This window comes from Pseudomonas sp. C9D1, from assembly GCF_056491235.1.
Genome location: NZ_JBSZIE010000001.1, coordinates 1,062,478 through 1,523,850, shown reverse-complemented (window position 1 = coordinate 1,523,850; position 461,373 = coordinate 1,062,478). Strand labels below are relative to the sequence as shown.

The following is a 461,373-nucleotide window of genomic DNA, read 5'->3' as shown; positions in this document are numbered from 1 at the left end:
CCGCTGCACGACGTCAGCAGCGTGGTGGTGCCGCCTTCGCAGATGGTCGCCCACCTGCAGGCCGCACGCATTGACGGCTTCTGCGCCGGCGGCCCCTGGGGCGCGCTCGCGGTGGACCAGGGCCAGGGCTTCACCCTCGCCACCAGCCAGATGATCTGGCCCGACCACCCGGAGAAGGTCCTCGGCGTCACTGCCGCCTTCGCCGACGCCTACCCGAACACCGCCCGCGCGCTGACCATGGCGGTGCTCGAAGCCAGCCGCTTCATCGAGCAGAGCCTGGAAAACCGCCGCAGCACCGCCCAGTTGATCAGCGGCGCCGAGTACATCGACGCCCCGCTCTCGGCCATCGAGCCACGCTTCCTCGGCCACTACCGCGACGGTCTCGGCAACACCTGGGAAGACGCCCACCCGCTGCGCTTCTTCGACGGCGGCCGGGTCAACCTGCCCTACCTCTCCGACGGCATCTGGTTCATGACCCAATTCCGCCGCTGGGGCCTGCTGCGCGATGACCCGGACTACCTCGGCGTCGCCCGCCAGGTGCAGCGCCTCGACCTCTACCGCCAGGCCGCCGCAGCCCTCGGTATCGAAGCGCCCGCCGAGATGCGCAGCGCCACGCTGATGGACGGCATCACCTGGGATGGCAGCGACCCGGCCGGCTATGCACGCAGCTTCCGCCTGCACGCCCTCGCCGGCACGTCTTCCGCCCTCGCCCTGTAACCGGACGGCCACCCTATGCTGCGCATCCTTCTGATCAACGACACCGCAAAGAAAGTCGGCCGCCTGCGCGCCGCCCTGGTCGAGGCCGGCTTCGAGGTCATCGACGAATCCGGGCTGACCATCGACCTGCCCGCACGGGTCGAAGCCGTGCGCCCCGACGTGGTGCTCATCGACACCGAATCCCCCGGCCGTGACGTCATGGAACAGGTGGTGCTGGTCAGCCGCGACCAGCCCCGCCCCATCGTCATGTTCACCGACGAGCACGACCCGGGCGTGATGCGCCAGGCCATCCAGGCCGGCGTCAGCGCCTACATAGTCGAGGGCATCCACGCCCAGCGCCTGCAGCCCATCCTCGACGTCGCCATGGCCCGCTTCGAAAGCGACCAGGCCCTGCGCGCGCAGCTCAACGCCCGCGAGCAGCAACTGGCCGAACGCAAGCGCGTGGAACTGGCCAAGGGGCTGCTGATGAAGATGAAGAACTGCAACGAGGAAGACGCCTATACGCTGATGCGCCGCCAGGCCATGAGCCGCCAGCAGAAGCTCGTCCAGGTCGCCGAGCAGATCATCGCGATGCACGACATGCTCGGGCACTGAGGGGCAACTGTACGGGTGGGAGTTGTAACTGTTCTGCTGTCCGGGGTCCGTCGACCGCGACTGTACGGCCATCGCCGGCGTGGCGTGTATCTGCTGGCACGCCGTGGCGACGGCTAAGGTAAGCCCATCGCAGCCACCGCCCGGACACGCCCATGGACACCGAACGCCAGCTCCTCGAAGACGCCGACCGCCGCGCCCTCGCCTACTTCGACGGCATCCCCGGGCGCCGCGTATTTCCCGATGCCGAGGCCATCGCCGCCCTGGCCGGCTTCGACGGCCCCCTGCCCACCCAGGGCCTGCCCGCCCAGCAGGCCCTGCAATTGCTGGACGAGCTGGGCTCCCCCGCCACCACCGCCTCCAACGGCGGGCGCTACTTCGGCTTCGTCATCGGCGCCACCCTGCCCGCCGCCGCCGCGGCCGAGCGCCTGGTGCTGGCCTGGGACCAGTGCGCCTCGTCCTTCGACAACTCCCCCACCGCCGACCGCATCGAAAAGGCCGCCGCGCGCTGGGTGCTGGAAAGCCTCCGCCTGCCCGCCGAAAGCGCCGTCGGCTTCGGCACCAGCGCCACCGCCTGCACCCTCGCATGCCTCAGCGCCGCCCGCCGCGCCCTGCTCGCACGCAAGGGCTGGGACTTCGACGGCGACGGCCTGATGGGCGCGCCCGAGGTGCGCGTGGTGGTCTCCGCCAGCGTGCACATCACGGTGAAGAAGGCCCTGCGCATCCTCGGCTTCGGCATCAACCGCCTGCTGGTGGCCCCCGTCGACGAGCTGGGCCGTATCGACCCGGCGCAGCTGCCGCCGCTGGACGACATGACCGTGCTCTGCCTGCAGGCCGGCGAGGTCAACGGTGGCGAGTTCGACCCCTTCGCCGAACTCATCCCCCGTGCCCACGCCGCCGGCACCTGGGTGCATGTGGACGGCGCCTTCGGCCTCTGGGCCCGCGCCAGCTCCGCCGCTGCGCTCACCGAGGGGGTCGAGCGGGCCGACAGCTGGACCACCGATGGCCACAAGTGGCTGAACACCCCCTACGACGGCGCCATGGCCATCTGCCGCGACGTCGAGGCCCTGGCCACGGCGATGAACAGCGACGCCGCCTACGCCAGCGCCTCCCGCGATGCGCAGAAGAACCTCAACCTGGAGTTCTCCCGCCGCGCCCGGGGCGTGCCCATCTGGGCGGCCCTGGCCAGCCTCGGCCGCGACGGCCTGCGCGAGCTGATCGACCGTCACCTGCGCCAGGCCGGCCACCTCGCCGAACGCCTGCGCGGCGCCGGCTACCAGGTGCTCAACCGCGTGGTGCTCAACCAGGTGCTGGTGCGCGCCGACAACGACGAGCAGACCCTGGCCATCCGCCTCGCCGCCCAGGCCTCGGGCGATGTCTGGTTCGGCCCCACCCTGTGGCAGGGGCGCCCGGCCTTCCGCCTCAGTGTTTCCTCGTGGCGCACAACGGATGCCGATATCGAGCGCCTCGCCGAGCTGCTGGTCCGCCTCAAGGCCGAGACCCGCCCCTGAGCCCTGCGCAATGCCCCGGTGCCAGTGCGCCACCGGTCGCCGCCGCAACGCAGCGGCAGAACCTTCCTTGAAGGCGACGAGTCTGTGAAAGGCCTGCCACGCGGCAGGCCCTATACAAGCGCAGGGAAGGCACGTACGCGTCGAAGGAAAGCGGTCTCGAGCGGAGTGCGGCCCGACAACGAGGATGCAAGGCATGCACAGGTTCCAATCGCTCCACTCCACATCCCACCGCCATCGCGGTGCCTATTGGCTCGGCCTGTTCGGCTGCCTGCTGCTCGGCGAAGCCCAGGCCGAGCTCTACAAGGGCGTCGCCCCGGGCGGCAACTTCGCCCTGGAGAACTGGAACATCACCGTGCCACAGGACGCCGAGGGCGGCACCGAGGGCAAGGCCGTCACCGTGCGCCCCGACCAGCTCAGCGGGCCCGACGGCTACCAGTCGCGCTGGTTCCGCACCGACCCGGGCGACGGCTCCCTGAGTTTCTGGACGCCGGTCAACGGCGCTACCGCCGGGGGCTCCAGCAGCCCGCGCTCGGAACTGCGCGAGATGCTCGACCCGAGCAACCTCGGGCTGACCTGGAGCGGTGCCGGTGAATCGGTGCAGGACGCCCTGCTCAAGGTCATGCAGGTGCCCAGCGACGGCCTGGTCATCGTCGGCCAGGTGCACGGCTACGGCAGCGCGCCGCTGATCCTCCTCTACTACCGCTACGACTTCGCCAAGAAGACCGGTCGCGTCATCGCCAAGCTGCAGGGCCTGCCGGAGCAGGGCCTGCCCTATACCAACCACGTGCTGGCCAGCGACATCGCCCTGGGCGAAACCTTCAGCTACCAGATGAAGGTCAGCAACAACGTCGCCATGGCCTCGGCCAACGGCGGGGCCGTGGCGACCATGGCGATGGACCCGGCCTGGAACAGCGAAACCTTCTACTTCAAGGCCGGCGCCTACCTGCACATGCACGGCGACAGCGCCACCGAAGGCGCGCGGGTGAAGTTCTACCGCCTGGCCGCCAGCCACCCCAACGACGACCTCTTCGTCAACAGCCCCGCCGCCCTGCCCAGCGCCCGCGTCGGCCAGGCCTACCAAACCCAGCTCTACAGCACCGGCGGCCTCGGCGGCGCCACCTGGAAACTGGTCAGCGGCCACCCGCCGGCCGGGCTGACCCTGGCTTCCGACGGCCTGGTCAGCGGCACCCCGGAAGCCGGCACCGCCTCCACCACCGCCCACTGGTTCGTGGCCCAGGTGCGTGACGTCAACGGCAGCACCCACCACAAGAAGTTCTCGATTCTCATCCCTCAGTAACGCCGCACGCCGGGTAATCGTGGACCACGCTTCACCGGTCCACCGCACCGGCGCCCAGGTCGGCACTGCGGGTGGATGCAAAGAGCGGCATCCACCCTACGCCCCGGGGTATCCCGTGCAGGCTGAGGCTGATTGGCACACCCATTCGCCCTGAAAGAAAACGCCCCGCAACGCCTCGGATTTTTCTCGACAACGCCCCACCGCTGCGCTTATCTTCGCCGCCAGGCCACCCATGTGGCCAACGTCGCTCGGACGGTTCCGGGCGCTTACGTATCCGAGGAAAGCATGGCTGACACGCGTTCTCCGCGCAGTTTCGCGCGCATCGATCGTCTCCCCCCCTACGTCTTCAACATCACCGCCGAACTCAAGATGGCCGCGCGCCGTCGTGGCGAGGACATCATCGACCTGTCCATGGGCAACCCCGATGGGGCCACCCCGCCGCACATCGTCGAGAAGCTGGTGCAGGTCGCCCAGCGCGAAGATACCCACGGATACTCCACCTCCCGCGGTATTCCCCGCCTGCGCCGCGCCATTTCGCGCTGGTACAAGGACCGCTATGACGTGGAGATCGATCCGGAAAGCGAAGCCATCGTCACCATCGGCTCCAAGGAAGGCCTGGCGCACCTGATGCTGGCCACCCTGGACCACGGCGACACGGTGCTGGTGCCCAACCCCAGCTACCCGATCCACATCTACGGCGCGGTGATCGCCGGCGCCCAGGTGCGCTCGGTGCCGCTGGTGCCAGGCGTCGACTTCTTCGCCGAGATGGAGCGCGCCATCCGCGAATCCATCCCCAAGCCGAAGATGATGATCATCGGCTTCCCCTCCAACCCCACCGCACAGTGCGTGGAGCTGGACTTCTTCGAACGCGTGGTGGCCCTGGCCAAGCAGTACGACGTGCTGGTGATCCACGACCTGGCCTACGCCGACATCGTCTACGACGGCTGGAAGGCCCCGTCGATCATGCAGGTGCCCGGCGCCAAGGACATCGCGGTGGAGTTCTTCACCCTGTCCAAGAGCTACAACATGGCCGGCTGGCGCATCGGCTTCATGGTCGGCAACCCCGAGCTGGTCAGCGCCCTGGCGCGGATCAAGAGCTACCACGACTACGGCACCTTTACCCCGCTGCAGGTGGCCGCCATCGCCGCGCTGGAAGGCGACCAGCAGTGCGTGCGCGACATCGCCGAGCAGTACCGCCAGCGCCGCAACATGCTGGTCAAGGGCCTACACGAGGCGGGCTGGATGGTCGAGAACCCCAAGGCCTCGATGTACATCTGGGCGAAGATTCCCGAGCCCTATGCCCACCTCGGCTCTCTGGAGTTCGCCAAGAAGCTGCTGGCCGAGGCCAAGGTCTGCGTCTCCCCGGGCATCGGCTTCGGCGAGTACGGCGACGACCATGTGCGCTTCGCCCTGATCGAGAACCAGGACCGCATCCGCCAGGCCATCCGTGGCATCAAGGCGATGTTCCGCGCCGACGGGCTGATCCAGCCAGGCAAGGCCCGCAAGGCCGAGTGACACAGGCAACGGCGCCCCAGGGGCGCCGTTTTCATTTCCCACGCAGGGGTTCGTGCCCCGGTGGCGTATCAAGGCTGTACCGGGCGCCGTCCCGGCCCATCAGCGAAGGACCCAACGATGAAGCCCAGCCGCCTGCTGTTCCTCTGCGCCGCCCTGCTCGGTGCCCTGACGCTGCAGACCGCCAGCGCCGGCCTGCTCCAGGAGCGCCGCGAAGCCCGCCAGCTCGACGACGCCGGCATCCGCGTGCAACGGGATGTCGCCTACGGCAACGATGAGCGCCAGCGCTTCGACGTCTACCAGCCCAAGGTCGCGCCGCGCGTGCCCGCCCCGGTGATCTTCATGGTCCACGGCGGTGGCTGGGCCAACGGCGACAAGGACAACGGCAGCGTCGCCCTGAACAAGGCCCTGCGCTGGGTGCCCCAGGGCGTGGTGCTGGTCTCCGCCAACTACCGCATGCTCCCCGACACCCCGCCGCTGGCCCAGGCCGACGACGTGGCCCGCGCCCTGGCCCAGGCCCAGCAACTGGCCAGCGGCTGGCAGGCCGACCCGGCGCGCTTCGTGCTGATGGGTCACTCCGCCGGCGCCCACCTGGTGGCATTGATCGACGCCGCGCCGGAGATCGCCGCCCAGCATGGCGCGCGCCCGTGGATCGGCACCGTGGCGCTGGACAGCGCCGCCTTCAACGTCGAGACGGTGATGCGCGGCCCGCACCTGAAGCTCTATGACCGCGCCTTCGGCGACGACCCCGCCACCTGGCGCGCCGCCTCCCCCACCCTGCGCCTGGAGCAATCCGGCGCGCCGCTGCTGGCGGTGTGCTCCACCCGTCGCGACGACGCCTGCCCGCAAGCCCGTGGCTTCGCCGCCAAGGGCCGCGACCAGGGCAAGCGCGTGGAGGTGATGGGCGTGGACATGTCGCACCGGCAGATCAACCACGAGCTCGGCCAGGACAACGGCTACACCGCCGACGTCGAGCGCTTCCTGCGCAGCGTCGGCCTGCTGCGTCTCTGAGCCGGGTAACGCCATGTCCCGAAGCCAGCGCCTGCTCGACCTGCTGCAGATCCTCCGCCGCCACCGCTACCCCGTCGCCGGGCACGCCCTGGCCAGTGAGCTGGGCATCAGCCTGCGCACCCTTTACCGCGACATCGCCACCCTGCAGCAACAGGGCGCCAACATCGAAGGGGGCGCCGGGCTGGGCTATGTGCTGCGGCCCGGCTTCGAACTGCCGCCGCTGATGTTTTCCCTGGGCGAGATCGAAGCCCTGGTGCTCGGGATGCGCTGGGTCAGCCGCCGGGGCGACCGCCAACTGATGGCGGCCGCGCGTGACGTGCTGGCCAAGGTCGGCGCGGTGCTGCCGCCGGCCCTGCGCGAGGAGCTGGAGACCAGCACCCTGCTGATCGGCCCGGCACCGGCCAGCGAAATCCCCGATGCGCTGCTGGAGCAGGTGCGCGAGGTCATCCGCCGGGAACACCGCGTGCAGCTCGGCTACCGCGATGTGGAGGGCCAGGCGTCGCAACGGGTGGTCTGGCCCTTCGCCCTGGGCTACTTCGAGCAGACCCGTGTGCTGGCCGCCTGGTGCGAACTGCGCCAGGCCATGCGCCACTTCCGCCTCGACCGGGTGGACGACCTGCTCGACCTGGGCCAGCGCTACCCGCGACGACGCCAGGTGCTGCTGCGCGAATGGCGCGAACTGCACGGCATCGCCGAGCAGTGAGGCTGCTGCCAGAAACTGACAGAGGTGGGGCCTAGCCTGCGCGCATCGAGTGACGACGCCCGTCGCTCCGCATCGGAGACCCATCCAATGATCGCCCCCAACCTGCTCAACCTGTATGTCGACGACCCCGTGCGCAGTGCCGCTTTCTATCGGCGCCTGCTGGCGCGCGAGACCGTCGAGCATAGCCCGGGCTTCGCCCTCTTCGTCTTCGACAACGGCTTCAAGCTTGGCCTCTGGGCCCGCGACGGCGTGAAGCCTGCCACCACTGTACCGGGCGGTGGCAGCGAGCTGTGCGTCCAGGTCGACAGTGACGACGACGTGCACCGCCTGCATCAGCTCTGGCAGGAACAGGGCGTGGAGATCGTCCAGACGCCGGAGGCCATGGACTTCGGCTACACCTTCAGCGGCATCGACCCCGACGGCCACCGCCTACGGGTCTACCACCTGACGCTGTAAAGGGTTACCGGCCGCCTGCCTGTGGCCGGGCGGCCGCACACCGCCCGGCTGCTGGCACTGTGCCGCCTCACTGGCCCGCGACGATGCAGTTCGTCGCCTAACTGGAACCTCGCTGAACTTCCGGGATCGTGCCGGTCCCAACAGGGGCTTATTCCCCCGGCCTCAAGGACAGCCCGTGATCGATCTCAGCACCTGGAAACTCGACATCCCCGCCCACCAATCCGCCACGCTCATCACCACCCAGCGCCTCAACAACGGCTATGAAAGCCAGTACTTCCGTCGCAACGACGACGGCAGCGTGACCTTCTGGGTGCCCGTCACCGGCAGCACCAGCGAAGACGCCCGCTACCCCCGCAGCGAACTGCGCGAGACCCAGGCCGACGGCACCCTGAGCTACTGGAACTACCAGAGCGCCGACAATTACCTGAGCGCGGTGCTTTCGGTGCAGCAGGTGCCGAGCAAGAACAAGATCATCATCGGGCAGATCCACAGCAAGGACGAAGCCGGCAGCGAGAACGACCCGCTGCTGAAGCTGCAGTACCACTACAAGGACGGCACCGGCCGCCTCGAGGCCCTGCTGCGCAAGCGCCCCGGCGACAAGGAGGTGGAGAACATCCTGCTGGCCGAGAACGTCGACCTGGGCGAGCGCTTCGGCTACGACCTGCGCCTCACCCCCAGCGGGCGCCTGGGCATCACCGTCACCAGCAAGGGCGATGACGGCGGCCTGTTCCGCCAGCTGAGCGGCTACTGGGGCAACCAGCAGCTCTACTTCAAGGCCGGCGCCTATATCCAGGACAACTGCGGCCCGAGCAACGAAGGCGGCCGGGTGACCTTCTACTGGCTCAACGGCCTGCACCGCTAAGCCTCATTCAGTCGGCGAATGGCCACATAGCGGCGGCGGCGCGGGTAGAATCCGCCCGCCGTTGCCACGGCCCCTTCCCTACCGACGTACGAGGTTCGCACCCCGATGGCCCGCCTGACCCTGAACTTCCCCGAAGACCAGTTCTGCTACTCCACCCACCTGACCGTGCGGGTCACCGACATCAACGGCGCCAACCACCTGGGCAACGACTCGATGATCTCGATGATTTCCGAGGCCCGCGCGCGCTTCCTCTTCGACTTCGGCATCACCGAGACCGAGGGCGACGGCACCGGCATCATCGTCACCGACCTGGCCACCACCTACCGCGCCGAGGCCCACGCCCGCGACCAGTTGCTGTTCGAAGTGGGCGTGATGGACTTCAACCGCTACGGCGGCGACATCACCTTCCGCATCACCCGCCCCGCCGACGGCAAGCTGGTGGCCATGGCCAAGTCCGGCTTCGTGTTCTTCGACTACCGCCAGTCGAAGGTGGTGGAGATGCCGGAGAAATTCCGCAGCACCTTCCCCAAGGTCAACTGGCTGGACTGAACCCGCCCCCGCAGCTCCGCCCCGGTGCACGGGCGCGACAGCGCGCCCCCTTTTGCACCGGCGCCAGCCCCCGGCCACGCCGGCAGGCCCACTGCTCGGCGCCCCTCACGCACCGGCCGAAGCCCGGTAAATCAGGCACTTGTGGCGGCCGGCGGCACCGGCCCCGCTCCTTGGCCCGTCTCTTGCTCCATCCCCTCCACAGGTAGCCAACGGCGGTTGCCCGACTGAACGACAAAGGCGTCGCGTCACTGCGCAGAAATGCAGCCAGTGCGCGGCGCTTTTTTCGTTCCGGCCCCAGCGATGGGGCGGCTGGCGTGCCGTGATCCGGGCGCCCGCATGCGACCCACCCTACCCAGCCACGGCCAAGGCCGTGGCACGAAGCGCCACGAGCGCGACGTGTTCCGGGAGGGTGCGACCGCCGGGGCTGTCCCGCGGCGCGCCCTCCCGGCCCCCTGACGCAGATGAGGTGTTCGATGACTACGAGTTTCTGGAAGGCCGGCCACGCCCCCACCCTGTTCGCCGCATTTCTCTATTTCGACCTGAGCTTCATGGTCTGGTACGTGCTCGGCCCGCTGGGCGTGCAGATCGCCGCTGACCTGCAGCTGACCACCCAGCAACGCGCCATGATGGTCGCCACGCCCATCCTCGCCGGTGCCGTGCTGCGCTTCCTGCTGGGCCTGCTGGCCGACCGCACGTCACCGAAATCCGCCGGGCTGTTCGGCCAGGTGGTGGTGATCGCCGCGCTGTTCACCGCCTGGCAACTGGGCATCCACAACTACGAGCAGGCGCTGCTGCTGGGCCTGTTCCTCGGCTTCGCCGGGGCCTCCTTCGCCGTGGCCCTGCCGCTGGCCTCGCAGTGGTACCCGCCGCAGCACCAGGGCAAGGCGCTGGGCATCGCCGGGGCCGGTAACTCCGGCACCGTGCTGGCGGCGCTGTTCGCCCCGGGGCTGGCCGCGCTGTTCGGCTGGAACAACGTGTTCGGCCTGGCGCTGATCCCGCTGGTGCTGACCCTGGCGATCTTCGCCCTGGCCGCGCGTAATGCCCCCAACCGCCCGGCGCCGAAATCCCTCGCCGACTACATGAAGGCCCTGGGTGACCGCGACAGCTGGTGGTTCATGTTCTTCTACAGCGTCACCTTCGGCGGCTTCCTCGGCCTGGCCAGCACCCTGCCCGGCTACTTCCACGACCAATACGGCCTGGAGCCGGTGACTGCCGGCTACTACACCGCCGCCTGCGTCTTCGCCGGCAGCCTGATGCGCCCCCTGGGCGGCGCCTTCGCCGACCGCATCGGCGGCATCCGCACCCTGCTGGTGGTCTACACCGTGGCCGCCATCTGCATCGCCGCCGTGGGCTTCCACATCTCAAGCGCCACCGCTGCCCTGGCCCTGTTCGTGGTGGCCATGCTCAGCCTCGGCGCCGGCAATGGCGCGGTGTTCCAGCTGGTGCCGCAGCGCTTCCACAAGGAAATGGGTGTGATGACCGGGCTCATCGGCATGGCTGGCGGCATCGGCGGCTTCTGCCTCACCGCAGGCCTGGGCGCCATCAAGCAGCACACCGGCGACTACCAGCTGGGCCTGTGGCTGTTCGCCAGCCTCGGCGTGCTGGCCTGGTTCGGCCTCTACGGCGTGAAGCTGCGCTGGCGCACCACCTGGGGCTCAGCGGCCGTCACCGCGGCGCGCGTCTGAGCGCCATGGGGCTGCAACTGAGCTTCGGCGAGGCCAGCGCCATCGGCCCGCGCAGCGAGAACCAGGACGCCCTGCGGGTGGTGACGCCCGCACCGGCCCTGGCCGCCAGCAAGGGCTACCTGTTCGCCCTGGCCGATGGCGTCAGCCAGTGCGCCGACGGCGGCCTGGCCGCACGCGCCACCCTGCAGGCGCTGGCGCTGGACTACTACGCCACGCCGGAAACCTGGGCGGTGGCGCAATCCCTCGACCGCCTGCTGCTGGCCCACAACCGCTGGCTGCAGGCCAACGGCGGCGGCCAGCCGCTGCTGACCACCCTCACCGCACTGGTGCTGCGCGGCCGCCGCTTCACCCTCGCCCATGTCGGCGACTGCCGTGCCTACCGCTGGCGCGGCGAGCAGCTCGACCGCCTCAGCGAGGACCACGTCTGGGACCAGCCCGGCATGCAGCACGTGCTCAAGCGCGCGCTGGGGCTGGACCAGCACCTGGTGGTGGATTACCTGGATGGCGAGCTGCAGGAGGACGAGCACTTCCTCCTGGTCAGCGATGGCATCTGGGCGGTGCTGGGCGATGCCGGCATCCTGCGCATCCTCCAGGACGAACCCGAGCCCGAGGCGGCCAGCCGCGCCCTGGTCGCCGCCGCGCACCTGGCCGGCGGCCAGGACAACGCCAGCGCGCTGCTGGTGCGGGTCGACGGCCTGCCCCCCAGCGGCCTGGCCGATGCCCTGGCGCAACTGGAGGATTGGCCGCTGCCGCCGGAGCTGCGCCCGGGCCAGCTGTTCGAGGGCTGGTGGGTGCAGGGGCTGCTGGCCGAGTCGCGCCAGTCGCTGCTCTACCGCGTGCTCGATGACGCCGGCCAGCCCTGGCTGCTGAAGACCCTGCCGCCCGCGCGCCACGACGAACCCGCCGCCGGGCCGGCGCTGCTGCAGGAAGAGTGGTTCCTGCGGCGCGTGGCCGGGCGCCACTTCGCCGAGGTGCACCCCCTGCCGCAGCGCCAGCACCTGTACTACCTGCAGCGCGAGTACCCGGGGCAGACCCTGGCCGAACGGCTGCGCCAGGCCGGGCCGCTGGCGCTGACCGAGTGGCAGGACCTCGCCCCGCGCCTGGTCAGGGCCCTGGGCATGCTGCACCGGCGCAACATCCTGCACCGCGACATCAAGCCGGAGAACCTGCTGCTCGGCGAAGACGGCGAGCTGCGCCTGCTGGACTTCGGCCTGGCCTATTGTCCGGGCCTGTCCCAGGACGAGGCCCACAGCCTGCCGGGCACGCCCAGCTACATCGCCCCCGAGGCCTTCGACGGGGCACAACCGTCCGCGCAGCAGGATATCTACGGGGCGGGCGTCACCCTCTATCAACTGCTCACCGGGCACTACCCCTTCGGCGAGATCGAGGCCTTCCAGCACCCGCGCTTCGGCACGCCGACGCCCGCCAGCCGCTACCGCCCGGACCTGCCCGCCTGGCTCGACGAATGCCTCGGCCGCGCCCTGGCCAGCGACCCCGGGCAACGCTTCGAGACGGCGGAGGAATGGCTGCTGGCCCTGGAACAGGGCGAGCGCAAGGCGCTGGCGAGCAAGCCGCGCCCACTGCTGGAGCGCGAGCCGCTGAAGGTCTGGCGCGGCATCGCCCTGCTGTCGTTGCTGACCAACCTGGCGCTGCTGGTGCTCTGCCTGCACGGCTGACGCACCGATGCCGGGCAAGCCGCCCCGAAGCGGTGCAGCAGAGCCTTCGGCGTGCCCCGCAAAGGCCCGCCGGAGCCACGGAAAGCGGGGCCAGGCGGAGTTGGCACAAGCCCTGCAATGGCTCCATCACAATCTACAAAAAGCGCCCACCTCAACGTAGAGATGGCACTTTCCCGATAGAACGGGACTTGGACAAAGGCGTCCTGCTGGCAACAGCGGGACGCCTTTTTTGTTTGCCCGGAATTCATGCAGGAGCCTCGCCCATGAACAGACCCAGGCTGGTGATGATCGGCAACGGCATGGCCGGAGTGCGCACCCTGGAAGAGCTGCTCAAGCTCGCCCCGGATCTCTACGACATCACGGTGTTCGGCGCCGAGCCGCACCCCAACTACAACCGCATCATGCTGTCGCCGGTGCTGGCCGGTGAGCAGGCCTTCGAGGACATCGTCCTCAACGACCTGGAGTGGTACGCCGGGCACGGCATCCGCCTGCTGCTCAACCGCAGCGTGGTGAAGATCGACCGGCGCCGCCGCCTGGTGATCGCCGACGACGGCACCGAGGCCGCCTACGATCGCCTGGTGATCGCCACCGGCTCCTCGCCCTTCATCCTGCCGGTGCCGGGCAACCGCCTGCAGGGCGTGATCGGCTACCGCGACATCGCCGATACCCGGCAGATGATCGACACCGCCCGCAGCCACAGCCACGCGGTGGTGATCGGCGGCGGCCTGCTCGGCCTGGAGGCGGCCAACGGTCTGCGCCAGCGCGGCATGCAGGTGACCGTGGTGCACCTCGCCGACTGGCTGCTGGACCGCCAGCTGGACCGCACCGCCGGGCAGCTGCTGCAGGAAGCGCTGGAGGCTCGCGGCATCCGCTTCCGCCTGGGCACCCACACCGAGGAGCTGCTGAACAACGGCGAGGGCCGGGTCTGCGCGGTGCAGTTCCAGGGCGGCGAGGTGATCGCCGCCGACCTGGTGGTGATGGCCGCCGGCATCCGCCCCAACGTCGCCCTGGCCGAGCGCGCCGGCCTGCCTTGCAACCGCGGTATCCTGGTCAGCGACACCCTGCAGACCAACGACCCACGCATCTACGCCATCGGCGAATGCGCCAGCCACCGCGGCATCGCCTACGGCCTGGTGGCACCGCTGTTCGACCAGGCCGGCGTTTGCGCCAACCACCTGGCCCAGCTCGGCTTCGCCCGCTACCAGGGCTCGGTGGTCTCCACCAAGCTCAAGGTCACCGGCATCGACCTGTTCTCCGCCGGCGACTTCATGGGCGGCGAAGGCACCGAAAGCATCACCCTTTCCAACCCCATCGACGGCATCTACAAGAAGCTGGTGATCAAGAACGGCGTGCTGGTGGGTGCCTGCCTGTTCGGCGACACCGCTGACGGCGGCTGGTACTTCCGCCAGGTGCAGGCACGCACCGACATCAGCGCCATGCGCGACCGCCTGATTTTCGGCGAGGCCATGGCAGTCGAGCGCACCGAGCCAGCAGCCGAACCACGCTGCGCCGAGCCGGCGCGCATTCCCGTGCGCCTGCTGCAAAGCGCCTGATCCCTTCACAGGAACCTTCGTCATGAGCCGGACCACCGCCTCCACCTGCTGCTACTGCGGCGTCGGCTGCGGCGTGCTGATCGAGCACGACGACGCGCGCATCCTCGGTGTCGCCGGTGACCCGGCGCACCCGGCCAACTTCGGCCGCCTGTGCAGCAAGGGCTCCACCCTGCACCTGACCGGCGACCTCCAGGCCCGCGCGCTGTACCCGGAACTGCGCCTGGGCAAAGGCCTGGCACGCAGCCGCACGGACTGGGACAGCGCCCTGGACCACGCCGCCGCCCGCTTCGCCGAGACCATCGCCGAGCACGGGCCGGACAGCGTCGCCTTCTATGTCTCCGGCCAGTTGCTGACCGAGGACTACTACGCCTTCAACAAGCTGGCCCGCGCCCTGGTGGGCACCCACAACATCGACAGCAATTCGCGGCTGTGCATGTCGTCCGCCGTGGTCGGCTACAAGCGCAGCCTGGGCGCCGACGCGCCACCCTGCTCCTACGAGGACATCGAGCAGAGCGACTGCGTGCTGATCGCCGGCAGCAACATGGCCTTCGCCCACCCGGTGCTGTTCCGCCGCCTGGAGGAGGCCAAGGCCAAGCGCCCGGACATGCGCCTGATCGTGGTCGACCCGCGCCGCACCGACACCTGCGAGCTGGCCGACCTGCACTTGGCGATCACCCCGGGCAGCGACGTGGCGCTGTTCCACGGCATCCTCCACATCCTGCTCTGGGAGGGCTGGGTGGACCGGCGCTTCATCGAGCGCCACACCGAAGGCTTCGATGCGCTCAAGGAGCGCGTGCGCGACTTCGGCCCGGCGCGGGTGGCCGAGCTGTGCGGCATCGACAGCGCCGACCTGCTGCGCTGCGCCGAGTGGATCGGCCGCACGCCGAGCTTTCTCTCGCTCTGGTGCATGGGCCTGAACCAGTCCAGCGCCGGCAGCGCCAAGAACAGCGCACTGATCAACCTGCACCTGGCCACCGGGCAGATCGGCCGCGTCGGCGCCGGGCCCTTCTCCCTCACCGGCCAGCCCAACGCCATGGGTGGCCGCGAAACCGGCAGCCTGTCGAACCTGTTGCCGGGCCATCGCGAGGCGGGCAATGCCGAGCACCGCGCCGAGGTGGCGGCCTACTGGGGCGTCGAGCGCCTGCCGGAAACACCGGGGCTGTCGGCCATCGACCTGTTCGACGCCGTGGGCGACGGGCGCATCAAGGCGCTGTGGATCGTCTGCACCAACCCGGCCCAGTCCCTCCCCGACCAGCAGCGGGTGCACGCGGCACTGGCTGCTTGCCCCTTCGTGGTCGTGCAGGAAGCCTTCTTCACCACCGAGACCTGCCGCCACGCCGACCTGCTGCTGCCCGCTGCCAGCTGGGGCGAGAAGGAAGGCACCGTGACCAACTCCGAGCGGCGCATCAGCCATGTGCGCCCGGCCGTGCCAGCACCGGGCGAGGCGCGCCCGGACTGGGCCATCGCCTGCGACTTCGCCCGGCGCCTGGAACACCACCTGCGCCCCGGCCAGCCCAGCCTGTTCGACTTCGACAGCCCCGAAGCACTGTTCGAGGAGTACAAGCCGCTCACCGCCGGCCGCGACCTGGACCTGACCGGCATCGGCTACGGCCTGATCGACACCCAGGGTCCGCAGCAATGGCCCTACCCCGCCGGCGCCCGGCAAGGCACCGCGCGCCTCTATGGCGACGGCCGCTTTCCCACACCGAGCGGTCGTGCACAGTTCGTCGCCGACCCTTACCTCGCCCCCCAGGAGCGTCGCGAACTGCGCTACCCATTGACCCTGAACACGGGACGCCTACGCGACCAGTGGCATGGTATGAGCCGCACCGGCACCGCGGCCCAGTTGTTCGGCCACGTGGAGCAGGCGCAACTGGGGCTGCACCCCGTGGAGATGCGCCGCCGCCAGCTCGAGGATGGTGATCTGGTGCGGGTGAGGAGCCGTCGCGGCGAGCTGGTGGTGCCGGTCATGGGCGACGAGGCCCTGCGCCCCGGCCAGGCCTTCCTGCCCATGCACTGGGGCGATCGCTTCCTCAAGGGGCTGGGCGTCAACGTGCTGACCACGCCGGCCTACGATCCGCTCTCGAAACAACCGGAACTCAAGCATGCGGGCGTGGAGGTGGAGCGGGTGGAGCTGCCCTGGCAGCTCTTCGTGCTGGTGGAGGGCGATGTGCAGGCGCGCTTCGAAGCCCTCCGACCGCTGTGCGAGGCCTTCACCTACGCAAACCTGGCCCTGGTCGGGCGTGAGCGCCCTGCCCTGGTGCTGCGCACGGCCCACGGGCAGGCACTGGATACGGAGCTACTGGCGCATATCGACCGCCTGCTGCAACTGGATCAGGGGCCGGTGATGAGCTACGACGACCCGCAGCGCGCGGTGGGCAAGCGCGTGCGTATCGAGCAGGGGCGCATCACTGCGCTGCGCCTGGCGGGCGAAACCGCCGCATGGGGCTGGCTGAAGAGCCTGTGGCAGGAAGGCCGCGTGGACACGGAACTGCGGCGCTGGCTGCTGGCTCCCCTGAGCGCACCGCCGGGTGCCAGTGCGGCGGCCGGCGCCAATCGCACCCTGTGCAACTGCATGAACGTCAGCCTGCAAGCCGTGCAGGCGGGCATCGCCCAGGGGCTGGACCTGGCGGGGCTGAAAGAAGCATTGGGGTGCGGCACGCGTTGCGGCTCCTGCGTACCGGAAATCAAGAGAATGCTGGCGGCGCCACCGATGCCGACCGCAGTGAATGCCTGAGGAGAAGCCCATGAATGGCAAGGTCTGGCTGGTGGGTGCGGGGCCCGGTGACCCGGAGCTGCTGACGCTGAAAGCAGTGCGGGCGCTCAACAGCGCCGAGGTGGTGATGATCGACGACCTGGTCAACCCGGCGGTGCTGGAGCACTGCCCGGGCGCCCGGGTGATCCGAGTCGGCAAGCGCGGGGGCTGCCGCTCGACGCCCCAGGCCTTCATCCATCGCCTGATGCTGCGCTACGCACGTCAGGGCAAGCGCGTAGTGCGCCTCAAGGGCGGCGACCCGTGCATCTTCGGCCGGGGCGGCGAAGAGGCGCAGTGGCTGGCCGAGCGTGGCGTGGAGAGCGAACTGGTCAACGGCATCACCGCCGGGCTGGCAGGCGCCACCCAGTGCGGCATCCCCCTGACCCTGCGCGGCATCAGCCGGGGCGTCACCCTGGTCACCGCCCACACCCAGGACGACAGCGAACCCGAGTGGCAGGCCCTGGCCCGCAGCGGCACCACGCTGGTGGTGTACATGGGCGTGGCGCGCCTGGCGGCGGTCCGTGAAGGCCTGCTGGCCGGCGGCATGGCGGCGGATATGCCGGTGGCGATGATCGAGAACGCCTCCCTGCCCTATCAACGCGAATGCCGCAGCACGCTGGCACAGATGCAGGCCGACGCTGGCAACTTCCAGCTGAAGAGCCCGGCGATCCTGGTGATCGGTGAGGTGGCGGGCGAGGCCGTAGCGATGGCCGAAGCGTTGAGTGCCTGATCGGGCGGCATTCCACGGCTCGGCATCGCAATGTTGGGTTTCGTACCTCTACCCAACCTACGGTGCGGCCGCTGGGCCACGCGTTTACCTCCTGGCACTTTTCTCCAGGCAAAGAAAAACCCGGCCGAGGCCGGGTTTTTCAGAGCTCAGACCAATTACTTGGCTTGGGCTTCTACTTCAGCTTCTACGCGACGGTTAACAGCGCGGCCAGCGTCGGTAGCGTTGTCAGCAACCGGGCGGGACTCACCGTAACCAACCGAGTTGACGCGCTCGGAACCTACACCGTACTGGTTGACCAGGACTTCACGAACGGCGTTGGCACGACGCTCGGACAGTTTCTGGTTGTAGGCGTCGGTGCCGACGGAGTCGGTGTGGCCTTCAACGGTGGTGGTGGTCGACGGGTACTGGTTCATGAAGTCAGCCAGGTTCTTGATGTCGCCGTAGCTTTCTTCTTTGACCTTGGACTTGTCGAAGTCGAACTTCACGTCCAGCTCAACGCGAACGACTTCGGCAACAGCCGGGCAGCCATCGGCGTCAACGGTGACGTTGGCCGGGGTGTCCGGGCACTTGTCGACGTTGTCGCAGACGCCGTCGTTGTCGCTGTCGGAGCAGACTTCGGCAACCGGAGCCGGGGCCGGCTCGGCAGCGGGCTTGGAGCCACCACCGAAGTTCACGCCAACACCCACGCCAGCGGCCCACTCGGACTCGCCCACATCGATGTTGTACATGCCGTCCAGGCCGGCTTTGGCGTAGAAGTTCTCGGTGAAGTAGTACTTCAGGCCGGTGCCGATGTTGGCGAAGGTGCTGTGGTCACGACCAGTACGCGCCGGAACGTTGCTGATGCTCTGGTGAGCGAAGCCAGCGGAGACGTACGGACGCAGGCCGACACCCGGAGTGCCGAAGTGGTAGATGGCATCGAGGCCAGTCTGGCTGCCCTTGATGTTCTTGTTACCGGTGTCGTTTTCGGAACGAATGTCGTGAAACTCGCCGTAGGACAGAGCCAGTTCGACGTCGTCGGTCAGGTAGTAACCAACCGAGCCACCGAACAGGTTGCCATTGGACAGATCACGCGAGCTGTCGGTGAAGTAGCGCTTGCCGAAAGCCTCCACCTCGACAGCGCCTTGGCCTTGCGCCAGCGCGTTCAGAGAAAGTGCGGCGACGAGAGAGCCAACGGCTACGCCTAAGGTGTTTTTCAGTTTCATCCGTAAATCCCCATCTTGGTTGTCAGTAAGTTGTCGAACAATCTCGAGGACAACTTGGTGCGCAAGTTTACCAGAACTCGCTGATCTAAGAGATTAATTTTCCCCAACTAAGTTTCGGTCAATCCTGAAAATTTTTCTCTCAAGCGGTCCAGCGCACGCTTGTATCGCATCTTCGTGGCGCTAAGACCCATATGCATAATGTCAGCAATTTCCTGAAATTCCAGTTCTGCGACAAAGCGCAGCACCAGGATTTCACGATCGATCGGGTTCACATGCACCAGCCATCGCTCAAGGCCTCCGCGCTCTTCGAGCTTGGGTGCCTTCTCCTCCGAGGCCTCCTCGAGAGGATCGAGACTCAGGGCATCAAGTAAACGACGTTTACGACGCTCTTTCCGATATTGGGTAATACATTCGTTATACGTGATGCTGTAGAGCCATGTCTTGAACTTGGACTTCCCTTCGAAGTTCTTCAATCCATAGAGCACCTTCAGCATCACCTCCTGACAGACATCGTCAGCGTCTCGTTCGTTCCCCAAATATCGGGCACAAACGTTGAACAGGGTGCGCTGGTAGCGACGCATGAGCTCTTCATAGGCACGCGTGACGTGAAACAGCTCCACATGGGCGCGCTCCACCAGCTCTTCGTCGGAGAGCTCGCGGGGGTCGTAGCGCAGGGAAAGCGATTGGGGCTTGTTCAAAACAGGTCGGGCCGACAGTCAGGTCAGGAGCCGCTGGAGCGCGGGGACGCGCTCCGCTATGGCGGCATACATTAGCAGGGATGGCGCGCCGTGTTAGCGGCTCGTTACCCGCTGGTCGAGCAATGTCCGGTTGGACACGGAGACCAGTTCGCCTTCATCGGTGAGGAGGATGGTCTTCACCGTGCCTATTTCCTCGATCTGTCCTTCGACATCGCCCACCTTGACGTCCTGTCCTACCTGATAGAGCTCACGCACATAGATGCCGGCGATGATCTGCCCGGCGATGTCCCGGCTGCCCAGCCCCAGCGCCAGCGCCGCAGCAAGGCCGATGGAGATGAGCACGATGGCGATGACGTTGTTCAGCAGGTCGGTCTTGACCTCCAACTGCCCGATGGCCACCGAGATGCTGATGATGATCACCAGGCCCTGGGCGATGCGCCCCAGGCCGTGGGCGTAGTCCAGCCCGACACCTTCGGCGGCGCCACGGACGATGCCGCTGACCAGCTGCGCCAGGAGCACGCCGGCCAGCAGCACCAGGGCCGCACCCAGCACCTTGGGCAGGTACAGGGCGAGCATGTCGAGGGTGGCGGAAACACGGTCGAGGCCCAGGGATTCGGCAGCGGAGACCAGGAAGATCAGCAGCACGAACCAGTAGACGATCTTGCCGATCAGCGTGGAGACCGGCACCTGGATGCCGACGCGGGCGAGGATCTTGGTCAGCCCGGTGCCGCCCATCAGGCGGTCGAGGCCGAGCTTGGCCAGCAGCTTGGACAGCAGGGTGTCGAGCAGCTTGGCCACCACGAAGCCCAGCAGGACGACTACCAGGGCGCCGAACAGGCGCGGGATGAAGCCGGCCACCGGTGTCCACACCGTGGTCATGGCGTTAACGATACCTTGGGTCCAGGGGTCGAATTCCATGTTCAATCAGCCTTGTCAGCAGAGCGTTTCGATGAGGGGCGGCGAGAGACCGGCGCCACATGGGCCGAGCCGTTGTTGAGGGCGATCATCATGGCTTCGGCCCAATGGCCGAGCAGGCTGAACAGATCGCCGACGCCAACCTGACGGTTGGCGGTCTTGAGCACGCGGCCCAGCGCAGCGTTGTCATCATGGTCGGATGACGAACGCTTGAGCAGGTCCCGCAGGGATTCTTCGAACGGATCGTGCATGCGCACCTCGCGTGGATATGTCGGCTAGACGAGGCCAGCGTTCAACAGGTCACATCAGAGCCAGCGCAGGCGACGGAAAAGCCACCACTGGAAGGTGGCCACCCCGAGGATCAGCAGGCAGGCGACGACGAAGCCATAGGGCGCATCGGCCCCGGGGATACCCCCGACGTTGATGCCCAGCAGACCGGTGATGAAGCTCATGGGCAGGAAGAAGCCGGTGATGATACCGAGCAGGTACATGGTGCGGGTCATGCGCTCGCTCATGCGCCGGTTCTCCGACTCCAGCACCAGGCCGACACGCTCGCGGATCAGTTCCAGCTCTTCCAGGTAGCGGGTGAGGCGGTTGTTCAGCTCACTCCAGTAATCGGTGTCGTCGGCGGCGAACCAGCTCATGCGGTTGCGCATCAGTTGGCCGTAGATGTCCCGCTGTGGCGCGAGGAAGCGCTTGAGCCCGGCGGCGCGGCGGCGGATGTGCAGCATCAGGTCGTGATCGGGATTGAAGCGCTCATTGGCGTCCAGCAGCTCCTCCTGTTCATCGACCTCTTCGGAGAGCGTGGCGACCAGGGCATCGACCTTGTCGGTCAGGTGCTCGGCCAGGTACAGCAGCACCTCGGAAGCGGTCTTCGGCCCGGTACCGCTGCCCCACTGCTCGATCAATTCATCAGTGGCGTGCAAGGGGCGCAGGCGCAATGAGATGACGCGCTGCGCATCGGCGAAGATGCGCACCGCGACCATGTCCTCGGGTTGGGCGCCCGGATTGAGGTTCACACCCCGCAGGAACAGCAGCAGCTGGTGCTCCGGGAGGTTCACCAGGCGTGGCCGGGTACTTTCCTCCAGCAGCAGGTCGCAGGCGAATTCGCTCAGCCCGCTGGCCTCGCGCAGCCACTGGCGCGCCATGGCATGGCCACGATCCCAGTGCAGCCAGAGGCTTTCCCGCTCCTGCAACTGGATGACATCCAGCTCGTCCTTGGTGACGGAGCGTGCACCGCCCTCCCCATCCAGGACATAGGCATGCACCAGCCCCCAGCGTACGTTGCGTTCCTCGACCATCCTCAGCGAGCGCCCCGTCCGGTCATTCAGGCATTTTCAGGGCTTGCGGGGAGACGATGATGCCGTTGTTGTCGGCATAGACGAATTCGCCCGGGCGGAAGGTGATGCCGCCGAAGGTCACAGCCACGTTGAGGTCGCCGATGCCGCGCTTGTCGGTCTTCATCGGATGGCTGGCCAGGGCCTGGACGCCGAGATCGGTCTGGGCGATGACGTCCACGTCACGGATGCAGCCGTATACGACGATGCCTTCCCAGCCATTCTTCGCCGCCTTCTCGGCCAGCATGTCGCCCAGCAGCGCGCGACGCAGGGAGCCGCCGCCGTCCACCACCAGCACCTTGCCCTGGCCGGGCAGGTCGACCTGCTCCTTGACCAGCGAGTTGTCTTCGAAGCACTTGATGGTGACGATTTCGCCACCGAAGGAATCGCGGCCGCCGAAATTGCTGAACATCGGCTCGACGACCTGCACCAGGTCCGGATAGGCATCGCACAGATCAGGGGTGACGTATTGCATGGCAAGGCTCCTTGATGGATTTACAGGTCGAGGCCGACACGATCACCGTCATAAGCCGGCGTCAGCCGAAGCAGCGGCGAACAGGCCGCATCGAGGGCGCGACCACTGTCCAGATCGAAGGCGATCCCGTGGCGGGAACAGCGCAGCACCCTACCTTCGAGCGTACCGTTGTGCAAGGGCGCGCCACGGTGTGGACAGCGGTTTTCCAGGAGGATCGCCTGCTGATCAACGACGATCAGCAGCAGTTGCCGCCCCTGCACCTGAAAGGTTCCGCGATAGCCATCCTGCAGATTGATCAGACGCTCCAGCGCAATGAACATGCGCCCTCCGGAATCGATGCGGCCCTGCATCTTTAGCACAGCACCGGAGCCCCTGGAATGGGGCTTCCGGCAAAAGGCGCGACGGTCAGGCGGCGGGAACCGCCTGGCCGAACGAGCCGGGAATCTCCAGGCGGTCGAGCCAATGCTCCACCAGCGGCCAGACTTCCTGCTGGGCGTGCTTGCTGACCAGCATCTCGATATGGCCGTAGTCATCGGCGAAGCCGTTCTCGCGGGACAGGCAGAGGAACTGCCGCGTCTCGCTGCCGAACTGTTCCAGCAGCTTGCGGCAGGCCCAGGCGGGGTCTTGCAGGTCACCGGCGGCACCCACCGCCAGCACCGGCACGCGCACTTCGGCAAGGCCTTTCCACCAGTCACGCTCGGCATCGCCGAAACGGCCGAACAGGCCGTGCCAGCGCAGGCTTTCCAGGCCGATGCCGATGGGTTCGTCCTCGGGCCCGCGCTTGAGGCCGGGGCCGGACAGCACCGCCAGGCGCTTGAGCAGGAAACGCCCGCCCCACTCCACCGGCGGCACCTTCAACGGCCAGTAGACACGGCTGATCTGGCTACCGAACAGCGCCACGGAGGCGGCCTCTTCCTCGCCCAAGTAATGCCCGCCCAGGGCGGCCGCGAGGGTGATGCCACCGAGCGAATGACCGATCCAGTGGGGCACCTGGCCTGCCTGTTCGCGGACGAAGGCGGCGATGGCCGGCAGGTCGTAGCGGGCATAGTCGGCGACGCGGTTGCGCCGGTAATCCTGGTTGCGCGGCGACAGGCCGTGGCCACGCATCTCGGCGATCCACACATCGAAGCCGGCGCGGGCCAGGTGCGGGCCGAGCCCCAGGCACTTGGGCGAATACCAGAAGCGACGGTTGGAGAAGCTGCCGTGCAGGAGCACCACGGGTACGCCGCGCTGCTCTTCATGGCCAACCAGGCCCAGGCGGGTGAGGACCAGTTCGACGCTGGAGTCGGGGCTGTTGCCGGGCTTGAGGCGATAGACGTCCTCCGTGATGTCGCCACGGAGTTCCGCGCTGATCAGCGCGACGGGGAATAGATCACTGCTGCTTTGCATGAATGCTACTTGCATGAAAAAGGGCGGGTTTGCAGCCCGCCCTTCTTCTGGTTGCGGTTAGAGGATCACGCCTGGCCTTCGGCCAGGAAGAACCAGGTGTCGAGTACCGAGTCGGGGTTCAGCGACACGCTCTCGATGCCCTGCTCCATGAGCCACTTGGCCAGGTCCGGGTGGTCAGACGGGCCCTGGCCGCAAATGCCGATGTACTTGCCGGCCTTGTTGCACGCGGCAATGGCATTGGCCAGCAGCTTCTTGACCGCCGGATTACGCTCGTCGAACAGGTGGGCGACGATGCCGGAGTCACGGTCCAGGCCCAGGGTCAGCTGGGTCAGGTCGTTGGAGCCGATGGAGAAGCCGTCGAAGAATTCGAGGAACTCGTCGGCCAGCAGGGCGTTGGACGGCAGCTCGCACATCATGATGACCTTGAGGCCGTTCTCGCCGCGCTTCAGGCCGTTGCTGGCCAGCAGATCGACCACCTGGCTGGCTTCGCCCAGGGTACGGACGAAGGGCACCATGATCTCGACGTTGGTCAGGCCCATGTCGTTGCGCACTTTCTTCAGCGCACGGCATTCCAGCTCGAAGCAGTCACGGAAGGATTCGCTGATGTAGCGCGAGGCGCCACGGAAGCCGAGCATCGGGTTCTCTTCTTCCGGCTCGTAGAGCTTGCCGCCGATCAGGTTGGCGTACTCGTTGGACTTGAAGTCCGACAGGCGCACGATGACCTTTTTCGGCCAGAAGGCCGCGGCCAGGGTGCTGATGCCCTCGACCAGCTTCTCGACGTAGAAGCCGACCGGGTCGTCGTAGCCGGCGATGCGCTTCTCGACGCTGTCCTTGATCTCGGCGGGCAGGCCGGCAAAGTTCAGCAGCGCCTTGGGGTGCACGCCGATCATGCGGTTGATGATGAATTCCAGGCGCGCCAGGCCTACGCCTTCGTTGGGCAGCTGGGCGAAGTCGAAGGCGCGGTCCGGGTTGCCGACGTTCATCATGATCTTGAACGGCAGCTCGGGCATGGCGTCGACCGAGTTCTTGCGGATGTCGAAGCCCAGCTCGCCTTCGAAAATGAAGCCGGTATCGCCCTCGGCGCAGGAAACGGTCACGCCCATGCCGTCCTTCAGCACCTGGGTGGCGTTGCCGCAGCCGACTACAGCCGGGATGCCCAGCTCACGGGCGATGATCGCGGCGTGGCAGGTACGGCCGCCACGGTTGGTGACGATGGCGCTGGCGCGCTTCATCACCGGCTCCCAGTCCGGGTCGGTCATGTCGGAGACCAGCACGTCGCCCGGCTGGACCTTGTCCATTTCGGAAACGTCGTGGATCACCTTCACCGGGCCGGCGCCGATGCGCTGGCCAATGGCACGGCCTTCTACCAGGACGGTGCCCTTTTCCTTCAGCAGGTAGCGCTCCATCACGGTAACGCTGGCACGGCTCTTCACGGTCTCGGGGCGGGCCTGCACGATGTACAGCTTGCCGTCGTCGCCGTCCTTGGCCCACTCGATGTCCATCGGGCGGCCGTAGTGTTTTTCGATGATCAGGGCCTGCTTGGCCAGCTCGGTGACTTCGGCATCGGTGATGCAGAAGCGGGCGCGGTCGGCACGGTCGACATCGACGGTTTTCACCGACTTGCCGGCCTTGGCTTCGTCGCCGTAGATCATCTTGATCGCCTTGCTGCCCAGGTTGCGACGCAGGATCGCAGGGCGGCCGGCTTCCAGGGTGTGCTTGTGCACGTAGAACTCGTCGGGGTTCACCGCACCCTGCACCACGGTCTCGCCGAGGCCGTAGGCGCCGGTGATGAACACCACGTCACGGAAACCGGATTCGGTGTCCAGGGTGAACAGCACGCCGGCGGTGCCGGTTTCCGAACGCACCATGCGCTGCACGCCGGCGGACAGGGCGACCAGTTTGTGGTCGAAGCCCTGGTGCACGCGGTAGGCGATGGCACGGTCGTTGAAGAGGGAGGCGAAGACTTCCTTGGCCGCGCGGATCACGTTGTCCACGCCACGGATGTTGAGGAAGGTCTCTTGCTGGCCGGCGAAGGAGGCGTCCGGCAGGTCTTCGGCAGTGGCGGAGGAACGCACGGCCACGGCCATGTTGTCGTTGCCACCGGCCATGGCGGCGAAGGCGCTGCGGATCTCGGCATCGAGGCGCTGCGGGAATTCGGCGTCCATCACCCACTGGCGGATCTGCGCGCCGGTCTTGGCCAGGGCGGCGACGTCATCGACGTCAAGGGCGTCCAGCGCGGCGTGGATCTTGTCGTTGAGGCCACTCTGTTCGAGGAAGTCGCGATAGGCCTGCGCAGTAGTGGCGAAACCACCGGGAACGGATACCCCGGCGCCGGCCAGATTGCTGATCATCTCGCCGAGGGATGCGTTCTTGCCCCCCACATGCTCAACATCATGGACGCCGAGCTTATCGAGGGAAACTACGTACTCTACCAAGGGGAATCTCCACTATCTGTTGGATAAGCTCATGCGGAGTGGTCCGCAGCGTTCTGGCGCGAGGCCGGAAAAATAAGTCACAATGCAGGCCGGCGATGGGCCAGCAAAAACGGGCCTATGATAGCCAAGAATCGATCCCGACTTAAGGCCTTTGGCGCATGAAACGAACCGCTTTTTTCATCTCCGACGGTACCGGCATAACCGCTGAAACCCTCGGGCAGAGCCTGTTGGCGCAGTTCGAGACCATTACCTTCGCGAAGCTCACGCGGCCTTATATAGACAGCGTCGAAAAAGCGCGCGCCATGGTACAGCAAATCAATATAGCTGCCGAGGCAGACGGGGCCCGGCCCATCATCTTCGACACCATCGTCAACCAGGAAATCCGTGACATTCTCGCGACGTCCAACGGGTTCATGATCGACATCTTCTCGACCTTCCTTTCCCCGCTGGAACAGGAACTTACGTCGCATTCTTCCTACTCGGTGGGCAAGTCGCATTCCATCGCCCACAGCGCCAATTACATGGAGCGCATCGAGGCGGTGAACTTCGCCCTCGACAACGACGACGGCGCCCGCACCCATTACTACGACAAGGCCGACCTGATTCTCGTCGGCGTGTCCCGCTGCGGCAAAACGCCCACCTGCCTGTATATGGCAATGCAATACGGAATTCGTGCCGCAAACTATCCGCTGACCGAAGAGGACATGGAGCGCCTGCAACTGCCGGCCGCCCTGAAGAAGTACAAGGACAAGCTATTTGGCCTGACCATCGACCCGGACCGCCTCACCGCGATCCGCCACGAGCGCAAGCCCAACAGCCGCTACGCCAGCTTCGCCCAGTGCGAGTTCGAGGTCCGCGAAGTGGAAAACCTGTTCCGCCGCGAAAACATCGCCTACATCAACTCCACCCATTTCTCGGTGGAAGAGATCTCAGCGAAGATTCTCGTGGAGAAAGGCGTGGAGCGGAGGCTCAAGTAAGTCTTTTAGCTGGAAGCTGGAAGCGGGAAGCGGGAAAGCATTCGACTTCAAGCTTCAGGCTTCCAGCTTCAAGCTAATGCTCTAGAGCGCCTCCCCCGGAACTCTTACTACTCCCTCCATCAATATCCGCGCACTGCGGCTCATGATCGCCTTGGTCACCTGCCACTGGCCGTCCACCTGGCGGGCTTCGGCGCCCACGCGCAGGGTGCCGGAGGGGTGGCCGAAGCGCACGGCGCTGCGCTCACCGCCGCCGGCCGCGAGGTTGACCAGGGTGCCGGGAATGGCGGCCGCCGTGCCGATGGCGACGGCGGCAGTGCCCATCATCGCGTGGTGCAACTTGCCCATGGACAGCGCGCGCACCAGCAGGTCGATGTCGCCGGCCTGTACTTCCTTGCCACTGGAGGTGACGTAGTTCTTCGCCGGCGCGACGAAGGCGATCTTCGGCGTGTGCTGGCGGGTCGCGGCTTCCTCCGGTGTCTTGATCAGGCCCATGCGCAGGGCACCGGCGATGCGCAGTTTCTCGAAACGCGCCAGCTGTTCGGGGTCGCCATTGATCGCTTCGCGCAGCTCGGCACCGGTGTAGCCGATGTCCTGGGCGTTGACGAATATGGTCGGGATGCCGGCAGTGATCATGGTCGCCTTGAAGGTGCCGACACCCGGCACCTCGAGGTCATCCACCAGATTGCCGGTGGGGAACATCGAGCCGCCCTCCTCGCCGTCATCCGACGGGTCGAGGAACTCCAGCACGATCTCCGCCGCCGGGAAGGTCACCCCGTCCAGCTCGAAGTCGCCGGTTTCCTGCACCTGGCCGTTGGTGACCGGCACGTGGGCGATGATGGTTTTCTGGATATTCGCCTGCCAGATGCGCACCACGCAGGTGCCGTTATCCGGAATGCGCGACGGGTCGACCAGCCCGGCGTGAATGGCGAAGGCGCCCGCCGCCGTGGACAGATTGCCGCAGTTGCCGCTCCAGTCGACGAAGGCCTTGTCGATGGAGACCTGGCCGTAGAGGTAGTCGACATCGTGGCCGGGCTGGCTGCTCTTCGACAGGATCACGCATTTGCTGGTGCTGGAGGTGGCGCCGCCCATGCCGTCGATGTGCGCGGCATAGGGATCGGGGCTGCCGATCACCCGCATGAACAGCCGGTCACGGGCCGCACCCGGTACCTGGCAGGGCTCGGGCAGGTCCTGCAGGCGGAAGAACACGCCCTTGCTGGTGCCGCCACGGATGTAGGTGGCGGGGACTTTCACTTGGGGTAGATGAGCCATGGCTTCGTCATCCTGGAATCTGTTGGGTATCGCCGCGCTCAACGCGGCCCAAGGGCCGCACGCGCTGTGCAGGTTGGGTCGGGCGAAGCGATACCCAGGGGGCATCGCCTCGCCCACCCCGCGTTCCCGTCAGGCCGCGGTCGCCTTGAGGAAGTCCTTGGCGAAGCGCTGCAGCACGCCGCCGGCCTTGTACACGCTGACATCGGCGGCGGTGTCCAGGCGGCAGGTCACCGGTACCTCGACCACCTCGCCGTTGCGGCGGTTGACCACCAGGGTCAGGTCGCAGCGCGGCGAAACGTCACCCTTGATGTCGTAGGTCTCGGTGCCGTCCAGGCCCAGGGTCAGGCGCGTGGTGCCCGGCTTGAACTCCACCGGCAGCACGCCCATGCCCACCAGGTTGGTGCGGTGGATGCGCTCGAAGCCCTCGGCGACGATCACTTCCACGCCCGCCAGGCGTACGCCCTTGGCCGCCCAGTCACGGGACGAGCCCTGGCCGTAGTCGGCACCGGCGACGATGATCAGGTTCTGCTTGCGGTTCATGTAGGTTTCGATGGCTTCCCACATGCGCATCACCTGGCCTTCCGGCTCGACGCGCGCCAGCGAGCCCTTCTTCACCTGGCCATCGACCACGACCATTTCGTTCACCAGCTGCGGGTTGGCGAAAGTGGCGCGCTGGGCGGTCAGGTGGTCGCCACGGTGGGTGGCGTAGGAGTTGAAGTCCTCCTCCGGCAGGCCCATTTTCGCCAGGTACTCGCCAGCGGCGCTGTCCAGCAGGATGGCGTTGGATGGCGACAGGTGATCGGTGGTGATGTTGTCCGGCAGGATCGCCAGCGGCAGCATGCCCTTGAGCGTGCGCTCGCCGGCCAGCGCGCCTTCCCAGTAAGGCGGGCGACGGATGTAGGTGGACATCGGACGCCAGTCGTACAGCGGGCTTTCCGCCTCTTCCACGCTACCCAGGTCGAACATCGGGATGTAGACCTGCTTGAACTGCTCCGGCTTCACCGAGGCCGCGACTATGGCGTCGATTTCCGCGTCGCTCGGCCACAGGTCTTTCAGGGTGACCGGGTTGCCCTGGGCATCGGTGCCCAGCGGGTCCTGCTCGATGTCGAAGCGCACGGTGCCGGCGATGGCATAGGCCACCACCAGCGGCGGCGAGGCGAGGAAGGCCTGCTTGGCGTAGGGGTGGATGCGCCCGTCGAAGTTGCGGTTACCCGAGAGCACGGCAGTGGCGTACAGGTCGCGGTCGATGATCTCTTTCTGGATCACCGGGTCCAGCGCGCCGGACATGCCATTACAGGTGGTGCAGGCGTAGGCGACGATGCCGAAGCCGAGCTTCTCCAGCTCCGCCAGCAGCCCGGCTTCTTCCAGGTACAGCTTGGCGACCTTGGAGCCAGGGGCGAAGGAGGTCTTCACCCAGGGCTTGCGCAGCAGGCCCAGCGCGTTGGCCTTCTTCGCCACCAGGCCGGCGGCGATGACGTTGCGCGGATTGGAGGTGTTGGTGCAGCTGGTGATGGCGGCGATGATCACCGCGCCATCGGGCATCAGGCCCTGGGCTTCCTCGCCACGGCCCGCTTCGAGCTTGGCTTCGTCGGCGATGCCGCGCTCGGCCAGTGCCGAGGTCGGCAGGCGGCGGTGTGGGTTGCTGGGGCCGGCCATGTTGCGCACGACGCTGCCCAGGTCGAACTCCAGCACGCGCTCGTACTCGGCGGTTTTCAGCGCGCTGCTCCACAGACCGAGGGTCTTGGCGTAGTTCTCCACCAGCTCTACCTGCTCGGGCTCGCGGCCGGTGAGCTTGAGGTAGTCGATGGTCTGGCCGTCGATGTAGAACATCGAGGCGGTGGCGCCGTATTCCGGGCACATGTTGGAAATGGTCGCGCGGTCGCCGATGGACAGGCTGTCCGCACCCTCCCCGAAGAATTCGACGTAGGCCCCCACGACGCGTTCCTTGCGCAGGAACTCGGTGATCGCCAGGACGATGTCGGTGGCGGTGATGCCCGGCTTGCGCTGGCCGGTGAGCTTCACGCCGACGATGTCGGGCAGGCGCATCATCGAGGGGTGGCCGAGCATCACGGTCTCGGCTTCCAGGCCGCCGACGCCGATGGCGATCACGCCCAGGGCATCCACGTGCGGGGTGTGCGAGTCGGTGCCGACGCAGGTGTCGGGGAACGCGATACCGCCACGCGCCTGGATCACCGGGCTCATTTTCTCCAGGTTGATCTGGTGCATGATCCCGTTGCCGGCAGGGATCACATCGACGTTCTTGAACGCGGTCTTGGTCCAGTCGATGAAGTGGAAGCGGTCCTCGTTGCGGCGGTCCTCGATGGCGCGGTTCTTCTCGAAGGCGTCCGGGTCGAAGCCCGCCGCCTCCACGGCCAGGGAGTGGTCGACGATCAGCTGGGTCGGCACCACCGGGTTGACCTTGGACGGATCACCACCCTGCTCGGCAATGGCGTCACGCAGGCCGGCCAGGTCCACCAGCGCGGTCTGCCCGAGGATGTCGTGGCAGACCACGCGGGCCGGGTACCAGGGGAAGTCCAGGTCGCGCTTGCGGTAGACCAGTTGCTCCAGGGCAGCGACCAGCTCTTCCGGCTCACAACGGCGCACCAGCTGCTCGGCCAGTACGCGGGAGGTGTAGGGGAGCTTGGCCCAGGCGCCGGCCTGGATCGCCTCGACCGCCTCGGGGGCATCGAAGTAATCCAGCGCAGTGCCGGGCAGGCGTTTGCGGTGTTGGCGATTCACGGTGTCGTTCATGGTGTTTTCCATGATTGGTTATTGGCGGTCCTTGAGCGGCACGAACTTCAGGTCTTCGGGGCCTGTGTAGTTGGCGCTCGGACGGATGATCTTGCCGTCGATGCGCTGCTCGATGACGTGGCTGGACCAGCCCGAGGTGCGGGCGATCACGAACAGCGGGGTGAACATGGCGGTGGGCACGCCCATCATGTGGTAGCTGACGGCGCTGAACCAATCGAGGTTGGGGAACATCTTCTTGATGTCCCACATCACGCTTTCCAGGCGCTCGGCGATGTCGAACATCTTGCTGTTGCCCTGCTCGGCGGACAGCTCGCGCGCCACTTCCTTGATCACCTTGTTGCGCGGGTCGGCCACGGTGTAGACCGGGTGGCCGAAGCCGATGACCACTTCCTTCTTCTCCACGCGGGCGCGGATGTCGGCCTCGGCTTCGTCCGGGTTGTCGTAGCGCTTCTGGATCTCGAAGGCCACTTCGTTGGCGCCACCGTGTTTCGGGCCACGCAGCGCGCCGATGGCGCCGGCGATGCAGGAATGCATGTCGGAACCGGTGCCGGCGATCACCCGCGAGGTGAAGGTGGAGGCGTTGAATTCATGCTCGGCATACAGGTTCAGCGAGGTATGCATGGCGCGCACCCAGGACTCGCGGGGCTTTTCGCCGTGCAACAGGTGGAGGAAATGGCCGCCGATGGAGTCATCGTCGGTTTCCACCTCGATGCGTTTGCCGTTGTGGCTGAAGTGGTACCAGTACAGCAAGGCCGAGCCCAGGGACGCCATCAGCTTGTCGGCGATATCACGGGCGCCGGGGTGGTTATGGTCGTCCTTCTCGGGCGACACACAGCCGAGCACCGACACGGCGGTGCGCATCACATCCATCGGGTGGGCCGACGGCGGCAGTTGTTCCAGGGCGGCTTTCAGCGCCGCCGGCAGGCCGCGCAGGGCCTTGAGCTTGGCCTTGTAGCCGGCCAGCTCGGCCACGTTGGGCAGCTTGCCGTGGACCAGCAGGTGGGCGATCTCTTCGAATTCGCAGCGGTTGGCGAAGTCCAGCACGTCATAGCCACGGTAGTGCAGGTCATTGCCGGTGCGGCCGACGGTGCACAGGGCGGTGTTGCCGGCGGCGGTGCCGGAAAGGGCCACGGACTTCTTCGGCTTGAAGCCCGGAGTGGTGGTTTCGGTGGTGCTCATCGGGTATCTCCTCGAGTCTTTTTATTCTGGTGCGCTCAGTTGATGCGGTGGGCCGAAGCGGATCGCCGCCCGGCCCACCCTACATCCCTACCTTGCAGTGCTTATTTCTTGCCGGCGGCGAACAGCGCATCGAGCTTCTGCTCGAAGGCGTGGTAGCCAATGCGGTCGTACAGCTCCGCGCGGGTCTGCATCAGCTCGATCACGTCCTTCTGGTGGCCGTTCTGGCGGATCGAGGTGTAGACGGCTTCGGCGGCCTTGTTGGCGGCACGGAAGGCCGACAGCGGGTAGAGCTGGATGGCCACGCCGACCGACGCCAGCTCATCGCGGGTGAACAGCGGGGTCGCGCCGAACTCGGTGATGTTGGCCAGCACCGGCACCTTCAGGGCGTCGACGAAGCGCTGGTAGGTCGGCAGGTCATAGGCGGCCTCGGCGAAGATGCCGTCGGCACCGGCTTCCACGTAGCGCAGGCAGCGCTCGATGGCGGCGTCCACGCCTTCGGCCTGGATGGCGTCGGTGCGGGCGATGAGGAAGAAGTCCGGGTCGGTCTTGGCGTCGGCAGCGGCACGCACGCGGTCGACCATTTCCTCGCAGGAGACGATCTCCTTGCCCGGACGGTGGCCGCAGCGCTTGGCGCCGACCTGGTCTTCGATGTGGGCGGCGGCGGCGCCGGCCTTGATCAGGTTCTTGACGGTGCGCTCTATGTTGAAGGCGCTGGGGCCGAAGCCGGTGTCGATGTCCACCAGCAGCGGCAGGTCGCAGACGTCGGTGATGCGGCGCACGTCGGTGAGCACGTCATCCAGAGTATTGATGCCCAGGTCCGGCAGGCCCAGGGAGCCCGCCGCCACGCCGCCACCGGAGAGGTAGATGGCCTTGTAGCCGGCGCGCTTGGCCAGCAGCGCATGGTTGGCGTTGATGGCGCCGATGACCTGCAGCGGGCTTTCCTCGGCAATGGCGTCGCGGAAGCGCAGGCCGGCGGATTTCTGACTCATGACTCACCTCGTTGATCTTTTGGGAGTTTGGCGACGGCGCCCTGGTAGTGGCGCTCGATGTTGCGCTTGGAAGCACCGATGTGACGGCGCATCAGCAGCTCGGCCAGTTCGCCGTCACGGTCGGCGATGGCATCGAGAATTCGGTGGTGCTCGGCGAAGGCCTGGCGCGGCCGGTTGGGCACGCTGGAAAACTGCAGGCGGTACATGCGCACGAGCTGGTAGAGCTCGCCGCAGAGCATGCGGGTCAGCGTCTGGTTGCCACTGCCCTGGATGATCCGGTAGTGGAAGTCGAAGTCGCCTTCCTGCTGGTAGTAGCCGACGCCGGCCTGGAAGGCAGCGTCGCGCTCGTGGGTCTCCAGCACGGCGCGCAGATCGTCGATCTCCGCCTGGGTCATGCGCTCGGCGGCGAGGCGGCAGGCCATGCCCTCGAGGGATTCGCGGATTTCGTAGAGTTCGATCAGCTCGGCATGGCTGAGGGACACCACCCGCGCACCGACGTGGGGCACGCGAACCAGCAGCTTCTGCCCTTCCAGACGGTGGATCGCCTCGCGCAGCGGGCCCCGGCTGATGCCATAGGCGCGAGCCAGCTCCGGCTCGGAGATTTTGCTGCCGGGCGCGATCTCGCCCTTGACGATGGCCGCCTGGATGCGCCGGAAGACGTGCTCGGAGAGGGTTTCCGAGTCTTCGGCCTGGGTGACGGGTGCTTCTGCTGCATCAAGCATGATTGTCGACACATTGAAAAATCACCCCGCAAAATTAACGCCGACAAGCAGTTCAGTCAAACCAAAACACAGCCATTGTCGACAATCGTCGTAGATCGCAAAAAATTCATTTGAACCCGTCACAGCCTTAACAAAGCGCCATAAGCGTCTGTCGCCCCGGAAAACCTGCGTGTTAGAATGCGCCGCTCATGCGCCTGGCGGGGCGCTGCTAGACTCGTACGCCAGGCGCCGAGGCCATCAGGCCAGGCATCGGGCATCAGCATCTCGAACGCTACCCAAGGACTCATGACTCTCAAGCCCTTCGCATTGCTCATATGCCTGCTAGCACTGCCAGGCCTCAGCCTCGCCGCCGACAAGACCATCTATGGCCTGAACGAATACGCCCGTCTTGACGGCCTCGACCTGGTGGTCGCCGCCAAGCTCGACACCGGCGCCAAGACAGCCTCCCTCAGTGCCCGCGACATCAAGCGCTTCAAGCGTGATGGCGAGACCTGGGTGCGCTTCTACCTGGCCATCGACGACGCCCATGCGCACCCCATCGAGCGGCCGCTGGCACGTATCAGCAAGATCAAGCGCCGCGCCGGCGACTACGATCCGGATGAAGACAAGACCTACACCGCGCGCCCGGTGATCGAACTCGATATCTGCATGGGCAGCGCCCTGCGCACGATCGAAGTGAACCTCACCGACCGTAGTGCTTTCCAATACCCGCTTCTGATCGGTTCCGAGGCGCTCAAGCGCTTCGATGCACTGGTCGACCCGAGCCTTAAATACGCTGCCGGCCAACCCGGCTGTGCCACTGACGCAAACTCTGCCGAGTAACTCACATGCGCTCTCTTACCCTGCATCTGAAAGTCCTGATCACCCTGCTGGTGACCCTGGGCATTCTGATAACGGCCTACCAGATCTTCATTCAGGGCATCCCGATCACCGAGGATGAGACCGACGACCTCTGGAACATCGACGCCAAGGTCGAATTCCAGGCCAGCCCGCGCGACCCGATCAAGGTGCAGATGTTCGTGCCGCCGCTGAACCGGGATTACGTCAGCCTCAACGAGAGCTTCATCTCCAACAACTACGGCGTGAGCATCAATCGCGTGGACGGCAACCGCAAGGTGACCTGGTCCGCCCGCCGCGCCAGCGGCAACCAGACCCTCTACTACCGCCTGGTGCTGACCAAGCGCTACAGCGGCGAGAAGCCCAAGGACAAGGGGCCGATCTTCCGTGACAGCATCCCGGTCGAGGGTGCCGAGAAGATCGCCGCCGAAGCCCTGCTGGCCCCCATCCGCCAGCACTCGGCCGACGTCGAGACCTTCATCAGCGAGACCATCAAGCGCACCAACAACCTGAACGACGACAACGTCAAGTTGCTGCTCGCCGGCGACCAGAGCACCTCGAACAAGGCCAAGGCCATCGAGCTGTTGCTGTCCATCGCCCACGTCCCGATGGAACGCGTGCACACCATCCGCCTCGCCGCCGACCAGCCGCAGAGCCCTGAGCTTTGGCTGCGCAGCTTCAACGGCGAGAACTGGCTGTACTTCAACCCGGATACCGGCGAGCAGGGCCTGCCCGCCGACCGCCTGGTGTGGTGGACCGGTGACGACAACCTGATCACCGTCGACGGCGGCAAGAAGGCCCAGGTGACCTTCAGCCTGAACAACAGCGAGATGAACGCCATCCGCCTGGCCAAGCTGACCGACGAGAACACCGACGCCGACTTCCTCGAATACTCGCTCTACGGCCTGCCGCTGCAGACACAGCAGACCTACCAGATCATGATCATGATCCCCATCGGTGTGCTGGTGATCCTGATCCTGCGCAACCTCGGCGGCCTGCAGACCCTGGGTACCTTCACCCCGGTGCTGATCGCCCTCGCCTTCCGCGAGACGCAGCTGGGCTTCGGCATCGCGCTGTTCACCATCATCACGGCATTGGGCCTGTCACTACGGTCCTACCTCGAACACCTGAAGCTGCAGATGCTGCCCAGGCTATCGGTGGTGCTGACGTTTGTGGTGATCCTCATCGCGGTCATAAGCCTGCTCAGCCACAAGCTGGGCCTGGAGCGCGGCCTGTCCGTGGCGCTGTTCCCGATGGTGATCCTGACCATGACCATCGAACGCCTGTCCATCACCTGGGAAGAGCGCGGCGGTGGCCATGCCTTCAAGGTCGCCATCGGCACCCTGTTCGCCGCCACCCTGGCGCACCTGCTGATGACCGTGCCGGAGCTGACCTACTTCATCTTCACCTTCCCGGCCGTGCTGCTGATCATGGTGGGCTTCATGCTGGCGATGGGTCGCTACCGCGGCTACCGCCTGACGGAGCTGTTCCGCTTCAAAGCCTTCCTGAAGGACTGAGCCATGTTCGGCCTGATCAAGACGTGGAAAGCCCTCGAAGCCAAAGGCATCATGGGCATCAACCGTCGCAACGCGGACTACGTGCTGAAGTACAACAAACGGCACCTGTACCCGATCGTCGACGACAAGATCATCACCAAGATGCGCGCCATCGAGGCGGGCATCCACGTGCCGGAAATGTACGGGATCATTTCCACCGAGAAGGAAATCGACAAGCTCGACGAGATCATCGGCGAGCGCAACGATTTCGTGATCAAGCCCGCCCAGGGTGCCGGCGGTGACGGCATTCTGGTGATCGCCGACCGCTTCGAAGGCCGTTACAAGACGGTCTCCGGGAAGATCATCAGCCACGAGGAGATCGAGCATCAGATCTCTTCGATCCTCACCGGCCTCTATTCCCTCGGCGGGCACCGTGACCGCGCGCTGATCGAGTACCGCGTGACCCCGGACCAGATCTTCAAGAGCATCAGCTACGAGGGCGTGCCGGACATCCGCATCATCGTGCTCATGGGCTACCCCGTGATGGCGATGCTGCGCCTGCCCACCCGCCAGTCCAACGGCAAGGCCAACCTGCACCAGGGCGCCATCGGCGTGGGTGTGGACCTGGCCACCGGCGTCACCCTGCGCGGCACCTGGCTGAACAACAAGATCGCCAAGCACCCGGACACCACCAACGCGGTGGACGGCGTGCAGCTGCCCAACTGGGACGGCTTCATGAAGCTGGCGGCCGGTTGCTATGAGCTGTGCGGCCTGGGCTACATCGGTGTCGACATGGTGCTGGACCAGGAGAAGGGCCCGCTGATCCTCGAGCTCAACGCCCGCCCCGGCCTGAACATCCAGATCGCCAACGACTGCGGCCTCACCCATCGCGCCCACGCGGTGGAAGCCCGCATCGCCGAGCTGCAGGAAAAGGGCATCGTGGAAACGCCCGAGGAGCGCGTGCGCTTCTCCCAGGAACTGTTCGGCCACGTGCACCCCGCCGAACTCTGATCCGCCCTGCGGCAACAAAAAAGCCCGGCCATGTGCCGGGCTTTTTCATGCCAGGGATTCGGGGTAGAGGTGCTCAATCCGTGGGATGGGTAGTCCGTAGGATGGGTCGGGCGGCGTTCCGCGAGCGGAGCGAAACCCATCGCTGCGAGCTCGTCGGGTTGCACCCGACCTACGCCATCCACCTCAGCCCCACTACCTGACGATCGCCAGCTCGAATGCGCCCTCGTCCACGTGCTCGTGCACCTGCATGCCGGCCTCGCTGACGGCCAGGTCCTGCATCGGGCGCTTGAAGGGTTTGTTGTCGAGGGTGTTGAGGCTGCGGTCCTCGTCGGTGGTGAGCAGCAGCGCGTAGCGCTCGCCCTGGTTGGCGCGGACCTGCACGGTGCCTTCGATGTAGGCGTAGCGGTACCAGGTCTCGCCATGCAGCTGGTAGACGGCGTCGCTCACCAGGCGCGTCGGGCGCTTGGCCTCGTCGAGGAAGAGGATCGAGGGGTAGACCACCTGACGATTGGCGAAGCTGCGAATGCGCAGGCCATAGGCGCGCCCGGAACGCGGCAGCTTGAGGGCCGCGTAGTAGCTGCGCCCCATGGGGAAGGCGAAGCTGGGGGAGAAGCGGTTGAGTTCCTCGTAGCGCGGCTCCTCGGCGGAAAGCTCGGTGAAATCGCCCTCGGGCAACTGCCCGCAGCATTGGTCGACCAGCCCCTGGTAGAGCGACTTGTCCCGCTCCTCGCTGCCCTCCAGCAAGGCCTTCATCGCCTCGCTGGGCTGGCCGTCCAGCGACGGCAGGATGGCCGCCTTGCGCTCGAACTCCACCTGCCGGCTTTCGGTGTAGGCCACCGGTTGCCCGACGCCCTCCTCCGCCTGGGGTTCGTCCCCCTTGGCCGGCACCCTGGAGTTGTGGGTACGGCCCTGCTCGTCCACCCAGGTGAAATAGCCCGCACCGTTCTCCGGTCGCGAATAACCGCGCCCCTCCAGCACATCGGCGTCGATGTACTCGGTGGAGCGTGCCCCGCTGGGCAGCAGGTAGTCGCGCTGCCCCGCCGGCACCTGGCCTGCCGCGTAGAAGCTGTTCTGCAGGTTGCCGCTGGCATCCACCCAGGTGAAGTAGCGACGCTTCTGCTCGCCACCGCTGTTGCTGCCCGGCCAGCCCGTAGCGCCCTGCTCCTGCAGGCGCGCCAGGTCGCTGCGGCTGATGCGCTGGGCCGCCTGGCGCTGCTGTTCACCGTAGCGCTCGCCGACGAAGCTGTTGTGCACCCGACCGTTGTCGTCGATCCAGGTCAGGTAGCGCCCGCTGGCGGCCTGGACCTGGGGCTGGATCGCCAGGGCGGTGATGAGGAAAAGCGCGGCACAGGTCTTCATCAGAAAGTCGTCGTGTAGGTCATGGCCACGATGTAGGCCTTCACCGAGGTCGTCACGTCCTGGCCCGCATAGGGGTTGTAGACCAGGTTGTCGATGCCGGTGCAGTTGAGGTTGCAGCTGGTGTTGGCCTTGGTGGTTTGAGTGGTGACGAAGTAGTTGAAGCCCAGGTCGATGGTGGTGTCCTTGTCCCAGCGATAGCCCAGGCCCAGGCCATAGAGCTGGGCATCGCCGATGGGCGCCAGCACGTCGGCCTTGTTGCCAGGGATGGCCGAGGGGCGCCACTCGTAGCCCGCGCGCAGGGCCAGGCGGTCGGTAACGTCGTACTGCGCGCCTACGGCCCAGCTCCAGGTGTCGCGGTAGCCGCGATCCAGGGTCAGGGTGGTGGCCGTGGCCTTGCCGCCGCCGAAGTTCTTGGCGATGCGCAGCACGTCCAGCTCACGGTCGAACTCGATCTCGAACTCGTTCCAGTCGCTGTAGCCGCTCCATTTCAGGTCGGCGTTGAACTGCCAGCGCTCGAAGGGCCGGATCTTGATCCCGGTGGAGAAGTTGTCGGGGTAGGTCATGGTCAGGCTGGCATTGCCCACTTCCTCGTCGACGTTGCCGTAAGGGAAAAGCGGGCTGAGGATCTGCCCGAAAATCGCGCCCTGGAAGCCGGTCCAGAACCCTTGCCAGTCCTTGGAGTAATCCACCCGGTACTTGCCCTGGAGGTGCATGCGTGCCTCGCTCTGGTAGGTGGCGCCCCAGGCGAACCAGTCGGTGGGCTCCCAGAGCACGCCGATGTTCCAGGTGGGCGACAGCGATTGCTGCAGGTCCAGATCGATATTGGCCAGGGTATCGAAGGGGCCGAATCGACCACCGCATACGTTGATGATCGTGCCAATCATCTCTTCCAGCCCGGGCTCGCAGAGCACCTTGTTGAGCAAGCCCACCAACCCGGTAAGCATGCTCGGGTTACGGAAGTCCTCGTTCAACGCCAGGGCCTGATGGGAGAAGCCAACCGACAGACCCACCGCCAGTTCGTCGTTCACCTGGTAACCCACGGAGGGCGAGAAATAGGTGATGCGCTGGATCGCCACTTCGCGCCCCTGGTAGCGGCCCGGATCACTGTCCGAATCCCGCGAATAGCCCAGGGCCATGGGTGCATAGACGTTGGTGGCGAAGGTGAACTTGGAGCCCGGCGGGTTGATCGACAGGCCCGCCAGGGGTGCCACCAGCAGCGGCATGTCGGTCATGCCGCCCATGCCCGGCAGGTACATGGCCGGGGTCAAAGTGCGGCTGCTGGAGTTGGCCACGGGGTCATCGGTGAAGCCCATGACGTTGTAGCCCTCCGGTGCGTCGAACTCGGCGCGGATATCCATCACCCCGGCGATCATCTTCACCGTGGTCTGGCGGCCCTTGAGCTTGGTCAGCGCCGCCGGGTTGTAGTGCACCGCGTCGATCCCGGTGGAGTCGGCGGTCACGGCGTTGGCCATGGCCATCGCCTTGGGGTTGCCAATGGTCAGGTCGTTGGCCAGCTGCGCCTGCACGCCACCCGCCCAACCGGCCCCCAACCCCGCCAGCGCCAAGGCCAGCGGCGAAATTCGCATCGTCATGTCCCTGCCTCGCCGGTTACTGGGCCTTCAGGCCCTTGATGTCCAGAGGAACGGAAAACCCCAGCATCACGTCCGGGGAGTCCTCGGTCATGCCGAAACCGGCGTTGATGTTGACGATGTAGTCGGGAGAGGTCCGCAGGCCGAGCGAGAAGTTCATGATCGCGCTGGTCTGCTCGGTGCCCTCGAATTCCGCGTCGCCGAAGGTGTAGGTCGGCTTGGTGGTGTAGGCCATCTGGTAGGAGGTGGCCAGGGACACGTCGTAGGACAGCGCATAGGCGAAGCCCATGCTCAGGGACAGGGTGTTGCCCGGGTCCACATCCTCCAGCAGGCGTCCGCCCCGGTTCTGGTGGATGTCGTGCACCGGCATGTTGTAGGTGTAACCGACCGAGCCGAACAGCACGACCGGGTCGATCACGTAGGAGGTGTTGGCCCCCACGCCCAGGCTGTAGTAGCCGTTGCCGGTGGACAGGTCCGTCTCGTTGTTGATGTCGAAGGGGCTCTCGCCGGTGGGCAGGCCGAGGGTGGCGAACAGGGTGGTGACCGGGCGCCCGCGGGTGGCGGACCAGGGTTGCCAGCGCAGGCTGCCGGAGACGTCGCCGAGGCTGTAGACGTTGACGTCGCGCTCGGTGTCGTACTTGGCCACGAAGGGCAGGCGCACGCTGAAGGTCAGGTTGTCCCAGATGCCGTAGTCGAAGGTGAAGGAGTTGGTGAAGGTGTGCTGGGCTTCGCTGCGGGGAATCACGCTGTAGACGTTGGTGCCGGTGCGGACCTGTTCGATCTGCACATCACGCACCAATGAATAATCGAAGCCGTAGGTGAGCGTGCGCTCGCCTTTCTTCAGCAGGGTGTAGCTCTTCTCCGAGGCCTGGAATACCTGCTCCAGCGCCTTGGCGCTGTCGGCATCCCCTTCTTTCTTGGTCAGCGCCTCACGCGCATCGTCCACCGAGCTCTCCTCGGCCCACAGCGGCCCACAGGCGCCCAGCGCCAGCACGGCCAGCCATGCGTATCCCCTCACTCCCATGGCACCTTTACCCCTGGTTTTATTCTTACTTATGCGGGTTTTCTTATTTGCGTCTTATGTACTGGATGTCGCCTCCCGAGCCCAGCTGGTCGATCTGGTTCTCGGTGAATTTGGTGATCTGCGGGAACTGCTGGAACGCCAGCAGGCTGACGGTGCGATCGTCCACCAGGCGCAGGTCGCGCTCGGTCAAGGCCATGGCGTTTGGCGGTTCGTTGCCTGTCGGGTAGATCACGAACAGCACGTTCCCATCCCACACCTCCTCGAACCGGGTGCGGGTGAAGCTGATGTTTCCCAGGGCGGGATCAGCGATGAACACGTGATCGTTGTAGACGTCGCGCACCACTACGAAATGCTTGAAACCACCGTAGTGAATAGGCACCAGCGCGGGGTGTTCCAGTTGGTCGAGGTCCTCGAACTCGGCCCGGAATCCTCCGCTCTTGTAGCCCAGCGCCCCCACGAAGCGTTTCATGTCCAGCAGCGAGAAACCGCGTCGTTCGACGATCTTGTCGGCCTCGCCATACCGCAACAGCCCTTCCATCACCTGGCGCTCCTCGAGGTTGCGCCCGAGGTAGTAGTCCAGCAGCCCGGTCAGCGCGGCGGAACCGCAGCTGTAGTCATAGGCCTGGCGGATGACGTTGCGGAACTGCAGCTGGCTCATGGGCTCCGGATTGACGGTCTCCCGGTAGGGACCGTTGGGCACCATGGCCTGGGTGATGTTCACGGAGCCCTTGGGCTGTGGCTTGGTGTCCACGGCCTGGGTGAATCCGAACAACCCCAGCAGACTGCCGACCAGGATCTCGATCATTGCCGTTCCGAATACAGGGCTTACGAAAGAAAGGCCCGCCGGCCGGAGCCGACGGGACCTTCCGCATCACAGGATGGAGCGACCTATCAGTGGCCCCAGACCTTGATGGTGGTACCGGCCAGGTTCAGGTCGCTGACGGCCAGGGAACCGATGCTGGCGGCAGAGGCGTCGCCCATGCGGATGGCACCGACGCTCAGCTCGCCAGTGATGGTCGGCAGGGTGATCTGCAGTTTGTCGCTGGCACCGGCACCGCTGCCACCGTCGATCACGTCAACCAGGATCGGCGCGCTGTCGGAGATGTTGAAGCCGGAGAAGGCGATGGTTTCAAGGCGCAGGCTGCCGGTGGCGCTGCCTTCCTTGTCGTTGTAAACCACACTGCCGATGGTGCCGTTGAAGTTACCGGAGATGCTGATGCCATCCTGACCGGTAACGCTGGAAAGAGCGGAGTCATCCATGGCTTTCAGGTCGGCTTGGGCCATGAAGGGAGCAGCGAGCACAGCAGCGGCGAGAGCCAGTTGTTTGAAGCTTTTCATTGTTGTTATCTCCAAGGTTCACAGGTGGGTTGCCCCGGGGGCCTGCCGCCTACCTCCTGTCAGCGGCAGTCGGGTCGGTTTGCACCGACCTCCAGCACGAGCGCTGCTTCCCTATGCGCGCCGGTCTGGACTCGTGAAGCACTAGGCTTCTCGACCTGGTTCTCACGTTACTGAGCCCCCGCTCCGCTGCCAGCCCATCCAAGGGATGGAGGATGGCAACTTGCTGTTTTTTTAGTGGCATCAGGCCTCGCTGAGCAGGCCCAGGCTCTTGCCCTTGAGCACCGCCTGGGTGCGGCTGCGCACGCCCAGCTTGGCGAACAGGTTGTGCAGGTGCCATTTGATGGTCGCTTCCGACAGGTGCACCGCCTGGGCGATGTCCCGGTTGGACAGGCCGGCCGCGACGAAACGCAGGATTTCCCGCTCGCGGTGGCTCACATCCTGGTTCTCGTCGAAGGTTTCCGGGTCCACCGCCAGGCGCCGGCACTGCTCGCGCAGCGTCTCGGCGATGCCCTGCCAGGCCCCGGCCTTCTTGGGCTCGGCGGCACGCCAGGCTTCCCACAGGGGCAGCAGCCACAACGCATCGTCCTGGAACAAGCGCCGGTAGCCGCGGTTCCAGGCTTCCTCGATGGTGGGCAGGAACAGGGCGAAGGCCTTGTCGCTGTTACCTTTGCGCCAGTAGGCCACGGAAAGTAACAGGGACAGGCGCAGGCGCCGGTCGCGCTGGTGCTCGGCGCCCTGGCGGGCGAGGCAGGTTTCCAGCGCGCTCTGCGCCTTCTCCGGGCGCCGCTCGGTCAGGGCCAGGCGGGCGACGGACAAGGCCAGCGCCGTATGAGCATCGGCATAGCGCGCCAGCGGCAGGGCCGCGAGGTGGCGCTCCAGTTGCAGGCACACGCGCTCGGCTTCATTGGGGCGGCGCAGCCACAGCAGGAACTGCACCTTGCAACCCATGCCGTGGGCGAACACCCGCTCGTAACCCGGTCCCTGGAGGCCGGCGAGCCAGTCATCCAATTGATTGAGCGCCTGCTCCGGCTCACCGGCGAAGAAGCGCGCCCGCGCCATCACCAACTGCCCACGGCTGATCAGCTCCACCGGCGTCGCCACGTCGCGCCAGGTGGTAGCCAGGGGCAGTTCGGCGAGCACCGCCGCATGGCGATCCTGCTCGTAAAGCAGGTCGGCGTAGGCCAACACCAGTGGCCCACCCACGCGGCTGCGGCGACCGAAGACCCGCTCGACACGGCCACGGGCGATCTCGGCGATGGAGCGGCCGCGTTCCAGCTCGCCGCTCTCCTTGCAGATCAGCGACTCGATCAGGCTGGTCATCACATGCAGGTATTCGCTGTCGACGATGCGCAAGCAATCCCGTGCGGTGGCGATGGATTTCGACGCGTCGCCGCAACTCCCCCAGCAACGCATAGGCCGCCGCCTGCACGCAGGACAGGCTGGCGCGGAACACCGGCTGGTTGTCCGGCACCATGGCCAGCCACTGGCGGGCGACCTTGAGGCAGCTTTCCAGTTTGTCCTGGTACAGCAGCACCAGCGCCTTGAGCACCTGGGAGGCGGCCAGCAGCTCGCCGAGGCCGAAGTGAATGACCTTGCCGCGCCCCTGCAGCAGGCGGGTGCTGACCTCTTCGATCAGCGCCTCGGACTCGGCGAATTTCTGCTCGAAGGCCAGCTGCCAGGCGTAGAAGATCTGGAACACCGGGTGCTCGCGGATCACATCGGCGGGCACTTCCTTGAGCATCGAGAGGATGCCGTAGACGCGGTTGCCGGCGATCAGCCGAGCGCCCTGGCGCTCCAGCAACTCGGCGGCGAAGCCGTAGTCACGACCGCGCAGGGCGTACTTGATGGCGCGGTCCGGCAGGTCGTGGCTCTCGCACCAGCGCGCGGCGGCATGCAGCAGCGTGGCGCTGTCGGTATGGCGTTGCAGGCGGCCCTGGAGGAATTCGGCGAACAGGTGGTGGTAGCGGAACCATTCACCCTGCTCGTCCAGGGCGATGACGAAGAGCTGCTCGCGCTGCAGGCGCATCAGCATGTCCAGGCCATCGCGGCGGCCGGTCAGGGCGTTGCACAGGTCGGCGCAGAACTCGTCGAGCACCGAGGTCTGGTCAAGGAACTGCTGCAGGGCCAGGGGCAGGCTGTTGACCACGTCCTCGGCCAGGTAGTCGGCGATATTGCGCTCGGTACCGCTGAGGCTGGCGAGGAAGGCCTTGCGGTCCGGGTGCCGCGCCAGGGCCAGGCTGGCCAGGTGCAGCGCGGTGATCCAGCCCTCGGTACGGGCATGCAGCTGCTTCAGCTCGCTGCGGCTCAGCTCCAGCTCGCGGACCTCGCGGAAATACGCCTCGGTTTCCTCGAGGGACAGGCGCAGGTCTTCGGCCTGCAGCGTGAAGGCCTCGCCCTCGATGAACAGGCTGCGCGGGGTGAAGCGGGTGGCGCTGACCAGGTGCACGTTGCGCGGCAGGCGCTCGACCAGGTGGCGGGCGCCCTGCTCCAGGCTGGCGTGGCGGATGCGATGGAAGTCGTCGAGCATCACGTAGAGCTCGCCGTCGAGGCGCTGCAGGTCACTGACGAAGGCGTCGATGATCGCCTCCACCGGCCAGTTCACCTCACCCCGCAGCAGCCCGGCGGTGTTGCTGCCGAAGCCCGGCTTCACCGCCTCGACCGCAGCGACCAGGTATTGCAGCAGGCGCTGGGGCTCGCTGTCGGAATCATCGCAGGACAGCCAGGCGACCCGTGCACCGGCTTGCTGCAGCTTCTCGCGGAACAGGCTGAGCACGGTGCTCTTGCCGAACCCAGCGGGGGCGCTGAGCACCATCACACGCTGGCTGCGAGCCTCGAACAGCCGGTCGATCAGGGCCTTGCGCGCCAGGCGTGGACGGCCGCCGGAATCCGGCGGGAAGAGCTTGGTACGCAGCATCGGGAAGGGCAGCGCATCGTTGGACGGGGCGCTCATGCTTCCAGCAGCCCCAGTTCCCGCGCCCGGCGTATCGCCTGGGTGCGATTGCGCACCTTGAGCTTCTCGTAGATGTTGTGCAGGTGCCATTTCACGGTCCCCAGGGCCAGCGAGAGCTGCTGGCCGATTTCCTCGTTGGAAAGTCCCTTGGCCGCCAGCAGGACCACCTCGCGTTCGCGGTCGGTGAGCCCTTCTTCCAGCACATCCTGTGACTTGCGTACGTCCTGTCCCGGCCAGATGGCCAGCAGGCTGCGAATGAACCCCTGCAGCGCGGGCTGGCGCTCGGCGGCTTCCAGTTGCTGCAGCAGCAGGCGGATGGCATCGCCCTCCTCCACGAAGAGGCTGCGCACATCCTCGCGCTCGGCACTGAGCAGGCACTGCACCAGCAGGCTCTGGGCCCGTTCCTGGTAGCCCAGACGCTGGTAGCTGAGGGCGGCCAGCAGGTCCAGGCGCAGGCGCTGCAGGCCATGCCAGCCGGGTTGCAGCTGGGCACGCAACTGGTTGATCTCGTGCAACGCCTCGCTGTAATGCCCACGCGCCTGCTGCAGGCGTACGCGGATCAGCCCCTGGGTCCAGAGCACCGGGTTGAAGCCGCGCTTGGCGTAGTCGGCGGCGAGCTTGGCCCAGTCCACCGCCTTCAGACGCAGCTCGGCCCGCTTGATGCGGTCGGTCGCCGGCTCCTGGAGGATCAGGGTCACCTCGTCGGCCACCGCCTGCACGTAGAAGCGCCAGGAGTGGTTGCGCGCCGCCAGGTTCTGCATCAGCACCAGGCTGGCCAGGGCTTCCTTGGGTTTGTCCTGCATGCGCTGGATGCGCGCGAGGAAGAGCATGCCCTGGGCATAGATATCGATGGGCTTGATCACGTCCACATGGTTGAGCGCCCAGCGCAGGCGCTCTTCCAGGCCGTCGAGACGCCCCTGCTGGTAGGCGATCAGCGATTCGATGATCACCGGCAGGGCCAGGGCCCGGGACTTCTCGCCGAACAACGGCATCAGTTGGGCGCGCATCTGCTCGTGCAGCAACTGGGCCTGCTTGACCTGGCCCTGCTCCAGCGAGAGAAGCACCTCCACGTTGCCCAGTTGCATGTCGAGGTAGCGACCCTCGAGGAAGTGGTTGCGCTGCTGCGCCAGGGCCAGCAGGCGCCTTGCCTGTTCGGGCTGGGCGAGGATCACCAGGGCCAGGGCACCGATCACCAGCATGGCCACTTCGAGGAAGGCCTCGTGCTGGCCGAGCAGGCCCTCCACCTTGCGCGCCAGGCTCACGCAGAGGTCGAGGTCGTCCTTCTGCAGCGCGATGGCGGCCTTCACCGCCAGCGCGGCCAGGTACTTCTCGCTGAGCGGCGCCTGGGCGCCGGTACCGCCCCAGCGCGCCAGCAGCTCGTCGAGCATCTGGTTGGCTTCGGGCAGGGCCAGCTCGGTGGCGCGGTTCCACACATCGGCGAGGATCAGCGTCGGGTAGCGCTCGGCGATGTCGTCGGGCACGAACTGGCGCCAGCGGTAGATCTGGTTCAGCTGGCCACGGTTGATCAGCTCCAGGCCGCAACCGTCCACCAGCGCAGCGAGCATTTCCGGGTCTTCGGCCAGGCAGGCGTGCTCGATGGCGAGGTTCTGCATGTGGTGGTTGGTGAACCACAGGCTGGCATTGAAGTGCAGCTGCTTGAAGCGTTCCGGCTCCTGGGCCACCAGGCGGGCCCGGAGGAAGTCGGCGAACAGGTGATGGAAGCGGTACCACTGGCGCTCGCGGTCCAGGGGCAGGAGGAACAGCTGCATGGTTTCCAGCTGCTCCAGCAGGGCCTGGCCGTCGTTGCGCCCGGTCAGGGCGTTGGCCAGGTCACCGCTCAACTGGCTGGCGATGCCGAGGGCCAGCAGGGCGTCCTGCAGGTCCGCCGGCAACTGCTCGAAAACGGTGGTCAGCAGGTAGTCGCCCACGGCCGCCTGGTCGCCGCCCATGGCCAGCACCTGGTCGGAGGCCTGGGGCTGGTGGCGCAGCCAGAGGCTGGCGAGGTGCACGCCGATCAGCCAGCCTTCGGTCTGGCTGTGCAGCGCGGCGAGGGTCGCCTCGTCCAGCTCCAGGCCGCTGCGGTCCAGGTAGTCGCGGGTCTCTTCCTCGGTCAGGCGCAGCTCGTCCAGCCCGACTTCCAGCAGCCAGCCCTTGGCACGCAGGGTGGCGAGGTTCATCGGTGGCAGGGAGCGGCTGCCGATGGCCAGGGTGAAGTGGGCCGGCGCCATCTTCACCAGGCGACCGAGGGCGGTGAATATCTCCGTGTCGCTGAGCAGGTGCAGGTCATCCAGCACCAGCAGCAGCGGCCCTTCCAGGGCGGTCAGTTCCACCAGCAGGCTTTCCAGCACGGCAGCGACCGGCACCTGCATGGTGTTCTGCAGGAAGCCGGCCGCATGGGCACCGATGCCGGGCACGGCGGCACCCAGGGTCTTGATCAGTTGCTGGAAGAAGCGCGAGGGGTTGTCGTCCTCGCTGCCGAGGGAGAACCAGGCGACAGCGGAACCGGCCTCACGCCGTTGTTCTGCGAGGGTCGCCAGGGCGGTGGTCTTGCCAAAGCCTGCGGGCGCCGAGAACAGCAAAAGGCGCGCGTGAGGGTGTGCAGCCAGGACCGCCTGCACCTGCGGTCGTGGCAAATAGTCGGCAGACGCTTGGGGCGTCATCAGTTTTGAGCGCAGTAGGCTGCCGGCTGCGGGGTCGAGAACTGCATCCACGGCCTGTATCCCTGTATCTTTATCATTGTGGGACGGGGATATGACCCCGCGGGATTTATCCATAATTATCAGAATGCATTTCCTGCGTAAACTTAAGAAACGGCTCTAGGATCGACAATTTAGGCGGTCTAGAATCCTCACTCGCGCCCTCTTTGCGTCCATCATGCCCAACTGCCTCCTACACCCTCTGCCCTACCACGAACACCCGGGACAGCGTTTCGCCCTCGTCCGCCATGCACCCGGAGCGGTGCTGCTCGACGCCGGCCGGCCCATTGCCAGTCGTGGACGCTATGACCTATTCAGCGCCTGGCCATTGGCAGAACTGGCGCCGGGACCCGACGAATCGGCCAACGACTTTATTTGCCGCCTTCGCGGGACCTTGCAGCAGCTGGGCCCGGCGGATTCCCCCGATACCGTGGAACTGCCATTCACGGGCGGATTGATGGGATATTTTTCCTATGACTTCGGCCGCCGGCTGGAGCAACTGCCCGAGCAGGCCCTGGATGACCGCCACCTGCCGGACGCCCAACTCGGCCTCTATGCCTGGGCCCTGGTCAGCGACCACCAGCACCGCACCAGCCAGCTGGTATTCCACCCGAGCCTCGCCGAAAGCGAGCGACTGCGACTGATAGACCTGTTCGAGTGCGCGGAAAATCCCGACAACGTCGAGGAATTTCGTCTTACCCGCGCCTTTCAGGCCGATCTGTCGCAAACGGCTTACAGAACGGCCATCGAACGCATCCAGTCGTACATCGCTGCCGGTGACTGCTACCAGGTGAACTTCGCCCAGCGCTTCCAGGCGCCCTGCCAGGGCGACCCTTGGGCGGCCTACCTGGCGCTGCGCGAAGCCTGCTCCACGCCCTTCTCCGCCTACCAGGCCCTGGCCGGTGGCGGCGCCATCCTCAGCCTGTCACCGGAGCGCTTCATCAAGCTGAGCAAGGGCCAGGTGGAAACCCGCCCGATCAAGGGCACCCGCCCCCGGGGCCGCACGCCGGACGAGGACGCCGAACAGGCCGCAGAGCTGCTGGCGAGCCCCAAGGACCGGGCCGAGAACCTGATGATCGTCGACCTGCTGCGCAATGACCTGGGTCGCAGCTGCGCCACCGGCAGCGTGAAGGTGCCCGAGCTGTTCGCCCTGGAGAGCTACCCCAACGTGCACCACTTGGTCAGCGCTGTGAGCGGCACCCTGGCTGCGGGCAAGGACGCGCTGGACCTGCTGGTGGGCAGCTTCCCCGGCGGCTCCATCACCGGTGCACCGAAGATCCGCGCCATGCAGATCATCGACGAGTTGGAGCCCACCCGCCGCGCCATCTACTGCGGCTCGCTGGTCTACCTCGACGTACGCGGGGAGATGGACAGCTCCATCGCCATCCGCACCCTGCTGGTGAAGGACGGCGTGGCCAGTTGCTGGGGCGGTGGGGGCATCGTCGCCGACTCCCAGTGGGAAGAGGAGTACCGTGAATCCATCACCAAGGTGCAGGTGCTGTTGCGCACCCTGGAAGGCTTGTAGGAGCTCCATTCGCCCAGCGCCACGCAGACAGAAACGAAAAAGCCCGCTTTCGCGGGCTTTTTCATGGCTGGGCTCAGAGGCTCAGCTGGCGATCGGACGCCTTGAGGAACTCACGCTTGAGGTCCTCGTAGGTGTGCACCGCCGGGAACTGCGGGAACTCGCGGATCACGTTTTCCGGCGCATGGAACAGGATGCCGGCGTGGGCCTCGGCGAGCATGGTGGTGTCGTTGTAGGAGTCGCCAGCAGCGATCACACGGTAATAGAGGCTCTTGAAGGCGATCACCGATTGGCGCTTCGGGTCCTTCTGGCGCAGCTGGTAGCCCACGACGCGGTCGGTGTCGTCGGTGATCAGCTTGTGGCACAGCAGGGCCGGGAAGCCGAGCTGGCGCATCAGCGGCTGGGAGAACTCGTAGAAGGTGTCGGAGAGGATCACCACCTGGAAGCGCTCGCGCAGCCAGTCGACGAACTCCACCGCGCCTTCCAGCGGCTTGAGGGTGGCGATCACTTCCTGGATGTCGGACAGCTTGAGGCCGTGCTCATCGAGGATGCGCAGGCGCTGCTTCATCAGCACGTCGTAGTCGGGAATATCGCGGGTCGTGGCCTTGAGCGCGTCGATTCCAGTTTTTTCGGCGAAGGCGATCCAGATTTCCGGAACCAGCACACCTTCTAGGTCGAGACAGGCGATTTCCACGAGACATTCCTCGGTTATTGAATTGTTAGGGAGGCGGCACTCTAGCTTTTCACCCGCAGCCACGCAACGCGGCACTTATACCCAAACAGGGCAGTCCCCCTGCCTTATGGTTATTTAGGCGCATAAGTTGCTTTTGCTACCATCCGCGCCATAGAGCGCGTAGCGCCATTTCAACTAGGAAAACCGCCTGATGAACCAACCCTTCGACGTCGCCGAGATCGCCGCGGCCTACGCCAGCAAATCCCCCCAGGACATCCTCAAGCTCGCCTTCGAACACTTCGGCGACGACCTGTGGCTGTCCTTCAGCGGTGCCGAGGACGTGGTGCTGGTGGACATGGCCTGGAAGCTCAACAAGAACGTCAAGGTGTTCAGCCTGGATACCGGTCGCCTGCACCCGGAAACCTACCGCTTCATCGAGAAGGTCCGCGAGCACTACGGCATTGCCATCGAACTGCTCTCCCCCGACGCCACCAAGCTGGAGCCCTTCGTTCGCGAGAAGGGTCTGTTCAGCTTCTACAAGGACGGCCACGAGGAGTGCTGCGGCATCCGCAAGATCGAGCCGCTGCGGCGCAAGCTGTCTACCGTGCGCGCCTGGGCCACCGGCCAGCGCCGCGACCAGAGCCCCGGCACCCGCAGCAAGGTGGCCGCGGTGGAACTGGACGGTGCCTTCTCCACACCCGACAACCCGCTGTACAAGTTCAACCCCCTGGCGCAGATGCCCAGCGACGAAGTCTGGGCTTACATCCGCATGCTGGAGATCCCTTACAACCCGCTGCACGAGCGCGGTTTCATCAGCATCGGCTGCGAGCCCTGCACCCGCCCCGTGCTGCCCAACCAGCACGAGCGCGAAGGCCGCTGGTGGTGGGAAGAAGCCACCCAGAAGGAATGCGGCCTGCACGCCGGCAACCTGATCGCGAAGAACTGAGCCGATGAAGATCACCCTGGTGAAGAAGGTCCTGGCCGATGGCGAGGACTGCGACAAGTGCAAGGACGTGCAGCGCCTGCTGGAGCGCGGCGGCTACATGGGGCGCATCGACCGGGTGATGGTGGCGGACGAGCGCAACCCGGCCAGCAGCGGCTGGATGGTCGCCCAGCACTACGGCATCGACACCGCGCCCTTCTTCGTCGTGCGTCGCGACGACGGCAGCGAGCAGGTCTACACCGTGTTCCACGAGTTCCTGCACCAGGTGCTCGAAGCAGAATGAAAAAGCCCGGCAGATGCCGGGCTTTTCGTTTGCGGGCGTCGACTCAGTAGGTCGGCAGCTCGACGTCGTGGAACAGGTCATCCAGCTCGGCCTTGTTGTGGCACTGCACCGCCTTGGCCAGCATGTCGCGAGTCAGGTGCGGGGCGAACTTCTCGATGAAGTCGCACATGAAGCCGCGCAGGAAGGTGCCACGACGGAAGCCGATCTTGGTCACGCTGGACTCGAACAGCTCGCCGGCGTCCAGCACCACGAGGTCGCTGTCGAGCTTGGGGTCCACCGCCATCTTGGCGACGATGCCCACGCCCAGGCCCAGGCGCACATAGGTCTTGATCACGTCGGCGTCGGCCGCGGTGAACACCACCTTCGGCGTCAGGCCGCGATGGCTGAAGGCTTCGTCCAGCTTCGAACGGCCGGTGAAACCGAACACGTAGGTGACGATGGGGTGCTCGGCGAGCGCTTCCAGGGTCAGCTTCGGCAGTTTGGTCAGCGGGTGGCCCTGGGGCACGATCACGCAGCGGTTCCAGCGGTAGCAGGGCATCATCACCAGGTCACCGAACAGCTCCAGGGCCTCGGTAGCGATGGCGAAGTCGACGGTGCCGTCGGCGGCCATCTCGGCGATCTGCATCGGCGTGCCCTGGTGCATGTGCAGGGCCACGTCCGGGTACTGGCGGATAAAGTTGCTGATCACCGGCGGCAACGCGTAGCGCGCCTGGGTGTGGGTGGTGGCGATGGACAGGGTGCCCTTCTTCTCGTTGGAGAATTCCTGGGCGATCTGCTTGATGCTTTCCACCTTGCGCAGGATTTCCCCGGCGGTGGTGATGATGCGCTCGCCCGCCGGAGTGACGCGGGTGAGGTGCTTGCCGCTGCGGGCGAATACTTCGACGCCCAGTTCATCCTCGAGCAGGCGGATTTGCTTGCTGATACCTGGTTGCGAGGTGTACAGGCTTTGCGCGGTGGCCGACACGTTGAGGTCGTGGTGCGCCACTTCCCAGATGTAGCGCAGTTGCTGAAGCTTCATAGATGTCCCTCAAAGCAAATGACGACGCAATGGATGGTCAGCGACGTTTATAACCATATTAATGGTTTGATGGATAAAACTAGACGTTTTTTTCAGTTTTGCACGTCATTCGTAATCGCCGTCACAGCTCTCCTCTGCCCCGGTGCTGCAGCATGGGCACCAGGTACACCGGCACATCGGATAACTGCACCAGCCGCGCCGACGTCCGCCCCAGGGGCGTATCGAGCGCAGCGCCATGGCTATGACTGCCTACGACCAGCAAATCCACCCCGAGTTTCTGCGCCTCTTCGAGAATCACCTGGGCCGGGTCGCCCTGCACCACGCGCACCGCGCGGATCATCCCCAGTTCGCTCTGGGCGTCACCCATCTCGTCGCGGAACCCTTCCAGCACACGCTGTTCGATGCTGGCCATGACGGTGCCCAGGCCCTTGCTGCGCAGGTCGGCAAGGCGCTCTTCATCCAGGTAGGTCTGCAGGACCGACTCGGCGAACAACCCGAGGGGCTCCACCGCGTGCACCACGTAGAGCTCGGCCTGGTAGACCCGGGCGAGCGAGAGCGTGCTGCAGCACGTAGGGGGCATAGAGGCCAAGGTCGGTGGCGTAGAGAATCGAACGAATCATGAGGCCTCCTACTGCCTGGGTGGCGGGCCTCGTCTCAGCTTAGTCAGATCTGCGGTTCGTTGCTTACACCGTGCGGCACATGGCCCGTAGCGACCACTTCGCGGGCTTTCTCGCAATGCCCGGCCTGGTCGTCGAAGAACACGTCGGCGCCAAAGGCATCGAGGATCGAGGACTTTTCCAACCCGCCGAGGAAGAAGGATTCGTCGAGGCGGATGTCCCACTCGCGCAAGGTACGGATGACCCGCTCATGGGCCGGCGCCGAGCGCGCGGTGACCAGGGCCGTGCGGATGGGGCAGGCGTCGGCGGGGAACTCCTGCTGCAGGCGGTTGAGCGCCGAGAGGAAGGGCTTGAAGGGGCCACCGTCCAGTGGCGTCAAGGCAGCTTCGCGCTCGTAGGCCTGGAAGGCTTCGAGCCCGCCGCGCTGGTAGACGCGCTCGGAGTCGTCGGAAAACAGCACCGCATCACCGTCGAAGGCGATGCGCAATTCGTTGCTCGCGGCCCGGCGCGGCCCGCCGGACAGGATGGTCGCCGAGGCGAAGCCACTTTGCAGTGCAGCGCGCACGTCGTCCACATGGGTGGAGAGGAACAGGTGGCAACCGAACGCCTTGAGATAAGGCCCCGGGCTGCGGCCGCCGGAGAAGGCCGCGCGGGATATGGCCAGGCCATGCTGCTGGATCGAGTTGAACGCGCGCAGTCCGGTATCGGCGCTGTTGCGCGACACCAGGATCACCTCGACCCGCGCCTGCCCCAACTCGCTGTTGAGGCCGAGCAGTTTCTGCACCAGGGGGAAGGCGTCGCCCTGCTCGAGCACCTCGTCTTCGTGCTCGATCTGGTACTGGCGGTAGGCTTCGATGCCTTCGGCCTCATACACCCGGTGGCTTTCATTGAGGTCGAACAGCGCCCGCGAGGAAATCGCCAGCACCAGTTTGTCCGCCAGTCCTCCCGCCATACCCCTCTCCTTATTGCTGGTTGCGCGCGTCGATGAAACGTAGGGCCTGGTACAGCGCGCGGATGCGCGGCAATTCCTTGCCGGCCGCAGCGGCCGCTGCCAGGGGTGCAGCATAGATGGCCTCCAGCTCCAGCGGCCGGCGCTGGGCGAAGTCGTGGTACATGCTGGGCAGGTAGTCGGGCATGCGGTCGGTGGAAGCCAGCAGCTTGCCGGCGAACCCTTCCGGCAGGCTGTGGCCACAGGCCAGTGCGCCCTCCACCACTTCCTGCATGATCGCCTGGATCAACTCGCGGGCGTCGGCGTTGCGCATCAAGGCCGTGGTGCCGGCGTCGAGCAGGACCGAAAGGCCGTTGTAGGGCACGTTCCACACCAGCTTCTGCCAGCGCGCCTGGTCAAGGTTGGGCATGCCGGTGGAATCGAGTCCCGCCGCGCGGAACAGCCCGACGCCCTCCTCCAGCAGCGCCTGGCGCGCGCCATCATCGATGGCCGGGCCGGAGTGGTAGCCGAGGTTCACCGCCCCCAGGGACTGGTGCTCGATGACGCCCGGCGCATCGCGGTGGACGCAGATGTAGCAGAGCCCGCCCAGCAGGTGCAGCGAATCCGGCAGCAGCGGGCGCAGCGCGTCCTCGACGGCCAGGCCGTTCTGCAGCACCACCACCTTGGCGCCCGGAGCTGCGGCACGGGCGATCAGCGGTGCCAGGTCGGCGTTGCTGGTGGTCTTGGCGCCCACCAGCAGCCAGTCGCAGGGCGGCATCTCGGCCACCTCGCGATAGGCCTGCACGGGGTTCAGGGCCAGGGCGCCGTGCACAGCGCTGTTGAGCTGCAGGCCATTGGCACGCACGGCCTCGTATTCGCTGCGCAGCAGGAAGTGCACGTCGAAGCCCGCACGGGCCAGCAGCAAGCCGTAGAAGCCGCCGATGGCACCGGTACCGATGATGCCGATGCGCGGTTGCTGGGTTTGGGTCATCAGGGAAGCTCCTCTGCCTGGCGGGCCAGTGCCTCGTCCAGGTTGCGGTTCAGGTCGTCGCCCTGCAGCGTGCTGCGCAGGGCGCCAAGAAATTGTCCATCCCGCACCACGAACAGTGCAGGCAGGTGGAATACCTCGTAGCGCTGCACCAGGCCACCATTATTGCCGGCGTCTATCCAGCACAATCTGTCGATGCCCAGGGGCATCTGCGACAGATGGCGCCGCGCCCAGCGGCAACTGGCACAACCTATGCTGGTGAATATCACCAGGGAGGTGCCCGGCAGGCCCAGCAGTTGCTGGTCCGCATCGAAATCAGTCAGTTCCAGTTCGCGCACTATACTGCCCCTAAGAGATGCCAGAATAATGGCATCCGGAGTTCACAAAAAATGCGTCGATTCCTGCGTCACCCCAGCGATCTGCCTGTAGAGCTGGTACTGCGCAAGCACAGCTTCCTGCCGCGACAGCGGCTGCACAATATCAGCCTCGGCGGCGTTGCCTGCAACTCGCTGCGGGGCTTTCGCAAGGGCACCGCGATCGAGCTGCGCATCCCCCTGCTGGGCGACGAGGCGCGCTATGCGGGCATCGTCGCCTGGTGCCGCAAGCAGCCCGACGACTACCTGGTGGGCATCTGCTTCACCGACGAGGAAACCCTGTTCCGCGCCCGCATGGTCGAGCAGGTCTGCCAGATCGAGGTCTACCGCAAGCAGCGCGAGCTGGAGGCCGGTGAGGAACTGCCGATCGAGCGCATCGCCCAGGAATGGATCGCCCGGCACGCCGCCGAGTTCTCCGCTGCCAGCCTGAACTGAGCATTTTCCGCCTATTTGCTCCCTTCGCGCCATTGTCGAGCCAGCGTGTAACGCGTTAAGGTTCCGCGTCCCCGACGCGCACTCAAATGCCGTGCCCCGCCGCTCCGGGATGGCTGGCGGCCCGCACCTGTGACCTGACGACTGACCTGATGACTAGCACGATGGCTGATTTACCGATCGACGACCTTAACGTTGCCTCCAACGAGACCCTGATCACGCCGGAGCAACTGAAACGCGAGATTCCGCTCACCGACGCCGCATTGCACACCGTCGCCCATGGCCGCGAAGTGGTGCGCAACATCCTCGATGGCAAGGATCATCGCCTGTTCGTGGTGGTCGGCCCCTGCTCGATCCACGACATCAAGGCCGCACACGAATACGCCGATCGCCTCAAGGGCCTGGCAGCCGAGGTCTCCGACACGCTGTTCCTGGTCATGCGCGTGTACTTCGAGAAGCCGCGCACCACCGTCGGCTGGAAAGGCCTGATCAACGACCCGTACCTGGACGACTCCTTCAAGATCCAGGATGGCCTGCACATCGGTCGCCAACTACTGCGCGACCTGGCTGAGAAAGGCCTGCCCACCGCCACCGAGGCGCTGGACCCGATCTCCCCGCAGTACCTGCAGGACCTGATCAGCTGGTCCGCCATCGGCGCCCGCACCACCGAATCCCAGACCCACCGCGAGATGGCCTCGGGCCTGTCCTCGGCGGTCGGCTTCAAGAACGGCACCGACGGCAGCCTGACAGTCGCGATCAACGCGCTGCAGTCGGTCTCCAGCCCGCACCGCTTCCTCGGCATCAACCAGGAAGGTGGCGTCTCCATCGTCACCACCAAGGGCAACGCCTATGGCCATGTCGTGCTGCGCGGCGGCAACGGCAAGCCCAACTACGACTCGGTGAGCGTTGCCATTTGTGAGCAGGAACTGACCAAAGCCGGCATCAAGCCGAACATCATGGTCGACTGCAGCCACGCCAACTCCAACAAGGACCCGGCCCTGCAGCCGCTGGTGATGGACAACGTCGCCAACCAGATCCTCGAAGGCAACGGCTCCATCGTCGGCCTGATGGTGGAAAGCCACCTCGGCTGGGGCAGCCAGTCCATTCCCAAGGACCTGAACCAGCTGAAGTACGGTGTATCGATCACCGATGCCTGCATCGACTGGGAAGCCACCGAGAAGACCCTGCGCAGCATGCACGCCAAACTCAAGGACGTGCTGCCCAAGCGCCAGCGCGGCTGATCGACCGCGCAATGAAAAACGCCGGGCATCTGCCCGGCGTTTTCATTTCAGCTTCCAGCTCAGCCCTTGGGGGCGTGACGCTGGCGACGCTCGATGTAGCGCTCCACATAGGAGCAGGAGGGGATCACCGTATAGCCCTGGTCTTCAGCGAAGCCCAGCGCGCGCTCGGTGAGCGCCGCGGCGATACCCCGACCACGCAGCGCGTTCGGCACGAAGGTGCGATAGATGTCCAATGTCTGTTTGCCCAGATCCATGTAGGCAAGGTAAGCACGATGACCGTCCACGGTGGTCTCGAACTGATGACCTGCCTGGTCATGGTGGATGGACAGCGCCTCGCTCATCGCAACTCCTCAGGGGGTTTTAAAACAACACCCGTACCTTATCTATCTTTTCCAGCCGAAGAAACATCTCGGCGGAGCCGGAGCCAAATTGGACACTCAGGAAAGCCTTACCGTTCTCCACCTTATGTAATACACCCTGGTAATAGGCGCCATCGAAGGTGATGAACTGCAGTCGCTTGCCTGCGTAGTCCTGCAGGCTGGATACCTTGACGAACTCGTACTTCGGCAAGGCACCTGGGGCGTCGGTATTTTCCGACGTTACCGAAACCATCTCGTTAACCCCCATCTCGGGACGCTTGCCCGGGTCGACCCAGGCGAAGGCGATCGGCTGCACCGCCTGCTGGTTGACCAGCAGCACCGGGCGCAGCATGCCGACCACATCCTTGGGCTCGAAGAACTGCAGGCCGTCCCAGCTCATGCCCTCGGTCGGGGTCAGCTCGACGCGCAGCGATTGCGGGTCCTTCAGGTAGCGCCCGTAGGCATCCAGCAACGGCTGCTCGAGAGCGACCTTCTGCGCCCGCAGCACGCGATCGAGCTGCTCCACGGCGGTCTTCAGATAGACATCGGCGGGCTGGCCCAATTTACCGGCGCAGTATTCCTGCACCTTGCGCTGGTACTGGTTGTCGTTGAGTTCGAAGACGACGCTGGACAGGCGCGGCGGGTTGACCCGCAGGTCGCCCGGCTTCTCGGACATGTTCGACAGCGCCATGCTGACGCGGGTCTCGCCCATGTCACGGGTATCGGACGTGAGATTGAAGGTCAGCTTCTGCGCGCCGGGCTCGAACAGGTAGGAGAACTCGGCGTCAGTCTCGAAGGTGCGGTAACCCATGTCGAGCAGCTCATTGGTGCCGATATGGTTGATCTTGCCGCACGCGACTTCGCTCATCGCGGTGAAGATGCTGCGTTCGGTCGGCGCATCGTAGAGCTGCTGCATGAAGGGACCATGCACGTCCAGCATCAGGCCCTTCAGGCGCATGGCCATCTGCTTCGGGAACTTGCCCTCGTCCAGGCGCTCCTTGAAGCTGAGCAGCTCGCGCAGGCCATTGAACTTCAGCTCGGCATGGGTCACCTGCACGCTGTCGCCCAGCGCGGGGACACGAACCTTGAGGTTCTCCAGGCCGACGCGGCCGTCGAAGGACGAGGTGATGCCACCGTAGCTGATGTCCATGATCGGCGAAAGCTGCTGGATCGCATCATTCATGATCGACCTGACCGAAAGGTACAGGGAGAGTTTGATGATTAACGCCAGCGCGAGCGCCGCGAGCACCACCCACTTAAGTAGTCTTGCCATTACGCCGTCCTTGATGTCCTGGAATGCGGGATGAAAACCGGCGCAGCTTATCAGTGCGCCCATGGGCCATCCACGGCATTTCCCACAATATGAAGAACCAGTTCACTGTAACGAACGGGAAGTTGTGGTCTTTACATCCGCGCATAGCAGCAAACATGCAAAAACGACCCACGCCTGCCATTTCTCGACAAACAGCCCCACTCAACCAGGCCGGGGCCGGCAGGGTATCTCCGTCATCTTCGGCTAAACTTTGAACTTCGCCTGCTCACGGACTATCCAACTGGATGCTTTTTGAACAGGCACCGTCGGAAATGGCTGGGAAGGTGAAAAAAAACACCCCTCCTTGCACCGCGTCAGTTTACTTACTACAAGTTATGGGTAGTATGTACGCCGGCTAATTTCCCAAGCTCGGGGAATTGCTTTTATGGAAATGTCCACCTTAAGGGGAACACGATGAACAACGTTCTGAAATTCTCTGCTCTGGCTCTGGCAGCAGTTCTGGCCACCGGTTGCAGCAGCGTCTCCAAAGAAACCGAAGCCCGTCTGACTGCAACTGAAGATGCAGCCGCTCGCGCTCAAGCCCGTGCCGATGAAGCCTACCGCAAGGCTGACGAAGCTCTGGCCGCCGCTCAGAAAGCCCAGCAAACTGCTGACGAGGCTAACGAGCGCGCTCTGCGTATGCTGGAAAAAGCCAGCCGCAAGTAATAGCCCACAAGGCTTTTACTCGAACCGACCCAGTTCACTGGGTCGGTTTTTTTATGCCTGCGATTCCACCCCGGCACATTTCCACAGGCATGAAAAAGCCCGCCGCCCCATGAGGGCAGGCGGGCTGTTCAGTGCCGCTTAGAAGCTGGGGGCAGCGGGCTCGCTGTTGGCCACGGCAGCGGAAGGCTCGGCGATTTCCACCGGCAGGCCGTCTTCGGCCGCGACCACTTCACGCACCACTTCCCAATCCAGGCGGATGCTGTTGACCAGGTCTTCACGCTTGAGCAGCGCGTTGATCACCGCGGTGTGCTTGTCCACCACCGACGGGTCGCCATGGTCGTTCAGCGGGGTGTGCGCCTCGATGTAGACCTTGCCGCCGCTCACGCCGAACTTGTAGGGCTCGTTGATGATGCGTACGGGCGTGCCCACCGGCGCCATCTTGGCCAGCGCCAGCACGTTGTTGTTGAGCATGCGGAAGCAACCGTGGCTGACACGCATGCCGATACCGAACTTCTTGTTCGAACCGTGGATCAGGTAGCCAGGCAGGCCCAGGGTGAACTTGAACGGGCCCAGCGGGTTGTCCGGGCCCGCCGGCACCACGGTGGGCAGCGGGTCGCCATCGGCGGCGTGCTCTTCACGGATGGACTTGGGCGGATACCAGGCCGGGTTCGGCGTCTTGGCGGTGATCTTGGTGGTGTTGATCGGGGAACCCCAACCCTCGCGACCGATCCCCAGCGGGAAGGTGTGCACCACGTTCTGCCCTTTCGGGAAGTAATACATGCGGTACTCGGCCAGGTTGATCACGATGCCTTCGCGCGGGCCCGGCGGCAGGATGAAGCGGGTCGGCAGGAGGATCTCGGTGCCCGTGCCCGGCAGCCAGGGATCGACGCCCGGGTTGGCCGCGACCATCTCCAGGTAACCCAGGTCATTGGCGACGCCGATGTCGGCGAAGGTGTCTTCGTACTTGGCCTTGATCACCTGGACCTGGCCGACGATATCCTCGCCGGGGGGCGGCAGGGGCAGCTCCAGCGCTGCAGCGTGACCGGCCAGCGCGAGCGCGATCAGGGACAGGGAACGGGCGACGGCGGGAACGCGCGACAACATCCGGTAATCCTTGGCAAAAGTGGCTGATTAAAAGACTCGGGATTGTACACCGGCACGCAGCGCGCCGGGAGGGCTCAGCCGTCGGACCATTCGGGCCGGTGGCCGTCCCGCTGGGAGTCCAGTTCGGCGCGGCAGGCCGGGCACAGGCGGCGGTCCTGCAACTGCGGTTTTTCCAGCACGCACCAGCGCGGCTTCGCCGGCAGCAATCCCCCGCACAGGGTCCTGTCCGCATGGCCGCCGAGTTCAAGCTGGCGAGCAACCAGGTGCAGGCGCACCTCGCGGCAAGCGAACAGGTCGAGCTGCTCGTCGGGCTCGATCAGCTTATAGGCATGCAGGGACCAGGCGGGGCGCGGCATGAAGGACTCCAGGACGGGTGCGCAACCTTAGCCGAAAGGCGTGCCCCGGAAAAGCCTCCCGAAGCGCCTCAGAGCAACGGCTTCAGGGTTGGCCAGACGTTATCCAGCAACTTGCTCTGGGCACTCGCCGCCGGATGGATGCCATCGGCCTGCATCATCCCCTCGACACCGCCCACGCCCTCAAGGAAGAAAGGCACCAGCGGCACCTGCCGGGCGCTGGCCAGATCCTGATAGACCTGGGCGAAGGCATCGGTGTAGCGCTTGCCGTAGTTGGGCGGCAGGCGCATGCCCAGCAGCAGCACCTTGGCCCCCGCTTTCTGCGACTGCTCCACCATGCCGGCAAGATTATGTTGCAATTGTGCAGGGGGCTGACCACGCAACCCATCGTTGCCACCGAGCTCGATAATCACCAGCTCCGGCTTGTGCTCGCCAAGTAGCGCGGGCAGCCGGGAAGCACCGCCGGCACTGGTGTCGCCACTGATGGAGGCGTTCACCACGCGGTGTTCGAAACCCTCGTCATCCAGGCGTTTCTGCAGCAGGGAGACCCAGCCCTGGCTGGTTTCCAGCCCCAAAGCGGCGCTGATACTATCCCCGACGACCAGCACGGTCCCCGCCGCAGCCTCCTGGGCCATCACCATCAACGCCAGGCAACTGCCCAACAACCAAGCACGCATCGGATTCTCCATGAGCGCAAGCATTCTCAATGCGCGGAACCTTAGCAAAGTGGTTCCCAGCGCGGAAGGCGAGTTGACCATCCTCCACGATCTGGACCTGGACCTGGCCCAGGGCGACAGCCTGGCCATCGTCGGCAGCTCCGGCTCCGGCAAATCCACCCTCCTCGGCCTGCTCGCCGGGCTCGACCTGCCCAGCTCCGGCGACATCAGCCTGGCCGGCCACGCCCTCGCCCGCCTCGACGAGGACCAGCGTGCCCGCGTACGTGCCGAGCATGTCGGCTTCGTCTTCCAGTCCTTCCAGTTGCTCGACAGCCTCAACGCCCTGGAAAACGTCATGCTGCCCCTGGAGCTCGAAGGCCGCACGGATGCCCGCGAACGCGCCCGCCACCTGCTCGACCGCGTCGGCCTGGGCCAGCGCCTCGGCCACTACCCGCGCCAGCTGTCCGGGGGCGAGCAGCAGCGCGTCGCCATCGCCCGCGCCTTCGCCGCCGAACCCGACGTGCTGTTCGCCGACGAGCCCACCGGCAACCTCGACAGCCACACCGGCGAGCGTATCAGCGACCTGCTGTTCCAGCTCAACCAGGAGCGCGGCACCACCCTGGTCCTGGTCACCCACGACGAGCGCCTGGCCCATCGCTGCCGCCGCCTGATCCGCCTGGAGTCCGGCCGCCTGGTCGACCGGGTGGAACCCTGATGGGGCGCCTGCCGTTCTCGCGCCTGCTAGGCATGGCCGCCAGGCAACTGCGCCGCGATGCCCGTGCCGGCGAGCTGCGCGTACTGTTCTTCGCCCTGGTGGTGGCCGTGGCCGCCAGCAGCGCCATCGGCTACTTCGGTGCCCGCCTGAACGGTGCCATGCTCCTGCGCGCCACCGAATTCCTTGGCGCCGACCTGCTGCTCAGCGGCTCCTCACCCGCCACCCCGGAGCAGATCGCAGCAGGCGAACAGCTCGGCCTGCGCCATGCCCGCGCCGTCGAATTCTCCAGCGTCATCGCCGGTGACGCCGGCATCCAGCTCGCCAGCGTCAAGGCGGTGGACGAACCCTACCCATTGCGCGGCGAGCTGAAGAGCGCACCGGCCCCCTACGCCCCGGAAGAACCCGGCAACGGCCCCGCCCCCGGCGAGGCCTGGGCCGAGGCCCGTCTGTTCACCGCGCTGAACCTCAAGCCCGGCGACACCGTGGACGTCGGCCAGCAGACCTTGCGCCTCACCCGCGTGCTCACCTACGAGCCTGATCGCGCCGGCGACTTCTACAGCCTCACCCCGCGCCTGTTGATGAACCATGCCGACCTCGACGCCACAGGCGTGGTACAGCCCGGCAGCCGGGTGCGCTACCGCGAACTCTGGAGCGGCCCGGAAGAGGCACTGAAAAGCTACCGCGACACCCTCGAGCCCACCCTGGCGGCCAACCAGCGCATCGAAGACGCCCGCGACGGCAACCGCCAGGTCGGCGGCGCCCTCAGCCGTGCCGAGCGCTACCTCAACCTTGCCAGCCTCGCCGCCGTACTCCTGGCCGGTGTCGCCGTGGCCCTGTCGGCGGCCCGCTTCGCCGCCCGTCGCTTCGACGCCAGCGCCCTGCTGCGCTGCCTGGGCTTGTCGCGCCGCGAAGCGCTCCTCCTCTATACCCTGCAACTGGGTCTGCTCGGCCTTGCCGCCGCCATTCTCGGCGCACTGATCGGCTGGCTCGCCCAGCTCGGCCTGTTCCACCTGCTGCGTGAATTGTTGCCGGCGGAAGTGCCCTCCGGCGGTGTGCTGCCCGCCTTTGCCGGCATCGCCACCGGCCTGGTGGCCCTGGCCGGTTTCGCCCTGCCGCCGCTGGCCGCCCTGGGCCGTGTCCCGCCCCTGCGCGTGCTGCGCCGCGACCTGCTACCCGTGCCGCCCAGTTCCTGGCTGGTGTACGGCGCCGCCCTGCTCGCCCTCGGGCTGATCATGTGGCGCCTGAGCCTGGACCTGGCGCTCACCCTCGCCCTGCTCGGCGGCGGCCTGCTCGCCACCCTGATCCTCGGCGGCCTCATGCTCCTCGGCCTCAACGCCCTGCGCCGCCTGCTGGCCCGCGCCGCCCTGCCCTGGCGCCTCGGTCTCGGCCAACTGCTGCGCCACCCGCTGGCCGCCGCCGGGCAATCCCTGGCCTTCGGCCTGATCCTCCTGGCGATGGCGCTGATCGCCCTGCTGCGCGGCGAACTGCTGGACACCTGGCAGGATCAGCTCCCCGCCGACGCACCGAACTACTTCGTGCTCAACGTGCTGCCCGGCGAGAAGGACGCCTTCGCCGAGCGCCTCGCCCAGCTTTCGCCCCACCCGGCCCCGCTGTTCCCCGTGGTGCCCGGCCGCCTCACCGCCATCAACGGCGAACCGGCGAAAGAGCACGCCAGCAAGGAATCCCAGGGCGAGCGTGCCCTGCAGCGCGACCTCAGCCTCACCTGGGCGGCCGACCTGCCCAGCGGCAACCGCCTGGTGGCCGGGCAATGGTGGGACCAGGCGCCGGCCGGCGACCTGCCCGGTGTCTCGGTGGAAGCCAAACTCGCCACCAACCTCGGCCTGCAACTGGGCGACCGCCTCAGCTTCAGCGTTGGTGGCATCAGCCGCGACGTGCGTGTCACCAGCCTGCGGGAAGTCGACTGGGACAACTTCCAGCCGAACTTCTTCATGATCTTCGCCCCCGGCTCCCTCGCCGACCTGCCGGCCACCTACCTCACCAGCTTCTACCTGCCACCACAGCACGACCGCGAGCTGGTGGAGCTGGCCCGCGCCTTCCCGGCGGTGACGCTGCTGGAGGTGGAAGCCATCCTCGCGCAGCTGCGCAGCATCCTCGTCCAGGTCACGGTAGCGGTGGAGTTCGTCCTGCTGTTCGTGCTCGCCGCCGGCCTCGCAGTGCTCTTCGCCGGCCTGCAGTCGACCCTCGATGAACGCATCCGCCAGGGTGCGTTGCTGCGGGCCCTGGGTGCCGAACGCAATCTGCTGCAGAAAGCCAGGCGCGCTGAATTCGCCCTGCTCGGTGCCACTGCCGGCCTGCTCGCCGCCCTGGGTTGCGAGCTGGTCAGCGCCCTGCTCTACACCCTGGCCTTCGACCTGCAATGGCACCCCCACCCCTGGCTGCTGCTGTTGCCGCCCCTGGGCGCGCTGCTGGTGGGTGGGGCCGGCGTGCTCGGCACCCGTCGTGCCCTCAACGCCAGCCCGCTGCAGGTGCTGCGCGAAGCCTGATCGCCCGGCCCGCCTGTACAAGGCGGGCCGACCTCTTGCTAGACTCCGCCCCTCTTCGCCCGCCTAGAGCCTGTCGCATCACGCCATGAGTCGCTATCGCCCCCCACGTTCTGCCGGCACCCCGCTGATCACCCCCGAAGGCGAAGCCCGCCTGCGCGCCGAACTGCACGAGCTCTGGCACGTGAAGCGCCCCAAGGTCACCCAATCGGTGAGCGAGGCCGCCGCCCAGGGCGACCGTTCGGAAAACGCCGAGTACACCTACGGCAAGAAGATGCTGCGGGAGATCGACAGCCGCGTGCGCTTCCTCACCAAGCGCCTGGAAAGCCTCAAGGTGGTCAGCGAACGCCCGTCCGACCCGAACAAGGTCTACTTCGGCGCCTGGGTGACCCTGGAAGATGATGAGGGCGAACAGTCGCGCTACCGCATCGTCGGCCCCGACGAACTCGACCTGAAGCAGCACCACATCAGCATCGACTCGCCCCTGGCCCGCGCCCTGGTGGGCAAGGCGCTGGATGCCGAGGTGCTGGTGCACACCCCGACGGGCGAGAAGAGCTGGTACGTGGTGGAGATCGAATACCCCTGAAGCCCCGCGCCTCAGCGCAGGGTGATCAGCCCCTGGCGCGAAACGCGCACCAGCTCGCGGACCATCAGCGCCACCTCGTCACGGGGGGGCGCCTGCACCACGGCCATATCGAAGCTGTCAGCGGCATAGCGCTGCAACGACGCGGCATCGAGGGCGAACTGGATAAGCAGGTTGCGTGGCCCGGCCCAACGCTTCGGCCAGCCGTCGAGATAACGCAGCATGGTCGGCTGGTGGGGGCCGCTGAGAAGAACCCTGGGGTTGCGCAAAACCAGGCCCGTGGTGATGGGGGCCAGGCGAATGAGCGGTTGGGGACAGGTCATGGTGTCATGTCTCCGCCTCGTTGATCCCGCTGGGCAGCGGTGAGAGGCGACACCGAACCAGCGCTTTAGCGGTATTTCGAGATGGATTCCATCTCCGCGCCCCGCAAGTAGCTGTCTTAAATCGGCGCATGGGTCGGCATCCTAGAGAAGCCTCCGCAATACTGTCAATACGACCAAGACGTCGTCCTGGAGCCTTCGCGACCATGTCCACACCTCCCTTGCGCCTGTTCTTCGCCCTGCCCTGTCCCGAGCCGTTGGCAACGAGCATAGCCCTATGGCGAGAAGCCGCTCGCTGCGAAGGCAAAGCCGTGGCCACCCGCAACCTGCACCTGACCCTCGCCTTCCTCGGCCAGCAGCCACGCGGCTGCGTCGCCGAACTGAAGGCCATCGCCGAAAACCTGGCGGGCGAGCCCTTCACCCTGCGCCTCGACCAGTTGCGCTGCTGGCACAACGGCCTGCTGCACCTGGCACCCGACCACCCGCCGCCGGCGCTCCTGGCCCTGGCCGCCAACCTGCAGGATGGGCTGCGCGCAGCGGGCTTCGCCATCGAACGGCGGCCCTTCCACCCGCACCTGACCCTGGCTCGACACTGCCCACACCTGCCCGGCGCAGCGGCCCCAACCTTCGATTGGCCTGTGAACCAGTTCGCTCTCTTCGCCTCGGAAAATACGGCCTCGGGCGCCCATTACCGCGCCCTCGGGAACTGGCCGCTGCTGCCCCAGGACTCAAACGAGCGTTTCACTCAGTAACAGGGAAACGCCCGCCAACTTTCGGTGAACGGCTGTAAACAACGGTGAAACACCCAGCCCAGACAGGGCGCCGCGCGAACGGCGCCCCTGGCATGGTTCCTGCCCCGTGCTCGTCAGCTGTTGTACGCGTCCGGGATGGGCGCGGCGGCTTTGCAGGGAGGCACCCACTGCCTGTTCCACCATCACCGAGAGCAACCAATGAACAACAACAAGATCCTGCTCGCCCTCGCCCTGGGAGTCGGCCTCGCCGCCTCCGGCGAAGCCCTTGCCGCCACCGGCTACACCCAGACCAAGTACCCCGTGGTCCTCGCCCACGGCATGCTTGGCTTCGATAGCATCCTCGGCATCGACTACTGGTATGGAATCCCCTCGGCATTGCGTCGTGATGGCGCCTCGGTCTACGTCACAGAAGTCAGCCAGCTGAACACCTCGGAAGCCCGCGGCGAAGAGTTGCTGGAACAGGTCGAGGAAATCGTCGCCATCAGCGGCAAACGCAAGGTGAACCTGATCGGCCACAGCCACGGCGGCCCGACCATCCGCTACGTGGCCGGCGTGCGCCCGGACCTGGTCGCCTCCGCCACCAGCGTCGGCGGCCCGCACAAGGGCTCGGCCACCGCCGACTTCCTGCGCCAGATCCCGCCCGGCTCCGCTAGCGAAGCGATCGTCGCCGGCATCGTCAACGGCCTCGGTTCGCTGATCAACTTCCTCTCCGGCAGCAAGAGCACCCTGCCGCAGAACGGCCTTGGCTCGCTGGAATCGCTCAACAGCCAGGGCGCCGCCCGGTTCAACGCCAAGTTCCCCCAGGGCATTCCCACCAGCGCCTGTGGCGAGGGCGCCTACCAGGTCAATGGCGTGCGCTACTACTCCTGGAGCGGCACCAGCCCGCTGACCAACGTACTCGACATCAGCGACGTACTGCTCGGCGCCACCGCCCTCACCTTCAAGGGCGAAGCCACCGACGGCCTGGTCGGCCGCTGCAGCTCCCACCTGGGCAAGGTGGTGCGTGACAACTACCGGATGAACCACCTCGACGAGGTCAACCAGACCTTCGGCCTCACCAGCCTGTTCGAGACCGACCCGGTGACCGTCTACCGCCAGCACGCCAACCGCCTGAAGAACGACGGCCTCTAAGCCGCCCTGGCGGGGCCTGCGGGCCCCGCCTCCTGCCGACCCGCGAGCGACCACCGTGAAAAGAGTCCTGCTGTCCCTGCCCCTGGTCTTCGCCGGCTGCCTGGCCGCGATCCTCTACCTGCAATCCGCCTCCGACGGCAACGCCCACCGTGCACCGGGCGTTGCCGAGCAGCTCGCCAGCGATGAGCCCATCGCCATCGCCGATGCCCCAACGTCCGCCGACAACCTGCCGCCTGCCCTGCCGGCGCAAGTACCCGCCCTGCCCGCCTCCTTCGCCGGTACCCAGGTCGATGGGCGCTTCCAGCTGGATGCGGGCGGCAACCTGCTGATCACCGAAGACATCCGCCGCATCTTCGACTACTTCCTCAGTGCCATAGGCGAAGAGCCCATCGGCATCTCCATCCAGCGCCTGCGCGGCTACATCACCGCCCAGTTGCAGGAGCCGGCCGAAGGCCAGGCCCTGGCGCTGCTGGAGCAGTACCTGGACTACAAGCGGCAACTGGTGCAACTGGAGAAGGACCTGCCGCAACTGGCGGACCTCGACGCCATGCGCCAGCGCGAAGCCGCGGTGAATGCCCTGCGCGCCCGTCTGTTCAGCGCCGAGGTGCACCAGGTGTTCTTCGCCAGCGAGGAAACCTACAACCGCTTCACCCTCGATCGCCTGGCCATCGTCCATGACGCAGCCCTCGACGACGCCGCCAAGGCCGACGCCGTCGACCGCCTGCGCCAAGGCCTGCCCGAAGAGCTGCAGGACAGCGTGCTGCCGCAGTTGCAGGCCGAGCTGCATGTCCAGACCGAGCAGCTGCAGGCCAAGGGCGCCACCCCCGCCGAAATCCGCCGCCTGCGCCAGCAACTGGTCGGCGGCGAAGCCACCCAGCGCCTGGAGGCACTGGACCAGCAGCGCCAGGGCTGGAAGCAGCGGATCGGCGCCTTCCAGGCGGAGAAGGCACGCATCGAAGCCAACCAGGGGCTCAGCGACGGCGACCGCCGCGCCGCCATCCAGCGCCTGGCCGAGGAGAAGTTCGACGAACGCGAGCGTCAGCGCCTGGATGCCGCCCTGGAACTGGCCGCCGCCCGCGCGCAGCAGCCCTGAAAGGCAGAAGGCCCGCACAGGGCGGGCCTTCTTCGAGTTCGCAGCGGGTTACTGGCTGAACGTGCGGTCCAGGGAGAAGCGGCCGGCGCCTTCGATCAGCAGGGTGCCGGAGATCAGGGCGAGGATCAGCGCGTATTCGTAACCACCGTTGGTGATGAAGAAGCCGCTGGCCCAGTGCACGCTGAAGATGGCAACCACCATGGCGACGATCAGCGACGCGGCGGCAGGGCGAACCAGCAGGCCGATCACCAGGGCCAGGCCACCGAAGAACTCGGCGCTGCCTGCCATCAGGGCCAGCAGGTAGCCAGGAGCCAGACCGATGCTTTCCATCCACTGGCCGGTGCCTTCCAGGCCATAGCCGCCGAAGAGGCCGAAGAGCTTCTGCGAACCGTGGGCGGCGAAGGTCAGGCCGGTCACCACGCGCAGCAGGGTGATGCCGATGCCGGCGTTGGTGGAGAGAATGCGTTTGATCGGGTTGCTCATGTCGCGTTTCCTTTCGTGTGAGGAGTGTGTGGGTTCAGACGGAAGCCATCTTAGTTGATTTTTTCGATATTAAAACCGCAAAAAACGCAGTATTGAAATCGATAAAATCGATCACTTCCCTCTGCTTGCCACTTTCTTCTGCGGCTCCAGCAGATAGCGCTCGCGGTCATAGGCCAGGTAGTACTTGTTCACCGCACTGACGTAGCTCACCACGCCCATGCCCAGTTGCTCGGCGGCGATGCGCTCCACCTGGAAGAACCACTGGTTGGGGTTCAGCCCCCGGCGCCGGGCCTCCGCGCGCAGGCTTTGCACCCGCTGCGGGCCGACGTTGTAGGCCGCCAGGGTGAAGGCCATGCGCTCGCGTTCGTTGAGTTGGGCGCTGTTGAAGAAGCCCTTGCGCAGCATCGCCAGGTACTTGGCCGAAGCCTGCACGTTGTTCTCCAGCGCATGGATATTGCCCACGCCCACGGTGCGCGCCGCGCCGGGGGTGATCTGCATCAGCCCGGTGGCACCGCTGGCGCCGCGGGCGGCCGGGTTGAGGCTGGACTCCTTGAAGGCCACGGCGGCCAGGTTCAGCCAATCGAAGGCATGTTGGTCGGCGAAGCGCTGCAGCACCGGGCGCACCTTCTCCAGGCGCTGCCGGTCGGCTCGGGCCAGGGGGCTGTGCACCTTGTACAGGCGGCGGTAGACGCGCTGGAAGGTGGCATCCTGGTCGGAGGGCGCGTTGTAGCCGGCGAGGAAGCGATCGATGCTGGCCCGCAGCATCGGCGCGTCGCGGCGCACGAACCAGGTCATGTCGCGCTGGTTGTCCAGCACCAGGTGCTTCTCTATACGCAGCTTGGGCATCACCTTGGCCCAGCGCTCGGCAATGGGTTGCTCGACGGCAGTGAGCGGGAAGATGCCGGCCTGGACCATCTCCAGCACATCCTCCACCGCGAGGCTCGAATCGACCCACTCGATGACGATGGGCGCCAGCTTGCGTTCTGCCAGTTGCTGGTTGACCCGGCGCAGGGCCTCGGCCGCCGCGCTGCCGGCGGGCAATGCGATGCTGCGCCCGGCGAGCTGCTCCAGGCGCTGGTAGCGACGATCGCCACTGCGGCTCACCAGCAGCAGCGGCACATGGCGGCGGATCGGGGCGCTGGCGCTGACCTCGCCGCCGCTGCGCGGGTCCACCAGCTCGCCGGGGGCTACCAGGTCGCCCTCGCCGCGCAGCAAGGCGGCCAGCAACTGGTCCTTGGCCCTGGGGATGATCTTCACCTCCAGCTCACGGCCGTCGCGGGCATTGCGGTTGAGGTACTGCTCGAAGGCGCGGATGCGGTGGTATTCGATGCCGATGGCTTCGCCCTTGATCTCGCCGGAGCTGTTGCGGCTCTGGTTCACCAGCACACGCAGCACGCCGCTGCGGCGGATCTGCGCCAGGTCACGGGCCTCGCTCGGCTGCTGCCAGGCTTCCGGCGGGCCAGCCAGGCGCGCTGCCGCCGGGAACGGCAGCAGGGCGAGCAGGCACAACAGAAGCAGCAGCGGTCGGGTCATCGAATCTCCCGGTCAGGGTTGCAGGGGGCGAACCGACCGTCTGAGAGCGCAACGCCCGGACGGAATTCCGGGGCTGCGAGGGGCGCGGAGAGTGTCACAGCTCGGCCGTCGACGCCAGCCACAACGCTGTAACAACTTCAAGAAACACCCATAAGCAATTGTAATTGTTGGCTTTTCTTCTATTCGACAAGCTTTGCTATTCTGCTCCGCTCGCGTCCGAGGTAGCACCATGCAACTCATCGACATTGGCGTCAATCTGACCCATTCAAGCTTTGCCGCAGAGCGTGAAGCACTGCTCGAACGCGCCTTCGCCGCTGGCGTGGCGCAACTGGTCCTCACCGGCACCAGCGTGGCCGATGCCGAAGAAGCGCTGGCGCTGCTGCGTCAGCTCGACCCCGAAGGCGGCCGCCTGTTCAGCACCGCCGGCCTGCACCCTCACGAAGCCAGCCAGTGGAACGCCGACAGCGCCCGCCACCTGCGTGCCCTGCTGGCCGAGCCGGAAGTACGCGCCGTGGGTGAATGCGGCCTGGATTTCAACCGCGACTTCTCCCCGCGCCCGCAGCAGGAAAAGGCTCTGGAAGAACAACTGGCCCTGGCCGTCGAACTGCGTCTGCCGGTGTTCCTCCACGAGCGCGACGCCAATGAACGCCTGCTGGCCATCCTCAAGCAGTTCCGCGACCGTCTGCCGGCGGCCGTGGTGCACTGCTTCACCGGCGAGCAGCGCGCCCTCTTCTCCTACCTCGACCTGGACCTGCACATCGGCATCACCGGCTGGATCTGCGACGAGCGCCGGGGCACCCACCTGCACCCGCTCGTGCGCGAGATCCCCCAGGGCCGGCTGATGCTGGAGAGCGACGCGCCTTACCTGCTGCCGCGCAGCCTGCGGCCGAAACCCAAGAGCGGGCGCAACGAACCGGCCTTCCTGCCCGAGGTGCTGATGGAAGTGGCCCGTCACCGCGGTGAAACACCCGAGCAGCTGGCCGCACACACCACCGCGTGTGCACGCGCATTTTTCGGGCTACCGAACATCGCCTAACCTGTTCCTGTAAAGAGGCGGATTGATACGGATCAACGATCACGTCACAGTGCTGCGAAACAATGCTGGCACCTTGCCTAGCCTCCGAGAAAAAAGAACAGAACATGGGTAACTGGATGCGCGATCTTTCCCTGAAGTACAAGTTCTGGGCGGTCAACGCCGTCGCCTTCATCACCACACTGCTGCTGGTGCTGCACGCCATCAGCCTCGAGCGTGACGCCCGCGTGGAAAGTGCCCGCGAGTCGGCCCAGGCCCAGGCAGCCCTGCTACGCGACTGGCCCGCCGGGCAGGCCCTGCCCAGCGGCAACGGCGTGGTCCGCTTCGCCGCCGGCAGCGCGCCGCAGGTGCAAGGTGTCGACAGCGCCGCGCTGACCCGCGCCAACGGCTGGGTCGAGCTGGATCACGACGCCCTGTTCGGCAGTGACCCGGTGATCGGCGCCCAGGTTCAGGATGCCGCCGACGGCCAGCGCATCGCCGTATTGGCCCACGCCCCGAGCCTCGTCGAGGTCTTCACCTCGCGCATGTTCAACTACGCGGTCACCGTGTTCCTGCTGATGATGGCGCTGCTGGCCTCCTCGCAACTGCTGATCCGCTTCCTCCTCAGCCACCTCAACACCCTCAAGGACGTGATGCTGCACGTGGAGAAGAGCGGCGACCTGTCCGCCCGCGTACCGCTGGACAGCCGCGACGAGGTGGGCCAGATGGCCAGCGCCTTCAATGCCATGCAGGCGGGCTTCCAGCGCGTGGTCGGCACCGTCGCCCAGGTCACCGAACGCCTCGACGAAGGGGCCGCGCGCCTGGCCTCGAGCATGGGCGAGGTGCGCCAGGGCATGCTCGGCCAGCAGAGCGAGACCGACCAGGCCGCCACCGCCATCAACGAAATGTCCGCCACCGTCCACCACATCGCCCAGCACGCCGCCGACACCCGCGACCAGTCGCAGACCGCCGACCAGCTCGCCGGCGCCGGCCAGAGCGTGGTCAGCCGCGTCGGTGAGTCCATCGCCGGGCTTTCCAGCGGCGTGCAGCAGACCGCCGAGATGATCGAGAAACTGGCCGAAGACAGCCAGAAGATCAGCAGCGTGGTCAGCGTCATCCACGGCATCGCCGAGCAGACCAACCTCCTCGCCCTCAACGCCGCCATCGAGGCCGCCCGCGCCGGTGAAATGGGCCGTGGCTTCGCCGTGGTGGCCGACGAGGTGCGCAACCTCGCCAAGCGCGTCCAGGACAGCACCGACGAGATCACCAGCATGATCCTCGCCCTGCAATCCGGCACTCGCGACGCCGTGGAATTCATGCAGGAAAGCTCGTTCAAGGCCGACAGCTGCGTGCAGCAGGCCCATGAAGCCGGCGAAGCCCTGGCCGCCATCACCGGCGCCGTGGCGCAGATGCGCCAGAGCAACACGCAGATCGCCGTGGCGGCGGAGCAGCAAAGCCATGTGGCCGAGGAAATGACCCGCGCCGTGGTCGGCATCCGCGACGTCACCGAACTCACCGTCAGCCAGACCGTTGGCTCGGCCTCCACCAGCGCCGAGCTGGCCAACCTCGCCAGCGAACTGTCTCGCGCCATCCGCCAGCTCAAGCTCTGAGCGGACTATCCCGCCCATAGTCAGAACCCATTCGCCGGCCCTCTCGGGGCCGGCCTAGACTTGCCCGCAATCCTTCAAGGAATCCGCACCATGGGCAAACGTCACCCCAACCTCCGCACCTGGCAGTGGAAGACCTACGCCAGGAACCACCGCAACCCCACCAACCTGGTGCTGCACCTGCTGGCCGTGCCGCTGTTCATCGTCGCCACCCTGGTGCTGCTCAACGGCCTGTTCACTTGGCGCTTCCTGCCCGTCGTCCTCGGGGTGATCGGCCTGATCGCCTCCCTGGGCCTGCAATCCCACGGGCACCGGCTGGAAGCGGAGGCCCCCGAGCCCTTCCTGGACCGCAAGGACGCCGTGGGCCGCCTGCTGACCGAGCAGTTCGTCACCTTCCCGCGTTTCCTGTTCAGCGGCGCCTGGTGGCGCAACTGGCGCAACCGCCCCTGACACCAGGTCCTTGCCAGCAAAGCGCCATTACTTTCGTCGGAAAGGCTCAAGCTGGCCGCAAAAATGACGATATGCTGGCACCACGCTGTATGAGGGACGTCGCATGCCGTCAAAGCGACAGATACTTGTCACCATTTTTCTGACTTTCGCCCTGTACTCCCTCGCTCAGGGCGAGCAGTCCAGCTATCCCCTGGATATCCCCGCCCTGCGCCTGCACCTGCCCGGTGCCAGCCCCCGTGTGTTCACCCTGCGCGACCTCCAGGCGATGCCCGGCGTCAACCTGCGCGCACGCGGGCCCAGCGACGACAAGGTCTCCGACTGGTACGGCGTGCCCCTGAGCCAGTTCCTCCAGCAGCTCCCGGCGAACCTGCAGCACCCCACCGAACTGCACCTGCGTGCTCTCAACGACTACTCGGTGGTGATCCCCGCCAGCGACATCGAGCGCTACCAGCCGGTGATCGCCTATTCCCGCGACGGCCAGCCCATGGCGGTGGAAGCCTACGGCCCGCTCTTCCTCATGTACCCCTTCAACGCCCACGCCGAGTTGCGCGTGCAGAAGTACTACAACCGTGCCATCTGGCAACTGAGTGACATCTACATCGAGTAGCGACCATGCCCGACAGTTTTGCCGACAGTATTTCCCTGCCGCGCAAGCGGCTGGTGATGGCGGTCCTCCTGGTCATCATGCTGGTCATGGCGATCACCGCCGGTGGTTCGCTATGGCTGGTGGTCAACGAAGCGCGGCAGCTCGGCCGCCCCGGCTCCCACGGCGAGCTGTGGCAGGTCTACCAGATCCGCAACGGCATGGACCGCCTGGTCGAGGAAGCGCAACGCATCGAGCACGGACACAGCAGCGCCACCCAGCTGGTGGTGCGCCTCGGCGTGCTGCGCAGCCTGGCCCGGCCCATCGAAGGCCATCATCTGTTCGACTTCCTGCCTAGCGCGCGCCCGGAGAACACCCGCACCCTGCAGCGCGTGGCCGAACTCAGCCAGCGCTGGCTGAGCCGCGTCGACTGGAACGACCAGGCCTCTGCACGCGCCACCAGCGCCGAGATCCTCCAGGAACTGCCGCCGCTGCAACACGCCATGCACGAGGTGATGGTGGCGGCCAACATCTCCCTCACCAATGAGCTGGACGAAGAGCGCCAGCGCCTCTACGGCTACTTCAGCAAGCTCGCCTGGGCCCTGTTCGGGCTGCTGCTGGGCGGGGCCCTGCTGGTCACCCATCTGATCTACAGCTTCCGTGAGGCCCGCCGGCTGAGCGAAAGCCTGGGCGAGCTCGCCCACACCCTGGAAAGCCGTGTCGAGGCCCGCACGCTCGCCCTCAGCGAAGGCCGCGAGCTGCTCAAGCACATCCTCGAAGCCAGCCCCAGCGACGTCGCCCTGATCGGCGCCGAGTCCGGCAAGGTGCACTTCGTCAACCAGCGCCTGATCGTCCGCCAGGGGCTGCAGCGGGGCTCGCTGTTCTCCCTGGATCGGCTGTTCGCCGCCGAGTCCGAGGCCCATCGCTTCCGCGCCGCCCTCGAAGAGCGCCGCCAGATCGACGACTGGGAAGCCCTGCTCGGCAAGGCGGCGCCCTACTGGGGCGTGGTCTTCGGCCGTATCGTCGAGCTCGAGGGCGAGCCTGCGCACCTGGTCTGGAGCTACGACATCAGCCTGCGCAAGCGCATGGAACACGAGCTGCTGACCCTGGCCACCACCGACGGCCTCACCGGCCTCGACAACCGCCGCGCCTTCATGCAGCGCGCCGAAGACATGCTGCGCCAGGCCGAACGCTTCGGGCACCCGTGCTCGGTGCTGATGATGGACATCGACCACTTCAAGGCGGTCAACGACGGCCACGGCCACGCCATCGGCGACGACGCGCTGCGCGCCACGGCACGGGTGATGCGCGACTGCCTGCGTGGCGTTGACGTACTCGGGCGCCTGGGGGGCGAAGAGTTCGCGGCGATCCTGCCGGAAACGGGAGACGGCAAGGCCGCGCTGGTGGCCGAGCGCCTGCGCGCCGGCATCGAAGCCCTGCGCGTGGACTTGCCCAGCGGTGATGTACTGCGGATCACCCTGAGCCTGGGCATCGCCGAGAAACGCCCCGGCGAAAGCCTCGAATCGCTGCTCGGCCGCGCCGATGCGGCGCTCTATGGGGCCAAGCAGGCCGGGCGCAACCGCGTGGAAGTCGCGCCCGTCTGAAGGCTCAACCGAAGACGGTGACCGTCTGCCGGCTCAGCGCCACCAGCTCGCCGGAGGGTGTCCACAGGCGGGCCGAGACATGGCCGTAGCCATCACGGGCGTGTTCGATCTCGGCGCGGTACAGGCACCACTCCAGGGTGCCCACGGCCGGCAATGGCTGCACGAACTCGATGGTCCAGGTCAGCGAGCTGCCCGGCACCGGGCTGCGCAGGTGCGGCAGCACCGCCGGCGGCCAGGCATCCACCAGCGCCAGCAGGTGCGCCACCTCGACGGGCTCGTCTTCCACATCACCACGGAAACGCACCCAGCCGCCCATTTCACGGGCCGGGTTGTTGGTGAACGGCATGCTGCCGATGCCCCAGCGCATGGCCAGGAAGCGTGTGAACTCCGGCGTCACGCCGCGCAGGAAGGGCAACTCCTGGCATTCCTCCGCCGGCTTGATCACCGGCGCCGGCTCGGCCGCCACATCGATCGCCGACTCCCGCGAGGCGCCGAAGCTGCCCTGCACCACAGCCACGGTCTGGCCGTTCTGCACAGCGCGGCAGAACATCTGGCTCACCGCCTTGCCCTCGCGCAGCACCTCGGCCTCGAAGCTGGCCGGCACCTCGGCTTCCATCGGTCCGACGAAGGTGATCGCCAGCGAGCGCACCGGGCGCCCGTCGCTCACCTTGGCGCTCATCGCCTCATAGGCCAGCGCGGCCACCAGGCCACCGAAGCTGGCCCGCCCCTGGGCCCAGGCGCTGGGCACCACCACCGCTGCGGGGTTGCTGCGCACCGCCTGGATCAACTGGGAAAACTTCATGCTCAACTCACCCGCAGAAATCGAAAGTGGGGGGATGTTAGGGGATTGCCCCGGCGCTAGAAAGCCAACCTTCAAGCGGGTAGCGACAACGGGGAGGGGAAAAATGCCAGGCCATCAGGCGCGCTGATGGCGCCTTCGGGATCGCACCCGCGACGTAGGATGGGAAGAACGAAGCGAATCCCATCGACGCGGGGCCTCCCGGAACACCCACCGCCGGGCGGGTAAACCAAGAAGCAACCCTGCAGGGAGCAGTCGGGTTGCCCCCGACCCACGCCGGACTCAACGGCGAGGCAGGATCAGCCCAGGCTCGCTTGCAACTTATCCAGCACCCGGTCCGAACGCACCTCGGCGCCGTGCATGGCCACGCTCCAGGCCTTCACCCGGGGCGCAAGGTCGGGCTCCTGCTCGGCCATCGCCAGCCATTGAAGGCGGTCGTGCCATTTGCCGAGGGCGGTCTGCGCGCCCTTGAGCAGACGCTGGGTCTTGTCGGTGACGTCCACCAGGTGCGGGTACGCCTCACTGCCGTAGCGGGCGCGTTTGATCAGCAGGCGCAGGCGATGACGGTCGTGGGCCGGGTCCGCCAGGGCCTGCTCCAGGCGCTTCCAATCCTTGGCCAGGCGCTTGCGGATGCTCTTGCGCGGTTTTTCCAGCAAGCCTTCGCGGCGGGAGATGCGCAGCAACTGCGGCCAGGCATCCAGCACCCGGAACAGTTGCGCCAGGGCCGGCGCTGCCAGCAACGCGGTGTAGCCCGCCCGCACCCGCTGGCGGCGCAACTCGGCCAGTTGCACCAGGCCGTGGCTTTCCAGCTCGACGACCAGCACCTCCAGGTCACGCAGCGGTGTACTCAGCGCCCCCACCTCGTGGGCGGCGGCATCGAGCACGTCGGCAGCGGGCAGGTCGCGCAGGGGCCGCAGCAGGCTGCGCAGGCGACGGATGTTGATGCGCAGGTCGTGCAGCGCCTCGCCATCGGTGTCGGCCTCAAGGCGTGCGCGGCAGGACAGCAGCTTGATTTCGAGGGTCAGGACCTGGGCGATCAGGTCGTCGAGCATGGCGGGCATGGAACGATCATCCGAGAGAGCGGGCGCGCTCCGATCAGCGCTCCACGCGGGTAAGACGCCAGGGCAGGGCCCTGCGCAAGGCCTTCAATGCCTGCGCGAGCTCTGCCGGTGGCAAAGGCTCGCCAGCATACCGCAGCGCCTCGTAGCGGCGGGCGAATTCCTCGATCAGTGGCGCCTGCGCCGGCAACGCGAGGGCCGCCCTGGCCGCATAGTCGCGCGGGCCTTCGCCCTTGCCACGACGCACGCCCTGGCGACCCAGGGCCCGCTCGAATCCCTGGAACAGCCGCAGCTGCGGGTCACGCTCGCGGCGCCAGGGCTTGAACATGAACAACGCCACCAGGCCCACCAGGATGCCGCCACCGCCCACCAGCAACAGGGCGAAGGTGCGGGCGTCGAGTGAACCGAACCAGCGTTGCAGCACCTGCATCTGCACCTCGCCCTGGTAGCCCAGGACCCAGCGCTGCCAGCCGTAATTGAGCTGGTCCCAGGCCAGGCGCAGCTGGTTCACCCAGCCCACCTGGCGGTAGCGCAGCGGCGAGAAGGGCGAGTTCTCGAGGAAGCTCTGCTCCTGGGCCACCGCCTCCTCCAGCCCCTGCTCGATGCGGTTGGGCGCCACCTGGAAGGTCGGATCGACGCTGGTCCAGCCCTGTTCCGGCGTCCAGTACTCGACCCAGGCGTGGGCGTCGAACTGACGCACCGCCACGTAGTTGCCCGCCGGGTTGATCTCGCCGCCCTGGTAGCCGGCCACCACCCGCGCAGGCACCCCGGCCGAACGCAGGACGAAGGTCATGGCCCCGGCGTAATGGGCGCAGAAGCCCCGGCGGCTGTCGAAGAGGAACTCGTCCACGCTGTTCGCCCCGCCTGGCGGCGGCTTCAGCGTGTAGACGTAGGGCTCGCGATTGAAATGCTGCAGCAGCGCCTGCACCAGGTCCTCCGTCGCCAGGTGCCGGGCCTTGAGCTCGGCGGCCCAGGCGCGGCTGCGCGGGTCGCCCTGCTCGGGCAGCTGCAGGGTGCGCCGGCGTACACGGTCGTCGAGCGCCGGGTCGCGCAGCGCGTCCGGCCAGGAGGTCACCCGGTACAGCAACGAGCGGTCCACGGGGCGCCGCCGCTGCAGGTGGAAGTCGATCATCTGCCGGGTGTCTTCGAGGCTGGTCTCGCCCACGTCCAGGGCGAACAGCCAGGGCCGCGCGCTGGGCTGCATCACCACGCTGTAGTCCAGCGGCTCGCCGCGCTTCTCCCACTGTGCCGGGGTGTTGAACTGGCTGGCTTCGGACTGCGACCAGCGGCGGCCATCGAAACGCTCCAGGGTCAGTGCACGCCAGTAGAGCTCACGACGCGGCGGCGGTGGCCCGTCGAAGGAGGCGCGGAAGGCCAGCTCGGCGGACTGGCTAAGCTCGGCGATATCGGCCGGCGCCATGCTGTCGGAAAGCCCGGTCACACCCTTGTCGCTGGGCAGTGGCAGCGACCACAGCGGCCCCATGCGCGGGAAGAACAGGAACAGCAGCAGCATCAATGGCAGTGCCTGGGCCAGCAGGGTCGCCGCCAGGCGCAGGGTGGCCAGCGGGCGCGCGGCGAAGGCGCTCTGCTGCAGGCCGATCAACGAGGCCAGCAACGCGGTCACCGGCAACAGGCTGTAGACCGCGGCGAGCATGCCATCGTCGAACAGGTAGGCGGTCACCACGGTGAAGAAGCCGAGGAAGATCAGCACCAGCGCATCGCGCCGGGTGCGCATCTCCACCAGTTTGAGAATGAAGGCCGCCACCAGCAGCACCACGCCGGCGTCCAGGCCGATCAGACTGCCCCGGGACAGCAGCACCCCCGTACCAGCGCCGACCATCATCAGCACCTTGGCCAGGCCGCTGGGGTAGCGCGCGCGCATGCGGAACACCTGCACCCGCCAGCCGGCGCACACCAGCCACAGGCCGATGATCCACAGCGGCAGGTGGAACAGGTGCGGCAGGATCACCAGCACCTGGGCCACCAGCAGCCAGGTCAGGGCGATGCGCGGGATCGGCTGCACCGGGCTCATCGCGCCACCCCGTAAAGGGCCAGCGCGCGCAGGCAGGCATCGCGGTGCAGCTCACCGACGTCCGGGCGCAGCTCCTGGCCGCCCAGGCGCAGGCCGAAGGGCTGGCCGCGCTCGGTGAAGGTCAGCACCCAGTGGCAGAGCAACGACAGCCGGCTTTCCAGCTCGCCTTCCAGGCCCTCCAGGTCGAGCCACAGGTCGGCACCGGCGAGGGCGGCGAAATCCTTGATGAACAGGCCCTGGCCCCGGGAATAGGCCTTCCAGTGCAGGCGCCGCCGCGAGTCGCCGGGCTGGTAGGGCTTGAGCCCCTGGTAGTCGTCGGCACCACGGCCGAGCACGCGTACGCCCTCCTCCTCGTCGTCCCGGCGGCCACCAGTGCCCATGGGCAGGTCGCCGGGCAGCGGGCGCGGGTAGACCAGCGCCGCCTGGTCCAGGTCCACCCAGCTCCAGGCCACCAGCAAGCCGAGGGGAAAGCGGCTTTCCACCCGCAGGCGCCCCGGGCGCAACCAGCCACGGCGCTCGGCCGGCAGGTCCACCTCGCAATCGCAGGAACCGCCGGCGGGCACGTCCTGGGCCTGCAACTCGGCCGGCGGCCAGCCGAGGGAAATGGCCTGGTGGGGCTGGCGCTCGCTCTCCAGGCGCACCCGGAAGCGCGCCCGCTCGCCGACGAACACCGCCGGGGCGCCCGCGGCGCGCAAGGTCATGCCGGCGAGGTTCCGGAAGGTGTGGAGGATGGTCAGGATGAACATCGACAGCAGCAGGAAGGTCAGGCCATAGGCCAGGCTGTTCTGGTAGTTGATCGCCACCAGCAGCATCAGCACCAGGGCGATGCCGAAGGCCAGGCCGGTGCGCGTGGGGATGATGAAGATGCGCCGCTGGTTGAGGCGCACCTCGGCGGCGGGCGGAATCCGTTTCGCCAGCCAGCGGTTCCAGCGCGGCCGCACGCGCTGCCTGAGCATCAGAGCGCCGGGACTTCGCGCAGCAGCCACTGCACCAGGGCGCCGCCGCCGTGGCCGGCCGGGTCGGCCTGTTCACGCAGGCGGTGGCCGACCACCGAAGGCAGCACGGCTTGCACGTCTTCGGGGATCACATAATCACGCCCGGCCAGCAGCGCCCAGGCGCGGGCGGCGGCGAGCAGCGCCAGACTGGCACGCGGCGACAGGCCCCAGGCGAACTGGCTATGGGAACGGGTCGCCTCCACCAGGCGCAGCACATAGTCCACCAGCGCATCGCTGACGCGGATCTTCGGCACCTCGGCCTGGATCAGCGCCAGCTCCACGTGGTCCAGCACCGGCTCCAGCCGCGGCAGGATCTCCCGGCGCGCTTCGCCCAGCAGCAGGGCCTTCTCCGCCACACGGGCCGGGTAGCCCAGGGACAGGCGCATGAGGAAGCGGTCCAGCTGCGATTCCGGCAGGGCGAAGGTGCCGCCCTGGCTCACCGGGTTCTGCGTGGCGATGACGAAGAAGGGTTCGGGCAGCGGCCGGGTCGCGCCCTCGATGGTCACCTGGCCCTCCTCCATGGCTTCGAGCAGCGCGCTCTGGCTCTTGGGCGTGGCGCGGTTGATCTCGTCGGCCAGCACCAGCTCGGCGAATACCGGGCCCGGGTGGAAGACGAACTGGCCGGTGTCCTTGTCGAACACCGAGGTGCCGAGGATGTCGCCGGGCAATAGGTCGGAGGTGAACTGGATGCGCTGGAAGCTCAGCCCCAGCACCCGCGCCAGGGCATGGCTGAGGGTGGTCTTGCCCATGCCGGGCAGGTCTTCGATCAGCAGGTGACCCCGGGCCAGCAGGCAGGTCAGCGCCAGGCGCACCTGAGGCTCCTTGCCCAGCACAACCTGGTTAACGGCGTTGAGGCAGGCATCCAGTCTGGTTCGCATCGCAAGCTCCCGAAACAATGGGCCGATGCTACCGGCGAGCACGGAGATGGCAAAGCGCCCTGCAATTTTTGCTGACGAAACCGTGCGCCAGGTCCGCCCCAGCGCAACGGCACGCCAGAGCGCCTGAACACCTCAAAGCCAACCGCCCGGGGACTACAAGCGGAAATGCCCCGCCATCGCCTGCAGGTCGCGGCCGAGGGAGGCCAGCTGGGTGCTGGAGCTGGCGGTTTCCTCCATGGCCATGGCGGACTGGTCGGCGATGTCGCGGATGCTGGTGACGCTGCGGTTGATCTCTTCGGCCACGGCGCTCTGCTGCTCGGCGGCGGCGGCAATCTGCTGGTTCATCTGGTGGATCACCGCCACCGCCTCGGCGATGCCGCTCAAGGCCTGCTCGGTGTGATTGGCGTCCTGCACCGTCATCTCCACCAGCGCCCCGCTCTCCTGCATGCGCTCCACGGATTGGCGCACGCCGTCGCGCAGGGTGGCGATCAGCCGCTCGATCTCGGCGGTGGACTGCTGGGTGCGCTTGGCCAGCGCGCGCACCTCGTCGGCCACCACGGCGAAACCACGGCCCTGGTCGCCGGCGCGCGCCGCCTCGATGGCGGCGTTCAGCGCCAGCAGGTTGGTCTGCTCGGCCACGCTCTTGATCACGTCCAGCACCGAACCGATGCTCTGGGTCTCGTGGCTCAGGTGCTCGATGCTCCGGGTCGCCGCCTCCATGGCCGCGGCCAGTTGGTTGATGCGCCCCAGGGTCTGGCGCACCACTTCGCTGCCATTGCTGACCTTGCTGTCCGCGCTCTGGGTGGAGGCCGCGGCCGCCTCGGCGTTGCGCGCGACTTCGTGGACGGTGGCGGTCATCTCGCTCATGGCGGTGGCCACCTGGTCGGTCTCCAGCTTCTGACCGTTGACGCCGACCCGGGTCTGCTCGGTGACCGAGGACAGCGCCTGGGCCGAGGAAGAAATCTGCATCACCCCGCCCTGCAGCCGGCCGACCATGTCACGCAGGTTGGCCGACATGCCGCGCATGGCCTCCAGCAGCTGGCCCACTTCGTCGCTGCGGTCCACCTCGATCTCGACGCTGAGATCGCCGGCGGAAATCTGCCGCGCCACCGCGATCACCCGTTGCAGCGGGCGCACGATCAGCAGGGCGATCAGCACCGTGGCCGCCAGGCCGATGACCAGGGCCAGGGCGCTGGCCATGAGGATCAGCAGCGAGCTGGCCTTCTGCTGGGCGAGCATCGCCTCCTTCTGCAGCGCGGAAGCCTGGTCGACGGCCTGAACGATCACCTCGGCGGCGCCGACCAGCGCCTGGTACTCCACCTTCTGCTGGCGCAGGTGGCCGGTGTATTCCTTGAGGCGCTCGTTGAACGAATCGATATTGCCGATCACCTCGGTGAGCACTGCGGCGTAGCCCGGGTCCTTCATGCTCTCGCGCAGCTCGCCAGCGAGCTTCTGCGCATCCAGCGCCTCCTGGATGGCGCTCTCGTCGATCTCGCCGCTGCTGCGGCTCTGCTCCAGGCGCACCCGGGCCTGGTTCAGGGCCAGCAGCAGGGATTGGTAGACGCGGCTGATCTCGCCGCCCTGGGCGACCATCTCGGCACCTTCCGCGCCCTGGGAACTCTTCAGCAGGTCGACGCCGTCCTCGTTGAGGCCCGACTGCAGCACGTCGAGGCTGTTGGAGGCACTGACCACCAGCCAGTTGGCCGCCTCCAGGGACAGGCGCATGTTGTCGGTCAGTTCCACGTAGCGGTCGAAGGCCGCGCGGTAGGTGGTTACCGCCTGGTCCACCTGGCCCAGGGCCTGCCGGCTGGCATCGCCGAGGTCCGCCGCCAGCGCCTGGCCGTGCTCCTGCAGGGCCTGGGTCGCCTGGTGCAACGCCTCGGCCTGCTTGGCGTCGCCGGTCAGGGCGTAATCCTTCTCGATCAGGCGGATGCGCAGCACCTCGCCTTCCAGCGCATCGGTACGCGCCAGCAGGCTGGCGCCGGCGGCCACACCGCGCAGCGCGGAGAAGCCGGTGGCGGCCACCACGCCGGTGAGCGCCAGCACCACGCCGAAGCCCAGGGTCAGCTTCTTCGCCGTGCCGAGGCTGGCGATACCACGTTGCAGAACCGATGCCATGGGGACTCCTCCTCACCGGGTGACCGGCGGCGCGCCACGCGTCGCCGGAACAACAGCGCGAACTTAGGAGTGAGACGGTACTGGCGACAAGCCATAACCCTGCCAGGGGTCGGCCGAATGGAGGTTTTAGCTATGCGGAGGTCGCTTTCAGAGCAGGCGCCGGGGAGCCGGCGCCAGAATCCCCCCTGGGTCAGGTCGGGCGCACCAGGTTGAAGGTGTCCTGGGTGCGCACGTAGGCGCTGCCGCCCAGGCGCCCCACCAGGTCGAGCTTGTGCGGGTCGGCCCGGCCCTGCTCGTTGAGCACCGCCTCGTCGATATGGGCCAGCAGCACGCGGGCGAAGATCAGGTGGCAGTTGGGGTTCTCCCGCGGGTAGGGCTGCACCTCCACCAGCTCGCACTCGAAGGCCACCGGCACGCCCTTGACCCGCGGCGGTGCCACCCGCAGCGACGGCTCGGTGGCGATACCGCAGGCCTCGAACTCGCTGATCTCGCTCGGCAGCTGCGCGGAGCTGGCGTTCATCGCTTCGGCGAAGGCCTGGGACACCAGCTGGATCACCAGTTGCCCGGTTTCCTGGACGTTGCGCAGGGTGTCCTTGAGGCTGCCATCGGCACGGTTGTTGACGTTCACCATAAGCGTTGGCGGCGCATCGCTGATCACCTGGAAGAAGCTGAACGGCGCCAGGTTCTGGGTGCCGTCCGCCGCCTGGCTGGACACCCAGGCGATGGGCCGCGGCGTCACGGTGGAGGCCAGCCAGCGGTAGGCGTCGAGGGGGCTGAGGGTGGTGAAGTCGAGCTGCATCGGGGGCTCCGGGAAGCGGGAGGGTCGGTGGGCGGATTATGCCCCGCGCCCTCCCCCGCGTGGAAAGTCGGCGATCGTCTAATGGGCGCCCCCGATCACGCGACGCGCCAACAGGGCGGCCAGCAGCGGTGCCAGGGCGAACCCGGCGAACAGCCAGATCGCCGCCGACTGTGCACCGGCCACGCCACCCGGCACGCTGAGCCCGGCGGCGTTGGCCACCAGGCCGGCAAGGGCCGCACCGACGGCCATGCCATACAGCTGCACGGTGGTGATGGCGGTTGAGGCGGCGTTCTCCTCGCCGCGCGGGGCCAGTTCCAGCACCCGGGTCAGCAGGTGCGGCCAGCCGATGCCCACACCCGCGCCCACCGCGGCCAGCGCCAGGCCCACCAGCAGGGTGCGCAGCCCATAGTCCAGCTCACCGGCCAGCGGGATCAGCCCCGCCAGGGCCAGCAGGCCGACCACGCAAAGCACCGGCCCACCGCGCAACAGGCGCGCCGCATCGCCACCGCTGCGCCCTGAGGACAGCAGCGACCCCAGGCTCCAGCCGCCGGCCATGGCCGCCGTCAGGTAACCCGCCACCAGCGGTGACTGGCCATGCAGCACCTGGAGGAAATAGGGCACGAAGATTTCAGTGGTGGTACCCGCCAGCAGCAACGCCACGCAGGCGTACACGGCGCCCAGCGCGGTGGCCAGGGAAGCGCCGCCGGACGGCAGCAGGCGAACGCTGGCGCGGCGATCCCAGACCAGGGCCGCCGCGCCGAGCGCCAGCCCCAGGGCCACGCCCAGCGCCTGCAACGGCAGCAGCGGCGACAGGCTGCCCGCCGCCACCGCCAGCACCGAGGCGGCCAACAGGCCGATCTGCACGAAGGGAATTCCCGGCACCGCACCGGCCTCGGCGGCATCGGCACGCGGGCGCAGCTGCACCAGCACCAACAGCGCCTGGGCCAGCGCCACCGGCAGCAACGACCAGAAGGCCCAGCGCCAGTGCCCGGCTTCGGCGAACAGGCCACCCACGGCCGGGCCGCACAGCGTCGCCACGCCCCACATGCCGGATACCAGCGCCACGGCGCGGGGCCACAGCGGGGGCGCGAACACCACGCGGATCAAGGCATAGCTCAGGGCCGCCAGCAGGCCGCCGCCCAGCCCCTGCACCGCCCGGGCGCCGAGCATCCAGGGCATCGATTGCGCCGCCGCGCAGCCCACCGAACCCAGGGCGAACAACGCCAGCGCCGCCAGGCAGGCACCGCGTGGGCCGCCACCGGCGAGCAGGCGCGAGGCCAGTGCCGCGCCGACGATGGAGGCCACCACGAACAACGTGGTGTTCCAGGCGTACCAGTCGAGCCCGCCGATTTCGCGCACCACCGACGGCAGCACCGTGGTGACGATGTGCACGTTGATGGCATGCAGGGCGACGCCGCCGGTGAGCGCCACCGCCATCAGGCCGTTGCGCCCGCTGAACAGTTCGCCCCATCTGGCAGTGGGCAGGGCATCGAGGGAGGCAGTGGTGTCCATCAGGCATCTCTCCGGATTTATTTATGCAAGAAACAGCTTGGATATTAGGAACGCAGCGGCCAATTAAACAAGAAATTTCTTTGATAAAGGGGATAAGGATTGGCTATCCAGGTGTCGCTCTCAGGGCGAGCACACCGGGGTTCCCGGGCTGAAGCCCGGGCTACGGGGGGCGGAATGACCCAGGCTAGTGGGCATGACGATTCATGAACGGCCCCTGTGACAGACCCGCCCTGCGAGCGCCCACAAAAAAGCCGGGGCATGCCCCGGCTTCTGCACGGCCTGGCGAATCAGCGCCCGGCGCGGGACTCACGGATGTAGAAGCGCGCCTTGTCGGCTTTCTCGGTGCAGCCCTGGAAACCCTCGAACTGCTGCTGGGTCTTGGCGGCGGTCAGCAGGCTCAGCGCCTTGGAGTAGCTGACGGTGCCGGAGAAGCCCTCGGCCTTGGCCAGGTCGAGTTCCTTCCAGGCCGCGTCCAGCTGGTTGGCGCAGCTGTCGCGGTAAGCCGTCTTGGCGGCGCAACCTGCAAGCATGAGGACGATCAGGGGCAGGCTGATCCAGGCTTTCATGGGGGTTCTCCTCGGGATGTGAAATGGCCATGAGTCTAATGCTGGTTAAGACGGTACGGAACCGGAAAAATTCCGCGCCGTGCCCTGCTCAGCAGCTTTGCAGCCCGCCGTTGCATTACGGCTACAGCGGCGCCCGCACTCACTTGGCCTCGCCCTTTCCCACAGGTATCGTCTGCGCCTTATGTAGGAAAAGGTGAAGCCATGAGTAAGCGTGTCGCACTGGTCCTCGGCTCCGGGGGAGCCCGGGGCTACGCCCATATCGGCGTGATCGAGGAGATCGAAGCGCGGGGCTACGAGATCGCCTGCATCGCCGGCTGCTCCATGGGCGCGGTGGTCGGTGGCATCTACGCCGCCGGCAAGCTGCGCGAGTACCGCGAGTGGACCGAGAGCCTGGACTACCTCGACGTGCTGCGCCTGCTCGACGTCAGCTTCCGCCTCGGCGCCATTCGTGGCGAGAAGGTGTTCGGGCGCATCCGCGAGATCGTCGGCGACATCGACATCGAAGACCTGTCGATTCCCTACACCGCGGTCGCCACCGACCTCACCAACCAGCAGGAGATCTGGTTCCAGGAAGGCTGCCTGCACCAGGCCATGCGCGCCTCGGCGGCCATCCCCAGCCTGTTCACCCCGGTGATGCAGGGCTCGCGCATGCTGGTGGACGGCGGCCTGCTCAACCCGCTGCCGATCGTGCCGGTGGTCTCCAGCCACTGCGACCTGATCATCGCCGTCAACCTCAACTCCACCAACCAGAAGCAGTACCAGCTGCCGGTGATCGAGCGCCCGCCGGCCTTCAAGGGGCGCATCGACCAGATGATGACCTCCCTCGGCGAGCGCCTGCCCTTCCGCAAGCGCGGCATCGACGAGGAACTGCTGCTCGAAGGCGCTACCGCGCCCATCGCCAATCCCTGGGTGGAGGACTCGGCGGAGCCCGGCGCCCAGCAGCCCGCAGCGGCACCGCAGAAGGAAGGCGCGCCGAGCTCGGCCAGCGGCTCGCAGGTGGTCGCCAGCGTCGGCCCGGCCTCGCTGCTGGACCTGGTCAACCAGAGCTTCGAGGTGATGCAGACGTCCCTGGCGCAGTACAAGATCGCCGGCTACCCGCCGGACGTCCTGATCAACGTGCCCAAGCGCGTATGCCGCTTCTTCGAGTTCTACAAGGCGCCGGAGCTGATCCAGCTGGGCCGCCAGATCGCCCGCGACACCCTGGAGAAGTACGAGCAGGACTGAGTCAGAAGATCGACCAGTCAATGCGCTCGGAGAGTTTCTCTAGCGCCGCCATCCCCGCCACCGAGTTGCCGGACTCATTGAGCTCCGGCGACCACACGCAAACGGTGAAGCGCCCCGGCACCACCGCGACTATGCCGCCCCCTACCCCACTCTTGCCCGGCAGGCCGACGCGGTAGGCGAAGTTGCCCGCCTCGTCGTACAGCCCGCTGGTGGCCATCAGCGCGTTAACCTGCTTGGTCTGCCGCGCGCTGAGCACCGTTTCGCCGCTGTGGGGGCTGACGCCGTCGTTGGCCAGGAAGCTGAAGGCCAGGGCCAGGTCCACGCAGTTCATGCGCAACGCGCAGTGGTGGAAGTAGCTGCGCAGCACCGCCTCCACATCGTTGTGGAAGTTGCCGAAGGACTGCATCAGGTAGGCCGCTGCGGCGTTGCGCGCGCGGTGCTGGTACTCCGAGCGCGCCACCACCTCGTCGGCCACCAAGTAGTGGTTGCCGCTCAGGCGCCGGGCGAAGTCGCGCATGGACAACGCCGGTGCGGCGAAGCGCGATTGGTTGATGTCGCAGATCACCAGCGCCCCGGCGTTGATGAAGGGGTTGCGCGGCACGCCCCGCTCGAACTCCAGCTGCACCAGGGAGTTGAACGGCTGGCCGGAGGGCTCGTGGCCCAGGCGCTGCCAGATGTCCTCGCCGGAATGCTGGATCGCCTGCACCAGGCTGAACACCTTGGAAATACTCTGGATTGAGAACGGCGTGCGCCCGTCACCGGCGCAATAGAGCTGGCCCTCATTGCTGTACACCGCAATGCCCAGCTGGTTCGCCGGCACGCCGGCCAGCGCCGGGATATAGCTGGCGACCTTGCCCTGCCCGATCAGCGGGCGGACCTCATCGAGGATTTCGTCGAGCAGTTGTTGCATGTCTTCCTTCCGGCAACGAATGGCGCCAGGCGCCTGGATTAAGCGCTAGACGACGGATTCGCGTTGCGCAACACAGGCAGATGAGGTGCAGCTCGCAATGGGGGGTGAAGGTGGGCCAGGCGGCAAAGGCACCGTCGAAGCAGAGCAGTGGGCTGAAGCAAGCTCGACAAGGCGTTCGCCCTCAGGGAATGCGTGAGGTGAAGCGCCGGTTGGTGGATGCAGGAAGCGCCATCCACCCTACGCAGCGTCCGCCATCGCGCCCGTCGTGAAGCTTCGCGAGCAGAGCTCGCTCCTACGAAAGTGGGGCCTCATTGGTGAGGGCACCGCCTGGCGGCGTTGGGCCTTGCAGGCTCGGCGCCAACCCATGAAGTGAATCCTGCTAGCCCTCGCGCAGGCGGTAGCCGACCCCGGCCTCGGTGACGATGAAACGCGGCTCGGTCGGGTCGTCGCCGAGCTTCTGCCGCAGGTGGCCGACCACCACCCGCAGGTAGTGGGTGTCCTCGACATGGGTCGGGCCCCAGATGTCCTTGAGCAGTTGCTGCTGGGTCACCACCCGCCCCAGGTGCCGCGCCAGTTGGGCGAGCACCGCGTACTCCTTGCGGGTCAGCGCCACCTCGGCGCCGTCCAGGGTCACCCGGCGGTAGGCGAAGTCGACGCTCAGCGGGCCGCTTTCGACCACCGCTTCCTGCTGCTCGCCGCCACCGGCCTGGCGCAGCAGCACGCGCACCCGGGCGAGGAACTCCTGCACGCTGAAGGGCTTGGTCACGTAGTCGTTGGCGCCACCGTCCAGGGCCAGCACCTTCTCGCCTTCGCTGGCGCGCACCGAGAGCACCAGCACCGGCACCGTCGACCACTCGCGCAGCTCGGCCAGCACCGTCTTGCCGTCCATGTCCGGCAGGCCCAGGTCGAGCACCACCAGGTCCGGCCGCGCCAGCGCCGCCTGGGCCAGGCCCTCGGCGCCGTTGGCTGCTTCCAGCACCTTGTAGCCCTGGGCCGCGAGGCTGATGCGCAGGAACTTGCGGATCTGCGCCTCGTCGTCGATGACCAGGAGGGTTGGTTGGTTGGTCGTCATCTTGTCCTTCGAAATCCGTTGGCTACCGCATCGTGTTGGGGCGAACTCATTCGCCCAGGGCGGCAACGCCGCACCGGGTCGCACGCGGCAGTCCTGCGGTCCGCATGGCGAATGAATTCGCCCCTACAGCGGGCCATCACCCGCCTCCTCCTCCAGCACCGGCTGCGGGTGCAGCGGCAGGTGCAGGGTGAGCGTGGTGCCCTTGCCCTCCAGCCCCTCGCCCACCGTCACCCGGCCGCCGTGGGCGCCGACCATGCCCTGGCAGATGGCCAGGCCCAGACCGGTGCCCTGCCCGCCCCGATCGCCACGGGCGGCGGTGTAGAACATGTCGAAGATCTTCTCCCGCTCCGCGGCCGGGATACCGGGGCCCTGGTCGCTGACGGCAAAGCGCAGCTCCTCGGTGTCGGCCGTCACCGCCACCCGCAGGCGGCCCTGGGTCGGCGAGAAGCGCGCGGCGTTCTCCAGCACATTGACCAGCGCCTGCTCGATCAGTGCGGCGTGGACATAGAGCAGGGGCAACTCGGTGGGTAGTTCGGTCTCCACCTTCAGCGGCGCCAGCACCGGGCGCAGGCGCTGCAGGGCACTGGCGACTATGTCCACCGGCGCCACCCAGTCGCGGGCCAGCTTGAGGCCGCCATGGCCGAGGCGGGTCATGTCCAGCAGGTTCTGGATGTAGCGGTCGAGGCGCTCGGCCTCATCCCTTGTGCCCTCCAGCAGCTCGCGGCGGTCCTCCTGGGGAATCGCCTCGCCGAGGGCCAACAGGCTGTCGATGGAGCCGCGCATGGCGGTCAGCGGCGTGCGCAGGTCGTGGGACACGGAGGCCAGCAGCGCGCTGCGCAGCTGTTCGGTCTCGCCGTGCAGGCGAGCGGCCTCCAGGTCCTCGGCCAGCTGTGCGCGTGCCAGCGCCTGGGCCAGGGGCTGGCCAAGGGCGGACAGCAATCGGCGGCGTTCGGCGGGCAACGGTGCACCGTCGCGCGGGCTGACCCCGAGCAATGCCAGCGGGCCCTCCTCGCCGGACAACGGCAGCCACCACCAGCGCCCGCTGGGCAGGGTGCCGGTGCCGAGCCCGGCCACCTGATCGTGCTGCCAGGACCACTCCGCCGCCGCACGCTCCTGGTCGGCCAGCAGGCGCTGTACGCCGGCCTCGACCTTCCACACGCCGTCACGGCTGCGCGCCAGCAGGCACACCTCGACGTCGGTCCAGGGGGTGAACTGCTGGGCGGCGACGCTGAGCACGGCCTGACGGTCGGTGGCGGCGGTGAGCTTGCGCGAGAGGTCGAGCAGCGCAGTGGTTTCCGTCTGGGTGGCACGCAGGGCCTGCAACTGGCGGCGCTGGCGCGAGGCCAGGTTGCCGGTGAGCCCGGCCATCAGCAGGAAGAACAGCAGGGTCAGCACGTCTTCCTGGCGGGCGATGGTCAGGGAGAAGGTCGGTGGGATGAACAGGAAGTCGTAGGCCAGGAACGATACACCGGCACAGAGCAGTGCCGGGCCCAGGCTGCTGCGCACCGCCACCAGCAACACGGCGGCGAGGAACACCAGGGAGATGTTCGGCAGCGCCAGCACCTGGTAGGCGCCCCAGGCCAGGGCAGTGGCCGCCAGCGCGGCGCCCAGGGCCATGCCGTAGTCGGCCAGTGGCACCGGGTGACGCGACCGGGCGCTGGGGGCGCTCGCGTCGGCGTCCGTGTCCAGCACGCTGATCTCCAGCCCCTCGGCCTGGCGCAGCAGGCGCTCCGCCACGCCACGCCCGAGCCAGCGACGGCGCAGGCGCTGGCGGCTGCGGCCCACCAGCAGCAAGCTGGCGCGGCGCTCGTTGGCGTGTTCGATCAGGGTACTGGCCACGCCCTCGGCGCGCAGGGTCACCACTTCGCCGCCCAGGCGCTCGGCCAGTTGCTGGGCCGCCTGCAGGCGCGTTCGGGCCTCCTCGCTCTGGGTGCCGCCGGTGTCCACGTGCACCAGGCTCCAGGGCAGGTGGCGGCGCTCGGCCACGCGGCAGGCGTGGCGCACCAGGCGCTCGGCCTGCTCGCTGCCGTCCACGCCCACCAGCAGGCGGCCACGCACCGTCGGCGCCTCCTGGCCCTGCTGGCGGTAACGGCGGTTGAGATCGGCATCGACCCGCGCGGCAGCGGTCTGCATGGCCAGCTCGCGCAGGGCGGTGAGGTTGGTCTGGGAGAAGAAGGCGTCGATGGCCGCGCGGGCCTGCTCGGGCACGTAGACCTTGCCCTCGCGCAGGCGCTCCAGCAGCTCGCGGGGCGGCAGGTCGACGAGGAGGATCTCGTCGGACTCCTGCAGCACCCAGTCCGGCAGGGTCTCGCGCACCTGCACGCCGGTGATGTCGAACACCTGGTCGTTGAGGGCTTCCAGGTGCTGGACGTTGACGGTGGTGTAGACGTCGATGCCGGCCGCGAGCAGCTCCTGCACGTCCTGCCAGCGCTTGGCGTGGCGGCTGCCGGGGGCGTTGCTGTGGGCCAGCTCGTCCACCAGCACCAGCTTCGGCGGCGCGGCGAGGATGCCGTCCAGGTCCATCTCGGTCAGCGGCACGCCCCGATATTCCAGGCGCCGCAGCGGCTGCTGGGGCAGCCCGGTGAGCATCGCCTCGGTCTCGGCGCGGCCGTGTGTCTCGACCACGCCGACACGCAGGTCGACGCCCTGGCGCAACTGCGCCTGGGCGGCTTGCAACATGGCGAAGGTCTTGCCCACGCCCGGTGCGGCGCCGAGGAAGACCTTCAGCCGGCCGCGCCCCTCGCGCGGCAGTTCGGCCAACAACGCATCGGCACGGCCGGCATCACTCATTCAGGCATCTCGTTCAGTCGCAGGTTGAGGGCGAACACGTTGACCACCGCTGGCCCGATCAGCGGGCGCTCGGCCTGCTGTTCCACCAGGCGCTCCAGGGTCGCGGCGGGAATGCCCCGCGCCTCGGCGATGCGGGGGATCTGGTAGCGCGCAGCGGCCAGCGGCAGGTGCGGATCGAGGCCGCTGCCGGAAGTGGTGACCAGGGCCATGGGCACCGGGCCCTGCCCCAGCGCGCCCAGCTCGGCGGCGTCCTTGGCGATGCGCTCGGCCAGCGCCGGGTTGCTCGGGGCCAGGTTGCTGGCACCGCTGGCGACCGTGGCATAGCCACCGGCCGAGGGGCGTGGCTGGAACCACTGGGCCCCCTCCACCTGCTGCGCCAGCAGCAGGCTGCCGCGTGCATCGCCCTTGGCGTCGCGCACAAGGCTGCCGTTGGCCTGCGCCGGGAAGGCCAGTTGCGCGACAGCGGTGACGGACAGCGGGTAGGCAACGCCGGTTATCAGGGTCATCAGGGCCAGCAGGCTCAGGGCGGGACGGAGTTGCGTAAGCATATTCAGTTCCTCGGATTAAGTCCCCTCTCCGTGGAGAGGGGAAAGGCGTCAGACCAGGTGCAGGGCGGTGAGCAGGATGTCGATCAGCTTGATGCCGATGAAGGGCGCCACCAGCCCGCCCAGACCGTAGATCAGCAGGTTGCGGCGCAGCAGGCTGGCGGCGTCGGCGGCTTGCACGCGCACCCCACGCAGGGCCAGGGGGATCAGCGCGATGATGATCAGCGCGTTGAACACAATGGCCGAGAGGATGGCGCTCTGCGGGCTGTGCAGCTGCATCAGGTTGAGCACGCCCAACTGCGGGTAGATGCCGGCGAACAGCGCCGGGAGGATGGCGAAGTACTTGGCCACGTCGTTGGCCACCGAGAAGGTCGTCAGTGCCCCACGGGTCACCAGCAGCTCCTTGCCCACCTGCACCACGTCCAGCAGCTTGGTCGGGTCGGAATCCAGGTCTACCAGGTTGGCGGCCTCGCGGGCGGCCTGGGTGCCGTCGTTCATCGCCAGGCCGACATCGGCCTGGGCCAGCGCCGGGGCGTCGTTGGCGCCGTCACCGCACATGGCGACCATCTTGCCCTCGCCCTGCTCCTGGCGGATGCGCGCCAGCTTCTTCTCCGGCGTGGCTTCGGCGATCACGTCGTCCACCCCGGCCTCGGCGGCGATGGCAGCGGCGGTCAGCGGGTTGTCGCCGGTGACCATCACGGTGCGGATGCCCATCTGCCGCAGCTCGGCAAAGCGCTCGCGGATGCCGGGCTTGACCACGTCCTTGAGGTGGATGCCGCCCAGCAACTTGCCGTCGGCCGCCACCAGCAGCGGGGTGCCGCCGCTCTGGGCGATCTTGTCGACCTCGCGGGACAGCTGCTCGGGCATCTCGGCGCGGCTCATGCCGACCCAGGCCAGCACCGCGTCCACCGCACCCTTGCGGTAGCTGCGGCCGTTCCAGTCCACCCCGGAGAGGCGGGTCTCGGCACTGAAGGCGATGGCGGTGACGTCATCGCGGGCCGGCTCGACCATGGCGCTGAGGGCGCGCAGGTACTCGACGATGGATTTGCCTTCCGGCGTGTCGTCGGCCAGCGATGCCAGCAGCGCGGCGTCGGACAGTTCCTTGCCGCTCACGCCCGGTGCCTTGACCAGCGCACTGCAACGGCGGTTGCCGAAGGTGATGGTGCCGGTCTTGTCCAGCAGCAGCACGTGCACGTCGCCCGCCGCCTCCACGGCACGGCCGGACTTGGCGATGACGTTGAGGCGCACCAGGCGGTCCATGCCGGCGATGCCGATGGCCGAAAGCAGGCCGCCGATGGTAGTGGGGATCAGGGTCACCAGCAGCGCCACCAGGTACACCAGCGGCAGGTCGCCACCGGCGAAGCGGGCGAAGGGCTGCAGGGTGGCGACCACCAGCAGGAAGATCAGCGTCAGGCCGATCAGCAGGATGTCCAGCGCCACCTCATTGGGGGTCTTCTGGCGCTTGGCGCCCTCCACCAGGGCGATCATCCGGTCCAGGGTCGACTCGCCCGGGTTGGCGGTGATCTTCACCAGCAACCAGTCGGAGACCACGCGGGTGTTGCCGGTGACTGCCGAGCGGTCACCGCCGGACTCGCGGATCACCGGCGCGGATTCGCCGGTGATGGCGGCCTCGTTGACCGCGGCGATGCCTTCGACCACCTCGCCGTCGCCGGGGATCAGCTCACCGGCCTCGACGCGCACCAGGTCACCACGACGCAGGCTGCTGGCGGCCACCGTCTCGAACTGCCCGGAGGCAGCACGACGGCGGGCGCTGAGGCCCTGGCTGCCGGCCTTGAGGCTGTCGGCGCGGGCCTTGCCACGGCCTTCGGCGAGGGCCTCGGCGAAGTTGGCGAAGAGCACGGTGAACCACAGCCACAGGGCGATCTGCACCGCCAGGCCGGTGGACACCGCCGGGTTGGGGATGAAGCACAGCACCGTGGTGACCACGGCGGTCAGTTCCACCACCAGCATCACCGGCGAGCGCTTGAGCTGGCGCGGGTCGAGCTTGGCGAAGGCCTGCACCAGCGCCGGCTTCCACAGCGCGGCGATGGCTGTACGGGGTTGTTGCTGCTTGGCGCCATTCTTCGGCGCCTGGATAGGGGCGTTCATGCGGGTCTCCCTTAAAGGCCGATCAGCGCGAGGTGTTCGGCAATCGGCCCCAGGGCCAATGCCGGGAGGAAGGTCAGGCCACCGACCAGGAGGATGGTCAGGGTCAGCAGGGTGACGAACAGCGGGCCGTGGGTGGGGAAGCTGTTGCCACCCACCGGCGCGCGCTGCTTGGCCGCCAGGCTGCCGGCGATGGCCAGTACCGGGAGGATGTAGCCGAAGCGGCCGAGCAGCATCGCCAGGCCGATCATGACGTTATGGAACGGCGTGTTGGCGCCGAAGCCGGCGAAGGCCGAGCCGTTGTTGGCAGAGCCCGAGGTGTAGGCGTACAGCGCCTGGCTGAAACCGTGCGCGCCGGGGTTGGTGATGGAGGCCGCCGGGCCTGGCAGGCTCACCGCCAGGGAGCAGAACACCAGCACGCCGATCGGCATCACCAGCAGGGTCGCCACCAGCAGGCGTACCTCGCGGGCCTCCAGCTTCTTACCGAGGTATTCAGGGGTGCGACCGATCATCAGGCCGGCGAGGAACACGGCGATCAGCACGAACAGCAGCATGCCGTAGAGGCCCGCGCCGACGCCGCCGAAGATCACCTCGCCGAGCATCATGTTGAACATCGGGATCATCCCGCCGATGGCGCTGAAGCTGTCGTGCATCGAGTTCACCGAGCCGTTGGACGCAGCCGTGGTGGTCACCGCCCAGAGTGCCGAGGCGGTGATGCCGAGGCGGCTCTCCTTGCCCTCCAGGGAACCGGACTGCTCGATGGGCAGCGCGGCAAGGGCCGGGTTGGGCTGGAACTCGCTGTACAGGGTCACGCCCAGGCCGATGACGAACAGGATCAGCATGGTCGCCAGCAGCGCGCGGCTCTGGCGCAGATCCTTGACGTAGTGGCCGAAGGTGAACACCAGGGCGGCGGGGATCAGGATGATCGACGCCATTTCCAGCAGGTTGCTCCAGGCGCTGGGGTTCTCGAACGGGTGCGCGGAGTTGACGCCGAAGAAACCACCACCGTTCGTGCCCAGTTGCTTGATGGCGATCTGGCTGGCCGCCGGGCCGAGCGGGACCACCTGGTCGGTGCCGGCCAGGGTGTGGACGCTGACGTAGTCGAGGAAGGTCTGCGGCACCCCCTGCCAGACCAGGAACAGCGCCAGCAACAGGCACAGCGGCAGCAGCGCGTAGAGGGTGCCGCGGGTCAGGTCGACCCAGAAGTTGCCGAGCTTGTCGGTGCTGCGACGGCTGATGCCACGGGCCAGGGCCACCAGCACGCAGAGGCCGACGGCGGCGCTGACGAAGTTCTGCACACCCAGGCCGACCATCTGGCTGAAATAGCTCAGGCTCGCCTCGCCGCTGTAGGCCTGCCAGTTGGTGTTGGTGACGAAGCTCACGGCAGTGTTGAACGCCAGGGTCCATTCCAGGCCCGGCAGCTTCTGCGGGTTGAGCGGCAGCATGCCCTGCAGCATGAGGATGGAGAACAGCAGCGCCAGGCCGGCTGCGTTGAATAGCAGCAGCGCGACGGTGTAGGTCTTCCAGTCCTGCTCGCTATGGGGATCGACCCCGGCGATGCGGTAGCAGAAACGCTCGACGGGAGCGAAGAGCGGCGTGAGGAAGGTGCGCTGCCCCTCCATCGCGCGATGGATGAAGCGGCCGATGAAAGGCGCTGGCACCAGCACCAGCACGAAGAAGGCCAGAATCAGCCCGTAGTCCTGTACTTGCATGACGCCCCCTAGCTGCGTTCGGCGCGCAGCAGCGCGACCAGCAAGTAGATGAAAAGCCCCGTGGCCATTGCCAGGGACAACCCGTCGAGAATGCTCATGACTGTTGCTCCGGTATGCGGACTGCGCCGCTTTGGAGGAATTCTCGGCAGGAGGGGCGTAAAGGGACGAGACCGGGACCGGGGGCGGGGCATAAAGAAAGCGTAAAGAACGCGCTTATCCTGGTCTCCCGGGGACCTGTCATGCCTGCATCGATGGGTTTCGCGGAGCTCTACCCATCCTACGAATGATGGCGAGTCCGTAGGATGGGTAGAGTGAAACGAAACCCATGCGGCCCCCGCAAACACCTCCCAGCCAAAGGATCGCTCCGTACCCCTCGGGCGAATGAATTGGCTCTGTCTGCGTTAGCTGTTGTGGTTTTGATGCAGGCGCTCAAGCACGGTGCTTTCCGGGCACCGGGGTATTTCTGCCACCTCCACCGCATGGGTTTCGCTTCGCTCTACACCATCCTACGAAAGCCCGTGCGCACCACGTAGCGATGCGCTGGACGAAGAAAGTTGGAGCAGCCGCCAACGCCCCTCCAGGAGGCCGAACGCAGTCGGGCCGGATGATGGGGCAAGCCCTTTTGGTTCCTTTTCTGGCGACTGAGAAAAGGGACTCGCCCGGGTGGGCGAAACCAGAAGCATCACCAGAACTCGGCAATCAGCTGGGCTCAAATCGTCCCTACAGGGTTACCGGGTAGCAGCCATATAGCGGTCACACAACCGTCACACTGGCCTAGACCAGTGCACCGAAACGATTGGTTATAACCCTTGCGCGCACCATTGCGAGTCACGAACGGCGGCGATCAGGTGCCGAAGCATCCCGCAAACGACGTGTCGCGGGCCTTTGCGACCTGATGGGGCGAACTGGCATGGCCACTGCAAATACAGCCCCGTCTGCGTTCATTCCATTCTCGGAGGCTTTATGACCCTGCAACTCAAGCCGACCCTCGGCACCCTGCACCTGTGGGGCATCGCGGTGGGCCTGGTGATTTCCGGCGAATATTTCGGCTGGAGCTACGGCTGGGGCGTGGCGGGGACCCTCGGGTTCCTGGTGACCGCGCTAATCGTCGCGACCATGTACACCTGCTTCATCTTCAGCTTCACCGAGCTGACCACCGCCATCCCCCACGCCGGCGGCCCCTTCGCCTACAGCCGTCGCGCCTTCGGCGAGAAAGGCGGGCTGGTGGCCGGCCTCGCCACCCTGATCGAATTCGTCTTCGCCCCGCCGGCCATCGCCATGGCCATCGGCGCCTACCTCAACGTGCAGTTCCCCGGGCTCGATCCCAAGCACGCGGCGGTCGGTGCCTACTTCGTGTTCATGACCCTGAACATCCTCGGCGTCAGCATCGCCGCCACCTTCGAACTGGTGGTCACCGTGCTCGCCGTGGCGGAGCTGCTGGTGTTCATGGGCGTGGTGGCGCCGGGCTTCAGCTTCAGCAACTTCGTGCTCAATGGCTGGGCCGGCAGCAACGAGTTCGGCGGCGCGGCCATCTCCGGCATCTTCGCCGCCATCCCCTTCGCCATCTGGTTCTTCCTCGCCATCGAGGGCGCGGCCATGGCCGCCGAGGAAGCCAAGGACCCGAAACGCACAATTCCCAAGGCCTACATCGCCGGCATCCTCACCCTGGTGACCCTTGCCCTCGGGGTGATGGTCTTCGCCGGTGGCGTGGGCGACTGGACCCAACTGTCGAACATCAACGATCCGCTGCCCCAGGCCATGAAGGCCGTGGTCGGCGAGAACTCCGGCTGGCTGCACATGCTGGTGTGGATCGGCCTGTTCGGCCTGGTGGCGAGCTTCCACGGCATCATCCTCGGCTACTCGCGGCAGTTCTTCGCCCTGGCCCGCGCCGGCTACCTGCCCCGCGGCCTGGCCAAGCTGTCGCGCTTCCAGACCCCGCACCGCGCCATCATCGCCGGTGGCCTGGTGGGCATCGCCGCGATCTACAGCGACGGCCTGATCAACCTGCAGGGCATGAGCCTGACCGCCGCGATGATCACCATGAGCGTGTTCGGTGCCATCGTCATGTACATCATGAGCATGCTCAGCCTGTTCAAGCTGCGTAAGAGCGAGCCGAACCTGGAGCGCAGCTTCCGCGCGCCGGGCTATCCCATAGTCCCGGGCATCGCCCTGGTGCTGGCGGTGGTCTGCCTGATCGCCATGGCCTGGTTCAACACCACCATCGGCCTGATCTTCCTCGGCTTCATGGCGGTGGGCTTCGTCTGGTTCCAGTTCACCGCCCACCATCGCGCCAGCGCCCCGGCCGATGCGCTGCTGACAGGTGATGCCGCCTGACAAAGGCTCTATGCTCAAGCCACGAGGCCCGGTCCGCCGGGCCTCGTCTTTTCTGCCGCCTGTTCCCTGCCGGAGGCCGTAATGCCTTACCAGACCACCGTTGGCGCCCAGGTCTACCGCTTCGCCGACCTCAAGACCCTGCTGGCCAAGGCCAGCCCCGCCCGCTCGGGCGACTACCTGGCCGGGGTCGCCGCCGCCACCTATGAAGAGCGCATGGCCGCCAAGCTGGCCCTGGCCGAGGTGCCGCTCAAGCGCTTCCTCGACGAGGCGCTGATCCCCTACGAGGACGACGAGGTCACCCGGCTGATCATCGATCGCCACGACGCCCTCGCCTTCGCCCCCATCAGCCACCTGACCGTGGGCGACCTGCGCGACTGGCTGCTACTGGACAGCACCGATTCCGCCACCCTGGAGGCCGTACGCTGGGGCCTGACCCCGGAGATGGTCGCCGCGGTGAGCAAGCTGATGCGCAACCAGGACCTGATCCTGGTGGCGAAGAAATGCCGTGTGATCACCCGCTTCCGCAACACCATCGGCCTGCCGGGCCATCTCTCGGTGCGCCTGCAGCCCAACCACCCCACGGACGACGTGCGCGGCATCGCCGCCAGCATGCTCGACGGCCTGCTCTACGGCTCGGGCGATGCGGTGGTGGGCATCAACCCGGCCAGTGACTCGCTGCCGACCCTGATGCGCCTGTGGCAGATGATGGACGAGGTGCGCGAGCACTTCGCCATTCCCATGCAGAGCTGCGTGCTCACCCACGTCACCACGCAGATCCAGGCCATCGAGGCCGGCGCGCCCATCGACCTGGTGTTCCAGTCCATCGCCGGCACCGAGAAGACCAACGCCAGCTTCGGCGTCTCCCTGGCCATCCTCAAGGAAGCCCACGAAGCGGCGCTTTCGCTGGGGCGCGGCAGCCTGGGCGACAACGTCATGTACTTCGAGACCGGCCAGGGCAGCGCCCTCTCCGCCGGCGGCCACCACGGCGTCGACCAGCAGACCTGCGAAGTGCGCGCCTATGCGGTGGCCCGGGAGTTCCGCCCGCTGCTGACCAACACCGTGGTCGGCTTCATCGGCCCGGAGTACCTCTACGACGGCAAGCAGATCATCCGTGCTGGGCTGGAGGACCATTTCTGCGCCAAGCTCCTCGGCGTGCCCATGGGCTGCGACGTCTGCTACACCAACCACGCCGAAGCCGACCAGGACGACATGGACACCCTGCTCACCCTGCTGGGCGCGGCGGGCATCACCTTCATCATGGGCATCCCCGGTGCCGACGACATCATGCTCAACTACCAGAGCACCTCCTTCCACGACGCTCTCTACCTGCGCTCCGTGCTGGGCCTGAAGCGCGCGCCGGAGTACGAGGACTGGCTGCTGCGCATGGCCATCACCGAGCCCTCCGGGCGCCTGCGCGAGATCGGCAAGGGCCACGCCCTGCTCAAGGACCTGCCACGACTGGGAGCCGCCTGATGAAACTGGTGCAGCACAACCCCTGGGACGAACTCCGCGCCCACACCTCCGCCCGCATCGCCCTTGGCCGGGTCGGCTCCAGCCTGCCCACCGCCGAGGTGCTGCGCTTCGGCCTGGCCCACGCCCAGGCCCGCGACGCGGTGCACCACCCGCTGGATTTCACTGCCCTGGACGAACAGCTCAAGGCCGCCGGCTTCCGCACCCTGCAGGTGCGCAGCGACGCCGAGGACCGCCAGGCCTACCTGCTGCGCCCGGACCGCGGCCGCCGCCTACACGACGATTGCCAGGCCCGCCTGTACGCCGAGGCACCCGCCCCGGAGCTGGCGGTGGTGATCGCCGACGGGCTCTCCTCCATCGCCGTGCAACGCCACGCCCTGCCGCTGCTGGAGCTGTTCCGCGAACGCTTCGCCACCGACTGGGCGAACACCCCGGTGGTGCTCGCCGAACAGGGCCGGGTGGCAATCGGCGACGGCATCGGCGAAGCCCTGCGAGCACAACTGGTGGTGATGCTGATCGGCGAACGCCCGGGCCTCACCTCCCCCGACAGCCTGGGCCTGTACCTCACCTACCAGCCCCGCGTCGGGCGCATGGACAGCGAACGCAACTGCATCTCCAACGTGCGCCCCGAGGGGCTGCCCTACGCCCTGGCGGCGATCAAGCTCGACTACCTGGCCCGCGAGGCGCTGCGCCTGCAGCTCTCCGGGGTGAGCCTGAAGGACGACAGCAACCTGCAGCCGGTGGCGCAGCTGGATTGAGGCGGCCGGCAGGCTCTAACGCTTCGTAGGATGGATAGCCCGCGCTTCACCCCGGAGAACCGCGTGATCGACGTCCCCGGACTGAAGTCCGGGCTACGGAACCTTGTAGGGGCGAATTCATTCGCGATCGGTCGTGCAAGCAATCATCGGTCGCCAAGGGAACGCGGCAAGCGCGGCGCGTTCGAATTACAGTAGCGGCCCACCTCGAAAGGAGATTCCCATGCCCTGGTACGCCTGGCTGATCCTGATCCTCGCCCTCGGCTCCATCGTCGGCGGCCTGATGATGCTGCGCGATACGGCGAAGAAACTGCCCCTGACCGAGGAGCAGCTCAAGCGCATCCATGAACGCAACGCCGAGATGGACGCCAAGGAAGCCAAGGAGCGCTGACACCCGCCCGCACACGCGGGTAAAGTGCGGCACCGATACGAGGAGGTGCCATGCCGCTCCATCTGCAGATCCTGCTGCCCCTGTTCACCCTCGCTCTGGGCCACGGCTTCGGGCAGGTGTCCTACACCGGCCTGGCCTTCGGGCTGGTGTATGCCTTCTGGGTCCTCGCCGCGCCGAAACTCCCCGCGCGCCTGTGGTTCCCCGTCACCCTGCTGGCCAGCATCGCCTTCGCCGCGCACCTGGTGCCCGGCTTCTCGCCCCTGCCCCTGGCCGAACCGCTGCGCCTGAGCCCCGACGCGCCGCCCTATGCCCTGCGCCTGTCCTGGGACAAGACACTGGTGGGCATGGCGCTGCTGGCCTGGTGGCTGGGGCGCACGGCACCCACCATCGCCCCGCGCTGGCGGGCCACCGCCGTGACGACCGCCGCCACCCTGCTGGCGGTGCCAGCGCTGGCCCTGGGGCTGGACCTGGTGGACTGGATGCCGAAATGGCCGGAGCTGGTATGGCGCTGGCTGCCGGTGAACCTGCTGGCGGTGGTGCTGGCGGAGGAGCTGGTGTTCCGCGGCCTGTTGCAGGGCGCGCTGGTTTCACGCCTGGGTGCCTGGGCCGGAGTCGGGCTCACCGCGCTGCTGTTCGGCGCGGTGCACCTGCCGTTCAGCCCGCTGTTCGCGGCGGTGGCGACGGTGGCCGGCCTCGGCTACGGGCTGGCCCTCCATTTCAGCGGGCGGCTAGGGGTGGCCATGGCGCTGCACCTGGCGGTCAATCTCTGCCATCTGGCATTACTGAGCTATCCAGTGAAGCTGGGGTGACCTGGATCTGGTAGCGCCCGAAGATGCGCTGCAGCTCGCCGCTGGCCCGCAGCAGGTCCAGCAGCACAGTGAAGCGCTCGGGGGTGATGGCCGCGCCGGGCCGCAACAAGGCGTAGTGGCGGTAGTTCTGGTCGACCCGGGTGGAAACCAGGAACTGAGCCTTCTGCTCGGGGTTCCGCTCCAGGTACATGCCCAGGTAGGAACGGGTCACCAGCGCGATATCCGCCCGCCCGCGCAGCACCATCAGCAGGTTGCTGTCGTGGGAATAGGTCATCAGCGCATTGAATTCGCGCACCAGGTATTCCGGGTCGGCATCGAAGCCGGCGAAACCGTAGTGATAGCCGCTGTAGAGCGCCAGGCGCTTGCCGGCCAGGGTGCGGAAGTAGTCCTGGCTGCGGGTCGGCTGGGACTGGGCGACGAACACCTCGGCATCCTCCAGGCCCATGTCGATGCGCGCGCCGGGGATGTCCTGCCAGCCCCAGTCAGGGTTCTCGAACACCGCCATGTCGATGCGGCCGGTTTGGAAGTCGCGGAAGCGCCGGGGGATCGCCGTCGGCAGCATGACGAACTCGTACTCGCCCTGGGCGCGGTTCAACGCGGCCAGCAGCTCTGGCAGCAGGCCGGTGGCGGCCTCCGACTCGGGCTTGATCACGTAAGGGGGAAAGTGCGCGCCGCCGACCCGCACCAGCTCAGTGGCCTGGGCGCTGCCACAAGCGGCCAGAAACAGCACGGCCAACAGTGCATGGCAGAGAGAATCCATAAATCCCCATCTCGCCGATCCGTAGCGAAGGCCTGCCGGGCAGGCTGATGCAAAAACCATGGTGTCCCCGATATCGCGCCGCTCGTTCATCGTCGGTCGTTTTTCTTGAACGTCAGCCGGTACTTGGCCAGCAGCCGTTGGAATGCCTCGTCGTCCTGCAAGTTCTGGAGCAAACCGGCCATCTCATCGCGGGTGATCGGCGCATCCGGACGCAGCATTGCGTACAGATGGTATTCCTGATCGATCCGTCGGGAAACCAGCAGGTTGTCGCGCAGCGCCGGCTCCCTGGCGAACAACAGATCCAGGTAGGAGCGCGTGACCACGGCTATATCGGCACGACCGTGCAAAACCATTAGCAGATTGCTGTCGTGGGAGTAGGTCAGCGTGGCGGAGAAGCGCTTGAAGAGATACTCGGGGTCGGCATTGAAGCCGGCGAAACCGTAGTGATAGCCGTTGTAGAGCGCCAGGCGCTTGCCGGCCAGGTCATCGAAAAAAGCCTGCCCGCGCCCCGGCTGTGTGCGTGCGATGTAGACCTCGGCGTCGGAGGTGCGCATGTCGATGCCCTGGTAGCGCACGCCGTTCCAGCCCCAGTCCGGGTCCTCGAACAGCATCAGGTCATAGCGGCCCTGCTCCAGGTCACGGTAACGGCGCGCGGCCGAAGTCGGCACGATGCTGAAATGGAAACGCGCCTGGAGCCGGTTGAGCTGCGCCACCAGGTCGGGGGTCAGGCCCTGTTCCTGCTCTTCGGGCTTTATCAGGTAGGGCGGGAAGTGATAGCCGCCAACGAGGATTTCTCGGGGTCGCGCCGCTGACGCGCTGCTGCATGACAGGCACAGCGCGAGCAGCAGAACACCCGATAAAACAAGCCGAACGGCAGACATCGACGCCCCGTACAAGAGGAAACCGGCACGAGGGCAAGACTAGCTCAAGGGCCCTCAGACTTCCTTGATCACCAGTGACAGGGCTTCCTCGCAGAGCTGGTCGAGGGTCATCGGCCCTTCGGGACGGAACCAGGTGGTGGTCCAGGACAGCGCACCGGTGAGGAAGCGCCGCAGGATGAAGGGGTCGGCATTGAAGTAACCCTGGACCTTGGCCTCGCCGAGCACCTCCAGCCAGAGCAGCTCGTAGGTGTCGCGCAGTTCGAGGATGTAGCGCTGGCCCTCCTCCGACAACGAACGCCATTCGTAGACCAGCACCGCCATGGCCTCGCCGGTGCCGCCCATGATCGACTGCAGCTCGCAGCGGATCAGCGCCAGCACCCGCTCGCGCAGGGTCGTCGCCTCCGCCAGCGAGGCATGCATGAGCGCGGTGTTATAGAGAATGGTCTCCTCCATCACCGAACGCAGTATCTCGTCCTTGCTCTTGAAGTGATGAAAGATGCTGCCGGACTGGATGCCCACGGCGCTGGCCAGGTCGCGTACCGTGGTGCGCTCGTAGCCCTTGCTGCGGAACAGGTGCGCGGCGGTCTGCAGCAGCTTGCCACGGGCGCTTTCCGGGTCGGTGATCTGGCCGCTGGCCACCAGTTCGCGCATCACCTCTTGGGCTTTTTGATCGTCCAGGCTCATCTGTTCCCACTACCTCGGCTGCACTGCGCCTGCCCATCCAACTTAAGAATGGGCCGCAAGTATTTGTCTTGATTCGTGAAATCTATGCTGCACCAGACGCCCAAGCAAGCGCTTGGGTAAAAATCGTCGACACGGCACTTTTCAACCAAGCGCTTGCTTGGTAATGTCCGCAACACATTCCTCGTGTGTTGCGGACAAGACAATGACTAAAACCGTACGCATCGGCTGCGCCTCCGCTTTCTGGGGCGACACCTCCACCGCCGCCGCGCAGCTGGTGCATGGCGCACCGCTCGATTACCTGGTGTTCGATTACCTGGCCGAGATCACCATGTCGATCCTCGCCGGGGCGCGCATGAAGAAGCCCGACGAGGGCTACGCCACCGACTTCGTCGAGGTGCTGGCGCCCCTACTGCCGACCCTGGCGGAGAAGAAGATCCGCGTCATCAGCAACGCCGGCGGGGTCAACCCCCAGGCCTGCGCGGCGGCCCTGGCGGCGGCCTGCGAAAAGGCCGGCGTGCAACTGAAGATCGCCGTGCTCCACGGCGACAACCTGCAACCCCAGCTCTCCGCCCTGGGCAAGGCCGGCGTCAGCGAGATGTTCAGCGGCGCGCCGCTGCCGCCCATGTGCGTCTCGGTCAACGCCTACCTGGGGGCGCCAGGCATAGTCGCCGCCCTGGAGCAGGACGCCGACATCGTCATCACCGGTCGCGTGGTGGACAGCGCCGTGGTCAGCGCCGCCCTGGTGCATGAGTTCAAGTGGGCCTGGAACGACTACGACAAGCTCGCCCAGGCCGCCCTCGCCGGCCACATCATCGAGTGCGGCGCCCAATGCACCGGCGGCAACTTCACCGATTGGGAACAGGTGCCCGACTACGAGCACATCGGCTTCCCCATCGTCGAAGTCGAGGCCGATGGCCGCTTCATCGTCACCAAGGCCCCCGGTACCGGCGGCCTGGTCATCCCCTTCAGCGTCGGCGAGCAGATGCTCTACGAGATCGGCGACCCGCGCGCCTACCTGTTGCCCGATGTGATCTGCGACTTCACCGGCGTCGAACTGGCCCAGGCCGGCGAGCACCGCGTCAGCGTCGCCGGCGCCCGGGGCCTGGCGCCCACCGACCAGTACAAGGTCAGCGCCACCTACCCCGACGGCTTCCGCTGCACCGCCAGTTGCCTGATCGCCGGCATCGACGCGGTGAAGAAGGCCGAGCGCGTGAGCCGCGCGATCATCGCCAAGACCGAGGAAATCTTCGCCGCCCGCGGCTGGGGCCCCTACCGCGAGGTGAACATCGAACTGCTGGGCAGCGAGGCCACCTACGGGCCCCACGGCCAGCGCAAGGACAACCGCGAAGTCGTGGTCAAGCTGGGCGTGCGCCATGCCAAGAAGGAAGCGCTGATCCTGTTCTCCCGCGAGATCGCCCAGGCCGCCACCGGCATGGCTCCGGGCCTGACCGGCATCGTCGGCGGCCGGCCCACGGTGTACCCGGTGATCCGCCTGTTTTCCTTCCTGGTGGATAAATCGGCCTGCGCCCTGGAAGTCACCCTCGGCGAGGCAAGCCAGGGTGTCGAGCTGCCGTCGCTGCAGGCCTTCGACGCCGCCGCGCTGGCCGAGGCCGCCACCCCGCCCGCGCCCCAGGGCCAGGCGGATGCCAGCGTGCCGCTGGTGAAACTGGCGGTGGCCCGCTCCGGCGACAAGGGCAACCACAGCAACATCGGCGTCATGGCGCGCCACCCCGACTACCTGCCCTGGATCGCCGAGGCGCTGACCCGCGAAGCGGTGGTGGACTGGATGAGCCATGTGCTCGACCCGCAGACCGGGCAAGTGCAGCGCTGGTACCTGCCCGGCACCCACAGCCTCAACTTCCTCCTGGAGAACGCCCTGGGCGGCGGCGGCGTCGCCAGCCTGCGCATCGACCCGCAAGGCAAGGCCTTCGCCCAGCAACTCCTCGAATTCCCCGTGCCGGTGCCCCGCGCCCTGGCCGACAGCCTGAAAGGATAAGCACGCGATGGCCTACGATTCCGTGTTCAAACCCGGCCTGTTCAGCGGCCAGACCATCCTCGTCACCGGCGGCGGCAGCGGCATCGGCCGCTGCGTGGCCCACGAGCTCGCCCACCTCGGCGCCCACGTGGTGCTGGTGGGGCGCAAGGCGGAAAAGCTCGAAGCCACTGCCGGCGAAATCATCGAAGACGGCGGCAGCGCCAGCTGGCAGGCCTGCGACATCCGCGACGAAGAAGCGGTCAAGGCCATGGTCAAGGCCGTGGTGGCCGAGCGCGGCCCCATCCACCACCTGGTCAACAACGCCGGCGGCCAGTTCCCCGCGCCGCTCATCGGCATCAACCAGAAGGGCTTCGAGACCGTGGTGCGCACCAACCTGGTGGGCGGCTTCCTGGTGGCCAAGGAGGCCTTCCTGCAGAGCATGAGCAAGACCGGAGGCAGCATCGTCAACATGCTCGCCGACATGTGGGGCGGCATGCCCGGCATGGGCCACTCCGGCGCCGCCCGCGCCGGCATGGAAAACTTCACCAAGACCGCCGCCTATGAATGGGGCCACGCCGGGGTGCGGGTCAACGCAGTGGCACCGGGCTGGATCGCCTCCAGCGGCATGGACACCTACCCCGAATCCATGAAATCGATGATCCGTTCCCTCAAGGACCACGTCCCGCTGCAGCGCATCGGCACCGAGTCCGAGGTGGCGGCCGCCATCGTCTTCCTGCTCTCCCCCGGCGCCAATTTCATCAGCGGCAACACCATCCGCATCGATGGCGCCGCCAGCCAGGGCACCCGCGCCTGGACCCTGGGCAAGGCCCGCGCCAGCGAGTCCTACGACGGTTTCCACCGGGCCTATATGCCCGCCGTGTTCAAGGACGAGGAGTAAGCCATGGCCGTCATCCACTCCGAACTCGACGTGCACGGCGAAGATTTCGCCCGCAACCGCGACGCCATGCTCGCCGCCGTCGCCAGCTTCCGCGAGATCGAGCAGAAGGTGCTCGACAAGGCGGCCGAAGCCAAACCCAAGTTCGACAAGCGCGGCCAGTTGCTGCCCCGTGAACGCCTCAACCTGCTGCTCGACGCCGGCGCGCCCTTCCTCGAGCTGTCGTCCCTGGCCGGCTACAAGCTGCACGACGACAAGGACGGCACCCAGGCCGGCGGCGGCATCATCTCCGGGATCGGCTACATCGCCGGGGTGCGCTGCCTGGTTACCGCCAGCAACAGCGCGATCAAGGGCGGCACCATCTCCCCCACCGGCCTGAAGAAGACCCTGCGCCTGCAGCAGGTGGCCTTCGAGAACAAGCTGCCGGTGGTGGCGCTGACCGAAAGCGGCGGCGCCAACCTCAACTACGCCGCCGACATCTTCGTCGAAGGCGCGCGCGGCTTCGCCAACCAGGCGCGCATGTCGGCCATGGGCCTGCCGCAGATCACCGTGGTGCACGGTTCCAGCACCGCCGGCGGCGCCTACCAGCCCGGGCTGTCGGACTATGTGGTGGTGGTGCGCGGCAAGGCCAAGATGTTCCTCGCCGGCCCGCCGCTGCTCAAGGCCGCCACCGGCGAGGTGGCGACGGACGAGGAACTGGGCGGCGCCGAGATGCACGCCCAGGTTGCTGGCACCGCCGAATACCTGGCCGAGAACGACGCCGACGGCGTGCGCATCGCCCGCGAGATCCTCGCCATGCTGCCGTGGAACGCCCAGCTGCCGGCGCGCCCGGCCAAGACCTGGCGCGAGCCGCTGTACCCGGCCCACGAACTGCTGGGCATCGTCCCGGCGGACGCCAAGAAGCCCTACGACGTGCGCGAGATCATCGCCCGCCTGGCCGATGGCTCGGAGTTCCTCGACTTCAAGAACGAGTTCGACAGCCAGACCGTTTGCGGCCACCTGCAGATCGAGGGCCAGCGCTGCGGCCTGATCGGCAACAACGGCCCGATCACCCCGCGCGGCGCGGCCAAGGCGGCGCAGTTCATCCAGCTGTGCGACCAGAGCAACACGCCGATCCTGTTCTTCCACAACACCACCGGCTTCATGGTCGGCACCGAGTCGGAACAGCTCGGCGTGATCAAGCACGGCTCGAAAATGATCCAGGCGGTGGCCAACGCCCGCGTGCCCAAGCTCACCATCGTCGTCGGCGGCTCCTATGGCGCCGGCAACTACGCCATGTGCGGCCGTGGCCTGGACCCGCGCTTCATCTTCGCCTGGCCCAACAGCCGCACCGCGGTGATGGGCGGCGCCCAGGCCGGCAAGGTGCTGCGCATCGTCACCGAGGAAAAACACGCCAAGGAGGGCAAGGAAGCCGACCCGAAGATGCTCGACATGCTCGAACAGGTCACCGCGCAGAAGCTCGACAGCCAGTCCACCGCGCTGTACGGCACCGCCAGCCTGTGGGACGACGGTCTCATCGACCCGCGCGATACCCGCAAGCTGCTCGGCTACCTGCTGGACATCTGCGCCGAGGCCGAGGCGCGCCCCCTGAAATCCACCACCTTTGGCGTGGCCCGCTTCTAAGCGCCGCTCCCGAACCCGATCGACGGTGCGCCGGGCGCACCCCACCAGGAGAACAACAACAATGATCTTCACCCAGGAACACGAAGAACTCCGCCGCACCGTACGCAATTTCGTCGACAGGGAGATCAACCCCCATGTCGAGCAGTGGGAGCGTGAAGGCCGCTTCCCCATCCATGACATCTTCAAGAAGGCCGGCGACCTGGGCCTGCTGGGCATCTCCAAGCCGGAGAAATTCGGCGGCATGGGCCTGGACTACAGCTACTCCATCGTCGCCGCCGAAGAGTTCGGCACCATCATCTGCGGTGGCATCCCCATGTCCATCGGCGTGCAGACCGACATGTGCACCCCGGCCCTGGCCCGCTTCGGCTCCGATGACCTGCGCAACGAATTCCTCCGCCCCGCCATCAGCGGCGACATGGTCGGCTGCATCGGCGTTTCCGAGGTCGGCGCCGGCTCCGACGTTGCCGGGCTCAAGACCACCGCCCGCAAGGACGGCGACGACTACGTGATCAACGGCAGCAAGATGTGGATCACCAACTCGCCCTCGGCGGACTTCATCTGCCTGCTGGCCAACACCTCGGACGACAAGCCCCACGTCAACAAATCGCTGATCGTGGTGCCGATGAAGACCCCGGGCATCAGCGTCAGCCCGCACCTGGACAAGCTCGGCATGCGCAGCTCGGAGACCGCCCAGGTGTTCTTCGACAACGTGCGCGTGCCCCAGCGCTACCGCATCGGCCACGAAGGCGCCGGCTTCATGATGCAGATGCTGCAGTTCCAGGAGGAACGCCTGTTCGGCGCGGCCAACATGATCAAGGGCCTGGAGCACTGCGTCGACGCCACGATCGAGTACTGCAAGGAGCGCAAGACCTTCGGTACCCCGCTGATCGACAACCAGGTCATTCACTTCCGCATGGCCGAGCTGAGCACCGAGATCGAAGCCCTGCGCGCCCTGGTCTACCAGGCCACCGAGCTCTACGTCAGCGGCAAGGACGTGACCAAGCTGGCCTCCATGGCCAAGCTCAAGGCCGGCCGCCTGGGCCGCGAAGTCAGCGACGCCTGCCTGCAGTACTGGGGCGGCATGGGCTTCATGTGGGACAACCCGGTCTCCCGCGCCTACCGCGACGTGCGCCTGGTGAGCATCGGCGGCGGCGCCGACGAGATCATGCTCGGCATCATCTGCAAGCTGATGGGCATCCTGCCCGGCAAAAAGAAAGGCTGATAGCGGACCGTCCGCTGGGCGCACCCGCGCCCAGCGCCCTGACCCAAGCATGATGAGGAAGCCGGCATGAGCGACCTGCCGAACTGCGAAACCCTGCTGCTGGAGCCCGCCGCCGGCGTGCTGCACATCACCCTCAACCGCCCGGACAGCCGCAACGCCATGAGCCTGGCCATGGTCGGCGAACTGCGTGCGGTGCTGGCCGCGGTGCGCGATGACCGCAGCGTGCGCGCCCTGGTGCTGCGCGGTGCCGACGGGCACTTCTGCGCCGGCGGCGACATCAAGGACATGGCCTCGGCGCGCGCCGCCGGGGCCGATGCCTACCGCCAACTGAACCGCGCCTTCGGCAGCCTGCTGGAAGAGGCCCAGGCCACGCCCCAGGTGGTGGTCGCGGTGCTGGAAGGCGCGGTGCTGGGCGGCGGTTTCGGCCTGGCGTGCATCTCCGATATCGCCATCGCCCACCAGGGCGCGCAGTTCGGCCTGCCGGAAACCGGCCTGGGCATTCTGCCGGCGCAGATCGCCCCCTTCGTGGTGAAACGCATCGGCCTGACCCAGGCCCGCCGCCTGGCTCTCACCGCCGCCCGCTTCGACGGTGCCGAGGCCCTGCGCCTGGGCCTGGTGCACTTCGCCGAGGCCGATGACGCGGCGGTGGACGCGCGCCTGACCGCCACCCTGGAACAGGTTCGTCGCTGCGCCCCCGGCGCCAACGCCCGCACCAAGGCCTTGCTGCTGGCCACCGGCGAGCGCGAGCTGGGTGCCCTGCTGGACGATGCCGCCGGCTGGTTCGCCGAGGCGGTGACCGGCGCGGAAGGCGCCGAGGGCACCATGGCCTTCGTGCAGAAACGCAAACCCAACTGGGCGCAATGAGCGCACATCCCGAGTACGGCAGGAGCAGCCAACGATGCCCAGCTTCAACAAGATCCTGATCGCCAACCGCGGTGAAATCGCCTGCCGGGTGATGCGCACCGCGCAGCAGCTCGGCTACCGCACCGTTGCGGTCTACAGCGAGGCCGACAGCGAGGCGCGCCACGTGCAACTGGCCGACGAGGCCGTGTGCATCGGCCCGGCCCAGGTCGCCCAGTCCTACCTCAGCATCGAGGCGATCATCGCCGCGGCACGGCGCACCGGTGCCGACGCGGTGCACCCCGGCTACGGCTTCCTCTCCGAGAACGCCGAGTTCGCCCGGGCCTGCGAGGCCGCCGGCATCGTCTTCATCGGCCCCACGGTGGAGGCCATCCACCTGATGGGCAGCAAGCGCCTGTCGAAGATCGCCATGCTCGACGCCCAAGTGCCCTGCATCCCGGGCTACGAAGGCGCCGAGCAGGACGACGCGACCCTGGCCCGCGAAGCCGAGCGCATCGGCTACCCGCTGATGATCAAGGCCAGCGCCGGTGGTGGCGGCCGTGGCATGCGCCTGGTGCACGAGGCCGCCGAGCTGGCCGCGCAGATCCGCACCGCGCGCTCCGAAGCGCAGAACGCCTTCGGCTCCGGCGAGCTGATTCTCGAACGTGCAGTGATCCGCCCGCGCCATGTAGAGATCCAGGTCTTCGGCGACCAGCACGGCAACATCGTCTACCTCGGCGAGCGTGACTGCTCGGTGCAGCGCCGCCACCAGAAGGTGGTGGAGGAAGCGCCCTGCCCGGTGATGACCCCGGAGCTGCGCCGGGCCATGGGCGAGGCCGCGGTGAAGGCCGCGCGCACGGTGAACTACGTCGGTGCCGGCACCGTGGAATTCCTCCTCGATGCCTGCGGCGACTTCTACTTCCTGGAGATGAACACCCGCCTGCAGGTGGAACACCCGGTGACCGAGCTGATCACCGGGCAGGACCTGGTGGCCTGGCAGATCCGCGTGGCCGAGGGGCAGCCGCTGCCGCTGGCGCAGGACGAGATCCGCCTCGACGGCCACGCCATGGAAGTGCGCCTCTACGCCGAGGACCCGGCCAGCAACTTCCTTCCGCAGACCGGCGAGGTGCTGCGCTGGGAGCCGTCCGAACTGCCCGGCATCCGCATCGACCACGGCCTGGTGGAAGGCCAGCCGGTAACGCCCTTCTACGACCCGATGCTGGCCAAGGTGATCGCCTGGGGCGCCACCCGCGACGAAGCCCGGCGCAAGCTGGTGCGCGCCGTGGAGGATTGCGTGCTGCTGGGCGTCAACGGCAACCAGCGTTTTCTCGCCAACCTGCTGGCGCACCCCGAGTTCGCCGCCGGCCATGCCACCACCGCCTTCATCGGCGAACACTTCAGCGACGACCCGAGCCTGCGCGCCCATGCGCCCAGCGCCACGGAGCTGGCCACCGCCGCCGCCCTGCTCTACCAGGCCTCGGCCGAATCCCGTGCCCACCAGGCTGGCCTCGCCGGCTGGCGCAGCGCCGGTAGCGCGCCCTGGCGCTTCGTGCTGCGCCATGGCGAGCAGAAGCTGGCGGTGGAGCTGAGCGTGCTGGAAGCCGGTGTGCGCCCGCGCCTGCAGGCACGCGTCGGTGACAGCGATGTGGCCATCGCCCTGCTGCGCGCCGATGGCCGCTGGGCCACCCTGGAACTGGACGGCGTGCGCCGCCGCGTGGCCTACCATCACTCCGCCGGGCGTCTGTGGCTCTATGGCCAGCACGGCAACCTGGAACTGCTCGACGTCACCCACGAACCCGCCGGTGGCCTGAACGCCGCCAGCTCGGGCACGGTAAAGGCCCCCATGGACGGCGCCATCGTCGACGTGCTGGTGGGCGAAGGCGAACGCGTCGCCAAGGGCCAACTGCTGGTGGTGCTGGAGGCGATGAAGATGGAACACCCGCTCAAGGCCGGCATCGACGGCGTCATCCGTCGGGTGCAGGTCACCGCTGGCGACCAGGTGAAGAACCGCCAGGTGTTGGTGGAAGTGGAAGAGCAGTTGGAAGCTTGAAAAGCAGCTGGAAGCTGGAAGCTTGAAGCCTGAAGCTGGAAGACAAGAGCAGGCGGGTGCGGGCTTCTAGCTTCTAGCTTCCAGCTTCCAGCTTCCAGCTACGACCCAATAACAAGGAGAAGATCATGTCGCTATCTGCCAAAACCCTGTTCATCACCGGCGCCAGCCGGGGCATCGGCCGTGAGATCGCACTGCGCGCGGCGGCCGATGGCGCCAATATCGTCATCGCGGCGAAGAGCGCCGAGCCCCATGCCAAGCTGCCGGGCACCATCTTCAGCGTTGCCGAGGAAGTGGAGGCCGCCGGTGGCAAGGCCCTGGCCCTGCAGCTGGACGTGCGCAACGAGGCCGCCGTGCGGGACGCCATGGCCCAGGCCGCCGAGCATTTCGGCGGCATCGATGCGCTGGTGAACAACGCCGGGGCCATCAAGCTGGTGGGGGTCGAGCACCTGGAGCCCAAGCGCTTCGACCTGCTGTACCAGATCAATACCCGCGCGGTGATGGTTTGCAGCCAGGCCGCCCTGCCCTTCCTGAAGAAGAGCGCGGCGGGGCACATCCTCAACCTGTCGCCGCCCCTCAACCTGGCGCCCAAGTGGTTCGCCCAGCACGGCCCCTACACCGTCACCAAATACGGCATGAGCATGCTCACCCTGGGCATGAGCGAGGAGTTCAAGAAGTACGGCATCAGCGTCAACTCGCTGTGGCCGCAAACCATGATCGCCACCGCCGCCATCGAGTTCGAGCTGGGCAGCCGTGACGCCTTCAAGCGCTCGCGCACCCCGGCGATCATGGCCGACGCCGCCTACGCCATCCTCTCCAGCACCGGCCGCAGCATCACCGGGCGCCTGCTGATCGACGAGGAAATCCTCCGCGAGCAGGGCCAGACCGAGTTCGAGCACTACCGCTTCGACCCCGAGGGCGGCAGCCTGGTGCCGGACCTGTTCCTCGACTGATCGCCCCTCCCGGGCTGAAGCCCGGGCTACGCCCGTACCCACGCAGTGTTTCCGCGCCGGTACGGGCGCCCTCTATTTGCCCATCTGCCCGCCCTTCCCCGCGCCACGGTCATACCGTTTTGCCCGAACGGCTTCTACAGTCGTGAAAGCGCCATTGCCTGCCCACAACAACGACAAAGTGCGAGAGCCATGACCCAGGCCGATCTGATTTCCCCGTTCCGCTTTCTCGCCCGCCTGCCGGGCAACCTGCCACGTGTACCGCGCATGCTGCTGGGCCTGTACTACACCGGCATCCGCAACCGCGAGAAAACGCTGTCGCTGGGCTGGGCGCTGGAACGCGCCGCGCAGAAATTCCCCCAGCGCCCGGCGGTGATCGACGAGACCCGCCGCCTGACCTACACCGAGTTCAACGCCTGGGCCAACCGCCTGGCCCACGCGCTCAAGTCCGAGGGCGTGGCCCACGGCAAGGTGGTGGCGGTGATGCTGGAGAACCGCATCGAGGTGCTGGCGGTGCTGGCGGCCCTGGCCAAGCTCGGCGCCATCGCCGCGCTGGTCAACACCACCCAGCGCGGCAAGGTGCTGGCCCACAGCCTGACCCTGGTCAAGGCCAGCCACTACGTGGTGGGCGAGGAGCTGCGGGATGCCTTCGAGGAAGTCGAGGAGGAGCTGGGCAACAGCGCCGGGCACCGCTACTGGATAGCCGACGCCGACACCCGCCGCGACCCGGGCCAGGCCCCACGGGGCTGGGCCAACCTGATGCGCCTGGCCGGCGAGCACAGCGCCGACAACCCGGTGGAAACCGCCAAGGTGCGCCTCAAGGACCCGTGCTTCTACATCTACACCTCGGGCACCACGGGGCTGCCCAAGGCGTCGATCCTCAGCCACGGCAAGTGGATCAAGGCCTATGGCGGCTTCGGCCATTCCGGCCTGGGACTGAAGGACACCGACGTCTTCTACCTGACCCTGCCCTGCTACCACAACAACGCGGTGACCGTGAGCTGGGCCTCGGTACTGGCCGGGGGCGCCGCCATCGCCCTGCGCCGCAAATTCTCCGCCAGCAGCTTCTGGAAGGATGTGGCGTACTACCAGGCCACCTGCTTCGGCTACATCGGCGAGCTGTGCCGCTACCTGCTCAACCAGCCGCCGAGCCCGGAGGAGCGCGACAACACCCTCACCTGCATGATCGGCAACGGCCTGCGCCCGGCCATCTGGGCCGAGTTCAAGGAGCGTTTCGGCATCGAGCGCATCACCGAGTTCTATGCCTCCAGCGAAGGCAACATCGGCTTCACCAATGTGTTCAACTTCGACAACACCGTGGGCTTCTCCCCGGCCACCTACGCCATCGTGCGCTACGACCTAGAAAGCGACCGCCCGGTGCGTGACCACAAGGGCTACCTGGAGAAGGTCGCCACCGGCGAGCCGGGCCTGCTGATCAGCGAGATCAGCCCCAAGTGGCCGTTCGACGGCTACACCGACCCGGCCAAGAGCGAGTCGGTGATCCTGCGGGACGTGTTCAAGAAGGGCGACGCCTGGTTCAACACCGGCGACCTGATGCGCGACATCGGCTGCAAGCACGCGCAGTTCGTCGACCGCCTCGGCGACACCTTCCGCTGGAAGGGCGAGAACGTCTCCACCACCGAGGTGGAAAGCGTGCTGGGCGCCTTCGGCGGCGTGGAGGATGCGGTGGTCTATGGGGTGGAGATTCCCGGCACCAACGGCCGCTGCGGCATGGCTGCGCTGCGCCTGGGCAGCGGGGCTGAGCTGGACGCCCAGGCGGTGGCCGAGCACCTGGACCGCGAGCTGCCGCCTTATGCGGCCCCGCTGTTCATCCGCCTGCTGGCGGAGATCGAGACCACCGGCACCTTCAAGTACAAGAAGACCGACCTGAAGAAGAGCGGCTTCGATCCGGGCCAGATCAGCGAGCCGCTGTTCGTGCGCCTGCCCGGCGAAACCGCCTTCCGCCCGCTGGACAACACGCTGCACCAGGCGATCCAGAGTGGGGAATACCGCTTCTGAGCGGCCCTTGCACGCGGGGTTGGTCGTCAGGCACGCCTCGTGGGGGCGAATTCATTCGCGATGGAATACCCGGCGACTCGCCGCCCTGTGCCGGCTGCAGGTCTTTCGCGGCTGAAGCCGCTCCCACAGGGAGAGCCCGCCGCAAGAGCGGACATGGCGGTGTTGGGCCTCGCTGCGCTCAGCGCCAACCTACGGCACCGCGCCCAACCCGAACCACAGTGCCAACCGGCGGGGTGGATGACGCTCTGTTCATCCACCAAGCGTTCTTGCAGCAAGCACCGGCGCCGGCCTCGTGGGAGCGAATTCATTGGCTCTGTCTGCGTTAAGTGTTGCTAGAGGATTTGAGTCCAGCTGATTGCCGAGCTCTGGTGATGTTTCTGGTTTCGGCCACCCGGGCGAGTCCCTTTTTTCAATCGTCGGGATGCCGAACCACAAAAAAGGAACCAAAAACGCTTGCCCCATCATCCGGCCCCGGCTTCGCCGGGGTTCCCTCACTCCATCGCCGTTACTCGCTACGCTCGCCCTTCGGGCCGCACTGAAGTGCGTTCGCCGCAAGCGTCGTCTGGGGGCCGGCGCGATGGGCCATCCATGGCCTGGCGCGCCTCTCGCGGCATCCATGCCGCTCGTCCCCCGGCGCAACGACTGCGTTCTGCCTCCTGGAGGGGCGTTGGCTGCTGCTCCAACTTTCTTCGTCCAGCGCATTGCCACGTGGTGCGCACAGGCATTCGTAGGATGGGTAGAGCGGAGCGAAACCCATGCGGTGGAGGTGGCACGAATCCTTGGGCGCCCGGAAAGCACCGTGCTTGAGCGCTTGCATTAAAACCACAACAGCTAACGCAGACAGAGCCAATTCATTCGCGATGGAATACCCGGCGACTCGCCGCCCTGTGCCGGCTGCAGGTCTTTCGCGGCTGAAGCCGCTCCCACAGGGAGAGCCCGCCGCGAGACCGGACATGGCGGTGTTGGGCCTCGCTGCGCTCGGCGCCAACCTACGGCACCGCGCCCAACCCGAACCACGGTGCCAACCGGAGAGTGCGGTTACCCCGTTACTGCTTGAACTCGAACTGCAGTTCCGCCCCTTCCACCGAGCGCCAGTAGTCGTCTTCCTTCTCGTTGGTGAGCAGTTTGCCGTTGAGCTGGAAGGGGCCTTCGGTGGGCGCCTTCTCGGTGAACATCGGCGGCAGCAAGGGCTCTTCGGCCTTGCGCTCCTCCACGATCTCGGGCTCGAGTTTGTCCACCAGGTGCTTGGGCAGGCGCAGGTCGAGCTTGGCCTTGGGCAGTTCGGTCTTTTCCGGCTTGCGTGCATTGCCGGCTGGGCTGGTGGCCGGCTGGGCCGCCTTGGCGACGGGCTTGGCGTCCGCCTTCGGTTTGGCTTCGGCCTTGGCTTCTGGTTTGGCTGCGGGCTTCTGTTCGGTCTTGGCGGTGGGCTTGGGCGTTTCGCTCGCCACCTTGGGGGCCTCGCTGGCCGGTTTGGCCGCTGGTGCCTCCTTGGCCGGGGCGGCGGGCGCCGGCTTCTCGGCCTGGGTCACCGGCGGTGGGCTGGCGGGGGGCTTCTGCGGTGGCGGTGCTTCCTGCTCACAGCCGGCGAGCAGGCCGAGGAACAGCAATAAAGCGAATGGAAAACGGGTCATGGGCAGTGTGCAAGGCAAGGCATGAAGAGCCATGCTCGCCCCTCACTCCCGACCTGGCAACCCCGAACCCGGGAACTTGCCAAAGCTTTACACCCCTTCCCGACCGGTAAAGACCGCCCAGATCAACAGGCCGAAGGCCAGGGTGTGGATCAGGCTGCCGAGCAGGTTGATGGCGGCGTAGAAGTACATGGGCTCCGCGTCGGGCCAGATATCGAAGGCCAGGATCGGGATCAGCGCGTGCAGGGCGATGGTCATGCCCTGCCACACCAGCAGGATCAGCATGCTGGCCAGGCACAGGCCGGCGGCGCGGGGCTGGGCGCGCCAGTAGCGGGCAGACAGGGCGCACCCCAGCAGCCAGACCACCACCAAGGGCACCAGGCCGATGGAGGTGAATAGCGAGAGGATGGCGGAGGGGCTATCGGTCATGGGGTTCTCCAGGGGTCGAGGTGGGTGGAATCCAGGTGCTGCCAGAGGTCGATGCGCTCCCGCTCCGACTCGGACAGCCAGAGCGGCCCTTGGTGCCGCAAGGGTTCCGCTCGCAGCGCCAGCAGTTCATCGAGGCTGAAACGGCGCGACTCGCCGTCGTCGCCCTCCACTTCGTAGGCGTAGGCATGGACGCGCATGCGCAGGCCCTCGGCATCGAAGCCTTCGAAGCGCGGCATAAGACCGATGGGATCGGCGCAGCGGTGCAGGCGGTGTTCGTGGGTATCCAGCACCAGCAGGTGCCAGAGCGGATAGCTGCCGGCCCGTGGATCGTGGAATTCGCCGAAGCGGGTCAGCGCCAGGTAGCGGCCATCGGCCGACCAGATCATCGCCGGGCCCAGGTCGGCGACCGCGCAGCCGGAGGCCGTGAGCAGGCAACCGCCCAGGCGTGGCTCCTGCTCACGCAGGTAGCTGTCGGCGAAGCGGCTTTCGCAGCCGAACAGCCAGGCGGCATCCGCGCCGCCAGGCGCAGGCAGGACGAAATCCCCCTGCGCGTTGGCAACCGGCGGGCACTCGGCCAGGCGCCAGGCCGGCAACAGGCGCAGCGCGTCGGGGTCGACTGCCACCCGCGCCACCTCGTAATAGAGGCGCTCGCCACCAGCGGCCATGAAGGGGGCGGCCCGCTGTGCGTCCGGGGCCGACTCGGTGAAGCGCTGCAGAGGGCCGGATTCGTGCCCTTCGGGCAGGCGCCCGAGGACATGGGCGAGGCTGACGACACCCTCGTGGAAGTCATGCAGCCGGGCGATCAGCAAGGGTTGCTCCAGCACCCGCAGGCGGCGCTCGCGGATATCCGCCACCACCAGGCGATGGGGCACGGCCGAAGCCTCGGCGAACGTCACCAGGGCCAGGTAGCGGCCACAATCGGAGACGCGGTGGTCCAGGCACCATTCACCGTCGAGCCGCCAGTCACCGATGCGGCAGGCGAAGGCGCCCTGGCGGCCGTCCGCGCCGTCGCGCAACCAGTCCAGGTAGGGCTCGACGCCATTGGCCAGGGCCTGCAGCTTCAGGCTGGCGCCGGTGCGCCCCGCGCCGTCCAGCGATACGCCGAGGCTCAGCTGTGTCAGGCGGTGCTCGCCGGCCAGGGCGCGGCCCTGCTCATCGAAGCCGGCCAGGGTCTCGCTGTCGCTGTGGATGCTGTAGAGGCCGTAGCCGAAGCCGAGGCGGTCGGTGCCGGCGAAGTCGAGATAGGCGGCGCGCCACATCTGCTGCCCGTCGATACGCAGCGGTGCGCCCAGGTTGAGGCGCGGCTCGCCGTCCAGGGCCTGCCAGGGCTCCTCCAGCTGACGCCAGCCGGCCCCCTCCTCCCACAACCAGCAGTCGTTACTCCAGCCCCGCTCCAGCTCGGCGGTCGGGCGCGCACGGCACACCAGGGCACGGCCATCGTCGCGCCAGATCACCGCTTCGCCGTCCGCCAGCAGCAGGCCGCTGGGCTGATCGTCGAGCCACAGCTCGCAGGCGGGGTTGGCCAGGGGGGCGAGCGGGTTGTCCAGTTCGCGCAGGCTGGCCGGCAGGTACGGCAAGCCCCGCAGGCGGTGCGCGCCGGCGGGAGCGGGAAAGTCACGGGTGACAGGCAGGCGCTCGACCCAGGCCGGGCTGAGCCAAAGGTCGCCGAGTGCGACGAAGTCTTCGCTCTGGGCGCTGGCCAGCAACTCATCGAGGCGCACCTCGCGGGCCTGGTTGGCCACCAGCGGACTGTGGCGGCCGCGCAGCACCTCGCCATCGAAGGCATCCAGCTCCCAGAACTGCTGGCCGTTGGCGCATTGGTACAAGCGGCGCAACTGGCGGTCGAAGATCACCAGGCCCCATTCGCCCCGCGAGGGGATGGGCGCGGCAAGGTAACGGCCGTCACTGGAGAAGCACAGCGAGCTGCCCAGCCCCTCCAGCACCACGCCGTCGGGCAGCAGGTGGTCGCAGAAGGCGGGCCCGCCCATGGCGATTTCACTCCAGTTGAAGCTGTGCACCGGCTGGCCCTCGGGCGTGAGCAGTGGGCCGCTGCTGCCCCAGGCGTTGGCCCCCGGCGCAGGCGCGGGCTCGGCGATACCCAGGCGGCGCTCCCAGGCGGCCAGCGCGGCGAGGCCGCAGAACACCGCGACTATGCCGGCGAAGATGCCCCAGTAGCCGGGTAGCGCGCGACCGACGCCAATGCCCAGGCCGATCATGGCGCAGGACAGCTGCGGGCTGAGGCGCCGCGCCAGGGTCATGCGCCCCAGATGCGCGGCGAGGCCCACGACCAGGACGAACAGCGCCACCAGGGCGGCCGACAACGGCAGGGGCAGCCAGGCGCAGATGACGATGGGCAGGAGGGTCAGCGCCAGCTGCACCAACAGCTCCAGCAGCAGGCGGCCGAAGCTTTTGTCGTCAGGCTCGGTGGATGGGATGGACAATCGCGCGCTCCTTGCGCCGCTCGCGGCCCCGGCGGTTCAGCACCGCCGGGGCCGGATCAGCGGCGTTTCCCGAGCCGAGCCAGCTCGGCCTCGATATCCAGTTGCGGGTTGGCTTCACGCAGACGCGCCAGCAACGCGTCGGCGGCCTGGGTATCGCCCTTCTCACGCAGTTGCAGCAGCTCTTCGAGTTGCTCCACCAGGGTGGCTTCCTTGGCCTTGCCCGGTGCCATGCGCGGCTTGGCGGCCAGGGCGGAGGCTTCGGCCTTCATGGTTTCGACGGCCTGCTCGCGCACTTCGGCCTGGTCGGACAGGGCATCCACCGGAGCCTGGCGCTCGGCCTCTTCAGCCAGGCGCGAGGCCGCCATCTTCTTCGCCTCGCGGGCCATCTGCGGTGCCTCGGCCGGCGCCGGAGCGGCGTAGGCCTGGATGGTGGGTTCCGGGGCACTCTCCATGCTCCCGGCCACGGCGGTGTCGCCGGCCGCGACGCTGGAGCGGGCGATCGGTGCAGCCGCGGGCGCGGCGGGCACGATGGGCGCCGGCATCATCATCGCCGCCGGGGCCGGGGCGCTGTTGCCGTAGTCGAGGTCAGGGCGGTCGAGGTTGCGCCAGGTGAGGCTGACACCGATGCCCAGGCAGGCCAGGCCAGCGAAGGCCACCGACCAGCGCTGGCGACCACCGGGGCCGAACAGCCAGGCATGCAGGCGCTCAGCCAGGCTCGGCGTGGCGGGACGCACGGCGGCACGCGCCGCGGCGAGGATGCGCGCATCCAGTTCGGCGGACGGTTCGCCCCCTTCATGGGCACGGAAGTGGGCGAGCATCTGCTGCTCCAGCCCTTCCGGCTTGCGTGGGTCCTGGTTCATGTGGATACCTCCTCGGTGGCGGCCGGATCGGCCAGCAACCGACGTAGCTTCTGCATCGCGTAGCGCAGGCGGCTCTTCACCGTCTCGGCGGGCGTGCGGGTCATCTCGGCGATCTCATGCACTTCGAGGTCGCCATGGGCGCGCAGCAGGAACACCTCGCGCTGCTCGCCGGGCAGCTCTTCCAGGGCGGCCTGCAGGCGCTGGCGGTCGCGACTGAGGCTGAGCTGCTCCGCCGGGTCCTCGCTGCTGCCAGGCAGGGCGTCGCCATGGGCCTGTTCGTCGAATTCCTCGACACGCCCGTTCAGCCGCCCGTGCTTGCGCCAATGGTCGATCAGGCGGTTGCGGGCGATCTGGTAGAGCCAGGTCTTGAAGGCCACCTGCTCGCGCTGCTCGGTGGCGCTGCGGATCAGGTTCAGCCAGGTTTCCTGGAAGATCTCCTCGGCCAGGCTGGCGTCGCCGCACAGCCCGCAGAGAAAACGGTAGAGGCCGAGGCGATGGCGTGCGTAGAGCACGCCAAAGGCCTCGGCATCGCCGTGTCGGTAGCGCCGCAGCAGGGCGGCGTCGTCATCCGTGATGGGTTCGCTCAAGTCACTCGATCCGTGCCTGTGAAGGAGTTGGATTTTGCAGACTTTGTGCGAGTTCGACCAGTTGCACGAACTCACCGCGCAGGCCGAAGCGGTCTTCACCCTTGGCGCCCCGGGCCAGCGTGGCGCTGTCGGCGAGGGAGAAGCTGCCGGTGTATTGCCCACCCTTGAGCTGCTGGGCGAAGGCGGCCACTGCCGTGGCGAAGCGCAGGTCTTCGCTGGCGTCCTTCAGGGCCGGCACGTCACTGGCGGCGATGGGGCGTTCCAGCAGCTTGCTCTGCTCGCTGCCCGGCGCCTTGTAGCGGATGCGCAGCCAGGCCAGTTCGGAGGATTTGCCATCGGCCTTCTGCGCCTGCTGGTAGCGCAGCGGCTCCAGCCAGCCCTTGCCGCCGACCGGGACGATTTCGTAGAGCGCGGTGACGGTGTGGCCCGCGCCGATCTCGCCGGCATCGACCTTGTCGTTGCTGAAGTCTTCGCGCTTGAGGGCGCGGTTCTCGTAGCCCAGCAGGCGGTATTCGCTGACCTGGGCGGGGTTGAACTCGACCTGCAGCTTGACGTCCTTGGCCACCACCTTGAGGGTCGAGCTGAGCTGGTCCACCAGCACCTTGCGCGCCTCGCGCAGGCTGTCGATGTAGGCGTAGTTGCCGTCGCCGGCATCGGCCAGTTGCTCCATCAGCTGTTCGTTGTAGTTGTCGGTGCCGAAGCCCAGGGTGGTCAGCGAGACCCCGCCCTTGCGCTTCTCGGCGGCCAGTTGCTTGAGGCTTTCGAAGTCGCTGATGCCGACGTTGAAGTCGCCGTCGGTGGCCAGCAGGATGCGGTTGATGCCGTTCTTCAGCAGGCCCTTCTGCGCTTCGGCATAGGCCATCTGGATACCGGACTCGCCCGCCGTGGAGCCGCCCGCGGCGAGCTGGTCGATGGCGGCGCGGATCTTCGCCTTGTCGCTGCCGGGGGTGGATTCGAGCACCACGCGGGCCTCGCCGGCGTAGGTGACCAGGGAGACGCGGTCTTCGGCGCGCAGCTGGTCCACCAGCAGCTTGAGGGTGCCCTGGACCATGGGCAGGCCGTCGCGGCGGTCCATGGAGCCGGAGACGTCCACCAGGAACACCAGGTTGGCCGGCGGCAGTTGCTCGACCTGGGTGTCGGAGGCCTTGATGGCGATGCGCAGCAGGCGCGCCTCGGGGTTCCAGGGCGAACGCGCCAGCTCGGTGCCGATGCCGAAGGGCACGTCACCCTGGGGCAGCGGGTAGGCATAGGGGAAGTAATTGACCAGTTCTTCCAGGCGCACCGCGTCCTTGGGCGGCAGTTGCCCGTCGTTGAGGAAGCGGCGGACGTTGGCGTAGCCGCCGGTGTCGACGTCGATGCTGAAGGTGGAGACCGGGTCGCTGGTTACGGCATGGATGGGGTTGTCGGCCAGGTGCGCGTACTGCTCACGGCCCTCGTCACGGTAGCCGGTGGCCAGGGCGTCGCTCATGGGCGCGGGGGCCACGGGCATGACCATCGACCCTGCCACCGCGATGGGGGCCGAGCGCTTGGCTACCGCAGCAGGGGCATAGGCGGCGTTCGGCTCGGCGGCGGGCTTGGCCAGCTCCTGCAGGCGCGCGTCATCGCTGTTGGCGCTCAGCGAGCCAGTGACTTCGGCTTCGGTTTCGACCTTGGCCTTGGTCTCGCTCGCACCCGGCGTGGTGCCGGATTCATGGCCCTGGCAGGCGGCCAGGGCGAGCAGCAGGCCGGCGGCGAAACCGGCGGCGAGGGGTTGGCGGAGCAGTGCGGCGGGGGTGGTCATGGCGTGTCTCCTGGGGACGGAATGTCCATACGCACCAGTAGACGGAGGCGCCGATCAGGTCGGGTTAAGGGGGAGTGAAATTATTTGGGGCGGGGCGTGGACCGTGGGAGCGAATTCATTCGCGATGATCGCCGTGCCCGGCCATCGCGGTTGAAACCGCTGCCAAAATCGGAGCACCACCGACCGGAGTAGCCCGGGCTTCAGCCCGGGGCCGGCCGGCATCAGAAGTAGCTGCCGGCCTCCTGGCACAGCTGCTTGGCGAGCATGCCGAGGGTCATGATGGCGCGCTCGGCTTCGCGGTTCCACGGGATGCCGCAGTTGAGCCGCACGCAGTGGTTGAACTGCTCGGTGTTACTGAAGATTAGCCCCGGCGCGATGCTGATGCCCTGCTGCAGCGCGCGGACGTGCAGGTCCTTGGTGTTGACCTTGGCCGGCAGGCTGATCCACAGGATGAAACCGCCATTGGGCCGGCTCATCTGCGTGCCTTCGGGGAAGTACTGCTGCACCCCCAGCTGGAAGGCGGTGAGGTTCTTGCGGTACTCCTGGCGGATGTAGCGCAGGTGTCGGTCGTAGCCGCCGTTCTCCAGGTAGGCGGCGACGCCCATCTGGGTGACGCTGCACGCGGAGTGGGTGCTGAAGGTTTGCAGGCGCTGGATTTCCTCCTGGTACTTGCCGGCGATGATCCAGCCGATGCGCACGCCCGGGGACAGCGTCTTGGAGAAGCTGGAGCAGTACACCACGCGCCCTTCGCGGTCGTGGGCCTTGAGCGCCTTGGAGGGGCCCTGCTCGAACATCAGCTCGCCATAGATATCGTCTTCGATGATCTGGATGTCGAAGTCCGACGCCAGGCGCAGCAGTTGCTTCTGGCGCTCCTCGGGAATGGTGCCACCCAGGGGGTTGCTCAGCCGCGAGGTGAGCACCAGCGCCTTGATCGGCCACTGGTTGGCGGCCAGTTGCAGGGCCTCCAGGCTGATGCCGGTGGTGGGGTCACTGGGGATCTCGATGACCTTGAGGCCGAGCAGGTCCGCCAATTGCAGCAGGCCGTAATAGGTGGGCGACTCGGCGGCGATCAGGTCGCCGGGGCGGGTCAGCACGCGCAGGCTCATCTGCAATGCATCCACGCAGCCATGGGTGATGACCACGTCGGTGGGGTTGACCACCACGCCGGCGTCGCGCATGCGGATCGCCACCTGGCGGCGCAGCGGCTCGAAGCCGGGGCTGAACATGTAGCTGAAGGCGCGCGGGCTGTGGAAGCGGGTGACCTTGGCCAGTTGCTGGTGCAGCGCACGGACCGGGAGGTAGTCCACATGGGGCACGGCGGCGCCCAGGGGGAACACGCCTTCACGGCGGGACTCGGTGAGCACCTGGTTGATGATGCTGGCGCGGGTGACCAGGCCCGGCCGCTCGACCCGGGCGATATCCGGGGTGGAAGCGGTCAGTGCCGGGGTCTGGTGCACGTAGAAGCCGGACTGTGGGCGCGCGCGGATCAGCCCCTGATCCTCCAGGTTGGCGTAGGCCTGCAGCACCGTGGCATGGCTGACATTGAGCTGCGAGCTCATCTTGCGTACCGAGGGCACGCGCTCGCCAGGCTGGTAGACACCACGGCGGATGTCTTCGGCCAGTTGCTGGGCGATGCGTTGATAGAGCAACAGATTGGTCATGGCGGCGGCACCTGGTTCACTGGACCGAAACAGTACCGGAGCAGTAACGAATTGCACCGGTACAGCACAGGAAATTGTGGGCCATACAGTGCGCTTTCGCCAGTGACTGTATCGCTTCAGTCCGCCGTGACTCCTCTACTGGGTGCAGCTGTACGGGCAATAAAAAACCCCGGGAGCCGAAGCCGCCGGGGTTCCTGGAACAGCGGGGATCAGCGGGGGGCGCCGAGCTTGCCCTTCTCGTCGGAGAACACGATCTCGACGCGACGGTTCTGCGCCCGGCCATGGGACGAGGCGTTCTCGGCCACCGGGAAGGCTTCACCGTAGCCGACCACTTCCATGCGCTTGGCGTCGATGCCGAGGTCGCTCAGGACATCCGCCACCGCCTGCGCGCGGTCACGGGACAGGGCGAGGTTCTCTTCGCGAACACCGCTGCTGTCGGTGTAACCCTCGATGCGCACCACGCGACGCGGGTTGATCTGGAGGAACTGCACCAGCTTGAGCACGGTGCGGTTGGCCGAGGCCTTGAGCTCGGCACGGCCGGTGTCGAAAAGCACGTCGCCCAGGGTCATCACCAGGCCACGGTCGGTTTCGGTGGCGGCCAGGGCGACCATCTGCTCTTCCATCCAGTCGCCCTGTTGCTGGGCGCTGAGCAGCTTGGCCTCGCGCAGGGCCAGTTGCAGGCGCTCCTGGTCGACTTGCAGCTTGGCGGCGCGCTCCTGGTTGAGGTTGAGCTCGCTGTGCTGGCTGGCGATCTCGCTGTAGCGCTCACTGAGGTAGGCGTAGTGCTCGACGTCCTGGTCGTTGCCCAGGTAGTTGGACAGGCGCTCGGCGCGGGCCAGGGATTCACCGGCGCGGATCACGTCCTTCGGTGCGCTGCGCAGCACGTCCGGATCTTCCTTGACCTTCTGGAACTGGATGCGGGCGGCGTCGAGGCTGTCTTCGGCACGCTGCGGGTTGGCGCAGCCGGCGAGCAGGCCGAGGCCCAGCAACAGGCCAGCGAGGGCGATACGAGGGTTCATTGCAGTTCCCCCAGTTGCTTGCGCAGACGGTTGATGCGGGCAGTGATGTCAGCGAGCTGGGCCTTGCTCTTGGCGGTCAGCACCTTGGATTCGGCCAGGCGCGCATCCAGCTCGGCCTGTTCGGCGAGGACGCGGGCGCGCTTGTAGTCCTGCTCCCCCATGTTCTTCTGCGCCAGGGCGAGCTTTTCTTCCGCCTGCTTCATTTCCGGGAGCTGCTCGCTGCTGGCACCCACGGCCCGGGCCTGGGCCACGGCCTGTTCGGTGAGGCGGAGCTGCTCCACGGGAGCGGGGTCATTGGCACAGCCGGCCAAGGCGAGGACAGCCAGGCCGATGGCCAGAATGCGTTGTTCGATCACGGAGATTTCCTAGGGTTTCGGAGCGCTGGCCGGCTGCAATTGCTGAGCTTTCCAACGCTCGAGATTGCGCTGCAAGAAGACTTGCGGGGCACCTGCGGCGGTCAATTCTGTCATTTTTTTTGCCAGTTGTCCGCGCAGCCAGGGGTCGTTGCAGGCCGAGTTGTGGGACAGCGTGAGGTACAGGCCCTCACTGGAGATCGGCGGCTCCAGGGCTTCGAGGTCATCGGCCATGCCGAGGGTGTCGGCCAGGGCGAGGCCTGGGTAATGCTCGTAGAGCACGTACTCGGTGCGCTCCAGCACGAGTTTCTGGTAGGCCTGGGTGAGGCTCGGCACTTCTTCGAGGGTGAGGTTCGCCTTGGCGAAGGCGTCGAAGGCCTGGCCGAAGCTGTTGTTCACCAGGGTGCCGCCGGTGTGGCCAAGCAGGTCTTGCCACTGGGTGTAGGGGAAGCCGTGGCCACGCTTGACCCAGACCACGCTGGGGGTATCGAGGAAGGCCGGGTGGACGTAGTCCATGGTTTCCAGCCGCGGCAGGGTGAGGAAGGCACCGGCGAGCAGGTCGACACGGCCGGTGCGCACCTCGTCCTGGGCGCGGGACCAGGGGCCGGTGTAGAGGATGTCGATCTTCAGCCCGAGTTCTTCGCCGATGCGCTTGAGCAGATCGGCATTGGCGCCGACCAGCAGCTTGGGGTTCTGCGGATCACGCCACAGGTACGGCGGGTACTCGGGATTGCCCGTGGCGACCAGGCGCTCGCACTTGCCGGCCGCATGACCCTGCCCCGACAGCGTGGCCAGGACCAGCAACAACGGAGCGATGAATGGGCGTATGTGCATCAGGAGCTTCCTGGACCGGACCTTGGTTTGGGCAATGCGCGCACGGCGCTGCATCTCTCTAGCGTCATGCTAGCTTAGGCGAACTGCAATAATTTTTTGCGATAAGGACGCGCCATGAAAAAACTGCTTATCGGACTTGTGATGTTGCTGGCAGCGCTGGCCGCCACCCTGTACTTCTCCCCTGCCGCCCTGATGGCCACGGCGCGCTTCGTGGAGTGCCAGCTGGCGGGGCTTTCCGCCCACAGCACGACAGTCGGCGACCTGGATATAGCCTATTACGAAGGCGGCCCGGCCAGCGGCGAGACTCTGGTCATGGTCCATGGCTTCGGTGCCAACAAGGACAACTGGCTGCGCATGGCGCGGCACTTCACCGACCGCTACCGCGTGATCGCCCTGGACCTGCCCGGCTTCGGCGACAGCAGCAGGCCGGCCGGCAGCTACGACGTCGGCACCCAGGCCGAGCGGCTGGCCTCCTTCATCGCCACCCTGGGCGCTGGCAAGGTGCACCTGGTGGGCAATTCCATGGGCGGCCACATCGTCGCCCTCTACGCCGCGCGCTACCCGCAACAGGTGCGCTCGCTGGCGCTGTTCGACAACGCCGGTGTCACCGCCCCGCACAAGAGCGAACTGTACGAGCGACTGGAGCGCGGCGATGCCAACCCGTTGATCGTGGGCTCGGTCGCGGACTACGACCAGCTGATGGACTTCGTCTTCGTCGAGAAACCGCCGATGCCCGGTTCGCTGAAGCGCTACCTGGCCGAACAATCGATAGCCAACCGCGAGCATTACCAGCAGGTCTTCCAGCACCTGGTGCAGCGCTACGTGCCGCTGGAGCCGGAGCTGCCGAAGATCACCGCCCCGACCCTGCTGCTTTGGGGCGACCGGGACCGGGTGCTGGATGTGTCGAGCATCGAGGTGATGAAACCTCTGCTGGGCAAATCCAGCGTGGTGGTGATGAAGGATTGCGGCCACGTGCCGATGATCGAGCGCCCGGCCGAAACCGCCGCGCACTACCAGGCCTTCCTCGATTCCCTGTGATTTCGCAGGCAATAAAAAACCCGCTCGATGAGCGGGTTTTTCATGGGTGCGGAAACTGGATCAGACCAGTTTTTCCAGCTCCGGTACGGCTTCGAACAGGTCAGCCACCAGGCCGTAGTCAGCCACCTGGAAGATCGGGGCTTCTTCGTCCTTGTTGATCGCGACGATGACCTTGGAGTCCTTCATGCCCGCCAGGTGCTGGATGGCACCGGAGATGCCGACCGCGATGTACAGCTGCGGAGCGACGATCTTGCCGGTCTGGCCAACCTGCATGTCGTTCGGCACGAAGCCGGCGTCGACAGCGGCGCGGGACGCACCGACGGCAGCGCCCAGCTTGTCGGCCAGGGCGTACAGGTGCTTGAAGTTGTCACCGTTCTGCATGCCACGACCGCCGGAAACGACGATCTTGGCAGCGGTCAGTTCCGGACGGTCGGACTTGGCCAGCTCTTCGCCCACGAAGGCGGACTTGCCAGCGTCGCTACCGGCACCGACGGCTTCGATGGCAGCGGAACCGCCTTCAGCGGCAACCGGGTCGAAACCAGTGGTACGCACGGTGATGACCTTGACCGAAGCCGAGGACTGCACGGTGGCAATGGCGTTGCCGGCATAGATCGGGCGCTTGAAGGTATCGGCGCTTTCGACCGCGATGATCTCGGAGATCTGGTCGACGTCCAGCTGGGCGGCAACGCGCGGCAGGAAGTTTTTGCCGTTGGTGGTGGCGGGAGCCAGGATGTGGCTGTAGCCCTTGCCCAGTTCGGCGATCAGCGGCGCGACGTTTTCCGGCAGCTGATGGGCGAAGGCGGCGTTGTCGGCAACCAGGACCTTGGAAACGCCAGCGACCTTGGCAGCGGCTTCGGCAGCAGCGCCGACACCGGCACCAGCGACCAGGACGTGGATGTCGCCACCGATCTTCTGGGCAGCGGCAACGGTGTTCAGCGTGGCAGCGGCCAGGGCGGCATTGGTGTGTTCAGCGATAACCAGGATAGTCATTTAGATTACCTTCGCCTCGTTCTTCAGTTTCTCGACCAGTTCAGCCACGGACTTGACCTTGATGCCGGCGCTGCGGGCAGCAGGCGCTTCGACTTTCAGGGTCTTGACGGTGGAAGCGGTGGAAACGCCCAGGGCGTCCGGGGTGACCACGTCCAGCGGCTTTTTCTTGGCCTTCATGATGTTCGGCAGCGACGCATAGCGCGGCTCGTTCAGGCGCAGGTCGGTGGTAACGATAGCCGGCAGGTTCAGGGCTACGGTCTGCAGGCCGCCGTCGATCTCACGGGTGACGTTGACCTTGTCGCCAGCAACTTCGACCTTGGAAGCGAAGGTGCCCTGGGCGTAGCCGGTGAGGGCGCCGAGCATCTGGCCGGTCTGGTTGTTGTCGCTATCGATGGCCTGTTTGCCAAGGATCACCAGCTGGGGCTGTTCCTTGTCGGTAACGGCTTTGAGCAGCTTGGCCACGGCCAGGGAGCTGAGCTCTTCTGCGCTCTCGACCAGGATGGCACGATCGGCACCAAGAGCCAGGGCGGTACGCAGCTGCTCTTGAGCAGTGGCCGGGCCGATGGTGACGACGACGATCTCAGTCGCCACGCCCTTTTCCTTCAGACGGACGGCTTCTTCCACGGCGATTTCGCAGAAGGGGTTCATCGACATCTTGACGTTGGCGAGGTCGACGCCGGAGTTGTCCGCCTTGACGCGAACCTTGACGTTGTAGTCGACCACTCGTTTGACAGCTACAAGAACCTTCATGGATTCCTCGTTACTCTCCGGTGAATAAGAATGTCGCCAAGGACGAGCCTCTGGCGGGTGATGCTCGTCGGCCGGAACCGACGGTCAGCCCATACGGCGAGCGCAAAACCGCCCGTATCTTGACCGTAACGCCTATTCCGGTCAATACGGGAAAATACCCCGCCATAAGCCGCAGAGCCTTATCCTATCAGGCTTCTACAAAATTCAAACAAACGTTTGTATTGGACCCGCCAAAGGGTGTGGATATAATGCGCCAGCTCTGGCCAGGGATCGAGCCTAGCCCTCCCTTATAAAATATCGAAGAGAGCCTTGAGGAGAATGACTGTGGAACGCGAATACATGGAATTCGACGTCGTCATCGTCGGTGCCGGCCCTGCGGGCCTGTCCGCTGCGTGCCGACTGAAGCAAAAGGCCGCCGAAGCTGGTCAGGAGATCAGCGTATGCGTGGTCGAGAAAGGCTCCGAAGTCGGTGCCCACATTCTCTCGGGTGCCGTGTTCGAACCGCGCGCTCTGAATGAACTGTTCCCTGACTGGAAAGAGCTTGGCGCCCCGCTGAACACTCCGGTCAAGCGCGACGACATCTATATGTTGAAAGATGCCGAAGGCGCCATCAAGGTTCCTGGCCTCTTTGTGCCGAAAACCATGCACAACGAGGGCAACTACATCATCTCCCTGGGCAACCTGTGCCGCTGGCTGGCCCAGCAAGCCGAAGGCCTGGGCGTTGAAATCTACCCGGGCTTCGCTGCCCAGGAAGCCCTGATCGATGAGAACGGCGTGGTCCGCGGCATCATCACCGGCGACCTCGGCGTGGATCGCGAAGGCCATCCGAAGGAAGGCTACTACACCCCCGGCATGGAACTGCGTGGCAAGTACACCCTGTTCGCCGAAGGCTGCCGTGGCCACATCGGCAAGCAGCTGATCAAGAAGTACAACCTGGACTCCGACGCCGACGCCCAGCACTACGGCATCGGCATCAAGGAAATCTGGGACATCGACCCGGCCAAGCACGAGCAGGGCCTGGTGGTGCACACCGCCGGCTGGCCGCTGTCGGTCATGGGCACCGACAACACCGGTGGCTCCTTCCTTTATCACCTGGAGAACAACCAGGTGGTGGTCGGCCTGATCATCGACCTGTCCTACTCCAACCCGCACCTGTCGCCCTTCGACGAATTCCAGCGCTACAAGCACCACCCGGTGATCAAGCAGTACCTGGAAGGCGGCAAGCGCGTCGCCTACGGCGCCCGCGCCATCTGCAAGGGCGGCCTGAACTCGCTGCCGAAGATGGTCTTCAAGGGCGGCGCCCTGATCGGCTGCGACCTGGGCACCCTGAACTTCGCCAAGATCAAGGGCAGCCACACCGCCATGAAGTCCGGCATGCTGGCGGCTGACGCCGTGGCCGAAGCGGTACTGGGCGGCAAGGAAGGCGGCGACGAGCTGACCACCTACGTCGAGGCGTTCAAGGCCAGCTGGCTGTACGACGAGCTGTTCCGCAGCCGTAACTTCGGCCCGGCCCTGCACAAGTTCGGCCCGGTCATCGGTGGCGGCCTGAACTGGCTCGACCAGAACATCTTCGGCGGCAAGATCCCCTTCACCCTGCACGACACCGTGCCGGACTACGCCTGCCTGAAGAAGGCCAGCGAAGCGCCGAAGATCAACTACCCGAAACCCGACGGCAAACTCAGCTTCGACAAGCTGAGCTCGGTATTCCTCTCCAACACCAACCATGAAGAGGAACAACCCTGCCACCTGAAGCTCACCGACCCGAGCATTCCGGTTGCCCAGAACCTGCCGCTCTATGACGAGCCTGCGCAGCGTTACTGCCCGGCTGGCGTGTACGAGATCGTGACCCAGGAAGACGGCGAGAAGCGCTTCCAGATCAACGCGCAGAACTGCGTCCACTGCAAGACCTGCGACATCAAGGACCCGGCCCAGAACATCACCTGGGTGGCGCCGGAAGGCACCGGGGGCCCGAACTACCCCAACATGTAAACGCGACAAACGAAAAAGGCCCCTCGGGGCCTTTTTTGTTGCCTGCGAAAAGCCCCTGTCAAGGCTCCTCGCCAATGGGGAAGAACTGCCCGCCGGACCAAACGCCCAGCCAGTTGCGGCCGTCGATCTCGCGCACCACGGCCAACTCCACCAGTTGGTAGAAGACATTGCGATGGATCAGCGCTTCCAGGTTGGTGCGCACATGCACATAGGGCGCCGGCTCCAGGGTCACCGGGTCGGTCTCGACGCGGATCGGGTGCTCGGCGCCCGCCTCCACCTCGTCTTCCACGTTGGTGACGAAGCGCAACACCTGCCCCTCGCCCTCCCCGCTCACCTCGACGCTCACCGCCACGAAGGGTGCGTCATCGACCGTGATGCCGACCTTCTCCACCGGCGTGACCAGGAAGTAGTCGTCACCATCGCGGCGGATGATGGTGGAGAACAGCTTGACCATCGGCTTGCGGCCGATGGGCGTGCCCAGGTAGAACCAGGTGCCGTCGCGGGCGATGCGCATGTCGATATTGCCGCAGAAATCGGGGTTCCACAGGTGCACCGGTGGCAGCCCCTTCTCCTTGGGGATCTGCGCCAGCAGGTCGCCGGCCTTGCCCGGGTCGTTCATCACATCCTCCTCAGCGGCCCAGCCCCATGAGGCTGCGCGCGTATTGTCTCAACGGCGGCCCGATCAGGTCTTCGGGCTTCTGGTCATGAAAGGTGAACAGGCCACCCCGGTGGGTGATCCGTGCCGTGTCCACCAGATAGCGGTTACCGGTTTCGATCAGCATCAACTGGATGACGCCGTTATCGACACCGAGCCGATCCACCGCCTCCTGATCCTCCCACTCCTCCACCGTGCCGATACGGTCATCGGCATCGGCGAAACGGCTGTAGAGCAGGTAGTTGGCACCCAGCGAACGGGCCTCGCTCATGGCCTGCTCGAGGCTCACCGGCTGGCTTGCACGACGCACCAGCGGGAAGTATTCGACGAAGCCCTTGAAGGCCTCTTCGGCCACCACGTTGGGCTTGGTGCGGGTCCCGCCCTGCGGGGAAAAACTGCTCTGGGCGATGTAGATGAACGAATCCGGCTGCAGCCGCCAGGACATGGAGCGATAGGTCTCGCTGTGGTCCAGCAGCCCGGCATCGCTCATCTGCTCGCGAGCGCCCAAGGTCATGTCGCTGACCTTCATGCAGCCCCCAAGGGCCATCAGCGCCAGCAACAGCATCAAACTACGCATTCTCGATCCTCCACGGCCGGCGACGAAAAACCGGCACTTGGCGCAACGATGCAGCTTCCGCGCCATCACGTACTCCGCCGCCAATCCGAGCTGCCCAGTGCCCGGCACACGCCCTCGAGCGCCTGCCAGCGCGTCCGCGCAAGCCGCTCCCGCGCGTTGCGGCCCTGCGACAGGGTGCGCAGCGGGCGTTCCATCCAGGGCACGGCACCGTCGAAACCCTGGCGCGAATCGGCGTCTGCAAGAGCTGACCCCGGGAGCCAGGAGAAATTCAGGCAGGACAGCCTCCATCAACCGCGCCTGAATGTCGATATCGCGCCCCTCAAATCCCTTGAGCTTCGGCGCGCGGAGTGAGGCCTCCCAACGCCATCAAGGACTTCATCATGCGCTACCTGCTGCTTCCCGCCCGCTCATCGCCAGCAACGCGGCCCTCGCCTTCCCCAGTGCACCACCGCCGAACGCTTCACCTGAACAACTCCAGGCACCGCTGAAGGAACAGGGCTACCCGATCGACACGTTCAAGATCACGCCCGGCAACTGCTATGGGATCTACGGCTTCGACAAGGACAAGCGCAAGGCCGAAATCTATCACGCCCCGGTCACTGGCCAACCGGTCACGAGCCGGGTGGAAAACTGATGGGCGGGGCGACCATCCGGCTCTGGGGCCCCGTCGTCCTCCTGTTCCATGCCTCGGTCGCCAGCGCCTTCTTCGCCAACCACCTGCTCACCGAAGAAGGCAACGCCTGGCACACCAGGCAGGGCGAGCAGCTCCAGCTCCGCGCGCCCGGGTACCCCTGCAGGTGCAGGTCCGGGGAGGCGTGGCGCTCCCCCAGGCTGCCGAAGTGAAGCGGGAACAACGACTCCCATTGCGAATGGATCATGTCTGGCTGCCAACGTGCGTTTCGATGGGGCGAGTACTCGCAACCAATCCGAATGGAGCCTGAAGCGGGCCCGAGTCGACGGCAGGCCGGCTGCAGGTGACGTCACTCGCCGGGAAGCCAGGCCAAGGGCCATCTATAGTGAGAAGGCAACAGCGAGTCGGCGTCCTCTCCATAGAGCGAATGATGTCACCGTGATACTGGACATAAGCACGCTGGCGCCTTTACGGAAAAAGACAGGAAAGTCAGGGCTCGATGCGCGCCGCCAAGGTCGTCTCGACCTCTAACCGGCGTGAGACTCGAGTGGATGAAGGCAAAGTCATGGATTCACATCGCCATCTGGATGGCAGCGGTACTGCTCTCGGGCCTGCTGCTCAGCGCGCTGGCCAGTTTCCAGCAGGTCCGGTCCATCGACGACCACGTGCAGCAGGCCCTGAAGGATGAAAGCCGAGAGGTCGAAGGCGACCTCATGTCGCGCCTGCGCATCTACGAGTTCCGCCTCAGGGGCTGGCGCGGCGCCATCCACATGTTGGGCATTGACAACGTCACCCTCGACCTGTTCACCCGCTACAGCCGGGCCCGCAATCTCCAGGAAGAATTCCCCGGGGCCCGCGGTTTCGGTTTCATCCGCCGGGTCAAGGTCAACGAGGAGGCGGACTTCCTGCGCCGGGTCAGGGCCGATGGCCAGCCGAACTTCACCCTGCACCAGTTCGCCCCCTTCCAGGGCGAGCGCTACGTGATCCAGTACATCGATCCGCCGGAGGTCAATATCGAAGCCATCGGCCTGGACATCGCCTCCGAGCCCCTGCGCCGGATCGCCGCGCAGCGCTCGATGCTCAGCGGCAAGGCCACGCTCACCGCCCCCATCACCTTCGTCAACGAATCCAGGAAGGCCTATCGCTCCTTCCTGTTCCTGCTGCCCGTCTACAGCACCCCGGATACCCCTGCCGATCTCCCGTCCCGCCATGAGGAAATCCTCGGATGGAGTTATGCCCCCCTGGCGATGAGCGAGGTGATGACCGACCTCGACCTGCCCGTGGACAGCCTCCACCTGGCGATCTACGACAAGACCGACGCCCCGCAGCGCAAGCTCATCTTCGAGACCCACCACCAGAGCCCGGATGGCGAGCTGGTCCAGACCTACAGCTTCGAACGCGAGGTCTATGGGCGGACCTGGCTGTTCCAGGTCAGCGCCCACGCGGCGTTCGTCGAGTCCCTGGACCCCGTGCACCCCGCCAGGGTGTTCGTGGTCGGGCTGCTGGCCAGCCTCCTGCTCACCGGCATGGTCGGCACCCTGCTGCTGTCACGCCAGCGCCAGCACCAGGTGATGGCCGGCCAGGCGCGGCTGGCGACCATCGTCGAGAATTCCAGCGACGCGATCATCGGCGAGGCGCTGGATGGCCGGATCATCACCTGGAACCGTGCTGCCGAGCAGATGTTCGGCTACACCGAGGCAGAGATCCTCGGCCGCCCCCTCGCCCCCCTGCTGGTCCCGCTGGAACGCCTGGCCGAGGACGAAGCGCTGCTCGAACGGGTGGCACGCGGGGAACGCGGCCCGACGCTGGAGACCCAGCGCCTGCACAAGGAGGGTCGCCTGATCGATGTGACCATCACCTGCAGCCTGATCCGCGAGGCCGACGACAGCATCCTCGGCGCGGCGAAGCTGATGCATGACATCAGTGACCGCAAGCGCGCGGAGAACTACCTGCGCCAGTTCAACGCCAACCTCGAGCAACAGGTCAGCGAACGCACCGCCGAGCTCTCCCGGGTCGCGGGCCTGCTGCAGGCGGTGCTCGACGCCTCGTCCGAGGTGTCCATCATCGCCGTGGACATGCAGGGCGAGATCGTCGTCTTCAACCGGGGCGCGGAACTGCTGCTGGGCTATACCGCCGCCGAGATGATCGGCCTCCGCAATCCCCTGGACTTCCACCTGCCGGAGGAAGTCCAGGCACGCGCGGCCGAGCTCAGCCGCGAATACGGCCGCCCCATCGAGGGGATGGAGGTGTTCCGCTGCAAGCCCGACGAGCAAGGGGCGGAAACGCGCCAGTGGACCTATATCCGCAAGGACGGCTCGCAGATCCAGGTGTCCATGGTCATCACCTCCATCCGCACGGAGAGCGGTGCGCTCATCGGCCACCTGGGCATCGCCCAGGACATCACCGAACGCCTGCGCAGCAGCGCCGAACTCCACGCCGCCAAAGCCTCGGCCGAAAGCGCCAACGCCGCCAAGAGCCTGTTCCTGGCGAACATGAGCCACGAGATCCGCACCCCTATGAATGCGGTCATCGGCATCGCCCACCTGTTGCAGGGCACGCGCCTGGACGGACAGCAGCAGAACCTGCTCGGCAAGCTGCAGATCGCCGGGCGCTCCCTGCTGGGGATCATCAACGACATCCTCGACATCGCCAAGATCGAGGCCGGCGAGATGCTTCTGGAGAACAGCCCGTTCCGCCCGCGCCGGCTGTTCGGCGACCTCGCCGAACTCTTCGCGCCCCAAGCCGAAGCCAAGGGCCTGCGGTTCGCGGTCAGGGCCGACGAGTTGCCCGAGCAACTCACAGGCGATGCATTGCGCCTCAACCAGATCCTCATGAACCTGGTCGGCAACGCCCTCAAGTTCACCGCCTCGGGCGGTATCGAGGTCAATGTCGAGTGCACCCGCGAGACCGATGAGCGCTGCTGGCTCCGCATCAGTGTCCAGGACACCGGCTGCGGCATCGATGCCGAAGTGATCGAACGGCTGTTCTCCCCCTTCACCCAGGCAGACACCTCCACCACCCGCCGCTTCGGCGGCACGGGGCTGGGCCTGTCGGTGGTACGCGGCCTGGCCGAGAAGATGGGCGGAACGGTCGGTGTGCGCAGCACCCTCGGGGCGGGCAGCGAATTCTGGGTACGCCTGCCGTTCAACCGGGTCAGCGACGACCAGGCCTTGTCGGAAGCCGCGTCCAGCCTGGACGTGCTGGTGGTCAGCCAGGACGAGGGCGAACGCCAGCGTCTCACCCAGTTGTGTCGCTCCCTGGGCTGGCGAGCCACCCCATTCTTCAGACGGGAAGACCTGCTCGAACACCTCGGACAACGGCTCGCAGGCCGCCATCCACTGGCCGACGTACTGCTACTCGACCACTTGGCCGGCGACGATGTGCTGGAGACACTCGAACAGCTCAGGGCGCTGCTGGGACGCGAACGCATGCCCAGCAGCGTGGTGTTCTCGGCGCCACGGACATCGGCTGCACCCACCCTGGAAGATGCACTGGTGGACCATTACGCCCGAACGCCACTGGACGGCTCCGATCTCTACAACGCCATCGCTGCCGCCAGCCTCAGGCATCCCAACGGCCACGGCGAGAAACTGATCCACGCCACCGAGCTGGACATCACCCAGGCCCGGTGGCTGGAGGGCATAAGGCTGCTGCTGGTGGATGACAGCGACATCAACCTCGAGGTGGCCAGTCTCATGCTTCAACAGCAGGGCGCCGAGGTGCAGACCTGCATGAATGGCCGCCAGGCGCTGGATTGTCTGCGCGAGGACACCACCGCCTTCGATGTCGTGCTAATGGACCTGCACATGCCGGAAATGGACGGGTTCGAGGCCACCCGCCGACTGCGTGGCGAACTCGGCCTGCAACGACTCCCCGTGCTCGCCCTGACCGCCGGAGCGTTGCCGGAAGAGCGTCGCCAGGCCAAGGCGGCCGGAATTGACGAGTTCCTCAGCAAACCCCTGGAACCCAAGGTACTGATCCGCGCCATCCGCCGCGCGGTCCAGGACTCCCGGGGCGCTCCCCTACCCATACGTCCGATCGAGACGCCCACCGGGCCTTCCCGCCCATGGCCGACGATAGAAGGCATCGATACCGTTGAAGTCGCCCAGCGCATGAGTCACGACCTGGAGCTGTTCAACTCCTCGCTGCGGCGGCTGTTCAGCGAGTTCCGCGAATTCCGCGACGACGAGGCGACCCAGCGACGCCTTCAGGACGACCCGCCCGGGCTGACAGCGCGCCTGCACAAGCTCAGAGGGTCGGCGGGGATGCTCGGTGCCCGGTGCCTTCACAAGCTTGCAGGTGAGGCGGAGACCCTGCTACGGATCGACCCCGACGCCCCAAACCTGCCGACACTGCTCGGGCGCTTGGTGGAGGCCTATCTAGAACTCGAACGCCAGACGAACGTCGAGGAGATCACCCTCCCCCGCAGCGACGCGGACCATCTGGCAGCGGGCCCCGCGCTGGCGAGGCTGATCGACCACCTGCGCGACCACGACATGGCCGCGCTGGAGCAGTTCGCCCAGGCATGCCCCGCCATCCAGGTTTCGAGCCAGGCACTGGCCGAACAGGTCTGGCAGGCGATCGACAACCTGGACTTCGAGCAGGCGCTGCACCTGCTCGAATCCGCAGGCCTCGTGGCCAAGGAGTGACACCCATGGACTACACCCCCTCCCTGCTGATCGTGGATGACGACACCTCGGCGATCCGCATCCTCAGCAAGGCGATCGGCCGTCTCGGCAAGGTCCGCTTCGCCACCAACGGCCCCGATGCACTCCGGGCGGCACAGGAGGAAAGGCCCGACCTGGTCCTGCTGGATGCCGAAATGCCCGGCATGGGCGGCTTCGAGGTCTGTGAACGGATGAAGACCGAAATGGAATTGCGCGACGTCCCGGTCATCTTCATCACCAGCCATACCGAGGCGAGCATGGAGGAAGCGGGCCTCGCCCTGGGCGCGGTGGACTTCATCGGCAAGCCCATACGCCCCGCCATCGTCCATGCGCGGGCGAAGACGCACCTGCACCTGAAGCTGGCCATGGACCGGCTCAACCTGCTGGCGCAAACCGACGGCCTGACAGGCCTGGCCAACCGCCGCTTCCTCGATCAGAACATCGAACGCGAATGGCTGAGGACACGCCGCAACGGGCAGCCCTTCTCGTTGCTGCTGATGGATATCGACTACTTCAAACGCTACAACGACCGTAACGGCCACTTGCAGGGCGACCAGTGCCTGATCGCCGTCGCCCATGCCCTACGCGCCAGCATCAACAGGCCCGCCGACCTAGTGGCCCGCTATGGGGGTGAAGAGTTCGCCGTGCTGTTGCCCGAAACCGACCATGTCGGCGCCTGCCGCATAGCCGAACAACTGGGGGACGGTGTCAGGCACTTGAATATCCCTCATCTCGACAGCCCCCACGGGAAAGTGACTGTTTCAATCGGCGTCGCCAGTTTCGATGAAGAAAGTCCCAGTTGGCCGCATACCAGTGAGAGCAATGAAGTCGCACCGGATATCGCAAGGCTTCTCGAATTTTCGGATGCCGCCTTATATGAGGCCAAGGAAGCGGGCCGGGATTGCAGTCGTTTCAGGAACATCGAACTTGCAGCGTTATTGCCAGCGAGTGGTTCGGGTATCAAGAAAGGCTAGCGGTGTAAGGATCACAAGGGCCTGGATGATTACACGCGCTGTTGAAATCGCCGATGCGGCACAGCTCGACAAGACAGGCCCTGCGCAATAGAGCGCTACCCGCAATCAATAACGGCAAGCAAATTCCAGTGCAAATTATTATCGATAACTCAACCAGCAACTAAAGTCTGATACCGCCTGTCGCCAATAAAAACACAGTAAGAACAGGCGGAAATTCGATAAAAGCACTTTGCCATCAATTCCCTGCAAACAGGAACTTGCTGTCGCTGTAACGACAACGACTAATTGTCGCCTACTTGAATTCACGCACTTTTCACAAGAAGCTCGTTAAACATCCGCCCATGACCTAAAACTTCTATCGGGCACACACATCGCTACACCCGTGCAACTTGGGGAGATCATCATGCTGATTCGCTCGTTACGTGTCTCCACCCGTATCAATGCCGGCTTTGCGGTGCTGATCACCTTGTTGATGCTGGTCGGGGGCGGCTCCCTGATGCAGATGCACCAGATGCATGACAGCTCCCAAGCGGTCGATGGAAACTGGCTGCCCAGCATCGTCGCGATCAGCCACATGGACGAGGCAACCCTCCAGCTTCGAGCCTCCACGCTGCGGGCCCTGGTGACATTCGATGAAGCAGCCAAGGCCCGCCTCGTCACAGACGAAGCCACACTGCAAAAAGCCCAGGACACCTACAGCAAACTGATTTCGAGCGACGAGGAGCGGAAGCTCTTCGATCGCTATGTCGAGCACCTGCGCGGCTACCTGGAGGTCCGCCGCGCAGTGGTACAACGCTTGGCAGCCGATGAGCGGGAAGCAGCCGAGTCGATCGTGACCACCAGGCTCAATGAACTGGGAGCTGCACTCGGCACCGATCTCCAAGCATTGATGGAAATCAATGAGGAGGGCGCGAGTCAGGCCTCCGCAGCCAGTAGCTCAGCCTTCGAGCGCGCCATTGCGCTGGTGGGTTTGATCCTCGCTGGGGCCGTCGGCCTGGCCGTCATCCTTGCCCTCCTCCTCTCGCGCAGCATCGTGCGGCCGCTGAACCAGGCGGTCGAAGTGGCGAGCCAGGTATCCCAGGGCGACCTGAGCCGTGACATTCCGGTTGAAGGGCACGACGAGGCGACCTCCCTCATGAGCGCCCTGCGCGGCATGCAGCAGAACCTGCGGCAGACCATCAGCCTCATCGCCGACTCCTCCACCCAACTCGCCTCGGCCTCCGAGCAACTGCATGCGGTGACCGAAGACACCAGCCGGGACCTCCTGCGGCAGAACCAGGAAATCGAGCAGGCGGCCACGGCCTGCAACCAGATGAGTGCGGCGGTGGATGGGGTGGCCCACAACGCGGCTACGACCATGGACGCTTCGCGCCAGGCCGACACCGCCACGCGCCATGGCCGCGAGCAGGTGGGTGAGACAGTGCGCTCGATCAACGCCCTGGCGACCGACGTGACCGGCAGCGCCGAGCGTGTCGAGAAGCTCGCCCGGCAGATGCAGGACGTCGGCAAGGTGCTCGACGTGATCCGCTCGATCGCCGAGCAGACCAACCTGCTGGCCCTCAACGCCGCCATAGAGGCCGCCCGTGCCGGCGAGCAGGGGCGCGGCTTCGCGGTGGTGGCCGATGAGGTTCGCCTGCTGGCACAGCGCACCCAGCAATCCACCCAGGAAATCGAGCAGATGGTTAACCAGCTGCAGCAGGAGGCCAGCGCCACCGTCGCCACGATGCAGGGCAGTTCGCGCCTCGCCCAGACAACGGTGGACCTCGCCCAGGCCGCCGATGGCAGCTTGGGCGACATCGCCCGGACCATCGCCTCGATCAACGAGCAGAACGTCCAGGTGGCCAGCGCTGCCGAACAGCAGGCCGCTGTAGCACGCGAGGTCGACCGCAGCCTGGTCAACATCCGCGACCTGTCCACCCAGACCTCGGCGGGAGCCAGCCAGACCCGCTCCTCCAGCCAGGACCTGTCGCGCCTGGCCGTGGAGCTCAAGTCCGCCGTCGCCTCGTTCCGCCTGTGACGAGTCATATGCCGCCGGAGAATCACCGTCTCGATGGCGATGCGTTCCTGACTTCGGGGCGCTGCTGGTGGTCCAGGCGGACGACGAACGCAATCTCACGACCCGAATCGCCCGAGCTGCGTTTAACGGCACAGGGCGTACGGGCGCTCAGCCGCCAATGATCTTCATGACGGTGACGCCGCCGGAGAAGGCGATGTCCTGCTTGTCCGCCAGAGCCTTCACCAACAGCCGCTGCAGCCCGGGCAGGGCCTGGTGGCGCGGCTTCTCCAGCAGGTCGCCGACGTAGTGGCGGTTGCTCGACGACAGGCAGCCATGCAGCCACCCCGTTGAAGACAGGCGCAAGCGCGAACAGGTGCGGCAGAACGGCACGCTTTCGTTGGCGATGATGCCGAAGTGGCCGAGGCCGGGTATCTGGTAGCGCAGCGCGGTGGCATCCACCGGCGCTTCGGCCTGGACGAATTCGTGGCGTTCGCCGATCAGGGCGAGCAGTTCGTCGAGCCCGATGAACTGTTGCTGGAAGCCGACGCCATCGCGGGCCAGGTGGCCCATGCGCATCAGCTCGATGAAACGCAGCTCGAAACCGTTTTCCAGGCAGTACTCCAGCAGCGGCAGGACCTGATCGAGGTTCTGCCCGCGCAGGGGCACCATGTTGAGCTTGATCTTCAGCCCCGCCGCTTTCGCATCGGCCAGCCCCTGCAGCACGGTCTTCAAATCGCCGCCACGGGCGATGCCACGGAAGGCGTCCGCATCGAGGGTGTCCAGGGAAACGTTGATACGGCGGATACCGCAATCGACCAGCAACGGCAGCTTGCGCGAGAGCAACTGGCCATTGGTGGTGAGGCTGATGTCGTCGAGGCCGAGGCAGCTGACGCCACGAAGGAAGTGGTCGAGCTTGGGGCTCACCAGCGGCTCGCCACCGGTGATGCGCAAACGCTCGATGCCGGCGGCTTCCATCAGGTAGGAGACACCGCGCACCATGGCCTCGGCGGAGAGCTCGTCCTGCGCCGCGACCAGGCGCTTGCCATCCGGCACGCAGTAGGTGCAGGCGTAGTTGCAGGCGGCGGTAAGGCTGATGCGCAGGTTGCGGAAGCGCCTGCCTTGGCGGTCGACGATCATGGGGCGCTCCGACGGGGGACAGGGCGCAGTATATCGCTGCGCCCCATCCTGTCCCATGGCTTAGCAGCCGGGACCAGAAGGATCACTCAGCCCGATGGCGCGTCATTCTCGCGCTTGCGCTTGTTGCCCATGCGCACGCCGATGTCCATGAGGAACTGGAAGAAGCCTTCCTGATCTTCCAGGACGTTGCTCCAGAACGGCGAGTGGTAGAGCGCCACGGCGCCATGCACCAGGGCCCAGGCTGCGCAGTAGTGGAAATAGGGCGGCACGTCTTCCAGCTTGCCTTCGGCGATGCGGCCCTTGATCAGCTGGGTCAGGCGCTCGAAGTTGGAGGCACGGATCTTGTGCAGCTGTTCGACCATCTCGGGCACCTGGCTGTTCTTCACCACCTTCTCTTCCAGGCGGTCGAACAGGCGGTAGCGCTGCGGGTCGCGCATGCGGAACTCGAAGTAGGCGCGCGACAACGCTTCCTTGTCACGGTCCACGTCCGCGGAATGCAGCAGCTCGTTCAGGTCACGCTCGTAGTCGAGCATCAGGCGCAGGTAGATCTCCGCCTTGGACTTGAAGTGCTTGTAGATGGTGCCTTTGCCGATGCCCACCGCGTCGGCGATCATCTCGACGGTGACGCTGTCTTCACCCTGCTCGAGGAACAGTTTCAGAGCGGTGTCGAGGATTTCCTGCTCGCGGCGGCGAAACTCACGGACTTTACGGGGTTCTTTCTGCATAAAGGGACTGTAGGGTCAAAAATCAAGCCGGGTATTATGCCTAACTAGCGCCAAAATGCACGGATCATCCGACTATGAGCCTATTGCCAGATGGGTTCTGCATGTTTCAGCCCCCTGTTATAAGGCCGAAAACCGCGAACCAGAAGGGTTTCAGGGGTTACACGGGTGAACGCCTAGCCATCAGGCAGTGGGCTTTCAAGCCGTCTCCCCGCCCTACTTACGCAAAAAGAACTGAGCTCCTGCAGCAATCCGGGGTGCGACCATTGAGCGCAGCCCGGTCAGGAACAGGCGGAGCCGTCATACCCAGGTGCCAACCCTGCAAGCAGACGCTTGAGGACTCAGCCGCCTTCCGCGTATTCCAAATCTGTTTAAAAAACGAGCAGCGGCATCTGGACGCAGGGGGATATTGACCAATACTCAAATGACTGGCGTGCGGCATCTCCCCCCAAGTGCCCCGTCAGTCGAGGTACCGAGGATCGCGTACCTTTGTTTTACTCCTAATGGTCTTGACCCGGATTCATCCCCCAGAACCCGGGTTTTTTTTGCCCGCGAGTTTTAGCCCGCCAGGCGCGCCAGGGGGAACAGGCGCTGGAAGTTCTCAGTGGTCTGCTCGGCGAAGCGCTCGAACTCCACCCCACGCAGCTGTGCGAGGAACTCGGCGACCTTCCGCACGTACTCGGGCAGGTTGGGCTTGCCGCGATGCGGAATGGGCGCGAGGTAGGGCGAGTCGGTTTCCACCAGCAGGCGGTCGGCCGGCACCTGCCGGGCGACTTCGCGCAGCGCTTCGGCGTTGCGGAAGGTGACGATGCCGGAAAGCGAGATGTAGAAGCCGATATCCAGCGCCGCCTTGGCCATCTCCCAATCCTCGGTGAAGCAATGCAGCACACCCGCCTGGGGCAACGCCGCCTCGCGCAACAGCGCCAGGGTATCGGCACGGGCCTCGCGGGTGTGCACGATCACCGGCTTGCCGGTGATGCGCGCGGCTTCCAGGTGGAGACGGAAGGCCTGTTGCTGCAGTTCGGCGGCTTCGGGCTCGTAGTGGTAATCGAGGCCGGTTTCACCGATGGCGGCGACGCGGGGGTGATCCAGCTCGCCCAGTAGCCAATCCAGTGCAGGCGCTTCACCGGGAGCGAGGTCGAGCGGGTGGACGCCGACCGAGCAGTGCACATCGGCGTAGCGACTGGCCAGGTCCTTGACCGCAGCGGCGTTGTCGGCGCTGACGCCGATGCAGAGGAAATGCCCGACGCCACGGGCGCGTGCAGCATCCAGCGCCGCATCGAGGGAACCGCCATGGGCGGCAAGATCGAGGCGATCGAGGTGACAGTGGGAATCGACCAGCATGTTTCGGATCACTTGAACGTCAGGGGAGGCGCCGACCGGAGTCGACGCGGCGGGCGGGAGCCCTTCTTACATGGTGTGGGTCGGGCGGTCCGACTTGAGGGCGCCGGCGAGGTAGGTCTCGATCTTGTTGCGAGCACCGGTGTCGCCATCGTTGAACTGTACGCCGATACCGGCGGCACGGTTGCCTTGCGCCCCCTTGGGGGTAATCCAGACGACCTTGCCGGCCACCGGGATTTTTTCCTGCTCGTCCATGAGGTTGAGGAGCATGAACACTTCGTCGCCGAGCTTGTAGCTCTTGTTCGTCGGGATGAACAGGCCGCCGTTCTTGATGAAGGGCATATAGGCGGCATACAGCACGGACTTGTCCTTGATGGTCAAGGACAGAATCCCGTTACGCGGGCCCAGATTGGGTGGCAGGCTCATGCGGCTTTCCTGGCTAGCTGGCTCAGCGGTGGATTCTAGCCCGGTCCGGGCAGGCTTGCCCACTGCACCAGCAAGGCTTCGAGAAGCAAGACACGGTTGAGGTTGGCCTTGCCGAGCACCTTCTGCCGCTGCTGCAGCAACCAGTCCTGGAACGCCAGCACCTTGTGCTGGGGCGCCTTGTCGGCGAGGTACTGGACCACCTTGCGCATATCGGCCAGGCCCAGGCCTTGCTCGTCATGGGTCAGCTGGTAGCGCAGCATCAGTTGCGCCCAGTCGCAGAACCAGTCGAACAACAGGATCAGCGGCACCGCGTTCCAGCCTTCGGCCAGTGCGCTCGCCCCCACCTGTTGCTTGATCAGTTTCTTCACCCCATCCACCACCTGGGCGCGCTGCTCGAGCACGGCCTGCCCATGCAGACGCTGGGCGGTAAGCGGCGAACCACCCGCCAGCACCAGCAGGTCACGGCGGATCTGTTCGTCGGTATCCGGCAGTGCGCGCGCGAGCCAGGCCAGGCTGTCGGCCTCACCCGGCAACGGGCAGGCCTGCTGTACGCAACGGCTCTTGATGGTGGGCAGGAGGCGGCTGGGCTGGTGGCTGATGAGCAACAGCACGGTGTCGCCCGACGGCTCCTCAAGGCTTTTCAGCAAGGCGTTGGCGGAGTTCAGGTTCATGGCCTCGGCCGGCTCCAGAAGCACCACCTTGCGCCCGCCAAGCTGCGCCGTTTGCACGACGAAGCCAACCAGCTCACGAACCTGATCGACCTTGATCGCCTTGTCCGCTTCTTCCGGCTCCAGCACGAAGTTATCCGGGTGGGTGCCGGCGGCCAGCAGGTAGCAGGACTTGCACTGCCCGCAGGCATCCAGGCCCTGGGGCTTCTGGCACAGCAGACGCGCCATCAGGCGCTCGGCCAGGGCGCGCTTGCCGATACCGGCGGGCCCGTGCAGCAGATAGGCATGGGCGTGACGCGGCCGACCGGCCAGGTGCTGCCAGAGGGATTCCTGCCAGGGATAGGCTTCAGCCACGGCAACGCTCCAGCAGTTCGGGCAGCAAGGCCTCCAGGGCCTCCTGCACGCTCACCAGGGAGGCGGCGGCGTCGAGTACGTGGTAACGCTGCGGGGCAGCAGCGGCGCGCTGCAGGTAGGTCTGGCGCACCGCCTCGAAGAACCCACGGTCCTCCTGCTCGAAGCGATCCAGGCGGCCACGGGCAGCAGCGCGACTGAGGCCGACGTCCACCGGCAGGTCGAAGACCAGGGTCAGGTCCGGGCGCAGCTCGCCCTGGACGAAGGCTTCCAGTTGCGCGATGCGCTCCACCGGGAGCCCGCGACCACCGCCCTGGTAGGCGTAGGTGGCATCGGTGAAGCGATCACAGAGCACCACCTGGCCACGGGCCAGGGCCGGGCGGATGACGCCGGCGATGTGCTGGGCACGGGCGGCGAACATGAGCAGCAGCTCGGTATCGGCGGCCATGGCCTCGTCACTGGGTGCCAGCAGCAGCTCGCGGATGCGCTCGGCGAGGGGCGTACCGCCAGGCTCACGGGTCAGCACTACATCGACGCCATGGTTGCGCAGGCGTTCGGCGAGGAAGTCGCGGTTGGTGCTCTTGCCGGCCCCTTCGGGGCCTTCGAGCGTAATGAACAGACCGCTCACGGGGTGTCCTTGTTGGTAGTGGGCGCGGGGCTGGACCGGTAGTCCGCCCGTCGCTTCAACTGATATTCGCGCACCGCCTGGTTGTGGGCGGCGAGCGACTCGGAAAATACATGGCTGCCGTCGCCACGGGCGACGAAGTAAAGGCTCTTGCCTTCCACCGGGTGCATGGCGGCATGGATGGCCTCACGCCCGACCATGGCGATGGGCGTCGGCGGCATGCCGGCGATCACGTAGGTGTTGTAAGGCGTGGCCTCGCGCAGGTGGGCGCGGGTGATCCTGCCGGCATAGCGCTCGCCCAGGCCGTAGATGACGGTGGGGTCGGTCTGCAGCAGCATGCCCATCTGCAGGCGCCGCACGAAGACGCCGGCGATCTGCCCGCGCTCGCTGGGTACGCCGGTTTCCTTCTCCACCATCGAGGCCATGATCAGTGCCTGGTAGGGATCGGCATAGGGAAGCTTGTCCGCGCGCTTTTCCCATTCGTCCTGCAGCACCTGCTCGAGGCGTTGATGCGCCTGCTTGAGCAGGTCGATGTCACGCATGCCGCGCACATAGCGGTAGGTGTCGGGGAAGAAACGCCCCTCGGGATGCTGGCCCTCCAAGCCAAGGCGCTTCATCAGCTCGTCGTCGCTGGCGTCGGCCAGGGTCTGTTCCAGCTTCACCTGCTTGGCCAGGGCCGTGCGCAGTTGGCGGAAGTTCCAACCCTCCACCAGGGTCAGGCTGTACTGCACCACCTCGGCACGCTGCCAGAGACCAAGCAGTTGTGCAGCGTTCATCCCCGGCGCCATGCGGTATTCGCCGCTGTGCAAGGATTGGCCCGCGAGGTTGAAGCGCCAGTATTGGCGCAGCCAGAAGGCCCCTTGAATGACCCCCTCCTCTTCCAGTCGATTGAGCAAGCCACCAGGGGTCGAGCCGGCCGGCACGTCGAGCAACTGCTCTTCGGTCAGCACGAGTGGCTGCTCCAGGGCTTCACGCTGCTGCCAACCGGCAAACGCGAACACGAGGCCGCCGAGGATCAGGCCACTCTGCAGCAGCACGAGCAATTTGCGTATCACGAATCAGCTATCCAGTAGGTCGCGGGCAAGGGCCTGCAGTTTACGGGTGAGCGGCCCGACCGACCAGTCGTGACCCGCGAAGCGGCGCACGGGCCAGACGCCGTAGAGGCTGTTGCAGAGGAAGACTTCATCGGCCGCGAGCAGTTCCTCGTAACCGATGTCGCGCACCTGGGTGGCGATGCCCTGGTCAGCCGCCTGCTCCAGCAACTCCGCGCGCATCACCCCGGCGACCCCGCTGCGCCCGAGATCGGCGGTCAGGAGTACACCCGCGCGGACTATGAAGAGGTTGCTGAAAACCCCTTCGATGACCCGCCCGGAAACGTCGCGCATCAGGCCTTCGGCGAAGCGCGCATCCTGCCACTCGGCACGGGCCAGAACCTGTTCCAGCCGGTTGAGGTGCTTGAGCCCGGCGAGCAACGGCTGCTCGGCCAGGCGAGTGACGCAGGGGAATAATTCGATGCCCTGCTCGGAGTGACCTTCGGGATAGGCGGGATAGGGGCTGCCCATGAGGATGCGCCGTGGCGGCGTACCTGGCAGTGCATAGCCGCGCAGGCCATCACCGCGGGTCACCATCAACTTGGCAACGCCCTCACCGAGCTGGGCAGAGAACGCCAGCAGCTCCTCACGCACGAGGTTGAGGTCAAGATCGAAGGACAAACGCCGCACGCCTTCGGCAAGGCGCGCGAGGTGACGCTCCAACAGGCCGGGCCGACCACCGCGTACGGCGATGGTCTCGAACAGGCCATCGCCGTAGGCCAGGCCACGGTCCTTGAGGGACAGTGACCCGGCCGGGCGGCCGTCGACCCAGCTCTGCATCAGTCGGCGAACCGACGGAATACCAGGGAGCCGTTGGTGCCACCAAAGCCGAAGGAGTTGGACAGCACCACGTCGATCGGCATGGAGCGGGCTTCGTGGGGCACGAAGTCGAGGTCGCAGCCCTCGTCCGGGTCGTCCAGGTTGATGGTCGGCGGCGCCACCTGATCACGGATCGCCAGCACGCTGAAGATCGCCTCGACGGCACCGGCCGCACCCAGCAGGTGGCCGGTCATGGATTTGGTGGAGCTCACCGCAACCTTGTAGGCGTGGTCGCCGAACACGCTCTTCACCGCCGCTGCTTCAGCCTTGTCGCCAGCCGGAGTGGAGGTGCCATGGGCGTTGATGTACTGCACCTGGTCGCCGTTCAGGCCGGCATCACGCAGGGCATTGTGCATGCAGCGGGCGGCACCGGCGCCGTCTTCCGGCGGCGAGGTCATGTGGTAGGCGTCGCCGCTCATGCCGAAGCCGACCAGCTCGGCATAGATGGTGGCGCCACGGGCCTTGGCGTGCTCCAGCTCTTCGAGGACCAGCGCACCGGCGCCGTCGGACAGCACGAAGCCATCACGGCCACGGTCCCAGGGGCGGCTGGCTGCAGCCGGGTCATCGTTGCGGGTGGACAGTGCACGGGCAGCACCGAAGCCACCCAGCCCCAGGCCACAGGCCGCCATCTCGGCGCCACCGGCGACCATCACGTCAGCTTCGCCGTAGGCGATGTTGCGCGCGGCCATGCCGATGCAGTGGGTGCCGGTGGTGCAGGCGGTGGCGATGGCGTAGTTCGGTCCCTGGATACCCAGGTGGATCGACAGGAAGCCGGACACCATGTTGATGATCGAGCCCGGCACGAAGAACGGCGAGATACGCCGCGGCCCCTGCTCGATCAGCGATTTGCAGTTGTTCTCGATGTTGGTCAGGCCACCGATCCCGGAGCCCATGGCAACGCCGATGCGCTCACGGTTGGCATCGGTTACTTCCAGCCCGGAATCGCGCATAGCCTGGAAGCTGGCAGCGAGGCCGTACTGGATGAACAGGTCGAGCTTGCGAGCTTCCTTGGCGGACAGGTACTGCTCGACATCGAAGCCCTTCACCGAACCACCGAAACGGGTGGTGTAGGCGGAAAGGTCCATATGCTCGATCAGGCCGATGCCACTGCGGCCAGCCAGAATTCCTTGCCAGCTGTCCGGGACGTTGTTGCCCAGCGGCGACAGCATGCCCAGGCCAGTGATCACGACGCGTCTACGCGACACAGCGCTCTCCTCTATCTTTTTCTACACGGCGGTTGGATGACGCTTAAAGAAAAGCCGCACGACCTTGGAGGTCGTGCGGCTTTTCCGAGTCGGGAATCGACGATTACTTATTGCGCGTGCGCGTTGATGTAATCGATAGCTTCCTGAACGGTGGTGATCTTCTCAGCTTGCTCGTCCGGGATCTCGGTCTCGAATTCCTCTTCCAGAGCCATCACCAGCTCAACGGTGTCAAGGGAGTCGGCGCCCAGGTCTTCGACGAAGGAAGCGCTATTGGTTACTTCGTCTTCTTTAACGCCCAGTTGCTCGGCGACGATTTTCTTGACGCGTTCTTCGATGGTGCTCATACCTTGTTTTCACTCCTATGGAAAAATCCGTGCAGCTTGGGCTGCAGTGTATAGAAAGGGTTTTCCGCATTTCAAGCGGGATGCCAACCCCTCCAGGCCCTGTCTGGACCCGTCCATAACCCAATTGCACTTATGTACCGGATTTTAGACAGCTCCTATGACAGTTTCCTGAAGGGAATCGTCACATTCAGCTCATGTACATGCCGCCGTTCACAGGGATAGTAGCTCCGGTGACGTAGGATGCGCTATCGGATGCGAGGAATGCGACCACCTTTGCGATCTCCTCGGCCTGCCCCAGACGCCCCAGCGGAATCTGCCCCAGCAGTGCATCGCGCTGGGCTTCCGGCAGTTCACGGGTCATGTCGGTATCGATGAAACCGGGCGCCACCGAGTTCACGGTGATGGCGCGGGAGCCGACTTCGCGGGCCAGGGCCCGACCGAAGCCTTCCAGGCCGGCCTTGGCGGCGGCGTAGTTAACCTGCCCGGCGTTGCCCATGGCACCTACCACCGAACCGATGTTGATGATGCGCCCCCAGCGAGCCTTGGTCATGCCACGCAGCACGGCCTTGGATAGGCGATAGAGGCTGTTGAGGTTGGTGTTGATGACGTCGAACCACTCGTCATCCTTCATGCGCAGCATCAGGTTGTCGCGGGTGATACCGGCGTTGTTCACCAGGATCAGCGGCTGGCCAAGGTGCTGCTGGATGTGTTCGAGGGTGCTGGCGACGGATTCGTCATTGCTCACATCGAGCACCAGGCCGGCGCCTTCGACGCCGTTTTCCTTGAGGTATTCGGCGATACGCTCGGCACCGCTCGGGGTGGTGGCGGTGCCGATGACGACAGCCCCCATGCGACCCAGCTCCAGCGCGATGGCCTGGCCGATACCACGGCTCGCACCAGTGACCAGGGCGACCTTACCTTGCAGACTCATAGTCTTCTCCTTGCTCAGGCCAGCGCAGCGCGAGCGGCTGCGAAGGCGTCGGGGGTATCCAGATTGTGCGTGCCAATGCCTTTCACGCAGCGCTTGTTCAGGCCAGAGAGAACCTTGCCGGGACCACACTCGACCAGCTCGGTCACACCCTGCTCCGACAGGCGAACGATGGACTCCACCCAGCGGACCGGGCTGTACAGCTGGGCCAACAGGTCGCCCTTGAGAGAGCCGAGATCAGCCACGACGGCGGCACTGACGTTCTGCACCAGCGGAATCTGCGGCGCTTGCCAGGCAATGGCTTCGACCGACTCGGCGAAGCGTTCGGCCGCCGGGCGCATCAGCGCACAGTGGGACGGCACGCTGACCGGCAGCGCCATGGCGCGCTTGGCGCCACGGGCCTTGCAGGCCTCGATGGCGCGCTCGACGGCGACGGCGCTGCCGGCGATCACTACCTGGCCCGGGGCGTTGAAATTGACCGCGCTGACCACGTCACCTTGCGCAGCTTCGGCGCAGGCGGCCAGTACGTCGGCATCTTCCAGGCCGAGGATCGCAGCCATGCCGCCCTGCCCCGCCGGAACGGCCTGCTGCATGAGCTGGCCACGACGCTCCACCAGCTTCACCGCATCGGCGAAACCCAGGCTGCCGGCAGCGACCAGCGCCGAGTATTCACCCAGGCTGTGACCGGCGACATAAGCCGGGCGGGCACCGCCCTCGGCCAGCCACAGACGCCAGAGTGCGATGGACGCAGTGAGGATGGCCGGCTGGGTTTTGTCGGTCTGGTTCAGCTGCTCTTCCGGGCCCTGCTGGGTCAGTGCCCAGAGGTCATAACCCAGGGCCTCGGAGGCCTCGGCGAAGGTATCCAGGACCAGCTTCTGCGAAGCGCCGTGCTCAGCCAGCATGCCCAGGGACTGGGAGCCTTGACCGGGGAAAACGAATGCGAGGGATGCGGACATCGGAACTATTCCCTTGTTTGCCTTGATCGATGTACAGGAACGCCGGGCATAGCCAAGCGCAACGAACTGACAGTTGGATGACAAGCCGCAGACAGCGGTCACATCCTAGAGCAACAGATCCTCGAGACGCCCATGCAGGCGCTGGGGAAGGTTCTCGCGAATCTCGATGAGGGCGCGCCGTATGGCGCTCTGGAAGCCATCGGAACCGGCGGCCCCATGGCTTTTGACGACGATACCCTGGAGACCCAGGAAGCTCGCGCCATTGTGCCGAGCGGGCGTCAGGTCCCCCTGCAGGCGGCGCAGCAACGGCAGCGCCAGGGCACCGACCATGCGCGAGCCGAAGCTGTCGGTGAACAACGCTTCGATGCGCGCGGAGATCATCGAGGCCAGGCCTTCGCTGGACTTGAGCAGGATATTGCCGACGAAGCCGTCGCACACCACCACATCGGCCTCGCCCCGGTACAGGCCATCACCCTCTATGTAGCCGATGTAGTTCAGGCCTTCAGCCTGCTGCAGAAGGCTGGACGCCAGCTTGACCTGCTGGTTGCCCTTGATGTCCTCGGTGCCGACGTTGAGCAAGGCGATACGCGGGCGCGCCTGCCCGAGCGCCTCGGCAGCGACGGAACCCATTACAGCGAATTGATAGAGGTGCTCGGCACTGCAATCGACGTTGGCGCCGAGATCCAGCAAATGACAATGCCCCTTGGCCGTGGGCACGGCGCTGACCATCGCAGGGCGATCGATGCCCGGCAGGGTCTTGAGCATGTAACGGGAAAGCGCCATCAGAGCACCGGTATTGCCGGCGCTCACGCAGGCCTGGGCACGACCGGCACGGACCAGGTCGAGGGCGATACGCATGGAGGAGTCGGGCTTGCCACGCAAGGCCTGGGATGGACGCTCGTCCATGCCGATGACTTCGGATGCATGTTCGATGGACAGCCGCTGACGATCGACGCCGCTTTCACGGGCGATCAACTCTTCGAGGAGCTGGGCTTGACCAACAAGAATGAGGTGGAGCGAGGGGAACTCAGCCAGGCAGGCGATGCTGGCCGGGACAATGCAACGGGGACCGAAGTCCCCGCCCATTGCGTCAATCGCGATGATCGGAGCGGACAAGGATTACTCGTCAGCGCCCTTGTCGATCACTTTGCGACCACGGTATACGCCTTCCGGGGATACGTGGTGACGCAGGTGTACTTCACCGGTGCTCTTCTCGACGGACAGGGCGTTGGCCTCGAGAGCATCGTGGGAACGACGCATGTCGCGGGCAGAGCGGGATTTTTTGTTCTGCTGAACAGCCATAATTAATTAACTCCTAAACGTTTGGGTCACGCTTTAACTGCGCCAATACACTGAACGGGTTGGACCGCGTCACCTCGTTCTCACTCGGCTCGGGCTCATCAAGCCCTTCCGGCTGCTGGCAATCTTCAGGGTCATGGGCCGGAACAATGGGCAAGGCGAGCAACAGCTCATCCTCGACCAGAGTCAGAAGATCCAGAGGATCCTCACCCACTTCCAGCACGTCATAGCCCTTGGGCAGTGACTCGCTGTCCGCACCTTCTTTCACCACAGCGTACGTACACTCGCTGTGGATCGGCAGTACGACCAGCTCCAGACAACGCTGGCATACCATCTTGACCTCTACATCGATTTCACTGCGGATAATCGCTGCCCTGCGCTCATCGCGCCCGAAAACGAGTTTCGTGCGTACGATGCCTGCAGTATCGGCAAGCGGGTCGCAGAGTCGCTCAAGACTGGAGAGCTGCAGCTCACCCTGGAGGGTTACGCCGCGATCTGCCATCTTGCGCGGATCGACGTGAGGTGGAATCGGCCCATTCAACATAGGCGCGACATTCTAGGGATGCACCTGTCACCTGTCAAAACAAATTCCGCCCTGTCCGCCGCGTGGCAAGGCCTATAGAATTTCCGCTTCCTGACTGGGAGATCAGCATGCCACCACTGGTGCTTGCATCCAGCTCGCCCTACCGCCGCGAGCTTCTTGAACGCCTTCGCCTGCCCTTCACCTGGAGTGCGCCCGCGATAGACGAAACCCGACATCCACACGAGTCGGCCGAGCAACTGGTACGCCGCCTGGCCGAAGAAAAGGCCCGCGCGCTCGCGGACCTGCACCCCGGCCACCTGATCATCGGCTCGGACCAGGCCGCCGTGCTGGGCGAGCAGATACTCGGCAAGCCCCTGGAGTTCGAACGCGCCCGCAGCCAGCTACTGGCGGCCAGCGGCACCAGCGTCACCTTCCTCACCGGCCTAGCACTGCTGAACACACGCAGCGGCCGCTGCCAGGTGGACTGCATCCCCTTCACGGTGAACTTCCGCCCCTTGAGCGAAGCGACCATCGAGCGCTACCTGAACATCGAGCAGCCCTACGACTGCGCCGGCAGCTTCAAGGCCGAAGGGCTCGGCGTGAGCCTGTTCCGCTCCACCCAGGGCGAAGACGCCACCAGCCTGGTGGGCCTCCCCCTGATCCGCCTGGTCGACATGCTGCTCGACGAAGGCCTGGAACTGCCATAACGAAAAAGCCCGGCATCAGCCGGGCTCTTCCTTATATATAGGCAGCGACGGGATCAGCGCAGAGCCGGCCCCTGGAACCCCATCCACAGCGCCAGCTGCTCGGCGACACTGGCCCCCAGCTTCTTGGCGAAACGGTCGAAAGGCGTCTCCTGCTTGGTGTAGTCGACGATCTCCTTCTCGCCTATGACCTCGCGCGCCACGTAGCTGGTGCTGCCGAGCTTATCCACCAGCCCCAGCTCCAGGGCCTGCTCGCCCGACCACACCAGGCCACTGAACAGCTCGGGATGCCCCTCGACCTTCAAACGGTCGCCACGCCCCTTCTTCACGCTGTCGATGAACTGCTTGTGCGTGGTATCCAGCACACCTTGCCAGAACGCAGTCTCATCAGGCTTCTGCGCCTGGAAGGGATCGAGGAAGGCCTTGTGCTCGCCCGAGGTGTAGACGCGACGCTCCACACCCAGCTTGCCCATCAGCTCGACGAAGCCGAAGCTCGCCGCCGTAACACCGATGGAACCCACCAGGCTGGCCTTGTCGGCATAGATCTCATCGGCCGCACTGGCGATGTAGTACGCGCCCGAAGCACCGAGATCAGTGATCACCGCATAGACCTTGATATCCGCATGCTCGCCACGCAGACGGCGGATCTCGTCATAGATGTAGCCGGACTGGACCGGACTGCCACCCGGGCTGTTGATACGCAGGACGATGCCCTTGGTCTTCGTATCCTCGAAGGCCGCACGCAGGCTGCCGACGATATTGTCGGCGCTGGCAGCCTCGCCATCGGCGATCATGCCTTTCACCTCGACCAGCGCAGTGTGGCTTTCGCCGCGGGCCGCCGTTTTCTGCAGATCGAAAAGCGGAGAGAACAGCGCCAGGGCCACGAACAGATAAAGGAAGGTCAGTACCTTGAAGAAAATGCCCCAGCGGCGGGATCGACGCTGCTCCTGAACCCCGGCCAGCACCGCCTTTTCGAGCAACTTCCAGCTCTTGTCATCGCCACTGCCCGCAGGCGTCGATGCCTTCCATTCATCCGACATGCAGATCCACCTTCATAGAGTGTGTATTCGCACCACCGGCGAGCCAGTGGCGCAATTCATCGAAACATTCGATCGCCAACCTCGGCGATTCGCGACGCAGGACATCAAGAGACTGGGCACCGTAGCCGACCGCTACCGAATCCATACCAGCGCGATGAGCCATCTGCAGATCGAAGGGCGAATCCCCCACCATCAATGCCCGCCCAGCCTCCACACCACAATGGGCGAGTATCTCGTGCAGCATTCGCGGATCGGGCTTGCTGGCCGTCTCGTCGGCGCAACGGGTGATATCGAAGTAGTCCAGCCAACCACGCCCACAGAGGACGTGATCGAGCCCTCGTCGACTCTTGCCGGTAGCGACCGCCAGCAGGTAACCCTCATTGCGGAAACCCTCCAGGGCCTCCAGCACACCAGGGAACAGCGCCGACGGCTGCACCTCCAGCCGGTTGTAATGAGCCCCATAAGCCGCACGGTAGCGTTCGACCGAAGACGGATCGACGAGTTCTGGATAGAGGACACGGATCGCCTCGGGCAGACCGAGGCCGATGATGCCCTTCAGCGCCGACTCATCCAACTGCGGCAGCCCGCAGGTTTCGGCAGCCACCCGCAGGGACTCGACGATGCGCGAGATGGAGTCCACCAAGGTGCCATCCCAATCGAACACCAATAGACGGTAGTCAGGCACCGAGGCGCTCCAGGGTCTTTTCCCACATATCATCCACCGGCGCCTCGACCCGCAGCGGCGTGCCATCAGGCAACACCAGGGACAGCGCATAGGCATGCAGGAACAGGCGCTTACCGCCCAGCTCCCGGATTTCGCGGGAAAACTCTTCGTCACCGTACTTGGGATCGCCCGCGATAGCGTGCCCCGCATGGCGGGTATGCACGCGAATCTGGTGGGTGCGCCCGGTGATGGGGCTGGCCTCGACCAGGGTGGCGAACTCGCCGAAACGACGCAGGACGCGGAACTCGGTCAGCGCCTCCTTGCCCTCGTCATTGACCTCGACCATGCGCTCACCGGAACGCAGATTGTTCTTCAGCAGCGGCGCACTGACCTTCTTTTTCGAGGTCGGCCAATTGCCGCGTACCAGCGCCATGTAGCGCTTGTCCACCCCATCGCCGCGCAGGGCTTCGTGGAGGTGGCGCAGCATGCTGCGCTTCTTCGCGATCATCAGCAGGCCCGAGGTGTCGCGATCCAGCCGGTGCACCAGCTCCAGCTCCTTGGCATCCGGCCGCAGCTGGCGGAACGCCTCGATCACACCGAAGCTGAGCCCGCTACCGCCGTGCACGGCAATGCCGGCCGGCTTATTGAGGACGATCAGCCCCTTGTCCTCGTAGACGATGGCGGCCTCGAGCCGCTCCAGCAGCCCCTGGGCGACGGGCGCAGCTTCATCACGCTCGGCAAGGCGCAGCGGCGGAACGCGCACCACATCCCCGGCCTGGAGCTTGTACTCAGGCTTGATCCGTCCCTTGTTCACCCGCACCTCGCCCTTGCGCAAAATGCGATAGATCAGGGTCTTGGGCACGCCTTTGAGCTGGGTACGGAGGAAGTTGTCGATGCGCTGACCGGCATATTCCGGCGCAACCTCAAGCAGCTGGACGCCGGAGGTTGGAGAAGAGGGAGTAGTCATGGCGGGCATCATAGCAATTTTTGATGAATTTGAAGCACTTAATAATTGCTGCTATAGTCGCGAACGCCGCCAAAAGCGGCCGTGCTCCGGATGATCGCCAAAACTGCCATCCCAGACACGTGCAACCCATTCAGGACGTCAGGCCGTCCGTCAGGATATTTCGCCGCACAGTGCGCGGATATCCGGAGAAAAACGCCTTGAGCCATGACGCGCGGCCAACCCCTCAGGGGCGGTCACGTAAAATGCAACCCGCTACGGATTCTGCGAGCGGCACCCGATTTTCAAGGGACAAGTGTAGGGTGGAGATGCACAACCGTCGGACTGCGTAGCAAACGCTTCAATCAAGACGCTTTATCTCGTCCGCTACCGATGGCTGATTCCTCCTCCTGACAACGTGCTTCTGTTACGACAACAGCAAGCAGGAGACGTCGTCGCGACCCCGGCCCTACTGGCCTGATGTCGCTGGACACGGGGGTGGCATGCCACCCCTGACGCGCACCTGACACCGACCGCGAGAGTCGTGTGTGCCGATCGCCGTTTCCGGCAGCCCCGGAAACCGACGGTACTACATGAAAAGAATGCTGATTAACGCAACTCAGCCCGAAGAGTTGCGTGTTGCCCTGGTCGACGGCCAACGCCTGTACGACCTGGATATCGAGTCGGGCGCCCGTGAACAGAAAAAGGCCAACATCTACAAAGGCCGCATCACTCGCATCGAGCCCAGCCTCGAAGCCGCATTCGTCGACTTCGGTGCAGATCGCCACGGCTTCCTGCCGCTGAAAGAAATCTCCCGCGAATACTTCAAGAAGTCCCCCGAGGGGCGCGTCAACATCAAGGACGTGCTCAACGAAGGCCAGGAAGTCATCGTCCAGGTCGAGAAAGAAGAACGTGGCAACAAGGGCGCAGCCCTGACCACCTTCATCAGCCTCGCCGGCCGTTACCTGGTACTGATGCCGAACAACCCGCGCGCGGGCGGCATCTCCCGTCGTATCGAAGGCGAAGAGCGCAACGAACTGCGTGAGGCCCTGAACGGCCTGAACGCACCGGCCGACATGGGCCTGATCGTTCGCACCGCCGGCCTGGGCCGCTCCAGCGAAGAGCTGCAGTGGGACCTCGACTACCTGCTGCAACTCTGGAGCGCCATCAAGGAAGCTTCCGGTGAGCGCGGCGCCCCCTTCCTGATCTATCAGGAAAGCAACGTCATCATTCGCGCCATCCGCGACTACCTGCGCCAGGACATCGGCGAAGTACTGGTCGACAGCGTCGAAGCCCAGGAAGAAGCCCTGAGCTTCATCCGCCAGGTGATGCCGCAGTACCAGAACAAGATCAAGCTCTACCAGGACAGCGTTCCGCTGTTCAATCGCTTCCAGATCGAGAGCCAGATCGAAACCGCCTTCCAGCGCGAAGTGAAACTGCCTTCCGGCGGTTCCATCGTCATCGACCCGACCGAAGCCCTGGTGTCCATCGACATCAACTCGGCGCGTGCAACCAAAGGCGGCGACATCGAAGAAACCGCCCTGCAGACCAACCTGGAAGCGGCCGAAGAGATCGCTCGCCAGCTGCGCCTGCGTGATATCGGCGGTCTGATCGTCATCGACTTCATCGACATGACCCCGGCCAAGAACCAGCGCGCCGTGGAAGAGAAGGTCCGCGAAGCCCTGGAAGCCGACCGCGCCCGCGTACAGGTCGGCCGTATCTCCCGCTTCGGCCTGCTGGAAATGTCCCGTCAGCGCCTGCGTCCGTCCCTGGGCGAGAGCAGCGGCATCGTCTGCCCGCGCTGCAACGGCCAAGGCATCATCCGCGACGTCGAGTCCCTGTCGCTGGCGATCCTGCGCCTGATCGAAGAAGAAGCCCTGAAGGACCGCACCGCCGAAGTCCGTGCCCAGGTACCGATTCCGGTTGCCGCCTTCCTGCTCAACGAGAAGCGCAACAGCATCACCAAGATCGAGCTGCGCACCCGCGCCCGCATCGTGATCCTGCCGAACGATCATCTGGAGACCCCGCACTTCGAAGTGCAGCGTCTGCGCGATGACAGCCCGGAAGTCATGCACGGCCAGTCCAGTTACGAGATGACCCCGTCCGAGAGCGAAGAGCAGCAGCCGCCCGCCGCCACCCGCACCCTGGTTCGCCAGGAAGCCGCCGTGAAGACCGTGGCCCCCGAGCGCCCCGCTCCGGCCCCGATGGCTCCGCCGACCGCTGCCGTCGCCGCTGCCGAGCCGAGCCTGTTCAAAGGCCTGGTGAAGTCGCTGGTAGGCCTGTTCGCCGGCAAGGAAGAAGCCCAGCCCGTCGCGACCGAGCAGAGCGCCAGCGAGCGTCCGGCCCGCAGCACCGACGAGCGCCGTAACGGTCGCCAGCAGAACCGCCGCCGTGACGGCAGCCGTGAAGGCCGCCGCGACGAAGAGCGCAAGCCGCGTGAAGAGCGTCAACCTCGCGAAGCCCGTGAGCCGCGCGAACCTCGCGAAGGCCAGGAAAACCGCCGCGAACGTGGCGAGCGTCCGCCGCGCGAAGAGCGTCAGCCTCGTGAAGACCGCGCCCCGCGCGAAGCCCGTGAACCCCGCGAAGAGCGCGCACCGCGCGAGTCTCGTGAGGAGCGCCAGCCCCGCGAAGAGCGTCAACCCCGTGAGGAGCGTGCACCACGCGAAGCCCGTGAGCCGCGCGAGCCACGTGAACCTCGCGAAGGCCAGGAAAACCGCCGCGAACGTGGCGAGCGTCCGCCGCGCGAAGAGCGCCAGCCCCGTGAAGAGCGCGCCCCGCGCCCCGAGCAGGTTGCCGCCGAGGCCAGTGAAGAAGAACTGCTGAACAACGAAGAGCTGCTGGATGATGTCGATGGCCAGGAAGGCGCCGAAGGCGACCGCCCCCGCCGCCGCTCCCGTGGCCAGCGTCGCCGCAGCAACCGCCGTGAGCGCCAGCGTGAAGTCGAAGGCGAAGAAGGCGAGGAAGGCAGCGAAGAGGCCAATGTCGATGGCAGCGTCCCCGCCGCCGTTGTCGTGACCGCCGTCGCCGCAGAAGTCATCGCCGAGCAAATCGAAGGCCAAGCCAGCAGCGAACCGACCCAGGTCGAAAGCGCCGCCAGCGAAGCCCCGGTCGCAGCCCCTGCCGCCGAAGCCGTCGCCCAGGAGCAGGAACCGATCGAAGTGATCGAGACCAGCGCCCCTGCCGTGATCGAAAGCGAAGTGTCCGTCGTGGTCGTTGAGCCGGTTGTCGAAACCGTCGTCGAAGCCCCCGTCGAGACTGCCCAGGTCGTGGAAGTGGAAGCACCGGCTCCGGTCGTGGCCCCTGTTGTCGAGGCCGAACCGGCTCCTGCCCCCGCGGCAGCACCGGTAAGCGCCGGTGGCCGTGCGCCGAACGATCCTCGCGAAGTACGTCGCCGTCAGCAGGAAGCCGAGCGTCTTGCACGTGAAGCCGCCGCAGCCCCCGTGGTAGAAGCCCCGGTGGTCGAGGAGGCTGCTCCGGTCGTGGTCGAAGTCGCCGCTGAGCCGGTGGTGGAAGCCCAGCCCGAGCCCGTTGCTGAAGCTGTCGTGGAAGCCCAGGAAGTTGCGGAAGAGCCCAAGGTCGAAGTGACCGAGGCCAGCACCGAAGCTGCCGAAGCAACCGTCGCTGACGAAGCGAAGGAAGAGGAAGAAGCCAAGGACGAGTCCAAACCAACCGTCTAAGGCCCTGCCTCAATGAACAAGGGATGCCTCGGCATCCCTTTTTCTTTGGCACGAGAAAAGTGCCCGCCCCGCCCACCGTCCACCGCAACCTGCGCCCCCCTCCCCTCACTGCACCGCAAATGAAAAAGGGACGCCTGAGCGTCCCTTTGTCTATTGCGCGCAAGCGATGTCAGAGCAGATTGGGCTCCATCTCCAGCACCACACCAAAGCGTTCGGCGACATCGGCCTGGATGCGCTGCGCCAGGTCCAGCAGCTGCAGGCCGGTAGCCGCACCATAGTTCACCAGCACCAGGGCCTGCAGGCGATGAACACCCGCATCGCCATCACGGAACCCCTTCCAGCCGGCACGCTCGATCAGCCAGCCTGCGGCCAGCTTCACCTGGCCATCGGCCTGGGGGTAGGCCACCAGGTCCGCGTGCTCGCCCCGCAGGCGCTCGCCCAGCTCGGCCGGTACCAGCGGATTCTTGAAGAAGCTGCCTGCATTGCCCAGTTGAGCCGGGTCCGGAAGCTTCTCGCTGCGGATGGAGCAAATGGCACGACTCACATCCGACGCCGTCGGCGCATCGACGCCCTGCTCCTGCAGCCGCTGGCGCACAGGCCCGTAGTCGAGGTGCAAGCTCAGCGCACGGCTCAACTTGAAACGAACCCTGAGGATCAGCCAGCGGCCGACCTCACGCTTGAACAGGCTGTCGCGATAGCCGAAGGCGCACTCTTCCAGGCTGAAGTCACGCAGCTCGCCACTCAGGCGGTCCATCGCGGTCAACCCGGCGAATACATCCTTGATCTCCACCCCGTAGGCGCCGATGTTCTGCATCGGTGCCGCCCCAACGGTGCCGGGAATCAGGCTGAGGTTCTCCAGCCCCGCCAGCCTCTGCTCCAAGGTCCAGAGCACGAACGGGTGCCAGGGCTCGCCGGCTTCGGCCTCCACCAGCACCTGCTCGCCGTCATCGCCCAGCAAACGCAAGCCACGGCTGGCCATGCGCAGCACCAGCGCGTCGATATCAGCGGTCAGCAACAGGTTGCTGCCCCCGCCGATCACTTGCAGCGGAATACCGCGTGCGCTCGCCAGAGCCAGCGCCTCACGCACCTCGGCGTCGTCATGCGCCTCGGCAAACAGGCGCGCACGCACCTCCACACCAAAGGTGTTGAAGGGCTTCAGGGAAACATTTTCGGAAACGACCAGGCTCACAGGCGCCCCCGGATTTCGGCAACCAGGCCATCACAGGCCTGCTCAATCAGGCTCAGCACCTCTTCGAAGCCTTCCTCACCGCCGTAGTAGGGGTCCGGGACCTCTTCCGGCACCAGGCCATAGCGGCGCAGGAACAGGTCCGGCTCGCTGCCATCGCGGCGCAGCCCCTTGAGATCACGCAGGTTGCTGTGGTCCATCGCCAGCACCAGGTCGAAACGCGAGAAGTCATCCACGCTCACCTGGCGTGCACGCAGCAGCGACAGATCATAGCCACGTCGCAGCGCCGCCTGGCGGGTGCGCGTGTCGGGTGCCTTGCCAACGTGCCAATCACCGGTACCGGCGGAGTCGACCTCGACCTGCTCCGCCAGTCCGGCCTCACGCAGCTTGTGGCGCAGTACGCCCTCGGCGGTGGGCGAGCGGCAGATATTGCCCAGGCAGACGAACAGGACCTTCATCAGGCCCCCAGCAAGCGGCGCACCCGCTCCAGGTCTTCAGCGGTATCCACACCGGCAGCCGGCGCCTCCAGGGCATCGGCTACGTGGATGCGCACGCCATGCCAGAGCGCACGCAGCTGCTCCAGGCATTCGGTGTTCTCCAGCCAGCACGGGCCCCAGGCGACGAAGTCGTGGAGGAACTGCACGCGGTAGGCGTAGATACCGATATGACGGCGGTAAGGCACCCCTTCGGGCAAGGCATCACGCCCCTGGGCGAAGGTGTCGCGGGCCCAGGGCAGCGGTGCACGGCTGAAGGTCAGGGCCAGGCCCTGGGTGTCGCTCGACACCTTGACCACATTGGGGTTGAACAGCGCATCCACGTCATGGATCGGCTCGGCGAGGGTGGCGATGCCCGCCTCCGGGTGAGCCGCCAAGTTGGCCGCCACCTGGTCGATGATCGCCGGAGGGATCAGCGGCTCATCGCCCTGCACATTGACCACGATGGCGTCGCCGGCCAGCCCGAGCTGGGTGGCGACCTCGGCCAGGCGATCGGTACCGGAATTGTGGTCGACCCGGGTCAGCACCACCTCGGCGCCGAAGCCCTTGCAGGCCTCGACGATGCGCGCATCGTCGGTGGCCACCACCACGCGCTCGGCGGAACTGCGCCGCGCCTGCTCCCAGACGTGCTGGACCATCGGCTTGCCGGCGATGTCCTGCAGCGGCTTGCCGGGCAGGCGCGTGGAGGCGTAGCGCGCCGGGATGACGACGGTGAATGCCTGGGCCATTACTTGTCCAGCCGCTCGTCGACGTTAAGGGTGCGCGCCTCGCTTTCCAGCATCACCGGGATGCCTTCGCGAACCGGGAAGGCCAGCGCATCGGCCTTGCAGACCAGCTCGCTCTTGTCTTCGGCGAGCTTGAGTGTGCCCTTGCACAGAGGACAGGCGAGGATATCGAGCAGTTTCGTGTCCATGGGTATCCTTGAACGCCACCCGAAGGGGCGGCTGGAATGAGTTAGGAGCGTTCGGCCGACAGGCGTGCCAGTCGCGCATCGAGCCATTCGATGAAGCCCAAGGTGGGCACCGCATCGACGGCCAGGTACCACCAGTCGGCAGCCGCGAAGGCACGGCACTTCACCGCATCCTTCTCGGTCATCACCAGGGGCAGTGCCGGGCTGAACTGCAGTTCGGCGGCACCGAAGCTGGCGTGGTCGGCGAAGGCATGGGGAACCGGGCGCCAGTTTAGCGCCTCGAGCGTGGTGAAGAAACGCTGCGGATTACCGATGCCGGCCACAGCATGGAGCGCCTGGCCAGAGGGGAAATGATCGAGTGCGACCCGCTCACCACTGTGCAGGTTGACCAGCGCGGTCGGCTGCAGGCGGAAGCCATGGGCACCGCCAGGGCCGGAGTCGGCACCGTTGTAAAGCACCGCATCGACGCTTTCCAGGCGCTGCGCCGGCTCGCGCAGGGGACCCGCCGGCAGGCAGCGGCCGTTGCCAAGGCCACGGGCGGCGTCGATCAGTACCAGTTCGATATCCCGCGCCAGGCGGTAATGCTGCAGGCCGTCGTCACTGAGCACGAGGTCGAGCGGCCCCTCGGCCAGCAGCGCCTCGACCGCACGCCCGCGATCCGGATCGATGACCAGCGGCACACCGCTACGCTGCACGATCAGCAACGGTTCGTCACCGGCGACGTCGGCGCCCTGCTCCGCCCGTACCCGCCAGGGCAGGCTCGGCGGGTTGGCACCGTAGCCACGGCTGACCACGCCCACACGCAAGCCAAGGCTGCGGCAGTGCTCGATGAGCCAGAGAATCATGGGGGTCTTGCCGGTGCCGCCAACGGTGATGTTGCCCACCACCATCACCGGCACAGGGGCGCGATAGATAGGCCCTTCGCCGGCCAGGAAGGCGTCGCGCTTGCGCGTCACCACCAGACGGTAAAGCGCCTCCAGCGGGCGTAGCAGCACCAGGGCCGGGTGGCCCCGGTACCAGGCGTCCAACAGCCGATCGGAGAAGGCCATCAGGGCTTGTCCGAGGCCTCGACGGTGGTGATGCGCAACTTGCTGAAGCCCAGCTTGCCGGCCGCATCCATGGCGGTGATCACCGTTTGATGGGTGGTCTTGGCGTCGGCGCTGATAATCATCGGTAGGCTGTTGTCGCCACCGGACTCCTTGCTCAAGGCCGTCATCAGCGTCGCCAGGTCGTTCTTAACCAGTACCTGGCCATTGAGTGCGTACTGCCCGTCGGCACTGATAGACAGCTCCAGGGTCTTCACCTCGGTAGCCTGGGCCGGGGTACCGCTGACGGCCTCGGGCAGCTCGATCTTCAGCTCGCTCGGGCGGCTGAAGGTCGTGGTGACCACGAAGAACAACAGCAGCACGAAGATCACGTCGATGAACGAAGTCAGGTTGAGGAAGACTTCTTCACGCGCGACGTTGCCCGCACGGCGACGGAACTTCACGCTTTGCCTTCCTCTGCGAAGTCCACTTCACGATCGCCCTGGGTCACTTCCACCAGCTTGATCGCCTCCTGCTCCATGGCCACCACCAGCTCGTCGACGCGACGCAGCAGGAAACGATGGAAGAACACCGCAGGGATAGCGACCACCAGGCCCGCTGCAGTGGTAATCAGAGCCTTGCCAATACCGCCAGCCAGTGCCGGAGCGTTGGCCATGCCGTTGTCCATGAAGCCGCTGAAGATCTCGATCATGCCGAACACGGTGCCCAGCAGGCCCAACAGCGGGCCCATCGCGGCGATGGTGCCCAGGGTGTTGAGGTAGCGCTCCAGTTCGTGGATGACGCGGGAAGCGGCCTCCTCGATGCACTCCTTCATGATCTCGCGACCGTGCTTGGAGTTGGCTAGGCCCGCCGCGAGGATCTCACCCAGCGGGGAAGACGCACGCAGCTCCTTGAGCTTCTGGGCGTTGAGCTGCTTGTCCTTGACCATGCGCCACACCTGGCCGAGCAATTGCGGCGGTGCGATGCGATTGGCGCGAAGCGTCCACAGGCGCTCCACGATAATGGCGGTGGCTGCGATGGAACTCAGAATGATAGGCAGCATCATCCAGCCGCCTGCTTTGACCAGCTCCCACACGGTGGCAAATCCCCTTGAAAAAAGTGGCGCAACTCTAGCACAGGGTCAGGGCCCCGCCGACCGCCGCCGTTCTCATTTTTCCCGCCAGAAACGTGCCTGGGTCCGCAGTCCACGCACCTCGTCACGTTCACCAAGGCGGATCAGCAGTGCACCGGACTCCGCCGTGTCGTGGATTGCAGCGCCCGCCGCCCGGTAACGGGCGATCACGGTTGAGTGTGGATGGCCGAAAGCGTTGTGGCTGCCCCGGGTGATCAGCGCACCACGGGGAGCCACCGCGCCAATGAGCGCCGCCGATGAAGAGCTGGCGCTGCCATGGTGAGGTGCCAGCAGCCAATCGGCGGGCAAGGGTTCACCACTGGCGATCCAGGCGGCTTCGGCCTGGGCGCCGATATCGCCGGTCAAGTGAATGCGCTCGCCCCGCGCCTCCACACTGAGCACGCAGGAGCGGTCGTTGCCCGTGCGCGCAGCGTCCCAGTGCCAGGTCCGCAGGCGCACGCCGTCCCATTCCCAGGCCTGGTCACGGCAGGCCTCGGCCCCCAGGCTGGCCGGCAGGCGCTCCGGCTCGCCGCTCACCACCCGTGCCACCGGCATGCCACGCATCACGGCACCGGCGCCACCCGCGTGGTCGTTGTCGGCATGGCTGAGGAGCATCTGGTCCAGGCGCCGCACACCCAGCCCCAGCAGGCTGGGCAGCACCACGCGCTCGCCCATGTCGAAATCGCCCCGCCGCGCGCCAGCGTCGTAGAGCAGCGCGTGCTCCCGCGTGCGCACCAGCACCGACAGCCCCTGCCCCACATCCAGCAACCAGATATCCGCCCTCCCCCAGGCCGGGCGCTCCACCGGCGGAAACAGCGTTGGCAACAACAACGCCAACCCCAAAGCCCGCACCGGCATCCCGGTCGGCACGATCAGCAGCAGGCAACCGAGTATGCCCAGCAGCCAGGCCCAGCCGGGAACGGCGGTCGCCTGCCAGGCGGGAATCCATTCCGCTATCCAGCCCAGCAAGCGGAACAACAGCTCCAGCGAACCACCCGCCAGCCACAGCAACCCTGCCCCCACCCCAGGCACGCCCTGCAGGGCCGTGCCTAATAAAGACAGCGGCACCGAAACCAGGCTGACCCAGGGCACCGCAATCAGGTTGGCCAGCGGGCCACTCAGGCTGATGGGCAGCGCCATGGCCAGCAGCAAGGGCGACAGCGCCAGGCCCATGGTCCATTGCGCGCGCCACCAACTGCGCCACCAGGGCGGCACGCCCAGGCGCCCGGCGAAGATCAGCACCAGCAATGCCACGGCCCCGAAGGACAACCAGAACCCCGCCTGCAGGGACGCCAGCGGATCGGCCGCCAGCACCACGCAGAAGGCCACCAGCAGCGGGCGCAGAACGCCCAGGTGACGAAAGCGCAGGCGCCAGAGCAGCGCGATGGCGGTCATCAGACAGGAGCGCTGCACCGGTACGTCGAAACCGGCGAGGAATCCGTAACCCAGCGACCCGGCGAAGGCCAGCGCACAGGCACAGGGCAGCCAGGGCAGGCGTCGGGGCCAGAGGCCGAGCCGCGCCAGCAACGCCACCGCCCCGTAAAGCACCGCCGCGAGCAAGGCAATGTGCTGGCCGGAAATCACCATCAGGTGCACCGTCCCGGTGTTCAGCAGCAACTGCCAATCGGCACTGTCGATCCCCGAGCCATCTCCCAGCACCAGCGCGGCGATACCGCCGTTGCGACCATGGGCGGGCACACTTTCTATGCCCTGGCGCACGCGGTCACGCCAGGCAGCCGGGCCACTGCCCCGTTGCAGCGGCTCGCCCGCCTTAACCGAGCCGGTGGCGCCAGTATGGCGAGCCAGCAACCAGGCCTCGTAGTCGAACGCGTGGGGGTTCACCAGGCCCCGGGGGCGCTTCAGGGTCACCGCCAGGCGCCAACGCTCGCCCCCGCGCACCTCGGGCCCGCCATACCAGGACAGGCGCATGCGCTGCGGCAAGCGCAATCCGGGGGCGACGGCATCCTCCAACTCGAAACGCACCACCCCACCGCCCCGCTGCGGCAGGCCGACAACCTGCCCTTGCAGCCAGCGAGTCTCGCCATCCAGGGCCATGGCCAGGCGATCATCCAGGGCCTGCTGGGCAAAGAAGCAGGCCCAGGCGCCGCCCAGGAGGAACAGCCCCGGCAGCCGTAGCCGTGTGAATAGAAGAACGCCGCCCAGCACCGCCGCCGCCAGAAGCCAGCCGCCCGTCGGCAACCCCGGCATGAAACGCAGCGAGGCCAACCCGCAGGCCAGCGCAACCAACCTCCCCGTCATGGCAAGGCTCCCTCCCTGGGCTCAGCTCAACGGCGCCGGTCGATGACCGTTGATCGGTGCGGTTCCATTCATTTATCGACACAAACTGACCCGGCGGTGTCATAACCATGAATGCATAATGTCGGCGCTTCAGCCTGCCAGAGAGCCCACATGCCGCGTCGCCTCTTCAAACGCTACATGCCGAACCCGGACCTGATCAGGGAGCATAAGTCGCTGCGCTTCCTCGGTGCCCTGATCCACGACCCGAACCTCTGGCATCTCAACCGCCATTCGGTCTCGCGGGCGATGGCCATGGGTCTGTTCGCCGCCTTCATCCCGATGCCCCTGCAGATGCTGCTGGCAGCGGCGCTGGCGATCACCGTGCGCGCCAACCTGCCGATCTCCGTCGGCCTGGTCTGGCTGACGAACCCTATCACCATGCCGCCGGTGTTCTATTGCACCTACAAGATGGGCGCTTGGCTGATGGGCGTGCCGCCGCGCACCCTGCCCGACGAGCTGACCTTCCACTGGATCACCCAGGAACTCTCCACCCTGTGGCAGCCCTTCCTGCTGGGCTCCATCGTCTGCGGCATCCTCGTCGGCGCCCTGGGCTACATGCTGACCATGCTCTACTGGCGTTGGTGGGTCGGTCACAGCTGGCGCAAGCGTCAGAAACGCCGCCAACAGGCCGGGCTCAAATAGCCCCCTGGCCGCCGTGCCCACTCCGGGCCTGAAATGAAAAACGCCGCTTTCGAGCGGCGTTTTTCGTGGTGCGGGATCGAGCTTATTCGTAGCGCAGCGCTTCCGCCGGCTGGGTCTGAGCAGCGCGCCAGGCTGGATAGAGCGTGGCGAGGAAGCTCATCAGTAGCGCGGCACCGCAGATCATCACCACATCCGCCGCCTGCAGGTCAGACGGCAGGTAGCTGACGAAGTACACGTCGGAACTGAAGATGTGCTGCCCGCTGGCACGCTCCAGGGCGGCGATCCAGGTGCTGACGTTGAGCGCCGTGACGATGCCCAGCCCGGTGCCGATCAGGGTACCGACCGCGCCGATGACGCTGCCCTGCACCATGAAGATGGCCATGATCTGCCGGGGAGTGGCGCCGAGGGTGCGGAGGATGGCGATATCGGCGCGCTTGTCGGCCACCACCATGATCAGCGTGGCGATGATGTTGAACGCCGCCACCGCGACGATCAGCAGCAGGAGCAGGCCGATCATGGTCTTCTCCATCTTCATCGCACTGAACAGGCTGCCCTGGGTGTGGGTCCAGTCATCCGACCGGTAGCCCGCGCCCAGCGCCTTGACGATCTGCGCGGAAACGCGCGGCGCCTGGTAGAGGTCCTTCAGGGCGATGCGCACGCTCTGCACCTGGCCTTCCTGCAGGCGCTGGATGGTGGCGGCGTCGGCGACGTTGATCAGCGCCAGGGAGCTGTCCAGCTCGGCGCCCACCTTGAATACGCCGACCACGCTGAGGCGCTGCATGCGCGGGGTGATGCCACCCGGTGCGTTGCTGACCTCGGGCACGATCAGGGTCAGCTTGTCGCCGACGTTGAGGTGGAAGCGGCGCGCAGTGATTTCACCGACGACGATGCCGAACTCGCCGGGCACCAGGTCGGCCAGCGCACCCTGAACGATGTGCTTGCCGATGATGGAGACCTTGGGCTCTTCCGCCGGGTCGATGCCGTTGATCTGCACCGGCTGCATCATGCCCTTGTAGGAGAGCATCCCCTCCAGCTCGGCGAAGGGCACGGCACCGGTCACCTCCGGGTGCTTCATCGCCGTGGCGGCGACGCTGCGCCAGTCGTCCAGCGGCTGCTCGGCGGCGAGGGTAGCGTGGGGCACCATGCCGAGGATCCGCGAGCTCATCTCCTTCTGGAACCCGTTCATCACCGAGAGCACGACGATCATCGCCAGCACGCCCAGGGCGAGACCGATCATCGAGGTCAGCGAGATGAAGGAGATGAAGTGGTTGCGGCGTTTCGCGCGGGTGTAGCGCGCGCCGATGAAGATGGCCAGGGGTCTGAACATGTCAGGCAGCCACCAGCCGGCCTTCTTCCAGGCGCAGCACCCGGTCCATCTGCTGGGCCAGTTGCGGGTCGTGGGTCACCACCAGGAAGGCGGTGCGCAGCGAGCCGCTGAGCTCCAGCATCAGCTCCTGGATGCTCTGGGCGGTGTGCTTGTCGAGGTTGCCGGTGGGCTCGTCGAGCAGCACCAGCTCCGGGTTGTTGACCAGGGCACGGGCGATGGCCACGCGCTGGCGCTCGCCACCGGACAGCTCAGCCGGTTTGTGCGACAGGCGATGGCCGAGGCCGACGCGCTCCAGCAGCGCGGTGGCACGCTGGCGCGCCTCGGCGATCGGCGTGCGGCCGATCAGCAGGGGCATGCAGACGTTTTCCAGCGCAGTGAACTCGGGCAGCAAGTGGTGGAACTGGTAGACGAAGCCCAGCGCGCGGTTGCGCAGCAGGCCACGGGCCTTCTCGTTGAGGGCGGACAGCTCCTCCCCCGCCAGCCAGACGCTGCCGGTGCTGGGGGTGTCGAGCCCGCCGAGCATGTTCAGCAGGGTGCTCTTGCCCGAGCCGGAGCTGCCGACGATGGCGATGCGCTCGCCCGGGTGCAGCTCCAGCTCAACGCCGGAAAGCACCTGCACCGATTGCGGGCCTTCCTCGTAGCTCTTGCCCAGGTTGCGGCAGCTCAGCACCGCGCGATCTTTCACGTCACTCATAACGAAGCGCCTCTGCGGGCTGGGTGCGCGCAGCACGCCAGGCCGGGTAAAGGGTGGCGAAGAAACTCAGGACCAGCGCGGCGCCGCAGACCAGCACCACGTCCTCCAGCATCAGCTGCGAGGGCAGGTAGTCGATGAAGTAGACGTCGGCGCTGAGGAACTTGTGGCCGAGCACGTCCTCCAGCCAGGAGATGGCGGCGCTGACGTTGAGCGCGGCGAGGATGCCCAGCACGCAACCGATGGCGGTGCCGACCACGCCGATCACCGTGCCCTGGACCATGAAGATGCCCATGATCTGCCCCGGCGTGGCCCCGAGGGTACGGAGAATGGCGATATCGCCCTTCTTGTCGGTGACCACCATGACCAGGGTGGAAATGATGTTGAACGCGGCGACCGCGACGATCAGCAGCAGCAGCAGGCCGATCATGGTCTTCTCCATGCGGATGGCCTGGTAGAGGTTGCCGTGGGTACGGGTCCAGTCGCGGGCGTAGAAGTCCTCGCCCTTCAGCTGCCCGGCGATCTGCCAAGCCACGCGCGGTGCCTGGAACAGGTCGTCGAGCTTGAGACGCAGGCCCTGTACCTGGTCGGGCTTCCAGCGGTGCAGGCGCGCGGTGTCCTTGATGTTGGCCACGGCCAGGGCGCCGTCCAGTTCACCAGCGCCGACATGGAAGATGCCGACCACGGTGAAACGCTTCATGCGCGGGAACACGCCGGCCGGGGTGACCGCCACTTCCGGCAGCACGAAGGTGACCTTGTCGCCCATGCCGACGCCGAGCTTGGTGGCCGCCTTGTCGCCGATGACGATGCCGAACTCGCCGGCGCGCAGCGAGGCCAGGTCGCCCTGCTTGAAGTAGTCGTCGATGATCGAGACCTGCCCTTCCAGCACCGGGTCGACGGCGTTGACCAGCACCTTCTGCACCTTGCCGTTGTTGGTCAGCAGGCCCTGCATCTGGGTGAAGGGCGCCACCGCGGCGATGCCCGGCTGCGCACGGACCTTGTCGGCCAGCGCCTGCCAATCGTTGATCGGGGTGGCGGATTCGATGGTGGCGTGGGGCACCATGCCCAGCACGCGCTCGCGCATCTCGCGGTCGAAGCCGTTCATCACCGACAGCACGAGGATCATCACCAGCACGCCGAGGGCGAGGCCGATCATGGAAGTCAGGGAGATGAACGAGACGAAGTAACTGCGACGCTTGGCGCGCGTGTAACGGGCGCCGATATACAGGGGCAGCGGTCTGAACATAGAAAAAGGTTCGCTTGCGAAGAAAGGAACGTCCTTGTGGCGGGGTCAGGCGAGCAGCTTTACACTCAGACCACCCCTGCACCCATGGGTTCGCCATGTCGACACAAGACGCAGATGACCGCCGCGAATACTACCGTATCGAAGATACGATCGCACTGGAATTTACCCCCCTGACCGGCGCCCAGGCCCAGGCCAGCGAGGAGCTCCACGACGCGTCACCGCTGTTCAATCTGCTCAGCGACCTGCACCTGATGGACTTCGAGTCGCAGCACCTGCTGCGGCATATTTCCGAGCGCGACCGGACCCTGGCCAATTACCTGAAGGTGATGAACAAGCGCATCGACCTGCTCGGCCAGGCCGTGGCCCAGAGCCTGATGCGCGACATCGGCCCGCCCCGCCGGGTGACCCTGTCCGAGGGCGGCGTCGGCTTCCTCTGCCCGCAGCCTTTTCAGCTCGGCAGCCACCTGGCGATCAAGATGGTGCTGATGCCCCAGGCCCTTGGCCTGCTGCTGCGCGCCGTGGTGATCCACAGCCAGTTGCGCGAGGACGGCGAGTACGAGATCGGCACCGAATTCGAAGCGCTGACTGACGCACAGCGCCAATTGCTCGCCCGGCATATCCTGCAGAAGCAGGCCCAGGCTCGCCGCCAGGCCCGCGCCCGCTCGGTTCCGCCTCCAGGATGATCCCCATGTCGCGCCTTCTGCTTCTGCTCTGCCTGTCCCTCCCCCTCCCGGCCCTGGCCGAAACCATCGAGATCCCCGTCGGCCAGCAAGGCGACAGCGGCCTTTCGCTGCCCGCGCGCGGCGAATCCCAGCGGGCGGTACTCGAACGTTTCGGCCTGCCGGACGAAGAGCATCCCGCCGTCGGCAAGCCGCCGATCGCGCGCTGGGACTACCGCGAGTTCTCCGTCTATTTCGAAAGCGGGCATGTCGTCGACAGCGTCCGCCACCACCAACCCCGACACCCCGAGGTTTCCCAGTGACCCTGATCTACGGCCATCGCGGCGCCAAGGGCGAATGCCCTGAAAACACCCTGGCCAGCTTCCAGCAGTGCCTCTCCCACGGCGTGAAGCGCTGCGAACTCGACCTGCACCTGTCCCGCGACGGCGAACTGATGGTGATCCACGACCCGACGCTCAAGCGCACCACCGGCCGCCGCGGCAAGGTGGTGGAGCACGACGCCGAAGAGCTGGTCACCTACGACGCCCGCCAGGGCGGCCCGGGCTGGGTCAAACCCTGCCCCATCCCGCGCCTGGAAGAGCTGTTCGAGCAGTGCAACTTCGAGCACTGGCAACTGGAAGTGAAGAGCGCCTCCCGCGTGCGCGCCGCGCGCACCGTGCTGGCCATCCGTGAGCTCGCCGAGCGCCACGGCCTGCTGGACAAGGTCACCGTCACCTCCAGCTCCCGCGAGGTGCTGCGTGCATTGAACCGCCTGACGCCCGACCTCGCCCGCGGCCTGGTGGCCGAATACGCCTGGCTCGATCCGCTGAAAGTCGCGGCCAATCATGGCTGCAACCTGCTGGCACTGAACTGGACCCTGTGCACCCCCGAGCGCCTGCAGAAGGCGCAGAAGCAGGGGCTGCACGTGTCGGTATGGACGGTGAACGAGCCAGCCCTGATGCGCCGCCTCGCCGACTTCGGCGTGGACAGCATCATCACCGACTTCCCCGGCGTGGCGGTGAGCACGCTGGCGCGCTGAAGCCTCGTTGTTCCCGGGCTGAAGCCCGGGCTACGCAGGCCCTCTCGGCGCCGTAGGTTGGCGCCGAGCGCAGCGAGGCCCAACGGTGCGAGATTCAGCGTTGTTTCCTGAGCAAACGGTGGGCTGAACGCCCATCCGAGCGTCACTCCCCCCAGAACGAAAAAACCGGCCGCAAGGGCCGGTTTTTTCATGGGCGTCGCCTGATCAGAAGCTCTCTCGATTCGGCCAGCGCCAGGTGCGCGGATCGTCGAGAGGGTCCTCCCCGGCCGGTTCAGGCGCCCGGCCGGTGCCGCTCAAAAAAGCCGGTTGAGGCCGTCGAACGCCGCCACCCGATAGGCTTCCGCCATGGTCGGGTAGTTGAAGGTGGTGTTGATGAAGTACTTGATGCTGTTGGCCTCGCCCTTCTGGTTCATGATCGCCTGGCCGATGTGGACGATCTCCGACGCCTGGTAGCCGAAGCAGTGCACGCCGAGCACTTCCAGGGTTTCGCGGTGGAAGAGGATCTTCAGCATGCCCACCGGTTCGTGGGAGATCTGCGCACGGGCCATGCCCTTGAAGAAGGCCTTGCCCACTTCATAGGGGATCTTGGCCTGGGTCAGCTCGCGCTCGTTCTTGCCGATCGAGCTGATCTCCGGAATGGTATAGATGCCGGTCGGCACGTCATCGACGAAGCGCCAGCTGTCGTTTTCCACCGCACTGCCGGCGGCTGAACGCCCCTGGTCGGCCGCGGCACTGGCCAGGCTCGGCCAGCCGATCACGTCGCCGGCGGCGAAGATGTTGCCCACCTCGGTGCGGTAGTACTGGTCGACGTTGATCTGGCCACGGCTGTTGACCTTGATGCCGACGTTCTCCAGCCCCAGGCGGTCGGTGTTGCCGGTACGGCCGTTGCACCACAGCAGGCAGTCGGCCTTGATCTTCTTGCCGGACTTCAGGTGCAGGATCACCCCGTTCTCCATCCCCTCGATGCGCTCGTACTCCTCGTTGTGACGGATGAGCACGTTGTTGTTGCGCAGGTGGTAGCTGAGGGCGTCGGAGATTTCGTCGTCGAGGAAGCTGAGAAGCTGGTCGCGGTTGTCGATCAGGTCCACCAGCACACCGAGGCCGCTGAAGATCGAGGCGTACTCGGAGCCGATCACCCCGGCGCCATAGATGATGATGCGGCGCGGCGTGTGGGTGAGGCTGAGGATGGTGTCGCTGTCATAGATACGCGGGTGGTGGAAGTCGACATCGGCCGGGCGATAGGGGCGCGAGCCGGTGGCGACGATGACCTGCTTGGCCACCAGTTTCTCCACCACGCCGCTGGTGCACACCACCTCGACGGTCTGCTCGTCAGAGAAGCTGGCCGTGCCGAAAAACACGTCGACGCGGTTACGGGCGTAGTAGCCGGTGCGCGAGGCCACCTGCTTGGAAATCACCCGCTCGGCGCTCTTGAGCACGTCGGGGAAGGAGAACCAGCGCGGCTCGCCGATCTGGCGGAACAGCGGGTTGGTGTTGTACTGCATGATCTGTCGCACCGAGTGGCGCAGGGCCTTGGACGGGATGGTGCCCAGGTGGGTGCAATTGCCGCCGACCAGCGGGCGGTTGTCCACCACCGCCACCTTGCGTCCGGCCTTGGCGGCGTTCATCGCCGCCCCTTCCCCGGCCGGGCCGGAACCCAGCACCACTACGTCGTAGTTGTAGACAGCCATGCTTACTCCTCATAACGGGCCGGAGGGCTCTCTGTGGCCTCCGGCAGGGCCGCGGAACTCGTCACCGCGGCGTTTCGAACTCGGCGCGCAGCTTAGTCAGGCTGCGTGGCGCTGCACATTAGCGCTTGGTCGCGTCGTAGGCGAGTTTTGCATCCACTACATCGCCGTCGCGATTGGCTTCCTCGCACTTTTCGCGATTGCCGCCACAGATCGAGCATTCCTTCTCGATCCCCAGGTTGGCGATGCCGCCGCAGGAACCGGCGATGGGCTTGCGCCCCATGATCACGCCGATGGCCATGCCCAGCACCACCAGCAGCATGATCAGGAAAACCAGTAGCCAGGTCATGTTCAGTGCGCCTCCGTGGGGAACAGTTGCTCGAAGCGGCGGCTGCCGCAGGTGGCGAAACCCGTGCCTTCACGGGTGACGAAGAACGCCGCGATGTCGTGGCGGTCGGCAAACGCCAGGCCGGCCTCGGGCCCGAGCACCATTAACAGCGTAGACAGTCCATCGGCACGCAGGGCCGACGGGTCGATGACCGTGACCGCTGCCAGGTGATGGGTGATGGGTGCGCCGCTGGTGGGATCGAGGGTGTGAGAATACCGCTGTCCACCCCGTTCGAAGTAGTTGCGATAGTCGCCTGAGGTGGAAATGCCCATGTCCTGCAATGCAACAATCTTCTGCGCCACCTGGCGGTCGTCGCGCGGCGCCTCGATGGCCACGCGCCAGGGGCTGCCGTCGGGCTTGTGGCCGACGGCCTTCATCTCCCCGGTGATTTCCACCAGCGAGCTGGTCACACCCAGCTCGCCCAACCGCGCGCTGACACGATCCACCGCGTAGCCGGCGGCGATGGCGTTGAAGTCCAGCTGCACAGCGGCGTCCTTGCACAGCTCGTTGCCCTGGCGCTTGAGGTGCTGGTGGCCGACATCGGCCCGGGCCGCGGCGATGGCCTCGGCGCTGGGCACCTGGTCCCCGCGCGACTGCGGGCCGAAGCCCCAGAGGTTGAGCAGCGGCTCCAGGGTCATGTCGAAGGCGCCTTCGCTCTGTGCGGACAGGCTGTCGCCAAAGGCCACCAGCTCCAGCATGGGCGCCGGCAGGGCCATGCAACTGCCCGCCGGCAGAGCGTTGAAGCGCTCCACGTCAGAGTCGGCGCGGTAGGTGGACATCTGCCGGTCGATCTCGGCGAGGATGCCCTCCACCTCCCCCCGCGCCTGCTCCACGGAAGGCCCGGACGCGTTGCGCACGTACTTCACCGAGTAGCTGCTGCCCATGGTCGGGCCGCCGAACTGCTCCAGGGAATCGCCGCAACCGGCCAAGAGAGCGCTGGCCGAAAGCAGCAGGGCAACGGGTCTAACCACCGAAGTCGTCCAGCAGGATGTTCTCGCGCTCGACGCCCAGGTCCAGCAGCATCTTGATCACTGCTGCGTTCATCATCGGCGGGCCGCACATGTAGAACTCGCAGTCCTCAGGGGCCGGGTGGTCCTTGAGGTAGTTCTCGAACAGCACGTTGTGGATGAAGCCGGTATGGCCGTTCCAGTTGTCCTCGGGCTGCGGGTCGGACAGCGCCAGGTGCCACTGGAAGTTGGGGTTCTCGGCGGCCAGCTGGTCATACTCCTCGGTGTAGAAGGCCTCGCGCAGGGAACGCGCGCCGTACCAGAAGCTGATCTTGCGTTGGGAGCCCAGACGCTTGAGCTGGTCGAAGATGTGCGAACGCATGGGTGCCATGCCGGCGCCACCGCCGATGAAGACCATCTCGGCCTGGGTGTCCTTGGCGAAGAACTCGCCGAAGGGGCCGTACACGGTGACCTTGTCGCCCGGCTTGAGGTTGAACACCCAGGAAGACATCTTGCCCGGCGGGATCTCGTCCTTGCCCGGCGGCGGCGAAGCCACGCGGATGTTGAACTTCACGATGCCCTTTTCGTCGGGGTAGTTGGCCATGGAGTAGGCGCGGATGACGGTCTCGTCGACCCTGGAGACATACTTCCAGAGGTTGAACCTGTCCCAGTCGGCCCGGTACTCGGGCTGGATGTCGAAGTCCTTGTAGTGCACCTCGTGGGGCGGGCACTCCAGCTGGACGTAGCCACCGGCGCGGAAGTCCACGCTCTCCCCTTCCGGCAGGCGCAGGGTCAGCTCCTTGATGAAGGTGGCGACGTTGGGGTTGGACTCCACCGTGCACTCCCACTTCTTAACGCCGAAGACCTCTTCGGGCACTTCGATGTGCATGTCCTGCTTCACCGGAGTCTGGCAGGACAGGCGCCAGCCTTCCTTCGCCTGGCGGCGGGTGAAGTGGGACTCCTCGGTGGGCAGCATCTCGCCGCCGCCGCTCTCCACCACGCACTTGCACTGGGCGCAGGTACCGCCACCGCCGCAGGCCGAGGAGAGGAAGACGTTCTGCGCCGCGAGGGTCTGCAGCAGCTTGCCGCCGGCCGGGACGGTGATGGTGCGCTCGCGGTTGATCACGATGTTCACGTCGCCGCTGGACACCAGCTTGGCGCGGGCGGCGAGGATGACCACCACCAGCGCGAGAACGATGGCGGTGAACATGCCAATGGCGAGGAAGATTTCGAAACTCGGCATGTCGCCTCCTTACAACTGGACGCCCGAGAAGGACATGAAACCCAGCGACATCAGGCCGATGGTGATGAAGGTGATGCCCAGGCCCTGCAGGCCCTCGGGTACATCGCTGTACTTGAGCTTCTCGCGGATGCCGGCGAGCAGCGCGATGGCCAGGGCCCAGGAGAAGCCGGAACCGACGCCGTAGACCACGCTCTCACCCAGGTTGTAGTCGCGCTCCACCATGAACAGCGAGCCGGCCATGATGGCGCAGTTCACCGTGATCAGCGGCAGGAACACGCCGAGGGCGTTGTAGAGCGAGGGCACGTACTTGTCGAGCAGCATCTCGAGGATCTGCACGATGGCGGCGATCACCCCGATGTAGCTGAGCAGGCCGAGGAACGACAGGTCCACGTCCGGCAGGCCGGCCCAGGCCAGCGCGCCGTCCTTTAGCAGCAGGGTGTAGAGCAGGTTGTTGGCCGGCACGGTGATGGCCTGCACCACGATCACGGCGATGCCGAGGCCGATGGCGGTCTCCACCTTCTTGGAAATGGCGATGAAGGTGCACATGCCGAGGAAGAAGGCCAGGGCCATGTTCTCGACGAACACCGCCTTCACGAACAGGCTGATGTAGTGCTCCATCAGTAGGCCTCCTTGTTGGATACCTGGGGCGCAATCTTGAAGGACGGGGCTTCCTTCTGCTCGGTCTTCCAGCTGCGCAGGGCCCAGATGATCAGTCCGATGAGGAAGAAGGCCGAGGGCGGCAGCAGCAGCATGCCGTTGGGCTGGTACCAGCCGCCGTCGTTGATTACCGGGAGGATCTCGTAGCCCAGCAGCTTGCCGGAGCCGAACAGCTCGCGGATCACGCCGAGGACGATGAGCATGGCGCTGTAGCCGAGGCCGTTGCCGATGCCGTCGAAGAACGACAGCACGGGCGGGTTGGCCATGGCGAAGGCCTCGGCGCGGCCCATCACGATGCAGTTGGTGATGATCAGGCCGACGAACACCGAGAGCTGCTTGGACAGGCTGAAGGCATAGGCCTTGAGCACCTGGTCGACCACTATCACCAGCGACGCGATGATCACCATCTGCACGATCATGCGGATCGAGCTGGGGATCTGGCTGCGGATCATCGAGATGAACAGGTTGGAGAAGCCGGTCACCAGCGTCAGGGCGATGGACATCACCAGCGCGGTCTTCAGGTTGGAGGTGACCGCCAAGGCCGAGCAGATGCCGAGGATCTGCAGGCCGATGGGGTTGTTGTGCAGGATCGGGTCCAGCAGGACCGAGCGGATCGTGGGTTGCGCCATGTTCATGCCTCCCCGTCGTTGAGCTTGGCCAGGAAGGGGCCGAAGCCGTTCTTGCCAAGCCAGAAATGCAGCAGGTTGTTGACGCCCTTGCTGGTCAGCGTGGCCCCGGCCAGGCCGTCGACCTGGTGGTTGGCGTTGGGCGAGCCGGGCTCGACGCTGCCCTTGATGATCTGGATGGCCAGCTGGCCTTGCTCGTCGAACAGGCTCTTGCCGTTCCACAGCGCCTTCCATTTCGGGTTGTCCACCTCGCCGCCGAGGCCGGGCGTCTCGCCGTGCTGGTAGAAGCCGAGGCCGACCACGGTGTCGAGGTCGCCCTTGAGGGCGAGGAAGCCGTACAGGGTCGACCACAGGCCGTAGCCGCGCACCGGCAGGATCAGGGTGTCCAGCTGGCCGTCCTTCTCCACCAGGTAGACGGTGGTGAAGCGCTCGCGGCGCTTGATGGAGGCGATGTCCTGGTCACCCGGCAGGGCGTCGGAAAGTTTCGGGTCCTTGGCGGCCTTCAGCGGGTCGAAGCCGGCGGCCTGGATGGCGTCGCTGTATTCGCCGCTGGTGAGGTCCACCACCTTGGCGGTGATGCGCTCGGCATAGAGCGCCTTCACTTCGCTGGCAGACATGCCCGGCTGGCCGAGGCCGGCGATGGAGAGGATGCTGCGCTGCTTGTCCAGCTCGCGGTTCTCCACCTGCACCGGCTTGAGGGCTACTGCCCCGCCGGCGACGAAGATGGAGCACACCAGGCAGACCACCAGGGCCACCAGCAGGGTGCGGATCGTGGATTCCTTCTGGTTAGCCATGGCGTGCCAGCCTCCGCTTGATGTTGGCCTGGACGACGAAGTGGTCGATCAGCGGTGCACAGAGGTTGGCGAAGAGGATCGCCAGCATCATGCCTTCCGGGAAGGCGGGGTTGACCACGCGGATCAGCACCACCATCAGGCCGATCAGCACGCCGAACAGCCATTTGCCGGTGTTGGTCATGGAGGCGGACACCGGGTCGGTGGCCATGAACATCATGCCGAAGGCGAAGCCGCCGAGGACCAGATGCCAGTACCAGGGCATGGCGAACATCGGGTTGGTGTCGGAGCCGATGGTGTTGAACAGCGTGCTGGTGGCGATCATGCCCAGCATCACGCCAGCGACGATGCGCCAGGCGGCGATGCGGGTCAGCAGCAGCACGCCGCCGCCGATGAAGATGGCCAGGGTGCTGGTCTCGCCGATGGAGCCGTGGATGGTGCCGAGGAAGGCGTCCATCCAGGTGATGCCGTGACCGATGATGTTCTCCACGCCACCGGCAGCGCCCAGGCTCAGGGAGGTGGCGCCGGCGAAGCCGTCCACTGCCGTCCACACCGCGTCACCGGAAATCTGCGCCGGGTAGGCGAAGAACAGGAAGGCACGGCCCACCAGGGCGGGGTTGAGGAAGTTCTTGCCGGTGCCGCCGAACACTTCCTTGCCCAGCACCACGCCGAAGCTGATACCGAGGGCCACCTGCCACAGCGGGATGCTCGGTGGCAGGGTCAGGGCGAAGAGCACGGAGGTGACGAAGAAACCTTCGTTCACTTCATGGCGGCGGATGGCAGCGAACAGCACTTCCCAGAAGCCGCCGACGATAAAGGTCACGGCGTAGATGGGCAGGAACCAGGCCGCGCCCTGGATGACGTTGTCCCACAGGCTGTTGGGGTCGAAGCCCGCCAGGCTGCCGATCAGCGCGAAGCGCCAGCCGTCCTGGGCGGCCAGCAGGTCCGGGCTCTGGGCGAACACCAGGTTGGCCTGGTAGCCGACGTTCCACATGCCGAAGAACATCGCCGGGAAAGTGCAGAGCCAGACGGTGATCATCATGCGCTTGAGGTCGATGCCATCGCGCACGTGGGCCGTGGTCCGGGTGACGTTGGCCGGCCGGTAGAAGAAGGTGTCGATCGCTTCGTACAGGGCGTACCACTTCTCGAAGCGGCCACCCTGTTCGAAGTTGTGCTCGATCCGGTCGAGGAATTTACGCAGGCCCATGTCAGCCCTCCTTCTCGATGCGGTTGAGGTTGTCCCGCAGGATGGGGCCGTATTCGTACTTGCCGGCGCAGACGTAGCTGCACAGCGCCAGGTCTTCCTCGTCCAGCTCCAGGCAGCCCAGCTTCTGGGCCATCTCGGTGTCGCCGACGATGAGGTAGCGCAGCAACTGGGTGGGCAGGATGTCCAGCGGCATCACCGCCTCGTAGTTGCCCACCGGCACCATGGCGCGCGGGCTGCCGTTGGTGCTGGTGCTGAAGGCGAACCGGCGGGCCGCCATCAGCTTGGAGACGAAGATGTTCAGCACCGAGTGCTTGTTCACCCCGGCGCGCAGGTAGTGCAGCAGCTCGCGGTCATGGCCTTCGGCCAGGCAGGACACCTGCAGGTGGTAGCGCCCCAGGTAGGCGCAGGCACCACGGGAGGTGCGCCCGCCCAGCAGGGAACCGGACACCACGCGGTTGACGCCGGGCTTGAGTTCGCCGGCGGTCAGCTCGTCGAGGCTGGCGCCCAGGCGGGTGGCCAGCAGACGCGGCTTCTCCACCACCGGGCCGGCCAGGGCCACGACGCGCTCGACCCACAGGCGGCCGGTGGCGAACAGCTTGCCGACGGCGATCACGTCCTGGTAGCCGATGTGCCAGACGCTCCTGGTGGCGCTGACCGGGTCGAGGAAGTGGATGTGGGTGCCCGGAAGGCCCGCCGGATGCGGGCCGGAGAAGGCCTCGGCGTGCACGCCGGTCAACTGCTCACCCGGCAGGCTGGGCCCCTCGGCCTTGCACAGGAACACCCGGCCAAGACGTGCCAGCACCTTGAGGCCACGCTCGAAGTCGGCGGCATGGGCAGCGATGATCGGCTGCGGATCAGCGGCCAGCGGGTGGGTATCGAGGGCGGTGACGAAGATCGAGCTGGGAACGACATCGACAGCCGGCACCCGGCTGAACGGGCGCGTGCGCAGCGCAGCCCACAGCCCCGAACGCTGCAGGTTGTCCCGCACGGCCTGGGGCTCGAGGGCATCCAGGGCGTTGTCCGGGCAGGTGTCGAAGAGGACTTCGTCATCGCCGTCCACATCGATCACCACCGACTGCAGCACGCGCTGCTCGCCGCGATGGATGGCCGAGACCACGCCTGCCGCCGGGGCGGTGAATATCACGCCGGGGTTCTTCTTGTCGGCGAACAGGGCCTGGCCCAGCTTCACCCGGTCGCCGACCTGCACCTGCATGGTGGGCTTCATGCCGTGGTAGTCGAAGCCGATCACGGCCACGCTACGCACGGCCCGTGCAGCCTCGATTCGCTGCTCAGGCTGGCCTGCGATGGGCAGGTCCAACCCCCGTCTGATTCTTGTCATGTCTCTCGCCTGAACCTTGAGAAGGGTTTCGTCCCGGTGTGGAACAGTAGCCGCCAAACGCCAGGCAGGCGCCGGATCGAACTCCAGCACGCGGCAGGGCCCCGGGACGAGAACCGTGCATTATAAAGAGGCGACTTCCCAAGCGGCCACTGAAAGTCCTGAAATTTCCGACTGTTAGCGCTATTTGGGCAACTGGAAGTCAGCCAGCGGACGAACGGTCACAGCCCGCCGCGCCAAGAAAAACGGGGGCCGCAGCCCCCGTTTCCGACATTACGAGCGAGGGCCCGCGGAGCGTCGGATGGCGTAGCAGATGGCGATGAAGCCGAGCCAGAAGGGAATGGCGTACACCGACACGTTGATGCCGGGGATCATTAGCATCACGCCGAGGATCAGCGCCACGAAGGCCAGGCACAGGTAGTTGCTGAAGGGGTACCAGAGCGACTTGAAGAACGGCTCGATGCCCTGGCGCTGCAGGGACTTGCGGAACATCAGGTGCGACAGGCTGATCATCGCCCAGTTGATCACCAGGGCCGCGACCACCAGCGCCATCAGCAGCTCGAGGGCCTTCTGCGGCGCCACGTAGTTGACCACCACGCAGAGCAGGGTCACCAGTGCGGACACGGCGATACCCAGCACCGGCACGCCACGGCGGTTGACCTTCATCAGCGCCTTGGGCGCATCGCCCTGCTCGGCCAGGCCGTAGAGCATGCGGCTGTTGCAGTAGACGCCGCTGTTGTAGACCGACAGCGCGGCAGTCAGCACCACGAAGTTGAGGATGTGCGCGGCCAGGTCGCTGCCGATCAGCGAGAAGATCTGCACGAAGGGGCTGCCGCTGTAGGGGTCGCCGGCAGCGCCCAGGGTTTCCAGCAGCTTGTCCCAGGGGTAGAGCATCAGCAGCACGCTGAGGGCGCCGATGTAGAAGATCAGGATGCGCCAGATCACCTGGTTGATCGCCTTGGGGATCACCTTCTTCGGCTCGCTGGCCTCGGCGGCGGTGATGCCCACCAGCTCCAGGCCGCCGAAGGAGAACATGATGATCGCCAGGACCATCACCAGCCCTTCCAGGCCATTGGGGAAGAAGCCGCCATGGCTCCACAGGTTGCTCACCGCCGCCTGCTCGCCACCGGCGCCGCTGATCAGCAGGTAGAGACCGAGCACGATCATGCCGATGATCGCCACCACCTTGATCAGCGCGAACCAGAATTCGGTCTCACCGAAGGCACGGACGTTGGACAGGTTGATCAGGTTGATCAGCACGAAGAACGCCGCCGCCGTGGCCCAGGTCGGCACCTCCGGCCACCAGAACTGCACGTACTTGCCCACCGCCGTCAGCTCGGCCATGCCCACCAGCACATACAGCACCCAGTAGTTCCAGCCGGACAGGAAACCCGCGTAGCCGCCCCAGTACTTGTGGGCGAAGTGGCTGAAGGAACCGGCCACGGGCTCCTCGACGATCATCTCACCGAGCTGGCGCATGATCAGGAAGGCGATGAAGCCGGCGATGGCGTAACCGAGGATCATCGACGGGCCAGCGGATTTGAGCACCCCGGCCGAGCCGAGGAAGAGTCCGGTGCCGATGGCGCCGCCAAGGGCGATCAGCTGGATATGGCGATTTTCCAGGCCGCGCTTGAGCGAGCCGGCGTGCAGCTGTTGTCCGTCCATCAAGGGATATCCAAACAGAAGGTGGGTAAAGCGATTACAGACCTAAAAATGAAAAACGGGAGCCCGAAAGCTCCCGTTCTTTTCACCGTGGTATCAGCGGGGGAAGGCAGGCGGGTTGACCCCGGCCATGTCTTCCATCACGCGGACCACCTGGCAGCTGTAGCCGAACTCGTTGTCGTACCACACGTAGAGCACGACGCGGTTGTCGTTGGCGATGGTCGCCTCGGCATCCACGACGCCGGCATGGCGCGAACCGACGAAGTCGGTGGAGACCACTTCCTGCGAGCTGACGAAGTCGATCTGCTTCTGCAGGTCCGAGTGCATGGCCATCTGGCGCAGGTACTCGTTGATCTCTTCGCGGGTGGTGGCCTTTTCCAGGTTCAGGTTGAGGATGGCCATCGACACGTTCGGCGTCGGTACGCGAATGGCGTTGCCAGTCAGCTTGCCCTTCAGTACCGGCAGGGCCTTGGCGGCAGCGGTGGCGGCGCCGGTCTCGGTGATCACCATGTTCAGCGGCGCGCTGCGGCCACGGCGATCGCCCTTGTGGAAGTTGTCGATCAGATTCTGGTCGTTGGTGTACGAGTGAACGGTTTCGACGTGGCCGTTGACGATGCCGTACTGATCGTTGACAGCCTTGAGCACCGGCACGATGGCGTTGGTGGTGCAGGAGGCGGCCGAGATGATCTTGTCTTCAGCGGTGATTTCGGTGTGGTTGATGCCGTGCACGATGTTCTTCAGCGCGCCCTTGCCGGGTGCGGTCAGAACCACGCGATCGACACCCGGGCAGCTCAGGTGCTGGCCCAGGCCCTCGGCATCACGCCATACGCCGGTGTTGTCGACCAGCAGGGCGTTCTTGATGCCGTACTGGGTGTAGTCGACTTCGGTCGGCGACTTGGCGTAGATCACCTGGATCAGGTTGCCGTTGGCGGTCAGGGTGTTGTTTTCTTCGTCGATGGTGATGGTGCCATCGAACTTGCCGTGTACCGAGTCGCGACGCAGCAGGCTGGCGCGCTTGACCAGGTCGTTGCTGGCGCCCTTGCGCACGACGATGGCGCGCAGACGCAGGCCGTCACCACCACCGGTTTTCTCGATCAGGATCCGCGCCAGCAGGCGGCCGATGCGGCCGAAGCCGTACAGGACGACGTCGGTGCCTTCGCGGGCCGCGCTGTTCTGCTTGCCGACCACGTCAGCCAGCTCGTCCTTGACGAACTGCTCGACGGCACGGCCATTGCCTTCGGCCTTGAACTTGCTGGCCATCTTGCCCAGGTCCACGGAGGCCGCGCCCAGCTTGAGCTCGCTCATGGCCTTGAGGATCGGGAAGGTGTCATGGACCGACAGTTCGCTGTCGTCAGCCAGGCGGTGACGGGCGAAACGGTGGGCCTTGAGAATGTCGATCACCGAACGGTTGATCAGACCACGGCCATAGATCGAGGTCACCACGCTGTTGTTACGGTAGAGCTGGCCAATCAACGGAATCATCGCTTCCGCGAGGGCTTCACGATCGATCCACTCACCGAGACACTGGTCGGGCTTCTGAGTCACGGGCAGTACCTTCCACTATGTAGGGGCTGAAAAAAGGGGCTACATTATGACGGCGCGCGCAAGCGGCGGCAATCTGCAGCGGACGTAAGACTGACATCCGTCAGTCGGGATAGTTACAATCGCCCGGGTCCATTTTCCGACCGGAGCCTCCTTTGCCCGAGTCCGTCCTGCGTCTCCCGTCCCTGCCCACCGCTGCTGGCAAGCAGCAGTGGAGCAATCTCCCCGGCGCCGCCCTCAGCCTGGCGATAGCCGAAGCTGCCAGCGCGGCCAATCGCTTCACCCTGCTGCTGACCGCCGACAGCCAGAGCGCCGAGCGCCTGGAACAGGAGCTGAGCTTCTTCGCGCCGTCCCTGCCCGTGCTGCACTTCCCCGACTGGGAAACGCTGCCCTACGACCTGTTCTCGCCGCACCAGGACATCATCTCCCAGCGCATCGCCAGCCTCTATCGCCTGCCAGAGCTGACCCACGGCGTGCTGGTGGTGCCCATCACCACCGCCCTGCACCGCCTGGCCCCGACGCGCTTCCTGCTGGGTTCGAGCCTGGTGCTGGACGTTGGCCAGAAGCTCGATGTCGAACAGATGCGCAGCCGCCTGGAGGCCGCCGGCTACCGCTGCGTGGACACCGTCTACGAACACGGCGAGTTCGCCGTGCGTGGCGCGCTGATCGACCTGTTCCCCATGGGCAGCGACGCGCCCTTCCGCATCGACCTGTTCGATGACGAGATCGAGACCCTGCGTACCTTCGACCCGGAAACCCAGCGCTCGGTGGACAAGGTGGAGTCGATCCGCCTGCTGCCGGCCCGCGAGTTCCCCCTGGACAAGAAGGCCGTGACCGACTTCCGCGGCCGCTTCCGCGAGCGCTTCGACGTCGACTTCCGTCGTTGCCCCATCTACCAGGACCTGGCCAGCGGCATCACCCCGGCCGGCATCGAGTACTACCTGCCGCTGTTCTTCGAGGAAAGCGCCACCCTCTTCGACTACCTGCCGGCCGACACCCAGGTATTTTCCCTGCCCGGCATCGAGCAGGCCGCCGAGCAGTTCTGGAACGATGTGCGCAACCGCTACGAAGAGCGCCGCGTCGACCCGGAACGCCCGCTGGTCCCGCCCGCCGAGCTGTTCCTGCCGGTGGAAGACTGCTTCGCCCGCCTCAAGGGCTCGCCACGGGTCGTGGTCAGCCAGGAGGACCAGGGCACAGGCGTGGGCCGCGAACGCTTCCCCGCCCGCCCACTGCCGACACTGGCCATCGAAGCCAAGGCCAGCGAGCCCCTGGCCGCGCTGCGCCGCTTCCTCGAAGAATTCCCGGGCCGCGTGCTGTTCAGTGCCGAATCCGCCGGCCGCCGCGAAGTGCTGCTGGAACTGCTCGCCCGCCTCAAGCTGCGCCCGCAGGAAGTCGGCGGCTGGCCGGAATTCGTCAGCAGCAAGGAACGCCTGGCCATCACCATCGCCCCCCTCGACGAAGGGCTGCTGCTGGATGACCCGGGCCTGGCGCTGATCGCCGAAAGCCCGCTGTTCGGCCAGCGCGTGATGCAGCGCCGCCGCCGCGACCGTCGCGGCGACGGTGGCGACAACGTCATCAAGAACCTCGCCGAGCTGCGTGAAGGCGCGCCGGTGGTGCATATCGACCACGGCGTCGGCCGCTACCTGGGGTTGATCACCCTGGAGATAGAAGGCCAGGCCGCGGAATTCCTCGCCCTGCAGTACGCCGAGGAAGCCAAGCTCTACGTGCCGGTGGCCAGCCTGCACCTGATCGCCCGCTACACCGGCAGCGACGACGCCCTCGCCCCGCTGCACCGCCTGGGCTCGGAAACCTGGCAGAAGGCCAAGCGCAAGGCCGCCGAGCAGGTGCGCGACGTCGCCGCCGAGCTGCTGGACATCTACGCCCGCCGTGCCGCCCGCGAAGGCTATGCCTTCAAGGACCCGATGGCCGACTACGCGACCTTCTCCGCCGGCTTCCCCTTCGAGGAAACGCCGGACCAGCAGACCGCCATCGAGGCCGTGGTGGCCGACATGCTCGCGCCCAAGCCGATGGACCGCCTGGTGTGCGGCGACGTCGGCTTCGGCAAGACCGAAGTCGCCATGCGCGCCGCCTTCGTCGCCGTGCACAGCGGCAAGCAGGTGGCCGTGCTGGTGCCCACCACCCTCCTCGCCCAGCAGCACTACAACAGCTTCCGCGACCGCTTCGCCGACTGGCCGGTGACGGTCGAGGTAATGAGCCGCTTCAAATCGGCCAAGGAAGTGGAAGGTGCTGCGCAGGAGCTGGCCGAGGGCAAGGTCGATATCGTCATCGGCACCCACAAGCTGCTGCAGGACGACATCAAGTTCAAGAATCTGGGCCTGGTCATCATCGACGAAGAGCACCGCTTCGGCGTGCGTCAGAAGGAACAGCTCAAGGCCCTGCGCAGCGAGGTGGATATCCTCACCCTGACCGCCACGCCGATCCCGCGGACCCTGAACATGGCCGTGGCCGGCATGCGCGACCTGTCGATCATCGCCACGCCACCCGCACGCCGCCTGTCGGTGCGCACCTTCGTCATGGAGCAGCAGAACACCGTGATCAAGGAAGCCCTGCTGCGCGAGCTGCTGCGGGGCGGCCAGGTCTATTACCTGCACAACGAAGTGAAGAGCATCGAGAAATGCGCCGCCGACCTGGCGGAGCTGGTGCCCGAGGCGCGCATCGGCATCGGCCACGGGCAGATGCACGAGCGCGAACTCGAACAGGTGATGAGCGACTTCTACCACAAGCGCTTCAACGTGCTGATCGCCTCGACCATCATCGAGACCGGCATCGACGTGCCCAGCGCCAACACCATCATCATCGAGCGCGCCGACAAGTTCGGCCTGGCCCAGCTGCACCAGCTGCGTGGCCGCGTCGGCCGTAGCCACCACCAGGCCTATGCCTACCTGCTGACGCCCCCGCGCAAGCAGATGACGCCGGACGCCGAAAAGCGCCTGGAGGCCATCGCCAACGCCCAGGACCTGGGCGCCGGCTTCGTCCTCGCCACCCACGACCTGGAGATCCGCGTGCCGGCGAATTGCTCGGCGACGGCCAGAGCGGGCAGATCCAGGCGGTGGGCTTCACCCTTTATATGGAAATGCTCGAGCGCGCGGTCAAGGCCATCCGCAAGGGCGAGCAGCCGAACCTGGAACAGCCGCTGGGCGGCGGCCCGGAGATCAACCTGCGCCTGCCGGCGCTGATCCCCGAGGACTACCTGCCCGACGTGCATGCGCGCCTGATCCTCTACAAGCGCATCGCCTCGGCCGCCGACGAGGACGGCCTCAAGGAGCTGCAGGTCGAGATGATCGACCGCTTCGGCCTGTTGCCCGAGCCGACCAAGAACCTGGTGCGCCTGACCCTGCTGAAACTGCAGGCGGAAAAGCTCGGCATCAAGAAAGTGGACGCCGGCCCGCAAGGTGGTCGGATAGAATTCGCCGCCGACACCTGCGTCGACCCGCTGGTGCTGATCAAGCTGATCCAGAGCCAGCCCAAGCGCTACAAGTTCGAAGGGGCCACGCTGTTCCGCTTCCAGGTACCGATGGAGCGCCCGGAAGAACGCTTCAATACACTCGAGGCGCTGTTCGAGCGCCTGACTCCGTAATCCGCTTAAAGGACTGATCCATGCGTGCGTTCCGTTTCCTCGCCCTGATGCTTGCCCTGCTGGCCCCCAGCGCCTTCGCCGACGGGCTCTACCAGGTCGAGCTGATCCTCTTCCGCCAGTCGGGCGACGCCACCCCGGCCAGCCAGCCGGCCCCGGACGACTGGGCCAACGGCGCCCAGGGCCTGGACAGCGTCGGCGAGCGCGCCACCGCACTCAATGGCGAAGCCGCCAAGCTCAACGCCGGCAATGGCTACCAGGTGCTGCTGCACAAGGCCTGGTCGCAGAGCGTCGGCGCCAACCCCAGCCGCGTGGCCATCAGCACCGGTGACCAGCAACTCGGCCACTTCCCGGTCGAAGGCACCGTGACCCTGTCCCAGGTGCGCTACACCGATGTCGCCGTCGATTTCTGGGTCAACCAGTTCGATGGCAGCGGCCTGCTCAGCGGCAGCGAGCGTATCAAGCAGGGCACCCGCCTGAAGAATGGCGAGCTGACCTACCTCGATCACTCCAGCCTGGGCGTCCTGATCCGCATCAGCCCGCTCTGAGCCACGTGCCGACACTGCTCGAACACCTGCGCCAGCACGACTGGCAGCAGGACTTCGACCCGGGCGCGCTGCAGCGCGGCGCCAGCTATGCCCGCCAGCGCCTGGCGCGCCTGACGGCGATGGACGACACCCTGCTGCAATCCAGCTGCGCCGGCTCGGGCGACAACTGCTACCAGCAGAACATCCGCCTGGCGCCCCACGGGCTCGGGGTTATCGGCCGCTGCAGCTGCCCGGTCGGCATCAACTGCAAACACTGCGTGGCCGCCATCTTACAGGTCCTGGCGGAAGGGCCACCGAGCGCGCGCCCCGAACGACTGGTGCCGGCCTCCGAGCCGCCGGTGGTCAGGCGCGTGCTCAAGGACATCCAGCCGCGCCCGTTGCTGACCCTGGGCAGCCTGGCGCAGAGCCTCTACGACCTGCGCAGCGGGCGCATGGTCGGCAGCCAGCAGCACCGTGCCGGGCTGGCCTTCGACTACGCCGGCATCACCACCCGCGGCAAGAACAGCCGCCAGCCCGCCGTCAGCAAGCGCCAGGGCGAGCTGCTGGAAGTGCAGCGCCAACCGGCCACCGAAGAAGCCCTGCGCGAGCGCCTGCGCCAGCTCGGCTTCAAGGAATCCCTGCGCCAGAGCCTGGCGCTGCCGAGCGACCTCTACGAACTCTTCGAACTGCCTGGCGACAGTGCCTGGCAGCGCTTCATGAACAAGGGCCTGCCGGAACTGCGTGCCGAGGGCTGGGAAGTGGACATCCGCCCCGGCTTCCATTTCGACCTGTCCAGCGTGGACGGCTGGTACGCCGAACTCGAAGAAGAGCCTGGGCAGCACTGGTTCGACCTGGAGCTGGGCATCGTCGTCGAAGGGCAACGCATCAGCCTGCTGCCCATCCTGCTGCGGTTGATCCAGCAAAACCCCAAGCTGCTCAGCCCGAAAAGCCTGCAGAAGCGCCGCGACGACGAGCACCTGCGCCTGCAACTGGACACCCTCGGGGCCGATACCGGCCGCCCCCTGCAGGTGGTCCTGCCCTTCGGTCGCCTCAAGCCGTTGCTGGCGACCCTGGGCGAGCTCTACCTGCGCGACCGCCCGGAAGGCCGCAGCCTGCGCCTGAGCCTGCCCGACGCGGCGCGACTGAACCAGCTCGACGAACTGGAGCTGGATTGGCAGGGCGGCGAGCGCCTGCGCAGCTTCGCCGAGCGCCTGCGCGACAGCCGGCAAACCCGCCACGAGCCCCCTGCCGGCCTGCAGGCCGAGCTGCGCAGCTACCAGCTGCAGGGCCTGGCCTGGCTGCAGAGCCTGCGCGAGCTGGGTGCCGGCGGCGTGCTGGGCGACGACATGGGCCTGGGCAAGACCCTGCAGACCCTGGCCCACCTGCTGACCGAGAAGAACGCCGGGCGCCTCGACCGCCCCGCCCTGGTGGTGATGCCCACCAGCCTGATTCCCAACTGGCAGGACGAAGCCATGCGCTTCGCCCCGGACCTGCGCGTACTGGCCCTGCACGGCCCGAACCGCAAGAAGGATTTCGAACGCCTGGGCGACTTCGACCTGCTGCTGACCACCTACGCCCTGCTGCCCCGCGACCTCGCCGCCTGGAAGGGACAACCGCTGCACCTGCTGGTGCTGGACGAGGCGCAGAACATCAAGACGCCCACCAGCAAGGCCGCCCAGGCGGTGCGTCAGCTCGAGGCCCGGCAGCGCCTGTGCCTGTCCGGTACGCCGCTGGAAAACCACCTGGGCGAACTCTGGTCGCTGTTCCACTTCCTCATGCCCGGCTGGCTAGGCGATGCCAAGCAGTTCGCCCGCGACTACCGCACGCCCATCGAGAAACGCGGCGACACCGAACGCCTCGCCCACCTCAACGGCCGCATCCGCCCCTTCCTGCTGCGCCGCACCAAGGAATCGGTGGCCACCGAGCTGCCCGCCAAGACCGAGATCGTCCAGCGGGTGGAACTCAGCGAAGGCCAGCGCGACCTGTACGAAACGGTGCGCCTGGCGATGGACCAGAAGGTCCGTGCGGAAATCCAGGACAAGGGCATGGCGCGTAGCCAGATGGTGATACTCGAGGCGCTGCTGAAACTGCGCCAGACCTGCTGCGACCTGCGCCTGGTGGAGCACGAGCGCACCCGCCCCTTGCGCGGCAGCACCTCGGGCAAGCTGGACAGCCTGATGGAAATGCTGGTGGAGCTGTTCGCCGAAGGCCGCAAGGTGCTGCTGTTCTCCCAGTTCACCAGCATGTTGGAACTGATCGAGGCGGAACTGCAGCAGCGCGGTATCGACTACCTGATCCTCACCGGCTCCACCCGCGACCGCCGCACACCGGTGAAGCGCTTCCAGGACGGCGAAGTGCCGCTGTTCCTGATCAGCCTCAAGGCGGGCGGCACCGGCCTCAACCTCACCGCAGCCGACACCGTGATCCACTACGACCCCTGGTGGAACCCGGCCGCCGAACGCCAGGCCACCGACCGCGCCTACCGCATCGGCCAGGACAAGCCGGTGTTCGTCTACAAGCTGATCGCCCGGGGCACGGTGGAAGAGAAGATCCAGCAGTTGCAGCAGCGCAAGGCGCTGCTGGCCGAGGGCATTCTCGGCCAGAGCGAAGGGGCTGACTGGCAGCTGCGCGAAGAGGACCTCGACGCCCTCTTCGCCCCCCTGCCGAAAGCCTGAAGCCCGATCAGCCCTTGAACAGCAGGGCCAGCGCTTCGCGCACCTTGCCGATACCTTCAGCCAGGGCGGCCTCGATCTCGTCCATGGTGATGATGCCGCTGGACTTGCCGGCAGCCGGGTTGACCACCAGGGAAATGCACGCGTAGGGCAGGTCCAGCTCACGGGCGAGCACCGCCTCGGGCATGCCGGTCATCCCCACCAGGTCGCAGCCATCGCGCTCCATGCGGGCGATCTCGGCCACGGTCTCCAGGCGCGGGCCCTGAGTGCAGCCGTAGACGCCCTCGGCGCTGTAGGCGTGCCCGGTCTTGGCGAGCGCCGCCAGCAGTTTCTGCCGCAGCGCCTCGTCATAGGGGTGGCTGAAGTCGATGTGGGTGACGTGATCCAGCTCGCCTTCGAAGAAGGTGTCGGTGCGGCCGTGGGTGTAGTCGATCAACTGATGGGGCACAACCAGGTGCCCGGTACCCATGGTGGGGTGGATGCCACCGACGGCGTTGACCGCGATCACCGCCTGGGCGCCGGATTGCTTGAGGGCCCAGAGGTTGGCGCGGTAGTTGACTTGGTGCGGGGGAATGCGGTGCGGGTGGCCATGGCGGGCGAGGAACAACAGCTCACGCCCGGCGTAGTCGCCCTGGACGATGCCCGCCGAGGGAGCGCCATAGGGCGTCTCGGGGTTGAGCAGCGCCTTCATGGTCAGGCCTTCGAGCTGGGTGAGGCCGGTACCACCGATAATCGCGTAAACGGTCATGTCGCTTCCTTCAGTCGATCAGCTGGGCTTCGCGCAGGGCGGCGATCGCCGTTTGCCAGCGCGGGTCTTGACGGTATTCGGTGCCGGGGAAGGCACGGCGACGCATGCGTTCGAGCTGCGCGGGCGGAGTGACACGCAACTGCTGCAGGCGCGACAGGGCCAGCTCGGCCGAGGCGCGGTCGTTGCATACCAGCCCCATGTCGCAGCCAGCGCTCAGCGCGGCCTCGATGCGCTCGGCGGCATCACCCACCACGTGGGCACCGGCCATGGACAGGTCATCACTGAAGATCACCCCGGAGTATTTCAATTCGCCCCGCAAGATGTCCTGCAGCCAGCGCTTCGAGAAGCCGGCGGGCTGCGGGTCGACCTGGGGATAGATGACATGGGCGGGCATCATGCCGTCCAGCTCCGAGGCCAGGCGCGCGAAGGGCACGAGGTCCGTGGCGCGGATCTGCTCCAGGCTACGTTCATCGGTGGGAATGGCCACGTGGGAGTCCGCTTCGGCCCAGCCATGGCCGGGGAAGTGCTTGCCGGTGGCGGCCATGCCGGCGGCACGCAATCCACGGATGAAGGCACCCGCCAGCACGGCGGCGCGCTGTGGGTCGCCTTCGAAGGCACGGCTGCCGACCACCGCGCTGCGCTGGTGGTCGAGGTCGAGCACGGGCGCGAAGCTGATGTCCAGGCCAACGGCGAGCACCTCGGTGGCCATCAGCCAACCGCAATACTCGGCCAGGGCTTCAGCGTTGTCGTTGTCCGCCAGGGCACGCATGGCCGGCAGGCGCACGAAGCCGTTGCGCAGGCGCTGTACGCGACCGCCCTCCTGGTCGACGGCGAGGATCAGGTCAGGGCGCACCGCGCGGATGGACGCGCACAGCTCGCGCACCTGGCGCGGGTCCTCGATATTGCGGGCGAAAATGATCAGGCCGGCCACTTCCGGTTGCCGCAGGATCTGCCGATCTTCAGCGGTCAGCCAAGTGCCGCCGATGTCCAGCATCAGGGAGCCTTGCATGGGATTTCCTTAGGAGAGTTCGGCCACGGACCACTCGGGACGAGGTGCTTCGTCTATCAGAACAGCACAGTGGACGGGCACGCGGGGGAAGAGTTCAAGCAGGTCGGCATTGCGCAGGCGCACACAGCCATGGGACAGCGGCACGCCCATGGGTTCGCTGTCCGGCGTGCCGTGCAAATAGATGTAGCGACGCATGCTGTCGACCTTGCCGAGGCGGTTGCGCCCGGGCTCGCGGCCGCTCAGCCAGAGGATGCGGCTGAGTATCCAGTCGCGTCCGGGAAACTGGGCATGCAGATCCGGCGTCCAGGTCTCGCCGGTCCAACGCCTGCCACGCAGTACAGCCCCTTGCGGCAACCCCTCACCGATCTTCGCGCGCACCTGGTGAAGGCCGCGCGGGGTGCAATTGGAGCCACTGAGTTCACCGGCGCCATTGAGCGCGGTGGAGACGGGAAGGCGCAGCACCAGACGCTCTCCGGCAAAGCCGTAGAGGCGCTGGTCAGCGATGGAGACATGGAGTAGATCGAGGTCGGACATGGGGCGCTAGCTTAGCCGATCCCCATGGCCTCGCCCACCGGCGATCAAGCCTTGGCGGGCGTACTCGGGGACTTGCTACGCGGCTTGAGCACCGCTTTGGAAAGGGTCTCGTCGGACAAGCCGGTATCCGCGCGCATGCCGGCCGCGAGGAACGGCACCATCAGGCGCATCACCTGTTCGATGGACGTATTCACGCCGAAATCGGTTTCGGCCATCGCGCGCAGCGCCTTGATGCCGGACATGCTGAACGCCGCAGCCCCGAGCATGAAGTGCACCCGCCAGAACAGCTCCAGCGGCGGCACCTTGGGGGCCGACTCATTGACCAGCAGCATGTAGCGGCGGAAGACCTTGCCGTACACCTCTTCGAGGTACTTGCGCAGGTGCCCCTGGCTCTGGCTGAAGGCCAGGCCCAGCAAACGCATGAAAATGGACAGGTCGTTACCGCTGCGCGGCTTCACCGCCAGCGCCTGCTCGACCAGCATTTCCAGGAGTTCTTCGAGGGTCGCGCGCGCTTCGGTCTTCGCCTGCCGGCGATCGAGCTCGCGCTCCAGGCTCTGGCAGAAAGGCCCCAGGAAGCGCGAGAACACCGCCTGGATAAGCGCCTTTTTCGAGCCGAAGTGATAGTTCACAGCAGCCAGGTTCACACCCGCCTTGCTGGTGATCAAACGCAACGAAGTCTCGGCGAAGCCTTTCTCCGCGAACAGCTGTTCCGCTGCATCAAGAATGCGTTCGACGGTTTCCGACTGGGCCATGGCTCCTCCGCCTGACAAACACTTGTTTGAAACATACGTTTCAGGCCGCTGGCTTGTCAAGCCGCATACACCATCTTCTGACGCTCCGGTCACGGCTCGCAGGCGACATATTCCCGCAAGACAGCGGGCAAGTCACTAGAGCTCAATGGCCGCCCGGCAGAGGATGCAGAGAACACTTGTTGCCAAGCGATGATCACTGTATATAATTCCAGTCACTGTATAAAAAGACAGAGCGCCGACATGCTGAAACTCACGCCCCGCCAAGCCGAGATCCTCGCCTTCATCAAGCGCTGCATAGAAGACAACGGCTATCCGCCCACCCGCGCGGAGATCGCCCAGGAACTGGGCTTCAAATCGCCCAACGCCGCTGAAGAACACCTCAAGGCGCTGGCCCGCAAGGGCGCCATCGAGATGACACCCGGCGCCTCCCGAGGCATCCGCATTCCTGGCTTCGAGCCCAGCACCGAGGAAGAAGGCCTGCCCATCATTGGCCGCGTAGCCGCTGGCGCTCCCATCCTCGCCCAACAGAACATCGAGGAATCCTGCCGCATCAACCCGGAGTTCTTCCATCCCCGCGCCGACTATCTGTTGCGCGTACGCGGCATGAGCATGAAGGACATCGGCATCCATGACGGCGACTTGTTGGCCGTGCACACCACGCGTGAAGTTCGCAACGGCCAGATAGTCGTCGCGCGCCTGGATGACGAAGTCACCGTGAAGCGCTTCAAGCGCGAAGGCGACAAGGTCTGGCTGATCGCCGAGAACCCGGATTTCGCACCGATCGAGGTGAACCTGCAGGAGCAGGACCTGGTCATCGAAGGCTTGAGCGTCGGCGTCATCCGCCGCTGATAGGAGGCGTCATGCAGTTCCCTCAATCGTTTGGCCGAACCCAACTGCCGCTATTCCACGACGCCATTGTCGCCAACCCGGCGCCCCTGGCACTGGAGCCGCAATGGGAAGAGGAGCCCGAAGCCTTCAGTGAGCTTTCGCTGAGCGGAGCTGCCGGGCACTGCCGCCACTTGCTCGCCCCCATCCTGCGGGAGCTCAGCCAGGAACAGGATGCCCGCTGGCTGACGCTGATCGGTGCGCCCGCCAGCCTGACACAGGCCTGGTTGCGGGATGCCGGACTGAATCGGGAGCGCATCCTGCTTCTCGACCCAAGGGGAGAACGCAGCGCGCTGGAACTGGCTTGCGAAGCCCTGAGGCTGGGCCGCAGCCATACGGTCGTCAGCTGGCTGCCGCTGAACCGCATCGAAAAGCAGGCGCTCGCACACGCCGCACGCCAGGGTGGCGCGCAAAGCCTGAATATCCGACTGGGATAAGAGACCGTTACCCGTAAACAGGCCATGTAGCCGCAACGGGTTGGTAACACGGGTGAGGAATAATCGGTTCCAGCGAGCGGGAGCCGACAGAGCGTCCCGTCAGTGCAGGACGCGCGGGCCTTCTTCGTGGTCCACTTCGCCTTCAGCCAGGCGGCCGGCCATCTGCACGCCCACATTGAGCATGGCCTTGGCGACTTCCAGGTGATGCCCCTGCAGGAATGCCTTGGCGTCAGAAGAGAAGTCCAGCGTCACCAACGCCTCCTCGTCTTCCGCGCGGCGCAGGATGATGCGGCCGTCGGGCAGCTCGACTATTTCCAGAAAGGACGTTGGCATGGGGTCATCTCTCCACTAAAGGTGGGCATTGTACCAGCCGGCTGACGGGCCACCCTAGCCCATCGATCAACTCAGCACTCCGACAGCGCCTCGCGGAAACGCAATGCCAGGTTTTTCAGGTGTTGCCGCCACTCTTCCAGGGTTGCCCGGGACAGGGCCGGCGGCTCGTCATCGACGCTCACCGCTTCTATCAAAGGCAACGTCGGATCGACCTTGGCCTTCTTCGGCGCCTGGGGCGGCAGGAACAGCGCGCCATAGGCGACCAGCAGCTCGGCAAGCCAGGTTTCCTGTTGCTGGGCCAGTTCCACCAGCTCCGATAGTTCAGGGCTCGGCGCAGCAGCCAGCACGTCAGCAGTGAGCAGCATCTCGGGGCGCGGTGCATTGGCCTCGGGCAGGCGGTAGTAGCCCGCGATCTCGTGGCAAAGCCCGAGCAAGGCACCATACAGGTGGAAGAGCGCCGCTTCGCGCTCCGCCTGGACCAGCGCCTGGGCATTCATCGCCCTGCCCTCTTCCGCCTTGCGCCAGGATTCGAGCGCCAGGCCGGCGAAATAGAGCTTCTGGTTGGTACGGGTATAGAGTTCATGCGCCATGGCGGCCACTCCGTCGCAAAATCGGTTGGCTAGTATGCGCGCCAGGCTACCCCGGCGCGCAACAGTCCATCAGCGCTTGTCTTCGACCTTCCACTTGCCGCCGTCGAAGAAGGCGCGCCAACCGGTAGGCTTGCCGTCCACTTCCGATTGCACGTACTGCTCCTTGGTCTTGCGACTGAAGCGGATCACTGCCGGACGGCCATCCGGGTCCTTGGCAGGTGCGCTGAGCAGGAAGTGGTATTTGGGATCGAGTTCTTCCTTGTGCGGAATCAGCTCGAGCACCAGGGGCGCACGGGTTTCGCGATTCTTGGGGAACTGGCTGGCGGCTAGGAACAGGCCCGAAGCGCCATCGCGCAGCACGTAGGTGTCGTCCACCTTCTCGCACTTGAGCTCCGGCATCTTGATCGGGTCGATCTTCGGCGGTGCAGCCTCGCCGCTCTTCAGCAGCTTGCGGGTGTTCTTGCACGTGGGATTGGTGCAACCGAAGAACTTGCCGAAACGACCGGTCTTCAGCTGCATCTCGCTGCCACACTTGTCGCATTCCAGGCTCGGGCCTTCATAGCCCTTGATGCGGTACTGGCCCTGTTCGATCTCGTAGCCAACGCAATCCGGGTTGTTGCCGCAGATGTGCAGCTTGCGGGTCTCGTCCAGCAGGTAGGCATCCATCGCGGTGCTGCAGATGGGGCAACGGTGCTTGCCAAGCAGTACGCGGGACTCCGACTCACCCTCGTCGTCCGCGGCGATTTCGTCGCCCGGAACCAGGTTGATGGTGGCCTTGCAGCGCTCTTTCGGCGGCAGGCTGTAGCCCGAGCAGCCGAGGAACACACCCGTGGATGCAGTGCGGATCATCATCGGCCGGCCGCATTCGCGGCAGGCGATATCGGTCGGCGTCGGCTGGTTGGCGCGCATGCCACTGTCCGCGACCTCGGCCACTTCCAGCTTTTTCTTGAAGTCGCCGTAGAACTCGTCCAGCAGGTTCTTCCAGTCGCGCTCGCCCTGGGCGACATCGTCCAGGTTCTCTTCCATACCGGCGGTGAAGCCGTAGTCCATCAGGTCGGAGAAGCTTTCATTCAGGCGCTCGGTGACGATGTCGCCCATCTTCTCGGAATAGAAGCGGCGGTTGTGCACCGTGACGTAGCCGCGGTCCTGGATGGTGGAGATGATCGCCGCATAGGTGGACGGGCGACCGATGCCACGCTTTTCCAGCTCCTTGACCAGGCTGGCCTCGGAGAAGCGTGCCGGCGGCTTGGTGAAGTGCTGGCTGGGGTCGAGCTTCGATCAGCTTCAGGCCCTCGCCTTCCTTCATGTCCGGCAGCACGTCGTCTTCGCCCGGCTTGCTCTGTTGCGGCAGCACGCGGGTGTAACCGTCGAACTTGAGGATGCGGCCCTTGGCACGCAGCTCGAAATCACCGGCAGCCACGGCAACGGTGGTGGACAGGTATTCGGCCGGCGGCATCTGGCAGGCCACGAACTGGCGCCAGATCAGGTCGTACAGGCGCTCGGCGTCACGCTCCATGCCCGACAGCTGGGTCGGCTTGAGGTTGACGTCGGAAGGACGGATCGCCTCGTGCGCCTCCTGGGCGCCCTCCTTGCTCGAATAGAAGTTCGGCTTGGCCGGCAGGTACTTCTCGCCGAACTCACCCTCGATAAAGCCGCGCACCATGGTGACGGCGTCGGCGGAGAGGTTGGTCGAGTCGGTACGCATATAGGTGATGTAGCCCGCCTCGTAGAGACGCTGGGCCATCATCATGGTCTTCTTCACCCCGAAGCCCAGGCGGTTGCTCGCAGCCTGCTGCAGGGTGGAGGTAATGAAGGGGGCGGACGGACGGCTCGAGGTCGGCTTGTCCTCGCGCTTCATGACGCTGTAGCTGGAGGACTTGAGCTTCTCCAGCGCGGCCATGGCCTGGGCTTCGTTCAGCGGCTTGAAGGCAGCCCCCTTCTCCTTGGCCACTTCGAAACGCACGTTGGCGCCCTTGGCAGTACCCAGGTCGGCGTGGACTTCCCAGTACTCTTCCGGAACGAAGGCTCGGATCTCGCGCTCACGCTCCACGACCAGCTTCACCGCCACCGACTGTACGCGGCCAGCGGACAGGCCGCGGGCGATCTTCTGCCACAGCAGCGGCGAAACCATGTAGCCCACGACGCGATCGAGGAAGCGACGGGCCTGCTGGGCATTGACACGGTTGATGTCCAGTTCGCCCGGGCGGGAGAAGGCTTCCTGGATGGCCTTCTTGGTGATTTCGTTGAACACCACGCGCTTGTAGCGGCTGTCGTCACCACCGATGGATTCCCGCAGGTGCCAGGCAATGGCCTCCCCTTCGCGGTCCAAGTCGGTTGCGAGATAGATGGTGTCGGCATCCTTGGCCAGACGGCGCAGTTCCTCGATCACCTTTTCCTTGCCGGGAAGGATCTCGTACTTGGCCTTCCAGCCATGCTCGGGGTCGACGCCCATGCGGGTGAACAGCTGGCGCTTGGCTTTTTCCTTGGGCGACAGTGCGGGAGCCTCGGACGCGGCCGCCTTGCCGCGCTTCACCGGTTCCTTGCTGGCACTGGCCGAACCGCTGGTAGGCAGGTCACGGATATGGCCGATGCTCGACTTCACCACGTACTGGTTGCCCAGGTACTTGTTGATGGTCTTGGCCTTGGCCGGGGATTCCACGATGACCAGCGATTTGCCCATGGATCGGAAATTTCCTGAATTCGATAAATGAAAGGCGGGAGCCGCCTGACGCGGCACCGCTATATATAGTGGCGAACAAGACAAGGTCAAGCTTACCCGCCGCCCCGCGATACCTCAGCGGCGCGGAAAGAGATCTGACTCGGCGGTCACCAGTGCGAAGCGGGCGATCTGCTCGCCATTCACCTCGACCGTCTCGGTGAACATCCCTAACGGACGCACCCAGAGGCCGTATTCGCCATAGAGGGCCTGGTAGACGACCAGCTCTTCCTCGGTCTCGGAGTGCCGCGCAGTCCCGATCACGCGGTACTCCTGGCCTTTGTAGTGACGATAGAGTCCAGGTTGCAGGCTCATGTTCCCCTCCTATCCATCTATAGCCGGCTCGCGAAGGGTGCGCATGGTGCCCACTCGGGCGCCCGCTGGCCAGCCCCTGCTGACGAAATAAGCCTTATAAAAGCAAAAACCGGGGCGCCAGGCCCCGGTCTTCCCCCTCTTCGTACGCTTAGATGCGTTCGAAGACGGTGGTGATGCCCTGGCCGAGGCCCACGCACATGGTGGACACGCCCAAGGTACCGCCGTTCTGCTTCATCACGTTCAGCAGGGTGCCGGAAATACGCGCACCGGAGCAGCCGAACGGGTGACCGAGAGCGATGGCGCCGCCGTGCAGGTTGACCTTCTGCTCCATCTTGTCGAGGAGTTTCAGGTCCTTCAGCACCGGCAGGGCCTGAGCGGCAAAGGCTTCGTTGAGTTCAACGAAATCGATGTCGTCCATGGTCAGGCCGGCACGCTTCAGGGCCTTCTGAGTGGACGGCACCGGGCCGTAGCCCATGATCGCCGGATCGACACCGGCAACCGCCATGGCACGTACCACGGCCATCGGCTGGATGCCGAGGTCCTGGGCGCGCTGGGCACTCATCACGATCATGCAGGAAGCGCCGTCGGTGATCTGCGAAGAAGTACCCGCAGTCACGGTGCCACCTTTCGGGTTGAACGCAGGACGCAGGGCGGCCAGGCTCTCGAGGGTGGTTTCCGGACGGATGGTTTCGTCGAAGTCGAACACCTTCAGGAAGCCGTTCTCGTCGTAGCCTTGCATCGGGATGATTTCATCCTTGAACTTGCCTTCGACGGTGGCTTTGTGCGCCAGGCGGTGAGAACGCTCACCGAAGGCGTCCTGCTGCTCGCGGCTGATGCCGTGCATCTTGCCCAGCATCTCGGCGGTCAGGCCCATCATGCCCGAGGCCTTGGCCGCGTACAGGGACAGGTGCGGGTTCGGATCGACGCCGTGCATCATGCCTACGTGACCCATGTGCTCCACGCCACCGACCACGAACACGTCGCCGTTGCCGGTCTGGATGGCCTGCACGGCAGTGTGCAGGGCGCTCATGGAGGAGCCGCACAGACGGCTGACGGTCTGGCCGGCGCTGGTGTGCGGGATCTGGGTCATCAGCGACGCCATGCGCGCGATGTTCCAGCCCTGTTCCAGGGTCTGGTTTACGCAGCCCCAGATCACGTCTTCCACTTCGGCCGGGTCCAGCTTGGTGTTACGGGCCAGGACGCCGCTGATCAGGTGCGCCGACATGGTCTCGGCACGGGTGTTGCGGTGCATGCCGCCTTTGGAACGACCCATCGGGGTACGGCCGAAGTCGACAATGACTGCATCTCTAGGATTCAGGCTCATATTTCTACTCTCGCTCTGTTCGTTCCGCGATTAACCGAAAAACTTCTGGCCCTTGGCGGCCATTTCACGAAGCTTCGCGGTCGGGTGGTACAGCGCGCCCAGTTCGGCGTACTTGTCGGCCAGGGCAACGAATTCGGCTACACCGACGGAGTCGATGTAACGCAGTGCACCACCACGGAAGGGCGGGAAGCCGATGCCGTAGATCAGGCCCATGTCGGCCTCAGCTGCGGTCTCGACGATGCCGTCTTCCAGGCAACGAACGGTTTCCAGGCACAGCGGGATCATCATGAAGTTGATGATGTCTTCGTCGGTCAGCTCGCGCTGCTCAACGACGATGGACTTCAGCAGCTCGTAGGCTTCCGGATCGGAAACTTTCTTCGGCTTGCCGCGCTTGTCGGTCTCGTAGGCGTAGAAGCCCTTGCCGTTCTTCTGGCCCAGGCGATTGGCTTCGTACATCACGTCGACGGCGGTCTTGCCTTCCACGGCCATGCGGTCCGGGAAGCCTTCGGCCATGACGTCACGGCCGTGGTGGCCGGTGTCGATGCCGACTACGTCGGAGAGGTAGGCCGGACCCATGGGCCAGCCGAATTTCTCCATGATCTTGTCGATGCGCACGAAGTCGACGCCGAAGCCCAGCAGCTTGGAGAAGCCGCCGAAGTACGGGAACAGCACGCGGTTGACCAGGAAGCCGGGGCAGTCGTTGACCACGATCGGGTTCTTGCCCATTTTCTTGGCGTAGGCAACGGTGGTGGCCACGGCCACTTCGCTGGACTTCTCGCCACGGATGACTTCGACCAGGGGCATCATGTGCACCGGGTTGAAGAAGTGCATGCCGACGAAGTTCTCGGGGCGCTTCAGCGCCTTGGCCAGCAGGCTGATGGAGATGGTGGAGGTGTTGGAGGCCAGGATGGCGTCCTCACGAACCACGCCTTCCACTTCGGCCAGCACGATCTGCTTGACCTTGGGGTTCTCGACCACGGCTTCGACGACGATGTCGACAGCACCGAAATCACCGTAGGACATGGTCGGGCGAATGGCGGTCAGGGCCTCAGCCATCTTGGCCGGGGTCATGCGGCCTTTCTCGACGCGCTTGCCGAGCAGCTTGGAGGCCTCGTTCAGGCCCATCTGGATACCCTCTTCACGGATATCCTTCATCAGGATCGGAGTGCCTTTGGAAGCCGACTGGTAGGCGATACCGCCGCCCATGATGCCAGCGCCGAGTACGGCAGCCAGTTTCACGTCGCGCGCGACTTCGTCGTACTGCTTGGCTTTCTTCTTCAGTTCCTGGTCATTCAGGAACAGGCCGATCAGGCTGGCCGCGACCGGAGTCTTGGCCAGCTTGACGAAGCCGGCGGCCTCGACTTCCAGCGCTTTGTCACGACCGAAGTTGGCGGCTTTCTGGATGGTCTTGATGGCTTCGACCGGAGCCGGGTAGTTCGGGCCGGCCTGGCCAGCCACGAAACCCTTGGCGGTTTCGAAGGCCATCATCTGCTCGATGGCGTTGAGCTTGATCTTTTCCAGCTTGGGCTGACGCTTGGCCTTGAAGTCCAGCTCGCCGGAGATGGCGCGCTTGACCAGGTCCAGAGCGGCTTCCTGGAGTTTCGCAGGAGCAACGACGGCATCGACGGCACCCACTTTCAGAGCGTCGGCAGCCTTGTTTTCCTTGCCGGAGGCGATCCACTCGATGGCATTGTCGGTGCCGATCACGCGCGGCAGACGCACGGTGCCGCCGAAGCCCGGGTAGATACCCAGCTTGACTTCCGGCAGGCCGATCTTGGCGGTCTCGCTCATGACGCGGTAGTCACCGGCCAGGCACATTTCCAGGCCGCCACCGAGGGCGATGCCATTGATGGCGACCACGGTCGGAACCTGCAGGTCTTCGAAATCGCTGAAGATCTTGTTGGCTTCGAGGTTGCCTGCCACCAGCTCTTCATCGGGCAACTTGAAGTTGTCGACGAATTCGGTGATGTCCGCACCGACGATGAACACGTCCTTGCCACTGCTGACGATAACGCCCTTGACCGACGCATCGGCCTTGATGGCATCAACCGACTGACGCAGTTCATTCAGGGTTAGACGGTTGAATTTGTTGACGGACTCACCCTTGAGGTCGAACTTCAGTTCGACGATGCCGCCCTCAAGAGCCTTAACCGTGATGGCTTTACCTTCGTAAATCATCAACTGATCTCCACGGTATGGAAGCTGAACAGTACACATCGGAGCCAACCGGCGAACCGGCTCGAGGCATTGCCGTCGAGCTTAGTCCGATTCGGTCCGGCACACCCACCGACGCGATATCGGGTAGTTATTGGACGTTGTCTGTAAGGCAAACGCTCAATTCATACGCCCGTTTGATTTGGGTGCGCACACATTCACGGAAAAGTCCGCTGTTGTCAATTGTGCTTCGTGACCGTACGGCCACGCTCAATCCGCTCTGCCACCAGCCTTTGCGCAGGCCCGGGGCCCCTCTGGAAAGCAACATGCGGGATGGTTATGACAGACCATCAAGCGGGCGACGGGAGGCTCAATAACGTGACCTGCAGCACGCTAGCCAAACGCCAGCGCAGCAGGTTAGAGTCGCCCGATACGGCCGGGACAGGCCGAATAACAAAAACAACTAGATGAAGCCCCTAGAGGCACACGGAGTAGCGACATGACGAGCCGTACGCTTGCCATTCTGCTGGGCACCCTGCTCACCCTTTCCACCTTCGCAATTCCCGCTCAAGCCGCCGACCCCGCAACAAGCCTGCTCAAGCTGCACCAGATGCGCCTCGCCGCGCAGAAGAGCCTGGGCGACTTCTATATGTACAACGGCATGGAAGGCGATCAGCGCTATGCGCGGATGATCGACGAGTCCGTCCAGCAGGCCGATGCGCGCCTGAAGGAACTGACCGAGATGCCCGGCGACGGCTCCAAGGCCCTCAGCGCGCAACTCAACCAGCAATGGAAGGATTATTCCGGCGAACTGACCAATCTCGTCGTGGCGCTCAAGACCAAGGGCTTCACCGACCTTCAGCCCATCGCCGACATGACCGCGCGCAATCAGAAGCTGCTGGCCCTGGCCAAGGAGCTGTACGGAAAGATCCAGCAGGAAAGCGGCGTCAACGTCCCCCCACTGACCCAGCAAAGCCGCGAGCAAAGCCTGCTGATGCAGACCATCGCCGTCGACTACGCCTCGCGTAGCGCCTCGGTCGGCGCCTCCTTCTTCGGCGGCGGCGAAGGCAAGCCCATCGATGAACTGGCACGCGATTTCGCCGGCCAGCTCAACGCCCTGGAGCAGCAGCCGAAAAACACCCCGGAGATCAAGCAAGCCCTGACCAGCATCGGCACCAAGTGGCGCTACATCGAGAAATCGCTGCAGAACTACAACGAGAACAGCGTGCCCTTCCTGATCAACAAGTACTCCGACAGCATCATCGACGGGCTCGAAGGCGTCTCCGCCCAATACGCCGCCACGCAGCTCTGAAGCGCCCCGCCGTCACCCGGGCCCATTGCGCGGCCCGGTTCACCTCCCGCTCACACCACTGCGCGCAGCACCTCGGCGATGCGCTGCAGGTCCTCGGGCGTGCCCCGCTCGCCCCAGCACAGTGCGATCATCTGTGCATTCGCCTCGATCTTGTAGACATCGGCTGGCAACCCCTGGAATCGCGCCAGCATGGCCGGGTCTTCCAAAGGCTCGCGCCACTGGTTCTGCCACTGCCCAGGCGCCACCTGCCAATAGCACCAGGCACCAGGCGCCCCGCGGGGACGCGGGCGATGGTACTGGGCACAGGAATGAGGCGGCTCCACCGGCAGCCAGTGCGGCCACTCCTGGCGCGACAGCTGCATGGCCAACCCCATGCGCCGCGCCTCCATGCGCAGCTCCATGCGACCGCGCTGCCCTTTGGATGGCAGCAACCAGACCAGGGGGCTGAGCACAGCGAGCAGGAGAAATACCACCAACCAGAGGGTCATAACGTCATCCCATGATGAAAATCATGCCGCCAGGCACCCATGGCGGCCATACTCAGTTCAAGCGCAAACCTTAAGGAGGAGTCACCCATGCCCTATAAGCACATTCTGGTCGCCGTCGATCTTACCGATGAATGCCACCCGGTGGTGCGCCGCGCCCAGGCCCTCGCCCAGGCGACTCAGGCCAGGCTGTCGCTGGTGCATATCGTCGAACCCATGGCCATGGCCTTCGGTGGCGATGTGCCCATGGACCTCTCGATGCTCCAGCAACAACAGTTCGAACAGGCCCGCGAACGCCTGGACGGCTTTGCCGGTCTCTACCCTGAACTGCTCGCCGAGCAGCGCCACCTGGCCTACGGCCAGCCCCGCCAGGAAATCCACCGCCTCGCCGAAGAACAGGGCTGCGACCTGATCGTCGTCGGCAGCCACGGCCGCCACGGCCTCGCCCTGCTCCTGGGCTCCACCGCCAACGACGTGCTCCACGGCGCGCCCTGCGACGTGATTGCCGTACGCCTGAAGAAAACCGACTGAACCAGCAGCCGGCGGAGGCTTCAGAAGAAGCCTTCGTCGGCGCTCATCACCAGCGGGCGGATCTTCTGCAGCTGGGTTTCCAGCGAGTAGGTCATGCTCGAGGCCATGGAGAAGAAGGTCAGGAAGGCCTTCAGGTTCGAATCGCCATCGCACACATCGTGAATGCGCTGCCAGAACGCCTGGTTGACCAGCTGCAGTTGCTGGAACAGACGCACCAGCCCCTTCAGCTCCCAATCCGCATGCCGCCCTTCACGGAAGTTGAAGTACTGCCGCGACAGATACAGAGACACGGCGCGCAGGATGAACTCCTGGTTACTGGCGAACGGCAGGTGCTGATGGGCCATCGGCTTGAGCCGGCCCAGCACCGGGCAGGCGCTGGTCGCCATGATCACGCCCAGCAGGGCACGCAGCCCCTCTTCCAGCCCCACCTGCTTGGTGTATTCACGTTCCGGCGTGCGCACCAGGAACACCGCCTTCTTGAAGGCCGGCAGCCCGTGGAAGTCCTCGATCACCCGGTGCAGGTCGACCGCTGCCGGGCAATGGCTGAACTTGTCCTTCGACAGCGGGCAGTTGCTGCACTGCTGGAACTCCAGGCGCGTCCACTTCGGCGCGGCGAGCGCGCGCTCCTCGTCGTACTGCCGATCCAGCTCGATGCGATAGCTGAACTCGTGTTCGTCATCCAGGGTGATGCGGTACTCGACAGCCATGGGCTCTCCAGCTCGGTGATTCTTCAGTCGTCCAGTTCGGCCCAGCGCTCCAGCAGGCGATCCAGCTCCTGCTGTTGCTTCTCGAAGCGCTCCAGTACCGTGCGGGTCTGCTCTGCAGGCCGCTGGTAGAACGCCGGGTCGGAAATTTCCTGCTGTACCGCTGCCATCTCCGCTTCCAGGGTCTCGATCTGGCCGGGAAGGGCTTCCAGCTCACGCTGCAATTTGTAGCTGAGTTTCTTCTTCGGCGCCTCGGCCTCGCTCACAGCAGGGGCGGCGGCCACCGGAGCCGGTGCGACGGTGGCGGTGGGCTCGGCCTTGCCGGACTTGGTCTCGCCCACACCCAGCAGGCGCGGCGAACCACCCTGGCGCAGCCAGTCCTGGTAGCCACCGACGTACTCACGCACGCGGCCTTCACCTTCGAACACCAGGGTGCTGGTCACCACATTATCCAGGAAGGCCCGGTCGTGGCTGACCATCAGTACGGTGCCCGGGAAGTTCAGCAGCACCTCTTCCAGCAGTTCGAGGGTTTCCACATCCAGGTCGTTGGTCGGTTCGTCCAGCACCAGCAGGTTGGCCGGCTTGCTGAACAGCTTCGCCAGCAGCAAGCGCGCACGCTCGCCGCCCGACAGAGCCTTGACCGGTGTACGCGCACGCTGCGGGCTGAACAGGAAGTCGCCCAGGTAGCTCAGCACATGGCGATTCTGGCCATCGATGGAGATGAAATCGCGGCCTTCGGAAATGTTGTCGATCACCGTCTTCTCGGGCTCAAGCTGGTGACGCAACTGATCGAAATAGGCCACTTCCAGCTTGGTGCCCACCTCGATCTTGCCGCTGGTCGGCTCCAGGTCGCCCAGCAGCAGCTTGAGCAGGGTGGTCTTGCCGGTGCCGTTGGCGCCCAGCAGGCCGATACGGTCGGAACGCTGCAGCACCAGGGAGAAATCGCGGATCAGCGGCGCGCCGCCCGGATGGGCGAAGCCCACGTTCTCGGCGACCATCACCTGCTTGCCCGACTTGTCGGCGGTCTCCAGCTGGATATTGGCCTTGCCCTGGCGCTCGCGACGCTCGGCACGCTCGCTGCGCATCGCCTTCAGCGCACGTACACGCCCTTCGTTACGGGTACGACGGGCCTTGATGCCCTGGCGGATCCACACCTCCTCCTGGGCCAGGCGCTTGTCGAACAGCGCGTTGGCGGTCTCTTCCGCCGCCAGTTGCTGCTCCTTGTGCACTAGGAAGCTGGCGTAATCGCCGTTCCAGTCGATCAGGTGGCCGCGATCCAGTTCGAGGATGCGCGTCGCCAGGTTCTGCAGGAAGGAACGGTCGTGGGTGATGAACAGCACGGCGCCGCCAAAGCCCATCAGCGCCTCTTCCAGCCAGGCGATGGCGCCGATATCCAGGTGGTTGGTCGGCTCGTCCAGCAGCAGCAGGTCGGGCTCGGAAACCAGCGCCTGGGCCAGCAGCACGCGGCGACGCCAGCCACCGGACAGCTCGGCCAGGGTCTTGTCGGCCGGCAGTTGCAGGCGGCTCAGGGTGCTGTCCACCAGTTGCTGCAGGCGCCAGCCATCCTTCGCCTCAAGCTCCTGCTGCACGTGCATCAGCTTGTTCAGGTCTTCGTCGTTATGGATGTTCTGGCTGAGGTGGTGGTACTCGGCCAGCAGCGCGCCGACGCCGGCCAGCCCTTCGGCAACCACGTCGAACACGGTGCGATCGTCGGCACGCGGCAGTTCCTGCGGCAGCTCGCCGATCTTCAGGCCAGGGGCGCGCCAGATCTCGCCGTCATCGCCATGCTGGTCGCCCTTCACCAGGCGCAGCATGCTCGACTTGCCGGTGCCGTTGCGGCCGATGATGCACACCCGCTCGCCACGGGCTATCTGCCATGACACCTTGTCCAGCAGCGGCATGGAGCCATAGGCAAGGGATACATCGCTGAACTTGAGCAGGGTCATGGGCGCCTCCGAAAACAGGGGGCGCATTCTACCCGGTTTGCGCCTTGGCATATCCGCCATTTTTTCATCATGTTTCCTCCACCGCATCCGATTTCACCCGGGCAGGGCAACAGGCTAAGCTACGCAGATCCGGTGGCGGCCAGGCCGTTGCCCCATACGATTTCTCTACCCGGAAGTGTCATGCGCGGTCGTCTGCTCAGCCTGTTCTCCTGCCTGCTTCTCACCACCGTCACCCTCGATGCAGCCCAAGCGGTCCCCCTTGCCCAGCAACGTCAGATGTACGACGAGGCCAAGCGCGCCCTGGCCAAGGGTGACAGCGGCCCCTACAAGCGTTACGCCAATGCCCTGGCCGACTACCCGCTGGAGCCCTACCTGGCCTATGACGAACTCACCGCGCGCCTGAAGTGGGCCAGCAACGACGAGATCGAGAAATTCCTCGCCGAGCATGGCGACCTGCCCCAGGCCAACTGGATGAAGCTGCGCTGGTTGCGCTGGCTGGCCGAGCGCGGCGAATGGAAGACCTTCGTCAATTACTACGACCCGAAGATGAACTTCACCGAGCTGGACTGCCTCTACGGCCAGTACCAGATCAAGAACGGCCTCAAGGCCGAAGGCTACAAGAGCGCCGAGAAACTCTGGCTGGTGGGCAAGTCCCAGCCCGAGGCCTGTGACGTGCTCTTCGACCTGTGGCGCGCCGAAGGCCAGATGACCGAGCAGATGCGCTGGCGCCGCGCCAAGCTCGCCGCCGAGGCGCGCAACTATGGCCTCGCCAGCTTCCTGGTGAAGGGCCTGCCAACGCTTCAGACCCAGGGCAAGCTGCTGCTGGATGTCGCGCAGAACCCGCAGATGCTCAGCCAGACCGCCCGCTTCGCCCCGGCCGACAAGGCCATGGGCGATGTGGTCGGCCTCGGCCTGCGCCGCCTGGCCCGCCAGGATCCGGAAAAGGCCATGGCCCTGCTGGATGGCTACGCCGCGCGGATGAAGTTCTCCAGCAGCGAGAAGGTCGCCATCGCCCGCGAGATCGGCCTCACCCTGGCCAAGCGCTACGACCCTCGCGCCCTCAAGCTCATGACCCAGTACGACCCCAAGCTGCGCGACAACACCGTCAGCGAATGGCGCGCGCGCCTGCTGCTGCGCCTGGGCCAGTGGGACGACGCCTACAAGCTGACCAAGCAGATGCCCGCCGAGCTGGCCAATACCAACCGCTGGCGCTACTGGCAGGCCCGCTCCCTGCAGCTGGCCCAGCCGCAGAGCGCCGAAGCCGCCCGCCTCTACCAGCCCCTGGCCAAGGAGCGTGACTTCTACGGCTTCCTCGCCGCCGACCGCATCCAGACGCCCTACCAGCTCAACAACAAGCCGCTGGCCCTGGACCCGCGCCTGGTGCAGAAGGTGCGCAACACCGCGGGCATCCGCCGGGCCCTGGAGTTCCACGACCGCGGCCAGATCGTCGACGGTCGCCGCGAGTGGTACTACGTCAGCCGCCTGTTCAGCCGTGACGAAATGGTCGCCCAGGCCAAGCTCGCCTATGACATGCAGTGGTACTTCCCGGCCATCCGCACCATCAGCCAGGCCCAGTACTGGGACGACCTGGACATCCGCTTCCCCATGGCCCACCGCGGCGCCCTGACCCAGCAGGCGCGCCTGCGTGGCCTGCATTCCAGCTGGGTGTTCGCCATCACCCGCCAGGAAAGCGCCTTCATGGCCGACGCCCGCTCCGGCGTCGGTGCCATGGGCCTGATGCAACTGATGCCCGGCACCGCCAAGGAGACCGCGCGCAAGTTCGGCATTCCCCTCGCCTCACCGCAACAGGCGCTCAACCCGGACGTCAACATCCAGCTCGGCGCCGCCTACCTCAGCCAGGTGCACGGCCAGTTCAACGGCAACCGCGTGCTCGCCTCCGCCGCCTACAACGCCGGCCCCGGCCGCGTGCGCCAATGGCTCAAAGGCGCCAACCACCTGGCCTTCGACGTCTGGGTGGAAAGCATCCCCTTCGACGAAACCCGCCAGTACGTACAGAACGTGCTGTCCTACTCCGTCATCTACGGGCAGAAGCTCAACGCCCCGCAGCCCCTGGTGGATTGGCACGAGCGCTTCTTCGACGACCAGTGATCGAAGCCGAAACGCAAAACGGGCGCCCATGGGGCGCCCGTTTCGTTTGTGCAGCCGTTGCAGCGCGGAGTCTTACTCCAGGACTTCCACTTCCATGCCCTCTTCCAGCGTGCCGGTGCTGCGGTTGATCAGGTTCTGCCCAAAGTACAGCTCGCCTTCGCGCTCGCGGTAGGTCTTGAGGGTGGTGAGGGGCTCGCGGTCAGGGCTGCGCTCGCCGGTGGCAGGGTCGATGGTGGTGAGGATGCAACGGGTGCAGCCTTTGGCCACGCTGAACTCGACGCCGCCGATGCGGATGCGCTTCCACTCGTCCTCGGCGAAGGGCGCGCTGCCCTCCACCACCAGGTTGGGACGGAAGCGCAGCATCTCCAGTGGGCGACCCACACGGCTGGACAGGTCATCCAGCGAGGCCTGGCCGATCAGCAGCAGCGGGAAGCCATCGGCGAAACCGACCTTCTCCTCGGGCAGCAGGCTGCCAGGGATGTCCCGTGCCCGCTCGTTGGGCACATGCACCAGGCGGCACGGCTTGCCGATGAACTCGCTGAGCCAGGCAGCGGCCTCGTCGCCGGCGTCAGGCACCAGCATCGAGTCCTTCCAGATGAAGGTGCCGCGCAGGTCGCTGTTCGGGTCAGGCAGGGCCACATCCAGGCTGGGGCGGCCGACGGTGCTCAGGGTCAGGCCACCGGAGGCGTTCCACAGCGCGCTCAGTTGCGACATCTGCGGCAGCGCGCGCTGGGTGAGGAAACGGCCATTGCTCGCGTCCACCAGCATCCAGCGTCGATCACCGGCCAGGCCGATGCCATCGAGTTCGGCACGCTGCAGGCGTTCGCCGATCGCGGATTTCATGGGGAAACGATAGAGAGCGGAGAGACGCAACATGGGCCGGCTTCCTTGGACGGTCAGCGAAAGCCCACTTATACGGAATCGTGGGCCGGGGCCTCAACCCCGGCACCACGATAAAGATCACTCGTCCTTCTTCAGGCGGTCCGCCACCACGTCCACCAGCTTGTCGGGCTGGAACTTGGAGAGGAAGTTGTCGCAACCGACCTTCTTCACCATGGCGTCGTTGAAGCTGCCGGACAGCGACGTGTGCATCACCACGTAGAGCTCACGCAGGCGTGGGTCATTGCGAATCTCGGTGGTCAGGCGGTAGCCGTCCATCTCCGGCATTTCGGCGTCGGTGAAGATCATCAGCAGCTTGTCGGTCATCACCTCGCCGGTGTCGGCCCACTTTTTCAGCAGGTTCAGTGCCTTGAGGCCGTCGCTGACCGAGTGGGTGCGGATACCCAGCTGCGAGAGGGTTTCGCGCAGCTGGGTCAGCGCGACATTGGAGTCGTCCACCAGCAGCACTTCGCGGCCTCGGGCCTTCTCCAGCAGCGGGTTGCTCAAGCGCTCCTCGGACACCCGGGTGCTCATGGGCACGATTTCGGCGAGCACCTTCTCGACGTCGATGATCTCGACGATCTGGTCCTCCACCTTGGTGATCGCCGTCAGGTAATGCTGGCGACCTGCACCACCGGGCGGCGGCTGGATGGACTCCCAGTTGAGGTTGAGGATGCGGTCCACGCCCCCCACCAGGAACGCCTGCACCGAGCGGTTGTACTCGGTGACGATGATGGTGCTGCGCTCATCCGGCACCAGCGCGCGCATGCCGATGGCGCGGGACAGGTCGATCACCGGCAGGGTCTGACCGCGCAGGTTGACCACGCCGCAGACGAAGGGGTGGCGCTGGGGGATCAGGGTCAGCTTCGGCAGCTGCAGGACTTCCTGCACCTTGAACACGTTGATGGCGAACAGCTGGCGGCCGGCCAGGCGGAACATGAGGATTTCCAGGCGGTTCTCGCCCACCAGTTGGGTACGTTGATCGACTGTGTCGAGAATACCGGCCATTGCATGCTCCTGTTGGATGTTCGAGCCAGACTGCGGCTGCAGTTGCTTATCGGCAGAAGGCCTTGGAACTGTAGCCATCATGGCTTGGCGCCATCATGCACCACGGGGCGCGACGGCACCAGAAGCCACTCATCCCTCAGTGCCTTGCAGCAACGGGGAACCGTCCGGCAAATGTAAGCGTAGTGCGTTGCGGCGCGCATTGAAGCGAACCTTGCTGCATTCCATGGGTTCTCCGTCGAGATTCATGTCCAACCCCTCGGGCGCCTCCACCTCCACCCACGGCAACCGCGCACTCACCGACACCGCCTCCACCCCGCCGATACCCCCCGAAAGCAACGTACCCAGGGTGCCGACCACATCCTGCGGGGCCGGCACGATGCAGAGCTCCAGCAGCCCGTCATCGACCTTGGCGCGCGGGCACAGCACATGCCCACCGCCTGCCTGGCAGCCGTTGCCGATGCCCACAGCGAGGAACTCGCCCTCCCACTCGAAATCCAGCCCCTTGAAGCGGCCGAAAGCCGAATGCACCTCGGAGAAGCGCGTCAGCCCGGTGAGGAAGTAGGCCGCGCCGCCCAGCACCTTCTTCAGGTCTTCGGAGGTATTGGCGGTGATCTTCGAGCCGAAGCCGCCGGTGGCCATATTGAGGAACAGCCGCCCGTCGGCCTCCCCCAGGTCGATGGGCTGCGGCGGCACATCCAGCAGCGCCAGGGCCTCGCCGGGCAGCAGCGGCACCCCGGCGGCCCGGGCGAAGTCATTGGCGGTGCCCAGGGGCAACAGCGCCAGGCTGGCGTCCTGGTCCGCCAGGGCCATGGCTTCGGCGACATCACGCAAGGTGCCATCGCCGCCCCCGGCGATGAGCGTGCGATACCCGGCGGCCAGGGCCTCTTCGACGATGCGCCCGGCATCGCCGCCCTCCCAGGTCACCCGCACCGCCAACTCCCAGCCCGCCTCCCGGCGTGCCTCGACGGCCACTCGCACGTCCTCGTTCAATGCCTGCTTGCCGTGCAGGATCAGCAATGCCTTGCGCTCGCTCATGGGCCACTCCATCCAGGGTGAGTCGGCCGAGTATAGGCCTCGACCGTAAGAACAAGATGAGACAAGCGTCGGAGGCGGATTACACACCTATCTAATATGTCGATTTGTTTGTTGAATAATTTACGCTTTTTGTCGATAAGAACTTGATGAAAAATGGCCTCCAACACGCCGCAGAGCCCAACCCACTGCGAGCACTGAGGAGATTCCAATGATCGAAGTACGCCCTTTCAACCAGCTCGGCGGCGCCCACCACGGCTGGCTCAACGCCCGTCACCACTTCTCCTTCGCCGAGTACCACGATCCGGCGCGGATGAACTGGGGCCAACTGCGGGTCTGGAACGATGACGAGATCGCTGCCGACAGCGGTTTCCCACCGCACCCCCACCGCGACATGGAGATCATCACCTACGTCCGTGAAGGCGCGATCACCCACCAGGACAACCTGGGCAACAAGGGCCGCACCGAAGCCGGCGATGTGCAGGTGATGAGCGCAGGCACCGGCATCACCCACAGCGAGTACAACCTCGAAGGCGAGACCACCAAGATCTTCCAGATCTGGATCATGCCCACCGAGTTCGGCGCCGCGCCCTCCTGGGGTGCCAAGCCCTTCCCGAAAGGCGAGCGTGCCGGCAGCTTCGTGACCCTGGCCAGCGGCATAGACGAGGGCGGCGACGCCCTGCACATCCGCGCCAACGCACGGCTGGTGGCCGCCACGCTGACCGCCGGGCAGACTGCGGAATACCGCCTGGAGAATGGCCGCAAGGCCTACCTGGTGGCCGCCAAGGGTCGTTACGAGGTCAACGGCGTGGCCGCCGAAGCCCGCGACGGCGTAGCGGTACGTGATGTCGAGGTGCTGAGCTTCACCGCCAGTGAAGACACCGAGATCGTGCTGGTGGATGTCGCCTGATCCAGGCCGTAACGAAAACGCCCCCGGAGTTCTGCTCCGGGGGCGTTTTTCATTGCCTGCGTGACAGGCGCCCGCTCCTCGTGGGAGCGAGCTCATCCGCGATCAACCCGTCACCGCGACGCCGGGTCGACCCCGACCCAATGCGTCAACCGCATCAGGCCGGGTACCCGGTGATCTCGCGGATCCTCTGGTACAGCGGCTTCAGCTGCCGGTACATGCGCTGGTACACCCCCTGGTAGAGCCGCTCGTAGATGCGTTGCGCTTGCGGGTCCGGGTGGAACACCTGGCCGACGCGGGTCATGGCGCTTATCGCCGTGGGGAAGTCCGGGTGCAACCCCAGGCCGACCGCGCAGTCGATGGCGGCACCCAGCCCCGAGGTTTCGTAGACGTGTGGCCGCTCCGCCGGCAGGCCGAAGATATCGGCCGTCAGCTGCATGGCCGCATCGCTTTGCGAACCGCCACCGGAGACGCGCAAACGCTTGATCGGCGTGCCCGAGCGCTTCTCGATGCGTTCCTTGCCCTGGCGCAGCGCGTAGGCCAGGCCTTCGAGAATGGCGCGGTAGATGTGCGCGCGGGTGTGCACATCGCCGAAGCCGATGATCGAGCCCTTGGCTTCAAGCCCGGGCTCGCGGATGCCCGGCGTCCAGTAGGGCTGCAGCATCAGGCCCATGGAACCGGGCGGCACGCTGTTGACCAGTTCGTCGAACAGCGCCTCGGGCTCGACGCCCAGTTCCTCGGCCCGCTGCATCTCGCGCAGGCCGAACTCCTGCTTGAACCAGCTGACCATCCAGAAGCCGCGGTAGATCATCACCTCGGTATTGAAGTGATCGGGGATTGCCGCCGGATAGGGCGGGATCAGCGGGATGGTTTCCAGGTAGCTGCGACGGGTGGTGTTGATGGTCGCCGTGGTGCCGTAGGAGAGGCAGGCCGTGTCCGGCTCCACCCCGCCCGAGCCCATCACCTCGCAGGCCTTGTCGGCCCCGGCGGCGATCAGCGGCAGTCCCTCGGGGATGCCGGTCAGGCGGCTGGCCTCGGCGCTGATGCTGCCCAGGCGCTCGCCCGGCTTGAACAGGTCCGGCAGCTGCTCGCGGCGCACCGGCATCGCCTGCCACTTCCAGTCCTTGGGCGAGGCCCAGTCCAGGCGCTTGTAGTCGAACGGCAGATAGGCCACCTGGCAGGCCACCGAATCGACGAAGCGCCCGCACAGGCGGTGGGTGAGGAAGCCCGACAGCAGCAGCACCTTGTGGGTGCGCTGCCAGATGTCCGGCTGGTGCTGCGACACCCAGTTCACTTCGGCCTGGGCACGGAAGTAGTCCACCGTGCCTTCGATGCGCAGCAGGCGGAACAGCCAGCCCCAGGGGCCCTTGATACGCCCTTCGACCTCGGCGCGACGCTGGTCCAGCCAGATGATCGCCGGGCGCAGCGGCGTGCCCTGCTCGTCGACGTTGATCACCGTGCCGCGCTGGGTGGTGACGGAGACGCCACGGATCAGGCTGCGATCGATATCCACCGATTCCCACAGCAAGCGGCAGGCTTCGGCGAGGCTCGACCAGTAGTACTCCGCGTCCTGCTCGGCCCAGCCGGGCTGCTTGGAGTAGTAGGCCTCCAGCGGCACCTTGCCCTTGCCCACCAGGTTGCCTTCCAGGTCGAACAGCAGCGCACGGACACTCTGGGTACCGTTGTCTATCGCCAGCAGGTAGCTCTTCTCGCTCACGGTGGATTCCTTGTTCTTATTCTGCGGGCAGGCTGTAGCTGCGCTGCCAGAGCGCAGCATAGGCCCGTTCCTCGTCTTCCCAGCGCCCATCGCTCCAGCCCAGGCGGGCCTGGCACAGCGTGCGGATGCGCGGCATCAGCGCCGCACCGCCACCGGGCAACAACAGGCCCAGGCGGGTGCGTCGCAGCAGCAGGTCGTCCAGGTGCAGCACCAGCTCGGCTTCCGCCGCCCAGGCCAATTCGGCCCAGAGGGTATCGGTGGCGCCGACGCGCTCGCTGCCCAGTCCATCGATCAGTCGGGCGACAGCGGCGAGCTCCGGGCCATGCCGCCCCGCCAGGCGCCGCTGCGCCAAGGGGCCCAGGCCAGGCAGGCTCGCCAACGGCGCCGGCTTGAACACCGCTGCACCGAGATCGTCCACCGTGCGGCCGTTGAAACCGGCGCAGGCGCGCAGCACCTCCAGCGCCAGCAGGCGGAAGGTGGTCAGCTTGCCGCCGGCCAGGGTCACGCAGCCGGGCTCGACCCACAGCGCATGCTCGCGCTTCTCGTCGGAGGGCTTCAGCGACGCCTCGCCGTCGCTCACCACCGGGCGCACGCCGGCCCAGGTGGAGAGCACGTCCGCACGCCCGATGGCGGCAGCGGGGAACTGCTCGCGGCAGGCGGCCAGCAGGTAGTCCACCTCCTCGGCGCTGATGCGCGCGTCCAGGTCCAGCTCGTCGCGGTGATCGAGGTCGGTGGTGCCGACCACGGTCGCGCCTTCCCAGGGGAAGACGAACACCGGGCGGCCATCGGCCGGGTGCATGAAACTGATGGCGTGGGCCAGCGGCAGGCGCCAGCCCGGCAGTAAAAGGTGGCTGCCACGCAGGGGGCGGATGTGCTCGCTGCCCTCGCGGCGGCGCAGGCGATCGGCCCAGGCACCGGTGGCCTGGGCCACGGCGCGGGTCCGCAGGGCGTAGCGCTGGCCGCTCTCGATGTCTTCCGCCACCAGGCCGACCACCTGGCCCTGCTCGCGGGTCAGCTCCACCACGCGCAGGCCATTGAGCGCCTCGCCGCCATCGCGCCGGGCCTCGGCCAGCACGCGCATCACCAGGCGCGCATCGTCGGTGACCGCATCGAAGAACTGGGTGCCGCCCTGCAGCTTCGCCTCGTCCAGCCCCGGGGTGAGGAAGCGCAGCTGCTGCAGTGAGTGATAGAGGTGGTTGCGCTTGCCTGCCAGGGCGTCGTAGACCGCCAGCAGGCTGCCGAACACGCGGGGGCCGGGGAAGCCGCCACGGTGGGGCATGACGAAGCTCAGCGGATCCACCAGCCCTGGCGCCTCGGCCAGCAGGCGTTGGCGTTCGCGTACCGAGTCACGGGTCAGGCCGAACTGGCCCTTGGCGATATAGCGCAGGCCGCCGTGGACCATCTTCGAGGAGCGGCTGGAAGTGCCCCAGGCGAAGTCGCGCTGCTCCAGCAGCAGGCACTTCCAGCCACGCCGGGCCGCCTCGCGAAGGATGCCGGCGCCGGTGATGCCGCCGCCGACGACGATCAGGTCCCAATCCCGCGCCGCCAGCTCCGGCAGCGCGCGCTCGCGCCAGGCCGCGTTCCAGGGCTGCATGGTCAATCCTGGATCAGCACGCCGGGAGCCAGGCGGCCCTCGGGGTCGAAGTGCCCGGCCAGCGCCTTGAGCACCGCCATGCCGCGCTCGCCCTTCTCCACCGGCAGCCAGGGCGCATGGTCGCGACCCACGCCGTGCTGGTGGCTGATGGTGCCGCGGTTGTGTGCGATCACCTCGCTGGCCGCGCGCTTCAAGCGGCTCCAGCGCTGCAGGGCCTGCTCGTAGCTCGCGCCCGGACGGAACACATAGGTGGTGTAGATGCTGGAGCCCTCGCCGTAGACGTGGGACAGGTGGGTGAAGACGTGGACGCGCTCGCCCTCCTCCGCCAGGCCGTCACGCAGGCTGGCTTCCACCTTGTTCAGCAGGTTGTCGACGTTGATCCAGTCGGTGGCGGTCTCCAGGGTGTCGACCACGTAGCCGGCATCCCACAGGCCATGGCGTAGGTAGGGGAAGCGGAAGCGATTCTCCGCCCACTTCTTGCCCAGCAGGGTGCCGGTGAACACGCCACCGAAGCCCTTCAGCAGCTTCTTCGCCTGGCGCAGCGATACGGCGTTCTGCTGGCGGTTGCCGGTGACGCCGAAGGTCAGCATGCATTTGCCGGTGCGCGCACCGCGGAAAGCCAGGTACTTCTCCAGCAGGGCGATCTGCTCGGGGTGGCCGGCCAGGGCCAGCTGGGTTTCGGTCTCGATGGCGTTGGACAGGCGCAGCATCGACAGCGGCACCCGCGCCTGGGCCAGCGCACGGATGCCCGCCAGGGCCTGTTCCCAACTGGGCAGGAACACGGCGTAGAAGCTTTCCTGGTCGGCCAGGCGGGTGACCCGTACGCGCACCTCGGAAATCACCCCGAAGCGGCCTTCGGAGCCCAGCACCACTTCGCGCAGGTCCGGCCCCGCGGCCGAGGCCGGGAAGGTCGGCAGCTCCAGCGGGCCGTCGAAGGTCTCCAGGGTGCCACCGGCGAACAGTTGCTCGATGCGACCATAACGCAGGGATTGCTGGCCGCTGGAACGGCTGGCGACCCAGCCGCCGATGGTCGACAGCTCCCAGGACTGCGGGAAGTGGCCGAGGGTGTAGCCCTTGGCACGCAGCTGGCTCTCCACCTGCGGCCCGTTGGCGCCGGGGCCGAAGGTGGCGATCAGGCTTTGCTCGTCCAGGTCCAGCAGGCGGCTCATGCGTTCGAGGGACAGGGTCAACACCGGCCGCTCGCCGGCCTGCGGGTTGATGTGGCCGGCCACCGAGGTGCCGCCGCCGTAGGGGATGAGCACGATGTCGTGGGTCCGGGCCCAGGCCATCAGCTGGCGGATGTCCTCGGCGGTTTCCGGGTAGGCGACGCCATCGGGGAACACCTCGAAACGGCCTTCGCGCATGGCCAGCCAATCCGGCAGGCTCTGGCCACGGGCGTGGCGCACGCGCTCCTCGGCGTCCTGGCTGACCAGCACATGGGGCGGCAGGCGCGAGGCCGGCACCTGCGCCAGCACTTGCGCCAGGGTGGCGTCGTCCAGGCGCTGCCCGGCGCCGACGCGCTGGGCCAGAAAATCCGTGCCATTGGCCGGCAGTTCCACCACGGTCGACTCTTCACCCCAGCCGTTCCAGCGTCGCATGCCCTTCTCCTTGTTCGAGTTGTTTCGGAGGCTTTCAATGGGTGCCTATACTAGCCAGCCGCGCAAGGGCGTCACTGTCGGATCGGGACAGTGGCTATCGCCAATCAAGACATTTCAGAACAAGAAGAAACCATGGATTCCCTCGGCTATACCTCCGTCCCCGCCCTGCTCAAGTACCTGCGCCATGCCGAGCACCTCGGCCTGGACGTGGCCGCTGCGCTCGACGCTGCCGGCATCCGCGCCGAGGAGCTGGCCGACAACGGCAAGCGCATGCCCAGCGAAGCCCATGAACGCCTGCTGCAGCACCTGATGGCGGTCTCCGACGACCCCTTGTTCGGCCTGCATTCCGCCCGCTTCGTGCAGCCGGGCTCGTGGAGCGTGCTCGGCTACATCACCATGAACTGCGCCACCCTGGGCGAGGCCATGAGCCGCATCGTCCCGTACGAAAAACTGGTGGGCGACATGGGCACCAGCCGCATGGAAGCCGCGGGCGACCACATCCGCCTGATCTGGAACTGCCGCCACGAAGCCCCGGAGATCCGCCGCCACATGGTGGAGAACGTGCTCGCCTCCTGGCTGCTCTACGCCCGCTGGATCGCCGACATGGAGCGCTCGCCCCGCGAGGTCTGGTTCGAACACGCCCAGCCCGCCGGCACCCGCCTGGAGGATTACGAAGACGTCTTCGGCTGTCCGATCCGCTTCGACCAGGCCTGCAATGCCCTGCTGGTGCCCATGGAGTACCTCGGCGTGCCCCTGCGCCAGGCCGACGCCAACCTGCTGCGCACCCTCGAGGAACATGCCCTGGCGCTGATGGCCGGGCTGGACCAGGACGAACCCCTGCCGCAACGGGTGAAGAACGCCCTGCGCCTGCTGCTCAAGGACGGCCTGCCACGCAAGGAACGGGTCGCGGAGAAATTCCACATGACGGTGCGCACCCTGCAGCGCCACCTGCAGCAGGCCGGCACCAGCTACCAACAGATCCTCGACGAACTGCGCCAGGAACTGGCCGAGCACTACCTGCTGCGCAGCGACCTGGCCATCCAGGACATCGCCAGCTACCTCGGCTTCACCGAGTCACGCTCGTTCCACCGCAGCTTCAAGACCTGGACCGGGCAGACACCGGGGGAATACCGCGAGGCTAAGCGGCAGGGTTAATCCGCACCCGGCATGTGCAGCGATCGGCATGTACGGTGGGTGAAATCCGCAAGAGGGGTCGAGTTGAGCTGTCGGGTTGCACCCGACCTACGTTCGATGCCTGGCGCAACACACGACAACACACCTGCTGATGTAGCCCGGGCTTCAGCCCGGGTACTCGCCTGCAACCCGGGCCGAAGTCCGGGCTGCCGGGTTCAGGCGTGCAGTTCGCTCAGCGGGATGAAACGCAGGCTGTCGCCTTCGGCGAGGGTGGTGCCTTCCAGCACTTCCACCAGGCCCTCGGCCCAGGCGGCGCTGCGCAGCACGCCGGAGCTCTGGTTGCGGTAGATCACCGCGCGGCCGTTTTCGAGGCGGGCGCGCAGGTATTCGCGGCGGTTGCCCGGTTTGCTCCAGGTGAAGCCGGCCGGCACCGGGAAGCCCAGGGGCGCGACCTTGTCCACGCCGAGGCGGCGCAGCAGGTAGGGCCGGGTGAGCAGGCCGAAGGTCACCAGGGTGGAGGCCGGGTTGCCCGGCAGTCCGATCACCGGCACGCCCTGGAAGTGGCCGAAGGTGAGCGGCTTGCCCGGTTTGATCGCCAGTTTCCACAACGCCAGTTCGCCGGCCTCGCGCAGGGCCAGGCCGAGGAAGTCCGCCTCGCCGACAGAGACGCCACCGGTGGAGAGGATCAGGTCGACGCCGGTCAGTTCGCCGAGGGCCTTGCGGGTCAGTTCCAGGTCGTCGGCGAGGATGCCGCCATCCACCACCTCGCAACCCAGGCGGCGCAGCCAGGCGATCAGCAGGGTGCGGTTGCTGTTGTAGATCTGCCCCGGGCCAAGCGGCTGGCCCGGCGCGACCAGTTCATCACCGGTGGAGAGCACCGCCACGCGGGGCCGGCGGCGCACCTGCAGGCGCGCGGCGCCGAGGGTGGCGGCCAGGCCCATTTCGATGGGGCCCAGCAGGGTGCCGGCATCCAGCACGGTTTCGCCGCTGCGGGTTTCCTGGCCTTTGGGGCGCACGTTCTGCCTGGCACTCATGGGCTCGATGAAGCGCACGCGGCCGTCGTCCAGCACCTCGGCGTTTTCCTGCATTTCCACCGTGTCCGCGCCTTCGGGCAGCGGCGCGCCGGTGAAGATGCGTGCACAGGTGCCCGGCTGCAGCGGGCCGGGGGCGCTGCCCGCCTGAATGCGCTGGCTGACCACCAGCGGCTCGCCATTCCAATCGGCCAGGCGCAGGGCGTAGCCATCCATCGCACTGTTGTCCCAAGGCGGCAGGTCGAGGCCGGCCACCAGGGGTTCGGCCAGCACACGGCCATCGGCATCGGCCAGGGCGACCTCTTCCTGCTCGCGGATGGCAGCCTCCCCGGCCAGCTTCAGCAGCCGGGCCAGGGCGTCTTCCACCGGCATCAGGCCGGGGTTGTCGCAGCAGCTCACCCGCGGCTCTCGCAGGCGTCGGTGCGGGTCAGGTGCGGCACGAAGTTGCAGGGGCGGTGGCGGTTGTCCAGCTGCTCGGCGAGGATGCCGTCCCAGGCGGTGCGGCAGGCGTTGGTGGAGCCCGGCAGGCTGCACACCAGGGTGCCGTTGGAAAGGCCGGCCAGGGCGCGGGACTGCATGGTGGAGGTGCCGATATCGGCCACCGAAATCTGCCGGAAGTACTCGCCGAAGCCGTCCACCTGCTTGTCCAGCAGGCAGGCAATGGCCTCGGGGGTGCTGTCGCGGCCGGTGAAGCCGGTGCCGCCGGTGATCAGCACCACCTGCACCGCGTCCTCGGCGATCCAGCTCGCCACCTGGGCGCGGATCTTGTAGAGGTCGTCCTTCAGCAGCACGCGGGCCGCGAGCCTGTGCCCGGCAGCAGTGAGGCGGTCGACGAAGAGCTGGCCGGAGGTGTCGGTCTCCAGGCTACGGGTGTCACTGACGGTGAGAACGGCGATGTTCAGGGGCACGAATACCGCCTCGGCCTTGTGGTTCATGGCAGGCTTCCAGTTGTAGGACAGAATGGCCGGTGTTATATCACAGCGCCGCCCCCTCCCGAGAGCCCGACCATGCCCGGCAACGCCCCCCTTCCCTGCTCCGTGCTGCTGCTCGCCGGCGGCCGCGGCCAGCGCCTGGGCGGACGCGACAAGGGGCTGGTGGAATGGCGCGGCCAGCCGCTGATCGCCTGGCTGCATGCCGCCACCCGCGCACGCACCGATGACCTGATCATTTCCTGCAACCGCAACGCCGAGCGCTACGCGCAATGGGCGGACCAACTGGTGACGGACGACAGCCCCGACTACCCGGGCCCACTGGCCGGCATCCGCGCGGGCCTGGCCGCCGCGCGCCACGACCACCTGCTGGTGTTGCCCTGCGACGCGCCGCTGGTGGACGCCCCCCTGCTCGACTCGCTGCTGCGCGAAGCCGGCGAACGGCCGGTGATGCTGCACCAGGGCGGCTACTGGGAACCGCTGTTCAGCGTGCTGCCGCGCGCCCTTTTGCTGCAGATCGAACAGGCCTGGCAGGCCGGTGAGCGCAGCCCGCAACGCATCCTCCGCACCCTCGACCCGATCGCCGTGGAATGCCCGGTGGGCGACCCACGCCTGGCCAACCTGAATACGCCGGATTTGCTGGGTAGCACCCAGGGATCAGCCGGAATCTAGAACGGCTCCGGAACTTTGCCGGCTGGTTTTCCGTCAGAGCCCGAGAACCTCCCGTTCATTCATCAAGGAGATGGAAGATGAACCAGCGGATCATTCCCGCATTCGTGCTCGCGCTCGGCCTGGTCACCCTGGCCGGCTGCTCGTCCCCCACCGTGATCACCCTGAACGACGGCCGCGAGATCCAGGCCGTGGACAAGCCCGATTACGACGATGACTCCGGCTTCTACGAGTTCGAGCAACTCGATGGCAAGCGCGCCAAGGTCAACAAGGACCAGGTCCGCACCATCAAGGAACTCTGAGCCTTATCCGGCGACCTCCCCGGTCGCCTGAACAAGCCCGTCGCGGGGTCACCCGAGGCGGGCTTCGTTTTGTCCGGCCCCTGCAACAGGGCAATACCCCCGGACGCCGCGACAGCCCTGCCCCGGTAAAAAAATTTCAGCTAACCCCTTGTCGACCAAAAAGTTTTCTGTAGAATGCGCGCTCATTCCACGGAGCGTAGCGCAGCTTGGTAGCGCGTCTCGTTCGGGACGAGAAGGTCGCTGGTTCGAATCCAGTCGCTCCGACCATATCCCGAAAAAACCCGCCTTATAGGCGGGTTTTTTATTGCCTGCGAAAAAGTCAGCGCCCTTCCCTTCCTTCCACCGCCCTCTCCCTTCCGCCCAAAAAGAAGCCCGATGCGGGCGCATCGGGCTTCGTTGTGTTGGGCCTCGCTACGCTCGGCGCCAACCTACGGGTGCGCATTGCCTCAGTGGGCGTTGGCCGCCGCACCGGGCTTGGCGCCGAAGGGTGGCTTGGCCAGCCAGATGAGCAGGATCAACCCCATGCAGACCCAGCCGATCATCGTGAAGTAGTCGATGGTCGACATCATGTACGCCTGCCCGGTGACGATGTGGTCCAGGGACGCTGCGTTCTGCTGGCTCATGCCGCCCATCTGCTCCAGCGCCTCGCGGGTACCGGGCTCGTAGGCGCTGATGTGCTCGGTGAGGTAGGCATGGTGCTGGTCGGCGCGGCGTATCCAGATCCAGGTGGTGAGCGAGGCCGCGAAGCTGCCGCCCAGGGTCCGCAGGAAGGTGGCCAGGCCGGAGCCGTCGGCGATTTCGTTCTGCGGCAGGTCCGAGAGCAGGATGCTGAGGATCGGCATGAAGAACAGCGCCACACCGAAGCCCATGAACAGCTGCACCAGGGCGATGTGCAGGTAGTCCACCTCGGTGGTGAAGGACGCCCGCATGAAGCAACTGGCACCGATGGCGAAGAACGCCAGGCTGGCCAGCACGCGCAGGTCGAAGTTCTGCGCGTAACGCCCCACGAAGGGCGACATGATCACAGGCAGCAGGCCGATGGGCGCCGCCGCCAGGCCGGCCCAGGTCGCGGTGTAGCCGAGCTGGGTCTGCAGCCACTGCGGCAACAGTAGGTTGATGCCGAAGAAGGCCGCGTAGCCGCCCACCAGCGCCACGGTACCGGCGGTGAAGTTGCGGTGGCGGAACAGCCGCAGGTTGACGATGGGGTGGCGGTCGGTGAACTCCCAGATGATGAACACCGCCAGGGCGATGACCGCGATCACCGTGCCACCGATGATGAAGTTCGATTCGAACCAGTCCAGGTCGTTGCCCTTGTCGAGCACGATCTGCAACGCGCCGACGCCGATCACCAAGGTCGCCAGGCCCATCCAGTCCATGGGCTCGCGCTTGAGCGTCACCGGCCGCTTGCGCAGCTGCTGGTAGACCACGAAGGCGGCGAACAGGCCGATGGGCAGGTTGATGAAGAAGATCCACGGCCAGCTGAAGTCGTCGGTGATCCAGCCACCGAGAATGGGCCCGGCAATGGGCGCCACCACCGTGACCATCGCCAGCAACGCCAGGGCCATGCCCCGCTTCGCCGGTGGGTAGATCGACAGCAGCAGGGTCTGGGTGATGGGGTACAGCGGCCCGGCGACGAAGCCCTGGAGGGCGCGGAAGCCCACCAGGCTGTTCATCGACTGGGCCACGCCGCAGAGGAAGGACGCCAGCATGAACAGCAGCGTGGCGCCGATGAACAGGCGCACCTCGCCCACCCGCCGGCTCATCCAGCCGGTCAGCGGCAGGGCGATGGCGTTGCTCACCGCGAAGGAGGTGATCACCCAGGTGCCCTGCTCCGAACTCACCCCCAGGTTGCCGGCGATGGTCGGCAGGGCGACGTTGGCGATGGTGGTGTCGAGCACCTGCATGAAGGTCGCCAGCGACAGGCCGATGGTGGCCAGCACCAGGTTCGGCGGGGTGAAGCTGGCTGCTGCGTTCTCGCTCATGGTCGCCGTCTCAGCGCTGCGCGGTCTTGTGGGTGGCGTCCGGGCCGTTGGCGTGGATCAGTTGCTCGATCAACTGGTCGGCTTCCGCCAGCTGGCGCTGGTAGACGTCGGTGGCGAACAGCGGCTTCTTCGGTGCCTGCTGCGCCAGGGACGGGCCACTCTGGTCGTGCAGGTCGACCTTGACGCTCATCGACAGGCCGATGCGCAGCGGGTGCTCCTTGAGCTGCTCCGGGTTGATGCGGACGCGCACCGGCACGCGCTGGACGATCTTGATCCAGTTGCCGGTGGCGTTCTGCGCGGGCAGCAGGGAGAAGGCGCTGCCGGTACCGACGCCGAGGCTGTCCACGGTGCCGCTGTACTTCACGTCGCCGCCATAGAGATCGGACTCGATCTCCACCGGCTGGCCGATGCGCATGTTCTTCAGCTGGGTTTCCTTGAAGTTGGCGTCGATCCACACCTGGTCCAGGGGGATGACCGCCATCAGTGCGGTACCGGGCTGCACGCGCTGGCCGAGCTGCACGGTGCGCTTGGCGACATAACCGGTGACCGGGGCCACCAGGGTGGCGCGGGCGTCTTCCAGGTAGGCCTGGCGCAGGGTCGCGGCGGCAGCCTTCACATCCGGGTGGGAGGCGATCACGGTGTCGTCCACCAGAGCACGGCTGCTGTTGAGCTGCTGCTCGGAGCTGGTCAGGGAGCTCTGCGCGGAGTCCAGGGCGTCACGGGCGTGGGCCAGCTCCTCCTGGGAGATCGCACCGTCCTTGGCCAGGTTGCGACGGCGGGCGAAGTCGGCACGGGCCTTCTCCAGGGCGACCTTCTTCGCCGCCACCTCGGCCTTGTAGCCGTCCACGCTGTTGTACAGACCGCGCACCTGGCGCACGGTGCGCGCCAGGTTGGCTTCGGCCTGCTGCAGGCCGATCTCGGCATCGCTGGGGTCGAAGCGCACCAGCACCTGGCCTTCGTGCACCAGGTCGCCGTCATCGGCGCCGATGCTGGTCACGGTGCCCACGGTCTGCGGGGTGATCTGCACCACGTTGCCACCGATGTAGGCGTCGTCGGTGTGCTCGCTCCAGCGGCCGAAGAGCTGCTCCCAGGCGAAGCTGAGGGCCGCGAGGATGAGGATCACGGCAAGCAGGATCAGCAGCATCCGCTTGCGCTTGGGGTTGCCTTGGACGGCGGTTTCCGAAGTCTGGGTGGTCATGGTCTGTGCCTCGTTCATTCAGCGGCGGCCGGGCGGGCGCCCTGGGCGAGCGGAGTCGGTTCGGGTTGGAAGCCACCACCGAGGGCCTGCACCAGGCGCACGGAGGTGTCGATCTGCTGGACGTCCAGGCTGGCCAGCTGGCGTTCGGTGACCAGCAGTTGCTGCTCGACGCTGAGGGCGTCCAGGTAGTTGCCGATGCCTTCGCCGTAGCGACGCATGGCGAGGTCGTAGTTGGATTTGGCGATGTCACGGGCCTGGCGCTGCACCTCGATCTGCTGCGCCAGGGAGCGCAGCTGGCTGAGGTCGTCGCTGACCTCGCCGAGGGCGCCCACCAGGGTCTTGTTGTACTGGGCCACGGCCAGGTCGTAGTCGGCGTCCACGCCGGCCAGGTTGGCGCGCAGACGGCCGCCATCGAACACCGGCAGGGAGATGGCCGGCGCCACCTGGTAGAAGCGGCTGTCGCCCTGGAACAGGTCGCCGCTGCTGAGGGCGGCGAGGCCGACCATGGCACTGAGGTTGAGGTTGGGATAGAAGCCGGTCTTGGCCGAGTCGATGCCCTTGCTCGCCGCTTCGACGCGCCAGCGCGCGGCGATCACGTCCGGGCGGCGGCCGAGCAGTTCGGCCGGCAGGTTCGACGGCAGCGCCAGGGCGGTGGGCTGCAGCACCACGGGGCGCTGGATGCGCTGGCCACGGTCGGGACCCTGCCCCAGCAACACGGCGAGGGTGATGCGATCGCTGTCGATCTGCTGCTCGGCGGCCAGCAGTTGCTGGCGCGCGGCGGCCTGCTGGGCCTCGCTCTGTTGCAGCTGCACCTTGCTGTCCAGGCCGGCGGCCAGGCGCTGCTTGCTGAGGCTGTAGAGGTGTTCGGAGCGCTTCAACTCTTCTTCCGCCAGGTCACGGGCGACGAAGGCATAGGCGAGCTGGCTGTAGGCGCGGGCGACACTGGTGGACAGGTTCAGGCGCGCGGCCTGCTGGTCCACCTCGGCAGCGCGGGCCTGGCCGAGGGCGGCTTCCCAGGCGGCACGCTTGCCGCCCCAGAGATCGAGGTCGTAACTGAAACCGAGGGACAGGTACTTCACCGCGGCATAGCTGCCGCCAATGGGCGCGGGCACCACGCTCTCCGGCGCTCGGGCACCGGAATAGCTGGCGCTGGCATTGACGCTGGGCATGCGCGCGGCGTCCTGCGCCTGGGCTTCGGCCAGGGCCTTGCGGGTGCGGGCGCTGGCCACCTGCAGGTCCGGCGAGCCAGCCAGGGCTTCCTCCACCATGGCATCGAGCTGGGCATCGCCCAGCTGCTTCCACCAGTCCTGGCGCGGCCAGGCGGCGGCGCTCAACGGGGTACCCGCGAGGCTGCGCCCGGCCTGCAGGGCTGCGGCATCCAGGGCCTTGCCCTCGGGCTCCAGGCCGCTGGAGCTGGCGCAGGCGGCCAGGGCCAGGGCGGCACCGAGCACCAGGGCGCTACGCCCCAGGCGTGCTGTGCGGCTGAATTCACTCATTGTTAGTGGCTCCGATCGGCGCGCACGGGTCGCGCCCTTGCAGGATCTTGCCCAGCAGGCCCACCAGGGTCCGGAGTTCCTCAGTGGTCAGCGGGCTGGTGAGTTCGTTCATGGCGTCGGCGACGATCTCCGGCATCTGCTGGCTGATGCGCAGGCCGTCTTCGCTGAGGGCCAGGCGCACGCTGCGACGGTCCTCCGGGCAGGGCTTGCGCAGCAGCAGGCCCTTCTTCTCCAGGCGGTCGAGCATGCGGGTCATGGAGCCGCTGTCCACCGAGAGCTCGCGGCACAGGTCGGCCGGAGTGTTGGCGCGGTCCATGTAGATGAACATCAGCACCTTGAACTGCGCGGAGGTGATGTCCAGGGGCGCCAGGTAGCGATCGAGCAGGCGGTCCTTGAGCATGGCGGAGCGCCCGATGTACTGGCCGACCGAGCCGGTGAAGGGGTAGTCGGCGGGGCTGTAGTGCTTCATTGGCTAATATCTGCCTAGGCAGTAACTGACTGGGCAATCATACGAGCGACGAAACATTTGGCAAGGTATTCACTGTTGCTTTAAATCGACAATCCGTTCCGCAAAAGGGGGATTGATCGGCGCAAAGGCAGTCGCCACAGGCTGCCGTGACGTGCAGAGAGAAGATACGGAGAGGGGAAGCGGCCGACCGGCGGTCAGCGTTCGAGGAAGGCGGCGACCTTGGCCGCGTCGAAAGGCCAGTCCAGTTCCGCACCGGTGTCGCAGCGACGCAACACGGGAATGCGCAGGGCGTAGTCGTCCATCCATTCCTCGCGGTCGGCGATGTCCATCAACTCGACCATCAGGCCATGCTCGACGAAGGGCATCAGCACGCCCTCCGCCACTTCACAGAGATGGCAACCCAGGGTGCCGAACAGGCTGCATTCGGGGAGCATCGCCACGCGCCTCGCCAATCAGGAAAGGCGCGAATTCTAGCATGCCTCAGGCCTTGGCCGAGTCGTCCTTGGCGGCGGCCGGCAGCAGGTTCTGCAGCCCGTCCAGCAGCTTGCTGTTGAACGCCTGGGCCTTGTCCAGCTGGTTGTCGCTGAGGCGCTCGTTGAGCGAGAAACCGCCGTTGAGCAGGTCCTGCAGCGTGCCTTTCGGGTCGTCGGAGAGCTTGGCGGCGTTCTTCAGCGCTTCCAGCATGCCCTTCGCGTAGTCCTGCAGCGAGGTGTTCACCGCGCTGGCCGGTTGGCCGCCTTCCTGGGCCACGGAGCCGTAGGTGCTGGTGGCCTTGACCCTGGTCTGGGTGAGGTTGAGCGACATGGAAGCCAGCTGATCGCCGTTCATGTTCAGGGCCAGCGCGCGGTCGAAGGCGCCGTTGAGGTCACCGGAGTAGAACTTGCTGGAGACATCCTGCACCTGGTCGAGCAGGTCGCTGAGCGCGGCCCTCTCCTCGTCGTTGAGGTCGCCATCCACCTGCACCTTCCAGCCGCCGATCTGCATGCTGCCAGACTCGGAACGGGTACCCGAGGTGCTCTTGCCGTCCTTGTCGGAGCCCGTCGAGGAGGTCTTCGACCAGTCGGCCGAGGCCTGGGCGATGGAGATCTTCACCTTGTCGCCTTCCTTGGTGGTCACCTCCATGTCGAAGGTCGAGGAACGCGCGAAGAAGCTCTGGGTGGAGCTGCTGACACTGGTGCTGCCGGAAGTGCCGGTGCTCGGCGTGTTGCCATCCAGGCCCAGGGAGCTGGCCAGGTTGTTCAAGCCATCCTGGATCTTGCCGAAGGTGTCTTCGATGTCACTGGCGATCTTGCCGCCGAGCACACCCAGGCCCTGGAGGATCTTCTTCGCCTCGGCGAAGCCCTTCTCCACGCCTTCGCGGGCCTGGTCGAGCATCTTCTGCAGCTTCTCGGTGTCGGCACCATTGGCCGCTTCGGCCTTGATGCGCCCGCCGACGAAGTCGAGGATGCGCCCGGCCACCTTGTCGGGCGTGTAGTCATCCTGGGTCTTGCCGGCCAGGCTGCCGGGCTCGATGCCCAGGCGCTGGGCAACACGGTTGGCCAACACGTTCTGCGCATTGGTGGCGTTACGGGTCGCGCTGTCGATCTTGTTCAGATAACTCGGGCGCGTGGTTGCGGAAGCCAGGGAATCGAGGGTCTTCATAGTGGCGGTCCCGGAGAATCGGATGTACACCGATTTGACGGCAGCCCCGGGAAAACCTTGAGAACGAATCCGTTCGCAGCCGATGGACGGCAGTGACCGATATTGACGTCAGACGTTCGTCGCGTCCGACGTGGCGACACCCGCCACGCCCAACAGCACCGCTGCGGCGTCCTTGGCTTCCCGCGCCTGCTCGGCCGGCCCCTGCACATGGGCCATGGTGATCGCCCCTTCCATCAGGTACTGCAACTGCCGCGCCAGGCGCTCGGGTTCGGCGACCCCCAGGCGTTCGAGGGCGGTGCGGAAATGCAGCTGGGCGTTGGCCTTGTGGAGGGCGGCGACGCGGTGGATCGGGTGCTCGCGATCATGGAACTCGGCAGCGGCGTTGACGAAGGCGCAGCCGAAGAACTCCTTGCCATGCAGCAACTGGTGCAGGCCATCGAAGACGGCAAGGATCGCTTCCCTCGGCGCCAGGTTCTCCAGCGCCCAGGCCATCATCTGGCGGCTGGGCTCCAGGCGCTGGCGCAATGCCGCCTCGATCAGCTCGTCCTTGGACTTGAAGTGCTTGTACAGCGTCATCTTCGCCACGCCGGACTCGGCGAGGATGCGGTCGATGCCGGTGGCGTGGAAGCCATCGCGATAGAACAGCGCGATGGCGGTGTCGATCAACTGATCGCGTTTGCTCGAAGCCATGTGGAACCTCCTGACCGGCGCATTATGCGCATCCGCCCGCACCGGCTCAAACCCGCACCACTGCTGCCTTCTGGCAACGGGGTGGAGTTGGCGCTTGAAATATACAGACCTGTCTGTCTAATATCCAGCCGCACAACGACCACAGGGATCACCACCATGCAGCTCCACGACTTCCCCCTCTCCGGCAACTGCTACAAGGTGCGCCTATTCCTCGGCCTGACCGGCCAGCGCGCCGAAATCATCACGGTCAACCTGGCCACCGGCGAACAGAAGCAACCGGCATTCCTCGCCATCAACCCACGGGGCCAGGTTCCGCTGCTGGTGGACGAAGGCAACAGCCTGGCCGACTCCCAGGCCATCCTCGTCTACCTGGCACGCCGTTATGCGCCGCAATGGCTGCCCGACGATGCCCTGCAGCAGGGCCGCATCGCCAGCTGGCTGAGCTACGCCGCCAACGAGTTGCACCACGGCCCGGCCGCCGCGCGGGTGATGAAACTGTTCGGCCGCCCCGGCGACCTCGAAGCCACTCAAGCCAAGGCGCGCCAGGTGCTGGCGATGGTGGAACTGCAACTGGGCCGGCACGCCTGGCTGGCCGAAGGCGAGGCCCCCAGCGTCGCCGATGTCGCCAACTACCCCTACCTGGCGATGGCCGGGGAAGGCGGGCTCGACCTCACCCCCTACCCGCACATCCGCCAATGGTGCGATCGCATCCGCGCCCTGCCCGGCTATGTCGACCTGCCGCAGCTCTGACCCTCTCCGCCATCGCAAGGAAGCCGTACATGCGCCTGCTCCCCCTCCTCCTCGCCAGCCTGCTGCTGATCGCCAGCCCCTTCGCCAGCGCCCAGGGCCTGCGCTTCGCCCTGGTGAAGACCTCCCACGCCGAAACCCTCGACGCCTTCACCATGGAGGGCGGCCAGTGGACGCAGACCGTCGCGGTCAACCACGTCGCCGTGCTCATCCAGCACCACGCCGCGACCCTGCTGCTGGATACCGGGCTCGGCCGCCAGGTGGACGCCCAGTTCCAGGGCGACATGCCCTGGTGGGACAAGCCGCTGTTCAAGTACGAAACCGTCACCCCCGCACGGGACCAACTGGACCGTGACGGCATCCGCGTCGACCGCATCCTCCTCACCCACGCCCACTGGGACCACGCCTCGGGCCTGGCCGACTTCCCCGAGGTGCCGGTCTGGGCGCCCTGGGCGGAAATCGAGTTCAGCCACATCGCCACGCCGCCGGCGGTGCTGCCCAGCCAGTTCGCCCACAAGGTCCTCTGGCAGCCCTTCGAGTTCCTGCCCGAGCCCTACATGGGCTTCGACGAGAGCCTCGACCTGTTCGGCGACGGCAGCCTGGTGCTGGTACCGCTCACCGGGCACACACCAGGCTCGGTGGGCCTGTTCCTCACCCTCGACGACGGCCGGCGCTTCTTCTTCACCGGCGATACCAGCTGGCGCCTGGAAGGCTTCACCGGGCCCCACGAGAAGTTCTGGGTCAGCCGGCGGATGGTGGACAACGACCGCGACGGCACCCGTGCCCAGCTGCAACGGGTGCACGACCTGCTGCTGGCCCAACCGAACCTCACCGTGGTGCCGGCCCACGACGCCGCCGTGCAGGACCGCCTCGGCTACTACCCGCAGTGGGTGCAGTGAGGCCGACCAATGTCTAAATGACGATTCTGTTACCAGATGCTTAATTCCACTCGTTGCAACGGGGCGGCCCAACCGCCCCGAAACCCCAACGAGGAGACAATAACAATGAGCAAGACCTCGCTCGCGCACGCCATCGCCCTGGCAGCGCTCAGCACCGGCCTCACCCTGCCCGGCCTCGCCCAGGCCGAATTCCTGAAAGACAGCAAGGCCAGCGTCGAGCTGCGCAACTTCTACTTCAACCGTGACTTCCGCCAGGACGGCGCCGCCCAGTCCAAGGCCGAGGAGTGGGCCCAGGGCTTCCTGCTGCGCTACGAATCCGGCTTCACCGAAGGCACCATCGGCGTTGGCGTCGACGCCATCGGCGCGCTGGGCATCAAGCTCGACTCCAGCCCCGACCGCACCGGCACCGGCCTGCTCAAGCGCGACCGCGAAGCGCCTAACCGCGCCCAGGACGAATACGGCGAAGTGGGCCTGACCGCCAAGTTGCGCGCCTCCAAGAGCGTGCTCAAGGTCGGCACCCTGCTGCCCAAGCTGCCCACCGTGCAGTACAACGACTCGCGCCTGCTGCCGCAGACCTTCCAGGGCGGCCACATCAACTCGATGGAAATCGACGGCCTGACCCTCGATGCCGGCCAGCTCAAGCAGGTCAACCAGCGCGACTCCTCGGACTACGAGGACATGACCATCACCAACAGCCGCGTGGCTTCCACCGGTGCCGGCGGCGCCCGTGGCATCACCTTCCGCGGCGGCCAGACCAGCGACGAATTCAACTTCGCCGGCGCCACCTACAAGTGGAACGACAGCCTCTCCACCGGCTACAACTACGGCAACCTGGACGAGTTCTACAAACAGCACATCTTCACCGTGCTGCACACCCTGCCACTGGGTGACAAGCAATCGCTGAAGAGCGACATCCGCTACGCCCGCTCCACCGACGAAGGCAACAGCAACGTCGACAACAAGGCCTTCGGCGCCATGTTCACCTATGCCCTGGGCGGCCACGCCTTCGGCCTCGGCTACCAGAGCATGAGTGGCGACACCGGCTACGCCTACATCAACGGCACCGACCCTTACCTGGTCAACTACGTGCAGATCGGCGACTTCGCCGCCAAGGACGAAAAATCCTGGCAGGCGCGCTACGACTACAACTTCGCCTCCATGGGCATTCCCGGCCTGACCTTCATGACCCGCTACCTGTCCGGCGACAACGTCGACCTGGGTGCCGGTCGCCCCGAAGGCAAGGAATGGGAACGCAACACCGACATCGCCTACGTCTTCCAGGACGGCCCGCTGAAGAACCTCGGCGTGAAATGGCGCAACGCGACGGTGCGCTCCACCAACTTCGGCAGCGACATCGACGAGAACCGCCTGATCGTCAGCTACGTGGTACCGCTCTGGTAGTCGCCACTGCGCAACGAGAAAGCCCGCCAATCGGCGGGCTTCTTCGTTTAATGGGAGTGTGCCGGGCTTGGCCCGATCAATCCTGGCTGGTGGCGCCGATCTTGTGGATCGACAGGTCCGCGCCGTAGTACTCCTGCTCCTGGGACAGGCGGATGCCGAGGGTCTTCTTCAGCAGGCCGTAAACCAGGAAGCCCCCCACCAGCGCCACCAGCACACCGAGGCCGGTGCCGATCAGCTGGCTCACCAGGCTGACGCCGCCCAGGCCGCCGAGAGCCTCCTGGCCGAAGATGCCGCAGGCGATACCGCCCCAGACGCCGCACAAGCCGTGCAGCGGCCACACGCCCAGCACGTCGTCCAGTTTCCACTTCACCTGGGTCGCGGTGAAGGCCCAGACGAACAGGCCGCCCGCGATGGCGCCAGTCACCAGCGCACCCACTGGGTGCATCAGGTCGGAGCCGGCGCAGATCGCCACCAGCCCGGCCAGCGGGCCGTTGTGCAGGAAGCCGGGGTCGTTGCGGCCCACCAGCAGCGCGGCGACCGTGCCGCCGACCATCGCCATCAGCGAGTTGACCGCCACCAGTCCGCTGACACCCTGCAGGGTCTGCGCGCTCATTACGTTGAAGCCGAACCAGCCGACGATGAGGATCCACGAGCCGAGCGCCAGGAAGGGGATGTTCGACGGGGCGAAGGCCACCAGGCGGCCATCGCGGTAGCGGCCGTCACGGCGCCCCAGCAGCAGCACCGCGCCAAAGGCCAGCCAGCCGCCCACGGCGTGCACCACCACGGAGCCGGCGAAGTCATGGAAGCTGGCGCCGAAGCTCGCCTTCAGCCAGTCCTGCAGGCCGAAGTTGCCGTTCCAGATCAGCCCCTCGAAGAAGGGATAGACGAAGGCCACGATCAGGGCGGTGGCGCACAGCTGCGGGCCGAACTTGGCGCGCTCGGCGATGCCGCCGGAGATGATCGCCGGGATGGCGGCGGCGAAGGTCAGCAGGAAGAAGAACTTCACCAGCGCATAGCCATGGTCGGCCGCCAGCTCACTGGCCGGCTGCAGGAAGGTCACGCCGTAGGCCACCCAGTAGCCGATGAAGAAATAGGCCAGGGTGGAAATGGCGAAGTCCGAAAGGATCTTCGACAGCGCGTTGACCTGGTTCTTCTGGCGCACGGTGCCCACTTCGAGAAAGGCGAAGCCGGCGTGCATGGCGAGCACCATCACGGCGCCCATCAGGATGAACAGGGTGTTGGAGCCGTGGATCAGGGTTTGCACGGCACTGTTGAGGTTTTCCATTGGCAGGAAGGCTCCGGCAGATAAAAAGCACCAATACGGGTCAAATCGCGCCGGACACGCACCACCCTGAAGCCGCCACGCCCTCGAACGGGTCGCGACCTGGGGCCATAACGGGGCGAAGCGGTGGAGACGGCAGTTTGAGTTTTCAGGCTTTCTCGTTGTTTTTCATATACTTGCCAGCGGTCAACAGCCTTGTCGGAGCCTCATTGAGCGCCCGATAACGGGGCGCTCCGGCACGCTGGCGCACCAGGGCGTTGCAAGCGCCATACCAGCGCCCGGGGGCAAATATCGGCGGAACCTAACCCAAGCGCGGGGACTCACAACAACCAAGCCCCTCCAAGGAGATTCACGCCATGCCCCGCAAGTCCGCTAGCCGCGCCCAAGACGACCTGCTGACCGAATTCCAGGCCCTCGTCGGTGACACCGAGAAACTGCTGCAACACACCGCCAGCCTGGCCGGCGACCAGGCCGAGGAGCTGCGCCTGCAGATCCACGAATCCCTCAAGCGCGCCCGCGAGACCCTGCAACTGACCGAAGAGAAGATCGTCGACAAGGGCAAGGCCGCCGTCGCCGCCACCGAGGACTACGTGCAGGAACACCCCTGGCAGACCATCGGCCTTTCCGCCGGCATCGGCTTCCTCCTCGGTCTGCTCGCGTCGCGCCGCTGACCATGGAGCCGGGAATGGAATCCGGCCCGCACAGCGCGGGCCAAGGCCCCTCCCCGCGGCGCCTCGGCGCCGCCTTCCTCGGCCTGTTGCACAGCCACGTCGAGCTGTTCGGCATCGAGCTGCAGGAGCAGAAGGCCAACACCCTGCGCCTGCTGCTGTTCGCCGGCCTGTCGCTGATCTTCGCCCTGCTCCTGCTGGTGGCGCTATCCGCGTTGCTGCTGGTGCTGTTCTGGGACAGTGCACGGATCGAAACCGTCAGCGGCCTGTGCCTCTTCTACTTCCTGCTCACCGGCTACTGCGCCTGGCGCCTGAAACAGGCCGTGGACGATGAGTCCTCCCCCTTCTCCGCCACGCTCGAAGAGCTGGCCCAGGACCGCGAGCGCCTGATGCCATGAGCCTGCCCGAAACGCACCGCACCACCTCCCGCCGCGAACTGCGCAAGGCGCTGGTGCGCCTGCGCCTGGAGATGCACCGCCAGGAGATCCGCCACGAGACCCTAGTCCTTACCCAGCCCCTGCGCCGCGCCAAGGGCATCGCCAGCAGTTGGCAGCAGCAACTGGGCGGCATGCCCCATGCACCACTTTGGGGCATTGCCGGGGTCGCCGCCCTGGGCTTCTTCGCCGCCCGTAGTGGCAATCTGACTCGACTGATCCGCCTGGGCAGCAGCCTGATGCCCTTGCTGGGCGCCGCCTTGCGCCGCCCCTCCGCGAAGCCGCCGCCCCCTCCAAAGGTCTGATCGTCGGACAAGCTGGCCACATTCTTGCTATGCAAGGGAGCCGGTAGAGACCGGTTCCCTTCGCGTCGTTTCGACGAGCGCGTGCATTTCGGGCCAGCCCTAAGGAGTCACCGTGATAGAGGGGCAACCGCTTGCCTGCTTCCAGCCGTTCATCGACACCGCGACAGGACGCATCGCCGGGGTCGAAGCCCTGGGACGCCTGCGCCAGGATGATGGCCGGCTGCTCTCGGTCGGCCCGCTGTTCGCCGATTCCAAGGTGCCGCCTGCAGCCCTGCGTCGCCTCGACCGGCAAATCCGCGAGGACGCCCTCAAGCGCCTGCACGAGGCACCGGCGGACTGGTTCCTCAGTATCAATATCTCGCCCCGCTGGATCAGCCGCCTGCGCCCGGGCCAGGCCCTGCCCAGCCTCAAGCAACTGGAGCGCAACGGCGTAGCGCCCGAGCGCATCGTCTTCGAGATCACCGAACTGGGCGGCGCCAGCCAGCGCCTGCCGGACGTGGTCGCCCGCTACCGCCAGGCCGGCGCACGCATCGCCATCGACGACTTCGGTGCTGGCTACTCCCAGCTCGACCGGGTGCTGGCCCTGCAACCGGACATCCTCAAGCTCGACATGCAGCTGTTCCAGGCCGCGGCCCGGGGCGGCCCCAGCGGCGAGGTGGTCAAGGCACTGGCACAGATGGCCGAGAAGACCGGCTGCTGGATCATCGCCGAGGGCGTGGAAACCGAGGCCGAGCTGGACTTCGCCCTGGAGTGCGGCGCCCGCTACGTGCAGGGCTACCTGTTCGCCAAGCCGGAGCTGGAATTCTTCGCTGCCGACGCCTTCGTCGAACGCTTCGCCCAGCTGCGCGACCAGTACGTGCAGCGCAAGCTGGCCGAACGCGCACGGCTGATGACCATGCGCCAGCAACTGACCCAGCTGATGAACCAGCTGCGCAACTGGGCCGAAGGCCACGCACGGCTCGAGGCCCTGCCCTCCCCCGAGCTTTACCCCTGGTTGCTGCGCATCTACCAATGCGACCGCAATGGCACCCAGCTCACCCCGAACCTGGAATGGCACGGCCAGCAATGGCGTGAAGACGCCCGCTACCAGGGCCACAACTGGTCCTGGCGGCCGTACTTCTATCACCTGCTCGCCGAGGGCTGGGAAGAACGCCGGCTGACCCTCTCCAGCACCTACCGCGACGCCACCACCAACCAGTACTGCCTGACCGCCGGCCAGTTCATCGACAACGGCGACCGCCTGCTGCTGGTGGATATCGACGCCGCCGGGCTCTGACGGACGGCGCCTGCGGGAACTCGCGCATTCGCCCTTGGTCCCCTTGCGGTGCCCCGCGTTAATCCGGAAGCTAGCCCCCTTCAGCCACTGAAGGCGAGGACTGGCGTTGGACTGGCAGACACTGCTCACCCGTGAACGGCTCGGCAAACCGGTGCACAGCACCGAGGAACTGGGCCGCAGTTCGTTTCACAAGGACCATGACCGCATCATCTTTTCCGGCGCATTCCGCCGCCTGGGGCGCAAGACCCAGGTCCACCCGGTCTCCAGCAACGACCACATCCACACCCGGCTGACCCATTCCCTGGAAGTCGGCTGCGTCGGTCGCTCCCTGGGCATGCGCGTGGGTGAAGTGCTGCGTGACGAGATGCCGGATTGGTGCGACCCGGCCGACCTCGGCGTGATCGTGCAGTCGGCCTGCCTGGCCCACGACATCGGCAACCCGCCGTTCGGCCATTCCGGCGAGGACGCCATCCGCCACTGGTTCCAGCAGGCCTGCGCACGCGGCTGGCTGGACGCCATGAGCGACACCCAGCGCGCCGACTTCCTCAGCTTCGAGGGCAACGCCCAGGGCTTCCGTGTGCTCACCCAGCTGGAATACCACCAGTTCGATGGCGGTACGCGGCTGACCTACGCCACCCTCGGCACCTACCTCAAGTACCCCTGGACGGCCCGCCACGCCGAAGCCCTTGGCTACAAGAAACACAAGTTCGGCTGCTACCAGAGCGAGCTGCCGCTGCTGGAGCAGATCGCCCACAAGCTCGGCCTGCCGCAACTGGAGGAGCAGCGCTGGGCGCGCCATCCGCTGGTGTACCTGATGGAGGCGGCCGACGACATCTGCTACGCACTGATCGACCTGGAAGACGGCCTCGAAATGGAGCTGCTCGACTACGAGGAGGTGGAGGCCGTGCTGCTCGGCCTGGTGGGCGACGACCTGCCGGAAACCTACCGCCAGCTGGGCCCGCGTGATTCGCGGCGGCGCAAGCTGGCGATCCTCCGCGGCAAGGCCATCGAACACCTGACCAATGCCGCCGCCCATGCCTTCGTCGACCAGCAGGGCGCGTTGCTCAGCGGCACCCTGCAGGGCGACCTGGTGGAGCACATGCATGGCCCGGCCAAACACTGCGTGCTGCGCGCCAAGGCCATCGCCCGCGAGCGCATCTTCCAGGACAAGCGCAAGACGCTCCATGAAATCGGCGCCTACACCACCCTGGAGATCCTGCTCAACGCGTTCTGCGGTGCGGCGCTGGAGCAGCATGGCGGGCGCACGCCCTCGTTCAAGAACCGGCGCATCCTCGACCTGCTCGGCAACAACGCCCCGGACCCGAGCTGGCCGCTGTACCGCTCATTCCTGCGGGTGATCGATTTCATCGCCGGGATGACCGACAGCTACGCCACGGAAATGGCTCGCGAAATGACCGGGCGCTCCAGTCCCGTCTAGGGTTACCAGGCCACCCGTGGGAGGTGGCCGCAGCAAGGAGTCACGACAGATGCGCAAGGCGCTCAGACAAAGCCTGCACTGGCACACCGGTCCTCCCGCCTGGGGCCCGGCCGCCATCGCGGGCCTGGGGTGCGGCCTGCCGCTGATGCTCGGTCTGTTCACCGCCCACACCGGCTTTCTCTGGGCCGCAACCGGCGCCTTCCAGGCCGCCCTGGCCAACCCCATGCACCGTTTCGGCATGCTGCGCATGCTGCTGCTCACCCTGCTCGGCGCCCTCAGCGCGGGCGTCGGCTTCTGGGCCGCCAGCCACCCGTTGCTCAGCCTCGCCAGCTTCGCCCTCTGGGGTTTCCTCCTGGCGCTGCTGCAACGCTACGGCACCGAGCTGGGCAAGCTGGGCGTGGGGCTGGCGGTGTGCCTCTGCCTCGGCCAGGGCCAGGCCGGCAGCGGTAGCCTCAACAACGGCCTGGCGGTAGGCGCGCTGTTCGCCATCGGCGGCCTCTGGGTGATGCTGCTGGCGTTCTTCCTGCGCGGCATGCACGGCCTGCGCCTGTGGCCCCTGCTGCCGCGCATGCTCGGTTTCATCCGCGTGCTGCGCCGCCATGCCGCTCGCCTGCCGAGGCGGCTCTGGTGGATCCACGCGCTGGCCTGCACCCTGGCCATCGCCCTCGCCGGCCTCGCCGCCAACCTCACCGGCATGCCGCGCGGCTACTGGTTGACGTTGACGGTGGTCACCACCCTGCAGATGGAACTCGACAGCAGCCTGGTGCGCGGTATCCAGCGCGGCCTCGGCACCCTCATCGGCGCGCTGCTGCTGATTCTCTTCGGCCACTGGCTGCAGAGCCCGACGCTGCTGGTGGCCTGCATGCTGCCGCTGATCGTGCTCAGCCGCGCCTTCATCGCCCAGCACTACGGCCTGTTCGTGGTGCAGACCACCGTCTGCTTCGTACTGCTTTCCGAAAGCCTCGCCCGTGACTGGCACCTGCCCGAGGTGCGCCTCTACAACAGCCTGCTGGGCTGCGCCCTGGCGCTGCTCATGGCCTACGCGGCCCACCGGGCACGCCTGCGCTGGGGCGAGCGCAAGGTCGCAGAGCCGGCTCCCTCCGGCACCGAGCACCACGCGCCGCAGCCCACTGTGGAATAGGCCCGACGGCTGCATCGGGAAAAAGCCAGCGTGAGCACCGGAAGCGGGCACTGGCAGGAAGGGGCAGGAGAAGGGACAGGAAAGGAAGGATCGATGGCAGCGCACCGCTGCGGATGCGCTGCCATCGAGCGACTCACACCAGGTCGTTGCGGTTAGCGAACTCCACCAGTTCGATCAGCGAGCGTGCGTTGAGCTTGAGCAGCAGCCGCGACTTGTAGGTGCTCACCGTCTTGTTGCTGATGAACATCTCGTCGGCGATCTGCTTGTTGGTCAGGCCGTTGGCCAGGTACTTCATCACCACCAGCTCGCGGTCCGAGAGGCGCTCGATCAGTTCGGTGTCACTGGGCACCCCGACCTGGCGCTTGCCACTGCGGATCACCTCGCTGGGGAAGTAGCTGTAGCCCGACAGCACGGCACGCACCGAGGCGGTCAGCTCGCCCAGGTCCCCGCCCTTGCAGACGAAGCCCGCAGCCCCGGCCTGCATGCAACGGGATGCGTAATGGCTGGGGTTCTGCCCGGTCAGCACCAGCACCCGCAAGGGCAGGTCGAGGGAGCTGATGCGGGCGATCACATCGAGCCCGCCGAGCTTGGGAATGCCGATGTCGAGAATCACCAGATCGGGGAGGTGCTCACGGGACAGGGCTATGGCATCGACGCCGTTGTCGGTCTCGCCGATCACCTGGTAGCCCTCACGTGTCAGCAGCAAGCGAACGGCCAGGCGAATGACGGGATGGTCATCCACGATCAGGACCTTGCCCGGGGACTCGGCACCCGTGCGAAGGAATGAGTCCATGTCTACGAGTTTGCTCACCTTTGCGTCTCCATCAGCGGCGATACGAAGCTGCCAAGATAGAGGCGCCATCAAGCCTGTCGAGCACCCTCGGGGGCACTGCTGAAGCTTCAGGACAAGACTTTCAACATCTTGCGACTGCGCCTACACCATCCTCACGAAAGCGGCACGGAACTCGCCTGAAAAGTACCGGGTAGCGTGCATCGCAGCCTGCCGTCGGCCCCCTCTTCGGAGCGTTCACACAGCGCCCGACGCCCGCCGTGGGATCAAGGCGATCGCCCGCCCCACTTCAGCCCCCATCCGGCAGAGCTGGCCAAGGTGTCGTTATTTCTGGCACCGGGCACGCATCTGCACAGGGGCTCATCTATGCTCCATCCGGGTCTTTTCCAAGACAGGGATTCAAGGAGTTCGGGCAATGCCGTACAAGCCGGTCGAACGTCGTTTTCCTCTGCACGTGCATATCAGCCTGCTGTTCACGCTCCTGCTGCTGCTGACCGGCGTCGTGCTCGGCGTCTTCAATTACCGGCAGACGAGCCAGATCATCCTGTCCAGCAGCGACACGCTGTTCGAACGCATCAGCCAGGACGTGGCGATTGACCTGGAGCACACCTACCAGCCCATCTACCACCTGCTCAATCTGCTCACCCTCGACCCCGGCACCCAGCTCGACGACGGCTACCACCGCCAGGAAAAACTCCTGCGCAGCTTCGCCCAGGCGCTGCGCGACAACCCCAAGCTCGCCTCCCTCTACCTGGGCTTCGACGACGGCGACTTCTTCATGGTCCGGCCGCTGCGCACTCCCGAGCTCAAGCAGCGCTTCGATGCCCCGACGGGTGCCGCCTACCAGGTCTGGAGCATCGAGCGCGACAACCTCGCCCGCGCCCGCTCCGAGTCGCTGTATTTCGATGAAGAACTCAAGCTGATCAGCCGGCGCCAGGAACTCAACGAGCGCTACGACCCGCGCAACCGCCCCTGGTATTCACGCGCCCTGGAACAGGGCCGGCACATCACCACCCAGCCCTACGTGTTCTTCTCCACCGGCGCGGTGGGCACCACCCTGGCCCTGCCGGCCGGCAGCGACGCGGTGATCGCCGCCGACCTGACCCTGAACGACCTTTCCGCCACCCTTGCGCAGCACCGGGTCACCCCCTCCACCCAGGTGCTGCTGTTCGCGCCGGATGGCAGCGCCGTGGCCTATCCGGACAGTTCCCGGCTCATCGTGCGGGTCGACGACAAGCCCCAGTTGGCCCGCGCACGTGACCTCGACCCGGCCATCGCCGCGCTGCTCGACCTCGGCCTCTCCGGTGACCAGCGCTCGACCCTGGAGCTGGCCAAGCGGCGCTGGGTGGTGTCGCAGAACCATCTGCAATCCGGGGGGCCGGACGGGCTTTACCTGGCCCTGCTGGCCCCCGAGGACGAACTGCTGGCGGACGCCTACCGCATCCGCTGGCAAGGTGCCGTGCTCACCCTGTGCATCCTGCTGTTGTGCATCCCCCTCGGCTGGCTGCTGTCGCGGGTCCTGGTCAAGCCGCTGAAAGCCCTGGTGGCCGAAGCCGAGGCGATCCGCAGCTTCAATTTCGAAGCACCGGCCATGGGCCGCTCGCCGGTGCTGGAAGTGGACCAGTTGGCCGTGGCCATGGCGCGGATGAAAGACACCCTGGCCAGCTTCCTGGAGATCACCGCCAGCCTCTCCGCCGAGAATCGCTTCGACGCCCTGCTGCGCCGCGTGCTGGAAGAAACGGTGACCATCAGCGAAGCCTCGGGCGGCTTCATCTACCTGCTGGATACCACCAGCGGACGCCTCGAGCCCAACGGCTTGTTCCTCGGCAAGAAAGGCGAGCACGACCTCGAAAGCCACGACCTGCGCAGCCATGCCCTCAACGACGACGACCTGCCCGACTGGCTGCGCCTGCCGGCCAGCGGCGGGCCGAGCCAGTTGCGCACCTTCGGCTACGACCAGGCCGACGGCTTCCGCCAGGTGCTGCAAAGCCTGGAAAGCCCGCGCGTGCACCTGGTCAGCACCGGCCTGCACAACCGCCAGGGCGACACGGTCGGGGTGCTGGTGCTGCTGCACCGCGACACCGGCGACGGCACTGAACTGGCCATGCTCAAGCCCGAGCGCATCGCCTTCGTCGAAGCGATTTCCGGCGTCGCCGCGCTGTGCATCGAAAGCCAGCGCCTGCTGGAGAAACAGAAACAACTGCTCGATGCCTTCATCCAGCTCATCGCTGGCGCCATCGACGCCAAGAGCCCCTACACCGGCGGCCACTGCCAGCGCGTACCGGAAATCACCCTGGCCCTGGCCCGCGCCGCCGCCGCCAGCGACGAACCGCCGTTCCATACCTACAACCCCAGCGACGAAGACTGGGAAGCCCTGCACATCGCCGCCTGGCTGCACGATTGCGGCAAGGTCACCACCCCCGAATACGTGGTGGACAAGGCCACCAAGCTGGAAACCCTCTACGACCGCATCCACGAAGTGCGCATGCGCTTCGAGGTACTCAAGCGCGATGCCTGGGTCCGCTACTGGCAAGCCGTCGCCCAGGGCGCCGACGAGCCCGGGCAGGCACAGCTGCGTGACGAGCTGCTGGCCGCCCTGGACGAGGAGTTCGCCTTCATCGCCCGCAGCAACCTGGGCGGCGAGTTCATGGCCGAGGAAGACCAGCAGCGCCTGCAGCGCATCGCCTCGCGCACCTGGAGCCGCACCCTGGACGACCGCCTCGGCGTGTCCTGGGAAGAGGCGCAACGCATGGCCCGCACCCCGCCCCGCCCGCTACCGGCAGAAGAACCCCTGCTGGCCGACCGCCCCGAGCACCTGCTGGAGCGCCCGGAGGGCGAGCGCATGACGGCCGACAACCCCTGGGGCTTCAAGCTCGAGGTGCCGACCCACAAGTTCAACCGTGGCGAGCTGCACAACCTCTCCATCGCCCGCGGCACGCTGACGGCCGAGGAGCGCTACATCATCAACCACCACATCGTGCAGACCATCCTCATGCTCAACCGCCTGCCCTTCCCGCCACACCTGAAGGACGTGGCCGAGATCGCCGGCGGGCACCACGAAAAGATGGACGGCAGCGGCTACCCGAAACGCCTGTCCCGCGAGCAGATGAGCCTGCCCGCGCGGATGATGGCCATCGCCGACATCTTCGAGGCACTCACCGCGGTGGATCGCCCCTACAAAAAGGGCAAGACGCTGTCCGAGGCGCTGGGGATCATGGTCGGCATGTGCAAGGGCGCGCACATCGACCCGGAGCTGTTCGGCCTGTTCATCCGCTCCGGCGTGTACCGCGACTACGCCGAGCGCTTCCTGCGGCCGGAGCAGATCGACGCGGTGGACGAAGGGTCGATTCTCGAGCGGGCGGGCCTGGCCTCGTAGGCAGCGGGAGACAAATCGCAGGCATGAAAAAGGGGCGCATGGTGCGCCCCTTTTCATGACCGCCGGGATCACTGGTTGATCGGGTTTTCCGGGTACCAGACATCCACCAGCGGGCTCAGGGTGAAGCTGGCCAGCTCGCTGCGGCCCTTGAGCCAGGCTTCCAGCTTGCTGCGCTGCTCTTCGTTGACCGAGCCGCGCTTGGACAGGCAAACGAAACCGTAGTCATCGCCACCGACGTAGCCCAGGCCATTGCCCTGGATGGCATCGTCGATGAACTGATCGAGGAAGCTTTCCAGCTCCGCTTCGGCCAGCCCGTCCTTGTAGGTCAGGCTCAGCTCGCAACCCAGCTCCTGGAATTCATCGACGCAAAGCTTTTTTCGCAGGCGGCGGGAACGGTTAGTAGCCATCAGGCAATCCTCTTCATGTGTTCAAGCGCGGCACTCTAGCAGTTTCCCCGCCGGCTTGCCCGCCCGCGTGGCGGAACGGCAAAACGAAGCCCGCCGCAGAGCGTGCGAGCGGTCAGCGGCACGAGCGCCCAGGAAACGCTTGCGGCATAATGCGCACCATTTCCCGAACACGTCGTGGGAACCTGCCATGCCAATTTGCGTTACTCGCCCTCGTGCGGAGGGCATTCGTTGATGTTCAAGCTCATTCGTATCCTCGCCCTCACCGGCCTCATTCTCCCCTTCGCCCAACCGGCCTTCGCCGTTCAGGTCAATGCCAACGTCCCGGCCAAGGTCCAGCAGGCGCTGAAGAAGAACAAGATCCCGCAGAACTCCCTCTCGCTGGTGACCCTGCCCCTGACCGGCCCCGGCGCGCAGACCATCTTCAACGCCGATGTGTCGGTGAACCCGGCTTCCACCATGAAGCTGATCACCACCTACGCCGCCCTCGAGCTGCTCGGCCCCACCTATCAGTGGAAGACCGAGTTCTTCACCGATGGCACCGTCAAGGACGGCGTGCTCCACGGCAACCTCTACCTCAAGGGTGGCGGTGACCCGAAGCTGAACATGGAGAAGCTCTGGCTGCTGATGCGTGACCTGCGCGCCAATGGCGTGCTGAAGATCACCGGCGACCTGGTGCTCGACCGCAGCCGCTTCGTGCACCCGCAACTACCGGCTTTCAATGACGACGGCGGCGACGAGAACAAGCCCTTCCTGGTCGGACCGGACTCCCTGCTGGTCAACCTCAAGGCCTTGCGCTTCATCGCCCGCGCCGACGGCGGCCGCGCCAGCATCGCCGCCGAGCCGCCCATCGAGAGCATCCGCATCGACAACCAGGTGAAGGTGACCAAGGCCGCGCCCTGCCCTGCCTGGCCCGACGTGCGCTACAACCCGGTGACCCAGTTCGACGGCACCACGGTGATCGCCAGCGGCAGCCTGCCCGAAGGCTGCAGCGCGCAGACCTACCTGTCGCTGCTCGACCACCCGGGCTACGCAGCCGGGGCGGTGCGGGCGATCTGGAAGGAACTGGGCGGCAGCATCCTCGGCAAGGACCGCCTCGCCGGCGTGCCCAAGGACGCCAAGCTGCTGGCGCGGGCCTTCTCCCCGGACCTGGTGGAGATCATTCGCGACATCAACAAGTACAGCAACAACACCATGGCGCAGCAGCTGTTCCTCAGCATCGGCGCGCAGTTCCGCAACGAGGCCGACGGCGACGATGCCAAGGCCGCGCAACGGGTGATCCGCGCCTGGCTGGCGAAGAAGGGCATCACCGCGCCGCACCTGGTGATGGAGAACGGCTCCGGGCTGTCGCGCCAGGAGCGGGTCAGCGCGCGGGAGATGGCGACCATCCTCCATGCCGCCTGGCAGAGCCCCTACGCCGCGGAGTACATCGCGTCCCTGCCGCTGGTGGCGATGGACGGCACCATGCGCAAGCGCCTGCGCCGCACGCCCATGGCAGGCGAAGCGCATATCAAGACCGGCACCCTGAACACGGTGCGTGCAATCGCCGGTTTCAGCCGCGACGACAACGGCAACACCTGGGCGGTGGTGGCGATCCTCAACGACCAGCGTCCGTGGGGCGCCTCCTCCATCCTCGATCAGGTGCTGCTGGACCTCTACAACCAGCCGCGCCGCTGATCCCGCCCCGTTGACGGGGGCGACGCCGCCCCCGTCTCACTCGGCGCAGCACACCTGGTCGCGGCCGCCCTGCTTGGCGGAATAGGCCGCCGTATCCACCCGCCGCAGCAGTGCATCGGCGGTCTCGCCATCACGCCAGCAGGCACAGCCGAAGCTGGCGGTGACGTGGCCGACGCCCGCCACCTCATCCCGGCGCATGCCCTGCAACAGCGCTTCGGCCAATGATCGCGCCTGCTCCAGGTTGGTCTCCGGGCAGAGCACGATGAACTCCTCGCCGCCCAGCCGGCACAGCACGTCGATGCGCCGCAGCCGCTGGCCAATGCGCTGGCACAGTTGCTTGAGCACCCGGTCGCCCGCCTCGTGGCCATGCTGGTCGTTCACCAGCTTGAAGTGATCGATATCCAGCATCACCAGCGAGAACGGGCCCTCGCTGCGCAATGCCCTGGCGATCTCCGCATCCAGGCGCTCCTGGAAATGGCGACGGTTGAACACGCCGGTCAAGGCGTCGGTGATGGACAGTGCCCGCAGCTCCTGCTCCACCAGCTTGTGCCCGGTGACATCGGAGATATAGCCGTGCCACAGCACGCTGCCATCGGCCATGCGCTCGGGCTCCGACTCGCCGCGCAGCCAGCGCAGGCCCTGGCGCGGCAGCAGCACGCGGAAGTCCTCGCGCCAGGTCTGCATGACGGCTGCGGAATGCAGGATGCTGGCGTAGATCCGCTCCAGGTCTTCCGGGTGCAGGCGGGTGAAGGCCTGGGAAGCATCTCCGTTCACCTGCTCGGGCTCGACCTCGAGGATGTCGCTCACCCCGGCACTGACATAAGGGAAGCGATGCCGGCCATCGGGGTACAGCTGGTACTGGTAGATGGCACCCGGCACCCGCGCGCTGAGTTTCTGCAGCAAGCGGTCGCGGTCCTCCAGGGCCTCCTGCACGCGCTTGCGGTCGGTCACGTCGATGGCCACGCCGAGGTAGCCCACCAGTTGGTCGTGCTGGTCGCGCACGCCGGTGAGGATGAGGTTGCCGGTAAGGTGGCCACCGTCCTTGCGCACGTAGGTCCACTCGTGTTCGTCGTAGCAATCACCGGCGGTGACCTCGACCACATAGTGGTGGAAGTCGCGGATGGGCCGCGATAGCCGCTTCGACAGGGCCTCGCAGCGGGCCTGGATCTCCGCCTCCAGGTGCAGCATGCGCGGGCGCTTGCCGACCATCTCCGCGGCGCTGTAGCCGAGCATGCGTTCGGCGCCGACGTTGAACTGAAGGACGAAACCATCGAGGTCGGTGGCGATGATCGACACCTGAGTGGCCGCGTCCAGCACCCCGCGCAACTGCCCGTGGGCCAGCGCCAGCTGCAGCTCGGCGGCCTTGCTGGCGCTGATATCGGTCTGGGTGCCGATCATCCGTAGGGGCGAGCCATCGGGGTTCCACTCCACCACCTTGCCGCGGTCGAGCACCCACACCCAGGCACCGCCCTTGCGCTGCATGCGGTGCTCGCTCTGGTAGATCGGCGTCTCGCCGCGCAGGTGACGCTGCAGGGCGGCATCCACCGCTGGCGCATCGTCGGGGTGTTGCAGGCGCAGGCACAGCTCGGGCTCGTCGGGCACCTCGTCCACGTCATAGCCGAGCATGCCCTTCCAGGCACGGGAGTAGTACACCGTGTCGGAGGCGATCTCCCAATCCCATACACCGTGGCCGGCGCTGTCCAGGGCGAAGGCCCAGCGCTCCTCGCTGAGCTTGAGGTCGAGCTCGCGCTCGCGCAGCTCGCGGGTGCGCTCGGCCACCAGGCGCAGGGCGCGTTGACGCTGGCTGATCAACAGCATCAGGTAGGCCGCCATGAGCAGGGTGATCAGGCCGCCGGTGGCGATCACCAGGTGCCAGGCGGATGAACGGTTGGCCATGGCGAAGCCTTCACTGGGGCGCAGCTCCAGGCGGTAGGTGCGGTCGGCGAAGGCAAAGGAACGGGTGATCAGCAGGCCCGAATCATCGTCCTCGGCCTTGCTCAGGTAGAGCGCTTGCGGGTCGTCTTCCTTGGTGATATCGATCAGACGCATGGCCAGGCTGCCGAGCACCTCGTCGGGAATGCCCTGCTCCATTTCCCGGCGCAGGCTGATCACACCGAGGACGAAGCCGCGCAGCGCGTGGCCCTCGGTGGCGGTCGGGTTGAACACCGGCACCGCCATGAGAATGCCCCGGGCGTCGGCCCCGGGCACGCCAATCAGCGTCAGGGCATCGGAGGCGACGGCCTGGCGCCCGGCGCGGGCCTTGTCCAGCAAGGCTGCACGCTCGGGCTGCGAACTCAGGTCCAGCCCCAGGGGCAAGCGCCCGGCGAGCCCGGACACGCTGTAGAACACCGGCAGGTAGTGGTCGCGCTCGGGGCTGGCCTGGGCGGTGCCGTCCTGGTCCAGGTCATGGAAGCGGAAGCGCCTGAGCCCATCCGCGCGGGCCTCCTCCTCGAACACGGGGCGCTCGCTGCGCGCCACCCAGGGCACCCAGGAATAGGCCAGGGTGTCGTCCAGCAGCGGCTCGACGAAGCCCTGGAATTCGTCACGGCTGACTGTCTGGGAATTGAGGAAGAAGCGCTGCAGGGCGTCCAGCTCCTTCAACTGGTCGCCGAGGCGTTCCTGGATGCGGCTGAGGCGTTCGGTGGCGATCTGCGAGAAGCGCTCACGCAGCTGGTTGCGCTCTGAGTCGTGCACCAGGCTGGCCAGCAGTACGGTCAGGCTGAGACCGCCGGAGATCACCAGCAGGCAGGCCAGCCAGAGCAGGCTGCGGCCGGTCAGGCGGGAGTGCAGGGACGACTTTCCCAGGGCAAGCGACAGCATGCTTACATCTCGGAGCTAAGTGATGAGGACGGCCCCTGTGATCACAAACTTAGCCAACATACTGGCACTTTGCCTAGATAAAACCCTGCCGCCCCTGCCCCGGCTGACGGACGGCAGCGCAGCTCAGCGCGCGGTGAATTTCCAGGCGCGGTGGATCTTCTGGTTGCGGGCGAAATCCGGGTCGATGGTTTCGGCGCTGATCTCGCTCACCTGGTAGCGCTGGTCGAGGCTTTCATCCAGCTGGAACTTGCGGAAGTTGTTGGAGAAGTACAGCACCCCGCCCGGCGCCAGGCGGGCCATGGCCAGGTCCAGCAACTGCACATGGTCGCGCTGTACGTCGAACACCCCTTCCATGCGCTTGGAGTTGGAGAAGGTCGGCGGGTCGATGAAGATCAGCTCGTACTCGCCACGGTCCTCCGCCAGCCAGGCCATCACGTCGCCCTGCTCCAGCTTCTGCTTGTCGGAGAAGCCGTTGAGGGAGAGGTTGCGCCGCGCCCAGTCCAGGTAGGTGCGCGACAGGTCGACGCTGGTGGTGCTCCGGGCACCGCCCTTGGCCGCATGCACGCTGGCGGTCGCGGTGTAGCAGAACAGGTTGAGGAAGCGCTTGCCGGCGGCCTCGCGCTGGATGCGCAAGCGCATGGCGCGGTGGTCGAGGAACAGGCCGGTGTCGAGGTAGTCGGTGAGGTTGACCAGCAGCTTCACGCCACCCTCGCTGACCTCCATGAACTGGCCCTGGGTCGCCTGGCGTTCGTACTGGCGGGTGCCGGACTGGCGCTCACGGCGCTTGACCACCACGCGCGACTGGTCGATGCCCAGTGCCTGGGGAATCGCGGCAAGGGCATCGAGCAGACGGCCCTGGGCCTTCTCCGGGTCAATGGAGCGCGGCGCGGCGTATTCCTGCACGTGCACCCAGTCGCCATAGAGGTCGATGGCCAGGGCGTACTCGGGCATGTCGGCGTCATACAGGCGGTAGCACTGCACGCCTTCGCGCTTGGCCCACTTGCCCAGCTGCTTGAGGTTCTTCTGCAGGCGGTTGGCGAACATCTGCCCGCCTTCGGAGAGGCGCGCCTGCTCCACCACGGGCGCAGCACCGGCCTGGGGCTCGGCAGCGGCGTCCTGGCGGCGCGAACCGGTGACGAACTGGTCGGGCAGCACCTTGATCAGCAGCAGCTTGCACGGCAGCGCGCCGTTCCAGAAGGCGTACTGCTTATGGCTGCGCAGGCCCATGCGCTTGCCCAGCTCGGGTGCGCCGGTGAACACCGCCGCTTCCCAGTTCAGGCAGGACTGGCGCAGGCGCTCGCCAAGGTTCTGGTAGAGGTAAAGCAGGCTGGCCTCGTCGCCCAGGCGCTCGCCATACGGGGGGTTGCTGATGACCAGGCCCTTCTGGTTCTGGTCGGGGCGCGGCTCGAAGGTGGCCAGCTCGCCCTGGTAGATCTTCACCCAGTCGGACAGCCCCGCACGCTCGATGTTGTTGCGCCCGGGCTGGATCAGCCGCGGGTCGGCCTCGTAGCCACGGATCCACAGCGGCGGGCGGGCCAGGCCGGCATCGGCGCGGGCCTGGGCCTCCTCGTGGAGCTTCTTCCAGATCGCCGGCACATGGCCCTGCCAGTTGGAGAAGCCCCAGCGCTCGCGCTTGAGGTTGGGGGCGATATCGGCGGCCATCATCGCCGCCTCCACCAGGAAGGTGCCGACACCGCACATGGGGTCGGCCAGCGCGCCGCCTTCGGCGGCGATACGCGGCCAGCCGGCACGCAGCAGGATGGCGGCGGCCAGGTTTTCCTTCAGCGGCGCGGCGCCCTGCTGCAGACGGTAGCCGCGCTGGTGCAGGCTGTGGCCGGCGAGGTCGAGGGAAAGGATCGCCTCGCCCTTGTCCAGGCGCAGGTGGATGCGCAGGTCCGGGTTGACCTTGTCGATGGACGGGCGCTCGCCGCTGGCGGTGCGCAGCTTGTCGACGATGGCGTCCTTGACCTTGAGGGCACCGAAGTGGGTGTTGTCGATGCCCGAACCGTGGCCGCTGAATTCCACCGCCAGGCTGCCGGTGGGCGACAGGTGGTCGTGCCAGTCAACGTCGAGCACGCCCTGGTAGAGGTCTTCGGCGTTCTGCACCGGGAAGCGCTTGAGCACCAGCAGCACGCGGTTGGCCAGGCGCGACCAGAGGCACAGGCGGTAGGCGGTTTCCAGGTCGCCCTGGCCACGGATGGCGGCCACCTGCTCGCGCGCCTCGACGAGGCCCAGCGAGGTGGCCTCTTCCAGCAACAGGCCCTCCAGGCTTTTCGGGCAGGTGAGGAAGAGTTCGAAAACATCCGACATGGTAGTTCCAGTGCCTTGCGGCTGATCAGCGGCACGGATTCATCTCCGTGCGGTCATAAAATATGTGACTAAAGGTCGCAGAACGGCCCTTCGTCGGATAGGAAAATTCCCATTCTCATCCGCGCGGGCCCATAGCACCGCGACATCATGGGTTTCTCAAGGCCCCATTCCATCGGGGCTGAGCCTGTTCGCACGCGTGACAGGCTCTTACAGCTTATGGTCCGGAACCCATTCTCGTTACGTCCTTATGACAAAACGATCATTCCAATGCCCCGGAGCAACGGTTAGAACTCAGTTATCCGCTGCCGCAACGGTAGCGGAAGGAGAACGGTAACGCCGGCAGCCGTTCTTCAGTGGCAGAGCATTCTCTGCCGGGTTCCCGACTTGGGGCCAATGGACATAACAGTCAACAAATGAGGGCTACACCCTATGAGAAGACTTAAGCGTGATCCGATGGAACGAGCATTTCTGCGCGGTTATCAGCACGGCATTCATGGCAAATCCCGCGATCTCTGTCCTTTTACCCATCCCACCACTCGCCAAGCCTGGATAAACGGCTGGCGTGAAGGTCGCGGCGACCACTGGGATGGCTTTACCGGCACTGCCGGCATTCATCGACTCAACGAACTCCACGCCGTCGGCTGACACTGGATCACACCGACTTCACCAAGCACGCCCCATCCGGGCGGCGGGCGCAAGCCCAGGGGCTCCCTAAGGGAGCCCTTTTTATTGCCCGCGATTCAGGCCTTGGGCAGCGCGGCGATGGCATCCACCGCTTCGCGGATCAGCGCCGGCCCCTTGTAGATGAAGCCCGAATAGATCTGCACCAGGCTCGCCCCAGCGGCGATCTTCTCGGCCGCGTGACGGCCTTCGGTGATGCCGCCCACGGCGATGATGGGCAGGCGCCCGGCCAGCTCGCCGGCCAGGACGCGAACGGTATGGGTGCTCTTGTCGCGCACCGGCGCACCGGACAGGCCGCCAGCCTCGTCACCGTACTCCAGCCCCTCGACGCCTTCGCGACCCAGGGTGGTGTTGGTGGCGATCACCGCATCCATGCCCGACTCGACCAGTGCAGCGGCCACCAGCACGGTTTCCTCGTCGCTCATGTCCGGGGCGATCTTGATCGCCAGAGGCACGCGGCGGCCGTGCCGCACGGCGAGGTCTTCCTGGCGCTGGCGCAGGGCTTCGAGCAACTGCTTGAGCGAATCACCGAACTGCAGGCTGCGCAGGCCGGGGGTGTTGGGCGAGCTGACGTTGACCGTCACGTAGCTGGCGTCGGCGTAGACCTTGTCCAGGCAGATCAGGTAGTCGTCCACCGCCCGCTCGACCGGGGTGTCGAAGTTCTTGCCGATATTGATGCCCAGCACGCCCTTGAACTTCGCCGCGCGAACCCGTGCCAGCAGGTGATCGACGCCATGGTTGTTGAAGCCCATGCGGTTGATGATCGCCTCGGCCTCGGGCAGGCGGAACAGGCGCGGCTTGGGGTTGCCCGGCTGCGGCCGCGGCGTCACGGTGCCGATCTCGACGAAACCGAAGCCCAGTTGGGCGAAGCCGTCGATGGCGTCACCGTTCTTGTCCAGGCCGGCGGCCAGGCCCACGGGGTTGGGGAACTCCAGGCCCATCACCTGCACCGGCAAACTGGCCGGCGCCTTGGTCAGCAGGCCGTTGAGGCCCAGGCGGCCACCGGCACCGATCAGGTCGATGGACAGCTCGTGTGAGGTTTCCGGGGACAGTTTGAAAAGCAGCTCGCGGGCCAGGGTGTACATGGGCGGGTATCGATCGGCGGGATGGGCCGGCGATTATAGCTGCCAGCCCCGCCTCAGGCGAGGCGACGTAACGCCAGCAGCGACCCGGAGGGATCAAATTCCAGCTCGAATGAACCATGAATGCCATCATGGGTCAGAAAAGGCCGCAAATGATGTGCAGGCAGGCTAACCTTGCGCCCGTCGCGGCTGCGCAACATCACTCGGTTGGCGTGGCCCTGGTAGACCGCGAGAAAGCGCTCGGCACTCAGGGAAATATCCAGCACCAGGCTGGGCATGGAGGCATCCTCTTGGTTGAAATGAATAACAGTATCGTTCCGCGCCCCCAGTGGACGCCAGGTACGGACCCATTGCCGGGCAAAGCCGTGCAGCCTCGCCCGACCTCTGCCACACTGCCACTCGTGACCTGGGAGTCCTAGTCTGGCCATGAGTTCGCAGTCGTCCCCATCCTCTCTTTCCTCACGCCTGGCTGCCCTCGCGCAACGCCTCGGCCTGGGAGGACGTGCGCCCCGCCTGCTGGAAAGCGCGAGCCAGCTGCGCTTGCCGTTCCAGCAGTTGAAGCCCCCGGTCGCAGATATCTGGTGGCAGAACGGCCCGCCCCTGCAGCGCCTCGTGGACCTCCCGCGCAGCGCGCTCTCCGGCCCGGTGCAGGAAGACAAGGCCCAGGCCCACGCGGTGCTGATCCGTGTGGTTGAACTGGAGCAGCGCGAACTCACCAATTTCGACCTGCGCCTGATCGATGGGTTCTGCGGCACCGACGGCGCGATGCCCAGCTGCTCCAGCTTCGAGGAGTTCGCCGCGACGCCGGCCTGCCGCAGCGTGCGCATCATCAGCTACAAGGATTTCGTCAAGGCCGTCAGCCTGCCGCTGCCACGCTTCCTGGCCGGCGAGCGGATCAGCCTGTGCCAATCCAGCTGGCACGGCAAACGCGTGTTCTGGAGCGGGACTCACCACCTGGAAGCCTTCGCCGCCGCCATTGCCTACGCCCGCCGCCGCGAGCTGGAAATCAGCCTGCCGGCCGAACTCGCCACCTACCGTCTCAACCCCGCGGGCCTCGCCGAGCTGGACGCCCACTACCACGTACTGGCCATGCCGGTGCAGGCATGGAGCGACCCGGCCTTCATGGGCCTTTTGCTCGACGGCGGCATCCCCTATGCCCGCCTCGCCTTGCTGAAGAACAGCGGTGCCCCCGAACTCCTGCTGCTGCCCAAGGACCACCCCGAGGCCACCGCCCTTGGCGAAGGCCTGCGCCTGGCCGGCGCCGCCGATGTGGTGCGCTACCTCTACGCCCTCGGCTGATTGCCTCTTACGTCACACAGACTAAGTACCGCTGGCGAAGGATTTTCGTTGAACCCGAAACCACTCAAGAACAGACAGACTCATGGCTGCGCTCCTTAATGCGCCAGCTGGCGCGAGGCGCCGCCGGGCTCGAGGAAGATCCGCGCCGGCAGGCTGAAGCCGCGCAGTTGCAGCAGCGCCAGGGGGCCCGCGCCCAGGTCGGTGCGCAGGTGCCAGGTCAGCCCCAGGCCATCGGGGGCCTCCAGCACCAGGCGATAGCGGGTTTCGCTGTCATCCAGCGGAGTGACCCGGGCCCGCTCCAGCAACCGGATCAGGCCCCAGGTGCCGGCGTAGTCGCCAAGCAGCCGCTCTCCGCTCCTGGCGTGGGTCCAGCTCAGGCGCGCGCCGGGGTGATCGCTCGCGCTGGGCCAGTCGAACCGTTGCCAGCGTTCCCGCTGGTTGAAGTACGCCAGGCGATGCCCATCGAGGGTCAGGGTGGTCTGCACGAGGTCGCGTACCGGCTTGGCCCGCAGCTCGAAGGCGATGCCCATGCCGCCGTCGGTGTAGAGCACGTCGGCCAGTTCGGCGAGCCGATTGACCGCCGCGAGGAACGCGGGATCGAGGCGCAGCCCCTGGCCCTGGGTGCTTTCGGGCACCCAGCGATTGCCGTCCTTGCGCAACACGCCACCCAGCTGGCGGGTGAGGAAGCGGTCGATGTGCCCGCTGTCGGCGCGGATCATCTGCCCGAGCATGGGCAGCGATGCGTCGCTGGCGCTCGCGGCGAAGGGGTAGCGGCCGGCGAAGGCGCTGTTCCAGGGCCCGACGATGGCGCGCTGCCAGTGGTCATTGAGCCCGGCAGCGGAAGGTTGCAGGATGCGCTGCCAGGCCTGGTCCAGCGGCTGGACGAACAGTGCCCGGCCAAAGCCGGCCCATTCGCTGCCGAGGCTGGCGGCGATCAGGCTGCCATAGGACTGGGTGTCGGTGAGGTCGACGCTGCGCCCCTGGAACACGGTTTGCGCCAGGGCCTGGATCATCGCCTGGGGGTCCTGGGCGGCGCTCACCTGCTGCAGCGTCAGGCGCACCCGGGTCACGCGGGTGAGGAAGGCGTGCAGGCTGAGGTTGTCGTCGTTGCGCGAGGGCTCGGCGCCCTTGCCGAGCAACGCCAGCAGCGGGCCGAAGCGTTCTTCCAGCGGCCCTTTCGGCAGCGCCGCCAACGGCTCGATGGCCGGGGCCTTGTCCGGCCCCATGAGGTTCTGCGCGGACTGCAGCAGCGACTCGCCCAGGGCCTGGCCACGGGTGCCGGCACGCCCCTGGTAGGACAGGGTATTGACCAGCGCGATGAACGGCGACTGGCGCACATCGGTCATCAGGGTGAGCTGGTCGACCACATCGGCGAGGCTGCCGGCCTCCTGCCAGCGCAGGCTGTTGAGCATGTCCAGCCAGGCCCGGCCGTAGTCCTGGAAGTAGCGTGCGGTCAGGCTTTCGCGCAGGGCCTCGGGGGTCAGCGCGGCGTCGATCTGGCTGCGGTCATCGCTGAGTACCCAGTCGATCTCCTCGCGGCGCGCGGCGGCGATCTCGTCGATGGCCTTGCGCACCCCGCCTTCCCAGGCCTGGCGGGTGAATACACCCGGCACCTCGGCGGCGGTGGAAAACAGCGGCTGGGCGTCGGTATCGCCGACCATCTGCTGCAGCCCCATGGCCGGGTACTGGTTGGCGACGGCGTCGAGCACCTGCCGGTAGAGGGCCGCCTCGCCGTTGCGCTGGCCGAGCTGGCTGATCAGCAGCTGGCGGGCCCGGGCGACCAGGGCCGGGTCGGTGGTGATGCGCCAGCCGGGGTGCGCCTCCAGCTGCGCGGCGTAGAAGCGCCAGAGGTTCGGCGCGATGCCCTGCCATGTGCCCTCGCCGATGCCCATGCGGGCAGGCTCGGCGGCCGCCAGCGCCTTGCCGAGGAATGACGCATCGACATTCTCCGGCCGGGCCATCATCAGGTAGGCCTTGAGCGGCTCGTAGGCCTCCCGGGCCCGGGTGGCGCGCTCAGCGCTGCCCGGCGCCAGGCCGAGCAGCCCGCGCAGCTGGCGCTCGAAGCCGGCCGCTGCCGGGTCGCGGACCAGCCGGTTGTTGGCCGCCTCGTAGCGGGGCCAGAGCGCGGCGAGCAGGCCGTCGTTCTGGCTCAGGCCGAAGCGCTGGTACCAGGGCACGCCGTGCCTGGCGCGTTGGTCGAGGCGGTCGAGCTCATGGACCAGCGCGTTGAGGGCAAGCAGTTGCTCGTCGCCTTCCCGGGGCTGGTCCAGGGTGGCCAGGACGGCCTGCATCTCGGCGATCTGGACACGGTTGCCGGCGAAGGAGAGCAGCGTGCCCAGCCCCCAGAAGGCGACGAGGCCGAGCGCGACGGCGGTCGCGGTGCGCCACCAGGGCCACCCGTAGGGCCGGCCGCCGTGCCGGTCCGCCAGCACGCCTCGCCAGGCCGGGGGCGGCAGCCAATGATGCACCGCAGTGCCCCCGGCGCCCGGCATCGCGAGGCTGAACCAGAGCCCGCGCGGCATCACCCCGTGGCTGCGCTGCAAGTGCTCCCAGGTCCGTCGCCAGCGGGTGATGCCTTCGTCCCGCAGGCCCTGGGCGAGACGCAGGAGAAAGTCATGGCGGTTGTCGGCCTGCATCCGGGCGAGCCCTTGCTCACGCAGCGGCTCAAGCAACTGCCCCAGACGGCCTTCCAGCTGCGCCGGCCCGGCGCGAGGCGCCAGCGTGCAGCCCACAGCGGCCTCGGTGGCCGGTTGCTCCCACTCGCTGCGGCAGACCTCCCAGAGGTGCACCGGCGCCTGCCAGCGCAGCCGCCTGGCGATATCCCGCAACTGGCGCTGGTAGCGGGCCAGGTAGTCCGCATCGGCACCCTGCTGCGCGCTGAGCGCCCAGACGATGCCATCCACGGGCCGACGCGGACGGAGCCGGCGCCATCGTTCGAGACGCGCATCGCCAGCGGCCTCCTCGGCCGCACCGCCCCAGAGCAGGACGACACCCTCGCCTTCCAGCCATTGCGCACCGGCCAGGCCGGGAGCGATGGCCGTGACTTCGTCCGGCTCGCCGATCACCAGGAGCAGGCGGGCGCGGCGGTGCCAGAACGGCCCGTATAGCGCACTCATATGGGAGGGCAGCTTCACGCCCCGAGAGGATGACGGGAGCTTCCCATCAGGGCTCGGCAACACCCCTGAAGCCAGGCTCTGACCCCGATGTTGCCGCCCTTCGAGGTAGGCCAGCACCCTGGGAAGCGTAAAACCGATGATCCCGATGAACATGATCGACAGGAACGCGCACAGCTTGTGCAGATCCCCCACCAGGCCAATCTTGCCGCCGAATCGCCAGATCAACACACCAACAAGCGTCGCCGCTACAACGATCAGCATTGCGACGCCAATTCGGCTCCAAGCGTTGCCATACCCCTTCATGCGCTGCCTCCTGTGGTTAGGGTGCTGATCCAGTGCTGCGACCCTTCGCGTGTGATCAGTAGCAATGGCCGCTGTCGATGCCGGGCCATATCGGCTCCCAGTGCAGCGGCCAACCAGTGGCTCATGGGCCCTGGCAGTCCACTCAGCGACTCCTGGATCCACTGGCACTCGGCTCGCAACTCGCCGCCATGCACTCGATTGAGAGAAAGGAGGGTGGCGAGCGACGCTTTCCAATGCATGCCGTCAGCCAGGATCGCCGTGGCCGATCGCGCCTGTGACTGGGTTTGGAGGAACAACGGCAACTCCTGATCAAGCTGCTCCAGCGCCAAAGGCATAGGGCGCAGCAGTCGGGCTTCTACCGTCAAATGCTCAAGGTCGGCCAAGACATCCGGACACAACAGCAACGCAGCAAGGCCGTCGGAGTATTTCTCTTCGCCGTTAACCTGAAGAACGAGGATCAGGTCGACATGGGTGCCCGGCTTTTTGAGGGACGCCTCTATCCAATCAGGGGACAGTGCGTGAGCAAAGCGAGGAACGACCGTGGCCAGCTCCGGCACCAGGCGCTCGCAGCAACCATCCCATGCACTGCGAAGCTGCTCGGACTCCTCAGGAGCCAGGTCGCTGAGAAGCGTGACCTGTACGGGGTGCTCGGCGGTAAGTCCCGCCAACATTGGCTGCACCCCTTTCAGCAACAGATCCAGCCCAACCTGGAGTCGCCCAACCTCTGCGGGCAGAGAAACGATTCGCCTGGCCGTCCCTATGCGCGGGGGGAGGCTGTCCGCACCCTGGGCAAGCGCGGCGGCCGAGATCTGGTCCGGCAACACGACACAACTGGCCAGCACCGCCATATTGCGCTGAGCCCATTGGTTCCAGGCACTCCCTGCCTCTGCCGCCTCATCCGTCAGGAACTGGAATCGACCGAGCGCCCTACCGTAGCGATAAGCACGCGCGCTGAACGCCAATAACCAGAGCAGCAAAGGCAAAGCCGATAGCATCCAGGTATTGAAGGTGCCCAGTACCGGGATCTCACCAGCGGCCGCCAGCATAAAAAAAACGATACCGACAACCGCCATCAACAGCCCCGCACCAAGCCAACGAGCAGTCGAGAGCGGCTCAGGAGCAACGATGGCCTCAGGGGCGCGACGATTCCAAGCCATGGCTCACATCACCGCACAATCTGGTGCGCTGGAGATCACCTGGCAACCGCAAGCACTTCGACATCCATCCACCACCAGCGCGCGACCATTCTCGGACCAATCCGCGCAACCCTCGACAATGGGGTTCACACCGTGGCCAGGAATGGGACAACTGACCAGATCACCGACCAGTGCCGCCAATTTGCCATGGACTCGGTAGGTGGAAGAGGCGGAAATGACTTGCCCACCATGGGTGGTCTTATCACCTAGCAAAACGAATCCTCGGGACATGAATTCTTCCTTGATCACATAAACAATTGAAACGACGAGCCCGCTAGAAAATCACAATCAGTTTCCTACAACGCATCAACACCGATCGTGCGTTAACTATCCGGACCATGCTTGTGCAGCCCCAGCAAGCAATGAATTCAATAGAGAAAGAGATACAGCCCGCATTGAATGCAACCACCACTCCATAGGCCCCAGGCTCATGAGTCCTTCTGACAACCAAAGCAAGACCGCGAAACTACCGGCCATGTGCAACCTTCATATATATGACTCGAAGATTGTAAGCCCCCTAACAGTACCCGGCACCCTGCAGACCGAATTTCCTTAATATATATCGGCGACGTCTCTGACGTTGAGCCCCACCCCCTATCGCCCCAGTCTGATTTTTTCCAGTTTCTCGAAATCTGGCTTACTACTACCATCAGCAACCACTGAGCCGTCAGGATAAGTAAATCTAGTGAAGCGCCCTGGTTGTTTTATTTTTGGCTCAACGGAATAAACAATAGAATCAACATACAGAATCGGCTCAAAGCAAATAAACTTTGCATTAACAGCCTTATAGGTCGCAAAAATGTCCCCCTCCCCCATCAGTCTAACTAGCTTTTCATACCCCCCTAAGAACGCCTCACTAACCCACAGATAATGGCCGCTACTAACCATTAGGTCTTTATTGACCTCATAAGGCAGAGTTAACAAAGAACGCTGCTGTGGTTGATTGTCGTCGAATATCACCATAACGCCCCCTCCACCACCTGCCTGAGCACCTTCACCAAATTTCTCAGGATTTCCATAGCGTACGCCAAAGGTTACGTTGCTCAGTTTCCACTCACATAGTCCGCCACCGTCCCTAGCCAACTTTGCTTCATATATATCAGTCATCCCTTGGCGTTGAGGCTCAATTTCGATCATCTTGGCGCCATCGATTTTATATCGACCACCACTGCCATCGGAACGGGTGATCGGACACTTCTCCGAGCGGTACATCACTCGCATCGTGTTGGCTGCCAGGTCCTTGGGGACTTTCACACTGACGCTGACCGTTTCGCCTTCGGGAGGCGGTAATAGTTCTCGACTGACCATATGTGAGCAGCCTCCCGAGCTAAACAAAACAAGCAATCCAAGCACTATTAAACGGATATAAAAACATGAAATTCTCACCGTATTCGCCCCAGCCGGATCCCCTCTAATATTTTGAAATTTGGCCTACTGCTTCCATCAGCAACCGAACTGCCATCGGGATAGATGAATTTTGTATAATTTCCTGTCTTTTTTATTTTTGGCCCAACTGAATAAACAATTAACTCATTATGTACGATCGGCTCAAAAAACACTTTTTCCGCGCGCAAGGCCGTATACGTCAAGAATAAATCACCCTGAGTAAATGGCCTAACCAGCTTTCTATAGCCCCCTAAGAAAGATTCGCTCACCCAAGGGTAATAGTGGTTTCTCACCATTAGATTTCCCGAAACCTCCGCCGCACCATACATTGAAATTCTCTGTGGCAGATTTGCATCAAAAACAACAATTATCCCGCCACCACTAATGGGCTCAATATTTTTACCAAATGGCTCTGTATTCCAAAAACGCACTCCGAATGTCACGTTGCTCAATTTCCACTGACAAGTACCACCACCATTTCTGGGCAATTTTGCTTCATAAACATCGGTTATTCCTTGGCGCTGCGGTTCGACTTCGATTTCTTTGGCACCATCGATTTCATATCGACCACCATTCCCATCAGAACGAGTGATCGGGCACTTCACAGAGCGATACATAACTTTCATCGAGTCAGCAGCTAGATCTTTAGGAACTTTAAGACTGATGCTGACAGCTTCCCCTCCGCGGGGTGGTGAAAGGCCACGATTAATTACTTGGGCACAACCAGCCTGACTCACGAGTAGGCAGAGTCCGGCAACGGTATAGACCGCATGGGAAAATGGATTCATGGCGTCAGCTCCGCCTGGCCGTAGGGGCGTGCTCGCATGATTTCGATGGGCAACCCCGCTGGTTGGTCGCAGCAGAAGCGCTGCAGCGCCTCCTTTCCGCCGTCCATTTCAGTGGTCATCGGCAAGGTCATGGGCAACAACCTTTGCAGGGCAAGGAAGTGCTCGTTGCGTTGCTTTTCCGCCTCGATCACGGCCGGGTGATGCATCTGCTGTTCGAAGCGCTGGCGCTGGGCCTTGCGCTCCATGGGCCGCTCGGGATCACTGAGCTCCAGCAACTGGTTATGCAAAAAGGGCAGGTAGCCGCTGATCATCGAATGATCGAACACACTGGTTCGGCTGGTACTGCGGTCCGGATTGGTGTGCGCCGGGAAGTAACACTGCAAATTCATATAAATAACTTCTAAATTGTGGGATATAAAACTACTTTTCCCCAACCTGTTCCATTAGCCTATAAAAATTTGGACGCAAACCTCCGAAAGTATACTTTCCATCAGGGTATATTATTTTAGATCTGGATTTTTTCTCATCTCCTTGAGCTCCAACAGTACGGACAACGTATTTAGAATGCACATCTGGGGCAAAAATTATTCGACTGGCCTTTGGCGCGCGATAAGAATATACGTCCTGCAGACCAAATAAATTTATTGAAACCTTTGGTTGATAAAGAAAAATCTCAACCAACCATGGGAAATAGTCTTTTTTAATCTCAAGATCACCATCGACCACTACAACCCCATCCATAGACTGTCTTTGCGGCAAATTACCGTCAAATATAACAATTACCCCCCCTCCGTGACCGTAGTGCACTCCCGCCCCAAACTGACTTGTATTTTCATAGCGAACACCAAAAGTCACATTGCTCAGTTTCCACTCGCAGCGCCCCCCTCCATCCCTAAATAATTTGGCCTCATATATGTCGGTCGTACCCTGTCGTTGAGGCTCAATTTCGATCATCTTGGCGCCAGCGATCTCGTATCGACCACCACTGCCATCAGAGCGACTAATCGGGCATTTTTCCGAGCGATACATCACTCGCATTCTGTTGGCTGCCAAGTCCTTTGGAACTTTCACACTGACGCTCACTGTTTTGCCTCCGGGGGGCGGTGAAAGATCCTGGCTCATTAATTGTGCGCAAGCTGTTTGAGTGACAAATAGAACAACAGCAATCAACAAATAAAGAGACGCACATAGTTTATTTACCACAACTGAAACCCCACCAGAACACATAAAACCCAAGACATTTACCAACGGAGAAAAAACTGTTAATCATCTAACGACTGGCCGCAATTTTCTTGAGCCTATTTATATTCGGCCCAGAATTTGTAAACTGACTACTTCCATCTGGATAAATAATCTCCGCAAGCTCCCCACCACCAGAAACCTTGACACCATTGGTTTTCACCAGCAGATCGGCATGATAGCTAGGCTCAAATACAACCTTACGAGCCGAATACGACCTATATGTTATAAATTTTTGCCGCCCAAGCAGCTCAATGAGTGTATTTGTCCCGCCTAGGAAAATTCTTCTGAGCCAAGGAAAATAGTCCTCGCCAATTAATACATCCCCATCAACATCTCGCGCACCGTACATACTCTGTTGCTGAGGCAGATTCTTATCAAAAATTACAATAACTTCCCCACCACCAGAGAATTCAACCTTCTCACCAAATTGCTCGGTATTGCCGAAATGAATGCCAAACGTCACATTGCTCAGTTTCCACTCGCAGAAACCGCCACCCTCCTTGGCCAACTTTGCTTCATATATATCGGTCATTCCCTGACGTTGAGGTTCGACTTCAATAGCCTTGGCGCCATCAATCTCGTAACGCTCGCCACTGCCATCGGAACGGGTGATCGGACACTTCTCCGAGCGATACATCACTCGCATCGTGTTGGCTACCAGATCCTTGGGAACTTTCACACTGACGCTGACTGTTTCGCCTCCGGGGGGCGATGAAAGATCTTGGTTCATTAGTTGTACACAGCCGATTGGGGTTGCAATTAAGCATAGTGCGGCGCCGGCCAGATTCATTCGTGAGAACTGGCTCATCGCTTTTTCATCGCCTCAATTTCCTTAAGCTTATTAATATTTGGCTCAGTATTACCGCCAAAAACTTCAGAACCATCTGGATATATAACTCTAGTAGACCCTTTCCCCTTACCCTCTTTCCGCCCAAACGAATAAATAAGACCACTATATAGAGATGGAATAAATACTACCGACTTTGCATTTTTTGCTTTATAAGTTCGATACAAACGGCCATCATCAAACAATAAAACCCTCTTTTCCTCACGCACCAAATATTGTTCATAAATCCACACATAGTATTTATTCTCAACCATCAGATCACCGAAAGCCTCTTCGGGACGGTGTAATAGCGATACTTGCTGAGGCCTATTATCGTCAAACACCACTATAACCCCCCCCCCACCACCAACCTGAGCCCCATCACCAAACTTATCAGGGCTTCCATAGTGCACACCAAAAGTTACGTTACTCAATTTCCACTTGCATAGTCCGCCGCCGTCCCTAGCCAACTTTGCTTCATATATATCGGTCATTCCCTGACGTTGAGGTTCGACTTCAATAGCCTTAGCTCCATCAATCTCGTAACGCCCGCCACTGCCATCGGAACGGGTGATCGGACACTTCTCCGAGCGGTACATCACCCGCATTTTTCTAGCAACCAAGTCCTTGGGAACTTTCACACTGACGCTGACTGTTTCGCCTCCAGGGGGCGGCGAAATATCCTGGTTCATTAGTTGTGCGCAACCTGCCTGACTCGCGAGTAGGCAGAGCCCGGCCACGGCATAGACCGCATGGGAAAGTGGATTCATGGTGTCAGTACCTCCTTGGGTGCGACTACTTCCGCAGGCTCCGCCTGGCCGTAGGGGCGTGCTCGCATGATTTCAATGGGCAACCCCGCTGGTTGGTCGCAGCAGAAGCGCTGCAGCGCCTCCGTTCCGCCGGCCATTTCAGTGGTCATCGGCAAGGTCATGGGCAACAACCTTTGCAGGGCAAGGAAGTGCTCGTTGCGTTGCTTTTCCGCCTCGACCACGGCCGGGTGATGCATCTGCTTTTCGAAACGCTGGCGCTGGGCCTTGCGCTCCATGGGCCGCTCGGGATCACTGAGCTCCAGCAACTGGTTATGCAAAAAGGGCAGGTAGCCGCTGATCATCGAATGATCGAACACACTGGTTCGGCTGGTACTGCGGTCCGGGTTGGTGTGCGCCGGGAAGTAGCGCTGCATGCTGGTTTTCGCCAGCGACTGCATCAGTGCCTTCTGCTCTTCACCGGCATAGCGGCTTGCGGCATCGTTCAGGCTGGGCACCAGGTAGAGAAAGGCGCGCTCGGGCAGGCGTTTGATTTCGTAACTGTAGTGGGGCGCGCCGAGGCCCTCCTTGCTGCGATACGCCGGGAAGTTCCCACCTGTGGGACGGGCCAGATAATGCTGGTCGGCCCGGTAGTGCATGGCGATCTGGCCATGGTGCCAGTAGGGGTCGCCGAAGCCGGTCAACTTGCTGATCAACAGCTGCGGCACCGACCACGTATAGCCAAGGGTGGGCCCCAGCGGACCAAAGGACTTGTACAGCCAGTTATCCAGTTCGGCCTCGGGCGGTACGCTGGTAACAGTATCGGCGTCATTCACATGGCGAAAATGAACAATGTCACTCAGGCTTTCCACGGCCTTACGAGTGAAGGCCCGGGGCATGCCATAGGTGTAGAGAACCGGCAGGCGACTTCCAAGTTCAGCTGAATGAATTAGAGCCAGAGCACCGCCGAGACTATGGCCACATATGAAAAGCACCCTATCGTCGAGTAATTGTTCAATATTTTGGAAATGATCCTCGAACAATTTTTTCGCTATCTCAAACGCGTGCAAAAAACCATGATGCACACTCCCCTCTGAAACAAGAAAAGTGCACTTATTCGTCGTCATTTTCACATCACAGTCCGTGCCATCGGTCAGACGAGGGCGGTACTGGGCATCCGTCAGCCAATCTATGAGTTCTTGGGTTCCCCGCCAGGCCACCACCAGCTGTGTCCCGTTGCTGAAGTAGAAGAGCTGGGTGTTCTGGATGATGCTCAGTGGCGTATCCGGTGCCCCCTCAGGCGCAGCAACCCCAACGGTGTCGAGCATCACCGCAGTGGTGTAGCGCTCATCGAAAGGTACATCCACCACCACCGCTGGGAACTGCTGCCCCTTGGCGTCGAGCATCTGCGGCGTACACATAAGGTCCAGGCACTGGCGGAAGAAGAACTCCTCCACAGCGCCGGGCAGCGTTTCGGGATCGACCTCGCAACCTGCCCGGCGTGCTTTCTTGCGCTGGTCCTGCACGACGGTGCTGTACGACAGGTTTGCCATCAGCCCCAGGTTGTAGCCATTGACCATGCTGTACTCGGGCTGGTGGTGCAGCACCAGCTGCCAGGCACGGAAGGGGCAAAGCTCCAGGACATGGCGGCGATTCAGTTGCTCGGTCGGTACGGTAAAGCCGCTGAAGCCCGGGTCCGGAAAATGGAAGCCTGGCAGCTTCTGGGTATCTGGCAGAGGCGGATCGAGTGGCGGCAGGCCGTCGCACAACTGACCAAGGCGAAGGTAGTGATAGAGGTTGCCCGCCGTCCGCGCCTGCCTCTGGATGGGCGACCAGCCGGGGGGAGGTGCCTCGTAACCCTGTGTCTGGAGCCCTCTCCTTTGCGGCTCAGGGCGCATCGCGCGAAGACGGCGGGTTTGCAGCGCATTGGCCAAAGGCGCGGCTGCAATCGTCAGGGTAATGGGGATGGGGTGCAGCCCATCCAGGCGGATCACTCCATTTGCATCGCTCTGGCCAGAACACTCTGGGGCGCAATGCGCACGCGTTGCGTCATTCACTGCGCGATAGGGCATGCCCACTAATGGTTCGCCCTGCTCATCAAGCAGAACGAACTCTATCCAGTGTTTTTCCTGGGGCCTTCCTCGCACTTCCTTGACCGTGCCGAGTGTGTCCGTGCGATGCGTTCCGTTCATATCCATCCCTATGTATCAGCAGCAGGCGAGAGCCGTACATGCAAACTTTCGCGCCATCTAATTGCCCGGCGCATTGATCGCTTTTCTCAAGTCAACCCACATATGGAAACAGTAGAGCCTTATAAAGCGCCCGAATAAAAAGCTGCCCATCCTGCCAAGCACCCCTTGGCGGGACCGTTGCCTGGAGTACGCCTCGATATCAGCAACCAACTGTTTTTCATGAAACCCACCCCAGATCGGGGGCACGGGGGAAAACATATTCCCGATGCACACAGGTGCCACCCGCTCGAACAATGCAAACTCGACATCGGGTAAGGGATAGTTCCTTGCCACACGTGCTATGCATGCATAGTTGGTTTCGCTGTCTACAAACATATCGGACAAGGCAATCCACAGCGGGGCTTTATCTAATTGCCCATCTGGTGAATTCTTCGATTTCATCATCAAAATAATCCAGGGTGGATGACGCCACAAAACCACCGGCCACACCGCCGGCCAGCATGAGCGCGATCGCGCAAACTGGGGCTCCGGGGCCGCAAGCCGTTGAAACCAGAGCGCCCGCCGCCAGTGTTCCGAGGACTCCACCTCCAATCGTCCCCGCCTGCCTTATCGTTTCTTTCTTTTTGTTCTCGGCATTGGCAATCTCATACCCGGCGTAGATTATCGTTACGATAATCGCCACTTTTCCCGCGACCTTGAGGACCTTGTTCGTTGTATTGATTACAGCATCCGGTCGCGCCGCAGACTCGACGATGGTGTAGTGGACGGTGCTCTTCTGCCCGGCCGTGAGCGCTGCGAACTTCTTCCCAAACTGTTCAACGGCGTACTTATCAAGAAGATCAATAAGCTCAGGGGGAATACGCTTTCGCCGCTCCGCTATCGCCAACCCCTGAACGGAAGTCTTTGCCCTTGTTTCCGCCATGATTTTGTTCCGCATTTCATAGCAGAACTCGGCAGCCTCCTTTACGCTGATTCGGCCCGACTTGACCTCACTTTTGACCGTCTCGACCACACGCCGCATGTTCTTGTTGTAGTTCCCTCTCTGATTGGCATCACTGATTGCATCAGTAGAAAACTTGATTGCCGCCCCCTCGAGTGCTTCGAGGGCTTTTTCAAGAACCGACTCATCGGCCGGGTGATATTCTTTGTACAAGTAATAACGATAGAAAGAGTCCACGGTTCTACTCCCCAAGCGTCCGTATCATGGCTGCTGCGGCACTGGGAAGTTCTTCACTTCGGTCCAGCCCCTCAAGTTCGAGAGCGATGCAAGACCTGCCCGTTATGGAGGTGAACCGTACTTTATTGTCAGCATCAAACCGGCCTTCCAACACCGAGCCATCGTCCATGGTCGCCTTGCACGCTATACCTTCGTAACTCATGCCCTCTGGTCCGAAGAATCCGATCCAGTCCTCCGACTGGGGGAGTTCAAGTTTCAAGTTATCCGGCGCCAGGGTATGGACAGCCATGGTTTTGCCGTCTTTGTCCGTAACGCCGCTGAATACTTCACCTGCCGAAGTTGTTATCCGGTAGCTGGTGAAGGGCATGGCCACCTGCGCGTCGTTCTTAAGCACATAGCTGGCGCTGTACCCGCCGGGTAAGGGGGTTGCCGGGGTCGTCAGGCTTGCACTGCCGAGCTTTTGAACATTCGCCACCTTGTGGTAGATGTTCCCGGGCGCACCCAGCTCTATTTCTCCGCCCTTGATACGGATGTAGGCACCCGCGCAATGCAGTACCAACTCTTCAGGGGCGGTTATCTCGACCCGCCCACCGGTGCTCTCTATCCTGAGTTCATCGCTTGCCAGCGCATGCAGGTCGCCGTCCTGGGCGTGCAGGTCGACATTGCCGTGCGCGGCCTTGAGTTGCATGCCGGCCGATTGGGCCAGGACACTGACCGACTCCTGCGCAACGGCGGTCAGGTCTCGGCCGGCACTGAAATCCAGGTTGTGCCCCGCCATCACACCCACACTCTCGCTGCCGGAAGACACGCAAACGGTGCTGGGGCTGAGGATGCCCACGCCATCGGGGGCATGCAGCAGCACTCCAGACTTCGCCAGCCCCGTCAGCGCAGTGTTGAGGCGAGCCTGACTGTCGAGATCGCACGGTTTCACCTGCGCGGCTAGTGCAGCGGCTTTCATCGAACGAGCCAGCGACAGGGCACTGCTGAGTTGTTCGATGGCTGCGTCCATTTCCAGAAGATCGCCCTGGGCAAGAGCCTGCTCATCGGCACTGATGAACAGCCCCTTCCCCGCCCGCATGACGCCCCAGCCGTCGGTGCGCAGCTCGAAGCCTTCGCCGCGTTTCTGCCGCTGCCCATCCACCAGATGGCCGAGGTTGAGCTGGCTCTTGCCGCTGTGCTCGGTGCTGAGCTTGATGTGTTCCCGGCCACGGGTGTCGTCCAGGCGCAGCTTGTTGTTGGACGGGGTGCGCAGGACGTTGCGCTTGTAGTTCTTCAGGGTGACCAGGTCGGGGTGCCGGCTGTCGTGCAGGGCGAAGGCGATGAAGCCCCGGTCCGGGTCGCCGCGCTCGAAGGCGATGCCGACCTCGGTGCCCTGGATCAGCGGCAGGTGCAGGCCGTGGGTATCCCCGGCATAGGCGCGTGCCAGGCGCAGCCACATGCTTTCCTGGCCGGCGGGCCAGGTGTCCTGGTCGAAGAGGAAGTTGACCTTGTAGCGGCCCTCCAGGTCGATGTGGCTGTAGAGGTCGTCGGCCTGCGCGCTGGTGACGCGGGCCGGGATGGTGCCGGCGATCACGGGGCGCGGCAGCAGCGGCGGGCGAAAGCACACGCTTTCGCTGTAGGGGATGGCCTCGAAGCGGGCTTCGAAGCTGCGATCACGGGCGGCGACGGTGACCAGGCGGGTGATGACGGCGCCAGGGGTGAAGGCCTCGGGCGCGCCGCCCTCGATCTTCAGCACCTGCCCAGGTGCCAGGGTGGCGCTGCTGGTGCGGCCGTCGAGGCGGGTCTGGTCGTTGAGGTAGCGTTCGTGGGCGAGGCGGGCATAGAAGTAGCCGCTTTCGCTTTTCAGGTCTTCGTCGCGGGAGCCGGGGTCGTCCAGCTCGATGTAGGGCTCGCCGTAGTGATAGGCCTCGCCGTAGGTGGTCGGGTCGCCCCGGGTCTGGTCGAGGTCGCCGTCGAGGTAGGCCGTTGCGTCACGCGGGGTGTAGGCGCGGATGCGCAGGTTCCTTTCCACCACACCGTGGCTCGTCTGCAGGTCCCAGACGGCGTCCTGGCCGCTGCTGACGGTGCCGGACGGCGGGCGGTAGGGCAGCTGGACGCCGAACCGGTAGTTGCGCTGGTCATCGTGGAACTCGACGACATCGATGCCCAGGCGCTCGTCGGCGGTGAAGCGGTACCAGATGCCGACCTCGGCCAGCAGGCGCTGGATGAAGGCCAGGTCGCTCTCGTCGTATTGCATGACCTGCTCGCGCTTGGGGTAGTCGCGCCTGAGGTCGAAGAAGAAGTCCTGCCCGGCCCAGCGGTGGCGGTCGCTGCGCAGGATCTGCTCGACGATCTCGGGCACCGAGAGGTGCTGGTAGATGCGGTATTGCCGGCCCCGCCCGAGCAGGGTCAGGCGCGGCTGCAGGGTGATTTCGTAGCGGGCCTCGTCGTTGGAGCCGGAGATCCGCCGGAAGCCCGTGACCACGCCGTGCAGGGTGCGCAGCGGCTGGGCCGGCGGCGCGCCCAGGCCGGCGAAGGGCACCGGTTTGGGGGGCGCGAAGAGGCTGAAGCTGGCGGGCTGCCCGACAATGCGCCTGGAGGGGAGGTCGCGCTGGGACGAGGTGAACTCGACCTGGTAGGTGAAGGGCTGGCTGAGCGTCTCGTCCCCGACGAAGGCGAGGACGTCGAGCCCGACGTCGAGTTCACCCACCTGCAGGCGGTGACGGCTGTGGTCGAAGAAATGGCGGAGTTCGGCAAGCATGTCGAGGCCTCATCGATGGGATGGCCCGTATGCATCGCCGCTTCGTGACCGTATCTCGAAGAGACCGCCAAGCCCTGCATCCGGGGCGAGACAGTAGGCTGAAAACCCCGATGGGCTGGGAATAGGGAAAAGCCCCCAAAGGGCTCGGGAAGCGTCCGAAGAAATGAGGGGAGCTGCTGTAGGAACCCAATCACTTCAATGCCCGGAGTCCTGAGGGGACGCCAGCGTCATCCGGTCCGACCACGGAAGCACCAGGCAAAAAAAGCCCCGCCGAAGCGGGGCTAGAGCACATTCAACCTTTCAGCGAACGATGGCTCAGGAGGTCTTGACCCCATGCTGGCCGCTCTGGGCCAGGTCCATCAGCTCGCGGTTGGCCACGGCGTACATGGCGTAGTCGGTGCCGGTGGCGGCGCGCAGCTCGGTGAGCATCACCTTCCAGCGTTCCACCAGCGGGCGGTGCTGCTCCAGCCACAGGGCCACGCGTTCGTCCATGTCCGTCGGGGCGTCGTTCATCTGCAGCACCGAGACGGTGATCGCCCGCTGCTGGCCGTCGAGGTCGTCGCGGAAGGCTTCTCGGGCCAGGGCCTGCCAGTTGTTCTCCACCGGCAGGCTGGTGATCTGCTGCAGGTACCAGGACAGGTCCAGCGCGCCACCAACGGCGAAGTAGGCGGCCGCCACTTCGGCGGTGTCCTTGCCGGTGACGTCCGAGGCTTCGATGATCGGCAGCAGCGTGTACAGGTGGCTGGTGCCAGCGACCACACGGGCCAGCTCTTCCGGTGCGCCGGCTTCGACATAGGCCTGGTAGCGGGCCAGCCACTGCTCGCGGGCCGGGCCCTCCAGCAGTTCGTCCAGGCGACCGGCCAGCTCGGCCACGCGCGGGCCGAAGTGGCCGACGTCACGGGCGGCGTTCTGGTCTTCGCGACGGCTGCGCAGGAACCAGCGCGTGGCACGGCGACCGAGGCGCATCAGCTCGTCCATCAGGGTCAGCTGCAGCTCGGCGGGGACCTTGTAGTCCAGCGCTTCGATCTGCTTCCACCAGTGGGCCAGACGGAACACATCGCGCACCACCACGTAGGCACCGGCGACGTTGGCCGCGCTCATGCCGGTGGACTCCTTCAGGCGCTGCACGAAGGTGATGCCCATGTGGTTGACCAGGTCGTTGGCGATCTGGGTGCTGATGATTTCGCGCTTCAGGCGATGGCGGCCCATGGAATCACCGAACTTCTTCGCCAGCAGCGGCGGGAAGGCGGTTTCCATCTCGCGAGCCAGGTAGTCGTCGTCCGGCACCAGGGATTTGAGCAGCGATTCCTTGAGGTCGATCTTGCTGTAGGAAATCAGCACCGACAGCTCCGGGCGGGTCAGGCCCTGGCCGTTGGCGGTTCGCTCGTTGAGCTCCTCGTCGCTGGGCAGGAACTCCAGCGCGCGGTCGAGCTTGCCGGCGGCCTCCAGGGCGGCGATCAGGCGCTTGTACTCGCCGATGCGCTCACGGGCACGGCGTTGCGCCAGGGACAGCGCCTGGGTCTGCTTGTAGTTGTTGCCCAGCACCAGGCTGCCCACCGCGTCGGTCATCTCGGCCAGCAGCTTGTTGCGCTGCTTGCCGGTCATGTCGCCGGCCGCGACGATTTCGCCCAGGAGGATCTTGATGTTCACCTCGTGGTCGGAGCAGTCCACGCCACCGGCGTTGTCGATGAAGTCGGTGTTGCTGGCGCCGCCGTTGAGGCCGTACTCGACGCGACCGAGCTGGGTCATGCCCAGGTTGCCGCCCTCGCCCACCACCTTGGCACGCAGTTCGCGACCGTCGACGCGCAGCGCGTCGTTGGCCTTGTCGCCGACGTCGGCATGGGACTCCTTGCTGGACTTGACGTAGGTGCCGATGCCGCCGTTCCACAGCAGGTCGACCGGTGCCTTGAGCAGGGCGTTGAGCAGTTCGGTGGGGGTCAGCTTGTCGGCACGGATGTCGAAGCGTTCCTTCATTTCCGGGCTGATGGCGATGCTCTTGGCGCTGCGCAGGAAGATGCCGCCGCCGGCGGAGATCAGCTTGGCATCGTAGTCGGCCCAGGAGGAGCGCGGCAGGTCGAACAGGCGCTTGCGCTCGACGAAGCTGCTGGCCGCGTCCGGGTTCGGGTCGATGAAGATGTGCATGTGGTTGAAGGCCGCCACCAGCTGCAGCGTTTCCGACAGCAGCAGGCCGTTGCCGAACACGTCGCCGGCCATGTCGCCGATACCGATCACGGTGACGTTGTCCTTCTGCACGTCGATGCCGCGCTCGCGGAAGTGGCGCTGCACCGAGACCCAGCCGCCCTTGGCGGTGATGCCCATGCCCTTGTGGTCGTAGCCGGCGGAGCCGCCGGAAGCGAAGGCGTCGCCCAGCCAGAAGCCGTACTCCAGGGCGATGCCGTTGGCGATGTCGGAGAAGGTCGCGGTGCCCTTGTCGGCCGCCACCACCAGGTAGGGGTCGTCGGCGTCGTGGCGCACCACGTTGGCTGGCGGCACCACCTGGCCTTCCTTGAGGTTGTCGGTGATGTCCAGCAGGCCGCTGATGAAGATGCGGTAGCAGGCGATGGCCTCGGCCTGGATGTCGTCACGGCTGCCGCCAACGGGCAGGCGACGGGGGATGAAGCCACCCTTGGCGCCCATGGGCACGATCACCGCGTTCTTCACCTGCTGCGCCTTGACCAGGCCCAGCACTTCGGTACGGAAGTCTTCCTCGCGGTCGGACCAGCGCAGGCCGCCCCGGGCGACGTCGCCGAAGCGCAGGTGCACGCCTTCCACGCGCGGGCAGTAGACGAAGATCTCGAACTTGGGCACCGGACGCGGGATGTCGGGGATCAGCCGCGGGCTGAGCTTGAAGCTGAAGTAGCCCTTGTTCTGGCCGTTGGCATCGGGCTGGTAGAAGTTGGTGCGCAGGGTCGCCTTGATCAGGTCGAGGTAGCGCCGCAGGATGCGGTCCTCGTTGAGTACGGCGACGTTGTCCAGCTCGCCGAGGATGGCCTGTTCGAGCTTCTGCTGCTTGTCTTCCAGGTCCTCGGCGGTGAGCTTGCGGGCCAGGTAGAAGCGGGTCTTGAACAGGCGCACCAGCTCCTTGGCGATGTCCACATGGTTCAGCAGCGTGCTGGCGATGTAGGACAGGTCGAAGCCCAGGCGGATCTGCTTCAGGTAGCGGGCATAGGCGCGCAGCAGCGCCACGTCGCGCCAGGGCATGGAGGCGGTCAGCACCAGGCGGTTGAAGGCGTCGTTCTCGGCGTCACCGCCGACGATGTGGATGAAGGCGTCCTGCAGGGTGTCGTTGAGCTGCTGGATGTCGACTTCCTGGCCCGAGGCGCTGGTGAAGGCGAAGTCGTGGATCCAGAACTCGCGGCCATCCTGGCGGTGCAGGCGGTAGGGGAACTCGCCGAGCACGCGCAGGCCCAGGTTCTCCAGGATCGGCAACACGTCGGACAGCGGCAGCGGCGTGTCGGCGTGGTACAGCTTGCAATGCAGCAGCTGCTCACCCTGGGTCAGCGGCTGGTAGAAGCTCATCACCAGCTGGCGCTCGTCGGAGAGGCTGTTCAAGTGCTGCATGTCGACCACGGCCGAGTGCGGGGCGAAGCGCTCGCGGTAGCCGGCGGGGAAACCTTTCGGGAAGTCGGCCAGTACACGGGTGCCCTGGGCCTCGCCGAAGCTTTCGTTGACCAGGCTGGCGTAGTCGTCCTTCCAGGAACGGCAGGCCTGGATCACTTCCTTCTCCAGGCGCACCGGGTCGACCACGGCCTTGTTCTTCGGGTCCAGGCGCAGGATGAACTGCACGCGCGCCAGCACGGATTCGGAGAAGAAGGTCCAGAACTCGCAGTCGCTAGCCTGCAGGCGGTCCATGAGGATCTGCTGGATCTTCAGGCGCGTTTCGGTGGAGTAGACATCGCGCGGCACATAGGCCAGCGCGTAGGCGAAGCGGCCATAGGGATCGCGGCGCAGGAACAGGCGGATCTTGTTGCGCTCCTGCATCTGCACGATGGCCATGGCGGTGGAGAACAGGTCATCCACCGGGGTCTGGAACAGGTCGTCGCGGGGCAGCACTTCCAGCACCTGGGCCAGTTCCTTGCCCAGGTGGGCGCGGGCGTCGAAGCCGGAGCGACGCTGGATCTCGGCGACCTTGCCACGGATGAAGGGGATCTCCGACACGCTCTCGCCGTACACGGCGGAGGTGTACAGGCCCATGAAGCGACATTCCTTGACCACGCGACCCTTGGCATCCAGCTCGCGGATGGAGACGAAATCCGGGTAGGCCGGGCGGTGCACGCGGCTCGGCTCGGCGGCCTTGGCGAAGGACAGCAGCACTGGGCCGCGCAGGTAGTCGACGGCCTCCTTCTCGACATGCAGGTCGGCGGCGCTGAGGCCGGTGCGGCGCAGGCGCGAGACACCGAGCAGGGAAGCTTCGTCATAGACCAGGTGACCGCCCGCCTCGCCCTCATCCACCACCGTGAACTCCTCGTAGCCGAGGAAGGTGAAGTGGTTGTCCAGCAACCAGTTCATGAAGACCTTGATCTCGGCCAGCTCGGCCTTGTCCACCTTCAGCTTGGCCTTGTCCAGCCAGGCCAGCAGCTCGCGGGCCTTGGCGGTCATGGGCTGGAAGTCGGCGACGGCGATGCGCACCTCGCCGAGCATCTCCTCGATGGCCTTCTCCAGGGCCTTGAGGGCGGCGGGCGCGGCGATGCGGTCGATCTCCAGGAACATCAGCGATTCCTGCTGCACATCCTTGCCCTGGGCACCCTTGGGCAGAACCTCGACCAGCTCGCCCTTCTTGTTGCGGCGCACGCTGAGCACGCTGTTCTGCAGCGTGTGGATGTTGTAGCCGCGGCGGTTCAGCTCCATGCGCACCGAATCCACCAGGAAGGGGATGTCGGGGTGCAGCACTTCCACCGCGGTGTGGGTGGATTGCCAGCCGTGCTTCTCGTAATCGGGGTTGAAGGCGCGTACCTGCGGCTTGGCCGGGTCGAAGCGTTCCAGCAGGCGCCACGACGACAGGGTGCAGCCCACCAGGTCGGAGAGCCGGCGCTGGGTGAGTTCGTCGAGGGCGATGATGCCGAAGAATTGTTCGGCGAACAGGGCTACTTGTGGCAAGGCCTGCTCGCTGACGTGCTGCGCCAGGGCCGCTTGCAGTTGATGCTGGAAGTCGGCTTTGCTGGCCGCGGTGAAGAACGCCATGGTTGTGCTCCGCTTGGCTCTGTTGTTGGGGGTTAAGCGTAGAACGCTTATCGCGCGGTGATGGATCAGGAGGAGATTCAAGGCAGTGTGACGAGTCGGAGCCGCCTGGGACCGACCAGTCATCCTCGTGGACAGATTAAGGGCGGCACCCGGTGCGACGCTTTTAGCCCTGCGACATATTCGGTCAATCTCGGACAGCCGCCTTCAGCAAGCCGACATGGATCACGGAAAAAAGACGACACGAGCACTTCGGTAGCGCCTACAGCGCGCCCACAGCGGCAGACCCGGTGCGGCCCCTAGACTCGCCACTCCCCTTTCCCACCGGAGCACCCACCATGTGCACCTGCCACGAACCGCATACCCCTGACCGCCCGGAGCGCCGGCGTTTCCTGCGCCTGGCCGGAATGACCGCCGCAGCAGTGGCCGCTGCGCCCCTGCTGAGCAACACAGCCCTGGCCGCCACCCCGGCTGCGGCCCCCACGCCCAAGCCACAGAACCAGTTGGCCCCGGACGCTGCCCTGGAACGCCTGATGCAGGGCAACCAACGCTATGTGGATGGGCTGACCCGCCGCCACGACTTCCTCACCGAACGCGAGGCCCTGGTCTCCGCACAGAACCCCTATGCCGCCGTGCTGGGCTGCGCCGACTCGCGCATCGCCCCGGAATACGCTTTCGACACCGCCCGGGGCGACCTCTTCGCCGTCCGCGTGGCCGGCAACCTGGTGACCGACGACGGCCTGGCCAGCCTGGAATACGGCGTGGCCGTGCTCGGCATCCCGCTGCTGATGGTGCTTGGCCACGAGGGCTGCGGCGCGGTGGAGGCCGGCCTCAAGATGGCTCGCGACGGCGCCAGCTACCCCGGCCATATCCAGGGCCTGGCAGCAGCCATCGCGCCGTCGGCGCAGGCGGTGCTCAAACATAAGGGCGACGTTCTGGAAAACGCCATCGCACAGAACGTGCGGGACAACCTCAAGCAGCTCATCAAGCGCTCCAGCCTGCTGCGCGACGCCATTGCCGAAGGGCGCCTGAAGGTGGTGGGCGGCATCTACCGGCTGGCCAGCGGCAAGGTCGAGCTGATCGCATGAGCCTTCGCGGGCCGGGCGAATAGCGCTCGGCCCGTCACGATTTCGCTGCGCGTCCACGCGCTCGCCTAGGCCGCAGGCCTCTGCTTGGATTAAAGTACTTCGCCTTCTCCGGGGGCCTGGCTGCCCCCGTCCAACCCGAGCGAGCCCAACGATGGAACACCGCGAAGCACTGATCGCCCTGCGCCAGTACCTGTCCACCCAGATCCTCGGTCAGGAAAAGCTCATCGACCGCCTGCTCATCGCCCTGCTCGCCGACGGCCACCTGCTGGTGGAAGGCGCGCCCGGGCTGGCCAAGACCAAGGCGATCAAGGACCTGGCCGAAGGGGTCGAAGCCGAGTTCCATCGCATCCAGTTCACCCCCGACCTGTTGCCGGCGGACATCACCGGCACCGAGATCTATCGCCCGGAAACCGGCAGCTTCGTGTTCCAGCAGGGTCCGATCTTCCACAACCTGGTGCTGGCCGACGAGATCAACCGCGCACCGGCCAAGGTGCAATCGGCGCTGCTGGAAGCCATGGCCGAGCGCCAGGTGTCCATCGGCCGCTCCACCTATGAACTGCCGCCGCTGTTTCTGGTGATGGCGACGCAGAACCCCATCGAGCAGGAAGGCACCTACCCGCTGCCCGAAGCCCAGCTCGACCGCTTCCTCATGCACGTGAAGATCGGTTTCCCCGAAGCCTCGGTGGAACGCAAGATCCTCCAGCAGGCCCGTGGCGTCGCCCTCAACGGCGAGACCCGCCCCGAGCACCAGGTCAGCCAGCAGGCGATCTTCGCCGCGCGCAAGGAAATCCTCGGCCTGTACATGGCCGACGCCGTGGAGGAGTACCTGGTGCAGCTGGTGATGGCCACGCGCACCCCGGCCAAGTTCGACAGTGAGCTGGCCGAGTGGCTGGCCTATGGCTCCAGCCCGCGCGGCTCCATCGCCCTGGACCGCTGCGCCCGCGCCCATGCGTGGATGGCCGGCCGCGACTTCGTCAGTCCCGAGGACATCCAGGCCGTGCTCTTCGACGCCCTGCGCCACCGCCTGATCCTGTCCTTCGAGGCGGAGGCCGCCGGCATCGACCAGGACCGCGTGATCCAGCGCATCCTCGACGTGGTCGCCGTCGCCTGACCCATGGACAGCCCAGCCGCCCAGACCGGCATCAAGGTCAGCCTCGCCGAGCTGATCGACATGCGCCATCGCGTCCGCGAGGTGCAGCTGTTCTCCACGCCTTCGCGACGCAGCCCCTTGATCGGCCTGCACCACTCCAAGCTGCGCGGTCGCGGCGTCGACTTCGACCAGGTGCGGGTCTACCAGCCGGGCGATGACGTGCGCACCATCGATTGGCGCGTCACCGCACGCACCCAGGAGCCGCACACCAAGCTGTTCCACGAGGAGCGTGAGCGCCCGGTGTTCATCATGGTCGAGCAGAGCCAGCGGCTGTTCTTCGGCTCCGGGCAGATGTTCAAGTCGGTGCTCGCCGCCCACGCCGCCAGCCTCATCGGCTGGGCCGCCCTGGGCCACAACGATCGCATCGGCGGCCTGGTCTTCAGCGACAACGAGCACCACGAGATCAAGCCCCGGCGCAGCAAGCAGAGCCTGCTGCAACTGCTCAACCGCCTGGTGCGCACCAACCAGGCCCTGGGCCCCCAGCAGACAACCACCCGCGAAGGCTTCAGCCTGGCCCTGCGCCGCGCCCGCGAGGTGCTACGCCCCGGCAGCCTGGTGGTGATCCTCTGCGACGAACGCACCCTGTCCGATACCTCGGAGCAGCAGCTCGCCCTGCTCGCCCGCCACACCGACCTGATCCTGCTGCCGCTGTCCGATCCGCTCGACCATGCCCTGCCCGCCGCCGGGCTGCTGCGCTTCACCGAGCTGGGCGCCAAGCTGGAACTGGACACCCACAACCCCGAGCTGCGCCAGGCCTACCGTGACCTGGGCGATGCGCGCAAGGCGCGCTGGCAACGCCTGGCCCAGCGCCTGGGGGTGCTGCTGCTGCCCCTGAGTACCCAGGCCGGCATGGTCGACCAGTTGCGTGACCACCTGCACCACCGGGGTGGCAAGCGATGAACCCGCTCGACCAGCTGGAGCCGCTGATCGCCCCCGACGCCGTGCCCTGGTGGCCGCCCGCGCCGGGCTGGTGGGTGCTTGCCGCCCTGCTGCCGCTGCTGCTCTGGGGCCTCTGGCGCCTGCGCCACCGCCTGCCCCGCCGGCAACGCGGCGAGCGCGCCGAACAACCCCTGGAGCCGATGCGCGAGGCGGCGCTCAGGGAGCTCGCGCAGCTGCGTAAACCCTATGACGGCGTACCTGCGGGCCTCTGGCTGCAGCAGCTCAACGGCCTGCTCAAGCGCCTGTGCCGCCTGCACTACCCCAACGACCAAAGCCTCACCCTCAGTGGCCGCGCCTGGCTGGCCTACCTGGACAACCGCTGCCCCGCCGCTGGCCTGACCCGCTGGATGGTGCTGGTGGAGGGCGCCTACCGCCCCGAGTGCAAACTCGACGACAAGGCCATCGAAGGCCTGACCCAGGCAGTCGACACCTGGATTCGCAAGCATGTTTGAACTCGCCTGGCCGTGGATCTTCCTGCTCGCGCCGCTGCCCTGGCTGTTGCGCGTGCTGCTGCCCCCCGCCGACAGCGGCGAGGCTGCGCTCAAGGTGAGCTTCCTCGGCGAGCTGGAAGCCCTCGCCGGCCGCCGCGCCCGGGCCAACCTGCCGGCCTGGCGCCAGCAGGCCCCCTTCGCCCTGCTCTGGCTGCTGCTGCTGTGCGCCGCCGCGCGCCCGGAATGGGTGGGCGAGCCGCAACCCCTGCCGGCCAGCGGCCGCGACCTGCTGGTGGCGGTGGATGTCTCCGGCTCCATGGACTACGCGGACATGGAGCTGGACGGCAAGCAAGTCAGCCGCCTGACCCTGGTCCAGCACCTGATGGGCGAATTCATCGACGGCCGCATCGGCGACCGCATTGGCCTGATCCTCTTCGGCAGCCAGGCCTACCTGCAGGCACCGCTGACCTTCGACCGCCAGACCGTGCACATCTGGCTCGACGAGGCGCTGATCGGCATCGCCGGCAAGAACACCGCCATCGGCGACGCCATCGGCCTGGCGGTCAAGCGCCTGCGCCAGCGCCCCGCCGATAGCCGCGTGCTGGTACTGGTCACCGATGGCGCCAACACCGGTGGCGAGATCGAACCGCTCACCGCCGCACGCCTCGCCGCCGAGGAGCAGGTGAAGATCTACACCATCGGCATCGGTGCCGACCCGGAACAGGGCGGCGTGCTCGGCATGTTCGGCCTCAACCCCGGCCTGGACCTGGACGAACCCACCCTGCGCAGCATCGCCGAGCAGACCGGCGGCCGTTATTTCCGCGCCCGCTCCAGCAAGGAGCTGGAAGAGATCGAACACGCCCTGGACCAGCTCGAACCCGTTTCGCAACTGCCCAGCCAGGCCCGCCCGGCCCTGGCGCTGTATTCCTGGCCGCTGGCCGGCGCCATGCTGTTGAGCCTGCTGCTGATCAGCCGTGAGCTCTGGCCCCACGCGCTGCAGCAACGCCCGCAGTGGCTGCGGAGGCGCCCATGAGCGAACTCTGGCCCCACTGGCTGCGCCCCTTCTGGCTGCTCCTGCTGCCGCTGCTGGCCTGGCTGATCTGGCAGCTCTGGCACCGCGAGCGCCGCAGCGGTCGCTGGCAGCAACTGCTGCCCATCGCCTTCCAGCCCTGGTTGCTGGGCGGTGGCCGGGAACGCAGCAGCCGCCTGCCATGGATCGCTTTAGGCCTGGCCTGGAGCCTGGGCCTGCTGGCACTGATCGGCCCCAGCTGGCAACGGGTGGAGCAAAGCACGCAGAAGCGCGCCGACCCGCTGGTGGTCATCCTCGAGCTGACGCCTTCGATGCTCGCGTCCGATCTGCCGCCTACGCGCCTGGAGCAGGCCAAGCGCAAGCTGCGCGACCTGCTGGATGCCCGCCGCGATGCGCAGACCGCCATCGTCGTCTACGCCGGCAGCGCCCACAGCCTGGTCCCCCTCTCCGACGACCTGATGACCACCGGCAACCTGCTGGAGGCGCTCAAGCCGTCGATCATGCCGGAGGCTGGCCAGCGCGCCGATCTCGCCGTGGAGAAAGCCCTGGCCCTGCTCAAGCAGGGTGCCCAGGGCCAGGGCCGCCTGCTGCTGATCACCAGCAGCCTGAGCGAGGCGGAGCGTGACGGCATCCGCCATGCCCTGGGCTCGAAGAGCGAGCGCCTGAGCATCCTCGGCATCGGCACCGCCGAAGGCGCGCCCATCGCCCAGGAAAACGGCGGCTTCATCAAGGACGCCCAGGGCGCCATCCTCCTGCCGCGCCTGGACGCCGCGAGCCTCAAGCGCTTCGCCAACCAGCTGGGCGGCAAGTACGCCAGCGCCCGTGTCGACGAGCGCGACCTGCGCACCCTCGGCCTGCTGGGGGGCGCCCGCACCCTGCGCGAAAGCCGCGAAACCACGCGCCTGGAAGCCTGGGCCGACCAGGGCCACTGGCTGCTGCTGCCGCTGCTGCTGATCGCCGCCTGCGCCGGGCGCCGTGGCTGGATCTTCTGCCTGCCGCTGTTCTTCGTGCTGCCCCGCCCGGCCTTGGCCTTCGAAATGGAAGACCTGTGGCTGCGCCCCGACCAACAGGGCCAGCGCCTGCTGGAGGCCCAGCAACCGGCAGAGGCCGCGCAGCATTTCCAGGACCCGCGCTGGCAGGGCTATGCGCTCTACCAGGCCGGCAAGCACGCCGAAGCCGCCGAACGCTTCGCTGGCGGTGACAGCGCCGCCGACCACTACAACCGCGGCAATGCCCTGGCCAAGGCCGGCCAGCTGGAAGCCGCGCTGGATGCCTACGAATCCGCCCTGGAGCGCGAGCCCGACCTGCAGCCGGCGCTGAACAACAAGGCCCTGGTGGAGCAGTTGCTGCAACAGCAAAAACAGCAACAGGCGCAACAGCAGCAGGACGATCAGCAGGGCCAGCAGCAACCCCAGGAACAGCCTTCTGCCGCCCAGGGTGGCGACCCGGAAAAAGGCGAGGACAAGGAGCAGCAGCAGCCTGCCGAAGGCGCCTCCACCACCCCGCCCGAAGAGAACAAGCAGCCGGGCCAACAGGCCGGCGCCGACGGCCAACCCGCCGAGCCCGGGCAGAAACCCGCCGGTGAGCAACAGCCCAGCGACGCGCCGGGCCAGGCCGAGCCCCTCGGCGACGAGCGCCGGCAGTCCCTGGAACAATGGCTGCGGCAGATTCCCGACGACCCCGCCGAACTGCTGCGCCGCAAGTTTTGGTACGAACAGCAACGCCGCCAGGAAAACCAAGAATGATGCGCCTTCTCTGCGCCCTCCTCCTCAGCCTGCTGGCCTGCACCGCCAGCGCGGCGGGCTTTACCGCCAGCGTCGACCGCGCACGCCTCAGCGAGGGCGAAACCGTGGAGCTGATCCTGGAGTCCTCCGACCCGACGCTGTTCGGCAAGCCCGACCTCAAGCCGCTGGAATCGCAGTTCGAGGTGCTGGGCACGCGCCAGATCAACCGCATCAGCACCCTGAACGGCCAGGACGATCGCGCCACGCGCTGGATCGTCACCCTGCAGCCGAAGCAGAACGGCTTCGTGGTCATCCCGCCGCTGCGCCTGGGCGAAGCCGAGACCAAGCCGATCACCCTGCACATCCAGAAAAGCGACAACGCCGCCGGCAACAGCAAGCTGGCGCCGGTGTTCATCGACGCCAGCCTGGACGAGGAAAGCGTCTACGTGCAGGCGCAGACCATCCTCACCCTGCGCATCTATCACTCGGTCTCGCTGTATGACGACAGCAGCCTGACGCCGCTGCAGATGGCCGACGCGCGGGTCGAGCAACTGGGCGAGCCGCGCACCTACGAGAAAGAAATCAATGGCGTGCGCCACGGTGTGATCGAGCTGCGCTACGCGATCTTCCCGCAGAAGAGCGGCCAGTTGAGCATCCCCGCCCAGGTGTTCAGCGCCACCCTGGTGGAGCGCTCGGGGCAGGACGACTACCAGCCCTTCGGCCCGCGTCCCGGGCGCCTGACCCGGGTCAGCTCGCCGCAGATCCCGCTGGTGGTGAAAGCCAAGCCCGCCGACTACCCAGCCAACGCGCCCTGGCTGCCAGCGCGCAACCTGACCCTGGCCGAAGCCTGGAGCCCGGAGCCGGACAAGGCCCAGGTGGGTGACTCGCTGACCCGCAGCCTGATGGTCAAGGTCGAAGGCCTGGCCAGCGCCCAGTTGCCCGCCCTGCCCGCCACCAATGTGACCAACCTGCGTCGCTACCCCGACCAGCCGCAACTGGCCAACCAGTCCAGCGAGCGCGGCCTGCTCGGCAGCCGCGAAGAGCGCGAGGCGCTGGTGCCGACCGCCGCCGGCCGCATCGAGCTGCCACCGGTGGAAGTGGTGTGGTGGAACACCCGCGAGGATCACCTGGAGCGCAGCCAGCTACCGGGCCGCACCCTGGAAGTCGCCGCCAATCCCACGCTGGAGCCGGAAGCGCCCGTGGAAAGCAGCAATGGCAACCCGCATGCCGTGGAAGGCCCGCCGCTCTGGCCGTGGAAGCTCGCCACCCTGCTGCTGGCGCTGACCACTCTGCTGGGCTTCGGCCTCTGGTGGCACGCCCGCCGCCAGCCGGCGATCCTGCCCACCGCGCAGACCGGCCCGAGCCCGCGCACCCTGCTGGACGACCTCAAGCGCGCCTGCCAAGCCAACGATCCCCACGCCACGCGCCAGGCCCTGGATGCCTGGGCCCGCCAGCAGCCGGAGACCCTGGCCGACATGGCCGCGCGCTTCGTGCCGCTGTCCGACGCCATGGACGGGCTCAACGGCGCCCTCTACAGCGAAAGCGGTCAGCACTGGCAGGGTGAGGAGCTGTGGAAAGCCATCCGCGCCCTGCCCACGCCGCAGGTGCAGCAACAGGCCGCTGGCGAGAGCGGGTTGCCGCCGCTCTATCCGCGCTGATCCGCTCCCAACCCAAACCTGGAGTGCCACTTCGTAGCCCGTGCTTCAGCGCGGGGAAAGCGTAGCCGGTGAAGTCCGGGCTACATCGCTGTAGGGCGGGTGAAACCCGCCGGAGCATCGTGCCGGGCCTGTCGGGTTGCACCCGACCTACCTAAAACCTGTGACCGCCTCATAGCCCGTGCTCTAGCGCGGAGAAGGTGTGGGCGGTGCTCCCGGGCTACGGGTGAGGTTGTGCTCGCTGTAGGGCCGGTGGAACCCGCGTGTTGGGACGACCCCTTTCGGATTTCACCCGCCCCCAATGGAGCGGCAACCCTTTGGGTTGCTGGGCGACTGAAGTCGCCCCTACAGGCTCGCCCCTACAGGGTTGTACGCGTGGTTTGCGGGTAGTCGATCGCCCATAAAAAAACCGCGGCCTGGGCCGCGGTTCTTTCATTGCCTTGAGGCTTAGTGGGCCAGCAGCGAACCGCCGGTCTTGCCCGCCAGCTTCTCGGGACGGATCAGGAAGCGTGCCAGGGCAGGCAGCAGCCAGAGCGCACCGAACATGTTGACGATGAACATGAAGGTCAGCATCAGGCCCATGTCGGCCTGGAACTTGATCGCCGAGAACATCCAGGTCGCCACGCCGATGGCCAGGCACAGGCCGGTGAAGAGCACGGCCTTGCCGGTGGACTTCAGCGTCTGGTAATAGGCCTCTTGCAGCGGCAGGCCGGCACGCAGGAAGCTTTCCAGGCGGCTGTAGATGTAGATGCCGTAGTCGACACCGATACCCACGCCCAGTGCCACCACCGGCAGGGTCGCCACCTTCACGCCGATGCCGAGGAAGGCCATCAGCGCGTTACCCAGCACCGAGGTGAGGATCAGCGGCAGCACGATGCAGATGGTCGCGGCGACGGAGCGGAAGGTGATCAGGCACATCACCGCCACGCAGATGTACACCAGGATCAGGATGGTCAGCTCGGACTGGGCGATCACCTCGTTGGTGGCCGCTTCGATGCCGGCGTTACCGGCGGCGAGCATGAACTCCAGCCCTTCCTTGTTGTGGTCCTTGGCGAAGCCTTCCACCGCCTTGACCGCGCGTTGCAGGGTCTCGGCCTTGTGGTCGTTGAGGAACACCAGCACCGGCGCCAGGGAGCAGTCGGTGTTGTACAGGCCATCGGCACGGCTGATGGAGTTGTTCAGCACGTCCTGGTTGCGCGACAGGGTTTCCCACTTCAGGTTGCCTTCGTTCATCCCTTTGATCACCTGCTTGGAAACGGTGACCATCGAAATGGCGGATTGCACGCCCTGGGTGTTCTCCATCGTCCACATCAGCTCGTCGATCGGCGCCAGCGCTTCGTGCGTGGAGCAGCCTTCCGGCTTGGTCTTGACCATCACCACGAGCACGTCGGAGCTGGTCGAGTAGTTGCTGATGATGAAGTTGTTGTCCTTGTTGTAGCGCGAGTCAGGACGCAGTTCCGGCGCGCCCTGGTCGAGGTCGCCGATCTTCAGGTTCTGGCCGTACCAGAGGCCGCCACCGAAGGCGACCAGGGCGATGACCACCGAGATCGGGGCCACCACCGGATGGGCGAAGTTGGACAGCAGGCGCCAGAACGGGTGTTCACGGGTCGCGTCCTTCTTGCTGCGCTCGATGGCCTTCTTGCTGATGCCGACATAGGAGATGGCGACCGGCAGCAGGATGAGGTTGGTGAACACGATCACCGCCACACCGATGGAGGCGCCGATGGCCAGCTCGCGGATCACGCCGATGTCGATGATCAGCAGGGTGATGAAGCCCACGGCGTCGGCCAGGATGGCGATCATGCCCGGCAGGAACAGCTGGCGGAAGGTACGCCGCGCAGCGGTCAAGGCGTTGTCCGCATCACTGGATTGCAGGGCGATACCGTTGATCTTCTGCACCCCGTGGGAGATGCCGATGGCGAAGATCAGGAACGGCACCAGCATCGAGTAGGGGTCGAGACCGAAGCCTACCGAGTGCATCAGGCCCAGCTGCCAGATCACCGCCACCAGGGTGGTGGAGAGCACGGCGATGGTGCTGCGGATACACCAGGTGAACCAGTACAGCAGCACCAGGGTGGTGAGGAAGGCGATACCGAAGAAGGCCACGACCATGATCAGGCCGTCGATCAGGTCACCGACCTTCTTGGCGAAACCGACGATGTGCACCTGCACATTGGGGTTCTGGGCCTGGTACTTGTCGCGGATCTTGGCTTCCAGCTCATGGGAGAACTGGCGGTAGTCGAGCTTCAGCAGCTTGCCCTGGTCGTTCGGGTCCGGGTAGGACTCGAGCAGCGGCACGTCGACGATGCTGGATTTGAAGTTGTTGGCCACCAGGCGGCCGATCTGGCCCGACTTGAGCACGTTGTTGCGCAGCTCGTCGAGGCTGTCGTCGGAACCGTCGTAGGTCTGCGGGATCACCTCGCCACCGGCGAAGCCTTCCTCGGTGACCTCGGTCCAGCGCACGCTGGGGCTCCACAGGGACTTCAGGCCGGAACGGTCGACGCCGGGAATGTAGAACACCTCGTCGTGGATCTGACGCAGGGTGTCCATGTATTCCTTGCTGAAGATGTCCCCGTCCTTGGCTTCCACCGAGATACGCACGGTGTTGCCCAGGTTCGCCAGGTCGTTGCGGTGCTCCATCATCTTCTGGATGAAGGGGTGGTGCAGCGGGATCATCTTCTCGAAGCTGGTGGACGGGCGCACCTGGGTGGCCTGCCAGAAGAGGAAGATGCTGACCAGCAGGCAGATGACGATCACGGCCGGCCGGTTGTTGAAGATCAGGCGTTCCAGGAAGGTCGCCTTGTCCTGGTGATGGTTACTCATCGAAACTCCCCCGGCTTGTTATTGTTGGCCCAGCTCGGCGCCAGTCGGCGAGGCGACGCGCGCTCCGCCCTGTCCCACCAGGATCAGGTTGCCTTTGGTATCTGCGGTGGCGCTGGCCAGCGACAGGCGATCGGAACGGTTGACCACGCTGAAGGTGCGACCGGCATCGGTGCTCTTCAGGACGCTGCCACCATGGCCGACCACCAGCAGGGTGCCGTCATCGAGCAGGGTGCCGCCGGAAAGACCGAACTCCAGGGTGCCGCCACGGGCGTTCTTCAGTTCGATGGTTTCCCAGTTCTTGCCGAAGTCGGCGGAACGGAACAGGTGGCCGCGCAGGCCATAGGCGACGACCACGCCCGGCTCGTTGGTGCCGGTGGCGCCGAACAGGGAACCCTCGTAGGGGCCCTCGAGGCGCTCCCAGGTCTGGCCCCAGTCGGGCGAGCGGAACATGCTGCCCATTTCGCCGACGATGAACAGACCGGAGTCCTTCACCGCGGTGATGGCGTTGATGTGGTACTGGTCTTCGTTGTCCAGACGGTCGCTGACGTCTTCCCAGTTCTTGCCACCGTCTTCGGTGGCCAGCAGGGCGCCGTAGGAGCCGACGGCGAAACCGGTGTTGGCGTCCTTGAACCAGACATCGAGAAGAGGAGCCTCACGCTCCAGGTCTTCGAACTGCTGGGTCCAGGTGGCGCCACCGTCTTCGCTGGCGAGGATCTGCGCGTCGTGGCCGACGGCCCAGCCCTTCTTGTCGTCGACGAAATAGACGGCGGTCAGCATCTGCCGGGTCGGCACCTTGGCCTGGGTCCAGCTTTTGCCGTCGTCGTCGGAGTAAAGGATGTGGCCACGGTCACCGACGGCGACCAGGCGTTTGCCCGCATGGGCGATATCCAGCAGCAGGCTGCTCGCCGCCTTGGGCGATTCGATGGAGAACACGGGTGCTGATTCGGCGGCTTGCGCGAGAGGCGCGGCACCGAGAGTCAGGACGGAGAGCACACTGAACAGCGAGAGCGCTTTGGCCAGCGGCGAGTGGAAGCGGAACGCCGGTTGCGCCAGGGACTGCACGTCATGACCGGACTGGGTGCGCCGCAGGACGGGCTCACTCATACACCTTTCCCCCTTATTGTTATAGGTGGACCTTGCCTTTTGGCAGGCCGCCTATGCTATCCAGCTTTGGAAAGCCCTGACAATCGGCTGGACGTTATGTTTTGTTAAGGCAAACCCGCGTGATTGAGGCCTTATCAGAACCCCTGATAGCAAAAAGGCCGCTACCTGGGTAGCGGCCTTTCGATCACGCTGCGAATCCCTTATCGGGTACCGCGGCGACGCAGTGCCGAAGGCTTGAAGTAACCGTCGTCCGGGATGGCCTGGGTGAAGTCGATGGTGGTCGGCTCTTCGTTGTCCAGGTTCTGCACGTGGTAGCGACGGGCCTGAAGGTCATGGAAAACGTCCAGCGCGGACCAGGTGGTCGGCAGGTCGTAGTAGTTCTTCAGGTAGGCCATCGATACGCGCCACAGCTCGCCACGACCGTCGTACTGGTCGACCACGGCAGCTTGCCAGCTGTCCTCGTCGAGGAACAGGGTGCGCTTGGAGTAGATGTGGCGGGCGCCGGACTTCAGCGTGCCCTCGACGACCCACACGCGGTGCAGTTCGTTGCGGGTCACGGCCGGGTTCAGGTGGCCGGGCTGCAGCAGGTCCTTGTACTTAACTTCAGGGCTGGAGACCTTGTAGTTGTTGTACGGGATGTAGATTTCCTTCTTGCCCACCAGTTTCCAGTCGTAGCGATCCGGAGCACCGTTGAACATGTCGGTGTCGTCGGCGGTACGCAGGCCGTCGGCGGCTGCGATCGGGGTGTCGTAGGCCAGGTTAGGCGCACGGCGAACGCGGCGCTGGCCGGCGTTGTAGCCCCAGGCCTGACGCGGCTCCTTCACCTGGTCCAGGGTCTCGTGTACCAGTACCGCACCACCGGCCAGGCGTGCCGGGCTCTTGGTGAAGGACAGGTAGTAGAACAGGATGTTGTTCAGGTCGGCGTACGAACCTTTCGGGTTGTAGTACTTGAACAGGGCTTCCTGCTGCGAGGTGACCAGGGAGTAGTCGCCGTTACGCTGCACGGCCACTTCGGAGGCGCGACGCACGATGTAGGAACCGCGGTAGCGAACGATGTGGTTCCACAGCGCCTCGACACCGTTCTGCGGGATCGGGAACGGGATGCCGCCGTAGGCGTCGGCGAAACCGTTGCCGCCATCCAGCAGCTTGGCGGTGGTGGCGTTCTTGACGGTGTTGTCATACACCCACTGCGGCGCCGAACCGGAACGACGGGTCGGGTAGATCGGCATCTGGAAGGTGGTCGGGTAGGCGTTGAACAGGGCGATCTGACCGGGGGTCAGGTTGGCCTTGTACTGGTCCAGGTTGGCCTTGGTGATGGTGAACAGCGGCTTGTCTTCCGGGAACGGATCGACATGGTGCTGGCCTGCCTTGTAACCGGCCGGGGCCTGGGTGATGCCACCGGTCCAGGCCGGAATGGTGCCGGCAGCGTTGCCGGCCTTCTCGGCACCGAAGGGGGTCAGGCTAGTGCCCAGCTTGGCGGCTTCCTGAGCCGACACCGCGGCCAGTGCGCTACCGGCGGACAGTGCGAACGCGACTGCCGCGCCAACCAGCGAAAGCTTTTTCAGCATGTTGGTTCTCCGTGAGGGTTCAGCGGCGGGCACCCGCAGGTGCCCGCATTCTTTCTAGTTAGAAGGAGTACTTGACGTTGACGCCGATATTGTCGCGATCGCGGCTGGAGTTGTTCTGGCCGCCACCGAAGAATTCGGTGTACTGGATCTCGCCTTCCAGGCTGTTCAGGTAGCTTGCCTTCATACCGACGGTGTAGGCCTTGCGACCTTCGATGAAGTTACCGGTCTGGTAGGAGTTGCCTTCGAAGTCATCTTTGTACACGACGAACGGGGATACGTTCACGCCGGCATACACATCGTTCCAGGTACCAGACAGAACGAGGGTATAGCCATAGGCGTTTTTGTTGACCTGATCATCACGATCACCGCCGGAGACGTAGGAGTTGTTGCCACGGCCGGAGTAGTAGCGGGTGGTTCCGTTGAACGCGGTGTACTTGAGACTGCTACCACGCAGGTGCTCGGACGCCAGTTCGGCAACACCGATCAGCGAGTCGAAGGACATGGCCGGGCCAAAGTTGTAGATAGTGCCCAACGAGGTGTTATAGGCCTCTACACGCTCGTAGTTGTGGATCTCGTTGCCCAGACGAACGTTCTGACCGCCAATGTTTACAGTGCTGCCGCCAGCCAGTTGCGGAGCTTGGAGGAGCAGGTCCCCCAGCAGGTCGTTGGTGGTGGCAACGCCGATCGGCAGGTTCGGGCGATAGGACAGCTCACCGAATACGGAGGCGTCACCGACGGTGGTGTTGAAACTGAAGCCATACATGCGGATGTCTTCGACATACTCACGCTGAGCTTCAACTTGGTTGGCCACATCCAGAGTTGCGATACCGCCCGCAGCAGTGGTAGCCGCGGTGGTAAGTGCGTTCGAATAGGCAGCCGCCAGCGCAGGGTTCAACGCGGGGTTGGCGATGACGGCCTGCAGGGTAGCGAGCGGTACGCCAGCCTGCGCAGCGACCGCCTGCTGGACTTGCGGGGCGACCTGGCCAGCAGCCAGGTTGGCGATCTGGGTCAAGTTCAGGCCGGCATAGTCACCGAGGTTAGCGGCGATGGTGGGCTCTTTGGCGTGGTAATTGACGAAGTAGAAACCGAACTCCGTAGAGTTGAGCTCTTCGGCGATATAGCGGAAGGCTACGCCGAACTGCCCGTCGTTCTTGGCATTGATGTCCTTGCCGATGGACGCGACCTTGATAACGCCGTTGGAGTCGACAGTGCGGCCGCCTTGCAGGCCACCAACACCCAGAGCACTCAGACCGCTGTAGAGCGCACCGACGGGGAGCAGTGCACGCTGGGTCGAATAGGCCGTATTGCCGCCATCAGCGAACAGGTCCGTCTCGGAGAAATAGGTACCCGCCGGGTCGATGGCGGACTCCTTGAAGTTGGACTGGTAGAAGGTTTCCATCGACAGGTTGTCGGTGAGGCCGATGTTGAAACTCAGGGCTTCGACCGGTACCAGTACTTCCTTCAACTCAGAGCCCGGCAGGCGGAACTGGGCGGCGTTGACCGGGTTGGTGGTGTTGATGCCACCCCGGTAGAAGATGCCCTCACCCCAGTTGAATACCTGCTTGCCGATACGACCGGTAACCGGCATGTCGGCAACTTCCCAGTTGCCATAGAGATAAGCGTCGAGGATCTGCGCGTCACGGCCGGCCTTGTGGCGGGTTTCGTAGGTGAAGCTGTCGTCCTTCGGATAGTTCTGGCTGGGCTGGACCGGGTTGTTGTTGCCAAGATAGTCGTTGCGCTTGTCCATGATCTGGGTGTCATAGAAAGCGGTGCCGCGGACGAACAGACCGTAGTTCTTGTAGGTCGCTTCCAGGTCGGAAGTGATCTTGTACACCTCGGAAACCAGGCCGGTGTCGAAGTTGCGGTTGCCGTCGTTGGTGTTGATGTCGTTGTTGGTCTTGTCCTGGCCCTGGACGCGCCACAGTTGACCGTAGGAGACGGTGGTGTCGATGGAACCGCTGATCTCATCGTCGGCGAAGCTGAATTCGACCGCCTGGGCCTGGACGGCGCACATCAGGGGCAGGAGACCGGCGAGGGCGAAACCGGCCTTGGCCGGCGCGAAGCGCAACAGGGGCTTGCGGGACTTGAGTTCCATCGAGACTTTACTCCGTGGACAGATCATTCATTTGTTATTACGGCCCCGTCTGGCAGGGACGCTGTTCAGCCGCTCGAGCGACCTTGTTAGTGGCGTGGGGCTGGCCCCAACGCGTCTGAACCGCGCCCTCCAGCGATTGCTCGCATTGAAAGGGCCTGGAACGGCGTCGAGACCTGCAACCATGGTGCCAAGTGCACATTTCCGGGGCGTTATATTTTTCTGAACGAAGGGCCAGATAATTTTCAAACGAGTGACTGATCATCCACTGATCAAAACCGACGAATCGGCCGATTTTGTCCTACAAGCTGGCTCGATTTGTCACTCAAAACCACACCTATAGCGCTTGCGCGCTCATACCTCGATCACCCCGTCAAGCAGGAAATGCCACGGAACAGGCCATTTACGCCTCAACGTTCGAGGGGATATTCCTTTGAGTAACAAAAAAGTGTTACCGGCAGATTGCCAGTAACACTTGTTGACGCCAGGGAAACGGCAGCGGAACCACGAGCGTGGTTCCGGGAGGGGTCAGGCCAGGCTCTTGCTCAGCACTTCGTAGACATCGCTGGACAGTTCGCCGGAGGCGAGGATGCGTTCCAGCTCGGCGCGCATCAGCTTTTGCCGCGCCTCGTCGTACTTGCGCCAGCGGGTCAGCGGCGCCAGCTGGCGCGAGGCGATCTGCGGGTTCAGCGCGTTGAGGGTGATGACGTGGTCGGCGAGGAAGCGATAGCCGGCACCATCGGCCCGGTGGAAGTTCACCAGGTTCTGGTTGGCGAAGGCACCGATCAGCGCACGCACCTTGTTGGGGTTCTTCAGGGTGAAGGCCTTGTGGCCCATCAGCGCCTGCACCCGCTCCAGGCCGCCTGGCAGGGTGCTGCCGGCCTGGACGCTGAACCACTGGTCCATCACCAGCGGGTTGTCCTTGAAGTGCTCGGCGAAGCCCGCCAAAGCCTTGGCCTTCTCCGCCTCGAAGCCGGAGTTGACCAGTACCGAGAGCGCGGTGAGGCGCTCGGTCATGTTGTCGCAGGCTTCGAACTGCTCCAGGCAGGCGTCGAGGATCTCGACCTTGCCGCTGAGCATCAGGTAGGACAGCGCGATGTTCTGCAGGGTGCGCCGGGCGAAATGCTCGGCGGAGGCGACATAGGGCGTCTCCCGCGAGAGGGCGCGATTGGCCTGGTAGCGCGCCAGCAGTTGCGGGAACAGCGCGTCACTGATCGAACGACGGGTGAACTCGCGGGCGGCGTGGATGGCGTCGACATCCGCCACCTCGCTGATCTCGGTCAGGTACGCCTCGCTGGGCAGCGAGAGCATCTCGGCGACCATCGCCTGGTCCAGCGACTCATCCTCCAGCAGGGTGCGGAAGGCATGCAGCAGGCGGGTGTCCAGCGCCAGGGCCTCGCCACGCTGGTGCTGGCCGATCAGCTCCTGCAGCACCTGCACGGAGAGCTGCTGGCCCGCGTCCCAGCGGTTGAAACCGTCGCTGTCGTGCTGCATGAGGAACATCAGCTGATCGCGGCCATAGGGGAAGCTCAGCTTCACCGGGGCGGACAGCCCGCGCAGCAGCGAGGGCAGCGGCTTCTCGGCGATATCGACGAAGGTGAAGGTCTGCTCGGCCTCGGTCACCGAGAGCACCCGGTTGCCGCCCTGGGCCTTGTCTTCGCCGGCGAGGCGCAGCGGCAGGTCGTTGCCCGCAGCGTCCAGCAGGCCCAGCTCGACGGGGATGACGAAGGGCAGCTTCTCGGCCTGGCCAGGGGTGGCAGGGCAGCTCTGGCGGAAGGTCAGGCTGTAGGTCTTGGCGGCGGCGTCGAAGGCTTCCTCGACGGCGAGGCGCGGGGTGCCGGCCTGGCTGTACCAGCGCTTGAACTGGGTGAGGTCGACGCCGTTGGCGTCCTCCATGGCCTTGATGAAGTCATCGCAGGTCACGGCCTGGCCGTCGTGACGCTCGAAGTACAGATCGGAGCCCTTGCGGAAGCCTGCGGCGCCCAGCAGGGTGTGGATCATGCGCACCACTTCCGAACCCTTCTCGTAGACGGTCAGGGTGTAGAAGTTGGAGATCTCGATGAACGAATCCGGGCGCACCGGGTGGGCCATGGGGCCGGCGTCCTCGGCGAACTGGTGGGTGCGCAGGAAGGCCACGTCCTCGACGCGCTTGACCGTGCGCGAGTTCATGTCGGCGGAGAACTCCGCGTCGCGGAACACGGTGAAACCTTCCTTCAGCGACAGCTGGAACCAGTCGCGACAGGTGACGCGGTTGCCCGACCAGTTGTGGAAGTACTCGTGGGCCACTACGGCCTCGACCCGCTGGTGGGCGGCGTCGGTGGCGGTTTCCGCCCTGGCCAGCACGCAGCTGGAATTGAAGATGTTGAGCCCCTTGTTCTCCATGGCGCCCATGTTGAAGTCGTTGACCGCGACGATCATGAAGATGTCCAGGTCGTACTCGCGGCCGTAGACCTCCTCGTCCCAGCGCATGGACTTCTTCAGGCTGTCCATGGCGTGCTGCACCTTGTCGATGTTCTCCGGCTCGACATAGATGCGCAGGGTCACGTCACGCTGGCTCATGGTGGTGAAGACGTCCTCCACGCACCAGAGGTCGCCCGCCACCAGGGCGAACAGGTAGGCCGGCTTCTTGAACGGGTCTTCCCAGGTCGCCCAGTGGCGACCGCCCTCCTCCGCTCCGCTGGCCACCGGGTTGCCGTTGGACAGCAACACCGGGTAGCGATGCTGTTCGGCGCTCAGGGTGGTGGTGAACGTGCTCATCACGTCCGGGCGGTCGAGGTAGTAGGTGATCTTGCGGAAGCCTTCGGCTTCGCACTGGGTGCAGAACATGCTGCCGGACTTGTACAGGCCTTCCAGCGCGGTGTTGCTCTCGGGGTGGATGCGCACCGTGCTGTCGAGGGTGAAGGCGTCGGCGACGGGCTGCAGGGTCAGGTGGCTGTCGGTCAGCTGGTAGTCGGCGGCGCCGAGCTCACGGTCGTCCATGGACAGCGCCAGCAGCTCCAGCTGCTGGCCGTCCAGCACCAGCGCGGGCAGGCTGCCGTTGGCGCGCTCCGGGTTGCGGCGCATCACCAGCTGGGCGTGGACCAGGGTGTGGTCCTCGTGCAGCTCGAAGGTCAGGGTGGTCTCGTCGATCAGGTAATCCGGCGCCTGATAGTCCTTGAGGTGGATGACTTTCGGTTGTTCGGTTCGCATGCTTGCCTCTCCGAGGCAGCCCGGGCGCCATGCCCCGGCTGCGGTGTGTGACCCTGCCGGGCGGGGCGGTGCAGCCTTACGGCTCGCTGCTCGCCACCACCTGGTAGGCCGTGAACTTGCGGATGTTGATGACCCCGGTGTCGAGGATCAGGTACTGGCCCTTGATACCGCGCAGGGTACCCTCCACCACCGGCGTCTTGTCCAGATCGAGGCTCACCACCTTGGTCGGGTAGGCCTCGACGGGGTAGCTGATCTCCAGCGGCTCGATGTCCTCGATCTTCTGCACCGCCTGCAGGCCGAAGCGCTGCTGCAGCGCCTGGATGCCGGCGTCGCAGGCCTCGAAGATGGCCTCGCGCACGGCGGGCAGGTCCAACGCCTCGGCCTCGCCCTTGAGCAAGGCGCGCCAGTTGGTGCGATCGGCCACCTGGCTGCGCAGCAGGTCTTCCACCAGGCCGGACTGCTGGCGGGTGGCGACGCGCATGATCGGCAAGGCCTGGCGCGCACCCTGGTCGATCCAGCGGGTCGGCACCTGGGTGGCGCGGGTGATCCCCACCTTGATGCCCGACGAGTTGGCCAGGTAGACCACGTGGTCGGTCATGCAGAACGACTCGCCCCACGCCGGCTCGCGGCAGGTGCCGGCGTCGTAGTGGCAGCGCTCCGGGCTCATGATGCAGCTGTCGCACTGCGCCAGCTTGGTGAAGCAGGGGTAGCAATAGCCCTGGGCGAAGCTCTTCTTGGTCTTGCGCCCGCAATGGGAGCAATGGATGGCGCCGAGGAATTCCAGGCGGATGCGCCGGCCCAGCAGCGGGTTGACCGCCACCTGTTCATCGCCCAGGCGGAAGGCGTACTGCACGACCGGGGACCCCAGTTGCGCCGACATCTTGCTCAGCGCACCGCGCCCCAGTTCCTGCATGGTGGACTCGCTCATCAGTGGATCGAGTCGGATTTGAACAGGATGTTCTCGATCTTCTCGGACTTGGAGCCGCACTCCTGCGGGCCCATGTAGCCGGTGCGCTCTTCCTCCGGCAGGTTCTTCAGCTCCCAGGCGATGACCGCCTGCAGGCTGAGCTCCTTCTGCTCCTGGGTCAGCTTGCGGCCGTCGGACCACTTGCCGATCTCCACGGCGAGCTTGAGGCTCTGGTAGACATCCTCGGTGATGTTGCTGATCAGCTTGGCGAAATCGGACACGGCGGTTTCCTGAAGGGCGGCGAAAACGAGCGCACATTCTAGCGACACTGCCGGTGTTGCGCATCGACGCCGGTCAGAGCGCCAACACCTAAAGAAGGGACTCGTACAAAAAGTCGCCGAGCGAAGGTCAGGCAAGGCGAAATTGGCCGAAGAAGCGCAGTTTACGTGCTGTAAATGAGCATTCTGAGGGCAATTTCAACGCCGCATCACCGAGCGCAGGCACTTTTTGTGCGAGTCCTAGAAGTCGCGTGACAGCTTCACCTGCTCCAGTTCCTTCTCCAGCGAGCGGCGGAAGATCTGCGGCCCGGCGAAGCTGTAGACCACGAAGCCCAGCCAGGCCCATTCGATGGCCTGGGCCAGCGTCTCGTGGCCATGCTGGTTGCTGGCGATCACCACCACCCGGTAGAGCACGAACATGCCCAGCAGCACGATGATCGAGCGGGTCGGCCCCAGCTCGGACATCCACGAGTTGTAGCGCCACCAGAGCCCCATGAAGGGGTTGCTGCGCGCCTTGACGGCGGACATCAGGTAGAGCGCGGCAACGTCGTTGGCGTTCTCGCGCAGGGCCCAGATCGCATGCTCGCGCGCGCCTTGCAGGTCACCCCGACGCAGCAGCAGGTGGCCCATGGTGACGATGGCGCCAGGGTGGTCGGCGCGCAGTTGCAGCGCCTCGCGGGCGTAGCGCTCCGCCGGTTCCACCTCGCCACGCAGGCGATGGTAGTGGGCCAGGGCGGCCAGGCAGTCAGGGTTGTCCGGCGCCAGCTCCAGGGCCCGCTGCAGGCTCGGCAACTGCTGGGCGCGACGGCCCATCAGGTCGGCGAGTTCGGCGCGGGCCAGGTGGTAGCCGGCTTCCTGGGGGTTCATCTCCAGCACCTGGTCCAGGTGCTTCTCGGCCAGCTTGAAGCGCCGCCGCGCCATGGCCACGCGGGCCGCGACGTAATGGGCGAATTCCAGTTGCGGGTCGGCCGCCAGGGCCAGCCCGGCTTCGCGCTCGGCGGCGTAGGCGCGGCGCATCAGCAGCAGGCACAGGGCGAGCAACGCATGGGCCTCGGCGTGTTCCGGGTCATCGCTGAGCAGTTGTCGCAGGCTGTTGATCGCACCCTCGGCATGGCCACTTTGCAGGCGCTGATAAGCCAGGTGCAGCAGGTTGGTTTCATTCATCAGCTGAGCACCAGGAACCAGAGGGTGAAGGGCAGCAGGTTGAGCACCAGCCCACGCAGGAAGAAGGCACCCAGCAGGACCACCGGCAGGCCGAAGCGATTGAGCACGCCGCCGTAGTACTGGTAGAGCTCGATGGTGGAGGCCTGCATGACGAACAGCGCGTAACCGATGGCCAGCTTCCACACCACCAGCACCAGCATCGCGTACTGCAGGCTGCCCTTGTCGAGGATGCCGCCCTGCCACAGGTAGAGCAGGCCGAAGGCCAGGCCCAGGCTGCCCAGCAGGCCGATGGCGGCCAGTGCCGCCTCACGGACGCGTGTCGGGCTGCCCACGGCCATGCCGTTGAGCACGAACCAGGGCAGGCCCAGCCAGGCACCGCCCAGCATCAGGCCCAGCAGCGGCCACAGCGGCTCCACCGCCAGGCGCGCCAGGGCGCCGGGGCGGGGTTCGTCATCCAGCCGATAGAGGTTGCGGTTGTCCATCAGCGCCCCTTGCCGTGCTTGTCGAGGAAGGCCAGCACCTCGTCGTACTGGCCGCCCTCGTTGGAGTAGCGCGCGTAGTTGCGCGCGGTGGTCAGCCATTCCAGGGTGGTGGCGCGCACCTCCTTGAGGGCCGCCTTGAGGTGGCGGTCGGTCACCGGCTGCTCGCGGCCTTCGGCAATGGACTCCTCGATGGCCTCATCCACCGCCGTCTCCACCAGCTCGCGCAGGTCGGCACCGGAGAAGCCCGAGGTGCTGCGGGCGAGGAACTCGTAGTCGATCTCCCCTTCGCTGGGTCGATCAGCCATCAGCATGCGCAGCAGGCTGGCACGCGCGGGGCGGTCCGGCGGCGGCACGAACAGCACCCGGTCGAAACGACCGGGACGGCGGAAGGCGGCATCCACCGACCAGGGCACGTTGGTGGCGGCGAGGATCAGCACACCGTGGTTGGACTGGGCGAAGCCGTCCATCTCGGTGAGAAACTGGCTCACCAGCTTGGACGAGGTGGCTTCGCGGGTGTTGGTGCGGCGCCCGCCCAGGGCCTCCACCTCATCGAAGAACAGCACCGCCGGCGCCTTGGCCCGGGCTTCCTCGAACAGGGCGTGGAGCTTGCGCTCGGACTCGCCGATGTACATGTCCAGAACGTCGGAAATGGCGACGTTGAGGAAGGTGGCCTTGCACTCCCCCGCCGTGGCGCGGGCCAGCATGGTCTTGCCGCAGCCCGGCGGACCGTAGAGCAGGATGCCGCCGCCGACGCGCTTGCGGAAGCGCTGGAACAGCCCCGGCTTCTGGTACGGCAGGATGATCTTCTTGTGGATGGTCTTCTTCAGCTCGTCGAGGCCGCCGACATCGTCGAAGGTCAGGGTCTCGGCGTTCGGCGTCAGCAGGCGGGTGGTCTCGGCCTTGTCGGTGTCGTCGTTGGAGATGACCCGCAGGCGCGGGCGCCCCTCGCCGCCACGGAAGTCCACCACCGAGGCACTGAGGCGGCGCTGCAGGGCGACGTCCTCCAGCGCCGGGCTGGCCTCGACGGCGGCGCGGTACTCGCGCAGGCCTTCCTCGCGACGCTCCAGGTCGGCCAGGGCACGGGCGCGCAGCAGGCGCTCGGCCGGCTCGTCACCGCCCAGCAGGGCCAATGCCCGCTCGGCCTCACCGGCCCCCAGGCACAGGCGCGCAGCTTGCTGGCGCAGCGACGTGGCATCGAGCCGTGCGGCGAGCCCCTCGGGCAGGAAGGCCAGGCCCCGGACGCATTCGTTGCGCTCGATCCAGGCCGGCAGCAGCAGCCCCAGCAGTGCGTCGTTGTCGGGCGAGGCGGACAGCGCCGCCTCCAGTTGAACCAGTGTCGCGTCATCCATAGTGCGCGAGGACTCCATTGAACGATTCAGGGCGGGCGCCGCTCAATGCGGCGCTTCCGGGCGCTCCACCTCGACCCAGACGAACTTGTCCGGGTCCAGCCGGGTTTCGGCATCCAGCCGGTAGGCCACCAGCTTGCCGTACATCACCGCGCTGTAGTCGAGGCAGGCGAGGTTGGGGCGGATCGGCGCCGGGCGGCCCCGGCGCCAGTAATGGCCGACGAACAGCAGCGGCTCGTCGGCGCCGTAGTTGAGCAGCGCGGATTTCTGCGCCGCCGAGAGCGGTTGGCGGGCCACCTGCTCGGGCAACGCATCGGGCTGGAAGACCACATCGCCGTAGGTCTGCGGGTCTTCCTCCCAGAACTTGGTGCGGAACACCGAGCGGGTGAAGCCGTCGCTGCCGGTCAGGGTCATGCCGCTGGGCAAGGGCATGTCGGTGCCGCGCAGCAGCCGATTGAACACGCGGAAGGCGAAGCTGCCGCGCTCGGCGGCGGCCTTGATGAAGGCTTCGTCGACCCGACCATCGGGGTGCAGGGCGCGCAGCGGCTCGATCAGCTCGTTGTCCCAGCAGGCGTGAACCATGCGGAAGTGACCGCCATCGATGAACAGCGGCAACTCCTGGAACCAGCCGAGGAAGTCACGCCAGTCGCCCGGGTGGCCTTCGAACTGTTCCAGGGTCTCCTTGAGCAAGCGTGCGTGGCGCGGCGTGTGCTCATGGACGAACTGGCGCCCGCTGCCAGGCGTCGCCGGGGTACTCCAGCCGATGGCATTGAACTCGTGATTGCCCATGATGCAGCGCGCCTGCCCGGCCTCGACCATGGCGTGGACCAGGTGCAGCGCCTCGCGGATGCGCGGGCCGCGGTCGATGATGTCGCCGAGGAACAGCGCCATGCGCCGAGGGTGCTGCCAGACATCGCCGTGTTTGCGGTAACCGAGGCGATCGAGCAAACGCTCCAGGGTGCGCGCGCAGCCGTGCACATCGCCGATCAGGTCGTAGCCGCGCACGGCATCGAGGTTCATCAGTCGCCACCACCCAGGCGGCTGCCCCACCCCAGCTTGGTGCGGCAGACCTCGTAGTAGTTGTGGTCCAGCGGGTGGATGAGGCGCAGCTTCTGCGGCTTCTTGGCCACCGTGATGGTGTCCCCGGGGGCGCAGGTGAAGTGGTTCTGGCCGTCGCAGGAAATCAGCGGGTAGATCTGCATGTCCGGCGAGACCACGATCTTCAGTTCGCTGTTGCTGTCGACCACGATCGGCCGGCTGGACAGGGTGTGCGGGTACATGGGCACCACGCCGATGGCATCCAGCTTCGGGTGCATGATCGGCCCGCCGGCGGACAGCGCGTAGGCGGTGGAGCCGGTGGGCGTGGCGACGATCAGGCCGTCGGCCTTCTGGCTGCAGACGAACTGGCCATCGATGTGCAGTTCGAACTCGATCATCTTGGTCGACTTGCCGGGGTGCAGCACCACGTCGTTGAGCGCGTCGCCCTGGCCGATGGCCTCGCCGTGGCGGCGCACTTCGGCCTCCAGCAGGAAGCGGCTCTCCACCAGGTACTGGCCGTCGAGCACCTCGGCTACCTTGATCTCCAGCTCGTCCGGCTTGATGTCGGTGAGGAAGCCCAGGCTGCCGCGGTTGATGCCCAGTACCGGCACGTTGTGGCGGGCCAGGGCGCGGGCGGCGCCGAGCATGCTGCCGTCGCCGCCGACCACGATGACCATGTCGCAGACCTCGCCGAGGATCTTTCGCGAGGAGGTCTGCAGGCCGTGGCCCGGCAGGACTTCGGCGATGGTGTCTTCGAGGATCACATGCAGGTGGCGGTCCAGCAGGAATCGTTTCAGGCGGCGGATGGTATCGAGCACATGGGGGCTGCCCAGGCGACCGATGATGCCGATATTGCGGAATTGCTCCATGGGGCTCCAGCAGGGCTCTGCAACGGGGTGGAATGCTCGGATTATGGGCGAAAGCCCGTGACAGCGGCAAACCAGCCTCGACTATGCTCGCAGCATGCATCCCTTCGCCGCCCTCGCCGCCCTGCCCCGCCATTTGCGCCAGAACGTCGTGCGTGACCTGGCCTGGGTGCTGCTGTCGCCGCCCCTGCTGGCCCAGGCGCCCTGGCGCCAGCGCCACCCGCTCAGTGCCAGTGCCTGGGCCGCCGAGCCGGCGCGCCTGGTGGCCTGGCTGGAACAGCAGGACGCCGCGCCCACCGGGCTGGAGCACTGGCTGAGCCAGGGCTCCAGCCGGCGCCTCGGCCTCTACTACGAGCGCCTCTGGCAATTCGCCCTGGCCCGGGCACCAGGCATCCGCCTGCTGGGTGCCAACCTGCCGGTGCGGGTGACCGGCCAGACCCTCGGCGAACTGGACCTGCTGCTGCAGGACGAGGAAGGCGTGCATCACCTGGAGCTGGCCATCAAGCTCTACCTGGGGCCACGTCACGGCCAGGGCGAGGACGCCGCGCAGTGGCTCGGCCCGGGCAGCCTAGACCGCCTCGACCTCAAGCTGGAGCACCTCGCCCAGCACCAGCTGCCACTCTCCTCCAACCCGGAATGCCGCCCGCTGCTGGAGGAACTCGGCGCCTGGCCGGCCAGCGCCGAACTGTGGCTGGGCGGCTACCTCTTCTACCCCTGGCCCGGTGACTGCACCGCCCCCCTGGGCGCCCACGGCGAGCACCTGCATGGACGCTGGCTGCGACGCAGCGACATCGCCGACTTTCTCTCGCAAAGCCCCGAGGCCGTCTGGCAACCCCTGGAGCGCCATGCCTGGCTGGCGCCCGCGCTGTGCGAACCTGCGGACCTCTGGCCTCGCGAGCGGTTGGAGCACTGGCTGCTGGAACTCCCTGCAGAGGCCCCAGCACGCATGCTGGTACGCCTGGAGGATGCGGGGGAGCGATGGGAAGAGCGGGAGCGGGTGTTCCTGGTCAGCGATCGCTGGCCGCAGACGGTGGGAGGCTGAGAGCTGGAAGCTGGAAGCTGGAAGCTGGAAGGTCGCCAGCATGTAGGGCGGGTGCAACCCGGCAGCTATTCGCGAGCAGAGCTCGCTCCTACGGCAAGCGAGCCCGGCCTGCACCCGTGGGAGCGAATTTATTCGCGATAAGGCGAACCCTGTAAAACGGGTTTACCGGCTGCGCTCGGTCCGTCCGCCGGAACGGGCCAGGTAGCCGGCGCCGTCTTCACAGAGCAAGGCATCGCGCTGCACGGCGGGCAGTGCATCCAGGCCGTCGCGCAGGGCGTAGGCCTTGAAGCCCAGTTGGGAGAGGAGAAACACCGCGCTGGCGCTGCGCTTGCCGCTGTCGCAGTAGCACAGGTAGGCCTTCTCGCGGTCGAGCAGGCGCGCCTTCAGGCGCAGCAGGTGCAGGGGCATGTTCAGCGCCTGGGGGGCATGGGCGCGTTCGTATTCGTCCTGCAGGCGCACGTCCAGCCATTGGCCGCCTGCGGCCAGCAGGCGCGACGCCTCGCCGAGGGAGACTTCGTCCACCACCGGCGCCTTGAGCAGGGCGAAGAAGTCCTGGCGATCCAGGCGCAGCACCACGCCGTCTTCGAGCAGGGTGACGGTGGCGTTGCGCGGCCGGTCGGAGAGCAACGCCTCCTCGCCGAAGCAGGCACCCACTTCCAGCTCGGCGAGCACCTGATGCTCGCTGCCGGCACCACGGATCACCTCGGCGCGACCCGATTGCAGGAAGTAGCAGCAATCCCCCGCTTCGCCCTCGCGCAGCACTTCGCTGCCGGCGGGCATCTCGACGCGCTGCAGGCGCGCCACCATCTCCTGCACGTTGGCCGGCGGCACCTTGGCGAACAGCGGGTTCTCCAGCAGGCGTTCCAGCCACTCCTGGTCGCCGTCCGGGTCCAGTTGCAGGAGCAGGTCCTGGTAGGCGGAGCGCCAGGTGATCAGGCGCGCCAGGGTGGCGCTGTCGATGGCCAGCACGCTGACTTCGGTCAGCGCCAGGGCTTCCTGCAGGCGCGGCAGGCTGGGGGACAACGGGTGGCAGCTGGCTTCGCTGCCGGCGACCAGGCGCTGCTCGCTGCCATCGGCATCGCGCAGCTGCAGTTCACCGGCCAGCAGGTAATAGGTCAGCCGCGCCTGGTCGCCCCGACGGAACAGGGCCTGGCCGGCGAGCAGCGGCTGCGGTACCAGCTGGCTGCGCAGTTCGCGCCACTGCTGCTCGGACAAGGCATTGAGCGGCGTCAGGCTGCGCAGTTGGTCCGGATTGAGCGGTTCGGTCATCCCATCATCCTGAGGAATCAGCTGAGGTGGCAGTGTAGCCAGCCAGTTGCAACAGGCGCGGCAACATGGCTCGACGGCCTTGCAGGCCACCGGTATGCAACATGATCACGCGACTGCCGGCGGCAAGGTAACCGGCCTCCACGTACTGGCGCAACGCTATTAACGCCTTGGCGGTGTAGAGCGGGTCCAGCTCGATGCCGGTGCAGGCCTCGAAGTCGAACAGTGCCGTCGCCAGCTCGGCATCCACCCGGGCGAAGCCGCCACGGCTGGCGTCCAGCAACCGATAGCCGGTATCGGCGGCGCCAGCCTCCGCCAGCAACGCCCGCACCTGCTCGGCGACGCCATGGTCAGGCGGCACCGCCAGGGCACCGAACACCGGGTGGCGCCCGCCCTCCCCCAGCACCAGGCCGGCCAGGGTGGTGCCGGTACCGGCCGCCAGCCAGAGCGCGTCGTAGTCATCCCAGCCGAGGCTCGGCAATTGTTCGTCGATCATCGCCACCAGCGGTGCGCAGCCCAGGGCGCCCGGCAGGCCGCCGCCGCCTTCGGGCACCTGGACGAAGCCCGGATAGCGCGCCGCCCAGGGCTCCCAGAACCCCGGCAGGTTACGTGCGCGGTAGCCGCCATAACCGAGCCAGTGCAGCTCCATGCCCAGCTCGCGCAGGTCGACCACCGTCGGCGTCTCCACGGGTTCGCCACGCAGCAGGCCGACACAGGGGAAACCGAAACGCCGCCCCGCCGCCGCCAGGGCATGCAGGTGATTGGAATGGGCGCCGCCCAGGCTGATCACACCCTCGGCGCCCTGTTCCGCGGCCCGCGCCAGGTGCGGCGCCAGCTTGAACCACTTGTTGCCGCTCACCAGCGGGTCGATACGCTCCAGGCGCAACAGGGCGAGGCTCACCGACGCGCGGTCGAGCCAATCGAGACGGACGGGGTCGAGGCTGGCGCTGGGCGTCCAGTCGGGCAAGCGAAGGGGCAAGGCGGAGTCCGGCAACGGAGCGGTGACGAGCGGCAGGATACGGCAGGCGCCGCCCCGCCGCGAGATCAGCTGACGGTGCGCAGGCGGCTGCTGGCCTTGTGGCGCGCGCAGCAGTTGGAATCACCGGCGACGAAGCGGCTGGGCGAATCCACCCGGTCGATGGGCATGGAGCAACGCTCGCCGCTGGGCAGGGCCGCTTCGCAGGTGGGTTGCTGGTAGTGGGTCAGCCACTGGCGGTACTGGGCCTCGGAGACGAAGCACTTGGACGCAGCATAGGCCAACGGGTTGTCCTGGTAGCGGGCGACGTCCTGCAGCGGGATGGTCAGGTGCCCGGCACCCGGGTGATAGACCACGAAGACCACGCCGAGACGGGCCAGGCGCTCGAGGATCTGGTCGCCCCCCTGGTTCACCAGCTGCTCGCGCTCCTGCTTGAGGCGGTCGATCTCCTGCTGCAGCTGGGCGTCCAGCTCGTTGCGGTAGGCGAGCTCGACGTCGCGGATGGCGATCTGCTCCTTGTAGTCCATCACCGCGGCGGCGATCTTGGCCTGCATCTCGCTGTCGAACTGCGAGCGGAGGATGTCCACCTCGGTGCGGCCGTGACGCTCCAGCGCACGCAGCTGCTGGCTCATCTCCTCGCGGGACTTCTGGAAGCCGTCGGTCTGGGTAAGCAACTGGCGCTTGAGGTCGGCGTTGAGTTCTTCCTGCTGACGCAGGTTCTGCTGCAGGCCCTGGATCTGCTCCTGCAGGCTGCGCGCCTGTTCTTCGGCGGAGAGGCGGTATTTGGCCAAAGCCTCTTCGTTCTGCTGGCCGAGGCTGGCGATGCGCAGACGCTGCTGCTTGATCAGCTGCGCGGTCTTCAGGCGATGTTCCTGCTCCAGCTTCTGCGCCAGTTGCTCGGCCACTTCGGCGGACGCATCCGGCGGCGCGTACCACTTGTCTTCGGGGGCCATCTGCAGGCGCTGGGGCTCGACCGCCTGGGGCTGGTCGTCCTCCACCATCAGGCCGAGGCCGTTGCGCTTGACCGTATCCCGGACCAGGGCCAGGTCATTGCTGCCCGGGGCCAGGTTCGGGTCCCACATGTGCATCTGGTGCCAGGACACCGGGCACTGGCTGCGGCAGGCGAGGCGTATCGGCCCGGCGCCCAGGTCGGGGCCACGGCCAGCACGTTCGGCCAGGTGGCGCAGGGGCATGTTCCAGCCGGTGTCGGCCTGGCCCTTCTCGTCGAAGTCCAGGTAGAAGAACACCAGGGAACGGACCAGCAAACGGGGATTGATCAGCACATACGCCAGGCGCATCTGCTCATCGGCGTACTCGGGCATGTTCACCACACCGTCGAGCATCGCCTCGAATTCGGGGAAGAGCATCTCCTTGCAGACGCCACGCTCATTGAAGAACAGCACGGCTTCAACCATCTGCGGCTTGTTCTGCATGCTCATCGGTTTCCCTCTAGGCCAACGCGGTGAGTCCCTGGGCGGGACGGGTGACATTCCTGTCGGTGGTGCTACGCCTGGGAGACAGGCGTACATCCTGATTCACGGAGTCTAGGGGAAAAAGCGCAACGGGCAATGTGACTGGGTTGGCACTCGACCCGCCCCCATCGGGGAGCGGACCGGGCGCACAGTGAAAATGTGATGGGGTTGGAGACTTTCAGCTTTTCATCGCGGCGAGATAGGGCGCCAGACGGCGTCCCATCTCCTCGCCGAGGGCGGCGAGACCGCTCATCGGGCGGATCATCACCTCGAAATCGACGATCTTGCCCTGTTCGTCGAAGCGGATCATGTCGATGCCCTTCAGCTCGCGCTCACCGACCCGGGCACTGAACTCCAGCACCACGCTGAGGCCATCGGCGCTGGCCAGTTCGCGGTGGTAGGCGAAGTCCTCGAACACCTTGATCACGGTGTTGAGGATCAGGTTCACCGCCTGCGCGCCCGGGTAAGGCGTGTGCGCCATGGGCGAGCGGAACACCGCCTGCGGGTGCAGCAGCTCGGGCAGCTGGCTCAGGTCCTGGCTGGCGATGAACTGGTGCCAGCGTTGCAGGCTGGCGGCCACGGCGGGATTCAATCGGGCTTCGAGGGACATCGGCTACTCCTTGTTTTTATCAGCCTATAAAGGGCACCTCAAAAAACTACCTGCGTTGTCATCGCCTACGTTTTTTTAGAGATGCCCTTAAAGAGAACGCCCCGCACGAGGCGGGGCGTCTTTCCATCAGAGCTCGGCAGCGAGGCGCGAGCCCTGGTTGATGGCGCGCTTGGCGTCCAGTTCCGCCGCCACATCGGCACCGCCAATCAAGTGCACGCTCTGGCCGGCGGCGACCAGGCCGTCGTGCAGCTCGCGCAGCGGGTCCTGGCCGGCGCAGATGACCACGGTGTCCACCGGCAGCACTTGCGGCTCGCCTTCGGCGATGCGGATGTGCAGGCCGGCGTCGTCGATCTTCAGGTACTCGACCGCGTTGAGCATCTGCACGTTCTTGTTCTTCAGGCCGGTGCGGTGGATCCAGCCGGTGGTCTTGCCCAGGCCGTCGCCGACCTTGGATTTCTTGCGCTGCAGCAGGAACACCTGGCGTGCCGCCGGGTGCGGCTGGGCCTTGATCCCGGCAACGCCGCCACGGGCTTCCAGGTCGCCGTCGATGCCCCACTCCTTCCAGAACGCGTCGCGGTTCTGGCTGGTGGCCTCGCCTTCATGGGTGATGAACTCGGAGACGTCGAAGCCGATGCCGCCGGCGCCGATCACCGCGACCTTCTGGCCCACCGGCTTGCGCTGCAGGATGGCGTCCAGGTAGCTGATCACCTTGGGGTTGTCGACACCGGGGATTTCCGGGGTGCGCGGGGCGATGCCGGTGGCGAGGAGCACCTCGTCGTAGCCGCCCTTGACCAGGTCATCGACGCTGACGCGGGTGTTCAGGCGCAGGTCGACACCGGTGGTTTCCAGCTTGCGCTTGAAGTAGCGCAGGGTCTCGTAGAACTCTTCCTTGCCCGGCACGCGCTTGGCGACGTTGAACTGGCCACCGATCTCGGCGGCGGCGTCGAACAGGGTCACCTGGTGGCCACGCTCGGCGGCCACGGTGGCGGCAGACAGGCCCGCCGGGCCGGCACCGACCACGGCGATCTTCTTCACCTGGGTGGTGGGGATGTAGTTCAGCTCGGTCTCGTGGCAGGCGCGCGGGTTGACCAGGCAGCTGGTCAGCTTGCCGCCGAAGGTGTGGTCCAGGCAGGCCTGGTTGCAGCCGATGCAGGTGTTGATCTCGTCGGCGCGGCCCTCGGCGGCCTTGTTGACGAAGTCCGGGTCGGCGAGGAAGGGGCGGGCCATGGAAACCATGTCGGCGTCGCCTTCGGCAAGCACCTGCTCGGCCACTTCCGGGGTGTTGATGCGGTTGGTGGTGATCAGCGGGATCGACACCTCGCCCTTGAGCTTGGCGGTGACCTTGGTGAAGGCCGCGCGCGGCACCTTGGTGGCGATGGTGGGGATGCGTGCCTCGTGCCAGCCGATACCGGTGTTGATAAGGGTGGCACCCGCGGCTTCGATGGCCTTGGCCAGGATGACGATCTCTTCCCAGGTGCTGCCGCCTTCCACCAGGTCGAGCATCGACAGGCGGTAGATGATGATGAAGTTCGGGCCCACGGCCTCACGCACGCGGCGGACGATCTCCACCGGCAGGCGCATGCGGTTCTCGTAGCTGCCACCCCAGCGGTCGTTGCGCTGGTTGGTGTGGGCGGCGAGGAACTGGTTGATGAAGTAGCCCTCGGAACCCATGATCTCGACGCCGTCGTATTCGGCCTTCTGCGCCAGTACCGAGCAGGTGACGAAGTCCTGGATCTGCTTCTCGATGCCTTCCTCGTCCAGCTCACGGGGCTTGAACGGGTTGATCGGTGCCTGGATGGCGGACGGCGCGACGGACTTGGGGCTGTAGGCATAGCGGCCGGCGTGGAGGATCTGCATGCAGATCTTGCCACCCGCCTCGTGCACCGCCTGGGTGACGACGCGGTGCTTCTCGGCTTCTTCCTCGGTGGTCAGCTTGGCCGCGCCGGAGTAGACGCCACCTTCCTCGTTCGGACCGATGCCGCCGGTGACCATCAGGCCGACGCCGCCACGGGCACGTTCGGCGAAGTAGGCGGCCATGCGCTCGAAGCCGTTGGGCTTCTCTTCCAGGCCGGTGTGCATGGAGCCCATCAGGGTGCGGTTGCGCAGGGTGGTGAAGCCCAGGTCGAGGGGCGCGAGCAGGTTCGGGTAGGCGGAAGCGGTCATGGATGTCTCCACAGCGGGCGTTGCATTCACGGAATGCCGCAGCGTCTTGGGCCACGGTCGGTTTATGGGGCAGACGATAGTCAGCCAGCCGGGCGCGCTCAATGATCGAAAGTGACAACTTATTGATCCAAACGCACAGGGCGACTTGGCAAGCGCCATGCGCTCCCCTACCCTGACCGGCACATTCCTCGATGCCGAATCCCATGCGCAAACTGCTGATTGTCCTGGCCTCCGCCCTGTTCGCCGGCGTGCTGGTCAGCTATGCGATCTGGACCGACGAGCGCCCGGTCGGCCACTACCTCTCCGACCTGCGCAGCGAGGTCGCCCTCAACCTCGGCGAGCCCGGCGAGCGCGGCAACCTGCTGGGCATCCAGCCCGAACTCTTCGCCGCCGACTACCAGAGTGTGGACCGCCTGCGCCTGAAGCTCGCCGCCTACCTGGAGAAGGCCCGCAGCGAAGGGCTGCTCAACGAACGGACCATCGTCCTGCTGCCCGAGCATATCGGCACCTGGCTGGTGGCCGCCGGCGAGAAGAACCAGGTCTACAGCGCCCACAGCCTCGACGACGCCATGCTCTGGCTGGCGGCCGCCAACCCGATGAAACTGGCTCGCGCACTGGTCGCGGCCGAAGGTGAGCAACGCCTGGTCGATGCACTGTTCCGCATGAAGGCGACGCGCATGGCAGGCGACTACCAGGCCCTGTTCGGTGGCCTCGCCCGGGACTTCGGCATCACCCTGGTGGCGGGCTCCATCCTCCTGCCCGAACCACGCATCGAAGGTGGCAACCTGCTGGCCGAAAGCGGCCCGCTGTACAACGTGAGCCTGGTGTTCGACCACAAGGGCCTGCCCATCGGCCAACCCCAACGCAAGCTCTACCCGATCCGCGACGAACAGGGCTTCACCGCCGCCGCAGGCGCCGAGCAACTCAAGGTGCTCGACACCCCGGCCGGGCGCCTGGGCGTGCTGATCTGCGCCGACAGCTGGTACCCGGCGGGCTACGCGGCACTGCGCGAACAAGGTGTGGAGCTGCTGGCGGTGCCGGCCTTCCTCAGCGGCAACGGCAGCTGGAGCAAGCCCTGGAACGGCTATAACGGTGCGCCGACACCGGCAGACGTGAAACTGCGCGCCGGCGAACTCAGCGAAGGCGAAGCCTGGCAGCGCCTGGCCATGGCCGGACGCCTGCCGGACAGCGGTGCCCGTGCCGGGCTGACGGTATTCCTGCGCGGCCAGCTGTGGGACCTGGGCAGCGACGGCCCCGGCCTGGGTACCGATGCCAACGGCACCCGCGTGGCCGATGCCGGGCGTGGCGCCCGGCTGTTGAACATCTGGCTATGAAGCCGACACGGGTTCGCCTCGGCGACCTCTCGGTGGGCTTCGTGCAGAACCTCGCCGACGCGGTGCGCGAGGCCGGCCAGGACCCGAGCCCCCTGCTCGCCCAATACGGCCTGGATGCCGCCCGCCTGGCCGAACCGCGCGGGCGCCTGTCGATCCCCCGCTACATGCGCCTGGGCCATGCTGCCATGCAACTGATCGGCGACCCGGCCCTGGGCCTGCTCATGGGGCGCATCAGCCGCCTCAGCCAGGTCGGCCTCACCGGCGTCACCGCCATGCAGGCGCCCAGCGTGCGCGAGGCGGCGCGCACGCTGATCCGCTTCGAACCGCTCTATGCCCACAACTACCGGGGCCAGTCGAGCTTCCACGAGGACGCTGGCGGGGCCTGGCTGCGCTTCTATTCCATCAGCCCGTACAACGCCTACAACCGCTTCGTGGTGGACTCAGTGCTGGCCAGCTGGGCTTGCCAGTTCGGCGCCCTGGTGGGCCAGCCGCTGGCGGTGGAGAAGGTGGAGATCGAGTTTCCCGCCCCCGACTACGCCGAGCGCTACACGGAGCTGTTCGGCTGCCCGGTGGAGTTCGGCGCCAGCGCCAATCAGCTGCGCCTGTCGCAACCGACCCTGGCCCTGCGCGGGCGCGAGCATTGCCCCAGCACCTGGCGGCAGTTGCTGGAGCTGTGTGAACTGGATCTGGAGCAGCGCACCCGCACCCGCAGCCTGCGCGAGCGCATCACCCAGTTGCTGGGGCCGTTGCTGCACGGGCGCGAACCCGATCTCGAAGAAGTGGCCGCACGCCTGCAACTGCCGACCTGGACCCTGCGGCGCAAGCTGGCCGAGGAAGGCACGCAGTTCCGCAGCATCCTCAACGACACCCGCCGCGACCTGGCCATGGCCTATATCCGCGACACCGAGCTGGCCTTCGGGGAAATCGCCTACCTGCTGGGCTTCGCCTCGGCCGAGGCCTTCCAGCGTGCGTTCAAGCGCTGGAGCGGCAGCACCCCCGGGGAATTCCGCCGCGCCCAACGCCAGGCAGGCTGATCACATCTCGGTGGCGTCGTCCGCCGGCTCCACCGCGTCCTGCTCGCTGGCGTGGAAGTCGAGAATCTCTTCCTGATAGTCATCCATCGTCGCTCTCCTTTTTCTGTCGTCCCCTGAATGAAACAAGGAACGTGCCAATAGGGTAACGAGCGCGGGTGACCGAAAAATTAATCCAGGGCAATGCCCGGTGCGATGAGCAGGTGCGAGGCGCACTTTTTTCCAGGCAAAGAAAAAACCCCCAGGTATTTCTACCTGAGGGCTTTCCTTTATATGGCGCAGCGGACGGGACTCGAACCCGCGACCCCCGGCGTGACAGGCCGGTATTCTAACCGACTGAACTACCGCTGCGTGTCGGTTGGACTTTCGTCCGGTGGAACCTTTGCTTCGTCTGGCAGCGAGCGTTTCGAGCTACTCGTTACCTCATGCCTGGCCTGAACCTGACATGGAAAATATGGCGCAGCGGACGGGACTCGAACCCGCGACCCCCGGCGTGACAGGCCGGTATTCTAACCGACTGAACTACCGCTGCGCGTCGGCCGGACTTTCGTCCGAATTCACAAGGGATGGTGGGTGATGACGGGATCGAACCGCCGACCCTCTGCTTGTAAGGCAGATGCTCTCCCGGCTGAGCTAATCACCCATCGCCTTGCGAGGCGCGCAATTTACGCAGAGGGCTTACCTAAGTCAACACCCTGCTTGAAGTTTTTTCTAAAAAGCTGATTTTCGTGCCCTTCGCCAATGCTCCGTTGGCAGCGTTCCGCACTGACGACGCATGGCCCTGGGGAGACGGGTGAAGGAGCGCCGCCCACCAAGCTGGTGCACAGCCGGGGGCAGCGAGCCTCAACAGGGTGCAGGCTCAGCCGCCTACGCGCAGGGTCAGCCGTGCAGCGACCTGGCCATCCTCACCACGGTCCAACCCGGCCTCTTCGATGCGCACACCCTGCGCTTCGAGGCCGGCGAACCAGCGCAGCAGCTTGGCGAACGCGGTGGGCTCCAGGCTGACCTGCACCTGCCCGGGGGCATCGCTGTCCATGCGCTCCACCGACAGGCCCTGCTCGGCAGCGCTGGCGGTCACCAGCCCTTGCAGGCGCTCCGGCTCGACGGTGGCCTGTGGCGCTTCCTCGGCCGCACGGGCACGGGGCGCCTGCTGCTGCATGTACTGATGCAGCGCACGCTGTTGCTCGTAATGGTTGCGGGCACTGATCACCCCCTGCTGAGCCGGGCGCCAGAGGGCGAGGTAGAGCAGCACCAGCAACAGGAAGCCCCCCAGCATTGCCAGCGCCAGGCGATCCCGGGGTGGCATCGCCTTCCAGCGGGTGGCCAGGGCCGACCCTTGCCATTGCGTCTGCAGACGATCCTTGAAAGCCATGGTCATGTTCATCCCCCGATCACCAGTCGCGCACTCACGGCAGTGCCTTCACGGCTGGCCGACCCCAGTTGCACCGCGAGCCCGGCGGCGATCAATCGCTCGCGCAGGCGCTCCAGGGCATCGAACCCCGGCGCCTGCACCTGCATCGACAGGTCGCCCCGTGTGTTGCTGAAATCCAGTTGCTGCACCCGCACCTGCGCCCCTTCGGCGAGCAGGGCGTCGGCCGCCTGGTCGAGCAGGCCGAGCAAACGCCCCTGCCCCGTCGCAGTTCCGGCGGCGAGATGCTGGTCGAACTGCGCGCGCAGGTTGATCAGCTTGCTGTCCTGGGGGAACAGCTCCCGGTACAGCGCCTCGTTGGCCGCCGCATAGTTGTCGCCCTCATGGCGCAGGTGCCAGCCCTGGGCCAGGTAGAAGCCCCACTGCAGCACCACCCAGAGCCCCACCAGGGCCAGCACCGGACGCAGGAAGCGCTGGTGACGATGTTCCTGACGCACCTGGAATTCCGCCTGGGCCAACTCGCTGCCAAGGTGCGAGGCGAGCCATTGATAGGGTTGCCCCTGCTCCTGCCATTCGTCGATGCCTTCCAGCACCTGGCGTTCACGCGGCGCCCGGCCATGCAGCGGCAAGGCACAGGCCTCGCGCAGGTGCGGCCAATCCTCGTCCTGCAGACCAAGGCGGGCGCTTTGTTCGCCGCCCAGCAGCCAGCGGCCGTCCAGCCAGAACAGCTGGGTGCCCTCCTCCGGCAACAGGTCGGCATCCACCTGCAGGCTGGCGGGCACCGAGCCCAGCTCCGCGGCCAGGTCGACCCAGGCGCTCAACCAGCTGCGGCGCACGGCGAAAATACGGTGCAGGCCATCCGGCAGCTCCCCCCCCAGTGCCAGGTGCAGGCTGTCGACGTCCTCGGCCAACAACTCTTCTACGGCGAAGGGCAGGGCCTGGCGCAACCAGCGCGCCTTTTGCGTGGGCAGGCGTGCGGCGCAGGCGGTCACCGCCTCCACCGGCAGCACCAGGCGCCAATCACCGGAGAGCGCCGTTACCGCAGCGGCGAACGGCATTTGCCGGGCATCACCGCCCTGCACCAGCCAGACCTCCAGTTCGCCATCGACGCGAGTAACCGCCGCCGCCGGCAGGAAAATACTTGCCTGCTTCATTCTTCGTCCTTTTCCTTGAGAAGGGCCGGCGGCAAGCCGCCCTGCCCCATGTCGCGGGAAAGCACCCGCACGCGGCCGTCGTTGCCACGCTGCAGGGTGCTGACCAGTACCTGGCGCCTTCCGCCAAGGTGCACTTCGCTGGTTACCCGGAAATATTCGCTGCCCACCGCCAGCCCTTGTGCCTCCATGCCCATGCCGGCCAGGGCGGATTGCCCCAGGAAAGCATCCAGGGTCTGGAAGCCGGCCTTGCCGCGGGCCGCCACCAGCGCCTCACCCACGCTGGGCGTGAGGGTGTCGGCCAGGCTGGAAAGCACTATCGCGCCCGCGGTGTTGACGTTGAGCGTGGCGTTGTCCGGCAGTGCGGCGACATAAGGCAGCAGGCGACGATAGTCCGCCTCGGTCATGCCTGCCAGCAGGCGCAGTTCGGAGACATCCGCCATGGCTCGGTTGGCTGCCCGGTAGGGCGGCTGGTTGAGCAGGTATTCGTTGTCTTCGGCGCCGTTGGCACCGGTGGGCTCCTGGTCCTTGTCGAGCCAATCCACCAGACGCTCGGCATAGGGCGCCTCGATCTGCAGGCGCAGCAGCAGGCGGCGGAACTGCAGCAGCGACTGCTCGTTGACCTTGCCCTGGCGCACCACGGAATTGAGGTTGAAGCGCGCGGTGGCGTCATCGATGCGCACCAGCAGTTCGCCGCCATCATCCAGGGGGAAGTTGTTCAGCGGCCGGGCCCAGGCTTCACCCAGGTGATCCACCGGCGTGCGCGGGTCACCGGCGCGCAGGTCGCGGAGCAGCATGCCACGGGCCAGCGCCTCGCCGCCCAAGGCGTACTGCAGGGCCTGGCGCGCATGCAGCTGGTTGGCGCTGGAACGGATCGCCAGCTGCTGCCGGGCGATCATCCCGGCGCAGACGACGGTCACCACGGCCACCACCAGCAGCACCGTGATCATGGCCATGCCCCGTTGCCGCATCATGGCGTACCGCCTTCGTCAGCCGGCACGTCGCCGCCGCCGTCATCATTGTTGTCGTCGCCATTGGGCACCTGGGGCTGTTGCTGCGGTGGCTCGTCCACCAGGCGCAGCACCCGGCGCAGCTCGCCGTAGCGGCGATGCTCGAGGGTCAGTTCGATGGCCCGGGGCAACTTCTCCAGACTCTTGTCGCCGGTCTCGCCGTCGGCGGGCCAGACCTCCACCCAGTTGTCGGACTTGTCCAGGTAACGCAGCTTCAGGCGGGTCACCCCGTCCAATGCCTGCTGCACCTGCGGCTGGCTGTCCTGGGCCTGGTCGAGCACCGTCCAGTAGCGCCGCTCGAGCTTCTCCCCGGAGAGCTGCCAGCGCACCCGCTGCATGCGTGAGCGCGGCGCGCCAAGGGGGTTACGCCAGCCGCCACGGCTCAGTTCGACGCTGTCGTTGTCGCCGCTCTCGCCCACCAGTGCGCCGCGCCATTCGCCATAGGCGTCACGCACCGGTCGCGGGTTCACCTGCTGCAGGTCGCGCTCGATGGCGGCCATGGCCCGCACCAGCTCACGCAGTTGCTGCTCCTGGGCGCGGGTGGCGCGGTCGCTGGCGAGCACGCTGTCGAGCATGCGGTAGGTGCCCAGGGCCAGCAGCGCGAAGATGGCGATGGCGATCAGCAGTTCCAGCAGGGTGAAGCCGGCGCTGCGCTTCATTGCTGGGTCTCGATGAAGCCGACCAAGCGCGCGGCGGCGCGGTCTTCCAGCTTGCCCCGGGGGCCGCGGTCGTTGCGCTGGGCGACCCACAGGGTGGCACGGCGCAAGGCCGGGTCGGAGGTGGCGTCGACCTGGCTCTGCCATTCCCAGCGGCGCCCGGCGAAATCCAGCTCGCCCTGGTCGCGCCCGTCCCCCGGCGGCGTGGCGGCCAGCTGCATCTCGGCCAGGCGGTTGTCAGCGATCCACATCGCCAGGGTCTTGTCTTCCAGGCGCGCGGCGTTCTGCAGGCTGCGCGCGCTGGTGGCCAGCACCGAGGCGGCGACCACGGCGAAGATCGCCAGGGCCACCAGCACTTCGAGCAGGGTGAAACCGCGCTGGGCCTTCATCCTGCCCGTCCCTTGCCGGCCAAGGCTTCGACCTTGGGCAGGCGGAAGCCGTCGCTGCTCATCTGCAGGCGCACACCGTCCTTGCGACGCTCCCCCAGTTCCAGGCGGAAGGGGCTGAGTTCGCCACTGGAGAGGATCAGCAATTGCGGTGCACGGGGTTGTTCCTTGGGTTTCTCGTCGTCATCGGCCACCGGGCTGGGCAATGCCAGCGCGGCGCCCTCCAGCTCGAACTTGAGCTCGGCCCAGGCCGGCAGCTTGTGGCTTTCTTCCCCGACTTCCTGCCAGCGGGCCTTGGCTTCGTCGAAGCGCAGCACGCGGTAGCCGTCGGCGTCCAGGCGCAGGCCGTATTCGCGGTTGTCGAGCACGGCTTCGTCCACCAGCACGCCGATCAGCCCGGCCAGGCGCTCGGCTTCGTTGTTCAGTTCACGGGAGGGGCCGGCCACGCCGGTGCTGAGCACCGCCAGCCCGACCAGGCAGCCGATGATCACCAGGACCACCAGCAGCTCGATCAGGGTGAAGCCGCCCTGCCCCTTGGCGGGCGGGCAGCCTGGGCAGCGCGACCGTGGGGGCATCAGTTTTCCCAGTTACCGATATCGGCATCGGCATCGGTGCCGCCTTCCTTGCCATCGGCGCCGAAGGAGTACAGGTCATAGGGACCCTTGGTGCCGGGGGCCAGGTACTGATAGGGGTTGCCCCAGGCGTCGACCGGCAGGCGCTTGAGGTAGCCGTCCTTGTTCCAGTTCTTCGGCTGCGGGTTGCCACTGGGCTTCTTCACCAGCGCTTCCAGGCCCTGCTGGGTGCTGGGGTAGGCGAAGTTGTCGAGCTTGTACATGTCCAGCGCGGCGCCGATGGCCTTGATGTCGCCCTTGGCGACCGTGACCTTGGCCTGGTCCGGGCGGTTCATCACCTGGGGCACCACCAGCGCGGCGAGGATGCCGAGGATGACCACCACCACCATGATTTCGATGAGCGTAAAGCCCGACTGTTTACGGCGCAGTTTCACGCGATTACCCCACGAGTTGGTTGAGAGAAAGGATCGGCAGGAGGATGGCGAGGACGATGACCAGCACCACCGCGCCCATGAACACCAGCATGAAGGGCTCGAACAGCCCCACCAGCAGCGCGATCTGCGCCCCCAGGTCGTTCTCCTGGTTGCGCGCGGTACGGGCCAGCATCTGATCGAGTTCGCCGGAGCGTTCACCGCTGGCGATCATGTGCAGCATCATCGGCGGGAACTGACCGCTGGCCTCCAGCGCACGGGTCAGGCTGCCGCCTTCGCGGACCTTCTGTGCGGCCAGTACCACGTCGGCGCGGATCACCCGGTTGGCGATGACCTCGGCACCTATGCCCAGCGCCTCCACCAGCGGCACGCCGCTCTGGGTGAGGATCGCCAGGGTGGAGGCGAAGCGCGCGGTGTCGGTGGCGCGAACCAGACCACCCACCAGTGGAATGCGCAGCACCAGGCCATGCCAACGAGAGCGTATCGCCTCCTCGCGCAGCGCCACGCGGGCACCGATGAAGGCGGCGATGGCGAGCAAGGCCGCCAGCCAGCCCCAGTGCTTGACCAGGTCGCTGAGGGCGATGAGGCCACGGGTGAGCAGCGGCAGGGTCTGCCCAGAATCGATGAACACGCGCACCACGTCCGGGACCACATAGCCCAGGAGGAAGGAGACGATGCCGAGGGAGGCGCACATCAGGATCACCGGGTAGAGCAGCGCGAGCTGGATCTTCTGTCGCGACTGCTGGCGCTGCTCGGTGTAGTCGGCCAGTTGCTCCAGCACCGGGCCGAGGTGGCCAGCGTGCTCCCCCGCCGCGACTGTGGCGCGGTACAGCTCGGGGAAGGCCGCGGGAAACTCCCTCAGGCTGCCGGCCAGGCTATGGCCTTCGAGCACCCGGGCACGCACCGCCAGCAGCATGGACTGGATGCGCGGCGAGGTGGATTGGGCCGCGGCGGCGCGCAGCGCTTCCTCAATGGGCAACGCGGCCTGCACCAGGGTCGCCAGTTGCCGGGTGACCAGCGCCAGGTCGCGGGCGGACAGGCCCCGAGCAAAGCCGAGACGACCGCCACCGGCAGCCTGTTCGCGGGTGCGGGTGGCCTTGACCTCCAGCGGTGCCAGCTGTTTTTCACGCAGCAACTGGCGCACCTGGCGGGCACTGTCGGCTTCCAGCACACCCTTCTGCGGACGCCCACGGGCGTCGAGGGCGAGGTATTCGAAGGCGGCCATTATTCTTCCTGGGTCACACGCAGGACCTCTTCCACCGTGGTCACGCCTTCGAGCACCTTGCGCTTGCCGTCATCGCGGATGCTGGGGCCGAAACGGCGGGCGTGGCGGGTCATCTCCTGCTCCGCCGCGGAGTTGTGGATCAGGCTGCGCATGTGGTCGTCGAAGACCACCAGTTCGTAGATACCGGTACGGCCGCGATAGCCCTGCTGATGGCATTCGGGGCAACCACGGGCGTGGTAGAGGGTCGGCGGGGCCGCCGGGTCGACGCCCAGCAGCGTGCACTCGGCGGCATCGGCGCTGTAGGGCACCTTGCAATGGTTGCAGAGCACGCGTACCAGGCGCTGGGCCAGCACGCCGAGCAAGGAGGACGACAGCAGGAAGGGCTCGACGCCCATGTCCACCAAACGGGTGATGGCGCCGATGGCACTGTTGGTGTGCAGGGTGGAAAGCACCAGGTGACCGGTGAGGGACGCCTGGACGGCGATCTCGGCGGTTTCGTGGTCGCGGATCTCACCCACCATCACCACGTCCGGGTCCTGGCGCAGGATGGCGCGCAGGCCGCGGGCGAAGGTCATCTCCACCTTGGCGTTGACCTGGGTCTGGCCGATGCCTTCCAGGTGATATTCGATGGGGTCTTCCACCGTGAGGATGTTGCGGGTGCGGTCGTTGAGGGTGACCAGGCTGGCGTAGAGCGTGGTGGTCTTGCCCGAGCCGGTGGGGCCGGTGACCAGCAGGATGCCGTGGGGCTTGCGCACCGAGGCCTCCATCAGGTCGCGGTCACGCGCGCTCATGCCCAGGTGCTGCAGGGTCAGGCGCCCGGCCTGCTTGTCCAGCAGGCGCAGTACCACGCGCTCGCCGTTGGCGGAGGGCAGCGTGGAGACGCGGATATCCACCTCACGGCCAGCCACGCGCAGGGAGATACGGCCGTCCTGGGGCACACGTTTTTCGGCGATGTCCAGCTTGGCCATGACCTTGATGCGCGACACCAGCAGCGCCGCCAGCTCACGCTTGGGTTCGAGCACCTCACGCAGGATGCCGTCGACGCGGAAGCGCACCACCAGGCGTTTTTCAAAGGTCTCCAGGTGGATGTCCGAGGCGTTCTCGCGGATCGCCTCGCCGAGGATGGCGTTGATCAGGCGGATGATCGGCGCGTCGTCCTCCTGCTCCATCAGGTCGGTGGTCTCGGGCATCTGCTCGGCCAGCGCGGCCAGGTCGAGGCTGCCGCCGAGGTCTTCGGCCAGTTGCATGGTGGCGGAGGAGTCGTGCTGGTAAGCCTGGGCCAACGCCTGGTCGAACGATTCGACCGGCAACGGCCGGAATGGCAGCGAGCGGCCGACGAAGCGACGCGCCTCGGCCAGGGCCACCAGTTCGGCGCCTTGGCGATGGGCCAGGCAGGGCTCGACGCCATCCTGCAGGAAGACGCCGTGACGCTTGGCAAAGCCGAACGGCAGGCGCCGCAGAGGCGCCTCGATCGAAGAGTTCATCCGTGTAATGCCTTCATGAATTCACCGGGGCAATTATCACAACGCTGTCTGACCGTTGTGCAGCAGATCCCTGCCATTTTCTTGTCGTTGTGATCGGGCACGCACGCAAACCCGTAAAAAAACCGGAATATCTTTAGCACATAGACCTCCGCGATACACCTGCTGTCGGGTTGTAGCGTGAATGCGTCGTACTGCTATGATTCAGAGCTTTCGCCGAATCAGAAAATCAAGAACAACTCGCGGAGACCCCCACTTGCCCACAACTGGTGCTCGACACTGGCTGCAACAGCATTCGCCCGCGCTTCTGGGCGCGGGCTTGGTGATTGCCATGAGCCTGAGCCTCGCCTGGCAATCCGCCGACTGGATCAGATTGCTCCGCAATTCCCCCGATACCAGCAGTGACCCCACCAGCACGGCGGTGGTTCCAGCCAGCCTGGAACGCCTCGAACCGCTGTTCGGTCCGAACCGCGCGCAGAGCGATGCGCCACCACCGGCGACCAACCTGCGCCTGACTCTGCTGGGCAGCTTCATCAACGCCGATGAGGCACGCTCCAGCGTGATCATCCGCAGCGAGGGCGACAAACCCAAGCGCCTGCACAGCGGTGAGGAACTTAGCCCCGGCGTGAAGCTCCATGCCATCTACCGTGATCGCGTGGAAATCGACCGGGGCGGCCGCCTCGAGACCCTGACCTTCCCCCGGGCACGCCTCGCCGTGCCCAACTCGCCCGCCATGGAGGCGGAGCCGGCAAATGATGCTGTTAACGACCTCGGCGGCCTCCAGGAGGACAACGCCGCCGAACTGCGCGAACGCATGGAAGCACTGAGAAAACAGATGGAAGAATCCGGCGGCCTCTCGCCGGAATCACCGCCCGAACAGCCCCTGGAAAGCGAATGAATCAATGCCCACACTCCTCTCGCGCCTGAGTATCGCCCTGCTGGCTGCCGGCCTCGCTGCCGCGCCGTTGCCCTTGCTGGCCGCCGATCCGCAACCCCAGGCCGAAAACAGCCAGCAGGAAGGCTGGACCATCAACCTCAAGGACGCGGACATTCGCGAATTCGTCGACCAGGTGGCCGACATCACCGGCGAGACCTTCATCGTCGATCCCCGGGTCAAGGGCCAGGTCAGCGTGGTGTCCAAGGCGCCACTGAACCTGTCCGAGGTCTATCAACTGTTCCTTTCGGTGATGGCCACCCACGGCTTCACCGTGGTCACCCAGGGTGACCAGGCCCGCATCATCCCCAACGCCGAAGCCAAGGCCGAAGCCGAAGGCGGGCCGGCAGCGCCGGACAAGCTGGAGACCCGGGTGATCCAGGTGCAGCACACGCCGGTGACCGAGCTGATCCCGCTGATCCGCCCGCTGGTGCCGCAATACGGCCACCTGGCGGCGGTGACCTCGTCCAACGCCCTGATCATCAGCGACCGCAGCGCCAACATCGCGCGCATCGAAAGCCTGATGCGCCAGCTGGACCAGAAGGGCGACCGCGACTACACCGTGCTCAACCTGCAGAACGCCTGGGTGATGGACGCCGCCGAGGTGCTCAACAGCGCCGTCAGCCGCGGCCAGGCCAAGGGCACCAACGCCGCCCAGGTGATCGCCGATGCCCGCACCAACCGCCTGATCATCGTCGGCCCGCCCTCGGCGCGGGCCAAGCTGGTGGCGCTGGCGCAGTCCCTCGACACCCCGACCTCGCGCTCGGCCAATACCCGCGTCATCCGCCTGCGCCATAACGACGCCAAGGCCCTGGCCACCACCCTGGGCGAGATTTCCGAAGGCCTGAAGACCCCGGAAGGCGGCGGTGAGCAGCAAGGCAAGCCGCAGAACATCCTGATCCGCGCCGATGAGAGCCTCAACGCCCTGGTGCTGCTGGCCGAGCCGGACACGGTCAACGCGCTGGAAGACATCGTCCGCCAGCTCGACGTACCCCGCGCCCAGGTGATGGTGGAAGCCGCCATCGTGGAAATCTCCGGCGACATCACCGACGCCCTCGGCGTGCAGTGGGCCGTGGATGCCCGCGGCAAGACCGGCGGCCTCGGTGGGGTCAACTTCGGCAACACCGGGCTCTCGGTGGGCACCGTGCTCAACGCCATCAAGGACGAAAAGCTGCCCACCACCCTGCCCGACGGCGCCATCATCGGCATCGGTACCGACCACTTCGCCGCGCTGGTCACCGCGCTCTCCGCCAACAGCAAGAGCAACCTCCTGTCCACGCCGAGCCTGCTGACCCTGGACAACCAGAAGGCGGAGATCCTCGTCGGCCAGAACGTGCCCTTCCAGACCGGCTCCTACACCACCGATGCGGCCGGGGCCAACAACCCCTTCACCACCATCGAGCGCAAGGACATCGGCGTCACCCTCAAGGTCACCCCGCACATCAACGAGGGCGCCACCCTGCGCCTGGAGATCGAGCAGGAAATCTCCTCCATCGCGCCCAGCGCCACGCTCACCGCCCAGGCGGTGGACCTGATCACCAACAAGCGCTCGATCAAGAGCACCATCCTCGCCGAGGACGGCCAGGTGATCGTGCTCGGCGGCCTGATCCAGGACGACGTCACCACCACCGACTCCAAGGTGCCGCTACTGGGCGACATCCCCCTGCTCGGTCGCCTGTTCCGCTCCACCAAGGACAGCCACGTGAAGCGCAACCTGATGGTGTTCCTGCGCCCGACCGTGGTCCGCGACCGCGCCGGGCTGGCCGCACTCTCGGGCAAGAAGTACAGCGACATCCGCGTGCTCGGCGACCAGACCGACAAGGAAAGCCGCCCAAGCATCCTGCCGCGCACGCCGGCGCAGCTGTTCGACGGCGGCCAGGGCACCCCGGCCATCGATGTGCGCCCGCCGGAAGCTCCGCTGCCCTGACGGGGCGCCGAAAAGCGAACGGGCGGCAGTGCCAGGCACTGCCGCCCGTTTTCGTTTGGGGGAATGGAGCGTGGAGCGCTGGGCTGAACCCTACGAAGCGGATCAGTCCAGGTAGATCATCTTGCGGGTCATGCCGCCGTCCACCAGGAACTCCTGGCCGGTGACGAAGCCACAGCCGTCCGAGAGCAGCCAGGCGACCATGGAGGCAACGTCCTCCACCTTGCCGACACGGCCGGCCGGGTGCTGGTCGTGATCCCATTCCGACAACGGCGCCTCTTCGCGGGCGGCGCGGTCGCGGGAGTCGATCCAGCCGGGACTCACCACATTGACGCGGATGTCCGGCCCCAGGCTGATGGCCAGCGCGTGGGTCAGCGCCACCAGCCCGCCCTTGCTCGCGGCATAGGCTTCGGTATCGGCTTCGGACTGATGGGCACGGGTCGATGCGATGTTGACGATGGCCCCGCGATGCCCACGCAGGTAGGGCGCGCAGTGCTTGGCCAACAGCATCGGACCGGTGAGGTTGACCGACAGGGTGCGGTTCCACTGCATCAGTTCGAGGCTTTCCAGCGGCGCACCATGGGCTTCGGCGACGCCGGCGTTGCACACCAGCGCATCGAGCCGGCCGAACTGGCCGAGCACTTCGGCAACGCCCACGGCGACCTGGCTTTCATGGGCCACGTCCATGCCGACGAACCAGGCGTTGCCGCCCAGTGCCTTGGCTACCTTGCTGCCTCGGGCACGATCGATATCCGCGAGCACCACCTGCCAGCCTTCGGCGATCAGCCAGGCGGCGATGCCCAGGCCGATGCCACGGGCCGCGCCGGTGACCAGCGCGACCTTGCCGTTATGGGCGGGCGCCGATTCCATGGACCAGTCGATCACAACGCAGCAAGGCCACGCGCGAGGTCGGCCTTGAGGTCGGCGATGTCTTCCAGGCCCACGGCGACGCGGATCAGGTTGTCAGCGATGCCGGCGTTGGCACGCTCCTGCGGCGACAGGCGCCCGTGGGAGGTGGTGGCCGGGTGGGCGATGGTGGTCTTGGTGTCGCCCAGGTTGGTGGTGATGGAGATCACCCGGGTGGCGTCGATGAAACGCCATGCCGCTTCCTTGCCGCCGGCCACTTCGAAGCTGACCACGGCGCCGAAGGCGCTCTGCTGACGCTTGGCCAGCTCGTGCTGCGGGTGGCTTTCCAGGCCGGCGTAGTAGACGCGCTCGATGCCCGGCTGCTGTTCCAGCCAGCGGGCCAGTTCCAGGGCGCTGGCGCAATGGGCCTGCATGCGCACGCGCAGGGTTTCCAGGCCCTTGAGGAAGATCCAGGCGTTGAAGGGGCTGAGGGTCGGCCCGGCGGTACGCAGGAAGCCGACCACGCCTTCCATCTGTGCCTTGCGACCGGCGACCACGCCGCCCATGCTGCGACCTTGGCCATCGATGTACTTGGTGGCCGAGTGCATGACGATGTCGGCACCGAGCTTCAGCGGCTGCTGCAGCGCGGGGGTGCAGAAGCAGTTGTCCACCGCCAGCAGCGCGCCACGGGCGTGGGCGATCTCGGCCAGGGCGGTGATGTCCACCAGCTCGGCCAGGGGGTTGGACGGCGACTCGACGAAGAGCAGCTTGGTGTTGGGCTTGAAGGCCGCTTCCCAGCCGGCCAGGTCGGCCAGCGGCGGGTAGTCGACTTCGACACCGAAGCGCTTGAGGTACTTCTCGAACAGGCTGATGGTCGAACCGAACACGCTGCGCGACACCAGCACATGGTCGCCGGCGCTGCACTGGCTCATGACGATGGAGAGGATCGCCGACATGCCCGAGGCGGTGGCCACCGCTTGCTCGGCACCTTCCAGGGCGGCGATGCGCTCCTCGAAGGCCCGTACGGTGGGGTTGGTGTAGCGCGAGTAGACGTTGCCCGGCACTTCGCCGGCGAAACGCGCGGCGGCGTCGGCGGCGGTGCGGAACACATAGCTGGAGGTGAGGAACATCGCCTCGCCGTGCTCGCCTTCCGGCGTGCGGTGCTGCCCGGCGCGTACCGCCAGGGTGTCGAAGGCCGCGCCTTCGAGGTCACTGTCCAGCCGGCCGGCTTCCCATTCCTGCGTCATATCCCCACCTCTTGGAAACGAAGCCCGGGACAGGGCCCGGGCTGGCAACGTTCAGCGTGCGGCACGAGGCCGCGAACTCAATTGTTGTACAGATCGATGATCGCGCTGACCACGTTGACCTTGGCCTTGCTGGCGTCATTGCGCGCCTGCTCGATCTTGTTCAGGTAGTGCTCGTCGACATCGCCGGTGATGTACTTGCCGTCGAATACCGCGCAGTCGAACTGGTCGATCTTCACCTTGCCACCACCGACCGCCTCGATCAGGTCCGGCAGGTCCTGGTAGAGCAGCCAGTCGGCGCCGATCAGCTCGGCCACTTCCTCGGTGGTGCGGTTGTGGGCGATCAGCTCGTGGGCGCTGGGCATGTCGATGCCGTACACGTTCGGGTAGCGCACCGCCGGGGCGGCCGAGCAGAAGTAGACGTTCTTGGCGCCGGCCTCGCGGGCCATCTGGATGATCTGCTTGCAGGTGGTGCCGCGGACGATGGAGTCGTCCACCAGCATCACGTTCTTGCCGCGGAACTCCAGCTCGATGGCGTTGAGCTTCTGACGTACCGATTTCTTGCGCGCGGCCTGGCCCGGCATGATGAAGGTACGGCCGATGTAGCGGTTCTTGACGAAGCCCTCGCGGAACTTCACGCCCAGGTGGTTGGCCAGTTCCAGGGCCGCGGTGCGGCTGGTGTCCGGGATCGGGATGACCACGTCGATGTCGTGGTCCGGGCGCTCGCGCTGGATCTTCTCGGCGAGCTTCTCGCCCATGCGCAGACGTGCCTTGTAGACCGAGACGCCGTCCATGATCGAATCCGGGCGCGCCAGATAGACGTGCTCGAAGATGCACGGGGCGAGCTTCGGCGCCTTGGCGCACTGGCGGGTGTAGAGCTTGCCGTCTTCGGTGATGTACACCGCTTCGCCCGGCGCCAGGTCACGGATCAGGGTGAAGCCGAGTACGTCGAGGGAGACGCTTTCGGAGGCGATCATGTACTCCACGCCTTCGTCGGTGTGACGCTGGCCGAAGACGATCGGACGGATGGCGTTGGGGTCGCGGAAGCCGACGATGCCGTAGCCGGTGATCATCGCCACCACGGCGTAGCCACCACGGCATCGGTCATGCACGCCGGAAACCGCGGCGAACACGTCTTCCTCGGTGGGCTGCAGCTTTCCGCGATGGGCCAGCTCATGGGCGAACACGTTGAGCAGCACTTCCGAGTCGGAACTGGTGTTCACGTGGCGCAGGTCGGATTCGTAGATTTCCTTGGCCAACTGCTCGACGTTGGTCAGGTTGCCGTTGTGCGCCAGGGTGATGCCGTAGGGCGAGTTGACGTAGAACGGCTGCGCCTCGGCGGAGGTGGAGCTGCCCGCAGTCGGGTAGCGCACGTGGCCGATGCCCATGTGGCCTACCAGGCGCTGCATGTGGCGTTGCTGGAAGACGTCACGGACCAGGCCGTTGTCCTTGCGCAGGAACAACCGGCCGTCATGGCTGGTGACGATGCCGGCAGCGTCCTGGCCGCGATGCTGGAGAACGGTGAGCGCGTCATACAGCGCCTGATTGACGTTCGACTTACCGACGATACCGACGATGCCACACATGCGGTGCAACCCCTGCTGCTAGTAGTTCAGGCTAATACCGGGCGACGGGCCGGGCAGTTGGTGCCCCGCTCGCCACCCTTTGTTTGGCGGCTCAGCTTGGTGCGCTGACGCTGCCGGCAAGCCACTGGCTGGTGAAACCCAGAATCAGGTTCTTCGACCAGTCGGCGACCATCAGAAAATGCGGTAGCAACGTTGACTGCTGCCACCATGGATCCTGTTGCACCGGCGCCAGGCTCAGCAGGCCGACCAGCACCACCACCAGCAAAGCCCCGCGCGCCGCGCCGAAGACCATGCCGAGGAAGCGGTCGGTGCCGTCCATGCCGGTGACCCTGATCAGCTCACCGATCAGGAAATTGACCAACGCCCCCACCAGCAGGGTGGCGATGAAGAGAATGGCGCAGGCCGCGATCACGCGCGCCGACGGCATTTCGATGAACTCGGTGAGGTGCTGTGACAAGGCCCCGCCAAACATCCAGGCGACTATGCCGGCGATGATCCAGGTGAGCAGCGAAAGCGCTTCCTTGACGAAGCCGCGTTTCAGACTGATCAGGCTGGAAATGGCGATGATGGCGATGATCGACCAATCGACCCAGGTGAATGCCACGTATGCAGCTCACGAACAGAAAAGGCGCTGCATTTTAGCAGAGCCCCGTCGCTCCGGTAACCCGCGGATCAGATTGCTCTGATAGAGAGAGCGAATCAGCCCTTTTCAGGCTGGAAACGCACGATGAAGCCATTGAGTTTCTGTTGGCGGCTCAGGGAATCCCGCAGCCGGTCGGCTTCCGCGCGCTCGATCACCGGGCCGACGAACACCCGGTTCATGCCTTCGGCACTGCGGATGTAGGCGTTGTAGCCCTGGCTGCGCAGGGTCTGCTGCAGCTTCTCGGCGCCGGCGCGGCTGGACAGGCTGGCGAGCTGGATCGACCAGCTGACCGGCAGGCCATTCGGGTCGAGGCGCTTTTCATCGGCCTTGGGCGGCGTGGCGGCCGGCGGCACGGCCTGGGCCTGTTGCTGGGCCGGCGGTTGTGCGGGAGCCTGGGGCTGGGCCGGCTGCGCGGGCGCTGCGGGCTGTTCGGTGGGAGCAATGGGCAGTGCGCTGGCCTGGCCGTTGGCATCCAGCGACGGGACCGGCTCTTCCGGGAGCACCTGGGGCTCGGGCACCTCGACGGTCTCCATCTCCACCGGCGGCATCTCCGGGGTTTGCGGCATGGCCGGCGCGTCGATGCGCACCTGGCGCAACTCGTCCTCGCGGGTGAACAGCATCGGCAGGAAGATCACCGCCAGCGCCAGCAGCACCAGGGCACCGACGATGCGTTGCTTGAGTCCCTTGTCCAGCACAGCCACTCCCCCTTAAACCTGATGCGCGAGCCAGGCCAGCGCCTCGGCCACGCAATAGAAAGATCCGAACGCCAGGATTTCATCGCCCTCCCCGGCTTTCTCGCACTGTGCCTCCAGCGCCGCGGCGATATCGCCATGGCTGCTGGCGGTAACGCCCAGCGCGAGCAACGCGGCCTGCAGTTCGGCCGCCGGCCGGCTGCGCGTGGACGGCAGCGTGGCCACGGCCCAGTCCGGCAGCACGTCCTTGAGCGGCGCGAGCACACCGGCCAGGTCCTTGTCGGCCAACAAGCCGAACACTGCCAGGCGCCGACCGGCGACCGGGCGGCTGCGCAAGCGCTCGGCCAGGTAGCTGGCCGCGTGGGGATTATGCCCAACATCCAGCAGCAGCGTGAGTGACTTGCCGCGCCAATTCAGCGCGCGGCGATCCAGGCGCCCGGTGACCCGGGTGGCTTGCAGCGCCTGGGTGATAACGGCTTCGTCCCAGGGCTGGTCGAGCAGCGCATAGGCTTGCAGGGCCAGCGCTGCATTTTCCAGGGGCAGGTCGAGCAGCGGCAAATCATGGAGCTGGCGACCCTGGCCATTCCGATCCAGGCCACGCCAGTGCCAGGCACCCTCCCCCACCGCCAGGTCGTAGTCACGACCACGGAGGATGAAGGGGGCGCTGAGGGCAGCAGCCCGCTCGGCGAGCGGTGCAGGCGGGTCGAGATCGCCACAGAGCGCCGGCTTGCCGGCACGGAAGATGCCGGCTTTCTCGAACGCCACGCTTTCGCGGGTATCGCCGAGCCAGTCGGCGTGGTCGATGCCGATGCTGGTGACCAGCGCCAGGTCGGCGTCGACCAGGTTGACCGCATCCAGCCGGCCACCCAGGCCGACCTCGAGCACCACGGCATCGAGGCCGCTGCGCTCGAACAGCCAGAAGGCTGCGAGCGTGCCCATTTCGAAGTAGGTCAGGGAGGTTTCGCCACGGGCCGCTTCCACGGCCACGAATGCCTCGCAGAGCGCATCGTCGCTGGCATCGACGCCATCGATCTGCACGCGCTCGTTATAGGCCAGCAGGTGCGGCGAGCTGTACACGCCGACCTTGAGACCCTGCGCCCTCAGCAGTGAAGCGAGGAAGGCGCAGGTCGAACCCTTGCCGTTGGTCCCGGTGACCGTGACCACCAGCGGTGCCGGCCTGTGCAAGCCAAGCCGCTGGGCGACCTGGTGGCTGCGTTCCAGCCCCATGTCGATGGCTGTGGGGTGGAGTTGCTCGAGGTAGGCGAGCCAGTCGGCGAGGGTTCGTTGGGTCATGCAGTGGCCGGTGAGGGTAGACGCATGAACTGCGCGAGCAGCCGCGACAGGCGGGCACGCAGTTCATCGCGGGGAATGATCATGTCGATGGCGCCGTGCTCCAGCAGGAACTCGCTGCGCTGGAAGCCTTCAGGCAGCTTCTCGCGAACGGTCTGCTCGATCACGCGGGGGCCGGCAAAGCCGATCAGCGCCTTGGGTTCGGCGACGATCACGTCACCGAGCATGGCCAGGCTGGCGGAAACGCCACCGTAGACCGGGTCGGTGAGCACGGAGATGAAGGGCAGGCCCTCTTCGCGCAGGCGCGCCAGCACGGCGGAGGTCTTGGCCATCTGCATCAGCGAGATCAGTGCTTCCTGCATGCGCGCACCGCCCGAAGCGGAGAAGCACACCAGCGGGCAGCGCTTCTCCAGCGCCATGTTGGCGGCACGCACGAAACGCTCGCCGACCACCGCGCCCATGGAGCCGCCCATGAAGGAGAACTCGAAGGCGCAGGCCACGATGGGCATGCCTTCCAGGCTGCCGCTCATGGCGATCAGCGCGTCCTTCTCGCCGGTGTCCTTCTGGGCTGCGGTGATGCGGTCCTTGTACTTCTTGCTATCGCGGAACTTCAGGCGGTCCACCGGCTCCAGCTCGGCACCCAGTTCCTCGCGACCGTCGGCGTCGAGGAAGATGTCCAGGCGAGCACGCGCGTCGATGCGCATGTGGTGGTTGCACTTGGGACAGACGTCGAGGGTCTTCTCCAGTTCGGGCTTGTACAGCACGGCCTCGCAGGACGGGCACTTGTGCCAGAGGCCTTCAGGAACCGAGCTCTTCTTCACCTCGGAACGCATGATCGAAGGGATCAGCTTGTCTACCAGCCAGTTGCTCATGCTCTCGTTCTCCATAGCTTCAGGCCCGAACACGCGCTAGCGGCCCGGAGCCCTGCGCATGTTCTTGAGCGAATTCACGATTGCGGACGGGGTTGGCGGCATCGGCGGGATGGCGACGGTACGCCCGGCCCCGCACGGTGACGCCGGGAAGGCCCCGGCCATCTGGGCGACGGGCACCGCCATGGTGCCGTCGCGAAAAGCAAAATCGGCCCGATCCGACACCGCGCGCATACGCGCGTGCCCGGGCAACTGGGTTATGGACGGCAGCGCAGGCGGCGCCGTCACATCTGTGGACGACGGGTTCAGCATGCCGCCCTTGCCGCATCGATGAAGGCTCGCACCTTGTCGTGATCCTTGATGCCCTTGCTCGCCTCCACCCCGCCGCTGACGTCGACCGCGTAGGGCCTGACCTGTGCCACCGCGCTGGCGACGTTTTCCGGGGTGAGGCCGCCGGCGAGGATCACCGGCTTGCCCAGGCCGACCGGCACCAGGTTCCAGTCGAAGGCTTCGCCGGTGCCACCAGGGATGCCGGGCACGTAGGTATCCAACAGCACGCCCGAGGCGCCGGGATACTCGCTTACGCGGGCCGCCACGTCGTCGCCGGGCTTGACCCGCAAGGCCTTGATATAAGGACGGCCATGGCCTTCGCAGGCTGCCGGGGTCTCGTCGCCGTGGAACTGCAGCAGGTCGAGGGGCACCGCTTCGAGGATCGCCGCCAGTTCAGCGGCGGGCATATCGACGAACAGGCCCACGCTGGTCACGAAGGGAGGCAGCGCCGCGACTATCGCCCGGGCCTGCTCGACGTTCACCGCTCGCGGGCTGGCGGCATAGAACACCATGCCGATGGCGTCGGCACCGGCCGCTGCCGCGGCGAGGGCGTCCTCAACGCGGGTGATGCCACAGATTTTGATGCGAACGGCTGACAAGTTGCAGGCACCGGTGGGTAAAAGATGCTGGATGGTAGCAAAGGCTCGGCGGAGCGTCAGCCCGGGTTTTCCGGTAACCAGGAGAGAAAATGCGGCCCGATGTAACGGTGCGGCAGCTGGAATTCCTCGGGGTACTCCACCTGCACCAGGTACAGCCCGTAGGGATGGGCGGTGACGCCGCCGGTACGCCGCACGCGGCTTTCCAGCACTTCACGGGCCCATTCCGGCGGGCGCTCGCCGGCACCGATGGTCATCAGCACCCCGGCGAAGTTGCGCACCATGTGGTGAAGGAAGGCGTTGGCGCGGATATCCAGCACGATGAACCGCCCGTGCTCACTGAGGTGCAGGTGGTGCACCGTCTTGATCGGCGACTTGGCCTGGCACTGGCGGGCGCGGAAGGCGCTGAAGTCATGGGTACCGACCAGGTGGGCGGCGGCCTCGCGCATGCGCTGGATATCCAGCGGGCGATGGTTCCAGGTGACTTCCTCGGCCATATGCGCCGGGCGGATCTGGTCGTTGTAGATGACATAGCGATAACGCCGCGCCATCGCACTGAAGCGCGCGTCGAAATGCCGGGGCATTTCCTGGGCCCAGGCCACGCTGATGTCGTTCGGCAGGTTCATGTTGGCGCCCATGGTCCAGGCATGCATGGAGCGCTGCACCGGCGTGTCGAAATGCACCACCTGGCCGCTGGCATGCACCAGGGCGTCGGTACGCCCGGCACAGCTGAGGGTGACGGGAGCACCGCCGGCCACCTTGGACAAGGCCGTTTCCAGGGTTTCCTGGACGGAGGGCACCCCGGCGCGTTGACGCTGGAAGCCACGGTAGCGGGAGCCCTTGTACTCGATGCCGAGGGCGATTCTGTAAATGCCAACGGCAGCCGAGTCGGCTGCCGTTGTGGGTACTGCTTGGGTCATTGATCAGCTGATACGGGCGATGAGCTCGCGCGCTTCCTGTTGCTGGTTTTCACTGCCCTCGGACATCACTTCGTCGAGGATGTCGCGGGCGCCTTCGGTGTCACCCATGTCGATGTAGGCACGGGCCAGATCGAGCTTGGTAGCGGTTTCGTCGGTGCCGGAGAGGAAGTCGAAATCATCGTCGCCATCCAGGTCCACTGCCGGAGCGGCGCCGCTGGCAGGGGCGCTGTCGGCCGGCGGCTGGTCGAGGCTTTCGGCGAGCTGGTCGAGCTCGGCGGTCACTTCATCGAGCTTGGCGGCGAAGCTGTCGGAGAGCGGCGCTTCTTCGGCGGCGGGCTCGTCTTCCGGCATCGACAGGTCGAAATCGGACGGCAGTTCGAAGGCCGACGCGGGCTCTTCCTTGGCGACCGGCTCGGCAGCAGGCTGGGAGCCGCCCAGGTTCAGGTCGTCATCCAGGCTGAGAAGGAAATCATCTTCCTCGGCGATGGACGGCTTGCTGTCGCCTTCCAGCTCCAGGCTGAAGTCGGCCAGATCGTCGCCCAGGTCCAGCGATTGCTCGCTCAGCGGCTTGTCGTCCAGCTCCAGGTCGAAGCCGAGTTCGTCGTCGCCGCGGGCAGCCGGGGCGCTCGGAGCATCGAGGTTGAGGTCGGCATCCAGGTCGATCTCGTCCAGGCCGGCCAGGGCATCGTTGCCGGAGGCAGCTTGCAGGTCGCGGTCGAGGTCGGCTTCCAGTTCATCCAGGCTCAGGTCGAAGGCATCGTCCATGTCGTCCTGGGCGGCAGGCGCCTGGGCAGCCGGAGCAGCAGGTTCGTCCAGGGTCAGGTCATCGAGGCTGAAGCTGTCGAGGTCGTCGCTGGCGGAACCGGCGGCGAAGCCGAGGCCGGCAGCGGCGGCCAGCGCCATGGCCGGGTACTTGGCTTTGAGCTGGTCGACTTCGGCATAGGCGCCACCGATTTCACGCAGCTCGCTTTCCTGGCGGGCGAAGCCGTCGCGGTCACCCAGTTCGGCGTAGACCTCCATCAGCTTCAGGCGCAGGTCGGCACGATGCGGCTCGTCGTTGATCGCGTTCTGCAGCAGCTCGGCAGCCTGGTTGAAGCGGCCGTAGGCGATGTAGATGTCGGCTTCGCTGATGGCATCGCCAGTCTGGGCGGTGACACGTTCCTCGGCCTGGGCCGGAGCAGCGGCGACCGCAGCAGGCTCGTTCTCGAGGCCGGCGAAGGCGTTGTCCTGGATGTCCAGGTCGTTGTCGAAGCCGGTGTCGTCGTCCTGGGCGGCCAGGCTGTTCTGCAGCTCGGCTTCCTTCATGGCGTTGCGACGGGAGAGGATCATCAGTGCGACCAGCAGAAGCAGCAGCGCGCCGCCACCGGCGATGCCCAGCAGCATCGGGTTGCCCATCAGGTCGTCGACGAAGCCAGGCTGTTCGGCTTCAGGTTCCGGCTGCACGGGCGCCACAGCCGCCGGAGCGGGCTCGACCGGCTTGGCGGCCTCTGCCGGAGCAGCAGGTTTTTCAACGGCATCAGCCGGCTCACTGGCCGGCTGCTGGTTCTGGGACTGGGCGGCTGCATCAGGTGCAGCCGGCTCCTCGTTGTAGTTGTAGTCCGGTGCCTGCCCGGCCGGGGGAGTGGCCTGGGTTGCGTCGGGTGCCGGAGTAGCCGGCACCGCTGCAGGTTGTTCGGCAGCCGGAGTGGCCGGGGTGGCGGAAGCGGCTGGCGCTGTCGGCGTGGCCGGTGCTGCCGGAGCGGCGGCCTCGGGTTTCTTCGCCAGGTCGCCCTGCAGCTTGGCCAGCTGATCATCCTTCAGCTGGATCAGGCGTTGCAGTTTATCCAGCTGGCTCTGCAGGTCAGTCATCCGGCCCTTGAGCTCGTCGTTCTCACGACGGGTGGTGTCCAGGCTTTCCTGGGTCACCGCCAGTTTCTCGGCCAGCGCCTTGTTGTTGCCGTTGCCAGCACCCTTCTCGCTGCCGGCAGTGGACTTGCCACTCTCGGCGGATACCAGGCGCAGGTTGTCTTTGCTTTCGGTCTTGGCCGGAGCGGCACCGGCGCTGGCGCGCTTGGTGGCGTCGAGCTGGCGCTGGCCGGCGGTACCGGCTACGGCGCTGCCGTCACGCCAGGCAGCGTTCTGCGCTGCGACCTGGGCAATGGCTTCGGATTGGGAACGGCTGGCGATCTGCGCATCGGTCGGCATGCGCAGCACCTGGCCGCTCTTCATGCGGTTGATGTTGCCGCCGACGAAGGCATCCGGGTTCAGGTCCTGGATGGCCAGCATGGCCTGGTGCACGGAACCGCTGGAGCGGTTGCGCTGGGCAATTTCCCACAGGGTGTCGCTGCCGGTGGTCTTGTATTCTTCTGCGCCCGCCTTGGCGGTGGAAGCGGCCGAGGCGACAGGCGTGGACGGACGCGGTGCCTGGGCAGCCGGGCTGGCGCTCGGACGCGGTGCAGCAGCCGGGCGCGGAGCCTGGGCCGGAGCGGCGATGGGCATGCTCGGCACGACGGCAGCGGTGGTTTCAGCGGAGTAGGTCGGCGGGTCCAGCAGCAGGGTGTATTCGCGCAGCAGGCGACCGTTGGGCCACAGCACTTCCACCATGAAGTTCAGGTAGGGCTCGCGCACCGGCTTGTTGGAGGTCACGCGGATCACGCTCTTGCCATTGGGCTTGAGCACCGGCGTGAACTTGAGGTCGGTCAGGAAGTACTGGCGATCGACGCCGGCCTTGCTGAACTCTTCGGCCGAAGCCAGGCTCGGAACGACTTCGTTGGAGGCCAGATCACGGACCTCGAGCAGCTCGATTTCAGCGACCAGCGGCTGGTTCAAGGCGGACTTCAGGGTCACTTCCCCGAGCCCCAAAGCGTGAGCCATGCCGGAGGTCAGCGCCGAAGCAGCCGCAATTGCCAGCACCAGTTTGCGAACCCGAATCATAGCGTAATCCCTTGTTTTATCTTTTTTTCTCGGCCGAACGAGAGAGTATTTTGATCGCTGCCACAACACGCCATAGCGGTTCCCCGTCAGCGATGAAAACTAAACCAGTATTGTCAAGCTAGAAAAGTTCTTCAAATTTTCAGGTAAGTATCTTTTACAGATAGTGTTTTATCAATAACTCGCCGGACTGTACGGCGTTGAGTGCAGCGCCTTTTCGCACATTATCAGACGCAATCCACAAATTGACTTGGCGCGGGTCTTCCAGCCCTTTTCGCACGCGGCCGACGTAGATCACATCCTGCCCCACAGCGTCACCTACCGCCGTCGGATAGTCGCCCTGCTCCACCAGTTCGATACCCTCAGCCGCCTCCAGTTTTTCCAGCACGACGGCCAGGTCGACGTCCTCGCGCACCTGCAGCGAGACGCTCAGGCTGTCGCCGAAGAACACCGGTGCCAGCACGCAGGTGGCGGCCACATCCAGGGCCGGGGCAGCCAGCAGTGCCTTCAATTCGCGTGCCAGTCTCCTCTCCAGCTGGGCGTGGCCCGCCTCATCCACCGCATCGGGCTGGGCGAGGATGTTGAAGGCAACCTGGCGATCAAAGAGGCGCGGCTCCAGCGGACGGGCGTTGAGCAGCTCGGCGGTTTGCCGGGCCAGCTCGGTGACCCCCTCGCGGCCACGGCTGGAAACGGCCAGGCAGACGGTGACCGTGACCCGCTCGAGGCCCAGGGACGCCAGCGGCGCCAGGGCACAGGCCAGGGCGACGGCAGAAGCGCTCGGGCTGCACAGCTTATAAGGAGGGGCCAGTTCGCCGAGCAGGCCGGCATTGGCTTCCGGCACCAGCGGCTGGGCATCGTCCAGAACACCGGAAAGATCGATCACCGCGCAGCCCGCCTGGCTGGCGCGCACGACGAAGCTGCGGCTCACCGCCTCGCCAGCGGCGAAGAAGGCCAGGCGCACCTGGGAGAAATCGAACTCGGCGACATCACGCACGCGCAGGTTCTTGCCGCGGAACTGCACGGAGGCGCCGGCAGACTCGATGCTGGCCAGCAGGTGCAGGGTTCCGACGGGAAATTCACGCTCGGCAAGGAGTTCGACGAGGGTTTCGCCAACGGTACCGGTGGCGCCGACAACGGCGATATCGAAGGACTGGCTCATGGACATTGCCTCTGGCGAAACGGGAGCGGCACTTTAACCGTCGCCCCGCACGCAGGCAATCAAGGGAAACCGGGCGCCGACGAGCCTCGTCGGCGCCCGTTGTCGATCAACGTTCCAGGAGGATGCGCAGCATGCGGCGCAGCGGCTCGGCCGCGCCCCACAGCAGCTGGTCGCCCACGGTGAAGGCACCGAGGTACTGCGTGCCCATGTTGAGCTTGCGCAGGCGGCCGACCGGGACGCTGAGGGTGCCGGTGACGGCGGTCGGGGTCAGCTCGCGCATGCTGATCTCGCGCTGGTTCGGCACCAGTTTCACCCAGGGGTTGTGCTGGCTGATCATGCCTTCGATGTCGGCGATGGGCACATCCTTGTTCAGCTTGATGGTCAGCGCCTGGCTGTGGCAGCGCATGGCGCCGATACGCACGCAGATGCCGTCCACCGGGACCGGGCTCTTGAAGCGACCGAGGATCTTGTTGGTTTCGGCCTGGCCCTTCCACTCTTCACGGCTCTGGCCGTTGGGCAGTTCCTTGTCGATCCAGGGGATCAGGCTGCCTGCCAGGGGCACACCGAAGTTCTCGGTGGGATACGCCTCGCCGCGCATGGCTTCGGCCACCTTGCGATCGATGTCGAGGATGGCGCTGGCCGGGTTGGCCAGGTCATCGGCGACCGCCGCGTGGGTCGCGCCCATCTGCTTGATCAGCTCGCGCATGTTCTGGGCACCGGCGCCGGAGGCTGCCTGGTAGGTCATGGCGCTCATCCACTCCACCAGGCCGGCTTCGAACAGACCGCCCAGGGCCATCAGCATCAGGCTGACGGTGCAGTTGCCGCCGATGTAGTTCTTGGTGCCGGCATCCAGTTGCTGGTCGATGACGCGACGGTTGACCGGGTCGAGGACGATGACCGCGTCATCCTGCATGCGCAGGCTGGAGGCGGCGTCGATCCAGTAGCCCTGCCAGCCGGCTTCGCGCAGCTTGGGGAAGACTTCGCTGGTGTAGTCGCCACCCTGGCAGGTCAGGATCACATCGAGGCTTTTCAGCTCGTCGATGTTGTACGCGTCCTTCAGCGGGGCAACGTCCTTGCCGATCGCCGGGCCTTGCCCGCCAACATTGGAAGTGGTGAAGAAAACCGGCTCGATCAGGTCGAAATCCCGCTCTTCCAGCATTCGCTGCATGAGCACGGAACCCACCATACCACGCCAACCGATCAGACCTACACGCTTCATGACAACTACACCTTTCAGGAAAAAGTGGACCGCCGGTATTCCGGCGAGCCCGACAGATTACAGATTACGCAGGGCCTCGACCACTGCATCGCCCATGGCTTGGGTACCGACCTTGGTGGTACCGGCGGAGAAGATGTCGCCGGTGCGCAAGCCCTGGTCGAGGACGAGGCTCACGGCCTTCTCGATGGCATCCGCGGCGGCACTCTGGTTGAAGCTGTAGCGCAGCATCATCGAGACCGAGAGGATGGTCGCCAGGGGGTTGGCGATGCCCTGGCCGGCGATGTCCGGCGCGGAGCCGTGGCACGGCTCGTACATGCCCTTGTTGTTCGCATCCAGGGAAGCGGAAGGCAGCATGCCGATGGAGCCGGTGAGCATGGAAGCCTCATCCGACAGGATGTCGCCGAACATGTTGTCGGTGACCATCACGTCGAACTGCTTGGGCGCGCGCACCAGCTGCATGGCGGCGTTGTCGACGTACATGTGCGACAGCTCGACGTCCGGGTAGTCCTTGGCCACTTCCTCGGCCACCTCGCGCCACAGCTGGCTGGAGGCGAGCACGTTGGCCTTGTCCACCGAGCAGAGTTTCTTGCCGCGCACGCGGGCCATGTCGAAGCCGACGCGGACGATGCGGCGGATTTCGCTTTCGGCATACGGCAGGGTGTCATAGGCCTGGCGCTCGCCGTTTTCCAGCACGCGCTGCTCGCGGGGCTGGCCGAAGTAGATGCCGCCGGTCAGCTCACGGACGATGAGAATGTCCAGGCCCGCGACCACTTCCGGCTTGAGGCTAGAGGCATCGGCCAGTTGCGGATAAAGGATGGCCGGGCGCAGGTTGGCGAACAGGCCCAGCTGCGAGCGGATCTTCAGCAGGCCGCGTTCCGGGCGGATGTCACGCTCGATCTTGTCCCACTTCGGGCCGCCCACGGCGCCCAGCAGCACGGCGTCGGCCTGGCGCGCACGCTCCAGGGTCTCGTCGGCCAGGGGCACGCCGTGCTTGTCGATGGCAGCGCCGCCGATCACGTCGTGGGTCAGCTCGAAGCCGAGCTGGAACTTGTCATTGGCCAGCTCCAGCACCTTGACCGCTTCGGCCATGATTTCCGGGCCGATACCGTCGCCAGGGAGAACCAGAATCTGTTTGCTCATGAGTCTTTCCTTCGGAAAAAAGCTTCAAGCCCCAAGTCGCAGGCTCCAAGTACTTGTCGCTTGGAGCTTGCAGCCTGACGCTCAGTTATTTAGTGGCCCACAGCACCAGCACGTCGGTACTGAAGGAGCCGTCTTCGGTGATTTCGAAATACTCGCGCACTTCCTCGCCCACCGCCTTCTGCAGGGCCAGGATGGCGTCGCGGAATACATCCGGCGTGCGCATGCAGGTGATCCAGGAGGCGAACTCCAGGCGCAGCCGCTGACGCGCATGGCGATCGACGAACAGACCGGCCTCGCTCACCTGGCGCAGCCACTCGGCGACGGAATAGTCGCGCACATGGCTGGTGTCGCGCAGCACTTCCACGGCCTGCAGGTGGGTGTCGAGCAGCGGGCTGCCCGGCGACGCCACGTCGATGAAGGCAGCGGTGCCGCCCGGCTTCAGCACCCGACGCACCTCGCGCAGGGCCAGGCCCAGGTCGCTCCAGTGGTGCGCGGAATAGCGGCTGAAGACGAAATCGAAGCTGGCATCGGCGAAGGGCAGGCGCTCGGCCGCCCCGCGCTCGGTGCGCAGGTTGCCCAGCCCACGCTCGGCAGCGGCCGCTGCGACCACCTCCAGCATCTGCTCGGAGAGGTCGTAAGCCACCACTTCGCCGACCAGCGGCGCGACATGGAAGCTGACATGCCCGGCGCCACAGCCGAGGTCGAGCACCCGGGCATCGCCCCGGCCCTCGACCGCCGCCTGCAGCAGCACGAACTCGGTGCCCTGGGCGTGCACGGCACTGCTCAGGTAGGCACTGGCCTGTTCGCCGAACTGGCGCTGCACCACCTGGGCATGGGCCTTGTCGCTCATCTCGCTCCCCTGCCTCAGGCGTCGCGGAACAGCCAGGGCTGCGCCTGGCGATGGCCACCCTCGAAGGCGCGAATGGCATCCGCGTCCTGCAGGGTCAGGCCGATGTCGTCGAGGCCGTTGAGCAGGCAGTGCTTGCGGAACGCGTCCACTTCGAAGCTGTACTGCTTGCCGTCCGGGCGGGTCACGGTCTGTGCGGCGAGGTCGACGGTGAGCTGGTAGCCCTCCTCCGCTTCGCACTGCTTGAACAGCTCGTCCACCTCTTCATCCTTGAGGATGATCGGCAGCAGGCCGTTCTTGAAGCTGTTGTTGAAGAAGATGTCGGCGTAGCTCGGCGCGATGATGGCGCGGAAGCCGTACTCCTCCAGGGCCCAGGGTGCGTGCTCGCGGGAGGAGCCACAACCGAAGTTCTCACGGGCCAGCAGCACGCTGGCGCCCTGGAAGCGCGGGAAGTTGAGGACGAAGTCCGGGTTCACCGGGCGCTTGGAGTTGTCCTGGTTGGGCTGGCCGACATCGAGGTAACGCCACTCGTCGAACAGGTTGGGGCCGAAGCCGGTGCGCTTGATCGACTTGAGGAATTGCTTGGGGATGATCTGGTCGGTGTCGACGTTGGCACGATCGAGCGGAGCGACGAGACCGGTGTGTTGGGTAAAGGCTTTCATCTCGCTCTCCTTACTTGAGCATCTCGCGAACATCGACGAAGCGGCCATTGACGGCGGCTGCGGCGGCCATGGCCGGGCTGACCAGGTGGGTACGACCACCGGCGCCCTGGCGGCCTTCGAAGTTGCGGTTGGAGGTGGAGGCGCAATGCTCGCCGCTTTCGAGGCGGTCCGGGTTCATCGCCAGGCACATGGAGCAGCCCGGCTCACGCCATTCGAAGCCGGCCTCGATGAAGATCTTGTCCAGCCCTTCCTGTTCGGCCTGCTGCTTCACCAGGCCGGAACCCGGTACCACCATCGCCTGCTTGACGGTGGTGGCGACCTTGCGGCCCTTGGCCACTTCGGCAGCGGCGCGCAGGTCTTCGATGCGCGAGTTGGTGCAGGAACCGATGAACACGCGGTCCAGCTGGATATCGGTGATCGCCTGGTTGGCGGCCAGGCCCATGTACTTCAGGGCACGGGTGATGGAATCACGCTTGACCGGGTCGGCCTCGACGGCCGGGTCCGGCACGCGCTGGTCGACCGGCAGCACCATCTCCGGCGAGGTGCCCCAGCTGACCTGGGGAATGATGTCTTCGGCGCGCATCTCGATCACGGTGTCGAAGTGCGCATCGGCGTCGGAAACCAGGTCGCTCCAGGCGGCCACGGCCTTTTCCCAGTCGGCGCCCTTGGGCGCGAAGGGGCGGCCTTCGACATAGGCGATGGTCTTCTCGTCCACCGCCACCATGCCCACGCGGGCACCGGCTTCGATGGACATGTTGCAGATGGTCATGCGGCCTTCCATGGACAGGTCGCGGATGGCGCTGCCGGCGAACTCCAGGGCGTGGCCGTTGCCACCGGCGGTGCCGATCTTGCCGATCACCGCGAGCACGATGTCCTTGGCGGTCACGCCGAAGGGCAGCGTGCCCTCCACGCGCACCTGCATGTTCTTCATCTTCTTGGCGATCAGGCACTGGGTGGCCAGCACGTGCTCCACCTCGGAGGTGCCGATGCCGTGGGCCAGCGCACCGAAGGCGCCGTGGGTGGAGGTGTGCGAGTCACCGCAGACCACGGTCATGCCCGGCAAGGTGGCACCCTGCTCCGGGCCGACCACGTGGACGATGCCCTGCCGTACGTCGTTCATCTTGAACTCGAGGATGCCGAAGTCGTCGCAATTCTCGTCGAGGGTCTGCACCTGGATGCGCGACACCTCGTCGGCGATGGCTTCGAGGCCGCCCTGGCGCTCGGCGCGGGTGGTCGGCACGTTGTGGTCCGGGGTCGCGATGTTGGCGTCGATGCGCCACGGCTTGCGGCTGGCCAGACGCAGGCCTTCGAATGCCTGGGGCGAGGTCACTTCGTGGAGGATGTGACGGTCGATGTAGATCAGCGACGAACCATCGTCGCGGCGCTTCACCTCATGCAATTCCCAGAGCTTGTCGTACAGCGTCTTGCCGGCCATCGGTGGGTCCTCATCAGCGTGTTTCTATGCCGGGGCTCTCATGGATAAAAAGGCCCCTTGGCTTGTGGGGATGATCCTAGGGATTTGACATGAATAACTCAAATTCATATTTTTCATCCAATGGATTCTCCTCAGGAATACCCTCAGCCACGCCCCCTGCCTGGAGCTCAAGCGCCAATGGACCTCGCCAGCCTCAATGCCTTCATCGCCATCGCCGAAACCGGCAGCTTCTCCGAGGCCGGCGAACGCCTGCACCTGACCCAGCCGGCGGTGAGCAAGCGCATCGCTTCCCTGGAGCAGCAGTTGAACGTGCGCCTGTTCGACCGCCTCGGCCGCGAAGTGGGCCTGACAGAAGCCGGCCGCGCCCTGCTGCCGCGTGCCTACCAGATCCTCAATGTGCTGGACGACACCCGTCGCGCCCTGAGCAACCTCTCCGGTGACATCAGCGGCCGCCTGACCCTGGCCACCAGCCACCACATCGGCCTGCATCGCCTGCCGCCGCTGCTGCGGGCCTTCACCCGTGCCTACCCGCAGGTGGCGCTGGACATCCAGTTCCTCGATTCCGAAGTCGCCTATGAAGAGATCCTCCATGGCCGCGCCGAGCTGGCGGTGATCACCCTGGCCCCGGAAACCGCCCTGCCCGTGCAGGCGGTGCCGGTTTGGGACGACGCCCTGGACTTCGTCGCCGCCCCCGAACATCCGCTGGCCCGCGACAAGACCATCTTCCTCGCCGACGTGGCCAAGCACCCGGCGGTGTTCCCCGGCGGCAACACTTTCACCCACCACATCGTGCGGCGCCTGTTCGAGGCCGAAGGGCTGACACCGAACATCGGCATGAGCACCAACTACATGGAGACCATCAAGATGATGGTCTCCATCGGCCTGGCCTGGAGCGTGCTGCCGCGCACCATGCTCGACGAGCAGGTGGTGCGCCTGCCGCTGCAGGACATCCAGCTGAGCCGCAAGCTCGGCTACATCCTGCACACCGACCGCACCCTGTCGAACGCAGCCAAGGCCTTCATGGCCCTGCTCGACGCCCAGCGCGACAATCTTGCGTAGCCCCCGAACCAGGGGCTAACGTGAGCCGCATAACGATAAGAAAAGGCCCGTGCATGCCCCAGCCACCCCGCCCACTCTCCGCCCGCACCGCGCCACACTGCAGCCTCCGGACCGGAAAGGGCCGCCATGACCAAGCCATCTGATCGCCCGCCACTGCCCTTCATCCCCGCCCTCGACCCCGGCGAGTTCGAGCAGAGCTGGCAGGACACGCAACGCCTGCTCGCCGCGCTCAATGGCGCGCGGCTGGGCGCCTGGGACTGGGATATCGCCAGCGGCCGGGTCAACTGGTCCCGCGGCGCCCAGGCGCTGTTCGGCCTGGACCCCAAGCGCCCGCTGCGCACCCAGGTCGACTACATCGAACTGATTCCCGAGGAAGACCGCGCCGGCGTGCTCGAACTCTTCGCCCGGGTGCTGTCCGGCGCCCACCCGGACCGCGCCTTCCGCCACCGCATCCGCTGGCCCGACGGCAGCCTGCACTGGCTGGAGATCAGCGGCAGCCCGCAGGAAGACCCCGACGGGCGCAAGCGCATCATCGGGGTGATCCGCGACGTCACCGAGCAGCAGGAGCGGGCCGAGGCGCTGGAGAACTCCCAGCGACGCTTCTCCAGCCTGTTCCACTTGAGCCCCGACGTGATCCTGCTGGTGCGCATGGACGGCGGCATCATCACCGAGGCCAACCAGCACTTCGAAAGCGTGTTCGGCTGGCCGGCCGCCGAGGTGGTCGGACGCAGCACCCAGGAACTGGGCATCTGGGTCCACCCGCAGCAGCGTGAACTGCTCTACCGCAACAGCCACGGCTCGGAAGACCCCATCGTCCAGGAGGTGCAACTGCGCACCCGCGACGAGCGGGTGCTCGACGGGGTGCTGTCCAGCCAGTTCGTCGACCTGGACGGCGAATCCTTCCTCATCAGCACCTTCCTCGACACCACCGAGCGCAAGCGCGCCGAAGCCGCCCTGCGCACCAGCGAGGAGAAGTTCTCCAAGGCCTTCCGCAGCACCCCCGATGCCGTGGTCATCACCGACCGCGAGACCGGTTGCTTCATCGAGGCCAACCCCGGCTTCCAGCGCCAGTTCGGCTGGGATGCCAGCGAAACCATCGGCCGCAGCTCGCTGGAACTGGGTATCTGGGTCCATGTCGAGCAGCGCCGCGAGATGCTCGACGCCTTCGGCAACAGCGGCATCCTCGCCGGCCTGGAGGTGCAACTGCGCGGCCGCGACGGCAGCGTCAGCACCAACCTGCTGTATGGCGACCAGATCCAGCTCAACGGCCGTACCTGCCTGGTGCTGACGGTGCGCGACATCACCGAGATGCGCGCCCAGGAGCGCGCCCTGAAGGACAGCCAGGAGCGCCTGGCACTGGCCCTGGAATCCGCCGACCTGGGCACCTGGGATTGGCACATCCCCAGCAGCAGCCTCTATGGCTCGGCCCGGGCCTCGGCGCTGCATGGGCTGGCCACCGAGCCGTACGAGGGCGACTTCAAGAACTTCTTCAGCTTCGTGCCCCTGGAAGACCAGATGGCCATGCGCCAGGCCTACCAGGACCTGCTCACCGGCGTGACCAAGGACTACCAGTTCACCTACCGCTCGCGCTTCGCCAATGGCGAGATCCATTTCCTGGAAAGCACCGCCAAGCTCTACCGCGACGAAGCGGGCGAGCCGCTGCGCATGGCCGGCATCCTCATCGACATCACCGAACGGGTGCGCCGCGAGCAGCGCCTGGCGGCGTCGGAGGAGAAGTTCGTCACCCTGTTCCAGGCCAGCCCCGACCCCATCTGCGTGACCCGCGTGCGCGACGGCGCCTTCATCGAGATCAACCCCAGCTTCACCGAGGTGTTCGGCTGGCGCCCCGATGAGATCGTCGGCCGCTGTGCACCGGAGATCGCCTTCTGGGCCGACCTGGAGCAGCGCGACCAGCTTTCGCGCACGCTGATGCGCGACAAGGGCCTGGACAACGTCGAGGCCCAGTACCTGACCCAGGACGGACGGATGCTGACCTGCGTAGTGTCCAGCCGCTTCATCCGCGTCGACCGCCAGCTGTGCATCACCACCACCTTCCGCGACATCACCGAGCGTCAGCAGTCCGAAGCAGCGCTCAAGGCCAGCCAGGAGAAGTTCGCCAAGGCGTTCCACTCCAGCCCCGACGCCATCACCATCACCGAGCGCGACACGGGCCGCTACATCGAGGTCAATGAAGGCTTCTGCCGCCTCACCGGCTACAGCGCCGAGGAAGTAATCGGGCGCACCACCGACGACCTGCACATCTGGGCCCGGCCCGATGAGCGCGAGCACCTGATCGAGGTCATGCGCCGCGATGGGCGCGCGCACCACCTGGAGATGTGCGGCCAGCACCGCGACGGCACGCGCAAGGTGGTGGAGGTCTCGGTGGAGCAGATCGACCTCGACGGCAAGGCCTGCCTGCTGCTGACGGCCCGCGACATCAGCGCGCTGAAGGACGCCCAGGCACAGATCCAGCACCTGGCGTACCACGACTCGCTGACCAACCTGCCCAACCGCGCCCTGCTGATGGACCGGCTGACCCAGCAGATCGCCCTGCTGCGCCGCCATAAGCTGCGCGGTGCCCTGCTGTTCCTCGACCTCGACCACTTCAAGCACATCAACGACTCCCTCGGCCATCCGGTGGGCGACTCGGTGCTGAAGATGGTCACCGCACGCCTGGAAGCCAGCGTGCGCCTGGAAGATACGGTCGCGCGCCTGGGCGGCGACGAATTCGTGGTGCTGCTCACCGGCCTGGAGGGCAAGCGCTCCGAGGTGACGCGCCAGGTGCGGCAGATCGCCGACAAGCTGCGCAAGCTGCTGGCCGAGCCCATGTTGCTGGACGGCCACCACCTGCAGGTCACGCCGAGCATGGGCGTGGCGCTGATTCCCGATCACGGCGAGACGCCCGCCGACCTGCTCAAGCGCGCCGATATCGCCCTGTACCGAGCCAAGGATTCGGGGCGCAACGCCATCCAGATGTTCCGAGCCACCATGCAGGAGGCGGCCAGCGAGCGCCTGCGCCTGGAGAACGACCTGCGCCTGGCGCTGGTTCGCGGCGAGTTCGAGCTGTACTTCCAGCCCCAGGTGGACGCCCGCAGCAACCGGGTGATAGGCGCCGAAGCGCTGCTGCGCTGGATGCACCCGACCCTGGGGCCGCAGTCGCCGGCGCAGTTCATCCAGGTGCTGGAGGAAAGCGGGATGATCCTCGAGGTGGGCAGCTGGGTGCTGGCCGAGGCCTGCCGGGCCTGCGAGCGACTGCTCGTCGATCGGCTGGCCAGTTCCGACGACTTCAGCCTGTGCGTGAACATCAGCCCCCGGCAGTTCCGCCAGAACGATTTCGTCGAACGCATCGAGAAGAGCCTGGTCGATACCCGCTTGCCACACGGCATCCTCAAGCTGGAGATCACCGAAGGCATCGTCATCCAGAACCTCGACGACACCATCGGCAAGATGCGCCGCCTGAAGAAGCTCGGCGTGAGTTTCGCCATGGACGACTTCGGCACCGGCTACTCCTCCCTGACCTACCTCAAGCGCCTGCCGGTGGATGTGCTGAAGATCGACCAGTCATTCGTCCGCGATGCCACCAACGACCCCAACGATGCCGAAATCATCCGCGCCATCGTCGCCATGGCCCGCAGCCTGGGCCTGGGCATGGTGGCCGAAGGGGTGGAGCTCAAGGAGCAGCTGGACTTCCTCGAACAGCAGGGCTGCCACCTGTACCAGGGCTACCTGTTCAGCCGGCCGGTGCCGCTGGAGGAGTTCCGCGCGCTGCTGGCCAGGAACAACCAGCAGGCCCTACCCCCGGCCCCATGAAAAAGGGCGCCCGCAGGCGCCCTCTTCGTTGCAGCAAGCGCTGCCGGATCAGTTCTCCAGCACCGCGCGGGCACCATTGATGGGGATGCGCTTGGCCTTGGCGTCTTCCGGCACGATGCGTACCAGGTCGATGTTCAGCAGGCCGTTCTGCAGCCCGGCGCTGCGCACTTCGATGTGGTCGGCCAGGCGGAACGACAACTTGAAGCCACGCTGGGCGATGCCCTGGTGCAGGTAGGTCACGCTCTCGACACCCTTGTCGCGCTTGCCACCACTGACGGTGAGCACGCCACGCTCGACCTGCAGCTCCAGGTCTTCTTCCTGAAAGCCGGCTGCAGCGACCACGATGCGGTACTGGTCATCACCGTGCTTCTCGACGTTGTAGGGCGGATAGCTGCTGCCGCTGTCGTTGCGTTGGGCGGACTCGAACAGGTCGTTGAACCGGTCGAAGCCCACGGAATGACGGAACAGCGGAGCGAGGGAAAATGCAGTGGTCATGAAAATCTCTCCTGAATAATCAGCAAGTGTCTACAGTCGCAGGACCCGACTTCGGCATCCCGCATTCCCCTAGATAGGGACGGCCGAAATGATTTCAAGGGGCTTTTTTTCAATGGAGGCTCCGTGCACAAGGTCATGCTCATCACCGGCGCCAGCCGAGGCATCGGCGCCGCCACCGCGCGACTGGCGTCGGCGCGCGGCTATGCGTTGTGCATCAACTACCGGCAACAGCGCGAGGCGGCCGCGCAACTGGTGGACGAGATCACGCGCCAGGGTGGCCGGGCCATCGCGGTTGCCGCGGACGTGGCCGACGAGCGACAGGTGGCGCAGTTGTTCGCAGCCATCGATAGCGAATTCGGCCGTCTGGATGTGCTGGTCAACAACGCCGGAATGCTCGAACGCCAGGCACGCCTGGAGGAGATCGACGGCGCCCGGCTGCTGCGGGTGTTCGGCGCCAACGTCTTCGGCAGCTTCCACTGCGCCCGCGAGGCGATCCGCAGGATGTCTACCCGCCACGGCGGCCGGGGCGGCGCGATCATCAACCTGTCGTCCATCGCCGCGCGCCTGGGTGCGCCCAACGAGTACATCGACTATGCGGCGGCCAAGGGCGCCATCGACGCGATGACGGTAGGGCTGGCCAAGGAAGTAGCGGCCGAAGGCATCCGGGTGAACGCGGTGCGGCCCGGCGTGATCCGCACGGAAATCCATGCCAGTGGCGGGGAGCCGGAGCGGGTGGAGCGGGTCGCCGCCAGCATCCCCCTGGGCCGGGGCGGCGAAGCGGAGGAAATCGCCAAGGCCATTCTCTGGCTGGCCAGCGACGAGGCCTCGTACACCACCGGCGCCCTGCTGGACGTCGCCGGCGGCCGCTGAGCACGCGCATCGTAGGTTGGCGCCGAGCGCAGCGAGGCCCAACGAAACAACCCTGATGCTGTGCCTCGTACCTCAGTGCGTAGCCCGGGCTTCAGCCCGGGAAAACCAAGGAACAAGGCGCATCAGGCCGCCGCGAACTCCCGCTCCAGGCTGGGCAGGCCCAGCAAGGCGTCGATACGGGCACAGTCGCTTTCGCGGCGGATCTCGGTGAACAGCAGCACGGCCTCCGGGTAGGTGCGCGTAAGCATCGCCAGCCATTGCTTGAGCCGCCCCGGGGCGTAACGCGGGGCAAGCTTGCGCCGAGCCTGGCGCCAGAAGTCGCGGAGCAGCGGCTGGAACTCCGCCCAGCTCTTCTCCTCGGGTGTTTCGCCGGCACGCACGGCGGCGATCTGCCGGGCCAGGTCGGGGCGCGAGACCAGGCCGCGACCGAGCATGATGTCCTCGACGCCGCTGACCTCGCGGCAGCGTCGCCAGTCGTCCAGCGTCCACACCTCGCCATTGGCGAATACCGGCACCTTGACTACATCCTGCACCCGCGCCACCCACTCCCAGTGGGCCGGCGGCTTGTAGCCCTCGACCTTGGTGCGTGCATGCACCACCAGTTGCGAGGCGCCACCTTCGGCCAGGGCCAGGGCGCAGTCGAGCGCGCCATCGGGGCTGTCGAAGCCCAGGCGCATCTTCGCCGTGACCGGAATGGCGGCAGGCACCGCACGGCGCACGCCACTGACGATGGCATGCAGCAGCTCGGGCTCCTTGAGCAGCACGGCGCCGCCACGGGACTTGTTCACCGTTTTCGCCGGGCAGCCGAAGTTGAGGTCGATCACCGGCGCGCCCAGTTCGCAGGCGTATGCAGCGTTTTCCCCCAGGCACACCGGGTCGGAGCCCAGCAGCTGCACGCGCATCGGCGTGCCGGCACGGGTGCGCGCACCACTCTCCAGCTCGGGAGCGAGCTTCTGGTAGGTGCTGGCCGGCAGCAGGCGATCGCTGACGCGGATGAACTCGCTGACGCACCAATCGATGCCGCCCACACGGGTCAGCACGTCTCGGAGAATCTCGTCAACCAGGCCCTCCATGGGCGCCAGGGCGATTTGCATAGGGGAAGCCTTGGAAAAATGGGCGCGTAGTGTAAGCGTGGAGCGGGCCTGCACAGAATCCTCCCGACGAAAACCGCGGGAGCAAGTTCGCGCCGGCGCAGTCGAAAGCCTTATGCCCTGGAGAAGGAACCGCCGATGAAGACGCTCCGCCCTGCCCTGCTCTGCCTGGCTCTTGGCAGCCTGGCCCCGCTGGCCGATGCAGAAACCCTATTGGAGAGCCCGCTGCAACCGGCACCCGACTCAGTGGCGGAGCTGGTGGTCAGCCGCGACGAGAACGCCGCCAATGCCTGCGAAGTGGGCCTCTACCTGCAGGACGAACTGGTGGCGCAACTGTCTGCCGGGCAGGCCATCAGCCTCAGCGTGCCGGCCGGCGAGATGACCCTGAACGTCGCCCAGAGCCCCTCGGGCTATTGCGCCAGCAACCTCACCGGGCGCCCGCAGTCGGTGCTGATCCAGCCCGGCGAGCGGCGGCACTTCCGCATCGTGCAGAACCCGACCGAGCTGTTCCTGTCGCCAGCGGTGGACTGAGCGCTCAGAGCTCCAGGGGGAACGGCTGCATCAATGCGCGGCCATAGCCCTCGATGAATTCCGGCGGCATGCGCTTGGGGCGGCCGCTGGAAAGCTCGATGCAGACGAAGGTGGTCCTGGCCCGCAGCAGGGTCGCGCCGTCTTCGGGGCGGATCAGCTGGAAGCGGCGGTCCATCTTCAGGCGCTGGTCGGATTCGACGATCCAGGTGGCCATCTGCAGCTCCTGCTCCTCGTAGGCAGCAGCGAGGTAGTCGATCTCGTGGCGCACCACGGCCATGGCGCGATCCAGGCGGCGGTATTCGGCCAGGTCCAGCCCCAGACTCTGGGAGTGGCGCCAGGCGCAACGCTCCAGCCAGCTGACGTAGACGGCGTTGTTGGCGTGGCCGAGGCCGTCGATGTCATCGGCGGCGACCTTGATGTCGATGACGAAGGGGGTGGACAGGTCCCAGTTCATCAGGCGTGCTCCGAGTTGCTGGCCAGCTCGCGCGCTTCGGCGGCGAGTTGGGTGATCTGGTCCCAGGCGCGGGCGCGGATCAGGCTCGACGGCGCGATCCAGGTGCCGCCGACGCAGGCGACGTTGGGCAGTTGCAGGAAGCCTTGCAGGTTGTCCGGCGTGACCCCGCCGGTGGGGCAGAAGCGGATGCCGGTGAAGGGCCCCTTGAAGCTCTTGAGCATCTTCACGCTGGCATTGCCGTTGGCCGGGAACAGCTTCAGCGAGCGGTAGCCGTATTCCAGGGCCAGCAGCACTTCCGAGGGGGTCATCACCCCGGGCAGGTACGGCAGGCCGGAATCTTCCGCCGCTGCAGCCAGGCGTTCGGTGCAACCGGGGCTGACGGCGAAGTGGGCACCGGCGTCGCGGGCCTCGAGGAACTGCTCGGTGTGGATCAGGGTGCCCGCGCCCACCAGCAGGTCCGGGAATTCCTTGCGGATCGCCGCCACCGCGTCCAGGGCACGCGGCGTGCGCAGCGTCACCTCCAGCACCTCGATCCCACCGGCACTGAGCGCGCCGGCCAGGTCCAGGGCCAGCCCCGTGTCTTCGATGACCAGCACCGGCAGGACGGGTCGCGCCCGCTGCAGCACCACATCCATAGTCAGGCTCATTGCATCTTTCCCCTTGATTCGTGCCTCCGGCCCCGCGCTCGGGCCCGGAATTGATTCGCCCCGGCGACCACGCCCGGGCCGCCGCTGGCGGCGCAACAGACATGGACCTTGGAAGCGCAGCATCGACGGCAGGTCACCGACCGGCGGTGGGCCTTCGACGCATTCCATTGGCGAATCTTCCTGCACCCGGCGGCTGTCGCCAAGCCCGCCGTGCAAGGGGAGCGCGATCAGGCGCTGGCGCGCAGGCCGACCTCGTCGAACAGATGCAGCACCGCCGCCACCACGCGCGGGTCGGCCAGTACCCGCTGGTGCCCTCCTCCCTCCAGGCGCAGCAGCTGGCTGTCGGACCAGGCCTCGTGGATGCGGCCGGCCTCGATCACGGGGACCATGCGATCGTCCTCCGCGTGGACGACCAGGCCTGGGATATCCAGGCGGTAGCGGCGTACATCGATGTCCTCGGCGGGAATGCCGGCGTGCTCGCCGACGCGCCTGATGAACTGCTCGCCGGCCCGGGGCGGCAAGCCGATGAAGCGGGCGAAGCCGCGCAGCATCCCGAGGACGCGACTGGGCGCGGCGATGGTGACAAGGGCCTGGGTTCGCAGTCCCAGCTGGGTGGCGAACATGGCGCTGACGCCGCCCATGGAGTGGCCCACCACCCCGTGCAGCGGTGGCAGCTCCTCGGCCGCTTCGAGCAGCGCGCGGGCGAAGAGCACGATGTTCGCCTCGCGCCCCGGCGAGTGGCCATGGGCAGGCGCGTCGAGGGCCACCACGCCATAGCCGGCCTGTACCAGGGCATCGATCAGGCTGGCGAACTGGGTCGGGCGCCCCTCCCAGCCATGCATCAGCAACACGGTCGGGCCACTGCCCCAGCGCAAGGCGGAGAGGCCGAAACGCAGGGTGATGCGCTCGGCGCGCTCGAGCCAGGGCAGCTCCCAGTCACGGGGATGGGTGTCGCGGGGCGTCATGAAGCGCCGCCGGGCCTGGTCGGCGACGTGCCGGGGCGCCACGCGGCCGACGGTGGCGTTGAATCCTCGGAGCAGGTCCAGGCTGTTCATCTCGTTTCTCCTAGATCACCGCCATACGGGCGGCACGCAGTATCCGGTCCGACAGCTCGCCGGCCCCCAGGGCACGGGCAAGGGCCAGGCCGCCCACCATCAGCGCGATGTCGGCCAGGGCCTTGTCGCCGTCTTCGGGGGAAACGGCGAGATCGGCCGCGAGCAATTCGAGGTGTTCGGCCAGCAAGTGCTGGTAGGGCTCGGCGTTGCGCGCCACCTCGCCCACCGAACCGGGGAGCGGGCAACCACGGTCGGTGCTGTCGCGGTGACGACGGGATAGGTAGAAGGCCGCCGCGAGGGTGCGCCGGTCAAGTGGCGCGAGCGTCGAGTCGAGCTGTTTCATCGATTGCCGCCGCTCCCGCAGCAGCTCGCCGAACGCCTCCACCATCAACGCCTCCTTGCTGTCGAAATGGGCATAGAAGCCACCCACCGTGAGCCCGGCAGCCGCCATCACCTCGCTGACACTGGGCTCCAGCGGGCCCCGGGTGAACAGCGCCCTGCCCGCCTCGGCGAGGATACGCTTGCGTGTCTGACTACTCTTGTCACTCACGGCCGTCTCCCGTTGCATGATGGCAATCATATTATATTCATCATTCAATCTGGCAAGCCTTTATGCACACCACCGGTCGAGAGACGGCAAGAGCGGGAAAAAACGAGGGGGATGAGATTTTTCGGAGCGAAAAAACAAAAGGGCCACTCCATGACGGAATGACCCTTAAAAGCCCCGCAGAGCGGGAAAAAGTGGCGTCCCCTAGGGGACTCGAACCCCTGTTACCGCCGTGAAAGGGCGGTGTCCTAGGCCACTAGACGAAGGGGACTTTAAACCTTCGAAAAGCAAGGCCAGCCCGGAGGCTGGCCTTATTTCGATGCACTAGACATCTGATTTGGTGGAGCTAGACGGGATCGAACCGTCGACCTCTTGCATGCCATGCAAGCGCTCTCCCAGCTGAGCTATAGCCCCGAAACCTTCTCGGTGCGCGATCAACCTGATGGTTGTCGCTGCTGGAAAGTGGCGTCCCCTAGGGGACTCGAACCCCTGTTACCGCCGTGAAAGGGCGGTGTCCTAGGCCACTAGACGAAGGGGACTTTAACCTTCGTAGGACCGCAGCCTTGGCTGCGAATCCTGGCAATTTGGTGGAGCTAGACGGGATCGAACCGTCGACCTCTTGCATGCCATGCAAGCGCTCTCCCAGCTGAGCTATAGCCCCACAGTAACGCTGGAACATCTCACTTCGCTTTCGAGTTCGTCGTGAGAACGGGGCGCATACTAAGGGCGACCCTGAAGGCTGTCAACAAAATTTTTCACCGGGATCGAAAAAATTTCATCGCAAGAACAATCACTTACCGGATTCGGCGGGAAGCCCCCGTGCGCTGCCACCGATGAGCGAACCTAGCGCCCTCCCCTGGACAAGAAAAGGCCCGCGCGAGGCGGGCCTTGTCGAAGGAGAATCACTCAGCCAGGAATGGCGTCGCGAATCTTCTCCCACTCCTTGGTTTCCTTCTTCGACGCACCGCCCAGCAGCTCCAGCGCCTGACGCAGGCGGAAGCGGGTGAGGTCGGCACCGAGGACTTCCATGGCATCCAGCACGGAGACGGAGCTGGCCTGGCCGGTGATGGCCGGGAACATCAGCGGCATCACGTCACGCAGCTTGAGCTCAAGGTGCTCGGCAACCCCCTGGATGCAGGCGGTGATGCGCTCCTTGTCCCACTGGCGCAGCGACTCCAGCTTCCACAGGACCAGCTGCATGACCTGGCGCACCTGGTCGGGCGAGAGCTTCTTGTGCTCGAACAGCTTGGCATCCAGCGGCAGCGCACCGGCGAAGAAGAAGCCGGCCAGCGGGGCGATCTGGCTGAAGGTCTCGACGCGGCCCTGTACGTGGGGCGCGATCTTCATCAGGTACTCGGGATTCAGCGCCCACTTCTGCACCTCGGCGGCAAAACGCTCCACCGGCAGCTCGCGGATCCACTGGCCGTTGAGCCAGGAGAGCTTCTCCAGATCGAAGATCGGACCGCCCAGGGAGACGCGCGAGAGGTCGAAGTGCTCGATCATTTCCGCCAGGGAGAACTTCTCGCGCTCGTCCGGCATCGACCAGCCCATGCGGCCGAGGTAGTTGAGCATCGCCTCGGGCAGGTAGCCCATGCGCTCGTAGAAGGTGATGGAGGTGGGGTTCTTACGCTTGGAGAGCTTGCTCTTGTCCGGGTTGCGCAGCAGCGGCATGTAGCAGAGCACCGGTTGCTCCCAGCCGAAGTACTCATACAGCTTGATCAGCTTGGGCGCCGAGGGCAGCCACTCTTCGCCGCGCAGCACGTGGGTGATGCCCATCAGGTGGTCGTCGACCACGTTGGCGAGGAAGTAGGTGGGCAGGCCATCGGTCTTCATCAGCACCTGCATGTCCATGCGATCCCATGGGATCTCGACATCGCCACGGAGCATGTCCGGCACCACGCAGACGCCCTCGGTGGGCATCTTCATGCGCACGACATGAGGCTCACCAGCGGCGATGCGTTCGCTCGCCTCATCGTGGCTCAGGTTGATGCAGTGGCCGTCGTAACGCGGGGTTTCCTTGCGCTCGGTCTGCTCGGCACGCAGCTTGTCCAGACGCTCGGCGGTGCAGAAGCAGGGGAAGGCGTGGCCCTTGTCCACCAGCTCCTGGGAGTACTTCTTGTAGATCTCGCCACGCTCGCTCTGGCGATACGGGCCGTGCGGGCCGCCGACGTCCGGGCCCTCGTCCCACTCGATGCCCAGCCAGCGCAGGGCGTCATAGATCTGCTGTTCGGATTCGCGGGTGGAGCGAAGCTGGTCGGTGTCTTCGATGCGCAGGATGAACTGGCCACCGTGCTGACGGGCGAAGCAGAGGTTGAACAGGGCGATATAGGCGGTGCCGACGTGCGGGTCGCCGGTTGGCGAGGGCGCAATGCGGGTACGGACAGTGGTCATGGCGGGTCCTGGTGCGGAACGGTCAAAGGCGCGATGTTAGCAGGGGCGCGGCGCCATGCTCCAGCCAGTGGCTGCGATCATTCGGCAGGCTGGCCATGAGGAAATCGAGGAAAGCCTTCACCTTCATCGCCTGGAAACGCCGGGAAGGATAGACGGCGTAGATTTCGCCGCTGGGTAACTGCACGCCCGGCAGCAATTCCACGAGTTCGCCGCGGCGCACCGCGTCCTCGGTGATCATCAACGGCAACGAGGCAATGCCTGCGCCGCTGAGCACCGCTTCGCGGGCGAAGGTGATGTTGTTGCAGTGCAACACACGCTGGCAGGGCACGCTTTCGTCCAGCAGCGGCCAGTAGCGTTGCGGGTCCTGGGGCAGCAGCACGGCGCGATGGCCAGCCAGGGCGAGCACATCATGGGGGGTACCGTGCGCTGCGAGGTAAGCGGGACTGGCGCAGAGGCGGCGTCCGTTCTCGAACAGCTTGCGGGCGATCAGGGTTGAATCCTGGGGCTGGCCGACCATGATGGCGATGTCGACCCCCTCTTCCAACGGGTCGACATCCCGCGAGGTGATCTCCACTTCGGCGGTTATCTGCGGGTACTGGCTCATGAAGGTGCCGAGGACCTTGCCGAGGAACAATTGGCCGAACTCGATGGGCGCGGTGATGCGCAGCAGACCGGAGGGCTCCTGCTGCAACTGCATGACGGCCTGCTCGGCCTCGGCGAAGTCGACCATGATCTGCCGGCAGCGCTCGTAATAGGCCTGCCCAACCTCGGTCAGGCGCAGTTTGCGCGTGGTGCGATTAAGCAGACGAACGCCCAGGCGCTCTTCCAGCAGGGCGATGCGGCGGCTCACGGTGGACTTCTGCATGCCCAGGCTGTGCGCGGCCTGGGTGAAGCTGTGCAGCTCTACGACGCGGGTGAAGATCAGGGCGTCATCCAGACCCATTATTGTTCCCCATAAGCAACAAAGTTTCTGAAGTGTACTGGCTACTTGCCTGACTGGAACAGTGCTAGATTCCCGCCTTTCCGCCCGCCCTTCGAGCTCCTGGAATGCCAGCCAAACTGCAACGTCGCCTGTTTATCTTCATTGTCCTGCTGATCCTCGTGGTGGGCGGCTTCTTCCTGCATTGGCTGCTGGTTGGCCGCTTCCTGGAAACCACCGATAACGCCTATGTCCAGGGCGAGATCACCCGCGTCTCCAGCCAGCTCGGTGCGCGTATAGAAGAAGTGCTGGTGGGCGACAACCAGCACGTGAAGAAAGGCGACCTGCTGGTGCGCCTGGAAGCAGAGGACTTCAAACTGGCCCTGCAGCGCGCCCAGGCCACCCTGGCAACCCGTGAGGCGGAGCTGGCCCAGTCGCGTAGCAAGCTCACCCAGCAGGACAGCATGATCGCCGCCAGCGAGGCCGACGTCGCGGCCAGCCAGGCGACCCTGGGCCGCACCCAGATCGACCTGTCCCGCGCCCAGACCCTGCGCAAGCCGGGCTATGTTTCCGAGGAGCGCGTCACCACCCTCTCCGCCGATTCCCGCGTGGCCCGCTCGCAAGTGGCCCGCGCCGAGGCCGACCTCAAGGCCCAGCGCGTGCAGACCGACGCACTGCGCGCCGACGTGAAGCGCCTGGAAGCGCAGATCGCCAACGCCCGTGCCGATATCGCCCAGGCCGAGCTGAACCTGACCCGTACCGAGATCCGCGCCCCCATCGACGGCATGGTCGGCCAGCGCGCCGCGCGCAACGGCCAGTACGTGCAGGTCGGCGCCCACCTGATGTCGCTGGTGCCGGACCAGGACATCTGGGTCCAGGCCAACTTCAAGGAAACCCAGATCGAGCACATGCAGCCCGGGCAGAAGGCCGAGCTGATCTTCGACAGCTTCCCGGGTACCCCCATCGAGGCGAAGGTCGAGAGCCTGTTCGCCGCCTCTGGCGCCCAGTTCAGCCTGCTGCCGCCGGACAACGCCACCGGCAACTTCACCAAGGTGGTGCAGCGCATCCCGGTGAAACTGACCTTCGACCGCGACAACCCGCTCAAGGGCCGCATCCGCCCCGGCATGTCGGTGCTGGTGAAAGTCGCCATCAAGCTGGATGAATGACGGTGGCCGGTGACACCCTGATCCGCCCCACCGGCGAGCCCAGCCGCCGCGACTGGATCGCCGTGATGAGCGCCATGCTTGGCGCCTTCATGGCGGTGCTGGATATCCAGATCACCAACTCCTCGCTGAAGGACATCCAGGGCGCGCTTTCGGCGACGCTGGAGGAAGGCTCGTGGATCTCCACCTCCTACCTGGTGGCCGAGATCATCATGATCCCGCTCACCGCCTGGCTGGTGCAGGTGCTCTCGGCGCGACGCCTGGCGGTCTGGGTATCCCTGGGTTTCCTCGCCTCTTCCCTGCTCTGCTCCTTCGCCTGGAGCCTGGAGAGCATGATCGTGTTCCGCGCCATGCAGGGTTTCACCGGAGGCGCGCTGATTCCGCTGGCCTTCACCCTCACCCTGATCAAGCTGCCGGAGCACCACCGGGCCAAGGGCATGGCGCTGTTCGCCATCACCGCCACCTTCGCGCCCTCCATCGGCCCGACCCTGGGCGGCTGGCTGACCGAGAACTTTGGCTGGGAATACATCTTCTACATCAACGTGCCCCCGGGCCTGCTGATGATCGCCGGGCTGATGTATGGCCTGGAAAAGAAGGCGCCGCATTGGGAGCTGCTGAAGAGCACCGACTACGCCGGCATCCTCACCCTGGGCCTCGGCCTGGGCTGCCTGCAGGTATTCCTCGAAGAGGGCCATCGCAAGGACTGGCTGGAGTCGCAGCTGATCGTCGGCCTGGGCAGCATCGCCCTGGTGAGCCTGGTGCTGTTCGTCATCCTGCAGACCTCGCGACCCAACCCGCTGATCAACCTGGGCATTCTGCGGAACCGCAACTTCGGCCTCTCGAGCATCTCCAGCGTGGGCCTGGGCATGGGGCTCTATGGTTCGATTTACGTACTGCCGCTGTACCTGGCGCAGATCCAGGGCTACAACGCGCTGCAGATCGGCGAAGTGATCATGTGGATGGGGGTTCCGCAGCTGTTCCTCATCCCGCTGGTGCCCAAGCTGATGAAGATCATCTCGCCCAAGCTGCTCTGCGCCCTGGGCTTCGGCTTGTTCGGCGCAGCCAGCTTCGCCTCGGGGGTGCTCAACCCGGACTTCGCCGGCCCTCAGTTCAACCAGATCCAGATCATCCGCGCGCTGGGCCAGCCCCTGGTGATGGTGACCATCTCGCTGATCGCCACCGCCTACATCATGCCGCAGGACGCGGGCTCGGCCTCCAGCCTGTTCAACATCCTGCGCAACCTCGGCGGCGCCATCGGCATTGCCCTGCTGGCCACCCTGCTGGACAGCCGCGCCAAGGTGTATTTCGACTACCTGCGCGAATCCCTGGTGCCGAGCAACCCGCAGGTGGCCGAGCGCCTGGCCCTGCTCAGCGAGAAGCTCGGCAGCGACCAGGCGGCCCTGGGCAAGCTCAGCGAGATCGCCCATCAGCAGGCGGCGATCATGGCGTACAATGACGCCTTCCATTTCATCGGCATCGCACTCGGCATCAGCATGATCGCCGTGCTGCTGACCCGTTCCCTGCCCGCTGGCGCCTCTGGCGGCGCCGCTCACTAACCCCGCGCGCTGCCTGAAGCGGCGCGCTCCGCTTCAGGCTTTGCATGTCCAGTATCAACGCAAGAACCCGCGCCCTCCTGCTGGTGGGCGCCTTCGCCCTCATCTACATCGGCTGGGGCACCACCTACCTGGCCAACCACTTCCTCCTGCGCGAGCAGCCGCCATTCGTCATCGCCACCCTGCGCTTCCTCTTCGCCGGCCTGCTGGCCCTCGGCTGGGTGTTGCTGCGTGGCCAGGCAAAGGTGCAACGCAGCGACCTGGGCAGCGCCTTTATCGGCGGGGTGATGCTGATCGCCGTGGGCCAGGGCGCGCTGATCTACGCCAACCAGTACCTGCCCACCGGGATGCTGGCGATGCTCTACACCACGCTGCCTCTATGGAGCGTGGCGCTGGAGTGGCTGCTGGACGAACGCCCGCCGCTCTGGGTGCTGTGCGGGCTGGCCATGGCCAGTGGCGGCATCCTGCTCTTGATGGGTAACGGGCTGGGCGAGAACCCTGGCTTCGAGCAGTGGTTCGCCGGCGCCCTGGTGGTGACCGCCACCCTGCTCTGGGCCGTAGGTGCCTGGCTGTTGCGCAAGCGTGGGCCCTTCCGCTCCAGCTGGATGGGCCTGGCCATGCAGATGCTCATGGGCACCGTGCTGCTGGCCGGCTTCGGCCTGTGGCGTGGGGACTGGCAGGGCTTCGAGCTGGCGCGGCTGTCCCCGACTGGCTGGGCGTGGCTGGCCTATCTGGTGCTGCCGGTGAGCCTTGGTGTCTACCCGGCTTATTTCTGGCTATTGCGCGAGGTGCGCCCGAGCCTGGTGTCCACCTTCGCCTTCGTCAACCCGGTGGTGGCGCTGCTGCTGGGCTTCCTGATCCTCGACGAACGCCTCAGCGTAACGGCATTGCTGGCCTGCCTGGCGACCCTGGGCGGGGTGATGATGATCATCTTCGGCAGGCGCTGAGCCGCAGACCGCGGATGGAAGAAGGGCGCCTGATGGCGCCCTTTTCGTTCACACCTGCAGCAACCTGTCGCGGAGCTTCTGGATCTCGTCGCGCAGCTGCGCGGCGGCCTCGAACTCCAGGTCGCGGGCCAGCTGGTACATCTTCTCTTCCATCTGGCGGATGCGCTTGGTGATCTCGCTCGGCGAGCGCAGTTCGGCTTCGTAGCGTGCGTGCTCCTCCGCCACCTTGGCCATGGCCTTGCGCTTGTTGCTGCGCGAGCCGGGCACGGTAGCGCCTTCGAGGATGTCCTGGACGTCCTTCTGCACGCCCCGGGGAACAATGCCGTTCGCCTCGTTGAACGCGATCTGCTTGTTGCGGCGGCGATCAGTCTCGTCGATGGCCCGCTGCATGGAGCCGGTCATGTTGTCGGCATAAAGGATCGCCTTGCCGTGCAGGTTACGCGCCGCGCGGCCGATGGTCTGGATCAGCGAGCGCTCGGAACGCAGGAAGCCTTCCTTGTCGGCATCGAGGATGGCCACCAGGGACACCTCGGGCATGTCCAGCCCCTCACGCAGCAGGTTGATGCCCACCAGCACGTCGAAGGCGCCGGTGCGCAGGTCGCGGATGATCTCGACGCGCTCCACGGTATCGATGTCCGAGTGCAGGTAACGCACACGCACATCGTGGTCGGCGAGGTAGTCGGTGAGGTCCTCGGCCATGCGCTTGGTCAGGGTGGTGACCAGCACGCGCTGCTCCACAGCAACGCGCTTGCGGATCTCGGAGAGCAGGTCGTCGACCTGGGTGGTGGCCGGGCGCACCTCGATCTCCGGGTCCACCAGGCCGGTCGGGCGCACCACCTGCTCCACCACGCGACCGGCATGCTCCGCCTCGTAGGGCCCGGGCGTTGCGGAAACGAAGATGGTCTGCGGGCTCATCGCTTCCCACTCGTCGAAACGCATGGGTCGGTTGTCCAGCGCCGACGGCAGGCGGAAACCGTACTCCACCAGGTTCTCCTTGCGCGAGCGGTCGCCCTTGAACATCGCACCGACCTGCGGAACGCTGACGTGGGACTCATCGATCACCAGCAGGGAGTTGGCCGGCAGGTAGTCATAGAGGGTGGGTGGCGCCTGGCCGGGCTCGCGTCCGGAGAGATAGCGCGAGTAGTTCTCGATGCCGTTGCAGTAGCCCAGCTCGACGATCATCTCCAGGTCGAAACGGGTGCGCTGCTCAAGGCGCTGGGCCTCCACCAGCTTGTTGTTGCTGCGCAGGTAATCGAGGCGCTCCTTGAGCTCTTCCTTGATCTTGTCCACCGCGCCGAGGATCACTTCCCGCGGCGTTACGTAGTGACTCTTGGGGTAGAAGGTGAAACGCGGCAACTTGCGGATCACCTCACCCGTCAGCGGATCGAAGGCCGACAGGCTCTCTACTTCATCATCGAAAAGCTCGACGCGGATGGCTTCGAGATCGGATTCCGCCGGGAAGATATCGATCACATCGCCGCGGACACGGAAGGTGGCACGGGCGAAGTCCATATCGTTGCGGGTGTATTGCAGGTCCGCCAGGCGGCGCAACAGCTCGCGTTGGTCGATCTTGTCGCCCCGATCGAGATGCAGAACCATCCGCAGGTAGGACGTGGGGTCGCCCAGGCCATAGATGGATGAAACCGTTGCCACGATGATCGCATCGGACCGCTCAAGCAGCGCCTTGGTGGCGGACAGGCGCATCTGCTCGATGTGGTCGTTGATCGAAGCGTCCTTCTCGATATAGGTATCCGAGGAAGGAACGTAGGCCTCTGGCTGGTAGTAGTCGTAATAGGAGACGAAATACTCGACGGAGTTGTTCGGGAAGAAGGCCTTGAACTCGCCGTAGAGCTGGGCAGCCAGCGTCTTGTTCGGCGCCAGTACGAGCGTTGGGCGCTGCACCTGGGAGATGACATTGGCGATGCTGAAGGTCTTGCCCGAACCGGTCACCCCCAGCAGCGTCTGGTGCGACAAGCCCGCTTCCAGGCCCTCGACCAGTTGGCGAATGGCTTCGGGTTGGTCGCCGGCCGGCTGAAAGCGGGTGACGAGTTGAAACTCTGACATGGCTGACCTCGGCAAAATGATGTGACACCCGCCCAGCGGCAGCGTCAAACCAGGCGAAAAGCTAGCGTACGTTGTCGCGGCACGCGACCTTGACCGCTATAATACCGGCCCGATTGCGCAACCCCAATGCACGATGCTCGCGGGGTTGCCAGGCCTCCAACTTCCTTCCTCTCGAGCAGCCGCATCATGAGTCTGTTTTCTGCCGTCGAAATGGCTCCGCGCGACCCCATCCTGGGCCTCAACGAAGCATTCAACGCCGATCCGCGTCCGACCAAGGTCAACCTTGGCGTGGGCGTCTACTACAACGAACAGGGCCGTATTCCGCTGCTGCGCGCCGTTGCCGAGGCCGAGAAGGCCCGCATCGAAGCCCATGCACCGCGCGGCTACTTGCCGATCGAGGGCATCGCCGCCTACGACCTGGCCGTGCAGAAGCTGCTGTTCGGTAACGACTCTGCGCTGATCGCGGACGGCCGCGTCATCACCACCCAAGCTGTCGGGGGCACCGGGGCCCTGAAGACCGGTGCCGACTTCCTCAAGCGCCTGCTGCCTGACGCCGTGGTCGCCATCAGTGACCCGAGCTGGGAAAACCACCGCGCGCTGTTCGAGTCCGCCGGCTTCCCGGTGCAGAACTACCGCTATTACGACGCAGCCAGCCACGGCGTGAACCGTGCCGGCATGCTCGAAGACCTCAAGGCCCTGCCTCCCCGTTCGATCGTCGTGATGCACGCCTGTTGCCACAACCCGACGGGCGTCGACCTGAACCTCGACGACTGGAAAGCCGTTCTGGAAGTGCTTCGCGAACGCGAGCACGTGCCCTTCCTCGATATCGCCTATCAGGGCTTCGGTGACGGCATTGAGCAGGATGCTGAAGCCGTTCGCCTGTTCGCACAGTCCGGCCTGAACTTCTTCGTCTCCAGCTCATTCTCCAAGTCGTTCTCGCTGTACGGCGAACGCGTTGGCGCCCTGTCCATCGTCACGGGCTCCAAGGACGAGGGCAGCCGCGTGCTGTCGCAAGCCAAACGCGTGATCCGCACCAACTACTCCAACCCGCCGACCCACGGCGCCACAGTCGTCGCCTCGGTGCTCAACAGCCCCGAACTGCGCGCGCTGTGGGAAGAGGAACTGGGCGAGATGCGCCAGCGTATCCGCGACATGCGCCTGGCCATGGTCGAGCAACTGGCCGCCTTCGGCGCCAAGCGCGACTTCAGCTTTGTAGCCCGCCAACGCGGCATGTTCTCCTACTCCGGCCTCACCGCCGAGCAGGTAGAACGCCTGAAGAACGAGTTCGGCATCTACGCCGTCAGCACCGGCCGCATCTGCGTCGCCGCATTGAATAACGGCAACCTGGAAAGCGTCACCCGCGCCATCACCCAGGTACTGTGAAAAAAGCAGGAGAAGCCCAAGCCAAACGCTTGACTTCTCCTTCTTAATCAGTAGGATACGCGTCGTTGTTCCGCGATAGCTCAGTCGGTAGAGCAAATGACTGTTAATCATTGGGTCCCTGGTTCGAGTCCAGGTCGCGGAGCCAAATTCAAAAGCCCTCGGTACATGCCGGGGGCTTTTTCGTTTAGGCCACTGGACTCTCACTAGGGACTTCGCCTCCGGTTATTCGGGACCTTCGGCCCTCACCCCTCCGGGGCCGCGCTAAAGCGCGTTCGGCTTCTCCGTCGAGCCTCGGCTACCACTCCATCCGCCACAGCAGAAACAAAAAGACCGGCCTAAGCCGGTCTCTTCTGGTTACTCGAGTCAGTCGATACTGAGTCGATCACGGTTGGCTTCCAGGGTCTTCGCACCGATTCCTTTCACTTGAAGCAGGTCATCGATCGAAGTGAAAGCACCGTTGGCCTCACGGTAAGCGACGATTGCCTTGGCCTTCATCTCACCAATTCCAATCATGCTCTCCTGCAACGTGGCAGCATCTGCCTTGTTGATATCGATCTTTCCTGCTGCTGCCTTCTGAGCCACAGCAGCGGAAGCATCGCTTTTTGGTGGAGCCTCCACAGCAACAGCAACACCGGTGAAGCCAAACAACATAAGCAGCAGGGGTAGGATCCGTATCAGAGTCATTGTTCTCTCCATGTAACTAGCTTGAGGCGGAGCTTATTTGCACCGCCGGTTCAAGCTAGCCCCTGGACAAAGGTGACTCAATTGCACGCTGCTGATAGATCCAGTCAACAATTTCCTCTTCTGGGCTGTAGCCGTTAACGGTACTCCGTAGGATCTGGCGAACCTCTTTGTAGTCATCCCGTTCGACGGCGTCGAGCAGACGCTCGAGCACGGACTTGTAATCCTCCCAGGGCAGATGCTCTTCGTTCGCCCGCATGATCATCGGATGATCGGTGGGGCTAACGTTCTCACCGATCAGAAGCTCCTCATAGAGTTTCTCGCCGGGGCGCAACCCAGTGAACTCGACGGCGACATCACCATTGGGATTGCCCTCGTTACGAACACTAAGGCCGGAGAGGTGGATCATCTTCTCCGCAAGCTCGGCGATCTTCACCGGCTGCCCCATATCCAGCACGAATACATCACCGCCCTGCCCCATCGATCCTGCCTGGATGACGAGCTGAGCAGCCTCAGGAATGGTCATGAAATAGCGCGTGATGTTGGGGTGAGTAACCGTTACCGGCCCACCTCGCTTGATCTGCTCACGGAACAACGGAATAACAGAGCCAGACGAACCCAGCACGTTCCCGAATCGGACCATGGTGAAGCGCGTCTTGTTGACCTGGTTAACGCCCGTGCTGTCACCCAGCAAGACAGGCGCCGCCTCGCGACTCAGCGCCTGAAGCACCATCTCGGCAAGGCGCTTGGTGCTTCCCATGACATTGGTAGGGCGCACGGCCTTGTCCGTGGAGATCAATACGAAGTGCTCAACGCCAGCCTGGATGGCAGCCTGCGCAGTATTTAAACTCCCCAGCACATTATTGAGCACGCCTTCAGCGACATTGTGCTCAACAATGGGGACGTGCTTGTAAGCAGCTGCATGATAGACAGTGCCAACCCTCCAGGTACGCATCACATCCAGCAGACGATCGCTGTTGCGGATGGAACCGAGGATCGGCAGCAGGCGCACAGGCAACCCATGGGAGCGAACACGCCGCTCCAACTCCGTATGGATACTGTAGAGATTGAATTCGCTGTGCTCGAAAAGGATCAGCGTCTCGGGATTGCAGCTAAGAATCTGCCGACAAAGCTCAGAGCCAATAGAACCACCAGCCCCCGTGACCATCACCACCTGGCCGCGAATGCAACGCTCGAACAGATCAACCCGAGGCGGAACCGAGTCACGCCCAAGCAGGTCAGCGATGTCCACATCCTGCAGGTCGTTCACCTTAACTCGACCACTAGCCAAATCCATGAAGCCAGGAACAGTACGCACATGTAACGAATACGGCTCCAGCGACTGTAGAATTTCGCGGCGACGCGAGCGCGCAACTGACGGTAGTGCCAGCAGTACTTCCTCGACACCCGTTTCGTTGATCATCTGCTCGATGTGCTTAGGCTTGTAAACCTTAAGCCCTGCGATCACTCGGCCAGAGATATTGTCGTCGTCGTCAATGAGAGCAACGGGCCGCATAGAGCGCCCCATCCGAAGTGCAGCAAGTAACTGATTGCCAGCAGCCCCTGCACCATAAATCGCCACTTTCGGCACTTGGGTTCCTTGACGTAACTGAGCCTTCACTGCGTACCAGTCCCCCATGAAGAACTGGCGTAACACCAAACGCAGACTGCCGACCAACATCAGTGACATCCACCAGTAGATAAAAACCAGCGAACGCGGCACCAGTACGCTGGGATCACGTACCCAGTATGCAAATAGCGCCCAGCCTGCAGCTGACAATGTCACAGCCTTGAGAATGGTAAGAAGCGCGTCGTTACCGAAGTAACGCATCACCGCGCGATATAACCCCATGCGCGTGAAGATCGGTATGGCAATCACCGGCGCAGACAGGAAAAGCAATAGATGGCTGCCAAACGGGTTGGCGGTGTCGTTCACTCCCAGCCGAATCGCAAATGACAACCACAACGCGCCCCAGATCAGCACCACATCAACGGCGACTTGCAGCAGGCGCTTGTAACGACGCGATAGACCGAGCAAATAGATACGTAACCAATTCATGAGGCTTCCTGCTTTTGAACTGTGAACAGACGCCGAAGCGAGTTACTCCAGAGCGCCAGCTCGGAACTTCACTGCCAATCCCAGCAGCGGTGCATAGGCCAGGAGTAAACCGACCAGACCGTCCAGACCACCTACCCCTACCCAAAGTGCCAGCGGCAAAAGCCAAACAAGATTGATCGTCGCCACGCCCAGCGTAACTGGCAAATGCCGGCCGAAATGGCGCGAAGCGAATTGATAAGCATGACTACGATGCGCCTCATAGACCTTGTCACCACGTAGCAGACGCCGCAGCAAGGTATAGGTCGCATCCACAATAAAGACCCCGAGCAGGATCAACCACGCCCACAGCCAGCTAGCGTCAAATACAGCGGCCTGCAATGATAGGACGCCCAGGGTGATCCCCAAGAACCCACTGCCAGCATCGCCCATGAAGATCTTCGCAGGTGGAAAATTCCAATACAGGAACCCCGCGCTCGCAGCCGCTAGAAGCAGCGGGAAGATAGCAAGGTCGGCGTGTCCCTTTAGCCAGTAGAGCAATGCACCGCCCAGGCATACGGTAATCACCTCCACTCCAGCGATGCCGTCGATGCCGTCCATGAAGTTGTAAAGGTTGAGCACCCAAACCAGATAAAAGGCCGCCAATACATGGCCAATCCAGCCAAGCGCCAGGGAGACACCGAACAACTGTACGGGTGGTAGCCCCCCAAGCCAGAACAACGCCCAAATGGCCGCGCCGAAATGCAAGAGCAGGCGCCAACGCGCGGCAATATGTCCGTGGTCATCCAGAAAGCCCACTAACGCAACCGAAGTCCCTGCCCCCAGTAACGCAAAGGTGGCCCCCCAGGGCAGGTCCAAAACCAGCGTGAGCATAGGCAGAGCAGCCAGAAAGCTAAGCACTATCGCTAAGCCACCACCGCGAGGCGTCGGCACAGAATGGGAGCTACGGGCGTTAGGTACGTCCATGATTCTGCGCGCCAGAGCATAGCGGCGCATCAATCCGGTCATTCCAAGGGCAAGAACCATAACAGCGGGCAAAAGCCACCAAGCCAACATCACCATTCCTTCTTCAACGAACGCATACGCTTATACGCCTCACCCGCTTGGATCAACCCGGCCTCAGTACTGACAATTGGCTGCCAGCCCAACAGTCGGCGGGCCTTCGAACCATCGACAACCAGCGATTCAAACAACTGAGTGTAAATGCCACTTAATCCCAGCGCACGGCAGGCCAGCGCCACCAATATCGCTGGAAACGAAAACAAACGTCCGCGCTTACCCATCCCTGCCGCCAGGTGCCAGACAATGTCAGCGGTTGATACTGGAGAGCCGTCCTCGGCCACGAACAGCTCATTGGCTGCTGCAGGATGGGTTAGGCAACAACAGATAAGATCTACAAGATTTTCCAGAGAGACAATACTGCGCAAATTTGCCACCCGCGCAAACGGCAAGGGCAGGCCCAAGTCCACGATCCTCAAGAGCCGCTTGAAGTTGCCTGGCGCATGCGCGGCGTAAACCAGTGGCGGTCGAATGATGACCAGCTCTGTCGTGGTATTGGCGAACAGATCCTGCAATGCACACTCCGCATCAAGCTTGGAAACCGCATATGCCGCGTGCGGTTCCGGCGGACTGAGCTCATTGAATGGCTGATGAGCAACTCCTGTTCCGTTGACGCCGATCGAGCTGATGAAAACGAAGCGCCGAACACCAGAGTCCAGCGCTTGCCGCGCGAGACACAGCGCACCCTCGACGTTGGTCGTGCGTAAGCGCGTGAGCTGCTCCCCTGCACTGACATTGCGAACATGGGCAATGGCAGCCGCGTGGACCACAACATCGACACCACTCAAAGCCTCCGACCAGTCGGTGTCGGGCCCTATGTCAGCGACCTGCACTACCTCGACGTCCCGAACAGACGATGCGCTCTGGCGACGAACCGACGCGACCACCCGCCACTGGGGATCAGCCGATAGGCGCATCACTAAGCCGGAACCGATAAAGCCAGTCGCCCCGGTGACCAGGACCTTGCTGCACTCAGCCATTGCCAGGTCCTTTAAGCATCAACGCCCAGCAGATCAAGGCAAAGAACAACTTGTCGCGAAGGCGACGCCGGCACTGCCTGGCGCGCAATGACAAACCGAATAAAGCCATGCGGTATGACGTGTCCAGACGCGATATCAGGACTAGGTCCTTAGTCTCCAGAATGCCGGAGATCAGGCGTACCTGAGTCAGCCACCAACCATTGAATACCTGCCCTGCTCTAGACTGAAAGGCCTTTGATCCCGAATTGACTCCAAACTGATTGTTCTCATGTTGGCGGTAAAGCATCGACGGCATTGGATCGATGTACCAGCGATACCCCTTAGAGCGTGCAAAGGCATAACAGAACCAGTCGTGTAAAGCGACCTCATCAACATGCCGCCGATGATCAAGCACGTAGCTTTTTATCGCTTTCGCCAACACAGCCGTCATCACATATGTGCAACCTGGGCCGGCAGCCTCGAAGTGATAATCCCATTTCACCTGAGCCTGGGACTTATTCACCAGTGCACGGCGACCGTCAGGCCAGAAGGCCATAACATTGGATGAGTAGCCATCACAACCGCGAGAGACGATATGACGATGGGCACGGCTGAGCTTATCCGGCATCCAGATATCATCCTGATCGGCAAAAGCGATGTAGCCAAAATGCTCGAAGTCGACGTCACGCAGTAATCGAAAGAAGTTTTTCGCTGCGCCGCCAAACACCTCGCCATATATCAGCGGTACGACCCTTGGATCGGTATCTGCAATATCGCATACCCAGGCATGCGTGCCATCGCTTGACTTGTCAGTGCTCACATACACCGTGACATCCACACCAACCTGACCGAGGATCGAATCGAGCTGCTCCGATAGCCATTGCATGCCGTTATATGCGGCAAGCAAAACGGCAAAGCTGGGCCAAGGCGGAATGGATGCACTCGAAAGACCCGCAGGGGCAGAGCCCGTGCCCATTCAGCGCACCTCCTGGAAAGGCTTGTACGACACATGATTGAGAGCCTTTAAATCAGTAACCAAGCGGTCTGATATCTCGCTGTTGTCCACAACAACCAAACGCGAGGTCGGCTCAATGCCCTCAGCGCCAATGGGGGTGGAAACAACGCTTGCGCCGGCCTCCAGCATCTGTAGCACCTTTATCTTGACCCCCGCGCCAAACAGCAACGGCGCAACACAAAGAGTTGCCGCCTGAAAGGCTGGGATGGGATCGTCAACCGCCCCCGTAACATTCAAGCCCGGAACCAGCCGATCCAGCACACGCAAGAGCCAACCTGGAGCAAGCCCAATTACCCATAGCTGGGCATCAGGAAACACACGGCGAATCCTGCGCCACTTGAACAGAGCGAAATGGGCAATTGAGAGGCTGTTCTCAGGACGCCCCATGTTGCCAAAAAAAACCAGATTCGGTCCCGGTCCGAACTGAGCCAAAACACTAGTGATTGTGCGAGCACCATCGACCTCCCCAACACCCAATCCCTGCACCCCCCAAACCTCTGCACTACCGCCAAACTGCAGATGCCGAAGAAGTTGCTCATCTTTTTCCGACAGCAGGTAACAGCGCTTCACCTTGCTTAACAGTGACGCCTCGACCTTCTGCACCCAGGGAAACAGCAGGCGCTTGAACGGTGATCGAACAACCTTCTGACTGACAACGTCATGAACAAAATAGTGAATTGGCAACTTCTCAGCGTGGCGTGCGAAACCAAGCGAAGAAGGGAAATCGATCCATAGCTCGGTAGGCTGATGCTGCTCAATGGCAGCCTTCAACGCAGCGACTGCCCGCGGCGATGTACGGGTGAAAAACCAAGGAGCTAGAACAGCACCGGAAAACACATGACGAAACAGTCCCGCCAGAGCGGTCCAACGTGATGCTGGCACTTCCGCATAGGAATTGCACCAAGAGTCCGCCGCAGCGCTCTTACGCTGATAACGAGGGGCGACGGCCAAGACATCCACTTGCGCGCCCTCGCCCCGTAGACGTCGCAAAGTCTCGGCACTGATGGCCTCACCCGCTCCAATATAACCACTGGCACCTGGATGAAAGGAGGTAACGAACAACACCTTGCGACGCGGCTCTAACATACGGCCACCTCAATCAGACTTACAGCGAACAAAGCTTCCTCCCCAAGTACCCACATATCCGACGACAGGCACTTCCGAGAAAAAGTTGCCATACAGACGACGAGATAAAATTATAAATTGCTACGGCAACGACACTATCCGCTAAACGTCCGACGACCAGCGATAATACACAGCACGTTCCAGGCTTTCTTTGCCTCGCCGCGCCGCAAACGATTTAACAATGCGACGAATAATCCGAGCCAGACCGTGACAATGTATTTACGATCATTCTTCCAAGTGTAAATCAGGCGATTTCTCAACACGTAAAAATCGGCCAAGAGCCCTCTTCCTCCGTCTGTGCTAGCGCCTTCTTTGTGATAGACCACGCTCGCTGTCGCCATGCCAATGGAGTACTTGCCACGCGCACGACGAGCCAGATCTATTTCTTCGAAGTAGAGAAAATAGTCCTCTTCCAACAGACCGATATCCCTGAGCAAGCTGGTACGGACAAACAACGATGCGCCAACAATGTAGTCAATGTGCGTGTCCACTTCATCATCTTGGTAAGGCAGCGCACTGCTCTGGTTGATCTTGTAGTGCTGGCTGGTGGCCAGCCAGGGGTTGAATAATCCGCCAAGACCTTGAATCAGACTACGGTCGTGGTGGTAGACCAATTTCGAACCGCAGATGCCGATGTCCGGCCGAGCCCGGCAGCGCTCGAGCAATCGCAGCAGGCTGTCGGGTTCAGCTTCGGTGTCGTTATTCAACAGCCAAACGAATTCGGCCCGCGGATCGGTCAAGGCGAGACGTATGCCTACATTGTTCCCTCCCGAGTACCCCAGATTGGCACCGGTCTGAACCAGGTACAGAGCCGGCGGCGACTCAGGCGACAGCTGCTCTGCCTCCGTACGCGTCAGTTCGCGCAAAGGATGCGCACGCAGATATGCATGATTGTCACGATGTGACTGTATCCAATAGCGAATGCACTCGTACGAGCCATCAGAGGAGCCGTTATCGCAGACAATTATCTGGAACGCTGCACCATGCAGGCCCATCAACGATTGCAGGCAGGCGATCGTGTCGTCTGCACCACGCCAGTTCAGCACCACGATATAAATCATGGACCGCTATGCCCCGCCCCAGCACTGCGAACCTTGATCAGATACTGGTACTCGAACAGAGGCCTGCACAACCCCAACGTAGCCCAGTTCAGGTAGCGGGCTTTGCGGCCCTTCTCAAGGCCCGTAGAGCTAACCGTCTCGAGAATCAAGCCGGACGACGTCATTAGCTCGATGGCAGTTTGCCTGGTAAAAAAACGCAAATGAGTGCGATCGAGAATCCCGGAGCTTTCGTACTGCCAGCGCCCCTGCAACAACAACGGCAACACCACGCGGAAATAGCGCACATTAGGGATGCTTGTGATCATGCTCCCCCCTTGTGCCAGTAGATTGCCAATACGCGCCAGGGCTTTCCAAGGGTCGACAAAGTGCTCAAGCACATCAAGGCACAAGATCACATCGAAACCACTGAAGCTCTCCGGCAGCGAAAGCGCTTCAAAATCGCCACAGAGCACATGATCGACCTTACTTCTGGCCGCATCGGCAGAGTCGGCGAACAGCTCGATGCCATAGGTGCTCTGTGTATTGCCGAGACTCTTCAACCAAGCCAAGGTATCGCCACGGCCGCAGCCAATTTCCAGAACCCGGCCAATATCAGCCGGCAGCAGCTGGGCAATTTCACCGCGGATATGTGAGTAATAATCGCTGTTATCACCGGCCGTCATTTCTGCAAGCATCTCAGTTCTCCTCAGGTACCTGACCGAACACTCGGCGCACGGCCTCAAGAAAACTCTTGCCGTTTCGCAAATCCGGCTCGAGGTGACAGCCTTCCGCCCATTCGTTCCAGGCATTGATGAACACCAGCTGCTCCTCCTGCGGATAGTCCACTACACGACTGGCAGCATCACGCAGCCAGGCCTCGAACAGTCGGGGATCATTGTTCTGAATGACCGTGGCTCCGGAACTACGCCTTGCTGAATTATCCCAGCTGGGAATCACGCATGGAAACAAGCGCTGCGACGAACGCTCGACAGCCATAGCGGTACGCGCCAGGGCGCGATAGTCGAAACGATTCATTACTGCGAGTTCGGAGATACGATCAGTAAGTTTCAGGCGGCGCAGCAGGTAGTTGATGGCGCGTGGCACAAAGTTGCGCGCATAGCCCAGCGCGCTCTGGCGCAGCATCGTACGCGAATGAGGCTCGAACCCCACTAACGCATCAAACCCCAGCGCGGTGGTCTGTTCGTCGCTAAGGGTATGCATATGGCTACGGACCGCACACAGGTATATGCCCGGCAGCCCCTGAGCTGCGGCCACCTCACGCCAATGACTGATGGTAGTGGCAATGTCCGGGAACTGATCAATGCGGTAAATCAAGAATACCGGTTTACCGGCCACCTTGATGTAACGACTATCAGCAAAGGCGCTGGCCAGATAAGCGAAATGCGCCTCGGGATCGTAGGTTTCCAGATCCTGGCCAATAAGGATCTCATGCTCTTGCCCGTCCCAGCGGCGACTCCACGTCTCGTTGGCCCAGCATACGCAGAACGGCAGGTCCGGCTTCTGTTCAGCCAGTACGGTTTCCAACGGACGCTCAAGCAGCAGCTGGCCATTGAACCAGTAGTGGTAATAGCAGAATCCACCTACGCCGTGCTCCCTGGCCATTTCCGCCTGAGCGATCTGGGTTTCCAGCAGCCGCAGATCATAAAAGCCCAGGTCGGCCGGAATATGCGGCTGGTAGTGCCCACTGAAACGCGGTTTGGCTTTGGCGACGTTGGTCCACTCCGTGAAGCCCTTGCCCCACCAACGATCGTTCTCGGGCGTTGGATGAAATTGTGGGAGATAAAATGCAATGGCTTTCATAAGGTCCCAGAGGTTTGCTTTTCCATGTGTTTAATCAATCTGGCAGGTGATCCTGCCACAACCGTGCATTCCGGAACATCTCGGGTTACCACCGAGTTGGCACCGATAATGGCGTGATCACCAATAGTGACCCCCGATAGAATCACCACCCCCTCGCCGATCCAGACCCCGGAACCGATGCGCACCGGCCCCTTTGAATGGAGACGACGTTTGGCCGGAGGAACGGCGGGGTCCAGTGAATTCGTATCGCCGTGGGCATGGTCCGCGATGAATACCCGACTGGCAATTAACACATCATTGCCGATGCTGACTTCATCGATACAGCCCACGTGACAATGGTAACCGAACGACACCCGGTCACCGATCGTGATTCTGGGCGCGTAACGTTCTCCGGCAAACTCACAGAACGCTTCGATAATCAGCCCCGTTTCAGCAATAACCGATTGCCCCAGGCAAATACACTGCGGGTTATGAATGCTGGCAACGGAGCGCAGATAGGTGCCCTCACCTACTGCGGAAAAACCACGCGCTCGAATGCTCCAGGCCATATAGGCATAAAAACTGCTGAACAACCGGGGTAACCGGCCAGGTACGCACACCGCAACCGCACGGGCAAGCACTCTGACAGATGATCTAGGAAGCGACATGCCAACTCTCCAACGGAATAAACATCGGCCCAGTCACTGCACGGACCTCCGTAACACCCAATGAGTGAACAGCGCTACAGAGTCCAGTCTGATCAGCAGACAAAGTGGGATGAATACCAACAAGAACAGACTGCAGGAGAACACCAGATAGAGCAGCGGCACCGAGACGACAAAGCTGATCAACGGCAGCACGCCCCAGACCACTAGCAAGGAGATCGCACTAGCAACGATTACCTTAGACAGTTCCCCAAACACCGACTTGATCGGCGCCTGCGGCAAGTAAACCCATACAATAATGAAACCGAACGGAAGGAAATACAGGACCTCAACGAGCAGTTTGGCCGCTGGCAGGCCGATATAGCCAAACAACGCAACAGCCACGAATACAGACCCCATCATCGCCAAATGTCCCAGAGAGCCAAACAGCGAAGGCATTTTGGTTTTATGCAGAGCCAAGGAAACACGGCCGTTGATGGTAAAGAGTACAATGCAGGGAATTACCAGCGAGAACACCTGCAAAGCGTGGGCGGTAATCGCGAGGCTCTCGGCCGAGTACTTTCCTCGCCCCAGTAGCACAGAGGTTATTTCTGGTGAATTGAACGCCATCAATACGCTCAATGGCACCATGACCACCATTGCTACTTTCATGGCACCTGCATAGAGCGCACCCAGTGCATCCATCTGCTCGCTGGCCGCCAACATAGACAGTCGCGTATTCAGCACCTCGATAACTGGTAAGGCAAGTAGCGCAATTGGCAGGGTGTAAATTTTCTGCGCGAATACCAGTGCGGTCAACTGTCCAGCGGGCAGGCCACTAGCGACATAGTCAAAAAAGAATACCGACATCATGCTAATAATGCTGGCCAGCCAGAAGGGCTTAACCACTCGCAGAAACTCAGCCATATCGCTGTTAGCGCCTAGCTGCGGTCTCGGCAACCAACCGGCGGCCTGCATACGCCAGAGTAGAAACGCAAATTGCACGATCCTCGACGCCGCCGCACTGATCGCCAAGCTTTCATAGCCAACGATACTCGCCATCGCCCAAACGCCCAGCACATTGACCGCCGGCTGCAAGACAATGCTTTGCGCTGCGGGAACAAACGCTTCTTTGGCCTGCAATAACACACGCAAGTAGTCGTTCAGCACGGTAAGAGCGAAGACAATCGAAAAATAGCGAAGTATCCGTTCGTTGTCAGCCAACAGTTCCAGATTGAATCGGGACACCAAAGCGAACAAGTGGATAGGGAAGAACAGAATAATCACCGCCCCGCATACAGACAGAGTCGCCAGATAGAACAAAAAGGCATTGGCAAAAGCACTGGCACGCGCCTGGTCCCCCGCGTGCAGCAGCCTGATGTACAACGGAAGGAAGACTGCACTGAATACCGTGGTAATCAGCGCGGCAACCACCACTACAAACCCCGAGGCGAAAACAAAAACATCTGTTTGCGCCGTGGCACCAAACATGTAGGCCACGAGTACAAAAGACAGATATGTAAGAATCGACCCGGCCGCACTGATCGCCAAGTTACCCAGAGCGACAGAAAACAATGAGCGCTTGGGCAAGTCGCTTGCCGGTGTCATGGCCGCGGCAGCATCCGTTCGAGCGAGGCCAGAAACTTTGAATAGACCGAAGTACTGCTCAGTGTCGTATGGGCAATCTGATAACCCTGCTCAGCGATCTGCTCAAGTTCGTCGGCATGCTGTTGGTAGTATGCAACCCGTTCCAGCAGATGCTCCAATGTGCCATCATACGCCACATAATGAACCCCAGGAACCATACCGATATCGCGGTACATTGGGTTATCCAACCCAAAATACGCAGCACCACAAGCCATCCCCTCGATAAAGCTGATACCTGGAAGATCGCAGACCTCCTCAGGCACGGCAAACATACGATAGGAATTGAAGAATTCAACAATGTCAGCATTGTAGTAATTACGTTGCTGAACCAGGGCACGTGCCTCAGATGAATCATGCCCCTTGGCCTCCGAACCACAGACCTCTTGCACACGGCGGGACTCATCAAGGTCGTAGATAAATGAATCGACGAAATTAGAGAGCTCATTCTGCCGACCATAGATTTTTCGGCGCATTGGCTGCAATTCATTGTGCCCATAAAAATCAAAAAATTCGGGCGCTTTCATTTTATACGTAATCGACCCCGTCACCCCCATTTTATTGGACCGCGCCCTAAAATCCACTTTGCGTTGAAAGCGTGGAGCTGCGACGTAGGGCAAGAGCTGAAAATCACCAGAAACATTACCAAAGTACTTGTTAAAAAACCGGGAGTTCCTCTTGAGATTATTCTCCGCAACAAGAAGATCCGGAGAAAGAATACGTAAATTCTCACTTCCCAGCCTAGGATTATAGGCAAAGTGAGTCATGTGAACGATTTTCAGAATGGAAAAACCAGACAATCGCTGAGCCAATAGCCTGCCCTGTTCAGCCACAGCAGTTGACTCATGAGTAAAACATCCATAATGCATTAAAAAAACAGCGTCCGCCTTATGCAACTGCTTAGACGTAAAAATCAAGCGAACCTTAAACAGATTAATTCCATTCAAAAGAGCCCAAAGAATAAGCCTTAAGGAATCTTTTAGCAGATCAACTAAACCCAGAATACCCGGCCGAAACCATAGTGCCGTCGAAATTGACGCAGAGCCATTTTCAGACAAATAATCGAACAATCCCGAGTATTTGTTTGGTAATTTTTGTCGACTTAAGATTCGGCGCGTAGGATTTTTAAACCAAATATCGGAAAATGGCCGATAAAAAACAATATTCATAAAGCTTCCAAAAAAATACAAACCATCCAGCAAGATTTTATCTTTTCAACTATCCCTTGAACGCTCTGATGGATAAGATCTTACCAACAGCGTCGAACTCCAAAACATCCATAACCAGAAGCGGCGCTCCACCATCAAACGAAATCTCCAGCTCAGCCGATACCGTACTACCATCCAAGTAAAGAGCGACGACAACCACATCGATAGTGCAGCAGCTAGCAAAAATCGAAGCTGTCGCTGCCAACACATCGTCGATACCTTGCCGACTGATCTCCCAATCTCGCAGAACCACGTTCGCTGCCAGAAACTCTCTTACGCCATTTATATCTCGAGAGGCAAATGCATTAAAATATTTGCCAGCCAGATCTTTTAGATTATTCATTGAAGAAACTCCGCTGTCGGATTGAGGGCCGTTATCTGCTCAATGATTTCCTGAGTAAAAGTACCTGCTCGAATGATTACAATAGGTCGATCGATCCCTACCAGAGCTGAAGGAAGCGCAACATTCAAATTGGTACCATAAAGACGTTTACCGGTCTTGTTTTTGTCATTATCTAGGACAGCCTTGATTCTCGAAACATCCAATCCAAAGCCAATCAAGTACTGAGCCTGTACATGCGCACCAAAGAGATATACGTCTCGCCCCTGCTCAAACGAAACCCTCTCGTTAATGGAGTCAATAAGCGCCTTATGGTAGTTGACATAATCGAGATAGAGCTTCTTGTTCTCCTGATACAACGAAGCACTTAATGTGGCACCCGACAATTCGTCATCACGGATCGCCGAATAGAAAATACTATGATCATCTCTAAAATACTGTTTCTGCTCCAGGCGGAACCCATTACTGGCTAACAAAAAGTCTATATATTGCTCAGAAAGGTAGATCGTATGTTCAAAATTCAAGCAATTGGTGAATTTACGTTCAACCATAACCTTCATATTGGGCACAGAAAAGATCAGTCTTTTCCCAACTTCAATAAATTTTTTCAGGTCCCGCAAAAACTCAAGAGGCTCGTAAATGTGCTCAAACAAATGCGAGTGAACGACGGCATCGACCCCACCTTCGAGGGTAAAACTCGAATCAAAAAAACCTTTTAAAACGGTGGCCTTACACTCTGGGATAGGTGTTGGATTTGGCTCTAAAATTGTCCATGGAATCTGTTTCAGGCCCGCATACTTGACCGAAAGTATGCCATGCCCACCACCAACCTCCAGGACGGAAGCTGGTGAATAGCTCGCAATAAATTCAGCAAACGCCTGATGATGCGCCTCCCAAGACGCACCAATGAAACCTGCTCCGTGCGACTCTGGGTAGAGGACCTCCAGAGGAACCAGTGGATTGAGCTGAATCATTCCACTGCTACGGCTAATATGAAATGACATATCAGCACAGATATCATCGGTTACGGGGTGTCTTACGCAGCCCATAAAAACTGGAAATTTCTCGAAGCTGAACAACGGCTCAAGATCTTTCTCGCCCAGAATTACATCATGGTCACGGCGTATCATAATATTGTCCAATCCAATTTATATTAAGTAGCGCATTAAAATTGTCAATCATAGCTAGACTTACCTTTCCAGCTCGCTATACAACATAGACTTGCCCAACGAATACAGCAGCAATGTGTAAGGGTGGTGGTGCAGCGGGGCAATATTCAAGTAAATAAGTGCCGTCAGAACACGAACCTTGCGGACGTCATAGCCATGATTCGCCAGCCACACTTCGAAGTAACGCTCGCAATCAACCAGCGACTGCCGACGATGTACATCAAATGCAATCTGGTCGGCCTGCCAGTCGGTATGGTACAGATCGAGATTGATCAACTCATGGTTGATGATCAGACCATGAAGTATCTTGGCCAAATCGTAGTAAACGTCACCGATGGTCAGGTCCCCGCCGAAGTCCTGCCGCCAGTCGAGAAAGACGAATTGTTCCTGCTCCGTCACGATAATGTTTTCAAAATGGAAATCACCGTGGAAGCGCCCTGGTAGCCCTTGCGCCAACCAGTTCCAGTCCACGCGGCCCAGCAGATCACGCAGGGCTGGCATTGCTACGCCATTGATGGCCTCGGTACCATCCTCTTTACCGCAGGTGCTGTAGAACAGCTCCACGCGCTCCAGCGTCTTATCTCGATAGAAACGCAAGCAGTTTTCTTCAAACGCGCTTTTTTGCTCAGCGTTGAGCTGTTTGGCAGCCCAAAACCCTTGACTGAACTCCAGCAGCCGATGGAATCGGGGCAGCGTGACCACTTCGGAAAGTACCCGGCCCGTGACCTTGCCGTACCGATACATGTTCTCGCCGAAAGCCGTGATCTGCGGAACATAACCTTGTAACTCCGCGACCCGTTTGATTCGGTTGGCGATAAACTTCTTGTCATCAGAAAACTTGATCACCGCATCACCAACGAACCAGATGGCCTCATTGGCCTTGTCTAGAATGTTCGGTTCATCCGGCTCGCGAAAATGTTCACGCGCAGCTGCAAGGGCTGGCAGGTTACCCGTGTCATGCCAAGTAAAACGCCGCGCCTTGATACCGTGTTCGAGCAGCCGCCGCAGCCCGTAGGCCTCACCAGTGTCAATTGCCATGGAACCACCCTGCTCCATGGCCAGCCAGAAGGCAGCAAAATCCTGAATACCGGCGAGCCCTATATACGGCTTATGGGTAGCAGGCTCACCAATACCCTTTTCACAGATATCAGTTACGTCATTACCCATCAATGCCATAGTGCGGTAGGCGCTGATATCGTCAGCTTCGGCAAACCCCATCCAATTTTCATCGGGCGCAGGAATAGCCTCATCAGTCAGAGTATCGCAGGACATGAAGATGAAGGGTTGCTGCAAGTACTCACGACACGCAAGCAGACTGAGCCCAAGACCCGAACCAGGCCCCTCAAAAGGCGCAACAACGGCAAAATGGAAGGTCCGTTCCGGATACGCCAGCTCAAGGTACTCCCTGACCAAGTGCCCTTTATGGCCTAGAGCGATAACGAACTCGACATCCTCAGGAAAGCGCTCGATGAGGTGAGACAGCGTCGGGCGGTTAGCAATACTGACCAGCGACTTGTTTAGAAAGCGAGTGTGCTCTCCCAGGCGAGATCCAGTGCCCGCGCATGGTATGCAAACCCGATAACTCATTGCGGAGCACGCTGGTAGTCATCGACCAGACGTACCACATCATCCATTTCTGGGGTGGAGGCTTCGAGGTACACGCTATCCTCAACGCCCTCCATGCGATGAATGAGGCCAGGCGGAATGGTGATGGTATCGCCGGCGCGGTACAGCTTTTCTTCCAATGCGTCCTGACTGGTACCCTGAACGATTTTCAGCACACCAGACAGGACATAGATCGTTTCTTTCTTAAAGTTATGATACTGCAGGCTGCAACGGTGACCGGCCCACATGGTCAATTTCTTGACCATGTACTTGTCGTTGATTTCGACGACTTCTTCCTTGCCCCAAGGCTTTTCAATAACTTTGTATTCGCTCATGACTCGCTCACTCAAACCTTGTATTGGGCATATTCGGGGTGGAACTCAAAGAACTTGTCGTAGAAGCCTTTGACGTACTGCTGCATCGACCACTGGCTAGGAAAACCGTACTTACGGCGCATCCAGCGGCGGCCTTCGGCGACATACAACTGAAGATTCTCTTCGTACCCTTCGGTTTTGATCTCGTCCGCATGATCCAACAAATAGGACTCGTTCTCCCCCGCCCACACCTCGGCGGTAATGGCAGCCGCCCAGTCGTTGGCGTAAGCCTTAGCAATCAATTCATGCTCCGACCCATAACCACGGAAGTTGCTTCCGTCAAACAGGAAGTTCATCTCATCCGGCTCGTCGGTTTCGCAAATACTCTCAATGAACTGACGGCGCAATAAATAAGCGTTGTTATGAATAAACCAGAAATATTTGGTGGTTTCCTGCTTCAGCAACAGACGTTCGCCCCAGCGTTCGGAGCATGGCGAGAGAATACCAATACGCGGCTGCTCCGCAAGAATACGAAGCAGTGGCGCCAGGGTCGGCCCAGCTCGCAACTCTGTGTCGTTGGACAGCAGAAAGAACGCGTCATATTTGGAAAAACGTTCTTCCTTCAGCAACTGGACCAAGCCATAGTTCATACCGCGACTGTAACGCAGGCCATTCTGCATGACTTCCGGGCTAGTGGCGTGCCAAGTGGCATGGCGGCTGAGCTTGTCAGCATCGGAGCCGGCCTCTACAACATAGATATCGGTCAACTCGCCATCGTGCTCAAGCAAATGTTCGTACAACCGATCAGTTACATCTGGCAGATTACGATTCAGGATGATGGTTGCGACTGACTTCATGCTGACCTCACCAGACGGAAGCTACGCAGATAGCGCAGGATACTGTTCTTGACCTGCTGCTTGAGATGCGCTTCCAGATCAATTTGTTTACGAGCCAGTAACTGGGCAGCCTCGACTTTCAACTCTTTGCACTCAGGTGTCGAAAATACATAGTGCCCAGCAATCAACGAGCGATCACGATCGGTGGCAGTAGAGCCATCAAGCATCCACTTATCCCACTTGTTCGACTCGTAAGCCAGTGCTAGAAAGCGCGTTGCCAGCTCATGAAGACCATTGTCCTCAAGCACTCTGACCAAAGCCTTGCTCTCTGCCACGCCAAATTCGGGTGCAACGTTGGCCGCGTGAATACCCAGACGCGGATGCCATTGCAACGCCTCATCGGAAAGATAATCGGTGTTGTGCTCTTTCATGAAGATGCCATGACGATTACAGATCTCAATCATCTTCGGCAGCTGGATTTCAGCAGGAATTTCATTGGCCACACGCACGGGTGAATCGAACGACCCCACGTTGCGCATTTCCATTACCCGTGTGCCGCATTGAATAACCACAAATGCGGGCGGATCAAACCTGTTCTTGCGACAAAACTTGTTGATCTCGTTCAGTGTGTAGTCGAGCTCTTCTTGAGAGTTCGTGCTTCCGCTCTGTTCTTCGGTGCCCACCTCGAAAATGATCTCACGATTATGCTGCTGCGCCTGTGACCAGCAATAATCGTAAAGATCAAACACGCGGTCCAGAACCTCATCAACATCTGGCTGACCATGGATATCAACACTGGGGTCGATGTGCAGCACCTGGAAACCCGCAGCAATGTCCGAGCGATAAGACGACTTAGCCGACTCCATCGCGCGGCGCAACCCTAACTGTGCGTCCTTCTCACGGGTATTCTGCCATGGGCCACCGTGATCACGCGCCAAGAGGATCTTGCCTTTCTTGTCCTTATCCGTGACATAACGAGCAAATTCTTCAGTGGTCCAATTATTCACGTAGCCACCGCCAAACTCTTCCGAGTCGATCTGACGTCGGCTGGCAATCATCAGGATCGGAACCTCGTGCTCGTTGGCCAACTCGATGGTTGCATCAACACAGTTGACGCTCATCGGTCCAACACCGAGAAGTGTGCAGTGTCTTTTCTGCAAAAAAGATTGCAAGCGCTGATGAATCATACGGTCCACTCTCCAGAGAGTTTCTGCTGGGCGTTAGGCAGTTGCTCAGGGTTGAAAGGGGTAAAGAACTTATCCAAGAGATGCAGAGCGGCCTCTGCAACGGCACGATCACCGCCCGATCGCTCAGTGATGTAGGAGGCATATGCCTTAGCATTTTTATCTGCATTGGCTGGCGCGATGCTATAACCGACCTTTGCCATCACATAATGGTCAAAGATTCCGTCTCCCATATAAATGACAGACTCAAGGGGATAGCGCTCGGCGATCCACTCAGCACGACGCACCGTGCTGACGATATCCAGCTCAAACCCCATATCGTCAACAATACGCTTTTTACTGATCGAAAAACCTTTCTTGTCTCCAGTGACAAATCGGATATCTACGAAACTTCTAAGCAAAGACAAACCGTCATTGTCATCCGGACCAAATATCTTCATGACCTTACCCTCGGCACTGTATAAAAAATGCCCGGTGGTCATTACACCATCAACATCAAGAATAAAAATTTTCTTTTCAGGAAGTTTAAGCTCGTTACCCATATAAACCCCACCTCAACAGCACAATAACACGATTATTCGCACGAGAGACTTCTTACACCTAATGGCGCTATTAAACACTCTACGCCCCTCACTACTTTCACCTCTACACGTCATTAACGAACAGCGACACGTTATCCCCGCCCATATTCATCATCAAAACGGACAATGTCGTCCTCTCCGAGGTAGTTTCCGGACTGTACCTCAATAATCTCTAGAGGTGTTGAACCAATATTGGCGAGGCGATGCACCTCTCCTAGCGGAATGTATGTGCTCTGGTTTTCAGTGAGCAGCAGTGTTTCACTACCCCGGGTAATTTCTGCGGTGCCCTGCACGACGATCCAATGCTCAGCTCGGTGATGATGCTTTTGCAAGCTAAGGCTCGCCTTGGGGTTGACCTGTATGCGCTTGACCTTGAAGCGCCCGCCCTCATCGATGCTGTCATACCAACCCCAAGGGCGATGAACCTTGCGATGAAGAGTATGCTCCTCACGAGACTGCTGGTTAAGCAGGCTCACTATCTGCTTAACGTCCTGACAGCGACTTCTGCCTGCAACCAAAACGGCATCCGCTGTTTCGATCACCACGAGATTATCAACGCCGACCAGTGCAACAAGACGGCTACTGGCATGTACGAGCGAATTATCGCTTTCGGTTATGAGTACATCGCCCTGAAGGGCATTACCCTTATCGTCTTTGGGCGAGACGCTCCATACGGAATCCCAAGCGCCTAGGTCACTCCAACCGGCATCCAGCGGTAGCATCTTGATGGGTAAGGCACTGCCGGGGCACTTCTCCATGACGGCGTAATCGATCGATTCACTGGGGATAGCCGTAAAAGCTTCTTTATCAGGCCGAATGAAAGCTCCATCAATTCGCTTGCCAGCCCAGCTCTTCACGCTAGCCTGAAGAATATCGGGCCTAAAGCTCTCCAAAGCCGCCAACCATACCGATGCCTTTAGTACGAATAAGCCTGCATTCCAGTAGTAACCGCCCTCATCCAGATAGGCTTGAGCGGTGCCCCGGTCAGGCTTCTCTACAAAACGCTCAACGGCAACAACTGCCTCGTCGTTAATGGCCACTTTGATATAGCCATAGCCCGTTTCAGGTCTATCAGGCGTAATGCCAAGAATGACAATGTTACCTTCACTCGCAGATTCAACCGCCCGATACATCACAGCACGGAAGGCCTCGTCGTCAGTGATAGCTTGATCTGCCGGGGTAACCACCAGTATTGGGTCTGTGCCTGTATCGCGCGCAGCTAAAGCAGCCAGAGTCAGCGCCGGCGCAGTATTACGGCCTACTGGCTCTAAAAGAAATGTTGCATTGTCGACCCCAAGCTCCCTGAGTTGCTCTTGAGCCAAAAAGCGGTGGTCTTCATTGCACACGATGTAGGATGAAGCAGGCGCATTATTTGCCCCACTACCGCCCTGAAGGCGCTTGATAGACTGCTGGAACAGACTGTCATTGCCTACCAAACATAGGAACTGCTTTGGAAAGCCTGAACGGGATAAGGGCCACAGTCGCGTACCTGATCCACCGCACAGCACTACCGGTTGAATGGGGCTGGTTGTCATAATGAAACGCTGAACCTATGTTATGTATTTTTATGCAGGCAATGACAAGCCGGCTTGTTTCCGACTCAATCAAAGTCTAGCTGGAGAGACAAAGCCTCAGATTTACCAAGCCCCTGCACAAAGGACTGGCAAAGGCTCATCTCACCCCCTGTCTCCTCATCAACACCCGACACTAGATGTCCACATCACTGCCCTGACTAACATAGCGTTCTCGCAATGCATCAGCCAAAGCATGCCTAGCCAGCTTGCGACCATGCACCAGATGAATTTCGGCCACGCACTCATACGAGTGACAAACCTCACTAGCCCTGACTGATCGGCATGAGCTGAATAACCGCCTATGATATGCACCTGAGCCCAAATGTCATAGCGCTGCTCCTCAACTACGAGGGTCAAAACGCTGGATCTGCCGCGCAGTCGTGTCACCTGCCTGACAGCCAACGTAGAGCACATCATGCCGCGTATAGCCCTACATGGCTTTGAGGTAGTTGACGATATGCCCACTGGAACACATACCGTTGCCCGCGAGCCTGCCGAGCGTTTTGCGGTATGGTGGGCCTGGTGGTTATCGATCATGAGCAGATTACGGAAAGCTAGTGGGTTACACGTGCCCTCGCCCCCTGCATCCCAGATGTGATCAAGCTCGCGATACACTGCTGTAAAGTACTGACCAGCAGGGAGTCGAGAATGATGGGCGAATTTGTCCAATCGAGCACCGTTGCTTTGCTGGTGCTTGGTTTTGAAGTAGCTGACTGGACCTTGGCAGACTCTTCAGTGCTCTGCGATGAATGATGTCTTCAAGCTCCTAGAGCTCGTGAGTACGACCAATGCTAAAGGCCAGGATCATGATCACGCCCCAATTGCTTAGCACACGTTCGAGCACTTCTTCCAGTCGCGCACATCGGCTGCGGCGATCCTCATGCAAGCGGTCGCTGCAAGTGCTTTATAACCAGGATATCGGCTTTGTATAGGGCTTTAGGTGCTGGGAGGATTGGCGCATGGAGCGACACCGAGAACACGATGCGTTTTTATCGCCCGTCTCGGCGTACTGCAGATCAAGCTCGACACAGGCCGAGCCGAGAATGTACTCAGCACGCTGCAAGCGAATGCGAGCGTTGAGCTACGGCGTTAAGATCAGACTGAACTACTATTTGCAGGGCGCCGCCCAGGGAGAAGCCGATTGCGAGCCTAATAGCCCCTGCCCGGCCTTGGGGGGGGGGCGGCCCCTTGAAAGAGACCACAGCCAATGAGCAGCGCATGCTCACGCCTGTTACGAAATCGTGATGAACAATGGAGGCAGACCGCACGAGTCAATCCTTTAACGCTGGCGAAATATAAAGGGGCTCAGCCCAGCAATGCGGACGGCAACTGAGAGAGTGAAAGTTTACCTAGTTGACTGAAGACTTGGCAGCGGCGCGCCCAGTAAAAGCCCGCACAGTTTGCCGGTTTTCCATGATCTCAATAGCATGACACCAGATGGCCGCCCAGCCATGAAAATCACTCCCGCGAGAAGGACAAGCGGTGTCACTCGTCCTCATTGACCCGATCCCGCAACTCCTTGCCCGGCTTGAAGTGCGGCACGAACTTCCCATCCAGGCGGACGGACTCTCCGGTCTTGGGATTACGGCCCGTGCGAGGCGCACGGAAATGCAGGGAGAAGCTGCCAAAGCCGCGTATCTCGATACGATCCCCCGTGGCCAATGCCTGGGACATCTGCTCGAGCATGGTCTTGATGGCAAGCTCCACATCCTTCGAGGAAAGCTGGCCCTGATGGGTAACGATTCGTTCGATCAACTCCGACTTGGTCATGGTTTTTCCCTTCTATATCAAGCGGCTAGATCAGCTCTACGCGGTTTTAGCATGACCACGGAGCTTTGAACAGCCCTAATAACCGAGGGTAAAACTCAGGCAACAAAAAGGGCGGCCTAGGCCGCCCTTTTTGATGAAGGAATCAGGACTTAGCCCTGGTTCTCCATCTGAGCGCGGATCAGATCACCAATGGTGGTCGGACCAGTGCTCTCGGATTCCTGCTTGCGCAGTTCCTTCATTGCGTCTTTCTCGTCGTCCACGTCTTTCGACTTGACGGACAGGCTGATGACGCGGCTCTTACGGTCGATGCTAATGATCTTGGCTTCGACTTCTTCGCCTTCTTTCAGCACGTTGCGCGCGTCTTCAACGCGATCACGGCTGATTTCGGAGGCTTTCAGGATGCCTTCGATGTCATCGCCCAGGGTGATTACAGCGCCCTTGGCATCAACTTCCTTGACGATACCGCGCACGATGGTGCCCTTCTCGTTCAGGGAGGCGTAGTTGGAGAACGGATCGTCTTCCAGCTGCTTGATACCCAGGGAGATGCGCTCGCGCTCCGGATCTACGGACAGGATGACGGTATCCAGCTCGTCGCCTTTCTTGAAACGACGTACGGCTTCTTCGCCAACTTCGTTCCAGGAAATGTCGGACAGGTGAACCAGGCCGTCGATGCCGCCTTCCAGACCAATGAAGATACCGAAATCGGTGATCGACTTGATGGTGCCGGAGATCTTGTCGCCTTTATTGAAGCGACCGGAGAAGTCTTCCCACGGGTTGGATTTGCACTGCTTGATACCCAGGGAGATACGACGACGCTCTTCGTCGATGTCGAGAACCTGAACTTCCACTTCGTCGCCAACCTGAACGACTTTGGACGGGTGGATGTTCTTGTTGGTCCAATCCATCTCGGAAACGTGCACCAGACCTTCCACGCCTTCTTCCAGCTCTGCGAAGCAGCCGTAGTCGGTCAGGTTGGTAACGCGCGCGGTTACGCGGGTGCCTTCCGGGTAGCGAGCCTTGATGGCAACCCATGGGTCTTCGCCCAGTTGCTTCAGGCCCAGGGAGACGCGGTTGCGCTCGCGGTCGAACTTCAGAACCTTGACGTCGATCTCGTCGCCAACGTTGACGATCTCGGACGGGTGCTTGATGCGCTTCCAAGCCATGTCGGTGATGTGCAGCAGGCCGTCTACGCCGCCCAGATCAACGAATGCGCCGTAGTCAGTGAGGTTCTTGACGATACCTTTGACTTGCTGGCCTTCCTGCAGGGATTCCAGCAGAGCTTCACGCTCGGCGCTGTTCTCGGCTTCCAGGACACTGCGGCGGGAAACGACAACGTTGTTGCGCTTCTGGTCGAGCTTGATGACTTTGAACTCGAGCTCTTTGCCTTCCAGGTGAGTGGTGTCGCGCACGGGGCGGACGTCCACCAGGGAGCCCGGCAGGAACGCGCGGATGCCGCTGACGTCGACGGTGAAACCGCCTTTGACCTTACCGTTGATAACGCCCTTGACCACTTCTTCAGCAGCGAAAGCAGCTTCCAGAACAATCCAGCACTCGGCGCGCTTGGCTTTCTCGCGGGACAGCTTGGTTTCACCAAAGCCATCTTCTACCGCGTCCAGCGCAACGTGAACTTCGTCACCCACGCTGATGGTCAGCTCGCCCTGTTCGTTGTAGAACTGCTCGACCGGGATGACGCCCTCGGACTTGAGGCCAGCATGCACGGTGACCCAGTCACCGTCGATGTCGACCACGATGCCGGTGATGATGGCACCCGGCTGCATGTCGAGGGATTTCAGGCTTTCTTCAAAAAGTTCTGCAAAGCTTTCGCTCATGATCATACCTGTAGTCAAAGGCCACTAAAGGCCCTATTCCGCACTACCAGCAAATGCGGTCAAGTCAGTGATTAAAGGTGAAAGGGACGTTAACTGGTATCCCGTTCCACCCCTGCGGCACCACGCTCAGTCGGATGACTGGCAATGAGGCACATCCTTTCGGAATCAGAACCGGCTCGACCTCTAACGAGAGAAATCAAGCCGACATAAGGGCTGGAATGTTAGCAATGAGGCTGACTGCCGTCAATTGCCACGCCTTGGCGAAGCCGGGCATTCAGCCCGACGGATCGCCAATGCCCTGGTCGCTGTGAAAACGACAACGCCGCGACCGGGGGCCGCGGCGTTGTCGGCGTAGATATCCGATCAGTCATCCAGCCCCAGATCAGCAAAAGCCGCGAGAATCCGCTCCAGCACCTCGTCGATGCTCAGATGGGTGGAGTCGAGGATCAGTGCATCCTTGGCGGGCTTGAGCGGCGCAACCGAGCGCTGTGTATCACGCTCATCCCGCTCGATGATCTCGTTCAGCAGGGAAGCCATCTCGACTTCCATGCCCTTGCCCTTCAGCTGCAGATAACGGCGGCGCGCACGCTCTTCTGCAGTGGCGGTGAGGAAGATCTTCAGCGGCGCATCGGGGAACACCACGGTCCCCATATCGCGCCCATCGGCGACAAGGCCAGGCGCCTCCTGGAAGGCACGCTGACGCTGCAACAGCGCATCGCGTACCGCCGGCAATGCGGCAACCTGCGAAGCCCCCGCCCCCACCGTCTCGGTGCGGATGACGTCGGAGACGTCCTCACCTTCGAGGATGATCCGCTGCACGCCACCGGCATTGGAGAGGAACTGCACATCGAGGTGCGCCGCCAGAACCTTCAGCGACTCCTCGTTGGTCAGGTCGACGCCATGGTTACGCGCCGCGAAGGCCAGCAGGCGATAAAGCGCACCGGAGTCCAGCAGGTTCCAGCCGAGGCGCTTGGCCAGCAAGCCCGCGACCGTGCCCTTACCCGAGCCACCCGGGCCGTCGATGGCGATGACCGGCGCTGCAGTACTCATCACTTGCCCTCTTCGGCGACTTGGATGCCGACCTGCGCCGCCAGCCCGAGGAAGTTCGGGAAGGAGGTCGCGACGTTGGCGCAATCATGGATACGGATTGCCCCGCCCGCCCGCAGCGAAGCGACACTGAAGGACATGGCAATACGGTGGTCGCCGTGGCTCCAGACCTCACCACCACCGAAGGCCCCGCCGTCGATGATGATGCCGTCCGGGGTCGGCTCGGCCTTCACGCCCAGCGCCACCAGGCCATCAGCCATGACCTGGATACGGTCGGATTCCTTGACCCGCAGTTCTTCGGCGCCACGCAGTACGGTACGCCCTTCGGCACAGGCGGCAGCGACGAACAACACCGGGAACTCGTCGATGGCCAGCGGCACCAGGTCCTCGGGAATATCGATGCCCTTGAGCTTCGCGGCGCGCACGCGAATATCAGCAACCGGCTCGCCACCCACTTCGCGCTGGTTCTCCAAGGTGATATCGGCGCCCATCAGCTTGAGGATGTCGATCACGCCGGTACGGGTCGGGTTGATGCCCACGTGTTCCAGCAGTAGTTCGGAGCCCTCGGCGATGCTCGCGGCGACCAGGAAGAAGGCTGCCGAGGAAATGTCCGCAGGCACTTCGATATGGGTCGAAGACAGCTTGTGACCGCTTTCCACGGTTGCAGTGCTGCCATCCACGGCAACGGGGTAGCCGAAGCCCTGCAGCATGCGCTCGGTGTGATCACGGGTCGGCGCGGGCTCGGTGACGGAGGTTTCACCGGCGGCATAGAGACCGGCGAGCAGCAGGCAGGATTTGACCTGAGCACTGGCCATCGGCATCTCGTAGCTCATGCCGGTAAGGCGCTGGCCACCACGGATGACCATTGGCGGACGGCCTTCGGCGGCAGTTTCGATCACCGCGCCCATTTCGCGCAGCGGCTTGGCCACGCGATTCATCGGGCGCTTGGACAGCGAAGCGTCGCCGGTCAGGGTGGTGTCGAACGGCTGGGCGGCGAGCAGGCCACTGAGCAGGCGCATGGAGGTACCGGAGTTACCCAGGTACAACGGGCCGGGCGGCGGCTTCAGGCCATGCAGGCCAACGCCATGGATGGTCACGCGACCATGGTGCGGGCCTTCGATGACCACCCCCATGTCGCGGAACGCCTGCAGGGTCGCCAGGGCGTCTTCACCCTCGAGGAAACCCTCGACCTCGGTCGTGCCTTCGGCCAGGGAGCCGAGCATGATCGAGCGGTGGGAAATGGACTTGTCGCCCGGAACGCGGATACGCCCGGAAAGGCGGCCACCCGGCTGGGCCAGGTAAATCAGGTCGTTATTGTGCATGGCGTCCACATAGGCCCTGCGGGCCAGGATTTTACTGAAATGTTCGCGGGCGACGCGGGCGCGAGTGAAAACGCCCAGCAGTTGATGCCCATCCCCAGCGTCGACCGCGTCGCGCAAGGCGTCGAGGTCGCCACGAAATGCGTCCAGCACCCGCAGCACGGCCTCGCGGTTGGCGAGAAAGATGTCGTGCCACATGACTGGATCACTGCCAGCGATCCGCGTGAAGTCGCGGAAGCCACCGGCGGCATAGCGGAAAATCTCCAGGTTCTCGCTGCGCTTGGCGAGCGAATCCACCAGGCCGAATGCCAACAGATGCGGCAAGTGGCTGGTGGCGGCAAGCACTTCGTCGTGATGCTCGACCTGCATGTGCTCGACGTCGGCACCCAGCTCGCGCCAGAGCGCATCGACCAGAGCCAGCGCGTCGGCATCGGTGGAATCCTGAGGCGTCAGGATCACCTTGTGGCGACTGAAGAGTGCGCCATTGGCCGCCTCCACCCCGCTCTGCTCGGAGCCGGCGATGGGGTGCCCGGGCACGAAACGCGCCGGCATACCATCGAAAGCCAGGCGCGCGGCACGCACGACATTGCCTTTGGCGCTGCCGACATCGGTCAGCACCACATTGCCGAGATCGAGCTGCGCCAGCTCTTTCAGCAGGCGCTCCATGGCCAGGATAGGCACGGCGAGCTGGATCACCGCAGCCCCCTGACAGGCGGCAGCGAGATCGACCTCGCAACGGTCGACCACGCCCAGCTCCACGGCCAGGCGGCGCGACTCGGCGTCCAGATCGACACCCACGACTTCATCGAACGCCCCCTTCTCACGCAGCCCCTTGGCAAAGGAGCCGCCGATCAGGCCAAGCCCGATCACCACGAGGCGCCCGAGCTTAGGAGAACGCTGTTGCAGCGGCATGACATCAGCCACGGGCAAGCACCTGCCCCAGAACGTCGAGGAAGCGCTGGTTCTCCTGGGGGAGACCGATGGAAACACGCAAGAAGTTCGGCATGCCATAGCCGGCCACCGGGCGCACGATAACGCCAGCAGCCAGCAAGGCCTTGTTGATCCCGGCAGTATCACGACCGAAATCGATGGCAATGAAGTTGCCACGGGACGGAATCCACCCCAAGCCCATCGCGCGGCAACCGTCTTCCAGTTGCGCCATGCCGGCATCATTGAGACGACGGCTTTCGGACAGGTAATCCACATCCGCCAGGGCCGCGCACGCGGCTGCCAGGGCGAGACTGTTGACGTTGAACGGCTGGCGCACACGGTTCAGCACATCGGCGACACGGGCCGAGGAAATCCCGTAGCCGACGCGCAGCGCAGCGAGGCCGAAAGCCTTGGAGAAGGTGCGGGAGACCAGCAGGTTCGGATAGCGCGCCAGGTAGTCGAGACCATCAGGCAGCTCATCGCCCGATGCATACTCGATATAGGCCTCATCCAGCACCACCAGCACGTTCTCCGGCACTTTGGCGAGGAAACCATCCAGCGCTTCCGGGCCGAACCAGGTACCGGTCGGGTTGTTCGGGTTGGCGACGAAGACGACGCGGGTCTGCTCATCGATGGCCGCCAGCATCGCCGGCAGGTCATGCCCCCACTCCCTGGCCGGCACCACCTTGGCAGTCGCACCGACAGCCTGGGTGACGATGGGATAGACGGCAAAAGCATGCTCGCTGAAGACCGCGTTCAGCCCCGGAGCCAGGTAGGCGCGGCCCACCAGCTCGAGGATGTCGTTGGAGCCGTTGCCCAGAGTTACCTGGTCGGGTTGGACGTCGTAACGCTCGGCCAGACGGCGCTTGAGTTCGAAGCCATTGCCGTCCGGGTAACGGGTCAGCTCGGCCAGCTCGGCACGAATGGCCTCGAGCACCTTCGGGCTCGGGCCCAAGGGGTTCTCGTTACTGGCCAGCTTGACGATGCCGGCCGGGTCGAGGTTCAGCTCGCGGGCCAGCTCATCAACCGGCTTGCCCGGCACGTAAGGCGAAAGTTTCTGCACGCCCGGCTGTGCCAGGGCGAGGAAGTCGCAGCTCATGGGCGCTCCTTGGAATCTCTTGGGTTCAGAGAACCGCTTTCGGGTAGGACCCCAGCACCTTCAGCGCCACGGCTTCCTGGTTGATCTTCTCCAGCACATCCTTGATCAGCGGATCGCGGTGATGGCCGATGAAGTCGATGAAGAACACGTATGTCCACTTGCCACTGCGGGAGGGGCGGGTCTCGATACGGGTCAGGTCGATGCCGTTGGTGTGGAAGGGCACCAGCAGCTCATGCAGCGCGCCGGGCTTGTTGCGCATGGAAACGATGACCGAGGTCTTGTCGTCGCCGGTGGGCGGCACTTCCTGGCTGCCGATGATGAGGAAGCGCGTGGAGTTGTCCGGGCGGTCCTCGATCTTCTCGCAGAGCTTGGTCAGCCCGTAGAGGCTGGCGGCCATGTCGCCAGCGATGGCGGCGGAGTTCCACTCGCTCTTCACCCGCTTGGCGGCGTCTGCATTACTGGAAACAGCCACGCGCTCGACGTTCGGGTAGTGCGCGTCCAGCCACTTGCGGCACTGGGCCAGGGACTGTGCGTGGGAATAGATGCGGGTGATGTTGTCGGTCTTGGTGGTCTCCCCCACCAGCAGGTGATGGTGGATACGCAATTCCACCTCGCCACAGATGACCATGTCGTGCTCGAGGAAGCTGTCCAGGGTGTGGTTGACCGCACCCTCGGTGGAGTTCTCCACCGGCACAACGCCGAAGTTGACAGCACCGGCCGCCACTTCGCGGAACACCTCATCGATAGCCGCCATCGGCGTGCTGATCACCGCGTGACCGAAATGCTTCATCGCCGCAGCCTGGGTGAAAGTACCCTCCGGCCCCAGGTACGCGACCTTGAGCGGCTGCTCCAGCGCCAGGCAGGACGACATGATTTCGCGGAACAGCCGCGCCATCTCTTCGTTGCCCAGCGGCCCCTGGTTGCGCTCCATGATGTGCTTGAGCACCCAGGCTTCACGCTCAGGGCGATAGAAGATCGGCTTTTCGCCTTCTGGCAAAGCGGCCATCTTCACCCGCGCCACATCCTGGGCGCAGCGGGCGCGATCACTGATGAGCTCGAGGATCTTCTCGTCGAGGCTATCGATACGCAGGCGCAGGGCCTTCAGTTCGTGCTCGGACATCAGCCGCGCTCCTTCTCGAACTCCGCCATGTAGGCCACCAGGGCTTCGACCGCATCCAGGCCAACGGCGTTATAGATGGAGGCACGCATGCCGCCCACCGAGCGATGGCCCTTGAGGTTGAGCAGGCCACGGGCGTCGGCACCGACGAGGAAGTCCTTGTCCAGGCGCTCATCGGCCAGGCGGAACGGAACGTTCATCCACGAACGCGCATTCACCGCGATCGGGTTGGTATAGAAGTCGCTCTTGTCGATGTAGCCGTAGAGCAGTTCCTTCTTCGCGCGGTTGCGCTGCTCCATGGCCTCGACGCCGCCCTGCTCCTTCAGCCACTCGAACACCAGGCCCGAGAGGTACCAGGAGAAGGTCGCCGGCGTGTTGTACATGGAGCCGTTATCCGCAGCGACCTTGTAATTGAGCATGGTCGGGCAGGACGAGCGGGCACGCCCCAGCAGGTCTTCGCGGACGATGACCACCACCAGACCGCTCGGGCCGATGTTCTTCTGTGCGCCGGCGTAGATCAGGCCGAAGCGGGACACATCGAGCGGGCGGGAGAGGATGTCGGAAGACATGTCCACAACCAGCGGCACATCGCCGGTCTCGGGGATCCAGTCGAACTGCAGGCCACCGATGGTCTCGTTGGAGGCGTAGTGCAGATAGGCGGCATCAGCACTGAGTTTCCAGTCGTTCTGCCCGGGAATGGCGAAGTAGTCCAGGCCCTTGGCGCTGGCAGCAACGTTGACGCGGCCGTAGCGGGCAGCTTCCTCGATGCTCTTCTTCGACCAGATGCCGGTCTCGACGTAGTCGGCCACGCCGTTTTCCGGAAGCAGGTTCAGCGGGATCTCGGCGAACTGCTGACTGGCACCGCCCTGGAGGAACAGCACCTTGTAGTTGGAGGGGATGGAGAGCAGGTCGCGCAGATCCTGCTCGGCCTTCTCGGCGATGGCGACGTAATCGTCACTGCGATGGCTCATCTCCATGACGGAGAGGCCCTTGCCTTGCCAATCGAGGAGTTCCGCCTGGGCGCGTTGCAGGACAGCTTCCGGAAGCGCGGCCGGGCCGGCGCAGAAGTTAAAGGCTCGCTTGCTCACATCCACTCTCACTGGGTAGCGCGGGGGCACCTGCACCCCCACTGATGGTCTTCTACCGAGTGGACAGGCCGGCTAGGGCCCGCCCGCTCTGCAGCTTCTTACTCTTCACCTGCCGGCTGCGCGTCATCCTGCTGGACGTCGTCCGCCGGAGCGTCGGCTGCGGCATCGACTGCCACTTCGCCGTCTTCCAGCTCCTCGTCCTCGTCGACACCGGACGGCTCCTGCACACGCTCCAGGCCAACCAGGGTCTCGTCCTTGGCCAGCTTGATCAGGGTCACGCCCTGGGTGTTGCGGCCGGAACTGGAGACTTCGTCGACACGGGTACGCACCAGGGTGCCCTGGTCGGAGATCAGCATGATCTCCTCGCCGTCCTGCACCTGAATGGCGCCGACCAGCTTGCCGTTACGCTCGTTGATGACCATGGCGATCACACCCTGGCCACCACGGCCACGGCGCGGGAACTTGCCCAGGCCGGTGCGCTTGCCGAAGCCGCGCTCCGATGCGGTCAGGATCTGCGCACCGGTTTCGGGGATCAGCATCGAAATCAGCTGCTGCTCCTTGGCCAGGCGCATGCCGCGGACGCCACGGGCGGTACGGCCCATGATGCGCACCATGCTTTCGGCGAAGCGGATCACCTTACCGGCGCTGGAGAACAACATGACTTCCTTGGCGCCGTCGGTGATGGCGGCAGCGATCAAGGTGTCACCCTCATCCAGGCGCAGAGCGATCAGGCCACTGGAACGCGGCTTGCTGAACTGCACCAGCGGGGTCTTCTTCACGGTACCGAAGGCGGTGGCCATGAAGATGTAGGCACCGGTAGGCTCAGCCACCAGTTCCGGGGTATCGCCTTCGACTTCCTCGACTTCCTGCTCGACGATCTCGCCTTCGAGCACTGCGCCCTCGGCTTCCTCGAGGTCATCCTCGTCGCCGGCTTCGCGCTGCAACGCTTCCAGGTCGATCTGCAGCATCGCGGTGATGCGCTCGCCCTCGTCCAGCGGCAGCAGGTTCACCAGCGGACGACCACGTGCGGTACGCGAGGCTTCCGGGATTTCGAAGGTCTTCAGCCAGTACACTTTGCCCTTGCTGGAGAACAGCAGCAGCGTGGCGTGGCTGTTGGCGACCAACAGGTGTTCGATGTAGTCCTCGTCCTTCACACCGGTGGCGGACTTGCCGCGGCCACCGCGACGCTGCGCCTGGTAAGAGGCCAGCGGCTGGGACTTGGCGTAGCCACCATGGGAGATGGTGACGACGCGCTCTTCTTCGGTGATCAGGTCGGCGATGGTCAGGTCCACCTGGGACGCAACGATCTCGGTGCGACGGGCGTCGCCGAACTCGGCCTTGACCTTCTCCAGCTCCTCGCGGATGACTTCCATCAGGCGCTCGGGGTTGGTGAGGATGCGGATCAGCTCGCCGATCAGGGTGAGGATTTCCTGGTACTCGGACAGGAGCTTCTCGTGCTCCAGGCCGGTCAGGCGGTGCAGGCGCAGCTCGAGGATGGCCTGGGCCTGCTCCGGAGACAGGTAGTACTTGCCTTCACGCAGGCCGTACTGCGGATCCAGATCTTCCGGACGGCAGGAGTCGGCACCGGCGCGCTCGACCATGGCTTCCACGGCGGAGGATTCCCAGGCGGTGGCGATCAGGCGGTCCTTGGCCTCGGCCGGGGTCGGCGAGTTCTTGATCAGCTCGATCACCGGGTCGATGTTCGACAGGGCGACGGCCTGGCCTTCGAGGATGTGGCCGCGTTCACGGGCCTTGCGCAGCTCGTAGACGGTACGGCGGGTCACCACTTCACGGCGGTGACGGATGAACACCTCGAGCATGTCCTTGAGGTTCATCGTGCGCGGCTGGCCATCGACCAGGGCCACCACGTTGATGCCGAACACGCTTTGCATCTGGGTCTGGGCGTAGAGGTTGTTGAGCACCACCTCGCCGACTTCGCCACGACGCAGCTCGATCACTACGCGCATGCCGTCCTTGTCGGACTCGTCGCGCAGTTCGGTGATGCCTTCGAGCTTCTTCTCCTTGACCAGTTCGGCGATCTTTTCGATCAGACGCGCCTTGTTCAACTGGTAGGGCAGTTCGGTGACGATGATTTGCTGGCGGTTGCCGCCCTTCTCCATGTCCTCGATTTCGGCGCGGGCACGGATATAGATGCGGCCACGGCCGGTGCGGTAGGCCTCAATGATGCCGGCACGACCGTTGATGATGCCCGCGGTCGGGAAGTCCGGACCGGGGATGTACTGCATCAGCTCATCGACGGTCAGCTCGCCGTTGTCCATCAGTGCCAGGCAACCGTCGATGACTTCGGACAGGTTGTGCGGCGGGATGTTGGTGGCCATGCCCACGGCGATGCCGCTGGAGCCGTTGACCAGCAGGTTGGGAATCTTGGTCGGCATGACCGCCGGAATCTGCTCGGTGCCGTCGTAGTTGGGCACCCAGTCGACGGTTTCCTTGTCCAGGTCCGCCAGCAGCTCGTGGGCCAGCTTGGACATGCGCACTTCGGTGTATCGCATGGCCGCGGCGTTGTCGCCGTCCACCGAACCGAAGTTGCCCTGACCGTCGACCAGCATGTAGCGCAGGGAGAAGGGCTGGGCCATGCGCACGATGGTGTCGTACACGGCGGTATCACCGTGGGGGTGGTACTTACCGATCACGTCACCGACCACACGGGCGGATTTCTTGTACGGCTTGTTCCAGTCGTTGTTCAGCTCGCTCATGGCGAACAGCACGCGACGGTGTACCGGTTTCAGACCGTCGCGCGCATCCGGCAGGGCGCGCCCGACGATCACGCTCATCGCGTAGTCGAGGTAGGACTGTTTCAGCTCGTCTTCGATATTGACCGGGAGGATTTCTTTGGCCAGTTCGCCCATGAGAAGCCTGATTCCTTTTTCTAGTGAAACCCCGACACATCCTTCCTGGATGACGCGAGGCTCGTCGCCTGGCAGCGCCAGCACGACTCACGACAAATCAACGAGTTAAGCCACGGATCCGCACAGAATGCCGACCTTGCAAAGGGAGGCTCGATAACTGGCGGAGCTTACCACAGTCACTGCCCTGCACCCAGCCCCGCCGGGCGCAGGCCCAAGCGTCAATGCAGGCGTTTGCGGCACATCAGTTGCGCCAGCTTGGCAGTGTCGGGCCGCTCGACGATGCCTTTCTCGGTCACGATGGCGTCGATCAGGTCCGCCGGGGTCACATCGAACACCGGATTGACCGCATGTACATCGGCCGCCACCCGCTTGCCACCCAACTCGAGCAACTCGCGCCCTTCACGCTCCTCGATCGGAATGTCATCACCGCTCTCCAGCGCCATATCGATGGTGGAGCTCGGCGCCACGACCATGAAGCGCACACCGTGGTGCATCGCGCACACCGCCAACTGGTAGGTGCCGATCTTGTTCGCCACATCGCCATTGGCAGTGATGCGGTCCGCCCCGACTATCACCCAGGTGATACCGGCGGTCTTCATCAGGTGCGCTGCCGCGGCATCGGCATTGAGGCTCACCGGCACGCCTTCGTTGGCCAGCTCCCATGCGGTAAGGCGCGCACCCTGCAACCAGGGGCGGGTCTCGTCGGCATACACGCGCTCCACCAGCCCATCGAGGTGGGCGGCGCGAATCACCCCCAGCGCAGTCCCGAAGCCGCCCGTGGCCAGGGCACCGGTATTGCAATGGGTCAACAGGGCCTGGGGATTGCCCTGGTGCTTGCGGATCAGCTCCATGCCCAGCTGGGCCATGGTCAGGTTGGCCTCGCGGTCGCTTTCGTGAATGGAGACCGCTTCTGCCTCCAGCACCTGCAGCGGGTCTTCGCCATCTTTGAGGCGATCCAGACGCTCGCGCATACGATTGAGCGCCCAGAACAGGTTGACCGCCGTGGGTCGCGAGTCCGCAAGCACGCTGAAATCCTCTTCCAGCGCCTCACGCCAATCGCCGCCGGCCGCCAGCCGCGCACGGGCACCCAATACCAACCCGTAGGCGGCACTGATGCCGATGGCCGGCGCACCGCGCACCACCATCAGGCGGATCGCTTCAGCGACATCGGCCGCCGTGGCGTATTCCAGCCAGGTTTCCTCCTGGGGCAGGAGGCGCTGGTCGAGCAGTCGCAGGACCCCGTCCCGCCAGTCGATGGCGATCACCTTCTCGGCTGCCAACAGTTGCTCACGCATGGAACACCTCGCCACCAATAAACTCGCGGAAAAACCGCGGATTATAGCGATCCCGAGCCTGTCTGGCTCGGGTATACTGCCGCGATATTTTCCTGCGCCCAGGATGCGCCACCATGCCCGACGCCAAAGCCCCGCTCGACCTGCTCCTGCTGCCAACCTGGATAGTCCCCGTGGAACCCGCAGGCGTGGTTCTGCGTGACCATGCGCTGGGCATCCGTGACGGGCGTATCGCGCTGATCGCCACGCGCGAAGAGGCCCTGCGCTGGCCCGCGACGGAAGTGCGCGAGCTGCCAGGCATGCTGCTGGCTCCCGGGCTGATCAACGCCCACGGCCACGCCGCCATGTCGCTGTTCCGCGGCATGGCGGACGACCTGCCGCTGATGACCTGGCTGGAGCAGCACATCTGGCCGGCCGAGGCCAAATGGGTCGACGAGGCCTTCGTCCGCGATGGCACCGAACTGGCCATCGCCGAGCAGATCAAGGGCGGCATCACCTGCTTCTCCGAGATGTACTTCTACCCCGCCGTGGCCAGCGAGGCGGTGCACGGCAGCGGGATCAAGGCGCAGATCACCATCCCGGTCATCGACTTCCCCATTCCCGGCGCCCTCGACGCCGCCGAAGCCATCCGCCATGGCCTCGAACTGTTCAGCGACCTCAAGCACCACCCGCGCATCAAGGTCGCCTTCGGCCCCCATGCGCCCTACACGGTCAGCGACGACAAGCTGGAAAACATCCGCATGCTCGCCGAAGAGCTGGATGCCGGCATCCACATGCACGTGCAGGAAACCGCATTCGAGGTCCAGCAGAGCCTGGAGCAGCGCGGTGAACGCCCCCTCGCCCGCCTGGCCCGCCTCGGCCTGCTCGGCCCGCGCTTCCAGGCCGTGCACATGACCCAGATCAGCGATGAAGACCTGGCACTGCTGGTAGAAAGCAACACCAGCGTCATCCATTGCCCGGAATCCAACCTCAAGCTCGCCAGCGGCTTCTGCCCGGTGGAGCGCCTGTGGCTGGCCGGCGTCAACGTCGCCGTGGGCACCGACGGTGCCGCCAGCAACAACGACCTCGACCTGCTGGGCGAAACCCGCACCGCCGCCATGCTGGCCAAGGCCGTCGCCGGCTCGGCCACCGCCCTGGACGCCCACCGCGCCCTGCGCATGGCTACGCTCAATGGAGCGCGGGCCCTGGGAATGGAACAGGACACCGGCTCGCTGGAGATCGGCAAGGCCGCCGACATGGTCGCCTTCGACCTCTCCGGGCTGGCCCAGCAACCGGTCTACGACCCGGTTTCGCAGCTTATCTATGCCACCGGGCGCGATTGCGTCCGGCATGTGTGGGTCGACGGCAAGCCCCTGCTCGATGCAGGCAGCCTCACCCGCCTGGACGAAGACCGCCTGATCGCCACCGCGAAAGCCTGGGGCGAGCGGATCGCCAGCCACTGAATTCCGATTGATGAAAAGGTGTCTCCATGAGCAACGTCGACCACGCTGAAATCGCCAAATTCGAAGCCCTCGCCCACCGCTGGTGGGACCGCGAAAGCGAATTCAAACCGCTGCACGACATCAACCCCCTGCGGGTCAACTGGATCGACGAGCGCGCCCGCCTCGCCGGCAAGACGGTGCTCGACATCGGCTGCGGCGGCGGCATCCTCAGCGAGGCCATGGCCCAGCGTGGCGCCAAGGTCACCGGCATCGACATGGGTGAAGCGCCCCTGGCCGTCGCCCGCCTGCATCAGCTGGAATCCGGCGTGCCGGTGGAATACCGCCGCATCACCGCCGAAGAGCTGGCCGCCGAGATGCCCGGCCAGTTCGATGTGGTCACCTGCCTGGAGATGCTCGAACACGTGCCGGACCCGGCCTCGGTGATCCGCGCCTGCCAGACCCTGGTCAAGCCGGGCGGCCAGGTGTTCTTCTCCACCATCAACCGCAACCCCAAGGCCTACCTGTTCGCCATCGTGGGCGCCGAATACATCATGAACCTGCTGCCCCGCGGCACCCATGACTTCAAGAAATTCATCCGCCCCTCCGAGCTGGGCGCCTGGAGCCGCGCCGCCGGCCTTCAGGTGAAGGACATCATCGGCCTCACCTACAACCCCCTCACCAAGCACTACAAGCTGGCCAGCGACGTGGACGTCAACTACATGATCCACACGCTGCGCGAGGAGTGACCGGCATGCGCCTCAGAGCGGTACTCTTCGACATGGACGGCACCCTGCTGGACTCGGCGCCGGATTTCATCGCCGTGACCCAGGCCATGCGCGTCGACCGGGGCCTGCCGGTCCTGGACGACAAGCTGGTCCGTGACCAGGTCTCCGGCGGCGCCCGCGCCATGGTCGCCGCCGCCTTCGACATGGACCCGCAAGCCGAGGGCTTCGAAACCCTGCGCCAGGAATTCCTGGAGCGCTACCAGGCCCATTGCGCCGTGCTCACCCGCCCCTTCGACGGCATCGATGCACTGCTGCAGGATATCGAGAAGGCACGCCTGATCTGGGGCGTGGTCACCAACAAGCCGGTGCGCTACGCCGAGCCGATCATGCAGCAGCTCGGCCTGGCCGAACGCTCGGCGATCCTCATCTGCCCGGACCACGTGAAGAACAGCAAGCCCGACCCCGAGCCCCTGCTCCTGGCCTGCAGCCGCCTGCAGCTGGACCCGGCCAGCGTGCTCTTCGTCGGTGACGACCTGCGTGACATCGAGTCCGGCCGCGCCGCCGGCACCCGCACCGCCGCCGTCACCTATGGCTACATCCACCCCGACGACAACCCCAGCCACTGGGGCGCCGACGTGGTCGTCGACCACCCCCTCGAACTGCGCGCCGTACTCGATCGCGCGCTGTGTAGCTGCTGACGCAGCAGGGGCGAGCTTCAAGCCACAAGCTGCAAGACGCCCCCTCACCCTACTTTCAGCTTCAGGCTTGCAGCTTGCAGCTCTCCGAAGGAGCCCGACATGTTCCAATATTCCGCCCGCCCCGACCTGCTCAAGGGCCGGGTCATCCTGATCACCGGCGCAGGCCGCGGCATCGGCGCCGCTGCCGCCAAGGCCTTCGCGGCCCACGGTGCCACCGTGCTGTTGCTGGGCAAGACCGAAGCCAACCTCAACCAGGTCTATGACGAGATCGAAGCGGCGGGCCACCCCCAGCCGGCGGTGATCCCCTTCAACCTGGAAACCGCCCAGCCGCACCAGTACGACGAACTGTCGGCCATGGTGGAGAACGAATTCGGCCGCCTCGACGGCCTGCTGCACAACGCCTCCATCATCGGCCCGCGCACGCCGATGGAGCAGCTATCCGGCGACAACTTCATGCGTGTCATGCAGATCAACGTCAACGCCATGTTCATGCTGACCAGCACCCTGCTACCGCTGCTCAAGCTGTCCAGCGACGCCTCGGTGGTCTTCACCTCCAGCAGCGTTGGCCGCAAGGGTCGCGCCTACTGGGGCGCCTACGGGGTCTCCAAGTTCGCCACCGAAGGCCTGATGCAGACCCTGGCCGACGAACTGGACGGCATCGCCAACGTCCGCTCCAACAGCGTCAACCCCGGCGCCACCCGCACCAGCATGCGCGCCCAGGCCTACCCGGGCGAGAACCCGGAAAACAATCCGCTGCCCGACGCCATCATGCCGGTCTACCTCTACCTCATGGGCGCCGACAGCACCGGCGTCAACGGCCAGGCCTTCGACGCCCAGTAACCCGGCACCCGCCTCACGCGGCGACCGCAACGGTCGCCGCCGCCCCCTCCGCCATTAAACCGGCACCGCTCCCCCGTGAACGGCATCACGTTGCCAGGCGTGCGCCAATCCACCGGCAAAAGCTTGCCACAGGCTTTTTGCCACTACAGATAACACCTTGAATCCAAACGCTTTTGAAGACAGAAAACGGTTCTGGCACGGAAATCGCTCTATGCCTGGTGTCGTCGCTTCGAGCGTCAGAGGTTCGCCAAATGGTCCCGTCCACCCCTACCAACACCATAGATTTCGATGCTGCCAAGCTTCAGCGCCTGGGCTTTACCAGCCCGGCGCAAAGCAAGCTGCGGCAGATGACCCTGCTGGAACTGCGTCGCCAGTTGAGCATGCAGCTGCAGACCAGCCTGGATGTGGAGCGCATCGTCAGCCTGTTCTTCCGTGAAGTGCAGCGCCTCGTCCCCCTCGACGCCCTGGCCTACCAGCACCAGAGCAGTGACCTACGCCTGGAATACGGCGAGCGTGCCGCCCACTCGGCCGGCTACCGACTGAGCCACGAGGGCGAGTACCTGGGCGAGCTGATCTTCCGCCGCCGCCAGCGTTTCGACGATGCCGAACTGAGCCAGCTCGAATCGCTGCTGGCCTGCATGCTCTTCCCGCTGCGCAACGCCCTGCTCTACCGCACTGCGGTGCAATCGGCACTGCGCGACCCGCTGACCGACACCGGCAACCGCATCGCCATGGACCAGGCGCTGCAACGCGAGGTGGACCTGGCGCGGCGCAGCCAACAGCCGCTGTCGGTGCTGATGCTGGACATCGACCACTTCAAGCGCGTCAACGACGAATACGGCCACAGCACCGGCGACGAAGTGCTCAAAGCCGTGGCCGCCACCCTCAAGGGCAAGCTGCGTAACGTCGACATGGTATTCCGCTACGGCGGCGAGGAATTCCTCGTACTGCTCTCCAACACCTGCCGCGAAGCCGCCGGCATGGTCGGCGAGCGCCTGCGCATGGGCGTGATGGAGATCCAGCACCTGGTTGGCGGGCGTCCCATCGAGCTGTCGATGAGCCTGGGCTGCGCCACGCTGCTGCCGGCCGAATCGGTGGACAGCCTGCTGCGCCGTGCCGACAGCGCCCTCTATGTGGCCAAGCGCACCGGCCGCAATCGCCTGTCCATGGCTGGCTAAGCCCCGCCCAACGCGAACGACACCCATGAAAAAGGGGCCCATCGGGCCCCTTTTTCATTGCATCAGCCAATCAGCGCTTACGGCCGAAACCAGGGCGCTGGCCCTCGCCTGCCGGCCCGTTAGTGCGCTTGCTTACCGGGCGCGCCGGCTTGCGCTGCGGGCGCTCAGCCACTTCGCTGGCATCGCCCTGGGGCTTGCCACGGGGCTTCTTGGCCACATCACGCGGGCGCTCCGCCAGCGGCGTGCCACGGTTCTGCTCGCCACGGGCTGCCGGGCGCGGAGCGCGGGCGGGACGTTCGGCACCTTCGCCACGGGGGCTGCGTGCCGGGCGGTCAGAACCCTCGCCACGAGGAGCACGGGCCGGACGATCCGAACCTTCACCACGCGGTGCACGGCTCGGGCGCTCAGCACCTTCGCCACGACCACGGGCAGGACGCTCGCCACCTTCGCTGCGCGGGCCACGGGCCGGGCGCTCATCGCCCTGGCGGCGGCCACGGCCGCTCACCGGCTTGACCAGCTTGCGCTGCATGCGCTCGACCTTGTCCTTGTGCTTGCTGGAAACCTCCGGCAGCTGGATAGGCTTGAGGCCCACTTCGCCACTGAGGATGTCCACTTCGGACTGGCCCATCTCGCGCCAGCGCCCCATGGTCAGCTCGGAGGTGAGGAACACCGGGCCGAAACGCACGCGCTTCAGGCGGCTGACCACCAGGCCCTGGGATTCCCACAGGCGACGTACTTCGCGGTTGCGGCCTTCCATCACCACGCAGTGGTACCAATGGTTGAAACCTTCGCCGCCGGGCGCTTCCTGGATGTCGGTGAACTTGGCGGGGCCGTCTTCCAGCATCACGCCGTTCTTCAGGTTCTCGAGGATCTCCTCGGTGACTTCGCCCCGTACGCGCACGGCGTACTCGCGGTCCATCTCGTAGGAGGGGTGCATCAGGCGGTTGGCCAGCTCACCGTCGGTGGTGAACAGCAGCAGGCCGGTGGTGTTGATGTCCAGACGACCGATGTTGATCCAGCGGCCAGCGCGCAGACGCGGCAGGCGCTCGAATACGGTGGGGCGGCCTTCCGGGTCGTCGCGGGTGCAGACTTCGCCGTCGGGCTTGTTGTAGATCAGCACGCGGCGGACGGCTTCGGTCTCTTCCTCGCGCTTGAGCAGGCGGCCGTCGACGCTGATGGCGTCGTGACGGTCGACGCGCTGGCCAAGGGTCGCGGCCACGCCGTTGACCTTGACGCGGCCTTCGGTGATCCAGGCCTCGATGTCGCGGCGCGAAGCCAGGCCAATGCGGGCCAGGACCTTCTGCAGCTTTTCCCCAGCGGGGCTGTATTCGTCTTCGTTCATCTGGGCACCTCCCGGTGTAGTCATTCAAAAAGGTCGCGCATCATACGCGGCGGGCGAACCTCAGGCTAGCTGAGCACGCGCGGGGTCGTCAGTGTTTTCGCCGGCCGGTCGCGGCCAGGGCCAGCAGGCGCATATCGGCTTCGGCCAACACCTCGCGGCGCGCCTGCTTGCCGAGCTTCTTCCAGCCCTTGATTTCGCTGCGGGTACGCCCGCAACCCCGGCAAACGTCGTCGGCAAACTGGCAAACCTTGATGCAGGGGTCCTTCATCGCAGCGCCTCGTCTTGTGGCCTCAGTGACGGGTCTCGTCAGGCGCTTCGTCGAACAGCGCCTCGTCGCCCGCCTCCACCCCGGCGGGCTCCTCGCCCGCCGGTTGCTCGGCGTCGGCGACGGGCAGGTCGTCGAAGTCGATCTTCAACCCCTGCTCCATGGTGTCCAGTTCCGCCAGCAGCGAGCGGAAGCTGGTTTCTTCGCGGGGCTCGGCGGGCTCTTCGCCCGCCAGGTCGGCGCGCGCCTGCAAACCTTCGGGCACCGGCACGTCGACGTCATCGAGGGCCAGCACCGGCTCGGGCTCCAGCTCTCTCAGGGCGGCGAGCGGCGGCAGGTCATCGAGGTTCTTCAGGTTGAAATGGTCGAGGAAGCCCTTGGTGGTGGCGAACATCGCCGGGCGGCCGGGCACATCGCGGTAACCGACCACACGAATCCACTCGCGCTCGATCAGCGTCTTGACGATCTGGCTGTTCACCGCCACGCCACGGATGTCCTCGATCTCGCCCCGGGTGATCGGCTGGCGGTAGGCGATCAGCGCCAGGGTTTCCAGCATCGCGCGGGAATAACGCTGCGGGCGCTCCTCCCACAGGCGGCCGACCCAGGGCGCGAACCGTTCACGCACCTGCAGGCGGTAACCGGATGCCACTTCCTTGAGTTCGAAGGCGCGCCCCTTGCAGGAGGTGGCCAGGATCGCCAGTGCGGCACGGATCTGCGCAAGCTCCGGTCGCTCGGCTTCCTCGAACAGCTCGGCGATGCGCTCCAGCGACAGCGGCTTGCCGGAAGCCAGCAGGTACGCCTCGAGCAGGGAGGCCAGCTCCTTGGGGTCGTTAAGGTTCATCTACTCGGCTCTTGCGCGGACGTGGATGGGTGCAAAGGCCTCATTCTGCACCAGTTCCACCAGTTGTTCCTTGATCAGCTCCAGCACTGCCATGAAGGTCACCACCACGCCCAATCGCCCTTCTTCGGCGGTGAACAGGCTGACGAACGGCAGGAAGGCGCCCCCCTTGGAGGCGCTCCAGCACTTCACTCATGCGCTCGCGGGTGGACAGCGCCTCGCGGGTCACCTGGTGGCTTTCGAACATGTCGGCGCGGCGCAGCACCTCGGCCATGGACAGCAGCAATTCTTCCAGGCTCACATCCGGCAGCAGCTTGCGGGCCCGCGCCTCGGGAGCATCCAGGCGCGGCACGGTGTTGTCGCGGCCAACCCGGGGCAGCATGTCGATGCCTTCGGCGGCGGCCTTGTAGCGCTCATACTCCTGCAGGCGGCGGATCAGCTCGGCGCGCGGGTCTTCTTCCTCGACCTCCGCCTCGCTGGAGCGCGGCAACAACATGCGCGACTTGATCTCGGCGAGCATGGCGGCCATCACCAGGTACTCGGCGGCCAGCTCCAGACGCACCGACTTCATCAGCTCGACATAGCCCATGTATTGGCGAGTGATCTCCGCCACGGGGATATCGAGGATGTTGATGTTCTGCTTGCGGATCAGATAAAGCAGCAGGTCGAGCGGCCCTTCGAAGGCTTCGAGGAACACCTCCAGGGCATCCGGCGGGATATAGAGGTCGATGGGCAGCTCGGTGACCGCCTGCCCGTAGACCAGGGCGAACGGCAGTTCCTGCTGGGCACCGGCCTGGTCGACCTGGGGCGTAGCCTCTGCACTCACGCCTCGGCGTCCGTCAGGAAGGGCGCCGGGTCACCACACCCCGCGCGCACCAGGCGCGGCTCGCCTTCGGACAGGTCGACCACGGTGGAGGCTTCCATGCCGCCATAACCGCCGTCGATGATCAGGTCCACCTGGTGCTCGAGGATCTGGCGCATCTCGTAGGGATCGCTCATCGGCAGGGCTTCACCGGGCAGGGTCAGGGTGGCGCTCATCAAGGGCGCGCCCAGCTCCTCCAGCAACGCCAGGGCGATAGGGTGGTCCGGCACCCGCAGGCCGATGGTGCGGCGCTTGGGGTGCAGCAGCATGCGCGGCACTTCGCGGGTGGCGCTGAGGATGAAGGTGTAAGGCCCGGGCGTATGCGCCTTGAGCAGGCGGAACGCAGCGGTGTCGACCTTGGCGAACAGCCCCAGCTCGGAAAGGTCGCGGCAGACCAGGGTGAAGTTGTGCTTGTCATCCAGGCGGCGCAGGCGGCGGATGCGTTCCACGCCGTTCTTCTCGCCGATGGCGCAGCCGACCGCATAAGAGGAGTCGGTGGGATAGACTATCACGCCCCCCGCCCTGACGATCTCCACCGCCTGTTTGATCAGCCGCGGCTGGGGATTCTCCGGGTGGACCTGGAAAAACTGACTCACGTTATCTCCCTGCTCAGCGTTCAGTTGGTCGTTGTGCATGTTGGAAACGCGCCGCCAGGGGCGGCAGGTCCTCCGGTATGGGTCGGTACACGCCCAGCTCCGACCAGTCCCCAGGTGCGTGGAAATCGCTGCCGGCACTCACCAGCAAGCCGAATTCGCGGGCGAGAATGGTCAACACGCCCACCTGCTCCGCAGGCTGCATACCGTTGACCACCTCTATGGCGTGGCCGCCGGCGGCGATGAAATCCGCCACCAGCTTGCGACGCTTGGTCTTAGTGAAGTCGTAATGGTAGGGATGCGCCAGGCTGATCCAGGCCCCGGCGGCACGCAACGTACCCACCGCCTCGGCCAGGGGCGGCCAGTGCTGCTTGACGTCGCCGAGCTTGCCCGAGCCCAGCCATTTGCGGGAAGGCCTCGGCGCGATCACGCACATGCTTCTCGCGCACCAGGAACTCGGCGAAATGCGGGCGTGCCGGCGCGTTGCCGCTGTCGCCCAGTTCGCGCTGGATCGCCCGCGCGCCTTCCAGCGCCCCGGGCATGCCCTTGGCGGCCAGGCGCCGGTCGATCTCCTCGGCACGCGACCAGCGGCCCTGATGCAGGTCGGCGATGGCCTGGCGCAGTTCTGGCGCGTCCTGACGGAAGGCATAGCCGAGCACGTGAATCGTGGCGCCACCCCAGGTGCAGGACAGCTCCACGCCGTTTATCAGTTCGATGTCCAGGTCGGCGGCGGCGCTGCGCGCTTCCTCCAGCCCTTCGAGGGTGTCGTGGTCGGTCAGCGCCAGCACCCGCACGCCCTTTTCATGGGCGCGCGCCACCAGTACGGCGGGCGCCAGGGCGCCGTCGGAGGCCGTGCTGTGACAGTGCAGATCAATGTGCATGGCGTGCGCTTTCGCTACGAGAATGGTTTGTTATTATGCCGCCACATCCCGCTTCTGGCTGCCGCCGTGAAACAATTCATCGACTTCATCCCGCTCATCCTCTTCTTCATCGTTTACAAGCTCGAGCCGCGCGCCATCGAATTCGCCGGGCACAGCGTCATGCTGGGCGGCATCTTCAGCGCCACCGCCGTGCTGATCGCCGCCTCGGTGGTGGTCTACGGGGCGATCTTCGTCACCCAGCGCCGCCTGGAAAAAGGCCAGTGGCTGACCCTGGCCGCCTGCCTGGTGTTCGGTGGCCTGACCCTGGCTTTCCACAGCGAAACCTTCCTCAAATGGAAGGCGCCGGTGGTCAACTGGCTGTTCGCCCTGGGCTTCGCCGCCAGCCACTTCATCGGCGACAAGCCGCTGATCCAGCGCGTCATGGGCCACGCTGTCGCGCTGCCCCAGGCCATCTGGGTGCGCCTCAACCTGGCCTGGATCGTCTTCTTCCTGTTCTGTGGCTTCGCCAACCTTTATGTCGCCTTCACCTATCAAGAGTTCTGGGTCGACTTCAAAGTCTTCGGCAGCCTGGGCCTGACCCTGCTATTCCTCATCGGCCAGGGCATCTTCCTGGCGCGCCACATGCACGATCCCGAATCCGAAAAACCTCAAGAATAAGGACTGTCATGCTCTACGCGATCATCTCCACCGATGTTGCCGACTCCCTGGAAAAACGCGTGGCCAACCGCCCCGCGCACCTCGTCCGCCTGGAGCAGTTGAAAGCCGAAGGCCGCCTGGTACTGGCCGGCCCGCACCCGGCCGTGGACAGCAACGACCCGGGCAGCGCCGGCTTCACCGGCAGCCTGGTCGTCGCCGAGTTCGAGTCCCTGGTCGCCGCCCAGTCCTGGGCCGATGCCGACCCCTTCCGCACCTCGGGTGTCTACGCCAACGTGACCGTAAAACCCTTCAAGCAGGTCTTCTGACAGCAGCACGCAGAATCCATTCGTAGGAAACAGGAGTTCCGATGCGCCACGCCTCGCTGTCCCTGCTGTTCGTCCTGTCCTTGACCGTCGCGCTGGCCCAGGCCGAAGAGGCCCTGCCAACGGTGGCCCCCAACGTGGCGGTGGAGCCGCGCCCGGTGGAAAACGTCGCTGCCCAGGAGCTCACCGCCCTGCAGCAGCGCCTGGCGGAAAGCGAGCGCCAGCGCAACGAGCTGGCCGCCCAACTGGCCAACGGCACCACGGCCGAACGCGATACCGCCTTGCTGGCGCGCCTGCGCCAGGAAAACCAGCGCCTCAAGCTGCAACTCAAGGAGGCCCAGGCGGATCGCTCGCCGCGCCTGGTCAGCGACGACCAGATGTGGTTCGCCATCGGCGGCGGCGTCGCCCTGCTGTCGCTGCTGATCGGCCTGTTCGCCCGCGGCGGACGACGCCAGCCCCGCCCGTGGATCAACTGATGCGAAACGACGGCCATGAGTGAACTGCTGCTGATCGACGACGACCAGGAACTCTGCGAGCTGCTCAACAGCTGGCTGAGCCAGGAAGGCTTCAGCGTGCGCGCCTGCCACGACGGCGTCAGTGCCCGCGCCGCCCTCGCGGCCCATGCACCGGCGGTCGTCGTGCTCGATGTGATGCTGCCCGACGGCAGCGGCCTGGAACTGCTCAAGCAATTGCGCGGCGACCACCCCGAGCTGCCGGTGCTGATGCTCTCCGCACGGGGCGAGCCGCTGGACCGCATCCTCGGCCTGGAACTGGGCGCCGACGACTACCTGGCCAAGCCCTGCGACCCGCGCGAGCTCACCGCCCGCCTGCGCGCCGTGCTGCGCCGCACCCAGCCGCCGGCGCAATCCAGCCAGCTAGAGTTGGGCGACCTCTGCTACAGCCCGGTGCGTGGCGTGGTCAACGTCGGCGATCACGAAATCAGCCTCACCGTTTCCGAAGGCCGCTTGCTGGAGGCCCTGCTGCGCCAGCCCGGCGAGCCCCTGGACAAGCAGGAGCTCGCGCAACTGGCCCTGGGCCGCAAGCTCACCCTCTATGACCGCAGCCTCGACATGCACGTCAGCAACCTGCGCAAGAAGCTCGGCCCGCACGCCGATGGCCGGCCACGCATCGTCGCCCTGCGCAGCCGCGGCTACTACTACAGCGCCTGACACGCCTCACCCGGCGCCGCGTCGCAGAGCGCCCCGGGCCTTTCGTAGCAGTTCCCTGAGCCTCTCTTTACCCAAGCTTTACCCTGGCCTGACCGCCCTTGACCTTGCCCTCCCTAGACTGAGCACATCCGGCAACCAGCCGGTTCAGAGACAAGGAGATAGACCATGCGCAAGACAATCGCCGCCCTGCTTCTCGCAGCCGCCCTGCCCACCGTCGCCATGGCCATGCCCGAAGGTGGCCCCGGCCCGGAACGCGGCTTCGGCGGCCCCGGTCACGGTGGCCCCGGCCTGTTCAAGGAACTGGACCTCAGCCGCGACCAGCGCCACCAGGTCGGCAAGCTGATGGGCGAGTCCATGAAGAACCGCCACGACATCACCCAGAAGTACCTGGACAAGGTGCCCGCCGCCGACAAGAAGGCCATGCAGGACGAGCTGAAGGCCAGCGAAGAGAAGAACCGCGCCGACATCCGCGCGCTGCTCACCCCCGAGCAGCAGAAGGAGTTCGACGCGCAGCAGAAGAAGATGGAAGAGCGGCGCGCCGAGCGTGCCGAGTTCGAAGCCTGGAAAGCCCAGCGCGCCAAGGCCCAATGACCACGGCGGCCTGACCGACCGTCCTACCGCCCATCAGGCTCCCACCTGATGGGCTTTGCCGTTTCCGGAGGAGCATCGCGTGCGTTCACTGTTCTGGCGGATCCTCGCCGCCTTCTGGCTCGCCCTGGCGCTGGTCGCCGGCCTGGCTATGTTGCTGGGCCGCGCGCTCAACCAGGACGCCTGGATCCTCAGCCGCCACCCCGCCCTGCAAGGCCTGGCGGAAACCCTGGTGCAACGCTACGAAGTCGGCGGCCCGGACGAGGTGCAGCGTATGCTCGAGCAGTTCAAGCGCCGCGCCCGCATCGACGTGCAAATCCTCAACGACAGCGGCCAGCCCGTGGTGCGCGGCACCTTCCCGCCCCGCGCCGCCGCCTTCGAGGCCCGCCAGCACGATGAACGCCTGCCCTGGCGCCGCCTCACCGAGGAATACACCAGCACCCGCAGCGGCGATTCCTTCCTGCTCATCTACCGCATCCCCTACCCCGAACTGGAAGCCTGGCACCGTGGCAGCCTGCTCTGGCCCTTCAGCGCCCTTGGCATCGCCCTGGTGGTACTGACCCTGTTCAGCCTGGCGTTGACCCTCTACATCACCCGGCCACTCAACCGCCTGCGCCGCGCCGTGCACGACCTCGGCCAGACGGCCTACCAGCAGGACAGCCTGGCGCGCCTGTCACGGCGTCGCGACGAGCTGGGCGTGCTGGCCGGCGACTTCAACCGCATGGGCCAGCGCCTGCAGGGCCTGATCGGCAGCCAGCGCCAGCTGCTGCGGGACGTCTCCCACGAGCTGCGCTCGCCCCTGGCTCGCCTGCGCATCGCCCTCGCCCTGGCCGAGCGCGCCGGCCCGGAGCAGCGCGAGGCCCTGTGGCCACGCCTGAGCCAGGAATGTGACCGACTGGAAGCGCTGATCAGCGAAATCCTCGCCCTCGCCCGCCTCGACGCCGAGCCGGGCGCCACCCGCCCGATCGCGGTGCGGCCGCTACTGGTAAGCCTGGCCGATGACGCGCGCCTGCTGCACCCGGATCAGCGCATCGAGATCCGCTGCCCCGCCGAGCTGCGCCTGGACGGCTGGCCGGACATGCTCGAACGAGCCCTCGACAACCTGCTGCGCAATGCCCTGCGCTTCAACCCGGCCGAACAACCGGTGGAGATAGACGCCAGCCAGGCCGACGGCCTGTTGTGCGTGCAGGTGCGTGACCATGGGCCCGGCGTGCAACCCGAGCACCTGGCCCAGCTGGGTGAGCCCTTCTACCGGGCCCCGGGCCAGGCGGCTCCCGGCCATGGCCTGGGCCTGGCCATCGCCCGTCGCGCCGTGGAGCGCCACGGCGGCACCCTGGCGCTGGCCAACCACCCCGGTGGCGGTTTCGTCGCCAGCATCGAACTGCCGCTGCGGCCGCTGAACTGAACCACCCTCCAGGCAATAAAAAGCCCGGCGCAGGCAACCTGCGCCGGGCTCGTTGGGCCGCTGCCGATCAGCCCCAGGCTTTGACGAAATCAGCAGGCGCCAGCTCCGGCGGGCCACGACGCTCGCCGTCGACACTGCCCAGGTAAAGGAAACCCACCACCTGTTCGTTGTCCGCCAGGCCCAGGCCACGGGCGACATGGCGGTCATAGCTCAACTCGCCGGTACGCCAGATGGCACCCAGCCCCTGGGCATGGGCGGCCAGGAGGATGCCGTGGGCAGCACAGGCAGCCGACAGCACCTGTTCGCTTTCCGGCACCTTGTGCCCCGCGGTCAGGCTGGCGATCACTACCACCAGCAGGGGCGCACGCAGCGGCATGCCGAGGGCCTTGTTCACCGCCGCCTCGGGGGCTTGCGGGTCCTTGGCCTTCACCGCCTCGGCCAACAGCTCGCCCAGCCGGTTACGGGCCTCGCCCTCGACGGTAAGAAAGCGCCAGGGCCGCAGGTAGCCGTGATCCGGTGCACGCAGGGCGGCGCGGAACAGCACCTCGCGTTGCGCCGCATCGGGCGCCGGCTCCACCAGGCGGGACAGGGATACACGGTTGAGCAGAGCGTCTAGAGCCTCCATCGGGCCACCTCCAGATTCGAGTTAAGCGGCATTCTAGCCGAAGTTGCGACGCATTCCGGGCTCACACTCTGCTTTACAGCGTCATGCACCTACGTAGAATCTCGCTCCTTTTCCCTCGGTCCAGACTTGCCATGGCACTGCCGACCCTCCGCATCATCGCCTTCATCATCGGCATCTTTCTCATCACCCTGTCCGTCAGCATGGTCGTGCCCATGCTGGCGCTGCTGGTGTTCGAACGTACCGACGACCTCAGCGCCTTCACCTGGTCGAGCCTGATCACCTTCGTCTGCGGCCTGGCCCTGGTCGCTCCGGGCCGTCCCGAACACCTGCACATGCGCCCCCGCGACATGTACCTGCTGACCACCAGCAGCTGGGTGGTGGTGTGCTGCTTCGCGGCACTGCCGATGGTGCTCATCCAGCACATCAGCTACACCGACGCCTTCTTCGAGACCATGTCCGGCATCACCACCACCGGGTCGACCGTGCTGACCGGGCTGGACACCGCCTCGCCGGGCTTGCTGCTGTGGCGCTCGATGCTGCACTGGCTGGGGGGCATCGGCTTCATCGGCATGGCGGTGGCCATCCTGCCGCTGCTGCGTATCGGCGGCATGCGCCTGTTCCAGACAGAATCCTCCGACTGGGGAGAAAAGGTCATGCCGCGCTCGCACATGGCGGCCAAGTACATCCTCGTCGTCTACATCGGCCTCACCGCGCTAGGCACCCTGGCCTTCTGGCTGGCCGGCATGACCCCGTTCGAAGCCATCAACCACTCCGCCTCGTTGATCTCGACCGGCGGCTTCTCCACCTCCGACAGCTCCATCGCCCATTGGCCGCAGCCGGCGGTGCACTGGGTGGCGATAGCGGTGATGATCCTCGGCAGCCTGCCCTTCACCCTTTACGTTGCCAGCCTGCGAGGCAATCGCAAGGCCCTGATCCGCGATCATCAGGTCCGAGGCTTCATTGGCTTCCTGGTCATCACCTGGCTGCTCTTCGGCACCTGGTTCTGGGCCAACTCGGAAAACAGCTGGCTCGACGCCGTTCGCATCGTCGCCGTGAATGTCACCTCGGTGGTCACCACCACCGGCATCGCCCTGGGTGACTACACCCTCTGGGGCAGCTTCTCGGTCATGCTGTTCTTCTACCTGACCTTCGTCGGTGGCTGCTCGGGGTCCACCGCCGGCGGCCTGAAGATCTTCCGCTTCCAGGTGGCCCTGGTGATGCTCAAGGCCAACCTGCAGCAACTGGTGCACCCGCGCGCGGTGATCCGGCAGAAGTACAACGGGCATAACATCGACGAAGAGATCGTCCGCTCGCTGATCACCTTCTCCTTCTTCTTCACCGTCACCATCGGTGTCATCGCCCTGGGCCTGTGCCTGGTTGGCGTCGATTGGGCCACCGCCATCACCGGTGCCGCCACCGCCGTCTGCAACGTAGGCCCAGGCCTGGGCCCGACCATCGGCCCGGCGGGCAACTTCTCCAGCCTGCCGGATGCGGCGAAGTGGATGCTAACCGTCGGCATGCTGCTGGGGCGCCTGGAGATCCTCACCGTGCTGGTACTCTTCACCCGGGCATTCTGGAAACACTGACCTCACCGGCAGGCCGGCCGTGGACAGGCGCCCCAGCACGGCTAGAATGGCGGCCTTCACTTTTCAGAGCTTGACCCATGGCATTGCCGACCCTGCGCATCATCGGTTTCATCATCGGCATATTCCTCATCACCCTCGCCGTGAGCATGGCCATCCCCGTGCTGACGCTGTTCATCTTCGAACGCACCCAGGACATCCACTCCTTCGTCTGGTCGAGCCTGATCACCTTCCTCGCCGGCCTGGCCCTGGTCATTCCCGGGCGCCCGGAGCATGTGCACCTCCGCCCACGCGACATGTACCTGCTCACCGTTTCCAGCTGGGTGGTGGTGGCGGTCTTCGCCGCGCTGCCCTTCCTCTTCACCCAGCACATCAGCTACACCGACGCCTTCTTCGAAAGCATGTCGGGCGTCACCGCCACCGGGGCCACCGTGCTCAGCGGGCTGGACAGCATGTCCCCCGGCATCCTCATCTGGCGCTCGCTGCTGCACTGGCTGGGAGGCATCGGCTTCATCGGCATGGCAGTGGCCATCCTGCCGCTGCTGCGCATCGGCGGCATGCGCCTGTTCCAGACCGAATCCTCCGACCGCTCCGACAAGGTCATGCCGCGCTCGCACATGGTGGCCAAGTACATCGTCCTGGTTTACGTCAGCTTCACCCTGCTCGGCACCCTGGGCTTCTGGCTGGCCGGCATGAACGCCTTCGACGCGGTCAACCACGCCATGTCGGCGATTTCCACCGGTGGCTTCTCCACCTCCGACCAATCCCTGGCCAAGTGGCACCAGCCGGCCGTGCACTGGGTCGCGGTGGTGGTGATGATCCTCGGCAGCCTGCCCTTCGCCCTCTACGTCTCCACCCTGCGCGGGCACCGCAAGGCGCTGATCAAGGACCACCAGGTGCGCGGCTTCCTCGGCCTGCTGCTGGTGATCTGGCTGGTGCTCGGCACCTGGTACTGGGCGACCACCGAGCTGCATTGGCTCGACGCCTTGCGCCACGTGGCGGTCAACACCACTTCGATTCTCACCACCACCGGCTTCGCCCTGGGCGACTACAGCCTGTGGGGCAACTTCTCGCTGATGCTGTTCTTCTACCTGGGCTTCATCGGCGGCTGCTCCGGCTCCACTGCCGGCGGCATCAAGATCTTCCGCTTCCAGGTCGCCTACATCCTGCTCAAGGCCAACCTCTACCAGCTGATCCACCCGCGCGCGGTGATCAAGCAGAAGTACAACGGCCACCGCCTGGACGAAGAGATCGTCCGCTCGATCCTTACCTTCTCCTTCTTCTTCACCATCACCATCTGCGTCATGGCCCTGGGCCTCTCGCTGATGGGGGTGGACTGGATCACCGCGCTGACCGGCGCCGCCAGCACCGTCTCCGGCGTCGGCCCCGGCCTGGGCGAAGTGATCGGGCCGGCGGGCAACTTCTCCAGCCTGCCCGATGGCGCCAAGTGGCTGCTCTCCCTCGGCATGCTGCTGGGCCGCCTGGAGATCATCACCGTGCTGGTGATCTGCACGCCGTACTTCTGGAGGCATTGAGGCTCCCGCATGCGCTGAGAACTGGCTCCTGCTCTTCAGGTGGAGATCGGAGGCCGGCGGATGCGAGGCGGCGCGGGCGCCGCTGGGCGACTGAAGTCGCCCCTACAGGCCCGGAAGGTGATTACAGGCGCGCGCGGTACTCGCCAGGCGTGGCGTCGAACCAGCGGCGGAAGGCGCGGAAGAAGTTGCTCGGGTCGGCAAAGCCCAGCAGGTAGGCGATCTCCAGCAAGGTCAGGTTGGGCTGGGCCAGGTACTGCCCGGCCAGTTCGCGGCGGGTGTCGTCCAGCAGTTGCTGGAAGCTGGTGCCCTCTTCCTGCAGGCGACGCTGCAGGGTGCGCTGGGACAGGTGCAAGACGCTGGCCACCACTTCCCGCTTGGGTTCGCCCTGGGGCAGCAGGCGGCACAGCACCTGGCGCGCCTGGTGGGTCACCCGGCTGCCGGAGAAACGTGCCAGGTACTCGCCCGCAAAACGGTCATGCAATTGCGCCAGGGACTCGTTGGCCGTGGGCAGCGGCGTCTCCATGTCGGCGCGATCGAACAGCAGCGCATAGTGCTCGGCGTTGAACCGCAGCGGCGCCTGGAACACCTGGCGATAGGGCTCCATGTCCACAGGCGGCGGGCCCTGGAAACGAATCTCCAACGGGTTGATCGGCCGCCCGGTCATCCAGCGGCAGAAGGCCAGGGAATAGGCCATGGACGCCTCGGCGCTCTGCCGTGCCGGTGGCAACCGGTCGCCATGGATCGCCAGGATCAGCGCATAGCCTTCCGGCGTAGCGCGAAAGCTCAGGTCCGCGCCTTCGGCGATGATCCGCTGGTAGCGCACCAGGCGGGCGAAGCCCTCCTTCAAGGTGCGGCTGGACATCAGCGCATAACCCACCACATGGAAAGACGCCGGCCTCACCACCTTGGCCATGTTCAAGCCGATGGCCGGGTTGCCCGAGAGCTCCACCGCACGCAACCACAGGCGGGTCATGCCGTCCTGGGGGAAACGGGCATCGGGATCGCTCAGTGCGGCATAGTCGAGGCCCAGCTCGGGAAACAGGTTGCGGCAGTCGACGCCGCCCATTTCCAGCGCCTGGACAATCCCCAGGGCCCAGCTCGATGACGTGGTACGTTCGCTCATGGCGCCTTCTTGTTCTGTCAGACACGGAGACCGCAGGACACGGCCTGGCGACGAAGGATACTAACCCAAGAGGGTGAATGTAAGGCTCAGTATCTATGCGGCTTTCAGCGATCTCACCGCACTGAAAACCGGATATAAACGGGCTGAATTGGGTGGGTTATGCCGGCTTGATGGCAGCCTGCTCAGCCTCTTGCTCCATAGCGACAGCCCCATCACGGTGAAGGCATGACGCCATACACCTGACACGGAGGTCGCACTGCGCGAGGCCTCCCCATACAGTTACAAGATCTCCGGTCACTACGGCGCGCCCCGGGCAACTGACTCCTCTTCCCTCCTCCTCATATCCGCCTGCCTAAACCAAAACCTGCCGCGTGCTGGCAATCAGCTGGTTGATCTGAAGCACCACTGATTCATCAGTCGGCGTCTCTGGCCCTCTCCCTTCCGGGCAAGGCATTTGGGGTGTAGTTCCGAATAGCCTGCAGATGAGCGGCCTCTGCTCATAGGCCTCACATCCATTGGGGCCAAGGTGGACGCAGTTCCACTCCCCCAGGGCGGCTTCATGTTCGGCCTCACTCTTGACGGGGAGCCTGGCCAACTCCACCGAGCTCGCAGTAACCGGCCCGCAGCAGTCGTGACAGCCTGGCTTGCACTCGAAGCCGGGGATTCTCCGACGTAACTGATCAATCCTGCGGCTCAAGCTATCCATTGGCACATCCTGATTTTGGGGCGCGGATTGTACATCCACCCGCACCTCCCACACCGAATCCCGCCTTGACGGCCCAGCTAGCCAGACCCACACACAACAGCTGGACGCTACTCAAATCGGGGGAGACGTCGCTCCTTTTCGCCGGAAATGCCCGCTTGATGGCAACAATAGAGCTGAAAACCCCGGAATCACTGGCGGCGCGCCGGGATACTAAACTGGCACCTAATGTCACTGGTCTGGAAAGGCTCCGGTCCTACACTCTCTTCCAACAAGAAAGAGGAGATATCCCATGAGCACCGTGCCCGCCGAGCGTTTCAACAGCTTCGCCGAGTTCTATCCCTATTACCTCCAGGAACACAGCAACGACGTGTGCCGCCGCCTGCACTATGTCGGCAGCCTGCTGGTCCTGAGCATCCTCGCCTACGCCATCGTCACCCAGCAGTGGCTGTGGCTGCTGGCCCTGCCGGTGGCCGGCTACGGCTTCGCCTGGGTCGGCCATTTCGTATTCGAGAAGAACCGCCCCGCCACCTTCAAGTACCCGCTCTACAGCCTGATGGGCGACTGGGTGATGCTGAAGGACGCCTTCACCGGCCGCATCCGCTTCTGAGGAAGCGGCAGGCCCCCGAAAACAACAAGAGAGGCCCCTGATGAATGCCCACGCCCGCTTCACCCATATGGAAGACGGCACCGCCGAGGACTGGGGCATCATCGCCCAGGACTTCGCCCGCTACGCCGCCCAGTTGCCCGACCGCATCCTCACCCACCTCAAGCTGCTGGACGGCGACTTCGGCGGCTTCCCGGTGGACCGCCTGACCCACTCGCTGCAGACCGCAACCCTTGCCCACCGCGACGGCAAGGACGAGGAGTACGTGATCTGCGCACTGCTCCACGACATCGGCGACACGCTCGGTTCGTTCAACCACGCCGATATCGCCGCCGCCATGCTCAAGCCCTTCGTCAGCCCCGAGAACCACTGGATGGTTGAGAAGCACGCGATCTTCCAGGGCTATTACTTCTTCCACCACCTGGGCCTGGATCGCCACCTGCGCGAGCAGTTCAAGGACCACCCGCAGTACCGCCAGACCATCGAGTTCTGCGCGCGCTACGACGCCGCCGCCTTCGACCCGGAAGCCGAGTACCTGCCCCTGGACTACTTCGAGCCGATGCTGCGTCGGGTCTTCGCCCAGCCCAAGCAATCCATCTACAAGGCCGCGATGGAACGCAACGCGAGCTGACCGTCCATTCCGCCCCACCGTTCGGCGGCCACGCTTGGCCGCCGTAGTGGCACTTGGTTATGATCCCGCACCCGCCAGGCATTGGCTCAGGTCTTGCAGACCATCGGACGCCCGTACAACGCGTCAGAAAAACATCAGGGATCGTTCGTTTACATGAAGTCAGCCAATCTAGACCGGCTCAGCAGTCTTCCGACCCCGCCGCTCCGCGAGTATTACTCCCGCGTACTGGCCTATATCGCCACCGCCGCCAGTATCGCCGCCGGCACCTACACCCAGTACTTCGGCTTCGATGTGCTGTGGATCGTCCCCTACGCCCTGCTCTATCCGCACCTGGCCCATCACCTGAGCCTGCGCTTCAAGCGCGACCACCCCGAGCGCACCCACCTGGTCCTGCTGTTCATCGACGCCCTGCACGCCGGCGCCGGCGCGGCCCTACTCGGCTTCTCGGTGGTGCCGAGCCTGATGTTCCTGCTCACCCTGTCGTTCAGCGCACTGATCATCGGCGGCCTGCGCCAACTGGGCCTGGCCATCCTCGTCGCCGCCAGCGCCACGGTACTGACCACGGTAATCGCCCACCCCGACCTCAAGCTCGGCACGCCGGCCCTGGTGTCCTTCGTCAGCATCTGCTTCACCACGCTCTACGTGTGCATCACCGCCTTCTTCGTGCACCAGCAGGGCCTGCGCCTGGCGCTGGCGCGCAGCGAGATCAAGCTGGAGCAGGAAAAGGCCGCGCGCCTGGCCCGCAACCTCGCCAAGTACCTGTCGCCGCAGGTCTGGGAAATGATCTTCAGCGGCAAGCGCCACGTGCGCCTGGAAACCCAGCGCAAGAAGCTCACGGTGTTCTTCTCCGACATCAAGGGCTTCACCGAGCTCTCCGAGGAACTGGAGGCCGAAGCGCTCACCGACCTGCTCAACAACTACCTCAACGAAATGTCGAAGATCGCCCTCAAGTACGGCGGCACCATCGACAAGTTCGTCGGCGACTGCGTGATGGTGTTCTTCGGCGACCCCTCCACCCAAGGCGCCAAGAAGGACGCCGTGGCCGCCGTGTCCATGGCCATCGCCATGCGCAAGCACATGAAGGTGCTACGCCAGCAGTGGCGCGCCCAGGGCATCACCAAGCCCCTGGAAATCCGCATGGGCCTGAACACCGGCTACTGCACCGTGGGCAACTTCGGCGCCGACACGCGCATGGACTACACCATCATCGGCCGCGACGTGAACCTCGCCAGCCGCCTGGAAAGCGCCTCCGAAGCCGGCGAGATCCTCATCTCCCACGAGACCTATTCGCTGATCAAGGACGTGATCATGTGCCGCGACAAGGGCCAGATCACCGTCAAGGGCTTCGCCCGCCCGGTGCAGATCTACCAGGTGGTGGACTTCCGCCGCGACCTGGGCGCCACCTCCAGCTACGTCGAGCACGAACTGCCGGGCTTCTCCATGTACCTGGACACCAACGGCATCCAGAACTACGACAAGGAAAAGGTCATCCAGGCCCTGCACCTGGCTGCCGAGAAACTGCGCGACAAAGTCATTCTCTGACCTAATGGGTCACAAGAAGGCCGCCCTCGGGCGGCCTTTTTCATGGGCGCGATGCAGGTGTCTCAGGCCGCAAGGACGTTTTTTCACATACGTCCATGGCACCCTCCGTAGGAGCGAGCTCTGCTCGCGAAGCTGTACGTCGGCTGGCGCGAATCCATTCGCAATCGGGATCACGGGAATTAACCCTACGACAGCGACCCTTCCCCCACCGCCTCGCCGCACAGCTCGCCATCCAGCAACGGCTGGCGTGCCAGGAACTCCTGGGCGGAGGCCCGCCAGGACAGGCGCGCGGCACGCTCGGCGCAGACGCCACGGTCCAGCTCCAGTGCGCGTAAGCAGGCAGCGTGAAGATCCTCGTCCATCACCCCGGTGAGGTCCGCTTCCAGCACATCCAGCGGGCCGGGCACCGGGAAGGCGGCCACCGGCGTGCCGCAGGCCAGGGCCTCGAGCATCACCAGGCCGTAGGTATCGGTGCGCGAAGGGAAGACCAGCACGCTGGCGCCGGCAAAGGCATCGGCCAACGCCTGGCCGTGGCGGTAGCCGAGGAAGCGCGCATCGGGGTAGTCGGCTTCCAGCTCGGCCCGTTGCGGCCCATCACCCACCAGCCATTTCTCGCCGGGCAGGTCCAGGTCGAGGAAAGCCCGCAGGTTCTTCTCCGGGGCGATACGGCCGACGTAGAGGAAAACCGGCTTCAGCGGTCGCGGCTGTTCCGGGCGCGGGTGGAACAGGCGGGTGTCCACGCCCTTGCGCCACAGCGACAAGTGGCCCAGCCCACGGCCGGCCAATTCGCCGCGCAGGCGCTCGGTGGTCACCAGCACCGTCTGGCTGGGGCGGTGGAAGGCCCGCAGCACGGCATAGCCCCATTCCAGGGGCACGCGTGGCCAGCGGGTGTGCACGTAGTCGGGGAAGCGCGTATGCACCGCGCTGGAGAAGGCCAGGCCACGGCGCTTCAGCCAGCGTCGCGCGGCCCAGCCCAGCGGCCCTTCGGTGGCGAGGTGCACGCAGTCCGGGCGGAAATCGCGGATCGCCGGGCCCACGCGCCAGAGGTCCCACACCAGGGGGATCTCCGGGTAGGTCGGGCACGGCCGCGAGCGGAAATCCCGGGGCGACAGCACCTTCACCAGGTGGCCGAGCCCGCGCAGTTCGGCCACCAGGGCCTGCAGGCTGGTCACCACGCCATTCACCTGGGGTGCCCAGGCATCGCTGATGATAAGAATCCTCATGCAGCGGGCTCGAGGGCGGGCTGCTTGGTCTCGGTCGCCAGGCGCGCCTGGTCGTCGGCCAGGCGGTACAGCTCGATAGTGCCGTCCCAGTGCTCGATCAGCGCCGTGCAGGATTCCACCCAATCGCCACAGTTCATGTACTCGACGCCGCCCACCTGGCGGATCTCGGCGTGGTGGATGTGGCCGCAGACGGCACCATCCAGCCCGCGCTTGACGCACTCGTGGGCGATGGACTCCTCGAAGTCGCTGATGAAGTTCACCGCCGTCTTGACCTTGTGCTTGAGGAAGGCCGACAGCGACCAGTAGCCGTAGCCCCAGCGCTCGCGCCAGTGGTTGAGCCAGCGGTTGAGGGTCAGGGTGAACTCGTAGGCCGAGTCGCCGAGGAAGGCCAGCCACTTGTGGTAGCGGGTGATGACGTCGAACTGATCGCCGTGGATCACCAGCAGGCGGCGGCCGTCGGCGGTCTCGTGGATCGCTTCGTCCACCAGCTGGATATTGCCCAGCATCAGGCTGGAGTAACGGCGCAGGAATTCGTCGTGGTTGCCGGTGACATAGATCACCTCTGTGCCACGCTTGCTCATGGTCAGCAGGCGGCGGATCACGTTGGTGTGTGCCTGGGGCCAGTAGATGCCGCCACGCAGCTTCCAGCCGTCGATGATGTCGCCCACCAGGTAGATGCGGTCGGCATGGTGGCGCTTGAGGAAGCGCGCCAGGTGCTCCGCCTGGCAATCGCGGGTGCCAAGGTGAACGTCGGATATCCACAGGGTGCGGACGCGTTGCTTGCGGGGACGAGCCGGGTCGGCCGGCTCCAGGCGTTGAACGCTGCTCATGGGCGGCCTCCAGCTGGGTTTTTCCGATCTTGCGCAGGCCCGGTGAAGTGCAGGTGACGGTTAGGCTGCAGAACGATGACACTGGCGGCGCCCGCGCCGGGGAGTAGACTGGCCACCTGCCGAGGAACACTCCATGAGCCCGATGCTGACCCTGCGCCGCTACAACCACGACCTGCTCGCCCACAGCCACGACCACGCCCAGCTGGTGTTCGGCCTGAGCGGCAGCCTCGAATTCGAGGTCGGCGGCATCGGCGCGCGGGTCGAGCGGCAGAACCTCGCCGTGGTCCCGCCGGGCGAACACCATGCCTGCGGCAGCCCGCGCGGCAGCCTGTGCCTGGTGCTCGACGTACCCGACGACGCCTGGCTGCAACGCACCCTCGGCGGTCACTTCGACGCCAGCCGTCGCCTGCTGGAGAAACCCGGCGCCCTGCAGCTCGACCCCGCCCAGAGCCAACTGGTGGGCTGGCTCGCCGCCAGCCCGATCGATGACCCGGTGATCGCCACCCAGGGTGTCGGCCTGCTCCTGGCCAGCCTGGTGGCACCGAGCACCACACCGGCGTCGGAGCAGAACACATTGCCGCTGACAGCCCTCGACGCCTACATCGACCAGCACGCCGCACGCCCCCTGCAGGTGGCCGACCTGGCCCGGCTTTGTGGGCTGTCGGTGGCGCGCTTCCACAGCCGCTTCCTCGCGGCCACCGGGCAAACGCCCATGGACTACCTGCGCACCCGGCGCCTGCTCCAGGGCCGCCGCCTGCTGCTGGAGTGCAGCCTGAGCGTGGCCGAGATCGCGGCCCAGGTGGGCTACAGCTCGCAGAGCGCCTTCACCGCTGCACTATCCCGCGAGTTCGGCACCACCCCGCGCGCCCTGCGCCGCCAGCGCGGCTGACGCGAGGGCCGCGACGAAAGCCGCGAGTCCCGCGACAGACAAGCCACCCCGCCGCCCTCTAGACTGCGGCCATCGTCAAACAAGGGGGCTGTATGTCATCGACCATCGAATGGGCGGATTTCGAGCGCGTTGAACTGCGCGTCGGCACCGTCGTATCCGCCGCACCCAACGTCAAGGCCAACAAGCCGGCCTATGTGCTGGAAGTGGACCTGGGCGAGCTGGGGGTGAAGACCTCCAGCGCGCAGATCACCGCCCACTACGCCGCCGAGGAGCTGGTCGGCCGCCAGGTGCTGTGCGTCTGCAACTTCGCACCCAAGCGCATCGCCGGGGTGCGCTCGGAAGTGCTGGTCACCGGCGTCCACGATGCCGAAGGCAAGGTGGTGCTGGCCGGCTTCGACAAACCGCTGCCCAACGGCGCGCGCCTGGCATGAACGAACGCAACGCGCTGCTCGCCATCCACCTGGGCGCCCTGCTCTTCGGCCTCTCCGGCATCTTCGGCAAGCTGGCGGAAACCACGCCGGTGGTGATCACCCTCGGCCGCGCGCTGTTCGCGGTCATCGCCCTGGCGCTGTTCGCCCAGTTCGCCGGCCGTGCCCGTGGCGGCGCGCCGGTACTGCGGCAGATTCCCCTGCTGCTGCTCGGCGGCCTGCTGCTGGGCGGGCACTGGGTGCTGTTCTTCCAGGCGGTGAAGATCGGCGGCGTGGCCATCGCCACCCTGGGCTTCGCCAGCTTCCCGGCCTTCACCCTGCTGCTGGAGGGGCTGCTGTTCCGCGAGCGCATCCACCTGCGCGAGTTCGTGGTGGTGGCCCTGGTCAGCCTGGGCCTGGTGCTGGTGACGCCGGACTTCGACTTCGCCAGCGACGCCACCCAGGGGCTGATCGCAGCCATCCTCTCCGGCCTGCTGTTCTCCCTGCTGTCACTGCTCAACCGCGCCAGCACCAAGGGGCTGGACCCGGTGAAGGTGGCGCTGTGGCAGAACCTCTGCATCGTCGTCTGCGTGCTGCCCCTGGGCTGGGCGGTACTGCCCACGGTGCGGGCCATCGACTGGCTGTGGATCGCCATGCTCGGCGTGCTCTGCACCGGCCTCGCCCACAGCCTGTTCGTGGCCAGCCTCAAGGTGCTCAAGGCGCGCACCACGGCGGTGATCTTCGCCCTGGAGCCGGTCTACGGCATCGCTTTCGCCTGGTGGCTGTTCAGCGAGGAGCCCTCGCTGCGCATGCTTGCAGGCGGCACGCTGATCATCGCCGCCATCGCCTTCCCGGCGCGCAAAACCAACGCGGTGAAGCCCGCCGAAGCGGCGAGCTGACGGTAACCACCGGAAGCCCGGACTGAAGTCCGGGCTACGCACCGCCCCCTGCGCAGCCCGCCGTTTTCAGTTCACGCTGTATCCACGCCCCATCAGGCAGGCGCCCAGCGCGCGGCGGTAGCGGTCGGTGCTGTCGCTGCCCACCGGGCGGGTGACGGTGGCCGGGTCGAAACCGCTCTGGGACACCGCCCAAGTGTGGCACTCATAGCGGTCGCGGCCCTGCTGGTCGACGCTCTGGCCGTTGGCCGGGTAGGCGATCACTTCATAGCTGACGGCGGCGTTGCCCTGGACCACCGCGGGCGGCGTCACCACTTCGTAGCGCTGCACATTGGCGTTCCACAGGTAATAGGTGCCGGCGGCGACGAAGTACAGCGCACTGCCGATCCACAGTTCGCGGGCGCCGGACGGCAGGCCACGGTCGTGCCCACCGCCACCCGGGCCCGGGCCCCAGCCACCCTGCCCGCCCGGGCCGGGACCACCGCCATGGCCGCCAGGGCCACCCTGGCCGGGGCCGGCGAATAGCGGGGTGGACAGGCCGAGCAGCAGTGCCAGCGCCAGGGTTGTTTTCAAGGACATCATTCACCTCGTGCAATACGGCCGTAGGGTTCGCGGCCTCTGGAGGGAATTATTCGCCCGGCGCCCCCGGGCGAGCGTCAGCCCTGTGTAAATCCGGGGTAAACGTCCTGATACACGCCCGCCTCAGGCCCGCTCCTGCTCCAGCAGCCAGCGGCAATAGCGCGCCACGCCGGTCTCCAGATCGAGGAAGCCCTCGCCGGCACCGGCCTCGCGCAGCAACTCGATGTCTGCCTGGGTATGGCTCTGGTAACGGCCCCGGAGCACGGCGGGGAAGTCCTCGTAGTGCAACACGCCCTGCTCGATCAGCGCGGCCAGGCCCAGGGGCGGCCGATCCTCCTCGGCGCGCAGGGCATTGACCACCGCCATGGCCACCGCATTGAAAGGCCGGGCGACGCCAGTGCCGAGGTTGAATATGCCCGAACGCTGGGAATGGTCGAGAAAGTGCAGGTTGACCCGCGCCACGTCCTCCACCGACACGAAGTCGCGCTGCTGCTCGCCAGCGGCGTAACCGTCGCAGCCGCCGAACAAGCGTACCCGCCCCTCCGCCCGGTACTGGTGGAAGCAGTGCAGCGCCACCGAGGCCATGCGCCCCTTGTGCCCTTCGCGCGGGCCATAGACGTTGAAGTAGCGCAGCCCCACCACCTGGGCGCGGGCATGGGGCAGCAGGCGCCGCACGCGCTGGTCGAACAGCAGCTTGGAGTAGCCGTAGACGTTCAGCGGCAGCTCGTGCTCGCGGCCTTCACGAAACACCTGGCCCGCGCCATAGACGGCCGCCGACGAGGCATAGATGAAGGGCAGGCCGCGGCGCTGGGCGGCATCCAGCAGCTCGCAGCTGTAGCGGTAGTTGTTGTCCATCATGTAGCGCCCGTCCGCTTCCAGGGTGCTGGAGCAGGCGCCCTGGTGGAACAGCGCGCGGACCATGCCGAACTCGCCGGCGGCGAAGCGCGGCACGAAGTCGCGCTTGTCCAGGTAGTCACGGATCTCGCAATCGGCGAGGTTGCGGAATTTGTCGCCTTCGGTCAGGTCGTCGACGGCGATGATGTCCGTCTCGCCGCGCTGGTTGAGGGCCTTGACCAGGTTGCTGCCGATGAAGCCGGCGGCACCGGTGACGATGATGCTCATGACGGCGCTCCAGGGACGTGGAAGTACCGTCAGGCTATGCCTGCGTGATCAGCCCGCCGTTGACCTGGGGCAAGGCCGCTCAGGGGCGGTCGTTGTGGCCCAGGTCACGCGTCGGATCGATGCAGTCACGCACCCGCTGCTTGAGCACCTTGGCCTCGGGGAAGCCGCCGTCGGCCTTGCGCTCCCAGATCTGCTCGCCGTCGCAGGTGATGCGGAACACACCGCCAGTGCCCGGCTCAAGGGCCACCCGGCCGAGGTCGTCGGCGAAGGTGCTGAGCAGCTCCTGGGCCAGCCAGGCCGCGCGCAGCAGCCATTGGCACTGGGTGCAGTAGGTGATGACGATCTCGGGCCTGGAGCTGGACATGACGGGACTCGGTGGCGGCGTGCGGGGCGCCTATAATAGCGGCCTTTTTCCTCCCCGCCTGACCAGGGATGCGTTATGCGCCGCGTGCTCGTTTTCCTCGCCCTTATCCTCCTGCCACTGGCCACCCTGGCCGACCAGGCCCACCCACGCATCGGCCTGGTGCTGTCCGGTGGCGCCGCACGCGGCCTGGCCCATATCGGCGTGCTGCGAGCCCTGGAAGAACAGGGCGTGCACATCGACGCCATCGCCGGCACCAGCATGGGCGCGGTGATCGGCGGCCTCTACGCCTCGGGCTACAGCGTCGACGAACTGGAAAAGCTGGCCCTGGCCATCGACTGGCGCCAGGCGCTCTCCGACGCGCCCCTGCGCGATGACGTCCCCTTCCGCCGCAAGCAGGACGACCGCGATTTCCTGGTCAAGCAGAAGCTCAGCTTCCGCGACGACGGCAGCCTGGGCCTGCCGCTCGGCGTGATCCAGGGCCAGAACCTCGCCCTGCTGCTGGAAAGCCTGCTGGTGCACACCAGCGACACCCGCGACTTCGACCGCCTGGCCATCCCCTTCCGCGCCGTGGCCACCGACATCTCCACCGGCGAGAAGGTGGTGTTCCGCAAGGGCCACCTGCCCCAGGCGATCCGCGCCAGCATGTCGATCCCGGCGGTGTTCGCGCCCGTGGAGGTGGACGGCCAGCTGCTGGTGGACGGCGGCATGGTGGACAACATCCCGGTGGACGTGGCCCGGGAGATGGGCGTCGACCTGGTGATCACGGTGGATATCGGCACCCCGCTGCGCGGGCGCAAGGAGCTGCTCACCGTGGTCGACGTGCTCAACCAGTCGGTGACCCTGATGACCCGACGCAACTCCGAGGCGCAACTGGCCACGCTCGGCCCGGACGACATCCTGGTGCAGCCGCCGCTGGCAGGGTTCAGCGCCACCGACTTTGGCCGGGCCCGGCAGATGATCGACGCCGGGTACCGCGCGGCCACCATCCTCAAGCACCGTTTCGCCCCGCTGGCGCGCCAGCACGGCCAGCACGAAGCGGAACTGGCCGAGGCGCGCCAACCGGTGGAGCGTCGCCCGGTAATCGCCCGCATCAGCGTGGAGAACGACTCCAAGGTGGGCGACGAGGTGATCCGCCGCATCATCCGCCAGGAAACCGGCCAGCCCCTGGACCTGGAGCGCCTGCAGAGCGACATGGGCACCCTCTACGGCCTCGACTACTTCGAGCAGGTGCATTACCGCGTGGTCAAGCGCAAGGATGGCAACACGCTGGTGATCAACGCCCGCGGCAAGCGCACCGGCACCGACTACCTGCGCCTGGGCCTGAGCCTGGACGACGACATGCGCGGCGGCAGCACCTTCAACCTGGGCGCCAGCTACCGGGTCAACGGCATCAACAAACTCGGCGCCGAATGGCTGACCCGCGCCCAGATCGGCAGTGACCAGGAGCTCTACAGCGAGTTCTACCAGCCGCTGGACTATGGCTCGCGCTACTTCGTCGCGCCCTATATCGCCGCCGAGGCGCAGAACGTCGACGCCACCCTGGACAACGACCCCATCGCCGAATACCGCCTGCAGCGCTACGGCTACGGCTTCAACATCGGCCGGCAGATCGCCAACAACGGCGAGCTGCGCCTCGGCATCGGCCAGGGCTGGGGCGATGCCGACGTGCGCATCGGCGACCGCCGCCTGCCCAGCTTCAGCTTCAGCGAGGGCTACTACGAGGCCAAGTACTCCTTCGACACCCTCGACAACGTCGACTACCCCCACGAGGGCGAAGACATCAAGCTGACCCTGCGCCAGTACGACCCCGAACTGGGCTCGGACGATCGCTACCGGCAGTGGGAACTGAGCCTGGACAAGGCCCTCTCCAGCGACGCCAACACCTTCGTCCTCGGTGGCCGCTACGGCCGCACCCTGGACAGCGCCGAGGTGGTCACCTCCAGCTTCCAGCTCGGCGGCGCACGCCAGCTCTCGGGCTTCCGCGAGGATTCGATCTCCGGGCAGAACGTCGCCCTGGCCCGGATGGTGTACTACCGCCGGATGACCCAGCGCTCCTTCCTGCCGCTGGACTTTCCCTTCTACCTCGGCGCCAGCCTGGAGCGCGGCCGGGCCTGGAACCACGACAACAGCTTCGACAGCGGCTACATCAACGCCGGCAGCCTGTTCATCAGCTTCGACACGCCCCTGGGCCCGCTGGACTTCAGCTACGGCCTCAACGACGTCTCCGAGCAGGCGCTCTACCTCAAACTGGGCCGGGTGTTCTAAGCACCCGACTCACTTACTTCCCTGCAGGAGCGAGCTCTGCTCGCGAAGCGCTGCCGGGCAATACGCGCCGTGATCAGCCATGAAAAAGCCCGGAACAGTGTCCGGGCTTTTGGGTGTTGCGTGAGCAGTCAGGCGATCTTCGCCAACAGCTGGCGGGCCTCCTGCTTCTGCTCTTCGTCACCGCCGTCGATCACCTCGTTGAGGATGCTGCAGGCGCTTTCGATGTCGCCCTGGTCGATGTAGGCCAGCGCCAGGTTGAGCTTCATCAGGTTTTCCTGCCGTGCGGCCAGGTGGTCCAGGTCATCGCTGGCTTCCAGCGGGTCCTCGAAGTCGAACGACAGCTCGTCCAGCTCCTCGGCCTGGGGCAGCTCCGGCAGTTCGAGGCGATCGGCCTGCTCCAGGTCGTCCAGTTCGAACACCTCGGGCATGTCCTGCAGGTTGCTGCGGAAGGCCGGGTCAACGTGGTGATGCACCGGCTCGGGCTTGCTGCCCGTCGCCTTGGTCTTGGGCGCCTCGGTCTTGAAGGGGCTGAGGCTGTCCCAGTCGGCATCCAGGGGCAGGTCGTCGAGGTTGAGCTGGAATTCATCGGTCAGCTCATCATCACGCACCATCAGCGGCTCGGCCGGCTGCAGGTCCGGGGCCTGGTCACCGAGGACGAACTCCGGCTCCTCGAACATCGGCTCGGCCTTGCGGCCCTGGTCGATGCCGGGATAGCGCGCCTTGATCGGGTCGATACGGGCCGAACCAACGCCCATCTCCAGCAGGTTGCTTTCCTCGATGGCGAAGCCGCTCGGGTCACGCAGTTCACCCAGCACTTCCAGCAGGCGGAAGCGCAGGTCGGTGCGGTTGGGCTCCTGGACGATGGCACTGCGCAGCGCGCTCTCGGCATCGTTGAAGCGGCCATAGGCGATGTAGATGTTGGCGCCATCCAGGGAATCGCTGGACGGGCGTACCGTCGCCAGGGTGGGTTGCGGCCTGGGCGCGGGAGCCGCCACCGGTGCAGCGGCAGCGGCGACCGCCACCACCGGCTCGGGGCGGGCCTGGGGCACAGCGGCGATACGGGGGCGCTCGGCCGCCACGGCGACGGCCTCGGCCGGACGCACCTTGGGTTTGACCACCGGCTCAGGCGCCTCGGGGCGGGTTTCCTGGCGGCGACGCAGCAGTGCCACGGCCAGGACGAACAGCAGCAGGATGCCGCCGATGATCATCAGCGCGCGGGACCAGGTGTCCAGGCTGTCCGGCTCTTGCACCGCCACATCGGGCGCCGCGACCGCCGGCGTGCCCTGCTGGGTCGCCTCGGCAGCCGGCTCGGCCGGAGCCTGTGGAACGGCGTTGTCGACAGGGGCGGGGCTTTCGCTGGGGGCAGGCTCCTGGGCTGCTTGCGGTGCGACCGGGGCGCCATCGTCCAGCGGGGGCAGGTTGGTTGCATCGGCGACCGGCGCATCCGCCGGGGCGGTGGCCGTTAGCGGCGGCAGCCCGGCATCGGCGGACGCCTGCTGGACACTGTTCGGACCGAGCGCGCTCTGCAGGCGCGCCAGCTGAGCGTCCTTCTGCTCCATCTGCCGTTGCAGGGTTTCCAGCTTGAGCTGGAGGTCGGCGATGTCCTGGCGCAGTTGCAGGCGTTCGTTCTCGCTGTTGACCAGTTCGGTGTCGACGCGGCGCTGCACCTCGGCGATCTGCTGGGGCAACGGCGCCGGCTGGCTCGGGGTGCCGGGGGCGGACACAGGGCCGGGGGCGCTGCCGACCATGGCCTGGCCGGTGGTGCCGGCATCGTTGGCCGCTGCATTCGCAGCGGCGCCCATCGACACGGCGGCATCGGGCAGCAACAGGCTCTGGCCCACGCTCAGGCGGCTCGGGTCGCCATTGGCGAAGGCGCTGGGGTTGAGGGCGTGGATGCCGTTCATCATCTGCGCCGTGCTCATGCCGCTGCCGGCGCTCTGGCGCTGGGCAATGGCCCAGAGGTTGTCGCCCTTGACCACGGTGTAACGCTTGCCCTGGGTGGCGGGCGGCGCCTCGGTCGGGGCCGGCTGGCTGCTGGCGGCGCTGCTGCGACGGTTATCCCGTTGGGCAGCGGTGTTGCCCAGGGGCGCGGCCACCGGGTTGTAGGCGGAGGCTTCCGGCGGGTCCAGCAGCAGGGTGTATTCACGCAGCAGGCGGCCATTGGGGCGGGCCACCTCGACGATGAAATTCAGGTAGGGCTCGCGCACCGGCTTGTTGGAGACCACGCGGATGTGACCGCTGGCGCCACGGATCATCGGGCTGAAGCGCAGGTCGTTGAGGAACAGGACGCGGTCGACGCCGGCACGCTCGAACACATCGGCGGGGGCCAGGCTGATCTTGATGTCGCTGTCGGTCAGGTCGCCGACGTCGAGCAGGCCGATGTCAGCCTCGAGCGGCTGGTTCAGCGCGGAATGCAGGGTGATTTCGCCCAGGCCTATGGCGGAGGCCAGGCTGGAATAAAGGATAGGTCCCGATGCAAGCGCAAGCAGGATCCTGTTGACTCGAGCCATGTGCCCTCCCCCGGTCATGCCGGCTCGAACGCCACAGCCGCCTCCCTACGATCCTGAGTCCATGGAGGGGCGAAAACGGGCGTCGGCATTGAAAGAAAACGCGTCGGGCGGCGATCCCTGGAACCCAACTGAAAATAAGTATGGATGCAATTTCCCAGATTGCCCGGCGTAGAGGCCTTGGGCCATCAGGCAGGTGGAATCCTACCGCAAGTTCGCCATGAAAGTGACGGAAATCACACCTTTACTGAACATTTATAGAGCTTCGTCAGCCTTTTGTCGCGCGCACGCCCCACGCAGGCCACACCGCCAGGAGGAAAAGCCCGGCGACCAGCCAAAAGGTCTGCTGGAAGGCCAGTGCCTCGGCCTGCAGGTCGCCGCCGCCGGCGTGGTAGCGCCACTCCAGGAAGAAGGTCATCAGATTGACCCCGAAGGCTCCGCCGAGCTGGCGCACGAAGGTGATGGCGCCGGCGCCCAGGGCAAGTTCCTCGGCACTGAGCACGTCCAGCGAACCGGTGCTCAAGGCCGGCAGCAGCAAGCCCAGGCCGAGGCGGCCGAGGCAGGCCCAAAAGCACAGCACAAGGAAGGAGGCGCCGCTGTCCACCAGGCCCAGCCCCAGGGATGACAGGGCGAACACCAGCAGCCCGGCCACCAGTAGCAGCGCGGCGGAAAGCTTGTCGCTGAGCCAGCCGCCCACGAACGACGCCACGCCCAGCACCACCCCGGTGGGCAGCAGCAACAGGCCCGCGCGGCCGGCGCTGTAGCCTTCGACCGTCTGCAGGAACAGCGGGATCAGGTAGGTGGAGCCGTAGAGCCCGAGGCCGAGGATCAGCGCCACCCAACTGGCCTTGCGGAAGGCCCGGTGGCGCCACAGCGCCAACGGCAGCAAAGGCCGTGGGCTGGCGCGGCTGCGCAGGACGAAGCCCAGGGTTGCGCCCAGGCCCAGCAGCCCGGGGATCCAGCAGCTCGGTGCCAGCCAGCCGAAGCGCTGGGCTTCGGCCAAGGCGCCGAGCAGCGCGAACAGCGCCACGCTGAGGAACAGGAACGCCACGAGGTCGACGCCCGGCGTGCTGCGGTCGCGCTCCGAGGGCATCAGCCACTGGGCGCCCACGGCCGCCGCCAGACACATGGGCAAGGGCAGCCAGAACACCGCCTCCCAGCCGAAATGGTCGATCAGGTAACCGCCGATGGTCGGCCCGAGCGTCGGCGCGATCATCACCCCGAGCCCGTAGGTGCCCAGCGCCATGCCGCGCCCGCCTTCGGCGAAGATGCGGAAGATCAGCACCATGGCCAGCGGCTGGATGATCCCGGCGCAGGCCCCCTGGACGATGCGCAGGGCGATCAGCTGCCAGGCGGAAGTGGCCGCCAGGGCCAGCAGGGAGCACAGGGTGAAGATCAGCAAACCGCCCTGCACGGTACGGCGCGCACCGAGCCGCGACTGGGCCCAGGCGGCGAGCAGCAGTCCGGCGGTCATGGAGGCGAGGAACCCCGTCGCCAGCCATTGCGCCAGCGGCCGGCCGATGGCGAAGTCGGCCATGATCGCGGGCAAGGCCACGTTGATGCTGGTGGACGCGAGGATCATCGCCATGCTGCCGACCATCAGCAGCCCCAGCAGCAACTGCGGGTAACGCGGGCCGTAGCGCGCGTGCAGGGCCTCGAGGTCCTGCATCAACGCCGTTCCAGGTTGGCCAGTATCCGCGCGTGTACCTGCTGGCAGCGGCGCAGTTCCTCTTCATCGATATCGGTGAAGACCTCCCTGCGCAGCTGGTTGGAGATGGCCTCGATCTTCTCGATCAGCGGCCGTGCCTTGGGGCACAGGGTGATCTTCTTGGCGCGGCGGTCCTCGGCGACGGCCAGGCGCTGCACCAGCCCCTGGGCTTCCAGGCTGTCGAGCAGCCGGGCCAGGGTCGGGCCCTCGACGCCGACGCTCTGCGCCAGTTCACGCTGGGTGGGGAGTTCTTCGAAGCGAGCGAGATGCAGGAGAACCAGCCAGCGAGCCTGGGACAGGCCGAGGTCGACGAGCCGGCGATCCAGCTCCGCACGCCAGGCCCGCGACATCTGCGCGAGCTGCATGGCAAAGCGGTGTTGATCGGTATGGGACATTGAAACGGACTCTAACTGCCTAAACTAATAATTAGCGAGCTAACCATAGGCGACAGCCGGGAGCAAGCGCAGCTTTGTATCTACCACTTCACATATTGGTCTTCGACGAAGCCCCAGAGCCCATCGATGCTCACGGGCGCCCGGCCGTGGGGGCGCAGCACGCCGTCGAAGCGGCCGAATATCTGCTTGAAGTTGCTGGCGATGAAGCCCAGGTTCAGGCGCTCCTTGTGCAGGCCGGTGCCGGTGAAGCGCAGCTCCACCTGGCCGTCGTTGGAGGTGATCAGCCACTGCTCCAGCGGCCGGTCGCGATCGAAGGCGAAGCGCACGCAGTCCACCTTGATCAGCTCGCCATCGATCCAGAAACAGTTCTCGGTGAAGCTGGTTTCGTTGACCCCGCAGGACAGGTTCACCCCCACCCGCTGCCCCTGGGCCTCACCGGACAGGCAGGCCCAGTTCCAGAAGGTCTCCGGGCGCATGTAGCCGGCGGACCAATCGTGGTGGGCGAAAGCGCCGATGGCCTGCAGGTCGAAATCACCCAACGCGCTGCGCACCTCGCCCCGGCAGGTGACCCCCGCCACCTTGCGCGCATAGACCCAGCCGTTCACGGCGGTGGGCGTGCACAGGCTCATGGGCTGGAAGGCCGGCTCGTCCTCGGAGAAGCAGGCGTCGATGTGGGTACCGTCGTCCAGTTCCACCCGCAGGCGCTTCTCCTTGGGGTTCGGCGAATTCTCCAGGCGCAGCAGGTTGCGGCCCTGGCGCAGTTCGCAGACGCCCTCGTCCGGCACCTGGGAAAAACGCGTGCCCATGCCCAGCGGCAGCTTGAACTGGCGCTCGATCATGCGCCCGCTGGCCGGGTGGAACAGGTAGACGAAGCCGATGCCGGCCAGGCTCAGGTTGGCCAGGGCGCAGCCGCCGATGAGCTGGTCGCTGATCAGGCCGAAATACTGGAACTGATGGAAGCGCCGCCACTTCGCCAGGGCCCCCAGGCGACGGCCCATGGGCGAGCGGAAGTCGAAATCGCGGTAGTTGACCAGGCCGGGAGTGCCGTCGAAAAGTCCGTAATGCGGCTGGCCGCCAGCGCCGATCAGCTTGTCCATGGGCAGGGCTCGTCAGGTGGGAAGGCGCGATCCTAGCATCGCCGTACCAGGGCACGCAGTCACGCAGCGCGCCACCGCGAGCGACGAACTACGCCACCACCTGGTTACGCCCGAACGCCTTGGCCTCGTAGAGCGCGCGGTCGGCGTGCTCGTAGAGTTCGTACAGCTGGCCCAGGGGCATGTCGTTGCCCGGGAAGATGCAGGCCAGGCCGATGGACATCGTCAGCACCTCGGCCACCTGCGAGCCCTCGTGGCGGATCGCCAGGCCCTCCAGGGCCGCGCGCACGTTCTCCGCGCACTGCCGCGCCTCCGCTTCCGGCGTGCCATAGAGCAGCACCGCGAACTCCTCGCCCCCCAGGCGCACCGCCATGTCCAGCGGCCGTCGCGCGGCATCTTCCAGCACCCCCGCCACCCGCTGCAGGGCGTGGTCGCCGCCCTGGTGGCCGTAGAGGTCGTTGTAGGCCTTGAAGTGGTCGACATCGCAGAGCATCAGCGCCAGCGGCAGCCCCTCGCGCTGGGCCTGGCGCCAGACGCGCTCCAACTGGCGGTTGAAGCTGCGCCGGTTATGCAGCCCGGTGAGGCTGTCGTGCTCGGCCAGCACCCGCATCAGCCGGCTGACGAGGAAATGCTCCCGCGACTTGAACTCCAGCAGGTAGCAGCCCACCGCCCCCACCAGGTTGCCGAACACCAGGAACAGCAGGTTGTTGACCAGGCGCGGCCAGGGCAACCCGGCCCAGAGCTCCAGCGCCACGTAGGCCACCAGGATCAGCAGTGACACCAACAGCGCTTCGCCCAGGCGCAGGCCCACCACGAAATAGGCCGCCATGCACACCAGCAGCAGGCCTTCATAGGGGAATGACGGGTCGACCCGATGGGCGATGGCCACCACCGCCGCCGCCCCCACGCCCAGGGCGCTGACGCACACCAGGCTCAGGGGCACCAGCAGATGAACATGGCGCCGCTGCAGGATCAGCAAGCCGCAGACCACCAGCAGCACCAGCACCCCCAGGCGCACGGCAAGCATCCACCAGCGTTCGGCGCTGGCGATCAGGTGGAAATCGAGAAAGGCGAAGGCCAGCCAGATGGGCAGCCCGATCAGCAGCGCGATGCGCTTGAGGTCGAAGGTCTGCTCGAGGAAGTAGTTGCGGTATTCCTGTTCCAGCGGTCGGACGAAACGCAGTTGCCGGAAGCCCAGGGCGAGCTGGTCGGCATAGGGATTCGGGCGCACTTCGTCCAGCCAGGCGTTGAGTGTCGACACTGCCACCTCTTCTTATTTGAGCCGGGACCTACTGCCGCGCCCGGCCTTGCAGCGTCAGGACAGGAGTACATCGCCGCCTACCTCACGTAGACGAAGCGCCCTCACGGCCCTGACCCTCACGGCACCGGCGGCGACCTCACATCGCCGGCCGGAAGCCTTGTTGCACATTAGTAGCAGGCGGAATCGGCCACAAGAGGCCGGAGGGGTCACGAGGGGCCGTGCCCCTCCACTCAGGATTCGAATTCCGCCTGCAGCGCGGCACGCACGCAATGCAGCACGCCTTCCGGCACCTTGCCGCCGAGCATCTCGGCAACCTGGGCGACGCTGGGCAGCTCGCCCTCGCCATCGAGGAAGGCGTCCTGCACCTCGCCAAGCATCGCTTCGGGCAGGTCCAGGGCCTGTTCCAGGCTCAGTTGCTGCTCGCTGATGGCCTCGGCCAGCAGGCTGTAGACGTTCTTCTCGGTGCAATCGAGCTGGCGAGCGATCTGCGCCGGGGTCATGCCGGCGCGGGCCAGGCTCACCAGTTCGTGGCGCAGGTCGGCCACCGCGCGCGGGGCTGGCGCGGCTTCGGCGCCACCGTTGAGCACATCGAGGAAGGCCTCGCCGTAGCGCTCCAGCTTGCGCGCGCCCACGCCACTGACTCGCGCCATCTCCGCCAGGGTGCTCGGCTGGCTGCGCAGCATTTCCAGCAAGGTGGCGTCGGGGAAAATCACATAGGGCGGCACGCTGTGCTCTTCGGCCAGCTTGCGACGCAGGGCGCGCAGGGCTTCCCACTGCTCGCGCTCCTCGCCCCGCACCAGTTGGCTGGCGGCGCTGGCGGCTGGCTTCGGCGCCTTGGTGGAGATGTCCCGGCGCAGTTGCAGGCTCACCTCGCCACGCAGCAGCGGGCGGCAGGCATCGGTCAGGCGCAGGCCGCCGAAACCGTCGAGGTCGACATCGGCCAGGCCACGGGCGACCAGTTGGCGGAACAGCGTGCGCCACTCCCCTTCGGACAGCGCCTTGCCCATACCAAAAACAGACAGGTGTTGGTGGCCCGAAGCGCGGACCTTCTCGTTGTCGCGACCCAGCAGCAGGTCGACCAGGTGACCGACGCCGTAGCGCTGGCCGCTGCGGTAGATGGCCGACAGCGCCTGGCGCGCGGGCTCGGTGGCGTCCCAGGTCTGCACGCCGTCGACGCAGATGTCGCAATGGCCGCAGGGCTGGGGCAGCTCTTCGTCGAAGTAGGCCAGCAGCGCCTGGCGACGGCAGCGGATTTCCTCGCACAGGGCCAGCATGGCGTCGAGCTTGTGCTGCTCGATGCGCTTGTGGCGTTCGTCGCCCTCGGAGTTGTTGAGCATCTGCTTGAGCAGCAGCACGTCCTGCAGCCCGTAGGCCATCCAGGCATCGGCGGGCAGGCCATCACGGCCGGCGCGGCCGGTCTCCTGGTAATAGGCTTCCAGGGACTTGGGCAGGTCCAGGTGGGCGACGAAGCGCACGTTGGGCTTGTCGATGCCCATACCGAAGGCGATGGTCGCCACCATGATCAGCCCTTCCTCGTTGAGGAAGCGCTTCTGGTGGTAGGCGCGCAGGTCGCTGGGCAGGCCCGCGTGGTACGGCAGCGCCGGGTAGCCCTGCTCGGAAAGGAAGGCCGCGACCTCGTCGACCTTCTTGCGCGACAGGCAATAGACGATGCCGGCGTCGCCACGGCGTTCGGTGAGGAAGCCCAGCAGCTGCTTGCGCGGGTTGTCCTTGGCGACGATGCGATAAAAGATGTTCGGCCGGTCGAAGCTCGACAGGAAGCGCTCGGCATCCTGCAGGTGCAGGCGCTGGACGATCTCCTCGCGGGTGCGCATGTCCGCCGTGGCGGTCAGGGCGATGCGCGGCACATTGGGGAACAGCTCGGCGAGCTGGCCCAACTGCAGGTATTCGGGGCGGAAGTCATGGCCCCACTGGGAAACGCAGTGGGCTTCGTCGATGGCGAACAGGGCGATGTCCAGGCGCTCGAGGAAGGCCAGCATGCGCGGCTGCACCAGGCGCTCGGGGGCCAGGTAGAGCATCTTGATCTCGCCCCGGCGGATGCGGTCGGCGATGTCGCGCTGCTCGTCGTTGCTCAGGGTCGAGTTGAGCGCCACGGCGGCCACGCCGAGCTCGTCAAGGGTGGCGACCTGGTCCTCCATCAGCGCGATCAGCGGCGAAACCACCACCGCCAGGCCGTCGCGCAGCAACGCCGGCACCTGGAAGCACAGCGACTTGCCGCCGCCGGTGGGCATCAGCACCAGCACGTCGCCGCCTTTGGCCACGCGGTCGATGATCGCCGCCTGGTGGCCACGGAAGGCGTCATAGCCGAATACGTCTTTGAGGATGCGCTGGGCGTGGTCGAGCATGCGGGTCTCCGAATGAAGCCGGGCATTATACGTCAGCAAACGCCCGGGGAAGCCTTCGCCCATCGGGAGCGCTTTTGCCGCGGGCTTCGCACTCGACTAGAATCCACCCTCGTTTAATCCTCTTAGGTAGTCCCACGATGTCCTTCGCTGAGCAATTGTCCCGCCTGCAAGCCTTCCTCGATGCCGATGACCTGCACGAAGAAGCCTTGGACTACGTGGCCGCCCATGGCTACCTGACCGCACTGTCCATCTGCCCGGACCCGGTTCCGGAGCGTGAGTGGATCGACGCCCTGTTCGCCGAGCCGCCGCATTACCGCAGCGACGCCGAGCGTGAGGAGATCGAAGCCACCCTGCTGCTGCTCAAGGCCCACATCGCCCGCCAGCTGGCCAGCGACGAAGACCCGGAGATGCCCTGCGACCTCGACCTGGGCGATGACCCGGACGACTCCGACCTGCGCGGCTGGTGCATCGGCTTCATGGAAGGCGTGTTCCTGCGCGAGGCCGTGTGGTTCGAGGAATCCGAAGAGGAAGTCAGCGAGCTGCTGCTGCCGATCATGGTCGGCTCCGGCCTGTTCGACGAGCAGCCCGAGTTCGCCGACATCGCCGCCGACCGCAACCTGGTCGACGAGATGATCGAGCAGATCCCCGAACTGCTGACCGCCCTGTTCCTGCTCTGCAACGCCCCCGAAGAGAAACCCGCACTGCTCAAGCCGCGCAGCCACTGAGCAGGTCGCGCTGATGGCGCACGGTGACATCCGCCAGAGCCGCAACCCGGCAGTACGCTACGTACTGCTGGTGGTCGGCTGGCTCGCCGTCGCCCTGGGTGTGATCGGCATCTTCCTGCCGGTGCTGCCGACCACGCCCTTTCTCCTCCTCGCCGCGGCCTGTTTCGTACGCAGTTCGCAGCGGTTCTACCTCTGGCTGGTCAACCACAAGCACCTCGGCCCCTGGATCAGGGACTACCTCGAAGGCAACGGCATCCCGCTCAAGGGCAAGGTCTACGCCATCGGCCTGATGTGGGTCAGCATCGCCTTCTCCTGCTACCTCGTGCCCCTGCCCTGGGCGCGCGGCTTCATGCTCACCAGCGCCGTGCTGGTCACCGTCTACATCCTGCGCCAGAAGACCCTGGACCGCGGCTGAAGCCCGCCCCGAAACATCGCCCAAGCCCACCGGCAAAAAGCCCGACCACCACCTAGACTGCACTGATCCAAGGGCGGAGACCCTGATGATGCGGCTAGGGCGGCGTGCGAAAGCGAAGCAAGGACGGCCACGGACGACGTGGCTGGCCCTGCTCGCCTGCCTGCTGGTCTCGGCGGTCGCCGCCAACTGGGATTTCGGCCTGATCCTGCAAAACGCGCAGAAGCGCTACGGCAGCCTCGGCACCGCCAAGGAACGCATCGAAGCCTGGAGCGTGCTGATCGACGGCAGCGGCGCATTGCCGGAGAAAGACAAGCTCGCAGCCGTCAATCGCTTCTTCAATCGCCAGCTGCGCTTCGTCGACGACCAGCGCAACTGGGGCCAGAACGACTACTGGGCCACCCCCGTCGAAGCCCTGGTCAAGGGCGCCGGCGACTGCGAGGACTACTCCATCGCCAAGTACTTCACCCTGCGCCGGCTCGGCATCCCGTCCGAGAAGCTGCGCATCACCTACGTCAAGGCGCTCAACTACAACCAGGCGCACATGGTGCTCACCTACTACGCCAGCCCCAGCTCAGACCCGCTGGTGCTGGACAACCTGATCGGCGAAATAAGGCCGGCCTCGCAACGCAAGGACCTGCTGCCCGTGTACGCCTTCAACGCCGAAGGCCTGTACACCGCCGGCAAGCGCAGTGGTGACAGCAAGAAGCTTTCGCGCTGGCAGGACATCCTGCAAAAGATGCGCGCCGAAGGCTTCGCCATTGGAGAGGGATAGACGATGTCGTTACTCAAGCAGCTGTTTCTGGCGATCTGCCTGTTCCTGGTGGTGGCCTTCACCGGCAGCTTCCTCGCCGGAGTGGAAAGCTCCCGGGAACAGCTACGCAGCCAGTTGCGCTCCCACGCCCAGGACGCCGCCACCGCCCTCGCCCTGTCCATGACGCCCCACGTGGACGACCCGGCGATGATCGAGCTGATGGTCAGCTCGATCTTCGACAGCGGCTACTTCGCGCGCATCCGCGTGGTCAACATCGCCGATGAACAGGTCATCGTCGAACGCCAGGCCGACCCGACCTCGGAAAAGGTCCCCGCCTGGTTCGTGAAGCTGGTCGACCTGCGCGCCCAGGGCGGCGACGCCCTGATCATGCGCGGCTGGGAACAGGCCGCGCGGGTCGAGGTGCTCAGCCACCCGCAATTCGCCCTGGCCAAACTGTGGGACAGCGCCATCGGCAGCCTGCTCTGGCTGCTGCTCTGCGGGCTGGTCAGCGCCGTGCTCGGCGGCTTCCTCCTGCGCACCCAGCTGCGCCCGCTGGACAACATGGTGCAGCAGGCCCAGGCCATCAGCCGCCGCGAATTCCTCACCCTGCCCAAGGTGCCGCGCACCCCCGAGCTCAAGCGCGTGGTGCTGGCCATGAACCAGATGGTCGACAAGCTCAAGACCCTCTTCGCCGAAGAAGCCGCGCGCAGCGAGAAGCTGCGCGAAGAGGCCTACCAGGACAGCCTCACCGGCCTGGCCAACCGCCGTCAGTTCGACATCCGCCTGGGCAACCAGCTGGCCGTGGCCGAGCAGAACGCCGCCGGCTACCTGGTGCTGCTGCGGGTCAACGACCTCGGCGGCCTCAACCAGCGCCTCGGCGGCCAGCGCACCGACGCCCTGATCGGCGAGATCGGCGAACTGCTGAAGAAAGTCCTGGAAGACCGCGGCAACCCCGACTGGCTGGCCGCCCGCAGCCGGGGCGGTGAATTCACCCTGCTCGCCCCCGGCCTGGTCAACGACGACGCCGACCTCCTCGCCCAAAGCCTCAGCGACGCCCTGGAAAGCCTGCGCAGCACCGGCGCCAGCGACTGCACCCCGGTGGCCCACCTGGGCATCGCCGCCTTCCGCCCCGGCGAGGACGCCGCCAGCGTCATAGGCCGCGCCGACCAGGCCCTGGCGCAGGCGCAAAGCAACCCGACACCCCCCTGGGAGCGCCTCGACGACTACCAGGCCGCGCCCAATCAGGGCCTGCACAGCTGGCGCGCGTGGATCGACGAAGCCCTGCAGCAAGGCAAGCTGCAGCTCTACTTCCAGCCCGTGGCCGACTGCGCCGATACCGGCAAGCTGTTGCACCGCAAGGTCCTCGCGCGCCTGCTCGACCCGCAGGGCGAAGCCGTGGCCGCCGGCCGCTTCCTGCCCTGGATCGAACGCCTGGGCTGGGCCGCGCGCTTCGACCTGGCGATGCTCGAACACACCCTCACCCACCTGGAGCAGCACCCCGAGCCGCTGGCCCTGAGCCTCTCCGCCGCCACCCTGCGCGAGCCTGCCAGCCAGGAACGCCTGCTCGCCATGCTCCGCGCCCACCCGCAGCACGCCGACCTGATGACCCTGGAAGTGGACGAGCGCTTCCTGCCGCCCCCCGCCGCTCTGGAGCAGCTCAGCCAGGCGGTGCGCGAAGCCGGCTTCCACCTCGGCCTGCAACACTTCGGCGGGCGCTTCAGCCTGATCGGCAACCTCACCCACCTGGGGCTGGCCTACCTGAAGATCGACGGCACCTACATCCGCGCCATCGACCAGGAGAACGACAAGCGCATGTTCATCGAAGCGATGTACCGCGCCACCAACAGTATCGACCTGCCATTGATCGCCGAGATGGTGGAAACCCCGGGCGAGCTGGCCGTGCTCGGCGAGCTGGGCATCCAGGGCGCCATGGGCCGCCTCATCGGGCCACCGGCGCCTTGGGGGGATGGCCAGGCATGACGCGGAGCGCCTGTAGGAGCGGTTTCAACCGCGAAGACCGAGGCACCCGGCCTGCTCTTTTCGCGAATGAATTGGCTCTGTCTGCGTTAGCTGTTGTGGTTTTAATGCAAGCGCTCAAGCACGGTGCTTTCCGGGCGCCCGAGGATTCGTGCCACCTCCACCGCATGGGTTTCGCTTCGCTCTACGCCATCCTACGAACGTGCGCTGGGTTACTGCGCACATCAATGTGAGGGTTCGAGCGAAGAAAGTTGGAGCAGCCGCCAACGCCCCTCCAGGAGGCCGAACGCAGTCGTTGCGCCGGGGGACGAGTGGCATGGATGCCGCGAGAGGCGCGCTAGGCCATGGATGGCCCATCGCGCCGGCCCCCAGACGACGCTTGCGGCGAACGCACTTCAGTGCGGCCCGAAGGGCGAGCGTAGCGAGTAACGGCGATGGAGTGAGGGAACCCCGGCGAAGCCGGGGCCAGATGATGGGGCAAGCGTTTTTGGTTCCTTTTTTGGCGATTGAAAAAAGGGACTCGCCCGGGGGGGGGGGGGGCGAAACCAGAAACATCACCAGAGCTCGGCAATCAGCTGGACTCAAATCCTCTAGCAACACTTAACGCAGACAGAGCCAATGAATTCGCTCCCACAATGAACTCGCTCCCACATTGACGGTGCGCTGCGCCGGGCCTCGCGACGTTGGGCCTCGCTGCGCTCGGCACCAACCTACGGCACGCGCCTGTGGGAGCGGTTTCAACCGCGAAGGCCAAGGCACCCGGCCGGCCCTTTTCGCGAATGAATTCCACACAACCCAACACCACCCACCCCGCAGTCTTCGTAGGGCGGGCTTCAGCCCACCAGGCCGTCCGCAAAAGAAAACGCCCGCATCTGCGGGCGTTCTCGTTACGGGTGGAGCCGGTTAATCGTCACGGTTGGTGTCGTTGTCGCTGTCATGGTCACTGCCACCGAACTGGGCATCACGGTAGCCGTCGTTGTCCAGATCATGATCACTGCCGCCGAACTGCGCATCGCGGTAACCGTCATTGTCCTGGTCATGGTCGCTGCCACCGAACTCGGCATCGCGATAGCCGTCGTTGTCCAGGTCATGGTCACTGCCGCCGAACTGGGCATCGCGGTAGCCGTCGTTGTCCAGGTCGTGGTCGCTGCCACCGAACTGGGCATCACGATAGCCATCGTTATCCAGGTCGTAATCCACCGCATGGGCCGTCACCGCCCCAAGCGCCACCACAGTCAAAAGCACGCCCAACACTCGTCTGGTGAAGACACCCGCTTTTGTCGCCATCTCGCGTATCGCTCCTGAAGAGGACATGACGGCCGCAACCCGGGTCACCCTCGGTGAACCGAGGAGCCGTCGCGCAATAGAACGCAACGGCAGGCGCCGGTTCTGTCGCCTCCGGGGCTTTATCCTTTGCCATTCATTTCAGGAAGAAAAAGCCCGTGGGAGCGGTTTCAACCGCGATGGGCCCAGGCACGCATCCAAGCCCTTTCGCGCATGGGCACCGCCCAACGGCGACCGTGGCTCAATACGGCAAACGCCCCTCGTCCTGCACCAGGCTGCCCAGCCCTTCCACCTGGGCACGGGCCTGGGCACGGTGCTGGAGCTTGTTGCGCGCGGCCTCGGGCAGGTCGGTGTAGCGCATCACGCCACGGTCGACGAGGACACTGACCAGGTCCTCGATCACCCGCACCAGCTCCAGGTCGGAATGCTGCAGCGACATCAGGTGCTCGTGCAGCGAACGGCTGGCCAGCCAGCTCTGCACCTCCGGATCTGCGGCCGGCATGCTGTGGGTCATGTGCTCGAAAGGCTCCGACTCGACCCGCAGCACCCGGCCCCGCTCATCTCGCTGTACGTACACCATGGACTGCTCTCCCCAATCCGCATAAAAAAGGCCCGCCACCCGGAGAGGTGGCGGGCCGCTTCGTTTACAGAGCTTAGACGTCAACCTTCAACGTGCCATCGCCCAGCATGCCGGAGATCACACCGCCAGCATCCGCCACCCCGTAGGAGGTTTGCAGGTTGATGCCGTCGAGCACGATGGTCGGCCCCGTGGCCCCGGCACCGGCGCCATTGGAGTCCACCGTGATGGTGGTGCTGGCCCCGAAGCTGAAGGTCAGGTACTGGCTCAGGCTGCCCAGGTTGGCATGTTCGCCGGAGAGCAGCTGGGACAGGTCCAGCGAATCCACACCCTTGGTGAAGTCGGTGATATGGGTCAGCCCCGTCTCGCCCGCCTGCCACTTGAAGGTGTCGGCCCCGTCGCCGCCACTGAGGATGTCGTTGCCACCGTTGCCGATCAGGGTGTCGTTGCCCGCCAACCCGCTCAGCGTGTTGTCACCTGAGTTGCCGGTGAGCACATCGCCGAAGTTGGAGCCGATCAGGTTCTCGATCCCCGACAGGGTGTCGGTGCCCGCACCGCCGGTGTTCTGCGCAGCAGCCGATGCCAGGCTCACCGTCACGCCGGAGGTGGCGTCGACGTAGCTGGCGGTGTCGATCCCGCCGCCGCCGTTGAGCGCGTCGTCACCGGCGCCCCCTACCAGCAGGTCGTTGCCGTTGTTGCCGTTGAGGGTGTCATTGCCGACCCCGCCGATCAGCACGTCATTGCCACTGCCACCGGCCAGCGTGTTCCCGAGCGCACTGTTGTCGATGACGATCTGGTCGCTGCTGTCACCCGAACTGCCGATCGTGCCGCTGTTGTCCCGGTCGACCTCGACCGCACCGGAGCTGCTGACCGCCCCCTGCTCATCCTTGGTGGTGTAGGTGAACGAGCCACCCACCGAGCCGCTGTCGGTGAAGCTGGTGGTGCCCGCCAGCCCGCTGCCGCTGTGGGAGACCGAACCACCGCTGGCACCGCCGACGCTGTTCAGCGAAAGGACATTGCTGTCTGCATCGCTGTCGTTCCACAGCAGCGCCCAGTCCGGCACCACCACCGAGGCGTTGTAGGCCACCACGTGGTCGGCGTTGGCGACCGGTGCATCGTTCACGGCATTGAGGTGCACGTAGGCGATGGCCGAGGCGCTGTCGACGCCGCCGTTGGCGGTGCCGTCGCCATCCTTGACGGTGAAGCTCAGGGTACGGTCCAGGGTGGACGGGTTGTCGGAGGTGTTGGCGTAGGCGATCTGCTGGATCAGCGCCTGGACCACGGCGAGGGTCGCCAGGTTGTTGGTGAAGCTGATCGTCAGGCTGCTGCCGTTGGTGCCGCCGGCGATGGTGCCGATGTTGGTGGAGCCGAGGCGCAGGTTGCTGCCGCTCACGTTGAGCTGGCCACTACCGGTGCCCTGGTTGACCACCGACAGCTGGTCGGCTGCCGTGCCGTTGGCGGTGAAGGCCACCACCAGCGAGCCACCGTTGAAGTTCGGCGAGTCGACATCGCTCAGCGTGACGCTGCTGTCGATGATCTTCACGCCGGCGTTCTCGGTGTAGTTCAGCGTACCGCCCATGCCACCCAGCACCGGCGCATCGTTCACCGCGGTGACGTTGAAGGTGATGGTGTTGGGGTTCGGGTCGAGGTTGACCCCGCCGTTGGCCGTGCCGCCGTCGTCCTGCACCTGGAAGGTGAACTTGGCGTAGCCGGTGCCGCTGGCATTCGCCGCCGGGGTGAAGACCAGCTTGCCGGCGTTGATATCAGCCACCGAGACGGTGGTCCCGGCACTGATGGCGCTGCCGTTCAGGGTGAGCTGACCGGCGGTGGGCAGGGTGGTGATCTTCACGGCAGCCAAGCTGTCGCCCTCAGCATCGGAGAAGCCGAAGCTGCTCGCACTGAGCACGTGGCTGGCATCTTCCAGCAGGCTGAGGGTCGCGTCCGCACCGGCCGGTGGACTGTTGGCGTCGGTCACGTTGACCGTCAGGGTCGCGGTGTCGGTGGTGCCATCGGAATCCACCAGGCTGTAGCCAAACTGCTCGGTGAGGTTGCTGGTGAGCCCGTCGGGCGCCACGTAGCTCCACGCACCGGTGGCGAAGTTGAAGGTCAGCTTGCCGTGTTCCGGCGTCTCGATACCGGTCAGCACACTGCCGGAAATCGGCGAGCCGCTGCTCGGGGTGATGGTCGAGGTGCCGTTCCAGGTGTAGGTGACGCTGCCGATGGTGACCGACTTGATGTAGCCGGCCCCGTCAACGCCGTAGCTGTCGTCGTCCGCGGTACCGCTGACGCCATCGCTGCCCCAGAGCACGTTGCCGGAGACATCGCCACCGACCACCTGGCCGAGCAGCGCGTCCACCAGCTGGCCGAAGCCGGCCACGTTGAGCGGCGAACCCTGGCCGTCGAGGTCGACGTCCTGCAGGCGGGCATTGTTGATGCCGTCGCCGATGCCCACGGTGGTGACGTTGATGCCATTGCTGTCGACGAAGGTGTTCCAGGCCGTCGAGGTGGCATCCGTCAGCGAGTTGCCACCGGTACCGGTCTGCTCGTTGGGGTTGCCGTCGCTGATGAACACGACCTGGTTGCTCCAGCCCGAGATCGGGGTGTAGGCACTCATGGTCTGCTGGATACCTGCGGTGAAGTCGGTGTTGCCGTCGAACGGACGGACCCCACCGGCATTCGGGTTGAGGCTGTCGATCAGCGAGCTGAAGGCCTCGACGCTGGTGACCGGCACATAAGAGGTGGCGGTCGAGGAGAACGCCACGATCTGCAGCTGCACATGCCCCGAGGTGCCGTCGAACAGCTCGGCGCCCGCCTGCTTGACCGCCGTCAGCATCTGGTTCAGCTCGGTGTTGTCGATGCTGCCGCTGAAGTCGAGGACGAAGACCACATTGAAGTCCTGGCCATGGCCTTCGACCACGTTGGCGACATCGTTCTTGGCATCCGGCCCGTTGTCCACCGCCACCACCTTGATGGTGGTCTGCGCGGTGTTGGAGTCGGTCGCACCGTCGTTGACCACCACCGTCACGTTGCGCGGCGTGGTGCTCGGGTTGGTGCTGGTGCTGGAGTAGCGGATGGTCTCGATCGCCGTCTCGTAGGCCGCCTTGGTGGCGACACCGGTGAGGGTGACGGTGATCTTGCCGGCGACGCTGGTGTCCACCACGCCGGTGATGCCGCTCGGCAGGCCGGTGGCGGTCAGCACATCCCCTGCCTGGGCGTTGGTCAGCACGACCTTGGCCGAGGCGATGGTGCTGTTGTCGATATCGGTCACCAGGGTGTCGATATCGGCGATGGCCACCGCGGCAGTGCCTTCGGTGTAGGTGGTCTGGTAACCCGTACCCACCACACCGGCGCTGTCGTTGCCGTCCAGGTCGAGCAGCGGCGCGTCGTTCACCGCCGTGACGTTGATGGTCACCGTGGCCGTATTGCTGTAGAGGCTGCCGTCGCTCACCTGGTACTGGAAGGTGGCATAGGGCGCGCCGTTCTCGTTGCCGTCCGGCACGAACACCAGCTTGCCGGCGTTGATGTCGGCGATGCTGATCACCTGGTTCAGGGTCACCGCCACGCCGTTGAGCTTGAGCACGCCGTCGGTAGCCAGCTGGGTCACCTTGATGTCGGTGAAGGCGCCGGAGTCGACGTCGCTGTCGTTCAGCGGCCCGGTGCCATCGGTACCGAACAGCCCGGTGCTGGTGATGGTCACCGAGTTGTCCTCGGTGGTGGCGAAGGTGTCGTTGACCGCCACCGGCGCATCGTTCACCGCCGAGACATTGATGGTGACGGTCGCCGTGTTGCTATAGAGGCTGCCGTCGCTCACCTGGTACTGGAAGGTCGCGTAGGGCGAGCCGTTCTCGTTGCTGTCCGGCACGAACACCAGCTTGTTGGCGTTGATGTCAGCGGCGCTGATCACCTGGCCGAGGGTCACGGCCACGCCGTTCAACTGCAGTACGCCGTTGCTCGCCAGCTGGGTCACCTTGATGGTGGCGAAGCTGCTGGAGTCCACGTCGCTGTCGTTGTCCGGCCCGGTGCCATCGGCGCCGAACAGCCCGGCGGCGGTGATGGTCACCGAGGTGTCCTCGGTGGTGCTGAAGGTATCGTTGACCGCCACCGGCGCATCGTTCACCGGGTTGACGGTGATGGTCACGGTGGCCGTGTTGCTATAGAGGCTGCCGTCGCTCACCTGGTACTGGAAGGTGGCATAGGGCGAGCCGTTCTCGTTGCCATCGGGCACGAACACCAGCTTGCCGGCGTTGATATCGGCGAGGGTGATCACCTGGTTCAAGGTCACGGCCACGCCGTTGAGCTTGAGCACACCGTCGGTGGCCAGCTGGGTCACCTTGATGTTGTCGAAGGCACCCGAATCGACATCACTGTCGTTGTTCGGCCCGGTGCCATCGGCGCCGAACAGCCCGTTGGCGGTGATGGTGACGGCCGTGTCCTCGTTGGTGCTGAAGCTGTCGTCGACCGCCACCGGCGCATCGTTGACCGCCGCGACGTTGATGGTCACCGTGGCCACGTTGCTGTAGGTGCTGCCGTCGCTGACCTGGTACTTGAAGGTCGCATAGGGCGCGCCGTTCTCGTTGCCGTCCGGCACGAACACCAGCTTGCCGGCGTTGATGTCGGCGATGCTGATCACCTGGTTCAGGGTCACCGCAGCGCCGTTGAACTGCAGCACGCCGTTGCTCGCCAGCTGGGTCACCTTGATGGTGGTGAAGGCGCTGGAGTCCGCGTCGTGGTCGTTCAGCGGCCCGGTGCCATCGGCGCCGAACAGGCCTGCGCTGGTGATGGTCACCGAGGTGTCTTCGTTGGTGCTGAAGGTGTCGTTGACCGCCACCGGCGCGTCGTTCGCGGCGGTGATGTTGATGGTCAGCGTGGCACTGGACGGGTCACCGTCGGAGTCGACGATGGTGTAGCCGATCTGCTCGGCGGTATTGCCGGTCAACCCGCTCGGCGCGGTGTAGCTCCAGGCGCCGGTGGCGAAGTTGAAGGCCAGCTTGCCACCCAGGTCGGTGGTGATGTTCAACTGGGCGGTGGCATTGCTGCCGTTCCAGGTATACACGTCGCCATCGACGGTCAGGGACTTGATACCGCCCTTGCCGTCGGCGCCGAAGCCGTCGTCGTCGGCGGTGCCGGCGACGCCATCGCTGCCATTGAGCACGTTGCCGGAAACCATGCCGGTGCTGACCTGGTCGAGCAGGGTGTCCACCAGGTCAGAGAAGTCCCCGATCAGGATGGGCGAGCCGCTGCCGTCGAGATCGACGTCCTGCAGGTTGTCGTTGTCGATGCCGTCACCGATACCGATGGTGGTGACGTTGATGCCGTTGTCGTTGATGAACTGCTGCCAGTCGGTGGCCGTCTGGTTGAGCAGCGCATTGCCGCTCTGGGTCTGCTCGTTGGGGTTGCCGTCGCTGATGAACACGACCTGGTTGTTCCAGCCCGGAAGCGGGTTGAAGGCATCCATGGTCTTCTCGATGGCCGCAGTGAAGTCGGTGTTGCCGTCATAGGGGCGCACGCCACCGGGCTCGTTCGGGTCGAGGGAGTTGATCAGGCTTTCGAAGGCCGCATAGCTGGTCACCGGCGCGTAGGACTTGGCGTCTCCCGAGAAGGCCACCACCTGCATCTGCACATCACCGGTGTTACCGGTGAACAGCGCCTGGGCAGCAGCCTTCACGGCATCGAGCATCTGCCCGAGTTCGGACTTGCTGATGCTGCCGCTGAAGTCCAGCACGAACACCATGTTGATGTCCGGCGCCACGCTTTCGCCCACGGTCGCCACGTCGTTCTTCGCCACCGGGGTGTCGTCGTCGACGTTGATGTTCAGGGTGCCGTTGGCGCTGTCACCGTCCTTGTCGGTGACCTTGTAGGTGAGCTGGAAGGCCTGGTTGTTCTCGTTGTCGCCATCGGCGTGGTGGATCGGCGCGTTCTGCACCACCGAGTAGGCACCGGTCTGGCTGTTGGTCAGGGTCACCGTCAGTACGGTGGTGGTGCCCTGCTTGATCACCAGGTTGTTGCCCGAGGTCTCGTAGGTGAAGCCTGCCGGTGCGCCGGTGTTGACCCAGCTGATGCTGCCCGCACCGTCGTTGCCATAGCTATGGCTGAGGGTGCCGGTGGCATTCTGCGAGTCGGCGTCGTCGCCGGTACCGCCGGGGATGCCGTTGGGCCGTGCGTCGTCGTCCAGCTGCACCGTCTGGTTGGTGCCGGTGGCCGGGGCGTCGTCCTTGAAGCTGATCACCTTGCCGATGTCCAGGTTGCCGGTGGCCGTATCGCCGTCCTTATCGGTGGCGGTGGCACTCAGGCTGATATGGCCCGAGCCAAGGAACTTGGCCTCGTCCGGATCGGAGGTCGGGTGGACGATGGAGCGGAGCTGGTCAAGGGTGACCTTGCCGTCCGCACCCACGGTGAGGGTGAACACCAGGTCGTTGCCGGTGGCGGTACGCCCTTCGACCACGCCTGCGCCGTTGACGCTGAGCACCACGTTCTGCCCGCTGGCGGTATCCACCAGGCCGGAGTTGGCGTCCTGCACGGTCAGTTTGTAGGCCAGGCTCTGCAGGCCGTCGGCACCCGGTTGCACGTTGAACAGGCCGCTGAAATCAGCGGTGGCGTTCAGCGCCAGGTTCGACTCGTCCACCTGCAACTGCTGGGTGGCGCCCCAGGTCACGCTGGTGCTGACGTCGTTGTAGTCGTAGTCGGACGAGTTGGTCTGGTCCTCCCAGTTCTGGTTGCCGGCGCTGCCGGTGTCCTGCAGGTGCGAGCCGCCGGGGTTCAGCGTGGCGTCGCTGAACAGCACGTTGGCACCGTCGGCGCCGGTCAGCGGGGTGCTGCCGACGAAGGCCTGCCATTTGCCGCCCACCAGTTGGAAGGTAATTTCCGCACCATTGGCCAGCCCGGCGTTGGCGCCGCCGTTGGGGATGATGAAGAAGCCGGTGTGCGCCGGGTCCAGGCCACTGATGTCGGAGGTGTCGCCAGCGGTCTGGCTGTGCACGTTGGCCCAGATCACCTTGCCGCTGACCGGGGTGCCGTCGTCGCCCTTGATGTAGTAGCCATAGCTGTTGCTGTAGCCGGCCGAGCTGCCAACGAAGGTCACCGAGGAGTTGAGGTCCAGGGCGCCGACCTGGATGGTCGGGGTGTCGTCGTTGATGGTCACGGCCAGGCTGCCGGTGGCCGAGTCATCGTCCTTGTCGGTGACCTTGTAGCCGACGTTGAGGGTGATGTTGTCCTCGGTGCCGTTCACCGTGTGTATCAGCGGTTTCAGCAGGTTGACGGTGTAGGCGCCACTGGCCAGGTCGGTCAGCACCACGGTCATCAGGGCGCCGCGGGCGCTGCTGATGGTCAGGGTGTTGGTCGAGGCGTTCCAGGTGGAGGTCACGCTCTCGCTGCCCAGGCTGGTGGGCCCGGTCAGTTCGATGGACTTCAGCCCGTCGGCGCCGGCGCTGTAGTTCAGCGTGCCGCTGGTGCTGGTGCTGGCGCCGGCCACATCGCCGGGCCCGCCGTTGATGCCGCCGGACAGGCCTTCGTCGTCCAGCACGTTCGGAGCGGTGCTGTTGCCGGCGGTGGGCGCGTCGTCACGGAAGCTGATGGCATTGCCTAGGTTGAGGGTGGCGCTGCTGGCGTCACCGTCCTTGTCGGTGATGGTCGCGGTCAGTTTCACCAGGTCGGCGGCGGAGAGGCCGGTAGGCTGATCCGGGCCGCTGTTGGGGGTGTGCAGCACGGCCAGTTTCTGGTCGAGGGTGACCTTGCCGTCGGCATCCACCGTGACCCTGAAGGAGACCGCGCCGCTCTGGTCGCCGACACGGCCAACCACGGCGTTGCCTTCCAGGTACAGCTTGATGTCGCTGCCGGTGGCGGAGTCCTTCAGGCCGCTGTCGGCGCCTGCGGCCTTGACGTCCAGGGCGTAGGTGGTGGTACCGGCACCGTCGGCGCCGTAGTTGCGGGTGAAGGAACCGCTGAAGTCACGGGTGGCATCGGTGCCGAGAACGGTTTCGTCCACCTGCAGGCTGCCGGCTTCGACCTGGCCGGCGCTGATGGTCGGAGCGTCGTCCTTGAAGCTGATGGCATTGCCGAGGTTGAGGCTGGCGCTGTTGGCGTCACCGTCCTTGTCGGTGATGGTCGCCACCAGTTTCACCAGATCCGCGGCGGAGAGGCCGGTGGCCTGGTCCGGCCCGGTGTTGGGCGAGTGCACGATGGCACGCACCTGATCGAGGGTGACGTTACCGGAAGCATCCACCGTGACCTTGAAGGCGACGGCACCGGTGGAGGTGCCGACACGGCCCACCACTTCGCCCCCTTCCAGGTACAGCTTGATATCGCTGCCGGTGGCGGTGTCCTTCAGGCCGCTGTCAGCGCCCTGGGCTTTTACCTCCAGCGCGTAGCCGATGCTGCCGGCACCGTCGGCGCCGTAGTTGCTGGTGAAGGCGCTGCTGAAGTTGGTGGTGGCGTTGAGTGCCAGGTTGGTCTCGTCTACCTGCAGGCTGCCCAGCTGGGCCTGGCCGGCATTGATGGTCGGGGCATCGTCCTTGAAGCTGATGGCGTTGCCGAGGTTGAGGGTGGCGCTGTTGGCATCACCGTCCTTGTCGGTGATGGTCGCCACCAGCTTCACCAGGTCGGCGGCGGAGAGGCTGCTTTCCTGATCGGGGCCGGTGTTCGGCGAGTGGACGATGGCGCGCACCTGATCGAGGGTGACCTTGCCACTGGCATCCACCGTGACCTTGAAGGCGACGGCACCGGTGTCGCTGCCGACACGGCCCACCACTTCACCGCCTTCGAGGTACAGCTTGATGTCGCTGCCGGTGGCGGTGTCCTTCAGGCCGCTGTCGACACCTTGGGATTTCACATCCAGGGCATAGGTGGTGGTACCGGCGCCATCGGCGCCGTAGCTCTTGATGAAGGCGGAGCTGAAGTCCGTGGTGCTGTTGCTGCCGAGGAAGGTTTCATCCACCTGCAGGCTGTCAGCCGGAATTTCGGCCGCACGGATGCTGGGCGCGTCATCCTTGAAGCTGATGGCGTTGCCCAGGTTGAGGCTGGCGCTGCTGGCGTCACCGTCCTTGTCGGTGATGGTCGCCACCAGTTTCACCAGGTCGGCCGCAGACAGGCCGGTGGCCTGGTCCGGCCCGGTATTGGGCGAGTGCACGATGGCACGCACCTGGTCGAGGGTGACATTGCCCGAAGCATCCACCGTGACCTTGAAGGCGACGGCGCCGGTGTCGCTGCCGACACGGCCCACCACTTCGCCGCCCTCCAGGTACAGCTTGATGTCGCTGCCGGTGGCGGTGTCTTTCAAGCCGCTGTCAGCTCCCTGGGCTTTCACCTCCAGCGTGTAGCCGATGCTGCCGGCACCGTCGGCACCGTAGCTGCTGGTGAAGGCGCCACTGAAGTTGGTGGTGGCATTGAGCGCCAGGTTGGTTTCGTCCACCTGCAGGCTGGCCGCCTGGGCCTGGCCGGCGTTGATGGTCGGGGCGTCGTCCTTGAAGCTGATGGCATTGCCGAGGTTGAGGCTGGCGCTGTTGGCGTCACCGTCCTTGTCGGTGATGGTGGCCACCAGTTTTACCAGGTCGGCCGCAGAGAGGCCGGTGGCCTGGTCCGGCCCGGTATTGGGCGAGTGGACGATGGCACGCACCTGGTCGAGGGTGACGTTGCCCGAGGCATCCACCGTGACCTTGAAGGCGACGGCGCCGGTGTCGCTGCCGACACGGCCCACCACTTCGCCGCCCTCCAGGTACAGCTTGATGTCGCTGCCGGTGGCGGTGTCCTTCAGGCCGCTGTCAGCGCCCTGGGCTTTTACCTCCAACGTGTAGCCGATGCTGCCGGCACCGTCGGCGCCGTAGTTGCTGGTGAAGGCGCCACTGAAGTTGGTGGTGGCGTTAAGTGCCAGGTTGGTCTCGTCCACCTGCAGGCTGCCCAGCTGGGCCTGGCCGGCATTGATGGTCGGGGCATCGTCCTTGAAGCTGATGGCGTTGCCGAGGTTGAGGGTGGCGCTGTTGGCATCACCGTCCTTGTCGGTGATGGTCGCCACCAGTTTCACCAGGTCGGCGGCGGAGAGGCTGCTTTCCTGATCGGGGCCGGTGTTCGGCGAGTGGACGATGGCGCGCACCTGATCGAGGGTGACCTTGCCGCTGGCATCCACCGTGACCTTGAAGGCGACGGCACCGGTGTCGCTGCCGACACGGCCCACCACTTCACCGCCTTCGAGGTACAGCTTGATGTCGCTGCCGGTGGAGGTGTCCTTCAGGCCGCTGTCGACACCTTGGGATTTCACATCCAGGGCATAGGTGGTGGTGCCGGCGCCATCAGCGCCGTAGCTCTTGATGAAGGCGGAGCTGAAGTCCGTGGTGCTGTTGCTGCCGAGGAAGGTTTCATCCACCTGCAGGCTATCCGCCGGAATTTCGGCCGCACGGATGCTGGGTGCGTCATCCTTGAAGCTGATGGCATTGCCCAGGTTCACCGTGGCGCTGTCGGTGTCACCGTCCTTGTCGGTAATGGTCGCCGTCAGTTTCACCAGATCAGCCGCAGACAGACCGGTGGCCTGGTCCGGGCCGGTGTTGGGCGAATGGACGATGGCCAGTTTCTGATCGAGGGTGACCTTGCCATCGGCGTCCACCGTGACCTTGAAGGAAATGGCGCCGCTCTGGTCGCCGACGCGGCCGACCACCTCACCGTTCTCCAGGTACAGCTTGATGTCGCTGCCGCTGGCCGTGTCCTTCAGTCCGGTATCGGCACCCGGTGCGCTGATGGTCAACGCATAGGTGATGGTGCCGGCGCCATCGTTGCCGAAGGCGTGGGTGAACGAGCCGCTGAAGTCACGGGTGGCATCGGTGCCGAGGACGGTTTCATCCACCTGCAGGCTGCCGCTGGCGACCTGGCCCGGGTCGATGTTCGGGCCGTCGTCCTTGAAGCTGATGGCGTTGCCCAGGTTGAGGGTGGCATTGCTGGAGTCACCATCCTTGTCGGTGATGGTCGCCACCAGTTTCACCAGGTCGGCGGCGGAGAGACCGGTGGCCTCGTCCGGGTCGCTGGTGGGGTGGACGATGGCCAGTTTCTGGTCGAGGGTGACCTTGCCGTCGGCGTCCACCGTGACGGTGAAGGAAATCGCCCCGGCCGGGCCGCCCACGCGGCCGACCACTTGCCCGCCTTCCAGGTACAGCTTGATGTCACTGCCGCTGGCGGTGTCCTTCAGGCCGCTGTCGGCACCCGTGGCACTGATGGCCAGGGTGTAGCTGATGCTGCCGGCACCGTCGGCGCCGTAGCTGGAGGTGAAGGCGGTGCTGTAGTCGACGGTCTTGTCCACCAGCAGGTTGGTTTCATCCACCTGCAGCTCGCCGCTGGCGATCTCGCCGGCGCTGATGCTCGGGGCATCGTCGCGGAAGCTGATGACCTTGCCGATGTCCAGGCCGCCGCTGGCGGTGTCGCCGTCGCCGTCGGTCACCGTCAGGTTGAGCTTGACGTGGCCGGAGCCTAGGAAGGCCGCTTCGTCCGGGTCGGAGGTCGGGTGCTCGATGGCACGCAGCTGCTCGAGGGTGACCTTGCCGTCCGCGCCCACGGTCAGGGTGAAGACCACTTCGCCGCTGGCGTCGCCGACGCGGCCCACGACCTGGCCGTTCTCCAGGAACAGCACCACGTCATTGCCGGTCTCGGTGTCCACCAGCCCGGAGGCCGGGTTGGTGACTTCCAGCCCGTAGTCCAGGCTGCCCAGGCCATCGGCACCGGGCTGCACGTTGAACAGGCCGCTGAAATCAGCGCTGGCGGTGGCCGTGGCACCCAGCCCGAGGTTGGTCTCATCCACCTGCAGTTGCAGGGTCGAGCCCCAGGTGACGCTGGTGCTGACGTCGTTGTAGTCGTAATCGGAGGTGGCGGTCTTGTCTTCCCAGTTCTGGTTGCCGGCGTTGCCGGTGTCCTGCAGGTGCGAGCCGCCGGGGTTCAGGGTGGCGTCGCTGAACAGCACGTTGGCACCGTCGGCGCCGGTCAGCGGGGTGCTGCCGATGAAAGCCTGCCACTTGCCGCCCACCAGCTGGAAGGTGATGTCGGCGCCGTTGGCCAGGCCGCCATTGGCCCCGCCGTCGGGGATGATGAAGAAGCCGGTGCTGGCCGGGTCCAGGTTGCCCAGGTCGAAGGTGTCGCCGTTGCCCTGGTCATGGACGTTGGCCCAGATCACCTTGCCGCTGAGCGGGGTGCCGTCGTCGCCCTTGATGTAGTAGCCATAGCTGTTGCTGTAGCCGGCATCGGTGCCGACGAAGGTCACCGAGGAGTTCAGGTCCAGAGCGCCCACCTGCAAGGTCGGGGTGTCATCGTTGATGGTCACCGCCAGGGAACCGTCGGCGGTGTCGCCATCGCCGTCGGTGACCTTGTAGCCGACGTTGAGGGTGATGTTGTCCTCGGTGCCGCTCACCGTGTGCATCAGCGGTTTGAGCAGGTTGACCGTGTAGGCGCCGCTGGCCAGGTCGGTCAGCACCACGGTCATCAGGTCGCCACGGGCGCTGCTGATGGTCAGGGTGTTGGTCGAGGCGTTCCAGGTTGAGGTCACGCTCTCGCTGCCCAGGCTGGTGGGCCCGGTGAGCTCGATGGATTTCAGGCCATCGGCGCCGGCGTCGTAGCCGAGGCTGCCGCTGGTGCTGGTGTGGGCGTCCGCGACATCGCCGGGGCCGCCGTTGATGCCGCCGTTCAGGCCTTCGTCGTCCAGCACGCTGGTGGCGGTCACCTGGGTGGCGGTGGGGCCGTCGTCCTCGAAGCGCACGGCGCCACCGATGCCGACGGAGTCCGTCGACACGTCGCCATCGCCGTCGGTGACGGTGACCACGGCGCGGATCTTGCCGGAGAGGTTCAGGGCGTCGTCATGGCTGGCGGTATCCGGGTGCTGCAGCGGAATGTACTGGGCGACGCTGATGCTGCCGTCCTGGCCGATGGCCACGGCGAACGCGGCCTGGCCGTTGTAGGTGCCGCCGTCCACGCGGCCGACGATCAGCCCGTTCTCCACGGTGAGCACGATGGACGAGCCGTCCAGGGTGGTGAGGCCCGAGTCGGCGTCCTGCACTTCCAGGCTGAGCACGGTGGTCGCGCCCTCCTGGTCTTCACCGGTGCTGCTGCCGGAGGCGTCGACCACCGGGCCGTTGCTGGTGGCATAGCCGGCCGCCAGCGCGGTGCCGGCATCGGCCACGCTGCTGAACAGCGCGATCACGCTGGGGTTGTTGGTGTCGTTGTCATTGGCGTCGTTGCCCGGGGTCGGGGTGGCGGTGCCGTTCTGCAGGCCGGGGGTCTCGTCGTGGGTGACGCGTGCACCTTCGACCGCCTGGATGCTGGCGGTGGGGGCGTCGTCCTCGAAGCGGATGGCTCCGCCGATGTTGACCGTGGCCACGTCCACATCGCCATCGCCGTCGGTGACGGTGACCACGGCCCTGACCAGGCCGCCGAGGTCGACGCCCTCATCGCGGCTGCCGGTGTCCGGGTGGTTCAGCGACATGTACTGGGCAACGCTGATAGTGCCGTCCTGGCCCATGGCCACGGCGAACACCGCGGCGCCGGGGCCCTGGTCGCCACCGTCGACGCGGCCGACGATCAGGCCGTTCTCCATATAAAGGCGGATGACCTGGCCATCGGTGGTGGTGAGGCCCGAATCGGTGCCGTCGCCGCCGGTGATCTCCAGGCTCAATACGGTGGTGGCGCCTTCGTTGTCCTCGCCTGTGCTGGTGCCGGCAGTGCTGACCACGGGGCCGGCACTGGTGGCATAGCCCGACAGGTCGGTACCGATATTGCTCACGCCGGCGAACAGGGCGATCACATCCGGGTTGCTGGTGTCGTCATCCAGGGCATCGCCCTGGGGCGTCGGGGTCGCGGTGCCGTTCTGCAGCCCGGCACTCTCGTCATGGGTGACGCGCACGCCTTCCAGCCGCTCGATCACGGCGGTGGGGCCGTCGTCCTCGAAGCGGATGGCGCCGCCGATGCCCACCTGGGCGGTGTCCACATCGCCGTCGCCGTCGGTCACGGTGACCACCGCGCGGACCTTGCCGGACAGGGTCACGGCATCATCGGCGCTGCCGGTGTCGGGGTGGTTGAGGGAGATGTACTGGGCCACGCTGACGCTGCCGTCCTGGCCGATGGCGATGGCGAAGGCCGCCGCGCCGGGGCCGGTGTCACCACCGTCCACGCGGCCGACGATCAGGCCGTTCTCCAGGTACAGGCGAATGGTCTGGCCATCGGTGGTGGTGAGGCCGGAGTCACTGCCGTTGTCGTCGACGATGGAGAGGCTGAGCACGGTGGTGGCGCCTTCGTTGTCCTCACCCGTGCTGCTGCCGGAGATATCCACCACCGCGCCATTGCTGGTGGCGTAACCGGTGCTGGACAGGTCGGTGCCGGTATTGCTGACGCCGCTGAACAGGCTGACCACCGATGGGGCATTGGTGTCGTTGTCGTTGGCGTCGCCGCCGGGGGTGGGCGTGACGGTGCCGTTCTGCAGGCCGGCGCTTTCGTCATGGCTGACGCGCCCGCCTTCGTTGGTCTGGATGCTGGCGGTGGGGCCGTCATCGACGAAGCGGATCAGCTGGCCGATGTCGGCACTGGCCACGGCCTTGTCTCCGTCGCCGTCGGTGACGGTCAGCACGGCGCGGATCAGGCCGCTGAGGTCGATGCCGTCATTGGCATCGCTGCCGTCGGGGTGATGCAGGGACTGGTACTGGGCGACGCTGATGACGCCGGTGTCCGGGTCGATGGCGATGGCGAACGCGGCGTTGCCGTCGGCATCGCGACCGACCACCAGGCCGTTCTCCACGCTCAGGGTGATGGGGCTGCCGCTGGTGGTGGTGAGACCGGCGGCCTGAGCTTGCGGACCCTCCTGGCCTTCGCCGCCCTCGCCTTCGATCAGGGCCAGGGAATAGACGGCGGTGGCGCCGCCTTCGTCGGCGCCGAAGTCATAGTTGGCAATCACCGCCGGGGCGGTGCCCTGGGCGTAGGCGCGCATATCCGACGAAGGGTTGGCAACGCCATCGAACACCGCCAGCGGGCCGGCGACGTCATGGCTGCCCGGTTGCAGGCCGGCGCTCTCGTCGATGATCACATCGCCGCCTTCGCGGGAGAATTCCAGGCCGGCACTGGGGCCGTCGTCGTTGATGGCGATGGTCAGCGGCACGGTGGGCGATACATCACCGTCGAGGTCGAATACGCGCACGCTGAAGTTATCGAACAGCTGGTCCTCGGCCCCGGTGGCATTGGGGTTGCTGTGATCCAGGCTGTTGTCGGTGAGGGTGTAGGTCCAGTTGCCGGCGGCATCGAACACCAGCACGCCATAGGTGCCCTGCACGGTGCCCCCACCGGCGACATTGATCCAGTTGCCGGCGGCGTCCAGTACTTCGATGCGGCCGATGCCGTCGGGGGAATTGATGATCAGGGTGCCCGAGGTCCTCTCGGCGTTGCTGCCGGGGTTGCTGCCCGGGTTGCCGCCACCGCTCTCGCCGCCATCCAGTGCTTCTTCGTCCACCACACCGGGGCCGGTGACGACGCTGCCTTCTTCATCGAGGAAGACCACGGTCAGTTCGGGGCTGAAGTCGGTGGGCGCGAGAATCTCGGCCTCGGGGAACAGCGGGCCCGCCGTAATGGGGCCGGTGGGGAAGCCGATGGTCGGGTCGAGCGCACCGGCGGTTTCCGACAGCAGCACGAAGGAGTGGCCACCGCCAACCCCCCCTGCACCGCCTGCACCACCGGCACCGGGGCCTGCTGCGGTCGCTTCACCGGTCTGGGTCGGGTCGGCGCCGGCCTCGATCGCGGCCTGCAGTTGCTGCACGTCGGTCAGGTCCTGCTGGCTCGGCGGCTGCGGCTGCTGCGCGTCAGCGGTGGGGTCGACCGGGGCATCGCCGTTGCCGGTAGCCAGCAACTGGGTACTCAGGTTCATGCTGCTGTCGCGTCCCAGGGTCAGCTCGCCGCCATTGGCCAGCGCCACCGAAATCGCACCTTCAGCACCGGTGAGCAATTGCTCGCCGGCGAACAGCCTGTCGCCTTCTACCAGGGGCCGGCGCGTTCCGTCGCCTGCTACCGCGAACACCTCGCCTACTACCCGACTGACGACACCGATTACCGTAGCCATGAATCCTTCCTCCACCACGCTGCCGACCACTGCCGACACCTATCGCAATAGGGCCAAGACCGTTCTGCACCGGGGACTGGAAAAAGGAAAAACTGAAGCGGAATGGAACGACAGTATTCAGGTCAAAAAATTCGCGACAAAAAATCGTCACTCATTCTCCGTGTCGTACTACTCCATCAGAACATCCCCGCCCCTTTGGCTCTGAAACTGGTTTGACCACCCAAGCCGTTCGCCGAAAAGGCCCTGCAGGCCTTAATAAACGCGGCTGACAGGGAAAGAAGATGTGCTCGATTCGGAGGAGTGCATAAGATTTTTTCGGCATAAACCATGTGAAAAAAATTTCTTAGGTTCTCCAAAAGATGTTCTTAGCTCTGATGTTACAAGCCTGAAACGGTTGAACAGGCGATTTCGCCAAAAAAATGGCGATCCGTAAAAAGAGCATCGAACAAGGAGACACCCTCTCATGCGAGCAATGACCCCACTCTGGAGCAGCATGCTGTTGGCACTCGCCAGCGCCCAGGTCCAGGCGATGAACCTCACCGAGGCCATCCAGAGCACTCTCGACAACCACCCGGAGATCCGGGCAGCAGCCAACGCACGGCTCGTCGCCGACGAGGAGAAGAAGGTCGCCAAGGGCGGCTATCTACCAACCGTCGATCTGATAGCCGGCGTGGGCCGTGAAAACACCGATAGTCCGAGCACGCGCGCGCTGGGCGATCACAACACGGAGACGATGAACTACCGCAACGCCGAGTTGCGACTGCGGCAAATGCTCTTCGACGGCTTCAACACCCCTAACGAGGTGGGCCGTACCGAGGCGGTGATCAACTCCCGCGCCTACTACACCCTGGGCACGTCCGAGAGCCTGGCGCTGCGTACCATCGAGGTGTACCTCGAAGTGCTCAAGCGTCGTGAAATGGTGGCCCTGGCCCGCAACAACCTGCAGTCGCACCAGCGCGTGGGTGACCAGATCAACCTGCGCAGCCAGCGCGGCGTCGGCAGCATGGCCGACTCCGACCAGTCCGCCGCCCGTCTGGCCCTGGCCGAGAACAACCTCTACACCGAGGAAGTGAACCTGGCCGACGCCGAGGCCAACTTCCTCAGCGCCGTCGGTCGTCCGGCCGACGAACTGGAAACCCCGGCGACCATCCGCGGCGAAATGCCGGCGGACCTGCTGGCCGCACGCCAGACCATGATGGACAACAACCCCTTCCTGAAATCGGCCCAGGCCGACGTGCAGGCGGCGGAGAAGCAATACGAGTCGGCCAAGTCACCGTTCTACCCGCGCTTCGACGCCGAGCTGGCCACCACCGCCGACGACAA

Annotated in this window: 386 protein-coding genes, 9 tRNA genes and 9 pseudogenes (2 of these 404 cut by a window edge); 134 read left to right on the top strand and 270 right to left on the bottom strand. The window is 65.3% G+C overall.

Annotated elements, in window-relative coordinates:
• The 15 genes and pseudogenes from ACXI0U_RS07055 to cobA all read left to right on the top strand — a co-directional run.
• Positions 1-717, top strand: partial view of a CmpA/NrtA family ABC transporter substrate-binding protein gene (locus ACXI0U_RS07055; RefSeq protein ID WP_043247201.1) — the 3' portion only. It extends 498 nt beyond the left edge of the window; 717 of the gene's 1,215 nt are visible here — the last part of the coding sequence; the start codon falls outside the window, past its left edge; the stop codon is at positions 715-717.
• 15 nt (positions 718-732) lie between these two features.
• Complete coding sequence (locus tag ACXI0U_RS07050; protein ID WP_184489322.1) at positions 733-1,311, top strand: ANTAR domain-containing response regulator; 579 nt, start codon at positions 733-735, stop codon at positions 1,309-1,311.
• Positions 1,312-1,463: 152 nt separating this feature from the next.
• Complete coding sequence (locus ACXI0U_RS07045) at positions 1,464-2,819, top strand: pyridoxal phosphate-dependent decarboxylase family protein (protein ID WP_479549941.1); 1,356 nt, start codon at positions 1,464-1,466, stop codon at positions 2,817-2,819.
• A gap of 193 nt (positions 2,820-3,012) precedes the next feature.
• On the top strand, positions 3,013-4,116 hold the full coding sequence (locus ACXI0U_RS07040; protein WP_479549940.1) for a polysaccharide lyase family 7 protein: 1,104 nt from the start codon (positions 3,013-3,015) through the stop codon (positions 4,114-4,116).
• 285 nt (positions 4,117-4,401) lie between these two features.
• Entirely contained in the window at positions 4,402-5,631 is a 1,230-nt protein-coding gene (gene alaC / locus ACXI0U_RS07035) for an alanine transaminase (protein WP_479549939.1), read from the top strand.
• A gap of 117 nt (positions 5,632-5,748) precedes the next feature.
• On the top strand, positions 5,749-6,639 hold the full coding sequence (locus tag ACXI0U_RS07030) for an alpha/beta hydrolase fold domain-containing protein (protein WP_479549938.1): 891 nt from the start codon (positions 5,749-5,751) through the stop codon (positions 6,637-6,639).
• 13 nt (positions 6,640-6,652) lie between these two features.
• Complete coding sequence (locus ACXI0U_RS07025) at positions 6,653-7,342, top strand: helix-turn-helix transcriptional regulator (RefSeq protein WP_479549937.1); 690 nt, start codon at positions 6,653-6,655, stop codon at positions 7,340-7,342.
• 87 nt (positions 7,343-7,429) lie between these two features.
• On the top strand, positions 7,430-7,798 hold the full coding sequence (locus ACXI0U_RS07020) for a VOC family protein (protein WP_479549936.1): 369 nt from the start codon (positions 7,430-7,432) through the stop codon (positions 7,796-7,798).
• A 175-nt stretch (positions 7,799-7,973) separates the two neighbouring features.
• Positions 7,974-8,660, top strand: coding sequence for a polysaccharide lyase family 7 protein (locus ACXI0U_RS07015; RefSeq protein WP_479549935.1), 687 nt, complete (start codon positions 7,974-7,976; stop codon positions 8,658-8,660).
• A gap of 105 nt (positions 8,661-8,765) precedes the next feature.
• A complete protein-coding gene (locus tag ACXI0U_RS07010; protein WP_111261294.1) occupies positions 8,766-9,209 on the top strand; it encodes a thioesterase family protein in 444 nt (147 codons plus the stop codon).
• 473 nt (positions 9,210-9,682) lie between these two features.
• The gene (locus tag ACXI0U_RS07005; RefSeq protein ID WP_021220306.1) at positions 9,683-10,894 is read left to right on the top strand and encodes a NarK family nitrate/nitrite MFS transporter; all 1,212 of its coding nucleotides are present in this window, start codon (positions 9,683-9,685) and stop codon (positions 10,892-10,894) included.
• Between the two features lie 5 nt (positions 10,895-10,899).
• Positions 10,900-12,570 (top strand): bifunctional protein-serine/threonine kinase/phosphatase, encoded by a 1,671-nt coding sequence (locus ACXI0U_RS07000; RefSeq protein WP_431483948.1) that lies wholly within the window; start codon positions 10,900-10,902, stop codon positions 12,568-12,570.
• 263 nt (positions 12,571-12,833) lie between these two features.
• Positions 12,834-14,033, top strand: a pseudogene (locus ACXI0U_RS06995) (NAD(P)/FAD-dependent oxidoreductase); the annotation flags it as partial.
• 112 nt (positions 14,034-14,145) lie between these two features.
• Entirely contained in the window at positions 14,146-16,860 is a 2,715-nt protein-coding gene (locus ACXI0U_RS06990; protein ID WP_431483947.1) for a nitrate reductase, read from the top strand.
• A 10-nt stretch (positions 16,861-16,870) separates the two neighbouring features.
• Entirely contained in the window at positions 16,871-17,608 is a 738-nt protein-coding gene (gene cobA / locus ACXI0U_RS06985; protein ID WP_431483946.1) for a uroporphyrinogen-III C-methyltransferase, read from the top strand.
• A gap of 155 nt (positions 17,609-17,763) precedes the next feature.
• On the opposite strand, the gene ACXI0U_RS06980 is transcribed toward cobA, so the two are convergent.
• The 9 genes from ACXI0U_RS06980 to ppsA form a co-directional block, all read right to left on the bottom strand.
• Entirely contained in the window at positions 17,764-18,810 is a 1,047-nt protein-coding gene (locus tag ACXI0U_RS06980) for an OmpA family protein (protein WP_031288049.1), read from the bottom strand.
• A 107-nt stretch (positions 18,811-18,917) separates the two neighbouring features.
• Complete coding sequence (gene sigX, locus ACXI0U_RS06975; RefSeq protein ID WP_021220312.1) at positions 18,918-19,508, bottom strand: RNA polymerase sigma factor SigX; 591 nt, start codon at positions 19,506-19,508, stop codon at positions 18,918-18,920.
• Between the two features lie 93 nt (positions 19,509-19,601).
• Positions 19,602-20,426, bottom strand: a complete 825-nt coding sequence (locus tag ACXI0U_RS06970; RefSeq protein ID WP_021220313.1) for a mechanosensitive ion channel family protein — start codon at positions 20,424-20,426, stop codon at positions 19,602-19,604.
• A gap of 2 nt (positions 20,427-20,428) precedes the next feature.
• Complete coding sequence (locus ACXI0U_RS06965; RefSeq protein ID WP_021220314.1) at positions 20,429-20,674, bottom strand: hypothetical protein; 246 nt, start codon at positions 20,672-20,674, stop codon at positions 20,429-20,431.
• A gap of 54 nt (positions 20,675-20,728) precedes the next feature.
• Entirely contained in the window at positions 20,729-21,724 is a 996-nt protein-coding gene (locus ACXI0U_RS06960) for a zinc transporter ZntB (protein ID WP_374980402.1), read from the bottom strand.
• A 22-nt stretch (positions 21,725-21,746) separates the two neighbouring features.
• Positions 21,747-22,235, bottom strand: a complete 489-nt coding sequence (gene rraA, locus ACXI0U_RS06955; protein WP_021220316.1) for a ribonuclease E activity regulator RraA — start codon at positions 22,233-22,235, stop codon at positions 21,747-21,749.
• 20 nt (positions 22,236-22,255) lie between these two features.
• Complete coding sequence (locus tag ACXI0U_RS06950) at positions 22,256-22,555, bottom strand: Rieske (2Fe-2S) protein (protein WP_479549934.1); 300 nt, start codon at positions 22,553-22,555, stop codon at positions 22,256-22,258.
• 85 nt (positions 22,556-22,640) lie between these two features.
• Positions 22,641-23,624, bottom strand: coding sequence for an alpha/beta fold hydrolase (locus ACXI0U_RS06945; protein WP_265168050.1), 984 nt, complete (start codon positions 23,622-23,624; stop codon positions 22,641-22,643).
• Positions 23,625-23,689: 65 nt separating this feature from the next.
• The gene (gene ppsA, locus ACXI0U_RS06940) at positions 23,690-26,059 is read right to left on the bottom strand and encodes a phosphoenolpyruvate synthase (protein ID WP_031288051.1); all 2,370 of its coding nucleotides are present in this window, start codon (positions 26,057-26,059) and stop codon (positions 23,690-23,692) included.
• 158 nt (positions 26,060-26,217) lie between these two features.
• On the opposite strand from ppsA, the gene ppsR reads away from it, so the two are divergent.
• Positions 26,218-27,036: a posphoenolpyruvate synthetase regulatory kinase/phosphorylase PpsR gene (gene ppsR, locus ACXI0U_RS06935; protein WP_043243287.1), complete on the top strand. Its 819-nt coding sequence runs from the start codon at positions 26,218-26,220 to the stop codon at positions 27,034-27,036.
• 81 nt (positions 27,037-27,117) lie between these two features.
• Here ppsR and prpF read toward each other — a convergent pair whose 3' ends face one another.
• The 5 genes from prpF to ACXI0U_RS06910 form a co-directional block, all read right to left on the bottom strand.
• Positions 27,118-28,305 (bottom strand): 2-methylaconitate cis-trans isomerase PrpF, encoded by a 1,188-nt coding sequence (prpF, locus tag ACXI0U_RS06930; RefSeq protein ID WP_431483944.1) that lies wholly within the window; start codon positions 28,303-28,305, stop codon positions 27,118-27,120.
• A 129-nt stretch (positions 28,306-28,434) separates the two neighbouring features.
• On the bottom strand, positions 28,435-31,044 hold the full coding sequence (acnD, locus tag ACXI0U_RS06925) for a Fe/S-dependent 2-methylisocitrate dehydratase AcnD (protein ID WP_479550034.1): 2,610 nt from the start codon (positions 31,042-31,044) through the stop codon (positions 28,435-28,437).
• Between the two features lie 30 nt (positions 31,045-31,074).
• Complete coding sequence (gene prpC / locus ACXI0U_RS06920) at positions 31,075-32,235, bottom strand: bifunctional 2-methylcitrate synthase/citrate synthase (RefSeq protein WP_374980399.1); 1,161 nt, start codon at positions 32,233-32,235, stop codon at positions 31,075-31,077.
• A 101-nt stretch (positions 32,236-32,336) separates the two neighbouring features.
• Positions 32,337-33,224 carry a methylisocitrate lyase gene (gene prpB / locus ACXI0U_RS06915; protein WP_021220324.1) on the bottom strand — a complete coding sequence of 296 codons (888 nt, stop codon included), beginning with the start codon at positions 33,222-33,224 and terminating at the stop codon, positions 32,337-32,339.
• Positions 33,221-33,946: a GntR family transcriptional regulator gene (locus ACXI0U_RS06910; protein WP_374980398.1), complete on the bottom strand. Its 726-nt coding sequence runs from the start codon at positions 33,944-33,946 to the stop codon at positions 33,221-33,223. Before ACXI0U_RS06910 ends, prpB begins: the two co-directional genes overlap by 4 nt.
• A 285-nt stretch (positions 33,947-34,231) precedes the next feature.
• Here ACXI0U_RS06910 and rloA point away from each other — a divergent pair, with 285 nt between their 5' ends.
• From rloA to ACXI0U_RS06895, 3 genes are read left to right on the top strand one after another with little or no spacing between them, the layout of a single operon-like run.
• Complete coding sequence (gene rloA / locus ACXI0U_RS06905; protein WP_021220326.1) at positions 34,232-34,768, top strand: retropepsin-like aspartic peptidase RloA; 537 nt, start codon at positions 34,232-34,234, stop codon at positions 34,766-34,768.
• 5 nt (positions 34,769-34,773) lie between these two features.
• Positions 34,774-36,300, top strand: a complete 1,527-nt coding sequence (rloB, locus tag ACXI0U_RS06900; protein WP_021220327.1) for an osmotic stress tolerance membrane protein RloB — start codon at positions 34,774-34,776, stop codon at positions 36,298-36,300.
• 3 nt (positions 36,301-36,303) lie between these two features.
• Positions 36,304-37,290, top strand: a complete 987-nt coding sequence (locus tag ACXI0U_RS06895) for an alpha-L-glutamate ligase-like protein (protein ID WP_043243282.1) — start codon at positions 36,304-36,306, stop codon at positions 37,288-37,290.
• Between the two features lie 192 nt (positions 37,291-37,482).
• Here the strand turns inward: ACXI0U_RS06895 and ACXI0U_RS06890 are convergent, their stop codons facing one another.
• From ACXI0U_RS06890 to ACXI0U_RS06860, 7 genes and pseudogenes are all read right to left on the bottom strand, one after another.
• Positions 37,483-38,649, bottom strand: a complete 1,167-nt coding sequence (locus ACXI0U_RS06890) for a MalM family protein (RefSeq protein WP_374980397.1) — start codon at positions 38,647-38,649, stop codon at positions 37,483-37,485.
• Positions 38,649-40,241, bottom strand: coding sequence for an outer membrane protein transport protein (locus ACXI0U_RS06885; RefSeq protein ID WP_263403371.1), 1,593 nt, complete (start codon positions 40,239-40,241; stop codon positions 38,649-38,651). Before ACXI0U_RS06885 ends, ACXI0U_RS06890 begins: the two co-directional genes overlap by 1 nt.
• A 16-nt stretch (positions 40,242-40,257) precedes the next feature.
• Positions 40,258-41,262: a transporter gene (locus ACXI0U_RS06880; protein ID WP_263403372.1), complete on the bottom strand. Its 1,005-nt coding sequence runs from the start codon at positions 41,260-41,262 to the stop codon at positions 40,258-40,260.
• A 43-nt stretch (positions 41,263-41,305) separates the two neighbouring features.
• Positions 41,306-42,067, bottom strand: coding sequence for a C39 family peptidase (locus tag ACXI0U_RS06875; protein WP_021220332.1), 762 nt, complete (start codon positions 42,065-42,067; stop codon positions 41,306-41,308).
• 86 nt (positions 42,068-42,153) lie between these two features.
• Entirely contained in the window at positions 42,154-42,600 is a 447-nt protein-coding gene (locus ACXI0U_RS06870; protein WP_021220333.1) for a DUF6160 family protein, read from the bottom strand.
• A 240-nt stretch (positions 42,601-42,840) separates the two neighbouring features.
• Positions 42,841-45,550, bottom strand: a pseudogene (locus tag ACXI0U_RS06865) (helix-turn-helix transcriptional regulator).
• Positions 45,547-48,261 (bottom strand): winged helix-turn-helix domain-containing protein, encoded by a 2,715-nt coding sequence (locus ACXI0U_RS06860; RefSeq protein ID WP_374980395.1) that lies wholly within the window; start codon positions 48,259-48,261, stop codon positions 45,547-45,549. Before ACXI0U_RS06860 ends, ACXI0U_RS06865 begins: the two are co-directional and overlap by 4 nt.
• Before the next feature lie 163 nt (positions 48,262-48,424).
• On the opposite strand from ACXI0U_RS06860, the gene pabB reads away from it, so the two are divergent.
• Positions 48,425-49,771 carry an aminodeoxychorismate synthase component I gene (gene pabB, locus ACXI0U_RS06855; RefSeq protein WP_479549933.1) on the top strand — a complete coding sequence of 449 codons (1,347 nt, stop codon included), beginning with the start codon at positions 48,425-48,427 and terminating at the stop codon, positions 49,769-49,771.
• 73 nt (positions 49,772-49,844) lie between these two features.
• Here the strand turns inward: pabB and thrH are convergent, their stop codons facing one another.
• Positions 49,845-50,462, bottom strand: a complete 618-nt coding sequence (thrH, locus tag ACXI0U_RS06850) for a bifunctional phosphoserine phosphatase/homoserine phosphotransferase ThrH (RefSeq protein ID WP_021220337.1) — start codon at positions 50,460-50,462, stop codon at positions 49,845-49,847.
• A 190-nt stretch (positions 50,463-50,652) separates the two neighbouring features.
• On the opposite strand from thrH, the gene ACXI0U_RS06845 reads away from it, so the two are divergent.
• Both ACXI0U_RS06845 and ACXI0U_RS06840 read left to right on the top strand, forming a co-directional pair.
• Positions 50,653-51,387, top strand: a complete 735-nt coding sequence (locus ACXI0U_RS06845) for a phosphoadenylyl-sulfate reductase (protein ID WP_479549932.1) — start codon at positions 50,653-50,655, stop codon at positions 51,385-51,387.
• A gap of 4 nt (positions 51,388-51,391) precedes the next feature.
• Positions 51,392-51,667, top strand: coding sequence for a hypothetical protein (locus ACXI0U_RS06840; protein WP_021220339.1), 276 nt, complete (start codon positions 51,392-51,394; stop codon positions 51,665-51,667).
• A gap of 43 nt (positions 51,668-51,710) precedes the next feature.
• Here the strand turns inward: ACXI0U_RS06840 and cysB are convergent, their stop codons facing one another.
• The 5 genes and pseudogenes from cysB to ACXI0U_RS06815 all read right to left on the bottom strand — a co-directional run bounded on the left by cysB (position 51,711) and on the right by ACXI0U_RS06815 (position 55,556).
• A complete protein-coding gene (cysB, locus tag ACXI0U_RS06835; RefSeq protein WP_021220340.1) occupies positions 51,711-52,685 on the bottom strand; it encodes an HTH-type transcriptional regulator CysB in 975 nt (324 codons plus the stop codon).
• Between the two features lie 121 nt (positions 52,686-52,806).
• Positions 52,807-53,305 (bottom strand): annotated as a pseudogene (locus ACXI0U_RS06830) (universal stress protein).
• A gap of 43 nt (positions 53,306-53,348) precedes the next feature.
• Positions 53,349-54,254, bottom strand: coding sequence for a 5'-nucleotidase (locus ACXI0U_RS06825; protein WP_021220342.1), 906 nt, complete (start codon positions 54,252-54,254; stop codon positions 53,349-53,351).
• A gap of 10 nt (positions 54,255-54,264) precedes the next feature.
• Positions 54,265-55,221 carry a putative 2-dehydropantoate 2-reductase gene (locus ACXI0U_RS06820; RefSeq protein WP_271660558.1) on the bottom strand — a complete coding sequence of 319 codons (957 nt, stop codon included), beginning with the start codon at positions 55,219-55,221 and terminating at the stop codon, positions 54,265-54,267.
• Positions 55,221-55,556 carry a YbbN family protein gene (locus tag ACXI0U_RS06815; RefSeq protein ID WP_021220344.1) on the bottom strand — a complete coding sequence of 112 codons (336 nt, stop codon included), beginning with the start codon at positions 55,554-55,556 and terminating at the stop codon, positions 55,221-55,223. The genes ACXI0U_RS06820 and ACXI0U_RS06815 overlap by 1 nt, the downstream gene beginning before the upstream one ends.
• Positions 55,557-55,607: 51 nt before the next feature.
• Here ACXI0U_RS06815 and ACXI0U_RS06810 point away from each other — a divergent pair, with 51 nt between their 5' ends.
• A complete protein-coding gene (locus tag ACXI0U_RS06810; RefSeq protein ID WP_021220345.1) occupies positions 55,608-56,027 on the top strand; it encodes a PilZ domain-containing protein in 420 nt (139 codons plus the stop codon).
• Positions 56,028-56,188: 161 nt separating this feature from the next.
• Positions 56,189-57,265: a 3-deoxy-7-phosphoheptulonate synthase gene (locus tag ACXI0U_RS06805; RefSeq protein WP_271660557.1), complete on the top strand. Its 1,077-nt coding sequence runs from the start codon at positions 56,189-56,191 to the stop codon at positions 57,263-57,265.
• Positions 57,266-57,324: 59 nt separating this feature from the next.
• Here the strand turns inward: ACXI0U_RS06805 and ACXI0U_RS06800 are convergent, their stop codons facing one another.
• Together ACXI0U_RS06800 and ACXI0U_RS06795 are read right to left on the bottom strand one after the other, a co-directional pair.
• A complete protein-coding gene (locus ACXI0U_RS06800) occupies positions 57,325-57,606 on the bottom strand; it encodes a GNAT family N-acetyltransferase (protein WP_021220347.1) in 282 nt (93 codons plus the stop codon).
• A 19-nt stretch (positions 57,607-57,625) separates the two neighbouring features.
• Complete coding sequence (locus tag ACXI0U_RS06795; protein WP_374981888.1) at positions 57,626-58,897, bottom strand: hypothetical protein; 1,272 nt, start codon at positions 58,895-58,897, stop codon at positions 57,626-57,628.
• A 453-nt stretch (positions 58,898-59,350) separates the two neighbouring features.
• Here ACXI0U_RS06795 and oprI point away from each other — a divergent pair, with 453 nt between their 5' ends.
• A complete protein-coding gene (oprI, locus tag ACXI0U_RS06790) occupies positions 59,351-59,602 on the top strand; it encodes an outer membrane lipoprotei OprI (protein ID WP_003448337.1) in 252 nt (83 codons plus the stop codon).
• 138 nt (positions 59,603-59,740) lie between these two features.
• On the opposite strand, the gene ACXI0U_RS06785 is transcribed toward oprI, so the two are convergent.
• The 3 genes from ACXI0U_RS06785 to ACXI0U_RS06775 all read right to left on the bottom strand — a co-directional run bounded on the left by ACXI0U_RS06785 (position 59,741) and on the right by ACXI0U_RS06775 (position 61,736).
• On the bottom strand, positions 59,741-60,706 hold the full coding sequence (locus ACXI0U_RS06785; protein WP_021220350.1) for a L,D-transpeptidase family protein: 966 nt from the start codon (positions 60,704-60,706) through the stop codon (positions 59,741-59,743).
• Positions 60,707-60,780: 74 nt separating this feature from the next.
• The gene (locus ACXI0U_RS06780) at positions 60,781-61,062 is read right to left on the bottom strand and encodes a hypothetical protein (protein ID WP_021220351.1); all 282 of its coding nucleotides are present in this window, start codon (positions 61,060-61,062) and stop codon (positions 60,781-60,783) included.
• Positions 61,063-61,130: 68 nt separating this feature from the next.
• Positions 61,131-61,736 carry an arylesterase gene (locus tag ACXI0U_RS06775; RefSeq protein WP_479549931.1) on the bottom strand — a complete coding sequence of 202 codons (606 nt, stop codon included), beginning with the start codon at positions 61,734-61,736 and terminating at the stop codon, positions 61,131-61,133.
• A 10-nt stretch (positions 61,737-61,746) separates the two neighbouring features.
• On the opposite strand from ACXI0U_RS06775, the gene ACXI0U_RS06770 reads away from it, so the two are divergent.
• From ACXI0U_RS06770 to greB, 3 genes are all read left to right on the top strand, one after another.
• Positions 61,747-62,430 carry an ABC transporter ATP-binding protein gene (locus ACXI0U_RS06770; RefSeq protein ID WP_263403385.1) on the top strand — a complete coding sequence of 228 codons (684 nt, stop codon included), beginning with the start codon at positions 61,747-61,749 and terminating at the stop codon, positions 62,428-62,430.
• Positions 62,430-64,934: an ABC transporter permease gene (locus ACXI0U_RS06765; RefSeq protein WP_479549930.1), complete on the top strand. Its 2,505-nt coding sequence runs from the start codon at positions 62,430-62,432 to the stop codon at positions 64,932-64,934. The genes ACXI0U_RS06770 and ACXI0U_RS06765 overlap by 1 nt, the downstream gene beginning before the upstream one ends.
• An 85-nt stretch (positions 64,935-65,019) precedes the next feature.
• A complete protein-coding gene (greB, locus tag ACXI0U_RS06760) occupies positions 65,020-65,517 on the top strand; it encodes a transcription elongation factor GreB (RefSeq protein WP_263403387.1) in 498 nt (165 codons plus the stop codon).
• A gap of 11 nt (positions 65,518-65,528) precedes the next feature.
• Here greB and ACXI0U_RS06755 read toward each other — a convergent pair whose 3' ends face one another.
• Positions 65,529-65,837: a hypothetical protein gene (locus tag ACXI0U_RS06755; protein WP_021220356.1), complete on the bottom strand. Its 309-nt coding sequence runs from the start codon at positions 65,835-65,837 to the stop codon at positions 65,529-65,531.
• A gap of 203 nt (positions 65,838-66,040) precedes the next feature.
• Between ACXI0U_RS06755 and thpR the strand changes: the two genes are divergently transcribed.
• The 3 genes from thpR (at position 66,041) to ACXI0U_RS06740 (ending at position 68,810) form a co-directional block, all read left to right on the top strand.
• Complete coding sequence (gene thpR / locus ACXI0U_RS06750) at positions 66,041-66,586, top strand: RNA 2',3'-cyclic phosphodiesterase (RefSeq protein ID WP_184489292.1); 546 nt, start codon at positions 66,041-66,043, stop codon at positions 66,584-66,586.
• A gap of 198 nt (positions 66,587-66,784) precedes the next feature.
• Positions 66,785-67,717, top strand: coding sequence for a triacylglycerol lipase (locus tag ACXI0U_RS06745; RefSeq protein WP_021220358.1), 933 nt, complete (start codon positions 66,785-66,787; stop codon positions 67,715-67,717).
• 55 nt (positions 67,718-67,772) lie between these two features.
• A complete protein-coding gene (locus ACXI0U_RS06740) occupies positions 67,773-68,810 on the top strand; it encodes a lipase secretion chaperone (protein ID WP_479549929.1) in 1,038 nt (345 codons plus the stop codon).
• 48 nt (positions 68,811-68,858) lie between these two features.
• On the opposite strand, the gene ACXI0U_RS06735 is transcribed toward ACXI0U_RS06740, so the two are convergent.
• Both ACXI0U_RS06735 and ACXI0U_RS06730 read right to left on the bottom strand, forming a co-directional pair.
• Positions 68,859-69,293: a DoxX family protein gene (locus ACXI0U_RS06735; protein WP_021220360.1), complete on the bottom strand. Its 435-nt coding sequence runs from the start codon at positions 69,291-69,293 to the stop codon at positions 68,859-68,861.
• Between the two features lie 111 nt (positions 69,294-69,404).
• The gene (locus ACXI0U_RS06730) at positions 69,405-70,826 is read right to left on the bottom strand and encodes an MltF family protein (RefSeq protein WP_021220361.1); all 1,422 of its coding nucleotides are present in this window, start codon (positions 70,824-70,826) and stop codon (positions 69,405-69,407) included.
• A 229-nt stretch (positions 70,827-71,055) separates the two neighbouring features.
• Here ACXI0U_RS06730 and ACXI0U_RS06725 point away from each other — a divergent pair, with 229 nt between their 5' ends.
• The 5 genes from ACXI0U_RS06725 to ACXI0U_RS06705 all read left to right on the top strand — a co-directional run bounded on the left by ACXI0U_RS06725 (position 71,056) and on the right by ACXI0U_RS06705 (position 76,082).
• Positions 71,056-71,862: a TatD family hydrolase gene (locus tag ACXI0U_RS06725; protein WP_184489289.1), complete on the top strand. Its 807-nt coding sequence runs from the start codon at positions 71,056-71,058 to the stop codon at positions 71,860-71,862.
• Between the two features lie 104 nt (positions 71,863-71,966).
• Positions 71,967-73,448: a methyl-accepting chemotaxis protein gene (locus ACXI0U_RS06720; protein ID WP_479549928.1), complete on the top strand. Its 1,482-nt coding sequence runs from the start codon at positions 71,967-71,969 to the stop codon at positions 73,446-73,448.
• Between the two features lie 90 nt (positions 73,449-73,538).
• Positions 73,539-73,895, top strand: coding sequence for an Mpo1-like protein (locus ACXI0U_RS06715; protein WP_021220364.1), 357 nt, complete (start codon positions 73,539-73,541; stop codon positions 73,893-73,895).
• Positions 73,896-73,998: 103 nt separating this feature from the next.
• The gene (locus tag ACXI0U_RS06710) at positions 73,999-74,502 is read left to right on the top strand and encodes a putative pterin-binding protein (RefSeq protein WP_271660548.1); all 504 of its coding nucleotides are present in this window, start codon (positions 73,999-74,001) and stop codon (positions 74,500-74,502) included.
• 5 nt (positions 74,503-74,507) lie between these two features.
• Complete coding sequence (locus tag ACXI0U_RS06705; protein ID WP_021220366.1) at positions 74,508-76,082, top strand: GGDEF domain-containing protein; 1,575 nt, start codon at positions 74,508-74,510, stop codon at positions 76,080-76,082.
• Between the two features lie 4 nt (positions 76,083-76,086).
• Here ACXI0U_RS06705 and ACXI0U_RS06700 read toward each other — a convergent pair whose 3' ends face one another.
• From ACXI0U_RS06700 to ACXI0U_RS06655, 10 genes and pseudogenes are all read right to left on the bottom strand, one after another.
• On the bottom strand, positions 76,087-76,884 hold the full coding sequence (locus ACXI0U_RS06700; protein WP_021220367.1) for an acyl-CoA thioesterase: 798 nt from the start codon (positions 76,882-76,884) through the stop codon (positions 76,087-76,089).
• A gap of 296 nt (positions 76,885-77,180) precedes the next feature.
• Complete coding sequence (locus ACXI0U_RS06695) at positions 77,181-77,942, bottom strand: CHAD domain-containing protein (RefSeq protein WP_431483928.1); 762 nt, start codon at positions 77,940-77,942, stop codon at positions 77,181-77,183.
• A gap of 34 nt (positions 77,943-77,976) precedes the next feature.
• A complete protein-coding gene (locus ACXI0U_RS06690) occupies positions 77,977-79,971 on the bottom strand; it encodes a transglutaminase TgpA family protein (RefSeq protein ID WP_479549927.1) in 1,995 nt (664 codons plus the stop codon).
• A complete protein-coding gene (locus ACXI0U_RS06685) occupies positions 79,968-80,927 on the bottom strand; it encodes a DUF58 domain-containing protein (protein WP_479549926.1) in 960 nt (319 codons plus the stop codon). The genes ACXI0U_RS06690 and ACXI0U_RS06685 overlap by 4 nt, the downstream gene beginning before the upstream one ends.
• On the bottom strand, positions 80,927-81,844 hold the full coding sequence (locus tag ACXI0U_RS06680; protein ID WP_479549925.1) for an AAA family ATPase: 918 nt from the start codon (positions 81,842-81,844) through the stop codon (positions 80,927-80,929). The genes ACXI0U_RS06685 and ACXI0U_RS06680 overlap by 1 nt, the downstream gene beginning before the upstream one ends.
• Positions 81,845-81,997: 153 nt before the next feature.
• Positions 81,998-82,507 (bottom strand): annotated as a pseudogene (locus tag ACXI0U_RS06675) (methyl-accepting chemotaxis protein); the annotation flags it as partial.
• A 393-nt stretch (positions 82,508-82,900) separates the two neighbouring features.
• Positions 82,901-83,044, bottom strand: a pseudogene (locus ACXI0U_RS06670) (HAMP domain-containing protein); the annotation flags it as partial.
• Positions 83,045-84,152: 1,108 nt separating this feature from the next.
• Positions 84,153-84,761 carry a flavin reductase family protein gene (locus tag ACXI0U_RS06665; protein ID WP_374980381.1) on the bottom strand — a complete coding sequence of 203 codons (609 nt, stop codon included), beginning with the start codon at positions 84,759-84,761 and terminating at the stop codon, positions 84,153-84,155.
• Between the two features lie 78 nt (positions 84,762-84,839).
• The gene (locus ACXI0U_RS06660) at positions 84,840-86,273 is read right to left on the bottom strand and encodes an MFS transporter (protein WP_479549924.1); all 1,434 of its coding nucleotides are present in this window, start codon (positions 86,271-86,273) and stop codon (positions 84,840-84,842) included.
• A gap of 287 nt (positions 86,274-86,560) precedes the next feature.
• Positions 86,561-86,839 carry a hypothetical protein gene (locus ACXI0U_RS06655; protein WP_021220375.1) on the bottom strand — a complete coding sequence of 93 codons (279 nt, stop codon included), beginning with the start codon at positions 86,837-86,839 and terminating at the stop codon, positions 86,561-86,563.
• 201 nt (positions 86,840-87,040) lie between these two features.
• Between ACXI0U_RS06655 and ACXI0U_RS06650 the strand changes: the two genes are divergently transcribed.
• The gene (locus ACXI0U_RS06650) at positions 87,041-88,063 is read left to right on the top strand and encodes a patatin-like phospholipase family protein (RefSeq protein ID WP_431483924.1); all 1,023 of its coding nucleotides are present in this window, start codon (positions 87,041-87,043) and stop codon (positions 88,061-88,063) included.
• A gap of 1 nt (position 88,064) precedes the next feature.
• Here the strand turns inward: ACXI0U_RS06650 and glsB are convergent, their stop codons facing one another.
• The 7 genes from glsB to ACXI0U_RS06615 all read right to left on the bottom strand — a co-directional run bounded on the left by glsB (position 88,065) and on the right by ACXI0U_RS06615 (position 97,296).
• A complete protein-coding gene (gene glsB, locus ACXI0U_RS06645; RefSeq protein ID WP_021220377.1) occupies positions 88,065-88,973 on the bottom strand; it encodes a glutaminase B in 909 nt (302 codons plus the stop codon).
• 379 nt (positions 88,974-89,352) lie between these two features.
• On the bottom strand, positions 89,353-90,045 hold the full coding sequence (locus ACXI0U_RS06640) for a response regulator (RefSeq protein ID WP_021220379.1): 693 nt from the start codon (positions 90,043-90,045) through the stop codon (positions 89,353-89,355).
• Between the two features lie 123 nt (positions 90,046-90,168).
• On the bottom strand, positions 90,169-92,835 hold the full coding sequence (locus tag ACXI0U_RS06635) for a DUF4118 domain-containing protein (protein WP_479549923.1): 2,667 nt from the start codon (positions 92,833-92,835) through the stop codon (positions 90,169-90,171).
• Entirely contained in the window at positions 92,832-93,383 is a 552-nt protein-coding gene (gene kdpC, locus ACXI0U_RS06630) for a potassium-transporting ATPase subunit KdpC (RefSeq protein WP_021220381.1), read from the bottom strand. Before kdpC ends, ACXI0U_RS06635 begins: the two co-directional genes overlap by 4 nt.
• Before the next feature lie 48 nt (positions 93,384-93,431).
• Positions 93,432-95,489 (bottom strand): potassium-transporting ATPase subunit KdpB, encoded by a 2,058-nt coding sequence (kdpB, locus tag ACXI0U_RS06625; RefSeq protein ID WP_479549922.1) that lies wholly within the window; start codon positions 95,487-95,489, stop codon positions 93,432-93,434.
• 11 nt (positions 95,490-95,500) lie between these two features.
• On the bottom strand, positions 95,501-97,198 hold the full coding sequence (gene kdpA, locus ACXI0U_RS06620; RefSeq protein WP_043245872.1) for a potassium-transporting ATPase subunit KdpA: 1,698 nt from the start codon (positions 97,196-97,198) through the stop codon (positions 95,501-95,503).
• An 8-nt stretch (positions 97,199-97,206) separates the two neighbouring features.
• Positions 97,207-97,296 (bottom strand): K(+)-transporting ATPase subunit F, encoded by a 90-nt coding sequence (locus ACXI0U_RS06615; RefSeq protein WP_021220384.1) that lies wholly within the window; start codon positions 97,294-97,296, stop codon positions 97,207-97,209.
• Between the two features lie 865 nt (positions 97,297-98,161).
• Between ACXI0U_RS06615 and eat the strand changes: the two genes are divergently transcribed.
• From eat to ACXI0U_RS06590, 5 genes are all read left to right on the top strand, one after another.
• Positions 98,162-99,532 carry an ethanolamine permease gene (gene eat / locus ACXI0U_RS06610; protein WP_479549921.1) on the top strand — a complete coding sequence of 457 codons (1,371 nt, stop codon included), beginning with the start codon at positions 98,162-98,164 and terminating at the stop codon, positions 99,530-99,532.
• A gap of 81 nt (positions 99,533-99,613) precedes the next feature.
• A complete protein-coding gene (locus ACXI0U_RS06605; protein WP_184489274.1) occupies positions 99,614-101,005 on the top strand; it encodes an ethanolamine ammonia-lyase subunit EutB in 1,392 nt (463 codons plus the stop codon).
• Positions 101,005-101,760: an ethanolamine ammonia-lyase subunit EutC gene (gene eutC / locus ACXI0U_RS06600; RefSeq protein WP_479549920.1), complete on the top strand. Its 756-nt coding sequence runs from the start codon at positions 101,005-101,007 to the stop codon at positions 101,758-101,760. Before ACXI0U_RS06605 ends, eutC begins: the two co-directional genes overlap by 1 nt.
• Positions 101,761-101,980: 220 nt before the next feature.
• A complete protein-coding gene (locus tag ACXI0U_RS06595) occupies positions 101,981-102,148 on the top strand; it encodes a DUF2897 family protein (RefSeq protein WP_021222856.1) in 168 nt (55 codons plus the stop codon).
• Between the two features lie 50 nt (positions 102,149-102,198).
• Positions 102,199-102,957: a lysostaphin resistance A-like protein gene (locus ACXI0U_RS06590; protein WP_479549919.1), complete on the top strand. Its 759-nt coding sequence runs from the start codon at positions 102,199-102,201 to the stop codon at positions 102,955-102,957.
• On the opposite strand, the gene ACXI0U_RS06585 is transcribed toward ACXI0U_RS06590, so the two are convergent.
• The 3 genes from ACXI0U_RS06585 to ACXI0U_RS06575 form a co-directional block, all read right to left on the bottom strand.
• Positions 102,908-103,717, bottom strand: a complete 810-nt coding sequence (locus ACXI0U_RS06585; RefSeq protein ID WP_043245875.1) for a substrate-binding periplasmic protein — start codon at positions 103,715-103,717, stop codon at positions 102,908-102,910. The two genes, ACXI0U_RS06590 and ACXI0U_RS06585, sit on opposite strands and share 50 nt — an antisense overlap.
• An 86-nt stretch (positions 103,718-103,803) precedes the next feature.
• Entirely contained in the window at positions 103,804-104,598 is a 795-nt protein-coding gene (locus tag ACXI0U_RS06580) for a substrate-binding periplasmic protein (RefSeq protein ID WP_479549918.1), read from the bottom strand.
• 54 nt (positions 104,599-104,652) lie between these two features.
• Entirely contained in the window at positions 104,653-105,276 is a 624-nt protein-coding gene (locus ACXI0U_RS06575) for a TetR/AcrR family transcriptional regulator (RefSeq protein WP_184489342.1), read from the bottom strand.
• Positions 105,277-105,484: 208 nt separating this feature from the next.
• Between ACXI0U_RS06575 and ACXI0U_RS06570 the strand changes: the two genes are divergently transcribed.
• The 8 genes from ACXI0U_RS06570 (at position 105,485) to ACXI0U_RS06535 (ending at position 116,853) form a co-directional block, all read left to right on the top strand.
• Entirely contained in the window at positions 105,485-107,278 is a 1,794-nt protein-coding gene (locus tag ACXI0U_RS06570) for an acyclic terpene utilization AtuA family protein (protein WP_479549917.1), read from the top strand.
• A 7-nt stretch (positions 107,279-107,285) separates the two neighbouring features.
• Complete coding sequence (locus tag ACXI0U_RS06565; RefSeq protein WP_184489270.1) at positions 107,286-108,155, top strand: SDR family oxidoreductase; 870 nt, start codon at positions 107,286-107,288, stop codon at positions 108,153-108,155.
• Between the two features lie 3 nt (positions 108,156-108,158).
• Positions 108,159-109,775: a geranyl-CoA carboxylase subunit beta gene (gene atuC / locus ACXI0U_RS06560; protein ID WP_265168031.1), complete on the top strand. Its 1,617-nt coding sequence runs from the start codon at positions 108,159-108,161 to the stop codon at positions 109,773-109,775.
• Positions 109,776-109,836: 61 nt separating this feature from the next.
• Complete coding sequence (gene atuD / locus ACXI0U_RS06555) at positions 109,837-110,997, top strand: citronellyl-CoA dehydrogenase (RefSeq protein ID WP_043245879.1); 1,161 nt, start codon at positions 109,837-109,839, stop codon at positions 110,995-110,997.
• Between the two features lie 66 nt (positions 110,998-111,063).
• Complete coding sequence (gene atuE / locus ACXI0U_RS06550; protein ID WP_021222865.1) at positions 111,064-111,861, top strand: isohexenylglutaconyl-CoA hydratase; 798 nt, start codon at positions 111,064-111,066, stop codon at positions 111,859-111,861.
• 34 nt (positions 111,862-111,895) lie between these two features.
• The gene (atuF, locus tag ACXI0U_RS06545) at positions 111,896-113,887 is read left to right on the top strand and encodes a geranyl-CoA carboxylase subunit apha (protein ID WP_479549916.1); all 1,992 of its coding nucleotides are present in this window, start codon (positions 111,896-111,898) and stop codon (positions 113,885-113,887) included.
• A gap of 125 nt (positions 113,888-114,012) precedes the next feature.
• Positions 114,013-114,837: an SDR family oxidoreductase gene (locus tag ACXI0U_RS06540; RefSeq protein WP_043245881.1), complete on the top strand. Its 825-nt coding sequence runs from the start codon at positions 114,013-114,015 to the stop codon at positions 114,835-114,837.
• Between the two features lie 189 nt (positions 114,838-115,026).
• Positions 115,027-116,853 (top strand): long-chain-acyl-CoA synthetase, encoded by a 1,827-nt coding sequence (locus ACXI0U_RS06535; RefSeq protein WP_479549915.1) that lies wholly within the window; start codon positions 115,027-115,029, stop codon positions 116,851-116,853.
• 1,046 nt (positions 116,854-117,899) lie between these two features.
• Here ACXI0U_RS06535 and ACXI0U_RS06530 read toward each other — a convergent pair.
• The 10 genes from ACXI0U_RS06530 to ACXI0U_RS06485 all read right to left on the bottom strand — a co-directional run bounded on the left by ACXI0U_RS06530 (position 117,900) and on the right by ACXI0U_RS06485 (position 128,445).
• Complete coding sequence (locus ACXI0U_RS06530) at positions 117,900-118,484, bottom strand: hypothetical protein (protein ID WP_271660530.1); 585 nt, start codon at positions 118,482-118,484, stop codon at positions 117,900-117,902.
• Between the two features lie 87 nt (positions 118,485-118,571).
• On the bottom strand, positions 118,572-118,910 hold the full coding sequence (locus ACXI0U_RS06525) for a hypothetical protein (protein ID WP_479549914.1): 339 nt from the start codon (positions 118,908-118,910) through the stop codon (positions 118,572-118,574).
• Positions 118,907-121,351 carry a hypothetical protein gene (locus ACXI0U_RS06520; RefSeq protein ID WP_479549913.1) on the bottom strand — a complete coding sequence of 815 codons (2,445 nt, stop codon included), beginning with the start codon at positions 121,349-121,351 and terminating at the stop codon, positions 118,907-118,909. Before ACXI0U_RS06520 ends, ACXI0U_RS06525 begins: the two co-directional genes overlap by 4 nt.
• Before the next feature lie 56 nt (positions 121,352-121,407).
• Positions 121,408-122,211, bottom strand: a complete 804-nt coding sequence (locus ACXI0U_RS06515; RefSeq protein ID WP_479549912.1) for a hypothetical protein — start codon at positions 122,209-122,211, stop codon at positions 121,408-121,410.
• Positions 122,208-122,798 (bottom strand): RNA polymerase sigma factor, encoded by a 591-nt coding sequence (locus ACXI0U_RS06510; protein ID WP_021217583.1) that lies wholly within the window; start codon positions 122,796-122,798, stop codon positions 122,208-122,210. The genes ACXI0U_RS06515 and ACXI0U_RS06510 overlap by 4 nt, the downstream gene beginning before the upstream one ends.
• 1 nt (position 122,799) lies before the next feature.
• Positions 122,800-124,578, bottom strand: a complete 1,779-nt coding sequence (locus ACXI0U_RS06505; protein ID WP_265168021.1) for a vWA domain-containing protein — start codon at positions 124,576-124,578, stop codon at positions 122,800-122,802.
• Between the two features lie 221 nt (positions 124,579-124,799).
• A complete protein-coding gene (locus ACXI0U_RS06500; protein WP_021217585.1) occupies positions 124,800-126,239 on the bottom strand; it encodes an aminotransferase-like domain-containing protein in 1,440 nt (479 codons plus the stop codon).
• A 209-nt stretch (positions 126,240-126,448) separates the two neighbouring features.
• On the bottom strand, positions 126,449-127,258 hold the full coding sequence (locus ACXI0U_RS06495) for an OmpA family protein (RefSeq protein ID WP_043246560.1): 810 nt from the start codon (positions 127,256-127,258) through the stop codon (positions 126,449-126,451).
• Positions 127,255-127,611: a DUF4398 domain-containing protein gene (locus tag ACXI0U_RS06490; protein ID WP_371877137.1), complete on the bottom strand. Its 357-nt coding sequence runs from the start codon at positions 127,609-127,611 to the stop codon at positions 127,255-127,257. The genes ACXI0U_RS06495 and ACXI0U_RS06490 overlap by 4 nt, the downstream gene beginning before the upstream one ends.
• A 12-nt stretch (positions 127,612-127,623) precedes the next feature.
• On the bottom strand, positions 127,624-128,445 hold the full coding sequence (locus ACXI0U_RS06485; protein WP_021217588.1) for a substrate-binding periplasmic protein: 822 nt from the start codon (positions 128,443-128,445) through the stop codon (positions 127,624-127,626).
• A 114-nt stretch (positions 128,446-128,559) separates the two neighbouring features.
• On the opposite strand from ACXI0U_RS06485, the gene ACXI0U_RS06480 reads away from it, so the two are divergent.
• Positions 128,560-129,483 (top strand): alpha/beta fold hydrolase, encoded by a 924-nt coding sequence (locus ACXI0U_RS06480; RefSeq protein WP_479549911.1) that lies wholly within the window; start codon positions 128,560-128,562, stop codon positions 129,481-129,483.
• A 60-nt stretch (positions 129,484-129,543) separates the two neighbouring features.
• Here ACXI0U_RS06480 and ACXI0U_RS06475 read toward each other — a convergent pair whose 3' ends face one another.
• Both ACXI0U_RS06475 and ACXI0U_RS06470 read right to left on the bottom strand, forming a co-directional pair.
• Positions 129,544-130,473: an electron transfer flavoprotein subunit alpha/FixB family protein gene (locus ACXI0U_RS06475; RefSeq protein ID WP_021217590.1), complete on the bottom strand. Its 930-nt coding sequence runs from the start codon at positions 130,471-130,473 to the stop codon at positions 129,544-129,546.
• Positions 130,474-131,223: an electron transfer flavoprotein subunit beta/FixA family protein gene (locus ACXI0U_RS06470; RefSeq protein ID WP_031287067.1), complete on the bottom strand. Its 750-nt coding sequence runs from the start codon at positions 131,221-131,223 to the stop codon at positions 130,474-130,476.
• A 324-nt stretch (positions 131,224-131,547) separates the two neighbouring features.
• On the opposite strand from ACXI0U_RS06470, the gene ACXI0U_RS06465 reads away from it, so the two are divergent.
• On the top strand, positions 131,548-133,212 hold the full coding sequence (locus ACXI0U_RS06465; protein WP_479549910.1) for an electron transfer flavoprotein-ubiquinone oxidoreductase: 1,665 nt from the start codon (positions 131,548-131,550) through the stop codon (positions 133,210-133,212).
• Between the two features lie 58 nt (positions 133,213-133,270).
• Here ACXI0U_RS06465 and ACXI0U_RS06460 read toward each other — a convergent pair whose 3' ends face one another.
• Both ACXI0U_RS06460 and ACXI0U_RS06455 read right to left on the bottom strand, forming a co-directional pair.
• A complete protein-coding gene (locus tag ACXI0U_RS06460) occupies positions 133,271-133,831 on the bottom strand; it encodes a DUF1285 domain-containing protein (RefSeq protein WP_479549909.1) in 561 nt (186 codons plus the stop codon).
• A 10-nt stretch (positions 133,832-133,841) separates the two neighbouring features.
• Positions 133,842-134,444, bottom strand: coding sequence for a DUF4823 domain-containing protein (locus ACXI0U_RS06455; protein ID WP_031287068.1), 603 nt, complete (start codon positions 134,442-134,444; stop codon positions 133,842-133,844).
• A gap of 409 nt (positions 134,445-134,853) precedes the next feature.
• Here ACXI0U_RS06455 and ACXI0U_RS06450 point away from each other — a divergent pair, with 409 nt between their 5' ends.
• The 4 genes from ACXI0U_RS06450 to ACXI0U_RS06435 all read left to right on the top strand — a co-directional run bounded on the left by ACXI0U_RS06450 (position 134,854) and on the right by ACXI0U_RS06435 (position 142,733).
• Positions 134,854-135,078 (top strand): PepSY domain-containing protein, encoded by a 225-nt coding sequence (locus tag ACXI0U_RS06450; RefSeq protein WP_479550033.1) that lies wholly within the window; start codon positions 134,854-134,856, stop codon positions 135,076-135,078.
• A 548-nt stretch (positions 135,079-135,626) separates the two neighbouring features.
• Positions 135,627-139,724: a CHASE domain-containing hybrid sensor histidine kinase/response regulator gene (locus tag ACXI0U_RS06445; RefSeq protein WP_479549908.1), complete on the top strand. Its 4,098-nt coding sequence runs from the start codon at positions 135,627-135,629 to the stop codon at positions 139,722-139,724.
• A gap of 5 nt (positions 139,725-139,729) precedes the next feature.
• The gene (locus tag ACXI0U_RS06440; RefSeq protein ID WP_479549907.1) at positions 139,730-140,716 is read left to right on the top strand and encodes a GGDEF domain-containing response regulator; all 987 of its coding nucleotides are present in this window, start codon (positions 139,730-139,732) and stop codon (positions 140,714-140,716) included.
• A gap of 403 nt (positions 140,717-141,119) precedes the next feature.
• A complete protein-coding gene (locus ACXI0U_RS06435) occupies positions 141,120-142,733 on the top strand; it encodes a methyl-accepting chemotaxis protein (protein ID WP_479549906.1) in 1,614 nt (537 codons plus the stop codon).
• Positions 142,734-142,880: 147 nt separating this feature from the next.
• On the opposite strand, the gene ACXI0U_RS06430 is transcribed toward ACXI0U_RS06435, so the two are convergent.
• From ACXI0U_RS06430 to ACXI0U_RS06360, 15 genes are all read right to left on the bottom strand, one after another.
• Positions 142,881-143,849: a GTP 3',8-cyclase MoaA gene (locus ACXI0U_RS06430; RefSeq protein ID WP_021217600.1), complete on the bottom strand. Its 969-nt coding sequence runs from the start codon at positions 143,847-143,849 to the stop codon at positions 142,881-142,883.
• A gap of 86 nt (positions 143,850-143,935) precedes the next feature.
• Positions 143,936-144,574, bottom strand: coding sequence for a TetR/AcrR family transcriptional regulator (locus tag ACXI0U_RS06425; RefSeq protein WP_021217601.1), 639 nt, complete (start codon positions 144,572-144,574; stop codon positions 143,936-143,938).
• 555 nt (positions 144,575-145,129) lie between these two features.
• Positions 145,130-145,915, bottom strand: a complete 786-nt coding sequence (locus ACXI0U_RS06420; RefSeq protein WP_479549905.1) for a TatD family hydrolase — start codon at positions 145,913-145,915, stop codon at positions 145,130-145,132.
• A 66-nt stretch (positions 145,916-145,981) separates the two neighbouring features.
• Complete coding sequence (locus tag ACXI0U_RS06415; RefSeq protein WP_021217603.1) at positions 145,982-146,338, bottom strand: PilZ domain-containing protein; 357 nt, start codon at positions 146,336-146,338, stop codon at positions 145,982-145,984.
• A 35-nt stretch (positions 146,339-146,373) separates the two neighbouring features.
• The gene (locus ACXI0U_RS06410) at positions 146,374-147,360 is read right to left on the bottom strand and encodes a DNA polymerase III subunit delta' (RefSeq protein ID WP_184489255.1); all 987 of its coding nucleotides are present in this window, start codon (positions 147,358-147,360) and stop codon (positions 146,374-146,376) included.
• Complete coding sequence (tmk, locus tag ACXI0U_RS06405; RefSeq protein WP_479549904.1) at positions 147,353-147,985, bottom strand: dTMP kinase; 633 nt, start codon at positions 147,983-147,985, stop codon at positions 147,353-147,355. Before tmk ends, ACXI0U_RS06410 begins: the two co-directional genes overlap by 8 nt.
• Positions 147,982-149,037 (bottom strand): endolytic transglycosylase MltG, encoded by a 1,056-nt coding sequence (gene mltG, locus ACXI0U_RS06400; protein WP_479549903.1) that lies wholly within the window; start codon positions 149,035-149,037, stop codon positions 147,982-147,984. The genes tmk and mltG overlap by 4 nt, the downstream gene beginning before the upstream one ends.
• A 3-nt stretch (positions 149,038-149,040) precedes the next feature.
• Entirely contained in the window at positions 149,041-149,853 is an 813-nt protein-coding gene (gene pabC, locus ACXI0U_RS06395; protein WP_374980359.1) for an aminodeoxychorismate lyase, read from the bottom strand.
• On the bottom strand, positions 149,853-151,097 hold the full coding sequence (fabF, locus tag ACXI0U_RS06390; protein WP_031287073.1) for a beta-ketoacyl-ACP synthase II: 1,245 nt from the start codon (positions 151,095-151,097) through the stop codon (positions 149,853-149,855). Before fabF ends, pabC begins: the two co-directional genes overlap by 1 nt.
• A 107-nt stretch (positions 151,098-151,204) precedes the next feature.
• Positions 151,205-151,441: an acyl carrier protein gene (gene acpP, locus ACXI0U_RS06385; protein WP_016493661.1), complete on the bottom strand. Its 237-nt coding sequence runs from the start codon at positions 151,439-151,441 to the stop codon at positions 151,205-151,207.
• A 187-nt stretch (positions 151,442-151,628) separates the two neighbouring features.
• Positions 151,629-152,372 carry a 3-oxoacyl-ACP reductase FabG gene (gene fabG / locus ACXI0U_RS06380; RefSeq protein ID WP_021217609.1) on the bottom strand — a complete coding sequence of 248 codons (744 nt, stop codon included), beginning with the start codon at positions 152,370-152,372 and terminating at the stop codon, positions 151,629-151,631.
• Positions 152,373-152,386: 14 nt separating this feature from the next.
• Positions 152,387-153,325, bottom strand: coding sequence for an ACP S-malonyltransferase (fabD, locus tag ACXI0U_RS06375; protein ID WP_184489251.1), 939 nt, complete (start codon positions 153,323-153,325; stop codon positions 152,387-152,389).
• Positions 153,326-153,430: 105 nt separating this feature from the next.
• On the bottom strand, positions 153,431-154,441 hold the full coding sequence (gene plsX / locus ACXI0U_RS06370; protein ID WP_081672074.1) for a phosphate acyltransferase PlsX: 1,011 nt from the start codon (positions 154,439-154,441) through the stop codon (positions 153,431-153,433).
• Between the two features lie 3 nt (positions 154,442-154,444).
• The gene (gene rpmF, locus ACXI0U_RS06365; RefSeq protein ID WP_013791824.1) at positions 154,445-154,627 is read right to left on the bottom strand and encodes a 50S ribosomal protein L32; all 183 of its coding nucleotides are present in this window, start codon (positions 154,625-154,627) and stop codon (positions 154,445-154,447) included.
• Positions 154,628-154,640: 13 nt separating this feature from the next.
• Entirely contained in the window at positions 154,641-155,168 is a 528-nt protein-coding gene (locus ACXI0U_RS06360; protein ID WP_021217612.1) for a YceD family protein, read from the bottom strand.
• A 107-nt stretch (positions 155,169-155,275) separates the two neighbouring features.
• On the opposite strand from ACXI0U_RS06360, the gene ACXI0U_RS06355 reads away from it, so the two are divergent.
• On the top strand, positions 155,276-155,854 hold the full coding sequence (locus tag ACXI0U_RS06355) for a Maf family protein (RefSeq protein ID WP_021217613.1): 579 nt from the start codon (positions 155,276-155,278) through the stop codon (positions 155,852-155,854).
• A gap of 53 nt (positions 155,855-155,907) precedes the next feature.
• Here ACXI0U_RS06355 and sppA read toward each other — a convergent pair whose 3' ends face one another.
• The 3 genes from sppA to rluC are packed head-to-tail and all read right to left on the bottom strand — an operon-like array spanning position 155,908 to position 158,522.
• Positions 155,908-156,891, bottom strand: a complete 984-nt coding sequence (gene sppA, locus ACXI0U_RS06350) for a signal peptide peptidase SppA (RefSeq protein ID WP_021217614.1) — start codon at positions 156,889-156,891, stop codon at positions 155,908-155,910.
• A complete protein-coding gene (locus tag ACXI0U_RS06345; RefSeq protein ID WP_271660512.1) occupies positions 156,881-157,576 on the bottom strand; it encodes an HAD-IA family hydrolase in 696 nt (231 codons plus the stop codon). Before ACXI0U_RS06345 ends, sppA begins: the two co-directional genes overlap by 11 nt.
• Positions 157,569-158,522, bottom strand: coding sequence for a 23S rRNA pseudouridine(955/2504/2580) synthase RluC (gene rluC, locus ACXI0U_RS06340; RefSeq protein ID WP_021217616.1), 954 nt, complete (start codon positions 158,520-158,522; stop codon positions 157,569-157,571). The genes ACXI0U_RS06345 and rluC overlap by 8 nt, the downstream gene beginning before the upstream one ends.
• A gap of 569 nt (positions 158,523-159,091) precedes the next feature.
• Between rluC and rne the strand changes: the two genes are divergently transcribed.
• Positions 159,092-162,175: a ribonuclease E gene (gene rne / locus ACXI0U_RS06335; RefSeq protein ID WP_479549902.1), complete on the top strand. Its 3,084-nt coding sequence runs from the start codon at positions 159,092-159,094 to the stop codon at positions 162,173-162,175.
• A 169-nt stretch (positions 162,176-162,344) separates the two neighbouring features.
• Here rne and murB read toward each other — a convergent pair whose 3' ends face one another.
• The 8 genes from murB to ACXI0U_RS06295 all read right to left on the bottom strand — a co-directional run bounded on the left by murB (position 162,345) and on the right by ACXI0U_RS06295 (position 169,181).
• The gene (gene murB, locus ACXI0U_RS06330; RefSeq protein WP_479549901.1) at positions 162,345-163,364 is read right to left on the bottom strand and encodes a UDP-N-acetylmuramate dehydrogenase; all 1,020 of its coding nucleotides are present in this window, start codon (positions 163,362-163,364) and stop codon (positions 162,345-162,347) included.
• Positions 163,361-163,819, bottom strand: coding sequence for a low molecular weight protein-tyrosine-phosphatase (locus ACXI0U_RS06325; protein ID WP_479549900.1), 459 nt, complete (start codon positions 163,817-163,819; stop codon positions 163,361-163,363). Before ACXI0U_RS06325 ends, murB begins: the two co-directional genes overlap by 4 nt.
• Complete coding sequence (kdsB, locus tag ACXI0U_RS06320; RefSeq protein WP_479549899.1) at positions 163,819-164,583, bottom strand: 3-deoxy-manno-octulosonate cytidylyltransferase; 765 nt, start codon at positions 164,581-164,583, stop codon at positions 163,819-163,821. The genes ACXI0U_RS06325 and kdsB overlap by 1 nt, the downstream gene beginning before the upstream one ends.
• Positions 164,583-164,768, bottom strand: a complete 186-nt coding sequence (locus ACXI0U_RS06315) for a Trm112 family protein (RefSeq protein ID WP_021219506.1) — start codon at positions 164,766-164,768, stop codon at positions 164,583-164,585. The genes kdsB and ACXI0U_RS06315 overlap by 1 nt, the downstream gene beginning before the upstream one ends.
• A 41-nt stretch (positions 164,769-164,809) precedes the next feature.
• Entirely contained in the window at positions 164,810-165,814 is a 1,005-nt protein-coding gene (lpxK, locus tag ACXI0U_RS06310; RefSeq protein WP_043244265.1) for a tetraacyldisaccharide 4'-kinase, read from the bottom strand.
• The gene (locus tag ACXI0U_RS06305) at positions 165,814-166,254 is read right to left on the bottom strand and encodes an ExbD/TolR family protein (RefSeq protein ID WP_021219508.1); all 441 of its coding nucleotides are present in this window, start codon (positions 166,252-166,254) and stop codon (positions 165,814-165,816) included. The genes lpxK and ACXI0U_RS06305 overlap by 1 nt, the downstream gene beginning before the upstream one ends.
• Positions 166,251-166,886 (bottom strand): MotA/TolQ/ExbB proton channel family protein, encoded by a 636-nt coding sequence (locus ACXI0U_RS06300; RefSeq protein WP_031287691.1) that lies wholly within the window; start codon positions 166,884-166,886, stop codon positions 166,251-166,253. Before ACXI0U_RS06300 ends, ACXI0U_RS06305 begins: the two co-directional genes overlap by 4 nt.
• Before the next feature lie 72 nt (positions 166,887-166,958).
• A complete protein-coding gene (locus ACXI0U_RS06295) occupies positions 166,959-169,181 on the bottom strand; it encodes a DNA internalization-related competence protein ComEC/Rec2 (RefSeq protein ID WP_479549898.1) in 2,223 nt (740 codons plus the stop codon).
• 150 nt (positions 169,182-169,331) lie between these two features.
• Between ACXI0U_RS06295 and ACXI0U_RS06290 the strand changes: the two genes are divergently transcribed.
• Positions 169,332-169,862: a DUF2062 domain-containing protein gene (locus tag ACXI0U_RS06290; protein ID WP_021219511.1), complete on the top strand. Its 531-nt coding sequence runs from the start codon at positions 169,332-169,334 to the stop codon at positions 169,860-169,862.
• Positions 169,863-169,944: 82 nt separating this feature from the next.
• Here the strand turns inward: ACXI0U_RS06290 and ACXI0U_RS06285 are convergent, their stop codons facing one another.
• From ACXI0U_RS06285 to ACXI0U_RS06275, 3 genes are read right to left on the bottom strand one after another with little or no spacing between them, the layout of a single operon-like run.
• Complete coding sequence (locus ACXI0U_RS06285) at positions 169,945-171,189, bottom strand: lipoprotein-releasing ABC transporter permease subunit (RefSeq protein ID WP_316925227.1); 1,245 nt, start codon at positions 171,187-171,189, stop codon at positions 169,945-169,947.
• Between the two features lies 1 nt (position 171,190).
• Positions 171,191-171,874 (bottom strand): lipoprotein-releasing ABC transporter ATP-binding protein LolD, encoded by a 684-nt coding sequence (gene lolD / locus ACXI0U_RS06280; protein ID WP_162164733.1) that lies wholly within the window; start codon positions 171,872-171,874, stop codon positions 171,191-171,193.
• 1 nt (position 171,875) lies between these two features.
• Entirely contained in the window at positions 171,876-173,126 is a 1,251-nt protein-coding gene (locus tag ACXI0U_RS06275; RefSeq protein WP_021219514.1) for a lipoprotein-releasing ABC transporter permease subunit, read from the bottom strand.
• A gap of 95 nt (positions 173,127-173,221) precedes the next feature.
• On the opposite strand from ACXI0U_RS06275, the gene ACXI0U_RS06270 reads away from it, so the two are divergent.
• The 3 genes from ACXI0U_RS06270 to ACXI0U_RS06260 are packed head-to-tail and all read left to right on the top strand — an operon-like array spanning position 173,222 to position 174,824.
• Entirely contained in the window at positions 173,222-173,809 is a 588-nt protein-coding gene (locus ACXI0U_RS06270; protein ID WP_021219515.1) for a PilZ domain-containing protein, read from the top strand.
• A gap of 5 nt (positions 173,810-173,814) precedes the next feature.
• The gene (locus ACXI0U_RS06265; protein ID WP_021219516.1) at positions 173,815-174,108 is read left to right on the top strand and encodes a hypothetical protein; all 294 of its coding nucleotides are present in this window, start codon (positions 173,815-173,817) and stop codon (positions 174,106-174,108) included.
• Positions 174,105-174,824, top strand: a complete 720-nt coding sequence (locus tag ACXI0U_RS06260) for a glycerophosphodiester phosphodiesterase (RefSeq protein ID WP_021219517.1) — start codon at positions 174,105-174,107, stop codon at positions 174,822-174,824. The genes ACXI0U_RS06265 and ACXI0U_RS06260 overlap by 4 nt, the downstream gene beginning before the upstream one ends.
• Before the next feature lie 293 nt (positions 174,825-175,117).
• Here ACXI0U_RS06260 and sthA read toward each other — a convergent pair whose 3' ends face one another.
• The 11 genes from sthA to ACXI0U_RS06205 form a co-directional block, all read right to left on the bottom strand.
• Positions 175,118-176,512, bottom strand: coding sequence for a Si-specific NAD(P)(+) transhydrogenase (sthA, locus tag ACXI0U_RS06255; RefSeq protein WP_479549897.1), 1,395 nt, complete (start codon positions 176,510-176,512; stop codon positions 175,118-175,120).
• Positions 176,513-176,630: 118 nt separating this feature from the next.
• Positions 176,631-176,858, bottom strand: coding sequence for a (Na+)-NQR maturation NqrM (gene nqrM / locus ACXI0U_RS06250; RefSeq protein ID WP_021219519.1), 228 nt, complete (start codon positions 176,856-176,858; stop codon positions 176,631-176,633).
• Between the two features lie 2 nt (positions 176,859-176,860).
• Complete coding sequence (locus ACXI0U_RS06245; RefSeq protein WP_479549896.1) at positions 176,861-177,868, bottom strand: FAD:protein FMN transferase; 1,008 nt, start codon at positions 177,866-177,868, stop codon at positions 176,861-176,863.
• The gene (gene nqrF, locus ACXI0U_RS06240) at positions 177,861-179,087 is read right to left on the bottom strand and encodes an NADH:ubiquinone reductase (Na(+)-transporting) subunit F (RefSeq protein WP_479549895.1); all 1,227 of its coding nucleotides are present in this window, start codon (positions 179,085-179,087) and stop codon (positions 177,861-177,863) included. Before nqrF ends, ACXI0U_RS06245 begins: the two co-directional genes overlap by 8 nt.
• Before the next feature lie 9 nt (positions 179,088-179,096).
• Positions 179,097-179,705, bottom strand: coding sequence for an NADH:ubiquinone reductase (Na(+)-transporting) subunit E (gene nqrE, locus ACXI0U_RS06235; protein ID WP_021219522.1), 609 nt, complete (start codon positions 179,703-179,705; stop codon positions 179,097-179,099).
• On the bottom strand, positions 179,705-180,379 hold the full coding sequence (locus ACXI0U_RS06230; protein ID WP_184489235.1) for an NADH:ubiquinone reductase (Na(+)-transporting) subunit D: 675 nt from the start codon (positions 180,377-180,379) through the stop codon (positions 179,705-179,707). The genes nqrE and ACXI0U_RS06230 overlap by 1 nt, the downstream gene beginning before the upstream one ends.
• Positions 180,376-181,164, bottom strand: a complete 789-nt coding sequence (locus ACXI0U_RS06225) for a Na(+)-translocating NADH-quinone reductase subunit C (RefSeq protein WP_479549894.1) — start codon at positions 181,162-181,164, stop codon at positions 180,376-180,378. The genes ACXI0U_RS06230 and ACXI0U_RS06225 overlap by 4 nt, the downstream gene beginning before the upstream one ends.
• The gene (locus tag ACXI0U_RS06220) at positions 181,157-182,368 is read right to left on the bottom strand and encodes an NADH:ubiquinone reductase (Na(+)-transporting) subunit B (protein ID WP_479549893.1); all 1,212 of its coding nucleotides are present in this window, start codon (positions 182,366-182,368) and stop codon (positions 181,157-181,159) included. The genes ACXI0U_RS06225 and ACXI0U_RS06220 overlap by 8 nt, the downstream gene beginning before the upstream one ends.
• A gap of 1 nt (position 182,369) precedes the next feature.
• A complete protein-coding gene (locus tag ACXI0U_RS06215; protein WP_479549892.1) occupies positions 182,370-183,707 on the bottom strand; it encodes a Na(+)-translocating NADH-quinone reductase subunit A in 1,338 nt (445 codons plus the stop codon).
• A 270-nt stretch (positions 183,708-183,977) separates the two neighbouring features.
• Positions 183,978-185,369 (bottom strand): amino acid permease, encoded by a 1,392-nt coding sequence (locus ACXI0U_RS06210; RefSeq protein ID WP_021219527.1) that lies wholly within the window; start codon positions 185,367-185,369, stop codon positions 183,978-183,980.
• Positions 185,370-185,462: 93 nt separating this feature from the next.
• A complete protein-coding gene (locus tag ACXI0U_RS06205) occupies positions 185,463-186,911 on the bottom strand; it encodes a glyceraldehyde-3-phosphate dehydrogenase (RefSeq protein WP_021219528.1) in 1,449 nt (482 codons plus the stop codon).
• Positions 186,912-187,063: 152 nt separating this feature from the next.
• On the opposite strand from ACXI0U_RS06205, the pseudogene mfd reads away from it, so the two are divergent.
• From mfd to ACXI0U_RS06190, 3 genes and pseudogenes are all read left to right on the top strand, one after another.
• Positions 187,064-190,506, top strand: a pseudogene (mfd, locus tag ACXI0U_RS06200) (transcription-repair coupling factor).
• Between the two features lie 20 nt (positions 190,507-190,526).
• Positions 190,527-191,051, top strand: coding sequence for a CsiV family protein (locus tag ACXI0U_RS06195; RefSeq protein ID WP_021219530.1), 525 nt, complete (start codon positions 190,527-190,529; stop codon positions 191,049-191,051).
• A gap of 119 nt (positions 191,052-191,170) precedes the next feature.
• Positions 191,171-193,705, top strand: a complete 2,535-nt coding sequence (locus tag ACXI0U_RS06190) for a DEAD/DEAH box helicase (protein ID WP_479550032.1) — start codon at positions 191,171-191,173, stop codon at positions 193,703-193,705.
• A 7-nt stretch (positions 193,706-193,712) separates the two neighbouring features.
• On the opposite strand, the gene ACXI0U_RS06185 is transcribed toward ACXI0U_RS06190, so the two are convergent.
• Genes ACXI0U_RS06185 through ACXI0U_RS06170 form a run of 4 tightly spaced genes read right to left on the bottom strand, consistent with a single transcriptional unit; the run spans position 193,713 to position 196,745 of the window.
• Complete coding sequence (locus tag ACXI0U_RS06185; RefSeq protein WP_265167994.1) at positions 193,713-194,450, bottom strand: S-methyl-5'-thioinosine phosphorylase; 738 nt, start codon at positions 194,448-194,450, stop codon at positions 193,713-193,715.
• A 10-nt stretch (positions 194,451-194,460) separates the two neighbouring features.
• Positions 194,461-195,459 carry a beta-N-acetylhexosaminidase gene (gene nagZ, locus ACXI0U_RS06180; protein WP_431483898.1) on the bottom strand — a complete coding sequence of 333 codons (999 nt, stop codon included), beginning with the start codon at positions 195,457-195,459 and terminating at the stop codon, positions 194,461-194,463.
• 9 nt (positions 195,460-195,468) lie between these two features.
• On the bottom strand, positions 195,469-195,993 hold the full coding sequence (locus ACXI0U_RS06175; RefSeq protein ID WP_081672216.1) for a L,D-transpeptidase: 525 nt from the start codon (positions 195,991-195,993) through the stop codon (positions 195,469-195,471).
• A 44-nt stretch (positions 195,994-196,037) separates the two neighbouring features.
• Complete coding sequence (locus ACXI0U_RS06170; protein WP_184489228.1) at positions 196,038-196,745, bottom strand: TetR/AcrR family transcriptional regulator; 708 nt, start codon at positions 196,743-196,745, stop codon at positions 196,038-196,040.
• Between the two features lie 240 nt (positions 196,746-196,985).
• Here ACXI0U_RS06170 and lexA point away from each other — a divergent pair, with 240 nt between their 5' ends.
• Together lexA and sulA are read left to right on the top strand one after the other, a co-directional pair.
• Positions 196,986-197,594, top strand: a complete 609-nt coding sequence (gene lexA, locus ACXI0U_RS06165; protein WP_031287703.1) for a transcriptional repressor LexA — start codon at positions 196,986-196,988, stop codon at positions 197,592-197,594.
• A gap of 11 nt (positions 197,595-197,605) precedes the next feature.
• Positions 197,606-198,067, top strand: coding sequence for an SOS-induced cell division inhibitor SulA (sulA, locus tag ACXI0U_RS06160; protein WP_271660494.1), 462 nt, complete (start codon positions 197,606-197,608; stop codon positions 198,065-198,067).
• Between the two features lie 99 nt (positions 198,068-198,166).
• Here sulA and ACXI0U_RS06155 read toward each other — a convergent pair whose 3' ends face one another.
• From ACXI0U_RS06155 to fadB, 6 genes and pseudogenes are all read right to left on the bottom strand, one after another.
• Positions 198,167-198,400 carry a hypothetical protein gene (locus tag ACXI0U_RS06155; RefSeq protein ID WP_021219537.1) on the bottom strand — a complete coding sequence of 78 codons (234 nt, stop codon included), beginning with the start codon at positions 198,398-198,400 and terminating at the stop codon, positions 198,167-198,169.
• A gap of 71 nt (positions 198,401-198,471) precedes the next feature.
• Positions 198,472-198,990: a DUF6586 family protein gene (locus ACXI0U_RS06150; protein WP_021219538.1), complete on the bottom strand. Its 519-nt coding sequence runs from the start codon at positions 198,988-198,990 to the stop codon at positions 198,472-198,474.
• 69 nt (positions 198,991-199,059) lie between these two features.
• Positions 199,060-201,670, bottom strand: a pseudogene (gene topA / locus ACXI0U_RS06145) (type I DNA topoisomerase).
• A gap of 114 nt (positions 201,671-201,784) precedes the next feature.
• Positions 201,785-202,021 carry a DUF1653 domain-containing protein gene (locus ACXI0U_RS06140; RefSeq protein WP_021219540.1) on the bottom strand — a complete coding sequence of 79 codons (237 nt, stop codon included), beginning with the start codon at positions 202,019-202,021 and terminating at the stop codon, positions 201,785-201,787.
• 148 nt (positions 202,022-202,169) lie between these two features.
• Complete coding sequence (gene fadA, locus ACXI0U_RS06135; RefSeq protein WP_184489225.1) at positions 202,170-203,345, bottom strand: acetyl-CoA C-acyltransferase FadA; 1,176 nt, start codon at positions 203,343-203,345, stop codon at positions 202,170-202,172.
• 30 nt (positions 203,346-203,375) lie between these two features.
• A complete protein-coding gene (gene fadB, locus ACXI0U_RS06130) occupies positions 203,376-205,523 on the bottom strand; it encodes a fatty acid oxidation complex subunit alpha FadB (RefSeq protein ID WP_021219542.1) in 2,148 nt (715 codons plus the stop codon).
• Between the two features lie 475 nt (positions 205,524-205,998).
• Between fadB and ACXI0U_RS06125 the strand changes: the two genes are divergently transcribed.
• On the top strand, positions 205,999-206,811 hold the full coding sequence (locus ACXI0U_RS06125) for a hypothetical protein (RefSeq protein ID WP_021219543.1): 813 nt from the start codon (positions 205,999-206,001) through the stop codon (positions 206,809-206,811).
• Between the two features lie 50 nt (positions 206,812-206,861).
• Here the strand turns inward: ACXI0U_RS06125 and ACXI0U_RS06120 are convergent, their stop codons facing one another.
• Positions 206,862-207,299, bottom strand: a complete 438-nt coding sequence (locus tag ACXI0U_RS06120; RefSeq protein WP_423499378.1) for a hypothetical protein — start codon at positions 207,297-207,299, stop codon at positions 206,862-206,864.
• An 87-nt stretch (positions 207,300-207,386) separates the two neighbouring features.
• Between ACXI0U_RS06120 and ACXI0U_RS06115 the strand changes: the two genes are divergently transcribed.
• Entirely contained in the window at positions 207,387-207,827 is a 441-nt protein-coding gene (locus tag ACXI0U_RS06115; protein ID WP_021219545.1) for a universal stress protein, read from the top strand.
• A 20-nt stretch (positions 207,828-207,847) separates the two neighbouring features.
• On the opposite strand, the gene ACXI0U_RS06110 is transcribed toward ACXI0U_RS06115, so the two are convergent.
• Together ACXI0U_RS06110 and ACXI0U_RS06105 are read right to left on the bottom strand one after the other, a co-directional pair.
• Positions 207,848-208,534 (bottom strand): DUF6901 family protein, encoded by a 687-nt coding sequence (locus ACXI0U_RS06110; protein ID WP_021219546.1) that lies wholly within the window; start codon positions 208,532-208,534, stop codon positions 207,848-207,850.
• Positions 208,535-208,557: 23 nt separating this feature from the next.
• Complete coding sequence (locus ACXI0U_RS06105) at positions 208,558-210,477, bottom strand: ATP-binding cassette domain-containing protein (RefSeq protein WP_431483896.1); 1,920 nt, start codon at positions 210,475-210,477, stop codon at positions 208,558-208,560.
• A gap of 180 nt (positions 210,478-210,657) precedes the next feature.
• On the opposite strand from ACXI0U_RS06105, the gene ACXI0U_RS06100 reads away from it, so the two are divergent.
• Positions 210,658-212,586: a transglycosylase SLT domain-containing protein gene (locus tag ACXI0U_RS06100; RefSeq protein ID WP_184489221.1), complete on the top strand. Its 1,929-nt coding sequence runs from the start codon at positions 210,658-210,660 to the stop codon at positions 212,584-212,586.
• A 72-nt stretch (positions 212,587-212,658) separates the two neighbouring features.
• Here the strand turns inward: ACXI0U_RS06100 and ACXI0U_RS06095 are convergent, their stop codons facing one another.
• The 3 genes from ACXI0U_RS06095 to yegS form a co-directional block, all read right to left on the bottom strand.
• Positions 212,659-213,462, bottom strand: coding sequence for an MOSC domain-containing protein (locus tag ACXI0U_RS06095; protein ID WP_021219549.1), 804 nt, complete (start codon positions 213,460-213,462; stop codon positions 212,659-212,661).
• An 84-nt stretch (positions 213,463-213,546) separates the two neighbouring features.
• Positions 213,547-214,473 (bottom strand): chemotaxis protein CheV, encoded by a 927-nt coding sequence (locus ACXI0U_RS06090; RefSeq protein ID WP_021219550.1) that lies wholly within the window; start codon positions 214,471-214,473, stop codon positions 213,547-213,549.
• A 129-nt stretch (positions 214,474-214,602) separates the two neighbouring features.
• Complete coding sequence (gene yegS, locus ACXI0U_RS06085) at positions 214,603-215,508, bottom strand: lipid kinase YegS (protein WP_479549891.1); 906 nt, start codon at positions 215,506-215,508, stop codon at positions 214,603-214,605.
• Positions 215,509-215,716: 208 nt separating this feature from the next.
• Between yegS and ACXI0U_RS06080 the strand changes: the two genes are divergently transcribed.
• Positions 215,717-216,415, top strand: a complete 699-nt coding sequence (locus tag ACXI0U_RS06080; protein ID WP_423499383.1) for a pirin family protein — start codon at positions 215,717-215,719, stop codon at positions 216,413-216,415.
• Between the two features lie 154 nt (positions 216,416-216,569).
• Here the strand turns inward: ACXI0U_RS06080 and ACXI0U_RS06075 are convergent, their stop codons facing one another.
• From ACXI0U_RS06075 to ACXI0U_RS06065, 3 genes are read right to left on the bottom strand one after another with little or no spacing between them, the layout of a single operon-like run.
• A complete protein-coding gene (locus ACXI0U_RS06075; protein WP_479549890.1) occupies positions 216,570-218,129 on the bottom strand; it encodes an FGGY-family carbohydrate kinase in 1,560 nt (519 codons plus the stop codon).
• 16 nt (positions 218,130-218,145) lie between these two features.
• Entirely contained in the window at positions 218,146-219,723 is a 1,578-nt protein-coding gene (locus ACXI0U_RS06070; protein ID WP_479549889.1) for a glycerol-3-phosphate dehydrogenase/oxidase, read from the bottom strand.
• Positions 219,724-219,725: 2 nt separating this feature from the next.
• Entirely contained in the window at positions 219,726-221,321 is a 1,596-nt protein-coding gene (locus ACXI0U_RS06065; RefSeq protein ID WP_021219555.1) for an FAD-binding oxidoreductase, read from the bottom strand.
• 132 nt (positions 221,322-221,453) lie between these two features.
• Between ACXI0U_RS06065 and gliR the strand changes: the two genes are divergently transcribed.
• Positions 221,454-222,476, top strand: a complete 1,023-nt coding sequence (gliR, locus tag ACXI0U_RS06060) for an AraC family transcriptional regulator GliR (RefSeq protein WP_479549888.1) — start codon at positions 221,454-221,456, stop codon at positions 222,474-222,476.
• Positions 222,477-222,670: 194 nt separating this feature from the next.
• Here gliR and ACXI0U_RS06055 read toward each other — a convergent pair whose 3' ends face one another.
• Together ACXI0U_RS06055 and moaB are read right to left on the bottom strand one after the other, a co-directional pair.
• Positions 222,671-223,858: a molybdopterin molybdotransferase MoeA gene (locus ACXI0U_RS06055; protein ID WP_423727884.1), complete on the bottom strand. Its 1,188-nt coding sequence runs from the start codon at positions 223,856-223,858 to the stop codon at positions 222,671-222,673.
• Between the two features lie 23 nt (positions 223,859-223,881).
• Complete coding sequence (moaB, locus tag ACXI0U_RS06050; RefSeq protein ID WP_431483895.1) at positions 223,882-224,421, bottom strand: molybdenum cofactor biosynthesis protein B; 540 nt, start codon at positions 224,419-224,421, stop codon at positions 223,882-223,884.
• 72 nt (positions 224,422-224,493) lie between these two features.
• Between moaB and mobA the strand changes: the two genes are divergently transcribed.
• From mobA to ACXI0U_RS06035, 3 genes are all read left to right on the top strand, one after another.
• Entirely contained in the window at positions 224,494-225,087 is a 594-nt protein-coding gene (mobA, locus tag ACXI0U_RS06045; RefSeq protein WP_431483894.1) for a molybdenum cofactor guanylyltransferase MobA, read from the top strand.
• A gap of 77 nt (positions 225,088-225,164) precedes the next feature.
• Positions 225,165-225,386, top strand: a complete 222-nt coding sequence (locus ACXI0U_RS06040) for a YgdI/YgdR family lipoprotein (protein ID WP_021219560.1) — start codon at positions 225,165-225,167, stop codon at positions 225,384-225,386.
• Between the two features lie 190 nt (positions 225,387-225,576).
• Positions 225,577-225,653 (top strand) — tRNA-Pro (locus tag ACXI0U_RS06035).
• A gap of 179 nt (positions 225,654-225,832) precedes the next feature.
• Here the strand turns inward: ACXI0U_RS06035 and ACXI0U_RS06030 are convergent.
• The 7 genes from ACXI0U_RS06030 to ACXI0U_RS06000 form a co-directional block, all read right to left on the bottom strand.
• Positions 225,833-227,368, bottom strand: a complete 1,536-nt coding sequence (locus ACXI0U_RS06030) for a DHA2 family efflux MFS transporter permease subunit (RefSeq protein WP_043243900.1) — start codon at positions 227,366-227,368, stop codon at positions 225,833-225,835.
• A 10-nt stretch (positions 227,369-227,378) separates the two neighbouring features.
• Positions 227,379-228,566, bottom strand: coding sequence for an HlyD/EmrA/EmrK family protein (locus ACXI0U_RS06025; RefSeq protein ID WP_043243899.1), 1,188 nt, complete (start codon positions 228,564-228,566; stop codon positions 227,379-227,381).
• A 14-nt stretch (positions 228,567-228,580) separates the two neighbouring features.
• A complete protein-coding gene (locus ACXI0U_RS06020) occupies positions 228,581-230,062 on the bottom strand; it encodes an efflux transporter outer membrane subunit (RefSeq protein WP_479549887.1) in 1,482 nt (493 codons plus the stop codon).
• Complete coding sequence (locus ACXI0U_RS06015) at positions 230,055-230,531, bottom strand: MarR family winged helix-turn-helix transcriptional regulator (RefSeq protein ID WP_265167983.1); 477 nt, start codon at positions 230,529-230,531, stop codon at positions 230,055-230,057. The genes ACXI0U_RS06020 and ACXI0U_RS06015 overlap by 8 nt, the downstream gene beginning before the upstream one ends.
• A 194-nt stretch (positions 230,532-230,725) precedes the next feature.
• On the bottom strand, positions 230,726-230,965 hold the full coding sequence (locus tag ACXI0U_RS06010; RefSeq protein ID WP_021219565.1) for a glutaredoxin family protein: 240 nt from the start codon (positions 230,963-230,965) through the stop codon (positions 230,726-230,728).
• Between the two features lie 46 nt (positions 230,966-231,011).
• A complete protein-coding gene (locus tag ACXI0U_RS06005; protein ID WP_479549886.1) occupies positions 231,012-232,172 on the bottom strand; it encodes a DUF5610 domain-containing protein in 1,161 nt (386 codons plus the stop codon).
• A 108-nt stretch (positions 232,173-232,280) separates the two neighbouring features.
• Positions 232,281-232,862 carry a TetR/AcrR family transcriptional regulator gene (locus tag ACXI0U_RS06000; protein ID WP_479549885.1) on the bottom strand — a complete coding sequence of 194 codons (582 nt, stop codon included), beginning with the start codon at positions 232,860-232,862 and terminating at the stop codon, positions 232,281-232,283.
• A 156-nt stretch (positions 232,863-233,018) separates the two neighbouring features.
• Between ACXI0U_RS06000 and ACXI0U_RS05995 the strand changes: the two genes are divergently transcribed.
• The 3 genes from ACXI0U_RS05995 (at position 233,019) to ACXI0U_RS05985 (ending at position 235,909) form a co-directional block, all read left to right on the top strand.
• Positions 233,019-233,612, top strand: coding sequence for a glutathione S-transferase family protein (locus tag ACXI0U_RS05995; protein WP_479549884.1), 594 nt, complete (start codon positions 233,019-233,021; stop codon positions 233,610-233,612).
• 29 nt (positions 233,613-233,641) lie between these two features.
• Positions 233,642-234,508, top strand: coding sequence for an MBL fold metallo-hydrolase (locus ACXI0U_RS05990; protein ID WP_271660479.1), 867 nt, complete (start codon positions 233,642-233,644; stop codon positions 234,506-234,508).
• A 105-nt stretch (positions 234,509-234,613) separates the two neighbouring features.
• On the top strand, positions 234,614-235,909 hold the full coding sequence (locus tag ACXI0U_RS05985) for an OprD family porin (protein ID WP_043243888.1): 1,296 nt from the start codon (positions 234,614-234,616) through the stop codon (positions 235,907-235,909).
• 76 nt (positions 235,910-235,985) lie between these two features.
• Here the strand turns inward: ACXI0U_RS05985 and ACXI0U_RS05980 are convergent, their stop codons facing one another.
• Positions 235,986-237,194, bottom strand: a complete 1,209-nt coding sequence (locus ACXI0U_RS05980; RefSeq protein WP_021219571.1) for an ammonium transporter — start codon at positions 237,192-237,194, stop codon at positions 235,986-235,988.
• A gap of 353 nt (positions 237,195-237,547) precedes the next feature.
• Between ACXI0U_RS05980 and ACXI0U_RS05975 the strand changes: the two genes are divergently transcribed.
• The 6 genes from ACXI0U_RS05975 to ACXI0U_RS05950 all read left to right on the top strand — a co-directional run bounded on the left by ACXI0U_RS05975 (position 237,548) and on the right by ACXI0U_RS05950 (position 242,453).
• A complete protein-coding gene (locus ACXI0U_RS05975; protein ID WP_021219572.1) occupies positions 237,548-237,862 on the top strand; it encodes an ElaB/YgaM/YqjD family protein in 315 nt (104 codons plus the stop codon).
• A gap of 2 nt (positions 237,863-237,864) precedes the next feature.
• Positions 237,865-238,257, top strand: a complete 393-nt coding sequence (locus tag ACXI0U_RS05970; RefSeq protein WP_479549883.1) for a phage holin family protein — start codon at positions 237,865-237,867, stop codon at positions 238,255-238,257.
• A complete protein-coding gene (locus ACXI0U_RS05965; protein ID WP_374980328.1) occupies positions 238,254-238,598 on the top strand; it encodes a hypothetical protein in 345 nt (114 codons plus the stop codon). Before ACXI0U_RS05970 ends, ACXI0U_RS05965 begins: the two co-directional genes overlap by 4 nt.
• A 112-nt stretch (positions 238,599-238,710) precedes the next feature.
• Positions 238,711-239,874: an EAL domain-containing protein gene (locus ACXI0U_RS05960; RefSeq protein WP_479549882.1), complete on the top strand. Its 1,164-nt coding sequence runs from the start codon at positions 238,711-238,713 to the stop codon at positions 239,872-239,874.
• Between the two features lie 106 nt (positions 239,875-239,980).
• Positions 239,981-241,312 carry a deoxyguanosinetriphosphate triphosphohydrolase gene (locus tag ACXI0U_RS05955; RefSeq protein WP_271660478.1) on the top strand — a complete coding sequence of 444 codons (1,332 nt, stop codon included), beginning with the start codon at positions 239,981-239,983 and terminating at the stop codon, positions 241,310-241,312.
• A gap of 49 nt (positions 241,313-241,361) precedes the next feature.
• The gene (locus ACXI0U_RS05950) at positions 241,362-242,453 is read left to right on the top strand and encodes an FUSC family protein (protein ID WP_021219577.1); all 1,092 of its coding nucleotides are present in this window, start codon (positions 241,362-241,364) and stop codon (positions 242,451-242,453) included.
• Positions 242,454-242,586: 133 nt separating this feature from the next.
• On the opposite strand, the gene ACXI0U_RS05945 is transcribed toward ACXI0U_RS05950, so the two are convergent.
• The gene (locus ACXI0U_RS05945; RefSeq protein ID WP_021219578.1) at positions 242,587-243,246 is read right to left on the bottom strand and encodes a response regulator transcription factor; all 660 of its coding nucleotides are present in this window, start codon (positions 243,244-243,246) and stop codon (positions 242,587-242,589) included.
• A gap of 412 nt (positions 243,247-243,658) precedes the next feature.
• Between ACXI0U_RS05945 and ACXI0U_RS05940 the strand changes: the two genes are divergently transcribed.
• The gene (locus ACXI0U_RS05940; protein WP_021219579.1) at positions 243,659-246,619 is read left to right on the top strand and encodes an HD domain-containing phosphohydrolase; all 2,961 of its coding nucleotides are present in this window, start codon (positions 243,659-243,661) and stop codon (positions 246,617-246,619) included.
• Between the two features lie 68 nt (positions 246,620-246,687).
• Here ACXI0U_RS05940 and ACXI0U_RS05935 read toward each other — a convergent pair whose 3' ends face one another.
• Complete coding sequence (locus ACXI0U_RS05935) at positions 246,688-247,026, bottom strand: 50S ribosome-binding protein YggL (protein ID WP_021219580.1); 339 nt, start codon at positions 247,024-247,026, stop codon at positions 246,688-246,690.
• A 231-nt stretch (positions 247,027-247,257) separates the two neighbouring features.
• Between ACXI0U_RS05935 and dacB the strand changes: the two genes are divergently transcribed.
• A complete protein-coding gene (gene dacB, locus ACXI0U_RS05930) occupies positions 247,258-248,700 on the top strand; it encodes a D-alanyl-D-alanine carboxypeptidase/D-alanyl-D-alanine endopeptidase (protein WP_431483887.1) in 1,443 nt (480 codons plus the stop codon).
• A gap of 36 nt (positions 248,701-248,736) precedes the next feature.
• Here dacB and ACXI0U_RS05925 read toward each other — a convergent pair whose 3' ends face one another.
• Together ACXI0U_RS05925 and rlmKL are read right to left on the bottom strand one after the other, a co-directional pair.
• Complete coding sequence (locus tag ACXI0U_RS05925) at positions 248,737-251,520, bottom strand: sensor domain-containing diguanylate cyclase (protein ID WP_479549881.1); 2,784 nt, start codon at positions 251,518-251,520, stop codon at positions 248,737-248,739.
• Between the two features lie 123 nt (positions 251,521-251,643).
• Positions 251,644-253,830, bottom strand: coding sequence for a bifunctional 23S rRNA (guanine(2069)-N(7))-methyltransferase RlmK/23S rRNA (guanine(2445)-N(2))-methyltransferase RlmL (gene rlmKL / locus ACXI0U_RS05920; RefSeq protein WP_316925192.1), 2,187 nt, complete (start codon positions 253,828-253,830; stop codon positions 251,644-251,646).
• Positions 253,831-254,259: 429 nt separating this feature from the next.
• Between rlmKL and rmf the strand changes: the two genes are divergently transcribed.
• The gene (rmf, locus tag ACXI0U_RS05915) at positions 254,260-254,475 is read left to right on the top strand and encodes a ribosome modulation factor (RefSeq protein ID WP_081672218.1); all 216 of its coding nucleotides are present in this window, start codon (positions 254,260-254,262) and stop codon (positions 254,473-254,475) included.
• 95 nt (positions 254,476-254,570) lie between these two features.
• Here the strand turns inward: rmf and ACXI0U_RS05910 are convergent, their stop codons facing one another.
• Positions 254,571-255,596: a quinone-dependent dihydroorotate dehydrogenase gene (locus ACXI0U_RS05910; RefSeq protein ID WP_184489198.1), complete on the bottom strand. Its 1,026-nt coding sequence runs from the start codon at positions 255,594-255,596 to the stop codon at positions 254,571-254,573.
• 53 nt (positions 255,597-255,649) lie between these two features.
• Positions 255,650-255,871: a DUF2835 domain-containing protein gene (locus tag ACXI0U_RS05905; RefSeq protein WP_236209426.1), complete on the bottom strand. Its 222-nt coding sequence runs from the start codon at positions 255,869-255,871 to the stop codon at positions 255,650-255,652.
• A 148-nt stretch (positions 255,872-256,019) separates the two neighbouring features.
• Here ACXI0U_RS05905 and ACXI0U_RS05900 point away from each other — a divergent pair, with 148 nt between their 5' ends.
• Positions 256,020-256,892, top strand: a complete 873-nt coding sequence (locus tag ACXI0U_RS05900) for a DUF6685 family protein (RefSeq protein WP_479549880.1) — start codon at positions 256,020-256,022, stop codon at positions 256,890-256,892.
• Between the two features lie 95 nt (positions 256,893-256,987).
• On the opposite strand, the gene ACXI0U_RS05895 is transcribed toward ACXI0U_RS05900, so the two are convergent.
• The 14 genes from ACXI0U_RS05895 to ACXI0U_RS05830 form a co-directional block, all read right to left on the bottom strand.
• Positions 256,988-260,269 (bottom strand): ImcF-related family protein, encoded by a 3,282-nt coding sequence (locus ACXI0U_RS05895; RefSeq protein ID WP_479549879.1) that lies wholly within the window; start codon positions 260,267-260,269, stop codon positions 256,988-256,990.
• 38 nt (positions 260,270-260,307) lie between these two features.
• Positions 260,308-261,468: a hypothetical protein gene (locus ACXI0U_RS05890; RefSeq protein ID WP_479549878.1), complete on the bottom strand. Its 1,161-nt coding sequence runs from the start codon at positions 261,466-261,468 to the stop codon at positions 260,308-260,310.
• Between the two features lie 3 nt (positions 261,469-261,471).
• Positions 261,472-261,738: a PAAR domain-containing protein gene (locus ACXI0U_RS05885; RefSeq protein WP_111264549.1), complete on the bottom strand. Its 267-nt coding sequence runs from the start codon at positions 261,736-261,738 to the stop codon at positions 261,472-261,474.
• A 363-nt stretch (positions 261,739-262,101) separates the two neighbouring features.
• Positions 262,102-262,815 (bottom strand): hypothetical protein, encoded by a 714-nt coding sequence (locus ACXI0U_RS05880; RefSeq protein WP_479549877.1) that lies wholly within the window; start codon positions 262,813-262,815, stop codon positions 262,102-262,104.
• A 74-nt stretch (positions 262,816-262,889) separates the two neighbouring features.
• Positions 262,890-263,681: a hypothetical protein gene (locus ACXI0U_RS05875; protein ID WP_479549876.1), complete on the bottom strand. Its 792-nt coding sequence runs from the start codon at positions 263,679-263,681 to the stop codon at positions 262,890-262,892.
• Positions 263,678-264,070, bottom strand: coding sequence for a hypothetical protein (locus ACXI0U_RS05870; RefSeq protein ID WP_479549875.1), 393 nt, complete (start codon positions 264,068-264,070; stop codon positions 263,678-263,680). The genes ACXI0U_RS05875 and ACXI0U_RS05870 overlap by 4 nt, the downstream gene beginning before the upstream one ends.
• 31 nt (positions 264,071-264,101) lie before the next feature.
• On the bottom strand, positions 264,102-264,917 hold the full coding sequence (locus ACXI0U_RS05865) for a hypothetical protein (RefSeq protein ID WP_479549874.1): 816 nt from the start codon (positions 264,915-264,917) through the stop codon (positions 264,102-264,104).
• A gap of 34 nt (positions 264,918-264,951) precedes the next feature.
• A complete protein-coding gene (locus ACXI0U_RS05860) occupies positions 264,952-265,731 on the bottom strand; it encodes a hypothetical protein (RefSeq protein WP_479549873.1) in 780 nt (259 codons plus the stop codon).
• On the bottom strand, positions 265,728-266,519 hold the full coding sequence (locus ACXI0U_RS05855) for a hypothetical protein (RefSeq protein ID WP_479549872.1): 792 nt from the start codon (positions 266,517-266,519) through the stop codon (positions 265,728-265,730). The genes ACXI0U_RS05860 and ACXI0U_RS05855 overlap by 4 nt, the downstream gene beginning before the upstream one ends.
• Complete coding sequence (locus ACXI0U_RS05850) at positions 266,516-268,687, bottom strand: lipase family protein (RefSeq protein WP_479549871.1); 2,172 nt, start codon at positions 268,685-268,687, stop codon at positions 266,516-266,518. The genes ACXI0U_RS05855 and ACXI0U_RS05850 overlap by 4 nt, the downstream gene beginning before the upstream one ends.
• Before the next feature lie 57 nt (positions 268,688-268,744).
• A complete protein-coding gene (locus ACXI0U_RS05845; RefSeq protein WP_236232747.1) occupies positions 268,745-269,131 on the bottom strand; it encodes a DUF7079 family protein in 387 nt (128 codons plus the stop codon).
• On the bottom strand, positions 269,091-269,864 hold the full coding sequence (locus ACXI0U_RS05840; protein ID WP_218281347.1) for a hypothetical protein: 774 nt from the start codon (positions 269,862-269,864) through the stop codon (positions 269,091-269,093). The genes ACXI0U_RS05845 and ACXI0U_RS05840 overlap by 41 nt, the downstream gene beginning before the upstream one ends.
• 4 nt (positions 269,865-269,868) lie before the next feature.
• A complete protein-coding gene (locus ACXI0U_RS05835) occupies positions 269,869-272,604 on the bottom strand; it encodes a type VI secretion system Vgr family protein (protein ID WP_479549870.1) in 2,736 nt (911 codons plus the stop codon).
• A 315-nt stretch (positions 272,605-272,919) separates the two neighbouring features.
• Positions 272,920-277,785: an NAD-glutamate dehydrogenase gene (locus ACXI0U_RS05830; RefSeq protein WP_479549869.1), complete on the bottom strand. Its 4,866-nt coding sequence runs from the start codon at positions 277,783-277,785 to the stop codon at positions 272,920-272,922.
• A gap of 335 nt (positions 277,786-278,120) precedes the next feature.
• Here ACXI0U_RS05830 and ACXI0U_RS05825 point away from each other — a divergent pair, with 335 nt between their 5' ends.
• From ACXI0U_RS05825 to ACXI0U_RS05795, 7 genes are all read left to right on the top strand, one after another.
• Positions 278,121-278,870, top strand: coding sequence for a carbonic anhydrase (locus tag ACXI0U_RS05825; protein ID WP_271660463.1), 750 nt, complete (start codon positions 278,121-278,123; stop codon positions 278,868-278,870).
• Positions 278,871-279,021: 151 nt separating this feature from the next.
• Entirely contained in the window at positions 279,022-279,981 is a 960-nt protein-coding gene (locus ACXI0U_RS05820) for an AAA family ATPase (RefSeq protein WP_021217378.1), read from the top strand.
• Between the two features lie 3 nt (positions 279,982-279,984).
• The gene (locus tag ACXI0U_RS05815; protein WP_184490695.1) at positions 279,985-280,920 is read left to right on the top strand and encodes a DUF58 domain-containing protein; all 936 of its coding nucleotides are present in this window, start codon (positions 279,985-279,987) and stop codon (positions 280,918-280,920) included.
• Positions 280,917-281,411 (top strand): DUF4381 domain-containing protein, encoded by a 495-nt coding sequence (locus ACXI0U_RS05810; protein ID WP_271660462.1) that lies wholly within the window; start codon positions 280,917-280,919, stop codon positions 281,409-281,411. The genes ACXI0U_RS05815 and ACXI0U_RS05810 overlap by 4 nt, the downstream gene beginning before the upstream one ends.
• Positions 281,404-282,423, top strand: coding sequence for a vWA domain-containing protein (locus ACXI0U_RS05805; RefSeq protein ID WP_021217381.1), 1,020 nt, complete (start codon positions 281,404-281,406; stop codon positions 282,421-282,423). Before ACXI0U_RS05810 ends, ACXI0U_RS05805 begins: the two co-directional genes overlap by 8 nt.
• Positions 282,420-284,165 (top strand): VWA domain-containing protein, encoded by a 1,746-nt coding sequence (locus tag ACXI0U_RS05800; RefSeq protein ID WP_316925182.1) that lies wholly within the window; start codon positions 282,420-282,422, stop codon positions 284,163-284,165. The genes ACXI0U_RS05805 and ACXI0U_RS05800 overlap by 4 nt, the downstream gene beginning before the upstream one ends.
• The gene (locus ACXI0U_RS05795) at positions 284,162-285,802 is read left to right on the top strand and encodes a BatD family protein (protein ID WP_271660461.1); all 1,641 of its coding nucleotides are present in this window, start codon (positions 284,162-284,164) and stop codon (positions 285,800-285,802) included. Before ACXI0U_RS05800 ends, ACXI0U_RS05795 begins: the two co-directional genes overlap by 4 nt.
• 444 nt (positions 285,803-286,246) lie before the next feature.
• Here the strand turns inward: ACXI0U_RS05795 and ACXI0U_RS05790 are convergent, their stop codons facing one another.
• The 12 genes from ACXI0U_RS05790 to ACXI0U_RS05735 all read right to left on the bottom strand — a co-directional run bounded on the left by ACXI0U_RS05790 (position 286,247) and on the right by ACXI0U_RS05735 (position 302,659).
• A complete protein-coding gene (locus tag ACXI0U_RS05790; protein WP_316925181.1) occupies positions 286,247-288,622 on the bottom strand; it encodes an efflux RND transporter permease subunit in 2,376 nt (791 codons plus the stop codon).
• An 18-nt stretch (positions 288,623-288,640) separates the two neighbouring features.
• Positions 288,641-289,726, bottom strand: a complete 1,086-nt coding sequence (locus ACXI0U_RS05785) for a WD40/YVTN/BNR-like repeat-containing protein (protein WP_374980317.1) — start codon at positions 289,724-289,726, stop codon at positions 288,641-288,643.
• 200 nt (positions 289,727-289,926) lie between these two features.
• Positions 289,927-291,294, bottom strand: coding sequence for a DUF1329 domain-containing protein (locus tag ACXI0U_RS05780; RefSeq protein ID WP_021217386.1), 1,368 nt, complete (start codon positions 291,292-291,294; stop codon positions 289,927-289,929).
• Positions 291,295-291,352: 58 nt separating this feature from the next.
• Complete coding sequence (locus ACXI0U_RS05775; protein WP_431483881.1) at positions 291,353-293,389, bottom strand: DUF1302 domain-containing protein; 2,037 nt, start codon at positions 293,387-293,389, stop codon at positions 291,353-291,355.
• A 525-nt stretch (positions 293,390-293,914) separates the two neighbouring features.
• Positions 293,915-296,575, bottom strand: coding sequence for an aminopeptidase N (gene pepN / locus ACXI0U_RS05770; protein ID WP_479549868.1), 2,661 nt, complete (start codon positions 296,573-296,575; stop codon positions 293,915-293,917).
• Positions 296,576-296,651: 76 nt separating this feature from the next.
• The gene (locus tag ACXI0U_RS05765) at positions 296,652-297,488 is read right to left on the bottom strand and encodes a DUF2797 domain-containing protein (protein WP_031287000.1); all 837 of its coding nucleotides are present in this window, start codon (positions 297,486-297,488) and stop codon (positions 296,652-296,654) included.
• Between the two features lie 14 nt (positions 297,489-297,502).
• On the bottom strand, positions 297,503-297,763 hold the full coding sequence (locus tag ACXI0U_RS05760; protein ID WP_021217390.1) for a YeaC family protein: 261 nt from the start codon (positions 297,761-297,763) through the stop codon (positions 297,503-297,505).
• Between the two features lie 237 nt (positions 297,764-298,000).
• On the bottom strand, positions 298,001-298,924 hold the full coding sequence (locus tag ACXI0U_RS05755; protein WP_021217391.1) for a tetratricopeptide repeat protein: 924 nt from the start codon (positions 298,922-298,924) through the stop codon (positions 298,001-298,003).
• Complete coding sequence (locus ACXI0U_RS05750) at positions 298,924-299,406, bottom strand: hypothetical protein (RefSeq protein WP_263403352.1); 483 nt, start codon at positions 299,404-299,406, stop codon at positions 298,924-298,926. Before ACXI0U_RS05750 ends, ACXI0U_RS05755 begins: the two co-directional genes overlap by 1 nt.
• Complete coding sequence (locus ACXI0U_RS05745; protein WP_431483879.1) at positions 299,406-300,755, bottom strand: AAA family ATPase; 1,350 nt, start codon at positions 300,753-300,755, stop codon at positions 299,406-299,408. Before ACXI0U_RS05745 ends, ACXI0U_RS05750 begins: the two co-directional genes overlap by 1 nt.
• Before the next feature lie 42 nt (positions 300,756-300,797).
• Positions 300,798-301,772, bottom strand: a complete 975-nt coding sequence (locus ACXI0U_RS05740) for a metallophosphoesterase (protein WP_350448126.1) — start codon at positions 301,770-301,772, stop codon at positions 300,798-300,800.
• On the bottom strand, positions 301,772-302,659 hold the full coding sequence (locus ACXI0U_RS05735; protein ID WP_021217395.1) for an NAD(+) kinase: 888 nt from the start codon (positions 302,657-302,659) through the stop codon (positions 301,772-301,774). Before ACXI0U_RS05735 ends, ACXI0U_RS05740 begins: the two co-directional genes overlap by 1 nt.
• 94 nt (positions 302,660-302,753) lie before the next feature.
• On the opposite strand from ACXI0U_RS05735, the gene ACXI0U_RS05730 reads away from it, so the two are divergent.
• Positions 302,754-303,698 carry a DUF1853 family protein gene (locus ACXI0U_RS05730; RefSeq protein WP_431483878.1) on the top strand — a complete coding sequence of 315 codons (945 nt, stop codon included), beginning with the start codon at positions 302,754-302,756 and terminating at the stop codon, positions 303,696-303,698.
• Between the two features lie 162 nt (positions 303,699-303,860).
• Here the strand turns inward: ACXI0U_RS05730 and ACXI0U_RS05725 are convergent, their stop codons facing one another.
• The 5 genes from ACXI0U_RS05725 to ACXI0U_RS05705 form a co-directional block, all read right to left on the bottom strand.
• A complete protein-coding gene (locus tag ACXI0U_RS05725) occupies positions 303,861-304,967 on the bottom strand; it encodes a cyclic nucleotide-binding domain-containing protein (protein WP_021217397.1) in 1,107 nt (368 codons plus the stop codon).
• 4 nt (positions 304,968-304,971) lie between these two features.
• Positions 304,972-305,943, bottom strand: a complete 972-nt coding sequence (locus tag ACXI0U_RS05720) for a 1-aminocyclopropane-1-carboxylate deaminase/D-cysteine desulfhydrase (RefSeq protein WP_431483877.1) — start codon at positions 305,941-305,943, stop codon at positions 304,972-304,974.
• Positions 305,944-306,008: 65 nt separating this feature from the next.
• On the bottom strand, positions 306,009-307,379 hold the full coding sequence (locus ACXI0U_RS05715; RefSeq protein ID WP_263403359.1) for a coiled-coil domain-containing protein: 1,371 nt from the start codon (positions 307,377-307,379) through the stop codon (positions 306,009-306,011).
• Between the two features lie 211 nt (positions 307,380-307,590).
• A complete protein-coding gene (locus ACXI0U_RS05710) occupies positions 307,591-308,022 on the bottom strand; it encodes a nuclear transport factor 2 family protein (protein WP_021217400.1) in 432 nt (143 codons plus the stop codon).
• A 126-nt stretch (positions 308,023-308,148) separates the two neighbouring features.
• Entirely contained in the window at positions 308,149-310,185 is a 2,037-nt protein-coding gene (locus ACXI0U_RS05705) for an NADPH-dependent 2,4-dienoyl-CoA reductase (RefSeq protein WP_265167957.1), read from the bottom strand.
• Between the two features lie 203 nt (positions 310,186-310,388).
• Between ACXI0U_RS05705 and ACXI0U_RS05700 the strand changes: the two genes are divergently transcribed.
• Positions 310,389-311,519: a carbon-nitrogen hydrolase family protein gene (locus ACXI0U_RS05700; protein WP_479549867.1), complete on the top strand. Its 1,131-nt coding sequence runs from the start codon at positions 310,389-310,391 to the stop codon at positions 311,517-311,519.
• Positions 311,516-312,553 carry an AraC family transcriptional regulator gene (locus ACXI0U_RS05695; RefSeq protein ID WP_374980309.1) on the top strand — a complete coding sequence of 346 codons (1,038 nt, stop codon included), beginning with the start codon at positions 311,516-311,518 and terminating at the stop codon, positions 312,551-312,553. The genes ACXI0U_RS05700 and ACXI0U_RS05695 overlap by 4 nt, the downstream gene beginning before the upstream one ends.
• Here ACXI0U_RS05695 and ACXI0U_RS05690 read toward each other — a convergent pair whose 3' ends face one another.
• The 13 genes from ACXI0U_RS05690 to gspE all read right to left on the bottom strand — a co-directional run bounded on the left by ACXI0U_RS05690 (position 312,554) and on the right by gspE (position 320,834).
• Positions 312,554-312,679 carry a hypothetical protein gene (locus tag ACXI0U_RS05690; RefSeq protein ID WP_265167956.1) on the bottom strand — a complete coding sequence of 42 codons (126 nt, stop codon included), beginning with the start codon at positions 312,677-312,679 and terminating at the stop codon, positions 312,554-312,556.
• A 145-nt stretch (positions 312,680-312,824) separates the two neighbouring features.
• A tRNA-Asp gene (locus tag ACXI0U_RS05685) sits at positions 312,825-312,901 on the bottom strand.
• Between the two features lie 104 nt (positions 312,902-313,005).
• Positions 313,006-313,082 (bottom strand) — tRNA-Asp (locus tag ACXI0U_RS05680).
• A gap of 35 nt (positions 313,083-313,117) precedes the next feature.
• A tRNA-Val gene (locus tag ACXI0U_RS05675) sits at positions 313,118-313,193 on the bottom strand.
• A 216-nt stretch (positions 313,194-313,409) separates the two neighbouring features.
• Positions 313,410-313,922 carry a type II secretion system protein M gene (locus tag ACXI0U_RS05670; RefSeq protein ID WP_371876954.1) on the bottom strand — a complete coding sequence of 171 codons (513 nt, stop codon included), beginning with the start codon at positions 313,920-313,922 and terminating at the stop codon, positions 313,410-313,412.
• Positions 313,923-313,930: 8 nt separating this feature from the next.
• Positions 313,931-315,073 (bottom strand): type II secretion system protein GspL, encoded by a 1,143-nt coding sequence (gene gspL, locus ACXI0U_RS05665; protein WP_374980307.1) that lies wholly within the window; start codon positions 315,071-315,073, stop codon positions 313,931-313,933.
• The gene (gene gspK, locus ACXI0U_RS05660; protein WP_021218557.1) at positions 315,070-316,044 is read right to left on the bottom strand and encodes a type II secretion system minor pseudopilin GspK; all 975 of its coding nucleotides are present in this window, start codon (positions 316,042-316,044) and stop codon (positions 315,070-315,072) included. The genes gspL and gspK overlap by 4 nt, the downstream gene beginning before the upstream one ends.
• Entirely contained in the window at positions 316,041-316,739 is a 699-nt protein-coding gene (gene gspJ / locus ACXI0U_RS05655; protein ID WP_184490675.1) for a type II secretion system minor pseudopilin GspJ, read from the bottom strand. Before gspJ ends, gspK begins: the two co-directional genes overlap by 4 nt.
• Complete coding sequence (gene gspI / locus ACXI0U_RS05650; RefSeq protein ID WP_374980305.1) at positions 316,736-317,125, bottom strand: type II secretion system minor pseudopilin GspI; 390 nt, start codon at positions 317,123-317,125, stop codon at positions 316,736-316,738. The genes gspJ and gspI overlap by 4 nt, the downstream gene beginning before the upstream one ends.
• The gene (gene gspH, locus ACXI0U_RS05645) at positions 317,122-317,697 is read right to left on the bottom strand and encodes a type II secretion system minor pseudopilin GspH (RefSeq protein ID WP_021218560.1); all 576 of its coding nucleotides are present in this window, start codon (positions 317,695-317,697) and stop codon (positions 317,122-317,124) included. The genes gspI and gspH overlap by 4 nt, the downstream gene beginning before the upstream one ends.
• Complete coding sequence (gene gspG, locus ACXI0U_RS05640) at positions 317,697-318,128, bottom strand: type II secretion system major pseudopilin GspG (protein ID WP_031287415.1); 432 nt, start codon at positions 318,126-318,128, stop codon at positions 317,697-317,699. Before gspG ends, gspH begins: the two co-directional genes overlap by 1 nt.
• Before the next feature lie 4 nt (positions 318,129-318,132).
• Positions 318,133-319,350: a GspF family T2SS innner membrane protein variant XcpS gene (gene xcpS, locus ACXI0U_RS05635; protein ID WP_374980304.1), complete on the bottom strand. Its 1,218-nt coding sequence runs from the start codon at positions 319,348-319,350 to the stop codon at positions 318,133-318,135.
• Positions 319,350-320,834, bottom strand: a complete 1,485-nt coding sequence (gene gspE, locus ACXI0U_RS05630; protein WP_479549866.1) for a type II secretion system ATPase GspE — start codon at positions 320,832-320,834, stop codon at positions 319,350-319,352. Before gspE ends, xcpS begins: the two co-directional genes overlap by 1 nt.
• 328 nt (positions 320,835-321,162) lie before the next feature.
• On the opposite strand from gspE, the gene ACXI0U_RS05625 reads away from it, so the two are divergent.
• Positions 321,163-321,729, top strand: coding sequence for a type II secretion system protein N (locus tag ACXI0U_RS05625; protein WP_316925168.1), 567 nt, complete (start codon positions 321,163-321,165; stop codon positions 321,727-321,729).
• A gap of 4 nt (positions 321,730-321,733) precedes the next feature.
• On the top strand, positions 321,734-323,692 hold the full coding sequence (gene gspD, locus ACXI0U_RS05620) for a type II secretion system secretin GspD (protein ID WP_184490670.1): 1,959 nt from the start codon (positions 321,734-321,736) through the stop codon (positions 323,690-323,692).
• Positions 323,693-323,794: 102 nt separating this feature from the next.
• Here the strand turns inward: gspD and ACXI0U_RS05615 are convergent, their stop codons facing one another.
• The 16 genes from ACXI0U_RS05615 to leuC all read right to left on the bottom strand — a co-directional run bounded on the left by ACXI0U_RS05615 (position 323,795) and on the right by leuC (position 342,077).
• Positions 323,795-324,559, bottom strand: coding sequence for an SDR family oxidoreductase (locus tag ACXI0U_RS05615; protein WP_021218566.1), 765 nt, complete (start codon positions 324,557-324,559; stop codon positions 323,795-323,797).
• Between the two features lie 11 nt (positions 324,560-324,570).
• Positions 324,571-325,782 (bottom strand): O-succinylhomoserine sulfhydrylase, encoded by a 1,212-nt coding sequence (locus ACXI0U_RS05610; protein ID WP_263404380.1) that lies wholly within the window; start codon positions 325,780-325,782, stop codon positions 324,571-324,573.
• A 77-nt stretch (positions 325,783-325,859) separates the two neighbouring features.
• Positions 325,860-327,365: an amidophosphoribosyltransferase gene (gene purF, locus ACXI0U_RS05605; protein ID WP_021218568.1), complete on the bottom strand. Its 1,506-nt coding sequence runs from the start codon at positions 327,363-327,365 to the stop codon at positions 325,860-325,862.
• A gap of 91 nt (positions 327,366-327,456) precedes the next feature.
• Positions 327,457-327,969: a CvpA family protein gene (locus tag ACXI0U_RS05600; protein WP_021218569.1), complete on the bottom strand. Its 513-nt coding sequence runs from the start codon at positions 327,967-327,969 to the stop codon at positions 327,457-327,459.
• 95 nt (positions 327,970-328,064) lie between these two features.
• A complete protein-coding gene (locus tag ACXI0U_RS05595) occupies positions 328,065-328,709 on the bottom strand; it encodes an SPOR domain-containing protein (RefSeq protein ID WP_271660445.1) in 645 nt (214 codons plus the stop codon).
• A gap of 6 nt (positions 328,710-328,715) precedes the next feature.
• Complete coding sequence (gene folC / locus ACXI0U_RS05590; protein ID WP_431483873.1) at positions 328,716-329,993, bottom strand: bifunctional tetrahydrofolate synthase/dihydrofolate synthase; 1,278 nt, start codon at positions 329,991-329,993, stop codon at positions 328,716-328,718.
• Positions 329,990-330,862 carry an acetyl-CoA carboxylase, carboxyltransferase subunit beta gene (gene accD, locus ACXI0U_RS05585; protein ID WP_431483872.1) on the bottom strand — a complete coding sequence of 291 codons (873 nt, stop codon included), beginning with the start codon at positions 330,860-330,862 and terminating at the stop codon, positions 329,990-329,992. The genes folC and accD overlap by 4 nt, the downstream gene beginning before the upstream one ends.
• A 302-nt stretch (positions 330,863-331,164) precedes the next feature.
• Positions 331,165-331,788: a phosphoribosylanthranilate isomerase gene (locus ACXI0U_RS05580; RefSeq protein WP_431483871.1), complete on the bottom strand. Its 624-nt coding sequence runs from the start codon at positions 331,786-331,788 to the stop codon at positions 331,165-331,167.
• Between the two features lie 56 nt (positions 331,789-331,844).
• The gene (gene truA, locus ACXI0U_RS05575) at positions 331,845-332,705 is read right to left on the bottom strand and encodes a tRNA pseudouridine(38-40) synthase TruA (protein WP_043243358.1); all 861 of its coding nucleotides are present in this window, start codon (positions 332,703-332,705) and stop codon (positions 331,845-331,847) included.
• Positions 332,706-332,708: 3 nt separating this feature from the next.
• Positions 332,709-335,618, bottom strand: coding sequence for a motility hub landmark protein FimV (locus ACXI0U_RS05570; protein ID WP_479549865.1), 2,910 nt, complete (start codon positions 335,616-335,618; stop codon positions 332,709-332,711).
• A 154-nt stretch (positions 335,619-335,772) separates the two neighbouring features.
• Positions 335,773-336,774 (bottom strand): aspartate-semialdehyde dehydrogenase, encoded by a 1,002-nt coding sequence (locus ACXI0U_RS05565; protein WP_431483868.1) that lies wholly within the window; start codon positions 336,772-336,774, stop codon positions 335,773-335,775.
• Between the two features lie 106 nt (positions 336,775-336,880).
• Complete coding sequence (asd, locus tag ACXI0U_RS05560; RefSeq protein WP_479549864.1) at positions 336,881-337,993, bottom strand: aspartate-semialdehyde dehydrogenase; 1,113 nt, start codon at positions 337,991-337,993, stop codon at positions 336,881-336,883.
• A 57-nt stretch (positions 337,994-338,050) separates the two neighbouring features.
• Complete coding sequence (leuB, locus tag ACXI0U_RS05555) at positions 338,051-339,133, bottom strand: 3-isopropylmalate dehydrogenase (protein WP_043243364.1); 1,083 nt, start codon at positions 339,131-339,133, stop codon at positions 338,051-338,053.
• Positions 339,134-339,218: 85 nt separating this feature from the next.
• Positions 339,219-339,983 (bottom strand): class I SAM-dependent methyltransferase, encoded by a 765-nt coding sequence (locus ACXI0U_RS05550; RefSeq protein ID WP_479549863.1) that lies wholly within the window; start codon positions 339,981-339,983, stop codon positions 339,219-339,221.
• Between the two features lie 14 nt (positions 339,984-339,997).
• Positions 339,998-340,642, bottom strand: coding sequence for a 3-isopropylmalate dehydratase small subunit (leuD, locus tag ACXI0U_RS05545; RefSeq protein ID WP_021218581.1), 645 nt, complete (start codon positions 340,640-340,642; stop codon positions 339,998-340,000).
• A gap of 10 nt (positions 340,643-340,652) precedes the next feature.
• Complete coding sequence (gene leuC, locus ACXI0U_RS05540; RefSeq protein WP_021218582.1) at positions 340,653-342,077, bottom strand: 3-isopropylmalate dehydratase large subunit; 1,425 nt, start codon at positions 342,075-342,077, stop codon at positions 340,653-340,655.
• 177 nt (positions 342,078-342,254) lie between these two features.
• On the opposite strand from leuC, the gene ACXI0U_RS05535 reads away from it, so the two are divergent.
• On the top strand, positions 342,255-343,136 hold the full coding sequence (locus ACXI0U_RS05535; RefSeq protein ID WP_021218583.1) for a LysR family transcriptional regulator: 882 nt from the start codon (positions 342,255-342,257) through the stop codon (positions 343,134-343,136).
• A gap of 126 nt (positions 343,137-343,262) precedes the next feature.
• Positions 343,263-346,946, top strand: coding sequence for a sensor domain-containing protein (locus tag ACXI0U_RS05530; protein WP_479549862.1), 3,684 nt, complete (start codon positions 343,263-343,265; stop codon positions 346,944-346,946).
• Positions 346,947-346,994: 48 nt separating this feature from the next.
• Here the strand turns inward: ACXI0U_RS05530 and ACXI0U_RS05525 are convergent, their stop codons facing one another.
• The gene (locus ACXI0U_RS05525; protein ID WP_021218585.1) at positions 346,995-347,441 is read right to left on the bottom strand and encodes an Hsp20 family protein; all 447 of its coding nucleotides are present in this window, start codon (positions 347,439-347,441) and stop codon (positions 346,995-346,997) included.
• A 123-nt stretch (positions 347,442-347,564) separates the two neighbouring features.
• Here ACXI0U_RS05525 and ACXI0U_RS05520 point away from each other — a divergent pair, with 123 nt between their 5' ends.
• Complete coding sequence (locus ACXI0U_RS05520) at positions 347,565-348,311, top strand: SDR family oxidoreductase (protein ID WP_479549861.1); 747 nt, start codon at positions 347,565-347,567, stop codon at positions 348,309-348,311.
• 122 nt (positions 348,312-348,433) lie between these two features.
• Here ACXI0U_RS05520 and ACXI0U_RS05515 read toward each other — a convergent pair whose 3' ends face one another.
• A complete protein-coding gene (locus ACXI0U_RS05515; protein WP_479549860.1) occupies positions 348,434-349,405 on the bottom strand; it encodes a tRNA dihydrouridine synthase in 972 nt (323 codons plus the stop codon).
• Positions 349,406-349,540: 135 nt separating this feature from the next.
• Here ACXI0U_RS05515 and ACXI0U_RS05510 point away from each other — a divergent pair, with 135 nt between their 5' ends.
• Positions 349,541-349,933 carry a hypothetical protein gene (locus ACXI0U_RS05510; RefSeq protein WP_479549859.1) on the top strand — a complete coding sequence of 131 codons (393 nt, stop codon included), beginning with the start codon at positions 349,541-349,543 and terminating at the stop codon, positions 349,931-349,933.
• Positions 349,934-349,937: 4 nt separating this feature from the next.
• Here ACXI0U_RS05510 and ACXI0U_RS05505 read toward each other — a convergent pair whose 3' ends face one another.
• The 10 genes from ACXI0U_RS05505 to ACXI0U_RS05460 form a co-directional block, all read right to left on the bottom strand.
• Positions 349,938-350,387, bottom strand: coding sequence for an acyl-CoA thioesterase (locus ACXI0U_RS05505; RefSeq protein ID WP_265167947.1), 450 nt, complete (start codon positions 350,385-350,387; stop codon positions 349,938-349,940).
• Positions 350,387-351,034, bottom strand: coding sequence for a bifunctional 4-hydroxy-2-oxoglutarate aldolase/2-dehydro-3-deoxy-phosphogluconate aldolase (locus tag ACXI0U_RS05500; RefSeq protein WP_031287421.1), 648 nt, complete (start codon positions 351,032-351,034; stop codon positions 350,387-350,389). Before ACXI0U_RS05500 ends, ACXI0U_RS05505 begins: the two co-directional genes overlap by 1 nt.
• A 227-nt stretch (positions 351,035-351,261) precedes the next feature.
• Positions 351,262-352,089, bottom strand: coding sequence for an alpha/beta fold hydrolase (locus ACXI0U_RS05495; protein ID WP_479549858.1), 828 nt, complete (start codon positions 352,087-352,089; stop codon positions 351,262-351,264).
• Positions 352,090-352,099: 10 nt separating this feature from the next.
• Positions 352,100-352,639, bottom strand: coding sequence for a TetR/AcrR family transcriptional regulator (locus ACXI0U_RS05490; RefSeq protein ID WP_184490659.1), 540 nt, complete (start codon positions 352,637-352,639; stop codon positions 352,100-352,102).
• Between the two features lie 192 nt (positions 352,640-352,831).
• Positions 352,832-352,907: transfer RNA gene (locus ACXI0U_RS05485), tRNA-Glu, on the bottom strand.
• Between the two features lie 67 nt (positions 352,908-352,974).
• Positions 352,975-353,050: transfer RNA gene (locus ACXI0U_RS05480), tRNA-Ala, on the bottom strand.
• Positions 353,051-353,099: 49 nt separating this feature from the next.
• Positions 353,100-353,175: transfer RNA gene (locus ACXI0U_RS05475), tRNA-Glu, on the bottom strand.
• 46 nt (positions 353,176-353,221) lie between these two features.
• Positions 353,222-353,297 (bottom strand) — tRNA-Ala (locus ACXI0U_RS05470).
• Positions 353,298-353,542: 245 nt separating this feature from the next.
• Positions 353,543-355,027 (bottom strand): glutamate--tRNA ligase, encoded by a 1,485-nt coding sequence (gene gltX, locus ACXI0U_RS05465; protein ID WP_021217520.1) that lies wholly within the window; start codon positions 355,025-355,027, stop codon positions 353,543-353,545.
• A gap of 22 nt (positions 355,028-355,049) precedes the next feature.
• Positions 355,050-355,970 (bottom strand): LysR family transcriptional regulator, encoded by a 921-nt coding sequence (locus ACXI0U_RS05460; RefSeq protein ID WP_021217519.1) that lies wholly within the window; start codon positions 355,968-355,970, stop codon positions 355,050-355,052.
• Positions 355,971-356,074: 104 nt separating this feature from the next.
• On the opposite strand from ACXI0U_RS05460, the gene ACXI0U_RS05455 reads away from it, so the two are divergent.
• Genes ACXI0U_RS05455 through ACXI0U_RS05445 form a run of 3 tightly spaced genes read left to right on the top strand, consistent with a single transcriptional unit; the run spans position 356,075 to position 359,609 of the window.
• Positions 356,075-357,112: an HlyD family secretion protein gene (locus tag ACXI0U_RS05455; RefSeq protein WP_184490657.1), complete on the top strand. Its 1,038-nt coding sequence runs from the start codon at positions 356,075-356,077 to the stop codon at positions 357,110-357,112.
• 2 nt (positions 357,113-357,114) lie between these two features.
• A complete protein-coding gene (locus tag ACXI0U_RS05450; RefSeq protein ID WP_043243390.1) occupies positions 357,115-358,665 on the top strand; it encodes an MDR family MFS transporter in 1,551 nt (516 codons plus the stop codon).
• A 44-nt stretch (positions 358,666-358,709) separates the two neighbouring features.
• Complete coding sequence (locus tag ACXI0U_RS05445) at positions 358,710-359,609, top strand: EamA family transporter (protein WP_021217878.1); 900 nt, start codon at positions 358,710-358,712, stop codon at positions 359,607-359,609.
• Positions 359,610-359,657: 48 nt separating this feature from the next.
• On the opposite strand, the gene uvrB is transcribed toward ACXI0U_RS05445, so the two are convergent.
• The gene (gene uvrB / locus ACXI0U_RS05440; protein WP_184490656.1) at positions 359,658-361,673 is read right to left on the bottom strand and encodes an excinuclease ABC subunit UvrB; all 2,016 of its coding nucleotides are present in this window, start codon (positions 361,671-361,673) and stop codon (positions 359,658-359,660) included.
• A 186-nt stretch (positions 361,674-361,859) separates the two neighbouring features.
• Here uvrB and ACXI0U_RS05435 point away from each other — a divergent pair, with 186 nt between their 5' ends.
• Both ACXI0U_RS05435 and ACXI0U_RS05430 read left to right on the top strand, forming a co-directional pair.
• Positions 361,860-363,056 (top strand): amino acid aminotransferase, encoded by a 1,197-nt coding sequence (locus ACXI0U_RS05435; RefSeq protein WP_265167944.1) that lies wholly within the window; start codon positions 361,860-361,862, stop codon positions 363,054-363,056.
• Positions 363,057-363,125: 69 nt separating this feature from the next.
• A tRNA-Asn gene (locus tag ACXI0U_RS05430) sits at positions 363,126-363,201 on the top strand.
• A gap of 218 nt (positions 363,202-363,419) precedes the next feature.
• Here ACXI0U_RS05430 and ACXI0U_RS05425 read toward each other — a convergent pair.
• From ACXI0U_RS05425 to mtnA, 30 genes are all read right to left on the bottom strand, one after another.
• Positions 363,420-363,740, bottom strand: coding sequence for a ComEA family DNA-binding protein (locus tag ACXI0U_RS05425; RefSeq protein ID WP_479549857.1), 321 nt, complete (start codon positions 363,738-363,740; stop codon positions 363,420-363,422).
• Between the two features lie 55 nt (positions 363,741-363,795).
• Complete coding sequence (locus ACXI0U_RS05420; RefSeq protein ID WP_479549856.1) at positions 363,796-365,796, bottom strand: polysaccharide biosynthesis protein; 2,001 nt, start codon at positions 365,794-365,796, stop codon at positions 363,796-363,798.
• Positions 365,797-365,838: 42 nt separating this feature from the next.
• Positions 365,839-366,849 carry an MraY family glycosyltransferase gene (locus ACXI0U_RS05415; protein ID WP_479549855.1) on the bottom strand — a complete coding sequence of 337 codons (1,011 nt, stop codon included), beginning with the start codon at positions 366,847-366,849 and terminating at the stop codon, positions 365,839-365,841.
• A complete protein-coding gene (locus tag ACXI0U_RS05410) occupies positions 366,849-367,832 on the bottom strand; it encodes an NAD-dependent epimerase/dehydratase family protein (RefSeq protein ID WP_479549854.1) in 984 nt (327 codons plus the stop codon). The genes ACXI0U_RS05415 and ACXI0U_RS05410 overlap by 1 nt, the downstream gene beginning before the upstream one ends.
• On the bottom strand, positions 367,825-368,787 hold the full coding sequence (locus ACXI0U_RS05405; protein WP_431483852.1) for a glycosyltransferase: 963 nt from the start codon (positions 368,785-368,787) through the stop codon (positions 367,825-367,827). Before ACXI0U_RS05405 ends, ACXI0U_RS05410 begins: the two co-directional genes overlap by 8 nt.
• A complete protein-coding gene (locus ACXI0U_RS05400; RefSeq protein WP_431483851.1) occupies positions 368,788-369,912 on the bottom strand; it encodes a glycosyltransferase in 1,125 nt (374 codons plus the stop codon).
• Positions 369,913-370,046: 134 nt separating this feature from the next.
• A complete protein-coding gene (locus ACXI0U_RS05395; RefSeq protein ID WP_431483850.1) occupies positions 370,047-371,012 on the bottom strand; it encodes a glycosyltransferase family 2 protein in 966 nt (321 codons plus the stop codon).
• Positions 371,009-371,686: a class I SAM-dependent methyltransferase gene (locus tag ACXI0U_RS05390; RefSeq protein WP_431483849.1), complete on the bottom strand. Its 678-nt coding sequence runs from the start codon at positions 371,684-371,686 to the stop codon at positions 371,009-371,011. Before ACXI0U_RS05390 ends, ACXI0U_RS05395 begins: the two co-directional genes overlap by 4 nt.
• Position 371,687: 1 nt before the next feature.
• Positions 371,688-372,812 carry a glycosyltransferase WbsX family protein gene (locus ACXI0U_RS05385; RefSeq protein WP_431483848.1) on the bottom strand — a complete coding sequence of 375 codons (1,125 nt, stop codon included), beginning with the start codon at positions 372,810-372,812 and terminating at the stop codon, positions 371,688-371,690.
• Entirely contained in the window at positions 372,809-373,459 is a 651-nt protein-coding gene (locus ACXI0U_RS05380; RefSeq protein WP_431483847.1) for an acyltransferase, read from the bottom strand. The genes ACXI0U_RS05385 and ACXI0U_RS05380 overlap by 4 nt, the downstream gene beginning before the upstream one ends.
• 33 nt (positions 373,460-373,492) lie before the next feature.
• Positions 373,493-375,043 carry a murein biosynthesis integral membrane protein MurJ gene (gene murJ, locus ACXI0U_RS05375; RefSeq protein WP_431483846.1) on the bottom strand — a complete coding sequence of 517 codons (1,551 nt, stop codon included), beginning with the start codon at positions 375,041-375,043 and terminating at the stop codon, positions 373,493-373,495.
• Positions 375,040-376,281, bottom strand: coding sequence for a glycosyltransferase (locus ACXI0U_RS05370; RefSeq protein ID WP_431483845.1), 1,242 nt, complete (start codon positions 376,279-376,281; stop codon positions 375,040-375,042). The genes murJ and ACXI0U_RS05370 overlap by 4 nt, the downstream gene beginning before the upstream one ends.
• 16 nt (positions 376,282-376,297) lie before the next feature.
• Positions 376,298-376,630 carry a nuclear transport factor 2 family protein gene (locus tag ACXI0U_RS05365; RefSeq protein ID WP_431483844.1) on the bottom strand — a complete coding sequence of 111 codons (333 nt, stop codon included), beginning with the start codon at positions 376,628-376,630 and terminating at the stop codon, positions 376,298-376,300.
• Positions 376,627-377,757 carry a class I SAM-dependent methyltransferase gene (locus ACXI0U_RS05360; protein WP_431483843.1) on the bottom strand — a complete coding sequence of 377 codons (1,131 nt, stop codon included), beginning with the start codon at positions 377,755-377,757 and terminating at the stop codon, positions 376,627-376,629. The genes ACXI0U_RS05365 and ACXI0U_RS05360 overlap by 4 nt, the downstream gene beginning before the upstream one ends.
• A 60-nt stretch (positions 377,758-377,817) precedes the next feature.
• Positions 377,818-379,383 (bottom strand): phosphotransferase, encoded by a 1,566-nt coding sequence (locus tag ACXI0U_RS05355; protein WP_431483842.1) that lies wholly within the window; start codon positions 379,381-379,383, stop codon positions 377,818-377,820.
• Positions 379,380-379,736: a cupin domain-containing protein gene (locus tag ACXI0U_RS05350; protein ID WP_107328384.1), complete on the bottom strand. Its 357-nt coding sequence runs from the start codon at positions 379,734-379,736 to the stop codon at positions 379,380-379,382. The genes ACXI0U_RS05355 and ACXI0U_RS05350 overlap by 4 nt, the downstream gene beginning before the upstream one ends.
• A gap of 11 nt (positions 379,737-379,747) precedes the next feature.
• Positions 379,748-380,572 (bottom strand): glycosyltransferase family protein, encoded by an 825-nt coding sequence (locus ACXI0U_RS05345; RefSeq protein ID WP_431483841.1) that lies wholly within the window; start codon positions 380,570-380,572, stop codon positions 379,748-379,750.
• Complete coding sequence (locus tag ACXI0U_RS05340) at positions 380,569-381,738, bottom strand: class II D-tagatose-bisphosphate aldolase non-catalytic subunit (RefSeq protein ID WP_431483840.1); 1,170 nt, start codon at positions 381,736-381,738, stop codon at positions 380,569-380,571. The genes ACXI0U_RS05345 and ACXI0U_RS05340 overlap by 4 nt, the downstream gene beginning before the upstream one ends.
• The gene (locus tag ACXI0U_RS05335; RefSeq protein WP_431483839.1) at positions 381,735-382,277 is read right to left on the bottom strand and encodes an HAD hydrolase family protein; all 543 of its coding nucleotides are present in this window, start codon (positions 382,275-382,277) and stop codon (positions 381,735-381,737) included. The genes ACXI0U_RS05340 and ACXI0U_RS05335 overlap by 4 nt, the downstream gene beginning before the upstream one ends.
• Before the next feature lie 131 nt (positions 382,278-382,408).
• Positions 382,409-383,836, bottom strand: a complete 1,428-nt coding sequence (locus ACXI0U_RS05330; protein ID WP_431484856.1) for a mannose-1-phosphate guanylyltransferase/mannose-6-phosphate isomerase — start codon at positions 383,834-383,836, stop codon at positions 382,409-382,411.
• 174 nt (positions 383,837-384,010) lie between these two features.
• Positions 384,011-384,304, bottom strand: a complete 294-nt coding sequence (locus ACXI0U_RS05325) for an MBL fold metallo-hydrolase RNA specificity domain-containing protein (RefSeq protein WP_431484855.1) — start codon at positions 384,302-384,304, stop codon at positions 384,011-384,013.
• 1,071 nt (positions 384,305-385,375) lie between these two features.
• Positions 385,376-385,660 carry an integration host factor subunit beta gene (gene ihfB, locus ACXI0U_RS05320; protein ID WP_165671254.1) on the bottom strand — a complete coding sequence of 95 codons (285 nt, stop codon included), beginning with the start codon at positions 385,658-385,660 and terminating at the stop codon, positions 385,376-385,378.
• A 149-nt stretch (positions 385,661-385,809) separates the two neighbouring features.
• A complete protein-coding gene (gene rpsA / locus ACXI0U_RS05315; protein ID WP_043243257.1) occupies positions 385,810-387,489 on the bottom strand; it encodes a 30S ribosomal protein S1 in 1,680 nt (559 codons plus the stop codon).
• Positions 387,490-387,852: 363 nt separating this feature from the next.
• Positions 387,853-388,539: a (d)CMP kinase gene (cmk, locus tag ACXI0U_RS05310; protein WP_021221180.1), complete on the bottom strand. Its 687-nt coding sequence runs from the start codon at positions 388,537-388,539 to the stop codon at positions 387,853-387,855.
• Positions 388,539-390,779 (bottom strand): bifunctional prephenate dehydrogenase/3-phosphoshikimate 1-carboxyvinyltransferase, encoded by a 2,241-nt coding sequence (locus ACXI0U_RS05305; protein ID WP_431483838.1) that lies wholly within the window; start codon positions 390,777-390,779, stop codon positions 388,539-388,541. Before ACXI0U_RS05305 ends, cmk begins: the two co-directional genes overlap by 1 nt.
• The gene (hisC, locus tag ACXI0U_RS05300; protein WP_431483837.1) at positions 390,772-391,884 is read right to left on the bottom strand and encodes a histidinol-phosphate transaminase; all 1,113 of its coding nucleotides are present in this window, start codon (positions 391,882-391,884) and stop codon (positions 390,772-390,774) included. Before hisC ends, ACXI0U_RS05305 begins: the two co-directional genes overlap by 8 nt.
• Positions 391,885-391,909: 25 nt before the next feature.
• Complete coding sequence (gene pheA / locus ACXI0U_RS05295; RefSeq protein WP_374980271.1) at positions 391,910-393,004, bottom strand: prephenate dehydratase; 1,095 nt, start codon at positions 393,002-393,004, stop codon at positions 391,910-391,912.
• Positions 393,004-394,089: a 3-phosphoserine/phosphohydroxythreonine transaminase gene (serC, locus tag ACXI0U_RS05290; RefSeq protein WP_431483836.1), complete on the bottom strand. Its 1,086-nt coding sequence runs from the start codon at positions 394,087-394,089 to the stop codon at positions 393,004-393,006. Before serC ends, pheA begins: the two co-directional genes overlap by 1 nt.
• Before the next feature lie 98 nt (positions 394,090-394,187).
• Entirely contained in the window at positions 394,188-396,959 is a 2,772-nt protein-coding gene (gene gyrA, locus ACXI0U_RS05285) for a DNA gyrase subunit A (protein WP_431483835.1), read from the bottom strand.
• A 218-nt stretch (positions 396,960-397,177) separates the two neighbouring features.
• Positions 397,178-398,254 (bottom strand): S-methyl-5-thioribose-1-phosphate isomerase, encoded by a 1,077-nt coding sequence (mtnA, locus tag ACXI0U_RS05280; RefSeq protein ID WP_021221174.1) that lies wholly within the window; start codon positions 398,252-398,254, stop codon positions 397,178-397,180.
• Positions 398,255-398,367: 113 nt separating this feature from the next.
• Between mtnA and ACXI0U_RS05275 the strand changes: the two genes are divergently transcribed.
• The 5 genes from ACXI0U_RS05275 (at position 398,368) to ACXI0U_RS05255 (ending at position 403,113) form a co-directional block, all read left to right on the top strand.
• The gene (locus ACXI0U_RS05275) at positions 398,368-399,693 is read left to right on the top strand and encodes a TRZ/ATZ family hydrolase (protein WP_431483834.1); all 1,326 of its coding nucleotides are present in this window, start codon (positions 398,368-398,370) and stop codon (positions 399,691-399,693) included.
• A 26-nt stretch (positions 399,694-399,719) separates the two neighbouring features.
• Complete coding sequence (ubiG, locus tag ACXI0U_RS05270; RefSeq protein ID WP_431483833.1) at positions 399,720-400,418, top strand: bifunctional 2-polyprenyl-6-hydroxyphenol methylase/3-demethylubiquinol 3-O-methyltransferase UbiG; 699 nt, start codon at positions 399,720-399,722, stop codon at positions 400,416-400,418.
• A gap of 5 nt (positions 400,419-400,423) precedes the next feature.
• The gene (gene mupP / locus ACXI0U_RS05265; RefSeq protein WP_431483832.1) at positions 400,424-401,095 is read left to right on the top strand and encodes an N-acetylmuramic acid 6-phosphate phosphatase MupP; all 672 of its coding nucleotides are present in this window, start codon (positions 400,424-400,426) and stop codon (positions 401,093-401,095) included.
• A 99-nt stretch (positions 401,096-401,194) separates the two neighbouring features.
• Positions 401,195-401,935: a YciK family oxidoreductase gene (locus ACXI0U_RS05260; RefSeq protein ID WP_021221170.1), complete on the top strand. Its 741-nt coding sequence runs from the start codon at positions 401,195-401,197 to the stop codon at positions 401,933-401,935.
• Between the two features lie 251 nt (positions 401,936-402,186).
• Entirely contained in the window at positions 402,187-403,113 is a 927-nt protein-coding gene (locus tag ACXI0U_RS05255) for a GGDEF domain-containing protein (RefSeq protein ID WP_021221169.1), read from the top strand.
• A 70-nt stretch (positions 403,114-403,183) separates the two neighbouring features.
• On the opposite strand, the gene rluB is transcribed toward ACXI0U_RS05255, so the two are convergent.
• The 6 genes and pseudogenes from rluB to ACXI0U_RS05225 form a co-directional block, all read right to left on the bottom strand.
• Entirely contained in the window at positions 403,184-404,455 is a 1,272-nt protein-coding gene (gene rluB, locus ACXI0U_RS05250) for a 23S rRNA pseudouridine(2605) synthase RluB (protein WP_021221168.1), read from the bottom strand.
• A gap of 88 nt (positions 404,456-404,543) precedes the next feature.
• On the bottom strand, positions 404,544-404,723 hold the full coding sequence (locus tag ACXI0U_RS05245; protein ID WP_021221167.1) for a DUF1289 domain-containing protein: 180 nt from the start codon (positions 404,721-404,723) through the stop codon (positions 404,544-404,546).
• 22 nt (positions 404,724-404,745) lie between these two features.
• Positions 404,746-405,561: an SMC-Scp complex subunit ScpB gene (gene scpB / locus ACXI0U_RS05240; RefSeq protein ID WP_431483831.1), complete on the bottom strand. Its 816-nt coding sequence runs from the start codon at positions 405,559-405,561 to the stop codon at positions 404,746-404,748.
• Positions 405,562-406,261, bottom strand: a pseudogene (locus tag ACXI0U_RS05235) (segregation and condensation protein A).
• A 119-nt stretch (positions 406,262-406,380) separates the two neighbouring features.
• Positions 406,381-407,016 carry an L-threonylcarbamoyladenylate synthase gene (locus ACXI0U_RS05230; protein WP_148304265.1) on the bottom strand — a complete coding sequence of 212 codons (636 nt, stop codon included), beginning with the start codon at positions 407,014-407,016 and terminating at the stop codon, positions 406,381-406,383.
• Positions 407,017-407,029: 13 nt separating this feature from the next.
• Positions 407,030-407,894 (bottom strand): annotated as a pseudogene (locus ACXI0U_RS05225) (PHP domain-containing protein).
• A gap of 66 nt (positions 407,895-407,960) precedes the next feature.
• On the opposite strand from ACXI0U_RS05225, the gene ACXI0U_RS05220 reads away from it, so the two are divergent.
• The 6 genes from ACXI0U_RS05220 (at position 407,961) to ACXI0U_RS05195 (ending at position 412,015) form a co-directional block, all read left to right on the top strand.
• Positions 407,961-408,551, top strand: coding sequence for a septation protein A (locus tag ACXI0U_RS05220; RefSeq protein ID WP_021221162.1), 591 nt, complete (start codon positions 407,961-407,963; stop codon positions 408,549-408,551).
• 8 nt (positions 408,552-408,559) lie between these two features.
• Entirely contained in the window at positions 408,560-408,856 is a 297-nt protein-coding gene (locus ACXI0U_RS05215) for a YciI family protein (RefSeq protein ID WP_021221161.1), read from the top strand.
• Positions 408,857-408,897: 41 nt separating this feature from the next.
• A complete protein-coding gene (locus ACXI0U_RS05210; protein ID WP_431483830.1) occupies positions 408,898-409,329 on the top strand; it encodes an SH3 domain-containing protein in 432 nt (143 codons plus the stop codon).
• 15 nt (positions 409,330-409,344) lie between these two features.
• Entirely contained in the window at positions 409,345-410,022 is a 678-nt protein-coding gene (locus ACXI0U_RS05205; RefSeq protein ID WP_021221159.1) for a response regulator transcription factor, read from the top strand.
• Between the two features lie 165 nt (positions 410,023-410,187).
• A complete protein-coding gene (locus ACXI0U_RS05200) occupies positions 410,188-410,613 on the top strand; it encodes an LTXXQ domain protein (RefSeq protein WP_431483829.1) in 426 nt (141 codons plus the stop codon).
• A gap of 79 nt (positions 410,614-410,692) precedes the next feature.
• A complete protein-coding gene (locus ACXI0U_RS05195) occupies positions 410,693-412,015 on the top strand; it encodes a sensor histidine kinase (RefSeq protein ID WP_350448088.1) in 1,323 nt (440 codons plus the stop codon).
• A 67-nt stretch (positions 412,016-412,082) separates the two neighbouring features.
• Here the strand turns inward: ACXI0U_RS05195 and ACXI0U_RS05190 are convergent, their stop codons facing one another.
• On the bottom strand, positions 412,083-412,640 hold the full coding sequence (locus ACXI0U_RS05190) for a nitroreductase family protein (RefSeq protein WP_184490622.1): 558 nt from the start codon (positions 412,638-412,640) through the stop codon (positions 412,083-412,085).
• Positions 412,641-412,771: 131 nt separating this feature from the next.
• On the opposite strand from ACXI0U_RS05190, the gene ACXI0U_RS05185 reads away from it, so the two are divergent.
• Entirely contained in the window at positions 412,772-414,226 is a 1,455-nt protein-coding gene (locus ACXI0U_RS05185; protein ID WP_350448086.1) for a TrkH family potassium uptake protein, read from the top strand.
• Between the two features lie 77 nt (positions 414,227-414,303).
• Entirely contained in the window at positions 414,304-415,758 is a 1,455-nt protein-coding gene (locus ACXI0U_RS05180; RefSeq protein WP_431483828.1) for a TrkH family potassium uptake protein, read from the top strand.
• A gap of 121 nt (positions 415,759-415,879) precedes the next feature.
• Here ACXI0U_RS05180 and ACXI0U_RS05175 read toward each other — a convergent pair whose 3' ends face one another.
• Entirely contained in the window at positions 415,880-416,881 is a 1,002-nt protein-coding gene (locus ACXI0U_RS05175) for an AraC family transcriptional regulator (RefSeq protein ID WP_271660400.1), read from the bottom strand.
• Positions 416,882-417,233: 352 nt separating this feature from the next.
• Positions 417,234-417,587, bottom strand: coding sequence for a YkgJ family cysteine cluster protein (locus ACXI0U_RS05170; RefSeq protein ID WP_021221152.1), 354 nt, complete (start codon positions 417,585-417,587; stop codon positions 417,234-417,236).
• Positions 417,588-417,876: 289 nt separating this feature from the next.
• Between ACXI0U_RS05170 and ACXI0U_RS05165 the strand changes: the two genes are divergently transcribed.
• The 3 genes from ACXI0U_RS05165 to ACXI0U_RS05155 all read left to right on the top strand — a co-directional run bounded on the left by ACXI0U_RS05165 (position 417,877) and on the right by ACXI0U_RS05155 (position 420,364).
• The gene (locus ACXI0U_RS05165) at positions 417,877-418,194 is read left to right on the top strand and encodes an Mpo1-like protein (protein ID WP_021221151.1); all 318 of its coding nucleotides are present in this window, start codon (positions 417,877-417,879) and stop codon (positions 418,192-418,194) included.
• Positions 418,195-418,234: 40 nt separating this feature from the next.
• Positions 418,235-418,822, top strand: a complete 588-nt coding sequence (locus ACXI0U_RS05160; RefSeq protein WP_021221150.1) for an HD domain-containing protein — start codon at positions 418,235-418,237, stop codon at positions 418,820-418,822.
• Positions 418,823-418,975: 153 nt separating this feature from the next.
• Complete coding sequence (locus ACXI0U_RS05155) at positions 418,976-420,364, top strand: adenylate/guanylate cyclase domain-containing protein (RefSeq protein WP_021221149.1); 1,389 nt, start codon at positions 418,976-418,978, stop codon at positions 420,362-420,364.
• A 185-nt stretch (positions 420,365-420,549) separates the two neighbouring features.
• Here the strand turns inward: ACXI0U_RS05155 and ACXI0U_RS05150 are convergent, their stop codons facing one another.
• Together ACXI0U_RS05150 and ACXI0U_RS05145 are read right to left on the bottom strand one after the other, a co-directional pair.
• Positions 420,550-421,587, bottom strand: a complete 1,038-nt coding sequence (locus tag ACXI0U_RS05150) for a glycosyltransferase family 4 protein (RefSeq protein ID WP_479549853.1) — start codon at positions 421,585-421,587, stop codon at positions 420,550-420,552.
• Positions 421,584-422,417: a UDP-2,3-diacylglucosamine diphosphatase gene (locus tag ACXI0U_RS05145; protein ID WP_021221147.1), complete on the bottom strand. Its 834-nt coding sequence runs from the start codon at positions 422,415-422,417 to the stop codon at positions 421,584-421,586. Before ACXI0U_RS05145 ends, ACXI0U_RS05150 begins: the two co-directional genes overlap by 4 nt.
• A gap of 133 nt (positions 422,418-422,550) precedes the next feature.
• On the opposite strand from ACXI0U_RS05145, the gene ACXI0U_RS05140 reads away from it, so the two are divergent.
• The 3 genes from ACXI0U_RS05140 to ACXI0U_RS05130 all read left to right on the top strand — a co-directional run bounded on the left by ACXI0U_RS05140 (position 422,551) and on the right by ACXI0U_RS05130 (position 424,612).
• Entirely contained in the window at positions 422,551-423,306 is a 756-nt protein-coding gene (locus tag ACXI0U_RS05140; protein WP_431483825.1) for an AraC family transcriptional regulator, read from the top strand.
• A gap of 92 nt (positions 423,307-423,398) precedes the next feature.
• The gene (locus ACXI0U_RS05135; protein WP_021221145.1) at positions 423,399-423,737 is read left to right on the top strand and encodes a tRNA-binding protein; all 339 of its coding nucleotides are present in this window, start codon (positions 423,399-423,401) and stop codon (positions 423,735-423,737) included.
• A complete protein-coding gene (locus ACXI0U_RS05130; RefSeq protein WP_431483824.1) occupies positions 423,734-424,612 on the top strand; it encodes a DMT family transporter in 879 nt (292 codons plus the stop codon). The genes ACXI0U_RS05135 and ACXI0U_RS05130 overlap by 4 nt, the downstream gene beginning before the upstream one ends.
• A 66-nt stretch (positions 424,613-424,678) precedes the next feature.
• Here the strand turns inward: ACXI0U_RS05130 and ACXI0U_RS05125 are convergent, their stop codons facing one another.
• The 3 genes from ACXI0U_RS05125 to ACXI0U_RS05115 all read right to left on the bottom strand — a co-directional run bounded on the left by ACXI0U_RS05125 (position 424,679) and on the right by ACXI0U_RS05115 (position 426,674).
• On the bottom strand, positions 424,679-425,188 hold the full coding sequence (locus ACXI0U_RS05125; RefSeq protein ID WP_431483823.1) for a hypothetical protein: 510 nt from the start codon (positions 425,186-425,188) through the stop codon (positions 424,679-424,681).
• A 123-nt stretch (positions 425,189-425,311) separates the two neighbouring features.
• On the bottom strand, positions 425,312-426,310 hold the full coding sequence (rfaD, locus tag ACXI0U_RS05120; RefSeq protein ID WP_431483822.1) for an ADP-glyceromanno-heptose 6-epimerase: 999 nt from the start codon (positions 426,308-426,310) through the stop codon (positions 425,312-425,314).
• 79 nt (positions 426,311-426,389) lie between these two features.
• Positions 426,390-426,674, bottom strand: a complete 285-nt coding sequence (locus ACXI0U_RS05115; RefSeq protein ID WP_021221141.1) for an Rdx family protein — start codon at positions 426,672-426,674, stop codon at positions 426,390-426,392.
• Between the two features lie 75 nt (positions 426,675-426,749).
• Between ACXI0U_RS05115 and ACXI0U_RS05110 the strand changes: the two genes are divergently transcribed.
• The gene (locus ACXI0U_RS05110; RefSeq protein WP_431483821.1) at positions 426,750-428,939 is read left to right on the top strand and encodes a patatin-like phospholipase family protein; all 2,190 of its coding nucleotides are present in this window, start codon (positions 426,750-426,752) and stop codon (positions 428,937-428,939) included.
• 128 nt (positions 428,940-429,067) lie between these two features.
• On the opposite strand, the gene ACXI0U_RS05105 is transcribed toward ACXI0U_RS05110, so the two are convergent.
• From ACXI0U_RS05105 to recQ, 6 genes are all read right to left on the bottom strand, one after another.
• Positions 429,068-431,449, bottom strand: coding sequence for a motility hub landmark protein FimV (locus tag ACXI0U_RS05105; RefSeq protein ID WP_431483820.1), 2,382 nt, complete (start codon positions 431,447-431,449; stop codon positions 429,068-429,070).
• A gap of 265 nt (positions 431,450-431,714) precedes the next feature.
• Entirely contained in the window at positions 431,715-433,115 is a 1,401-nt protein-coding gene (locus tag ACXI0U_RS05100) for a DHA2 family efflux MFS transporter permease subunit (RefSeq protein WP_431483819.1), read from the bottom strand.
• Complete coding sequence (locus ACXI0U_RS05095) at positions 433,115-433,549, bottom strand: MarR family transcriptional regulator (RefSeq protein ID WP_021221137.1); 435 nt, start codon at positions 433,547-433,549, stop codon at positions 433,115-433,117. The genes ACXI0U_RS05100 and ACXI0U_RS05095 overlap by 1 nt, the downstream gene beginning before the upstream one ends.
• Before the next feature lie 80 nt (positions 433,550-433,629).
• Complete coding sequence (locus ACXI0U_RS05090) at positions 433,630-434,646, bottom strand: DUF2804 domain-containing protein (protein ID WP_431483818.1); 1,017 nt, start codon at positions 434,644-434,646, stop codon at positions 433,630-433,632.
• Positions 434,647-434,734: 88 nt separating this feature from the next.
• Entirely contained in the window at positions 434,735-435,904 is a 1,170-nt protein-coding gene (locus ACXI0U_RS05085; protein WP_316925117.1) for a GGDEF domain-containing protein, read from the bottom strand.
• A gap of 230 nt (positions 435,905-436,134) precedes the next feature.
• Positions 436,135-438,267: a DNA helicase RecQ gene (gene recQ, locus ACXI0U_RS05080; protein ID WP_316925116.1), complete on the bottom strand. Its 2,133-nt coding sequence runs from the start codon at positions 438,265-438,267 to the stop codon at positions 436,135-436,137.
• A gap of 137 nt (positions 438,268-438,404) precedes the next feature.
• On the opposite strand from recQ, the gene ACXI0U_RS05075 reads away from it, so the two are divergent.
• The 4 genes from ACXI0U_RS05075 to lapD all read left to right on the top strand — a co-directional run bounded on the left by ACXI0U_RS05075 (position 438,405) and on the right by lapD (position 442,138).
• Positions 438,405-438,992 (top strand): UPF0149 family protein, encoded by a 588-nt coding sequence (locus tag ACXI0U_RS05075; RefSeq protein WP_184490723.1) that lies wholly within the window; start codon positions 438,405-438,407, stop codon positions 438,990-438,992.
• A 13-nt stretch (positions 438,993-439,005) separates the two neighbouring features.
• A complete protein-coding gene (locus tag ACXI0U_RS05070; RefSeq protein ID WP_021221132.1) occupies positions 439,006-439,407 on the top strand; it encodes a YbaN family protein in 402 nt (133 codons plus the stop codon).
• Positions 439,408-439,492: 85 nt separating this feature from the next.
• Complete coding sequence (gene lapG, locus ACXI0U_RS05065; protein WP_021221131.1) at positions 439,493-440,179, top strand: cysteine protease LapG; 687 nt, start codon at positions 439,493-439,495, stop codon at positions 440,177-440,179.
• Between the two features lie 3 nt (positions 440,180-440,182).
• Entirely contained in the window at positions 440,183-442,138 is a 1,956-nt protein-coding gene (lapD, locus tag ACXI0U_RS05060) for a cyclic di-GMP receptor LapD (protein ID WP_479549852.1), read from the top strand.
• A 900-nt stretch (positions 442,139-443,038) separates the two neighbouring features.
• On the opposite strand, the gene ACXI0U_RS05055 is transcribed toward lapD, so the two are convergent.
• From ACXI0U_RS05055 to ACXI0U_RS05045, 3 genes are all read right to left on the bottom strand, one after another.
• The gene (locus ACXI0U_RS05055) at positions 443,039-443,380 is read right to left on the bottom strand and encodes a hydrolase (RefSeq protein ID WP_228723558.1); all 342 of its coding nucleotides are present in this window, start codon (positions 443,378-443,380) and stop codon (positions 443,039-443,041) included.
• A 280-nt stretch (positions 443,381-443,660) separates the two neighbouring features.
• A complete protein-coding gene (locus ACXI0U_RS05050; protein ID WP_111259521.1) occupies positions 443,661-443,999 on the bottom strand; it encodes a tryptophan synthase subunit beta in 339 nt (112 codons plus the stop codon).
• Between the two features lie 73 nt (positions 444,000-444,072).
• The gene (locus ACXI0U_RS05045; protein ID WP_479549851.1) at positions 444,073-460,050 is read right to left on the bottom strand and encodes a retention module-containing protein; all 15,978 of its coding nucleotides are present in this window, start codon (positions 460,048-460,050) and stop codon (positions 444,073-444,075) included.
• A 463-nt stretch (positions 460,051-460,513) separates the two neighbouring features.
• Between ACXI0U_RS05045 and ACXI0U_RS05040 the strand changes: the two genes are divergently transcribed.
• Positions 460,514-461,373: the 5' portion of a TolC family outer membrane protein gene (locus ACXI0U_RS05040; protein ID WP_263403270.1), read on the top strand. It continues 496 nt past the right edge of the window; 860 of the gene's 1,356 nt are visible here — the first part of the coding sequence; its start codon is at positions 460,514-460,516; its stop codon lies off the right edge, out of view.

Bases quoted from the DNA above. Each gene is read 5' to 3' on its own strand.
- ACXI0U_RS06415 (WP_021217603.1), bottom strand. From the start codon at position 146,338: ATGAGCCTGCCACCCAATCTGGGCCCGCGTAACGGGATTCTGTCCTTG.
- pabB (WP_479549933.1), top strand. From the start codon at position 48,425: ATGCCCAACTGCCTCCTACACCCTCTGCCCTACCACGAACACCCGGGA.
- ACXI0U_RS05810 (WP_271660462.1), top strand. From the start codon at position 280,917: ATGAACCCGCTCGACCAGCTGGAGCCGCTGATCGCCCCCGACGCCGTG.
- ACXI0U_RS05115 (WP_021221141.1), bottom strand. From the start codon at position 426,674: ATGTCCAGCTCCAGGCCCGAGATCGTCATCACCTACTGCACCCAGTGC.
- ACXI0U_RS05395 (WP_431483850.1), bottom strand. From the start codon at position 371,012: ATGATTTATATCGTGGTGCTGAACTGGCGTGGTGCAGACGACACGATC.
- ACXI0U_RS07045 (WP_479549941.1), top strand. From the start codon at position 1,464: ATGGACACCGAACGCCAGCTCCTCGAAGACGCCGACCGCCGCGCCCTC.
- ACXI0U_RS05765 (WP_031287000.1), bottom strand. From the start codon at position 297,488: ATGCAGGAACTGGGGCGCGGTGCGCTGAGCAAGATGTCGGCGCAACTG.
- ACXI0U_RS06170 (WP_184489228.1), bottom strand. From the start codon at position 196,745: ATGGCCCAGTCGGAAACCGTCGAACGCATTCTTGATGCAGCGGAACAG.
- ACXI0U_RS05180 (WP_431483828.1), top strand. From the start codon at position 414,304: ATGGCATTGCCGACCCTGCGCATCATCGGTTTCATCATCGGCATATTC.
- ACXI0U_RS06435 (WP_479549906.1), top strand. From the start codon at position 141,120: ATGCTGATTCGCTCGTTACGTGTCTCCACCCGTATCAATGCCGGCTTT.
- ACXI0U_RS06685 (WP_479549926.1), bottom strand. From the start codon at position 80,927: ATGCTCAGGCAGCGCGTGCGGCCGCGCTGGAACCGCTGGCTGGCGAAA.
- ACXI0U_RS06595 (WP_021222856.1), top strand. From the start codon at position 101,981: ATGCCCTGGTACGCCTGGCTGATCCTGATCCTCGCCCTCGGCTCCATC.
- ACXI0U_RS05505 (WP_265167947.1), bottom strand. From the start codon at position 350,387: ATGAACTGGGACCTGTCCACCCCCTTCGTCATCGACATCAAGGTCGCC.
- gltX (WP_021217520.1), bottom strand. From the start codon at position 355,027: ATGACCACTGTCCGTACCCGCATTGCGCCCTCGCCAACCGGCGACCCG.
- cysB (WP_021220340.1), bottom strand. From the start codon at position 52,685: ATGAAGCTTCAGCAACTGCGCTACATCTGGGAAGTGGCGCACCACGAC.
- ACXI0U_RS05110 (WP_431483821.1), top strand. From the start codon at position 426,750: ATGCGCCGCGTGCTCGTTTTCCTCGCCCTTATCCTCCTGCCACTGGCC.
- ACXI0U_RS05380 (WP_431483847.1), bottom strand. From the start codon at position 373,459: ATGTCGCTTCCTAGATCATCTGTCAGAGTGCTTGCCCGTGCGGTTGCG.
- ACXI0U_RS06430 (WP_021217600.1), bottom strand. From the start codon at position 143,849: ATGATCGTCGACCGCCAAGGCAGGCGCTTCCGCAACCTGCGCATCAGC.
- yegS (WP_479549891.1), bottom strand. From the start codon at position 215,508: ATGAGCGAGCGCAAGGCATTGCTGATCCTGCACGGCAAGCAGGCATTG.
- ACXI0U_RS06175 (WP_081672216.1), bottom strand. From the start codon at position 195,993: ATGTCCGACCTCGATCTACTCCATGTCTCCATCGCTGACCAGCGCCTC.
- ACXI0U_RS05750 (WP_263403352.1), bottom strand. From the start codon at position 299,406: ATGGACAACCGCAACCTCTATCGGCTGGATGACGAACCCCGCCCCGGC.
- lapG (WP_021221131.1), top strand. From the start codon at position 439,493: ATGATGCGGCTAGGGCGGCGTGCGAAAGCGAAGCAAGGACGGCCACGG.
- ACXI0U_RS05730 (WP_431483878.1), top strand. From the start codon at position 302,754: ATGCATCCCTTCGCCGCCCTCGCCGCCCTGCCCCGCCATTTGCGCCAG.
- ACXI0U_RS05360 (WP_431483843.1), bottom strand. From the start codon at position 377,757: ATGATACGCCGTGACCATGATGTAATTCTGGGCGAGAAAGATCTTGAG.
- ACXI0U_RS05745 (WP_431483879.1), bottom strand. From the start codon at position 300,755: ATGGATGACGCGACACTGGTTCAACTGGAGGCGGCGCTGTCCGCCTCG.
- ACXI0U_RS06185 (WP_265167994.1), bottom strand. From the start codon at position 194,450: ATGACCGTTTACGCGATTATCGGTGGTACCGGCCTCACCCAGCTCGAA.
- ACXI0U_RS06080 (WP_423499383.1), top strand. From the start codon at position 215,717: ATGATCGAAGTACGCCCTTTCAACCAGCTCGGCGGCGCCCACCACGGC.
- ACXI0U_RS06820 (WP_271660558.1), bottom strand. From the start codon at position 55,221: ATGACCCAAACCCAGCAACCGCGCATCGGCATCATCGGTACCGGTGCC.
- ACXI0U_RS05175 (WP_271660400.1), bottom strand. From the start codon at position 416,881: ATGAGCGAACGTACCACGTCATCGAGCTGGGCCCTGGGGATTGTCCAG.
- ACXI0U_RS05805 (WP_021217381.1), top strand. From the start codon at position 281,404: ATGTTTGAACTCGCCTGGCCGTGGATCTTCCTGCTCGCGCCGCTGCCC.
- ACXI0U_RS06695 (WP_431483928.1), bottom strand. From the start codon at position 77,942: ATGCCCGCCATGCTCGACGACCTGATCGCCCAGGTCCTGACCCTCGAA.
- fadA (WP_184489225.1), bottom strand. From the start codon at position 203,345: ATGAGCCTGAATCCTAGAGATGCAGTCATTGTCGACTTCGGCCGTACC.
- ACXI0U_RS06870 (WP_021220333.1), bottom strand. From the start codon at position 42,600: ATGAAAAGCTTCAAACAACTGGCTCTCGCCGCTGCTGTGCTCGCTGCT.
- ACXI0U_RS06910 (WP_374980398.1), bottom strand. From the start codon at position 33,946: ATGCTTGATGCAGCAGAAGCACCCGTCACCCAGGCCGAAGACTCGGAA.
- ACXI0U_RS05795 (WP_271660461.1), top strand. From the start codon at position 284,162: ATGATGCGCCTTCTCTGCGCCCTCCTCCTCAGCCTGCTGGCCTGCACC.
- moaB (WP_431483895.1), bottom strand. From the start codon at position 224,421: ATGAACCACAAGGCCGAGGCGGTATTCGTGCCCCTGAACATCGCCGTT.
- ACXI0U_RS06965 (WP_021220314.1), bottom strand. From the start codon at position 20,674: ATGCACGATCCGTTCGAAGAATCCCTGCGGGACCTGCTCAAGCGTTCG.
- ACXI0U_RS06195 (WP_021219530.1), top strand. From the start codon at position 190,527: ATGCGTGCGTTCCGTTTCCTCGCCCTGATGCTTGCCCTGCTGGCCCCC.
- ACXI0U_RS07025 (WP_479549937.1), top strand. From the start codon at position 6,653: ATGTCCCGAAGCCAGCGCCTGCTCGACCTGCTGCAGATCCTCCGCCGC.
- ACXI0U_RS06015 (WP_265167983.1), bottom strand. From the start codon at position 230,531: ATGAAGCACTACAGCCCCGCCGACTACCCCTTCACCGGCTCGGTCGGC.
- ACXI0U_RS05200 (WP_431483829.1), top strand. From the start codon at position 410,188: ATGCGCAAGACAATCGCCGCCCTGCTTCTCGCAGCCGCCCTGCCCACC.
- rpmF (WP_013791824.1), bottom strand. From the start codon at position 154,627: ATGGCTGTTCAGCAGAACAAAAAATCCCGCTCTGCCCGCGACATGCGT.
- ACXI0U_RS05695 (WP_374980309.1), top strand. From the start codon at position 311,516: ATGAAGCCGACACGGGTTCGCCTCGGCGACCTCTCGGTGGGCTTCGTG.
- ACXI0U_RS06150 (WP_021219538.1), bottom strand. From the start codon at position 198,990: ATGGCGCATGAACTCTATACCCGTACCAACCAGAAGCTCTATTTCGCC.
- ACXI0U_RS05090 (WP_431483818.1), bottom strand. From the start codon at position 434,646: ATGGACAAGCTGATCGGCGCTGGCGGCCAGCCGCATTACGGACTTTTC.
- ubiG (WP_431483833.1), top strand. From the start codon at position 399,720: ATGAGCAACGTCGACCACGCTGAAATCGCCAAATTCGAAGCCCTCGCC.
- ACXI0U_RS05205 (WP_021221159.1), top strand. From the start codon at position 409,345: ATGAGTGAACTGCTGCTGATCGACGACGACCAGGAACTCTGCGAGCTG.
- ACXI0U_RS05400 (WP_431483851.1), bottom strand. From the start codon at position 369,912: ATGTTAGAGCCGCGTCGCAAGGTGTTGTTCGTTACCTCCTTTCATCCA.
- pabC (WP_374980359.1), bottom strand. From the start codon at position 149,853: ATGCAGAGCTGGGTCGACGGCCGCCCGGCCGGGTCACTGTCCCTCAAG.
- ACXI0U_RS05325 (WP_431484855.1), bottom strand. From the start codon at position 384,304: ATGTGCTCTACGTTGGCTGTCAGGCAGGTGACACGACTGCGCGGCAGA.
- ACXI0U_RS05530 (WP_479549862.1), top strand. From the start codon at position 343,263: ATGACCAAGCCATCTGATCGCCCGCCACTGCCCTTCATCCCCGCCCTC.
- ACXI0U_RS05615 (WP_021218566.1), bottom strand. From the start codon at position 324,559: ATGGAATCGGCGCCCGCCCATAACGGCAAGGTCGCGCTGGTCACCGGC.
- ACXI0U_RS07020 (WP_479549936.1), top strand. From the start codon at position 7,430: ATGATCGCCCCCAACCTGCTCAACCTGTATGTCGACGACCCCGTGCGC.
- ACXI0U_RS06420 (WP_479549905.1), bottom strand. From the start codon at position 145,915: ATGCTGGTCGATTCCCACTGTCACCTCGATCGCCTCGATCTTGCCGCC.
- ACXI0U_RS06460 (WP_479549909.1), bottom strand. From the start codon at position 133,831: ATGAACGACCCGGGCAAGGCCGGCGACCTGCTGGCGCAGATCCCCAAG.
- ACXI0U_RS05780 (WP_021217386.1), bottom strand. From the start codon at position 291,294: ATGCTGAAAAAGCTTTCGCTGGTTGGCGCGGCAGTCGCGTTCGCACTG.
- purF (WP_021218568.1), bottom strand. From the start codon at position 327,365: ATGTGTGGCATCGTCGGTATCGTCGGTAAGTCGAACGTCAATCAGGCG.
- ACXI0U_RS06950 (WP_479549934.1), bottom strand. From the start codon at position 22,555: ATGTTCATTGCGCTGGAGCGTCTGATCAATCTGCAGGATGGCTATCGC.
- ACXI0U_RS06970 (WP_021220313.1), bottom strand. From the start codon at position 20,426: ATGGAATTCGACCCCTGGACCCAAGGTATCGTTAACGCCATGACCACG.
- sppA (WP_021217614.1), bottom strand. From the start codon at position 156,891: ATGTCGGATGAATGGAAGGCATCGACGCCTGCGGGCAGTGGCGATGAC.
- ACXI0U_RS06425 (WP_021217601.1), bottom strand. From the start codon at position 144,574: ATGCAGAAAGAACCCCGTAAAGTCCGTGAGTTTCGCCGCCGCGAGCAG.
- ACXI0U_RS05970 (WP_479549883.1), top strand. From the start codon at position 237,865: ATGGAGCCGGGAATGGAATCCGGCCCGCACAGCGCGGGCCAAGGCCCC.
- ACXI0U_RS05975 (WP_021219572.1), top strand. From the start codon at position 237,548: ATGCCCCGCAAGTCCGCTAGCCGCGCCCAAGACGACCTGCTGACCGAA.
- ACXI0U_RS06125 (WP_021219543.1), top strand. From the start codon at position 205,999: ATGACGAGCCGTACGCTTGCCATTCTGCTGGGCACCCTGCTCACCCTT.
- ACXI0U_RS06010 (WP_021219565.1), bottom strand. From the start codon at position 230,965: ATGCTCCCCGAATGCAGCCTGTTCGGCACCCTGGGTTGCCATCTCTGT.
- ACXI0U_RS05365 (WP_431483844.1), bottom strand. From the start codon at position 376,630: ATGAATAATCTAAAAGATCTGGCTGGCAAATATTTTAATGCATTTGCC.
- ACXI0U_RS06690 (WP_479549927.1), bottom strand. From the start codon at position 79,971: ATGAGCCCGGTGCAGCCGATCCCGCGCATCGCCCTGACCTGGCTGCTG.
- atuE (WP_021222865.1), top strand. From the start codon at position 111,064: ATGAGCGACCTGCCGAACTGCGAAACCCTGCTGCTGGAGCCCGCCGCC.
- ACXI0U_RS06000 (WP_479549885.1), bottom strand. From the start codon at position 232,862: ATGGCTTCGAGCAAACGCGATCAGTTGATCGACACCGCCATCGCGCTG.
- ACXI0U_RS05355 (WP_431483842.1), bottom strand. From the start codon at position 379,383: ATGAGTTATCGGGTTTGCATACCATGCGCGGGCACTGGATCTCGCCTG.
- ACXI0U_RS05775 (WP_431483881.1), bottom strand. From the start codon at position 293,389: ATGGAACTCAAGTCCCGCAAGCCCCTGTTGCGCTTCGCGCCGGCCAAG.
- ACXI0U_RS05070 (WP_021221132.1), top strand. From the start codon at position 439,006: ATGGCGCACGGTGACATCCGCCAGAGCCGCAACCCGGCAGTACGCTAC.
- ACXI0U_RS05890 (WP_479549878.1), bottom strand. From the start codon at position 261,468: ATGGCTTGGAATCGTCGCGCCCCTGAGGCCATCGTTGCTCCTGAGCCG.
- atuF (WP_479549916.1), top strand. From the start codon at position 111,896: ATGCCCAGCTTCAACAAGATCCTGATCGCCAACCGCGGTGAAATCGCC.
- ACXI0U_RS06270 (WP_021219515.1), top strand. From the start codon at position 173,222: ATGTCGACACAAGACGCAGATGACCGCCGCGAATACTACCGTATCGAA.
- ACXI0U_RS06355 (WP_021217613.1), top strand. From the start codon at position 155,276: ATGCCACCACTGGTGCTTGCATCCAGCTCGCCCTACCGCCGCGAGCTT.
- ACXI0U_RS05935 (WP_021219580.1), bottom strand. From the start codon at position 247,026: ATGGCTACTAACCGTTCCCGCCGCCTGCGAAAAAAGCTTTGCGTCGAT.
- ACXI0U_RS05980 (WP_021219571.1), bottom strand. From the start codon at position 237,194: ATGGAAAACCTCAACAGTGCCGTGCAAACCCTGATCCACGGCTCCAAC.
- lpxK (WP_043244265.1), bottom strand. From the start codon at position 165,814: ATGGCCTTCTCCGATCGGCTGTTGGACGCCTGGTACCGGGGCCACCCG.
- ACXI0U_RS06515 (WP_479549912.1), bottom strand. From the start codon at position 122,211: ATGAACCAGGACCCACGCAAGCCGGAAGGGCTGGAGCAGCAGATGCTC.
- ACXI0U_RS06455 (WP_031287068.1), bottom strand. From the start codon at position 134,444: ATGCGTAGTTTGATGCTGTTGCTGGCGCTGATGGCCCTTGGGGGCTGC.
- cmk (WP_021221180.1), bottom strand. From the start codon at position 388,539: ATGAGTACTGCAGCGCCGGTCATCGCCATCGACGGCCCGGGTGGCTCG.
- ACXI0U_RS05160 (WP_021221150.1), top strand. From the start codon at position 418,235: ATGAATGCCCACGCCCGCTTCACCCATATGGAAGACGGCACCGCCGAG.
- ACXI0U_RS05990 (WP_271660479.1), top strand. From the start codon at position 233,642: ATGCGCCTGCTCCCCCTCCTCCTCGCCAGCCTGCTGCTGATCGCCAGC.
- ACXI0U_RS06485 (WP_021217588.1), bottom strand. From the start codon at position 128,445: ATGCACATACGCCCATTCATCGCTCCGTTGTTGCTGGTCCTGGCCACG.
- ACXI0U_RS05405 (WP_431483852.1), bottom strand. From the start codon at position 368,787: ATGGGCACGGGCTCTGCCCCTGCGGGTCTTTCGAGTGCATCCATTCCG.
- ACXI0U_RS06960 (WP_374980402.1), bottom strand. From the start codon at position 21,724: ATGGTCGAGGAACGCAACGTACGCTGGGGGCTGGTGCATGCCTATGTC.
- ACXI0U_RS05345 (WP_431483841.1), bottom strand. From the start codon at position 380,572: ATGAAGTCAGTCGCAACCATCATCCTGAATCGTAATCTGCCAGATGTA.
- prpB (WP_021220324.1), bottom strand. From the start codon at position 33,224: ATGAGTCAGAAATCCGCCGGCCTGCGCTTCCGCGACGCCATTGCCGAG.
- ACXI0U_RS06315 (WP_021219506.1), bottom strand. From the start codon at position 164,768: ATGGACACGAAACTGCTCGATATCCTCGCCTGTCCTCTGTGCAAGGGC.
- ACXI0U_RS05705 (WP_265167957.1), bottom strand. From the start codon at position 310,185: ATGACCGCTTCCGCCTACCCGAACCTGCTCGCGCCCCTCGACCTGGGC.
- rpsA (WP_043243257.1), bottom strand. From the start codon at position 387,489: ATGAGCGAAAGCTTTGCAGAACTTTTTGAAGAAAGCCTGAAATCCCTC.
- ACXI0U_RS06140 (WP_021219540.1), bottom strand. From the start codon at position 202,021: ATGAGCCTGCAACCTGGACTCTATCGTCACTACAAAGGCCAGGAGTAC.
- kdpC (WP_021220381.1), bottom strand. From the start codon at position 93,383: ATGCTTACGCAACTCCGTCCCGCCCTGAGCCTGCTGGCCCTGATGACC.
- ACXI0U_RS05870 (WP_479549875.1), bottom strand. From the start codon at position 264,070: ATGAATTTGCAGTGTTACTTCCCGGCGCACACCAATCCGGACCGCAGT.
- leuC (WP_021218582.1), bottom strand. From the start codon at position 342,077: ATGGCCGGCAAGACGCTGTACGACAAGCTCTGGGAATTGCATGAGGTG.
- ACXI0U_RS06285 (WP_316925227.1), bottom strand. From the start codon at position 171,189: ATGTTCAGACCCCTGGCCATCTTCATCGGCGCGCGCTACACCCGCGCG.
- ACXI0U_RS05185 (WP_350448086.1), top strand. From the start codon at position 412,772: ATGGCACTGCCGACCCTCCGCATCATCGCCTTCATCATCGGCATCTTT.
- ACXI0U_RS06070 (WP_479549889.1), bottom strand. From the start codon at position 219,723: ATGCAGCCCTGGAACGCGGCCTGGCGCGAGCGCGCGCTGCCGGAGCTG.
- ACXI0U_RS05390 (WP_431483849.1), bottom strand. From the start codon at position 371,686: ATGCTTGCAGAAATGACGGCCGGTGATAACAGCGATTATTACTCACAT.
- ACXI0U_RS05940 (WP_021219579.1), top strand. From the start codon at position 243,659: ATGCCGTACAAGCCGGTCGAACGTCGTTTTCCTCTGCACGTGCATATC.
- ACXI0U_RS07030 (WP_479549938.1), top strand. From the start codon at position 5,749: ATGAAGCCCAGCCGCCTGCTGTTCCTCTGCGCCGCCCTGCTCGGTGCC.
- ACXI0U_RS05790 (WP_316925181.1), bottom strand. From the start codon at position 288,622: ATGAGTAACCATCACCAGGACAAGGCGACCTTCCTGGAACGCCTGATC.
- ACXI0U_RS06090 (WP_021219550.1), bottom strand. From the start codon at position 214,473: ATGGCCGGTATTCTCGACACAGTCGATCAACGTACCCAACTGGTGGGC.
- accD (WP_431483872.1), bottom strand. From the start codon at position 330,862: ATGAGCAACTGGCTGGTAGACAAGCTGATCCCTTCGATCATGCGTTCC.
- ACXI0U_RS05950 (WP_021219577.1), top strand. From the start codon at position 241,362: ATGCGCAAGGCGCTCAGACAAAGCCTGCACTGGCACACCGGTCCTCCC.
- ACXI0U_RS05215 (WP_021221161.1), top strand. From the start codon at position 408,560: ATGCTCTACGCGATCATCTCCACCGATGTTGCCGACTCCCTGGAAAAA.
- ACXI0U_RS06875 (WP_021220332.1), bottom strand. From the start codon at position 42,067: ATGATCGAGATCCTGGTCGGCAGTCTGCTGGGGTTGTTCGGATTCACC.
- ACXI0U_RS06440 (WP_479549907.1), top strand. From the start codon at position 139,730: ATGGACTACACCCCCTCCCTGCTGATCGTGGATGACGACACCTCGGCG.
- ACXI0U_RS06730 (WP_021220361.1), bottom strand. From the start codon at position 70,826: ATGACCCGACCGCTGCTGCTTCTGTTGTGCCTGCTCGCCCTGCTGCCG.
- leuD (WP_021218581.1), bottom strand. From the start codon at position 340,642: ATGAAAGCCTTTACCCAACACACCGGTCTCGTCGCTCCGCTCGATCGT.
- rne (WP_479549902.1), top strand. From the start codon at position 159,092: ATGAAAAGAATGCTGATTAACGCAACTCAGCCCGAAGAGTTGCGTGTT.
- ACXI0U_RS05925 (WP_479549881.1), bottom strand. From the start codon at position 251,520: ATGCTGTCGCTTGCCCTGGGAAAGTCGTCCCTGCACTCCCGCCTGACC.
- ACXI0U_RS05550 (WP_479549863.1), bottom strand. From the start codon at position 339,983: ATGAGCGACAAGGCCCATGCCCAGGTGGTGCAGCGCCAGTTCGGCGAA.
- prpF (WP_431483944.1), bottom strand. From the start codon at position 28,305: ATGGCTCATCTACCCCAAGTGAAAGTCCCCGCCACCTACATCCGTGGC.
- ACXI0U_RS05525 (WP_021218585.1), bottom strand. From the start codon at position 347,441: ATGACCACTGCATTTTCCCTCGCTCCGCTGTTCCGTCATTCCGTGGGC.
- ACXI0U_RS07005 (WP_021220306.1), top strand. From the start codon at position 9,683: ATGACTACGAGTTTCTGGAAGGCCGGCCACGCCCCCACCCTGTTCGCC.
- ACXI0U_RS06475 (WP_021217590.1), bottom strand. From the start codon at position 130,473: ATGACTATCCTGGTTATCGCTGAACACACCAATGCCGCCCTGGCCGCT.
- leuB (WP_043243364.1), bottom strand. From the start codon at position 339,133: ATGAGCAAACAGATTCTGGTTCTCCCTGGCGACGGTATCGGCCCGGAA.
- ACXI0U_RS06890 (WP_374980397.1), bottom strand. From the start codon at position 38,649: ATGAAGACCTGTGCCGCGCTTTTCCTCATCACCGCCCTGGCGATCCAG.
- ACXI0U_RS06360 (WP_021217612.1), bottom strand. From the start codon at position 155,168: ATGTTGAATGGGCCGATTCCACCTCACGTCGATCCGCGCAAGATGGCA.
- ACXI0U_RS06765 (WP_479549930.1), top strand. From the start codon at position 62,430: ATGGGGCGCCTGCCGTTCTCGCGCCTGCTAGGCATGGCCGCCAGGCAA.
- ACXI0U_RS05565 (WP_431483868.1), bottom strand. From the start codon at position 336,774: ATGAGCCAGTCCTTCGATATCGCCGTTGTCGGCGCCACCGGTACCGTT.
- ACXI0U_RS06095 (WP_021219549.1), bottom strand. From the start codon at position 213,462: ATGTTGCGTCTCTCCGCTCTCTATCGTTTCCCCATGAAATCCGCGATC.
- ACXI0U_RS06530 (WP_271660530.1), bottom strand. From the start codon at position 118,484: ATGACCCGTTTTCCATTCGCTTTATTGCTGTTCCTCGGCCTGCTCGCC.
- ACXI0U_RS05850 (WP_479549871.1), bottom strand. From the start codon at position 268,687: ATGAACGGAACGCATCGCACGGACACACTCGGCACGGTCAAGGAAGTG.
- ACXI0U_RS06780 (WP_021220351.1), bottom strand. From the start codon at position 61,062: ATGCCGCGCCCCGCCTGGTCCCTGCATGCCTATAAGCTGATCGAGCCC.
- ACXI0U_RS05335 (WP_431483839.1), bottom strand. From the start codon at position 382,277: ATGGGTAACGAGCTTAAACTTCCTGAAAAGAAAATTTTTATTCTTGAT.
- ACXI0U_RS05410 (WP_479549854.1), bottom strand. From the start codon at position 367,832: ATGGCTGAGTGCAGCAAGGTCCTGGTCACCGGGGCGACTGGCTTTATC.
- ACXI0U_RS06895 (WP_043243282.1), top strand. From the start codon at position 36,304: ATGTTCGGCCTGATCAAGACGTGGAAAGCCCTCGAAGCCAAAGGCATC.
- glsB (WP_021220377.1), bottom strand. From the start codon at position 88,973: ATGCAACAACTGCTCGACGAAATCCTCGATGAGGTCCGCCCGCTGATC.
- ACXI0U_RS06885 (WP_263403371.1), bottom strand. From the start codon at position 40,241: ATGACGATGCGAATTTCGCCGCTGGCCTTGGCGCTGGCGGGGTTGGGG.
- ACXI0U_RS05045 (WP_479549851.1), bottom strand. From the start codon at position 460,050: ATGGCTACGGTAATCGGTGTCGTCAGTCGGGTAGTAGGCGAGGTGTTC.
- ACXI0U_RS06715 (WP_021220364.1), top strand. From the start codon at position 73,539: ATGGGCAAACGTCACCCCAACCTCCGCACCTGGCAGTGGAAGACCTAC.
- ACXI0U_RS06660 (WP_479549924.1), bottom strand. From the start codon at position 86,273: ATGGACACCACTGCCTCCCTCGATGCCCTGCCCACTGCCAGATGGGGC.
- ACXI0U_RS05130 (WP_431483824.1), top strand. From the start codon at position 423,734: ATGAACGAACGCAACGCGCTGCTCGCCATCCACCTGGGCGCCCTGCTC.
- kdpA (WP_043245872.1), bottom strand. From the start codon at position 97,198: ATGCAAGTACAGGACTACGGGCTGATTCTGGCCTTCTTCGTGCTGGTG.
- ACXI0U_RS06155 (WP_021219537.1), bottom strand. From the start codon at position 198,400: ATGCCAACGTCCTTTCTGGAAATAGTCGAGCTGCCCGACGGCCGCATC.
- nagZ (WP_431483898.1), bottom strand. From the start codon at position 195,459: ATGCAAGGCTCCCTGATGCTGGACATCGGCGGCACTTGGCTGACCGCT.
- ACXI0U_RS06040 (WP_021219560.1), top strand. From the start codon at position 225,165: ATGAACCAGCGGATCATTCCCGCATTCGTGCTCGCGCTCGGCCTGGTC.
- ACXI0U_RS06590 (WP_479549919.1), top strand. From the start codon at position 102,199: ATGCCGCTCCATCTGCAGATCCTGCTGCCCCTGTTCACCCTCGCTCTG.
- ACXI0U_RS06525 (WP_479549914.1), bottom strand. From the start codon at position 118,910: ATGACCGATAGCCCCTCCGCCATCCTCTCGCTATTCACCTCCATCGGC.
- ACXI0U_RS06710 (WP_271660548.1), top strand. From the start codon at position 73,999: ATGCCGTCAAAGCGACAGATACTTGTCACCATTTTTCTGACTTTCGCC.
- mobA (WP_431483894.1), top strand. From the start codon at position 224,494: ATGCCCGGCAACGCCCCCCTTCCCTGCTCCGTGCTGCTGCTCGCCGGC.
- ACXI0U_RS06020 (WP_479549887.1), bottom strand. From the start codon at position 230,062: ATGAGTGAATTCAGCCGCACAGCACGCCTGGGGCGTAGCGCCCTGGTG.
- ACXI0U_RS05895 (WP_479549879.1), bottom strand. From the start codon at position 260,269: ATGCTGATCGTTGTAGCGGCGACGCTTGTTGGTGTGTTGATCTGGCGA.
- ACXI0U_RS05820 (WP_021217378.1), top strand. From the start codon at position 279,022: ATGGAACACCGCGAAGCACTGATCGCCCTGCGCCAGTACCTGTCCACC.
- ACXI0U_RS06120 (WP_423499378.1), bottom strand. From the start codon at position 207,299: ATGACCCTCTGGTTGGTGGTATTTCTCCTGCTCGCTGTGCTCAGCCCC.
- ACXI0U_RS06785 (WP_021220350.1), bottom strand. From the start codon at position 60,706: ATGTTGTCGCGCGTTCCCGCCGTCGCCCGTTCCCTGTCCCTGATCGCG.
- ACXI0U_RS05260 (WP_021221170.1), top strand. From the start codon at position 401,195: ATGTTCCAATATTCCGCCCGCCCCGACCTGCTCAAGGGCCGGGTCATC.
- ACXI0U_RS06580 (WP_479549918.1), bottom strand. From the start codon at position 104,598: ATGTCTGCCGTTCGGCTTGTTTTATCGGGTGTTCTGCTGCTCGCGCTG.
- ACXI0U_RS06290 (WP_021219511.1), top strand. From the start codon at position 169,332: ATGCCGCGTCGCCTCTTCAAACGCTACATGCCGAACCCGGACCTGATC.
- ACXI0U_RS05825 (WP_271660463.1), top strand. From the start codon at position 278,121: ATGTGCACCTGCCACGAACCGCATACCCCTGACCGCCCGGAGCGCCGG.
- ACXI0U_RS05885 (WP_111264549.1), bottom strand. From the start codon at position 261,738: ATGTCCCGAGGATTCGTTTTGCTAGGTGATAAGACCACCCATGGTGGG.
- ACXI0U_RS06025 (WP_043243899.1), bottom strand. From the start codon at position 228,566: ATGACCACCCAGACTTCGGAAACCGCCGTCCAAGGCAACCCCAAGCGC.
- lexA (WP_031287703.1), top strand. From the start codon at position 196,986: ATGCTGAAACTCACGCCCCGCCAAGCCGAGATCCTCGCCTTCATCAAG.
- ACXI0U_RS06605 (WP_184489274.1), top strand. From the start codon at position 99,614: ATGCCTTACCAGACCACCGTTGGCGCCCAGGTCTACCGCTTCGCCGAC.
- gspD (WP_184490670.1), top strand. From the start codon at position 321,734: ATGCCCACACTCCTCTCGCGCCTGAGTATCGCCCTGCTGGCTGCCGGC.
- sulA (WP_271660494.1), top strand. From the start codon at position 197,606: ATGCAGTTCCCTCAATCGTTTGGCCGAACCCAACTGCCGCTATTCCAC.
- rfaD (WP_431483822.1), bottom strand. From the start codon at position 426,310: ATGAGCATCATCGTCACCGGTGCCGCCGGCTTCATCGGCAGCAACCTG.
- ACXI0U_RS05455 (WP_184490657.1), top strand. From the start codon at position 356,075: ATGCCAGCCAAACTGCAACGTCGCCTGTTTATCTTCATTGTCCTGCTG.
- mupP (WP_431483832.1), top strand. From the start codon at position 400,424: ATGCGCCTCAGAGCGGTACTCTTCGACATGGACGGCACCCTGCTGGAC.
- ACXI0U_RS05880 (WP_479549877.1), bottom strand. From the start codon at position 262,815: ATGGTCAGTCGAGAACTATTACCGCCTCCCGAAGGCGAAACGGTCAGC.
- ACXI0U_RS06275 (WP_021219514.1), bottom strand. From the start codon at position 173,126: ATGTTCAGACCGCTGCCCCTGTATATCGGCGCCCGTTACACGCGCGCC.
- cobA (WP_431483946.1), top strand. From the start codon at position 16,871: ATGAATGGCAAGGTCTGGCTGGTGGGTGCGGGGCCCGGTGACCCGGAG.
- ACXI0U_RS05610 (WP_263404380.1), bottom strand. From the start codon at position 325,782: ATGACGCAGGAATGGGAAGCCGGCCGGCTGGACAGTGACCTCGAAGGC.
- ACXI0U_RS05145 (WP_021221147.1), bottom strand. From the start codon at position 422,417: ATGAGCAGCGTTCAACGCCTGGAGCCGGCCGACCCGGCTCGTCCCCGC.
- ihfB (WP_165671254.1), bottom strand. From the start codon at position 385,660: ATGACCAAGTCGGAGTTGATCGAACGAATCGTTACCCATCAGGGCCAG.
- ACXI0U_RS05835 (WP_479549870.1), bottom strand. From the start codon at position 272,604: ATGCTTGCCGAACTCCGCCATTTCTTCGACCACAGCCGTCACCGCCTG.
- ACXI0U_RS06615 (WP_021220384.1), bottom strand. From the start codon at position 97,296: ATGAGCATTCTCGACGGGTTGTCCCTGGCAATGGCCACGGGGCTTTTC.
- eat (WP_479549921.1), top strand. From the start codon at position 98,162: ATGACCCTGCAACTCAAGCCGACCCTCGGCACCCTGCACCTGTGGGGC.
- ACXI0U_RS06795 (WP_374981888.1), bottom strand. From the start codon at position 58,897: ATGGCAAGACTACTTAAGTGGGTGGTGCTCGCGGCGCTCGCGCTGGCG.
- ACXI0U_RS06210 (WP_021219527.1), bottom strand. From the start codon at position 185,369: ATGGACGGACAACAGCTGCACGCCGGCTCGCTCAAGCGCGGCCTGGAA.
- rloB (WP_021220327.1), top strand. From the start codon at position 34,774: ATGCGCTCTCTTACCCTGCATCTGAAAGTCCTGATCACCCTGCTGGTG.
- ACXI0U_RS06470 (WP_031287067.1), bottom strand. From the start codon at position 131,223: ATGAAGGTTCTTGTAGCTGTCAAACGAGTGGTCGACTACAACGTCAAG.
- truA (WP_043243358.1), bottom strand. From the start codon at position 332,705: ATGACCCAAGCAGTACCCACAACGGCAGCCGACTCGGCTGCCGTTGGC.
- ACXI0U_RS05340 (WP_431483840.1), bottom strand. From the start codon at position 381,738: ATGATTCATCAGCGCTTGCAATCTTTTTTGCAGAAAAGACACTGCACA.
- ACXI0U_RS06725 (WP_184489289.1), top strand. From the start codon at position 71,056: ATGCAACTCATCGACATTGGCGTCAATCTGACCCATTCAAGCTTTGCC.
- ACXI0U_RS06945 (WP_265168050.1), bottom strand. From the start codon at position 23,624: ATGCAAAGCAGCAGTGATCTATTCCCCGTCGCGCTGATCAGCGCGGAA.
- ACXI0U_RS05995 (WP_479549884.1), top strand. From the start codon at position 233,019: ATGCAGCTCCACGACTTCCCCCTCTCCGGCAACTGCTACAAGGTGCGC.
- ACXI0U_RS06325 (WP_479549900.1), bottom strand. From the start codon at position 163,819: ATGAAGGTCCTGTTCGTCTGCCTGGGCAATATCTGCCGCTCGCCCACC.
- ACXI0U_RS06190 (WP_479550032.1), top strand. From the start codon at position 191,171: ATGGACGACACCCTGCTGCAATCCAGCTGCGCCGGCTCGGGCGACAAC.
- ACXI0U_RS05515 (WP_479549860.1), bottom strand. From the start codon at position 349,405: ATGCAAATCGCCCTGGCGCCCATGGAGGGCCTGGTTGACGAGATTCTC.
- ACXI0U_RS07010 (WP_111261294.1), top strand. From the start codon at position 8,766: ATGGCCCGCCTGACCCTGAACTTCCCCGAAGACCAGTTCTGCTACTCC.
- gyrA (WP_431483835.1), bottom strand. From the start codon at position 396,959: ATGGGCGAACTGGCCAAAGAAATCCTCCCGGTCAATATCGAAGACGAG.
- ACXI0U_RS05105 (WP_431483820.1), bottom strand. From the start codon at position 431,449: ATGGCTCGAGTCAACAGGATCCTGCTTGCGCTTGCATCGGGACCTATC.
- gspI (WP_374980305.1), bottom strand. From the start codon at position 317,125: ATGAAGGCCCAGCGCGGTTTCACCCTGCTCGAAGTGCTGGTGGCCCTG.
- ACXI0U_RS06005 (WP_479549886.1), bottom strand. From the start codon at position 232,172: ATGAAGACCCTCGATTCCCTGGCTTCCGCAACCACGCGCCCGAGTTAT.
- ACXI0U_RS05435 (WP_265167944.1), top strand. From the start codon at position 361,860: ATGAGTCTGTTTTCTGCCGTCGAAATGGCTCCGCGCGACCCCATCCTG.
- greB (WP_263403387.1), top strand. From the start codon at position 65,020: ATGAGTCGCTATCGCCCCCCACGTTCTGCCGGCACCCCGCTGATCACC.
- kdpB (WP_479549922.1), bottom strand. From the start codon at position 95,489: ATGAACGCCCCTATCCAGGCGCCGAAGAATGGCGCCAAGCAGCAACAA.
- ACXI0U_RS06745 (WP_021220358.1), top strand. From the start codon at position 66,785: ATGAACAACAACAAGATCCTGCTCGCCCTCGCCCTGGGAGTCGGCCTC.
- ACXI0U_RS06680 (WP_479549925.1), bottom strand. From the start codon at position 81,844: ATGCGAACCAGACTGGATGCCTGCCTCAACGCCGTTAACCAGGTTGTG.
- ACXI0U_RS06105 (WP_431483896.1), bottom strand. From the start codon at position 210,477: ATGACCCTGCTCAAGTTCAGCGATGTATCCCTTGCCTATGGCTCCATG.
- ACXI0U_RS06220 (WP_479549893.1), bottom strand. From the start codon at position 182,368: ATGGGCCTGCGTAAATTCCTCGACCGGATCGAGCACAACTTCGAACAG.
- ACXI0U_RS06775 (WP_479549931.1), bottom strand. From the start codon at position 61,736: ATGCGTGCTTGGTTGTTGGGCAGTTGCCTGGCGTTGATGGTGATGGCC.
- ACXI0U_RS06540 (WP_043245881.1), top strand. From the start codon at position 114,013: ATGTCGCTATCTGCCAAAACCCTGTTCATCACCGGCGCCAGCCGGGGC.
- gspH (WP_021218560.1), bottom strand. From the start codon at position 317,697: ATGCCCCCACGGTCGCGCTGCCCAGGCTGCCCGCCCGCCAAGGGGCAG.
- rluB (WP_021221168.1), bottom strand. From the start codon at position 404,455: ATGAACGAAGACGAATACAGCCCCGCTGGGGAAAAGCTGCAGAAGGTC.
- rluC (WP_021217616.1), bottom strand. From the start codon at position 158,522: ATGACTACTCCCTCTTCTCCAACCTCCGGCGTCCAGCTGCTTGAGGTT.
- ACXI0U_RS06265 (WP_021219516.1), top strand. From the start codon at position 173,815: ATGTCGCGCCTTCTGCTTCTGCTCTGCCTGTCCCTCCCCCTCCCGGCC.
- ACXI0U_RS06480 (WP_479549911.1), top strand. From the start codon at position 128,560: ATGAAAAAACTGCTTATCGGACTTGTGATGTTGCTGGCAGCGCTGGCC.
- ACXI0U_RS06705 (WP_021220366.1), top strand. From the start codon at position 74,508: ATGCCCGACAGTTTTGCCGACAGTATTTCCCTGCCGCGCAAGCGGCTG.
- ACXI0U_RS05875 (WP_479549876.1), bottom strand. From the start codon at position 263,681: ATGAATCCATTTTCCCATGCGGTCTATACCGTTGCCGGACTCTGCCTA.
- ACXI0U_RS05255 (WP_021221169.1), top strand. From the start codon at position 402,187: ATGGTCCCGTCCACCCCTACCAACACCATAGATTTCGATGCTGCCAAG.
- ACXI0U_RS05830 (WP_479549869.1), bottom strand. From the start codon at position 277,785: ATGGCGTTCTTCACCGCGGCCAGCAAAGCCGACTTCCAGCATCAACTG.
- pheA (WP_374980271.1), bottom strand. From the start codon at position 393,004: ATGTCCGAGCACGAACTGAAGGCCCTGCGCCTGCGTATCGATAGCCTC.
- ACXI0U_RS07040 (WP_479549940.1), top strand. From the start codon at position 3,013: ATGCACAGGTTCCAATCGCTCCACTCCACATCCCACCGCCATCGCGGT.
- ACXI0U_RS05510 (WP_479549859.1), top strand. From the start codon at position 349,541: ATGAAGACGCTCCGCCCTGCCCTGCTCTGCCTGGCTCTTGGCAGCCTG.
- ACXI0U_RS05670 (WP_371876954.1), bottom strand. From the start codon at position 313,922: ATGGCTTTCAAGGATCGTCTGCAGACGCAATGGCAAGGGTCGGCCCTG.
- fadB (WP_021219542.1), bottom strand. From the start codon at position 205,523: ATGATTTACGAAGGTAAAGCCATCACGGTTAAGGCTCTTGAGGGCGGC.
- ACXI0U_RS06640 (WP_021220379.1), bottom strand. From the start codon at position 90,045: ATGACGACCAACCAACCAACCCTCCTGGTCATCGACGACGAGGCGCAG.
- ACXI0U_RS05535 (WP_021218583.1), top strand. From the start codon at position 342,255: ATGGACCTCGCCAGCCTCAATGCCTTCATCGCCATCGCCGAAACCGGC.
- ACXI0U_RS06635 (WP_479549923.1), bottom strand. From the start codon at position 92,835: ATGAGTGATGCCGGCCGTGCCGATGCGTTGTTGGCCGAACTGCCGCGC.
- atuC (WP_265168031.1), top strand. From the start codon at position 108,159: ATGGCCGTCATCCACTCCGAACTCGACGTGCACGGCGAAGATTTCGCC.
- ACXI0U_RS06980 (WP_031288049.1), bottom strand. From the start codon at position 18,810: ATGAAACTGAAAAACACCTTAGGCGTAGCCGTTGGCTCTCTCGTCGCC.
- rloA (WP_021220326.1), top strand. From the start codon at position 34,232: ATGACTCTCAAGCCCTTCGCATTGCTCATATGCCTGCTAGCACTGCCA.
- folC (WP_431483873.1), bottom strand. From the start codon at position 329,993: ATGACCCAACGAACCCTCGCCGACTGGCTCGCCTACCTCGAGCAACTC.
- gspE (WP_479549866.1), bottom strand. From the start codon at position 320,834: ATGAACTCTTCGATCGAGGCGCCTCTGCGGCGCCTGCCGTTCGGCTTT.
- lapD (WP_479549852.1), top strand. From the start codon at position 440,183: ATGTCGTTACTCAAGCAGCTGTTTCTGGCGATCTGCCTGTTCCTGGTG.
- ACXI0U_RS05170 (WP_021221152.1), bottom strand. From the start codon at position 417,587: ATGGATAGCTTGAGCCGCAGGATTGATCAGTTACGTCGGAGAATCCCC.
- ACXI0U_RS06215 (WP_479549892.1), bottom strand. From the start codon at position 183,707: ATGACAAGAATCAGACGGGGGTTGGACCTGCCCATCGCAGGCCAGCCT.
- ACXI0U_RS06500 (WP_021217585.1), bottom strand. From the start codon at position 126,239: ATGACCAATCTGTTGCTCTATCAACGCATCGCCCAGCAACTGGCCGAA.
- sthA (WP_479549897.1), bottom strand. From the start codon at position 176,512: ATGGCTGTCTACAACTACGACGTAGTGGTGCTGGGTTCCGGCCCGGCC.
- uvrB (WP_184490656.1), bottom strand. From the start codon at position 361,673: ATGTCAGAGTTTCAACTCGTCACCCGCTTTCAGCCGGCCGGCGACCAA.
- ACXI0U_RS06295 (WP_479549898.1), bottom strand. From the start codon at position 169,181: ATGACGGGGAGGTTGGTTGCGCTGGCCTGCGGGTTGGCCTCGCTGCGT.
- ACXI0U_RS07000 (WP_431483948.1), top strand. From the start codon at position 10,900: ATGGGGCTGCAACTGAGCTTCGGCGAGGCCAGCGCCATCGGCCCGCGC.
- oprI (WP_003448337.1), top strand. From the start codon at position 59,351: ATGAACAACGTTCTGAAATTCTCTGCTCTGGCTCTGGCAGCAGTTCTG.
- ACXI0U_RS05125 (WP_431483823.1), bottom strand. From the start codon at position 425,188: ATGTCCTTGAAAACAACCCTGGCGCTGGCACTGCTGCTCGGCCTGTCC.
- ACXI0U_RS05420 (WP_479549856.1), bottom strand. From the start codon at position 365,796: ATGAATTGGTTACGTATCTATTTGCTCGGTCTATCGCGTCGTTACAAG.
- ACXI0U_RS05445 (WP_021217878.1), top strand. From the start codon at position 358,710: ATGTCCAGTATCAACGCAAGAACCCGCGCCCTCCTGCTGGTGGGCGCC.
- hisC (WP_431483837.1), bottom strand. From the start codon at position 391,884: ATGAGCTGCGACTTCCTCGCCCTGGCACAGCCGGGCGTGCAGAAACTT.
- ACXI0U_RS05800 (WP_316925182.1), top strand. From the start codon at position 282,420: ATGAGCGAACTCTGGCCCCACTGGCTGCGCCCCTTCTGGCTGCTCCTG.
- prpC (WP_374980399.1), bottom strand. From the start codon at position 32,235: ATGAGCACCACCGAAACCACCACTCCGGGCTTCAAGCCGAAGAAGTCC.
- alaC (WP_479549939.1), top strand. From the start codon at position 4,402: ATGGCTGACACGCGTTCTCCGCGCAGTTTCGCGCGCATCGATCGTCTC.
- ACXI0U_RS06845 (WP_479549932.1), top strand. From the start codon at position 50,653: ATGAACCAACCCTTCGACGTCGCCGAGATCGCCGCGGCCTACGCCAGC.
- ACXI0U_RS06535 (WP_479549915.1), top strand. From the start codon at position 115,027: ATGACCCAGGCCGATCTGATTTCCCCGTTCCGCTTTCTCGCCCGCCTG.
- ACXI0U_RS06990 (WP_431483947.1), top strand. From the start codon at position 14,146: ATGAGCCGGACCACCGCCTCCACCTGCTGCTACTGCGGCGTCGGCTGC.
- ACXI0U_RS06655 (WP_021220375.1), bottom strand. From the start codon at position 86,839: ATGAAAGCCTGGATCAGCCTGCCCCTGATCGTCCTCATGCTTGCAGGT.
- ACXI0U_RS05245 (WP_021221167.1), bottom strand. From the start codon at position 404,723: ATGAAGGACCCCTGCATCAAGGTTTGCCAGTTTGCCGACGACGTTTGC.
- ACXI0U_RS06800 (WP_021220347.1), bottom strand. From the start codon at position 57,606: ATGAGCGAGGCGCTGTCCATCCACCATGACCAGGCAGGTCATCAGTTC.
- ACXI0U_RS05460 (WP_021217519.1), bottom strand. From the start codon at position 355,970: ATGGGTCTGGATGACGCCCTGATCTTCACCCGCGTCGTAGAGCTGCAC.
- ACXI0U_RS05050 (WP_111259521.1), bottom strand. From the start codon at position 443,999: ATGGTGTACGTACAGCGAGATGAGCGGGGCCGGGTGCTGCGGGTCGAG.
- ACXI0U_RS06565 (WP_184489270.1), top strand. From the start codon at position 107,286: ATGGCCTACGATTCCGTGTTCAAACCCGGCCTGTTCAGCGGCCAGACC.
- ACXI0U_RS05740 (WP_350448126.1), bottom strand. From the start codon at position 301,772: ATGAACCTCGATGCCGTGCGCGGCTACGACCTGATCGGCGATGTGCAC.
- kdsB (WP_479549899.1), bottom strand. From the start codon at position 164,583: ATGGCCCAGGCATTCACCGTCGTCATCCCGGCGCGCTACGCCTCCACG.
- ACXI0U_RS06585 (WP_043245875.1), bottom strand. From the start codon at position 103,717: ATGGATTCTCTCTGCCATGCACTGTTGGCCGTGCTGTTTCTGGCCGCT.
- ACXI0U_RS05625 (WP_316925168.1), top strand. From the start codon at position 321,163: ATGAGCCTGAGCCTCGCCTGGCAATCCGCCGACTGGATCAGATTGCTC.
- ACXI0U_RS05190 (WP_184490622.1), bottom strand. From the start codon at position 412,640: ATGGAGGCTCTAGACGCTCTGCTCAACCGTGTATCCCTGTCCCGCCTG.
- ACXI0U_RS06735 (WP_021220360.1), bottom strand. From the start codon at position 69,293: ATGAGCAACCCGATCAAACGCATTCTCTCCACCAACGCCGGCATCGGC.
- ACXI0U_RS05100 (WP_431483819.1), bottom strand. From the start codon at position 433,115: ATGCAGGACCTCGAGGCCCTGCACGCGCGCTACGGCCCGCGTTACCCG.
- ACXI0U_RS06115 (WP_021219545.1), top strand. From the start codon at position 207,387: ATGCCCTATAAGCACATTCTGGTCGCCGTCGATCTTACCGATGAATGC.
- gspL (WP_374980307.1), bottom strand. From the start codon at position 315,073: ATGAAGCAGGCAAGTATTTTCCTGCCGGCGGCGGCGGTTACTCGCGTC.
- pepN (WP_479549868.1), bottom strand. From the start codon at position 296,575: ATGCGAACCGAACAACCGAAAGTCATCCACCTCAAGGACTATCAGGCG.
- ACXI0U_RS05945 (WP_021219578.1), bottom strand. From the start codon at position 243,246: ATGGACTCATTCCTTCGCACGGGTGCCGAGTCCCCGGGCAAGGTCCTG.
- ACXI0U_RS06840 (WP_021220339.1), top strand. From the start codon at position 51,392: ATGAAGATCACCCTGGTGAAGAAGGTCCTGGCCGATGGCGAGGACTGC.
- ACXI0U_RS06720 (WP_479549928.1), top strand. From the start codon at position 71,967: ATGGGTAACTGGATGCGCGATCTTTCCCTGAAGTACAAGTTCTGGGCG.
- ACXI0U_RS06650 (WP_431483924.1), top strand. From the start codon at position 87,041: ATGAGTAAGCGTGTCGCACTGGTCCTCGGCTCCGGGGGAGCCCGGGGC.
- rlmKL (WP_316925192.1), bottom strand. From the start codon at position 253,830: ATGTCGGATGTTTTCGAACTCTTCCTCACCTGCCCGAAAAGCCTGGAG.
- ACXI0U_RS06055 (WP_423727884.1), bottom strand. From the start codon at position 223,858: ATGCCGGTGGAAGACGCCCTGGCCCGGCTGCTGAAGCTGGCCGGGGAG.
- ACXI0U_RS06445 (WP_479549908.1), top strand. From the start codon at position 135,627: ATGAAGGCAAAGTCATGGATTCACATCGCCATCTGGATGGCAGCGGTA.
- ACXI0U_RS05275 (WP_431483834.1), top strand. From the start codon at position 398,368: ATGCCCGACGCCAAAGCCCCGCTCGACCTGCTCCTGCTGCCAACCTGG.
- ACXI0U_RS06065 (WP_021219555.1), bottom strand. From the start codon at position 221,321: ATGCGACGCTGGAACGGCTGGGGTGAAGAGTCGACCGTGGTGGAACTG.
- ACXI0U_RS06665 (WP_374980381.1), bottom strand. From the start codon at position 84,761: ATGCAGCTCGACTTCACCACCCTCAGCCCCCTCGACGCCTACCGCTGG.
- ACXI0U_RS05860 (WP_479549873.1), bottom strand. From the start codon at position 265,731: ATGAGCCAGTTCTCACGAATGAATCTGGCCGGCGCCGCACTATGCTTA.
- ACXI0U_RS05785 (WP_374980317.1), bottom strand. From the start codon at position 289,726: ATGAGTGAGCCCGTCCTGCGGCGCACCCAGTCCGGTCATGACGTGCAG.
- recQ (WP_316925116.1), bottom strand. From the start codon at position 438,267: ATGCTCGACCACGCCCAGCGCATCCTCAAAGACGTATTCGGCTATGAC.
- asd (WP_479549864.1), bottom strand. From the start codon at position 337,993: ATGAAGCGTGTAGGTCTGATCGGTTGGCGTGGTATGGTGGGTTCCGTG.
- ACXI0U_RS05415 (WP_479549855.1), bottom strand. From the start codon at position 366,849: ATGTTGGCTTGGTGGCTTTTGCCCGCTGTTATGGTTCTTGCCCTTGGA.
- ACXI0U_RS05385 (WP_431483848.1), bottom strand. From the start codon at position 372,812: ATGAAAGCCATTGCATTTTATCTCCCACAATTTCATCCAACGCCCGAG.
- dacB (WP_431483887.1), top strand. From the start codon at position 247,258: ATGTTCAAGCTCATTCGTATCCTCGCCCTCACCGGCCTCATTCTCCCC.
- ACXI0U_RS05150 (WP_479549853.1), bottom strand. From the start codon at position 421,587: ATGAGGATTCTTATCATCAGCGATGCCTGGGCACCCCAGGTGAATGGC.
- ACXI0U_RS05495 (WP_479549858.1), bottom strand. From the start codon at position 352,089: ATGAACAGCCTGGACCTGCTCCGAGGATTCAACGCCACCGTCGGCCGC.
- fabG (WP_021217609.1), bottom strand. From the start codon at position 152,372: ATGAGTCTGCAAGGTAAGGTCGCCCTGGTCACTGGTGCGAGCCGTGGT.
- scpB (WP_431483831.1), bottom strand. From the start codon at position 405,561: ATGAACCTTAACGACCCCAAGGAGCTGGCCTCCCTGCTCGAGGCGTAC.
- ACXI0U_RS06805 (WP_271660557.1), top strand. From the start codon at position 56,189: ATGGCTGATTTACCGATCGACGACCTTAACGTTGCCTCCAACGAGACC.
- ACXI0U_RS06770 (WP_263403385.1), top strand. From the start codon at position 61,747: ATGAGCGCAAGCATTCTCAATGCGCGGAACCTTAGCAAAGTGGTTCCC.
- gspJ (WP_184490675.1), bottom strand. From the start codon at position 316,739: ATGAAGCGCAGCGCCGGCTTCACCCTGCTGGAACTGCTGATCGCCATC.
- ACXI0U_RS05210 (WP_431483830.1), top strand. From the start codon at position 408,898: ATGCGCCACGCCTCGCTGTCCCTGCTGTTCGTCCTGTCCTTGACCGTC.
- nqrM (WP_021219519.1), bottom strand. From the start codon at position 176,858: ATGACCTGGCTACTGGTTTTCCTGATCATGCTGCTGGTGGTGCTGGGC.
- rraA (WP_021220316.1), bottom strand. From the start codon at position 22,235: ATGCAATACGTCACCCCTGATCTGTGCGATGCCTATCCGGACCTGGTG.
- fabD (WP_184489251.1), bottom strand. From the start codon at position 153,325: ATGTCCGCATCCCTCGCATTCGTTTTCCCCGGTCAAGGCTCCCAGTCC.
- ACXI0U_RS05905 (WP_236209426.1), bottom strand. From the start codon at position 255,871: ATGCCCAGCCTGGTGCTGGATATTTCCCTGAGTGCCGAGCGCTTTCTC.
- murJ (WP_431483846.1), bottom strand. From the start codon at position 375,043: ATGACACCGGCAAGCGACTTGCCCAAGCGCTCATTGTTTTCTGTCGCT.
- ACXI0U_RS06755 (WP_021220356.1), bottom strand. From the start codon at position 65,837: ATGACCTGTCCCCAACCGCTCATTCGCCTGGCCCCCATCACCACGGGC.
- ACXI0U_RS05855 (WP_479549872.1), bottom strand. From the start codon at position 266,519: ATGAATCCACTTTCCCATGCGGTCTATGCCGTGGCCGGGCTCTGCCTA.
- ACXI0U_RS05350 (WP_107328384.1), bottom strand. From the start codon at position 379,736: ATGAGCGAATACAAAGTTATTGAAAAGCCTTGGGGCAAGGAAGAAGTC.
- ACXI0U_RS06700 (WP_021220367.1), bottom strand. From the start codon at position 76,884: ATGAAGTTTTCCCAGTTGATCCAGGCGGTGCGCAGCAACCCCGCAGCG.
- gliR (WP_479549888.1), top strand. From the start codon at position 221,454: ATGGATTCCCTCGGCTATACCTCCGTCCCCGCCCTGCTCAAGTACCTG.
- ACXI0U_RS05845 (WP_236232747.1), bottom strand. From the start codon at position 269,131: ATGATGAAATCGAAGAATTCACCAGATGGGCAATTAGATAAAGCCCCG.
- ACXI0U_RS05965 (WP_374980328.1), top strand. From the start codon at position 238,254: ATGAGCCTGCCCGAAACGCACCGCACCACCTCCCGCCGCGAACTGCGC.
- ACXI0U_RS05500 (WP_031287421.1), bottom strand. From the start codon at position 351,034: ATGAGCCTGACTATGGATGTGGTGCTGCAGCGGGCGCGACCCGTCCTG.
- ACXI0U_RS05075 (WP_184490723.1), top strand. From the start codon at position 438,405: ATGTCCTTCGCTGAGCAATTGTCCCGCCTGCAAGCCTTCCTCGATGCC.
- ACXI0U_RS05155 (WP_021221149.1), top strand. From the start codon at position 418,976: ATGAAGTCAGCCAATCTAGACCGGCTCAGCAGTCTTCCGACCCCGCCG.
- ACXI0U_RS06225 (WP_479549894.1), bottom strand. From the start codon at position 181,164: ATGGCTAACCAGAAGGAATCCACGATCCGCACCCTGCTGGTGGCCCTG.
- ACXI0U_RS05095 (WP_021221137.1), bottom strand. From the start codon at position 433,549: ATGTCCCATACCGATCAACACCGCTTTGCCATGCAGCTCGCGCAGATG.
- atuD (WP_043245879.1), top strand. From the start codon at position 109,837: ATGATCTTCACCCAGGAACACGAAGAACTCCGCCGCACCGTACGCAAT.
- ACXI0U_RS06810 (WP_021220345.1), top strand. From the start codon at position 55,608: ATGCGTCGATTCCTGCGTCACCCCAGCGATCTGCCTGTAGAGCTGGTA.
- ACXI0U_RS06825 (WP_021220342.1), bottom strand. From the start codon at position 54,254: ATGGCGGGAGGACTGGCGGACAAACTGGTGCTGGCGATTTCCTCGCGG.
- thpR (WP_184489292.1), top strand. From the start codon at position 66,041: ATGTCCACACCTCCCTTGCGCCTGTTCTTCGCCCTGCCCTGTCCCGAG.
- ACXI0U_RS05425 (WP_479549857.1), bottom strand. From the start codon at position 363,740: ATGACTCTGATACGGATCCTACCCCTGCTGCTTATGTTGTTTGGCTTC.
- ACXI0U_RS06100 (WP_184489221.1), top strand. From the start codon at position 210,658: ATGCGCGGTCGTCTGCTCAGCCTGTTCTCCTGCCTGCTTCTCACCACC.
- ACXI0U_RS06230 (WP_184489235.1), bottom strand. From the start codon at position 180,379: ATGAACATGGCGCAACCCACGATCCGCTCGGTCCTGCTGGACCCGATC.
- ACXI0U_RS05135 (WP_021221145.1), top strand. From the start codon at position 423,399: ATGTCATCGACCATCGAATGGGCGGATTTCGAGCGCGTTGAACTGCGC.
- ACXI0U_RS05900 (WP_479549880.1), top strand. From the start codon at position 256,020: ATGAGTTCGCAGTCGTCCCCATCCTCTCTTTCCTCACGCCTGGCTGCC.
- ACXI0U_RS05140 (WP_431483825.1), top strand. From the start codon at position 422,551: ATGAGCCCGATGCTGACCCTGCGCCGCTACAACCACGACCTGCTCGCC.
- ACXI0U_RS05735 (WP_021217395.1), bottom strand. From the start codon at position 302,659: ATGGAGCAATTCCGCAATATCGGCATCATCGGTCGCCTGGGCAGCCCC.
- ACXI0U_RS06505 (WP_265168021.1), bottom strand. From the start codon at position 124,578: ATGACCACCCCCGCCGCACTGCTCCGCCAACCCCTCGCCGCCGGTTTC.
- nqrF (WP_479549895.1), bottom strand. From the start codon at position 179,087: ATGCCGAGTTTCGAAATCTTCCTCGCCATTGGCATGTTCACCGCCATC.
- ACXI0U_RS05815 (WP_184490695.1), top strand. From the start codon at position 279,985: ATGGACAGCCCAGCCGCCCAGACCGGCATCAAGGTCAGCCTCGCCGAG.
- ppsR (WP_043243287.1), top strand. From the start codon at position 26,218: ATGAAACGAACCGCTTTTTTCATCTCCGACGGTACCGGCATAACCGCT.
- gspK (WP_021218557.1), bottom strand. From the start codon at position 316,044: ATGATGCGGCAACGGGGCATGGCCATGATCACGGTGCTGCTGGTGGTG.
- ACXI0U_RS06570 (WP_479549917.1), top strand. From the start codon at position 105,485: ATGACTAAAACCGTACGCATCGGCTGCGCCTCCGCTTTCTGGGGCGAC.
- ACXI0U_RS05715 (WP_263403359.1), bottom strand. From the start codon at position 307,379: ATGAGCATGCAGAACAAGCCGCAGATGGTTGAAGCCGTGCTGTTCTTC.
- ACXI0U_RS05985 (WP_043243888.1), top strand. From the start codon at position 234,614: ATGAGCAAGACCTCGCTCGCGCACGCCATCGCCCTGGCAGCGCTCAGC.
- nqrE (WP_021219522.1), bottom strand. From the start codon at position 179,705: ATGGAGCACTACATCAGCCTGTTCGTGAAGGCGGTGTTCGTCGAGAAC.
- eutC (WP_479549920.1), top strand. From the start codon at position 101,005: ATGAAACTGGTGCAGCACAACCCCTGGGACGAACTCCGCGCCCACACC.
- ACXI0U_RS06110 (WP_021219546.1), bottom strand. From the start codon at position 208,534: ATGGCTGTCGAGTACCGCATCACCCTGGATGACGAACACGAGTTCAGC.
- ACXI0U_RS05755 (WP_021217391.1), bottom strand. From the start codon at position 298,924: ATGAATGAAACCAACCTGCTGCACCTGGCTTATCAGCGCCTGCAAAGT.
- ACXI0U_RS05725 (WP_021217397.1), bottom strand. From the start codon at position 304,967: ATGACCGAACCGCTCAATCCGGACCAACTGCGCAGCCTGACGCCGCTC.
- ACXI0U_RS06030 (WP_043243900.1), bottom strand. From the start codon at position 227,368: ATGAGCGAGAACGCAGCAGCCAGCTTCACCCCGCCGAACCTGGTGCTG.
- ACXI0U_RS05710 (WP_021217400.1), bottom strand. From the start codon at position 308,022: ATGTCCCTCGAAGCCCGATTGAATCCCGCCGTGGCCGCCAGCCTGCAA.
- ACXI0U_RS05165 (WP_021221151.1), top strand. From the start codon at position 417,877: ATGAGCACCGTGCCCGCCGAGCGTTTCAACAGCTTCGCCGAGTTCTAT.
- mtnA (WP_021221174.1), bottom strand. From the start codon at position 398,254: ATGCGTGAGCAACTGTTGGCAGCCGAGAAGGTGATCGCCATCGACTGG.
- xcpS (WP_374980304.1), bottom strand. From the start codon at position 319,350: ATGGCCGCCTTCGAATACCTCGCCCTCGACGCCCGTGGGCGTCCGCAG.
- rmf (WP_081672218.1), top strand. From the start codon at position 254,260: ATGAGAAGACTTAAGCGTGATCCGATGGAACGAGCATTTCTGCGCGGT.
- ACXI0U_RS07050 (WP_184489322.1), top strand. From the start codon at position 733: ATGCTGCGCATCCTTCTGATCAACGACACCGCAAAGAAAGTCGGCCGC.
- ACXI0U_RS05910 (WP_184489198.1), bottom strand. From the start codon at position 255,596: ATGTACACCCTGGCCCGCGAGCTGCTTTTCAAACTGTCCCCGGAAACC.
- ACXI0U_RS06495 (WP_043246560.1), bottom strand. From the start codon at position 127,258: ATGAACCCTCGTATCGCCCTCGCTGGCCTGTTGCTGGGCCTCGGCCTG.
- acpP (WP_016493661.1), bottom strand. From the start codon at position 151,441: ATGAGCACCATCGAAGAACGCGTCAAGAAAATCGTCGCCGAGCAACTG.
- ACXI0U_RS05570 (WP_479549865.1), bottom strand. From the start codon at position 335,618: ATGATTCGGGTTCGCAAACTGGTGCTGGCAATTGCGGCTGCTTCGGCG.
- ACXI0U_RS06880 (WP_263403372.1), bottom strand. From the start codon at position 41,262: ATGGGAGTGAGGGGATACGCATGGCTGGCCGTGCTGGCGCTGGGCGCC.
- ACXI0U_RS05700 (WP_479549867.1), top strand. From the start codon at position 310,389: ATGCGCAAACTGCTGATTGTCCTGGCCTCCGCCCTGTTCGCCGGCGTG.